General features: G+C 37.6%; 449 protein-coding genes, 6 pseudogenes and 2 riboswitches (2 of these 457 only partly in view). Of the genes and pseudogenes, 291 read left to right on the top strand and 164 right to left on the bottom strand.

Features of this window, described 5'->3' with window-relative positions; all coding sequences use genetic code 11:
• The 3 genes in view from JKP73_RS06600 to JKP73_RS06590 are tightly spaced (at most 4 nt apart) and all read right to left on the bottom strand, a layout consistent with a single transcriptional unit that may run on beyond the window.
• Positions 1 to 1,097: the 5' portion of an ABC transporter substrate-binding protein gene (locus tag JKP73_RS06600; protein ID WP_200411028.1), read on the bottom strand. It extends 223 nt beyond the left edge of the window; only the first 1,097 of its 1,320 coding nucleotides appear in the window; its start codon is at positions 1,095 to 1,097; its stop codon lies off the left edge, out of view.
• Positions 1,098 to 1,101: 4 nt separating this feature from the next.
• Positions 1,102 to 2,904: a DUF2264 domain-containing protein gene (locus JKP73_RS06595; protein WP_200411027.1), complete on the bottom strand. Its 1,803-nt coding sequence runs from the start codon at positions 2,902 to 2,904 to the stop codon at positions 1,102 to 1,104.
• Entirely contained in the window at positions 2,888 to 3,502 is a 615-nt protein-coding gene (locus JKP73_RS06590) for a DUF624 domain-containing protein (RefSeq protein ID WP_200411026.1), read from the bottom strand. Before JKP73_RS06590 ends, JKP73_RS06595 begins: the two co-directional genes overlap by 17 nt.
• A 437-nt stretch (positions 3,503 to 3,939) precedes the next feature.
• Here JKP73_RS06590 and JKP73_RS06585 point away from each other — a divergent pair, with 437 nt between their 5' ends.
• On the top strand, positions 3,940 to 4,224 hold the full coding sequence (locus JKP73_RS06585) for an AbrB/MazE/SpoVT family DNA-binding domain-containing protein (protein WP_021290193.1): 285 nt from the start codon (positions 3,940 to 3,942) through the stop codon (positions 4,222 to 4,224).
• Positions 4,225 to 4,306: 82 nt separating this feature from the next.
• On the opposite strand, the gene JKP73_RS06580 is transcribed toward JKP73_RS06585, so the two are convergent.
• The 5 genes from JKP73_RS06580 to JKP73_RS06560 all read right to left on the bottom strand — a co-directional run bounded on the left by JKP73_RS06580 (position 4,307) and on the right by JKP73_RS06560 (position 8,538).
• The gene (locus tag JKP73_RS06580) at positions 4,307 to 5,824 is read right to left on the bottom strand and encodes a PH domain-containing protein (RefSeq protein WP_021290192.1); all 1,518 of its coding nucleotides are present in this window, start codon (positions 5,822 to 5,824) and stop codon (positions 4,307 to 4,309) included.
• Entirely contained in the window at positions 5,814 to 6,335 is a 522-nt protein-coding gene (locus JKP73_RS06575) for a PH domain-containing protein (protein ID WP_160806912.1), read from the bottom strand. Before JKP73_RS06575 ends, JKP73_RS06580 begins: the two co-directional genes overlap by 11 nt.
• Positions 6,336 to 6,483: 148 nt before the next feature.
• Complete coding sequence (locus JKP73_RS06570; protein ID WP_021290190.1) at positions 6,484 to 7,413, bottom strand: ABC transporter ATP-binding protein; 930 nt, start codon at positions 7,411 to 7,413, stop codon at positions 6,484 to 6,486.
• Entirely contained in the window at positions 7,413 to 8,102 is a 690-nt protein-coding gene (locus JKP73_RS06565) for an ABC transporter permease (protein WP_021290189.1), read from the bottom strand. Before JKP73_RS06565 ends, JKP73_RS06570 begins: the two co-directional genes overlap by 1 nt.
• 31 nt (positions 8,103 to 8,133) lie before the next feature.
• Positions 8,134 to 8,538 carry a DUF4064 domain-containing protein gene (locus JKP73_RS06560; protein WP_160806911.1) on the bottom strand — a complete coding sequence of 135 codons (405 nt, stop codon included), beginning with the start codon at positions 8,536 to 8,538 and terminating at the stop codon, positions 8,134 to 8,136.
• A 189-nt stretch (positions 8,539 to 8,727) separates the two neighbouring features.
• On the opposite strand from JKP73_RS06560, the gene JKP73_RS06555 reads away from it, so the two are divergent.
• Positions 8,728 to 9,027: a DUF2089 family protein gene (locus tag JKP73_RS06555; RefSeq protein WP_021290187.1), complete on the top strand. Its 300-nt coding sequence runs from the start codon at positions 8,728 to 8,730 to the stop codon at positions 9,025 to 9,027.
• Positions 9,027 to 9,311 carry a hypothetical protein gene (locus JKP73_RS06550; protein ID WP_021290186.1) on the top strand — a complete coding sequence of 95 codons (285 nt, stop codon included), beginning with the start codon at positions 9,027 to 9,029 and terminating at the stop codon, positions 9,309 to 9,311. The genes JKP73_RS06555 and JKP73_RS06550 overlap by 1 nt, the downstream gene beginning before the upstream one ends.
• 123 nt (positions 9,312 to 9,434) lie before the next feature.
• On the opposite strand, the gene JKP73_RS06545 is transcribed toward JKP73_RS06550, so the two are convergent.
• The 3 genes from JKP73_RS06545 to JKP73_RS06535 all read right to left on the bottom strand — a co-directional run bounded on the left by JKP73_RS06545 (position 9,435) and on the right by JKP73_RS06535 (position 10,047).
• Complete coding sequence (locus tag JKP73_RS06545; RefSeq protein ID WP_021290185.1) at positions 9,435 to 9,581, bottom strand: aureocin A53 family class IId bacteriocin; 147 nt, start codon at positions 9,579 to 9,581, stop codon at positions 9,435 to 9,437.
• A gap of 86 nt (positions 9,582 to 9,667) precedes the next feature.
• Positions 9,668 to 9,814: an aureocin A53 family class IId bacteriocin gene (locus JKP73_RS06540; RefSeq protein WP_021290185.1), complete on the bottom strand. Its 147-nt coding sequence runs from the start codon at positions 9,812 to 9,814 to the stop codon at positions 9,668 to 9,670.
• Between the two features lie 86 nt (positions 9,815 to 9,900).
• Entirely contained in the window at positions 9,901 to 10,047 is a 147-nt protein-coding gene (locus tag JKP73_RS06535; RefSeq protein WP_021290185.1) for an aureocin A53 family class IId bacteriocin, read from the bottom strand.
• Between the two features lie 320 nt (positions 10,048 to 10,367).
• On the opposite strand from JKP73_RS06535, the gene JKP73_RS06530 reads away from it, so the two are divergent.
• The 3 genes and pseudogenes from JKP73_RS06530 (at position 10,368) to JKP73_RS06525 (ending at position 11,669) form a co-directional block, all read left to right on the top strand.
• Entirely contained in the window at positions 10,368 to 10,883 is a 516-nt protein-coding gene (locus tag JKP73_RS06530) for a DUF2243 domain-containing protein (RefSeq protein ID WP_021290184.1), read from the top strand.
• Positions 10,876 to 10,998 (top strand): hypothetical protein, encoded by a 123-nt coding sequence (locus tag JKP73_RS23500; protein WP_308436488.1) that lies wholly within the window; start codon positions 10,876 to 10,878, stop codon positions 10,996 to 10,998. The genes JKP73_RS06530 and JKP73_RS23500 overlap by 8 nt, the downstream gene beginning before the upstream one ends.
• Positions 10,941 to 11,669: pseudogene (locus JKP73_RS06525) on the top strand (cytochrome c oxidase assembly protein). The gene JKP73_RS23500 and the pseudogene JKP73_RS06525 overlap by 58 nt, the downstream one beginning before the upstream one ends.
• Before the next feature lie 37 nt (positions 11,670 to 11,706).
• On the opposite strand, the gene JKP73_RS06520 reads toward JKP73_RS06525, so the two are convergent.
• Positions 11,707 to 12,066, bottom strand: a complete 360-nt coding sequence (locus tag JKP73_RS06520) for a Lin0512 family protein (RefSeq protein WP_021290182.1) — start codon at positions 12,064 to 12,066, stop codon at positions 11,707 to 11,709.
• Between the two features lie 274 nt (positions 12,067 to 12,340).
• Here JKP73_RS06520 and dacB point away from each other — a divergent pair, with 274 nt between their 5' ends.
• The 5 genes from dacB to JKP73_RS06495 all read left to right on the top strand — a co-directional run bounded on the left by dacB (position 12,341) and on the right by JKP73_RS06495 (position 16,725).
• Positions 12,341 to 13,870 carry a D-alanyl-D-alanine carboxypeptidase/D-alanyl-D-alanine endopeptidase gene (dacB, locus tag JKP73_RS06515; RefSeq protein ID WP_160806909.1) on the top strand — a complete coding sequence of 510 codons (1,530 nt, stop codon included), beginning with the start codon at positions 12,341 to 12,343 and terminating at the stop codon, positions 13,868 to 13,870.
• A gap of 169 nt (positions 13,871 to 14,039) precedes the next feature.
• Positions 14,040 to 14,798, top strand: a complete 759-nt coding sequence (locus tag JKP73_RS06510) for an AAA family ATPase (RefSeq protein WP_038241751.1) — start codon at positions 14,040 to 14,042, stop codon at positions 14,796 to 14,798.
• An 87-nt stretch (positions 14,799 to 14,885) separates the two neighbouring features.
• Positions 14,886 to 15,299, top strand: coding sequence for a hypothetical protein (locus JKP73_RS06505; protein WP_021290179.1), 414 nt, complete (start codon positions 14,886 to 14,888; stop codon positions 15,297 to 15,299).
• Between the two features lie 126 nt (positions 15,300 to 15,425).
• On the top strand, positions 15,426 to 16,190 hold the full coding sequence (locus JKP73_RS06500; RefSeq protein ID WP_200411025.1) for a class I SAM-dependent methyltransferase: 765 nt from the start codon (positions 15,426 to 15,428) through the stop codon (positions 16,188 to 16,190).
• A 109-nt stretch (positions 16,191 to 16,299) separates the two neighbouring features.
• Complete coding sequence (locus JKP73_RS06495) at positions 16,300 to 16,725, top strand: hypothetical protein (protein WP_438874664.1); 426 nt, start codon at positions 16,300 to 16,302, stop codon at positions 16,723 to 16,725.
• A gap of 170 nt (positions 16,726 to 16,895) precedes the next feature.
• Here JKP73_RS06495 and JKP73_RS06490 read toward each other — a convergent pair whose 3' ends face one another.
• The 3 genes from JKP73_RS06490 to guaC all read right to left on the bottom strand — a co-directional run bounded on the left by JKP73_RS06490 (position 16,896) and on the right by guaC (position 19,354).
• Positions 16,896 to 17,255 carry a DoxX family protein gene (locus tag JKP73_RS06490; RefSeq protein WP_038241752.1) on the bottom strand — a complete coding sequence of 120 codons (360 nt, stop codon included), beginning with the start codon at positions 17,253 to 17,255 and terminating at the stop codon, positions 16,896 to 16,898.
• Between the two features lie 75 nt (positions 17,256 to 17,330).
• A complete protein-coding gene (gene metA, locus JKP73_RS06485; protein WP_021290175.1) occupies positions 17,331 to 18,239 on the bottom strand; it encodes a homoserine O-acetyltransferase MetA in 909 nt (302 codons plus the stop codon).
• 131 nt (positions 18,240 to 18,370) lie between these two features.
• A complete protein-coding gene (guaC, locus tag JKP73_RS06480; RefSeq protein WP_200411024.1) occupies positions 18,371 to 19,354 on the bottom strand; it encodes a GMP reductase in 984 nt (327 codons plus the stop codon).
• A gap of 281 nt (positions 19,355 to 19,635) precedes the next feature.
• Between guaC and JKP73_RS06475 the strand changes: the two genes are divergently transcribed.
• Positions 19,636 to 20,637, top strand: coding sequence for an NAD(P)H-binding protein (locus JKP73_RS06475; protein ID WP_200411023.1), 1,002 nt, complete (start codon positions 19,636 to 19,638; stop codon positions 20,635 to 20,637).
• 17 nt (positions 20,638 to 20,654) lie between these two features.
• Here JKP73_RS06475 and JKP73_RS06470 read toward each other — a convergent pair whose 3' ends face one another.
• The 3 genes and pseudogenes from JKP73_RS06470 to JKP73_RS06460 all read right to left on the bottom strand — a co-directional run bounded on the left by JKP73_RS06470 (position 20,655) and on the right by JKP73_RS06460 (position 22,738).
• Positions 20,655 to 21,539: a fructose bisphosphate aldolase gene (locus tag JKP73_RS06470; protein WP_200411089.1), complete on the bottom strand. Its 885-nt coding sequence runs from the start codon at positions 21,537 to 21,539 to the stop codon at positions 20,655 to 20,657.
• A gap of 164 nt (positions 21,540 to 21,703) precedes the next feature.
• A pseudogene (locus tag JKP73_RS06465) lies at positions 21,704 to 22,176 on the bottom strand (DUF4188 domain-containing protein).
• Positions 22,177 to 22,180: 4 nt separating this feature from the next.
• Positions 22,181 to 22,738 (bottom strand): PadR family transcriptional regulator, encoded by a 558-nt coding sequence (locus JKP73_RS06460; protein ID WP_038241764.1) that lies wholly within the window; start codon positions 22,736 to 22,738, stop codon positions 22,181 to 22,183.
• Positions 22,739 to 22,881: 143 nt separating this feature from the next.
• On the opposite strand from JKP73_RS06460, the gene JKP73_RS06455 reads away from it, so the two are divergent.
• Both JKP73_RS06455 and rlmH read left to right on the top strand, forming a co-directional pair.
• Entirely contained in the window at positions 22,882 to 23,244 is a 363-nt protein-coding gene (locus tag JKP73_RS06455; RefSeq protein ID WP_021290169.1) for a hypothetical protein, read from the top strand.
• Between the two features lie 67 nt (positions 23,245 to 23,311).
• The gene (gene rlmH / locus JKP73_RS06450) at positions 23,312 to 23,791 is read left to right on the top strand and encodes a 23S rRNA (pseudouridine(1915)-N(3))-methyltransferase RlmH (RefSeq protein WP_021290168.1); all 480 of its coding nucleotides are present in this window, start codon (positions 23,312 to 23,314) and stop codon (positions 23,789 to 23,791) included.
• Here the strand turns inward: rlmH and JKP73_RS06445 are convergent.
• Positions 23,732 to 25,447 carry a recombinase family protein gene (locus JKP73_RS06445; protein WP_234447066.1) on the bottom strand — a complete coding sequence of 572 codons (1,716 nt, stop codon included), beginning with the start codon at positions 25,445 to 25,447 and terminating at the stop codon, positions 23,732 to 23,734. The two genes, rlmH and JKP73_RS06445, sit on opposite strands and share 60 nt — an antisense overlap.
• A gap of 551 nt (positions 25,448 to 25,998) precedes the next feature.
• Positions 25,999 to 26,394, bottom strand: coding sequence for a hypothetical protein (locus tag JKP73_RS06440; protein WP_200411022.1), 396 nt, complete (start codon positions 26,392 to 26,394; stop codon positions 25,999 to 26,001).
• A 62-nt stretch (positions 26,395 to 26,456) separates the two neighbouring features.
• Here JKP73_RS06440 and JKP73_RS06435 point away from each other — a divergent pair, with 62 nt between their 5' ends.
• Positions 26,457 to 26,702 (top strand): hypothetical protein, encoded by a 246-nt coding sequence (locus JKP73_RS06435; RefSeq protein WP_200411021.1) that lies wholly within the window; start codon positions 26,457 to 26,459, stop codon positions 26,700 to 26,702.
• 196 nt (positions 26,703 to 26,898) lie between these two features.
• On the opposite strand, the gene JKP73_RS06430 is transcribed toward JKP73_RS06435, so the two are convergent.
• From JKP73_RS06430 to JKP73_RS06420, 3 genes are all read right to left on the bottom strand, one after another.
• Entirely contained in the window at positions 26,899 to 28,719 is a 1,821-nt protein-coding gene (locus tag JKP73_RS06430) for an ATP-dependent helicase (protein WP_200411020.1), read from the bottom strand.
• Position 28,720: 1 nt separating this feature from the next.
• Positions 28,721 to 30,721, bottom strand: a complete 2,001-nt coding sequence (locus JKP73_RS06425; protein WP_200411019.1) for an ATP-dependent nuclease — start codon at positions 30,719 to 30,721, stop codon at positions 28,721 to 28,723.
• 180 nt (positions 30,722 to 30,901) lie between these two features.
• Positions 30,902 to 33,238 (bottom strand): DUF2726 domain-containing protein, encoded by a 2,337-nt coding sequence (locus JKP73_RS06420; protein ID WP_200411018.1) that lies wholly within the window; start codon positions 33,236 to 33,238, stop codon positions 30,902 to 30,904.
• A gap of 179 nt (positions 33,239 to 33,417) precedes the next feature.
• Here JKP73_RS06420 and JKP73_RS06415 point away from each other — a divergent pair, with 179 nt between their 5' ends.
• The 7 genes from JKP73_RS06415 (at position 33,418) to JKP73_RS06385 (ending at position 41,622) form a co-directional block, all read left to right on the top strand.
• Positions 33,418 to 34,164 (top strand): hypothetical protein, encoded by a 747-nt coding sequence (locus tag JKP73_RS06415; protein ID WP_200411017.1) that lies wholly within the window; start codon positions 33,418 to 33,420, stop codon positions 34,162 to 34,164.
• An 840-nt stretch (positions 34,165 to 35,004) separates the two neighbouring features.
• Entirely contained in the window at positions 35,005 to 36,507 is a 1,503-nt protein-coding gene (mqo, locus tag JKP73_RS06410) for a malate dehydrogenase (quinone) (protein ID WP_200411016.1), read from the top strand.
• A 305-nt stretch (positions 36,508 to 36,812) separates the two neighbouring features.
• Entirely contained in the window at positions 36,813 to 37,187 is a 375-nt protein-coding gene (locus JKP73_RS06405; RefSeq protein ID WP_038241779.1) for a DUF956 family protein, read from the top strand.
• A 547-nt stretch (positions 37,188 to 37,734) separates the two neighbouring features.
• On the top strand, positions 37,735 to 38,703 hold the full coding sequence (locus JKP73_RS06400; RefSeq protein ID WP_038241781.1) for a mannose/fructose/sorbose PTS transporter subunit IIA: 969 nt from the start codon (positions 37,735 to 37,737) through the stop codon (positions 38,701 to 38,703).
• Between the two features lie 42 nt (positions 38,704 to 38,745).
• Positions 38,746 to 39,546: a PTS mannose/fructose/sorbose transporter subunit IIC gene (locus tag JKP73_RS06395; protein ID WP_286191272.1), complete on the top strand. Its 801-nt coding sequence runs from the start codon at positions 38,746 to 38,748 to the stop codon at positions 39,544 to 39,546.
• 17 nt (positions 39,547 to 39,563) lie between these two features.
• A complete protein-coding gene (locus tag JKP73_RS06390) occupies positions 39,564 to 40,475 on the top strand; it encodes a PTS system mannose/fructose/sorbose family transporter subunit IID (protein ID WP_021290159.1) in 912 nt (303 codons plus the stop codon).
• A gap of 130 nt (positions 40,476 to 40,605) precedes the next feature.
• Positions 40,606 to 41,622 (top strand): oxidoreductase, encoded by a 1,017-nt coding sequence (locus JKP73_RS06385; protein ID WP_200411015.1) that lies wholly within the window; start codon positions 40,606 to 40,608, stop codon positions 41,620 to 41,622.
• A 198-nt stretch (positions 41,623 to 41,820) separates the two neighbouring features.
• On the opposite strand, the gene alr is transcribed toward JKP73_RS06385, so the two are convergent.
• The 3 genes from alr to JKP73_RS06370 all read right to left on the bottom strand — a co-directional run bounded on the left by alr (position 41,821) and on the right by JKP73_RS06370 (position 45,586).
• Positions 41,821 to 43,002: an alanine racemase gene (gene alr / locus JKP73_RS06380; protein WP_188942720.1), complete on the bottom strand. Its 1,182-nt coding sequence runs from the start codon at positions 43,000 to 43,002 to the stop codon at positions 41,821 to 41,823.
• 105 nt (positions 43,003 to 43,107) lie between these two features.
• Complete coding sequence (ald, locus tag JKP73_RS06375; protein ID WP_038241786.1) at positions 43,108 to 44,229, bottom strand: alanine dehydrogenase; 1,122 nt, start codon at positions 44,227 to 44,229, stop codon at positions 43,108 to 43,110.
• A gap of 112 nt (positions 44,230 to 44,341) precedes the next feature.
• Entirely contained in the window at positions 44,342 to 45,586 is a 1,245-nt protein-coding gene (locus JKP73_RS06370) for a PucR family transcriptional regulator (protein ID WP_200411014.1), read from the bottom strand.
• Between the two features lie 129 nt (positions 45,587 to 45,715).
• Between JKP73_RS06370 and JKP73_RS06365 the strand changes: the two genes are divergently transcribed.
• The 4 genes from JKP73_RS06365 to JKP73_RS06350 all read left to right on the top strand — a co-directional run bounded on the left by JKP73_RS06365 (position 45,716) and on the right by JKP73_RS06350 (position 49,578).
• Positions 45,716 to 46,822 (top strand): YkvI family membrane protein, encoded by a 1,107-nt coding sequence (locus JKP73_RS06365; RefSeq protein ID WP_038241791.1) that lies wholly within the window; start codon positions 45,716 to 45,718, stop codon positions 46,820 to 46,822.
• 121 nt (positions 46,823 to 46,943) lie between these two features.
• Positions 46,944 to 47,570 carry a flavodoxin family protein gene (locus JKP73_RS06360; protein ID WP_038241801.1) on the top strand — a complete coding sequence of 209 codons (627 nt, stop codon included), beginning with the start codon at positions 46,944 to 46,946 and terminating at the stop codon, positions 47,568 to 47,570.
• 210 nt (positions 47,571 to 47,780) lie between these two features.
• Positions 47,781 to 48,860 (top strand): hypothetical protein, encoded by a 1,080-nt coding sequence (locus JKP73_RS06355; protein WP_021290152.1) that lies wholly within the window; start codon positions 47,781 to 47,783, stop codon positions 48,858 to 48,860.
• Between the two features lie 169 nt (positions 48,861 to 49,029).
• Positions 49,030 to 49,578 (top strand): GNAT family N-acetyltransferase, encoded by a 549-nt coding sequence (locus tag JKP73_RS06350; protein WP_200411013.1) that lies wholly within the window; start codon positions 49,030 to 49,032, stop codon positions 49,576 to 49,578.
• 368 nt (positions 49,579 to 49,946) lie between these two features.
• Here JKP73_RS06350 and JKP73_RS06345 read toward each other — a convergent pair whose 3' ends face one another.
• Positions 49,947 to 51,482 carry a multicopper oxidase family protein gene (locus JKP73_RS06345; RefSeq protein ID WP_038241807.1) on the bottom strand — a complete coding sequence of 512 codons (1,536 nt, stop codon included), beginning with the start codon at positions 51,480 to 51,482 and terminating at the stop codon, positions 49,947 to 49,949.
• Positions 51,483 to 51,644: 162 nt separating this feature from the next.
• Here JKP73_RS06345 and JKP73_RS06340 point away from each other — a divergent pair, with 162 nt between their 5' ends.
• From JKP73_RS06340 to JKP73_RS23760, 5 genes and pseudogenes are all read left to right on the top strand, one after another.
• Positions 51,645 to 52,529, top strand: a complete 885-nt coding sequence (locus JKP73_RS06340; RefSeq protein WP_021290149.1) for a plastocyanin/azurin family copper-binding protein — start codon at positions 51,645 to 51,647, stop codon at positions 52,527 to 52,529.
• Positions 52,530 to 52,640: 111 nt separating this feature from the next.
• Entirely contained in the window at positions 52,641 to 54,734 is a 2,094-nt protein-coding gene (locus JKP73_RS06335; RefSeq protein ID WP_200411012.1) for a T7SS effector LXG polymorphic toxin, read from the top strand.
• A gap of 11 nt (positions 54,735 to 54,745) precedes the next feature.
• A complete protein-coding gene (locus tag JKP73_RS06330) occupies positions 54,746 to 55,168 on the top strand; it encodes an SMI1/KNR4 family protein (protein WP_200411011.1) in 423 nt (140 codons plus the stop codon).
• A 231-nt stretch (positions 55,169 to 55,399) separates the two neighbouring features.
• Positions 55,400 to 55,606, top strand: coding sequence for a hypothetical protein (locus JKP73_RS06325; RefSeq protein ID WP_200411010.1), 207 nt, complete (start codon positions 55,400 to 55,402; stop codon positions 55,604 to 55,606).
• Between the two features lie 101 nt (positions 55,607 to 55,707).
• A pseudogene (locus tag JKP73_RS23760) lies at positions 55,708 to 55,963 on the top strand (UCP019853 family protein).
• A gap of 591 nt (positions 55,964 to 56,554) precedes the next feature.
• Here the strand turns inward: JKP73_RS23760 and JKP73_RS06320 are convergent.
• From JKP73_RS06320 to JKP73_RS06305, 4 genes are read right to left on the bottom strand one after another with little or no spacing between them, the layout of a single operon-like run.
• Complete coding sequence (locus JKP73_RS06320) at positions 56,555 to 57,322, bottom strand: ABC transporter permease (protein ID WP_021290145.1); 768 nt, start codon at positions 57,320 to 57,322, stop codon at positions 56,555 to 56,557.
• Positions 57,316 to 58,269: an ATP-binding cassette domain-containing protein gene (locus tag JKP73_RS06315; RefSeq protein ID WP_200411009.1), complete on the bottom strand. Its 954-nt coding sequence runs from the start codon at positions 58,267 to 58,269 to the stop codon at positions 57,316 to 57,318. The genes JKP73_RS06320 and JKP73_RS06315 overlap by 7 nt, the downstream gene beginning before the upstream one ends.
• A 28-nt stretch (positions 58,270 to 58,297) precedes the next feature.
• Positions 58,298 to 59,020: a pentapeptide repeat-containing protein gene (locus tag JKP73_RS06310; RefSeq protein WP_021290143.1), complete on the bottom strand. Its 723-nt coding sequence runs from the start codon at positions 59,018 to 59,020 to the stop codon at positions 58,298 to 58,300.
• Positions 59,013 to 59,369: a PadR family transcriptional regulator gene (locus tag JKP73_RS06305; RefSeq protein ID WP_021290142.1), complete on the bottom strand. Its 357-nt coding sequence runs from the start codon at positions 59,367 to 59,369 to the stop codon at positions 59,013 to 59,015. Before JKP73_RS06305 ends, JKP73_RS06310 begins: the two co-directional genes overlap by 8 nt.
• A gap of 289 nt (positions 59,370 to 59,658) precedes the next feature.
• Between JKP73_RS06305 and JKP73_RS06300 the strand changes: the two genes are divergently transcribed.
• Complete coding sequence (locus tag JKP73_RS06300; RefSeq protein WP_188942702.1) at positions 59,659 to 62,823, top strand: DEAD/DEAH box helicase; 3,165 nt, start codon at positions 59,659 to 59,661, stop codon at positions 62,821 to 62,823.
• Positions 62,824 to 62,861: 38 nt separating this feature from the next.
• Positions 62,862 to 63,431, top strand: a complete 570-nt coding sequence (locus JKP73_RS06295; RefSeq protein WP_081674635.1) for a VanZ family protein — start codon at positions 62,862 to 62,864, stop codon at positions 63,429 to 63,431.
• A gap of 84 nt (positions 63,432 to 63,515) precedes the next feature.
• On the opposite strand, the gene JKP73_RS06290 is transcribed toward JKP73_RS06295, so the two are convergent.
• Both JKP73_RS06290 and JKP73_RS06285 read right to left on the bottom strand, forming a co-directional pair.
• Positions 63,516 to 63,716: a cold-shock protein gene (locus tag JKP73_RS06290; RefSeq protein WP_021290139.1), complete on the bottom strand. Its 201-nt coding sequence runs from the start codon at positions 63,714 to 63,716 to the stop codon at positions 63,516 to 63,518.
• A gap of 231 nt (positions 63,717 to 63,947) precedes the next feature.
• Complete coding sequence (locus JKP73_RS06285) at positions 63,948 to 64,577, bottom strand: spore coat protein (RefSeq protein ID WP_370457689.1); 630 nt, start codon at positions 64,575 to 64,577, stop codon at positions 63,948 to 63,950.
• Between the two features lie 156 nt (positions 64,578 to 64,733).
• On the opposite strand from JKP73_RS06285, the gene JKP73_RS06280 reads away from it, so the two are divergent.
• Positions 64,734 to 65,675, top strand: a complete 942-nt coding sequence (locus tag JKP73_RS06280; RefSeq protein WP_200411008.1) for an arginine deiminase family protein — start codon at positions 64,734 to 64,736, stop codon at positions 65,673 to 65,675.
• A 14-nt stretch (positions 65,676 to 65,689) separates the two neighbouring features.
• Entirely contained in the window at positions 65,690 to 66,997 is a 1,308-nt protein-coding gene (locus JKP73_RS06275; RefSeq protein WP_021290136.1) for an amino acid permease, read from the top strand.
• Here JKP73_RS06275 and JKP73_RS06270 read toward each other — a convergent pair.
• Both JKP73_RS06270 and JKP73_RS06265 read right to left on the bottom strand, forming a co-directional pair.
• Positions 66,990 to 67,748: a YqcI/YcgG family protein gene (locus JKP73_RS06270; RefSeq protein WP_200411007.1), complete on the bottom strand. Its 759-nt coding sequence runs from the start codon at positions 67,746 to 67,748 to the stop codon at positions 66,990 to 66,992. The two genes, JKP73_RS06275 and JKP73_RS06270, sit on opposite strands and share 8 nt — an antisense overlap.
• 79 nt (positions 67,749 to 67,827) lie before the next feature.
• A complete protein-coding gene (locus JKP73_RS06265; RefSeq protein ID WP_021290134.1) occupies positions 67,828 to 68,457 on the bottom strand; it encodes a LysE family transporter in 630 nt (209 codons plus the stop codon).
• Between JKP73_RS06265 and JKP73_RS23395 the strand changes: the two genes are divergently transcribed.
• The 8 genes from JKP73_RS23395 to JKP73_RS06240 all read left to right on the top strand — a co-directional run bounded on the left by JKP73_RS23395 (position 68,456) and on the right by JKP73_RS06240 (position 73,412).
• Positions 68,456 to 68,590 carry a hypothetical protein gene (locus JKP73_RS23395; protein WP_267903252.1) on the top strand — a complete coding sequence of 45 codons (135 nt, stop codon included), beginning with the start codon at positions 68,456 to 68,458 and terminating at the stop codon, positions 68,588 to 68,590. The two genes, JKP73_RS06265 and JKP73_RS23395, sit on opposite strands and share 2 nt — an antisense overlap.
• A 51-nt stretch (positions 68,591 to 68,641) precedes the next feature.
• Entirely contained in the window at positions 68,642 to 69,175 is a 534-nt protein-coding gene (locus JKP73_RS23080; protein WP_234447065.1) for a carboxylesterase family protein, read from the top strand.
• Between the two features lie 121 nt (positions 69,176 to 69,296).
• Positions 69,297 to 69,467 carry a hypothetical protein gene (locus JKP73_RS23075; RefSeq protein ID WP_021290131.1) on the top strand — a complete coding sequence of 57 codons (171 nt, stop codon included), beginning with the start codon at positions 69,297 to 69,299 and terminating at the stop codon, positions 69,465 to 69,467.
• The gene (locus JKP73_RS23070) at positions 69,389 to 69,940 is read left to right on the top strand and encodes a carboxylesterase family protein (protein WP_306465017.1); all 552 of its coding nucleotides are present in this window, start codon (positions 69,389 to 69,391) and stop codon (positions 69,938 to 69,940) included. The genes JKP73_RS23075 and JKP73_RS23070 overlap by 79 nt, the downstream gene beginning before the upstream one ends.
• A 21-nt stretch (positions 69,941 to 69,961) precedes the next feature.
• The gene (locus tag JKP73_RS06255) at positions 69,962 to 70,306 is read left to right on the top strand and encodes a hypothetical protein (RefSeq protein ID WP_021290130.1); all 345 of its coding nucleotides are present in this window, start codon (positions 69,962 to 69,964) and stop codon (positions 70,304 to 70,306) included.
• A gap of 165 nt (positions 70,307 to 70,471) precedes the next feature.
• Positions 70,472 to 71,956, top strand: coding sequence for a glycine betaine uptake BCCT transporter (locus JKP73_RS06250; protein ID WP_021290129.1), 1,485 nt, complete (start codon positions 70,472 to 70,474; stop codon positions 71,954 to 71,956).
• Positions 71,957 to 72,046: 90 nt separating this feature from the next.
• A complete protein-coding gene (locus JKP73_RS06245; RefSeq protein WP_038241819.1) occupies positions 72,047 to 72,418 on the top strand; it encodes an SLAP domain-containing protein in 372 nt (123 codons plus the stop codon).
• A gap of 31 nt (positions 72,419 to 72,449) precedes the next feature.
• The gene (locus JKP73_RS06240; RefSeq protein WP_038241821.1) at positions 72,450 to 73,412 is read left to right on the top strand and encodes a D-2-hydroxyacid dehydrogenase; all 963 of its coding nucleotides are present in this window, start codon (positions 72,450 to 72,452) and stop codon (positions 73,410 to 73,412) included.
• Between the two features lie 91 nt (positions 73,413 to 73,503).
• On the opposite strand, the gene bioB is transcribed toward JKP73_RS06240, so the two are convergent.
• From bioB to bioA, 4 genes are read right to left on the bottom strand one after another with little or no spacing between them, the layout of a single operon-like run.
• Complete coding sequence (gene bioB, locus JKP73_RS06235) at positions 73,504 to 74,496, bottom strand: biotin synthase BioB (protein ID WP_200411006.1); 993 nt, start codon at positions 74,494 to 74,496, stop codon at positions 73,504 to 73,506.
• Between the two features lie 42 nt (positions 74,497 to 74,538).
• On the bottom strand, positions 74,539 to 75,150 hold the full coding sequence (locus tag JKP73_RS06230; protein WP_051170027.1) for a biotin transporter BioY: 612 nt from the start codon (positions 75,148 to 75,150) through the stop codon (positions 74,539 to 74,541).
• On the bottom strand, positions 75,147 to 75,869 hold the full coding sequence (bioD, locus tag JKP73_RS06225; protein WP_188942688.1) for a dethiobiotin synthase: 723 nt from the start codon (positions 75,867 to 75,869) through the stop codon (positions 75,147 to 75,149). The genes JKP73_RS06230 and bioD overlap by 4 nt, the downstream gene beginning before the upstream one ends.
• A gap of 17 nt (positions 75,870 to 75,886) precedes the next feature.
• Entirely contained in the window at positions 75,887 to 77,263 is a 1,377-nt protein-coding gene (bioA, locus tag JKP73_RS06220; protein ID WP_200411005.1) for an adenosylmethionine--8-amino-7-oxononanoate transaminase, read from the bottom strand.
• A 177-nt stretch (positions 77,264 to 77,440) separates the two neighbouring features.
• Here bioA and JKP73_RS06215 point away from each other — a divergent pair, with 177 nt between their 5' ends.
• The 4 genes from JKP73_RS06215 (at position 77,441) to JKP73_RS06200 (ending at position 80,175) form a co-directional block, all read left to right on the top strand.
• The gene (locus JKP73_RS06215; protein ID WP_200411004.1) at positions 77,441 to 78,001 is read left to right on the top strand and encodes an HAD-IA family hydrolase; all 561 of its coding nucleotides are present in this window, start codon (positions 77,441 to 77,443) and stop codon (positions 77,999 to 78,001) included.
• A 212-nt stretch (positions 78,002 to 78,213) separates the two neighbouring features.
• Entirely contained in the window at positions 78,214 to 78,792 is a 579-nt protein-coding gene (locus JKP73_RS06210) for a bifunctional transcriptional activator/DNA repair enzyme AdaA (RefSeq protein WP_234447064.1), read from the top strand.
• The gene (locus JKP73_RS06205; RefSeq protein ID WP_021290120.1) at positions 78,789 to 79,703 is read left to right on the top strand and encodes a DNA-3-methyladenine glycosylase family protein; all 915 of its coding nucleotides are present in this window, start codon (positions 78,789 to 78,791) and stop codon (positions 79,701 to 79,703) included. Before JKP73_RS06210 ends, JKP73_RS06205 begins: the two co-directional genes overlap by 4 nt.
• Complete coding sequence (locus JKP73_RS06200; RefSeq protein ID WP_200411087.1) at positions 79,690 to 80,175, top strand: methylated-DNA--[protein]-cysteine S-methyltransferase; 486 nt, start codon at positions 79,690 to 79,692, stop codon at positions 80,173 to 80,175. The genes JKP73_RS06205 and JKP73_RS06200 overlap by 14 nt, the downstream gene beginning before the upstream one ends.
• A gap of 146 nt (positions 80,176 to 80,321) precedes the next feature.
• Here JKP73_RS06200 and JKP73_RS06195 read toward each other — a convergent pair whose 3' ends face one another.
• The 16 genes from JKP73_RS06195 to JKP73_RS06120 form a co-directional block, all read right to left on the bottom strand.
• A complete protein-coding gene (locus tag JKP73_RS06195) occupies positions 80,322 to 81,629 on the bottom strand; it encodes a TRAP transporter large permease (protein ID WP_021290118.1) in 1,308 nt (435 codons plus the stop codon).
• Positions 81,620 to 82,126, bottom strand: coding sequence for a TRAP transporter small permease (locus JKP73_RS06190; RefSeq protein ID WP_021290117.1), 507 nt, complete (start codon positions 82,124 to 82,126; stop codon positions 81,620 to 81,622). Before JKP73_RS06190 ends, JKP73_RS06195 begins: the two co-directional genes overlap by 10 nt.
• A gap of 22 nt (positions 82,127 to 82,148) precedes the next feature.
• Positions 82,149 to 83,183, bottom strand: coding sequence for a TRAP transporter substrate-binding protein (locus JKP73_RS06185; protein WP_021290116.1), 1,035 nt, complete (start codon positions 83,181 to 83,183; stop codon positions 82,149 to 82,151).
• A 188-nt stretch (positions 83,184 to 83,371) separates the two neighbouring features.
• Complete coding sequence (locus tag JKP73_RS06180; protein ID WP_021290115.1) at positions 83,372 to 84,199, bottom strand: carbohydrate ABC transporter permease; 828 nt, start codon at positions 84,197 to 84,199, stop codon at positions 83,372 to 83,374.
• Positions 84,196 to 85,077, bottom strand: coding sequence for a carbohydrate ABC transporter permease (locus tag JKP73_RS06175; RefSeq protein ID WP_031335258.1), 882 nt, complete (start codon positions 85,075 to 85,077; stop codon positions 84,196 to 84,198). Before JKP73_RS06175 ends, JKP73_RS06180 begins: the two co-directional genes overlap by 4 nt.
• Positions 85,078 to 85,168: 91 nt before the next feature.
• Positions 85,169 to 86,491: an ABC transporter substrate-binding protein gene (locus JKP73_RS06170; RefSeq protein ID WP_200411003.1), complete on the bottom strand. Its 1,323-nt coding sequence runs from the start codon at positions 86,489 to 86,491 to the stop codon at positions 85,169 to 85,171.
• 10 nt (positions 86,492 to 86,501) lie between these two features.
• Positions 86,502 to 87,134 (bottom strand): YesL family protein, encoded by a 633-nt coding sequence (locus tag JKP73_RS06165; protein ID WP_021290112.1) that lies wholly within the window; start codon positions 87,132 to 87,134, stop codon positions 86,502 to 86,504.
• 52 nt (positions 87,135 to 87,186) lie between these two features.
• Entirely contained in the window at positions 87,187 to 89,004 is a 1,818-nt protein-coding gene (locus tag JKP73_RS06160; protein ID WP_234447075.1) for a rhamnogalacturonan lyase, read from the bottom strand.
• Between the two features lie 631 nt (positions 89,005 to 89,635).
• Positions 89,636 to 90,826, bottom strand: coding sequence for a Gfo/Idh/MocA family protein (locus tag JKP73_RS06155; protein WP_038241829.1), 1,191 nt, complete (start codon positions 90,824 to 90,826; stop codon positions 89,636 to 89,638).
• Positions 90,823 to 91,926 (bottom strand): Gfo/Idh/MocA family protein, encoded by a 1,104-nt coding sequence (locus JKP73_RS06150; RefSeq protein WP_200411002.1) that lies wholly within the window; start codon positions 91,924 to 91,926, stop codon positions 90,823 to 90,825. Before JKP73_RS06150 ends, JKP73_RS06155 begins: the two co-directional genes overlap by 4 nt.
• A gap of 64 nt (positions 91,927 to 91,990) precedes the next feature.
• Complete coding sequence (locus tag JKP73_RS06145; protein WP_021290107.1) at positions 91,991 to 92,812, bottom strand: sugar phosphate isomerase/epimerase family protein; 822 nt, start codon at positions 92,810 to 92,812, stop codon at positions 91,991 to 91,993.
• Positions 92,809 to 93,993 (bottom strand): dihydrodipicolinate synthase family protein, encoded by a 1,185-nt coding sequence (locus tag JKP73_RS06140; RefSeq protein ID WP_021290106.1) that lies wholly within the window; start codon positions 93,991 to 93,993, stop codon positions 92,809 to 92,811. Before JKP73_RS06140 ends, JKP73_RS06145 begins: the two co-directional genes overlap by 4 nt.
• 15 nt (positions 93,994 to 94,008) lie before the next feature.
• Positions 94,009 to 95,160: a Gfo/Idh/MocA family protein gene (locus JKP73_RS06135; protein ID WP_021290105.1), complete on the bottom strand. Its 1,152-nt coding sequence runs from the start codon at positions 95,158 to 95,160 to the stop codon at positions 94,009 to 94,011.
• Positions 95,161 to 95,272: 112 nt separating this feature from the next.
• Positions 95,273 to 96,082, bottom strand: a complete 810-nt coding sequence (locus JKP73_RS06130) for an AraC family transcriptional regulator (RefSeq protein ID WP_234447063.1) — start codon at positions 96,080 to 96,082, stop codon at positions 95,273 to 95,275.
• Between the two features lie 273 nt (positions 96,083 to 96,355).
• On the bottom strand, positions 96,356 to 97,003 hold the full coding sequence (locus JKP73_RS06125) for a class I SAM-dependent methyltransferase (protein ID WP_200411000.1): 648 nt from the start codon (positions 97,001 to 97,003) through the stop codon (positions 96,356 to 96,358).
• Positions 97,004 to 97,155: 152 nt separating this feature from the next.
• Positions 97,156 to 97,962, bottom strand: coding sequence for a zinc-dependent metalloprotease (locus tag JKP73_RS06120; RefSeq protein ID WP_200410999.1), 807 nt, complete (start codon positions 97,960 to 97,962; stop codon positions 97,156 to 97,158).
• A 148-nt stretch (positions 97,963 to 98,110) separates the two neighbouring features.
• Here JKP73_RS06120 and JKP73_RS06115 point away from each other — a divergent pair, with 148 nt between their 5' ends.
• Positions 98,111 to 98,827 carry a GNAT family N-acetyltransferase gene (locus JKP73_RS06115; protein ID WP_188942677.1) on the top strand — a complete coding sequence of 239 codons (717 nt, stop codon included), beginning with the start codon at positions 98,111 to 98,113 and terminating at the stop codon, positions 98,825 to 98,827.
• A gap of 51 nt (positions 98,828 to 98,878) precedes the next feature.
• On the opposite strand, the gene JKP73_RS06110 is transcribed toward JKP73_RS06115, so the two are convergent.
• Positions 98,879 to 99,529: a methyltransferase family protein gene (locus JKP73_RS06110; protein WP_200410998.1), complete on the bottom strand. Its 651-nt coding sequence runs from the start codon at positions 99,527 to 99,529 to the stop codon at positions 98,879 to 98,881.
• A 251-nt stretch (positions 99,530 to 99,780) separates the two neighbouring features.
• On the opposite strand from JKP73_RS06110, the gene mreB reads away from it, so the two are divergent.
• The 4 genes from mreB (at position 99,781) to JKP73_RS23610 (ending at position 102,046) form a co-directional block, all read left to right on the top strand.
• Positions 99,781 to 100,782, top strand: a complete 1,002-nt coding sequence (gene mreB, locus JKP73_RS06105) for a rod shape-determining protein MreB (RefSeq protein WP_200410997.1) — start codon at positions 99,781 to 99,783, stop codon at positions 100,780 to 100,782.
• Positions 100,783 to 100,845: 63 nt separating this feature from the next.
• Entirely contained in the window at positions 100,846 to 101,373 is a 528-nt protein-coding gene (locus JKP73_RS06100) for a YddI family membrane protein (RefSeq protein ID WP_021290098.1), read from the top strand.
• Between the two features lie 104 nt (positions 101,374 to 101,477).
• The gene (locus JKP73_RS06095; protein WP_021290097.1) at positions 101,478 to 101,750 is read left to right on the top strand and encodes an AbrB/MazE/SpoVT family DNA-binding domain-containing protein; all 273 of its coding nucleotides are present in this window, start codon (positions 101,478 to 101,480) and stop codon (positions 101,748 to 101,750) included.
• Positions 101,751 to 101,935: 185 nt separating this feature from the next.
• A complete protein-coding gene (locus JKP73_RS23610) occupies positions 101,936 to 102,046 on the top strand; it encodes a DUF3953 domain-containing protein (protein ID WP_148530674.1) in 111 nt (36 codons plus the stop codon).
• Between the two features lie 47 nt (positions 102,047 to 102,093).
• Here the strand turns inward: JKP73_RS23610 and JKP73_RS06085 are convergent, their stop codons facing one another.
• Positions 102,094 to 102,990 carry a LysR family transcriptional regulator gene (locus JKP73_RS06085; RefSeq protein ID WP_021290096.1) on the bottom strand — a complete coding sequence of 299 codons (897 nt, stop codon included), beginning with the start codon at positions 102,988 to 102,990 and terminating at the stop codon, positions 102,094 to 102,096.
• Positions 102,991 to 103,124: 134 nt separating this feature from the next.
• Between JKP73_RS06085 and JKP73_RS06080 the strand changes: the two genes are divergently transcribed.
• On the top strand, positions 103,125 to 104,129 hold the full coding sequence (locus tag JKP73_RS06080) for a YeiH family protein (RefSeq protein WP_031335251.1): 1,005 nt from the start codon (positions 103,125 to 103,127) through the stop codon (positions 104,127 to 104,129).
• A 258-nt stretch (positions 104,130 to 104,387) separates the two neighbouring features.
• On the opposite strand, the gene JKP73_RS06075 is transcribed toward JKP73_RS06080, so the two are convergent.
• Positions 104,388 to 104,714 (bottom strand): antibiotic biosynthesis monooxygenase family protein, encoded by a 327-nt coding sequence (locus tag JKP73_RS06075; protein WP_021290094.1) that lies wholly within the window; start codon positions 104,712 to 104,714, stop codon positions 104,388 to 104,390.
• A gap of 190 nt (positions 104,715 to 104,904) precedes the next feature.
• Here JKP73_RS06075 and JKP73_RS06070 point away from each other — a divergent pair, with 190 nt between their 5' ends.
• Complete coding sequence (locus JKP73_RS06070; RefSeq protein WP_021290093.1) at positions 104,905 to 105,462, top strand: maltose acetyltransferase domain-containing protein; 558 nt, start codon at positions 104,905 to 104,907, stop codon at positions 105,460 to 105,462.
• Between the two features lie 291 nt (positions 105,463 to 105,753).
• Here the strand turns inward: JKP73_RS06070 and JKP73_RS06065 are convergent, their stop codons facing one another.
• From JKP73_RS06065 to JKP73_RS06055, 3 genes are all read right to left on the bottom strand, one after another.
• Positions 105,754 to 106,938: an MFS transporter gene (locus JKP73_RS06065; protein WP_200410996.1), complete on the bottom strand. Its 1,185-nt coding sequence runs from the start codon at positions 106,936 to 106,938 to the stop codon at positions 105,754 to 105,756.
• Positions 106,939 to 107,102: 164 nt separating this feature from the next.
• On the bottom strand, positions 107,103 to 107,429 hold the full coding sequence (locus tag JKP73_RS06060; protein ID WP_021290091.1) for a hypothetical protein: 327 nt from the start codon (positions 107,427 to 107,429) through the stop codon (positions 107,103 to 107,105).
• Positions 107,430 to 107,518: 89 nt separating this feature from the next.
• Positions 107,519 to 108,085: a flavodoxin family protein gene (locus tag JKP73_RS06055; protein WP_021290090.1), complete on the bottom strand. Its 567-nt coding sequence runs from the start codon at positions 108,083 to 108,085 to the stop codon at positions 107,519 to 107,521.
• 120 nt (positions 108,086 to 108,205) lie between these two features.
• On the opposite strand from JKP73_RS06055, the gene JKP73_RS06050 reads away from it, so the two are divergent.
• From JKP73_RS06050 to JKP73_RS06035, 4 genes are all read left to right on the top strand, one after another.
• Positions 108,206 to 109,057 (top strand): LysR family transcriptional regulator, encoded by an 852-nt coding sequence (locus JKP73_RS06050; protein ID WP_200410995.1) that lies wholly within the window; start codon positions 108,206 to 108,208, stop codon positions 109,055 to 109,057.
• Between the two features lie 117 nt (positions 109,058 to 109,174).
• The gene (locus JKP73_RS06045) at positions 109,175 to 109,480 is read left to right on the top strand and encodes a hypothetical protein (protein WP_021290088.1); all 306 of its coding nucleotides are present in this window, start codon (positions 109,175 to 109,177) and stop codon (positions 109,478 to 109,480) included.
• A 281-nt stretch (positions 109,481 to 109,761) separates the two neighbouring features.
• Positions 109,762 to 111,159 (top strand): alanine/glycine:cation symporter family protein, encoded by a 1,398-nt coding sequence (locus JKP73_RS06040; protein WP_200410994.1) that lies wholly within the window; start codon positions 109,762 to 109,764, stop codon positions 111,157 to 111,159.
• A 97-nt stretch (positions 111,160 to 111,256) separates the two neighbouring features.
• Positions 111,257 to 111,694 carry a MarR family winged helix-turn-helix transcriptional regulator gene (locus JKP73_RS06035; RefSeq protein ID WP_021290086.1) on the top strand — a complete coding sequence of 146 codons (438 nt, stop codon included), beginning with the start codon at positions 111,257 to 111,259 and terminating at the stop codon, positions 111,692 to 111,694.
• 177 nt (positions 111,695 to 111,871) lie between these two features.
• Here the strand turns inward: JKP73_RS06035 and JKP73_RS06030 are convergent, their stop codons facing one another.
• Positions 111,872 to 112,300, bottom strand: coding sequence for an organic hydroperoxide resistance protein (locus JKP73_RS06030; RefSeq protein WP_031335245.1), 429 nt, complete (start codon positions 112,298 to 112,300; stop codon positions 111,872 to 111,874).
• Positions 112,301 to 112,499: 199 nt separating this feature from the next.
• Here JKP73_RS06030 and JKP73_RS06025 point away from each other — a divergent pair, with 199 nt between their 5' ends.
• The 17 genes and pseudogenes from JKP73_RS06025 to yhbH all read left to right on the top strand — a co-directional run bounded on the left by JKP73_RS06025 (position 112,500) and on the right by yhbH (position 130,437).
• The gene (locus JKP73_RS06025) at positions 112,500 to 113,666 is read left to right on the top strand and encodes a TraB/GumN family protein (protein WP_021290084.1); all 1,167 of its coding nucleotides are present in this window, start codon (positions 112,500 to 112,502) and stop codon (positions 113,664 to 113,666) included.
• A 61-nt stretch (positions 113,667 to 113,727) separates the two neighbouring features.
• A complete protein-coding gene (locus JKP73_RS06020) occupies positions 113,728 to 114,444 on the top strand; it encodes a GntR family transcriptional regulator (RefSeq protein WP_021290083.1) in 717 nt (238 codons plus the stop codon).
• Between the two features lie 467 nt (positions 114,445 to 114,911).
• Positions 114,912 to 116,207 carry an Nramp family divalent metal transporter gene (locus JKP73_RS06015; RefSeq protein WP_234447062.1) on the top strand — a complete coding sequence of 432 codons (1,296 nt, stop codon included), beginning with the start codon at positions 114,912 to 114,914 and terminating at the stop codon, positions 116,205 to 116,207.
• Positions 116,208 to 116,604: 397 nt separating this feature from the next.
• Complete coding sequence (gene phnG / locus JKP73_RS06010; protein ID WP_021290081.1) at positions 116,605 to 117,027, top strand: phosphonate C-P lyase system protein PhnG; 423 nt, start codon at positions 116,605 to 116,607, stop codon at positions 117,025 to 117,027.
• A 32-nt stretch (positions 117,028 to 117,059) separates the two neighbouring features.
• Positions 117,060 to 117,656 carry a phosphonate C-P lyase system protein PhnH gene (gene phnH / locus JKP73_RS06005; protein WP_021290080.1) on the top strand — a complete coding sequence of 199 codons (597 nt, stop codon included), beginning with the start codon at positions 117,060 to 117,062 and terminating at the stop codon, positions 117,654 to 117,656.
• Complete coding sequence (locus JKP73_RS06000; protein ID WP_200410992.1) at positions 117,657 to 118,766, top strand: carbon-phosphorus lyase complex subunit PhnI; 1,110 nt, start codon at positions 117,657 to 117,659, stop codon at positions 118,764 to 118,766.
• Positions 118,766 to 119,629 (top strand): alpha-D-ribose 1-methylphosphonate 5-phosphate C-P-lyase PhnJ, encoded by an 864-nt coding sequence (locus JKP73_RS05995; protein WP_188942910.1) that lies wholly within the window; start codon positions 118,766 to 118,768, stop codon positions 119,627 to 119,629. Before JKP73_RS06000 ends, JKP73_RS05995 begins: the two co-directional genes overlap by 1 nt.
• Entirely contained in the window at positions 119,622 to 120,461 is an 840-nt protein-coding gene (locus JKP73_RS05990) for an ATP-binding cassette domain-containing protein (RefSeq protein WP_188942662.1), read from the top strand. Before JKP73_RS05995 ends, JKP73_RS05990 begins: the two co-directional genes overlap by 8 nt.
• Before the next feature lie 14 nt (positions 120,462 to 120,475).
• A pseudogene (gene phnM / locus JKP73_RS05985) lies at positions 120,476 to 121,658 on the top strand (phosphonate metabolism protein PhnM).
• A gap of 20 nt (positions 121,659 to 121,678) precedes the next feature.
• Positions 121,679 to 122,401: a phosphonate C-P lyase system protein PhnL gene (gene phnL / locus JKP73_RS05980; protein WP_200410991.1), complete on the top strand. Its 723-nt coding sequence runs from the start codon at positions 121,679 to 121,681 to the stop codon at positions 122,399 to 122,401.
• Positions 122,391 to 123,215, top strand: coding sequence for a PHP domain-containing protein (locus tag JKP73_RS05975; protein ID WP_188942659.1), 825 nt, complete (start codon positions 122,391 to 122,393; stop codon positions 123,213 to 123,215). The genes phnL and JKP73_RS05975 overlap by 11 nt, the downstream gene beginning before the upstream one ends.
• A gap of 154 nt (positions 123,216 to 123,369) precedes the next feature.
• Positions 123,370 to 124,407 (top strand): PhnD/SsuA/transferrin family substrate-binding protein, encoded by a 1,038-nt coding sequence (locus tag JKP73_RS05970; RefSeq protein WP_021290073.1) that lies wholly within the window; start codon positions 123,370 to 123,372, stop codon positions 124,405 to 124,407.
• Positions 124,408 to 124,619: 212 nt separating this feature from the next.
• Positions 124,620 to 125,384 (top strand): phosphonate ABC transporter ATP-binding protein, encoded by a 765-nt coding sequence (gene phnC / locus JKP73_RS05965; protein ID WP_021290072.1) that lies wholly within the window; start codon positions 124,620 to 124,622, stop codon positions 125,382 to 125,384.
• Between the two features lie 12 nt (positions 125,385 to 125,396).
• A complete protein-coding gene (gene phnE, locus JKP73_RS05960) occupies positions 125,397 to 126,182 on the top strand; it encodes a phosphonate ABC transporter, permease protein PhnE (RefSeq protein ID WP_038241847.1) in 786 nt (261 codons plus the stop codon).
• Positions 126,182 to 127,045, top strand: a complete 864-nt coding sequence (locus JKP73_RS05955; protein WP_021290070.1) for an ABC transporter permease subunit — start codon at positions 126,182 to 126,184, stop codon at positions 127,043 to 127,045. Before phnE ends, JKP73_RS05955 begins: the two co-directional genes overlap by 1 nt.
• 154 nt (positions 127,046 to 127,199) lie before the next feature.
• A complete protein-coding gene (locus JKP73_RS05950) occupies positions 127,200 to 129,095 on the top strand; it encodes a PrkA family serine protein kinase (RefSeq protein WP_021290069.1) in 1,896 nt (631 codons plus the stop codon).
• Between the two features lie 181 nt (positions 129,096 to 129,276).
• The gene (gene yhbH / locus JKP73_RS05945; protein WP_021290068.1) at positions 129,277 to 130,437 is read left to right on the top strand and encodes a sporulation protein YhbH; all 1,161 of its coding nucleotides are present in this window, start codon (positions 129,277 to 129,279) and stop codon (positions 130,435 to 130,437) included.
• Positions 130,438 to 130,487: 50 nt separating this feature from the next.
• Here yhbH and ymzB read toward each other — a convergent pair whose 3' ends face one another.
• The 5 genes from ymzB to JKP73_RS05920 form a co-directional block, all read right to left on the bottom strand.
• Entirely contained in the window at positions 130,488 to 130,841 is a 354-nt protein-coding gene (gene ymzB, locus JKP73_RS05940) for a protein YmzB (RefSeq protein ID WP_021290067.1), read from the bottom strand.
• A gap of 150 nt (positions 130,842 to 130,991) precedes the next feature.
• Positions 130,992 to 131,882, bottom strand: coding sequence for a metal ABC transporter permease (locus JKP73_RS05935; protein WP_200410990.1), 891 nt, complete (start codon positions 131,880 to 131,882; stop codon positions 130,992 to 130,994).
• On the bottom strand, positions 131,879 to 132,748 hold the full coding sequence (locus tag JKP73_RS05930; protein WP_021290065.1) for a metal ABC transporter permease: 870 nt from the start codon (positions 132,746 to 132,748) through the stop codon (positions 131,879 to 131,881). Before JKP73_RS05930 ends, JKP73_RS05935 begins: the two co-directional genes overlap by 4 nt.
• Before the next feature lies 1 nt (position 132,749).
• Positions 132,750 to 133,502, bottom strand: a complete 753-nt coding sequence (locus tag JKP73_RS05925; RefSeq protein WP_200410989.1) for a metal ABC transporter ATP-binding protein — start codon at positions 133,500 to 133,502, stop codon at positions 132,750 to 132,752.
• 13 nt (positions 133,503 to 133,515) lie between these two features.
• Positions 133,516 to 134,448: a metal ABC transporter solute-binding protein, Zn/Mn family gene (locus JKP73_RS05920; RefSeq protein ID WP_234447061.1), complete on the bottom strand. Its 933-nt coding sequence runs from the start codon at positions 134,446 to 134,448 to the stop codon at positions 133,516 to 133,518.
• Between the two features lie 351 nt (positions 134,449 to 134,799).
• Between JKP73_RS05920 and JKP73_RS05915 the strand changes: the two genes are divergently transcribed.
• Complete coding sequence (locus JKP73_RS05915) at positions 134,800 to 136,200, top strand: SpoVR family protein (protein WP_031335241.1); 1,401 nt, start codon at positions 134,800 to 134,802, stop codon at positions 136,198 to 136,200.
• Between the two features lie 22 nt (positions 136,201 to 136,222).
• Here JKP73_RS05915 and JKP73_RS05910 read toward each other — a convergent pair whose 3' ends face one another.
• The gene (locus JKP73_RS05910) at positions 136,223 to 137,533 is read right to left on the bottom strand and encodes a DUF2254 domain-containing protein (RefSeq protein WP_200410988.1); all 1,311 of its coding nucleotides are present in this window, start codon (positions 137,531 to 137,533) and stop codon (positions 136,223 to 136,225) included.
• Between the two features lie 212 nt (positions 137,534 to 137,745).
• On the opposite strand from JKP73_RS05910, the gene JKP73_RS05905 reads away from it, so the two are divergent.
• Both JKP73_RS05905 and JKP73_RS05900 read left to right on the top strand, forming a co-directional pair.
• Positions 137,746 to 138,489, top strand: a complete 744-nt coding sequence (locus JKP73_RS05905; RefSeq protein ID WP_021290060.1) for an SDR family NAD(P)-dependent oxidoreductase — start codon at positions 137,746 to 137,748, stop codon at positions 138,487 to 138,489.
• A gap of 189 nt (positions 138,490 to 138,678) precedes the next feature.
• Positions 138,679 to 139,254 (top strand): YpjP family protein, encoded by a 576-nt coding sequence (locus tag JKP73_RS05900; RefSeq protein ID WP_021290059.1) that lies wholly within the window; start codon positions 138,679 to 138,681, stop codon positions 139,252 to 139,254.
• Positions 139,255 to 139,294: 40 nt separating this feature from the next.
• Here the strand turns inward: JKP73_RS05900 and JKP73_RS05895 are convergent, their stop codons facing one another.
• Positions 139,295 to 139,996: an NAD-dependent protein deacylase gene (locus tag JKP73_RS05895; protein ID WP_200410987.1), complete on the bottom strand. Its 702-nt coding sequence runs from the start codon at positions 139,994 to 139,996 to the stop codon at positions 139,295 to 139,297.
• A 235-nt stretch (positions 139,997 to 140,231) separates the two neighbouring features.
• Here JKP73_RS05895 and JKP73_RS05890 point away from each other — a divergent pair, with 235 nt between their 5' ends.
• The 3 genes from JKP73_RS05890 to JKP73_RS05880 all read left to right on the top strand — a co-directional run bounded on the left by JKP73_RS05890 (position 140,232) and on the right by JKP73_RS05880 (position 143,840).
• Positions 140,232 to 140,981, top strand: a complete 750-nt coding sequence (locus JKP73_RS05890; RefSeq protein WP_038241871.1) for a hypothetical protein — start codon at positions 140,232 to 140,234, stop codon at positions 140,979 to 140,981.
• 245 nt (positions 140,982 to 141,226) lie between these two features.
• The gene (locus JKP73_RS05885) at positions 141,227 to 142,432 is read left to right on the top strand and encodes a glycerate kinase family protein (RefSeq protein WP_021290056.1); all 1,206 of its coding nucleotides are present in this window, start codon (positions 141,227 to 141,229) and stop codon (positions 142,430 to 142,432) included.
• Positions 142,395 to 143,840 (top strand): SLC13 family permease, encoded by a 1,446-nt coding sequence (locus JKP73_RS05880; RefSeq protein WP_188942649.1) that lies wholly within the window; start codon positions 142,395 to 142,397, stop codon positions 143,838 to 143,840. Before JKP73_RS05885 ends, JKP73_RS05880 begins: the two co-directional genes overlap by 38 nt.
• Before the next feature lie 32 nt (positions 143,841 to 143,872).
• On the opposite strand, the gene JKP73_RS05875 is transcribed toward JKP73_RS05880, so the two are convergent.
• Positions 143,873 to 144,067, bottom strand: coding sequence for a small, acid-soluble spore protein, H family (locus JKP73_RS05875; protein WP_021290054.1), 195 nt, complete (start codon positions 144,065 to 144,067; stop codon positions 143,873 to 143,875).
• 187 nt (positions 144,068 to 144,254) lie between these two features.
• On the opposite strand from JKP73_RS05875, the gene JKP73_RS05870 reads away from it, so the two are divergent.
• The 5 genes from JKP73_RS05870 (at position 144,255) to arsC (ending at position 148,094) form a co-directional block, all read left to right on the top strand.
• On the top strand, positions 144,255 to 145,499 hold the full coding sequence (locus JKP73_RS05870; RefSeq protein WP_021290053.1) for a hemolysin family protein: 1,245 nt from the start codon (positions 144,255 to 144,257) through the stop codon (positions 145,497 to 145,499).
• 119 nt (positions 145,500 to 145,618) lie between these two features.
• Positions 145,619 to 145,879 carry a metal-sensitive transcriptional regulator gene (locus JKP73_RS05865; RefSeq protein ID WP_021290052.1) on the top strand — a complete coding sequence of 87 codons (261 nt, stop codon included), beginning with the start codon at positions 145,619 to 145,621 and terminating at the stop codon, positions 145,877 to 145,879.
• 121 nt (positions 145,880 to 146,000) lie between these two features.
• Entirely contained in the window at positions 146,001 to 146,330 is a 330-nt protein-coding gene (locus tag JKP73_RS05860) for an ArsR/SmtB family transcription factor (protein ID WP_232620873.1), read from the top strand.
• A 15-nt stretch (positions 146,331 to 146,345) separates the two neighbouring features.
• A complete protein-coding gene (locus JKP73_RS05855; RefSeq protein WP_200410986.1) occupies positions 146,346 to 147,644 on the top strand; it encodes an arsenic transporter in 1,299 nt (432 codons plus the stop codon).
• 30 nt (positions 147,645 to 147,674) lie between these two features.
• The gene (gene arsC, locus JKP73_RS05850) at positions 147,675 to 148,094 is read left to right on the top strand and encodes an arsenate reductase (thioredoxin) (RefSeq protein ID WP_021290049.1); all 420 of its coding nucleotides are present in this window, start codon (positions 147,675 to 147,677) and stop codon (positions 148,092 to 148,094) included.
• Between the two features lie 36 nt (positions 148,095 to 148,130).
• Here the strand turns inward: arsC and JKP73_RS05845 are convergent, their stop codons facing one another.
• From JKP73_RS05845 to JKP73_RS05825, 5 genes are read right to left on the bottom strand one after another with little or no spacing between them, the layout of a single operon-like run.
• Positions 148,131 to 149,216 (bottom strand): sensor histidine kinase, encoded by a 1,086-nt coding sequence (locus JKP73_RS05845; protein WP_200410985.1) that lies wholly within the window; start codon positions 149,214 to 149,216, stop codon positions 148,131 to 148,133.
• A complete protein-coding gene (locus tag JKP73_RS05840) occupies positions 149,200 to 149,886 on the bottom strand; it encodes a response regulator transcription factor (protein ID WP_021290047.1) in 687 nt (228 codons plus the stop codon). The genes JKP73_RS05845 and JKP73_RS05840 overlap by 17 nt, the downstream gene beginning before the upstream one ends.
• Positions 149,887 to 149,942: 56 nt before the next feature.
• A complete protein-coding gene (locus JKP73_RS05835; RefSeq protein WP_200410984.1) occupies positions 149,943 to 150,533 on the bottom strand; it encodes a peroxiredoxin family protein in 591 nt (196 codons plus the stop codon).
• Positions 150,534 to 150,570: 37 nt separating this feature from the next.
• Entirely contained in the window at positions 150,571 to 151,314 is a 744-nt protein-coding gene (locus tag JKP73_RS05830; protein ID WP_021290045.1) for a cytochrome c biogenesis CcdA family protein, read from the bottom strand.
• The gene (locus tag JKP73_RS05825; protein ID WP_021290044.1) at positions 151,311 to 151,958 is read right to left on the bottom strand and encodes a hypothetical protein; all 648 of its coding nucleotides are present in this window, start codon (positions 151,956 to 151,958) and stop codon (positions 151,311 to 151,313) included. Before JKP73_RS05825 ends, JKP73_RS05830 begins: the two co-directional genes overlap by 4 nt.
• A 165-nt stretch (positions 151,959 to 152,123) precedes the next feature.
• Between JKP73_RS05825 and JKP73_RS05820 the strand changes: the two genes are divergently transcribed.
• The 4 genes from JKP73_RS05820 to JKP73_RS05805 all read left to right on the top strand — a co-directional run bounded on the left by JKP73_RS05820 (position 152,124) and on the right by JKP73_RS05805 (position 154,876).
• On the top strand, positions 152,124 to 152,405 hold the full coding sequence (locus tag JKP73_RS05820; RefSeq protein ID WP_021290043.1) for a hypothetical protein: 282 nt from the start codon (positions 152,124 to 152,126) through the stop codon (positions 152,403 to 152,405).
• Positions 152,406 to 152,456: 51 nt separating this feature from the next.
• Entirely contained in the window at positions 152,457 to 153,344 is an 888-nt protein-coding gene (locus JKP73_RS05815; RefSeq protein WP_200410983.1) for a LysR family transcriptional regulator, read from the top strand.
• Between the two features lie 626 nt (positions 153,345 to 153,970).
• Positions 153,971 to 154,489 (top strand): acyl-CoA thioesterase, encoded by a 519-nt coding sequence (locus JKP73_RS05810; protein ID WP_021290041.1) that lies wholly within the window; start codon positions 153,971 to 153,973, stop codon positions 154,487 to 154,489.
• Between the two features lie 18 nt (positions 154,490 to 154,507).
• Positions 154,508 to 154,876, top strand: a complete 369-nt coding sequence (locus tag JKP73_RS05805; RefSeq protein WP_200410982.1) for a hypothetical protein — start codon at positions 154,508 to 154,510, stop codon at positions 154,874 to 154,876.
• A 178-nt stretch (positions 154,877 to 155,054) separates the two neighbouring features.
• Here JKP73_RS05805 and JKP73_RS05800 read toward each other — a convergent pair whose 3' ends face one another.
• From JKP73_RS05800 to JKP73_RS05750, 11 genes are all read right to left on the bottom strand, one after another.
• A complete protein-coding gene (locus JKP73_RS05800) occupies positions 155,055 to 156,404 on the bottom strand; it encodes a sodium/glutamate symporter (RefSeq protein WP_188942641.1) in 1,350 nt (449 codons plus the stop codon).
• Between the two features lie 231 nt (positions 156,405 to 156,635).
• Positions 156,636 to 157,229, bottom strand: coding sequence for a GNAT family N-acetyltransferase (locus JKP73_RS05795; RefSeq protein ID WP_021290038.1), 594 nt, complete (start codon positions 157,227 to 157,229; stop codon positions 156,636 to 156,638).
• Between the two features lie 117 nt (positions 157,230 to 157,346).
• Positions 157,347 to 157,943, bottom strand: coding sequence for a TetR/AcrR family transcriptional regulator (locus tag JKP73_RS05790; protein ID WP_021290037.1), 597 nt, complete (start codon positions 157,941 to 157,943; stop codon positions 157,347 to 157,349).
• A 133-nt stretch (positions 157,944 to 158,076) separates the two neighbouring features.
• Complete coding sequence (nagE, locus tag JKP73_RS05785; protein ID WP_021290036.1) at positions 158,077 to 159,543, bottom strand: N-acetylglucosamine-specific PTS transporter subunit IIBC; 1,467 nt, start codon at positions 159,541 to 159,543, stop codon at positions 158,077 to 158,079.
• A 71-nt stretch (positions 159,544 to 159,614) separates the two neighbouring features.
• Positions 159,615 to 160,436 (bottom strand): PRD domain-containing protein, encoded by an 822-nt coding sequence (locus JKP73_RS05780; protein ID WP_200410981.1) that lies wholly within the window; start codon positions 160,434 to 160,436, stop codon positions 159,615 to 159,617.
• Positions 160,437 to 160,472: 36 nt separating this feature from the next.
• Positions 160,473 to 160,958 (bottom strand): PTS sugar transporter subunit IIA, encoded by a 486-nt coding sequence (locus tag JKP73_RS05775; protein WP_021290034.1) that lies wholly within the window; start codon positions 160,956 to 160,958, stop codon positions 160,473 to 160,475.
• A 244-nt stretch (positions 160,959 to 161,202) separates the two neighbouring features.
• A complete protein-coding gene (locus JKP73_RS05770; RefSeq protein ID WP_200410980.1) occupies positions 161,203 to 161,553 on the bottom strand; it encodes a YxeA family protein in 351 nt (116 codons plus the stop codon).
• Between the two features lie 111 nt (positions 161,554 to 161,664).
• A complete protein-coding gene (locus tag JKP73_RS05765) occupies positions 161,665 to 162,792 on the bottom strand; it encodes a glycerate kinase (protein WP_200410979.1) in 1,128 nt (375 codons plus the stop codon).
• Positions 162,793 to 162,831: 39 nt separating this feature from the next.
• A complete protein-coding gene (locus tag JKP73_RS05760) occupies positions 162,832 to 163,485 on the bottom strand; it encodes a lysoplasmalogenase (RefSeq protein WP_038241907.1) in 654 nt (217 codons plus the stop codon).
• Positions 163,486 to 163,525: 40 nt separating this feature from the next.
• Positions 163,526 to 163,732 carry a DUF5316 family protein gene (locus JKP73_RS05755; protein ID WP_021290030.1) on the bottom strand — a complete coding sequence of 69 codons (207 nt, stop codon included), beginning with the start codon at positions 163,730 to 163,732 and terminating at the stop codon, positions 163,526 to 163,528.
• A gap of 200 nt (positions 163,733 to 163,932) precedes the next feature.
• Positions 163,933 to 164,325 (bottom strand): hypothetical protein, encoded by a 393-nt coding sequence (locus tag JKP73_RS05750; RefSeq protein WP_021290029.1) that lies wholly within the window; start codon positions 164,323 to 164,325, stop codon positions 163,933 to 163,935.
• 235 nt (positions 164,326 to 164,560) lie between these two features.
• On the opposite strand from JKP73_RS05750, the gene JKP73_RS05745 reads away from it, so the two are divergent.
• From JKP73_RS05745 to hxlA, 9 genes are read left to right on the top strand one after another with little or no spacing between them, the layout of a single operon-like run.
• Positions 164,561 to 165,562 (top strand): LacI family DNA-binding transcriptional regulator, encoded by a 1,002-nt coding sequence (locus JKP73_RS05745; RefSeq protein WP_038241922.1) that lies wholly within the window; start codon positions 164,561 to 164,563, stop codon positions 165,560 to 165,562.
• Between the two features lie 25 nt (positions 165,563 to 165,587).
• Positions 165,588 to 166,145 carry a 6-phospho-3-hexuloisomerase gene (hxlB, locus tag JKP73_RS05740; protein WP_021290027.1) on the top strand — a complete coding sequence of 186 codons (558 nt, stop codon included), beginning with the start codon at positions 165,588 to 165,590 and terminating at the stop codon, positions 166,143 to 166,145.
• An 18-nt stretch (positions 166,146 to 166,163) separates the two neighbouring features.
• Positions 166,164 to 166,793 (top strand): bifunctional 4-hydroxy-2-oxoglutarate aldolase/2-dehydro-3-deoxy-phosphogluconate aldolase, encoded by a 630-nt coding sequence (locus tag JKP73_RS05735; RefSeq protein ID WP_021290026.1) that lies wholly within the window; start codon positions 166,164 to 166,166, stop codon positions 166,791 to 166,793.
• 27 nt (positions 166,794 to 166,820) lie between these two features.
• A complete protein-coding gene (locus JKP73_RS05730) occupies positions 166,821 to 167,846 on the top strand; it encodes a TRAP transporter substrate-binding protein (RefSeq protein ID WP_200410978.1) in 1,026 nt (341 codons plus the stop codon).
• 10 nt (positions 167,847 to 167,856) lie between these two features.
• Entirely contained in the window at positions 167,857 to 168,342 is a 486-nt protein-coding gene (locus tag JKP73_RS05725; RefSeq protein WP_021290024.1) for a TRAP transporter small permease, read from the top strand.
• The gene (locus tag JKP73_RS05720; protein ID WP_021290023.1) at positions 168,342 to 169,616 is read left to right on the top strand and encodes a TRAP transporter large permease; all 1,275 of its coding nucleotides are present in this window, start codon (positions 168,342 to 168,344) and stop codon (positions 169,614 to 169,616) included. The genes JKP73_RS05725 and JKP73_RS05720 overlap by 1 nt, the downstream gene beginning before the upstream one ends.
• Positions 169,617 to 169,630: 14 nt before the next feature.
• Entirely contained in the window at positions 169,631 to 170,317 is a 687-nt protein-coding gene (rpiA, locus tag JKP73_RS05715; protein ID WP_200410977.1) for a ribose-5-phosphate isomerase RpiA, read from the top strand.
• Positions 170,318 to 170,341: 24 nt separating this feature from the next.
• The gene (locus JKP73_RS05710; protein WP_200410976.1) at positions 170,342 to 171,292 is read left to right on the top strand and encodes a sugar kinase; all 951 of its coding nucleotides are present in this window, start codon (positions 170,342 to 170,344) and stop codon (positions 171,290 to 171,292) included.
• Between the two features lie 15 nt (positions 171,293 to 171,307).
• On the top strand, positions 171,308 to 171,937 hold the full coding sequence (gene hxlA / locus JKP73_RS05705) for a 3-hexulose-6-phosphate synthase (RefSeq protein ID WP_038241933.1): 630 nt from the start codon (positions 171,308 to 171,310) through the stop codon (positions 171,935 to 171,937).
• A 40-nt stretch (positions 171,938 to 171,977) separates the two neighbouring features.
• Here the strand turns inward: hxlA and JKP73_RS05700 are convergent, their stop codons facing one another.
• From JKP73_RS05700 to JKP73_RS05665, 8 genes are all read right to left on the bottom strand, one after another.
• Entirely contained in the window at positions 171,978 to 172,589 is a 612-nt protein-coding gene (locus JKP73_RS05700) for a response regulator (RefSeq protein ID WP_200410975.1), read from the bottom strand.
• The gene (locus JKP73_RS05695; RefSeq protein ID WP_200410974.1) at positions 172,561 to 173,955 is read right to left on the bottom strand and encodes a sensor histidine kinase; all 1,395 of its coding nucleotides are present in this window, start codon (positions 173,953 to 173,955) and stop codon (positions 172,561 to 172,563) included. Before JKP73_RS05695 ends, JKP73_RS05700 begins: the two co-directional genes overlap by 29 nt.
• Positions 173,956 to 174,000: 45 nt before the next feature.
• Positions 174,001 to 174,591, bottom strand: a complete 591-nt coding sequence (locus JKP73_RS05690; RefSeq protein WP_200410973.1) for a DUF6305 family protein — start codon at positions 174,589 to 174,591, stop codon at positions 174,001 to 174,003.
• A 119-nt stretch (positions 174,592 to 174,710) separates the two neighbouring features.
• Positions 174,711 to 175,628: a nickel transporter permease gene (gene nikC, locus JKP73_RS05685; RefSeq protein WP_021290016.1), complete on the bottom strand. Its 918-nt coding sequence runs from the start codon at positions 175,626 to 175,628 to the stop codon at positions 174,711 to 174,713.
• A 145-nt stretch (positions 175,629 to 175,773) separates the two neighbouring features.
• Positions 175,774 to 176,778 carry an ABC transporter permease gene (locus tag JKP73_RS05680; protein ID WP_021290015.1) on the bottom strand — a complete coding sequence of 335 codons (1,005 nt, stop codon included), beginning with the start codon at positions 176,776 to 176,778 and terminating at the stop codon, positions 175,774 to 175,776.
• A 107-nt stretch (positions 176,779 to 176,885) separates the two neighbouring features.
• Positions 176,886 to 178,523, bottom strand: a complete 1,638-nt coding sequence (locus tag JKP73_RS05675) for an ABC transporter substrate-binding protein (RefSeq protein WP_038241941.1) — start codon at positions 178,521 to 178,523, stop codon at positions 176,886 to 176,888.
• 63 nt (positions 178,524 to 178,586) lie between these two features.
• On the bottom strand, positions 178,587 to 179,567 hold the full coding sequence (locus JKP73_RS05670) for an ABC transporter ATP-binding protein (protein ID WP_160806876.1): 981 nt from the start codon (positions 179,565 to 179,567) through the stop codon (positions 178,587 to 178,589).
• A complete protein-coding gene (locus JKP73_RS05665; protein ID WP_021290012.1) occupies positions 179,564 to 180,568 on the bottom strand; it encodes an ABC transporter ATP-binding protein in 1,005 nt (334 codons plus the stop codon). The genes JKP73_RS05670 and JKP73_RS05665 overlap by 4 nt, the downstream gene beginning before the upstream one ends.
• A 231-nt stretch (positions 180,569 to 180,799) precedes the next feature.
• On the opposite strand from JKP73_RS05665, the gene JKP73_RS05660 reads away from it, so the two are divergent.
• From JKP73_RS05660 to JKP73_RS05645, 5 genes are all read left to right on the top strand, one after another.
• Positions 180,800 to 181,798, top strand: a complete 999-nt coding sequence (locus JKP73_RS05660; protein WP_234447060.1) for a DUF2254 domain-containing protein — start codon at positions 180,800 to 180,802, stop codon at positions 181,796 to 181,798.
• 60 nt (positions 181,799 to 181,858) lie between these two features.
• Positions 181,859 to 182,176: a hypothetical protein gene (locus tag JKP73_RS23065; protein WP_234447059.1), complete on the top strand. Its 318-nt coding sequence runs from the start codon at positions 181,859 to 181,861 to the stop codon at positions 182,174 to 182,176.
• A 71-nt stretch (positions 182,177 to 182,247) separates the two neighbouring features.
• Positions 182,248 to 182,673, top strand: coding sequence for a pyridoxamine 5'-phosphate oxidase family protein (locus JKP73_RS05655; protein ID WP_021290010.1), 426 nt, complete (start codon positions 182,248 to 182,250; stop codon positions 182,671 to 182,673).
• Between the two features lie 178 nt (positions 182,674 to 182,851).
• The gene (locus JKP73_RS05650) at positions 182,852 to 183,274 is read left to right on the top strand and encodes a DUF1801 domain-containing protein (RefSeq protein ID WP_160806875.1); all 423 of its coding nucleotides are present in this window, start codon (positions 182,852 to 182,854) and stop codon (positions 183,272 to 183,274) included.
• A gap of 343 nt (positions 183,275 to 183,617) precedes the next feature.
• Complete coding sequence (locus JKP73_RS05645; RefSeq protein WP_160806995.1) at positions 183,618 to 184,595, top strand: ring-cleaving dioxygenase; 978 nt, start codon at positions 183,618 to 183,620, stop codon at positions 184,593 to 184,595.
• A gap of 60 nt (positions 184,596 to 184,655) precedes the next feature.
• Here JKP73_RS05645 and JKP73_RS05640 read toward each other — a convergent pair whose 3' ends face one another.
• A complete protein-coding gene (locus JKP73_RS05640; RefSeq protein ID WP_021290007.1) occupies positions 184,656 to 184,925 on the bottom strand; it encodes a YesK family protein in 270 nt (89 codons plus the stop codon).
• Between the two features lie 565 nt (positions 184,926 to 185,490).
• On the opposite strand from JKP73_RS05640, the gene JKP73_RS05635 reads away from it, so the two are divergent.
• Positions 185,491 to 185,712: a VOC family protein gene (locus tag JKP73_RS05635; protein ID WP_021290006.1), complete on the top strand. Its 222-nt coding sequence runs from the start codon at positions 185,491 to 185,493 to the stop codon at positions 185,710 to 185,712.
• A 50-nt stretch (positions 185,713 to 185,762) separates the two neighbouring features.
• On the opposite strand, the gene JKP73_RS05630 is transcribed toward JKP73_RS05635, so the two are convergent.
• Entirely contained in the window at positions 185,763 to 186,560 is a 798-nt protein-coding gene (locus JKP73_RS05630; RefSeq protein WP_021290005.1) for an N-acetylmuramoyl-L-alanine amidase, read from the bottom strand.
• A 207-nt stretch (positions 186,561 to 186,767) separates the two neighbouring features.
• Positions 186,768 to 188,249 carry a potassium/proton antiporter gene (locus JKP73_RS05625; protein ID WP_200410972.1) on the bottom strand — a complete coding sequence of 494 codons (1,482 nt, stop codon included), beginning with the start codon at positions 188,247 to 188,249 and terminating at the stop codon, positions 186,768 to 186,770.
• Between the two features lie 212 nt (positions 188,250 to 188,461).
• Here JKP73_RS05625 and JKP73_RS05620 point away from each other — a divergent pair, with 212 nt between their 5' ends.
• Both JKP73_RS05620 and JKP73_RS05615 read left to right on the top strand, forming a co-directional pair.
• Positions 188,462 to 188,599 (top strand): hypothetical protein, encoded by a 138-nt coding sequence (locus JKP73_RS05620; RefSeq protein ID WP_021290003.1) that lies wholly within the window; start codon positions 188,462 to 188,464, stop codon positions 188,597 to 188,599.
• Positions 188,600 to 188,786: 187 nt separating this feature from the next.
• Positions 188,787 to 190,496, top strand: a complete 1,710-nt coding sequence (locus JKP73_RS05615; RefSeq protein ID WP_234447058.1) for a methyl-accepting chemotaxis protein — start codon at positions 188,787 to 188,789, stop codon at positions 190,494 to 190,496.
• 91 nt (positions 190,497 to 190,587) lie between these two features.
• Here the strand turns inward: JKP73_RS05615 and pstB are convergent, their stop codons facing one another.
• From pstB to JKP73_RS05595, 4 genes are all read right to left on the bottom strand, one after another.
• Complete coding sequence (pstB, locus tag JKP73_RS05610; RefSeq protein ID WP_021290001.1) at positions 190,588 to 191,421, bottom strand: phosphate ABC transporter ATP-binding protein PstB; 834 nt, start codon at positions 191,419 to 191,421, stop codon at positions 190,588 to 190,590.
• A gap of 16 nt (positions 191,422 to 191,437) precedes the next feature.
• Positions 191,438 to 192,322, bottom strand: a complete 885-nt coding sequence (pstA, locus tag JKP73_RS05605; protein ID WP_200410971.1) for a phosphate ABC transporter permease PstA — start codon at positions 192,320 to 192,322, stop codon at positions 191,438 to 191,440.
• Position 192,323: 1 nt separating this feature from the next.
• Positions 192,324 to 193,280: a phosphate ABC transporter permease subunit PstC gene (gene pstC / locus JKP73_RS05600; RefSeq protein ID WP_021289999.1), complete on the bottom strand. Its 957-nt coding sequence runs from the start codon at positions 193,278 to 193,280 to the stop codon at positions 192,324 to 192,326.
• 94 nt (positions 193,281 to 193,374) lie between these two features.
• The gene (locus JKP73_RS05595) at positions 193,375 to 194,352 is read right to left on the bottom strand and encodes a PstS family phosphate ABC transporter substrate-binding protein (protein ID WP_021289998.1); all 978 of its coding nucleotides are present in this window, start codon (positions 194,350 to 194,352) and stop codon (positions 193,375 to 193,377) included.
• Between the two features lie 277 nt (positions 194,353 to 194,629).
• On the opposite strand from JKP73_RS05595, the gene JKP73_RS05590 reads away from it, so the two are divergent.
• From JKP73_RS05590 to JKP73_RS05565, 6 genes are all read left to right on the top strand, one after another.
• Complete coding sequence (locus tag JKP73_RS05590) at positions 194,630 to 195,274, top strand: endonuclease III domain-containing protein (RefSeq protein ID WP_200410970.1); 645 nt, start codon at positions 194,630 to 194,632, stop codon at positions 195,272 to 195,274.
• A gap of 78 nt (positions 195,275 to 195,352) precedes the next feature.
• The gene (locus JKP73_RS05585) at positions 195,353 to 196,018 is read left to right on the top strand and encodes an SDR family oxidoreductase (protein WP_255326115.1); all 666 of its coding nucleotides are present in this window, start codon (positions 195,353 to 195,355) and stop codon (positions 196,016 to 196,018) included.
• A gap of 420 nt (positions 196,019 to 196,438) precedes the next feature.
• Positions 196,439 to 197,698 carry an argininosuccinate synthase gene (locus JKP73_RS05580; RefSeq protein ID WP_200410969.1) on the top strand — a complete coding sequence of 420 codons (1,260 nt, stop codon included), beginning with the start codon at positions 196,439 to 196,441 and terminating at the stop codon, positions 197,696 to 197,698.
• On the top strand, positions 197,695 to 199,128 hold the full coding sequence (argH, locus tag JKP73_RS05575; protein WP_021289994.1) for an argininosuccinate lyase: 1,434 nt from the start codon (positions 197,695 to 197,697) through the stop codon (positions 199,126 to 199,128). Before JKP73_RS05580 ends, argH begins: the two co-directional genes overlap by 4 nt.
• A gap of 228 nt (positions 199,129 to 199,356) precedes the next feature.
• On the top strand, positions 199,357 to 199,728 hold the full coding sequence (locus JKP73_RS05570; RefSeq protein ID WP_021289993.1) for a CidA/LrgA family protein: 372 nt from the start codon (positions 199,357 to 199,359) through the stop codon (positions 199,726 to 199,728).
• Positions 199,721 to 200,410: an LrgB family protein gene (locus tag JKP73_RS05565; RefSeq protein ID WP_038241964.1), complete on the top strand. Its 690-nt coding sequence runs from the start codon at positions 199,721 to 199,723 to the stop codon at positions 200,408 to 200,410. The genes JKP73_RS05570 and JKP73_RS05565 overlap by 8 nt, the downstream gene beginning before the upstream one ends.
• A 66-nt stretch (positions 200,411 to 200,476) precedes the next feature.
• Here the strand turns inward: JKP73_RS05565 and JKP73_RS05560 are convergent, their stop codons facing one another.
• Positions 200,477 to 201,538: an NAD(P)/FAD-dependent oxidoreductase gene (locus JKP73_RS05560; RefSeq protein WP_021289991.1), complete on the bottom strand. Its 1,062-nt coding sequence runs from the start codon at positions 201,536 to 201,538 to the stop codon at positions 200,477 to 200,479.
• 495 nt (positions 201,539 to 202,033) lie between these two features.
• Here JKP73_RS05560 and JKP73_RS05555 point away from each other — a divergent pair, with 495 nt between their 5' ends.
• The 3 genes from JKP73_RS05555 to JKP73_RS05545 all read left to right on the top strand — a co-directional run bounded on the left by JKP73_RS05555 (position 202,034) and on the right by JKP73_RS05545 (position 204,706).
• Positions 202,034 to 202,567 carry a DUF6944 family repetitive protein gene (locus tag JKP73_RS05555; RefSeq protein WP_200410968.1) on the top strand — a complete coding sequence of 178 codons (534 nt, stop codon included), beginning with the start codon at positions 202,034 to 202,036 and terminating at the stop codon, positions 202,565 to 202,567.
• 68 nt (positions 202,568 to 202,635) lie between these two features.
• A complete protein-coding gene (locus JKP73_RS05550; protein ID WP_200410967.1) occupies positions 202,636 to 203,310 on the top strand; it encodes a response regulator transcription factor in 675 nt (224 codons plus the stop codon).
• A complete protein-coding gene (locus JKP73_RS05545) occupies positions 203,300 to 204,706 on the top strand; it encodes a HAMP domain-containing sensor histidine kinase (RefSeq protein WP_160806867.1) in 1,407 nt (468 codons plus the stop codon). The genes JKP73_RS05550 and JKP73_RS05545 overlap by 11 nt, the downstream gene beginning before the upstream one ends.
• Before the next feature lie 451 nt (positions 204,707 to 205,157).
• On the opposite strand, the gene JKP73_RS05540 is transcribed toward JKP73_RS05545, so the two are convergent.
• The 3 genes from JKP73_RS05540 to JKP73_RS05530 form a co-directional block, all read right to left on the bottom strand.
• Positions 205,158 to 207,407 (bottom strand): carbohydrate-binding domain-containing protein, encoded by a 2,250-nt coding sequence (locus JKP73_RS05540; RefSeq protein WP_160806866.1) that lies wholly within the window; start codon positions 207,405 to 207,407, stop codon positions 205,158 to 205,160.
• Positions 207,408 to 207,476: 69 nt separating this feature from the next.
• The gene (locus JKP73_RS05535; protein ID WP_160806865.1) at positions 207,477 to 208,166 is read right to left on the bottom strand and encodes a DUF4956 domain-containing protein; all 690 of its coding nucleotides are present in this window, start codon (positions 208,164 to 208,166) and stop codon (positions 207,477 to 207,479) included.
• A gap of 23 nt (positions 208,167 to 208,189) precedes the next feature.
• Positions 208,190 to 208,891, bottom strand: coding sequence for a polyphosphate polymerase domain-containing protein (locus JKP73_RS05530; protein WP_160806864.1), 702 nt, complete (start codon positions 208,889 to 208,891; stop codon positions 208,190 to 208,192).
• Positions 208,892 to 209,102: 211 nt separating this feature from the next.
• On the opposite strand from JKP73_RS05530, the gene JKP73_RS05525 reads away from it, so the two are divergent.
• A complete protein-coding gene (locus JKP73_RS05525) occupies positions 209,103 to 209,645 on the top strand; it encodes a D-glycero-alpha-D-manno-heptose-1,7-bisphosphate 7-phosphatase (RefSeq protein ID WP_021289983.1) in 543 nt (180 codons plus the stop codon).
• 217 nt (positions 209,646 to 209,862) lie between these two features.
• Here the strand turns inward: JKP73_RS05525 and JKP73_RS05520 are convergent, their stop codons facing one another.
• A complete protein-coding gene (locus JKP73_RS05520) occupies positions 209,863 to 210,495 on the bottom strand; it encodes an undecaprenyl-diphosphatase (protein WP_160806863.1) in 633 nt (210 codons plus the stop codon).
• A 351-nt stretch (positions 210,496 to 210,846) separates the two neighbouring features.
• Between JKP73_RS05520 and desA the strand changes: the two genes are divergently transcribed.
• From desA to JKP73_RS05505, 3 genes are all read left to right on the top strand, one after another.
• Positions 210,847 to 211,887, top strand: coding sequence for a Delta(5) desaturase DesA (gene desA, locus JKP73_RS05515; RefSeq protein WP_021289981.1), 1,041 nt, complete (start codon positions 210,847 to 210,849; stop codon positions 211,885 to 211,887).
• 115 nt (positions 211,888 to 212,002) lie between these two features.
• Positions 212,003 to 213,133, top strand: a complete 1,131-nt coding sequence (locus JKP73_RS05510; protein WP_021289980.1) for a sensor histidine kinase — start codon at positions 212,003 to 212,005, stop codon at positions 213,131 to 213,133.
• Positions 213,134 to 213,733: a response regulator transcription factor gene (locus tag JKP73_RS05505; protein WP_021289979.1), complete on the top strand. Its 600-nt coding sequence runs from the start codon at positions 213,134 to 213,136 to the stop codon at positions 213,731 to 213,733.
• A 41-nt stretch (positions 213,734 to 213,774) separates the two neighbouring features.
• Here the strand turns inward: JKP73_RS05505 and htpX are convergent, their stop codons facing one another.
• A complete protein-coding gene (gene htpX / locus JKP73_RS05500) occupies positions 213,775 to 214,650 on the bottom strand; it encodes a protease HtpX (protein WP_160806862.1) in 876 nt (291 codons plus the stop codon).
• A gap of 338 nt (positions 214,651 to 214,988) precedes the next feature.
• Here htpX and wrbA point away from each other — a divergent pair, with 338 nt between their 5' ends.
• The 3 genes from wrbA to JKP73_RS05485 all read left to right on the top strand — a co-directional run bounded on the left by wrbA (position 214,989) and on the right by JKP73_RS05485 (position 218,024).
• Positions 214,989 to 215,591 (top strand): NAD(P)H:quinone oxidoreductase, encoded by a 603-nt coding sequence (gene wrbA, locus JKP73_RS05495; protein ID WP_031335223.1) that lies wholly within the window; start codon positions 214,989 to 214,991, stop codon positions 215,589 to 215,591.
• Between the two features lie 117 nt (positions 215,592 to 215,708).
• The gene (gene cypC / locus JKP73_RS05490) at positions 215,709 to 216,965 is read left to right on the top strand and encodes a CYP152 family fatty-acid peroxygenase CypC (RefSeq protein WP_308436483.1); all 1,257 of its coding nucleotides are present in this window, start codon (positions 215,709 to 215,711) and stop codon (positions 216,963 to 216,965) included.
• A 273-nt stretch (positions 216,966 to 217,238) separates the two neighbouring features.
• Positions 217,239 to 218,024: an ion transporter gene (locus JKP73_RS05485; protein ID WP_021289975.1), complete on the top strand. Its 786-nt coding sequence runs from the start codon at positions 217,239 to 217,241 to the stop codon at positions 218,022 to 218,024.
• Positions 218,025 to 218,085: 61 nt separating this feature from the next.
• On the opposite strand, the gene JKP73_RS05480 is transcribed toward JKP73_RS05485, so the two are convergent.
• A complete protein-coding gene (locus JKP73_RS05480) occupies positions 218,086 to 219,099 on the bottom strand; it encodes an LLM class flavin-dependent oxidoreductase (RefSeq protein WP_021289974.1) in 1,014 nt (337 codons plus the stop codon).
• Between the two features lie 436 nt (positions 219,100 to 219,535).
• Between JKP73_RS05480 and gltB the strand changes: the two genes are divergently transcribed.
• From gltB to rlmN, 3 genes are all read left to right on the top strand, one after another.
• A complete protein-coding gene (gene gltB / locus JKP73_RS05475) occupies positions 219,536 to 224,143 on the top strand; it encodes a glutamate synthase large subunit (protein ID WP_200410966.1) in 4,608 nt (1,535 codons plus the stop codon).
• A 69-nt stretch (positions 224,144 to 224,212) separates the two neighbouring features.
• On the top strand, positions 224,213 to 225,700 hold the full coding sequence (locus tag JKP73_RS05470; RefSeq protein ID WP_160806860.1) for a glutamate synthase subunit beta: 1,488 nt from the start codon (positions 224,213 to 224,215) through the stop codon (positions 225,698 to 225,700).
• Between the two features lie 210 nt (positions 225,701 to 225,910).
• The gene (gene rlmN / locus JKP73_RS05465) at positions 225,911 to 226,978 is read left to right on the top strand and encodes a dual-specificity RNA methyltransferase RlmN (RefSeq protein WP_021289971.1); all 1,068 of its coding nucleotides are present in this window, start codon (positions 225,911 to 225,913) and stop codon (positions 226,976 to 226,978) included.
• 41 nt (positions 226,979 to 227,019) lie between these two features.
• On the opposite strand, the gene JKP73_RS05460 is transcribed toward rlmN, so the two are convergent.
• On the bottom strand, positions 227,020 to 227,409 hold the full coding sequence (locus JKP73_RS05460) for a thiol-disulfide oxidoreductase DCC family protein (protein WP_021289970.1): 390 nt from the start codon (positions 227,407 to 227,409) through the stop codon (positions 227,020 to 227,022).
• 125 nt (positions 227,410 to 227,534) lie between these two features.
• Between JKP73_RS05460 and JKP73_RS05455 the strand changes: the two genes are divergently transcribed.
• From JKP73_RS05455 to JKP73_RS05435, 5 genes are all read left to right on the top strand, one after another.
• Complete coding sequence (locus JKP73_RS05455) at positions 227,535 to 229,580, top strand: catalase (protein WP_160806859.1); 2,046 nt, start codon at positions 227,535 to 227,537, stop codon at positions 229,578 to 229,580.
• A 262-nt stretch (positions 229,581 to 229,842) separates the two neighbouring features.
• The gene (locus tag JKP73_RS05450) at positions 229,843 to 231,885 is read left to right on the top strand and encodes a catalase (protein WP_160806858.1); all 2,043 of its coding nucleotides are present in this window, start codon (positions 229,843 to 229,845) and stop codon (positions 231,883 to 231,885) included.
• Between the two features lie 430 nt (positions 231,886 to 232,315).
• Positions 232,316 to 233,491, top strand: a complete 1,176-nt coding sequence (locus tag JKP73_RS05445) for a ParM/StbA family protein (protein ID WP_021289967.1) — start codon at positions 232,316 to 232,318, stop codon at positions 233,489 to 233,491.
• A gap of 9 nt (positions 233,492 to 233,500) precedes the next feature.
• Positions 233,501 to 234,046: a hypothetical protein gene (locus tag JKP73_RS05440; protein ID WP_021289966.1), complete on the top strand. Its 546-nt coding sequence runs from the start codon at positions 233,501 to 233,503 to the stop codon at positions 234,044 to 234,046.
• A gap of 130 nt (positions 234,047 to 234,176) precedes the next feature.
• Entirely contained in the window at positions 234,177 to 234,803 is a 627-nt protein-coding gene (locus JKP73_RS05435) for a DUF421 domain-containing protein (RefSeq protein WP_021289965.1), read from the top strand.
• Between the two features lie 60 nt (positions 234,804 to 234,863).
• On the opposite strand, the gene JKP73_RS05430 is transcribed toward JKP73_RS05435, so the two are convergent.
• Positions 234,864 to 236,444, bottom strand: coding sequence for a BCCT family transporter (locus tag JKP73_RS05430; RefSeq protein ID WP_038242000.1), 1,581 nt, complete (start codon positions 236,442 to 236,444; stop codon positions 234,864 to 234,866).
• A 541-nt stretch (positions 236,445 to 236,985) separates the two neighbouring features.
• Here JKP73_RS05430 and JKP73_RS05425 point away from each other — a divergent pair.
• Genes JKP73_RS05425 through JKP73_RS05415 form a run of 3 tightly spaced genes read left to right on the top strand, consistent with a single transcriptional unit; the run spans position 236,986 to position 240,678 of the window.
• Positions 236,986 to 239,223 (top strand): ribonucleoside-diphosphate reductase subunit alpha, encoded by a 2,238-nt coding sequence (locus JKP73_RS05425; protein WP_021289963.1) that lies wholly within the window; start codon positions 236,986 to 236,988, stop codon positions 239,221 to 239,223.
• Positions 239,208 to 239,654, top strand: a complete 447-nt coding sequence (locus JKP73_RS05420) for a flavodoxin (RefSeq protein WP_021289962.1) — start codon at positions 239,208 to 239,210, stop codon at positions 239,652 to 239,654. The genes JKP73_RS05425 and JKP73_RS05420 overlap by 16 nt, the downstream gene beginning before the upstream one ends.
• Complete coding sequence (locus JKP73_RS05415; protein ID WP_021289961.1) at positions 239,635 to 240,678, top strand: ribonucleotide-diphosphate reductase subunit beta; 1,044 nt, start codon at positions 239,635 to 239,637, stop codon at positions 240,676 to 240,678. Before JKP73_RS05420 ends, JKP73_RS05415 begins: the two co-directional genes overlap by 20 nt.
• A gap of 52 nt (positions 240,679 to 240,730) precedes the next feature.
• Here the strand turns inward: JKP73_RS05415 and JKP73_RS05410 are convergent, their stop codons facing one another.
• Positions 240,731 to 242,002, bottom strand: coding sequence for a hypothetical protein (locus JKP73_RS05410; protein ID WP_160806857.1), 1,272 nt, complete (start codon positions 242,000 to 242,002; stop codon positions 240,731 to 240,733).
• Positions 242,003 to 242,158: 156 nt separating this feature from the next.
• Here JKP73_RS05410 and JKP73_RS05405 point away from each other — a divergent pair, with 156 nt between their 5' ends.
• Positions 242,159 to 243,214: a MerR family transcriptional regulator gene (locus tag JKP73_RS05405; RefSeq protein WP_038242003.1), complete on the top strand. Its 1,056-nt coding sequence runs from the start codon at positions 242,159 to 242,161 to the stop codon at positions 243,212 to 243,214.
• Positions 243,208 to 243,603, top strand: coding sequence for a GNAT family N-acetyltransferase (locus JKP73_RS05400; protein ID WP_160806856.1), 396 nt, complete (start codon positions 243,208 to 243,210; stop codon positions 243,601 to 243,603). The genes JKP73_RS05405 and JKP73_RS05400 overlap by 7 nt, the downstream gene beginning before the upstream one ends.
• A 124-nt stretch (positions 243,604 to 243,727) precedes the next feature.
• On the opposite strand, the gene JKP73_RS05395 is transcribed toward JKP73_RS05400, so the two are convergent.
• Positions 243,728 to 244,849: an N-acetylmuramoyl-L-alanine amidase family protein gene (locus tag JKP73_RS05395; RefSeq protein WP_021289957.1), complete on the bottom strand. Its 1,122-nt coding sequence runs from the start codon at positions 244,847 to 244,849 to the stop codon at positions 243,728 to 243,730.
• A gap of 316 nt (positions 244,850 to 245,165) precedes the next feature.
• Positions 245,166 to 245,708, bottom strand: a complete 543-nt coding sequence (locus JKP73_RS05390) for a flavodoxin family protein (RefSeq protein WP_021289956.1) — start codon at positions 245,706 to 245,708, stop codon at positions 245,166 to 245,168.
• A 447-nt stretch (positions 245,709 to 246,155) separates the two neighbouring features.
• Here JKP73_RS05390 and JKP73_RS05385 point away from each other — a divergent pair, with 447 nt between their 5' ends.
• Together JKP73_RS05385 and JKP73_RS05380 are read left to right on the top strand one after the other, a co-directional pair.
• Positions 246,156 to 246,455 (top strand): DUF4306 domain-containing protein, encoded by a 300-nt coding sequence (locus tag JKP73_RS05385; protein WP_051738996.1) that lies wholly within the window; start codon positions 246,156 to 246,158, stop codon positions 246,453 to 246,455.
• Between the two features lie 18 nt (positions 246,456 to 246,473).
• Positions 246,474 to 246,611, top strand: a complete 138-nt coding sequence (locus JKP73_RS05380; protein WP_021289954.1) for a hypothetical protein — start codon at positions 246,474 to 246,476, stop codon at positions 246,609 to 246,611.
• Between the two features lie 45 nt (positions 246,612 to 246,656).
• On the opposite strand, the gene JKP73_RS05375 is transcribed toward JKP73_RS05380, so the two are convergent.
• From JKP73_RS05375 to JKP73_RS05355, 5 genes are read right to left on the bottom strand one after another with little or no spacing between them, the layout of a single operon-like run.
• Entirely contained in the window at positions 246,657 to 247,886 is a 1,230-nt protein-coding gene (locus tag JKP73_RS05375) for an ABC transporter permease (protein ID WP_021289953.1), read from the bottom strand.
• On the bottom strand, positions 247,879 to 248,811 hold the full coding sequence (locus JKP73_RS05370) for an ABC transporter ATP-binding protein (RefSeq protein WP_021289952.1): 933 nt from the start codon (positions 248,809 to 248,811) through the stop codon (positions 247,879 to 247,881). Before JKP73_RS05370 ends, JKP73_RS05375 begins: the two co-directional genes overlap by 8 nt.
• A 13-nt stretch (positions 248,812 to 248,824) precedes the next feature.
• Positions 248,825 to 249,676 (bottom strand): ATP-binding cassette domain-containing protein, encoded by an 852-nt coding sequence (locus JKP73_RS05365; protein WP_038242022.1) that lies wholly within the window; start codon positions 249,674 to 249,676, stop codon positions 248,825 to 248,827.
• Between the two features lie 5 nt (positions 249,677 to 249,681).
• Positions 249,682 to 250,077 (bottom strand): GntR family transcriptional regulator, encoded by a 396-nt coding sequence (locus JKP73_RS05360; RefSeq protein ID WP_021289950.1) that lies wholly within the window; start codon positions 250,075 to 250,077, stop codon positions 249,682 to 249,684.
• A gap of 20 nt (positions 250,078 to 250,097) precedes the next feature.
• Positions 250,098 to 250,826, bottom strand: coding sequence for a hypothetical protein (locus tag JKP73_RS05355; RefSeq protein WP_021289949.1), 729 nt, complete (start codon positions 250,824 to 250,826; stop codon positions 250,098 to 250,100).
• A gap of 238 nt (positions 250,827 to 251,064) precedes the next feature.
• Here JKP73_RS05355 and JKP73_RS05350 point away from each other — a divergent pair, with 238 nt between their 5' ends.
• Positions 251,065 to 251,568, top strand: coding sequence for a DoxX family protein (locus JKP73_RS05350; RefSeq protein WP_021289948.1), 504 nt, complete (start codon positions 251,065 to 251,067; stop codon positions 251,566 to 251,568).
• 129 nt (positions 251,569 to 251,697) lie between these two features.
• Complete coding sequence (locus JKP73_RS05345; protein ID WP_021289947.1) at positions 251,698 to 252,021, top strand: nucleoside triphosphate pyrophosphohydrolase; 324 nt, start codon at positions 251,698 to 251,700, stop codon at positions 252,019 to 252,021.
• A 225-nt stretch (positions 252,022 to 252,246) separates the two neighbouring features.
• Here JKP73_RS05345 and JKP73_RS05340 read toward each other — a convergent pair whose 3' ends face one another.
• Entirely contained in the window at positions 252,247 to 252,624 is a 378-nt protein-coding gene (locus JKP73_RS05340; RefSeq protein ID WP_021289946.1) for a PH domain-containing protein, read from the bottom strand.
• Between the two features lie 156 nt (positions 252,625 to 252,780).
• On the opposite strand from JKP73_RS05340, the gene JKP73_RS05335 reads away from it, so the two are divergent.
• Both JKP73_RS05335 and JKP73_RS05330 read left to right on the top strand, forming a co-directional pair.
• Positions 252,781 to 253,395, top strand: a complete 615-nt coding sequence (locus JKP73_RS05335; RefSeq protein WP_021289945.1) for a superoxide dismutase family protein — start codon at positions 252,781 to 252,783, stop codon at positions 253,393 to 253,395.
• Between the two features lie 89 nt (positions 253,396 to 253,484).
• Positions 253,485 to 254,231 carry a sulfite exporter TauE/SafE family protein gene (locus tag JKP73_RS05330; RefSeq protein WP_051738997.1) on the top strand — a complete coding sequence of 249 codons (747 nt, stop codon included), beginning with the start codon at positions 253,485 to 253,487 and terminating at the stop codon, positions 254,229 to 254,231.
• 141 nt (positions 254,232 to 254,372) lie between these two features.
• Here JKP73_RS05330 and gntK read toward each other — a convergent pair whose 3' ends face one another.
• Together gntK and gnd (JKP73_RS05320) are read right to left on the bottom strand one after the other, a co-directional pair.
• Positions 254,373 to 255,923, bottom strand: a complete 1,551-nt coding sequence (gene gntK, locus JKP73_RS05325) for a gluconokinase (protein ID WP_021289943.1) — start codon at positions 255,921 to 255,923, stop codon at positions 254,373 to 254,375.
• Positions 255,924 to 256,350: 427 nt separating this feature from the next.
• A complete protein-coding gene (gene gnd / locus JKP73_RS05320; protein ID WP_021289942.1) occupies positions 256,351 to 257,247 on the bottom strand; it encodes a phosphogluconate dehydrogenase (NAD(+)-dependent, decarboxylating) in 897 nt (298 codons plus the stop codon).
• A gap of 138 nt (positions 257,248 to 257,385) precedes the next feature.
• Here gnd (JKP73_RS05320) and JKP73_RS05315 point away from each other — a divergent pair, with 138 nt between their 5' ends.
• The 5 genes and pseudogenes from JKP73_RS05315 (at position 257,386) to JKP73_RS05305 (ending at position 260,432) form a co-directional block, all read left to right on the top strand.
• Positions 257,386 to 258,240 (top strand): MurR/RpiR family transcriptional regulator, encoded by an 855-nt coding sequence (locus JKP73_RS05315; RefSeq protein WP_021289941.1) that lies wholly within the window; start codon positions 257,386 to 257,388, stop codon positions 258,238 to 258,240.
• Positions 258,241 to 258,251: 11 nt separating this feature from the next.
• Positions 258,252 to 258,728, top strand: coding sequence for an HAD hydrolase family protein (locus JKP73_RS23060; RefSeq protein WP_234447057.1), 477 nt, complete (start codon positions 258,252 to 258,254; stop codon positions 258,726 to 258,728).
• Positions 258,716 to 258,856: pseudogene (locus tag JKP73_RS23490) on the top strand (HAD-IIB family hydrolase); the annotation flags it as partial. The gene JKP73_RS23060 and the pseudogene JKP73_RS23490, both read left to right, overlap by 13 nt.
• Positions 258,857 to 258,868: 12 nt before the next feature.
• A complete protein-coding gene (locus JKP73_RS23050) occupies positions 258,869 to 259,018 on the top strand; it encodes a hypothetical protein (protein WP_234447056.1) in 150 nt (49 codons plus the stop codon).
• A gap of 211 nt (positions 259,019 to 259,229) precedes the next feature.
• A complete protein-coding gene (locus tag JKP73_RS05305) occupies positions 259,230 to 260,432 on the top strand; it encodes an MFS transporter (protein WP_021289939.1) in 1,203 nt (400 codons plus the stop codon).
• A gap of 235 nt (positions 260,433 to 260,667) precedes the next feature.
• Here JKP73_RS05305 and JKP73_RS05300 read toward each other — a convergent pair whose 3' ends face one another.
• Both JKP73_RS05300 and JKP73_RS05295 read right to left on the bottom strand, forming a co-directional pair.
• Positions 260,668 to 262,524 (bottom strand): ABC transporter permease, encoded by a 1,857-nt coding sequence (locus JKP73_RS05300; RefSeq protein ID WP_200410965.1) that lies wholly within the window; start codon positions 262,522 to 262,524, stop codon positions 260,668 to 260,670.
• Between the two features lie 15 nt (positions 262,525 to 262,539).
• Entirely contained in the window at positions 262,540 to 263,307 is a 768-nt protein-coding gene (locus JKP73_RS05295; protein ID WP_021289937.1) for an ABC transporter ATP-binding protein, read from the bottom strand.
• Positions 263,308 to 263,499: 192 nt separating this feature from the next.
• Here JKP73_RS05295 and JKP73_RS05290 point away from each other — a divergent pair, with 192 nt between their 5' ends.
• Positions 263,500 to 266,682, top strand: coding sequence for a DEAD/DEAH box helicase (locus JKP73_RS05290; protein ID WP_234447055.1), 3,183 nt, complete (start codon positions 263,500 to 263,502; stop codon positions 266,680 to 266,682).
• A gap of 224 nt (positions 266,683 to 266,906) precedes the next feature.
• Here JKP73_RS05290 and JKP73_RS05285 read toward each other — a convergent pair whose 3' ends face one another.
• Positions 266,907 to 268,205, bottom strand: a complete 1,299-nt coding sequence (locus JKP73_RS05285) for a hypothetical protein (protein WP_160806851.1) — start codon at positions 268,203 to 268,205, stop codon at positions 266,907 to 266,909.
• Between the two features lie 27 nt (positions 268,206 to 268,232).
• Complete coding sequence (locus JKP73_RS05280; protein WP_021289934.1) at positions 268,233 to 269,027, bottom strand: serine hydrolase; 795 nt, start codon at positions 269,025 to 269,027, stop codon at positions 268,233 to 268,235.
• Positions 269,028 to 269,219: 192 nt separating this feature from the next.
• On the opposite strand from JKP73_RS05280, the gene JKP73_RS23390 reads away from it, so the two are divergent.
• The 8 genes from JKP73_RS23390 to JKP73_RS05245 all read left to right on the top strand — a co-directional run bounded on the left by JKP73_RS23390 (position 269,220) and on the right by JKP73_RS05245 (position 275,943).
• Positions 269,220 to 269,351: a hypothetical protein gene (locus JKP73_RS23390; RefSeq protein WP_255326112.1), complete on the top strand. Its 132-nt coding sequence runs from the start codon at positions 269,220 to 269,222 to the stop codon at positions 269,349 to 269,351.
• 52 nt (positions 269,352 to 269,403) lie between these two features.
• Positions 269,404 to 270,396 (top strand): TAXI family TRAP transporter solute-binding subunit, encoded by a 993-nt coding sequence (locus JKP73_RS05275; RefSeq protein WP_021289933.1) that lies wholly within the window; start codon positions 269,404 to 269,406, stop codon positions 270,394 to 270,396.
• Positions 270,397 to 270,509: 113 nt separating this feature from the next.
• A complete protein-coding gene (locus JKP73_RS05270; RefSeq protein WP_188942605.1) occupies positions 270,510 to 271,046 on the top strand; it encodes a DUF1850 domain-containing protein in 537 nt (178 codons plus the stop codon).
• Positions 271,039 to 273,045, top strand: coding sequence for a TRAP transporter permease (locus JKP73_RS05265; RefSeq protein WP_200410964.1), 2,007 nt, complete (start codon positions 271,039 to 271,041; stop codon positions 273,043 to 273,045). The genes JKP73_RS05270 and JKP73_RS05265 overlap by 8 nt, the downstream gene beginning before the upstream one ends.
• Before the next feature lie 232 nt (positions 273,046 to 273,277).
• A complete protein-coding gene (locus tag JKP73_RS05260) occupies positions 273,278 to 273,700 on the top strand; it encodes a hypothetical protein (RefSeq protein ID WP_188942604.1) in 423 nt (140 codons plus the stop codon).
• Positions 273,701 to 273,706: 6 nt separating this feature from the next.
• Positions 273,707 to 274,333 (top strand): lysozyme family protein, encoded by a 627-nt coding sequence (locus tag JKP73_RS05255; RefSeq protein WP_038244752.1) that lies wholly within the window; start codon positions 273,707 to 273,709, stop codon positions 274,331 to 274,333.
• 47 nt (positions 274,334 to 274,380) lie between these two features.
• Entirely contained in the window at positions 274,381 to 274,761 is a 381-nt protein-coding gene (locus JKP73_RS05250; protein ID WP_200410963.1) for a RidA family protein, read from the top strand.
• Between the two features lie 12 nt (positions 274,762 to 274,773).
• Positions 274,774 to 275,943: an iron-containing alcohol dehydrogenase gene (locus tag JKP73_RS05245; RefSeq protein ID WP_200410962.1), complete on the top strand. Its 1,170-nt coding sequence runs from the start codon at positions 274,774 to 274,776 to the stop codon at positions 275,941 to 275,943.
• Positions 275,944 to 276,012: 69 nt separating this feature from the next.
• Here JKP73_RS05245 and JKP73_RS05240 read toward each other — a convergent pair whose 3' ends face one another.
• Entirely contained in the window at positions 276,013 to 276,258 is a 246-nt protein-coding gene (locus JKP73_RS05240) for a YuzB family protein (RefSeq protein ID WP_021289926.1), read from the bottom strand.
• Positions 276,259 to 276,448: 190 nt separating this feature from the next.
• Positions 276,449 to 277,654 (bottom strand): MFS transporter, encoded by a 1,206-nt coding sequence (locus JKP73_RS05235; protein WP_038244755.1) that lies wholly within the window; start codon positions 277,652 to 277,654, stop codon positions 276,449 to 276,451.
• Positions 277,655 to 277,906: 252 nt separating this feature from the next.
• On the opposite strand from JKP73_RS05235, the gene JKP73_RS05230 reads away from it, so the two are divergent.
• From JKP73_RS05230 to JKP73_RS05200, 7 genes are all read left to right on the top strand, one after another.
• Positions 277,907 to 278,821, top strand: coding sequence for a DUF1002 domain-containing protein (locus tag JKP73_RS05230; protein WP_021289924.1), 915 nt, complete (start codon positions 277,907 to 277,909; stop codon positions 278,819 to 278,821).
• A 226-nt stretch (positions 278,822 to 279,047) separates the two neighbouring features.
• Positions 279,048 to 280,718: a peptide ABC transporter substrate-binding protein gene (locus tag JKP73_RS05225; RefSeq protein WP_021289923.1), complete on the top strand. Its 1,671-nt coding sequence runs from the start codon at positions 279,048 to 279,050 to the stop codon at positions 280,716 to 280,718.
• Positions 280,719 to 280,963: 245 nt separating this feature from the next.
• Positions 280,964 to 281,896 carry an ABC transporter permease gene (locus tag JKP73_RS05220; RefSeq protein WP_021289922.1) on the top strand — a complete coding sequence of 311 codons (933 nt, stop codon included), beginning with the start codon at positions 280,964 to 280,966 and terminating at the stop codon, positions 281,894 to 281,896.
• A gap of 2 nt (positions 281,897 to 281,898) precedes the next feature.
• Positions 281,899 to 282,822 carry an ABC transporter permease gene (locus JKP73_RS05215; RefSeq protein ID WP_021289921.1) on the top strand — a complete coding sequence of 308 codons (924 nt, stop codon included), beginning with the start codon at positions 281,899 to 281,901 and terminating at the stop codon, positions 282,820 to 282,822.
• 16 nt (positions 282,823 to 282,838) lie between these two features.
• Positions 282,839 to 283,867, top strand: coding sequence for an ABC transporter ATP-binding protein (locus JKP73_RS05210; RefSeq protein ID WP_021289920.1), 1,029 nt, complete (start codon positions 282,839 to 282,841; stop codon positions 283,865 to 283,867).
• Complete coding sequence (locus JKP73_RS05205) at positions 283,860 to 284,840, top strand: ABC transporter ATP-binding protein (protein WP_200410961.1); 981 nt, start codon at positions 283,860 to 283,862, stop codon at positions 284,838 to 284,840. Before JKP73_RS05210 ends, JKP73_RS05205 begins: the two co-directional genes overlap by 8 nt.
• A gap of 267 nt (positions 284,841 to 285,107) precedes the next feature.
• Complete coding sequence (locus JKP73_RS05200; protein ID WP_021289918.1) at positions 285,108 to 285,893, top strand: 3D domain-containing protein; 786 nt, start codon at positions 285,108 to 285,110, stop codon at positions 285,891 to 285,893.
• Positions 285,894 to 286,097: 204 nt separating this feature from the next.
• On the opposite strand, the gene JKP73_RS23385 is transcribed toward JKP73_RS05200, so the two are convergent.
• Entirely contained in the window at positions 286,098 to 286,229 is a 132-nt protein-coding gene (locus JKP73_RS23385) for a hypothetical protein (protein ID WP_021289917.1), read from the bottom strand.
• A gap of 272 nt (positions 286,230 to 286,501) precedes the next feature.
• Here JKP73_RS23385 and JKP73_RS05195 point away from each other — a divergent pair, with 272 nt between their 5' ends.
• The 3 genes from JKP73_RS05195 to JKP73_RS05185 all read left to right on the top strand — a co-directional run bounded on the left by JKP73_RS05195 (position 286,502) and on the right by JKP73_RS05185 (position 289,287).
• Complete coding sequence (locus tag JKP73_RS05195) at positions 286,502 to 287,692, top strand: glycine C-acetyltransferase (protein WP_160806849.1); 1,191 nt, start codon at positions 286,502 to 286,504, stop codon at positions 287,690 to 287,692.
• Between the two features lie 48 nt (positions 287,693 to 287,740).
• Positions 287,741 to 288,688: an NAD-dependent epimerase/dehydratase family protein gene (locus tag JKP73_RS05190; protein ID WP_021289915.1), complete on the top strand. Its 948-nt coding sequence runs from the start codon at positions 287,741 to 287,743 to the stop codon at positions 288,686 to 288,688.
• 293 nt (positions 288,689 to 288,981) lie between these two features.
• Positions 288,982 to 289,287: a hypothetical protein gene (locus JKP73_RS05185; protein WP_160806848.1), complete on the top strand. Its 306-nt coding sequence runs from the start codon at positions 288,982 to 288,984 to the stop codon at positions 289,285 to 289,287.
• A 31-nt stretch (positions 289,288 to 289,318) separates the two neighbouring features.
• Here JKP73_RS05185 and JKP73_RS05180 read toward each other — a convergent pair whose 3' ends face one another.
• Entirely contained in the window at positions 289,319 to 290,941 is a 1,623-nt protein-coding gene (locus JKP73_RS05180) for an ABC-F family ATP-binding cassette domain-containing protein (protein WP_021289913.1), read from the bottom strand.
• 259 nt (positions 290,942 to 291,200) lie between these two features.
• Between JKP73_RS05180 and JKP73_RS05175 the strand changes: the two genes are divergently transcribed.
• Positions 291,201 to 291,824 carry a hypothetical protein gene (locus JKP73_RS05175; protein WP_021289912.1) on the top strand — a complete coding sequence of 208 codons (624 nt, stop codon included), beginning with the start codon at positions 291,201 to 291,203 and terminating at the stop codon, positions 291,822 to 291,824.
• Between the two features lie 83 nt (positions 291,825 to 291,907).
• Here the strand turns inward: JKP73_RS05175 and JKP73_RS05170 are convergent, their stop codons facing one another.
• The 4 genes from JKP73_RS05170 to rarD all read right to left on the bottom strand — a co-directional run bounded on the left by JKP73_RS05170 (position 291,908) and on the right by rarD (position 296,700).
• A complete protein-coding gene (locus JKP73_RS05170; RefSeq protein ID WP_021289911.1) occupies positions 291,908 to 292,525 on the bottom strand; it encodes a YpmS family protein in 618 nt (205 codons plus the stop codon).
• Positions 292,526 to 292,527: 2 nt separating this feature from the next.
• Positions 292,528 to 293,436, bottom strand: coding sequence for an SGNH/GDSL hydrolase family protein (locus JKP73_RS05165; protein WP_021289910.1), 909 nt, complete (start codon positions 293,434 to 293,436; stop codon positions 292,528 to 292,530).
• 318 nt (positions 293,437 to 293,754) lie between these two features.
• A complete protein-coding gene (locus tag JKP73_RS05160; protein WP_200410960.1) occupies positions 293,755 to 295,503 on the bottom strand; it encodes a PLP-dependent aspartate aminotransferase family protein in 1,749 nt (582 codons plus the stop codon).
• Between the two features lie 92 nt (positions 295,504 to 295,595).
• Positions 295,596 to 295,717: riboswitch (SAM riboswitch) on the bottom strand.
• A 77-nt stretch (positions 295,718 to 295,794) separates the two neighbouring features.
• On the bottom strand, positions 295,795 to 296,700 hold the full coding sequence (rarD, locus tag JKP73_RS05155; RefSeq protein ID WP_021289908.1) for an EamA family transporter RarD: 906 nt from the start codon (positions 296,698 to 296,700) through the stop codon (positions 295,795 to 295,797).
• Positions 296,701 to 296,956: 256 nt separating this feature from the next.
• On the opposite strand from rarD, the gene JKP73_RS05150 reads away from it, so the two are divergent.
• The 6 genes from JKP73_RS05150 (at position 296,957) to JKP73_RS05125 (ending at position 303,668) form a co-directional block, all read left to right on the top strand.
• Positions 296,957 to 298,003, top strand: a complete 1,047-nt coding sequence (locus JKP73_RS05150; RefSeq protein WP_200410959.1) for an HNH endonuclease signature motif containing protein — start codon at positions 296,957 to 296,959, stop codon at positions 298,001 to 298,003.
• An 86-nt stretch (positions 298,004 to 298,089) separates the two neighbouring features.
• Positions 298,090 to 298,584, top strand: coding sequence for an SMI1/KNR4 family protein (locus JKP73_RS05145; RefSeq protein ID WP_051738998.1), 495 nt, complete (start codon positions 298,090 to 298,092; stop codon positions 298,582 to 298,584).
• 104 nt (positions 298,585 to 298,688) lie between these two features.
• Positions 298,689 to 299,873, top strand: coding sequence for a methionine gamma-lyase (gene megL, locus JKP73_RS05140; protein ID WP_021289905.1), 1,185 nt, complete (start codon positions 298,689 to 298,691; stop codon positions 299,871 to 299,873).
• Positions 299,874 to 300,177: 304 nt separating this feature from the next.
• Positions 300,178 to 301,620 carry a cardiolipin synthase gene (cls, locus tag JKP73_RS05135; protein WP_021289904.1) on the top strand — a complete coding sequence of 481 codons (1,443 nt, stop codon included), beginning with the start codon at positions 300,178 to 300,180 and terminating at the stop codon, positions 301,618 to 301,620.
• 26 nt (positions 301,621 to 301,646) lie between these two features.
• Positions 301,647 to 302,165 carry an acyl-CoA thioesterase gene (locus JKP73_RS05130; RefSeq protein ID WP_021289903.1) on the top strand — a complete coding sequence of 173 codons (519 nt, stop codon included), beginning with the start codon at positions 301,647 to 301,649 and terminating at the stop codon, positions 302,163 to 302,165.
• A gap of 81 nt (positions 302,166 to 302,246) precedes the next feature.
• Positions 302,247 to 303,668 (top strand): alanine/glycine:cation symporter family protein, encoded by a 1,422-nt coding sequence (locus JKP73_RS05125; protein ID WP_021289902.1) that lies wholly within the window; start codon positions 302,247 to 302,249, stop codon positions 303,666 to 303,668.
• 61 nt (positions 303,669 to 303,729) lie between these two features.
• Here JKP73_RS05125 and JKP73_RS05120 read toward each other — a convergent pair whose 3' ends face one another.
• Positions 303,730 to 304,059, bottom strand: coding sequence for a winged helix-turn-helix transcriptional regulator (locus JKP73_RS05120; RefSeq protein WP_021289901.1), 330 nt, complete (start codon positions 304,057 to 304,059; stop codon positions 303,730 to 303,732).
• Between the two features lie 289 nt (positions 304,060 to 304,348).
• Here JKP73_RS05120 and JKP73_RS05115 point away from each other — a divergent pair, with 289 nt between their 5' ends.
• The gene (locus JKP73_RS05115) at positions 304,349 to 305,593 is read left to right on the top strand and encodes an aminopeptidase (RefSeq protein ID WP_021289900.1); all 1,245 of its coding nucleotides are present in this window, start codon (positions 304,349 to 304,351) and stop codon (positions 305,591 to 305,593) included.
• A 147-nt stretch (positions 305,594 to 305,740) separates the two neighbouring features.
• On the opposite strand, the pseudogene recQ reads toward JKP73_RS05115, so the two are convergent.
• A pseudogene (gene recQ / locus JKP73_RS05110) lies at positions 305,741 to 307,872 on the bottom strand (DNA helicase RecQ).
• A gap of 124 nt (positions 307,873 to 307,996) precedes the next feature.
• Positions 307,997 to 309,295, bottom strand: coding sequence for a branched-chain amino acid transport system II carrier protein (gene brnQ / locus JKP73_RS05105; protein WP_021289898.1), 1,299 nt, complete (start codon positions 309,293 to 309,295; stop codon positions 307,997 to 307,999).
• A gap of 422 nt (positions 309,296 to 309,717) precedes the next feature.
• Between brnQ and JKP73_RS05100 the strand changes: the two genes are divergently transcribed.
• Positions 309,718 to 311,580, top strand: coding sequence for a cation:proton antiporter (locus JKP73_RS05100; protein WP_021289897.1), 1,863 nt, complete (start codon positions 309,718 to 309,720; stop codon positions 311,578 to 311,580).
• Positions 311,581 to 311,964: 384 nt separating this feature from the next.
• On the opposite strand, the gene JKP73_RS05095 is transcribed toward JKP73_RS05100, so the two are convergent.
• The gene (locus JKP73_RS05095; RefSeq protein WP_021289896.1) at positions 311,965 to 312,147 is read right to left on the bottom strand and encodes an SE1832 family protein; all 183 of its coding nucleotides are present in this window, start codon (positions 312,145 to 312,147) and stop codon (positions 311,965 to 311,967) included.
• Positions 312,148 to 312,248: 101 nt separating this feature from the next.
• Here JKP73_RS05095 and JKP73_RS05090 point away from each other — a divergent pair, with 101 nt between their 5' ends.
• Entirely contained in the window at positions 312,249 to 313,091 is an 843-nt protein-coding gene (locus tag JKP73_RS05090) for a GNAT family N-acetyltransferase (protein ID WP_160806843.1), read from the top strand.
• A gap of 281 nt (positions 313,092 to 313,372) precedes the next feature.
• On the opposite strand, the gene JKP73_RS05085 is transcribed toward JKP73_RS05090, so the two are convergent.
• Complete coding sequence (locus JKP73_RS05085) at positions 313,373 to 314,455, bottom strand: AI-2E family transporter (RefSeq protein WP_160806842.1); 1,083 nt, start codon at positions 314,453 to 314,455, stop codon at positions 313,373 to 313,375.
• A 232-nt stretch (positions 314,456 to 314,687) separates the two neighbouring features.
• On the opposite strand from JKP73_RS05085, the gene JKP73_RS05080 reads away from it, so the two are divergent.
• Together JKP73_RS05080 and JKP73_RS05075 are read left to right on the top strand one after the other, a co-directional pair.
• Complete coding sequence (locus JKP73_RS05080) at positions 314,688 to 316,427, top strand: phospho-sugar mutase (RefSeq protein ID WP_021289892.1); 1,740 nt, start codon at positions 314,688 to 314,690, stop codon at positions 316,425 to 316,427.
• Positions 316,428 to 316,743: 316 nt separating this feature from the next.
• The gene (locus tag JKP73_RS05075; RefSeq protein WP_021289891.1) at positions 316,744 to 317,532 is read left to right on the top strand and encodes a TerC family protein; all 789 of its coding nucleotides are present in this window, start codon (positions 316,744 to 316,746) and stop codon (positions 317,530 to 317,532) included.
• Between the two features lie 62 nt (positions 317,533 to 317,594).
• Here JKP73_RS05075 and JKP73_RS05070 read toward each other — a convergent pair whose 3' ends face one another.
• Entirely contained in the window at positions 317,595 to 317,762 is a 168-nt protein-coding gene (locus tag JKP73_RS05070) for a hypothetical protein (protein ID WP_021289890.1), read from the bottom strand.
• A 107-nt stretch (positions 317,763 to 317,869) separates the two neighbouring features.
• Positions 317,870 to 318,577 carry a Na-translocating system protein MpsC family protein gene (locus JKP73_RS05065; RefSeq protein ID WP_202406457.1) on the bottom strand — a complete coding sequence of 236 codons (708 nt, stop codon included), beginning with the start codon at positions 318,575 to 318,577 and terminating at the stop codon, positions 317,870 to 317,872.
• Between the two features lie 289 nt (positions 318,578 to 318,866).
• Between JKP73_RS05065 and JKP73_RS05060 the strand changes: the two genes are divergently transcribed.
• The 3 genes from JKP73_RS05060 to JKP73_RS05050 all read left to right on the top strand — a co-directional run bounded on the left by JKP73_RS05060 (position 318,867) and on the right by JKP73_RS05050 (position 322,109).
• Positions 318,867 to 319,307 (top strand): OsmC family protein, encoded by a 441-nt coding sequence (locus JKP73_RS05060; protein WP_160806840.1) that lies wholly within the window; start codon positions 318,867 to 318,869, stop codon positions 319,305 to 319,307.
• Between the two features lie 202 nt (positions 319,308 to 319,509).
• On the top strand, positions 319,510 to 320,904 hold the full coding sequence (locus JKP73_RS05055; RefSeq protein ID WP_021289887.1) for an L-cystine transporter: 1,395 nt from the start codon (positions 319,510 to 319,512) through the stop codon (positions 320,902 to 320,904).
• A gap of 182 nt (positions 320,905 to 321,086) precedes the next feature.
• A complete protein-coding gene (locus JKP73_RS05050; protein ID WP_160806839.1) occupies positions 321,087 to 322,109 on the top strand; it encodes an ion channel in 1,023 nt (340 codons plus the stop codon).
• A gap of 217 nt (positions 322,110 to 322,326) precedes the next feature.
• Here the strand turns inward: JKP73_RS05050 and JKP73_RS05045 are convergent, their stop codons facing one another.
• The gene (locus JKP73_RS05045) at positions 322,327 to 324,117 is read right to left on the bottom strand and encodes a DNA ligase D (RefSeq protein ID WP_308436480.1); all 1,791 of its coding nucleotides are present in this window, start codon (positions 324,115 to 324,117) and stop codon (positions 322,327 to 322,329) included.
• Positions 324,118 to 324,234: 117 nt separating this feature from the next.
• On the opposite strand from JKP73_RS05045, the gene ku reads away from it, so the two are divergent.
• The 4 genes from ku to JKP73_RS23605 all read left to right on the top strand — a co-directional run bounded on the left by ku (position 324,235) and on the right by JKP73_RS23605 (position 327,355).
• Positions 324,235 to 325,086 carry a non-homologous end joining protein Ku gene (gene ku / locus JKP73_RS05040; RefSeq protein ID WP_021289884.1) on the top strand — a complete coding sequence of 284 codons (852 nt, stop codon included), beginning with the start codon at positions 324,235 to 324,237 and terminating at the stop codon, positions 325,084 to 325,086.
• A 220-nt stretch (positions 325,087 to 325,306) separates the two neighbouring features.
• Positions 325,307 to 326,323 carry an acyltransferase family protein gene (locus tag JKP73_RS05035; protein ID WP_021289883.1) on the top strand — a complete coding sequence of 339 codons (1,017 nt, stop codon included), beginning with the start codon at positions 325,307 to 325,309 and terminating at the stop codon, positions 326,321 to 326,323.
• Between the two features lie 30 nt (positions 326,324 to 326,353).
• Positions 326,354 to 327,181 carry a sugar nucleotide-binding protein gene (locus JKP73_RS05030; RefSeq protein ID WP_021289882.1) on the top strand — a complete coding sequence of 276 codons (828 nt, stop codon included), beginning with the start codon at positions 326,354 to 326,356 and terminating at the stop codon, positions 327,179 to 327,181.
• A gap of 51 nt (positions 327,182 to 327,232) precedes the next feature.
• A complete protein-coding gene (locus JKP73_RS23605) occupies positions 327,233 to 327,355 on the top strand; it encodes an IS3 family transposase (protein WP_148530707.1) in 123 nt (40 codons plus the stop codon).
• A gap of 238 nt (positions 327,356 to 327,593) precedes the next feature.
• On the opposite strand, the gene JKP73_RS05020 is transcribed toward JKP73_RS23605, so the two are convergent.
• Positions 327,594 to 328,943, bottom strand: a complete 1,350-nt coding sequence (locus JKP73_RS05020) for a YjiH family protein (protein ID WP_038242130.1) — start codon at positions 328,941 to 328,943, stop codon at positions 327,594 to 327,596.
• A 127-nt stretch (positions 328,944 to 329,070) separates the two neighbouring features.
• On the opposite strand from JKP73_RS05020, the gene JKP73_RS05015 reads away from it, so the two are divergent.
• The 10 genes from JKP73_RS05015 to JKP73_RS04980 all read left to right on the top strand — a co-directional run bounded on the left by JKP73_RS05015 (position 329,071) and on the right by JKP73_RS04980 (position 335,714).
• Entirely contained in the window at positions 329,071 to 330,717 is a 1,647-nt protein-coding gene (locus JKP73_RS05015; RefSeq protein WP_021289880.1) for an ABC1 kinase family protein, read from the top strand.
• A gap of 12 nt (positions 330,718 to 330,729) precedes the next feature.
• Positions 330,730 to 331,029 carry a phasin family protein gene (locus JKP73_RS05010; RefSeq protein WP_200410958.1) on the top strand — a complete coding sequence of 100 codons (300 nt, stop codon included), beginning with the start codon at positions 330,730 to 330,732 and terminating at the stop codon, positions 331,027 to 331,029.
• Between the two features lie 87 nt (positions 331,030 to 331,116).
• Positions 331,117 to 331,239: a hypothetical protein gene (locus JKP73_RS23380; protein ID WP_267903251.1), complete on the top strand. Its 123-nt coding sequence runs from the start codon at positions 331,117 to 331,119 to the stop codon at positions 331,237 to 331,239.
• A 32-nt stretch (positions 331,240 to 331,271) separates the two neighbouring features.
• Positions 331,272 to 331,964: a cytochrome c oxidase subunit II gene (gene coxB, locus JKP73_RS05005; RefSeq protein ID WP_200410957.1), complete on the top strand. Its 693-nt coding sequence runs from the start codon at positions 331,272 to 331,274 to the stop codon at positions 331,962 to 331,964.
• A gap of 17 nt (positions 331,965 to 331,981) precedes the next feature.
• On the top strand, positions 331,982 to 332,104 hold the full coding sequence (locus JKP73_RS23375; RefSeq protein WP_267903250.1) for a hypothetical protein: 123 nt from the start codon (positions 331,982 to 331,984) through the stop codon (positions 332,102 to 332,104).
• Positions 332,070 to 333,902, top strand: a complete 1,833-nt coding sequence (locus JKP73_RS05000) for a cytochrome c oxidase subunit I (RefSeq protein WP_438874663.1) — start codon at positions 332,070 to 332,072, stop codon at positions 333,900 to 333,902. Before JKP73_RS23375 ends, JKP73_RS05000 begins: the two co-directional genes overlap by 35 nt.
• Positions 333,895 to 334,467 (top strand): cytochrome c oxidase subunit 3, encoded by a 573-nt coding sequence (locus tag JKP73_RS04995; RefSeq protein WP_021289876.1) that lies wholly within the window; start codon positions 333,895 to 333,897, stop codon positions 334,465 to 334,467. Before JKP73_RS05000 ends, JKP73_RS04995 begins: the two co-directional genes overlap by 8 nt.
• Before the next feature lie 181 nt (positions 334,468 to 334,648).
• Complete coding sequence (locus JKP73_RS04990; RefSeq protein ID WP_021289875.1) at positions 334,649 to 334,792, top strand: hypothetical protein; 144 nt, start codon at positions 334,649 to 334,651, stop codon at positions 334,790 to 334,792.
• Positions 334,793 to 335,019: 227 nt separating this feature from the next.
• Positions 335,020 to 335,325: a YwdI family protein gene (locus JKP73_RS04985; protein WP_021289874.1), complete on the top strand. Its 306-nt coding sequence runs from the start codon at positions 335,020 to 335,022 to the stop codon at positions 335,323 to 335,325.
• 20 nt (positions 335,326 to 335,345) lie between these two features.
• Positions 335,346 to 335,714: a DUF423 domain-containing protein gene (locus JKP73_RS04980; RefSeq protein ID WP_021289873.1), complete on the top strand. Its 369-nt coding sequence runs from the start codon at positions 335,346 to 335,348 to the stop codon at positions 335,712 to 335,714.
• Positions 335,715 to 335,732: 18 nt separating this feature from the next.
• Here the strand turns inward: JKP73_RS04980 and JKP73_RS04975 are convergent, their stop codons facing one another.
• The 4 genes from JKP73_RS04975 to JKP73_RS04960 all read right to left on the bottom strand — a co-directional run bounded on the left by JKP73_RS04975 (position 335,733) and on the right by JKP73_RS04960 (position 338,089).
• Positions 335,733 to 335,984 (bottom strand): hypothetical protein, encoded by a 252-nt coding sequence (locus JKP73_RS04975; protein WP_021289872.1) that lies wholly within the window; start codon positions 335,982 to 335,984, stop codon positions 335,733 to 335,735.
• Positions 335,985 to 336,100: 116 nt separating this feature from the next.
• Complete coding sequence (gene gerQ, locus JKP73_RS04970) at positions 336,101 to 336,571, bottom strand: spore coat protein GerQ (RefSeq protein ID WP_021289871.1); 471 nt, start codon at positions 336,569 to 336,571, stop codon at positions 336,101 to 336,103.
• Between the two features lie 36 nt (positions 336,572 to 336,607).
• Positions 336,608 to 337,033, bottom strand: a complete 426-nt coding sequence (locus JKP73_RS04965; protein WP_021289870.1) for a cell wall hydrolase — start codon at positions 337,031 to 337,033, stop codon at positions 336,608 to 336,610.
• Positions 337,034 to 337,147: 114 nt separating this feature from the next.
• Positions 337,148 to 338,089: an SDR family oxidoreductase gene (locus tag JKP73_RS04960; protein WP_369759835.1), complete on the bottom strand. Its 942-nt coding sequence runs from the start codon at positions 338,087 to 338,089 to the stop codon at positions 337,148 to 337,150.
• A 191-nt stretch (positions 338,090 to 338,280) separates the two neighbouring features.
• On the opposite strand from JKP73_RS04960, the gene JKP73_RS04955 reads away from it, so the two are divergent.
• A complete protein-coding gene (locus JKP73_RS04955) occupies positions 338,281 to 338,445 on the top strand; it encodes a hypothetical protein (protein ID WP_187370445.1) in 165 nt (54 codons plus the stop codon).
• A 46-nt stretch (positions 338,446 to 338,491) separates the two neighbouring features.
• Here JKP73_RS04955 and hemQ read toward each other — a convergent pair whose 3' ends face one another.
• Entirely contained in the window at positions 338,492 to 339,238 is a 747-nt protein-coding gene (hemQ, locus tag JKP73_RS04950; protein ID WP_021289867.1) for a hydrogen peroxide-dependent heme synthase, read from the bottom strand.
• Positions 339,239 to 339,504: 266 nt separating this feature from the next.
• On the opposite strand from hemQ, the gene pta reads away from it, so the two are divergent.
• The gene (pta, locus tag JKP73_RS04945; RefSeq protein WP_160806832.1) at positions 339,505 to 340,476 is read left to right on the top strand and encodes a phosphate acetyltransferase; all 972 of its coding nucleotides are present in this window, start codon (positions 339,505 to 339,507) and stop codon (positions 340,474 to 340,476) included.
• Between the two features lie 36 nt (positions 340,477 to 340,512).
• Here the strand turns inward: pta and JKP73_RS04940 are convergent, their stop codons facing one another.
• A complete protein-coding gene (locus JKP73_RS04940; protein WP_160806831.1) occupies positions 340,513 to 341,364 on the bottom strand; it encodes a lipoate--protein ligase family protein in 852 nt (283 codons plus the stop codon).
• Positions 341,365 to 341,745: 381 nt separating this feature from the next.
• Here JKP73_RS04940 and JKP73_RS04935 point away from each other — a divergent pair, with 381 nt between their 5' ends.
• The 3 genes from JKP73_RS04935 (at position 341,746) to JKP73_RS04925 (ending at position 344,141) form a co-directional block, all read left to right on the top strand.
• Complete coding sequence (locus tag JKP73_RS04935; protein WP_031335206.1) at positions 341,746 to 343,065, top strand: HD domain-containing protein; 1,320 nt, start codon at positions 341,746 to 341,748, stop codon at positions 343,063 to 343,065.
• Positions 343,055 to 343,549 (top strand): YwgA family protein, encoded by a 495-nt coding sequence (locus tag JKP73_RS04930; protein ID WP_021289863.1) that lies wholly within the window; start codon positions 343,055 to 343,057, stop codon positions 343,547 to 343,549. Before JKP73_RS04935 ends, JKP73_RS04930 begins: the two co-directional genes overlap by 11 nt.
• Before the next feature lie 73 nt (positions 343,550 to 343,622).
• Positions 343,623 to 344,141 (top strand): YwhD family protein, encoded by a 519-nt coding sequence (locus JKP73_RS04925; protein ID WP_021289862.1) that lies wholly within the window; start codon positions 343,623 to 343,625, stop codon positions 344,139 to 344,141.
• A 254-nt stretch (positions 344,142 to 344,395) separates the two neighbouring features.
• Here the strand turns inward: JKP73_RS04925 and JKP73_RS04920 are convergent, their stop codons facing one another.
• Positions 344,396 to 346,444 (bottom strand): transglycosylase domain-containing protein, encoded by a 2,049-nt coding sequence (locus tag JKP73_RS04920; RefSeq protein ID WP_021289861.1) that lies wholly within the window; start codon positions 346,442 to 346,444, stop codon positions 344,396 to 344,398.
• A gap of 344 nt (positions 346,445 to 346,788) precedes the next feature.
• Between JKP73_RS04920 and JKP73_RS04915 the strand changes: the two genes are divergently transcribed.
• From JKP73_RS04915 to JKP73_RS04600, 64 genes are all read left to right on the top strand, one after another.
• Positions 346,789 to 347,226, top strand: coding sequence for a YwiB family protein (locus JKP73_RS04915; RefSeq protein WP_021289860.1), 438 nt, complete (start codon positions 346,789 to 346,791; stop codon positions 347,224 to 347,226).
• Complete coding sequence (argS, locus tag JKP73_RS04910; protein WP_160806830.1) at positions 347,223 to 348,887, top strand: arginine--tRNA ligase; 1,665 nt, start codon at positions 347,223 to 347,225, stop codon at positions 348,885 to 348,887. Before JKP73_RS04915 ends, argS begins: the two co-directional genes overlap by 4 nt.
• A gap of 477 nt (positions 348,888 to 349,364) precedes the next feature.
• Complete coding sequence (locus tag JKP73_RS04905) at positions 349,365 to 351,467, top strand: (Fe-S)-binding protein (protein ID WP_160806828.1); 2,103 nt, start codon at positions 349,365 to 349,367, stop codon at positions 351,465 to 351,467.
• A 122-nt stretch (positions 351,468 to 351,589) separates the two neighbouring features.
• Positions 351,590 to 352,780: an acetyl-CoA C-acetyltransferase gene (locus tag JKP73_RS04900; protein ID WP_160806827.1), complete on the top strand. Its 1,191-nt coding sequence runs from the start codon at positions 351,590 to 351,592 to the stop codon at positions 352,778 to 352,780.
• A gap of 37 nt (positions 352,781 to 352,817) precedes the next feature.
• Positions 352,818 to 353,663 carry a 3-hydroxybutyryl-CoA dehydrogenase gene (locus tag JKP73_RS04895; protein WP_369759834.1) on the top strand — a complete coding sequence of 282 codons (846 nt, stop codon included), beginning with the start codon at positions 352,818 to 352,820 and terminating at the stop codon, positions 353,661 to 353,663.
• A gap of 29 nt (positions 353,664 to 353,692) precedes the next feature.
• Positions 353,693 to 354,826: an acyl-CoA dehydrogenase gene (locus JKP73_RS04890; RefSeq protein ID WP_038242169.1), complete on the top strand. Its 1,134-nt coding sequence runs from the start codon at positions 353,693 to 353,695 to the stop codon at positions 354,824 to 354,826.
• Between the two features lie 13 nt (positions 354,827 to 354,839).
• On the top strand, positions 354,840 to 355,979 hold the full coding sequence (locus tag JKP73_RS04885) for an acyl-CoA dehydrogenase (protein ID WP_021289853.1): 1,140 nt from the start codon (positions 354,840 to 354,842) through the stop codon (positions 355,977 to 355,979).
• A gap of 25 nt (positions 355,980 to 356,004) precedes the next feature.
• Positions 356,005 to 356,613 carry a TetR/AcrR family transcriptional regulator gene (locus JKP73_RS04880; RefSeq protein WP_021289852.1) on the top strand — a complete coding sequence of 203 codons (609 nt, stop codon included), beginning with the start codon at positions 356,005 to 356,007 and terminating at the stop codon, positions 356,611 to 356,613.
• 246 nt (positions 356,614 to 356,859) lie between these two features.
• Positions 356,860 to 357,354 carry a DNA-directed RNA polymerase subunit delta gene (gene rpoE / locus JKP73_RS04875; protein ID WP_021289851.1) on the top strand — a complete coding sequence of 165 codons (495 nt, stop codon included), beginning with the start codon at positions 356,860 to 356,862 and terminating at the stop codon, positions 357,352 to 357,354.
• A gap of 235 nt (positions 357,355 to 357,589) precedes the next feature.
• Complete coding sequence (gene pyrG, locus JKP73_RS04870) at positions 357,590 to 359,200, top strand: CTP synthase (RefSeq protein ID WP_021289850.1); 1,611 nt, start codon at positions 357,590 to 357,592, stop codon at positions 359,198 to 359,200.
• Positions 359,201 to 359,394: 194 nt separating this feature from the next.
• Positions 359,395 to 359,754 carry a response regulator gene (locus tag JKP73_RS04865; protein ID WP_031335201.1) on the top strand — a complete coding sequence of 120 codons (360 nt, stop codon included), beginning with the start codon at positions 359,395 to 359,397 and terminating at the stop codon, positions 359,752 to 359,754.
• A 102-nt stretch (positions 359,755 to 359,856) separates the two neighbouring features.
• The gene (locus JKP73_RS04860) at positions 359,857 to 360,714 is read left to right on the top strand and encodes a class II fructose-bisphosphate aldolase (protein WP_200410956.1); all 858 of its coding nucleotides are present in this window, start codon (positions 359,857 to 359,859) and stop codon (positions 360,712 to 360,714) included.
• 32 nt (positions 360,715 to 360,746) lie between these two features.
• Complete coding sequence (gene fsa, locus JKP73_RS04855; protein WP_160806826.1) at positions 360,747 to 361,388, top strand: fructose-6-phosphate aldolase; 642 nt, start codon at positions 360,747 to 360,749, stop codon at positions 361,386 to 361,388.
• A 135-nt stretch (positions 361,389 to 361,523) separates the two neighbouring features.
• Positions 361,524 to 362,810 carry a UDP-N-acetylglucosamine 1-carboxyvinyltransferase gene (gene murA, locus JKP73_RS04850; protein WP_021289846.1) on the top strand — a complete coding sequence of 429 codons (1,287 nt, stop codon included), beginning with the start codon at positions 361,524 to 361,526 and terminating at the stop codon, positions 362,808 to 362,810.
• Between the two features lie 78 nt (positions 362,811 to 362,888).
• Entirely contained in the window at positions 362,889 to 363,857 is a 969-nt protein-coding gene (glpX, locus tag JKP73_RS04845; protein WP_021289845.1) for a class II fructose-bisphosphatase, read from the top strand.
• Positions 363,858 to 364,328: 471 nt separating this feature from the next.
• Positions 364,329 to 365,609, top strand: a complete 1,281-nt coding sequence (gene rho, locus JKP73_RS04840; RefSeq protein WP_021289844.1) for a transcription termination factor Rho — start codon at positions 364,329 to 364,331, stop codon at positions 365,607 to 365,609.
• Positions 365,610 to 365,775: 166 nt separating this feature from the next.
• Positions 365,776 to 366,021 (top strand): type B 50S ribosomal protein L31, encoded by a 246-nt coding sequence (locus JKP73_RS04835; RefSeq protein WP_021289843.1) that lies wholly within the window; start codon positions 365,776 to 365,778, stop codon positions 366,019 to 366,021.
• 246 nt (positions 366,022 to 366,267) lie between these two features.
• Positions 366,268 to 366,888 (top strand): thymidine kinase, encoded by a 621-nt coding sequence (locus tag JKP73_RS04830; protein ID WP_021289842.1) that lies wholly within the window; start codon positions 366,268 to 366,270, stop codon positions 366,886 to 366,888.
• Between the two features lie 176 nt (positions 366,889 to 367,064).
• Positions 367,065 to 368,135 (top strand): peptide chain release factor 1, encoded by a 1,071-nt coding sequence (gene prfA / locus JKP73_RS04825; protein WP_021289841.1) that lies wholly within the window; start codon positions 367,065 to 367,067, stop codon positions 368,133 to 368,135.
• Between the two features lies 1 nt (position 368,136).
• The gene (gene prmC / locus JKP73_RS04820) at positions 368,137 to 368,997 is read left to right on the top strand and encodes a peptide chain release factor N(5)-glutamine methyltransferase (RefSeq protein ID WP_200411083.1); all 861 of its coding nucleotides are present in this window, start codon (positions 368,137 to 368,139) and stop codon (positions 368,995 to 368,997) included.
• Between the two features lie 123 nt (positions 368,998 to 369,120).
• Positions 369,121 to 369,759, top strand: a complete 639-nt coding sequence (spoIIR, locus tag JKP73_RS04815; RefSeq protein ID WP_038242185.1) for a stage II sporulation protein R — start codon at positions 369,121 to 369,123, stop codon at positions 369,757 to 369,759.
• A 69-nt stretch (positions 369,760 to 369,828) separates the two neighbouring features.
• The gene (locus JKP73_RS04810) at positions 369,829 to 370,230 is read left to right on the top strand and encodes a GNAT family N-acetyltransferase (RefSeq protein ID WP_021289838.1); all 402 of its coding nucleotides are present in this window, start codon (positions 369,829 to 369,831) and stop codon (positions 370,228 to 370,230) included.
• Positions 370,231 to 370,446: 216 nt separating this feature from the next.
• Positions 370,447 to 371,475, top strand: coding sequence for an L-threonylcarbamoyladenylate synthase (locus tag JKP73_RS04805; protein ID WP_021289837.1), 1,029 nt, complete (start codon positions 370,447 to 370,449; stop codon positions 371,473 to 371,475).
• Between the two features lie 367 nt (positions 371,476 to 371,842).
• Entirely contained in the window at positions 371,843 to 372,394 is a 552-nt protein-coding gene (locus JKP73_RS04800) for a manganese efflux pump MntP (RefSeq protein WP_021289836.1), read from the top strand.
• A 233-nt stretch (positions 372,395 to 372,627) separates the two neighbouring features.
• Positions 372,628 to 372,981, top strand: coding sequence for a GNAT family N-acetyltransferase (locus JKP73_RS04795; RefSeq protein ID WP_308436486.1), 354 nt, complete (start codon positions 372,628 to 372,630; stop codon positions 372,979 to 372,981).
• A 95-nt stretch (positions 372,982 to 373,076) separates the two neighbouring features.
• Entirely contained in the window at positions 373,077 to 373,682 is a 606-nt protein-coding gene (locus JKP73_RS04790) for a low molecular weight protein arginine phosphatase (RefSeq protein WP_021289834.1), read from the top strand.
• Between the two features lie 15 nt (positions 373,683 to 373,697).
• Positions 373,698 to 374,993: a methyl-accepting chemotaxis protein gene (locus JKP73_RS04785; protein ID WP_160806824.1), complete on the top strand. Its 1,296-nt coding sequence runs from the start codon at positions 373,698 to 373,700 to the stop codon at positions 374,991 to 374,993.
• A 25-nt stretch (positions 374,994 to 375,018) separates the two neighbouring features.
• Positions 375,019 to 375,459, top strand: coding sequence for a ribose 5-phosphate isomerase B (gene rpiB / locus JKP73_RS04780; RefSeq protein ID WP_021289832.1), 441 nt, complete (start codon positions 375,019 to 375,021; stop codon positions 375,457 to 375,459).
• 80 nt (positions 375,460 to 375,539) lie between these two features.
• Positions 375,540 to 376,088, top strand: coding sequence for a TIGR01440 family protein (locus JKP73_RS04775; RefSeq protein ID WP_231378664.1), 549 nt, complete (start codon positions 375,540 to 375,542; stop codon positions 376,086 to 376,088).
• 45 nt (positions 376,089 to 376,133) lie between these two features.
• Entirely contained in the window at positions 376,134 to 377,378 is a 1,245-nt protein-coding gene (gene glyA / locus JKP73_RS04770; protein WP_038242189.1) for a serine hydroxymethyltransferase, read from the top strand.
• A 219-nt stretch (positions 377,379 to 377,597) separates the two neighbouring features.
• Complete coding sequence (gene upp / locus JKP73_RS04765; RefSeq protein ID WP_021289829.1) at positions 377,598 to 378,227, top strand: uracil phosphoribosyltransferase; 630 nt, start codon at positions 377,598 to 377,600, stop codon at positions 378,225 to 378,227.
• Between the two features lie 42 nt (positions 378,228 to 378,269).
• The gene (gene wecB / locus JKP73_RS04760; protein WP_200410955.1) at positions 378,270 to 379,385 is read left to right on the top strand and encodes a non-hydrolyzing UDP-N-acetylglucosamine 2-epimerase; all 1,116 of its coding nucleotides are present in this window, start codon (positions 378,270 to 378,272) and stop codon (positions 379,383 to 379,385) included.
• Between the two features lie 370 nt (positions 379,386 to 379,755).
• The gene (locus JKP73_RS04755) at positions 379,756 to 381,936 is read left to right on the top strand and encodes a S8 family serine peptidase (protein WP_200410954.1); all 2,181 of its coding nucleotides are present in this window, start codon (positions 379,756 to 379,758) and stop codon (positions 381,934 to 381,936) included.
• Between the two features lie 460 nt (positions 381,937 to 382,396).
• Positions 382,397 to 382,780, top strand: coding sequence for an ATP synthase subunit I (locus JKP73_RS04750; protein ID WP_160806823.1), 384 nt, complete (start codon positions 382,397 to 382,399; stop codon positions 382,778 to 382,780).
• Positions 382,781 to 382,785: 5 nt separating this feature from the next.
• A complete protein-coding gene (gene atpB, locus JKP73_RS04745; protein ID WP_021289825.1) occupies positions 382,786 to 383,508 on the top strand; it encodes a F0F1 ATP synthase subunit A in 723 nt (240 codons plus the stop codon).
• 88 nt (positions 383,509 to 383,596) lie between these two features.
• Positions 383,597 to 383,803: a F0F1 ATP synthase subunit C gene (gene atpE / locus JKP73_RS04740; protein WP_021289824.1), complete on the top strand. Its 207-nt coding sequence runs from the start codon at positions 383,597 to 383,599 to the stop codon at positions 383,801 to 383,803.
• A 130-nt stretch (positions 383,804 to 383,933) separates the two neighbouring features.
• Positions 383,934 to 384,461: a F0F1 ATP synthase subunit B gene (gene atpF / locus JKP73_RS04735; protein ID WP_021289823.1), complete on the top strand. Its 528-nt coding sequence runs from the start codon at positions 383,934 to 383,936 to the stop codon at positions 384,459 to 384,461.
• Positions 384,458 to 385,003 (top strand): F0F1 ATP synthase subunit delta, encoded by a 546-nt coding sequence (locus JKP73_RS04730; RefSeq protein ID WP_021289822.1) that lies wholly within the window; start codon positions 384,458 to 384,460, stop codon positions 385,001 to 385,003. The genes atpF and JKP73_RS04730 overlap by 4 nt, the downstream gene beginning before the upstream one ends.
• Positions 385,004 to 385,021: 18 nt before the next feature.
• Positions 385,022 to 386,533: a F0F1 ATP synthase subunit alpha gene (gene atpA, locus JKP73_RS04725; RefSeq protein ID WP_021289821.1), complete on the top strand. Its 1,512-nt coding sequence runs from the start codon at positions 385,022 to 385,024 to the stop codon at positions 386,531 to 386,533.
• A 51-nt stretch (positions 386,534 to 386,584) separates the two neighbouring features.
• A complete protein-coding gene (gene atpG / locus JKP73_RS04720) occupies positions 386,585 to 387,445 on the top strand; it encodes an ATP synthase F1 subunit gamma (RefSeq protein WP_021289820.1) in 861 nt (286 codons plus the stop codon).
• 42 nt (positions 387,446 to 387,487) lie between these two features.
• Entirely contained in the window at positions 387,488 to 388,897 is a 1,410-nt protein-coding gene (gene atpD, locus JKP73_RS04715; RefSeq protein WP_021289819.1) for a F0F1 ATP synthase subunit beta, read from the top strand.
• A 94-nt stretch (positions 388,898 to 388,991) separates the two neighbouring features.
• Positions 388,992 to 389,387, top strand: coding sequence for a F0F1 ATP synthase subunit epsilon (locus tag JKP73_RS04710; RefSeq protein ID WP_038242198.1), 396 nt, complete (start codon positions 388,992 to 388,994; stop codon positions 389,385 to 389,387).
• A gap of 171 nt (positions 389,388 to 389,558) precedes the next feature.
• Entirely contained in the window at positions 389,559 to 389,789 is a 231-nt protein-coding gene (locus JKP73_RS04705) for a DUF1146 family protein (RefSeq protein WP_021289817.1), read from the top strand.
• 98 nt (positions 389,790 to 389,887) lie between these two features.
• Positions 389,888 to 390,607, top strand: a complete 720-nt coding sequence (locus JKP73_RS04700) for a YwmB family TATA-box binding protein (protein WP_021289816.1) — start codon at positions 389,888 to 389,890, stop codon at positions 390,605 to 390,607.
• A 34-nt stretch (positions 390,608 to 390,641) separates the two neighbouring features.
• Positions 390,642 to 391,973, top strand: a complete 1,332-nt coding sequence (murA, locus tag JKP73_RS04695) for a UDP-N-acetylglucosamine 1-carboxyvinyltransferase (protein WP_021289815.1) — start codon at positions 390,642 to 390,644, stop codon at positions 391,971 to 391,973.
• Between the two features lie 266 nt (positions 391,974 to 392,239).
• Positions 392,240 to 393,064 carry a D-aminopeptidase DppA gene (gene dppA / locus JKP73_RS04690; protein ID WP_021289814.1) on the top strand — a complete coding sequence of 275 codons (825 nt, stop codon included), beginning with the start codon at positions 392,240 to 392,242 and terminating at the stop codon, positions 393,062 to 393,064.
• Positions 393,065 to 393,083: 19 nt separating this feature from the next.
• Positions 393,084 to 394,016 carry an ABC transporter permease gene (locus JKP73_RS04685; protein WP_021289813.1) on the top strand — a complete coding sequence of 311 codons (933 nt, stop codon included), beginning with the start codon at positions 393,084 to 393,086 and terminating at the stop codon, positions 394,014 to 394,016.
• A 1-nt stretch (position 394,017) separates the two neighbouring features.
• Positions 394,018 to 394,977, top strand: coding sequence for an ABC transporter permease (locus JKP73_RS04680; protein ID WP_021289812.1), 960 nt, complete (start codon positions 394,018 to 394,020; stop codon positions 394,975 to 394,977).
• Between the two features lie 8 nt (positions 394,978 to 394,985).
• On the top strand, positions 394,986 to 395,993 hold the full coding sequence (locus tag JKP73_RS04675) for an ABC transporter ATP-binding protein (protein WP_021289811.1): 1,008 nt from the start codon (positions 394,986 to 394,988) through the stop codon (positions 395,991 to 395,993).
• A 22-nt stretch (positions 395,994 to 396,015) separates the two neighbouring features.
• Positions 396,016 to 397,662, top strand: a complete 1,647-nt coding sequence (locus JKP73_RS04670; protein WP_038242202.1) for a peptide ABC transporter substrate-binding protein — start codon at positions 396,016 to 396,018, stop codon at positions 397,660 to 397,662.
• A gap of 90 nt (positions 397,663 to 397,752) precedes the next feature.
• On the top strand, positions 397,753 to 398,670 hold the full coding sequence (locus JKP73_RS04665; RefSeq protein ID WP_038242205.1) for a S66 peptidase family protein: 918 nt from the start codon (positions 397,753 to 397,755) through the stop codon (positions 398,668 to 398,670).
• A 114-nt stretch (positions 398,671 to 398,784) separates the two neighbouring features.
• Entirely contained in the window at positions 398,785 to 399,771 is a 987-nt protein-coding gene (locus JKP73_RS04660) for a C40 family peptidase (RefSeq protein ID WP_160806820.1), read from the top strand.
• Entirely contained in the window at positions 399,737 to 400,747 is a 1,011-nt protein-coding gene (locus JKP73_RS04655; RefSeq protein ID WP_021289807.1) for an ABC transporter ATP-binding protein, read from the top strand. Before JKP73_RS04660 ends, JKP73_RS04655 begins: the two co-directional genes overlap by 35 nt.
• A gap of 129 nt (positions 400,748 to 400,876) precedes the next feature.
• Positions 400,877 to 402,091: a stage II sporulation protein D gene (spoIID, locus tag JKP73_RS04650; RefSeq protein ID WP_021289806.1), complete on the top strand. Its 1,215-nt coding sequence runs from the start codon at positions 400,877 to 400,879 to the stop codon at positions 402,089 to 402,091.
• A gap of 149 nt (positions 402,092 to 402,240) precedes the next feature.
• Positions 402,241 to 403,155 (top strand): stage II sporulation protein SpoIIQ, encoded by a 915-nt coding sequence (spoIIQ, locus tag JKP73_RS04645; RefSeq protein ID WP_021289805.1) that lies wholly within the window; start codon positions 402,241 to 402,243, stop codon positions 403,153 to 403,155.
• 192 nt (positions 403,156 to 403,347) lie between these two features.
• Positions 403,348 to 404,373, top strand: coding sequence for an AimR family lysis-lysogeny pheromone receptor (locus JKP73_RS04640; protein WP_021289804.1), 1,026 nt, complete (start codon positions 403,348 to 403,350; stop codon positions 404,371 to 404,373).
• Between the two features lie 98 nt (positions 404,374 to 404,471).
• On the top strand, positions 404,472 to 404,624 hold the full coding sequence (locus JKP73_RS04635; RefSeq protein WP_021289803.1) for a hypothetical protein: 153 nt from the start codon (positions 404,472 to 404,474) through the stop codon (positions 404,622 to 404,624).
• Between the two features lie 527 nt (positions 404,625 to 405,151).
• Positions 405,152 to 405,433, top strand: a complete 282-nt coding sequence (spoIIID, locus tag JKP73_RS04630) for a sporulation transcriptional regulator SpoIIID (protein WP_021289802.1) — start codon at positions 405,152 to 405,154, stop codon at positions 405,431 to 405,433.
• 208 nt (positions 405,434 to 405,641) lie between these two features.
• Entirely contained in the window at positions 405,642 to 406,643 is a 1,002-nt protein-coding gene (locus tag JKP73_RS04625) for a rod shape-determining protein (protein WP_021289801.1), read from the top strand.
• Positions 406,644 to 406,678: 35 nt separating this feature from the next.
• Entirely contained in the window at positions 406,679 to 407,488 is an 810-nt protein-coding gene (locus JKP73_RS04620) for a flagellar hook-basal body protein (RefSeq protein WP_160806819.1), read from the top strand.
• A gap of 11 nt (positions 407,489 to 407,499) precedes the next feature.
• On the top strand, positions 407,500 to 408,333 hold the full coding sequence (locus JKP73_RS04615; protein WP_160806818.1) for a flagellar hook-basal body protein: 834 nt from the start codon (positions 407,500 to 407,502) through the stop codon (positions 408,331 to 408,333).
• 65 nt (positions 408,334 to 408,398) lie between these two features.
• On the top strand, positions 408,399 to 408,725 hold the full coding sequence (locus JKP73_RS04610) for a DNA-directed RNA polymerase subunit beta (RefSeq protein ID WP_021289798.1): 327 nt from the start codon (positions 408,399 to 408,401) through the stop codon (positions 408,723 to 408,725).
• 145 nt (positions 408,726 to 408,870) lie between these two features.
• Positions 408,871 to 409,290 carry a 3-hydroxyacyl-ACP dehydratase FabZ gene (gene fabZ, locus JKP73_RS04605; protein ID WP_021289797.1) on the top strand — a complete coding sequence of 140 codons (420 nt, stop codon included), beginning with the start codon at positions 408,871 to 408,873 and terminating at the stop codon, positions 409,288 to 409,290.
• A gap of 109 nt (positions 409,291 to 409,399) precedes the next feature.
• Entirely contained in the window at positions 409,400 to 409,675 is a 276-nt protein-coding gene (locus JKP73_RS04600; RefSeq protein WP_021289796.1) for a hypothetical protein, read from the top strand.
• Between the two features lie 148 nt (positions 409,676 to 409,823).
• Here JKP73_RS04600 and JKP73_RS04595 read toward each other — a convergent pair whose 3' ends face one another.
• Positions 409,824 to 410,201 (bottom strand): YtxH domain-containing protein, encoded by a 378-nt coding sequence (locus JKP73_RS04595; protein ID WP_021289795.1) that lies wholly within the window; start codon positions 410,199 to 410,201, stop codon positions 409,824 to 409,826.
• Positions 410,202 to 410,399: 198 nt separating this feature from the next.
• On the opposite strand from JKP73_RS04595, the gene JKP73_RS04590 reads away from it, so the two are divergent.
• From JKP73_RS04590 to JKP73_RS04570, 5 genes are all read left to right on the top strand, one after another.
• On the top strand, positions 410,400 to 410,900 hold the full coding sequence (locus tag JKP73_RS04590; protein WP_021289794.1) for a competence protein ComK: 501 nt from the start codon (positions 410,400 to 410,402) through the stop codon (positions 410,898 to 410,900).
• A gap of 210 nt (positions 410,901 to 411,110) precedes the next feature.
• Positions 411,111 to 412,001, top strand: a complete 891-nt coding sequence (locus JKP73_RS04585) for a TetR/AcrR family transcriptional regulator (protein ID WP_021289793.1) — start codon at positions 411,111 to 411,113, stop codon at positions 411,999 to 412,001.
• A gap of 31 nt (positions 412,002 to 412,032) precedes the next feature.
• Positions 412,033 to 412,893, top strand: coding sequence for an efflux RND transporter periplasmic adaptor subunit (locus JKP73_RS04580; RefSeq protein ID WP_160806817.1), 861 nt, complete (start codon positions 412,033 to 412,035; stop codon positions 412,891 to 412,893).
• Between the two features lie 3 nt (positions 412,894 to 412,896).
• The gene (locus JKP73_RS04575) at positions 412,897 to 415,989 is read left to right on the top strand and encodes an efflux RND transporter permease subunit (RefSeq protein WP_160806816.1); all 3,093 of its coding nucleotides are present in this window, start codon (positions 412,897 to 412,899) and stop codon (positions 415,987 to 415,989) included.
• A 378-nt stretch (positions 415,990 to 416,367) separates the two neighbouring features.
• On the top strand, positions 416,368 to 416,670 hold the full coding sequence (locus JKP73_RS04570; RefSeq protein WP_021289790.1) for a hypothetical protein: 303 nt from the start codon (positions 416,368 to 416,370) through the stop codon (positions 416,668 to 416,670).
• Between the two features lie 53 nt (positions 416,671 to 416,723).
• Here JKP73_RS04570 and zwf read toward each other — a convergent pair whose 3' ends face one another.
• The 5 genes from zwf to JKP73_RS04545 form a co-directional block, all read right to left on the bottom strand.
• Entirely contained in the window at positions 416,724 to 418,190 is a 1,467-nt protein-coding gene (gene zwf / locus JKP73_RS04565) for a glucose-6-phosphate dehydrogenase (RefSeq protein WP_021289789.1), read from the bottom strand.
• A gap of 98 nt (positions 418,191 to 418,288) precedes the next feature.
• Positions 418,289 to 418,732 carry a threonine/serine exporter family protein gene (locus JKP73_RS04560; protein ID WP_021289788.1) on the bottom strand — a complete coding sequence of 148 codons (444 nt, stop codon included), beginning with the start codon at positions 418,730 to 418,732 and terminating at the stop codon, positions 418,289 to 418,291.
• A gap of 18 nt (positions 418,733 to 418,750) precedes the next feature.
• Entirely contained in the window at positions 418,751 to 419,494 is a 744-nt protein-coding gene (locus JKP73_RS04555) for a threonine/serine exporter family protein (protein ID WP_038242234.1), read from the bottom strand.
• Between the two features lie 27 nt (positions 419,495 to 419,521).
• Positions 419,522 to 420,220, bottom strand: a complete 699-nt coding sequence (gene chbG / locus JKP73_RS04550) for a chitin disaccharide deacetylase (RefSeq protein ID WP_306465011.1) — start codon at positions 420,218 to 420,220, stop codon at positions 419,522 to 419,524.
• Positions 420,221 to 420,243: 23 nt separating this feature from the next.
• Positions 420,244 to 420,978 (bottom strand): GntR family transcriptional regulator, encoded by a 735-nt coding sequence (locus JKP73_RS04545; RefSeq protein WP_021289785.1) that lies wholly within the window; start codon positions 420,976 to 420,978, stop codon positions 420,244 to 420,246.
• Between the two features lie 265 nt (positions 420,979 to 421,243).
• On the opposite strand from JKP73_RS04545, the gene JKP73_RS04540 reads away from it, so the two are divergent.
• The 13 genes from JKP73_RS04540 to JKP73_RS04480 all read left to right on the top strand — a co-directional run bounded on the left by JKP73_RS04540 (position 421,244) and on the right by JKP73_RS04480 (position 438,207).
• Entirely contained in the window at positions 421,244 to 422,560 is a 1,317-nt protein-coding gene (locus JKP73_RS04540) for a 6-phospho-beta-glucosidase (protein WP_021289784.1), read from the top strand.
• Position 422,561: 1 nt separating this feature from the next.
• Positions 422,562 to 423,851: a PTS sugar transporter subunit IIC gene (locus JKP73_RS04535; RefSeq protein ID WP_021289783.1), complete on the top strand. Its 1,290-nt coding sequence runs from the start codon at positions 422,562 to 422,564 to the stop codon at positions 423,849 to 423,851.
• Positions 423,852 to 423,853: 2 nt separating this feature from the next.
• The gene (locus JKP73_RS04530) at positions 423,854 to 424,192 is read left to right on the top strand and encodes a PTS lactose/cellobiose transporter subunit IIA (protein ID WP_021289782.1); all 339 of its coding nucleotides are present in this window, start codon (positions 423,854 to 423,856) and stop codon (positions 424,190 to 424,192) included.
• Positions 424,189 to 424,491 carry a PTS sugar transporter subunit IIB gene (locus JKP73_RS04525; RefSeq protein WP_021289781.1) on the top strand — a complete coding sequence of 101 codons (303 nt, stop codon included), beginning with the start codon at positions 424,189 to 424,191 and terminating at the stop codon, positions 424,489 to 424,491. Before JKP73_RS04530 ends, JKP73_RS04525 begins: the two co-directional genes overlap by 4 nt.
• A gap of 103 nt (positions 424,492 to 424,594) precedes the next feature.
• Positions 424,595 to 424,705, top strand: a riboswitch (TPP riboswitch).
• 128 nt (positions 424,706 to 424,833) lie between these two features.
• Positions 424,834 to 425,652 carry a lipoate--protein ligase family protein gene (locus tag JKP73_RS04520; protein ID WP_021289780.1) on the top strand — a complete coding sequence of 273 codons (819 nt, stop codon included), beginning with the start codon at positions 424,834 to 424,836 and terminating at the stop codon, positions 425,650 to 425,652.
• Positions 425,645 to 426,589: a lipoyl synthase gene (gene lipA / locus JKP73_RS04515; RefSeq protein WP_021289779.1), complete on the top strand. Its 945-nt coding sequence runs from the start codon at positions 425,645 to 425,647 to the stop codon at positions 426,587 to 426,589. Before JKP73_RS04520 ends, lipA begins: the two co-directional genes overlap by 8 nt.
• A 98-nt stretch (positions 426,590 to 426,687) precedes the next feature.
• A complete protein-coding gene (gene hprK / locus JKP73_RS04510) occupies positions 426,688 to 427,614 on the top strand; it encodes an HPr(Ser) kinase/phosphatase (RefSeq protein ID WP_021289778.1) in 927 nt (308 codons plus the stop codon).
• A 236-nt stretch (positions 427,615 to 427,850) separates the two neighbouring features.
• Entirely contained in the window at positions 427,851 to 428,927 is a 1,077-nt protein-coding gene (locus tag JKP73_RS04505; protein WP_200410953.1) for a glycosyltransferase family 4 protein, read from the top strand.
• Between the two features lie 113 nt (positions 428,928 to 429,040).
• Positions 429,041 to 430,447, top strand: a complete 1,407-nt coding sequence (gene gnd, locus JKP73_RS04500; RefSeq protein ID WP_031335187.1) for an NADP-dependent phosphogluconate dehydrogenase — start codon at positions 429,041 to 429,043, stop codon at positions 430,445 to 430,447.
• 363 nt (positions 430,448 to 430,810) lie between these two features.
• Positions 430,811 to 434,581, top strand: a complete 3,771-nt coding sequence (locus JKP73_RS04495) for a S8 family serine peptidase (RefSeq protein WP_021289775.1) — start codon at positions 430,811 to 430,813, stop codon at positions 434,579 to 434,581.
• Between the two features lie 89 nt (positions 434,582 to 434,670).
• A complete protein-coding gene (locus JKP73_RS04490) occupies positions 434,671 to 435,201 on the top strand; it encodes a DUF1572 family protein (RefSeq protein WP_021289774.1) in 531 nt (176 codons plus the stop codon).
• A gap of 230 nt (positions 435,202 to 435,431) precedes the next feature.
• Positions 435,432 to 436,580, top strand: a complete 1,149-nt coding sequence (locus tag JKP73_RS04485; protein WP_021289773.1) for an acyltransferase — start codon at positions 435,432 to 435,434, stop codon at positions 436,578 to 436,580.
• A gap of 163 nt (positions 436,581 to 436,743) precedes the next feature.
• Positions 436,744 to 438,207: an APC family permease gene (locus tag JKP73_RS04480; RefSeq protein WP_021289772.1), complete on the top strand. Its 1,464-nt coding sequence runs from the start codon at positions 436,744 to 436,746 to the stop codon at positions 438,205 to 438,207.
• Between the two features lie 390 nt (positions 438,208 to 438,597).
• Here JKP73_RS04480 and JKP73_RS04475 read toward each other — a convergent pair whose 3' ends face one another.
• Both JKP73_RS04475 and tagD (JKP73_RS04470) read right to left on the bottom strand, forming a co-directional pair.
• A complete protein-coding gene (locus tag JKP73_RS04475) occupies positions 438,598 to 439,743 on the bottom strand; it encodes a CDP-glycerol glycerophosphotransferase family protein (RefSeq protein WP_021289771.1) in 1,146 nt (381 codons plus the stop codon).
• A complete protein-coding gene (gene tagD, locus JKP73_RS04470; protein ID WP_021289770.1) occupies positions 439,736 to 440,134 on the bottom strand; it encodes a glycerol-3-phosphate cytidylyltransferase in 399 nt (132 codons plus the stop codon). The genes JKP73_RS04475 and tagD (JKP73_RS04470) overlap by 8 nt, the downstream gene beginning before the upstream one ends.
• Positions 440,135 to 440,320: 186 nt before the next feature.
• Between tagD (JKP73_RS04470) and JKP73_RS04465 the strand changes: the two genes are divergently transcribed.
• The 7 genes from JKP73_RS04465 to JKP73_RS04435 all read left to right on the top strand — a co-directional run bounded on the left by JKP73_RS04465 (position 440,321) and on the right by JKP73_RS04435 (position 446,246).
• A complete protein-coding gene (locus tag JKP73_RS04465) occupies positions 440,321 to 441,052 on the top strand; it encodes a glycerophosphodiester phosphodiesterase (RefSeq protein ID WP_160806815.1) in 732 nt (243 codons plus the stop codon).
• 100 nt (positions 441,053 to 441,152) lie between these two features.
• Positions 441,153 to 442,205, top strand: coding sequence for a glycosyltransferase family 4 protein (locus JKP73_RS04460; RefSeq protein WP_021289768.1), 1,053 nt, complete (start codon positions 441,153 to 441,155; stop codon positions 442,203 to 442,205).
• Positions 442,206 to 442,267: 62 nt separating this feature from the next.
• A complete protein-coding gene (locus JKP73_RS04455) occupies positions 442,268 to 443,464 on the top strand; it encodes an acyltransferase (RefSeq protein WP_200410952.1) in 1,197 nt (398 codons plus the stop codon).
• Complete coding sequence (locus JKP73_RS04450) at positions 443,442 to 444,161, top strand: glycosyltransferase family 2 protein (RefSeq protein ID WP_160806813.1); 720 nt, start codon at positions 443,442 to 443,444, stop codon at positions 444,159 to 444,161. The genes JKP73_RS04455 and JKP73_RS04450 overlap by 23 nt, the downstream gene beginning before the upstream one ends.
• A gap of 7 nt (positions 444,162 to 444,168) precedes the next feature.
• Positions 444,169 to 444,540, top strand: a complete 372-nt coding sequence (locus JKP73_RS04445) for a DUF2304 domain-containing protein (protein ID WP_021289765.1) — start codon at positions 444,169 to 444,171, stop codon at positions 444,538 to 444,540.
• Positions 444,537 to 444,878, top strand: coding sequence for an EamA family transporter (locus tag JKP73_RS04440; RefSeq protein ID WP_021289764.1), 342 nt, complete (start codon positions 444,537 to 444,539; stop codon positions 444,876 to 444,878). The genes JKP73_RS04445 and JKP73_RS04440 overlap by 4 nt, the downstream gene beginning before the upstream one ends.
• Positions 444,879 to 444,881: 3 nt before the next feature.
• Positions 444,882 to 446,246: an ArnT family glycosyltransferase gene (locus JKP73_RS04435; RefSeq protein WP_160806811.1), complete on the top strand. Its 1,365-nt coding sequence runs from the start codon at positions 444,882 to 444,884 to the stop codon at positions 446,244 to 446,246.
• A gap of 97 nt (positions 446,247 to 446,343) precedes the next feature.
• Here JKP73_RS04435 and csaB read toward each other — a convergent pair whose 3' ends face one another.
• From csaB to tagD (JKP73_RS04400), 7 genes are all read right to left on the bottom strand, one after another.
• Complete coding sequence (csaB, locus tag JKP73_RS04430; protein ID WP_021289762.1) at positions 446,344 to 447,447, bottom strand: polysaccharide pyruvyl transferase CsaB; 1,104 nt, start codon at positions 447,445 to 447,447, stop codon at positions 446,344 to 446,346.
• Complete coding sequence (locus JKP73_RS04425) at positions 447,447 to 449,309, bottom strand: DUF5693 family protein (RefSeq protein ID WP_038242261.1); 1,863 nt, start codon at positions 449,307 to 449,309, stop codon at positions 447,447 to 447,449. Before JKP73_RS04425 ends, csaB begins: the two co-directional genes overlap by 1 nt.
• A complete protein-coding gene (locus tag JKP73_RS04420) occupies positions 449,306 to 450,874 on the bottom strand; it encodes a putative polysaccharide biosynthesis protein (RefSeq protein ID WP_021289760.1) in 1,569 nt (522 codons plus the stop codon). The genes JKP73_RS04425 and JKP73_RS04420 overlap by 4 nt, the downstream gene beginning before the upstream one ends.
• Entirely contained in the window at positions 450,871 to 451,608 is a 738-nt protein-coding gene (locus JKP73_RS04415) for a WecB/TagA/CpsF family glycosyltransferase (protein WP_306465010.1), read from the bottom strand. The genes JKP73_RS04420 and JKP73_RS04415 overlap by 4 nt, the downstream gene beginning before the upstream one ends.
• Positions 451,609 to 451,656: 48 nt before the next feature.
• A complete protein-coding gene (locus JKP73_RS04410; RefSeq protein ID WP_160806810.1) occupies positions 451,657 to 453,744 on the bottom strand; it encodes an SH3 domain-containing protein in 2,088 nt (695 codons plus the stop codon).
• A 244-nt stretch (positions 453,745 to 453,988) separates the two neighbouring features.
• Positions 453,989 to 455,170, bottom strand: a complete 1,182-nt coding sequence (locus JKP73_RS04405) for a CDP-glycerol glycerophosphotransferase family protein (RefSeq protein ID WP_038242266.1) — start codon at positions 455,168 to 455,170, stop codon at positions 453,989 to 453,991.
• The gene (gene tagD, locus JKP73_RS04400) at positions 455,163 to 455,561 is read right to left on the bottom strand and encodes a glycerol-3-phosphate cytidylyltransferase (protein WP_038242268.1); all 399 of its coding nucleotides are present in this window, start codon (positions 455,559 to 455,561) and stop codon (positions 455,163 to 455,165) included. The genes JKP73_RS04405 and tagD (JKP73_RS04400) overlap by 8 nt, the downstream gene beginning before the upstream one ends.
• A 490-nt stretch (positions 455,562 to 456,051) precedes the next feature.
• On the opposite strand from tagD (JKP73_RS04400), the gene JKP73_RS04395 reads away from it, so the two are divergent.
• Positions 456,052 to 459,321 carry a GW dipeptide domain-containing protein gene (locus JKP73_RS04395; protein WP_200410951.1) on the top strand — a complete coding sequence of 1,090 codons (3,270 nt, stop codon included), beginning with the start codon at positions 456,052 to 456,054 and terminating at the stop codon, positions 459,319 to 459,321.
• Positions 459,322 to 459,492: 171 nt separating this feature from the next.
• On the top strand, positions 459,493 to 461,373 hold the 5' portion of the coding sequence (locus tag JKP73_RS04390) for a bifunctional glycosyltransferase/CDP-glycerol:glycerophosphate glycerophosphotransferase (RefSeq protein ID WP_160806808.1). 249 nt of this gene lie beyond the right edge of the window; the window shows 1,881 of its 2,130 coding nt (coding positions 1-1,881); it begins with the start codon at positions 459,493 to 459,495; its stop codon lies beyond the right edge, outside the window.

Here is a 461,373-nt window from a genome sequence, read left to right as displayed (position 1 = left end):
CCTTCCTTAAAGATTTCTTCTTCATATAAAGGGGTATAAGCAGGGAACATAAAATAGTTTTCAACTAAGCTAGTTAAACTTTCCAAGTCAGTAGTAGCGAACTTAATGAATTCATAAGCTGTTTTTTGTTTATCAGAAGCATTAGGTATAACAAAATTTGATCCACCATCTGCAGCTGCATTTGTATTACCCTCTTTAAATTCTGGTAATTTCATGACTCGCCAATTCCCTTTTGAGTTCGTCACCTGCTGCATCAAACTTCGTGACCACCACACAGCACCGGGCACTGTAGCAACTTGACCATTTTCCAGTGATGCGATCCTTCCATCCCAATTTGTTACATTAGCTGCAATCCCACTATGAAATAGTTCACTCATTAATTGAAAAGCTTTCTTTGATTCCAAGGATTCTGCTGTAATTTCCCCGTTCTCGTTAAAATAAAAACTTCCTTGTTGTTGTAATAAAATTTTATACAAAGATATATCATCATTTGCCATAAAGCCAAGCATATCGATACCAGTTTCATCTTTAATTGTTTTTCCCGCATCAATATAGTCATCCCAAGTCTTGATGCTTTGTGGATCAACATTAGCATCTTCAAAAACATCTTTTCGATAGAATAAACCTACAGGTCCAATATCACCTGGCAATCCAATTAGGTTCCCCTCTTCATTTGATAATGCAGCAACTTTTGCTTCAGGCAAGTCATCAGCATATTGATCAAATCCAAATTCGGTTAAATCCACAAAACGATTCGGAAAATTGTTGTTATAAATAGGTAATCGTTGTTCCTCCATCTGCACAATATCTGGCAGTTGGCTTGATTGGCCTGATGCTAGACCAGTTGTTAATCTTTGATAGACTTGTTCAACTCCTTGATTGTTTACATTGATGTTAATACCGGGGTTACGCTCTTCGAATATAGGCGCTATATCTTCTAGATGTTGAGCCCAACCACCCCAAGCCCATACGGTAATTGTTCCTTGCATTTTTCCATTTGCAACATTAGTTGTATTTTCCGTTTTGCCTAATAAACTTATAATAATTACTGTGAATAGTAATAGAATAATACTAAAAATAACACCTTTATATTTCATAGTCTCATCCTTCCTTCTTAACAAATGTTTCAGATTCACGTTGGACCATTCTGAATCCATAACGCTCTTGAAAGAAACGAGGCACATTCTCGAACACGGGAGGTTGGGTCCCGCCATAAATTGCTGAGACTAATAAGTTATTTCCTTGTGAGATGTTAGCTTCCAACGAAGGTAAAAGACTAGGATTTGAAGTAAGAATATTCGTATTTGGCTCTGTAGTAATCACTTTCCCTCCATTATCATAACCATGTAAGTTAATAATGGCGGAATACAAGTTACCATCAGATACATAAGAACGATTTTCCTCTTCATGTATCCCTGCGTTTGTATCTTTTAGTACATCTGGTTTCGGGATGCTAAATGCACCTTCAATTCCTTGTAAGTTCCTAGTTGAACGAATTTCATGGATACGAATATGCCAATACTTAAATGGTATGAGGTATGTTCGTATTTGAACATCGCGCCATGGATACCATTCTGAGAAGATATAGTTTTCATGTAAGGATATCTGAGTACATTCTCGTCGAAATCGAAATAGGTCATCATCTTCACTTAATGAAAGCATGGAATCCCCAGCCATTTGTGATCGTAGGTAATTGGAATGTGCAATATTAAACCCAAAAAGATTGGAGTACACAAATTTTGCATATTTTTCGGCATTATGCAGATGTTCCGTTTTAGAATATTGTCCAGAAGTGTATAAATAAACTTGATCGCTTTCTGGACGGATACTTAACATTCTAGCTTCTTTTAGTAATTTTTTTCCCCTTAGTAATGGCAGGTCCTCTTCATTCGCTTTCCAAAATGTGTGATCCTTTGATAAAGCGGTAATTATTAATGCTTTAAATGCCCAAAAGGAAGAGCCTGGGCTATTATATCCTTCTGCCATAATCAGATTTGGATACGCATAGCCAATTGGCAGGAAAGCATTGTATTCAATAATCGGCTGTTTCACCCACCAGCGTAAATTCCGGAGGATAATTCCTTTGATAATTTCGATACGAAAAGGTTTTATATCACAGAATGCAAGTGCACTCCAAAAGGCAGATTGAGCGAATTTATACGTCATACTCCTTCCGAAAGGTACAGCATCTCCTTTAGAAGAGAACCAATAAATAAAATCGTCAGCGAATAATAGAGCTCTTTCTTTATAGGTTTTGGCTCTTTTTGCATCCTTCTCTTTCATAAAATAGGCATAAAGTAAACTAAAAAAATGAAAACCAAAGGAAACATAATAATCCATTTGATTTGGTGAACCATCTGCATACCATCCATTACCTAGATACAGACTTTCTATTATCTGGAGCGATTCATTTTGTTTTTCAGTATTTAGAGGTACGCCGACATTCTCTAGCCCAATATTGACGATGATTCGAAAAAAATGCCAATTATTATTCGGTAGGCTAATATGATTAACTTGTTGTAACCAATCGACTAAGTGTTCTTGTTGTTTTATAGTCAAGTTATTCCAAAGCACGGTTTCATTTAATAGCAGGGAATAGCCTAATACGGCCATTTCTACGGCTCTTTGGTCTTTATCGTTCAAGATCCCCCAATATTCCGCCGACGACGGGTCAATACCTTTTGTAATCTTGTTCAAGATAGTTTGATTAATCGATCTGTTTTCAGAATGAGCAAGTGATGCCTCGCCCCATAATGGTCTAAGTATGGATTCGATTTCAGTGATTCCTTTTCCATAGGCTGTGTCCGTATAATCGAAAATCAATTGACTTTCATTGTGAAGCTTTTCTTCCACATGTTCCACATAACTCTGAATAAATTTCTCTACATCATTTTTTGTTTGCAAAGCTGATCTCCCCAATACCAGTAGATATTTGACTTGCATATAGCTTTGTCTTGCTGTAGCAGACAGTACAAATGAATATTGGTACACTAATTCCAAAAAACAAGGATATTCCTGGAGCTAATAGTAAGAATTGCAACCATAAAATTAAGAAACAAACCATTAATACATTTAGTGGAAAGTAGTAGAATGCTGCTATAAAAGATAACTTGATCATTTGCTTTACTGAAAATGTTTTATTTGTAGTTTGGAGAAGAGCAAGATGGATGAGTACAAATATAGATGTAATAAGGACAGTAATACTTCCATAAAAAGTTGCTATTCCGAATAAGTTCATTACGTCAAATGTAATGTTTATATTCGTTATCGCAATAATTCCAAAGAGTATAGGAGTAATGGATGCTAGATTGATTGGTATGAATGCTGTTTTAAAAGTTTCAAGAAAATGTTTAATTATATCGCGATAAGAAAGCGACGCATTGTTTAATTCTTTTTGGATAGCCTTGATAGAAGCTGACAAAGCAGGAATGAAGCCAAATAAAATGCCACCTAATAACGTAAAGATGATGAAAGCGATGTTTATAAGGCTAAAAAAAATCAACCACTTTATGAATCGATGAATAGACGTTATAGAATCCCCCTCCTTTTAATAAAGCGTTTACATTTGATGTTAATTTGCTCTGATCAATCTGTCTTATCAATTGCAGAAGTACATTATTAATTTAAGAAATAAAAGAAAGTAACACAATGATTAGAGTCTTTAATATCCCCTATCAGTAAGATGCATTGCACGAGCTTCTTTTGTTTGCATAAATCATTGCAAATGCATGTCCGTGCTCTTTTAATTATTTCCAGAAATTAAAATCATTTCATTTGCAGGAAATATTAAATCTAGATAGTATGTAAACTATATAAATATTATTTTGAATTTAAGATATTTAGTTGAATATAAAGAATTTGTCCCATCCTTAAAAAAAGTATGCATATCGAATGGTTTAACTATAAGGAAGGTATTTTTTAGATAGGGGGATTATTATAATGAAAAGCACAGGAATCGTAAGAAAAGTAGATGAGTTAGGACGGGTGGTCATTCCGAAAGAGCTTCGTTCCTCATTAGATATTGAAGTTAAAGACCCCATGGAAATCTTTGTTGAAAATGACAAAATTATTCTGCGAAAGCATCAATCTGCCAATGCGTGCCAAATTACAGGTACTGTATCTAATGATAATCTTACACTTGCGAACGGAAAATTAACCCTAAGTAGAACGGCTGCAAAAGACCTTATTGAAGAATTGGAAAAAAATTTAGGTGATTCCGATTAAATCTTATTCAACCGTGGACACGGATACACCAATCAGCTCAAAATATGATATGTTGAGCTAATCAGGTATCATCTACGGGGGATTATGAAGTTTGCTTGGATGCTAATATGGTTGTATGGTTTTCTATTCCTTCGTAATACCATGAATAGTATCTAATAGCCATGTCTTTAGGCACATCATGCATAGTGGTAACTTTTGCTGGTCTTGCGCGAGAAATAATTTTTATCGAAGACAACCCCAGCTTCTTTTGTAGTATGGTCTCTGTTACCATTAATCTTTCTATTTTGTCTCTACTGGTAATGAAGACTTTTGTTGCTATAGCGCCTTTTTTTATCTGGATAAAAGAACCGTTAAGTGCATAACTACTAAATAAACTACTTAGTAGTTGTGATACGAGGGTTAAACTAAACATGATTGTTGCTAGGTACCAAAAACCAGGAAAAAAGCAATACAACATGACAGGGAAAAATAACCACAAATAAATGGTTCTTAATAGCTTTACGATGATAGAGGATGTAGGAATTTTGGTCATGTCCTCCTCGATTTCAAACGCTGAAATTACTTCCGGAATTAACTTTTTTGCTTTATTTTTATGTATAAATGGAAATAAGATATGGGAGGCTTTGACATCTTCATCTGTATCGCTTGAGCTAATCATTTTTACCTTTACTATATTTAAGAACTTATGAATAAACCCACTGTTAATACTGAGAGCTTGGATTCTATCTTTGGGTATGGAAAAATGAGCAGTATTTAATTTTCCTTTTTCAATGTAGATTCGATACGGATCGGAGGTTACATTGAACTCACCATACTGTAAATATGTTTTTAACACACCATAGACTATGGATAGACAGATCAAAATTATTATTCCCATTGTTAATCTGAACCAAGAAGATTGGAAGAATCCGATAATATCTCCAACATACGCATCAATCTGAAAGAATTGATTGACTTCAGAATATACAGAATAAATTAAGGTTAGAAAGAATAGTAATCTGAGAGATGTAAGCGAAGCAATCAAAATTTCTCTTCGCTTGATCTCATAATGCTTTTTGATAGAAGTGATTTCTTGTGAATTTTTTTCTATGTCCTTCCTATTTTCTTCCTCGGTTATATAAACCTTCCCCAAATCCGAAAGTGTTGTTTTAATATGATTAGCTTCCTGAAAAGAAATCATTTCTAGCTTTATAGAATCATTTTTGTCACTAGAACCAGCATCAATTAGTAAAGTTGTTAAACCAAACAATCGAGGAAAAAAAGTCGTATTTTGATGTAGACCTTGAATATTAGCCAAGGGAAAATGCCTATGTAAAGTAACAAACCTCCCTTTTTTAATAAACAATTCTTCTTCATCTATAGAATAACCAAAATGTTTCCATTCCAATAGAATGGAAACGATTTGATAGATTACAAAGAGTATAATAAGCGAAATACCATATGCTGAAAATATAGAAGTTGAAGAAAATCCGAATACAAATGAAAGGAAAATACAAAAGAAAATAAAACCTTTTATAGATTTTACAAGTTCAAATAACATCCATAATGGATGTGATTTTCCTAGTTCTGTTCTGTTATCCTTCATAGCATTATTTTTCATTTCCCTCCTCCTTTGACGTTTTCCTTTTATTAATTCCTGATAAATAGGCAATATCATTACGAATCTCGCTAGCTGTGTTTTCGGGAACACTAGGTATTTCATGGACATAACCGACTGTACCAATTTTTATAGTTGATAAATGGTATTTCTTTAATATCGGTCCCTGGTAGGTATCAACAAAATAAACTTTGTTCATTGGTATAATCATATGTGTTTTTCTAATTGCACCACCATGTTTTAATTGAATACAATTACTGTCAATTTCGTATCTCCACGTTTTTTGTTTATATACCGGTATAACAATAAGCTCTATCATTGCAGATAGACATACAATTGCTGCAACTGCGTATAGAGCAATTTCAATCCAATGCGGCCAATCATAATAATGATGTAAATAGAGAAAAAATGCCACGACAACCAAAAAAATAAATGAAGTAAAGGCATCTGTTATTCTCCATACCTTTATTGCGTCTGGTGATATCCGTTGAGTTGGTTCCTTTATTTTATACACAATTACTCGCTTCCTTTATTCATACTTTTACCAATTTCGTTCTACACGAAAGATATCGAAAAAGGATCGTCAAATCTTTCGTGTAGAAACTAGCTCCTATTTGAAGAGGTACAACATACCAGATAAGATGGCCTTCTTTACCTGCAAATTAAGCAGGATGTTTTTGATCTCCTAAATTAAGAAATATTTCTTCTAAAGATGGCTCATCGACTTCTATTCTATACACGTCTACATTGTTTTGTACGAGTATCTTATTAATCTCAGGAATCACATTGTCCTCTTTAACGAAAAGTTCGGAATAAGTGGGTGTCATATCTGCATATTCCACAAGCAAATCTAAATCCTTCTTTAATCGTTCCTGTTGAGCTTCCGAGATCGAACGATGTTTGATATGGATGGCAGTATCCTTTTGATATTGCGATCTTAACTGTTCCATATTCCCTTTGGTTTGTATCGTTCCTTTGTTCATGATTGCAACCTCGTCACACAGCTTTTCCACTTCGTCCAGATTATGAGAGGTTAAGAAAATGGTAGTGCCATTTAATGCTATATCTTTAATAATTGAATGTATGTTTAAAACGGAATTAGCGTCAACTCCAGAAGTAGGTTCATCAAGAAATAATATATCTGGTTTATTGATTAAGGCCTGCGCAATGCCCAATTTCTTTTTCATTCCAAAAGAAAACTGTTTTGTTTTTAAATGGATGGCATCTTCCAGCTCAACTCGTTTTAGAGTTGTTATTAAGTCTTCTTTCGTTAGAGATAATTTTAATAATTTACTGAAATACTTTAAATGATCTAAGGCTGTAAAATCCTCATAAAACGTAGAGTAATCTGGCAATACGCCTATTTTATGACGTATTTCTTTTATGGAATTCCCTTTGTACCCAAGGATTTCGAACGATCCATCAGTGGGATTTACAAGTCCCGTGATCATATTTATAAAAGTAGATTTACCAGCACCGTTTTTACCTAAAAATCCAAAAATCACGCCTTTTTTAATACTTAAATTGATGTTATTGACCACTGTATTTTTTCCGTATGTCTTTGTTAAGTTGTGAGTCGTAATTGCGTCCATTACAAATCCCTCTTTCTAAAGATCATTAAACTTAGTGCTAAGTATATACACGTAAAAACGGCTGTGAAATACGTGAAAAAGGTTTCTTCTTGAGTGTAATAAAAATAAGGTGTGATATAGCTTAATGCTGTAATCAATATATTATTTGTTCCGATACTCCATAATCCAATGATTGGTAAGCCGATAGAAACCGTAATCCCTAAAAACATAGTTAATGATGGCTTACGGATGATAGTTGAAAGAAATATGGTGAACCCTATAAAGTAGGAAACAAAAACAATACATTGAATTAGTTCCAAGAAAAAAAATGAGTGAGAGAACGGAATAATAAGTAATAAAGCGATAAGCAAACATACTATCCAAAATAGTAAGTTTCCAAGAAATTTCCCGACAATAATACTTTCTCTTGAAGTCTTGGTTACTAAAAAACGAATCGTTCTAGAGTCAATTTCTTTATTAATGGCACTATGAGATAAACTAGTGACAAATAAGGGGGATGCGATGAAAAGGAGTGTCATTAATCCCCCTGCATATGCGTTATCACCTAAACCGAGATCTTTAAGTTGCGCTTCAAACTGACTAATCAGTTTTGCTGCCCCAGTGGTAACCCCAAAAAGCACGATAATGATGATTAATGAACGGATACTTTTAAATAATGTTCTAAATTCTCTTAAGCATATAGTAAACATCTGGTCACACCTTCGTATATATTTTGCCTATCTATCTTTTATTACGTACAAGAGCCATTACACCGGCAATGAAATAGGCAATTCCTCCAAACAGCCCCATAAATAACGTAAATAATGTACTCAGGATTGCTGTAATAATTAAAACCTTACCTGCCGTTTTCGCCTTATTTCTTTTCAAAAGGATGATTGAGATAATCCCTAAGCCAATACTAATTAGTGAAATAACAACAAAGTATAACGTACTATTGCTTAAAAAGTTTACAACTTGATCAGCATTTACAGCGGTTATGTTTTCGTCCTTTATAAATTCTTGAACTAACTCCTTTGTTTGAGCATTATTTTGGGTACTTCCCAATAAAGTAACACTCCCTATTAGCAAAAAGGAAAATATAATTACCCCAATTACAGTCAGTAGTATTTCAGCAGTGCGTTTCATTTTTACCTACCTCCAAATTGATATAGATTGATTGCTGATCTCTAATCAACTTATCATATGTTCAAAGATAATTCCACCTTTTTTTGAATTAAATTAAACAAAAAATAAATTTTATTTATTATTTTGGTGAAAAAATGTTTGTTTTTATTGATGTATGTGGTAATATAAAATAAAGAGAGGTGGTTAACGATGCATACCAAAGATATACCTGCTTGGATTTTAGCTTTAGATAATGAAGATATCGAATTTATTAGGAAATTCGTTTTAAGCTCAGGTTCGTTAAAGCAGATAGCAAAAAGCTATGAGGTATCCTATCCCACCGTAAGAACCCGTTTAGATAGGATCATTCAAAAAATAGAATTAAATGAAGACATAGAGAAAGAACCCTTAATTAATTATGTCAAGCAATTGGCAATTGATAGCCGCATTAGCTTAGATGATGCTAAAAATATAATTGATAAATATAAAGCTGAAAGGATGGATCATTAATGAATGAGTTCGTATTTTTATTTATCTGTATAGCAGCCTTTGCTGTACAATACTTTCTATCGACACGCAGCAGTGCGTATTGGGGAGCTATTATTCCTGTGATTTTTGTATCCGGTCTTACTTGGATGTTTGCATCTAATCGTATCGAAAGTACTACCGCCTATATCATCATTCTTATAGTTGGCATCATTCTTCTAACAGAAGAATGGCACCGGGGAAGAAAATCGCTACAAAGAAACAGAAAGAAAGAATTAGACAAAATGAAAACATATGATTTAAAATAAAAGGTAAGGTACGATAAGCAGTTAAAAGCTTGGGTATCATTCTTATTAAGAAGGTCTAAAATTAGGAAAAGGGATAGAGGTCACGCTCTACCCCTTATGTAATCCTACTCACTTTCAAAGGAATTAGTTAATAATGCTGTCGATTTTATCACTGATCCATGAGAACGTTGCACCGTTCTTGATCCAGTTGATAACCGTTCCTTTGTTAGCCCAAGCCCACTTAGCTGCTTTAGTACCTAACTGTGCTACAAGTTTTAGAAATGCTGCCATTCTATTTCACCTCCTCAAAACCTATTCTGTATAAGGGATAGAGGTCACGTCTCCATCTCTCGCAAATCTACCAAATTACAAAGGAATTAGTTAATAATGCTGTCAATTTTATCGCTGATCCACGAGAACGTTGCACCGTTCTTGATCCAGTTGATAACCGTTCCTTTGTTAGCCCAAGCCCACTTAGCTGCTTTAGTACCCAACTGTGCTACAAGTTTTAAAAAAGCTGCCATTTGTATTTTCACCTCCTTAAAACCTATTTTGTGTAAGGATAGAGGTCACGTCTCTATCTCTCGCAAATCTACCAAATTACAAGGAATTAGTTAATAATGCTGTCAATTTTATCGCTGATCCACGAGAACGTTGCACCGTTCTTGATCCAGTTGATAACCGTTCCTTTGTTAGCCCAAGCCCACTTAGCTGCTTTAGTACCCAACTGTGCTACAAGTTTTAAAAATGCTGCCATTATGCTCACCTCCTTCCGACTTACAATTATTACTATAACGAAACAAATGTCATAATTCAACATTATTTTAAAAAATTTACATATTTACCATAATTATACATTGTCGTGTAGGCTGGGCAATAACCGTTGTTTTATTAAGTTAATGGTCGATAGATTAATAATCTACGAGTTCAGCGTGTCTAAATCTATCACATCGAACTGGGTCGATCTTATTTTACTTAGCGATTGATGGAAATGGTAACGTGTTTTTCTCTTACACTTGCATGCAATTGGCTGATTTTGGGTATAAAAATAAAAAACCTAGGATCGGAGGTCACGTTATGGGGATTGCCTCAGATAATGTTACTCAAACGTCGCTGTATACAGTGAAATCAAAATATGCAGGTCGGAATTTGCTTTCGGGGATTCTGTTTGGAATTGGATTAGCAGCATTCATTGATGAAACAGTGTTTCATCAGCTATTACGCTGGCATCATTTTTATGATCAATCAACAACAGATGTAGGGCTGATTTCGGATGGTTTTTTCCATGCATTTAGTTGGTTTGCAACCATTGGTGGATTATTTCTATTTGCAGATCTACGCCGAAGGAATGCATTATGGTTTAAACGGTGGTGGGGGAGTGCAATGCTTGGTTCGGGTTCGTTTCAGCTGTATGATGGGATTATTCAGCATAAATGGATGCGGATTCATCAAATCCGTTATGTTGATAATGTCTTCGTCTACGATTTCGTCTGGAATGGTATAGCGGCAATCATGATTATTATAGGTATTGTACTGGTTTTCCAAACACGAAAAAGAGCCAATCCTTTAAAGGGGCTGAGCTTGGATGACTAACTATGGAATGCATGGAAGTGGAATGCGGCTGGAGTGGTTCCTTATTGTCATGCTTATATTGGCAATTGGTATCTATACAGGGTTAGGTATTTTTTCAAAAAAAAAACGCATCTAAAGCCGTGGCCCCTGTTTCGTTATGTTTGTTGGTGGTTTGGAATAATTGCAATGGGGGCTGCCTTGATTGGACCTGTTGCAGGAAAGGCGCACACAGACTTTACTGTCCATATGATCGGCCACTTATTTCTTGGCATGTTAGCCCCCTTGTTGATTGCCCTTGCAGCACCAATCACGCTTATTCTGCGGGCACTTCCTGTCCACGCAGCACGTAGATTATCGATGCTATTAAAAAATAGATTGATTCGTCTCTTTCGGCATCCAATAACAGCGTCGTTGCTCAATATTGGCGGTCTTTGACTGCTGTACACGACGGGATTATACGAGCTGATGCAGCAGCATATGCTGGTTCATGTATTCGTACACTTTCATGTATTCGCAGCTGGATATTTATTTACCATCAGTATGATATATATAGATCCAGCACCCCATCGATTTAGCCATATGTATCGTGCTATTGTACTGGTGTGCGCTCTATCGGGACATGCCATATTATCGAAGTATATTTATGCGAATCCGCCTGTTGGTGTACCAAAGGATCAAGCCGAAACAGGTGCGATGCTAATGTATTATGGCGGAGATGTAATGGATGGTATTCTTATTTTTATACTTTGCCTGCATTGGTATCACGCAGCACGTCCAAAACAACGAATGGCCATAAGTACAAGTTGAAAAAAGCATGCAGACAAGTGCTGCATGCTTTTTTATCCTAGTATCCTACTTCTACTGCGGCATTTACGATATACATCAAGTCGTTCTCATCATTTTTATCCTCTAAAATAATCCCGCTAGATGTGGCCATTCCTCCATCGGTTACATCCACATCTACAGTACCATAAGGGATTGCCTCTTTTACCTTGTCGATATGGAGGGATTCGCGATCTAACGGAACCGCAAGTCGAACAGTTACGCTCATGTTTTCCAGCCGTTGTTCGGGAAGACTTTTTTCAATGCCAGGCATGGAGTTCGACCAGATGGCATTTTCGACCGCACGAACGGCTGCTTTCGTTATATCTTGTCCATGAACATCGATCCCCATTCCAGTTTGAATAAAGAGAATTTGATTCATTGTAAAACTCCTTTTTTAGGTAGAGTTGTAACTTATAGAACGATTCCCAGCTAAGCATAGAAATAAACCTAGCGACATCTGTTCAATTTATTAGCTTCGATCGTATTGTTTTGAGAGGAATGAGGAACAATACTGGCATTATGATCAGATACGATGATAGATATAGTTAGCTTATCTAGGACCATGGATGTCTTTTTATGAATCCTCTATGAGTTAGAATCATTTTACTGTATAATTAAAATATTCAAATAAATTAAAGGGTGTGGACATGCTCATGATGTGGAAACATACAGCTAAAAAAGGATTTCTCGTATTTCTTCTAGTTATTCTTGCTGTCATTCCCTTTGTAGAACCAGATGAGCCGCTATTCGTTAAAGCATCCGAAGAGATTACACAAGATGATTTCCCAGAAGACGCTCCGTTGGAGGATAAGCTCTCAGCGATTTTATCCGATGAACTATTGGATGGAGCGGTAACAGGTGTCAGTATCAAGCATGCGGAGTCGGGGGATATGCTGTTTTCTCAAAACCCAGATACGCGCTTGCATCCAGCTTCGAATATGAAGCTGCTCACAGCAGTCTCCGCTTTGGAAACCCTCGGTAAAAATTATCGGTTCACCACCGAAGTATTAACGGATGGAAGACAAAGAGGCAAGGTGCTTCATGGAGATTTATATTTAAAAGGAAAAGGTGATCCAACCTTATTGAAAGAGGACTTTGATCAATTTGCCAAAGACTTAAAGGAAGAAGGTATTCATAAAATTAAAGGGGACCTCATTGGAGACGATACGTGGTATGATGATGTACGGCTTTCTCAGGATTTAAACTGGTCAGATGAACCTTTTTATACGGGTGCGCAAATTTCTGCTTTAACTTTATCGCCAAATAATGATTATGATGCAGGTACCGTCATTGTCGAAGTGACACCTAGTAACAAGGCGAGGGGAAAAGCAGAGGTGAGGGTTACTCCAGAAACAGATTACGTAACGATCGACAATAAAACCGAAATGGTGAGCGAAGATGAAGAGAAAGATATTTCGATAGAACGTGAACATGGAACGAATACGATTATAGTCGAAGGGACCATGCCAGTCGGAGGATCGAATTCCCGCTCATGGGTTTCTGTTTGGGAACCTACTGGCTATGCTTTGGATGTGTTTAAAACATCCTTAGAAGACGAAGGAATTAGGTTTATAGGCAAATCAAGAGAGACATTTGCGAAAACCCCGGATGATGCAAAATTGCTAACTTCGAAACAGTCGATGCCATTAGAGAAATTACTTATTCCGTTTATGAAGTTAAGTAATAACGGACATGGTGAAGTACTGACCAAGGAAATGGGTAAATTCGTTCATGATGAAGGCAGCTGGGAGGAAGGCCTGGAAGTCATGGAAGACGTCATTACCGGTCTTGGTGTGAATGAAGATACGATCCTGCTTCGTGATGGGTCGGGAATGTCTCATAAAAACATGATTCCGTCAAAGGATCTTGCTCAGCTGCTGTATGAAGCGCAAAATAAAGAGTGGTTCGATGCATTTCAGTATTCCTTACCAGTTGCTGGGGAACCGGATCGTCTTGTCGGGGGGACGCTGCGTTACCGCATGACTTCTGAACCAGCAAAAGGAAATGTCATAGCCAAAACCGGATCGTTAACTGGTGTTTCCACCTTGTCTGGTTATGTCACAACATCAGATGATGAACCATTGATTTTCTCCATTATGATTAATAATTATCTCGGTTCAAGTGGAGATATCAGGGATATTGAAGATGAAATAGCAACTACATTAGCAAAGCATGAATTTTAACGGAATAGTGGATGATGGTAAAGCTCGAATCGTAGCGGACTGATTCGGGCTTTTTTCATAGGGTGGAGGATGTTATCGATACAGTCTGAGGAATTTTCAATAAAGTTGAACAATATGGTAACTCTGGATACAATATGATCGATAGATTTATGGATTAGATGTGGAACGAATGCCCAAGCTAACAGAGACCGATGCATTTATACGAAGGCTGCAACTAAAGGAAGAAGAAATTCCATCTTATCATACGTTTCCGTTTGATTTGCCGGTGATTCGTCATTTTCAAGATGTGGTGTTCCATCCAAATGTGACCTATATCATTGGTGAAAATGGTATGGGCAAGTCTACATTATTGGAGGCAATTGCAGTTGCGTTTGGGTTCAACCCGGAAGGTGGCACCCGCAATTTTCGCTTTTCTACGTATGATTCCCATTCTCCATTGGATCACTATGTCCGCTTAGTGAAAGGGGTATTGCGGCCAAATGATTCCTTCTTCTTCCGGGCGGAAACATTTTATAATGTGGCGACCAATATTGAAGAAATGGATAAACAACCTCAGGCAGGGGGAAAAGTAATTGATGGATTCGGCGGGAAATCATTGCATGAGCAGTCGCATGGACAAGCTTTTTTTGCGGCATTTATGCATCGTTTCCGTGGCAATGGCTTATATATTCTAGATGAACCAGAAGCAGCCTTATCTCCATTAAGGCAAATGTCGATGCTCGCACGTATTCATGAATTGGTGGAGAATGGATCCCAATTTATCATTTCTACCCATGCGCCAATGTTGATGGGTTATCCGGATGCGAAGCTACTGGAATTAACAGAAGATGGCATGCAAGAAACCACGTTAGAACAGACAAGTCATTACACATTGTTAAAACAATTTATAGAGAATCGCGATCGGCTTCTACATCATTTATTTGAATAGCATAGGCGAATGCCTTAATTCTCTTATTGATGTACCCTCTTGCTTATTAGGTGAATAAACTAGTTGGTGACGAAAGGGGGAAGAAATGTGCAAGACAGCTATTCTTTTCGGCCGGTAACGAGTCATCCTTCCAATGAATGGTACCATGATCCAAGTTATTCTTATCCAGGCAGTCAGCCTGCTAATGTTCAACCAACATCAGCTTCCCGAACGGACGATGCAAGCAATCCGTCGTATGCGAGAGGCTATGATTATCCAACGTATACCATTCATTCACATTCTAGTCCGATTAAATCCGATACGTATGCATCTACGTATAGTCCGGGTTACTATTCGAATTCCGAGACAGAATTAGGAAGAAAATTAGATCATATGAATTATTTGCTTGGTCAAATTGTAAAACAAAACAATGAATTATTAAGGCGAGCACAGCATTATCCAGAACAAAGTCAGATGGTAACAACTCCCAGTAGCGGGGGATCGGTAATCGTAAGAATGTAAAAAGACAGATAAAAAACCCAATCAATGGTCAATTCGTTGGTTGGGTTTTTGATCGGTTTTTACCCAGCAAATTTCTAATAGTATACTTGCCATAGGAAATCACAAACCATTAAGGGAGAGGATGGAATGTCCATATCATCATTCAATTATGATCAAGCGGGAGAGACGTATGGAAGGTCCAGACAAACCGATCCAAGAATGGCTGCATATGTGGAACGAGCAATAGGTGAAGCGCAAACGATTATCAATGTTGGTGCTGGGGCGGGTTCGTATGAACCGAAAGATAAATATGTGATGGCTGTAGAGCCTTCGAAAACAATGCGTTTGCAACGGAAAGAGAAAGGACGTCCCCCTGCAGTTATCGGAAGAGCAGAAGCTTTGCCATTTGATGATCGATCCTTTGATGCAGCTATGGCAATGGTGACGATTCATCATTGGCAGGACATGGAAAGAGGAATTCAAGAATTACGGAGAGTCAGTAAGGGGCCTGTTGCTATTTTAACCTTCGACCCCGATGCATTACATGAATTTTGGAATATGGCCTATTTCCCAGAAGTGGTAGAAGCAGAACGGAAGCGATACCCAACGATGGAATGGCTGACAACAACATTAGGTGGAAGCTGTCAGATAGAGGCTGTACCAATTCCTTTGGATTGTTTGGATGGATTTCAGGAGGCATTCTATGGGCGACCAGAAGCATTTTTAAATCCAGAGGTACGAAGAAATCAATCCGCCTGGGGATTTGTTTCGGAGGAAACGGCTTCAAAAGGGGTAACGAAATTGGAAGCAGATCTGCAGTCTGGGAAATGGGATAAGCGGTATGGTCATTATCGCAGACAACCTTTTTTTGTTGGTGCACTTCGGCTCCTTGTATCTACACCAGATCATTAAGGGTATTTACCTAAAAAATTTTCATTCCTGGCATAAACGCCCAATAGTTTAGGTAGGCAAATGCATATCCATATTCCATAGCATAAAATTAGAAATGAGGGAATTTAAGATGAGTCATGAATGGAATGTACCTGCTACCCCGCCTGATCCACATTCGTATTATTCGGATAAACCACATTTCTACCCGCAAATGACAGAAGCTCAAGCCTATGGGCAGGGATTTTATCCAGATAACGAACTGGTTCGGCGACCACCATTTGGACCACGACCACGTCCGCCATTTGGTCCGGGTCCCGGATTTGGTGGCCCTGGATATGGACCTGGTCCTGGATTCGGGGGACCTGGATTCGGAGGACCTGGATTCGGAGGGCCTGGCTTCGGTGGCCCCGGATTCGGTTTTGGGTTTGGTCCGTTTGTTGGAGGATTAGCTGGCGGGTTATTAGCTGGAACATTGGTTAATGCATTTGATGAAGGCCCGTATTACCCTGGTCCCGGATACGGTCCATATCCAGGACCATACCAGCCTTATTATTAGTAGGAAGCCAGGAACGGAAATTAAAAATTAAACAACCATGTGTGTTTGTGTTTCAACTGCTAGCATTGATATTCGTTGTCCCAAATGCGTTCCCTGCGTTTGTAAATAAAGTTAGCTCAAGCCAGCACAGAACCCTCCGTGCTGGCTTGATATGTTTCATTCTGCTTTAGCTAGCCTTTTTTGGTTACCGCTAACACCCACCAAATCAATACAATTTGAAGCGGCAATCGAAGCCATAAAGCAATAGCAGGCAGATGATAAGCTTCTGGCATCAACGCCATATAAATATTAACGGGAAAGACAAGAATTAAGAAAATCGCTACCCAGATACCAGCTTTCCTGCGGGTACGTGAATAAAGTAAGCAGAAAGCCAGTATTATTTCGATGATACCAGATAAATAGACAATAGCTGGCCGAAACGGAACCCACTCCGGCATGGCGCTAATAAAGAAATGGTCAAGCAAGAAATGACTCATTCCGGCGCCCATAAATAGAATTGCAAATACATATAGTCCAATTACTTTTCCCATACGCTCTCCTCTCTATCGTCTGTTGCTCAATCATAAAGCGTAGAAGCAGAAAGGTTCAAGCTCGAAGGTTCATTCTCATTCCCATTGGTATGGTGTTTCTTGATACACGTAATAATTCAACCAATTGGAGAATAGGAGATGTGCATGCGAGCGCCAACGGTTTAATGGCTTCTCTTTCGGATCATTATTCGGGAAGTAATTGGTTGGGATACTTGGATCCAGTCCTTTATTCCGATCACGGTGGTATTCATCAGCAAGCGTGCTATGATCGTATTCTAAGTGTCCAGTTACCATGACATGCTTTTCATCCCTGGACAAAATGATGAACGGATCATCGTCTTTGGTAGATGACAGCAAGAGCAACCGATCATCCGCCCGAATTGTATCGCCTGACGTACCGGTATATCGTGAATGCGGTGCGAGAAATTCTTCATCAAATCCACGCACAAGTTCAACCGTTGAATTGGCAACAGTATGTGTTAATACACCCGTGCATTTCGCTGGCAATTCAAATTTTCCAATGCCGTAATGATAATAAAGTGCGGCCTGAGCAGCCCAGCAAATATGCAAGACAGAGGTAACATTAGTTTTCGCCCATTCCATAATGGTAGCCAGCTCTTCCCAATAATCAACCTCTTCAAAGGACAGCATTTCTACCGGTGCACCAGTAATGATCATGCCATCGAATCGCTTATGCTTGATATTCGCAAAGGTTTGATAAAACTGATGCAAATGCGATTGACTGACCGTCTTCGACTCATGGGTCGCCGTGTGCAGGAATGTCGCTGTAACTTGCAATGGAGAATTCCCTAGCAAGCGAAGCAGCTGTGTCTCGGTGCGTTCCTTCTCTGGCATTAAGTTCACAATCACAATATTTAATGGACGGATATCTTGCGTCGTTGCCCGATCGGTATCCATTAAGAAAATATTCTCTTGTTCAAGAATATGTCGTGCAGGTAATTGTTTGGGTATCGTAATTGGCACTTGGAATCCTCCTAAATCGTTGTTTTCCTCATTATAAATCAAGCAGGCGTGAAGTTCTATAACAGAATTCTGAAAAAAGAAAAGGACTCCAGCAATATGTTTGCTGAAGCCTTGATTTAGTAAAGAAATGTTTAATAAACTTTATCGCCATTAAAAATGGAATTCTTCACAACGACATAATCTACGGTACGGATCGCATCAAGTTTATTGCCGCCAGCATAAGAAATAGAAGATTGCAAGTCTTGCTGCATTTCATTTAACGTATCAGCTAAGGAACCTTTATGCTCCACGAGCATTTTCTTGCCCTCTACATTCTTCTTTTCCCCTTTTTGGAATTCAGAAGCAGAACCGAAATACTCTTTAAGCAGCTTGCCATCTTTTTCAATGGTCACCCCTGGGGATTCCTCGTGTCCAGCAAATAGCGAACCAATCATAACCATCGAAGCACCGAAACGGATCGATTTGGCAATGTCACCATGTGTACGAATTCCACCATCAGCGATAATCGGCTTGGTTGCGGCTTTCGCACACCAGCGAAGTGCTGCTAATTGCCATCCGCCTGTTCCAAAGCCTGTTTTAATCTTCGTAATACATACTTTTCCTGGTCCAATTCCAACTTTAGTCGCGTCTGCGCCAGCATTTTCTAATTCCCTTACAGCTTCTGGCGTCCCAACATTTCCAGCAATTACAAAGCTAGCAGGAAGGTACTGCTTAATGTGACGAATCATCTTGATTACCGCGTCGGAATGTCCGTGTGCGATATCGATCGTAATATATTCCGGTATTAACTGCGCTTCAGCCAATTGTTTAACAAAATCATATTCTTCTCCTTTTACCCCAACACTAATCGATGCAATTAAATCGCGTGCATGCATATCTTTAATAAAGTCGTTACGTTTTTTTGGTTCAAAACGATGCATGATATAAAAGTAACCATGTTCTGCTAAAAACGTAGCAATCTTTTCATCTATAATCGTCTGCATATTGGCAGGTACGACTGGTAATTTAAAGGTGTTGCCACCTAATGTAACAGTTGTATCACATTGTGAACGGCTAGAAACCATACATTTTGCAGGAATTAATTGAATATCTTCATAATCAAATACATTCTCCATGTTATACACCCCGAAATCCGAATGATAGCAAACATAATAAAAATAATGTTCGTCTATTAGTAATGTACATCATTTTTGCGAATAAGTCAAAATGAAAAGGCTTAAAAAGGGATAAAAGTTATTGAACCTTGCTTGTCAGATCTATTAGAATGAAGCGTAAGTGTTGCTTGCTGGGTGATAGAGTAGATCATTGAGATTAAGAAGAAATACGTGAAAATAGTAGCTGAATCCGATAGATCAGAAGATAAATCATAGCAACGGAGAGAAAAGGAAGTGCGGAGATGAAACAAACGAAACCGGTGGTTGCCATTGCTGGAGCGAGCGGCTATATTGGACAACATGTACGAAGAAAGCTAAAGGGAAAGGTTCATGTGATTGGTCTGTCCCGTAATGGCGATCATTATCAGGATACAGAAGACATCACCTGGCGTTCCTGTGATCTATTTTCCATAAAAGACACAGAGAAAGCAGTGGTGGGTGCCGATATAGCAGTTTATTTGGCGCAAGCCTTGAAGCCTTCTGCAAAACTTACCCAAGGAAATGTGGCAGATAGGAATGCCATCTTGTCAGATAATTTTGCCCAAGCTGCCAAAACGCAGGGGGTGAAGAAAGTCATCTGCTTAACCGGGCCGATGCCAAATTCTGCAAGGAAGCTTTCTTCCCATTTAAAGAGCAGATTGGAAGTGGAACGGATATTACGTGCATATGGCACGCCTGTCACCGCCGTACGAACGGGTCTAGTGGCAGAAAAGCCGGAACAGCATCTGTTTGTAACCAAAGATATGCCATTGAAGCAGGACGTTCGCTCGGTGCAGCGTATTATTGTCCCAGCAGGCAACAGTGCTCATGCGATTGCCAAGTATTATGTCAGGTGGTTACAAGCTTTTCTCCGGCCATGGGTACGAACAGAGATCGATGAGAAGTTGCATTGTACGATCGGTTTCCTTCGTCCGCAATGTCCATTATTGGAATTAACGTACTCTCCAGAGCGAAGTACTGCTGATCAGGCATTGTATGATATAACGGATGGGCTTTTGACAGATAAGAAGCAGCATCATAGAGGAAGAATGGAATTTCGCAAAATCCCAGCATCGAATGAGGCGATTATTGCCATCCATGATTACGTCCCAGCGCTGCCATGGTTTGTTTATCGCTATACGCAAGCAATTATGCATCGCTTTGTCATGGCTTGCTTTCAGCGGCATATGAAGCAGCTGGGTAAACGAGAGTTGATGCATGGGAAGTTCCCGGAAAAGGAAAAGGGGCTGAATCATAGCTCATGATTCAGCCCCTTCTTTTGTTAAACTGAAGCTTCGTAAATCGATTGTACGGCTCTGTTTAGTGTATCGTTGAATTCTTCTTCGGATTGATTGACGTTTAAGTCTTGGCTAAGTGCTCTGGAGAAGCTGGCAATCAGGCCATCGTTTTCTTTTAGCTTCTCATTCGCTACTTCTGTAGAGTAACCACCAGAAAGAGCGACAACACGTACCACTCTTGGATGATTGATTAGCTCTTTATAGAAGTTTTTCTGCGTTGGAATCGATAATTTTAACATGACGTTTTGATCTTCATTTAATTGATCCAGCTGGTTAAGAATCTCTGCCTTTAAAATTTCTTCACATTGTTCTTTTTCCGAGCTGTTAATATCTACTTCTGGTTCGATAATTGGTACTAAGCCAGCAGCAAGGATTTGTTTGCCGATTTCAAATTGCTGGTCAACGACTTCTTTGATCGCTTCCGGATTTGCTTTTTTAATCACCGAACGCATTTTCGTACCGAAAATATGGCGCTCATTCGCACGGCGCAGTGTCTCGTCTAAATCATTGATTGGCTTCATAAGCTGTACGCCATTGCTCTCGTCTGCAAGTCCCTTATCGACTTTCAGAAATGGGACAATCCCTTTCTTTTCCGCTAAGTAATCTGCCGTGTATAGGCCTTCTATCTTGCTATCCATCGTTTGTTCAAAAAGGATCGCACCTAAAATCGAGTCCGGATCAAACGAAGGAGAGGTAATGATTCTTGTACGCATGTCGTGTACTAAATCAAACATTTCTTTTGCGTTTGTATAGGCATCCTCACCAATCCCATAAGCGGCCAATGCTTTTGGCGTACTGCCACCACTCTGGTCCAGTGCTGCGATAAATCCTTTGCCGTTCTTCATTTTTTCGAATTGTTGTTGATTCATCATTCTCACTCCTTTACATTAGTTGTACCCAGTTTTGAGCACAGTATGGGAACCAACCCTTCTATTTTCATTTTAGCATGAATAAAGATTCGATTATAGTAATGCGTGTATGAGGATTCTACAAGAGTCGAACGAGGTATTGTTCTAGATGTGGTTAGGTTAATCTAAGCTTTTAGTCGTTTTTTAGCAGTCATGATTTCCTTCGTGATCGGTATATGTCCTTTTGCTTTAGCAAGCCCATATAACGGCATATTTCCATACACCGATTCATAATTACCCTGCTCCAATAGATACGTCTCATGATAAATGCCAACCGCTTTGCTGCTGCCGACTTTTTGATTGAAATTTTTCCAAGCAGTAAGATGCTTGGCACCCTTGGCATACGCCAGTAAATCATCCTTGGAGCGCCAGTATTGAATCATCACGGTCGTTCGTAAACCAAAGTACATCTCTGTCGATAAAAATCCTAACGCTCTTTCTCGGTATACAGTTCTTTGATCATGCCAGGCATCGCCATAAAGACAGGCAGCCATTTGTGAACGGCAAGCTGATGATTAATCCGCATACCAATTAGAAATACGACGATATCCTCATCGTTTGCTGCTGTATACCGACCTTGATAAATGTGTTTACCCATGTTCCTATTCCTTTTCTGTTTGGATATCTGCCAATGTGACATCACACCAGTCGATGGTGGCTTTCGTAACCCGCTTTCCATAATCTAAGGTGTACAGCCAATAAGAGGCATCTTGACTTTGCTTATAGCTTTGCGTAATCAACGCTTCAATCGATTGATACGTGGCATAGCGCTCCTGTAATTGCTGCTTGTAATCTTGAAGCAGTGCTAAGGTTGGTTCGGTTCGCTGGTGCCGGCTGAAGAAAAGCTTTAAGATAACTTCGTTTCGTTCCGTGGGAATTTGCTTCATCGGCTGTTCTAGCCAGGTTTGTAATGCTTCTTTCCCTTTGGCAGTGAGAAAGTATTCTTTTCGGTCCGGCTTCCCATCCTGTGCTGTCGTTTCAACCGTTGCGAGTCCAGCTTGGACAAGCTTTTTTAAGGTCGGATAAATTTGTCCGTAGCTGATCTTCCAAAAATGATTTAAGCTCTGATCGATCAGTTGTTTAATTTCGTATCCTGTACGGCAATCTGTTGTTAAAATGCCAAGTAAAGCATAGGTAGTGTGGTTGTAGGTTTTCGGCAATTGTGATCACCCTATCAATATGATATGTATCTTTTAGATATATAATACAAGAAAAATGCGGAGGCAGCAAGCTCTATTTGGAAAAATTTATACAAAATGGGTAGATGTTTTGGTATAGTGAGGGAAATAAGGGGGTGCGCGGGATGAAGGTTATGCTGTCAGCCATATTGGAGACTGTGCGTGTGCTTGTAATCACGGTTTTCTTGTTTATATTAGCGAGTTTGGTTGTAACTGCTTTTTTTGAAGATACGACCAATATAAATTATCAAGCACTGATTGAAAGCAATAGCTATTTGTTCTTCCTTCGTTGTCTACAAGCACTAGGAATACTTGGGTTCATCTATATTCTCTATCGCAATAAGTATCAATTCTCCGGCTGGTATAAAGGAAAACGAATGCAGCGTCTTTCCAAACGGACAACAAGGGTGTTATTCAGTATCAGCCTTGTTTGTACGCTAGCACTATATCTAGTTGTTTGGTTCATGGTTAGCGTGAACCAGTTATAGAAATCTGATTGCGTGGGGATATGCTAAACTAAGGAATAGAAAAAATCGATAAAGGAAGTTAATTACGATGAAAATTACGATTGTCTCGGTCGGAAAACTAAAAGAAAAATACTTAAAGCAGGGCATCGATGAATACTTGAAACGATTAAACGCTTACGCCAAAGTGTCGATAATAGAAGTAGCAGATGAAAAAGCACCAGAGAATATGAGCGAAGCAGAAATGCAGGAAGTAAAACAGAAGGAAGGCGAACGCATCCTATCCCATCTTTCGCAGGACACGTATGTCATCACGCTTGAGATCAATGGCAAAATGCTAAGCTCCGAGCAGCTTGCTAAGAAAATGGATGAACTAGCTACATACGGTAAAAGTAAAATTGCCTTTGTCATTGGTGGGTCGTTAGGGATCAGTGATGAGGTTCAGAAGCGGAGTGACTTGGCTTTGTCATTCTCGAAAATGACATTCCCTCATCAGTTGATGCGGTTGGTGTTATTGGAGCAGGTGTATCGCGGGTTTCGTATTAATAGAGGGGAACCGTACCATAAATAGAGGCAAAAAAAGTTGTAGATATGGTGGTAATTTATCATTAGAAACTGTTGTTTGAGGAAGGATTACCCCTTCTTCATCCGTTTCTAAATATAATAAGTGAATTAACGCAAAAGTTTTTGAGATGTTAACCTCTGAGAAATCAAAATCGAGTTCTATTTTATCCACTACTCGTGTTTTATCTTTAGTTAGAGTAATGTTTATGTTTTCTATTAAAAGTTGTAGTAATTGTTTTTGTTTATTTCTAGATGATCGTTTATATGTTTCAATAAATTTTGTTAAAAGTATATCAAGAAGCTCCGGCTGTATAACCTTAGTATCGGTTGAACTGAGTTTAGTACTGAGTTCGCTTTTCCTTTGCTCTAGCATTGATTTTTCATCTGAGACATCCTTTAATCGTTCTTGTAAAATATCCACAGGAAAGAGGTTTTGTTCATATGCCTCAAAATATTTATCCTGAAGTTCTTTCAATTCGATAATTCTTTTATCAATATTCTCTAATTCTAATTGAATTTCCTTAGTTGAATTAACGGAGTCTTTATTAAGTGAATTGACTTTTAAGGCGAAATCCTCTTTATTATTAATTACTTCCTGAATCTTTTCTATAGTGGTATTTTCCGCATTATAAGCTTTAATTGAATTAGCCCGACAAGCGGAAGAACCTTTGTTGTGAAAATCACTACAAACATAATATCGATGCTTCCTTTTTGTACCGTCTTTACGGGTGTAGGTTGTAATTGATGGAACCATACCTTGTCCACAATCTGGACATCTTAGTACGCTGCTTAACAAAAATGGTTCATTTGATTGTCTTTGTTTAAAAGATTTACTTTTTCTTCTAGTTTGAACAATGTTCCATAATTCATCATTGATAATCGGTTCGTGTTTCCCTTCTACCAGTATAGGGTTTGGATTTTTCCCTTTTCTACGCTTTGTATCCCAATTTTCTACTTTAAGCCAACTAATCTTTCCATTATATACTGGATTGTCTAAAATGGTTGCTATGCCGTTAATTGAGAAGTAACGATCTTTTTTTGTTCGATATCCTTGTTTGTTTACATAGTTTGCAATTGCCTTTAGTCCTTTTCCTTTTGCATACTGATCAAAGATAAGTTGAATAACCTTTGCTTCCTGTTGATTAATAATAAGTTCCTTTTCAATAGAATCGTAGCCAAATACAATTCCACCGTTCCATTCACCTTGTAGTGCGCGTTGTTTCATACCTAGTTTTACGTTTTCTGAGAGTGTGTTTCTTTCCATTTCAGCTATTGAAGCCATAAGCTGTAGAACTAGTCTTCCAATAGGGCTACCAGTATCAAAGTTTTCCGAGTAGGAAATGAATTTCACATTGTATTTTTCAAATTTATCTAGAAGTACAAGTGTATCAAGCATGTTACGTGAAAGACGAGAAATTTTCCACACTAATACAGCTTGAAATTCCTCCTTTTCAATGTCGGAAACAAGTCGTTGCATGGCGGGGCGGCCTTTAATCGATTTACCACTGATTCCTTCATCAATATATTCGTGACTTACTTGCCAACCATATAATTTTGCATATTGACGCAGTAAATCAAGTTGAGCATCAATACTATAGCCCTCACTTGCCTGTTCTTCTGTACTTACACGACAGTAAATAGCAACCTTTTTTATATCTGTCATTTTTGTCCCCCTTTCATCCTTATATTACTATGAAAGTAAAAGAAGGAGAAACGGACTTTGCTGTGCTTCTAATATGTATATAGGGAGGTATTTAATTATGGGCTTTTGTTATACCAAAATAAAATAGCCTATCGTATTTTAGACTAGACTATCGCTATATTTATTAAATTGTCACATTAACTAAAGCAGTCCGATTATAAAAAAGTCTGTTATTCATTCGTTGATTTCCACTTCTGTAGAATAATGTTCAGGAAAGGTCTCCCAAAAGTCGGTAATTGCATCCACGTATTTATTTTAAGGGCTTTAATTTTGACGAAGCACAATTTCTGTATTTGTAGTTTGCATCTTTATAGGCATCTATCTTCAGCCAATGAAACCTAATAAAATAGACTACATTCTGCTGAAAAATTTATCACATATTTAATACTAATCTCTTAATTAATTAAAAAAGGACTACCAAATTCACTTCCAATTTGGTAGTCCTTTAAACCTGCTGATATTAATTGTTACAATAGGTAATAGTAACCTATAGGAAGCACTGGCTTCCATTATTACGCTGAAATTGAATGGATAATTTCCTCATCATTAAAAAGATAAATAACATCTTTAATTTCGCGCTCTTTTGGTTTAGTCCCTTTAGTGATATGAACTTCTTTAATAATACTATGAAATAACAACTTCTTTTCTTCATCGGAGATAATATTTATAAAGATTTCTAAATGGTCAGTTACATATTCGACATTGCTTTTAACATTTAAGTTGTTTTGTAGGTTAATTTCTTGATTCAATTTTTCTAATTTAGATAGTGTCTCTTCTTCTTCCTTTTCTAGCTCACCAATAGCGTGTAGGTATAGAAAAAGAACAAAAATTATTAACAAAATTACAAAATGCTGCGATTGTATATAATGAACAAAATAATCAGTGGAATTACGTTGGAAGTTCGCCAAGTATATCGCTTAGTAGAGAAGTTCATAAAACAATAAAACTTCTAAAAGTAGATAGACCATTTGTGAGTAGAGAGGAAAAACATCAAAGGACAAACAAGAAGGAGCATAATGATAAGAATTACGAATTATACGCTAATTCTATTAGTGTAGATTATTCTTTATTGAAAGAAAAGAAAACCTTTTTTTTAACTGAAGAAATGTATAAAACATTAAAGGCAGTTAGTAAGGAAAGATCTTTAAAAATCAACGTTCTTATCGATGTTTTATTATCCAAGGGATTAGAATACTATAATTTTGATCAAAAGTAGTTAACTGATCAAAGTTATAAATTGAATTTATTCAAATATTTTCGGAAAAATTATAGTAAATAAAAATATAGATTAAACGACCACTCTTGTAATGTGAGTGGTCGTTTTTTGGGTAAGCAGGTAGTTGTTTATAAGTAACACGTTTTATAAAAGAAACAGACGGGCTTTTACTCGCTTGTCTGTTTCGCTAAAAGTATCAATTTAATATATGATTATTTATATGTCTACTTTGATATAATTCTTCCCAAAACATTGATGGTTGTGGAAAGAAGGTCTTTAAACCATATCTAGTCATTTTTGTGAATTTCTTTGAGCGGAGTAAATAGCAAACACGTTTAGCTCGTGAAACACAAACAAAAAATACTCGTCGGTCTTCATTTAATTTATCAGGGTCATTTTCATTTAAATAAAAAGGAAAATTACCTTTTTCCATGCCCAGAATAATTACAACTTCAAATTCTAATCCTTTTGCACTGTGTCTTGTTGATAAAGTTATTTGATTAAGTGGTTTTCCGAGATTAGAAAATTTGGAAACATCATAGTCATGGAAATTACCATCCTGTGATACCTCAAGTAATATTTTCAGGTTATCTATTTCATCAGGATATACATTAGAATCATTTAAAATTGTATAAAGCTCTAGTTTCTGAATAATATAGCTTAGCCAATTGTTCAAGAAATTTAAATGAATGGTACTATTAGTTAGTATTGTAAATAGCCTTTTTCTTTTTACTATTAATTCATCAGAAGAAAATACCTGACTATGCTTTTGTAATAGAGTGATCCAGAATTCAAATAATCTAGTGAATGACTCACTTGAGTTTGAGACCGTCCATGCTGCACATTTTTCTAACCAGATTACAATATCACTACGTTTGAAATCAAATTTCGAAACATAGTATGGTATATTCGCATCATTTAAATATCTACTCATATTTCTAATTTGTTTTGCACTTTGAAAAAGGATGCAAATCTCTTCTAAAGGGATACCTTTTTGTTTACAATCAGGGATTATTTGATTTATTATTTTTTGATATTGGTCTTCTAGTTCTTCTTCACAAGTTATGAAGTGGAACTCAGCTTCTTTATCAAATGATGAACCAGATGAATAGTTACGCCCTAGCTGATTTAAACCTACTACCGATGCATCAATAATTTCTTGATGGCTTCTATAATTAACCTTTAATTCAACTGGCTTGATATTTGGATTATTAAATAATTCATTTAAATAATCAGGAATTGCGCCATTAAAGCTATATATAGATTGATCAGGATCACCTACTGCAAATATTTTAATATTGGTTTTGTTAAATAGGGAAAGCACCATTTCATGTAACGGTTTACCTAAGTCTTGATACTCATCTATTAATAGCCACGGAAATTTAGCTTCTAGACAATTTCTTACGTACTCTTCATTCTGTATAAGAAGCGTCGCGTATTTTACTATGTCGATGAAGTCTACCATACCCATACTGTGAAGTTTCTTTTCATACTCTTTTGCAACATTTAAAGCTATGTCATATGGTTCAACTTCTATTGAACTAATACCGTCGATATTTAAAGTTCTTTCTTTATCCATTTCATTAATTTTTACTTCTTTTGGATTGTAATTTAATTGAGATACAATTTTAGCGAAAATTTGCCTTTTTTGTTTTTCTGTTACAATCTTTAATGGCATGGGAATATTATAATCATATAAATGTGCAAATGGGCTGATAACTTCAGCGATACAAAATGCGTGAACGGTTCCAAGGAATACATTGTTTCTTTTACTATAACCTAGCTCAGTTAATCTTTTGGTAAATTCTTTAACAGCTTCTTTATTATAGGTAATACAAGCCAATCCTCTTGGTGGAGTGATATTTTCATTTAGTAATCTCATAATTTTTAATGTTAGAACTGTAGTTTTTCCACTACCCGGCCCCGCTTTGACTACTGTACTTATATTAGATTTAAAAGCAGTGAATTGGTAAGGATCATTTTTAATTTGTTCAAGTTTGTTTAAATAAGTTTCCATACTAATCTTCCTTATCCACCAATTTATAAATAACGTCAATTGCATTTTTTATATAAGGGGGAATATGTTCTTTTTGGCTATCAATTGATAGACGCTGTGCGAATCTACCTTTTCCAACTCTATTATTACTATTTTCTATTTTTCTCAAGCAGGACCAATACTTTTGATCGATTAATTCATTTTGGAAATTTTCTTTTTGTTTATCTCCACCTACAGTCAAATCATTAAAAATATTACAGATAATGATGTTACATTCATCGTTACCTGAACTAGCAATCATTATGTCAATTTCCATAGTGTATTCACCAATATAAAAACCAAATTCGGAAAAAAGGTCATCTTGTTTATTATGGTCTTTAGGTATTTTAGATTCCTCAATTTTTTGTAAATTAACTAATAAATCTCTTATTCGGTCATTTCCTAGATATCCAAATTTTGAATAGGAATCTTCATGCATAATATGAAACTTTTTATTTATTTCATTCTCGCCAACTTTCTCTTCAATATAATAGTCGCCGTCAGTTATTGCAACATAAGGGATTCCTAATAAATCAAGAAATTTTACAAAGGGCTTAAAGTTAGTTGAGTTAATATTGCAGCAAATAATTCCTTTTAGATCTAACGGTTTCCCTATTAATTCAGCAAACTTAGGTATCAAATATTCTTCTGCTATACCTTCAATTAAAATAACACCTTTTCCAAAATATAATTCCCCGCGCTTAACATCTATAAATCTCTCAAGATCTTTTATTTCTTTTGGGGTCAAATCCAAATTGGCTGTTGTGTGAATTTTTGTACCATGTATAGTTGTGCGTAAATGGACAATAGAATCTAGTGGTGCAACTGACGTTATGTATGGGGAATGAGTTGTCATCAACACAGATGTATTATTCTTCATCACATCCTTGTAAATGATTCTTTGAAAAGTAGGATGTAAATGAGCTTCAGGCTCTTCAATAGCGAGTATCGTAAAACCTTCATTATCAGAATGGTAATTATCCATAAACCTATATAAATCACTTAATTCTTGCTTATCTATATCTTCTTTTAAGAGATAATTCCCTTTAGAACTTTTAACATAACAATCGGCTAATATTTTACTATCATTCTCAATAATCAGTTCATCATAGACATCCTTTTTTAATAAAGTAGGAATTGTTTTATCTTCTAGAGCTAAAAGAATTAAAGAAATATATAATATATTATTTATTCCAAGACTTGTCTCACTTGTTGGCCTTTGTTTTTCTTCACCAACCATTAACTTTAGAGTGTTTAAAATACGGTTTGGATCAACGTCAACGGTTTCTAAAGATATTTTTGAATAAGGTTGCGTACCTAGAACATCTATAAATCTATTATTAATTTTTGACTCAAGATCTACTAATTCATCAATAGTTAAAATGTCATTGCTTTGTTCTTTTAGCTTTTCAGCTATCTCAGAAAGTTCCTCTTTTTCAATTTCATATTGTTTTAATAATTTATTTATAGGTGATCGACGAGTATTTTTCATTTCGTTTTCTACATCACGTATTGCATTGATAACTTTAAAATTTAAATATTTTCGATGACTATGATTAAATGGTATTTCTGGTCTATCTCCCTGAAAGATTGTATATACGTAATCAGTAGTATTAGGGATTGGATGATAATGGTATGTTAAACGTAAGGTAGCTGGATTAGTTGAGATTGTAGCATCAGAAAGCATCGATAATACAGTTTTGTTATGTTCATAACTTTTTATATCAATAACTATCTCTATTACTTCACCGTTATTCATAGGGTCTTCTAAACCATCATAAAAATCAGATTCATTTAAATACCGATCTTCATCAGATAGTTTAGGATCCAAAATAAGTTGAATTGCCCGTAATAAGTTTGTTTTACCTACATTATTTTCACCTATTATTACTTGTTTGTGACTCAATGAAATATCCTCGTGTTTAAAGTTTCTGAAGTTTTTTATCTTAACTCTAGAAATATATGGCGAATTTGGTGTTTCCATTAAAATTCCTCCTATCTTATTATCTGAAAATGCCGTCTTGCTAGTAATTATAACGTAGATTTCATGAACAATGGGATATATTGCAAGTTAAAACCCTATTTGTTGAAGTAAGTAGAAATCAAAATAAAAAAGCCAAAACCATGACAATCTGTGGTTTTGACTTGAATAGCCGATGGACATTTAATTAAATATAAAACGAATTGAGTTTAATGATGGATATTTATCGTACAGTCCAGCTTTTATATCTTCCTTACCGTATTCTAAAACTTGTTCCAAACTTTTTGGAATATAAAATTCTACTTGTGCGTTTGATTTATCTAGTACGATATCCTTTGTTTCTTTGTAAATCATATCTCCAACAAGTTGTTTCCAAATTATATTTATCTGTTCTTTTGAAGGTAAATCAGTGTAAATACCAAAACTTTTTAAATCAAATTCTTTAAGAATATCATGGATGTCATCCTCCTTTTGTGTTTGTAATAAGAATTCTTTTGTAGCTTGCTTAACTTCTTCTCTTAAACGGTCATTGTCCATAGCCGAATTAAATCTAATTCTAATTAAAGGTAAACCACTAGTGTTAAATATTGTGTTTTTTTTAATTGCATTGTTAGCTCCGTAACTTTCATCTTGAAAGGAGCTATCTTTTTCTATACATAAAATCGGTAGGTAAGTTGTATTGTTAATTATTGCAAAGTCTACATGAGCTTTAAACATATATTCAATAATATCAGGGTCTAAAAATTGTTTTACTTTATCTACATCAATAATAGTTTTTAAATCCATATTTGGAAAAACTAACTGCTGAGGAAACAATTCTATCAGTGCTTGATAAAGTTTAATCTCCGATTCATGGTAAAAGATAGGACGGAAGAGTTTATTTTTACTAGATCTGACCACCTCACGTTCAATTTTGGGATTTATATAATCTTGGATAAGTTTATATATGGTAGTATCTAGGGTATATCCTTTAGAATAATCGAAAAAAGCAAGCTCTAGATCTAATAGCTTGTTTATATTCTTTTTGTAAAAATTATAATCTGTAAGTTTTGTAACCGATTGAATCAATTCATCTGTAACAACTCCGTCACTGGAAAGTTTATAAATCGAAAATAATATATTGCGCTGAAGTTTATTGATTTTCTTAAAGTATCTATCTTTGGCTTCCTTTGGTCTCTGCTGTTCTTTTTCAATTAATCTCTGGACGTTTTTCAGGTTGTGTTGAATTTTTTCATGGTTTGGATCTAATAGTTCTCCTTGTTTTAATAGAGAGAGAGCTTCATCTAAATTATTTAATTCCTCATAATATAAAACTGCTAAATTATTAATAACTGATAAATTTTCAGGTTCTTTCTGGTAGATACTTCTATAAAGTTGAATGGCGTCGGATATTTTTCCGTTTTTGGAGTGAATATATGCCAAATAAAATGGGTCTTCTTCTTTGATTCTTTTCTGGACATCAGACTTTAGCCACTCATTGTAAATTGATAATGCAAGGCGGTAGCCTGAGTGATCACCCAATTGAACAAGGACTTCAAATATATTGTTAGCTGTTAGGTATTTACTATCACTTGTAAAGTCTAATAAAGGAATTAAGTATTTCTTTTTCTCAATTTCTTTTAAGAAAGAATGAACGCTAGCTTTGTCAGTTAAAGCTTCAAAAATACTATTGATGAAATTATTAAGCAAACTTTCATATAATTCAAGAGAGTCCTTCCTTATTTCTCTTATGTATTTTTTGAAGTTTGATGGGTTGGTATAATTATTTTTGAATAACTCGGTAGATTTTTTTAGAAAAGGGTGGGGAAGTTTTTCATAAATAATCTGTAATGAATTGTTTAATAGATTTGTTTCTCCGATACCTATGATTTTATAAATGTTCATCAAATTCTCTAGGTAGTTTTCAAAAACGTCATCAACTGGGAGATCAACTACATTACCGATTTGCTCAGCTGTGTTAGCAATTATATAGAAACTCCACCCAAAAAAGTCAGCAAGAGGCATATGGGCTTTCCATAATCGATTGAAGATGTTCCATTCTATTCTAAAATGAACGTCTTCATTTAATTTACCAAAAGTATATTTTGCAAAGCACTCTACATCTTCTTCTGATAAATCACCTTGTTGACTTTTTACAAAGCAATTAAGTACAGCAGCATATAAGAAAATAGGATCATCTATTTCCTTATTTCTAGCTACTCTTGTTATGTGATCTATGTTTAACCATTTTAGTATAGACATTGCCTCTGTATATTCTTCTCTAAGAGTAAAAAAAGTCGCTGTATATAACGAGTATGATAATATATCAGAAAAGTCTTCAGCTCTTTCTTTTATTGGAATAGACATCAGTTTGTTGCAGAAGAATTGAACAGACTTGTTATTAATTTTGTTAAATGTATTATATGATTCATTATCTTCAGTCATCAAAAATAACAAGTCAAAAAGTCCAACTAATGATTCTGGTTCTTTATAGTCACCCTCGACAATTTCTTCCCAATTTATTACCGGAAAATAACTCATATGAAACACACCCTTGTGATTAGTAATATAAATAATTCTATCACATACAAGTAAATTGTAATATTATGTTAAGATGCATATATTAAATTGTGAGAAACAGTTGAAAAAAGAAGAATAAGACTATCATCTCACCTTCGCTACTCTTTTTTAAAAATATGGTTAAGAGGAGGGGATATTAAATGACTTTGCATCATTCTTTAGAATATTACCTAAGAACAGGATACTTACCTATTCTAGATAGATATAGAATAGAGGATATTAATTCTGAATATGGTTGTTTTATAGGAATAGACGTTTGTTTGCCACTTTATAAAGTATTGAATATGGAGGCTCAAAGTTTAGAGGGTACATGGAATGAAGTTAATGATTATGTTGCTAAAGCTTTCCAAATAATTACTGATGAGTATAGTGAAGAACTAGGAATTGAGGAAGAGGAAAGGTTGAGGGATGTTGATAGAGAGATTATTCGTGAAATTGAGCATCAACTAAAAACGCCTCCTGCTGCATGTTATCCTTTATATTTTATATCAGCTGGTGATGATAAAGATGAAAAACTTGTTTATGTTGGAAAAACCTCTTCAAAAATACATCGTTTTTCAGTCGGCCATAGTGCAGCACTGAAACTTCATGCACCTGAATATGATGGGCTTTCCAAACATATATATTTTGGTACGGCTGTATTCCTAGACGATGAAAAAAACTATATGCCCTTAGAATTTATACAGCCATATAAAGAGGCTAAAAGTCTTTTAAGAAATTTAGAAGCTGGGTTAATTTACAATTTAATGCCTGAATTAAATACTGTGTACTTAAACAAGAATTATGCCCACATGGATATGTTTGTAAATATTGAAAATCATTCTAGAAGACAGCATCTACGAAGACAGCATCTACTTAATAACTGGCAAATCTTTATTCATAAGTAAGTTTTTAATTACCTTCGAAATAATAAGTTGTGATTTATATCTAAGATTTTAGACATAAGTAGGACGTTAAGTTAAACTACTCCTGAAATTTCACTGCTTAATCTAGATATGAAAAGATTATACTTAAATTTTTGAGAGAAAAAATGAAATGCACAAAAAATGCACAAGTTTTTTTAATTCCTTATAATTAAAGGGATTGTAGAGTTATTTCGACCCCGACCACCGGTTTCAAGTTATAAATAGACGGTAAAATGAGTAAAAACTTATTCGGGTAGTTTGCCTACCTATAATAGATTAGTTAAGAAACAGCATTGGGAGTCCATTCATTTTTCTCCCAATAGCTGTTTTTTTGCCTCTTAAATCACCACGGTGAACCGTATCGTAAGTGATTGTAAAAAAAGAAAAGAAGTGTTTGTTGAAGGTGATTTAATGGTGCATCTTAGGGATTAAGAATATAAGGATTTTCCGTTACCATGAGTAAATACCTCGGTTAACGGAAAATCCTTATATGGTAAGCAATTGATATGAACAAGTATCTTCATTACAAACGGATATAAATGAAGGTAATAACCACAAAAACCTCTTTCACTAAAAATTTACCTCGTGTATTAATTGCTATTTATGTTCATCGATAAATTAGTAATATTATCTAGCTCAAAATCTTGTTCACTAATCATCCTCTTTATCAAATAAAATTTAAATATTTGTTTAACAGTGGTAAGCTAGAGAGTGGGTTAAATATTTCTGGGAAAGATGTTTAACGAGATAAGTCTTGTCTAGGGGAAAGTTCAACAAGAGCGATTACATCTTTTCTGTTGAAAATAGGGAGAATGAATAGGAATGAGCAAAAACTATACGAAAACAGATGTAATGTTAATTGGTGCAGGTATCATGAGTGCAACGTTAGGGTCGTTGTTAAAAGAATTGGTACCAGAATGGAACATCAGGGTTTTTGAAAAACTGGAAAGAGCAGGAGAAGAAAGTTCAAATGTTTGGAATAATGCAGGTACTGGTCATGCTGCATTGTGTGAGCTGAACTATACGCATGAAAAACCTGATGGCTCGATAGATATGACAAAAGCAATCAAAGTAAACGAGCAGTTCCAGGTTTCAAAACAATTTTGGTCTTACCTCGTAAACAGCAATCTGATACGTAATCCAAAGGATTTTATTATGCCTTTGCCTCACATGAGTTTTGTTCAAGGGCAGAAGAACATAGAATTTTTAAGAAAGCGCTACAAAACTATGTCAGATCATCCGTTGTTCCAGGACATGGAGTTTTCCGATGATCCAGAACAACTTAAGAAGTGGATTCCACTTATGATGAAAGACAGGGTAACGGATCAGCCGATAGCAGCAACAAAGATTGATTCTGGCACAGATGTCAATTTTGGTGAAATAACGCGTAAAATGTTTGATCACTTAGAACATCAAGACGTTGAAGTAAACTACAAACATACTGTTGAGGACATTCAACGGTTGAGTAACGGTTCATGGGAAGTAAAAGTCCATGACATCGATAATGGGAAAATCGAGTACCATACGACCGATTTTCTTTTTATTGGCGGGGGCGGAGGTAGTCTGCATTTACTGCAAAAAACTGGTATTCCTGAATCGAAGCATATTGGTGGCTTCCCTGTAAGTGGACTATTCATGGTATGTAACAATCAAGAGGTGATCGCAAAGCATCATGCAAAGGTGTATGGTAAAGCTAAGGTCGGAGCTCCACCGATGTCTATGCCTCACCTTGATACGAGATTTATCGACCATGAAAAATCATTGCTTTTTGGACCATTCGCAGGCTTTTCCCCGAAGTTCTTGAAAAAGGGATCAATACTAGATTTGTTAACCTCGGTTAAAACGGATAATCTCGTGACGATGTCAGCGGCAGGTGTAAAAAATGCTTCCTTGACTAAATATTTGTGTGAGCAAGTGATATCTTCCAAAGAAAAGCGCATGGAAGAATTACGAGCGTTTATTCCGGATGCTAAAAGTGAGGACTGGGGTCTAGTAGTAGCAGGACAACGAGTGCAAGTTATCAAGGATACGGAGAATGGTGGTAAAGGAACACTACAATTTGGTACGGAAGTTGTCAGCTCTGCTGATGGTTCGGTAGCTGCCTTACTAGGAGCTTCTCCGGGGGCATCTACTGCGGCTCATGTCATGCTCAAGGTTATCGAAAAATGTTTCCCTCAACATGTTAAAGACTGGGAGCCGAAGATAAAAGAGATGATTCCTTCATATGGTGTCTCACTAGCGGAAAATCCAGAGCTTCTTCAAGAAATTCATACTTCAACAGCACAGATACTTGGACTTAGTGCAAAAGAAAAGGTGCATAGTTAACTGAAACAAGGATTTACTCTGAAATTCTGATAACAAATACAATATAAACACAGAACCTTGATCTGTTTTAAGATTAAAGGTTCTTTTTGATGGTGGATGTGTTTGAAATTATCTACATAGGAAATTACTTTGTCAAAATAAAACTTGTTCATAAAAGATTCATTAGATATAAACGAATAGTTGATAGAATACAGATTGTTAAATAGAAGTCCACAGTTAACAGACCTCTCTATCCCTAGTATTTTTTGCTTAAAGTGTTTCAACGTGTATAATAATTAGTAAGCGGAAGAAAAGGAGTATATCAAATGGTTCAATCAATCAATACAAAGGTCGATTTAGTAATAGATGCGACTTCACATATAAATGTTTCAGACTATGGTCAGATTATGATTGGAGATAAAGGGTTTGAGTTCTTCAATAAACGCGATACGCGCAAGTTTATTCAAATTCCTTGGGAAGAAGTGGATTACGTAATCGCTTCCGTCTTGTTCAAAGGGAAATGGATCCCGCGTTATGCGATCCAAACGAAGCAGAATGGAACATTTACATTTTCTTCTAAAGATCCCAAAAAAGTATTTCGGGCAATGCGTGAATACGTTGATCCCGATCATATGGTCCAATCATTGGGTTTCTTTGATGTAATCAAACGCAGTGTGAAGAGTAAATTAAAAAAGGAATAGAAACTGTTTTTTCTGGTTTTCATGTGTACGAAAGCAAAGCGTTGTTCGGAAGGAAACAGAGCATTGCCGGCTGCGCAATGATTTTATAAAAATGATAGAAGAGCAGCCGGCGGTTGTATGGGATAAGTATGGTATGAATGTTAATAAACGGTATCTGTGTTAAGATTAAGTGGTCCTAGGCAGGAAGGGGACCGGATATAGTCAAATAACCTCTTGAATCAGGGGGACGGCTGTGATATAATTTCTGCAGGGATCTTTAAAGTGTTTTTTGCTTATTTTTAGTGGTTTTATAAAAGCGTTTTCAATATAAAATTATATAGTTGTCTCCATTATTTTTACGTGTTACTGATTCGATCAGGCATGAGTGAAAGTATTGATTAAACGAAGCATAAGGGACCTTCTATACCCCTGCCTTCATTTGATCTTATTTTTACTCATGCCTTTTTTAATTTTTTTCAGGAGAGTGTAATCGCTTTAGATAAGCTGATGGAATATACTTTAGGGGTTTGCTACGTAAGCTTTACCAATAAAAATAGGAGGTAAGAAGATGGTAGGAATTATCATTGCTAGCCACGGTGAATTTGCCAATGGTATCTTGCAATCTGGAGCGATGATCTTTGGAGAACAAGAAAATGTAAAAGCTGTTACATTGATGCCGAGCGAAGGACCCGATGATGTAAAGGCAAAAATGAAAGAAGCAATTGCCTCATTCGACAACCAAGACGAAGTATTATTCTTAGTCGATCTTTGGGGTGGAACTCCTTTCAATCAAGCAAATGGCTTGATGGAAGCGCATGAAGATAAATGGGCAATCGTTGCTGGTGTCAACTTAGCAATGTTGATCGAAGCTTATTCATCGCGCTTTTCCATGGACACCGCACACGAAATTGCTGCACATATCTTGGGCACAGCAAAAGAAGCGGTTAAGGTGAAACCGGAAGAATTAGAACCAGCAGATGCTGGTGCAACAGCTGATCAGTCAGTAAATACAGGTGCCCCAGGAAAATTTGAGTATGTGTTAGCGCGTATTGATTCTCGTTTACTTCACGGGCAAGTAGCAACTGCTTGGACAAAGAATACATTGCCTACACGTATTATCGTGGTATCGGATGAAGTCGCGAAGGACGAGCTTCGGAAAAAATTGATTCAGCAGGCTGCTCCTTCGGGTGTAAAGGCACATGTTGTTCCAATTAATAAAATGATCGAGCTGGCAAAGGATGATCAACATTTTGGCGGACAGCGCGCGTTACTTCTTTTTGAAAATCCAAACGATGTACTTAGAGCAGTTGAAGGTGGCGTTCCGTTAGAGACAATTAATGTTGGCTCAATGGCGCACTCACCTGGTAAAGTTCAACCGAATAAGGTGTTAGCCTTTAGTCAAGCGGATATCGATGCGTTCACTAAGCTAAAAGAAGCTGGTTTGAAGTTCGATGTACGTAAAGTTCCCAACGATTCACAAGGTGACATGGATGAAATTATCAAAAGGGCTCAAGCAGAGCTCAGCAAACAGAAATAATCCTAATTATCAAAAGAAGGAGGATGAGTCATCATTATGGAATTGACGATTATTCAAATAATATTAATTGTTATCGTAGCATTCTTAGCTGGTGTAGAAGGAATCTTGGATGAATTCCACTTCCATCAGCCGATCATTGCCTGTACGTTAATCGGCTTAGTTACTGGAGAAATAGTACCATGCCTTGTCTTAGGTGGTACCTTACAATTAATTGCTTTAGGCTGGGCAAACATTGGAGCTGCTGTAGCACCAGATGCTGCGTTGGCCTCTGTTGCATCTGCTATTATTCTCGTATTAGGTGGTCAGGGCGAAGCTGGTGTATCTTCTGCAATCGCGATTGCAGTACCGCTTGCAGTTGCAGGTCTATTATTGACAATCATTGTCCGAACGATTGCAACCGGATTGGTACATTTAATGGATGCCGCAGCCAAAGAGGGAAACATCAGGAAAATAGAACTATGGCATATTGCCGCTATTTGCATGCAGGGGTTACGTATTGCCATCCCAGCTGCATTAATCTTGGCTATTGGTGCAGGCCCGGTTAGAGAGTTACTTCAGTCCATGCCATCTTGGTTGACAGATGGTTTAGCAGTTGGTGGAGGAATGGTAGTAGCCGTTGGTTATGCAATGGTTATTAACATGATGGCTACAAAAGAGGTATGGCCATTCTTTGCAATTGGTTTTGTATTAGCGACGATACCATCTATCACACTATTGGGTCTTGGTGCTATCGGTCTGGCTCTTGCCCTTATCTATATAGCGCTTACGAAACAAGGCGGTTCGGGTAATGGCGGAAACGGGAACACTGGTGATCCGTTAGGCGATATTATTGATAACTACTAAAAGGAGGGGGACTAAAAATGGATAAAGAATTGAAATTAACAAAAAGAGATCGCATTGCGATTTGGTGGCGATCCACTTTTATTCAAGGTTCTTGGAACTATGAACGGATGCAAAACGGTGGTTGGGCATTTTCGATGATTCCTGCCATCAAAAGATTATATAAAAGAAAAGAAGATCGTGCAGCGGCACTCCAGCGTCACTTAGAATTTTTTAATACACATCCATATGTAGCTTCTCCGATTCTTGGTGTGACGTTAGCGCTTGAAGAAGAACGTTCAAATGGTGCGCCGGTTGACGATAAGGCTATTCAAGGGGTTAAAGTCGGTATGATGGGGCCTCTAGCAGGTATCGGCGATCCCACTTTCTGGTTCACGGTTAAGCCAATCCTTGGTGCATTAGCAGCTTCTCTTGCTATGTCCGGTAACATCCTCGGCCCGATTCTTTACTTTGTTTTATGGAATCTTATTCGTATGGGATTCATGTGGTATTCGCAAGAACTTGGTTACAAAGCTGGTTCCAAAATTACCGACGACTTATCTGGTGGATTACTCCAGGACATTACCAAAGGCGCCTCGATACTCGGTATGTTCATCCTCGGTTCACTAGTAAATAGGTGGGTAGCTGTCTCATTTGCTCCGACGGTATCTGAAGTTCAGCTAGACGAAGGTGCTTATATAGATTGGGATAATTTGCCTGCTGGGGCAGAAGGAATTCGAACCGCACTGATTCAGCAAGAAGAGGGTCGATCACTGACCCAGACGGATGTAACGACCTTACAGGACAACTTAGATAGCTTAATTCCTGGTTTAGCCGGATTGTTAATCACACTTCTTTGTATGTGGCTGCTTAGGAAAAAAGTTTCTCCAATCATTATGATTCTTGGATTGTTCGTGGTTGGTATCATCTTCCACGCTATAGGCTTGATGTAAGAAATATAGACAAGCTAGATCCTTTTAAGACGTCTATATAAAATAGAGAAGTACCTCCTGGTATGATAGACCCTAAGGAGGTGCTTTTTCATACAAGACTTTTACGAAGAATGAATTTAGGAGGATGACCATGCTGACGATAGGTTATATTGGCAATGGGAAAAGCACGAATCGATACCATCTGCCATTCGTACTGCAAAGAGAGAACATAAAGGTAAAAACAATATATCGAAGAAATCCGGATCGTGATAGCTGGGGGAGGATTGCAGGAGTAAATTATACTTCGGATTTAAATGAATTATTACATGACGAGGACATTCAGCTCATCGTGGTGTGCACAAAGCATGACAGCCATTATGAATATGCAAAACTCGTATTGGAACATAATAAACACTGTTTGGTTGAAAAGCCGTTTATGGAAACCTCCGAACAGGCAAAAGAAATATTTGCATTGGCCAAAGAGAAAGGGTTGATTATCCAAGCGTATCAAAACCGACGGTTTGACAGTGATTTCTTAACCGTTCAAAAGGTTATGGAGGAAGGGAAAGTCGGAGAGCTTCTGGAAGTGGAAATGCATTATGATTATTATCGTCCCGAAGTACCCGAGTCTGCCGATTCTTTTGACCCAGCGTCATCATTCTTATATGGACATGGCTGCCATACCCTCGATCAGGTTATCAGCTATTTTGGCAAGCCGGATCAAATCCATTATGATGTGAGGCAATTATTAGGACAAGGAAGAATGAATGATTATTTTGATTTGGATTTATATTATGGCACGTTAAAAGTATCTGTGAAATCGAGTTATTTTAGACTGAAAGAAAGACCAAGCTTCGTCGTTCATGGAAAAAACGGCTGCTTTGTAAAAGAAACTAAAGATCGTCAGGAAGAACATTTAAAGCTATTTTACATGCCTGATAATAAGGATTTTGGTATAGATACAATCAAACATTATGGTGTACTGTCATATATCGATGCCGAAGGTACCATTCACGAAGAAAAAGTGACATCCGTAAATGGCGATTATGGAATCGTATATGATGATTTATATGAAGCTATTATAAATGGTAAAGCTAAAACCATTACCGACGAGCAGACACTGCTGCAAATGGAGATATTAGAAACGGGAGTTAAAAACTTAAAATAAAACGGGTGAAACCAACCCAAAAACGATTGCACTTCCACATTCTGTACAAGTGCAATCGTTGTTTGTTCCCTAATAATAAGTAACGCCTATTCAGCTGCTTTTTTATCAAAGAACATATTCACGTTATATACAAAACAAGGATAATTCATAGGGGATGATGGATTATCCTTGTTTAAAAATTGACACCTAAACCACCGTTCAACCTCCAGCAATAAATCCTTCCTCAACCAAACCTCTATATTCTATAATCTCACCCTTCTTCACATATACTCGAGGAACGCGTTTCCCTATCAGGCAGGCTGTTTCATAATGGATGGTTCCCATTAAAGCAGCAACTTCTTCCATAGCGGCATAGCCCTCGCTAGGTTCACCGAAGATGGTAACCACATCACCCAATCCGACATCCTCAATGTCGGTAATATCCATCATCGATTGGTCCATACAAATTCTGCCGACAATGGGTGCGCGCTTTCCGTGGACAGTTACATTGCCGTGATTGGATAATAGGCGGGAGAGGCCGTCGGCATAGCCTACGGGGATGGTTGCAATGATGCTTTCCCTTGATGTCTGATAGGTTAGTCCATAACTAATTCGTTCATCGGCAGCTAATGTCTTGATATGGATGGGTTTGGTTTTGAAGCTCATGGCTTGGGTTAAGTTAATGATATCCTTCAGATGTTCTTCCGGATATAAGCCATAGAGCCCAATGCCGACACGTACCATATCTAGATGCATGTCTGGATAGGCAATTGTCCCTGCCGTATTACAGCAGTGAATAATTGGTATATGACGGTGCTGCTTGAGAAACGAAACGACCTTTCTAAATTGATGAAATTGTTTTTCGGTATAGGTTGGATCGGTATTATCTGCATCGGCAAAATGGGTGAAAGCACCTTCCAGCATGACATAATCAGATGTAGCTGCTTCGGCCACTTGAAGTGCTTCTTCTTTGCTGGTCACACCGATACGATTCATGCCAGTTTCAATTTTCAAGTGGACGCGTGCAGTTTTTTGCAGTGTTTCTGCTTCCATCTTCACTTTCGTTGCTGCTTCTTCGGTAAAAACCGTTAAGGTAATATGGTTTTCGATCGCTGTTCTCACGCCGTCTGCACGGGTGTATCCAAGCACGAGGATAGGGAAGTCGATTCCTGCTTCTCGTAATTGTATGGCTTCATCTAATAAAGCGACAGCGAGGTAGTCAGCGCCGGCTGCCATCGCTTCGTTTGCCACTTCGAGGGCTCCGTGTCCATAGCCATCAGCCTTAACGACGGCCATCAGTTTAGTTTGGTTGCCAATATGCCTTCTGAAGGCGATTACATTATGGTGAAGCGCATCTAGCGAAACTTCTGCCCATGTATCCCGATAACTTCCAAGCTTCATTTTGCATCTCTCCTTAGGCGACTGCTGATCATGTGCTTTTTGAATAGTCGTGATATAAAAGTACCCTTCTTACCGAGGTAGAAGGGCACGTTGAAGATATTTCACTTATACGTCTTTCAATAGATCTTCTGGTGATACGAAATCGTATCCTAGATCAGCTGCTACTGCTTCGTAGGTTACTTTTCCGTTCATCACATTTACACCAGACAGGATTGCCGGGTTATCTTGAATTGCTTTCGCAGCACCTTTAGATGCAATTTGTACCGCATATGGTACCGTTACGTTTGTCAAACCAACCGTAGACGTACGTGGCACAGAACCAGGGATATTAGCAACCGCATAATGAAGCACATCGTGTTTTACATAGATTGGATCATCATGGGTGGTTGGGTGATCGACTGTTTCGAAGTTACCACCTTGGTCGATGGCAACATCAACGATCACAGATCCAGGCTGCATGGATTGAACCATTTCATCGGATACGAGTTTAGGGGCTTTCCTTCCTGGGATGAGTACAGATCCGATCACAAGATCCGATTCTTTGACAGCTTGTGCGATATTGAATGGATTCGACATTAATGTTTGAATGCTTGAACCAAAGATATCGTCTAATTGACGAAGGCGTACGGGGTTCAAGTCAATCATCGTCACTTCTGCACCAAAACCAAGTGCGATTTTTGCAGCGTTTGTTCCAACAACGCCACCACCGATGACCGTTACTTTTCCACGTTTTACGCCTGGAATGCCGCCAAGTAGAATCCCTTTGCCGCCCTCGGATTTTTCTAGATATTGTGCCCCAATTTGTGTAGCCATCCGCCCAGCAACTTCACTCATTGGAGTCAACAATGGCAATGTGCCGTTTGCTGTAATGGTTTCATAAGCAATCGCAGTGACTTCATTTTCTACCAATGCTTTTGCTAGCTCAGGTTCTGCAGCTAGATGAAGGTATGTGAATAAAATAAGTCCTTTGCGGAAGTATTTGTATTCTGCAGCAAGTGGTTCTTTTACTTTCATAATCATATCTGCTTTTTCCCAAACATCTGCGGCGGTAACGATAATTTCTGCTCCAGCTGCTTGGTATTCTGCATCGGTAAAGTTACTTCCCATTCCTGCATCTTTTTCGATATAAACGGTATGGCCAGCATTTATTAAATGAATCACACCAGCAGGTGTCATAGCGACGCGATTCTCGTTGTTTTTAATTTCCTTTGGTACACCAATAATCATCTTATCCAACTCCTTCTCAATCAATCTCTCCTTGTATCATATCGCTTCTGTGAAACGGTTTCATTATGAAAAAATCTAAAAGAAAAAAACATGATTTGTGTAAATGCACAAATCATGTTTGTTGGATGTTTTCTATAATTAAGTCAAGGTAGATATTCGCTTTTTGATTCGGATCTTTTAAGTCGATGCCACTCACTTCCCCCATTCGCTTGAGGCGATAATTCATTGTATTCGGATGGATGAATAATCGTTTGGCTGCGTTATAGACATTGCTATCACATTGCAAATATACTTCCAATGACGCTAGCAGGGAGGTTCCGTGCTGTTGGTCATACGCACGAAGCTTCTCCATAAAGGGGTTCTGGTATTGATCCGCCTTGCGAGTTTCTGCCAATTGCTCAATAAATTGATACACACCTAAATCTTCATAGAGTTTGACCGGATCGATGGTGTCAGGCAATTTTTCCTGTAGTTTCAACACTTCTCTAGCCTGTTGATGGGAGTTTTGGATCTGTTGTGCGGCTTGATAAGCTAGACCTGCTGCGCCAAACACGTTGGCCAAGTCTAATTGCTGGCTAATTCGAGTAATGAATTGATCCATAAAAGCATACAACGTTTGTTTATAATCGAATGCTTCCTTTAGATGGACGAGCATTATAAAATCATTATCGTCAAACAAGCTGGTAATCACATGAAGTTTGACCTGGGATTCGGATAGATAAAAGGCATGCTTTTCCATTTGTTCGGTTACTTCATCGGTAAAGCGGATCACAACAATTGCCTTATTCCCTTCCAAATGCATATTGTATTTCTTTTCCCGTTGTTTGATGGCATCCGTATCTTGCAAATCCCCTCGTAACAGCTGCCAAAAGAAGTCTCGATAACCTTCTTCTAATTTGCGATGGCGTTGCAGGTCTTTCAGGAAAAATTTCTTTACATAAGCAGCAGCTTCCTTAAAGAGAACCAATTCTTCCTCCGTGAAGGTTTTGTCGGAAGTATGCGCCCAGACAAATCCTAATATTTCATTATGTTTGCGTACGGAAATAGCGACGCGATTACCGAGGCCAACTTCGTTGATCTTGGGAATACTGACAGGATCATCGCTATCGATTAATTTTGGCATCACGCCTTTTTTCCATAAACCATTAATCACCTTATCTGGTACCTTCCGATTGATAATCGTAGATATGCGAACTTGGTCGATGTTGTCTTTATGCTTGCTGTAGGATACGACATGATGATTGGAATCTTCTATGGTAATGGGACATCCGAAGATATCTGCAATTTGGTCTGCAAGCTGATCGAGGGATGTCATCTTTTCATTTAAACTATTCAGTACATCTTTCTTTTGGGACATAGACCTTTTTCCTCCGTATATGGTTTGAACAAATAAACAAAAGCTTATTCTCTCATTTTAGTATATACACAAATCGATTTCATAGTGAAGATGTTATAGTAATCATGCATCATGATGGGAGGAAACACAATGAAAAAGATCCTATTAATTGGAAGCGCTTTTATCGGCGTGATTGTAGGTGCAGGTTTCGCTTCTGGACAAGAAGTACTGCAATACTTTACAAGCTTTGGCTTAATGGGAATTATTGGGGGCATTATTGCAACCGCTTTATTTGCGTATGTTGGCATGACGCTTGTTTGGGTCGGCAGTAGAATGAAAACGAATTCACATAAAGATGTAATATATAAAATAAGTGGGAGAACCACTGTTGGTCGCTTTATAGGGACGGTTATTGATTATATTCTTATCTTTACCTTGTTTGGTGTTGGTGTTGTGATGCTGGCAGGAGCAGGTTCTAACTTAGCTCAGCAATTTGGCCTGCCAGAAATCATAGGTACGATTCTCATGACGATACTCGTGTTGGTACTTGGGATGATGAATGTGGACAAGGTGGTTTCTGTCATTGGAGGAATTACTCCATTCTTAATCCTATTTATCGTGATCATATCAATCTATAGCTTTTTTACGATGGATGGATCGTTTAGTTCCTTGAACAGCTTAGCGAATCAACAGCCGACGACATTGCCGAACTGGTTCATTGCAGGAGTAAATTATGCATCCTTTAACACAGCAGTAGGTGCATCGATGGCATTGGTAATGGGCGGTGCTGAAAAGGATAGAAAGGTAGCTGCCATTGGAGGACTAGTTGGTGGATTCGTGCTAGGATTGCTGATTATCCTAAGTCATTTGGCTATCTTCTCTAAAATTGAGGAAGTTGGCAGCATGGATATGCCAATGCTTGCGATTGTCAACGATATCTCGCCGTTATTAGGTACGATGATGGCGATTGTAATCTTGGCTATGATCTTTAATACCGCGTTAAGCATGTTTTATTCGTTTGCGGCGCGCTTTACGGAGGTAGAGACAAGCAAGTTTAGAATCTTTTATACGATTACCTTAATCGTCGGATTTGCCGCCAGCTTTGTCGGCTTCACCGATTTGGTTTCCTTATTCTATCCCACCATTGGATATATGGGTCTTGTGTTGATTCTAGGTTTGATTTACGCACCGATAAAACTTAAAAGAGAAGTAAAACAAACAGCAAGTACAAGAAGAAATTGGGCAAGCGATGCATGATTAGGTGCATCGCTTGTTTAGATGTGAAGGAAAGTTAGCCGCTGTCGAAATAGCAAGATGCTTAGAGCATGTGATTATCCTCCTCCGATTCCGGGTACCGTTATGTAAAAGGAGAGATACAATGACAGATGTAAAAGCAATTTTTTTAAATACGTCATTAAAGGATAGTAATGAGATTTCAAACACCGACGCATTATATGAAGAAGTCAAACGGATCTACCAGCAAGAGGATGTCGAAAGTGAAACCATTCGGCTCGCCGATTATCACATCCCTGTTGGTATTAGCGATGATCTTGGAGATGGTGATGAGTGGCCGCTGATTTTAGAAAAAGTGAAAAAGGCAGATATCCTAATCATTGGATCACCGATTTGGCTCGGAGAGAAGAGTAGTTTAGCTACGGTTGCCATGGAACGTTTATATGGCGGAAGCAGTTTAACTAATAATAAGGGGCAATCCATTTATTATAATAAGGTCGCTGGCGTTGTCATAACGGGGAATGAGGACGGTGCGAAGAATGCAGCAACATCGCTTCTATACGGTCTATCGCATATCGGCTTTGTAGTCCCACCAAATGTTGATGCGTATTGGGTTGGTGAGGCAGGCCCAGGACCTTCCTTTATTGAAGCAAATGGAGAAGAAAATGAATTCACACAAAGTCATGTAAGGATGCTTGCTTACAATACCATGTATCTCGCAAAACTTCTCAAAGAAAATCCGATACCTGCTAAAGGAAATGTAATGGCTTAAAAATCTATTTATTTTATGAAAGGCTGTCTATATTCCGCCGCTTAAAGTCTAAGAAAATTTATGCTTTAAGGGGGAATCACAATAGGCAGTCTTTTTTTATGTGATTATTTTTTTGATATTTATCAATGTTTTGTTTTTTATATTAAAATTCCCAATAGAAAACCGATATAAATATAGAAGACAAATTATATCAATGGAGGGGAATTTTGTATGAATCGTAAACATGGTGTAAGTGTTATCCTGGCTTTTATGGTTACTTTACTAGTTAGTGTTTTTGCCTTATCATCTACCGCTTATGGGGCTGCGAAGCTAGATGATCATGAGTTACAGGAATTTAATGTAAAAGCATCTTCCAATAACAAGCAAATTGATTTTGATTCTAAGCTGCCAGAAGCAAATAAGAACAATGGTACCCCGGTGCATCAAGCTCCTTCAATCCAATCGAATTTTGATGTTACTGGTGATCGCATGAATTTTGAGGATTCGCTAACTGCCGATGACCCGGACGATTTTTGGTTCTTTAGTGTAGATAGTGATAGAAGTATTCTATTTGAGCTACAAACAGACAATCCTAATTATATTGTTGAACTTTACCAAGTTGATTGGGACACTGGAACAGCGTATCCAACATCTATTGGTGGATATGACGGAGATCTAATTGCCAATAATCAATTGCCCGCTGGTGATTGGGCATTACGCGTCTATTCAACGGACACATTGGAAGACAGTTATACCGTAAAAATGAATGCTACCAATCCATCGGGAGCAGCAAGTGTTATTTCTACATCTTCCACCTTGCTATATGCTGTACTAAGTTATCCAAGCGGGGAGATATATTCAAATGGAAATTATGTCGCTACGATTGACGGCGACAATGCGCATTTAGATTGGGAGCGTGAATATTATTTCGCATGGGATGGTAACTATAATCAACGTGATCACAATATCTCGGATGTCCATATTAAGTCTATTTCAGGACCAGTAAATTATAGTTCGTCATATGCTAGCTCTAGTAATGCGCTATTAATCTACTTAGATGAAGAGACATTATTTACGTATCATGAGTCATCTTATCGTTCAGGACCTCCAACACAATATAGCAGCTCCTTTGTTGATACGTTAGGTAAAACAACACCAAGAAGATTAGATACAGACGATTTAACTAACTATGGTGACCATATTTTAGTATTGGACGTTAACAGTGGGGAGACAATTGATTTCTTTAGTGTCCTTAATTATTATTATGCAAGCGGAGTTGAACCAATCCCAACGATTAACTTTTTGAATTAGACTAACCCAAAACCTCCACAAGATTCATTCTTGTGGAGGTTTGTACATTTGAATGTTCGCATTCTAGTTATTTTTTAATATAATTTGTAGTAGTAGGAATTACTTCATTAGATAAACCAGCAAAGAATTAGGATATACCGCTAGGAAAACAAACAAGGGAGAAACAGACATGAATACATTTCCAATCATTGAAACAGAGAGACTGATTTTAAGAGAGGCAACGTGTAAGGATGCGGATGATATGTATTCTTACCTATCCGATAAGGAAGTAGTGAAACATATGGGCTTGGAGCCGTATCAAACATCAACGGATGTGTTAGAGGAAAATAATTGGTATCAATCCATTAGGAAAGAAGGAACTGGGATTCGATGGGGGATTACCCTGAAAGGTAAGGATGTGGTTATCGGAAGCTGTGGCTTTCTGAATATGCAGCCGAGACATTACCGCACGGAAATTGGATTTGAACTCAGTAAGCTATATTGGGGAAAAGGAATTGCTAAAGAAGCATTAAATGCTGTCATGAGCTATGGATATAAGCATTTTGAATTGGAACGGATCGAGGCTCTAATTGAACCTCTGAATAGTGCATCGCAACGATTAGTAGAAAAGCAAGGATTTACAAAAGAAGGTATATTAAGACATTATGAATATACATGTGGAAAGTTTGATGATTTGTATATGTATTCCATGCTGAAAGCGGAGTTTGAGCTGGGTTAGATACTTACGTTATCCTTGATTAATGGGTTATGATCTTCAAGAGGGTTTAGTCTATTAAAATAGGATTAAGGGAGCTCACTATGCTTATCTTTTTATGGTTATTTACGACGCTCTTTATCATGAGTTATCTTTCTACTCATCACTATCTGGGGGATTACCGAAACTGCTTGGGCTATTATCTTTCATTTTATCTTTTTAGGATTAGCCATCTACTTGCTTTACAATTCATACATTCATAAAGAAAAGAAGAATATAATATTGTTTTGTATATTAATTATGCTTATTATGTTAACAACGATATGCATGATGGTCTCATAAGTATCGTTGTTAACAAGGATGAATCAAAATGGTCATTTTAGTGACTATCTCTACTCCGGCTGGTTATCTACTTCTCCTGTATCTTTGTAGAATTGGTTAAAGCTATTATATTTAACCAATGTTACCATTCCGTTTGAGGCATGGTGCAGATCATGACAATGGAAGAGCCAATTTCCCGGGTTATCTGCTAGAAATGCTACTTCGTAGGTTTCGCCCGGCTTGACATTTAATGTGTCTTTCCTAATCGGGGAAGCGCTAAGGGCTTTTCCGTTCTTGCTGAGGACCTGAAAAAAATGACCGTGTAGATGCATAGGGTGTGAGGAGTTATCCATACTGTTATTTTTCAGGGTGACCTTTACCCTATCTCCTTTATCAATATTTAGAGGTGGTGCATTAGGATATGTCTTACCATTAATCGTCCACACCATCCCCATTTCAGTATCCATGTCCATTCTTGTACCTAAATCCAGCTCATATTCCACATCAAACTCATCGTCTGTTTTGAACTGTGATTCCGTTTGCTCGCCAAGCTTTGTAATATCTATTTTACCCGGCGATGAAAGGTGCTTTAATTTTTGTCCATTCCCTTCCTCATAAGCAATATCTATTTTCATATCTTGGGATGCTTCCATTTCACCGTGACGATCAATCGAAAAGTCCTTACTACCATCTGCGCGAAATTCAACATCGACCCGTTCTCCTGGGGCAACCTCAAACATAGATCCTTTCATGGTTTGCGGTGAATTTACCTTTTGCCCGTCGACATGGGTAATCTGATAGTCTATTGGAATATGAATTTGATGAGCCATGTATCCAGCATTAATGAACCGAAGCTTAACAAGATCGCCTTTTTTGACCTTTAACGTTTTATTCCCTTCATATGTTTTTCCGTTAATGGTAAAGATGTCATAAGAAGACATGTCATGGCCCTTCATAGCCCCTTTTTGGTTCAATTCATTCATGCTATCCATGCTCATGCTGGAGTGATTCATAGCTTCCGTATCCTTTTCCTGATGTTTTTCAGATTCCCATTCATCAAGCACTAACGTATAATCCCGATCACGATTAGTTTCATTTTTTGGTTCCACGATAATTGTTCCATATAATCCTTTATCGAGCTGTTCGACCCCATTCTGATGGGAATGGTACCAATAGGTGCCTGGATCGCTGGCAACAAATGCATACGTATAGGTTTCCCCAGGTTTTACAGCATCCTGTGTTACACCAGGGATTCCATCCTCCGTATTTGGAACTGGAATGCCGTGCCAGTGAATAGATACGGGCTTTTCTAGCTGATTCGTCAGATTAACTTTGACGACCTCTCCTTCTGTGACACGTATCTGCTCGCCCGGGACAGTTCCATTATAAGTCCAAGCATTTATGGTATGTTCAGCGCTTAGTTTCCATGAGGTCTCTTTTGCAGTTAGGTCAAATTCATTCACTTTCTTTCCTGCCATATCTTCTGCTTTGACTTCTACAGCGTCTTGTTGGTTCTCATTCGTGATGGTTTCAGCAGATTGTTGTGAGCATGCTGCTATGATAACGCTCATTAATCCGATTAAAGTTAATAAGAATACCTTCTTCATTGCATCTCCTCCTTCTCAAAAGTCTATCGAGAAGATGTGAAGAAACCATGCATGAAAGCGTAATTTTCTGTGACATTAAAAGGTTTGTTGATTTCAAATGAATGAACTCTTCGACCAATCATATAATGAAGCAATAGGACAAGTTAGTAAGGAGAGGTAAAGATGGCGATTCCGTTATATATAACGTTAATAGGCATATGCATATTAACCTCCATTATAATATGGCAAACCTTTGTCTGCCGAAAAAGGATTACTACCATGACTGGTATGATGGTGGCGATGGCACTGGGGATGAGTGTTGGACTTGTAACGGGTGTGATGATAGGGATTTTATTATCCGGAAATTTATTCTACTCCACTGTTATGGCGATGATTATTGGAATGGTTACTGGTTATTTAGCAGGAATACCAGTAAGCATCCTAGCTGTCTTAGATGGTACTTTAGCAGGTGTCATGGGCGGTATGATGGGCGCAATGCTTGGAGAGATGATTGCTCCGGAATTTCAAGATCCAATGATTAGAATCATGGTTGTATTATTTATTGCTACGATCCTTTTGCTATTTCAAATTCTAAAGCAGCCGGTTACAAACAAGAGAGATTGGTTACACCATCCTGTCGTTATGGTGTTTGGATTTCTGCTTTTTATTATGGGATATAATCAATTAGAACCTCTTATCCCTCCTCCTTCAAATGAAATCGGCCATGATAACCCTCATGTGAATGTAAAAAATTTATCGATTGAAGCAGACGAATACGCCTTTCGTCCGAATCGGATACAGGTGGAGACTGGAGAGACGATAAAGCTTGAATTAAATAATATGGGAGAGTCTGAGCATATTTTAGAATTCATAGGTTTGGAAGCCAGGGAATTGCCTTCATCCCAACACCATCAACAAATAAGTGGTCAAATTCAAATTCATAGTAATGCTGGTGAAAAGCAGGGAATTACATTTATTCCGCTTGTACCAGGAACCTATCGTTATATCTGTACCATTCCTGGTCATAAAGAAGCTGGAATGGAGGGGGAGATCGAGGTAACGTTATAAGTGAAAGTCATAAAAGCTTGCTAGTTGTGCGTACCAAACATTCTCAAAATCTAGTTCTTTTAGTATAATTCTATTAAGCTAGGTAATTATCATTATTTTCCAATTGTGAATGTGAGGTGGAGGAATATAAAAGCAATCCATGCAAAAGACATACACAGTTATATCGATGACACCAAAGTTCATCTAGCAGCGTTACATAAACAGGTCCAGACGATCCAACAACGAATCGAAGCGGTTTTATCGTTGGAGAATTCTTTTACAGGTAGGACGGCAGCATCCATCCGATCTTTCTATCAGGAATGTCATGTTCCTTTGCTCGTTTTTTTAGAAGGTTTCCTTACAACGTATTCGGATACACTTGATGGCATGAAACGACTGTTACGCACGCTGGAACCAGATGAAAATGGTGTTATTCGCGAGGATTTTATTGACCAAGATATACAACGCGGCTTAAACATGATCGAAAATGTTACAATGTCTTTAACAGATGATGCAAATCGCGTTATTCAATCGATTCAAGATATTGTAGAACTTCCGATGGTAGATGATCGTTCGTTCTTCGATACGGTTCACCATTCTAAGAAAATGGCGAATGAGGCATTAGAAAACTTACATACCTTTGATCATCAGAACACATCGAAGCTTGCTATTGTTGAAAAGGATCTCCAATCCATGCAACGCTATGTAAGTAAATTGAATCAGGTAGTTATTCATGGGGAGATTTCGATTCCAACCTATCGCGCCAGGAGTATTACTAGATATAACTTTCACTTGGAATTACTAAGCGATTTGAGAAAAAAGGCAGAAACAAGTGCCATAGCACCAGAAGTACTTATGGGTATAGTTGGAAAACAGCTTTTGTCCCAATTTACGCCTTTAGCGGAGGTCGTTGGGACGTACCTTCAGCAAGCTTTTGATGTAAAGACACTCGATTATAGCATGCGTGCAATACGTGCTATTACTGCTGCCTCAGGAGATGTATTGACCAAAGGGGAATTCGTTACATTAAAGGATCAGATCGTTTCAGATGTGGAAATTACAGATTACAAAGGAGAGTGGCAGGGTGTTTATTATACACTAGCGGATGATAGAAAGATTCGAGCATTTGAAAACGCTGAAGGCACAGTATGTTATGAATTTGTCTCAGCCATTCCGGAGAATAGAGAACAGAATCTATTTCAAAAAACAGGCCAAAGCATCCAAGAGATTGGTTCCGATCTATGGCAGGAGATGGAAGAACGAAAGGATAAGAGCCTTGATTCATGGTATGATTTTGGTAATTATATGACACTCGGTGCATTTGATGCCGGGAAAGACTTTTCTAATGGACTGAGCAGCCGTGCAGAAAATATGCTGAACACGCCGTCCGATTTCGTGAATTGGATAACTATGGGTGGAGTGGATGTAGCACAGGGAGCATTACATCCCGATGAGGCGCTTTCAAAGGAGCATTTGCTTTCCAGCTTTGGTCTATTTTCCATCGCGGTTGGTGGCGAAGCAGCTTTTACCAAACCGAAGTCTAATGATTTAGGACCAAGTGGGAAATCGAATCATAAGAAAGTGGAATCAACTAGTAGTGAAAATCGTGTATCAACCGCAACACCGCCCAAACTTCCTACACTAACCAATATCAAAGAATGGTATCGAACGCATTTGCCAGAGGTTACAGTAGTAAGCGATACAACTGGTGGATACCACTTTGCAGTGAAGCAAGGAGAAGGTGGAGGGAATAAGGGAACAAGCAGTATATCTACTAAACCATCAAGTTTTTATGGAAAGCAAGTTAAATTAGATTGGTTAGGGGATAATTATAGAGCCGTAGAGATTAAGGGTACAGTAAAAGTTGCTGGGAAAGATTTGGATATCTCTAGGCGAGTTTATCAAATGAATGATATAAATTGGGATTATACTCCGAAGCATCCAAAAGCTAGAGGACTTTCAAATAAAGAACTTGCAGAAAAAGGTAGACCACCATATGTAATTGATAAAGATGGTAAAGAAGTACAAATTGAGTTGCATCATTTAATTCAGAAAGAATCCGGTAATATGGTAGAAATCGTGGCAACTACTCATGATGATTATAAAAAAATATTACATGGGTTAATAAAAAATGGAGATAGTTTTAGAAATGATACTGTACTTGATAAGCAATTCAACAATTTCAGAAAGAAGTATTGGAAATGGCGCTCAACTTATACGGAATGAGGTGACTTGTTTTGAATAATAAATTGTTAGAGATGATAAAAGAGTATAGGGAAAAAGGCGATTTTATTGGAGAAATTTCAGAACAATATATAAAAAAGGCACAAATGAGATTGGAAGTTAAATTCCCTTTGGAATATAAAGAATTTGTTAAAGAACTAGGTTCTGGTGGTATTTGTGGTGTTGATGTTTTAGGGATAGAAGGGGAAGAATATGCTTCTGTAGTTGAAAGTACCGAGAGAAATAGAAAGTCGGGGTTACCAAAAAATTATTTGGTCATTGAAGAGGTGGATGAATTTGTCTATTGTTTAAATACAGTGGATAAATATAATGTTGTGCGTTGGGACGATGTAAGTAAACTGGAAATAGAAAGGTACTCGACATTTGATGATTATTTGGAAGATAGCTTTCAAGAGGCAATAGATAACTGTGATTAATTACTTACTTTATAATAACAAATTAATTAATCTAGTTCGAATAAAGCACTTTGTTGCATATGGCAACAAGTGCTTTTTAAAGTGGAGATAAAAGTCTCGATTCATGGTATGATTTTGGTAATTATATAACACTCGGTGCATTCGATGCAGGGAAAGACTTTTCTAATGGACTGAGTAGCCGGGCCGAAAATATGCTGAACACACCGTCTGATTTCGTTAACTGGCTAACTCTTGGCGGAGTGGATGCAGCAAAGGGAGCATTACGATGAGGCACTTTCAAAGGAGCATTTGCTTTCCAGCTTTGGTCTATTTTCCATCGCGGTTGGTGGCAAAGCAGTTTTTACCAAACTGAAGTCTAATGATTTAGGACCAAGTGGGAAAACACGAACCGGTATGCTAAATTTATGGGAAATAATAAAAATGGTAAAGCAAAGTTAGCATTTGTATGGACTAATAACAAAGGTGATATTACTACATATCATACACAGAGTGGAAAGAAATTTTGGAAAACTATTAATGGAGAAAACATTCCATAGTTAATCCAGCTGAGTAATGGCTTTGTAAAAAAACTAAATTCTCAAATTGAAGAGGAAGGAACAATTGTCATCGAGGGTATTGAATTTACAGGTTTTGCTTTTGTATTCCCTTATAAAATTGAAGAAGGTAAAAGCTATCCTGTGTCAATAGATTTACAATTTAAATGAGTTAAAAATTCAGAAAATGAAAGAATTTAGGAAAGAACTAGAAAGAATTGATTCAGGTTATGAATATTATTTAAGAGGGTTTTTGCAGTAAGATTTCATTGATGTTGGAATAGTTGTTTCTGATGAAGATGAGTATTTTACTGACTATCCACAATTGTGGGGGAGGAATGGTGAGGTAAGAGGAGTTGATAGAATAGATATAGAATTTCTATGGGATGTGTCTTTTAGTAGAAAACTATATAGAGTGATAGGTTACAAATGGGAAAAAAGAAGCAATTAATTCAACATATAAGATTAGTGCTAAGTAATCTTGGAAAAGATTTTAATAGTGAAATAAAAAGTGGTGTCTTGCAACTTATATATAAATGATATAAAATATTGGAGTTAGAAAATAATAAAGATATTGAAGGTATTCATATCACTGGTGGTATAAGGGCTTAAATGAATAGTTATAGTGACTATGAAAATCCGTTATTTAGAAGAAATACATAAAGTGTAGAAATTATTAAAAGAATTATAAAAGTTGTGAACATAAAAACCTCAATTTCAAATCTTAATGGCGAAAAATCTATCAAGGTTTTAACTTTATTATATAGCTAGTAACAAAGCACTTGCTGACTTAGAGGCAGCAAGTGCTTTTTAGATAAATGTTTTGATTCAGATATTTGTTTAAATTAATTTATCACGTCTTACGCTTATAAACTTGAATGGCGGCAATAGAGAAGGCGATAAGAATACCAAACCACCATAAAATAGTAATCAAAACGCTATCTCCAGCAGATTCAGTCATCAGCAGGGAACGTACGGTTTCAATAAGTGGTGTCATGGGCTGAAACTCAGCAAAGGCTCGAACCACCCCAGGCATAGTATCAGTTGGCACAAAGGCTGAGCTTATAAACAGCAGAAATATCACAGGATAGCTGAAAGCGCTGGCGCCTTCAACACTGTTTGCTAAAAGACCGAAGAATGCCGAGACCCAAGTCATTGCAAGGGTAAACAGCAATAGGATTCCAATAACAAGGAGCCATGCGGTAATGCTGGCATCCGTCCTGAACCCCATAAACAAGGCTACCAACAGGACCAATAAAGTTGAAAAAGCATTGAATACAACGGATGTCATGACATGCCCCGTCAATATCGATGATCTTGCAATTGGCATAGAATGAAACCGATCAATAATACCACTGGTCATATCGTTGTTTACTCGTACAGAAGTGTAAATGGCGCCGCTGACGATGCCCATAAGAAGGATGCCTGGAACCATATAATTGATATGGTCTATGGCTCCCGTATCCATCGCGCCGCCAAACACATAAACAAACATCAGCATCATCATAATCGGTGTTGCAATTGCAGTAAGCAGGGTATCGATGTTTAATGAATGGCGCATGGAGCGCCTTGTCAAAACCATCGTCTCGCTAATTTTATTCTTAACTCTAGCAGTTAACATAAAGCATTTTCCTCTCCATGGTTTTCATCGATCATCGCGAGGAAAACATCCTCGAGTGTCGGTTTCTTTTGAGAAAATTCAGTCACCGTTATGTCTGCGTGGTCAAGCTGGCTTAAAATCGCCGTCATCTGTTGGATGCTCCCATCGGTGGTAATCGTCATCGTAGGGTTCTCCTTGCTTAGGCTTATATTATATTGAATAAGCAGATTACGTGCTAATTGTAATTCTTTTTCATCACTAAATTTAAGTTCAATATGCCCATGGGGAAGTAGTTTTTTTAGTTCTGCTGCAGTTCCTTCCGCTATAATTTCCCCATCATTAAGAATAGCGATATGGTCGGCAAGCTGGTCTGCCTCCTCTAAATACTGGGTCGTTAAAAACACGGTGATGCCTGAATCAGCAAGGTCTTTAATGATTTGCCACAAAGCTTTACGGCTTTGCGGATCCAAGCCGGTGGTCGGCTCGTCGAGGAATATAACAGATGGGCCCCCGATCAAACCCATTGCCAGGTCGAGCCGTCTCTGCATACCGCCGGAATAAGTGGCGACTTTCTGGTCAGCGGCGTCAAGCAACTGCACCTGTTCAAGCAATTCATCCGCCTGACGATTTGCATCGGGCAGATGACGTAATTTGCCAATCATACGTAAATTCTCTCTCCCGGTCAACACAGGATCAACTGCGGTGGATTGGCCCGTCAGGCTGATTTTTTCACGAACTTGATCCGGCTGCCGGATGACGTCAAAACCGCAAATCTCTGGGCTCCCTTTATCTGGAAGAAGCAAAGTCGTTAGAATTTTGACTGTTGTTGTTTTCCCCGCACCATTGGAGCCAAGGAGAGCGAAAATACTACCCTTTTGTACAGTAAAATCAATGTCCTTCAGTACGTTCAGATTCTTGTAGGACTTCTTAAGGCCTTTGACAGCAATAGCTGTATTAGTTTGAATCATTTGTATCCCCCATTTTTAAAAAATATGGTTATATTACGGTTACATTCTTCAAGTTTGCTTTACTTCCTTTCAAAACGGCATAGGTTAACTTATCCATTGTAGCTCCGTCAAAATCAGCCTTTTTCACGTCATAGGAGTGTCTAAAAGAAACATTTCTAAAAACTGCATTTTTAAAAGATGTTCCTTTTAACCCTGCTTTATCAAAAATAGTTCCCTCAAATGTGTGATTAGCAAAACATATGCCAGATAAATCGGAATAGCTGAAGTCCGTATAATTTAAGACACATCTTTGAAAGCTTGCACCTGACAAGGCAGATTTAATGAGTTTTGCTCCAGTCAGATTAGAGCCATCGAATGTAATATTTCTCAAATCACTGGATTGAAAAGAACTATTTGTTAAGTCGGAACCGCTGAAGTCCGATCCATCCATGGCGCTTTTGTTGAATTTTCCTTCATGCACTTCAACCTGCTTTAGATCGGAGTCTCGTAGGTCGATTTTTGAGAAATCCCTGCCTACCATTTGTTTTAACTCTATTGTTTTTGAAGAAATACTTTCGATGATCTCCGAAATATCTCCTATAGAGTCGACGGTCATGCTGTAAGCCGTTTCGTCATTATAACCTTGATTTTTCAAGTCACTCCATTTTTCCTGCAAATCACTGGACAACTCCTCCTTTAATTCTCTGACTACATGCAAGTCCTCATAGGGTGAGAATACTTCATCTAAATACGTCATTAATTTCTTATTCATTGTTATTGCCACCTTCCTCTTTTAATAATTGGTCCAGAACGCGTTTTGCAAACTCCCAGTTCTGTTTGTTTTCAAAAAAAGTCTTTTTTCCGATTTCAGTAATCCGATAATACTTTCTCCTTCCCCCTTGGCTCCCATCACCCCAATATGAAGTAATGCGTCCATCTTTCTCAAGTCTCTTTAAGCTTGAATACATCGTGGCTTCCTTCAATTCATACTCCCCATTGGAGTTGGAAAGGATCAACTTCGATATTTCATATCCATATTTGTCGCCACCCATCAATAACTTCAGAATAATCGTATCTGTATGTCCTCTGAGTAAGTCTGATGAGCTTTTATTATTTCCCATTGTGTCACTCCTTTTCACATGTATATCATACAACATATTACTGTGATCGTCAAGGTAATTTTATCATCGTTATAATTTGATTAGTATTGCAACTTTGTTTTATGCTTATCCTTGTTAGGAGTTATTTGCTGGTAATCGAGTACGATGAGTTAAAATATCCCAAAAGATCAGAAAAAATTATATACTATCAACGCCTTCCATCCTGCAAAAGCCAATCCATTTGTCTCTTGAACCTCGTATGGTACAATCATATTAACAATTAGGAAATGTATAGAAGCGGGCGAGACGTTTGAATATAAAACTAACTCACAAAAAAATTGAAGAAATGTGCGGCACATCCTCCTTCAAAAAAGGAGGCTCTTTTTATCGGGCAAATAAGGTAACCTTCACCAAGTTTACGGATGCTTATTGTGAAGCTACTGTCAGTGGAAAAGAGAATTTTTATGTGACAGTAGAGATGAATGTAGGTAAGGTGGTACAAACGCGGTGCAGTTGTCCGGCATTAGCATCTGTGAAAAAGGATTGTCAGCATATTGCTGCGGTGTTGCTTGCGATACATGATCGCCAGAAACAAGAACAGCACGTTGCGGATGCGGAGCTAGCAAATGGAATGATAGCTATGTTGGACCGGTGCACTGAACGGCCAAGCGGGAAACAGCGTCACTTTGAAAATAGGCAAGGGCTTTCTGTGCTATTTTCCGTAAAACAGCTCACCTTGGATTCCGGAGAGAATATGTTTGGCATTGCACTAAAGTTAGGCACATCAGATGTATGGGATATTCGTACCTTCCTGACAGCCGTCAGAGAAGGGGTGCCTTATGCAGCGAGCGGTTATGACCCAGAACTGCATTATTTTGACACGGATACAGATGCCGTTGTCCATGAGCTGATCCAAGTGGTGATTGATGAGCATATATATGTACATTCAAAGGCGGAAAGCCCCAATCCGTTACTGTTCATTCCAACGTCTGCTTGGCAACGAATCATGCCATTACTTACAGATGTGTCTAATGTAAATCTTGAATATGGTGGACATGTTTATGCCGGGATTCGTTTAGCTGAGGATCGTTTGCCGATGCAGTTTTCCGTTAAGGAAGCAAAGGATGGCAATGGGTACCTGCTTGAAGTGACAGGGTTTGATCGTGTCAGTGTATTTTCGGCGTATAACTTAGTTCTGTATGATGGGGTGATCCTGTCTCTAGAACAAAAAGATATGAAGTATCTGATGGATTTGAAGCAGATGCTGCAGGCTGCTAAAACCGAACCTATAACGATCCCACAGGAACGATTCCCATTATTTATGGAAAATATGGTTCCTAGATTACGGCGATTAGGATCAGTTCATCTATCGAATAAGGTAACGAATCAAGTTGCAAAAATCCCGCTTCAAGCTAACCTATACTTGGATCGGGTGAAAAATCGGCTGCTTGCCAGTGTAGAGTTTCATTATGAAAATATCGTGATCCATCCATTGTCACATCAGCCCATTCAAACAGGATCACTCATTATTCGAGACGTCGAGAAGGAAGATACTATTTTGAAATTGATGGAAGATAGTCAATTTGCGGTAACCGATGAAGGGTACTTCTTGCATAATGAGGAGCTTGAGTATGAATTTTTATATCATATGCTCCCAAAACTTCATGCGCTTGTGAACGTCTATGCGACGACGGCGGTCCGTGCTCGTGTTACAAAAAGCGCTGTTCCACCAAGAATTAAGGTGAAGGCACAGAAGGATCGCATCAACTGGCTGGAATTCAAGTTTGAAATGGAAGGATTTCCTGAGCAAGATATTCGCGAAGTATTAGCAGCGTTGGAGGAAAAACGCAAGTATTATCGACTGCGAGATGGTTCCTTACTGACACTAGAGACAAAAGAATTTGAGGAAATCCAGCGGTTCTTAAAAGCCGTTCCAACGCAGGATGATGATTTAGAAATAGGTGTGCATGTTCCTGTTACGAAGGGATTTCAGCTGTTGGATGCTGCGGATGACGCAGTCTTCACCTTAGAAGCATCCTTTCTACAGTTTTTAAAACGCATCCAGCATCCAAATCCTGATCGCTATCCGATTCCAGATGCGTTACAGTCTGTATTGCATGACTATCAAAAACATGGTTTTCGTTGGATGAAAACCCTAGCTGATTATGGTTTTGGCGGCATTTTAGCAGATGATATGGGTCTCGGAAAAACGATTCAAAGTATCGCGTTTATCATGGCAGAGCTGGATGAAATTCGGAAGCAACAGCTGCCAGTGCTGATCGTTTGTCCATCTTCACTAACCTATAATTGGTTAGAGGAATTGAAGCGGTTTACGCCTGAAATTCGGGCAGGCCTGATTGATGGCAATCGAGCAGCGCGAACGCAAATCCAAATGAACATAATGGAAAAGGATGTTGTGATTATTTCTTACCCGTTACTGCGTAGAGAGATAAACTGGTTTGAAAAGCAAGTCTTCCATACGGTCTTTTTTGATGAAGCACAAGCCTTTAAGAACCCTGTCACACAAACGGCAAGATCCGTAAAGAAATTACAGGCGTACAATCGCTTTGCCCTTACAGGGACACCAATGGAGAATGCATTAGAAGAATTGTGGTCGATTTTTCACGTGGTCTTTCCAGAATTATTCCAAGGCATAAAGGCGTACAGTAATTTGACGAGAAAGCAGATCTCCAGGAGGATGCGTCCATTTCTGCTTCGCCGGCTAAAAGCGGATGTCCTGAACGAGCTTCCGAAAAAAATAGAAGTTAGTGAATCGGTAGAATTATTCCCTGCACAGAAAAAGCTCTATGCTGCTTATTTGGCAAAGCTGCGACATGATACGTTGAAGCATTTAGATAGGGATACCATCCGGAAAAATCGGATTAAGATTCTGGCTGGACTCACACGATTACGTCAGATTTGTTGTCATCCAAGCTTATTTGTAGACGGCTACAAAGGAACTTCTGCAAAATTTGAACAGGTAAAAGGTTTGGTTGAGGAGTCAAGGCATGCAGGGCGAAGGGTATTGATTTTCTCACAATTCACCATCATGCTAGGTTTGATTGGTAAGGAATTAACGGTGCAAGGTATTCCGTATTTTTACTTGGATGGCGAGACACCTTCTGCAGAGCGAGTGAATCGTTGTCATCGCTTCAACTCGGGAGAACGTGATTTCTTTCTTATTTCTATGAAAGCAGGTGGAACGGGGCTGAATTTAACCGGTGCGGATACGGTTATCCTTTACGACATGTGGTGGAACCCGGCAGTCGAAGAGCAAGCAGCCGATCGCGCCCATCGGATTGGACAGAAAAATGACGTACAGGTAATCAAGTTAATCTCAAAAGGAACCATTGAAGAAAAAATGAATGCGTTACAAGAAAAAAAACGAGATCTTATTGAACAGATCATTGACCCTCATGATAACAAAGCCTCCTCGCTTACAGAGGAAGATATTCGAGAAATATTACAATTATAGAATAAATCTTCAGACGTATAGCTTGCTATCTACCCTTTATGATATCGTTTATAGTAGAAAAATCATCTATCAGAAGAGGTATGGAAGACGTGCGAAAAATACAACTATCATCAATTATGTTTTGGGCGATGTTGCTCTTTTATGTAGGTTTATTAATTCAATTACTATTTATGCGAGGGGATGCTGACTTCCGTAGTGTGAACTTTATCCCCTTCGCTTCGATAAACGATTATATCCAAGTCGATGACGGAATACAAACGAGGTTGGTTGATGTAAATGTTTGGGGGAATATCCTCATCTTTATCCCAGCTGGAATTTACTTTATGCTTTTGCGTAAAACGCGTTCGACCTTAGGTGTTTTTTTAACCATCATTGTGATGAGTGTTGCTGTAGAAATTATTCAGTATACATTTGCGATTGGTGCGACCGATATTGATGATGTTATATTAAATAGCTTCGGCGGATTGCTTGGCATCATTCTATTTTACCTAATTATGTTATTTGTAAAGTCCACGGAAAAAGCAAAAAAAATAGTTGCTATTACATCCACTGCAATTGGTATTCCATTGTTTATCCTTGTAATCATCCTCTTTGCTTTTAATCGTTAAAATAAAAAAGCTTGTAAAGAAACAGAAAGTTTCTTTACAAGCCAATGAAGCTAGCAGGCCCTATCGTTTAGTGCCTGTTTTTTATTATGCTTTTTGAACGTTAGCTGCTTGTGGTCCACGATTACCTTGTTCTACGTCAAATGTTACTTTTTGACCTTCGTCTAAAGTCTTGAAGCCTTCGCTTTGAATTGCAGAGAAGTGTACGAATACATCGTCGTTACCTTCACGTTCGATAAATCCAAATCCTTTATCTGCATTAAACCATTTAACTGTACCTTGTTCCATTTTGTTGCCTCCTCGTGCGTTCTCGCACATTATATTACTATCCTTGCCCAAAGCGAATCTCAAGACGAAAAGTAGTTACTCATGCTATCCTTTACACCGAACAAAAATAATTAACTTTAATAATATCATGTAATTTGATGAAATGCAAGCTAATTTAGAGATTGCTCTAAAATAAATTACAAAAAAGAGGCCACGATCTAGAGAGCCTATCCCTGACCTCTTTTTGTCTATCTATTGTAACTGATTTCCTTGTTGTGGCACGGTAGTATAGCTGTTTAACATTTGTGTCATATCCTGCTGCATTAATTGTGGAACTTGATAGTAACCGTGTTTATTTTGATAAAGAAAAATTTCATAGCTTAACTCAATAAAGTTAGGAACGGTATCTGCAATAACCCGACGTAATACAGGGTTTGTCATCTCTACAGCTGTCATTGCTAGTAGTGAAGTTAAGGATTTTGTCTGTCCTAACATATAGGCAGATAATCCTTGGTCGGACAGTTCGTTAATTGAAGCATTTGGTTTTTTTGGTTGTCCAGGTTTGATTCCATAGACCGTATTGTTATCTTGAATCATTTCATATTGTCCTGTAGGTACTTGCGGGTCTTGACCTGTCTGGAAAGTCTGAACAATCGTATTGTATGTTTGGGTAACAAACGCCGATTGGCGCGTTAGGATATCCTTTAATTCCGGATCTTGAATATGCTGATCATACATTTGGTATTGATCCAGCATACTAATAATCCCTGCAATCACCTCGTGCGCATCAAATAATTCATGACCGCCATGGTTTTGCATGGGTTGATTTTGTGGCATATTGCTTGGCTGCTGTTGATTTCCAGGTTGATTCATATTTTGCATCTTACATTCCTCCTATTAATTATTCATCGCAGTTTATATTTTCCTGTTTTCTTCGTTTCATGTATAAATTGGTAAGATTTCAACCATAACCTATTCATAATCCTTCTCTGAAATGGTAACGCTAAGGTCAATACATAATGGAAGGTAGGAGGTAGCATGGGGACATGGGAGCCTGGCTGCTGGTCAGAACATGGGGAATTAAAGGTGGTATTCGTATGTTCACCATCACAAATAAGCATCCCTGATCTAAAAACGGCAGAGGATGTGCAATGGAGTGCACCAGTTCATCATGAAACGGCACAAGCAAATTTTGCTTCCTTTAAAACAGCTTTAGAAGATGCGGGAGTGGAAGTAATCGATTACTCGCAATACTTGGATTCCCAAGGTCAGCAGCTAAGTAGTCAGTTGATCAATCGGTTTTTTGTTAGAGATCTTGCCTGTGTATTTGGAAAGACGATGCTGCCTGGGGAAGCGGGAACCTTTATGAGACGGCCAGAATATGTCCAGGTCCATCAACTAATGAATACATGGTTTCCACAAGCGTTTCGTATGGAGGCAACTAATCATTTGAAAGCTCTGGAGTTTGGTGATGTATTAATTCTTAATCAAGACGTTGTTTGGATTAATGTAGGGATGCGAACAAGCTTGGAAAGTGTGGAAGAAGTAAAGGATCGTATCTTTCAAGCAGGTTTTTCTGAGATAGGTATCCTTAGCTTACCGAGGCGATCGGATACCCTGCATTTAGATATGAATTGCAATGTAGCTGGAGGAGAGCTTATGGTTGCGAAGCAGTTTGTTCGCCATTTTCCAATCCATGTATGGACAGAGCAAGGATCGCATTATGAAATGCCGAAGCAATTCTTAGAGCGCCACGGTTTCGCGGTTTACTGGTTAGAACAATACAATACGATACCAGATATCAACTTTCTTAATTTGGACCCGGAAACGATATTAATTAGTAAACAGGCACATAAACAGATGCTGAAAAAGCATCCAAAAATGGACAAGAAAAAGATTATTGAAGTTGATGTCACTGAATTAGAGAAAGCAGGTGGCGGGATTCGTTGTATGACCCTTCCTCTCGTTCGTTTAAAGTAGGATGTGGCAGAAGAATGAATAAAGGACAGATGAAGTGGTGGCAGCTGTCATTGCTTGGTATTGGATGTACGATTGGTACAGGTTTTTTCCTTGGATCTAGCATCGCAATTCAAAGCGGAGGCAATGCGGTTTTAATTGCATTTTTATTAGCAGCTATTGGCACATATATTGTTTACGATGCATTGGCGAAGCTTTCGGTAAATGATCCTGATAAAGGATCATTCCGCTCCTATGCGAAAAAGGCGTTCGGAAGGTGGGCGGGTTTCAGTAATGGCTGGATATACTGTTTATCTGAGGTATTGATAATGGGTAGTCAGCTGATCGCATTAGGGATCTTTACACAATTTTGGTTTCCTGAGCTGCCATTATGGATGCTTGCAGCAATATATGGGGGCTTGGGCTTGCTCGTATTATTAGCAGGCATGCAAGGCTTTGAGAAGATTGAAAATGGATTCGGTATCGTGAAATTGGCTGCCATTCTAATATTTATCTTTGTTTCCATTATCCTATTAATCAGAGGATTAAATGGAAATTCGTCTGGAACAATGCCCTATCTAATGGATGGTCAGCATTTCTTTACACAAGGTATTACTGGCATCTGGCAAGCCTTATTGTATGCAGTTTATGCCTTTGGCGGTATTGAGGTAATGGGACTAGTAGTCATCGATTTGAAAGATCCCAGGACAGCACCCAAAGCAGGGAAGGTAATGCTTATCCTACTTACTGTAATTTATCTGATTTCGATAGCGCTCGTATTAGCATTAGTTCCTTGGACAATGGTGAACCCAGATGAAAGTCCATTTATTACTGCACTCGAGCTGTATCAACTCCCATTAATCATTGATCTATTTACTGGCATTTTAATTGTTGCTGGATTTTCGACCATGGTAGCTGCGCTTTATGCTGTTATAACATTAGTAACATCACTTGCGGAGGATAAGGACGCCCCAGCTATATTAGCAAAACAGGGGAAATTCAAGGTTCCGATGCCAGCTTTTTTATTTACAGCTGCTGTTCTTTTCTTTTCCATAATCATTGCTTTATTGTTACCAGAGAAGATCTTTGAATATATGACAACGGCTGCGGGTTTAATGCTTATCTATAATTGGTTGTTCATCTTGGCTGCATTTACAAAGCTTGAGAATACGTCGAGTTGGGAGAAAGGGAAAGTTTTGCTTGGGGCGCTGCTCATTGTCATTACAGTAGCTGGTACGACAATGCAGCAAACAAGCAGACTAGGGTTTTACGTAAGCCTGCTCTTTCTTGCCATTATTGGGACTGTTGCAAAAGTAAACGATAAAAGGAACCGAAGCACTATTTGAGAAAGCTGGTGAGCTTACTTTTCATGCGCATAAATGGGCAACTAGAAGGGCTGGATGTATCATCACTTAAGAAATACTGCTTCCATTCATGATTATCCGCTTTTCCATACCATTTAAGGTCAGGATGTGCTGCAATTTCATCGTAATTAGCAAGGCGCTGGCGTATTACCTTTTTCATTTTACGCCCAAAACGGGTATGGTCATTTAAATCCTCAAAAACCCACCTTGGCTGAAAAGCGATGAAAAAGGCTGGAAATTGCCTGCTTTTCCGCAAGCAATGTTCCGGTGTTGCGCAGAAAGCAAAGTAAGGCTCACCATGGAAGCAGAATTCCCATGTATGGTGCATGGGGTCTGTTGGGATGTCTGCTGGCCACTCTTGTTCATCATATGCCGTAACATGATTTAATACGGACCAGAATAATTCGCGGTAATCCGATATCGTATAATTCGCTTTTATGACAGCAGGTGTTTCAAAAAAAACAACCAATGACGTATACTTACCTGTTTCACGAGAACCATTCCCGTATTCCCTTAATGCGGTGGCAAGTTGTTTCGCTGCACCTTCTTTTCTTGGGTCACTGACAAACGTGAATCGAAGTTGATTACTTAAGAAGCCTTGTCGCGCTGGAACACATGGATACGTGTTTGTATCAGCGAGCATGGAAGAGAAGGAACGATAAACTTTCTGTTGCCATAAGGGCAATGATTCCATATGTTCATCGAGCCATGTTTTTTCTACGAGTATTCCCATGTAGCTCTCCTCCTTATACAATAACGTATTAACGGAGAACCAAATAGGTGCATGCCTAATAAAATGAAGGAAGCTTACGTTATTCCATTAATAACAGCAAGGCCTCGTATCCAAAGTAAATTCCAAAGCCAATTAATGTTATACCAGCAATAATGGTGATCACATATAATGCACGTGACTTAAAAAATCGTCGAAAGCTAGTTGCAACACCTGCCATAAACACATCCCATAGAATAATTCCGATAAAGATTCCGCTGCTATAGATCAGAAGTTGCTGATTGCTATACATATCACTTGTTTTTGCCAGCACTGCGCCATAAATACCTAACCAAAAAACAATATTAAGCGGGTTTGAAATGGCCATCCAGAAACCGTTTCGAAAGGATTTTCCCTTTGTCGTTGCTGGAACGGCAGCATTTGCATGTAATGTTTTCTTCGCACCTGCAATACTCTCGATCCCTGTATAGACAAGGATAAAAAAGCCAAACAGCCAAAGAAAAGTTTTCATTAAAGGTGTGGTTAAGAATTGAGCAACGCCAAAGTAAATCAGCAGCATAAACAAAAGGTCACCAATCATTGCCCCCAGACCTACAAGCCATGCATGAAGAAATCCATAATGAATACCCCGATTCAATTGAGCAGCATTAATCGGGCCAACTGGAGCAGATAGGGAAAGACCTAATAAAACATAACTGAAAAAGGTATTCATGAACGGGAAAACCTCCATTTTAAAAGTGCTTGTACTAGTATATTCAAAACATCACCCTGTACAACCGGAAAACAACGGGAGGCTCAATGATTTGCTTGATACGATAAAAAATGTAGATAATGAATATGTATAAAGAATGGAAAGAGATAGTGGAAGGGAGGATTGAAAATGGCAAAAGTTCGAATTGAAACAAAGTCAGGGAAGCTTCGAGGATAAGTTGAGCAAGGTACAAGAGTTTGGAAAGGGATACCTTATGCAAAGCCCCCAGTCGGGGAATTACGGTTTCGCCCCCCCAGCACCGTTAAATCATTGGGAGGGGGAACTAGACGCCACTGAATATGGTCCGAGCCCGCAAAATCCAGAGGTAGCAGCATCGATTGGGGCAACCGGGGCCTCGATGTCAGAAAATTGTTTGAACTTAAATGTATGGGCACCAACGAAAGATGCCGCTAAACTTCCTGTCATGGTATGGATTCATGGGGGAGCTTTTCGAGCTGGTGCGGGTAATAGCCCCTTGTATAATGGAGCAACCTTATCTGCACAGGGAAATGTGGTTGTCGTCACCATCAATTATCGATTGGGTCCACTTGGATTTTTATATCTTGCTGGGTTGGATGAACGTTTCACGGGAAACATTGGCTTATTAGATCAGATCGCAGCACTGAAATGGGTGAAAGAGAATAGCATTACCGAAAGAGCAGGCTGCCGCAATAGCTGAAGCGTTTATACAAGAACTTGGGCTCGATATCCATCAAGTAGATCAATTAAAGGATATCGCAACCTCAGAAATCCTAGCTGCTAGTGAACATGTTGGCCAAGGGAAAGAATGGGTATTACCGATGCCTTTCCAACCAACAATTGATGGGTATACATTACTTGAAGAACCAGTTGACGCATTTCGCAATGGGATGGGCTTGCTGCACATATTCCAATTATCATTGGTACAAATCATGATGAAGGAGCTTTCTTCTTTACACCTGAATCACCAATCGCCTCTGAAGAAGCGATGACAGCGATGATTGAAAAGGTTATTGGAAAACCAGCTGCTAAACAGGTGAGCGGCCTTTATTCACCGTCACTGGAAGGGCAATCACAATTGATGACCGATTTTGTATTCTGGAAGCCGTCTATTGAATTAGCGGAGGCTCAAGCTGATCATGCCTCCGTCTGGATGTATCGGTTTGATTGGCATATCCCTTCTCATCCACAACTTAACAAGGCAGCGCATGCACTTGAAATACCGTTTGTGTTTCAAAATTTATTCTATTTTACCCCATTTGAGGTTCAAATAGATCCTTCGATGCTAGCATTATCGCAGCAAGCATGGGTGTCGTTTGCAAAGACGGGTAATCCAAATAATACAGAAAAATTAGCATGGCCAACTTATCATTTGAACGATCGTCAAACTTTGATCTTCGATAATCCAATGAAGGTTGTTGAAGACCCATATAGGGAAAAGCGGAAGATTTTTACCATTCATTAACTTTAAGGGGAGGAAACCAACATGCAGGACAAGTTTAAAAAAGGAGTAAATAACCTGTCAGATCAGGATAAGGTTATTTGTGTTGGCGATATGATTCAATGGAAAGGCGGAAATGCTCATTATGTAAGAAGAAAAGACAATGGGCAGGTTTACTTGGAGCTATATCAAAGTTGGCATCCGGTGCCATTTCCTGGAGACCATCAGATGGCAGAAAGGGGTTGGGATAATATTCGCCACTTTAATTATGATCTAGGAAAATACACAAATCAGATCTATGCTGTTAAAGCAACAAATGAGTCACAGTTACCAGATTTTTATCGGTTATCCGTGGACGATGCACATAGGGTGGCATTAGAGAATAATTAATTAAGTTCTTCTATCGGTATTCTACGAGTCTATATGGATCATAGGGAGAAGGATATCCATTTTTATCACAACCTGCTTATGCATAGATCTACGGAATAAAGAAATACTAATGTAATCAAATCATGTAACCTTCATCAATAACCGTCTAGAAAGGACAAGATAGAGATGAAAAAGGTGACAAGTGTATTTTGGATTACATTAGGGATTACATTAGCTTTATCTATTTGGGGCTCGATAGCTCCGTCACAATTTGAGGATAGTTCGGTAACCGTCATGGATTTTATTTCGGGACATTTTGGCTGGTTTTATTTAATTATTGTCTCTTTCTTCGTGATTTTTTGTCTGTATTTAATTTTTAGTCCATACGGAAAGATTAAACTGGGGAAGCACGATGATAAACCAGAATTTAGCTATCCGACTTGGTTTGCAATGTTGTTTAGTGCAGGAATGGGGATTGGATTAGTGTTTTATGGTGTTGCCTCCCCTGTCTCACATTACATAAAAACACCTCCAGTAGCTGAACCTGGTACGGTTAAGGCGCTTGAGGATGCGCTACGTCTTACCTTTTTCCATTATGGTGTTCATGCATGGGCGATCTATGCAGTAATTGCATTGGTACTTGCTTATTTTACCTTTCGTCATGACAAGCCTGGGTTAATCAGTGCAGCATTAGAACCGTTGTTTGGAAATGCAATGGAAGGTGTCTGGGGAAAAACGGTTGATGTAATTGCGGTATTCGCTACGATTGTTGGTGTGGCAACCACGTTAGGGTTTGGTGCTGCACAAATTAATGGCGGGCTTTCTTATCTGCTTGGAATTGATAATGCGTTCTGGGTACAACTCGTAATTATTCTAGTAGTAACTGTGCTATTTATGTTGTCTACCTATACAGGGCTTAGTAAAGGGATCAAGTATTTAAGTAATACGAATTTGGTTCTAGCAGCATTGTTATTTCTGGCAGTTTTGATACTTGGACCAACCATGTACATTGTAAATTCATTTACGAATACGATTGGAACCTATATTCAAAGCTTGCCAATCGAGAGTTTTCGTATAGCGCCCAATGATTCAGATGAACAACAATGGATTATCGATTGGACGGTCTTTTTCTGGGCGTGGTGGATTGCCTGGTCTCCCTTTGTGGGTATCTTTATTGCACGGATATCCAGAGGGAGGACGATTCGTGAATTCCTATCCGGTGTGCTCATCGTACCATCGGTGGTTGGGTTCCTATGGTTTTCAGCCTTTGGGATGGCCGGGATTCAGGCGCAAAATAGCGGCGTGGATATCGCAGGCCTTCCGGATGAGCAAGCATTATTTGGAATGTTTTCCAACTTGCCGTTTAGTGTTGTACTTTCCATCTTGGCTCTCCTATTAATAAGCACTTTTTTTATTACATCAGCTGATTCTGCAACCTTTGTTCTTGGAATGCAGACGACAAATGGATCATTATCTCCATCCACCCCTGTGAAGTTCGTCTGGGGGTTTGCCCAATCGGCGATAGCTGCTGTCCTTTTATATACCGGAGGACTTCAAGCATTGCAAAATGCGTTGATATCTGCAGCTTTTCCGTTTTCCATTATCATGCTGCTGATGATTGTCTCGTTTTATAAGGCATTGAAGAAAGATAAGAAGCAACTATCCAAATAACTTCATTGTAACAGCTCCTGATGGATTAATCAGGGGCTTTATTTGTCCATTTGATGTTATACTTATGCTAAGAGAGGTGAGCCAGAGAAGATGCAACGTCTAATCTTTGAACAAGCATGGGCTAAAACAATTGACCCCAATGATCGTCGTACGATTGAACAGGTGTTTGCAGAGGCAAATGCATCGGAAACAAACCAAAGCTTTGTTCCATTACAGCAAGCACGTAATCATCGTGGCGATTTACTGATCATGGTAATAATTCAAAATTATACGAGTGAACAATGGACGCTTGATCCGATCACATTAACTTATTATGAAAACGAAAATTGCGTTGCTACGCATACGTTTTCTGATCCACGTTTGATATTAGATGCGAAATGCAGCATGCCTTGGACGTTTATTTTCCCCAAGACCGTTATCCAACAAGAACCAAGCTTCATAAATGGGTATCTGAAAGAATAACAAATGATCTTTATATTGGAGGAAGGATAAGATGGAGAAACGAATACTTGTAATCAATTTAAAACCCGAACTCGTACAAATAGAAAGATTAAAGCAAATGCTGCCAAATTGGGAAGTGGTAGCAGATAATGACCCAGATCATCTCGAACATTACTTAAAGGAAGCAGAAATTATTTTGCACTGGAAAAAGGCTATTGCTCCAACCATCCTAGAAGAAAATACGAGGTTAAAATGGATCCAAACATGGAGTGCTGGTGTCAATAATCTGCCTCTGGAAGCACTGCAAGCAAGGGGGGTTTGTGTAACCAGTGCAAATGGTGTGCATGCGTACCCCATTTCCGAGACTATTTTTGCCTTAATGCTTGGCTTTACCCGAAAAATACATACCTATGTGCGCCAGCAGCAAGTGAAAACATGGCATCATGCGCATCTTAGTGGGGAAATACACAAGAAAACCATTGGCATCATAGGTGTGGGTGCAATTGGTAAGGAAACCGCCAAAATAGCCAAGGCATTTAAGATGAAAGTTCTTGGCGTACGTCATTCTGGTAATCCGGCCGACGATGTTGATCAAATGTTTCAGCCAGAACAACTGGATGAGATGCTGCCGCAATGTGATTATGTGGTTATTACCCTTCCGTTAACGACTGAGACAACCCATATGTTTGCTGCTCCTCAATTTAAGCGAATGAAGGATTCCGCGCTACTTATCAATATAGGTAGAGGTCCGATTATTCAAGAAGAAGACTTAATTGAAGCTTTGGAACAGAAGGAAATTGCTGGTGTTGGGTTAGATGTTTTTGCTACAGAACCATTACCGGAGGATAGTCCGCTTTGGGAAATGGATAATGTCATTATTACCCCGCATACAGCGGGCGCTACAGAATATTATGCCACCCGGGTCATAGAGGATATTTTTCTCCCGAACCTTGAACATTATATCCAAGGAGAAACGCCCAATAAGAATCTCGTGAATTTCGAAAAAGGGTATTAATGAACGTCGCTCCCACCTTTCGTTGAGTCCATCTAGGTGAGGGAGCGACGTTTGCTTTCATATCGATACTCCCTTTCTTAAGCATGCTTCATTAAACAGGGAGTTGATCCCCTTCATAATCAACCTCAAACCCTAAATCCTCTAACATTTGGTGATCTTTTGTTCCTTCTTGCCCTGCAGTTGTTAAATAATCTCCTATAAAAATAGAGTTTGCAGGATATAATCCAAGTGGCTGGAGACTGCGTAAGTTTACTTCACGGCCCCCAGATATACGAATTTCTTTAGTTGGGTTAATAAATCGGAATAAGCATAATACTTTCAAACAATATAACGGATTCAGCTCATCGGTTCCTTCTAATAATGTTCCTTCCATGGCATGAAGGAAGTTAACCGGAATCGAATCGGCGTCTAATAATTTCAAGGCTGTTGCCATCTGGATTACATCTTGTTTTGTCTCTTTCATTCCAACGATAACGCCAGAACAAGGGGAAATGCCTACCCGTTTTGCGTAATTAACGGTAGCCACCCTATCCTGATACGTGTGGCTTGTCGTAATATTATCATGATGGTTTTCCGATGTGTTGATATTATGATTATAACGGTCTACCCCGGCCTCCTTCAGCTGTTCAGCCTGTCCTGGCTTGAGGATACCAAGGCATGCACAAATTTTTAAATCATATTTCTCTTTAATTTCTTTGACTGCGCTTGTTATCTGATTCAACTCACGATTGGTCGGCCCACGCCCGCTAGCAACAATGCAGTAGGTGCCAGAATGAAGTTGATGTGCTTTTTCAGCACCCTGTACGATCGTATCCTTTTGCATCATCCGATATTTTTCAATCGGATTGGTAGAGTCTCTAGATTGTGCACAGTATCCGCAATTTTCAGGGCATGCTCCTGATTTTGTATTTATAATCATGTTCAACTTCACTCTGTTTCCATAATATTTTTTTCGAATACGATAGGCACTATGTAGTAATTCCAGAATACGGTCATCTGGGTATTCTAAAATCTGCATTGCTTCCCCTTCCGTAATGGTATAGCCTGCTAGTACATCTTCTGCTAACGATTGAAAATGAATCATTCTATTCCTCCTTCACGTCATCTATAACAATATATTTCTTTTTTAAGCGCTTGTATCCAATCGCATTCGTGCTGATTGATGGATGATCAAATAAATACGTGGTGCGATCATTGCTGCAACAAAAATTGTTAATAGGTCAATAGGTAAGTATGCCAGCATTATCAACCATGCATCCACATAGGTAATACTCTGATTTGCATCCATAAAATAGGCGAAAGAAAGATACATATAATTGGTTCCAATGAGGTAATTAAAGAGCAGCCCAATTATGGATGCAGCGATAAATCGTTTCATCGTTGGTTGTTGCTTATATTCGATTACTTTTCCTGTTATATAGGCGGTAAAAATAAATGAAAGAATGAACCCAAATGTTGGACTAAGAAGGGTGCTAAGACCACCTTTTAATCCTGCAAACACGGGCATGCCTGTTAGTCCAATAAGAACATAAACAACCATAGCAATAGCTCCTCGTCGACCGCCGAGCAAAGCTCCTGATAAAAAACAAAAAAATGTTTGTAAAGTAATTGGTACACCACCAATTTGCAGGAAAGGTGCCCAGGCGGTTATATTTGCACCAATGCTCATAAATGCAACAAACATGGCTATCAGGCTAAGATCAGTAACAGAAAGCTGTTTCGGCTGTCTCAAGATCATGCCCCCTTCCAGCCTTCCCCACATTTGTAATCTAACAAACTTTTAAGCGGTAAGGATTTATTTAGTAACTCAGCAACATCCTTCGCATGAAATGACGCTATCCACGGTAGTACAGCTAGAACAGGAATACCTGTTAATTCTTCAATAAATTCCGGATTCGTTTGTTCAGCGACTCCTTGATTTTTATCATCTAGTCCATTTAATATAATTCCGGCTATTTCAATTCCCAGCTGTTTTGCGTATGCAATGGTTAACCATATATGGTTTACCGTACCTAGCCCCACTCTCGCAACCAATAACAATGGCATTCCAATGGCCTTTGCTACGTGTGCAGCAGAATATTCTCTGCCGAAAGGAACGGCAAGGCCGCCAGCGCCTTCTATAATGAAAAAATCATGTGTGTGTTGAATCTTTTCCCAAGCTTGGACGAGCTTTTCAAGTGTAATCAAGCGACCTTCTCGTTTTGCTGCTACATATGGAGCTAAAGGTTCAGCAAATTGAAACGGCGTAATCTGTTCAAGTGAATTCGCATCTCCGGAGAATGCTTTTAAAATGGATGTGTCACTCATCGGATCTTCTCTTTTTTCTCCACTTAACATTGGCTTAAAAACTCCAACATCTACCCCTTGCTGCTTTAATGCACCTGCTATTCCGGCACCAACAAAGGTTTTACCAATTCCCGTATCAGTTCCAGTAATAAAAAAACCTTTTCTATTCATCTCCTACCCTCACTTTATTATTTTTTAGTAGATGCTAGTCCGACATTTATTCGATTTGTTACTATATCGATCGATTCCGTCATAATCTCTATCATTTCATGTAGTTCTTGTTTTGTACTAGCGAGTGGAGGCATGAACACGATCGTATCGCCCACTGGCCTTGTTAACATACCAAGCTCACGCATTTTTAAGGAGATAGCATAACCAACTCTTTGGTCCCAAGGGAAAGGTTTCTTAGTCGTTTTATCTTGTACGATTTCAATTCCCGTCATGAAGCCAAGCTGCCTAATATCGCCAACATGTTTTAATTTAGATAGTGTAGTGAGCTTATTCTGTATGAAAGTCGTATTTTCTTTGACGTGATCAATGGTTTTTTGTTTATCGAACAGATCAATATTAGCCAGAGCGACCGCGCATCCTAATTGATTACCAGTGTAAGAATGTCCATGAAATAGCGTTTTTAATTTTGTATAATCATCGTAGAATGCGGAATATATTTCTTCTGTTGAAATGGTGGCAGCAATTGGTAAATACCCTCCTGTTATTCCTTTTCCAACCGTCATAATATCTGGATCTACATTTTCATGGTTGCAGGCAAACATTTCTCCTGTTCTACCAAAGCCAGTTGCAACTTCATCAAGAATTAGCAGAACATTATATTTTTCACATAATGCCTTTACACCGGCTAGGTACCCGGAAGGCATGAGCCGCATTCCGCCTGCCCCTTGCATCATAGACTCTACCGTAATACCCGCAATCTCTTGATGATGATGATAGAATAGATTTTCTAGTTCTAATAAACTTTCATCTTTGCAAGCATCTGGATCTCCACTTGAATGTCGATACACATAAGGGAAGGGAATGTGAAAGCTATCAAAAGTAAGTGACTGATAAATACGGTGAAAAATGTCAACGGCACCTACACTAACAGCACCAATTGTATCCCCATGATAGCCATCTTTCATCGTAACAAACTTTGTTTTTCCGTTTATCCCTTTGTTTTTCCAATATTGAAAAGCCATTTTGAGAGCTATTTCAACGGCTTCCGCACCACTATCAGAATAGAACACTCTAGTTAGGCTAGGGGGAGTTATCTCTACCAATTTCCTCGCTAATTCCGTTGCTGGTAGATTAGTCATACCCAGTAGTGTAGAATGAGCGATTTGATTCAATTGTTCACGAATGGCACGGTCTAATTCTTCCTTTCGATGGCCATGGACATTAAGCCATACGGATGAGAAACCATCATAGTATGTATTACCTTGAATATCCTTGAGCATGATCCCTTCACCACTTTTTATTATGAGTGGATTTTCATCATAATCTTTCATTTGGGTAAACGGCAGCCAGAGATGTTGTTTGCTCATCTCTACTAGTTCGTCGATGTTTGTCATTGTTAAACCTCCCTAAAAATTATTGTTAACCTAATATTATTTCGGTTAACAATAATGAAATCATATATCTATAAAGAGGTCAATAGCCTTTAAGAATGAAAGGGCCCTTTTGTTGACTTTTGGGCTTTAAAGCATCTATTTTAAGTAAGTAGAGTAATCATCACAGGAGTGAATCGAATGAAGGTATTATGGGATTTTGACGGGACGTTAATCAATACATATCCTAGTTATGCAAGGCAATTCCAACAAGTACTGCCTAATAGCGTAGATAAGCAGACGATTTATGAGCAATTAAAGATCTCTTTTTCCCATACAGTAAGTTATTTTCAAATGACAGAAGCACAAGAAAGAGAAGTTCGCAACCTAGTAGATAGGATTTCACCTGCTGAATTGCTTCCGTTTGAAGGAATAGAGCAAGTACTACGTGTTGCTGATACAAATGTGATTATGACCCATAAGGATCGGAGAAATTTACTGCGCATTTTAAAACAGCATGGGTTGGATCAATACTTTAAGGATGTGGTAACAATCGATGATGGCTTCCCACGTAAACCGGATACTGCTTCGTATGCGTATTTACATGATCGACACAACCTAGATTTAGCAGTAGGCGATCGCGCTATTGACTTAATACCAGCGAAGAAATTAGGCATACAAACATGTAGTTTCCAGAATTCTCAAGTCGATGCCGATTATCATATTGATAGCTATTTGGAGTTTTTTGAGGTTGTGAAATAACTTGTTTAAAGGAGAACGGGAGATGAGTAATCTGGTAAAGACGAATCGAATGATCTTCATAGAAGAAGTCTTCTATAACATGAACATCCTAATATTAAGACGAAGCGTGTGTAATCATCTGACCATAACCGCAAGAATAAGGACGATAAAAAGAAGAATTTTTTGTTAAACTAATGGTATCCATAAAAAGATAATCAAGGAGTGAGATAGCCATGACAGATCTTTCCTTTGATGAGATGTGGGAGTGTATTCTCGCATGTGATCGTACGTATGATGGACAATTCTTTACAGCTGTAAAAACAACGAAAATTTATTGCCGGCCTTCTTGCCGTTCACGCAAACCGAAAAAAAGCAATGTGGAATTTTATCAGGACATCGAGCAAGTGGAAGCTGCCGGATACAGACCTTGTAAAAGATGTCAGCCGGAGATAGAGCATTCCCCTCATATCATGCTTGTTCGAAGTGTTATTGCTTATTTGTTACAGCATTATAAAGAACGGTTGCAATTGCGGGACATTTCCGATCATATTGGTATCAGCTCCTATTATTTAGAACGTGTCTTTAAAGAAGAAACAGGCGAAACGCCGCGGATCTACTTAGAGAAAATTCGGATGGACAAGGCGGTGTATTTATTAAAGAGCTCTGATCTGACGAATTTAGAAATATGTAATCGTATTGGGTTTCATAGCCCGTCTAATTTCTATAAAGTGTTTCGTAAATATCACCATTGTTCTCCAACTGAATTTCGTGACGTTACGGATAAACAGCAAAGGAGAGAGGTGAAAGCATGAAGTGGGAGGATCACCATACACATGTTGAGATTGCGCTTCCAGCTGACTTCAGTTTCCAAGAATGTCTACGGTTTCTAGGCCGGTCGGACCAAGAATTGGTTTATACGATTAATGAAGGGCATTTGTATAAGCTTTTAAAAATAGACACCGCATTTATTTTATGTGATATAACCCACAAAGAAAATGTCCTTCATGTGCAGTTTTCTAATGAAGTACCAACCTTTGCTGTTAAACAAGAAGTGGTTAGCTTTATCAGTGAATGGCTTGACTTGGATAGAGATTTGACAGCATTTTATCATTTAGCTAGCCAGGATGAAATACTTCATAAATTAGTAGTTCGGTATCAAGGCTTACGCATGATTAGAATACCTGATTTATTTGAGGCGCTGACATGGGCTATCATTGGTCAACAGGTCAATTTAACGTTTGCATATAAACTGAAGAAACGCTTGACCGAAATGTATGGGGAACATAGGACATTTCGCGATAAAAGGTATTGGCTGTTTCCAGATCCAGCAAGCATTGCTGAACTTACTGTTGATGAATTAAGGGGATTACAACTCTCCCGGAGAAAAGCAGAATACATCATTTATGTTGCTGCATTAATCCGCGATGGACAATTGACTAAAGCTGAACTGGGTAAGCGAATGTATGACAGTGTAAAGAAATCACTCGTAGCTATAAGAGGAATAGGGAATTGGACTGCCGATTATGTGCTAATGAAATGCCTTGGTCGATCAGAGGCTTTTCCTATTGCGGATGTCGGGCTGCATAATGCGATAAAGGTGCAATTGGGTTTACACGAAAAACCAGCATTGAAACAAATTGAAATGATGGCAACAAAATGGGAAGGTTGGCAAGCCTATGCCACCTTTTATCTATGGAGGTCGTTATATGATGAACAAGTATAAAATAGATTATCAATCGCCTATTGGGATTATTGAAATAACCGGTACGGAGAAAGTGATTACTTCTGTTTTATTTGCGGATCGAGAGAAAGTGGAATACGGTTTTTACGAGGATTTCCCAGAGGTTATGAAGATGTGTTATCAGCAGTTTGAGGCATACTTTGCAGGGAACCTTCAATCATTTCGCTTTCCATATGAAGTAAAAGGAACAGCCTTTCAGAAGGACGTGTGGACTGCTTTAACGACAATCCCCTTTGCGCAAACAGCGAGTTACCTAGATATTGCTAAAGCGATTGATAATCATAAAGCGATTCGAGCAGTGGGAAGTGCTAATAGCAAGAATCAGATAAGTATCGCCGTCCCCTGCCATCGAATCATTGGTTCCAATGGAAAACTAACAGGCTATGCAGGTGGTTTATGGCGAAAAAAATGGCTGCTTGAGCATGAAACGCGTATAGCGGCTGCTAATAAATAAACAGGCAGGGCAACCAAGGTCATGAAGACATCCGAATTTCTACGCGGGTAAGCTATTCTTGCTTACCCGCTTTATACTATGGTTTTGCCGGCAAAAAGCGGTAGATGAGGTATCTTTAAATCTATGAATTTATCTCTGCCTCTTGTTTAATCTACTAAACCAAATAATCGTGGCAAGAATAAGCTTATTTCTGGAATAAACGCAACGAGTAAAAGTGCTATGATTAATGGGATATAGAAAATAATTAGCTTAGGTATGATCTTTTCTATTTTTACGCCACTGACACTACTTCCAATAAATAAGACTGTTCCGATGGGAGGCGTTGTCACCCCAATTGCAAGGGCGATTGCCATAATCATTCCAAAGTGAACAGGATCGATCCCCATTTGCGTTGCTACTGGAAAAAAGATCGGTGTAAATATTAATAAAGCTGGTGCAATATCCATGAAAGTGCCAACCACTAATAAGATGAATAGCATAATTAACAATAGAATAATCGTGTTATCGGTAATGCTTAATAGACTACTCGTAATTGCCTGAGGTATACCAGCATAAGCAAGCACCCATGACATGGCTGTCGATGTTCCAATTAATAACATAATGATACCAGAATAGATAATGGTTTCTTTAAGTATTTTAGGAATATCTGCTATTTTTAACTGACGGTATAGTAAACTAAGTAATGCTGCGTATAAGACAGCAACTGCTGCTCCTTCTGTCGCTGTAAAGATTCCTCCGGCAATTCCTCCGATTACAATGATAATTAGTAATAAGCTAGGAATGGCTTGCATCATTACTTTTATGGATTCTCCACCGCTGACTGGTTTAACTACAGGGTAGTTCGCTTTCTTAGCCAAGATATATGCCACAATCATGAGTAATAAAATCATTAGAATCCCAGGTAGATAACCAGCGATAAATAAAGCGCCGATTGATGTACCACCACTTAGCAGGGAATATATAATTGGCATCCCGCTTGGTGGAATAATTAAACCTGTTGGTGCTGAGGCAATATTTACAGCTGCTGCATACGAAGGATCATAACCCGCCTTTTTTTCTTGGGGATGCATAATTCGCCCCATGGTTGCAGCTGCTGCAATGGCTGACCCAGATATGGCACCGAACAGTGTATTTCCAATAATATTCGTGTGCGCCAATGATCCTGACATTCTCCCACCAATTAATTTTGCTAAATTGATGAGTCTATCTGCAATTCCACCATTATTCATAATACTTCCAGCCAACATAAAGAAAACCAAGGCTAATAATACAGTACTATCCAAACCAGTAATGATTTGTTGAGACACGGCTAATAGGGAAGGTGCCATTGGTAACAGCATCAAAATGGACACAAAGGAAGCAATGGCGATACTTACTGCGATAGGTACACCAATAAATAAGAGTAAAAAAAACAATCCAAAAAGTATGATTGCAGTCCAAACGGTTACATCCATGTATGTTCACCCTTTTCAAACGAACCGGTACGTTCAATCTCACGACGTTCTGATATATGTATCAATTGATAGAATATGATAATGGTTCCACAGATTGGTAAGATACCATAGACCAATCCCATGGGCATGTTCAGGATAGGTGATAATTCTGCCATCGTTGCTTGGGATATGTTATATCCACCAATTACGAATACAAATAACGCAAATACAATAACGAGCATATCAATGAACCAACGTAGCCGTTTATGAGCTTGCCCGGTAATCTTATCCCTCAGAAACGTAAGTGATAAATGTTCATCCTGGCCAAATGCATAAGCTGCACCAATCAGAGCTACCCAAATCAAAGAAAATCGTAAAATCTCCTGGGTAACTATACTTGGGTCTTCTAGCACAAATCTGGTGAATACTTGCCAAATTGCGGCAACAACTAAAAATATAATTAATATACTGCCAATGGTTAGCAGTACCAAGTCTATCCAGCGTTTTACTTTCTTCAAATGAACCCCCTCCAAACCTTCTTTATTGTATAGCTTCTATTTTTTTAAGCAGTGTATCAATCGCCGGATTTTCTTTTCGACGATCCTGTAAAAGTGGTTCCACTAATTCTCGAAATGGTGCTTGATCAGGATTTGAAAACTCCACTCCCATTTCTTCTCTTGCTTGATCGATACTGGCTTCAATCATCTGATCCCATCTTTCATTATGTGTTTTCGTTGTTTCCTCACCAGCTTCTATAAGGGCCTGTTGTTCCGATTTATTTAATTTGTTCCATGATGCATTACTCATAATGAGGAAGTCTGGAATCCTTGTATGTTCATCAAAGGAGAATTGTTTTGCAACTTCGCCATGATTGGCGTCAGTTAAGGCAATGGGACTGCTCTCGGCACCATCGATAATTCCTTGCTGCAAGCTTGTATACACCTCTGTCGCTGACATTGGTGTCGGAGCAGCGCCTAACATTTCTACCATTTGTATCGCAGTAACGTTATTCATCACGCGAATTTTGAGCCCTTCAAGGTCTTCAGGAGTCTCTACCTTTGTCTCTCCGGTATAAAAACTGCGTGCTCCTGCATCATAATACGTGACTCCTCTTAATTGTACATCTTTTAGATCCTTATACATTTGTTTGACTGTATCCGTTTCCATGAATTTACGAAAATGCTCATCATTACGGAAGACATAAGGGAGGCTGAACACAGAAAATGTCTGTTCAAATTGAGATACAACACCACCATTCACTTTGGTCATATCGATGACTCCATTTTGTACAAGTTCCATTACTTTTGTCTCGCCACCTAAAACTCCTTCTGCATAGATCTTGATATTTACACTGCCATTTGTTTTCTCTTCTACTTTTTCAGCGAATTCTTCTAAGCTTTGGTATACAGGACTTGCATCATTATGGATATGGGCTAAGGTTAATGTTTTCGTTCCTGCCTCTGACGCATTGCCTTGCCCAGATGCTACCTGTTCTGCAGGGGAACAAGCGCCTAGAACAAGTAACCCTAAGAACAAAGTACTAACTACAATACGTTTACGAAAAAGAGGTTTCATGTCCTTCCTCCTTCCATTATTGTTTATAAGGAATAGAAACGGATTTATTTTTCAGATAATTATATCTTAAGCGCTTTCAAAAGCGGTGTCTTATTAATATAAGAATTATTCTCTCAATTTCAGAAATAAAGCAAATGAAAAGCTTACTACAAGGGAAACGCACTTGTTTACAAAATTATCAACATGACTTATTCTTTTACTGCACCACCAATAATTCCTGATATAAAATAACGTTGCAGAAAGAGAAACATTAAAAAAATAGGTAAGATGGATATGACGGCTCCTAGCATTAATTGCCCGTAATCAATGGAACGTTGACCAGCAATGGTTGCTAAAGCGACAGGTAGCGTATATTTTTCTTCTGAAATCAATGCGATCAATGGCCATAAGAAGTTATTCCATTGATGTGTAAATAAAAAGATTGATACCGCGGCAATAGCTGGAACCATCGTTGGCAAGCCGATTTTGATAAAAATATAGAATTCACTAGCTCCATCTATTCTCGCTGCTTCAATTAAAGAATCAGGAATAGATTGCATGTTTTGTCTCATTAAAAAAATGGCAAAAGGATAAGCAAGCTGTGGAAGGATAATAGCACTATATGTATCTAACAGCCCTAGATTAGCAAATAGTTCGAACTGCGGTATGACTAAAGCCTGATATGGCACCATCATAGATATAAGAAACATAAGGAAAATGGCTTCTTTGCCTTTAAATGTATACTTTGCAAAGGCAAAACCTGCTGCTGTGCTAATAAATCCAGCTAAAAGCGTGTAAATAACCGTGATTATTATAGAATTAATTAACGATTGCCAGATATCAACAGAGGCCAGTAGGTTTTGTAAGTTATCAATTAAGTGGGTGCCTGGTACGAAGTTGGGCGGTATTCGTAATGTTTCGCCGGAAGGATTTGTAGCGCCAACAATGGTCCAATACAAGGGACCAATGGTTACGATGACCCCAATAATTAAAAGGCTATAAAGCAAGATTTGTCTCACCATTCGCTGGTTTATCATTTTGTAACACCTGCCCACTTAAATTGTATAAAAGATAATAGTGCTATTAATATAACGATGACATAAGCAATTGCTGAACCATAACCAAAATCAAAATACTCAAAACCATTACGATAAAGATACATAGTAATAGTAGTGGTGGCATTAATTGGTCCACCATTTGTCAACGTATATGGTTCGTCAAATAGTTGTAAGGTACCAATGGTAGAAACAATGGCAGCGAATAGGATAACCGGCTTTAGCTGAGGGATCGTTATTGAAAAAAACTGTCTGATTTTATTCGCACCATCAATACTCGCTGCTTCATAAAGATTGCTTGGGATATTCTGTAATCCAGCTAATATAATAACCATATTATACCCAGTCCATCGCCAGGTAGTTACTAAAATAAGTGATACCTTTGCCCAAAAGGGATCACTTAACCAGCCGATGGCATCCATGCCAATCATGGACAATAAATAATTGACAATGCCGTAGTCCCTATTTAGTAACAGCAAGAAAATAATCGAAGCCGCAACTAAAGAGGTAACCGCTGGGGCGAAAAAAGACACACGGAAGAATCCTTTTAATTTTATGAATCCAGCGTTCAATATAGTTGCTAATACAACAGCCAAACCTAACATGATAGGGAGTTGAAAGATTAAGATAATAAACGTATTTGCTAAAGATTCATAGAATAGCCGATCTTGGAATAAGCGAATATAATTGTCCAGCCCTACAAAGACACGACCAGCTTCTGCATTGGTTTGAAAGCTTAATAGAAAGGAATAGATGATTGGATAGACCGTAAAGATTATAAATAGAACAATAGCAGGTAATAAGAATAGATAGGGTGCCCGCTTCACAGTAATAAAACTTCTTTTTTTCTTTGCATTCATTTTAGGTTGCGGAGGAGACGGATCTTCATTGTATTGCACCGAAGAAGGAATACTCATTCATATCCACCTTTCACAGAAATTTAGTTGTTTTCTATGGTTTATTTACTTCTCTACCAGTACTTGGACCCAGGGTGTTAGCGATGTCACCGACCACCTGATCCAATGGTTTACCATTTAATAGCATCGACACAATTTCATCGTTTACGATGTCATTGGCTCTTGCGTAGTCACTTGTGTAATTAACTACAGGTGTTTCTTTTGCAATCGAGGCAAAAACATTATAAACCGCTTCATTATCAAAATACACTTGTCTTTCCTGAAATTCTTTTTCTTCGTATGTAGCTAACAAGGAAGGGAATAATCCCTGATTTTTTAAACCACCGATTAATAAATTCACTTCCGTTGTCGCAAATTCTCCGAAGACATAAGCTGCTTCTTTATTGGTAGATGCTTTGGGGATGACTAAATTAGAACCGCCACCATTAGCCCCTTGGCCTTGTTTTTCGTTAAAGCTAGGAAGTGGCATGGCACCCCATTTTCCGGATAATTCAGGCATTTGATCTTTCATGGTACCCGTCCACCAAATAGCTCCAGGTAAAGTCGCGACATGCCCATTTTTAAGGGCAGATACTCTACCATCCCAATTCGTTACGTTCGTGATCAGCTTCTTATCCTGCATTCGCTGTATCGTTTCTAGTGCTCGTATCGATTCACTTGAATGCACATCAATATTTCCACTAGAATCGAAATAAAATGCCCCTTGTTGATGCAGCATATATTTGTAGAGGGGGACGGTTTCGTTTAAGGTTAAACCGAGCATATTCACTCCTGTTTTTGTTTGAATTACTTCACCGGCATCTATATAATCTTCCCATGTTTCGATAGAAGCTGGGTCAACGCCCGCTTGGTGAAAGATATCTTTTCGATAAAAGATTCCAACTGGCCCCAAATCCCTTGGCATTGCTAGGAAATCGCCATTCTCATCCTTCACTGCTTCCTCTTTGGCTGGGGCAAATTGACCCTCATATTTGCCGTAGCCTAACTCAGATAAATTTGTAAAACGATCAGGGAAATTTTCTTTATAGGATAGTAGCTGTGTTTCTTCGACTTGGACTAAATCCGGGAGTTGTTCCCCTTGGTTTGCTGCTAAACCAGTAATGAGACGTTGATATACTTGGTCAGGTCCTTGCTTATTAATCGTTACATTGACATTTGGATATTTTTCTTGAAATTGAGGAACAATTGATTCTAAAAAATCTGCTTCTAATGCCCATGCCCAAACAGTAATGTCACCAGATATCTGTTCTGGGTCACGAGGGATATTTACTTCCGTTGTACTCTCTGTAGCTTCACAGGCAGCTTGGAAGGATAATATGATCAAGGTCAATATAAAAACGTTCCATTTTATTTTCACATGCATCATCCTAAGCATTTTTTATTAAATAAACATCTTGATTTGAAACGGACGTTAACGCTGATAGAGGCTTTCGACTGATCCATTCCATGATGAAGCATACCATGCTTCCACTAAAAAATAGGGACAACCCTGGATACCATCGAATGACATACAGCCAGATAATCAGGGTAAGGAGGATCGAGAATGAGATAGGAAAGCGAGATAAAGCAAATAAGAAGGTTAGCTTGATACAATTTTTCATCGTTAATTGAAAATGAACATATACCGGAAAAAATGTAACAACACCCAGCCCATACACGATAAATAGGGTAATGTTGCTATATAGAAAGATCGTGGTAAGCAAGTTCTGATTTGGCAGTAGAATGGTGATATTGGCATAAAATATGCTGCCAATCAAAAGAAATAACAGTCCATACCCATTTCCTTTAAGAAACGCTTGAATATAGGTATGAATAAATAAGCATAAAACCGAATGGACGTCCTCCTTGTTTACCCATTTTTTTATAATGGTAAGTAAGGAGATGGTAGCAGGCATAAAACCAAAAATAACTCCACCGATAACCATAAATAGCAGCCATAGAATATTGACATAACTTAAGCGAATGATCCAAATGCAAAGGCTTCGTATCGTATCGAACATCGAACTTTCATCCTTTATCTAAGCAGTACCCCTATTGGAATACTGCTTCATATTAATCAACAACGTAAATACTTGGAGGGGGTGGATTTTGCATATCGTTACCTAAATAAAAACTTGTATGTGGCGGTTGATTATAAGCAACGTTTTGCCAAGCAATTCCCAATCGATATACTGGGTCATGCATTAATGTATAGATTCGGTGATTGGTTAACGCTGTCGTTGTATAAATCGTTAATGCTTCACTATCCTCGGTTCGCCATAAGGCTTCTTCACGCCAGTCCCCGATAATATCTGCTTGTAAGGAAGGGTTTCCTTTTGTGCCGTTATTGGAATAAGTTCCATCAGCAGTTAATAATGTTCTTGTTTTGCTATTTTCATAGTCCCATTTTGCAATAGTGCCTACTCCAACACTCTGGTCTTCATTCCAACGATGATCGAGGAGTTCTCTTGATAAATCACCGTCCCACCAGATGGAAAAGTTAGCAGGTGGAATGGCTGTTGAGATTTTATCGCCTTTTGATGTGTAAAGGCCGCCAGTTGTACTATTCCAGGCACCATCAACTGCCCAGCTTTCTTCCCCTTTAAATCTCGGATCAATATCTCCTGATAATCCACGACCAACATCATAATCGGTAGGGATACCCCAAATTAATTCACCTGAATCGGCATCACGAAATTCCATACCAGCCTCATTTGGATAAGATTCATGTACTTGAAAGACTTCTAATCCAGAGCGTTCAGGATCAAGATCTCCTACATGCATGGCATCTCCATGTCCTAATCCAGTGGTATATAACCCCGTACCATTATCATCAATCGCCATACTTCCATAAATAATTTCGTCTTTATTGTCATCATCTACATCTGCAATACTGAGATTATGATTTCCTTGACTAGCATACCCTTCATTACTAGGTTCATCACTATCAAATGTCCACTGTTTTTCTAATTTACCATTTCGATAATTGTATGCTGTTAACATTGTTTTTTCATAGTAACCCCGAGCCATAATCAGCGATGGTTTAGTGCCGTCAAGGTAAGCAATACCTGCTAGGAATCGGTCGCCACGGTTTCCATAGCAATCCCCCCAATCACAAATGTCTCCTCTAGCAGGAGAATAATTCGTGGTCTCTAATGCTTTCCCAGTTTGTCCGTCAAATATAGTGAGATATTCTGGTCCGGTTATGATTCGTCCTTCTTCATTACGGTAATCCGCGTTTGCATCACCTATTATCGCCCCCGTACCGTCTACCGATCCGTCTGCCGTTTTCATTGCTATTTCTGATTTTCCATCCCCATCTAAGTCATACACCATAAACTGTGTGTAATGAGCTCCTGCTCGGATATTCTTGCCAAGATCAATTCGCCATAAATGGGTACCATCTAACTCGTACGCATCGATGTATACATTTCCAGTAAATCCAGTGTGTGAATTATCTTTTGAATTGGTAGGATCCCATTTAAGAATGATCTCATATTTGCCGTCTCCATCAATGTCACCTACACTAGTATCATTCGCTTGGTAAGCATATTCTACGCCATCTTTTGTTGTACCGCCTTGTGGTTTTTGTAATGGGACATTATAGGAAGCATCGGACCAAACCGTTACCGCCTCAGATCTTGGTTGTTTTTTTCCTTTTTCAATTGGTTCAATCATATATGTGTCATTCGCAGTACCCTCTGAATCAAGAAAATTGGTGCTTTTCTTTATAGGAGATTGATTTATCTTTTTGCCGTTGCGATACAAATTGAAGGATATGTTTGTCCTATCTGTACCTAACATTCGCCAGCTAATAAATACCCCATCAGCTGTCTTAATTGCAACTAGCCCGCGGTCGAGCTTTTCCATTTGACGAGGGGAATCATGCATACTTTCTTTATGGGCACTTACCTGATTGGCATCCTGTTTGCCTGGATAAAAGGAAAAAATAACAATCATGCAAAATAATAATAGAAATGGTTTTCGAATCCATTTATTGCACTTGGTCATCGCCGCGATCTCCTTTCTATAATCCTATGTAATGATTGAAATCCCTTACAAAATAGCTGTTACATTCGCCACGCTCCTTTACTATTTTCCCTCTAGTTTGAATATTATGGTAACAGTTGGTGGATACAGCGTCTTATTAAATTTGGAATAAAAATCCCAATATCGGAACCCTTTGCATTTTCAACTAAAATCTAAATCCGAATGAGTACTTACAATGGTAAATCGTGAACTAAAATAGGGTGCGTTTTCATGGGCACGGCTTCAGCTAAATCGGGTAAGGGTGAACGCTGTCTTCAGACCGCGTTGTTCCCGCAAGAATCATGCCTGTTTTATTTACTAAGGTTCACTGATTTTGGTTATAAATCTTAACGAAAGATAAATAATCCGAACGGATTTGCATGGAATCGTTCGGATTATTATAGGAATAACCTATTCTTTTCGGATATAAAGGACGCTTTATTCTGCTTTGTGTAGCTGTACTTGAAGTTTGTTCCGCTCTTGATTCCCTATATTAGTAAGGGTAGCTTTGTTCAGGGATTCTGATAGTCGTTGGTTTTTGCGCCCAACCAGCATCTATTTCACTTGGGAGCCTATGTGCTTGATAACAGGACAAAAGTGTCTCCGCTAATGGAGGAACATACGTCAATTGCGTATCTGGATCTTGTTTTATTGTATGGTCCGGAAAACGAGCAATTGTTGATATGGTATGGTGTATTTGTTCAATGCTAAGTAAATGAGAATAAGCAGCTTCTATACTACAAGGAATAGTCGTTTCTTCATTCAACGCAGCCTGAATACAGACATCTAATTTATGGGTATGTTCTGTTTCGGGATCTCCATAGCTTTTAATGGTGCCATCTTCCCAAGTTGCTCGCATGTCTTCCCCAGCTTCATAGGTAATAGTGGCATGTTCACACTCTAACGTTATATTAGGTCCAATTTGATGATTCACTGCATGAGAAGCGAGGTACAGCAGCTCTACTGACTGATCTGTTTTTGCTCGTAATGCACATGTATCGAAGGTTTCAATCGGATTTGCCCGATAGACCTCTACTTCTAAAGTATTTATTTTTGCACTATGTTCCTTTGTTTTCCCTAATACATAGACGAGATGGTGAAGAAAGTGGGAAGCAGCATTATTGGCAATGCTATCGTATATAGGCTCTCCTTTTGGACCAAGACGTTTTCCAGCCCAATTGGAACGTTGATAATAGTGTTTTGTTCTTGGCCAGAGAACAAGGCTTTGGCCTCGTAATGGCTTTCCAAAAAGACCCTGTTGTATATCTTCTTTTAACAAATGAACAGACGTACTAAATGACCAATTAAATCCGATAGCTAAGAATCTTCCTGTTTTATCTCTTGTTTGACGCATTCGTTCGACTTCTTCTACAGAACCAGCAATTGGCTTCTCACAAAGAACATGACTACCATTCTCCATTGCAGTAATAGTCTGCTCGGCGTGAAAATGAATCGGGCTGGAAATGATAGCTAAGTCAGCAGCAGCTGTTTGATAAAATAACTCTAGTGAGGCGAAACAAGGGATACCCATTTCTTGTAGCTTGGTATAATAGTTACTTCGTTCTGGATTTATATCAACAACCCCTTTAATCCAGGAAAGGTATCCTTTTTCTTCTAGTGCATTTAAGTAAATTTCGCCATAACCAGCGATCCCTACTAAGACAATATCACATGTACGGTTCACCGAATCGCACCTTCTTTCTTTAGATTGTCTGCTTGTTGTTGTGCTAAAAGACAGAGCTCTGCCGCTTTAAAGGCATGTTCCTGATGCATCGCAGTGGAAGTGTTTTCGATAACATCATGTGCAAGTCGATAAAAATAAGGGTATCCAACCTTTCCTTTCACATCGTATTGTCTTTCACCGCCATGATTTACTAAATATAAACGCTCGCCAATTGAATTATTCGTTATATCTACATATTTCCGTAATTCAATATAACCATCTGTGCCCAAGATAGTCGTACGTCCATCACCCCAATTGGTTAAACCGTTCGGCGTGAACCAGTCGACACGGAAATAGAGGAGAGTGCCATTATCGCCAATTAAATGAGCATCTCCATAGTCTTCAAACTCTGGATGTTCAGGATGTGCAATATTGAGAGCGATACTGCTTTGTATTGTTGCGTCCTGTGCATGAGCAAACGATAGAAATTGTTCAATTTGGTGGCTGCCAATGTCACAGATAATTCCTCCATAGGTAGCTTTTTTAAAAAACCATGCCGGTCTGTCATTGATATTTAAACGATGAGGGCCTAAACCAAGAACCTGAATAACATCCCCAATCGCTCCTTGTTGAATTAATTGTTCAGCAAAACCGCTACACTCAACTTGTAATCGCTCACTATAAAAAATTGCCCAGTGTAGTCCTGTTTCTTTAACCTTTTTCTTTGCTGCATATAGCTGTTTGAGTGATGTAAAAGGTGTTTTGGCAGAAAAGAAATGTTTGCCTGCGTCTAATACACGTAATCCGATGTCGCAACGCTTGGAAGGGATGGCGGCAGAGGCAACCATTTGGATTCGTTTATCCTGTAAGATTTGGTCAAGGGAGGAGGCAGTCCTAACTTCAGGAAATGCTTGCTGAAAAGCTTCTACCTTATCGGGATCTTCATCCCACACCCAATGAATTACAGCACCAGCCTTCTTCATGCCCTCGCACATACTATAAATATGCCCATGCTCCAGCCCACAAGCAGCGATTAATAATGTATCATGTTCAACCGGTGTTTCCTGATGATGGATTGGTTCAAATTCCGTATGCTGCGTTGGATGATATGATGTCTCCATAGCATTGATCGCTCCTTTAAAAATGTGAAACAACGGGGCAGTATGTGCTCCGTTGTTTCCTCGTCTAAACACAAGATAAAAAACGTTGTTTGATTAGCTCTAAGCTTTCTTTTCCAGGCATATCCCAAATTGCTTGGTTAATAATTTCTACTTCAATTGGTCCGTGATAGCCGTTCGCTTCAACTGCGCGACGAATACGGGGTAAGTCAATGACGCCATCTCCCATCATGGAACGCCCTTTAAAAATATCGGGGAGTGGCACTTTCCAATCTGATACATGATATCCTAGTATTTTTCCTGCTGCTTTTTCTATTTCACTATATAAATCAGGATCCCACCAAACGTGAAAAGCATCTATAATGACTCCAACTTGCGAAGATCCTAAGGATTGTTGCAAGGCATTCGCTTCTCCTAACGTGGTAATGACGGAACGATCGGCAGCAAACATCGGGTGGAGCGGCTCAATACCTAGTTTTACACCATGTTGTTCCGCAAACGGGATTATTTCTTCAATACCTTGTTGGACCCATTTTCTGCTCTCAGCTAAATCCTTATGCGGTGATGGGCCACAAACAAGTACAAGAACATCCGCCCCTAATTCTGCTGCTTCTTCAATCGCGTATTTATTATCATCAATCCGTTCCTTTCGCTCGGAAGCAGTAAGCGCAGGAAACATTCCCCCTCGACAAACACTGGATACCTCTAATCCTGATGCGGCAATTAGCTTTTTGGCTTCGAGTAGTCCTACTTCAGCAATCTTATGACGCCATACTGAAATTACAGGTATTTGATGATCCGTACAACCTTGAATTGCTTCCTGCAAGGACCAGTTTTCTGTTGTTATTTGGTTAAGACTTAAACGCTGTATATCCAATTTTTTACTCATGTTCTCGCCTCCATTTGCTGTACCCCAGCTAAATCTAGCATCGGTCGCATACGGGTAATTGCAAGTTCCGGATCTGTGAGCACATTCGCTTGATCTGCCAGCTCGAATAGCTTGGTGAAGTGCAAAATAGACCGTGCGCTTTCTGCTCCGGCTATCATACGAAAATGAGGTTGATGTCCATTAAGATAAGCTAGAAAGACGATGCCAGTTTTATAGGCAAATGTTGGTTTTTGAAAGATATGGCGAGCTAAAGGCGTCGTCCGGTTTAATTTATCTCGATAGGCATTGAGATTGCCTTGATCTAAATCTTGGAAAGCAGATGCGGCAGCCGGAGCAATAGCATCAAAAATACCTAACAACGCATCACTGTATCCCTGGTTATCTCCCTCAATGAGTGAAGTATAGTTAAAGTCGTCTCCTGTGTACATTCGTACATTGTCTGGCAATTGTCTCCGCATGGTAATTTCTTTTTGGTCATCTAATAACGAGAGCTTGATACCTTCAATCTTGTCTGCGTGAGAATGGATAATTCGAAGACATACTTCCATCGCTTCATCTAAATTCTCATGCCCCCAATACCCTGTTAAATTAGGATCAAACATATCGCCTAACCAATGTAGGATAACGGGTTGCGAGACCTGGCTAAGAATTCGATCGTAAACATATTCATAATCTGCTGCAGATGTAGCACATGCCGCGAGAGCACGACTAGCCATAAGAATAACTTTACTACCTGCTCCTTCGACATACGATACTTGTTCTTCATAAGCGTTTATCACATCTTCTAAACTAACATATGGACTCGGGGGAAGGTGGTCAGTGCCGGCACCACTGGCAATATTTCCACCAACACTTTTCGCTTCCTTTACAGAACGAGTAATTAATTCTTTCGCGTGTTCCCAATCGAGACCCATCCCGCGTTGTGCAGTGTCCATTGCTTCGGCCACGGACATACCAAGTGACCAAAGATAATGACGGTATTGCATAGTGAGATCCCAATCTATTGCAGGTTCCCGTACTGGATCACTACTGCCAAATGGATGAGCTACCACATGTGCAGCTGAATAGGCAACACGGGAATGAAAGGAACCCTTTGAAGGTTGGGATAAAGCTTCGCTATGAGATAATTCATATGGGTAGATGGATCCATCAGTATGAGGTAAATAGATAAGTTGATTCATCATCGTTTCCTCCCCTTAGACATTCAAGCTTGGTACTTCAAGCCAACGGCGTTCTTCCGAAGATTGAAGGCCAAGGTCTGCAAGCTGCGTCCCTTTAGCACCTTCTAACAAATCCCATGGAAAAGAGTCGTTTTGATATACATGCTTTAAAAACATTTCCCATTGAATTTTGAATGCATTCTCAAATAGTTGGTTATCTGGTACTTCTTCCCATTGATCCTGAAAATCGATGGTATTTTCTATATCCGGATTCCAAACAGGTTTTGGCGTATTCACGCGATGCTGGGTTTTACAGTCACGTAAGCCGGCTACCGCACTTCCTTCCGTTCCATCTACCTGTATCGTTAATAAATCATCGCGATTTACACGGACCGCCCAAGAGGAATTGACACTGGCAATAACGCCATTTTCTAATTCAAAGGTTGCATATGCAGCATCATCAGCCGTCGCCTTGTACGTATTTCCTGCTTCATCCATACGTTCAGTAATATGTGTTGTAGCCACTGCAGACAGTGCTTGCACAGAACCAAATAAATGGTCTAATACATACCGCCAATGGGGGAACATGTCAACGATAATTCCTCCACCTTCTTCTTTTTTGTAATTCCAAGAAGGTCGTTGACATTCCTGCCAGTCTCCTTCGAATACCCAATAACCAAACTCCATACGAACAGAGAGAATATTTCCAAAGAATCCAGCATCTATTAGTCGCTTTAGCTTCATAACACCTGGAAGAAACAATTTATCTTGTACGACGCCATTTTTAACGCCAGCTTCTTTCGCAAGTTTTGCAAGTTTTAACGACCCTTCCAAGGAAGTGGATGTTGGCTTTTCACAATAAATATGCTTATTTGCTTCAATAGCCTGCTTAATCGCTTTTTCCCGAAGTGAAGTCGTTTGAGAATCGAAGTAAATGATGTTGTTTTCATCGGTCAAAGCATCATCAAGGTTGGTCGTCCACCGATCGATGTTATAATTTTCGGCAAGCGCTTTCAGTTTGTTTTTATTACGACCTACAAGTATAGGGTCTGGCATGAGATAATCCCCGTTTGCTAGTGGGACTCCTCCTTGTTCTCTAATTGCAATAATTGATCGTATTAAATGTTGCCTTGTTCCCATACGCCCGGTGACACCATTCATAATGATACCAATCTTTTTTGTACTCATTCGTTTCCCTCCTAAGCTCATTACGTTAAGTGTAAACATAATGGTAATGAAGTGTCTTATTAGAAGGGGAAACAGATTCTCAATTTTGGAACTCAATTCATTACTATAAACATCAATGTTTTCTTTGCGTTAGCCGATACATATTTGGTGGTATACCAACGTTTCTCTTAAATAATCGGTAAAAGGTAGATAGAGATTCAAATCCTACTTCAAAACAGATGGACACAATGTCTTTGTCTGTTTCTGCTAGCATTTGTTTTACTAATCCTAGTCGTACTTCTGTCAGGTATTGCATTGGTGTACTATTGTAATAATCTTTGAAAATACTTTGAATATATCGTTTGCTGATACCCATTCGATCGGCAATATCTTCCGCATGTTTTATATCAAAATAACGTGTATCAATATAGTGCTTTAGTTGCTCGACACGCAATGTGTTTATATCCGTTTGGGTAGATTCATGGGTAGAACGCGCAATGGTAAAAAATAATTCTGCCATATAGATTTTGAGGCCTGTCTCCCATAATCTATCCCCATGGGATTGTTCATAAAGCATTTTTCGAAGTAGTTGACGAATCTCGCTACTATCAAATGCACTGAGTTTTTGTACACGTGCTGTTCGAAAAACTTCAGGTATCAGTTCGATTCGGACATCAGGACTTAATACGGTTGTTTCGAATTCAAGCACTAAGACAGTCATTTTTGATGTTGCAGCAATGGAGTGTTCCGTTAATGGAGGAATAATAATAAAACTATCTTGTACAATTGAATACGCTTGATGATTTAAAGTACAAATTCCTTTTCCCTCCAGTGTGTATAATAGTTGATAGGTTTCATGATAATGAGATTGGACCATTCCTTTTTCATTATGTTTACTTTCATATAAAGAGATAAATGCTTGACGCTCTCCATTCGCCTTCAAGAAGAATACCCCCATCCAAATAACCTCTATTTGTCTTTAATTGAAGTATATCATGTTTTTGTTTGTTTTTAATTATTAGTCTTTTTATTTGTTTTGGATAAATTTTGTCAAGATTTTAGATAAGACATGAATGGATAGGCTTGTCCATGAAACCAAACAGCTGAAATAGCATGACTCCGCCGAGAACAACACAGTTCTGAATCTCTCTATTGGAAGTATGCGATATTTCAGGTTGTGGTGTAACGAATGAATCGATTATTCAAATTTAGCCGATCAAATCTTTTTTAATACGGCACGAAAGCAACTCAATTCATGCCAAATTCTCGAAACAACAGCATTGTCTGGTTTGTTCAGGGTGAACTGATCATAGAATTCTACCCCGGTTTCCTTCATAATATTTGCCAATGTATTGATGGAGATCGTTGGATAATCAAAGGTGAAAATCAGTTGCCCATCATCTTTTAAGGCACGCTTTAATTCACGAAACGAACGAAGGATATCATCATGGTTTAAGTGTTCCAATACTGAAATGCAAAACACCTTGTTAAAGACTTGATCGGGATAGGGAAGGTTTGTCAGAGAACAACAGGCTAATTCAATTTTGTCTAAATAGTTATCAATCACAGATTTTTTTATTTCTTCAGGGTAGGAGGATACAGCGTCTTCCCAAATCGCTTCTCTTGATAAAATTCGATCATCGATATCGCATGCGTAAACAGAGTGGCATTCATCTGCTAAATAAAATTTTAGCGGGTGACCAATGCCACAAGCTGCATCTAATACGATATCTTCTTTTTTAGCAAAATTTTTGACCCATTCGTATTCATAAAACCTCGTTTCCCATGTATATGGTAAGTCAAAAATAAAATGATTTGAAGAAGGATCTGTCTCCTTAAAAAACCGGGAATGGTGATAGTCCAATTTATTTCCCCCTTTGTATGCGAATGACGATATAGTATATGTATCTTGGTGAAGATTGATAATATAAAAATAGGATGATAAGTTGAAGGGGGGATTTGAATGATGGCGTTAAAAAACCCCTCCATTTATTTGGAGGGGCGATCGGGTTAGGACTACTGGCCATACCAATATTTATTATTAGCAATCTGATTATTATGGGCAGGATCCCAATAATCTACTGAGTATGCATAATCATAGTTCATAATACATTGTATTCCGCTTCCTTGAGGGTCATGGCCCAACCCATAATTATGTGAGAATTCATGTTGTGCTGCCTTAGATGTATTTGTTATCCCTTGGTCCAAATTAATGCTAAAGGCAGTGCCTGGATCTGTATTGTACACATATGCAATGCCTCCAGCATCAAAATTAACATCGTTGGTAAACCCAACGACAAAATCATAGTTTTGACCTGGATGATCTACACTTAAGTCAGCAAGTATTTGCCCACTATTGGCACCTTGAGATGTCCAACTAGCGACTGCTTGTACTTGGAAATCAATTTCATGATCGCGAATGAATGCATCATCTGCATTTTCAACGATTTGCTGTACACGATTTTGCCAGTCACTGTAAGCTGTACGATACTCCTCGTCTGCTACTGCAAGGACGGTAACTGTTCTGCTAGCTTGAGGCTGTACGTCGCTTCTTTTGCTTATACTCGGAGAAACTGTTTTTTCTGTGCTGGTAATATCTTTTATCTCACCGTTTTCTCCGAACTCTATTACTTTAGTAGACTTTTCAATCTTAGCTGGACCTTCATCAGGAGTGTTTTCTTTCGCCTTTGGTAATGCATTCATGTACAAGGTGGATTCCGTATGATTATGGTGATGTACCGAGGATGCGCTTCCTAATACAGTAATTGGTGAGGATAAAATGGAAAAAGCAAGTGCAATCGAAACAACTCGTTTAAGATACATACAAATAGACCCCCTATATGGTTTGTAACTCTAATATTCTGCTAATCTATCAATAATCCTTCTAATATATGTAAAATAGGATCAAATACCCATAATTTTAAAGGATGGTTAATAATGGTAATATATGTATTTGGGAGAGGATAAGTAAATGAAACTATTTCATACGATAAAAAATGATCATATGTATTGGTTAGTCGATCAAGTTAAACAAGAACAAGTCTCAGCTCATACTTATATCGAAGCATTTACAGAATTGTTCAACGAATGGAAGCAACAGGATTGTCATTATATTTCGGTATTAATGGATGAAACCAATCACAAGCAAATGATTGAATTAGGGTTTTCAAAAATTTCCTCGATTGTGGAATATACGCGGGAACTCCAGGAGGTATCTAGACACCAATCTAACATTCTGACTCATTCGTTAATCGAAGGAAAGATGAGCGACCAAGATTTTGCTGTATTATATCAAACATGCTGTTCTGGTACGGCAAATAAAAATAAACAGCAGTCGGTAGATGAATTCATGCGTTCATTGCAAAGCGAGCTTGGTTTAACATGGCGGGAACACTGCTATTATTTTAAGAGCGGAGATGAAGTTATTGGGTTAGCTATCCCTCATATTGAAATGGGAACAGTTAATGAGGGAAGGTTGTTTTATTTTGGCGTTGTTCCTAAATGGCGTAACCAAGGTAACGGAACAAAAATTCATCAAATCGCCTTAGTGTTACTTAAAGACATGCAAGCAACATATTATGTGGGAAGTACAGATACAGCTAACCAGCCTATGATATCGATATTTCTACAGAATCACTGTAAGTTAAGGGATAGAAAGGGAATCTATCGATTTGAGCAATCATCATAAAAGCTACTGTTACCCTTTAACAGTAGCTTTTCTTAATGATTTCCCTTCCTGTTAATAAAGAAACGGAATCAGCTTATTCGTAGATTGTTTATATCTTTTGAACTGTTCTCCGTACTTGTCAGCTAAATAGGTATCAAGTATTGGAATGTTATACCATGCGAAGAAGCAGAACAAGATAATTGGGATAATTAGTGCCCCTGTTGACCTTGTGAATAAGGCTAAAGCAGTCACCCAGACGAGATCCCCAAAATAATTAATATGCATAGCATAGGTAAATAATCCTTCGGTATATAATCCCCCTTTATGAGCTGGTTCCCGTTTCCATCGATCACGTTGGATTTCTGAATAAGTATTGATAAAAGACCCTATTAAAAACAAAAGGATAGAGCCAATGTCAAGAAGGTCAACAGGCTTGTCGGTTATCAGTGTGAAAATGCTAAATCCAATATAATATAACGAAAAAGCAACGGGTATCGTCATTGCCTCTTGCCAAGGCATCTTCCGTTTTAATAAATAGAATATAGTGACGTACATTCTTCCATATACAATTAAAAACAAACCAAATAGCAAAAAGTTACGCAGGGAAAGCTGCTCGTCTGCGAAAAATAACAACCAAGCTGCTAGAAAAAGTATGAGTGTTTCTAGTCCAATAACTGTCCATTTTTGGAGTCTGCTTTGTTCTTTTTTTCGATATAAGTTCATTTAGAAACACCTCCTCTATATCTAATATAGCATGTATAGGTATTATGTCTTAATTGGCTAAAAACTTTATTTAATCTGTAGGATGAAAAGTATGTATGTGGTTGAAATGGCATGGACAAAAGGATTATTTTAATGTCAATAAATTACAAAAGGCAGATTATTAGGAATCGGTGTGCTAAAATACTTAATTGGTGTCAATAAAGGGGACAAATTACACATTTTATTAATGGCTTTATAGGAGGATTTAACCTATGAATTATAGGGATATTGGAATTGACCTTGGGACAGCGAATGTACTTATTCATGTGAAAAGCAAAGGGATAGTATTGGATGAACCATCTGTTGTTGCGCTTGACCGAAACACAGGTAAAGTGATCGAGGTAGGTGAAGCAGCAAGAAGAATGATTGGACGAACGCCCGGAAATATCGTAGCTATTCGTCCGTTGCAAGATGGTGTAATCGCTGATTTTGATAGTACTGAGGCAATGTTAAAACATTTCATTAATAAAATTAACGTCAAAGGATTCATGTCTAGACCAAGAATGCTCATCTGTTGTCCTACGAATGTAACAAAGGTAGAACAACGAGCAATTAAGGAAGTGGCAGAGAATGCGGGAGGGTCTAAAGTATTTTTGGAGGAGGAGCCAAAGGTAGCAGCCATTGGGGCAGGAATGGATATTTACAAACCTAGTGGAAATATGGTAATTGATATCGGTGGGGGTACAACCGATATAGCAGTCTTATCTATGGGAGATATTGTAACATCAGAATCTATCAATATGGCCGGTGATAAATTCGACAACGAGATTCTTAAATACATAAAGAAAAAATATGGTCTTTTAATAGGGGATAGAACGGCAGAAGAAATGAAAACGACCATTGCGACAGTACATGAAAGCAGTCGTAGTGAGGAGATGAATATTCGTGGCAGAGATTTGGTTTCTGGTCTCCCGAGAAATATTTCTGTTCATTCTGTAGAATTGCAAGAAGCTCTACGAGAATCAGTATCTCTAATTGTTCAAGCTGTTAAATCCGTACTTGAACGGACACCGCCAGAATTATCCGGTGATATTATAGATCGGGGGATTACGCTAACTGGTGGAGGTGCCCTTATTCATGGGTTAGAAGAACTGCTTATAGAAGAATTAAAGGTGCCCGTATTTTTAGTAGAAGAACCAAAAAACTGTGTAGCCTTGGGTACAGGATTCATATTAGAGAATCTAAATGAAGTATCAAAAAATCAGGTGGTTTAAACTTATCCGTAATTAGAATGAAACAAGGTAAAAATGTGTCATTATAAATAGAGGTGATAGATAGTGAAGAAGAGAAGTTTTGTATTTCTTCTCTCTATAGGATTATTCATTTTCCTTTGTATGCTAATTATACAAAATCAGGAATTAAAAGCTAGTAATTCATCTTTAAATACAGATATACATTCAATGGAAACCCAAATACAAGAGATGAAAAGAATCGAAAAGTCGGAAGTATTTCCGCAAGCCAAAGAAGCAGCACAGAATTTTATTCAAACCTATTTTAAATTTACAGATCAACCGGATGAGCGCCAAGTAAAATCTTTTTTAGCAAAAGGTGTAGAAAAAAGTTTACGCTTCCATAATGAAATAGAAACAACGCATGATTTTACGAATATTGTAACAAACGTTAAAGATTTAGAAGTGTATTATGGTGATAAAGAAGCATATCGTCAAGAGATATTTGCTCATTTCAACAGTGAAATCCAAGTAGAAAAAAATAAAACAAGCAGTCCTACTTTTCTAAGACTTGAGATGATTCGCATTCAAGATGATTGGAAAGTGGAGGATATTGAGTATATGAAGTATGAATAGGTCATTTCGTTTGTTGGTAACGACACATTGATAAATTCGGAATACTTAAAATTTATCCCCGAGTGGCACTTTAATTTTCTTATAAAAAAGGAGATAGAATAATAATGAAATCAACTGGTATTGTACGAAAAATTGATGATTTAGGTCGTGTGGTGATTCCAAAGGAACTCCGTCGTACATTAGATATTGATATTAGAGATGAAGTTGAGGTGTTTGTAGAGGATAATAAGATAATTTTAAAAAAATGCAATGTCAATAAAACGTGTCAAGTTACTGGGCAGATTTCAAGAAATAACCTATCGCTTGCAAATGGAAGAATTATTCTTAGTCCGGAAGGTGCGAAAAAGCTGATACGAGAGATAGAATATAACATTTAGAACATTCATGCTCGATGACTTCTAACAATACTGGAATACAGTTGTTTAAATTTAATATTGAGGATGTAGTGATTGTTATATACAGTTAGGAAATTACTTGTATGCATTATGTGTGTATTATTTAGTTATTCCCTCATTACAGGTCTTTCAAAATCAGTCAGTCTTATTCTCCTTTGCATTGGATAATGACAATAATTATGGGAATAGGAGAATGTAAGGAGAAACGAACGCTAATGGGAATCGTTAGTTTCATCATTTCTTTACTCTTAATTTGTGTAACACTACTCTATTTTTAGCTAAGAATAGAAAAAATGAGTAAGATCGCTTCATTTATATACCGGTCTTACTCTGAAACGTTGTTTCTATTTTTTGATATCGTCTGTATAAAAGCCTCGACATTCTGTTTTTTTCTCATAATTGGTGAGTAAACATAAGAAAGCGTTCGATTGAATGAGATGTTCTTTAATGGGAGAATGGTTAATTGATGTAATTGTACATCTCGTTCAATCACACTGTGAGAAAGGAGCGATAATCCCAATCCTTTAATAACACTTTCTTTAACCCCCTGATTACTACTAATGGTGAGTAATGATTTGACTTTTAACCCATTGGAACGAATGACATGGTCAAGGTACTCACGTGTTCCAGACCCTTCTTCTCTTGTCACCCACGCTTGATGTTGCAAATCCCCCATCGTTACTTTTGGTTTTGTTGCTAATGGATGATTCACCCCAGCAAGAATAAAAAGTTCATCTTGCATAAATGGATAAACGGACAGCTCTTTATCATTTGTTTGTCCTTCAATTAACCCAATATCTACATGGAATAGTTTTACATCTTGAACAACTTCTTCGGTATTGCCTATCATTACTTCCAATTCCAGTTCTGGATAAGCTGCTTGTAGTTCAGCAAGTACTACAGGCAAAATATATTCTCCAATCGTAAAACTAGCACCGATTTTTAGTTCTCCTTTCACGGCGTGATGATGCTCGCTAATTTCTTGCTTTGCTTGTTCGTAAATCGTAATGATCTGTTTTGCGCGGTGATATAAGATTTCCCCTGTTGGTGATACCTGTAAAGATTTTGGAGAACGAACAATTAAATTGGTTCCAAACTCTTTTTCTAGGTTTTTAATGTGTAGACTGACACTTGGCTGCGAGATGTGTAATATTTCAGCTGTTTTGGTGAAATTTTTAACGTCGACAAGTGTAATAAATGTGCGTAATGCATCATAATACATTCAGTATCCTCCTTAACTATTATTAATATTAATAGTTACAATTATATATATGTATTTTACTAATAACAATACTTCCGTTAAAGTTTTAGTTGATATCGATCATCGGTTTTGAAGGAGTGATACAATTGGGGAATATGGTGGGCGAACCAAAAGCTAATCAATATGCATTTATAAAAGGAATTGGGTTAACATTACTCATTGCTATAATGGCAAAATATGCAGCAGTTTTACCATTCTTATCTATACTTGGGCAGTTGGTCATTGCAATCATTATTGGAATGATATGGAAAGCGACGATTGGTGTTAGAGATCATTTACAATCGGGTATCAATTTCTCAAGTAAGAAACTGTTACGTCTTGGTATTATTCTCTTAGGGATGCGACTCAACTTAGCAGATATTTATAACGCTGGATTAAGTGTATTTATGATTGCAGCAATATGTCTTGTATTTGCACTACTTGTCGTCTATGGATTAACTCGCTTGTTCGGGGTAGAAAAGCGATTAGGCATACTTACTGCATGTGGCACGGCCATTTGTGGAGCAGCAGCTGTTGTCGCAATTGCGCCACAAGTAAAGGCAAAAGATGATGAAACAGCGGTGGGTGCAGCAACTGTGGCAGTCTTGGGGACAATGTTTACGTTAATTTATACATTTTTATATGCATTCTTAAATCTATCACAAACTGGGTACGGTGTTTTTACTGGTGCAACATTACATGAAGTTGCACATGTAGTAGCAGCCGCGGGAGCTGGTGGCAGTCATGCCATCGATATAGCAGTGATTGTTAAATTAACGAGGGTTGCATTACTTGTTCCAGTAGCCATTATCATCGGATATTTGTTTCAACGTATAGGCAGTAATTCCGGTAAAAAGGTATCGATGTCGATTATTCCATGGTTTATTTTGGGCTTTATTGCCATGAGTGGTTTTAATACACTTGGTATTGTATCACAGGATGTGGCTGAAATTATTGTTACGATTGCTTATTTATTTATTGCAATGGCTATGGCGGGACTTGGCTTGAATGTGGATATCAAAACGTTTCGAAAATTAGGTATGAAATCATTTGCAGCGGGAGTAATCGGTTCCGTCTTATTAGCAGGTTTGGGTTATTTACTCGTTATATTCTTCGTTTAAATTCATTCCTATCTTTTATAAAATAAATCTATTAGAGGCTGGTCAAAAGGTTTTTATTCATAATAATTATATGAACCATTTCATTTCAATTAGTTAAAATAGGTTGTATCATCGCTTCGTCAAATCCTTCGCTTTCCGCGGCTTCAGCTACCTCGGTAAGCAATATCTGCTTTCCGAGGGGGAGTTGTTCCCGCAGAAGCTAAGTTTTAAGGGGGCTTTTGGGGCTAACTATTTTCGTTCTGCCCCGCCTCCTTCGTTCTAAAGTTCAAAATTATTCGCACGCTCTACTTTACAAATACGTACAGCGAATGCCTGGTACCATTCTTCTTTCCCTTTTTTCTGCACAATTTGGTGGACGGCATGGTTTTTCCATTGATTAATCGCCTCTAATGAATCCCAATAGGATACGGTAATTCCTACATTTGTATCCCGAGAACTCTCCACGCCTAAAAAGCCAGTTTGTTTTTCAGCAATTTCGATCATCTTTTTTGCCGTTTGATCATACCCCTTATCAATATCCGTGCGTTGTGATGTGAATATAGCCGCATAATATGGAGCTTCTGGTGTCTTTGCAATAGCACACACCGATAGATCTCTCCTTTCAACTTCGATTTATCTTATTCTATTCTGACTTGAATAGGAAAAGAAGGAGTGGAGATATATCTATTGATGTGATACTTCTTTCTATGTTTAATAAATAGACAATCGTTACGGAAACTGGCTTAACGGAAATAATTTGAATACAATAGAACAAACGTAGATGTGGAGGAATGATATGAAAACGGAAAAAGAAAAGATGGTAGATGGGGAATTATATAATCCTTCTGATCAAACCTTAGTAAATGACCGAAGGACAAGTAGACGTAAGACACGACTTTATAATCAATCATTAGAAATGGAAGGTACGGATAGAGAAGTATTGCTCAACGATTTATTTGGCTCCATGGGGGAAAATATATTTATTGAACCAACATTCCGGTGTGATTATGGCTACAATATCCATGTTGGGGATCAGTTTTATGCTAACTTTGATTGTGTCATCCTTGATGCGTGCGAGGTTCGTATCGGGCACAATTGTATGCTTGCTCCTGGTGTACATATTTATACAGCCACACATCCACTTCATGCCCAAGCAAGAAATTCTGGGAAGGAATTCGCAAAACCGGTTACAATTGGAGATAATGTGTGGATTGGGGGCCGCTCAATTATTAACCCTGGAGTTTCAATCGGTAATAATGCAGTTATTGCTTCAGGAGCGGTAGTTACAAAGGATGTTCCTGATAACGTAGTTGTAGGTGGTAATCCGGCACGACTTATTAAACATTTGGAGTAGAGCGCGAAACAAAAATATTATAGAAAAACAATCAGCCTATTCAACGTAGTATTCGTTATCGTTCGTTTTTGAAAATAATAATTACTATCAAAATGGGATTGTCTTGTCCGCTACTCATACAAAATAAATAGGCATAGCTCCTGCAGGCACGGCACAGTCGTAATGCCCCACTAGGGATTTTTGCTTACTTACGGTAACTGAGTCCGTTCTCGCAGAAAGCATGCCATATTTCAGGTTGCAATTTAATCGGTTTGTCGATTATCCGAAGTTCGTTCACTTTTGACTCAGCCTCTACGCTTCAACAGCAAATAATGACTTATCTTCTACCTTGTTTGTTACGATAGTAAGGATCATGCCTAATATAATCATACTTGCAGCAATAATTGTAATCCACCTGTAGTTTGCCCCACTATGCAGCAGGAGGGTACCTAATGTGGCACCGATACTATTGGCTAAATTAAATACAGAAGCAGCTATGGTCCCTGAGAGAGATGGTGCCTCCTTTCCGCCAAGAATAATTTTTGAGTTTAAGATTGGCGTTGTACCGAATGTACCTGCACCGAATAAGAAGCACATAACAAAAGCTAACGGTGTAAGTTGAATCATAAACGTGAACGCGACAAGTACCATTGCTAAAATAGCTAATGCTAGTATCAATCGTTCGGTTAAGAAATCAGGACGAATTCTTCCTGAGACAAAATTCCCAATTACTGCGCCTAAACCGAAACAGAAAAATGCCACGGTAATTCCTGTTACTCCTAATCCAGCAAATTCACGTAACATCGGTTCGATAAACGTATAAGCGGTAAACACCCCGGAGAACCCAAAAACAATAATTGCTAGAATTAATAATACATTCTTATTCTTAAAGATAGTGAGCTCTTGTTTTAAGTTAGGTGCTATTTCAGGCTTTTGATTTGGTGTACATAAAATGAGGCCAACGAGTGCGAGTACACCGAGTGCTGAGATAAACCAAAACACATAGCGCCAATCCAAAAAACCGCCAAGATAAGAACCAAAGGGAACACCTAACATAACAGCAATTGTAAGACCACCTTGGACTGCTGCAATAGCACGTGGACCTTTTGTGGGAGGGGATATATTATAAGCAATGGACATACATAAGCCAAAAAACGGTGCATGCATGGCTGCTGAGAATAACCTAGATACTAAAAGTGTTTCAAAGTTTGGTGCCATTGCTGCCATCATATTACTAACTATAAATAACCCCATTAAAGAAATAAGCAAAGGTTTAGGGGATATTTTAATCGTAACCATTCTCAGTATTGGACCAAAGATTGCTACACTAATGGCATAAACACTTAGCAAGAGTCCAGTTGTCGATACAGATACATTTAAATCAGCAGCAAACTGTGTTAGTAAGCCTGTAACAACGTATTCTGTCATGCCAATAGCGAAAGTCGATATCATAAAGATAGCTAAGATTAAATTACGAGTTGGTTGGATAGAAGTCATGCTTTTACCTCCTTCTGTTTTAGAAACGAAAGGAGATATAATATATCATGATTGGACATATGTCTAGTGGTTTTGCTTATTTTTTTATTGAATAATTTAGTGGGCTGTAGTAAGGACTGCAATCAATGAAAAAAGTCACTAATTAAATTAGTGACTCTTTTCATTTACCACCAATAAGGGCGATATGGTCCAAATCTTCTAACTCCATAGAATGGAAAGGCAAATAAGCCAAACGGTCCAAAGAAAGGAAATAAGCGTTCGTCATTCCCTTCAAATCGGTTGTGTTGATTGTCTTCAGTTGAAGGCATTAGAATGTATAATTTTTCATCATCAAAACTGTGTAAGATTCCGATGTGCATACTACCGTCGTTCGTTTCGATCTGGATAAACTGGTATATATAATTGTTGCAAAATTCCTTCATGTTCATCCGTTGCTCCTGCGTAGGATACTCAGAGCCGTTGCTTTCTGTTTGATTATTAGGATAATTCATCTCATCAACCTCCTTATATTCACCCATATCGTATTCAAATGTGACTAAAAATGTGTCTTTATCACAAGATGATATGAATGATGGAACGGTTAGCGTATCGTTAATTCTGATGAATCAGCCTTTAATTGTTGGTTCCACAGTTTCATTTTTTCTAAAGCATAAGCATCTGATTGAATATCCCCTGGTTTATTTGCCTTACCGATGACATAATCCACAAATTCCATATTCAAATACTCAAATATCGCATTGAATTGTAAGATTAGTGGCAATGCAGCTGTTTTAGGGTGTGGATTTTCACCTGTAACAATAACGTAAGCTTTTTTACCTCGAAAAGCTTCCCAAAAATCGATGCGTTCATCTTTCATATATTGACTCCAACGATCGAAGAAGATTTTCATTTGCCCAGATACACCAAACCAATAAACAGGGGTGACAAAGAAATAAGTGTCATATTGCAAAAAATCAAAGAAAAGTTCTTCATAATCGTCGTTTACCATGTCAAATCCTCCGGCATCATGCCGTTGATCAACAATGGGGTTCAATTTCTTCTCAAGTAGAAAAATTTCTTTATGGTCGATGCCTTCCAATGCTTTATTGCTTAGGTAAGCAGTATTTCCGTCTTTTCTAGAACTACCTAATAAGGTCATAATTTTCATATCAATCTCTCTCCCTTGTATTAAAGTTACTTCTAGCATATACTGATTACTAAGTTCAGTAAAATAGATATATTTGAATTAATCGATCAGTATTTTTGATAATAAAGAGGTGAAGTAAAGGTGGAATTACGTCAGCTCATTACTTTTACAACGATTGTAGACTTAGGCGGGTTTAAAAAGGCAGCGGAAATGTTGGGTTATGCTCAATCATCAATTACAGCACATATAAAAGACTTAGAGGAAGAATTGGAACAACCATTGTTCGACCGTTTAGGAAAGAAAGTAATTTTAACGCAGGCAGGAAAAAACTTTCTTCCATATGCAACAGAAATTATTCAACTATATACAAAATCAAAAGCAACGATACATGCAAGTAATGAACCATCTGGTCCATTAACAATTGGTGCAAGCGAATCTTTGATGATCTATTGGCTGCCAACGATTATTATGCAATTTCGTCAACAGTTTCCCAAGGTAGAGTTAACGCTAAAAACGATTCAATATGATGATTTGGAAGGTCAATTAAAACGCGGAGAGATAGATGCTGCTGTATTAGTAGAAGATGAGAATTGGCATAGCGAAGCTTTATTCATTGATAAAATAAGTGAGGAAACGTTAGCGCTCGTACAATCCGCAGATCATGCTGCGCATTCTTCTACTACAGAAACGATGCTTGTTACGGAATATACGTGCAGCTGGAGAACGATTATTGACCAGCATCTGAAGGCAATGGAGAATAAGGTAATATCTAAAGTTGAATTACCAAGTATTGAAGCAATTAAACAATGCGTTCTTTGTGGATTAGGTAATTCCATGCTGCCTTATTTCGTAGTAAAAGATCAGCTATTGGAAGGGAAGTTGGTAGAAACGCCGTCCTTCAGCCCTTCAAATATAATTGGGGTATATGCCGCAAGACATAAAGACAAGTGGCTTTCCCCTAATTTAAAAGTATTTCTGAATATGCTAGCATAAGTCTTCTTTTTTCTGTACAACGACTGGAGATTGTACCATAGATAATGAAGATGCATAGACCGGCAGACACCATCTGGAATAGATTATAGTAGATTCTATTTAGAGGAGGTGTTTGCATTGCGTAGAGATCGAGCGTTTAGCAGACCTGGCTTTTGTTTTCCACGGGGATACAGGTGGTGCGGACCTGGGTGTAGTGGTCCTGGAACGCCAATCAATGATGTAGATGCTGTATGTAAGGCACATGATGAATGTTATCAACGCTATGGTGATCCATGTAAATGCGATCAGATATTTATGGATCAACTTCGAGCAAAAATCAATCCAAGAACAGAAAAAGGGAGACACGCTAGAACCCTATATAATTATATGCGCTTACAATCTGCTTTTACCTGTGGGTTTGGGTTTACAAAAAGGCATGGATAAATACATGTTTAAACCATGAGGGGCTGACTCATGGTTGTTTTTATGTGGGGTAGTAACGAAGTACTGTACATAAATACAAAAATGTATTAACATCGTTAAATGTGCATAAAAATTTTTTGCATTGTCCATTGAAAGCGCATGCATTGGATTAGGTAATATGCTAGGATAGAAATGGCTTTATTCCTACTATATCGTAACAAAGGAAATACCCCCATTACATCAAATAAACAATGAAGTTTAACTTTTTACAACATCTCGAGATCTCACATAGGAGGATATGTATGCTTAACATTCTTGAAAATATTAATGAAGTACTTTGGGGAACACCAAGTTTAATATTATTAGTTGGGACTGGATTATTTTTAACATTTGTTTTAAAGGGCTTACAATTTAAAAATCTTGGATATGCTTTTAAAATTGCCTTTACAAAAGACAAAGAAGATGATGGTACGGAAGGTGATGTCAGCAATTTTAAGGCATTAATGACATCACTTGCTGGAATGGTTGGTAATGGAAACATTGCTGGTGTAGCAACAGCGGTTACCCTCGGTGGACCAGGAGCAATCTTCTGGATGTGGATCGTTGGACTAGTAGGAATGGCGACGAAATATGCAGAAGCTTTACTTGCTATGAAATATCGTGTTAAAAATGATGACGGAGAATATTCCAGTGGCCCGATGTACTATATCGAAAGAGGTATAGGGAAGAAATGGAAGCCCCTTGCTCTTGCCTTTGCATTTTTTGGTGCTTTCGCGGCATTAGGAATTGGAAATAGTGTACAGTCAAACACAATCTCAGACGTGATGGAAAATAGTTTTAATATAAATGGTATAACTACGGGTGTTATTCTTGTTATATTTACATCGTTGATCATTTTCGGTGGGCTGCAGCGTATCAGTTCAGTGGCTAGTGTGTTTGTGCCGCTCATGGCAATTCTATATATTGGTGCGTCACTTCTAATCATTGGTTTAAATTATGATAAAATTATCCCTGCTTTTGATTTAATATTTACCTATGCATTTCATCCCATATCAGCTGTAGGTGGATTTTCTGGTGTGGTTGTGACAGAGGCGATTCGAAATGGCGTATCGAAAGGAATCTTTTCGAATGAAGCTGGACTTGGAACAGTTGCTTTGATTGCTGGAAATGCAAAAACTAGCCATCCAGTGAAACAGGCCTTAGTGGCAATGACTGGGACTTTCATTGTAACGATCATTGTTTGTACAATGACTGGGCTTGTATTATTAGTAACGGGTTTTTGGGATACAACAGGCGGGCTTCTTTCAGGAGTTACGCATGATGCAGGGCTTGAAGCGGGTGCCTTAACAAGTGCAGCCTTTGGTTCATCATTAGGTAATATCGGTGAATATATTGTATCCATATCTGTCGTTTTCTTTGGATTCTCGACTATCTTAGGTTGGTATGTATACGGTATTAAATGTTTTGAGTATTTATTCGGATTAAACTATATTAGTGTTTATCGTACGATTTATATAGGAGCTACCTTTATCGGAACCATCGCGAAGTTAACAACGGTGTGGGCATTTGCTGATATGGCTAACGCCTTGATGATGATTCCAAACCTTATTGGGCTATTACTCTTATATAAAGTAGTTGCAACTGAGACGAATGATTATTTCAGTAACTTTTATAAACAATCTGGCAAAAAAATTGGCTAGCGGGATGGGTAGATGTAAGATCCTTTGAGATGTATTTGCTTTTCCAGTATAATTAGGAAAAACGATTATTGTAGGAAATAAAGGACTGGTGAGTGAAATGAGCGCTGAACACATGCATTTAGAAAATCAACTATGTTTTCTACTATATGCCAGTTCAAGAGAAGTTACCAAACAATATAAACCGCTTTTAGAAAAACTAAATATTACGTATCCACAATATTTAGTGCTGTTACTACTATGGCAATATAAAAAAATGCCGGTGAAACAGATTGGACTCTATTTACATCTTGATACAGGAACTCTCACACCTATGTTGAAACGTATGGAGCAACAGGATATTGTTCGCCGAATTCGTTCAATTGAAGATGAGCGGACCGTAAATGTGGTTTTAACGGAAAAAGGAGAACAATTACAACAGGAAGCTTCTGATATTCCTATTAAAATTATAGATAAATTTGGAATGGAAATAGAACAAATCGAACAACTTCGAAATCAACTAGAGCTGCTCCTGGACCGATTAAATCATCAAAAGTAGCTAAAACATAATTTTACCTCATCTGCTTCCCAGGTACGGTCTCAGTAGAATTTTAAAAAACCCGAACGATAATCTGCATATAACTTCGTTTATGCAGATTATCGTTCGGGTTATTCTATATCTCAATGGCTTTTTGATTTCTGTTTACCTATGAGTAGGATATAAAGCGGTTGTAGTTTACTTAACGCTTGTAATTAATTCAACCTCCACGTTGCCTGTAGTTGCTTTTGAGTAGGGACATACGTGGTGCGCTTTTTCTACCAGATTGTCTAATGTTGTTTGAGTGATACCGGTCCCAATTACCTCTAGCTTCACACCTAATTTAAATCCATTATCTTTTTCATCCTTGTACATGCTAACATGTGCGATGACTTCACTATCTAAGTCAATTTTCTGTTGATTTGCTGTCATTTCTAACGCGCTACCGAAACAAGCAGCATATCCAGCAGCAAATAGCTGTTCTGGGTTGGTAGCTTCTGGTTTCTCTTTGGCTTTTGCTGTGCCTGGCATTGCAATATCATGTTCTAATCTGCCATCGCTAGAAACAATTTTCCCATTTCTACCTCCTACAGAAGAAACGGTGGTTGTAAACATTGGTTTCATTATATAACCCTCTCTCATTTAAATTTTATAAAATTAAATTGCGCACGATTTAATAGTACTAAATAGATAAACATACGTCAATAAAAAGACCGAGTAATTTAACTACAACAATGTTCTTCGTTAATTTCCTATAAAATTTTTTGTATATACAGTATAATTAACCTATGAATGCTAAATGATTGAAACTAAAGGAAGGTAATTCATGACGGAAGAAAATATAACACGTATGCATATAAATAATAAAGAATATATCCTGATTGGAACAGCACATGTTTCTAAGCATAGCGCGGAACAAGTGAAAGCTGTAATTGAAGAAGAACGGCCAGATTCGGTATGTATCGAGTTGGATGAACAACGTTATCAATCAGTGAAAGATGGAAACAGTTGGAAAGATATGGATATTTTTAAGGTGATTAAAGATAAGAAAGCCTCCCTATTATTAATGAATCTAGCTATTTCGTCGTTTCAAAAAAAGATGGCCAAACAATTTGGAATTAATCCAGGGCAAGAGATGATTCAAGGGATGGAATCTGCTCAAGCTGTTGATGCTGAGCTAGTGTTGGCTGACCGAAATATCCAAATTACATTTGCTCGAATTTGGAGCAGCATTGGATTAAAAGGGAAGGCAATCTTGCTTGCGCAGGTAATTGCTAGTATCTTCAGTAGAGAAACGATATCAGAAGAAGAATTAGAAAGAATGAAAAATCAGGATACCATTCATACCATTTTGCAAGAATTTACCGATTCATTTCCGAAGTTGAAGAAACCATTAATTGACGAGCGAGACCAATATTTAGCACAGAAAATCAAAGAGGCATCCGGCGATAAAATCGTTGCGGTATTAGGAGCTGCCCATGTGCCGGGGATTAAAGAACAAATTAAACAGGATCATGATTTACATACATTGGCAGAGGTACCTCCGAAATCAAATATTCCAAAAATAATTGGGTGGTCCATTCCCGTTCTTATTTTAGCGATTATTGTCTATACGTTTATGGCAAATCCTCAAGCTGGATGGGAACAAACATTAAGTTGGATCATCTGGAACGGTAGTCTATCGGCAATTGGTGCATTAATTGCTATGGGCCATCCATTGACCATTCTTACTGCTTTTGTCGTTGCGCCAATTACTTCGCTGAATCCCTTACTAGCTGCAGGCTGGTTCGCTGGCTTTGTACAAGCATATATTCGCAGGCCGCATGTACGAGATTTTGAGACATTATCGGAAGATGTCTTTTCCGTCAAAGGGTTTTGGAAAAACAAAGTAACCAGAGTACTATTAATTATTGTGCTTGCAAACTTAGGAAGCTCACTTGGAACCTTTATTGGCGGAGTAGATGTAATTCGTGTGTTTTTAGAAAACTTATAAATCCTACGTTCCATGAATGATTTCGAACATTTCCATTTACGTAAAAAAGGAGATGATTTGTATGAGGGTGGATAAAGAAGCACAAATCATTGACGACATCATGGAAAAGATTATTAGTAAGTCCATAAAGCCTGGAGAAAAGCTTCCTTCTGAAAACAGGTTATCACAAGACTATGATGTACCGAGAATGACTGCTCGAAAAGCATTAACTACGTTGGAAGATCGAGGGTATATTTATTCAAAGCAAGGCACCGGACGCTTCCTGAAAGACGCATCTAGACCGATCCAATTACATCTAACAGGAAAGACAAGTTTTACAGAAAAGATGAAACAGGCCGGCTATCATCTAACAACGGAAAATATGTATTGTGAACCAATTGCCTATGACCAAAAGATTTACGGAATCTTACAGGCGAATGAAGCAGAAACGGTGTTTAATATTGGCAGGTTACGATACATAGATGAAGAGCCGATTGCGATTCATCAGTCATTTGTTAGGGAAGCGAAATTTCTTGATATTGCTACAGAGGGTCAGGGGATTCTATCTATGTTTGCTTATTATCGAAGTCAAGGTTATACGTCATTTACAAGTAATCAAAGCTATTTAAGCACGAGCTTTCCCACATCTGATGAACAAAAATTATTATCTTGCAGTAGCATGGTTCCCCTGATCGTTGTAGAAAGTGAATGTGTAGATGTACCATCACAGGATGTACTTGAGTATACGAAAATTTTATACCGCAGTGATAAATTTAAATATGATATCACGATGAAGTAAATGGGAGCAGCAGGTATGCGCTCCTACCTATGCTTGTAGAGGAATTTTCTCTACAAGCTTTTTTAATGCTGCAATTTTAATGGAATACTTCATTATAATTGTATTTGAAAAGGTAGTGTAAGCACCTAACAAGGAAGTTTAGAGCGAAGAAATTATACCATTCAAAGAATTGCCCCGTTATTAAAAGCTATCGATGATGAACGAGGATATTTATTTTGCTTCTACCAATGGATTTTTAGTTACCTGTGAGATCAATAGTGAGAATAAACATAATTTATTGAATATTGTTGACTTTCGAAAATAAACCAATTATAATCTTATAAATAACTAAATGAATGTAAAAAAACTCATTTGGATTCTTTTTATATGTTAAATCGACTAAATGTATATCATAATGCGGTTTCAATCTTTGGATTAGTTGATAAGCGTTCAAAACAAATCTCAATTATTTTAAGGGAGGAATGAAGGTGGAAACTAAAAAAATTGTCGATCCACAAAGGACTTCCAAGGCTACGCTACCTAAAAACTTAAAAGACAAATTGAAATTCGTTGGGCCTGGATTTGTTGTTGCAGCTACCGGTGTAGGAGCTGGTGATTTTGTTATGGCTTCCATTGCAGGGACAAGTTTTGGGTTGACGTTGGTATGGGTCATCATTGTAGGAGCTTTTATTAAATTTGTCCTAACTGAAGGAATAGGGCGTTGGTATTTAGCTTCTGGAAAAACCATTTTAGAAGGATGGCATATGACCGGTTGGTGGGCAACTGGCTACTTTGGAGTATACCTTATTTTAATGGGATTAATATACGGTTCAGCGATAACAGGAACGTGTGCAATGATAATGGTTGCTATGTTCCCGGGTACTTCTTTTTCCTTATGGGCAATCAGCTCGGGAATTTGTGGTTTCCTACTTGTTTGGTTCGGCAGGTATCAAGTGATTGAGAATTTCTTAAAGATATTAATTGGTGTAATGTTTATAAGTATAATTGGATCCGCGATCATGATTGTCGTAAATGCAGGAAACGTAGCATATGGGCTAGCTCCCTCCATACCAAGAGGTTCATTTTTTAAGATATTGGGCATATTAGGAGGAGTTGGTGCTTCTATTACCCTTACCTCCTATGCATATTGGATCTATGCAAAGGGCTGGAGGGACAGGCGTTGGATTTCGATTATGAAACTGGATGTGTCAGTAGCTTATATAGTTACAGGTATATTTGCAATAAGCGTCATGATAATTGCCGCGGAATTATTGTTTGGTTCAGGAATAACAATTAGCGGCAATGAGGGACTTGTAGGTCTAGCTGATGCCTATGGTGCGAGGTTTGGAGAACTAGCTCGCTGGATTTTTCTAATTGGAGTATGGGGTGCTGTTTTCACATCTATCGTAGGACCTTGGCATGGGATGTCCTATTTGTTTGCAGATTTTGTTCGTATAGTAAAGAATAAAGGGCATAAGGCTTCAGGAAAAGAAAAGCCAATAAATGAAAAGGATTCGTCATTTCGATTCTATCTCTTTTGGATAACATTCCCACCGATGCTACTCTTGTTATTTAAACAGCCAGTGGCGATTGTGCTTCTATATGGTGCTCTTGGTGCGGCATTTATGCCAATTCTGGCTGCTGTCCTGTTGTATCTACTAAATTCAAAACACATTGATAAGACTGATCAAAACGGTAAGGTGAAGAATACTATTTTTGGCCTCATCATTTTACTATATGTATACCTCGGGGGCAGTGAGCTGTTTCAAATGATTTTTGGTTAGTTTATATGAATAGGCGGTTCGGTACATAGATAATATCCTGTCAACATTTTTATACATGACAAAAAAACTTTCCCTTATAAATTCCTGCTTAATACAACAGAACAACAACGAAATTACAGAAATACAAAACAAACTGGATGCTGGCATATGCCAGCTTTTTATTTTGTTCCTATTTCGATGCTATTTTAATGAAGATACCGAACCTTTAGCGAAAAAAGCGTGTGAAATTAGTTTTTCAGTCTCCTTTAAAGAACAAGGGATCTTGTTTGTTTTTTTATCTATCCTTTTTGTTTATTAAGGTTGTACCTGTAAATCTGATTTACAAATACTTTACGATCTCTTAAAACACAAGCACTTGGCAACAAGTTACGATAAGTGTGTAAAGGAGGTTGCTTGAATGAAAAGGCGTAGAAGGACTGAAATCCTTGTTCAATCAAATGCTGACCTAGCCGAACATCTGGCTGAAACGATTTTGCAGACATACACCTGTAAAGAAATCGTCCCCCCACATCATGGGTTAACGATGGTCAAGATGCGAGAATCGGCGAAGCAGTCATTATTTTATATTGGTGAAGTTCTAGTTACAGAAGCAAAGGTGGAAATCAATCAGTATATTGGTATTGGTATTGTACAGGGAATGGAAGAAGAACTGGCAAAGCATCTAGCAATTATCGATGCCGCCTATAATGCCACCTTACCAGAGACAAGGGAGTGGCAAGATTTGCTCTTACAAGCTGAGGCAGACCTTAAAGCTAAAAAAGCCAAGGAACAAGCTGAATTATTTGAGACCAAGGTTCATTTTGAAACGATGGACGTTTAATAGCATGAAAAATACAGTTCAGGAGAGATTTTATGGCGATGGATCAAGTTCATGACCTACAGCAAGTATATCGGAAAATATTGCATAGTATGTCTCATCCAGGCACGATTTCAAATCTAGAACCGTTTGCCGAAAAAGTGGATTATGATTTGCCATGTTACGAGGCAACATTTCTTAGTGCAATGACATTATTAGATGCAGAGGTGACCTTTGCTATAATTTCTGAAAATAGCCAGCAATTAAGTACGAAGCTTACTGCATATACCTTGGCAAAGTCAGCGCCAATTCATGAAGCAGATTACATTATTGTTCTTCAAGATGCGTTGCAACAAGATATAGTGGAAGCTTTGCAGCAATGCAAGATAGGGAATTTAATAGATCCGCAATTTTCATCTACGTGGTTTCTAGAAAGTTCTGGGATCGTGAATCAAGCAGAGTTGCTATTAACTGGACCAGGGATTAAGGATGAAACAGAATTACAAATAGGTTTAACAAAGGAATTATGGACAACTCGAAATAAACGTGTAAAGGAATATCCATTAGGAATAGATTTGATTTGCTTAGACAACGAGGCAAATCTTGTATGTGTGCCGCGAACAACAAAGATCGAAATATTGGAGGTGGTTTAAATGGGCTATGTTGCTGTAAAAGGCGGAACTAACGCGATAGAAGCATCCTTAAAACGACTAACATATGAACGGCTAAAGGATGGAGAAATTATTGAAGTTCAAACCATTATGGCTACCATGCGATCGCTTGTTGATCAAGTCATGTCGGAAAGCAGTCTTTATTCTCCGTATTTAGCAGCACTATCCATCAAACAGGCGAATGGAAGTATGGAAGAAGCGGTTTTTATTATGCGAGCTCATCGATCTACGCTGCCGAGGTTATACTATAGTGAAACGGTTGAATCTGAAACCATGTTCGTAGAACGTCGTATTTCTGCAAGTTTCAAAGATATTCCTGGTGGGCAATTACTCGGGGCCACAAATGATTATACCCATCGATTACTAGATTTTACCTTAATCAATGAGAGTGCTAGTACGAACGAATCTTGGCTTCATGACTACGAACAAGCATTACAACATGTAGGTGATGGTAATGAAGTTATCTATTTTCCAAAGGTAGTCGATCATTTAAGGCATGAGGGACTATTCGAAACCTATGATTGGGATAATAGCAAACCAACAGACATCACGAAAGAAAACTTGAGTTTTCCAGCTACAAGAAGTGCTAGGTTACAAACATTAACCCGCGGCCAAACAGGAGCAGTTACCGCTTTAGGTTATGCATCATTACGTGGATATGGACAAGTACATCCAACGGTTGGGGAAGTTCGAGTTGGAACACTGCCGATTTCCGTTGGTCACCCAAATGAAGCTGACGAGGACGAAGCAGATGACTACTATATAGGTAATATAAAAGTTTCAGAAGTCGAGTCGTTTGTGCCTGTTTCTGTAAAAAATAAACAAAATGAAAATGAGCTGGAGTTTGAAATTGGTTACGGAATATGCTACGGCCAAAACGAAACAAAAGCAATTGCAATGAGTATTTTAGATCAATGTTTAGAACATCCAGAGGCGGATTTTCCAACACATGATGAGGAGTTTGTGCTATTACATATCGATTCCGTGGAATCAACAGGATTCATTTCCCATTTAAAACTTCCACATTATGTTACCTTCCAATCCAAGTTAGATAGCATCCGTGAAGTGAAAAAGGAGGGGAAACAACAGTGATGACTGCGACACACTTTGCCTTTTTTGATGAAGGATCAAAAAAAGAAATTCGCCGGGCTACATTAAAAGCAGTTGCGATCCCTGGTTATCAAGTTCCATTTGCCTCAAGAGAAATGCCGATTGCTAGAGGTTGGGGAACGGGGGGATTACAGCTGACATTGTCTTTAATTGGAACCCAGGATACATTGAAAGTTATTGACCAGGGTGCTGATGAATCAGTTAATGCAGTTAGTATTAAGAAATTAGTTCAGGAAACAACTGGTGTAGACCTAACAGAACAAACCGAAGCAGCAACGTTGATTCAATCTAGGCACCGGATTCCGGAGGTTACGTTGACGGAAGACCAAATTCTCGTTCTTCAGGTTCCAACACCCGAACCACTCCGCAAAGTCGAGGCTCGTGAATACGTGACAAAAAGACTGCATGCAGAAGATGAATACAGTGGAGCTTGGCTTATGTTATTTGAACAAATTATGAAATATGGTAAGACAGCAACAGGTGCCGATCATCCAGTGTTTGTTAATCATCGTTATGTGATGGCTCCGAGCCCTATTCCTAGATTTGATAATCCGAAGATGCATCAATCAGAGGCATTAATACTTCTTGGTGCTGGTAGAGAGAAGAAAATCTACGCAATCCCTCCATATACAGATGTAGCATCCTTGGCGTTTGAAGATTATCCATTTACGGTGGAATCATTTGCTGGGCAACATTGTCATTTATGTGGGGCAGAAGATGTTTTCTTAGATGAATTAATCGATGAAGCTACAGGTGAAACATATTATCAATGTAATGATACCAGTTATTGTATGGGACGGTTAAATAGCGGAGAACGACAGGAGGTGGTCCATAACCATGTGTGAGGAAGCACTATTACGCGTTCGGAATTTAGATAAACGTTTTGGGCCAGGGTGTCCAGAATGTAAGGAAAGAACGAATAGAAATTTGGAGAAGAACTATTGCTCTGTTTGTGGTACTGTCTACGCTTGCCAAGATGTTTCCTTCGATTTATTTCCCGGTGAAATCTTAGGTATTGTTGGAGAGAGTGGCAGTGGGAAATCAACCATGATGCAATGCTTATACTTTGACGCTGATGTTTCTTCGGGAGAAGCCACATTGAATGACCCGGAATTACAAGATGAAAATATGTTCCAGCTATCCTCTCAGAAGAAAAGATATATTCGTAATCATAAGTATGGCATGGTTTACCAGAATCCTGTTAATGGACTGAAAATGAATTTTTCCTCGATGGGTAATATTGCGGAAAAGCTAATTAGTGCTGGAAAACGAAATGTATCCGAAATGGAAACAACAGGTAATCAATTATTAGAAAGTGTGCATATTCCATTATTCCGTTCCAAAGAAGAACCACGCAATTTTTCAGGTGGGATGCAGCAGCGTGTTCAAATTGCAAAAGCACTATCTAATAATCCACCAATTCTATTTTTAGATGAGGTTACTACTGGACTGGACTTGTCCGTTCAAGCAAATGTCTTGGACTTAATTAAAAAGATTCAACGTGAATCTGGGATTAGTATGGTCGTTGTATCTCATGATCTTGCGGTTATTCGGATGTTGGCAGACCGTACGGTTGTCATGTTGAACGGCTCCATTATTGAACAAGGACTGACAGATCAAATCTTGGAAGACCCGCAGCATGCTTATACGCAGCGGTTGGTTTATTCATTACTGTAGGAGGGATAGCTACGTTGTACGTTATTCATAATGGGAAGGTAATCACAGAAGAAACAATTGAAGAAGGATGTGCCGTTGTCATCGACGGGGAACGTATTAAAGAAATTATTTCAGAGGATCAAGTATTGGATTATCCGGATGCAGTGAAGATTGACGCACATGGTGGCTTTATTTCTCCAGGGTTTATCGATATTCATTCCGATTATATTGAAACACTGGCCTCTCCTCGACCTACGACTATGATGGATTTTGGTATTAGTTTAAGAGAGGCAGAAAAAATCTTGATAAGCCATGGTATTACTACCATGTTTCATTCACTATCCTTTTATCGCGATGACATTTTTAATCATAAGCCGATGCGTAATCCAGCCAATGTCCAACGTATGGTAGATGCAATAGCAGCAACACATAATCAACCGCATTTAATTCGTCATCGATTGCATGCTCGATTTGAGATTGACAATGTGAATGAGGTGAATCGACTCATAGAAAATATGAATAATGATAAAGTACATCTATTATCTTTTATGGACCATACAACCAGGACAAGGACAGTACCGTGACTTAGAAGTATATCGGAAAACACTAAAAGGGTATCGTAATCTATCTGACGAAGATGTGCAAACGATTATCTTAGATCGTCAGAATACGGAATGTTTAACTATTCATCAAATTAGCGAAATCGCAGCTGTCGCCATTTCAAAAGGCATTGCAGTAGCTTCTCATGATGATGATTATTCAGAAAAACTAGATTTAGTACGTTCTTATGGAACGACAATTAGTGAGTTTCCGATAACCTTAGATGTAGCTAAAAAGGCGAAAGAGATAGGTTTGCAGACAATTGCAGGTGCTCCTAACGTCATGCTGGGGGGCTCCCATTCTGGGAATCTATCAGCAGCTCAAGCTATATCCGAAAATTGTATCGATATTCTTTGCAGTGATTATTATCCCGCTGCCTTACTTCATGCCATCTTTACATTGACTGATACGTATGACAATAACTTACATGATATGTTTATGAAGGTTACACTCAACCCAGCAAAAGCTGTACAAATGGATGAAGAGGTTGGCTCCATTCGGGCTGGAAAGAGGGCAGATATAATTGTTATTGAACGAATGGATGATGGTTATCCAATGCTAACAGCTACGATGGTGAATGGTGCATTAATGACAACGACGAATTATCGCACAAATTAAGAAGAACAGGAGGTACGATAATGGCAATGTTAGAGGTTACGAATTTTGGCAAGCGATTTACAATTCATCATCTAGGCAAAACCATGCAAGCCATAGAACAGATTAATTTCTCTTTAGATGCAGGAGAATTTATCGGCATTGCGGGTAAGAGTGGTAGTGGCAAATCTACCATACTAAAAAGTATCTACCGTACCTACTTGCCAGATAAAGGAAGTATTGTATATGACTCGAAGCGCTATGGGTTGATCGACTTAGCACATGCAACAGAACGTGAGGTTCTCTATCTCCGAAAACATGAAATTGGCTACGTATCGCAATTTTTAAACGTCATGCCACGGACAACATCTAGACAACTTATCGAAAAAGCATTGCTGGAAATGGGAGAGACAACAGCGATTGCTAAGATAGAAGCAGAAAAAGCATTGAATCATTTTGAGCTTGATAGGGAATTATGGGATACCTACCCAAATACATTTTCGGGTGGAGAAAAACTGAGGCTTAATATTGCAATGGCAACCGTAAAACAACCAAGATTACTATTATTAGATGAACCAACTGCTAGTTTGGATCAACAATCAAAGGTAAAAGTACGGGAAATCATCGAAAAATTGAAAACAAATGGAACTACACTAATCGGGATTTTCCATGATATTGAATTTATGAATGGCCTCTGTGACAAAGTCTTTGATATGAGAACAAGAGCGATACGATCTCCCAAAGAAGGTGTTATCCGTGAGGGCTGACCTCCATGTGCATAGCTATTATTCTGATGGGTCAGATGCTGTTCGTACTGTTCTAAAAAAGGCGGCACAACAGGGGGTTACCCATCTGAGTTTTGTGGATCATGATAGTACGGATGGTTTGATAGAAAAACAAACCCTTGGCTGTACCTTTGGAATCGAAGTAATTCCGGGAATTGAGATCTCTGCTTATGATTTTAAGCGAGATCGAAAGGTACATGTCCTAGGCTATCATTATCAAAGGCCGGCGAAACATATCAATGCGCTTTGTCAAGCAGTACGTAGGAGACGGCAACGTCATACGTTATGGCAGATTGACCAGTTAAATCGTCATGGTTATTACTTGGATGAACAAATGATCATTGAATCAGCGAAGCCAAGCTCGATTATTTATAAACAACATGTGATGGAACATATAACGGAGGCTGATTTCAATTCAGCTGAATATCAACAGGTATATCAACGGTTATTTAAAGGGAAGGGTCCTGCAGCAGGTGATATTACGTATGTTGATGCGACAGATGCTGTAAAAGCAATTGTTGCGGACGGTGGACTGGCTGTAATAGCTCATCCCGGACAGCTTGATTCGTATGAATTAATTCCAGAGCTAATGGAAGTTGGTTTAGGTGGAATAGAGCGAAATCATCCTGATCATACGGAGGAGGATGTTCTTAAAGTAGAGGAATTAGCAAAGGAATATCACTTAGTCATGACTGGTGGAACAGATTATCATGGATATTTCGGTGCTCAGGTAGAAGTTGGCTCGCTGACTAGTCCGATGCTTCCACTTCGAAAGAAGAAACAAATCGACTGTTGAGTAATTGTAAACAAGCTTAAATAATAGTTAAACTATTGTAAATATAATCTATTTTTAAATTATTTATGTTTCAATGATATAGGACAATTGAATAGGCTTGAGAATTAGTCTGTCTATTTAATGGTCATAAATCTATAAATAAGGGGCGTTTAACATGAGAAGAGCATTTTCTAGGTTAGCTGTTTTACTTTTATTAGCTGTATTTGCTGTTGGCTGTTCAACAGGTAATGCAAATGGAGAACCCGAAGTAGATGATGTCATTGATATTGTTTGGTATCCAAATGAATCAGGAGAAGATTTGAAATCGTCTCGTGATGAGATTGGGAAAGTAATAGCGGATGCAACAGGGAAAGAAGTAGAACATCATTTAACTACAGATTATGCAATTGCAATTGAAACGCTAGTTAATAATAATGCAGATGTTGCATTTATGGGTGCACAAGGATATATCGAAGCAAATGACAGTAATGATTCGATTCAGCCGCTGGTTGTTCCAACAGGTCCTTCTGGCACACTAGACGATGCTGTTTATCACAGCTGGTTAGCTGTCAATGTTGATGACCAAGAAACGTTTAAAAAGGATGGCGAATTTTCATTAGACACGATTGCTGACAAGTCATTCTCATTTGTTTCAAATAGCTCCACATCAGGATTTAAAGTACCTTCTTCTAGTATTCTTGCACACTTTACCGAACAAGATCAATATGCCGATTTAACAGAAGAAGATTTAATGGAAGGTGGATCACTTTTCTCTCAGGTACTGTTTGGTAATTCCCATCAAGGTTCAGCCGTGAATTTATTATCTGGTAATGCCGATGTTGCTGCTTTCTGTGATACATGTGTGGAAAATTATGTGGAAATTACAGAAGGAGAAGAGAATAAGGTCGGCTCCGTTTATCGTGTCAAGGATGATGCCGCTGAACCATTCAATAAAGTGACTGGTAGTAAATTTACACTAATGAGTGTTACGCCAGTATTAAATGCACCGTTTGTTGCTAATATGGACACGTTAGGCGAAGAAGATTATAAGAAATTACAAGAAGCTTTAACCTCTGATGAAGTAGCAAATAATGCATCCATTTTTGTCCCAGAAGATGCAGAAGGATCTGCTTTATTCTTTAAATCTGGTGCCGAACGATTCGCTCCTGTAGAAGATGCATGGTTTGATCCGATTCGTGAAATCAATAAGTAAATAAAGCTTGTCAATAAACCAATAGAGTATGCACGGTAGAACGGCATACTCTTTTATCCTACCATGTAACTGACAGTGATCCTTAGGAGGCTACCAGTATACGTACGATTGTGTTCAGAGGTTTTAAGCATCTCGGAGTATTAACAATTGACGGGGGATAAAAGAACTCCCACCGATAGAAGCTTCACTATAAACAGAAAGGAGTAATGAAGATGGCATTATTACAAGTTATTGAGCTTGGTAAGTCCTACAACACAGAAACCCGTGTATTAAAAGGAGTTAATTTCGATGTAAAAGCAGGGGAATTTGTTTCTATTATTGGTCCATCTGGTGCTGGGAAGTCAACTTTACTTCGTTGTATCAATCGGATGGTATCGATAAGTGAGGGAAGTATACTATTTGATAATCAAGAAGTAAGTAGATTAAAGAAAAAGGATCTAAGAAAACTCCGTACGGACATTGGTATGGTATTCCAACATTATAACTTAGTACCAAGGTTAACGGTTATTGAAAATGTTCTTCATGGACGGTTTGGCTATAAATCAACCCTACAAGGTGTACTTGGGAGATTTAATGAAGATGAGAAAGCACGGGCATTTTATTTGCTGCACAAACTAGGAATTGAAGAGCATGCATATAAACGTTGTGATCAATTAAGTGGAGGGCAGCAACAACGAGTTGGCATTGCTCGTGCCTTGATTCAAGACCCCAAGCTTGTACTATGTGATGAACCTATTGCTTCCCTTGATCCAAATTCTTCAAAAATTATTATGGATCATTTAAAGAGCATTACTTCAGAACTAGGTATTACTTGTTTAGTTAATCTGCATCAAGTAGAAGTTGCTCATCAATATTCTGATCGGATTATTGGATTAAACGAAGGAGAAGTTGTCTTTGATGGACCAAATCACCAATTAACAGATGATAAGATTAATCGAATCTATGGAACACAAACACGAGAATTAATTACGGTGTAAGGAGAAATTAAAGTGAATGAAAAAGTCATGCAAAAACGAAAATGGCAAGCAACCTTATTCTTCATCCTTATTATAGCTGTTACGTATCTATCAGCTTTTATTACTAACTTCAACCTTATGGAAGGCTTAACTGCATTCCCCCAAGCTATTGGTTGGATTTTCGCTAATTTACTGATTACACAGGAATCGCTAGAAAAGCTTCCAACCATTTTAGAGAAGCTGACAGAAACGATATTTATGTCGATTGCAGCTACAACAACAGCTGCAGTCGTATCCCTTTTCTTAGGTATAATGGGTTCAAAAACAACGAGTATAAATGGGGTATTAAGCGTGGCAGCCCGATTTATTGCTTCTGTATCTAGAAATATCCCAGTAGTAGCTTGGGCATTAATATTATTACTTTCCTTCGGACAAAATTCCGTAACGGGTTATTTAGCTTTATTTGTCGGTACGGTGGGTTTTCTAACGAGAGCTTTCATTGAATCGATTGATGAAGCGAGTCATAGTTCGGTTGAGGCTTTAACAGCAACGGGAGCAACCTATGTTCACATTGTTAATAAAGCGGTCATTCCACAAAGCCTTCCCCAAATCATTAGCTGGATACTGTTTATGATTGAAACGAATATTAGAAGTGCCACACTGGTAGGAATTCTAACTGGAACAGGAATTGGTTACACGTTTGATATGTATTATAAGTCAATGAATTATAATGCAGTTGCATTGGTTACTTTTAGTATTGTTATCGCTGTAATCGTGATCGAATTGCTATCAAACTATATACGGAAGGTGATCTTATAATGGAAACTTTATCAAAACCAACGTATATGAAACGCAACCGGGATGGCAGCATTTTAATTAAGGCTAGAAGTAAACAACAATTGGTTATGCGTGCAACGATCGGTTCATTGATTATTTTAAGTCTTATTGGTTTTCTGCTATTTGATTATACGGGCCTTGATTTAGCAAGTGCAATTACAGAAACGGCCTATAATCTAAAGGTAATGTTCGTTGAACCTGCATTAAATCATTTTAGTTTGGGAGAAGCTTTTTATCAAGTAGGTATTACATTGGGACTAGCGGTGCTCTCTACCGTTATTGGAGCAGTTATTGCATTGTTTCTTTCTTTGATGGCTGCTACAAACCTTTCGAATGCATGGGTTTCCAAAACGGTACGAATTGTCGTTGCGTTTATTCGAGCAGTACCAACTGTTCTATGGGTCCTCATCTTTGCAATCGCAGCAGGCCTAGGAAGTGAAGCCGCTGTTCTTGGAATGCTTTTTCATTCAATTGCTTATTTAGTAAAGGCTTTTTCCGAGGCATTTGAAGAGATAGATAAAGGGATCATAGAAGCATTACAATCGACCGGATCTAATTGGTGGCATATAGTTACCCATGGGGTACTACCTTCAACGTTTACATATTTATTATCATGGACGTTTCTTAGATTTGAGATCAATTTTTCGGTAGCTGTTGCAATGGGTGCAGCGGCAGGTGCCGGTGGGATTGGTTTTGAACTATTCATGGCTTCTGGATTTTACTTTGATCTCAGTGAGGTTGGATTTATTACCTATGCTATCCTACTGATTGCTATTATCTTGGAGGTATTGTCTACCCAATTGAAAAACCGTTATTTCCCTGCTTCGGTTCGAAGCGAAAGTTGAATGGTTAAAGCGCAAGTGTCTGTAGAGATTGGGACACTTGCGCTTTTCTATAAGGGAAGGTTATAAGATTTTTAATGTAATTTCTTTTACGGGAATCATCAAGTAGGCTAATGCATATAGTGTAATTAAACCGCGACCTTGATGGAGGGATCGAATGAATATATTAAACAAGGTGAAAACTTATCGTGAGGAAGAGCGCAAGCTGCAGTGGGAAGGTACGTTCGCGGAATATCTAGAGTTATTGAAAGAGAGACCAGAGATTGCTCAGACTGCTCATTCACGCATATATAATATGATCATGAGTTCTGGTATTACAGAAAAAGACGGCAAGAAGATGTATGACTTTTTTGGAGAAGAAATTTTTGGACTGGAAGATGCAATGGAAAGATTAGTGGAAGAATATTTTCATCCAGCAGCGAAAAGGCTGGATGTACGTAAGCGTATCCTATTATTAATGGGTCCTGTAAGTGGTGGGAAATCGACAATTGTAACCATGCTGAAACGTGGACTGGAAAAGTATTCACGGACAGAGGAAGGTGCTGTTTATGCAATTAAAGGATGTCCAATGCATGAGGACCCATTGCATTTAATCCCGCATCATTTACGTGAGGAATTTGCTGAGGAATATGGTGTGCGGATTGAGGGGAGTCTATCACCACTTAATACAATGCGCTTAGAAAAAGAGTACAATGGGAAAATTGAAGATGTACGGGTAGAGCGAATTTTCCTTTCCGAAGACAAACGTGTTGGCATCGGTACGTTCAGTCCTTCTGACCCCAAATCACAGGATATTGCCGATTTGACAGGAAGCATTGATTTTTCCACCATAGCCGAATATGGTTCTGAATCCGATCCAAGAGCTTATCGATTTGATGGAGAACTGAATAAGGCCAATCGTGGAATGATGGAATTTCAGGAAATGTTAAAGTGTGATGAAAAGTTCTTATGGCATTTGCTTTCATTGACACAAGAAGGAAATTTTAAAGCAGGTCGATTTGCATTAATTAGTGCGGATGAATTGATTGTCGCCCATACGAATGAAGCTGAGTACCGCTCATTTATTTCCAATAAAAAGAACGAGGCTTTGCATTCACGGATTATTGTGATGCCAATACCTTATAATTTGGAAGTTTCACAAGAGGAACGGATTTACCAAAAAATGATCAAAGAAAGTGATATGGCGCATGTTCATATTGCTCCTCACGCGCTAAAAGTAGCAGCAATCTTTTCTATTTTGACCAGGCTGGAAGATTCAAATAAGCAAGGTGTAGATATTGTAAAGAAAATGCGCCTGTACGATGGGGAAAGTGTTGAAGGCTTTAATCAAATGGATGTGGAAGAATTGAAGGCAGAGTTTCCAGTGGAAGGAATGAACGGGATTGATCCACGTTATGTAATTAACCGTATATCTTCTGCCATCATTCGTAAGGAAGTACCATCGATCAATGCTCTGGATGTGTTGCGCTCACTAAAAGAAGGTTTAAGCCAGCATGCATCCATCTCTCAGGAAGATAAAGAAAAGTATATGAACTATATTTCTATTGCAAGAAAAGAATATGATGAGATTGCTAAAAAAGAAGTACAGAAGGCTTTTGTTTATTCCTATGAAGAATCTGCGAAGACATTAATGGATAATTATCTAGATAATGTAGAGGCATATTGTAATAAGAATAAGCTGCGTGATCCACTTACTGGCGAAGAAATGAATCCTGATGAGAAGCTAATGCGTTCGATAGAAGAGCAAATTGGAATTTCAGAAAATGCAAAAAAAGCATTTCGGGAGGAAATTCTTATTCGTATTTCTGCGTATGCCAGAAAAGGAAAAAGGTTTGATTATAACTCGCATGAACGCTTACGCCAAGCAATTCAAAAGAAATTGTTTGCCGATTTGAAAGATGTTGTAAAAATAACGACTTCTACGAAAACACCGGATGAATCACAATTGAAGAAAATCAATGAGGTTATTGCAAGATTGGTTGACGAATATGGTTATAATTCTGTCTCAGCGAATGAACTGCTCCGATATGTAGGAAGTTTGTTGAATAGATAAGTAACTTTGTGCCAATAACAGGGTGGACGCGCGCCCTGTTATTTTTTATAGCAATTCTGTTTGATGGTAAATGAACCATTTTTACAAAATAGTTTAAATAATGCAATAATAACTTAGTGCTTGCATAGGATAGAGAAAGCATCAAAACAGAAGTAGATCAAATTGTATAGGAGGGGAAGGCATGCAAGAAGATAAGGGGAATTTTGTCGTATCGAAGGAAAACTGGTCCCTCCACCGTAAAGGTTATCAGGATCAAACACGTCATATGGATAAAGTGAAAGATGCTATTAAGAATAATTTACCGGACTTGGTAAGTGAAGAAAACATTATTATGTCAAATGGAAAAGATGTAATTAAAATTCCAATTCGGTCATTAGATGAATATAAGATTCGCTATAGCTATAATAAATCAAAGCATGTCGGGCAAGGAAAGGGAGATAGCCAAGTCGGTGACATTATTGCCCAAGCTCCAAAAGGAGATGAGCAAGGCCAAGGAAGAGGCAAAAAGGCGGGAGATAAACCAGGAGAAGATTACTATGAAGCGGAAGTATCCTTAGAAGAAATTGAGAATGCCCTCTTTCGAGAATTAGAATTACCTAATCTCCAAGAAAAAGAACAGGCCGAGATTACTACAGAAAGAATTGAGTTTAATGATATTCGTAAGAAAGGTTTAATGGGTAATATTGATAAAAAGCGTACCATTCTTACTGCAATAAAAAGGAATGCTAGAGAGGGCAGACCTGGGATAACACCGATCTATAATGATGACTTACGTTTTAAAACATGGAATGATGTAACCAAGCCAGAATCCAAGGCTGTTGTATTAGCAATGATGGATACAAGTGCCTCGATGGGAACATTTGAGAAATATGTGGCTCGTAGTTTCTTTTTCTGGATGACTCGCTTCTTACGAACAAAATATGAATCAGTGGAAATTGAATTTATTGCGCATCATACGGAAGCGAAAGTGGTATCCGAAGAAGATTTCTTTTCGAAGGGAGAAAGTGGAGGCACGATTTGTTCTTCTGCCTATTCCAAAGCGTTAGAACTAATCCAAGAACAGTATCACCCATCTCGCTATAATATCTATCCATTTCATATATCCGATGGGGAAAATATCACTTCCGATAACCCTACCTGTATCGACCTTGTAGAAAAGGTTATGAAGGTGTCTAGTATGTTTGGCTATGGTGAGGTAAATGGCTATAATCGAAAATCAACCTTAATGCGCGCTTTTGAAGAAATCGATGATCCGAAGTTTAGGTACTATATTGTGAAGGAAAAAGCGGATATTTACCAAGCATTAAAAACATTCTTCAAAAAAGAAGAAGCGTTGGTATAAAAGGAGAACCGGGCATTTCTGGAGTCCCATGACCCAGTGATGCGCCGGTTCTATTCATTGACAACCTCAATTGTATAAATGGCCCGATCCGTTACTAATGCAAATCGCTCGCCATCAAACTGATATAATGAGGTATCCTCCAGCGGTATTTCATACATAGACATAGGTAATTCTTCTAGGTGATTGGAAGCATTTTCTATTTCACCAACTCCATTTAAATGTAGTGCATGTAGTGGTTGATAATCATCGATTCTTCGGGTGTTTGTCTCATAGGAGACCGCAGAGAGATCAATGATGGTTTCATCATAATCATGTAGTTCCTGCTTTGCAATTTTTACACGTTTTCCATTCCATCTTTTTAACAGCTTATTAAATTGTTCGATGGTTAAAAATTGATCTGGCATACTAATTCCTCCTAATAGGTAGTTTTTCCCGAATGAAAGGAAACATACAAAGAATGATTAGATACTTGGTTTCGTTATCATCTCACTACTTCCATCCATTTCCATTTACCTATAAAAAATGACCAAGGAATTCTATTCCTTGGTCATAGTTTATGCAGATTGTTGTACATTTTCTTCTATTTTATTTCTCCACTTTCGCAAAATAACACCATGCTTAGGGCTGAATAAGAAAGCGACAAGGAATAGCACACCTGTTGCTACGGCCATTGAACCCGCAATAGATACATTGAAGCTGACAGCGAACCAATAGCCCATTAATGCTGATACAACACCAATGACACCACTTAAAATAAGTAAAATAAGAAAGCGGTCTGTTAATAAATAGGCAGTTGCACCAGGTACGATAAGCATAGCGACGACTAGTATAGCTCCCACACTATCAAATGATGCTACCGTAGATAAGGATACCATGGTCATTAATAAATAATGAATAAAAACAACAGGTACTCCAATTAACGTTGCAAATTGCGCATCAAATGTTGACATTTTAATTTCCTTATAAAATAGGGTGATTAAAAGTAAATTGATGATGAGTACGGCACCAAGCATCCATACGGCAATAGGGCCATAGCTGACACCATTTATTGATAATGTATCCCAAGGTACAAAAGCAATCTCACCCATTAATGCATGCTGTACATCCAGGTGAACTTGATCCCCAATAAAGGAAATGAGTACAACTCCCAATGCAAACAAGGATGTAAATACGATACCAATTGCCGCATCGGATTGTACACCAGATGAATGGAGCATTTCCACAAATAGTGCTGTTAAAATACCGACGACTCCTGCACCGATCAACATGGGTACGCCATTCAGTGATTGTGTAACAAAGAATGCACCAACAATCCCTAATAAAACCGTATGGCTAATCGCATCTGCAATCATGGACATTTTTCGTAAAACCAATATCGATCCTGTCACGCCACAGGTTAGACCGACAAGACATCCAGTTAAGATAATCCACATTGTATAGGTCATGCGTGCTTCACCCCTTTAATGATAAGCCCTTTTTTTGATCCTAAGAACAAGGAAATGAAAAAGATAAGGGAGGCACTTAAAACAATAACTGGACCAGTTGGTAAATTATTAAAAGCTGTGCTTAAAACAGCACCACTAACACCAGCGATCGCACCAAATATACCAGCTAGTATCGTCATCCATCCAAGACGATCGGTCCAATACCTTGCAGAGATTGGCGGTGTAATTAATAGTGCAGCAATTAATACAACACCAACCATTTGAATACCTATGACAACTACAGCAACGACTAAAAACAAGAGAACGCCATTAAAGAATGTCACTGGTAATCCAATTCCTTTTGCAAACTGTGGATCAAAAATACTAATTTTAAATTCCTTAAAAAACAATGCCGTTAGGATGATCAAAACCAATGCACCAATGGCTATTAATTGAACATCACTCCTTACAAGGGAAGCTGCTTGCCCAAAGATAAATGAATCGAGTCCTGCTTGATTTCCGCTGGAGTTCTGCTGGATGTAGGTTAACAAAACAATACCAAGTCCAAAAAAAACAGAAATAATGATGCCGATCGCTGCGTCTGTTTTAATACGCGATTTATTCACGATGGTTTGAATCGATTGAGTTGCGATCAAACTAGTAACTGCCGCCCCTGCTAAGAGAAAAGGTACCGATTTGACTTGAAATAGAATATAAATAATACATACACCTGGCAATGCCGCGTGAGCCATAGCATCACTAATTAGACTTTGCCTTTTCAGTAAAACAAAACTTCCAATGACACCACTCGCAAAACCTAATAGTAAACTCCCTGCAAGCACCCATTGCAAGTTAGCACTGGAAAAAAAAGATGAAAAAGCGTCCATCTTACGTACTCTCCTTTACAGTAGCCGGGGCTTTTTGTAAGAATGCAATCTTTCCTCCGTATGCTTGTTCTAAATTATCAAGGGTAAATACGGTCTGCGTTTCTCCATAAGCAATAGGTGATTTATTTAATAATAATACGTGATCAAAATAATCATTTACTGTTTGTAAATCATGATGGACAACAAGGACTGTCTTGCCCTCTGCTTTCCATTCTTTCATCAATTGAATGATTGCTTTCTCCGTAGATGCATCCACACCTGCAAATGGTTCATCCATAAAGTAGACTTTCGCATCTTGAGCCATAGCTCTTGCTAGAAAGACACGCTGCTGTTGTCCGCCTGATAATTGACTAATCTGTCGAGTGGCGTAGTCTTGCATGCCAACTTTTTCAAGACAGGTTTTGGCCCATGTAACTTCTTTTTTGTTGGCGCGTTTGAACAAACCAATGTGATTATATCTTCCCATTAGTACGACATCGAGTGCATTAGTTGGAAAATCCCAATCGACTTCGCTGCGCTGTGGTACGTAACCGATAATTTTCTTCTGTGATTTTATTGGTTTATGAAATACTTCTACATTACCTGAGAGTGTAGGTAATAATTGTAAAATAGACTTAATAAGCGTTGACTTACCAGCACCATTCGGACCGATAATCCCGGTTATCGACCCTTCTGGTACAGCAAAAGACACATCTTCAAGTGCTAACTGTTTATCATAGGTTACTGATATATCCTTCACTGACAATGCATACATGCTATCCTCCACCTTACTTTAAAGATTCTACAATCGTTTCCACATTATGTCTAAACATCCCAATATAGGTACCTTCTTCTGTACCTTCTTCACCCATTGCATCGGAGTACAATTCACCGCCAATGGAGACATCATGTCCTTCCTCTTTCGCACCTTCTACTACCGCATTAATAGAACGTTCGGATACACTGCTTTCAACGAATACACCTTTAATATTTCGTTTGACGAGTACATCAATAATTCGTTGAATATCGTTGACGCCATAATCCGATTCGGTGCTTAACCCTTGAAGCCCTAATACTTCAAAGCCATAAGCTTCACCGAAGTAATTGAATGCATCATGAGCTGTTACAAGAACACGACTTTCTTCTGGAATTTCCTCAAATCTATCCATAGCGTATTCATTTAGTTTATCAAGCTCTTCTAGGTAAGCTTCGGTATTTTTAACATATGTTTCTTCATTGCTGGGATCCAGTTCGATAAGTCCGTCCCGGACAGCTTCGGCAGCATATTTCCACAAGTTAATATCGAACCATACATGGGGATCACTCACATCTGGACTGTCAGGGTCAGCCAGTAATTTATCCTCAGGAATACGCTCTGCCACTGGAATGGTTGGTTTTTCCTTTTTCATTTCTTCAAAGATTTCTCCCATTTGTCCTTCAAGATGCAAGCCGTTGTAAAAAATGATATCAGCACTTGTCATATTTTGAATATCGCCTTGGACTGCTTTATATAAATGCGGATCAACCCCTGGTCCCATTAGGCTATTTACTTCTACAAGCTCACCGCCAATATTCTTTGTTATATCTCCAATTTGGGCAGTAGTTGTTACAATTTCAACCGGTTTATCCTCTGAACCTTGTATCTCCTCTGATCCCGAGGAACAGCCTGCAACTCCGATAATAAATAGGGTAGTAATCATAAAAAATCCGATCTTTCTCAATGTGGTATTTCCCCTCTCTAATAAAGTTTGATTAATGCAAAACAAACCTAAAAAAATTCTCTTGCATTATATGTGAATCATGCTCTTGTTGTATTATGTCCAAAAGGTTTTATTGGTTATAAAAAGTTTCCTATAGGCAAATTATATGGCAATGGTTTAAATTTATCAATACTTTTGTTTAAAAACTTTGGACGTATCACTTATTAACTAGATCAATCGTCCTCATGTAGCATTTGAGTATAAAAGTGACCCCCTTTTATATCCGCTAAAGCTTTTCGGATAAACTGTAATCATTCTTTTATTTGTTCATAAACTGTATAAAGTACGTTTGGAGGGATCTATTTGACCGAAATGAAGAAACTCGATCGTGCCATTGACGAAATTACGGAAATTGCGTCCGGATTTGGGTTGGATTTTTATCCAATGCGTTATGAAATCTGTCCAGCAGATATTATTTATACATTTGGTGCTTATGGAATGCCAACACGTTTTAGCCATTGGAGCTTTGGAAAACAATTTCATCGGATGAAGCTGCAATATGATTTGGGACTGAGTCAAATTTATGAATTGGTGATTAATTCTAATCCGTGCTATGCCTTTTTACTAGATACTAATAGCCTTATTCAAAATAAATTGATCGTTGCTCATGTGTTGGCGCACTGTGATTTCTTTAAGAATAATGTGCGCTTTTCCAATACAAGAAGGGATATGGTAGAGAGTATGACGGCAACGGCTGAACGAATCGCTCACTATGAAATGATTCATGGAAAACAAGAAGTGGAAGCATTTTTAGATGCTATTCTTGCAATTCAAGAGCATATTGATCCGTCGATTATCAGACCCAAGTTACCAGATTATCAAATAGAAGAAGAGGAAGAGCAGCTATCTATACAAAAAACGCCGTATGATGACTTATGGAGCTTGGATGAGAAGGCTGAGAATAAACAAAAAAGGGAAATAAAAAAAAGAAAGAAGTTTCCTCCTCGACCAGAGAAAGATCTTCTGTTATTTATTGAAGAATATAGCAGAGAGCTAGACGATTGGCAACGAGATATATTGACCATGATGCGTGAAGAGATGCTCTACTTTTGGCCACAGTTAGAGACGAAAATTATGAATGAAGGCTGGGCTTCCTATTGGCATCAGCGCATTTTACGTGAGCTGGATTTAACGAGTGATGAAACGATTGAATTTGCTTCCTTAAATGCTGGAGTTGTTCAACCATCGAGGCATCAAATTAATCCTTATTATTTGGGAATAAAGATCTTTGAAGATATTGAGGAACGTTATAATCATCCTACCAAAGAGATGAAGGAATTGGGTGTTCAAGATAATTCAGGTAGAGAAAAAATTTTCGAAGTACGAGAACTGGAGTCAGACATATCATTTATTCGTAATTATTTAACGAAAGAATTGGTACAGCGAGAAGATATGTATTTATTTGAGAAGAAAGGAAGGAATTATCAAATTACGAATAAAGATTATGAAGCAGTCCGAGATCAATTAGTAACCATGCGTGTAAATGGTGGTTTTCCTTATATTACGGTAGAAAATGGAGATTATCTACGTAATGGGGAGCTCTATTTAGTTCATAATTATGAAGGAACGGAACTGGACCTTACCTATTTAGAACATGTTCTTCCTTATATTTATCAATTATGGGGCAAAACGGTTTATTTAGAAACCTATGTGGAGGAGAAGAAAGTCATCTATTCTCACGATGGGAAGAAAACGTACCATCGCCAATTATAGTCAAATGGGGCTGACGCTTGCGTCAGCCCCAATTTAGATTTTTGCCAGTCACATTTGCAAATTTAACCATGATCTCTTTTAAATAATGGTAATCCATTGATGGAAGACTTTGGACATCTACCGCTTCTAAAACATAATGGGTAAAGTCCCAAAGCTCTTTTTGGATCGACTGATTGCTGACAACCGCACATTTATATAATACGTCTACGATGTTACTTACGACAGATATATCATCTTTGCCATAATGTTTAATTTGGTAAAAGCTTTTATATAGATAATCCCGAAATCTTTTTTGTTCCATTATTAATCTTAAATCTCCTTGATTATCCGAGAAGTACGTGATCGGGCGGTAATTTCCTGCTAACTCGGTTAGTAAACCACCAAGACGATGAATACAATTAATTGCTGTATTTGGGTCGTTCATCCCCGTTGATAAAGCTTTTACAGCAATTTCAACTAATTTTTCCATCGAGAATTCAATATCTTGCAAATTTGTTCGTTCATTTCCCACCATAAGAAATTGATCGTGTTCGGCTTCAATTACATCTTTGTGGTTAAACGACCAATAATAAAATACGGGCATTCCCTTAGGTACATAATCTCCTACTTGGAAATTTGCTTCGAGTACCATGTTATTTTTACTAGCCCATTGAATGAGATAGTTGTAATCAACATGCTGAATATATCCAGAGCGCAATGCATACGTGGTTTGCTTATCCTTTTCCTTTATCTCCTGAATTTGTGAATGGTCCCAATGTTGGTGCTCACCATATGTCCGATCTGCAAAGGTCTCTTTAATTAATTTCGATGTTTCATTACGTACAGTCGAAATTAAAAAGTTCACCTGTACATAACGCGCGGCATAATGGATAAACAAGATGAAAAATCCTAGAGAGAGAATAGTGAATATCACTGTGAAAAAAGGGCTTAATAAGTCTTTCTGCTTCGATTCTGTTAACAGCCATAAATTAATCAACACAAATATAAACCCAAAGGTAAACACACCTAAGACATGTTTAGTGATTTTACTTCGCATAAAATCTTGTAAGGCCCGCGGCGAAAACTGGGAAGAATAAGTGGTTAATACAACCATGATTGTTGAGAAGCTGATGGTTATCATGGTGAGCATCGCGGTGATTAGAGCTGAATACAAATTCTTTGCGATACTTTGTCCTGTTAGTAGTATATCTGGAATACTATTCGAAAATCTTGGTACGAGCGTAACATCGATTAACGTGATGATACTGACAGCAAGAATGGAACATAGCCCATATATAATTGGTAAAAACCAAAAGCTATCGCGTAATTTAGAAGAAGCTTTGGTGGTATTCATTTTATACCTCTTTTCTGTCATTCTATAGATGTCTCTTGCATTCTTTCTTTTTTTATGTTCCCCGGTAATACGTAAGTAAAACGAGAAGAAGAAAGATTTAGGTTAGAATGGGAGGTGTAGCCAGAAATGAGAGGTGACATTTCTCGTGAAGTTTTGATGCTGACTTGATATGATTAAATCATGCAAAAATAGATAAAGAAAAAGGTGATCGTATGTATGATCTTGAGAATAAAGTTGTTCTGATTACTGGCGCTTCTAAAGGTCAAGGCGAGTCTCAAGTAAACAAGTTTTTGTCCTTAGGAGCTCGAGTCGTCATTGCTTCCCGTAAGCTGCAAGATGCTAAGAAACTTTCCCAAGAAGCTGAAGTAAATCAAACGCTTCCTGTTCAGCTTGATGTTACAAGCGAAGAAGATTGGGAACAAGCTATCCAATCTACCATCGCAGTGTTTGGGCGGTTGGACGTACTCGTGAATAATGCTGGTTTATATTATAATGGTCCTTTAACAGACACAGAATTGAATCGCTACCGTGAAATTATAAATGTGAATCAAATAGGTGTTTTCCTTGGTATGCAAAACGTTATTCCTGTCATGTCGAAGCAAAGGGCAGGATCCATTATTAACAATGTATCTATTTCCGCTTTTGCGCCGTTGGATGGTACAGCAGCTTATGCCTCATCGAAGGCAGCTGTGGTTGCAATGTCGAAGGCAACTGCTGTAGAAGTTGGTGAATTGGGAATTAGAATCAATATGGTACACCCTGGAGGTGTAAATACGGAAATGGCGAAGAAAAGTGGAACGCTGCCGATTTATGGGCAAACACCGTTAGGAAGAATCGGTGAACCAACAGAGATTGCAAATGTTATTGCTTTTCTTGCTTCCAGTCAGAGTTCATACTGTACGGGTGCTGAATTTGTTGTTGACGGTGGATTAACGCTTGGCACACGAACAGAATGATCTTGAACCTCTTAAATGACAAAGGTTTCTTCCGTTTAGGCTCGCGTTCCCCCGAAAGCAGATTGACAAAGATATAATTACAAAATATATTACTTCATTTAATAAATGGTTAAATTCTGAAAAATAGGATAGACAAATGGACAAGAAGTGATAAAATCTATAGTAATAGATAAAAAGGAGCGCCCGATCATGAAGCAATGGATGAGAAAAATAGCCGTCATTTTAATTACAATAATGACTTTAGGGATGTACGTTCCTGCTTCTTTAACTGCCGATCCGGAGGAGCCCAAACAACGTTATGACTCGGGATCGAATGTAAATGAAGCAACTTCTACTACTGTACTAGAACAATCGACGAACGTAGCTTTAACAATGGAGCAGCTTAGTCATAAGATCAAGGCACAGACTGAGCTTAAAATGGGGCCAAGGATTACGCGTCGTGTAGGTGATGAATTTACATCGGTTATTCTGCCAAACATTGAAGCGGTTATGCAAACCATCTTGCTCGATGAAAACAACCAACCAATTCCTTATTATACGATTACAGAAGACCCTGCTGATGGTTATGGAGAACGTATCTTTAATATTTTAGATGTAAAGAATCAGCAGTATGTTGCGAAATTCCACGTAAGGAGAGACCATCGTCCATTAGAAGGGCATTGGTTTAACTTCCATTATCATATTAAAGACGATAATTTTGAGAAACATTATGATATTGGCGATATATACTGGGATAAGAATACACCACCAAAATGGATGGCTTAAGAAGTGCTGGGATGAAATGTTCCGGCACTTCTTATATCTTTTATTCAATTTCTGCTAAAACATCACCGAGCTGACGATTTTGGATGAGTTGATCAGCATAATTGTCGAAAGCAGTTGGTTCTCGATTTACAATAACCAATCTTGCTCCACGTTCTTTAGCAATTAAAGGGAACTGATTTGCTGGTGTGACACTTAACGAAGAACCGAGAACAATAAATAAGTCAGCCTTCTCGGATTCTAATAAAGCCATTTGAAAGGCATCCACAGGCAATGTTTCACCAAAAAGGAAAATGGAAGGGCGTAAGATACCACCACACTCACAATAGTATCCCCTCTGAACGTATTCTTCACTACTATATTCTCTTTGACACGACTGGCAATGAAGCTTTTGCAGGGTTCCATGGAGTTCTGCTACCCGTTTACTGCCTGCTTGTTGATGAAAACCATCCACGTTTTGTGTGACTACAGATTGGACGATTCCTTGTTTTTCCCAATCTGCGAGGATATAGTGGCCTTTATGTGGTTGATAGTTTTTTACACCTATGACGCGTTCGCGATAAAATTGTGTAAACGCCTCGACATTGTTATTTAATGCTTCTGTACTTGCAATCTGACTAGGGTCTTGGTTGTTCCACAGTCCTTGATTTGCTGAACGAAAATCAGGTAAACCACTTTCTGTCGACATGCCTGCTCCAGTAAAAACAACAACATAACTTGCTTCATTTAGCCACTTCTTTAGCAATATGCTTCCCTCCATTTTATTTACCTTATTGATTTATTGGAATTAGAAAGCTTGTCTTTTTCCTATAAGGTAAGCCTTCATCAAGGATGGAATTGTTTTCTCTTATCTTATCATATTTCTCATCCACGATTGAATCTTTTCACAGCCGTTTCTAAAATGGGCGTGGTCTTCTGTCCCAATTAACCTATTGAGGCATAAACTAGTAGTGTAGATGGAATCAAAGGAGTGCATTTACATGGGCTTATATATAAATCGAGATAATCATACAACCATTTATGAACATGAAGAAGCTAGGAAGGAGCCGAATCAACGATTCTTTGTTAGAAACCATACGACCGAAATGGTAAAAGAACAGCAAAAGGTAAATGCTGCATTGCAACAGTCTTTTAATCGTCTAAATCGCTTGGTTGCTCAGCAGGATGTGAAGGCATCGACTCGATTTAAAGAGGTCAGCAAGCGACTAAATCAATTAAAAGAATTGCACACCGAGCATGATCAAGTAGAACAGAAAGTAATGCAACAGCTACATCATTTGGAAACAACCACAGCAAATCTGGAAAATGTTTTAAATGACCATCAATTATCTAAACAGGATTTTCACAAGCAAATGGATATGCTGAAAGATTCGGATGAAAAATTAATGGAGCAATTAAAAATGTCTGAACAGGCGAATGCCGATGTTGCCAAGAGGGTTGAAGCACATTTAGAATTACAGGAAGGTCTTGTAGAACGTGTGAATAACCATGATAAAAAACAGAAAGAAACAAATGCACGTTTAGAAAATCAAGAAGCGTTAACAGAAAAGATGGTGAGGCAGTTGGATAATATCCGCTCTATTCTGTTTGAGCGAACCAATTATCTGGCAGAAAAAATTGAAGATGGTTATCAGTTAACTTCGTCCTATGTAACGAAGTTAATGACTGGAGATGAGCAACCACGGACGTTATTGATGATGCATCGTAATAAGGGAAGAGATAAAGAATAACCAGCTTTTCACTTTGTTTAAGCTTGTAGTACTTCTGCAAGCTTTTTTATTGTCTAGGAAATGGTAGATGGTGGAATAACGAACCAAGTAATCTAGCGAAAATCGAATGCTCCTTTTAGCTATCCTTCATTTTAAATTCATGCTTCTCATAAACTTCTCATTATTTATAATCTACTTCTCATGGTGGACTCAGTTTTCATTGATACATTTATCATATCAAAAATTTTTCATGAGGAGCGGTTAACGTGAGAGTAGTTATGATACCTTCGGGCTTTAAAGAATGCTTACAGGTTGGAGAGGTTGCTGAAGCTATGGAAAGGGGAGCTAGAAGATTTGATAAGACAATGGACATCAAAGTTGTGCCGATGATCGACGGTGGAGAAGGCTTTACGAAAACCATTATTAATATAAAAGGTGGTCAACTTGTTCATCGAGAAGTAGTCGGTCCAGTCGGTGAAAAAGTTCCCAGTTATTTTGGGGTTATTCGTGAGAATGGGAAGCGAACTGCCGTAATAGAAATGGCCGCGGTAGCTGGTTTACATTTAGTACCGGTTCAGCAAAGAAATCCTCTGAAGACAACGTCCTATGGAGTTGGAGAATTAATTATCCATGCCTTGGATTACGGTGTGGATCATATTCTGATAGGATGTGGGGACTCCGGAACTTCTGATGGAGGAGCTGGGATGGCTGAGGCATTAGGTGTCCGCTTTTATAACGATAAACAGCAATTGATAACGGTTGAAGGTGGAGAACGATTAATTGAAGTGGCAGAAGTGGATACAAGTGAACTAGATAAACGTCTGCATCATATTCCAGTTGATGTAGCTTGTAATTGGAAGAACGTCCTTTGCGGTAATCAAGGAGTTGCCCGCATATTTGGACCACAAAAGGGTGCTACCCCGTCACAGGTTGACCTTTTATCTGAAGGATTCGAACGTTATGCAACAGTAATTGAAACAGCAATTGGTGTAAATGTACGAATGATTCCAGGTGGAGGCGCATCTGGTGGATTAGGCGCAGGTTTGGCAGCGTTTACAGGGGCGAAGTTACATGAACGGTTTTCATTAATTCGTAGGTTTATTGATATCGAACAAGCAATCGCAACTGCGGATGTCGTTTTCTCTGCAGAGGGAAGTTTAGATTTCCAAACACCCAATGGAAAAGTTCCTGCTGAAGTAGCAAGAATTGCAAAGAAATATGATGTGCCTGTCATTCTTATCGCTGGTGCAATTGGAAAAGGGGCAACTGCGAATTACCGAGCAGGTATCCATGCCTATACCAGTATTACACAGAAGCCAGTCGTACTTCAAGAAGCGTTGGAGTTAGCACCTATCTGGATCGCAGACAGTATTGAATCGATATTAAGACAAATCGACATTGGTAAGAAGGTAGCGAAGCGAAAGGATGTTATTCATGTTAAGAGGAATGGCCGAATCTATCAAAATCAGTAAATCAGGATTATTGGAATCGCGGCTGCCTTTCAAAAATACAGTTGTTCTTATTTTACATCTCTTCTATTTAATGGCAGTTGTCTTACCAGGAGCGCTAGATTATTCGGCCAAAGTTTCGTTATTCATCTTTTTATCCGCAATGACTTGTTGGGTGTTGACGAAACTTCCTGCTGGTTTTATAGCAATTGCAGCCTTAATGGCAATTATTTTATTAGGAGGAGCTACTCCTTCCATCTTATATGATGCATTAGCGCAAGAGGTTGTTTGGCTTATGATAGGTGCTTTTATTATGGGAGAAGCGGTAAAACAGTCTGGGTTAACGGATCGCATGATCGATTATTTACTGAAGAATGCTTCATGTAAAGAAAAACTCCTTCGTCGTTTAACAAATGTACTTTTATTATCTGCGTTTTTCGTTCCATCCACCTCTGGCCGAGCTGCATTAGCGAAGCCGTTAATTGCGCAAATAGGTGAACGGTGGCAGTCAGAAAAAGAGAAACGTTTTCTTGCATTATTTACACCGATTCTGATTTTAATAAGTACTTCAGCTACGGTAATTGGAGCAGGATCTCACCTGATTGGCGTTGGATTATTGGAAAATGCAACCGGACAATCGATTACGTATATCCAGTGGTTCATTTGGGGTGTACCATTTACTATCGTAATTAGTTTTCTTACATTATATATTCTAAAGTGGATGATTTGGCCGAAAGAAAAGCGAAACGAAAAGAATCATGTGACCATTTCACAACAACAAAAGATGGATGGATCGCTTAATCAAAAGGAGATTCGTGCGTTAGGATTTATTGGTTTGGTTTTACTAGGGTGGCTAACGCATCCCATTCATCATTATGATATTGGATTTATTACGATGTTGGGAGCAATGTTATTTATGGCTCCTGTTTATGGAGTGATAACCTGGAAGCAAGCAGTAAATTCTGTATCTTGGCCACTTATCTTATTTGTAGCGTGTGCTACTACTTTAGGCGGAACACTTATTGATACCGGTGTAATTAATTGGTTGGAAAAGGAGTTATTCATTGGTTTAAACCTAATTAACCAAGCTCCAGAATGGTTGTTATTGCTAATTATTTTACTGATTACAATAACTAGTCATTTCTATATCCACTCGCATACGACGAGGGCTGTTATATTCATTCCAAGCTTGATTGTTTTTAGTGAAACAATTGGGTTAGATTCCACGTCAGTTGTATTTCTTAGCTTAATCGGAATGAATTATTGTTTGACATTTCCAGTTAGCTCGAAGGCAATTTTGCTGTTTGCGGAAGATACATCATTTGATAAGAAACAGTTGCTCCAACTTAGTGGTGTGCTGATGCCTGTCTATATTCTAGTTATGGTATTCTTTTACTTCACGTATTGGCAGTGGACTGGATTACAGCTTTAATTGTTGGAATAGTTGGCGTGCAGTATCACCAGCTATTCCATTTCATCATGATTAGCAACTTCTTGTAACCCATGTAAATCCACGATTTGTTCCTCAGCCATCTCATCTAAAGCGAAGACTGTTGCAGTTGTTTCTTGTAAATCTTTTATATATACCGGAATCCCTCGATAGCGAACTTGGATAAGTTCTAATGCATCCATGATTTCTTGTGCACGTTCCTTTTTCATTTTTTCACCTACTTTTACCTTTATTTTTCGTTTTATGGACGGAAAATATGCGATGGTTCATTATAAGGAAAATAAAGGTTTTTCTTTTGTATAATTGGGAAATCCATGTATCATAGAATTAGGATTAACACATCCTAAACTACATGATATTAGAGGTACTACATACTACATAAGGAGGAAAACGCACGTGATCATTGTGATCATTGTTTTATTATTTGTATCATTCTTCTTTTCAGGCAGTGAAACTGCTCTAACTGCAGCAAATAAGATGAAACTGCAAACGAAAGAGAAGAATGGTGATAAACGCTCTGGTAAGCTACTAAAGTTAGTATCCAAACCAGAACAATTTATTACTTCTATTTTAATAGGGAACAACATTTCAAACATTATCTTGCCTACATTAGTAACGATGGTAGCCATGGATTATGGAATTAATGTTGGACTAGCCTCAGCTGTATTAACCATCACCATTATTATCTTTTCAGAGGTTATCCCCAAATCAGTAGCAGCGACTTTTCCTGATCGAATTGCATACATCGTTTACCCGGTAATTCGAGCCGTTGTGTTTGTTTTTAAGCCGTTAACCATGCTGTTAAACTGGTTAACAGGCTTTATCATCCGGTTTCTATCCAAGGGAGAAAAGGCCAATACATCTGTTTCAAAGGACGAAATACGAGCAATGGTAGATGTAGCACGCACGGAAGGGATTTTTAGGCAGGACGAATCGCATCGAATTAAAGGGGTGCTTGAATTTACGAATTTAAATGTAAAGGATGCACTTAAAACCCCTCGTGTAGATATTTTGGCGCTTCCGTATGATTCTGACTTTGAAGAGGTGCGAAATATTGCCATTCAGAGTCCGTATACACGATATCCAATCTATGATGAAGAAATTGACAACATTGTAGGTGTTTTTCATTCGAAGTATTTGCTATCTTGGTCGATGGATCCCGATAAAACGCTGGAGTCATATAGTGACATGGATCCGTTAATTGTCTTTGAGTTTCACTCGGTTGATTGGGTGTTCCGCAAGATGATTCAGGAGAAAAAGCATATGGCGATTGTACTTGATGAATATGGTGGAACAGAAGGAATCATCACCCATGAAGATATTATTGAATTACTAATCGGTTTAGAGATTGAAGATGAGACGGATAGTGGAAATGGACCATTAGTTGAGGAAGTAACGGATTCAGAAATTATTTGTAATGGCAAGATACCTCTACATCGATTGAATACCATTTTTCATACGGAAATACCAGAGGAAGAAGACGTCCTTTCTGGCTACTTATTAAAAGAATTTCATTATTTTCCAGAAGAAGGAGAAACATTAGCGAAAGAAACGCTAACATTCCGTATACTTGAAATTGAAGACCGTACGATAAAGCGGGTACAAATTAACAAGCATGAGCCGCATTTAGAGGAAGAATAGTAGTAAGGAGTGTTTCTCTTGTTGTTTAAAAGGAGCTGATTCTAGAACAGCTCCTTTCCTCATAATCTTGCTGCTATTCCTATTTTTTATGCTATGATAATAGAAAGGAGTGAAGACGTGTGCAATATGATGAAAAGGTAAAGAATCGCATGAAGCGGATTGAGGGACAAGTTCGTGGGCTACAGAAAATGATGGAAGAACAAAAGGAATGCAGAGATGTTGTGGCACAAATGTCAGCCGCAAGAAACGCATTAGATCGCACGTTGGCTTTAATCGTGAGTCAAAATTTAGAAAGATGTATTCGTGAAGAACAGAAAAATGGAGAGAGTACGGAGGAATTAATTCAAGAAGCGGTTAATCTTCTTGTCAAAAGCCGTTAATCAAAAACGCTGACTAAGTATGCCATGGTGGCATGAAACGTCAGCATTTTGCTTTTAGGAGGTTTTTTTATTGAAAATATAAGCATATGCTTATATGATTATATTAGGTGGTGATAAGGTCATGGAAATGGAGAAAGCCTCAGTAATTTGTAAATTGTTCGGTGATAAAACAAGGTTAACCATCATGAAAATTCTTGATAGTCAAGATTGCTGTGTCTGTGAATTAGTAGAAATATTTCAAGTTAGCCAGCCCTCGATCAGCCAGCATTTACGGAAGTTAAGGGATATTGGTTTGGTGAAAGAAGAACGGAGGGGTCAGTGGATATTTTACGCGATGAATAAACAACATGAAGCATATGCGTTTGTGCAAACTATTCTGGTAAACCTCCCTGATCAGGACGATAAATTAAAGGAATTAGAAGAAAAAGGAATACGGATTACTTGTTGTTAGAGGAGGGGGAAGGTTTTGACATCAACGGTTTTTATAGCATCAGCGATATTTATTATTACTTTGACTTTTGTTATCTGGCAGCCGAAAGGTCTATCCATTGGATGGTCAGCTTGCGGGGGAGCAATTCTTGCCTTAATAGCAGGAGTTGTTGGATTTACGGATGTTATCGAAGTAACCCAAATCGTTTGGAATGCGACGTTAGCATTTATAGCAATTATACTTATATCGCTTATTTTAGATGAGATTGGTTTCTTTGAATGGGCATCCTTACATATGGCCAAATTAGCAAAGGGCAACGGCATTAAAATGTTTATTTATATTAGTATATTAGGTGCAATTGTTGCTGCATTTTTTGCAAATGATGGAGCTGCACTGATACTCACCCCGATTGTGCTTGCAATGGTACGTAATTTGAATTTTTCAGAAAAAATGGTTTTTCCATTTATAATGGCAAGTGGATTTATTGCTGATACGACTTCACTTCCATTAGTAGTTAGTAATTTAGTAAATATTGTTTCAGCAGACTTCTTCAATATTGGTTTTGTGGAGTATGCTTCTAGAATGGTCATTCCGAATTTATTTTCGCTAGTTGCAACGATCGGCGTTTTACTACTTTATTTTCGTAAACGTATTCCACGCAGTTATGCCACAGAACAGTTGCAAGCGCCAAGGGAGGCAATTCGCGATTTGCCAATGTTTCGCTTATCGTGGTTTATATTAGCGATATTAGTCATTGGTTATTTTGTAAGTGAATTTGCTGAGATCCCGGTATCCATTGTAGCAGGGGTTACTGCTATCTTTTTCTTAGTTATGGCCAGCAGAAGCAGTACTGTAAATACGAGTAAGGTTGTTAAAGGTGCCCCTTGGAATATCGTTTTCTTCTCGATTGGAATGTATGTTGTCGTATATGGTTTACGAAATGCGGGGCTTACCGATGTATTGGCGAATGTTATTCAGGCCAGTGCTGAACAAGGCTTGTTTATTGCCACGGTTGCGATGGGATTTATCGCAGCAATTTTATCTTCGGTCATGAACAATATGCCGACGGTAATGATTGATGCTCTTGCAATCGCAGAGACAAATACTACAGGAACGATTCGAGAGGCACTTATCTATGCTAATGTCATCGGTTCCGATCTTGGGCCAAAAATCACACCCATTGGATCTCTTGCTACGCTGCTTTGGCTCCATGTATTGTCTCAAAAAGGGGTTAAAATCTCTTGGGGTACCTATTTCAAAACAGGGATCATTTTAACCTTACCAATTCTATTAATTACATTAATTGGTTTATATGTAACACTTGTATTGTTTTAATATAAACATGAGATGAAAAGGAGATTAAAAATGAACAAAAAGACCATCTATTTCTTGTGTACAGGTAATTCTTGCAGAAGCCAAATGGCAGAAGGTTGGGCGAAATTCTATTTAAGCGATGATTGGGAAGTAAAGAGTGCTGGAATCGAGGCACATGGATTAAATCCAAATGCTGTAAAAGCGATGCAGGAAGTTGATATCGACATCTCAGAGCAAACATCGGATATTATTAACAGAGACATTCTTAACAACGCAACTTTAGCAGTAACATTGTGTGGGGATGCAAAAGATAAGTGCCCGATGACTCCTCCCCATGTAAAGCGTGAGCATTGGGGGTTTGATGATCCAGCTAAAGCAGAAGGAACGGAAGAGGAGAAATGGGCAGTATTTCAACGTGTACGCGATGAAATTGGTGAACGTATAAAACAATTCAATGCAACTGGAAAGTAATAACAGACTCTCCCTTCATTATTCAGGGAGAGTCTGTTATATTGGTAGATAAACATGAAAGCTATTTTCACCTTCGGACGTATCTAAATAAATGTAACCGTTATGCTGCTCGACGATTTCCTTCGTAATGGCTAGTCCTAAACCAGCACCTCCAGTTTCTCGACTTCGTGACCTTTCAATTCGGTACAAACGTTCAAAAATTTGTTCCTTTTCTCCTTCTGGAATCGTTTCGCTCGGTCCAGAAACAGTTAGGTTATAGTAATTGTCTTGTTGTTTCCCACTTACTCGTATCGAACCAGGACTTCGGTAATAGCGAATGGCATTATCGAGAAGATTATTAATGACTTGCTGCAGTCCTTCTGGATAGATGAGACAATGTACATCTTCTACGTTAAGCAGTAATTGAATATCGGCTTGTTTTAATGACCATGTAAACATAGATGTGCTTTGTTCAATAACTTGTTTTATTGAAATGAGTTGTTTGTTTGGGTGCATAGTAGAAGTTGTATGATCCCATTGCTTTAATTGTTCAAACTGTTCCAGCATAGAAGTAAGCCGTTTTGATTCCTGATAGAGCGCTTCGAATAATTCGTTATCTCCTGTGATGTCTTCTGATTTTAATGCAAATAAATAACCATTGAGATTGGATAAAGGGGTTCGAAATTCATGGGAAATATCAGAAACAAGCTTTTTACGATCCTGCTCCTTTTTATTTAACTGCTGGATTAATTGGTTGTATTGTTCTACAAGGAGACCGATCTCATCTTTTTTTGATACTGCAATAGGTTGCGGATAGTTTCCTTTCTTTAGCAGCCTCGTTGCATTTATAAGCTCATGTATTGGTTTTAGTAAACGTTTCGTTAAATAGAAATAAAGGATCGTTCCAGCAATTACTGCGATAAGTATAAACATCCACACATAATGAAATAAGGATTGATTAAATTGTTGTTGGCGCTCTTCTCCGAGGTTACCAACGCCCGCTGCAAGAAAGCAGGCAGTATGATATAATGCCCAGCCGCTAATAAGTGAGGCGATACCAATAACAATAAAGTGCAAAAAGGTCAATCGCCATAAAAAGCTATCAGGAAGAAGTATCTTTAACGTTTTACGTAGCTGTGACAAATTTATACCCCATTCCACGTATTGTTTGTACACGTTTAGGCTGTGAAGGAACGATTTCTATTTTTTCTCGGAGCTTCTTAATATGAGCATCTATGGTTCTATCCATGACATGATGTGTAGTATTCGGGTAAATCTTTTCTACTAGTTGTTCCCTAGAAAGGATGATATTTGGGTTTTGCATGAAATAATAAAGCAGATTAAATTCGTATTTGGTTAATTTAATTGGCTGATTATGCAGAAGCACTTCACCTTTACGAGGTTTAATGCAAAGGCCATCCCAGACTATTTTTTGACAAAATTGACCGGTGCGGCGTAATACTGCTTCTACATGGGCAATAAGTTCGTTAGGATCAAAAGGTTTGGTCATATAATCGTCTGCCCCTATCCTTAAGCCAGATATTTTTTCTTCTGTGCGGCTTTTAGCTGAAAGCATAATAATGGAAACCTCGCCATGTGCTTGGGTGCGCACCCATTGACAGAAGTCTTCTCCACTTGATTTAGGCAACATTAAATCGAGAATGATTAAGCAGGGAAGCTGTTCTAAAAATAATAACCGTGCTTCCTCTCCATCCGTAGCTTCTATTACCTCGTAATAATTCTTTTCCAAATAAATTCGTATCAGGTTTCGAATCATCTTGTCATCTTCTACGACCATAATTGTTTGTTTCATGATTTCACCTCAAAAATAGTTTACATCATTCAGGCGAATTAATGAGAAGCAATTTCCTATTTCATTTTCTCGTATTCCTGAACCATTAAATCATAATTCATTGCGCCGAGTGCTTTGTACTGAATTCTTCCATCTGCATCAATCATATAGGATGACGGTATTGGTTGAATTTGATATTTATTTGCTACTTCTGTTTGTTCATCCATTAGAATTGGAAAGGTGAGTTGAAAGTCTTTCACAAAGTTCTCTACCTCTTGTTGACTTCCTTCTGTTTCCGTTAGGTTGACTGCCAAAATAACGATATCTTTGTTATCATAAAACTTTTGCATATCCGGCATTTCAGCTCGGCAAGGGGGACACCACGTAGCCCAAAAATTAATCATTACTGGTTTTCCCCTTAGTTCAGACAGTTGAATGGATTCTCCATTTACCGTTGATAACGTAAAATCAGGGGCAGTATTCCCAATCTCAAGTCCAACTTCATTTGATTGCGCTGCTTTTTCTTCACTTTCCTTCAACGTCGAGGTGATTTTATTTTCAGATGCTTGCTGATCTTGTTCTGGTGCTGTATTAGATGAAGTAAGAAAGTCATAGGCCGCCCAACTAAACATAGCTAAAATAACTTCAATAAGTATTATCTTTTTCATTTTTACAACCTCCTTCGGATTCATTTTGCCGAATTAGCTAACCTAGTTTCGTAAGCCAAGTATCCTCAACTAATTTTAATAAAAACGCTGATATTTGAGGCATAAGCCCTGTAAATAGCAACAGACCCATCAGAATCATAATTACTCCGCCAACTTTCATAATCATCCCACTGTAACGAACAATCCATCGTGTTGATCCAAGAAAAAACGTAAGAATAAGAAACGGCAATGAAAAACCGACAATATAAAATAACGTATACCATGCCCCTTGGGTAGGGTTTGCAGCAGCAACAACTAAAATAGATGCAAAGATTGGCCCAATACATGGTGTCCATCCTGCAGCAAACCCCATTCCTACAAAGATAGTTCCTACATAGCCAACTGGTTTCTTAGTGAAGCGAAAACGTTTTTCTTTCATAAAGGAAGTAACTTTTAACCAACCACTGACGAATAACCCCATAAGGATAATGAAAATTCCAGCTATCCGTTGAATAAATTGTCCGGATTCTCCTGCTAACATTCCTTGTATCCATTGTCCAACATAAGATACGCCAATTCCTAAACTAATAAACACGAGGGATACACCGAATAGAAAGAACACAGCATGAAAAAGGAGCTTCCGTCGGATTTTGAAGGTGGCATGATGCTCCAGTTCCTTTACACTCATTCCAGTTATATAGGATAAGTACGCTGGAAATATAGGCAAGGTACAAGGGGAGAGGAATGATAACATTCCTGCCCCTAATGCTAACCAAATTGTAAGGTCTGCGGTTTCGATCATAAGAACACCAGCTTTCGATTGAATAAGTATAGAACAGAGATTATTAGAGCAACCATTACTAGGAATAGTGGTTCGACCATATACCCAAAAATGGTTGTGAAAGGTAACAACCAACTTATCAGAAGTTTACCAAATACCCAGCAATAGCTTATTAGCAATAGCATCGTTTTTTGATTGATTAGACGCTTTAGCAACAAAAATAGACTTAAGAGCATAAACATTAAAATGAAATTTCCCCAGGCAAATGAGTTATCCATCCAAATTATCTCAATAAAATGATAAGTGAAACCTGCAAATACGAGTACCGGTATAAAGTGATAGAAGAGTCTCGCTAGTTTTAAACCATTTCGTTTCGCTTTGTAGACAAGCTGTATACTTGTTAATATAAGAGCAAGATAGAATGCATTCGCATCACTTGGATAAGCAAGCACAGCGATAGGGTCTGAAATGAAAATAGACAGATGCAGGATAATCTTCGCTAACCAAATAAATAAAATCATATTAATAATGGAGGTAATCATTTGGTCAGTGATTTGCTTTTTATCTGAACGATCCAGCTCATTCATCAGCTGAAAGGCAATAAAGCCAATTGTTAAACTAACAACATTTATGGAAATAGTAATTAAAATCGTAGTTGATGGCATATTTCTCCTCCGTAAGCTCGGTATAGTTACATCATACATATCGAATGTGAAAGTTTGATGAAAATGGAGTATTTATATAAAAGAAATAGAATTGCTAGGAAGAAGTTGACGGAATGGAGAATGTGCTACCATATGAATGACAAGCCTATGTATTAGGAGGAAGATATGAGTCTGATTGCACAACACCCCTATATAAAAATAGAAAGAAAAGTAACGAGTATTGAACAATATGATATTGAGCATCAACGGGTAATTTATTTATACACCGATAAAGTAGTTACCCAGAATCGAGTATTCCCGATGGACGATGTAATGGATTTCTCATTTCGAAAAATCGCGGACAAGGGTGGTATTCTTTATTTACATACGCTTAAAGGGGTTTATACGTACACGGTGAAGTCTTCACCAGAAGCTTTTATCTCAGCATACAGGGCCTATTTTAAGTAGTTGTTTGATAATGAAGAATGTAATTCTGATTACAGGGAGAGAAGCAAGGCCGTGGAAATAAAACATTTACAGTACTTTTTGGAGGTAACTAGGTTAGGCAGCTTTACACAAGCAGCAAACCATTTATATATTACGCAACCAGCCATTAGCCGAATTATTAAATCACTAGAGGAGGAAGTTGGCTTTCCCTTATTTATTCGTTCCCGAAAACAACTGATATTAACAGAAGCCGGACGTGTATTATTTGAGCATGCTAAACAATTTGATCAGCAGTACAAAGCGATGCATTATGAATTAGAGCAAATGCAGCAATTAAATAAAGGACATATCCGAATCGGACTACCCTCTATTACAAATTCTTTCTTTTTTTCACATTTAATTGCTGCATTTCACGAGGAGTACCCAGAAATTACGTTTCAATTAGAAGAGGACGGTTCAAAAAGGATTGAAGAACAGGTACTAGAAGACAGTCTTGACTTTGGGGTTGTTGTTTTCCCTACAATTCATGATGAATTTCATTATTATTCCTTCCTGAAAGAGGGGTTAAAAGTGATCGTTCCATCTACACATGAGCTTGCAGATAAGCAGCAAATCCGAGTAAATGATTTGAAGCATGAATCATTTATCATGTTCAATAAAGATTTTTCACTACGTGATAGTATCGTTACAGCATGTAAAAATGCTGGTTTCGAACCTCGTATTATTTCAGAAACCTCTCAATTAGATTTTATAGAAGAAATGGTAGCTTCCAACGTTGGGATTACCTTATTACCTGAAAGTACAAGTACTGAACTAACCAATGATGTAAAAGCAATTACAGTTGAAAACCCAACCGTTGTATGGGATCTGGCTCTGATATGGAAGCGTAATCGTCAGCTGCCAGAAGTGATGAAAGAATTTATTCGTTTTGCCAAAGAAAAACTAATGCTTAAGGAATGATCGATGGACTTCATATTTGACGAGGGGCTCAGGCTGTCGGGAAAGGAACTCGACAGTCTTTTCTAATGGGCTCTAACGGCATAGAATACACTACGCTTTCCACGGGGAACCCGTGAGCCCTTCCAACTCCACTAACGTTCCGTTCTGCGCTTGCATTTTCCGCTGGTGTCTTCGTGTATTACGATTAGGATGGTGGTTTGAATACTATATTGGAGATTTGATTTAGGCGGTAATATCAAATTTCAAACTCAACAAGATAAACAAATTGAAACTGAACTTACTGACAGCGGACTGTCGGAACCTGAAAACGATTGCCCTCGCCCTATCCAGGGGGGGCAATCGTTTTTTCGTTAAAGTGCTAATCTGCGGGTAGTCTTCTCCCGATTCGAGTAGAGGAGTTTAGGGAGATGGCCATGGATTAATTCGTAAATAAAGCTTATAAATCTATTTAGACCAATTGCTTTCACAGAATGAATGGGTCTGACAAACAGTGAAGCCTTTCCATAACAATTTGTTATGATGCGCATTTGTTATTGGCATTGTACGCTGCGCCACAGAGGGGATTATAATGGAATAGCAGTAAGGTACGAAGCCTACTGATGACATCAATAGATAAGGTGATTGTTATGCAAGCAAAAAAGAGTAAAGAAACTCGTATCATACAGAATGATCAAGTATTGATTAACGATTTGAATAACTACCATACCCTATTTGGTGGCGTGCTTATGAAAAAGCTAGATGCCTGTGCCACACTTTCTGCTAGAAGACATGCTCGGGTGAAGGAATGTGTAACAGCATCCACCGACACAGTTAATTTTATATCGCCAATTCGTCAAAGCGATTCCGTATGTATTGAATCCTTTGTGTCCTATACAGGAAAGAACTCCATGGAAATCTTCTGCAAGGTCATAGCGGAAGATATGATATCAGCAGAGCGCCGAATTGCAGCTACAGCCTTTTTAACGTTCGTTGCTTTGGATGAAGATAAGAAACCGATTGAAGTTCCAACCGTTATTCCTGAATCAGAAGAGGAGCAATTCCTATATGATACTGGAGAAGAACGGGCGAAGATTCGTAAATTAAAAAGACAGCAAAATAAAGATTTAGTATCGAAACTTTCTATTAAAAAACCTTGGGATGAATAGGCGAAAGGAGTGAAAAGGATGCTTATTACAACAAGTTACCATGAACTAGAAGAAGCAAAGCAAGCAATTGACGAATTTAAAGGGAATAAACCTGGATTATACCAGCGTTTTAAACAAATCATTGATTTAACCAGACAGCTGCAATTTAATTATCAATACATGGGCTGTTTAATTATGAATGAAGAACCGAGCAGCTTCCGTCCACAAGTACAGAATGCGTTTATCTTATCCGTTTATCAAAAAGAAGTAGATCAACTAAAATCAGAGCAAGATATACAAGACTTGCAAGCATTATTAGGAGCTTATAAACATATTGGTTATGGTAATGTAAGCAGTCTCTTACTGGGAAAGCAAGCCTATTCGTTAGTAGGGCCAGCTGTCATCTGAATTACAAACAGCCGAGCACATCACTGCTCGGCTGTCTTAACAAATACTTGATAGAGTTTTCCTTGTACTTGTAGCATGCTACACATCCGGTTTGATGCGTACTTATGACATTCCCTCGTGTATCATAAGTTGATTTTTCCTTCAACAGTACTCTCTTTTTAGAGAGCTGTCATTTTTGTTATGGCTGATGATTCCTGCTACTTCCCCATAAGCCGGTATACATATAAATTCCAACAATAATTACACAAATGAGTAAGAGTACAGCAGGAATTACCCATGTGAACCCAAGTGAAAATAGAATTGGTGTAAACGTAACGATGATGATATCTACTGGGGCCACCCCAATATAGGCTAATGCATAGTCTTCTGGGGTTTTGCTTTTTAATTCAGGGTCTACGATACGTAATAAGGCTAGTCCCATCGCTACTGTCCCTGTACTCCACCCCCAGCCAAATAATGATTTTTCTAACCAAAATTGCTGGAAAATATTCGGACCAATAAATCGGAATAGAAAATAAGCCCATAGCACTCCAAATGCGAATAATAAGAGCAGTGGCACAGCATAGTCCATTACCACGGTTATATTAATCGAAGCAATCCCTATCGCTACAAGAAAATCTGTGGCGGTACCACCAATGCGCTCCATGACTCGTTGATCCACATACGCATCGGCATTTAGTTTTCTACTGATTGTTTGAAAGATAAGTCCTAAAACAAAGGCAACACTAAATAACGGAATGGATACAGAAGGAATCAAGTCGGTTAATACATTAGTTAACCAATAGGATACACCAATTACGAAAGCGATAATTGCTAAATGCAAAACAAAAGGGTCAATGGAACTGGAAGACACCGTCTCTTGCCCCATATTAAACCGTTTATGTTTTGGCATTAATCCAGATCGAAGTTCATCTGGTAAATCTTTAAAACTAGTAATAAACTTTGTATGTCCCTTTTCTGTACTTTGCTTAATTAAGAATAATCCGCCTAGTACAGCAACTAATATACCGATCGTAGCAGAGGTCATCCCTAAGTCCATGGCCTCTTCCCAACCATAATGTGCAAAACCTTCCCCGATGGCTGCAGCAGTTCCATGACCACCTAAAAATCCAGCACCTAAGATTAGTCCGAATCCACTTGGTAAATCTGAGAACAGAGGTACTAATACCACGAGTCCGAATAACGCACCAGCCCCCCACATCGACAGGGTGAGGATCAAGGAATAAGAAAACATGTTTCGAACACGATGAAACACTTCTCCTAGATTGACTTTTGCTGCCCCAATTGGAATAGCGGCAAAGATAATTGCAATTAATAGTCCAGGATAGGTGCTGAACTGATTAGAAAAAGGCAGCAAATTGAACCCACTTGGACCAAACGCGAGTCCAAGAAAGCCAGCAATCATACTAGCAGGAAGAAATAGTGATTGTATCCATTTAACTTTCGCTCGTAAAATGGTTCCAATTAATAATAGTCCAGAAATAATACTTACATCGAGCATTAAAGCCCAAATGTCAAAATTAGTCATTTGATAAATTACCCCCTACTATGAAAATGGATAAATGAAGGTTGAAACGTCATAAATGTGGACGTCACGCGTTGAATGTCTTAACGTGTGAGGGATGTTGTTGGACAGCCAGTTAATTATACCATAAGGAATCCTTCCGTACAGACTTTCCAGTAATTACATAATTTTACTATTTCATAGAATAAATAGAAAGATTCCTTTTGTATGGCCTAGAGGGGGAGTAATGAGATCTTAGTCATTCGTTTTACATTTCATATAAACACGGTAATTGACCCCGCTTAGCTTACGAAACGCTTGTTTTTTTCTGGTGAATTCTTTGAAGCCTAGCTTACGATATAAGTTCATCGCTTTTGTATTTGTATCAGCTACCTCTAGTATATATTCAGTGAATGTAGGGGAGGAAAGTAAATGCTCTAAAATAGCTGTACCAACCCCTTTTCCTTGAAAGGCGGGAGAAGTAGCCACGAATTCAATAGATACTTTACCCGATCCAGTTTCAATGGGAGGTTTTTTAAATTCACGGTTAAAAACATAATAGGCAAATGTACCTTTAACGAAGCCAAGGTGTTTTCTTAATTCCTGTTTATTTGGGTGAACAGATAGGATATGACCATCTGTACATGCTGTTATTCCAGCAATTTCTCCATCAATGATTGCAACATAAAAAACTTCTGTCACAAACATGTGTGCCAGTGCAGCGGTTAATGTTTCCCTCTTCTTTGAAAAGAAAGTGAGATGTTCTCCAAAACCATCGACAAAAATGGAACTAATATCGTGGCTTACATTCTTTTCTAATTCACTTGCTTTCTTGATTTCCATAACCATACATTTCCTCCTTTTTTTGATTGACTTAATCAGTCAATATAAGAATATATGGAATCAACGCCAGTGTCAATCCAAATTGCAGTGGAGAAAATCTGGAAAGAGATAGGTATTCCCTCTTTACCTTGTTGTGAACATCCGTAAGATAAGGTCCACTTTTGATCCTAAATCTGTTTGAATCCAAGTAATGTCTTCTACAATAATTCCAGATACAACAGTCAAGTAAAGATTTAACAATTCGTCTGGATCATGTGGAATGATATCGCCGTCGATTTGCGCTTGTTTTATTAACGGAAGCAGCTGTTCATAGTAATCCTTTCCTACTTTCTCAATCAATTGTTCGGTAGAATTGGAGATATTATCGTTACTTCTAGTGATATGTTGGATAACTCGGAAAATATCACTATTTCCTTCAGTGAAAGCCACCTTTGTAAAATATTTTATTTTTTCCAAGGGAGATAATGATAGCGTGTGGATTTCCCTGAATAGTTCATCTGTCCCTTCCATTGCCCATTCAAGGCTATGAAAAAGCACCTCATCTTTGGAGTGAAAATAGTGATAGAGCAGGCCATGACTAATTCCAGCTTCCTTAGCAATCATCCCTACTTTGGTTAGTCTTATGCCATTCTCAGCAAATACTTTCAATGCTGCTTTCATTATTTGATTTTTCCGTTCGATACGAATTTGGGTTAATTGGTCTTCGTTTAATGGAGCCATACATCGATTCTCCTTAAGTTATATTCCTTATTCTCTCACTACATAGTATCATATCAAAGGCAAGCAAGCTGGAAAAAGGATTACAATAAATGAAAAAAGCGAACCGTATAAACAGTTCGCTTTTTCGTTCGTGTTAATCCTGTTTGCCGCGAATTTTAGCCACTTCATCCGCAACAAATTGTACATTCGTACCGACAATTACTTGAATGCTATGTGCTCCAACAATATTAATTCCTGGTACGCCTGTAGATTTAATTTTCGCCTCATCCACTTTATTCATATCATCTACTTCGACACGTAATCGAGTAACACAGTTATCGACAGAGGTAACGTTGCCGTCTCCACCTAATCCTTCGTAAATTTGTGCAGCCATTGCAGTGAATTTCTGATCGGATGATACTTCTTCACCTTCTTTATCTGTTTCATCCAAATCCTCGTCTGATTCACGACCAGGAGTTTTCATATCAAATTTTTTGATTAAGAAACGGAACAAGAAATAATAAATCACTGCGAATACGAGTCCTTGAACAACGAGCATATAGGGCTCATTGGCTAATGGAAGTCGTGAGCTTAAGAACAAGTCAATAAATCCGGCACTGAAACCAAATCCAGCAGTCCAATTAAAGAAAGCTGCAATTGCTAAAGATAAACCGGTTAACACGGCATGTACAAAATAAAGTGCTGGTGCTAAGAACATAAATGAAAATTCAAGTGGCTCTGTTACTCCTGTAAAGAAAGCTGCGAATCCTGCTGCAAGTAGTAAAGATGCTGCTTGTTTTTTTCTTTTTGTTTTAGCTGTATGGTACATGGCAAGAGCTGCTGCAGGCAGACCAAACATCATAATTGGGAAAAATCCAGCTTGGTACATGCCGGTGACGCCTTTTTCCCCTTCACCTGACCAGAAGTTCCCTATATCATTAATTCCTGCCACATCGAACCAGAACACCGAGTTTAAAGCATGGTGTAATCCAGTTGGAATTAAAAGACGGTTGAAGAATCCATATAGTCCGGCACCTGCTGCACCTAGTTGACTAATTGATTCAGCAAAGGATACTAACCCACTATATATAACTGGCCATACAAAGAATAAGACGCCAGATATAATCATCATAGAAAAGGCCGTCATGATAGGAACAAGGCGTTTGCCGCTAAAGAAAGCTAACGCATCTGGAAGCTTAACATGGCTGAAACGGTTGTACATCATGGAGGCAATAATCCCTGAAAGCATACCGATAAAGGCATTTTCGATACTCCCAAACGCAGCATTTACATTTTCTGCTTCGATGCCTTGTAATAATGCAACGGTATCTGTTGAAAGTAATGTAGTGACAACAAGATAACCCACCAGCCCACTCAAAGCGGCTGACCCATCTTTGTCCTTTGACATCCCCAGAGCAACCCCAATTGCAAAGAGAATGGAAATATTATCAATTATCGATGATCCTGCATTGACAAAGAATGCAGCGACCGGGTTCCCCGACCCAAAACCAGTTGGAGACGGGTCAATCCAGTACCCAATCCCCATTAAAATAGCAGCAGCTGGTAACACAGCTACCGGCAGCATTAATGAGCGACCGAGTCTTTGTAAATAGTTCATCATACATATTCCCCCTTGATTGTTGTAGTCTCTTATAATAATTGTTCCCTATAAATAAGATAATTGGTATAAGGTCATTGATATTTTTTAAGTCGTTCAATATGAAGTGTAATATATCCTAACTCTTCAGAAGGAAGTTGGATACCGTGGGAAGTGGACAACATCTTAGCAACGCGTTCGGAACATTGATAACTGCGTTTGAATTTTCGTTTGATCATCAGAAGCATTTCCTCGTCCATCGAGTGAACTTCATAATGGTAGATACGATTTAATGCGAATCTGAGATGTGTCATTAAACGCTCGTAGGCTAGATCATCTGTGGCAATGGTGATGTCCAAGTCAATTTTTATCGTTTCCATCATATCTTTCACAATTGCTGTTTGCCTAACCGTCTCGTGTAAATCACCTCCTTGAATTTTCATGGTGTGGATATGCAGGGCAATGAAGGCGGCTTCATCAATAGGCATATCCACATTTAGCTTCTCCTTCATGTGATGAAGTGCCCAAACGCCAATGTCAAATTCTTGTCTATACATAATTTTTATTTCATGCAATAATTTGTTTTTTAAATGAATACCTTTTTGTTCTCTTTCAATCGCAAAGGATAAGTGATCGGTTAGAGCTAGAAGAATATGTTCATTTAGTTTTGTATTTAGCTGTTTTTCAGCGAAATCAATAATCTCTTCAGAAATAATTAGGTGTTCTTCCGGGATACGCACAATTAATTCCTGAAGCTTTTCATTTTCCTTTACTACAAATAGCTTTTCAATCCTATCAGGATTAACAATATCTTTTTTCTTTTTTTCAAAGGCAACACCAGCACCGATAGCTATTTTTTCTTGGTCCCCATCCATAACGATAACGGCATTATTATTTAAGATTTTTGTGATTCTCACCGGAAGACACCTCCTATTTCCATGCTTCCATGTTACTTAGTTTAATGTGATAATCATCGTTTCGCCTTGTTTTGCTACGGTTTCTTCTGCATAAGTGAACTGTTTGTCTAAATCATTGCTATTGGTAATGATAATAGGAGTGATAATATCCGCTGCATGTTCTTTAATGTAAGGCAAGTCTGCTTCCATTAGTAATTGTCCTTTTGAAACAGTATCGCCGGTATTCACCTCAACACGGAACCCCTCACCCTTTAATCCAACGGTTTCTAGGCCGACATGAATGAGCAATTCCAATCCCTCATCTGTAACAAGGCCGATAGCATGTTTGGTTTCAGGGATTTGCACGACCTTTCCATCAAAAGGAGCTGCAATTTTACCGTCGCTTGGCAGGATAGCAATGCCCTCCCCCATCATTTTTTGACTGAAAACAGGATCTGGTACGTTTTCTAGAGAAACTATTTTACCATTTACCGGTGCATAGATATGTTGATCTTTTGATTTTTTGAATAAGTTTTTAAACAAGTTTATTTCTCCTTTCTTATGCGATCGCAATGATGGAATGGATATACACTTAGGTTTAGTTTATCCAATCATATAGATTCATGCACGACACGAAAAAAGGCATGGCAGTACAAAGAGGAGTAAATCCATCGTAGGTACCACCATGCCTGATCGTATCAGTAACATGTGATGCAATATTTACTTATTAAATTTATCCTAACATTCCTTTCTTTAAAAAGCAATGTATAAATGTGTGGAGCAGGCGTTATAACTTTTGCTTGGCTTGTTCAGGAATATCTTGCTGTTGTACTTCTTCCCAAGTTTCAATATATTTCCCTTTGGTAAAAATACGTAAATAAGCATCTTTTCTTAATTCTCCACTAGCATAGAAGGTGACTTCTTTTTTCCGGCCATCTTTATCGAACCCAGTTAACGTATAGTTATAACCTCCTGGACTGAGAGCGGTTCCTTCTTTATTGACTTGTATATATATTTCTTTCTTTGGTACGAGCGGGTTAAATCGATCCGTTACTTCGTTTGAAAATAGTTGCATAATTAGTAAACCGGCTCCAATAATGAGGCCGCATCCTAAAATTGTGATAAATAATTTTTTCATCCAACTGTATCCTTTCTACTAATGATAGATAAATCCTATCACGAGAAATTCATTCCTACGTTGGATTTGTCTTTCAACATGCTTACAGTATTGAAAGGAAAACGAAGCTCGCTAGCTTTTCAAGTTTTGTATCAGGTGTAGAATATTCACGGTCTGATTAAATAACAAACGATCTGCATTTTCCATGCAAGCTTCTACAGTGGAAGGACTGGTAATAATGGAGAAACACCCATCAAATTTCTCTCGTAGTGCAGCTAAATCACCAGACAAGGATCCTGACAATAATATTGCCGGTACTTTATTTTTATTCGCTACTTCCACGATATAGCCTGGGGCCTTCCCATAGAGTGTTTGCTCATCGCTTTGGCCTTCTCCGGTAATTACTAGATCTGCTTGTCTGATCGCATGATCGATGCCAGATGCTTTTCCGATTAAAGCAGCTCCAGATGTAAGTTCTGCACCAATAGCTAAAAGGGCAAAACCAAGTCCTCCCGCTGCTCCAGCTCCCTGAACGGTGGTGAAGTCTTGATTCAGCTCTGCTTCCAGTCTTTTTCCTAGCGTAGATAGGGCTTTGTCGTACATGATGATTTGTTCCTTTGTTGCGCCTTTTTGTGGCCCATAAATAGCGCTTGCCCCTCTATCTCCAACAAGAGGATTATCTACATCACAAGCTACTTGGATGTGGACTTTACGTAGACGTGGATCTATATCTGAAAAGCAAATATCTTTCGCGGCAAGCATGTCTTTGCCGAATATCCCCAACTGACTACCAGCATGATTCCATGCTTGCATGCCTAACGCTTGTAATAATCCAAATCCCCCGTCATTGGTTGCGCTTCCACCAAGTCCAATAATAAAGGACGTACAACCTCTGTCTAACGCAGCCTTAATAACTTCACCAAGGCCGTAAGTAGTGGTTATGTCTGGATTTCTGCGTGATTTAGCTATCTGCGTTAACCCAGCTATGTTCGCAATTTCGATGACCGCTGTATTGTTTTTCAGTACAGCATAATACGTATGTATTGGCGTACCAAGTGGACCGGTGCATGTAATAGGTACTTTTTCTCCCTTTGTAGAAGCAAGCAGCACGTCTACCGTTCCTTCTCCGCCATCGGCCATCGGTTTTATTGAGATAGTTGCTTGTTCGTCAATGGATTGAATCGCTTGTTTCATAGTTGTTGCTGCTTCTAAGGAAGTAAGACTCCCTTTAAATGAATCTGGTGCTAGTACAATTTTCATGTGATTCCTCCTCTGTTGCAAGTGTTTACGAATAGTTAATTACCAAACCATTCGACTAGACTGCTTTACGACGGAGCTAATACTATGGGCAATTAGGAATTGTGCAGCATAATAGGTCGTCATAATTAGTACATGTGAGTAGGGAACTGGTGAAATAAACATATTCCAGGAAAGAATAGCGTCAGAAATAAGAAATAACAAACTCCCGATGATTGCAAACTTATTTCCTGTCATAATTGCCAGCCAGGCCATACTAGTAATCACTGCGATATAACTAATCACAGGTAGGACGAATATTTCATCACCTGAACTAGCAATTGCCTGAATTAATTCATTTCCCATTAGAAAACCAAGGATAGCTAGTGGAATAATCATCAGGAATCGATACCAAGAAAACTTCCATTGCAAGGAAAAAGCTGTTAAATAAAACAAGTGGCCAACCAAGAAGAAAGTAAGTCCGATGATGAACCATCGTAATGTACCATCTCCAATTATACAAAAAATGAGTCCAATAATAACTAACCAATGCGTGCTTGATCGCTGTCTAGGCATCTGATTCATTGCATAGATAATAATTAATAACATAGGTATTATCTTAAAAAACAATTTGAAATTACCTGGTTCGGAAGGAATGATAAAGATATATACGATACTCATGACAAGAATAAGTATCGGTATACGATTGACTTGCACGTAATCACCCCCTTTTTTGGAATAAGTGATGCTATCTACTTTAAAAATACCATATTAGTCCAGCAATTCCGAGAAAAATCAAGCCAATAAGTCCACTATATAAACCAATTTTAGTACGGAATTCACGGTGCTCCCTCGTTTCTGATTGGTAGTTAGCGCGTTGTTGCAGCCCACTCGTCCATATTCCTAAAAAAGTTGCGGAAATAAGTATTGCAATCACCCCGATACCAGTAATGATTTTAAGCATTGTTAAACTCCTTTCTTTCCTACCTACGTATTGATCATTCATTTTGCTTCCAAATTCAAAATTTAATTAGAAAGGCTTTTTTAGATGGGGTAACGAGCTAGTGGGGAAAATAGAGCTACTAGATGTTGACAAGAAAAAAACTTGTAGAGAAAGGTTCACTACAAGTCAAAGTTGAACGAAATGGCAACTATTTTTGTTTATTATTTTCCCTCTTTAACTACAATCGCCTGGGTTACTTTTGTGTTTTTACAGTCTTCAAAGGCTGCTTCATCTACGAGCCCTAACTTAATAGCAGCGTCTAACTTTTCTGTATCTGGGCGTTTTTCGGTAATAACAAAATCACTTAATTGTAGTTCTTCCAATTTTTGTACCGTTTGTTCTGGCGTGTATTTGATGGCCGAACGAATCTGTCGTAGTACTTGATAATTGCCTCGCTGAATGTCACCTTTTCTATCTTTTCCAGTAGTGTTATCTAAGTAGTGGTGAAATTTCTTTTTTAACTGGTTTAATTCCTGCTCCATTTCTTTTTTTTGCTCGTGCAATACATAGTATCGTTTTATTTCTTCCTCTGTGATAGATAATGTTTCTTCCATGTCACTAACTCCCTATTTAGATTATTTAGTTTATATCTATGTCCGACAAGATTCATCTATGACATGGAATACGTTATGAGTAACCTGGCCATTTAGTCATTGCTCTCTAATTCCATTAATATCCATGAACAAGCTTGCGATTTCTCTCTTGTAAACCGCTTACAAATAATTTATACTTGGACTAAATCGATTTAGTAAATCGGTTTAGTCCAAAGCAAATAAAGAGGAGAAAGACATGAAAAAGATTACAATTGCTGATGTGGCAACGTATGCCAACGTTTCAAAAAGTACGGTTTCTCAGTACTTAAATAAACGATACGATTATATGGGAGCAGATACAAAGAAGCGAATTGAAGCAGCTATTAAAGCTTTAGGGTATAGCCCGAATATAATTGCCCGGAGTTTAAAGCAAAAGTCGACAAAAACGATTGGTGTAATCGTTGCAAATATACTCCATGTGTTTTCCACACAGGTTATTCGGGCAATCGAGGATTATTGCAATGCTTCTAATTTTCATGTGATTGTTTGTAATGCTGACGATGATCCAATGAAAGAGAAGCGATATATTGAAATGCTTCGGGCCAAGCAAGTAGATGGCATAATTGCTTTTCCTACAGGGGAAAACATCGATTTATATCAAGGTCTATTAGAGGAAAACTATCCCTTTATCTTAATGGATAGGCTAGTTCCAGGAGTAGCTATGGATGCGGTATTACTTGATAATGAAAAAGCTGTTCATTTAGCCATAGAGCAATTTATTAAAGCAGGTTACAAGAAAATAGGGATGATTTCACCCCCAATGGAACAGCCTGTCACACCGAGAAGAGAGAGAATGGAGGCGTACAAAACGGCACTAAAAAAATACGGGATCGAATTTAGACCAGCCTATTTAGCAAGTGGAGAAATCACGGATATGCACATACGAATTAAGGAAATGCTTACATTAGCAGATCCTCCAGAGGCCATTCTTGCATTAAATGACCGTGTATTGTTTGAGTTATTACAATATACGAAAGATCACCAAGTTCAAATCCCTGCTGATCTCGCTATTATTGGTATCGATGATGTTTCGTTTGCTTCCTTTTATAGTCCAACGTTAACGACGATTGCTCAGCCAGCTTTCGACATGGGAAAAAAAGCTGCACAGTTATTATTTAATCAAATACAGGGAGATTCTCGATCAGAAACCAACGTATATCGCTTTGCACCACAGCTGATGGAAAGAGAATCTTGCTAACATAATAGAAAGGAAGTAGAGAAAAATGAGAAAGACGATTACTACGATTGCTTCTGAAGTCTCTGAGGTCTTGTATCGGATAGATGCAAATGAAGCCATCACATTGGCTGAAAAAATACAACAAGCAAACCGTATTTTTGTTGCAGGAACTGGGCGATCAGGCTTAATTAGTAAGGTGTTTGCAATGCGTATGATGCATATTGGGTTCCCAATATACGTTGTCGGGGAGACAATTACGCCAAGTATTGAAGCGGATGATTTATTAGTAATTCTTTCCGGTTCAGGTAGTACAGGTACATTGAAGTATTTTGCTGAAAAAGCAAAAGCTATAGACGCGAAGGTGGCATTAGTTACTACGAATAGAGAATCGATGATTGGGAAGATCAGTGATTCTATTATAGTGGTACCTGCTGCAACGAAAAAACGATTGTCATCAGAACCAGCTACAATACAGCCACTAGGAAGTCAGTTTGATCAATCGGCACACTTGGTATTAGATGCAGTAATAGCTTATCTTCTAGAGAGATTACCGGAAGCCAATAATCATACAGCATTAAATCAAAAACACGCAAACTTGGAATAGATAAAGGAGGACATGTCAATGGAATCAATTCATGTAATAAAGGAATCGAAAGTGGTAGCTGTTATTCGTAAAGCAAATGAAGAAAATATTGTATCTATATTGAAGGCTTTATCAGCTGGAGGAGTAAAGGCAGTAGAAATTACTGCGGAAACACCTCGGGCGGCTCAAGTTATTGCAAAAGCGCATGAGAGTATGGGAGATGAAGTATGCATTGGAGCCGGTACTGTATTGGACCCGGAAACAGCTAGAACGGTTCTACTAGCAGGAGCTGCGTTCATTGTATCGCCAGCTCTAAATGTTGAAACCTTAAAACTAGCGAATCGATATGGGGTGTTGGCAATTCCAGGTGTGTTATCCCCTACAGAGATCCTCACCGCCTATGAACACGGTGCTAAGATGGTTAAAATATTCCCAGCTACTACTGTTGGACCTTCCTATGTAAAGAATATACTTGGGCCTCTCCCGCATGTAGAAGCAATGGTTACTGGTGGGATTACCCTGGATAATATGAATGATTACTTGGAAAAAGGATGTAAAGCGGTAGGTATTGGAAGTAATCTGGTCAATGCTCCTCAATTAAAGACGGTTGAAGATTATCAAAGATTAACCGAAACCGCTAAAAAATATCGCAAACAAGCGGATAAATAATAAGTAAGCGAAGGGGAGGGATGTAAGATGATTAATCGGAAATATGCTTTTATCTTCTTTATTTTGGTAACGGTTTCTTTGCTTTCCGCTTGTTCAGAAGAAGCTGATCCAGATGGTGACGGCAAGATAAAAATAATTGCTGCACATAACCAAACTTCTCCTGATAACCCATACCAAACAGGGATGTTGAAATTTAAAGAAGTTGCAGAGGAGAAATCAGGTGGATCGATAGAAGTAGAGGTTCATGCTGGAACGATAGGAACGGAGGAATCAGAATTAGTAGAGAAACTACAACTGGGGGCTGCGGATGTAGTCCTTGTTTCTCCAGGATTTATGACTCAAACAGGGATACGAGAGGTTGACTTATTTTCAGCACCGTACTTATTTAATAGTTATGAACATTGGTTACGTGTCGTTGATGGTGAAGTTGGCCAGCAAATGGCGAAGATCATTAATGAAAAGTCAAACAACGCCTTTAAACTATTAGGCTATTGGACGGCAGGAGTAAGGCATTTCTACGGAAAAAAACCATTAGAATCAATGGATGATTTGAAAGGGGTTTCTTTACGGACGCAGACATCCGGAGTGATCGGTGACTTCTGGGAAGCTACGGGTGCCATTCCATCATCCATCTCGTGGGGAGAGCTGTATCAAGGATTACAGCAAGATGTTGTTGACGCTTCCGAAAACGCTTACCCATTCTTTGTCCAACAATCCCATCATACGACACCGAACGGGAAGTATATTACGGAAACAGCACATGATTTTACGACACGATTTCTATTAATTAATGGAGAGAAATTCGATAATTATTCACAAGAACATCAAACTATTATTCTAGAAGCTGCTAAAGCATCTGTAGAGGCAGAAAGAGCTGCAACGAATAAGCAGGATATTGATTATAAAGAAAAAGCAATCGATGAAGGTGCAGTTGTAAATGAAATTGATCGTCAGCCGTTTATTGAATTAGCTAAACCAATTCAGAATAATTTCGCTGAAGAAATTGATGCAGAACAAATGTTACAGGCAATTAGGCAACTTGCAGAGGAATAGGGGGGATATTATGAAACAGTTGATACGAATGCTTGAAAAAACGCAAATCACGATTGGATTAGCATTTCTAACGGTTTTCTTCCTAGTTATTATGCTGCAAATAATTACGAGATATATAGGAATTTCGGTTATTTGGACGGAAGAAGTAGCAAATTACTCATTTATTTGGGCAATTTTTATGGGAGCAGCGGTAATGGTTAATCGAAGGGAACATTTTAATTTTGACTTGTTGCAACGAAAGCTTAAAGGGAAAAGTAGAATCACCTTGAGTATTTTTAATGACCTTGTGTTAATTGCTTTTAATCTCGCTATATTTAGCCTTGGCATTCAAGTAGTCATTGAATTTTGGAATTATACATGGGCTACAATTCCAGAAATGAAAATGGGTTATGTATGGTTGTCCATTCCTATTATGGCAGGTACGATGGTTATTTACTCCATATCCCATTTGATTAACCATATAGAGACGTGGAAAACGAAGGGGGTTATGGAATAATGGGCTTTCTATTAATTGGGTTATTTCTTGTATTAATGCTTTTAGGAATGCCGATTGCCTTCGTTATTGGAATAGTAGCCTTGTTGGGAATCTTTGGAATGCCCTATACTCCAGAAGCGGCCGTTCCGATGAAAATGGTAAATGGACTGGACTCATTTGTTCTATTAGCTGTACCGTTATTTATTTTAGCAGCCAACCTGATGAATTCAGGCAAGATCTCAGAAAAGTTAATTGATCTTGCCTTAGCGATTGTGGGCCCGATTAGAGGTGGTTTGGCACACGCAAATATTCTAGTTTCCATGATGTTTGCCGGGGTCTCTGGAGCTTCCCAAGCAGATGCTGCCGGTGTGGGAAAAATTCTTATACCAAGTATGAAAAAACAGGGGTATGACACGGAGACAGCAGTTGGAGTAACTGCTGCATCCTCTACGGTGGGGGTAATTATTCCACCAAGTATCCCTATGATTATTTTTGCAGGTTTAACCAATGTTTCGATTGGCGCTTTATTCCTTGGAGGAATTATACCCGGTATTCTTATTGGGTTGGGGATGATGCTATTTGTTTATGTTATTGCAATTAAACGTAACTTTCCAAAGGCTGCACGTCCGGAGTTAACAAAAGTAGGAAAACGATTCATTGAATCTGTACCAGCTTTGTTAACACCAATTATTATTATTGGCGGCATTGTTTTTGGCTTTTTCACTGCTACGGAGGCTGCAGCTGTTGCATCTTTGTATACTTTTTTGATTAGTATGTTTGTATATAAAACATTAAAATTAAAAGACTTACCAAAAATATTAATGGATACACTAGCATTAAGCTCTTTATCCTTATTTGCCTTAGCGGCAGCAAGTGCCTTAGGTGAGTTAATGAGCTATTATCAACTTGGGACCATCGCCCAAGAGTTCTTTAGCGATCATATAGGTTCTGAATGGCTATTTATCTTCATTCTAATTGTTTTCTTCTTATTTGTAGGAACGTTTATGGATGCCATTCCAGCTATGATCTTATTTGTTCCCATTATTTTACCGACTGCTTTGGAATTTGGAATCGATCCTATTCATTTAGGCTTAATTGTTGTTATTACATTAGCTATCGGTTTAGCTACACCACCATATGGACTGGTATTGTTATTATCAGCGAAAATCGGGGAATTATCTGTAGAGCGATCGTTTATCGCTGTCATTCCTTACTTGTTCATTATTGTGGTTGTTTTATTGATTATTGCTTTCTTGCCCGAGGTCACTTTTTTTATACCGAATCTATTTAGTTAAAGAGGTGTTTAGCTTTGGATTATTCAGTAATTAATAAACGAGCTGCAGGAGAAGCTGCTGTGGATTATATTGTATCTGGAATGACAGTTGGATTAGGATCTGGTTCTACGGTTGACTATATGCTAGATAAATTGGCTGAAAAAGTAAAAGAAGGATTGAAGGTACAGGGTGTGCCTACATCAAAAAAGACGGAAAAACTAGCAAAACATCTGGGGATACCGATTGTTGATTTCGCTACCATTACGAAGGTCGACCTGGCTATTGATGGAGCAGATGAAGTGGATCCATCGTTTCATTTAATCAAAGGTGGAGGCGGATCGCTTGTTCGTGAGAAAATTGTGGATGCCAATGCGCAACAATTGATCATTATTATAGATGAGACAAAGAAAGTGCCTCAATTAGGAACATATCCACTTCCAATTGAAATCGTACCATTCGGATGGCAGAAAACAGCTGAAGCAATTGCGGCATTTGGTGTTGAACCAAAGTTAAGGAAATTATCTGAACAAGATGTGTTTGTGTCAGATAATGGTAATTATATTTTAGATTGCCCATTCAAGCTTATCGAAGATCCACATTCGCTGCATCAACAATTAAAGCAATTGGTAGGAGTTATTGAAACAGGGTTGTTTACATCTATGGCTGATATAGTTATAGCTGGAGAAGAAGGTAAAGTAGAAAAGCTTACAAAAGAAAAGTAAGAGAAAGAATCTGGAGGAATAAACGTGAATGATGTGATTACATTAGGAGAAGCAATGATTGTTTTTAATCCAGGAATGACAGGACCACTGAAATTCGTCAATACCTTCGAAAAGAAAGTTGGCGGAGCAGAACTGAATTTGGCAGTTGGCTGTTCTCGGTTAGGATTGAAAACAGGATATATGACAAGATTAGGCAAAGATGAGTTTGGGAAGCATATACACAATTTCGCCCGTGGAGAAGGAATAGACGTATCTCAAATCGATGAAATTGAGGGATATCCAACCTCTTTGAATTTTAAAGAAATCATGGAGGGTGGTAGTGTTCGTACCTTTTATTATCGAGATAAATCCCCTACCCTTACGCTTACTGCGGAAGATTTAGATGAATCGTATATTAGAAATGCAAAAATACTTCATTTAACTGGGATTTATCCTGCAATTGATGATCGAAATATAGCTGTCATAGAGAAGGCGATAGCATTAGCTAAAAAACATGATGTAAAAATCTCCTTTGATCCGAATATTCGCCTTCGCATGTGGAGTAAGGACAAAGCAAAAACTGTAATTAGCAAACTATTGCCACATGTTGATATATTGCTAACTGGTGATGAAGAAATGGAAATCGTGATGGGGGAAAGGGACCCAAAGAAAATTATAGAAAAAGCAATAGAACTCGGCATTTCTTACATTGCGGTCAAACAAGGGGATAAAGGTTCAGTAGGGTATTATCATGGTGAGACGATTCAAGCCTCACCTGTAAAAGCAGCAAAAGTGGTGGATACAGTAGGAGCTGGGGATGGTTTTAATGCTGGAGTGCTTTATGGATTTTTGAATGGATGGACATTAGCTAAAACCATGCATTTTGCTAATACGATTGGATCAATGGTTGTTGGAGTCATTGGAGACAATGAAGGATTGCCCTATTATGAAGAAGTTCAGCAACGGCTTGGAGAAGTAGAACGGATTGAACGATAAAAAGAGGTGTCAGAAGTGAAATTACAATTAGCTCTGGACAGGTTAACAAAAGAAGCGTGTTTGCATGTTATTTCCGAAACCAAAGAAATCGTAGACATTATAGAAATAGGTACAGGTGTTATAAAAGAGTATGGAATGGCATTTGTAAGAGAAATCCGAGAGAAATATCCGGACAAGACGATTCTTGCGGATATGAAGACATGCGATGCTGGAAAGCATGAGGCCAAGCAGGCGTTTGACGCTGGCGCAGATCTAACAACTGTCATGGCCTTTTCATCAGATGCTACCATTAAGGATACATTAGATGTAGCCAAACAAGTAGAGAAGCAAATAATGATTGATTTACTTGAGCTTTCCTCTCATCAACGCATGGAAGAATTGAAGCGGTTAGGAGTAGAGTTAGTTAGTCTCCATGTCGGAAAGGATCAACAAACAAAAGGGAATCATTTTAATACGGAATTGTTTTCTTTTGTAAATGGATATGGGTTTAAAGTTGCTGTAGCTGGTGGAATTAGGGAAGATACCTTGCCAGAGGTTGTGGAAGAGAATCCAGATATTATTATTGTTGGAAGTGCTATTTCCAAATCTCCTCATCCACAGCAAACAGCACAGCATATGAAAAAGATAATGCAAACGAGGGGATAAAAAGAGGAGGCAGGGCATTTGTGATGCTCTGCTTCTTCTTTTAAACGAGCTTATACAGATTTTTAGGTCTTCCTTTTTTTCCGTAATGGCAGATAATCTCTACTTCTCCCTTTCCCTCCAAATAGTTTAAATAACGGTGTACAGTCTGATATGCAATCGGTAATTCTTCTTGAATTTCATTTATGGTTCTTGCTGTTCCTTGTTGTAACAAAAAATTTTTAATTGACATTAATGTTCCTTGGTTAATTCCCTTTTCAACAAAGACACTCTCTTGATTAGCAGTTAGTCTACCAATTTTTAAATTAATTCGTATTCTAGACAATAGATCTGGAGCTCTAAAGGGCTTTAATGCAAAGTCGGTAGCACCTGCATGTAGAAACATATTAGCTACTTCCTGCCTTTCATCGACGGTAAGAATGATGATTGGCGTTTTATCATTAAATTTCCGAATTTCTTTTGTTGTTTTTAAGCCATCCCAATTAGGCATGTGATAATCCAGTAAAATGAGATCAGGTCCCATCTTTTTACATACATCTACCCCCATTTTTCCTGTAGAAGCTTCTAATACAGCGTATCCTCCAAAGCTGCAAACTTCGTTTAATGTAAATCGTATATCCTCATTATCATCTACAATTAAAATCGTTGACTTCACCTTTCTTTTCACCCTCTTTAGGAACCGGAAGCACGATATTCATTTGCGTATAATTCCCTGGTTCACTTTTTACCGAGATTTTCCCCCCATGATTTTCGACTACACTTTTAACAAACGAAAGACCTATTCCAGATGAGTTCTTTGTGCTGAACCCTTCATGCCAAATATTTTTCATATGTATTGCTTCAATACCCGGGCCATTGTCTTGAATTCGAAATAAAATACCACTATTTATTCTTTTGACACGGACATGGATATATCCTGCCTCATGAGCAAATGAAGCTATCGCATTTTCAATAATATTGGAAATAGCCCGTGAAAACCGAATCTTATTCACAAAAACTGGAGGAGTGTGTTGGTCAATATCAATTCTTAGATGAATTTTTTCATGGTTATCTAAGCCTAGGTGACTTGTTACGTAGGCAAACAGTTCCTCTACTGAAATATGCTTTTTAATATTCTCATATAAAATTTCCGAAATCATATCTTTCATGTTATCTAAAGAAGCTCCAATCCGAACAAAATAGTTGCTGAAAGTCGAATGCATGTTCACTTGTGATTTCATCTCTAATAAAGACAGAAGTCCTTCTATTGTAACTAAGGGCGTCTTTAAGTCATGTACTAATGTTGTAATTTCTTCATAAACTTTTGACTCGATAAGGGCAATTCTTGTTTCCTTCAACTCCTCCTCCTGTTGCTGGTATTTTTTCAGTGTAAAGAACTGCTTGTTTAGTAAATGAATAAGAAACGTAAGGATAATAGCGATGACAAGAAATACCAAGAAATACAGAGTTGCTAATGTGTTGTACAATTTATTATTTGTAAAGTATAAGTCAGCCGTTTTAATGCTGATTGCTAAATCATTTGTTCCAAAACCAAATTTGGAAAGTGCTGGGACTAACTGAATCCATTGCGTAGCAAATAAAATCAAAATGATAATAATGGATGAAATAAGAAAGAAAAATTTTTGCTTGGGAATATATATTTGCAGAAATATAATAATCGCTAGACTAACGAAACAGTTTATATAGGAGAAATATTCACCATAGATAATGTTGAAAAGAAAGAATGCAATGAAAACAATACCAATGAATAGAAAAGAAAAATGAGGCGAATCCAATTTACTATATAATGCGAAAGAAATTACCAATGCACCAAAATAAATAAGAAAAAAAATAAGTGTATACTTACCCACATAAGCAAAGGAAGTAATCATCAATTGCCCGCTATCCTGGTGTACAATACTATGCTGTATTCCATCAACAATAAATAATGTCCAATCTTTAATAAAGTATGGAAGAAAGAAACCATATATCATCAATAGAAGCCCAATTATTCCTGTGAGATAAGGGTGTTTTACTTTCATTATCTGTCATCAACCTTCTTATTTTAATATGTATATTGCATGTTACTAACGAAATGCTGAATTTAATGGGACAGAAATATCTTTCAATTGATGTACAAGAGTAGCTGGTATTTTATAAGATCGTAACGTAGCTAGAACATTTTCCTTGTTCTCCATTTGTTTTATACCAATATAGTAATTGGCATAGGGAACGGCAGCTTGAAACAATTTCATTGAATTTGGATCTTCGCGATGCTTACCTACCAGATTGACTAAAATAATAGGTACATCTTGAATCGCGGCCTCTTCTACTAGCTGTTTCGTTCGTTTCAGTTCATCAGACAAGCTACGAGGTGTGTGCAGCATACCATTGGCACTAAAACCAATAACGATAATTAAGCTTTGATAATCATAAAGGTCGGTTGCGAGAGCCCTGGGGCGATAATCCATTTCAAGATTTAAGTTATCAGCTATGTTACTGATAATCGTGCTTTCTGGTGCTTGTCCTGCCGATGTAATGAGAATTCTCTCTTCGCCGATTGGGGCTGGCAAATTTGGGTATGTATTTATGTGATTCGGGTTGGGGGCGCTTCGCGTGGATATCGTAATAATGGAGGCAAGTAATAAACATAGGAAGAACGGCATGTATTTATTCATTTTTGTCCACCTCTCCTACTTTTTGCTATTTTTGCGTCGCTGTTTAAATCAGTAAACCGGTTCAGTTAGATATGGAAAAGGTAAAGCATGTTTTGCCTTACCTTTTCCAAAACAATCTTCTATTCTTTTAGTCTCGGGTCTAGTGCATCTCGTAAGCCATCGCCAAATAGATTAAATCCAAGTACGACTAAGAAGATGGCTAACCCAGGAAATGCAACAACCCATGGAGCGTTTTGGATAGCAGCCCTGCCATCGGTTAACATCGCTCCCCATTCTGGCGTTGGCGGTTGAGCGCCGAGACCTAAGAAGCTTAATCCAGCTGCATCTAAAATAGCAGTGCCTATACTCAAGGTAGCTTGTACAATGATGGGTGCGGCGCAATTTGGTAGCACATGCTGGAATAATACTCTAGCGTGTTTTGCTCCAATTGCTTTGGATGCTTCGATGTATTCGGTTTCCTTAATTGATAACACAGCTGATCGGACAATCCGAGCAAATTGGGGGATCCCTACGATCCCAACGGCTATCATTGCATTGGTTAAGCTGGGGCCTAAAACGGCTACTAATGCGATAGCTAGTAGAATGCTAGGGAAGGCCATCATAATATCAATTATTCGCATGATGATCTGGTCAATCCAACGACCAAAATAACCAGCAACACTACCTAATACTACACCTATTATCATAGCAATTCCAACGGCTATCACGCCAATTTGTATAGATATACGAGTTCCATAAACAATTCTAGAGAAAATATCTCTGCCAAGTTCGTCCGTACCTAGCCAATGTTCGGCAGAGGGAGGCTGATAACGGTTAATGATATCTTGAGCAGTGTGACTATGCGTTGCTATTACCGGGGCAAAGATAGCCGTTAACACAAGAACCAAAATAATACATAAACCAATTAGCGAAGTTTTGCTTTTCACAATTCGTATTAGTGCATCTACCCAAAGCTTTCGAGCTTTCGTTTGCTGGAGATCATGGCTATCAGGTAGTGCGGGATTCGGTTCTGGTGTTGGGTTCGGTTGAAGTGACATGATGCACATCCTTTCATATAAATCTACTTCTTGAAGCTTACGCAATGTATTAGAAACAAGAAAAAAGATTTTGTTTTGCAAATGTGAATGAACCACAATTCATAGGCCAACTATCGTACGTCCTTAATAGAGAGCGCCCTTGTTCTTAATCAAAACGGATACGTGGATCAAAATATTTATAAAGTATGTCCGTGATTAAATTAACCAATACAAAAATCGTTGCGACAATTAAGATCGTACTTTGAACGACTGGGTAATCACGACCAAGCACAGCTAAATAGACATAACGTCCAATTCCAGGCCATGAGAATATCGTCTCTGTTAATACTGCTCCACCTAGCAATAATCCAAATTGCAGCCCAATCACGGTTAGAACTGGTAGAAATGCGTTTTTTAAAGCATGTTGAAAAACAACAAATCTCGTTCTTAATCCTTTCGCATTTGCTGTCCGTATGTAATCTTGGCGCATAACCTCCAGCATGCTTGACCGGGTCATTCTTGCGATGATTGCCATGGGGATGGTACCTAGGGCAAGACCAGGCATTAATAGATGGGAGAAAGCATCTTTAAAGGCAGCCCAGTTACCAGTTAGCAAGCTATCTAATAAATAAAAATTCGTAATCGTGGTTAATTCCATACCAGAAGTGAGTCTCCCAGAAGGTGGCAGAATGTTAAATACAACAGAAAAAAGCCAAATCATCATTAAACCTAACCAGAAGATAGGTAGGGATACACCGAATAAGGCGCCAGTCATACTAATATTGTCAAACCAGGAATATTGTTTAACAGCAGCAATTACCCCAGCTAGAACACCGACGATAATTGCCAAAATCATAGCGAAAATGGTTAATTCTACGGTAGCGGGTAACTTATAGAGTAATTGCTCAGCGATGTTTTCTTTTGATTGAATAGATTCCCCCAAGTCGCCTTGTACAATATTTCCTAAGAACCGACCATATTGGACAATGTAAGGATCATTTAGTCCTAGTTCTTCCCGTAAGGATTCTAATTGTGCCTCTGTTGCTTTTTCTCCTAGCATACTTCTGGCTGGATCACCAGGAATGAGGTGAATAAGTGAAAAGGTTAATATGGAAACACCTATTAAGACAGGAATGAGCATGAATAGTCTTCGGATAATGTATTTAAGCATAGTAAAATTCCTCCGAATAATGTCTTTAACATATACTTTGGTTCAGCTTAAGGGAGATCCTTACGTATTTGACGTAAGGATCAACTTAAGCGTGGTTTGTATCTTTTCTACTGTTCAATATCTAATAGATTAAATGGTTCACTGCCCGTAGGGTGTGGTGAATAATTGACGATATTTTTACTTGCAGCAATTGGTGGTGTTGTATGCGCAATTGGGAACCAAGGAGCATCTTCATGAATGATTTCTTGTGCCTTTAAGTAAAGTTCGGTACGTTTTTCTTGATCCATTTCTGTTTGTGCTTGTTTTAGTAAATCATGTACCTCATCATTTTTATAAAATGCAATATTACCTGCAGATCCCTTTTTCGCATTATCTTTGTCTAATAATACATATAGGAAGTTGTCTGGATCACCATTATCACCAGTCCAGCCTAGAAACGCCATATCATGTTCTCCATTCTCTGTAACATTTAGATGGGTATCCCAATCATTTTCAATTATTTCAACATTTACATTGATTTCTTTGAGCATTTCCTGTATGGCTTGAGCAGATACTTTTGGCTGCGGCATATATGGTCTAGGATTGGCAAATGTATACAAGGTAATATCAAATCCATCGGCATAACCTGCTTCTGCTAGGAGAGCCTTTGCTTCTTCGACGTCATAACCATAATCTTCAATATCATCATTGTATCCCCATAAAGATGGTGGAAGCGGGTTTTTGGCAGGTTTGCCAATACCTTCATACAGACTGATTAACCGTTCTTTATCAATCGCTAAATTAATAGCTTGGCGTACTAGTTTTTCGGATAAAGGGCCTTCTTTATCAGTATTCATCGCAAGGTAGCTAACATTCATGGATGGCCTGCGGATAATTTGTAGATTCTGGTCATCTTCTGCTGTTTGAATATCTTGTGGGTTTAAACCTGTCATTAAATCTATTGAACCCGATTGTAATTCCATAAATCGTGCACCATTATCAGGGATCGTACGGAAGACAACTTTGTCTACATTAGCTACTTCTCCAAAGTATTCCTCGTTTTTGGATAGGGTGATGCTTTCATCTGGAAGCCATTCTTCAAAAACGAATGGACCTGTACCGACGGGGTTTTTGAAGTAATCTTCTCCGTGTTTTTCTACTGCATCAGGGCTAGCTATACCAAATGGTGGCATGGCTAACGTTTGTAAAAATGGTGCATTTGGTTCAGAAAGTGTGAAGGTTACTTCATAATCTCCAGTTGCTTCCACTTTTTCAATGATGCCACCCAAGTCTTCTTCTGAAGCCCCAAACATATATCCATAATAAATATATTCTGCTGAAGTTGCCCAACGTTCAAAATTAAATACAACGGATTCAGCATTAAAATCAGTACCGTCATGGAATTTGATATCATCACGCAATTGAAATGTCCATGTCAGCCCATCTTCACTGGTCTCCCATTCTGTTGCTAGCGCTGGTTTAACCTCTGTACTTTCCTCTTGGTAACGAACAAGCGTGTCATAAATTTGGTTCGTAACATAAATCGATTCCCCATCAGTAACTTTTGAAGGGTCTAATTGGATGGAATCTGCACCTCGACCAAATATAAGTGTTTTTTCACCCGAGGCTTCTTCAGTTGTTTGATCTTCTCCACCTGAACCTTCACTTTCCTCACCTGTAGAACTTGTATTATTACTACAAGCGGAAATGAAGAGTAAAATAAAAAGTAAACCAAATAATGCTAAAATGGAACGTTTTTTCAACATAATTCCCCCTCTGATCCTATGTTTTAGATGACACTTTCCAAAGTTTGGTATTGGTTGATGTAATTAGCTAACCACCTCCCTAACGAAATGGCATGCAGCCATTTGTCCATTGGATGAGACTTGTTTTAGCTCTGGTTTCTCTTGACGGCAAATTTCTTCTGCAAATGGACACCTAGTGTGAAACTTACAACCACTAGGAGGATTGGCAGGAGAGGGTAGATCGCCTTTTAGAATGATCCGCTGCTTTTCTAAATGAGGATTTGCCTCTGGTACTGCTGAAAGCAGTGCTTGGGTATACGGATGCTTGGGGTCCTGATATAGCTCGTTTGCTTCGGCTATTTCAACAATCTCTCCTAGATACATAACGGCAACTCGATCACTAATATGATGAACGACACTTAGATCATGTGCGATAAAAATATAAGTAAGGTTAAACTCTTCCTGCAAATCTTCCATTAAATTAATGACTTGTGCTTGGATGGATACATCCAGTGCAGACACTGGCTCATCACAAATGACAAGTTCAGGGTCAAGGGCAAGTGATCTGGCGATTCCGATTCGTTGACGTTGACCTCCACTGAATTCATGGGGATAACGATCTTTATGATAGGAACGTAAACCAACGACATCTAGCAACCGTTCTAACTTTTTATATTGCTCCTCTTTTGATAATTGAAAGATCTTCATCGGTTCTGTAATGGTTTGGGCAATTGTTTTTCTAGGATTCAAGGATGCGTATGGATCTTGAAAGATCAACTGCATATCTTTTCTTAATTTACGAAGCTTCTCCCCGCGATAATGAGAAATATTTTCTCCCTTAAAATAGATGTCTCCTTCGGTTGGATTAATTAATTTCAATATTGATCTTCCTGCAGTAGATTTTCCACAACCACTTTCGCCAACTAATCCTAGCGTTTCCCCTGATTGAATAGAGAAGGAAATGCCATCAACCGCTTTAAGTACAGGCTTTTCCCTGGAAAATAATTTACTGTCTTTTAATGGAAAATGCTTTTTTAAATTAGTTACTTCTAATAATGTACTCATGGGCTGACCACCTTTTCAGAGTTCGTCTCCTCATATAATAAACAACGGACGAAATGATGATCATTCACTTCCGTTAGAGTCGGGTCAATGTGTAAACACGCCTCCATGACATGCTTGCAGCGAGGTGCGAAACTGCATCCCTTTGGAAGGGAGCGTAAATCTGGTGGCACCCCATCAATAGCTTCAAGTTTTTTCTTTTGCTTATTAATCGTTGGTATAGAATTCATTAATCCTAAAGTGTAAGGATGCTTTCCTTGGTCAAATAAGTGGTTTGTTTCTGTATATTCAACTGGCTTGCCGGCATACATAACCATTACACGATCACAAACCTCTGCTACGACACCAAGGTCATGGGTAATCATAATAATGGCCATATTTAACTCGTTTTGCATTTTTTTGAAGAGCTCAAGTATTTGTGCTTGAATGGTTACATCTAATGCTGTGGTTGGTTCGTCTGCAATTAGCACGGAAGGGTTACAGGCTAATGCGATAGCAATCATAACCCGCTGTCGCATCCCACCGCTGAATTCATGTGGATAATTCTTTAATCGTTTTTTTGGATCAGGAATCCCAACTAAATGAAGTAATTCCAAGGCTCTTGATCGTGCCTGGTTTTTTGAAAAACTTTCGTGAGCCAGTATTGTTTCAATTAGTTGCTTCTCGATGGTGAATACTGGGTTTAAAGAAGTCATCGGATCCTGGAACACCATTGATATTTCCTTTCCCCGAATATTTCGCATTTGTTTTTTGGTTTTGGTAAGCAAATTTTCCCCTTTAAATCGGATTTCTCCCTCTACAATCTTTCCAGGCGGAGAAGGAATCAATCCCATTATCGACATGGCTGTCATACTTTTCCCAGATCCAGATTCACCAACGATACCTAATGTCTCCCCAGGTTTAATATCAAAATCAACGCCATCTACGGCTTTCACAATGCCTGCTTTGGTAATAAAATGCGTATGTAAATTTTCTACTTGTAGAATGGGGGACTCCGTATGCATATGTATCCTCCTTCAGTTTTGTAACAGTTTAAAATAATTAGATTTTTTAGAATTAATTATCATTATACATAGATTTCTAGCTTGGGATGTTTTTTTCTCTTTTTTCTCAAAAAATAATGGACAAAGTAAAATCACGGTAGGACTAAGACACATGTGTTAAAAACTACGATTCGGGGTAAGAGCTATAAGAAACAACACCGGTGTTAAAAACAAAATAGAGGAGAAAAGAATATGCTTGTAAAATTATTACCACCTTCAATCAGTAAGTATTTGCAAATGTCTAAGCCAGAAAGACAATACGAACTTCGTTTAACATTATGGTGGACACCGCTACTTTATGTGATTGTTACATTCTTATTTGCAGCTATTACATTGTATCTTGATGTTGGTATCGGGCTGGCACAATATATGCCTGTTTTTTTTAAGGCGGAATTTGAAACCACTCGTCTACTTATTAGCTCGTTAATTGGAGGCGTTTTAACATTAAGTGCTTTTACATTGAATTCTTTGCTTGTTGTCCTTACTACATTTAGTGGACAATTCTCGCCAAGGTTGCTGCAAAATTTTGTGAAAGATAAGCAAACGCAACATATTCTTGGAGTGTTTAATGGCAGTTTTGTTTATGTTCTAATCATGTTTTTATTTATCAGCAGTAAACCTGTAGACTACTATACCGCAGTACCATTTGTGACAGTTTTGATTGCCTTTTTCGCAGCCATTGTCTTCATCTATTTCATTAATCATGCAACCACGTGGATGCAGGTTCATAATATTACCGATATGATGAATGATGTTTCTGAAGGAATATTAAACGGTGTTTTCTCCCAAGAACTAGAAGAAATACGAACGAGTCAACCTGGGGATATGTTGGAACATGATTATCCGCAAAGTAAAACGGTAATGTCCCCTAAATCTGGTTATATCCAGCTAATTCTTTTTAAGGATCTGATTAAAGAGGCAAGGAAAGATAATATCATAATTAAAATGGAAGTACGAGTGGGCAGTTTTGTTTTAAATGGAAATCAACTATTTACCTATTGGGGACCGGGCGCAGATAATGTAGATGAAGCGAAGTATGTTCAATTAATCCGAATTGGTCATAAGGAAACGGAGATTCAGGATTTGAAATTTGGACTCAGTAAACTGGGGGAAATAGCAATTAAAGCGATAGGGAATGATGATCCTAAAACTGCATCTAATACCATTTTTCAAGTGACCGATTTGTTATAAACATTAGAAAAGAATGTCACGTTTTCTCCATATTTAGTTGATGAGTACAAGCAGGTTCGCTTGATTTTAGGGGTAGATAATTTTGAGTACCATCTATATCAGGGCTTAGGTGTTATTAGGCACTATGCTCAGAAGAATTATCCAATTATCACCGATATTATTGCTGCACTTACAAGATTGGCGGGAGCCGTCGATGAAAAACATCATGATGTTATTTGGGGATTTGCTAGTAATACAATTGATCATATTTACACCGAGTTTATTTTTGATATTGATCGCCGATTGTTGTTGAGAAACTTATACAAGCTCGCTGAAATAACGGGCAACATCGAAAACTACCATTATATCGAACAGCATTTTAAAGGATATGCACAATAAAGGATAAGGGTTTAGGATTTCATGATAAAGGAATAATAATGATATACACGAGGTTACAAGGAGTGACGAAAATGAGTCAAGAAAAATTAAAACAACAAATCGAACATATATTAGAGGATAGTTCAGTAGGAACGATGGCAACGGTGAAAAAGCAGATGCCTCATTCAAGATACATGACTTTTTTTCATGAAAATCTAACGCTTTATACCCCGACAAATAAGGAGACGGATAAAGCAGAAGACATTGAAGCCAATCCGTATACCCATATTATTTTGGGCTATGAGGGTGAAGGATTTGGTGACACGTATGTAGAATATGAAGGAAAGGTTTCGTTTAATGAGTCGCAAGAATTGAAAGATCAACTTTGGAATGATCGCATGAAGCTGTATTTTGACGGACCAAACGATCCAAAACTCACTATCTTAGAAATTAAACCTTTGCATATTCGCTTAATGAATAAAAAGGGAGAAAGTCCACAAGAATTGAATCTTAGTTAAGGAATAGCCAGATGTGGTCAGTTACACATCTGGCTAATTATTTTCATAAGGCTTATTTCTTTGATTCGTTGTAGAGTAGTTAGAGACCAAGGGTGTCCCCTATATCCGAAGATGGAAGGAATTCCATTCAGTTATATCGAACTAATGTTATAATTATACTTATTTTGAGGGGGATTCGATGTACGAATTGAAAACCAAAGAAAATGAGGACGATGTTATAGAATTCATTGAACAAGTGGAAAGCCCAAAGAAAAAAGAAGACGCTTACCGATTACTAGATATTTTTACAGAAACTACCGGTTATCCTGCAAAAATGTGGGGTACTAGTATAATCGGATTTGGCTCCTACCATTATCAATATGCAAGTGGCCATGAAGGAGACGCAGCATTAGTTGGTTTTTCACCACGAAAAGCAAAATTTAGCTTGTATTTTGCAACAGGAGATCAAGAACGTGAAGATTTATTACAGAAACTAGGAAAGCATACAAGTGGGAAAGCGTGTGTCTATATCAATAAGCTAGCAGATATTGATATTGATGTTCTTAAACAATTAATTAACCAGTCTGTTACCTTCTTGAAAGAGAAATACCCAACAACGTAAAGCACCCATAAAAGGGGTGCTTTTTTTCAGGAAAGAAAGTATGAATACAGGCAAATTCATACAGCGTTATTTGAGAATAGAGTATTACCGTTCAGTCACAATAGTTTTTCGCAGTTCTATTATCAGGGTGCTGGTGCTGGATGAAAGTCGAACGGCTCAAGAATTGAATGAACATCTTAATGAAAAATAAAAATTTCGAATCAAACACATCCTATGGGGTGTGTTTTTCCATGTGGTGAGTAAAATAAGTGGACATTACAAAAAATACATGGTATATTTATATTTAATTAAAGATAAATGAATTAAGAATAAATAAATATCTAAAGCTATAGGAGGATCAATGATGCAAGGTTTGAAAGGGATTCATCATGTTACAGCAATTACAAGTAGTGCAGAAAAGAACTATGCGTTTTTCACTTATATTCTTGGGATGCGCTTAGTCAAGAAGACAGTAAATCAAGATGATATTCAAACGTATCACTTATTCTTTGCAGATGATAGAGGAAATCCTGGGACCGATATGACGTTTTTTGATTTTCCGGGTATTCCAAAAGGTTCGCATGGAACAAATGAAATCTTTAAAACATCTTTTCGCGTTCCTTCTGATGCTGCTCTTGATTATTGGGTCAAACGTTTTGACCGCTTAAAGGTAACGCATACAGGTGTTAAAGAACAGTTTGGTAAGCGAACATTATCCTTTGTGGATTTTGATGATCAGCAGTATCAATTAATTTCTGACGAAGAGAATATTGGTGTCGAAGCGGGGGTTCCATGGCAGGATGGACCAATTCCTCTAGACTATGCAATAACAGGTCTGGGGCCGATATTTGTTCGAGTTGCAAACTTTGAATATTTTAAAGAAATGATGGAAAAAGTACTTGCTTTCAATGAAATAGACCAAGATGGTGCTTTTCATTTGTTTGAAGTGGGGGAAGGGGGCAATGGAGCACAAGTCATTGTTGAATATAACCCGGTACTGCCAAACGGTCGACAAGGGTATGGTACGGTGCATCATGCTGCATTTCGTGTTGACGACCGAAATGTGTTAGAGGAATGGATCACACGAATGGAGAATTTCGGATTTCAAACGTCTGGTTATGTTAATCGCCATTTCTTTGAATCATTATATGCCCGTGTAGCTCCCCAAATACTGTTTGAATTTGCCACTGACGGTCCTGGGTTTATGGGAGATGAACCATATGAAACTCTCGGAGAGAGCTTATCGCTACCACCATTCCTCGAGCCAAATCGTGAAGAAATTGAGAAAATGGTGCGCCCGATTGATACGGTAAGAAGCACGAAAGAATTTAAAAAAGAATAACCAGATGGTATACATTTTTATCAGGTAAGGTCGTGCATCTAGATTACTGCATGGCCTTTTTTAGTTTTTCTTGATAAAAAAACTAAAGACCAGGCCTAAATTAACACCTATTAAAGTAAAGATGGAAAACAAGCCTATCCCCATTCCCGTCCATTCGCCGATAGCAAAGATACTGATAATGAATATAATAAAACCGGCAAGGCTTAGAAGCGTAGTAATGATGTACAATGTTACCCGATTAATCAACCTTGCTAAAATAATAATGACGGATGCTGTTATTAATCCTGTAAGGATAAAAGGCGTCCATCCTTCGAGAAGAATCCTTGTCATATTTTCATCCCCCAGATAATTAAGGATTCTCATTACCCATTACATACCATAATGATATTTTCATCGAGGTCCCTTAAAGGAACTCCTTCCAACGTTATAACTGGATCGTTAACATCATAGAAATGCAGACCGAATATCATCGTATGAAAATTAAATAATGATTGTGGAGAACTTGATATCATGATCCATAATCATGTAGTTACGACAATTCATTTATATTAAGATGAATACCCTGCCTAAGCATCTACAATATCATTAATCAACTTTTTTAGATTGCTAGTATAAAATGGAATTAATTTGGTTCCGAATCAGGGTAGACATATACTATACTCCCTATTTTAAGGCATAAGGGAGTTTATCCTATCTTACTTCCTATCTTTGAAAAGTATGATAACAATAAATGACTTTTGTAAAGGAATGTTTCATTCTTTGGCTATGGTGTTTATTAAACCCGTGTAGAACAGTAAAATTTCTAATGTATGCCAGATAGTGAGTAAACCTGGATTCCTGATCAAGCTAAAGACCTATTCTTAACGCCCATTTAAAAATAGGTAGTTTTGATTTAATGATTTCTGATACGCTACCAGGGACCCCGTTTGAAATGGGAACGAATGTTACTATTACGATAATATTCGATGGAAAGGAAGAGGCAGAGGATATTTATAACAAACTATTAACAAATGATGGAGCTGAGGCAATGCCAATGCAAGAAGCATTTTGGAGCCCAGCTTATGATCAAGTTATTGCTCAATTTGGTGTAACCTGGCATGTTTCCGGGGGAGAATAGCCGGTAATAAGAAACAGGCATTCAACATGCCCATTTCTTATTACTATGACCTAGCGGCTTTCATGAACAATATAAGCATCCGTTACACCAGCGTTTTTCACTTTTGTTAATTGTTCTTCAGCGTTTGATCGATTGGTGAAAGCTCCTGCTTGAACACGATACCATTGCTGTCCGGAAATGGTTACTAAGTCGACAAAGGCATTAATCCCTTTCGACTGTAGCATATCAACACGTTGTTCTGCATTATCTCGGGATTTGAAAGATCCAGCTACCACTCGATAAATACTACCCGAACCTGGCTTTTTTGTTAGATTAAAAGCTTTTGCTAATCCATTGACATGCCCACGAGCAACGGTTTGTCTCCAAGAAGCACTACGCATTAATGCAGCATCACTCGGATTATCTATAAATCCGTTTTCCGTTAGTATTGCAGGCATTGCAGATTCACGTAGAACGTGAAAATTGGCCTTTTTCTTCCCTCTATTACGCAGTTGATTTACTTTCGTGACTTCTGAATGTACTTGATTACGGTACTGTGCTGTTTGTGAACCATCAGATAGTGACGAATGAATATAATCTTCATAGCCCCTAGCAGAACCATTAAAAGAGTTGCAATGTACGGATAGAAAGTAATCAGCATTCCATGTGTTGGCATCATTCGTTCGTTGATTAAGACTAACCGTAGCATCGGTTGTTCTACTCATTCGTACCTGCACATTATTGTATTCACTGGTAAGGATATTTCTAATTCGTAAGGCAATATCTAAATTAATATTTTTTTCATATAGTCCATTTCCTGTTGCACCTGGATCAGACCCTCCATGACCTGGATCTAAATAAAGTCTCATTACTTATTCCTCCAGTCTTCTTCATATTCTCTTTCCATAACAGCGTATGAAAGCATATATTCTTCCAATTGGACAAACATCTTTATTTGATAGAAATTCCATAGATGCCACTGCCCGTTCTATAACTATAATCGGATCATTACGTAAGGAAGTGGCAATGGTGATTACAAAAAAATAAAGGAAGTAAGCCGGTTTGGCTCACTTCCTTTATTCAGTAGCTAATGGTTTCTTCGGTGGTTTATTTTCTTTCTTCCCTAAGAGAACCCGTTTTGCTTTTTCTCTATTCCGCTTATTGCTCAATACATAGAGTATATCATCATCTTGGATAACGGAGGTGCCTGTTGGTGTGATCAATTGCTTATTTCGGATTATTCCGATTACCAGCGTTTCATCTGGTAGTTCCAAATCAATCAGTGTACGATTTAAGGCAGCTGATCGCGGGGTCATTCTTACTTCCATTATTTCAGCCTCGGTATTTCCTAGATTAATTAATTCCATTGTTGGTTTGCTCGGATCATTCTTTCCGCCTGTTAGACCAAGCTTTGTTGCTAACCAGGATAACGTACTTCCCTGTACCAGTGCTGAAATAAGAACGACGAAAAACACAGCATTAAATATAAGATCGCTATTTTCTATATCAGCAATAATTGGATAAGTTGCCAATACGATAGGTACGGCACCTTTTAATCCTGCCCACGAAATAAATAATTTATCTTTTACGTTATATTTCATAAATAGCATGGAAACAAAGACTGCAATTGGACGTGCGATAAACATTAGGATAAGCGTTAATAAAACCCCTTGCCAGAATACACTAGGTAATTGACTTGGAAATACAAGTAAACCAAGCAGGATAAACATAACGATCTGCATCATCCAGGCAAATCCTTCATTAAAACGTAAAATCGAAAAGCGATACATGAGGTCACTATTCCCAACGAATACAGCCATTACATAAACAGCCAGTAGGCCGCTTCCGCCTAAAAAGTCAGAAATAAAATAGGTAGCAGTAGCCATACCTATTGCAAGAGCAGGGTATAAACTAGAGGTGTCTAAATTTATATTATTTATGAGTAATACAGTCAGTTTTCCAAGCAATAATCCGATTAATAGGCCAAGCCCCATTTGGACGAAAAAGCTGCCAATAGCTAGCCATATCGATGCATCTGGCACTTGTATTAATTCAATTAAAGCAACAGTGAGAAAAACCGCCATTGGATCATTAGATCCTGATTCTGCTTCAAGGGTAGAGGTGAGTTTGGATTTAATGTTTTTGTTTCCTAGCACACTAAATACAGCAGCAGCATCAGTAGAACCAACAATCGCCCCAAATAACATACCTTCTAATAAGGATAAGTTAAGAATATACATGGCAGCTACCCCAGTAATAACCGTAGTCAGTAGCACACCTAAGGTAGCCAAGGATCCTGCTGCACCAATAACAGGGCGGACATTCTCCCATTTTGTTTGGGTTCCACCTTCAAATAGGATAATAATTAAGGCCATAATTCCTATTAGTTGTGTGAGATGAACGTTTTCGAAGAAGATGAATTGATTTAGCCCCATGCCAATTAAGAGGAATAATACGAGTGCTGGTAGTCCTAACTTTGTGGAGAACTTTGTTGCCAAAGCTCCGACAATAAGCATTGCAGAAAAGAGAAAAACAAGCATTTCTAAAGATATATCCATGTTGAACAGTCCTTCCAAAGAACAATCTATCTCTATTATAAAGGTTATAAATGGATTTGAGAAAAAAGACGAATCATAATTATGAATTATTTTGTGATTGTTTTGATATATGGAACGAGAGAACCCATTTAATGGACTTCTATCAAATAAGCATAAAAGCACAAATATCCCACAAACTATAGGCAAGCTGTAGCCTGAAAGGAGGACGTGAAATGGGAAACAAGAATAATCAATTTAAAGAAAATACGAATCACGGAGAGCATCGCAATGGACGGAAAAGCCAATATAAAAACAGTAACTCTCATGGCGGTGAGGAGCCAAACCAATATGTGAACCAGAAAAAGCAGTAGGTTTTGCAAGAGAGTGGTTGATAGCCGTAGTCAGCCATTCTCTTTTTTAGGTAAAAGTGCAATTTTCGCCTAGATAACTATACAATAATCCTGGTTCTAATGTACTATTTTTAACATTAAATTTACAGTATCTTAAAACTTGATTGCTATACTTATTGCTAGATAAAGGATCGTAGGGGGAGATTGATTGAAGGTTTATCAAAAATACAAGCAATGGATAATGCAATTAAGCAATACGATGTTAAAAAAACTAAGCTTACGTAGCCGTTTGTTGCTCTTGTTTATCGTTTTGATATTCATTTCCAGTACGGCAGTAGGGATAAGTTCCTATCTAAAGGCGAAAGGAACAACGATGACAGCTATCGAGAACAGACTTAAACGAGAAACGGAGTTAATGGGATACATCGCTGATAACCTTCAATTTTTATACGTAAGCGATAATAATTATTTTATGCAACAACTTGAAAGTAATATTCGTACTCAAAAAAACAAATTAGCTGATGATGGCATTGCTTCTGAATATTTTTATGTTAAAGGAGAGCGGGTGACCCCATTTAAAAGTAGTGAAGATGCATTGCCAGGATTATCAACAGCTATTATAGAGGAAATATCGGTACGCCAAAACGGTCTTATACATAAAACGATAGATAACAAAGAATATACATTTACTTTTCAAGAAATGGAAGAAATAGAAGGAATCTATGTCTTAGCTGTTCCAACATCATCTTACATGGAACCCGTGCAATCAATGGGCTATTATACCATTGCGATTATTATGGTTAGTGGTTTGCTCACGACCTTATTGATTACTATTTTTGTAAGAAGTTTAACCAAACCCATTATGGTATTACGAGATACTATGCAAGAAGTAAAAATTGGAAACTTAGGAAAAGTCCTTCCTATTAAGACGACATTGCCTGAATTTATAGCACTGAAAAATGGATATGAAACGATGATTTCTTATATGCGAACGACGCTTCAGGAAATCAAAGTCACAACCGATCATCTGAATAACACAGGCAGAGAATTACAACGTTCATCTGCAACCACGTTAGAATCAGGTCAACAGCTAATGGAAGCAATTAATGAAGTGAAGACAGGAGCAGAGCAAACGGCATCGAGTTCAAAAAGTAGTGTAGAAATGGTTCTCCAAATCAAAGGTAAGTTGGAAATGATGAATATGGGGATTATTTTTCAAAGTTCTGGAGAAATGATTGCTTCTGCGCAGCAAGGCGATGTGCAAATAAACAAATTGAACCAAACGATAACTTCTTTTGAAACCGATTTTGAACAACTTACAAATACGGTTAACATGGTGCAAACGGAGTCTAAATCCATTACAGCAATGGTGGATATGATTCAAGAGGTTGCAGAACAAACCAAACTATTGTCATTAAATGCAGCTATCGAAGCCGCCCGTGCAGGTGAATCAGGTAAAGGATTCGCTGTAGTGGCCAAGGAAATAAGAAAACTAGCAGAACAATCTTCTCGAGCAGCTAGTGATATCACTGAATCAACATCGAGAATGGAATGTATAACAATAGAAGCGTCTAATGAGTTTCAGCAAATGCTATCAAAAACAAAATCAACACTTACGATGGCTGCTACTTCCCAGTCTTCATTTAATGAGCTGTTAATTGAAATCGAGAAAGTAAATAATCAATTAAGGTCCATAGAAAAGGATCTTCAAGAATTTGAACAAACACTCCCGCAATTGCAACAATCAGCAATTGATTATTCCTCCATGTCAGCAGATAATTTAATCCGTGCAGAAGAAATGCTTTTAGGCAGCAGTCAACAATTACATCTGTTGAGGAATAATGATGAAATTGGAAATAAACTTACTGATTTAGCAGACTCTCTTGCTATTCATACCCAACGTTATGACATTCAATAGCAGATGATACGTAAACCCTTCGATATAAATAAAAACCTGACCACGTTAGTGGTCAGGTTTATTTATTGAAATGGGGGAGTTAATGAATGAATTAGCCGAATCGTCCAGAGATATAATCTTCTGTACGGCTGTCGGTTGGTGTAGTAAAGATTTTGTCTGTCTCATCGAATTCAATTACTTCTCCATTTAAGAAGAAGGCAGTACGATCAGAAATTCGAGCAGCTTGCTGCATATTATGGGTTACGATAATAATTGAATATTCCTTTTTGAGTTCATGAATCAATTCTTCTACTCTTAATGTTGATTTCGGGTCTAATGCGGAAGTAGGCTCATCCATTAAGATGACATCTGGTTCGATGGCTAAGCAACGTGCAATACAAATGCGCTGCTGTTGACCGCCGGAAAGCCCGTATGCATTCTCCTTGAGACGATCTTTAACCTCATCCCAAATGGATGCACCTCTGAGACTTTTCTCAACAATTTCATCAAGTGTTTTTTTATTCCGAATGCCATGAATCTTTGGACCGTACGCTATATTATCGTAAATCGATTTAGGGAAAGGATTAGGCTTTTGAAAAACCATTCCTACTTTGGTACGTAAATCCTCTACTTTAAAGGATTTATCTAATATACTTTTTCCTTTATAGGTAATCATGCCAGAGGTACGTACACTTGGAACGAGTTCTACCATCCGGTTCAGTGTTTTTAAATACGTAGATTTACCACAGCCAGAAGGACCAATAATGGCTGTTACTTCTTTCTCGTAGATGGATAAATTAATATCCTTCAATGCATGTGTATCACCATACCATAAATTTAAATCCTTTGTATCGTAAACGGTAGTTTTTGGTGTATCTTTATTATTTCGCGGATCATTTGAAATCGTAAGCTCTTCATCAAATTTTGGCTTTGTTAAGGTACTCATATCACACACTCCTTAATTAATATCGTTTTTGAAACTTGTTACGGATAATGATTGCCGTAGCGTTTAATAAGAATAAGAGTACAAGTAATACAATGATAGTCGCTGCAGCTAAATTTGCATATTCTGCCACTAATGAAGAATCTAACGTCCAATAGTAAATTTGCATTGGGAGGACAGTGAATTTATCCATAATTCCACCAGGAAACGGGATAAGCAATGCTGGAATACCAATGACTACTAATGGTGCCGTTTCTCCAATTGCCCTCGAAAGTGACAAAATCGATCCTGTAAGAATACCAGGTAAAGCTGCTGGCAATATAATATTTTTAACCGTCTGCCATTTTGTTGCACCCATCCCATAAGAGGCTGCACTCAAATCTTGCGGTACAGCTCGAACAGCCTCCTGTGCTGCCACAATAATGATGGGAAGTACGAGCAAGGACATGGTTAAACCGCCTGCTAATACGATATTTCCAAAATCTAGAGCTCGAACAAATAAAGTCATACCTAGTATTCCGTAAACAATAGAAGGAACTCCTGCTAAATTTGCGATATTTGTTTGGACGAATGATTGAAATTTGCCTTTCCTGGCGTATAATTCTAAATAAATCGCAGTACCAACACCTAAGAATAGGGTGACTGGAATAACAACAACCATAAGCCAAAACGTTCCAAGAATGGCACCCATTATACCTGCACGATCTGCAGAAGTAGAGAGTTTTCCAGTTAAGAAGTCCAGGTTAATCCAACTTGCACCTTGGAGTAAGACACGGATAATTAATATAGCTAGGATGACTAATCCAAATAGAGTAGCTGCAAGAAATAATGTTTTTAATATATTATTTTTTAGAATGCGTCCATTCATTTTTTTCTGTACTTGGGCTGCGTCAACATATTTCATATTAATATTCCTCCCTAAACTTACGAGAGACATATCTTGCAAGTAGATTCATTAGCAATGTAAAGATAAATAATGTGAAAGCAACTGCATATAAACTGTAATAGATAGTAGATCCGGCAGGTGCCTCTCCTCCTGATACTTCAACGATATAGGCAGTCATGGTTTGCATGGATTGTGTGATATCGAAAGTGAAGTTCTTGGAACTCCCACTTGCAATTGTGACAATCATGGTTTCTCCAATCGCTCGTGATACTCCTAGTACAAACGAGGCAATTATTCCTGATAATGCAGCAGGAATCACAACACGGAATGCAACCTCTAGCTTGGTAGCACCTAATGCCAATGCACCTTCTCGCATCGAATTAGGAACAGAGGTCATCGCATCTTCCGATAATGATGCAATCATTGGAATAATCATGACCCCCATTACTAAACCGGGGCTTAAGATATTGGTTGCTTCTACGGTTGGGAAGATTTCTCGTATGATTGGAGTGACAAACGTAAAAGCAAAAAAACCATATACAATAGTAGGAATCCCTGCTAGGATTTCCAATAGTGGTTTTAATGTCCGTCTAATACGATCCGAAGCATATTCGCTTAAATAGACAGCAGTCATAATTCCAATTGGGCCAGCTACTAACATAGCAATTACGGAAGATATGATCGTTCCATTAATAAGTGGAAGTACACCGAACTCAGGGTTTTGGCTTAAGGGTTTTAAAATAGTACCTGTAAAGAAATCAGCAATAGGCACACGTTTAAAGAACTCAATCGTTTCTGTTAATAGTGTATAAATGATACCGATCGTCGTTAGAATAGAGACGGACGCTATCAAGAAAAGGAGAACCGGAATAATCCTTTCTGTGAATCGACTAAGATTCCGCCCATTTTTCTTTTGGGCAATCATTTCTTGTATTTTTAAGTCGTCTTGGTCGTCTATCTTGCTGTTTGATGCCATAATTGGCGCCCCCTTTCAGAGCGTTAAGTCACAAGAAGATGAGAGCATGCCGCTCTCACCTTGTCCTGTTTTTTTAAATTTTTTTCTGAGGGTATTATTGCTTTAATCCTTCTAATTCGCTGATTAATTCCTCTGCTTCAGCATCTGGAATTGGTGCAAATCCAGTTTCTCCAGCAAATTCATTGATATTATTCATTATGAATAGTGCATAATCTAATACCTCAGGTTTTTCTTTTGCATGATCTACGTTCAAGTAAGTGAATACAGGTCTTGTGAAACCAGCATAGTCTCCATCTTCTGCTATCGTATCTAGAGATGGCTCGACAGGACCATCACCGAAGTCAACATTTACTGCTTGTATTTTATCTTTATTACTATCGTAGTAACCAAATCCGAAGAATCCAATAGCATTTTTATCTTCTGAAACTAGTGTTACTAGCGTTGAGTAGTCTTGTTGAAGGTTAATATCGCTAACTAAATCTTGTTCTTCCATAATGTTTTCATAGAAGAATTCATAGGTTCCATGATTTTCATTAGGACCATAAGTTTGAATTTTTTCATCTGGCCATTCTGGGTTAATATCAGACCAGTTCGTGTACTCTCCAAGGAAAATACCTTTGATTTGGTCTTCTGTTAATTCAGTAGCCCAGTCGTTGTCTGGATGTGTTACAATTGTTAATCCATCTAGCGCTACCTTTAATTCTTTTACTTCCATTCCTAATTCATCGGCTTTTGCTTGCTCTTCATCTTTAATTTTACGAGAAGCATCATTAAAGTCTGTTCCATCTTCTACAAGGAACTTTTCGAATCCAGCACTAGTTCCTGCGCGACTAACTTCGACAGATACATTTGGTTGTTCGTTTACCATGTATTCTTCAGCTAGGCGTGACATTAACGGATAAACGGTTCCGGATCCATCTATGACAACATTACCTTCTAGTTCTTCTGATTCACCTTCGTTTTCAGCGTTAGCATTTCCGGAATCATTTCCTTCTGAATTTGAGCCACAAGCTGTAATTACGATAGCTACTACTGCGATAAGAAGGAACATAAGATACTTCTTGAACTTCATTAAAATTGCCTCCCCCTATAAATATGTGGATAGTTTTATGAGAAGTTTTTCCCCTCTCAACTGCTAGTATAGTAGGCGAATATTAAGGAAGTATGTTTGGAATGTAAAGCTTTTGTAAATTGCTGAAAAATAGTACCATTTTAACTTGAAAGATGTATAAAAGCTGGTAAAGGAATGTCGATATAGGTAATTTTTAGGAGAAAAGGTAGTAGAGATACTTCAATTTGTTTGTTACGATAGGTTTTATAATCTAATGTTTTGATGGAAGGATTAATAGATGCTTACCTTTAAAGAAGTTTATGATAATCTGTATTGCTATTATGGACCACAAGGCTGGTGGCCAGCGGATACACCAATCGAAATGATCGTAGGGTCCATTCTTGTGCAACATACAAATTGGAGAAATGCGGAGAAGGCCTTGCAAAATATAAAAGACGTTTTAACCGCGGAAGCGTTAGACAATATGCCGTTGGAGGAGTTAGCTTATCGGATTCGTCCAAGTGGTTTTTACAACATAAAAGCAAAACGGATCAAAACCTTCCTAGATTGGTTTAAAAAGTATCAATTCCAAATCGAAAAAATCAGGCATTTCGATCGAGATAAGCTACGAAAAGAACTATTATCCATTCAAGGTGTTGGTCATGAAACGGCAGACGTCATTTTGCTTTATGTTTTTGACAAATCAATTTTTATAGCAGATGCATACGCGAGAAGGATTTTTCATCGGTTTGGATATAATATACCAAAAGGATATGATGCCTTCCGCATTGATGTAGAAGAAGCATTATCATCCAGCGATATGGATTTATATAATGAATATCATGCATTGTTAGTAGAGCATGGGAAGGTACATTGTAAATCAGATCCTATTTGTACCGGCTGTCCATTATCTACATATTGTCGTCGATTAATTCATTCCTAGGTTTTTTCTTAATCAGAAGAACAAACAAGTATTTTGCTTCTGATCGTATTGTTTGAAATAATATCATTAGAACACTCAATTAAGAAAGGGGTTCAGTCAATGAAAGTACTTGTAGTAGGAGCCAATGGTCAGATTGGTCAGCATGTCGTAAAACAATTAGCAACTAGCAGCGAACATACAGTTAAGGCAATGGTTAGAAAACAAGAACAAGCAGATGAGCTAAACAATCAAGGAATTGAAACAGTCGTAGCAAATCTTGAAGATAGCGTAGATGAATTAGCGAAAGCAATGAAGGGATCAGATGCTGTTATCTTTACTGCTGGGTCAGGTGGAAGTACGGGTCCAGATAAAACGTTATTAATTGATTTAGATGGGGCGGTTAAAACAATTGAAGCAGCTGAAGAGGTAGGTCTTGAACGATATATTATTGTCAGTGCCCATCAGTCTCATCATCGCGAAAACTGGAATGAAAAAATTAAGCCATATTATGTAGCAAAGCATTACGCAGATCGAGTTTTACGAGCAAGTAAGTTGAACTATACCATTGTTCGACCTGGTGGTTTATTAAATGAACCGGGGACAGGAAAAATCTCAGCCGCAGAAAATCTAGAAAGAGGTTCCATACCAAGAGAGGATGTTGCAACAACAGTAGTGTCCTCACTAACGAATGAAAAGACGTACCATCAGTCGTTTGATCTCATTTCTGGTGAGATTCAGATAGATGACGCATTACAAAAATTATAAACCAACAAACGCTAGCCAGGAAAAAGAGGCTAGCGTTTTTATATTGCCTAAACAAATAATAGCAGCTTTATTTTACATTTGGTTTTTCCTTCATTTTACTAGTGACGATAGCTTTGTTACAGGTCATTTTCTCAAATCGCGTTAAACCATGAAAATCTCTTTGACACAGGTTTGGTTTTCAGCACCTAGGGAAGTCGGAAATTTCCCTCTTTTATCTCACATACTGCTACACTCTCCCTTATTAGTTTATCTGCAATTTTCGTTTTACTGAACATGAACAATAAAATGTGGACAGGAATAAAAGGTAGTGAAAAACAAACTGGTAAATAATTTCTACAAAAATATGTATTTGCCCCTTGAATAATTATTCATATTGATGCATAATAATTCAATAAGGAAATAAGCACAGGAGTGGTGAAAATGAGTAAAGATAAAATCGTTTTAGCTTATTCAGGCGGATTAGATACATCTGTTGCTGTGAAATGGCTACAGGATAAATATAATTATGATGTTATTGCGGTAGCACTTGATGTCGGGGAAGGAAAAGACCTTGAATTTGTGAAAAATAAAGCCCTACAAGTAGGAGCGATTAAGTCTTATGTCGTTGACGCAAAAGCTTTATTTGCCAAGGAATTTGTACTGCCTGCCCTTCAATCCAATCTATTATATGAAGGGAAATATCCATTGATATCTGCACTTTCCCGTCCATTGATTGCAAAGATTTTAGTGAATATTGCCAAGGAAGAATTCGCTGTTGCAGTTGCTCATGGTTGTACCGGAAAAGGAAATGACCAAGTACGGTTTGATGTTGCATTTACTGCTTTGAGTCCGGAATTAAAAATTGTTGCTCCAGTACGTGAATGGGCTATGTCAAGAGAAGAAGAAATCGAATATGCGAAACAACATAATATCCCAGTACCGATCGATTTAGATAATCCATTTAGCATTGATCAAAACCTATGGGGACGCAGTAATGAATGTGGTATTTTAGAAGACCCGTGGGCTGAGGCACCGAAAGAAGCGTATGATTTAACCACGGATCCAACCGAAGCGCCAGATGAAGCGCAAACGGTGCAGATTACATTTGAACAAGGAAAACCCATCTCATTGGATGGAAAATCAATGCCTTTAGAAGAGCTTATTTTGGAATTGAATTCCATTGCAGGAAAACATGGTGTCGGTCGAATCGATCATGTGGAAAATCGTTTAGTTGGTATAAAGTCTCGTGAAATTTATGAAGCGCCAGCAGCACTTACTCTGATTACTGCACATCAAGAATTAGAGGCATTGACATTACCGAGAGAAGTGGCTCAGTTTAAACCAACCATTGAGCAAAAGTTATCCCAATCTGTTTATGATGGTCTATGGTATTCTCCTCTTACGGATGCATTAAAATCATTTGTTAATGAAACTCAGCAATATGTATCAGGAACAGTTAAAGTAAAGTTATATAAAGGCCTTGCTCAAGTCGTTGGGCGTGAATCACAACAATCGTTATATGATTTTGATTTAGCTACGTATAATGCGAAAGATGCATTTGATCATGAAGCAGCATTAGGTTTTATCAAACTATGGGGGCTACCGACAAAAGTCCATGCAACTGTCAATCAAACACATGCTAATATGGATGAATCAGTAAAAGAAGCGGTATTAGATGTGAAAGAAGCTGTAAAACCATGAAGCTCTGGGGAGGACGTTTCACAAAACCAACAAGTCAACTAGTAGATGAATATACAGCATCTATCTATTTTGATAAGAAATTAGCAGTTTATGATATTGAAGGTAGCTTAGCCCATGTTGCTATGCTTGGTAAATGTGAGATCATTACGAAAGAAGAAGCGAAGACAATAGCAGAAGGTCTTCAAAAAGTTGCATCCACTATTGAAAGTGGTGAAGCAATATTAAGGGAAGAGCATGAAGATATTCATATGAATGTCGAGCGTTTACTCATTGAAGCGATCGGCCCTGTTGGTGGGAAACTTCACACTGGTAGAAGTAGAAATGACCAAGTTGCCCTTGATATGCGCCTGTATCTCCGTGATGCACTCGTAGAAATAACACAATTGGCTGTTCAAGTTCAGCAAGCCCTAGTGAAACAAGCCACTGCTAACATGGATACGATTTTACCTGGATATACGCATTTGCAGAGAGCACAGCCAGTTTTATTCGCCCATCATTTGCTAGCATATGCCTGGATGTTTCAGCGTGATATTGAACGTCTGATAGATAGTTGGAAACGGGTTAATCAGTCCCCTTTAGGTGCAGGCGCATTAGCTGGGACAACATTTCCAATTGATCGAAAATATGTTGCGCAGCAGCTTGCCTTTGAAGGAATTTGTGAAAACAGCTTGGATGCGGTAAGTGACCGAGATTTTGTGGTAGAATTTTTAAGTGATGCGTCCATGATTTCTATGCATCTTTCTCGCCTTTGCGAAGAAATTGTGCAATGGTCTAGTCAAGAATTCAATTTTATTGAGATTGATGACGAATTTTCTACAGGCAGCAGCATGATGCCACAAAAGAAGAACCCCGATGTTGCTGAATTGGTAAGAGGAAAAACTGGACGTGTATATGGTCATTTAATGGGGATGTTAACAACATTGAAAGGTCTTCCTCTAGCGTACAACAAAGACATGCAGGAAGATAAAGAAGGTATGTTTGATACCGTGGAAACACTAAGAGGTGCACTTTCGTTATTTGCCCCAATGATTGAATCAATGAACGTGAATAAAGAAGCTATGTACAAAGCAGTGCAGAATGATTATTCAAATGCTACTGATTTTGCTGATTATCTTGTGGGCAAAGGTATTACATTTAGGGAGTCCCATGCCATTACAGGAGAGACGGTCCTTTATTGTATCAAAGAAAATAAATACTTGACTGATTTAACAATAAAAGAGTTTCAAACCTTCTCGAATGCAATTGAATCAGATATTTATGATTACTTAGCACCTGAAGCTGTCGTGCAGGCACGTAATGCAACAGGAGGTACTGCGAAGAATCAAGTAACTGCACAATTGAAGAAGGTAACACAAGCAATTGAAAAAAATAACCAATGGGTTTCAGCTAAAAATGAAATTCTATCTAGTCGCAGCTACCGATCAATTTAAACTATTTTTACCAACTGGACATATGAGGTTCAGTTGGTTTTTTACTTGAAATCTATTTATGGACGATCGATAAAAAGCCTTTCGTTTCCTGATGGATAGTATACCTGCTATACTACTTATATTGTGTTTTCATACGTGAGTAACTTTAATGTATTATGTTAAGATATTCTTCAGATCATTTTTTAGGAGATTTTACCCTGACATCACAGAAGAGTAGGAGTGACAATCTTGGTAAAGTTAGGTAAAATTGCAGTGCATATTTGTTTGCTTTATCTTATTTTCCTATTGGGAAATTGGATAGAACATACGTTAGGATTATTTATTCCTGGAAGCGTCATTGGTATGCTAATCTTATTCCTTTTGTTAATAACAAATATTATTCAGGTTTCATGGATTGCGGAAGGTGCTAATTTTATTGTTAAGAATCTAGCATTCTTTTTTATTCCTGTAACCGTAGGAGTTTTAAATTATTATCAATTATTTTCGGGCAAAGGCTTCTTATTAATTATCATTGTATTAATTAGTACCATCTTTGTAATGGCTGGATCAGGCATTGTCAGTCAGTGGCTTGTTCGTAGAAAGGAATATAAGCATGAATGAGGTTATGTTAGCCGTTGTAATAATACTAGGGACGTTTTTAATCTATCATCTCGCATTGAAAATTCATGAAAGGTGGAATCATCCCTTTACTGCTCCTGTTTTAATCGCAACGGCAATTATCATTATTATATTAGTAATATTTCATATCCCATATAAAACATATATGTTAGGTGGTAAATGGATAGATGAATTACTTGGACCTGCTGTAGTTGCGCTCGCCTATCCTTTATATCAGCATAGAGATACATTAAGAACATTAACCGGTCCGATTTTAGTTGGGACTTCCTTTGGAGCAATCTTAGGAATCTCAACTGGCTTGCTACTGGCAAAATGGGCAGGTTTTAATTCTTCTATCATTTACTCATTAACACCAAAGTCCGTTACCACCCCTGTGGCAATGGCGGTTACAGAGACGTTAGGTGGCGTCATGTCATTGTCTGCAGTATTTGTCATGATTGCTGGTATTGGCGGGGTGCTTATGCACACTTATGTACTACGCTTATTCCGAATTGACCATTACCTTGGCCGTGGTGTAGGGATGGGCAGTGCATCGCATGCGATTGGTACAGCTACTTCCATGGAATCCAGTAAATTGGAAGGGGCGATTAGCACGATAGCAATGGTAGTTAGTGCGATTGTAGTTTCCGTTATTACCCCAGGGCTAGTGCTTATCTTAATGTAGTTTAAAAAAAGCCGAAGAAGCAATGCAGCTCGCTATTGTTTGCTTCGGCTTTTTTATGCTGTACACCTAGTGTCGTTTATTTAACCAAAGAACACCAGATTTTGCTAATCGTGGTAATAGCCCTGTCATTGGTTTTTGCATCATATTACCAAAGCCATCTGATTTTCCGAGGGATCCTAACGTTCCTTTTAATTTAATTTCTTTTGGTTTTTTCGGTTCTTTATTATTTAAAACAGCTAATAATACCTCTGCAACTCTTTCTCCTTGCTGTCCAGCTAGTTGACCACTAGGTGAATACTCAGAAGAAGCGCAATCGCCAACGACGTAGATATTGGGCTGCTCAGGAATTTGGAAAAATTGGTTTACAATCATTTTTTCTTGATCGTCTTTAGCAAATGGCAATTCTCTAACTAAATAATTAGGGCGAACGCCAGCAGTCCAGATCGTCACATCATTTACATAACAGATACCGTTATTACAAACACCATCCTTTTCAACGTATTCCACGTTTGCATGATGGATCACATCTACATCATTTCGAACAAACCACTCTGATACATACGCTTGAATCTTAGAATCGAATGCTTTTAATACACTCGCGCCTCGGTCAAGTAATCGAATATTGAGATCCGGTCTGCTTTCTCTAATTTCGGAAGCTACTTCAATACCACTTAAGCCAGCACCTACTACAGAAACCTTTCCATGAGCTTTTAGGTTACAAACGGCAAGTCCTGTTTTACGAGCTTTTTCGAATGTTTGTACGCTATGAGTGAATTCTTTCGCTCCTTCAATGCCATGATAGTTATCTTCACATCCTAATCCGATGACAAGATAATCATAAGGAATCACTTCACTGGAATTAGAGAATAAAATTTCCTCTTTGTCAGTATCAATCTTTTTAATTTCTCCATAAAAGTAGCGAACCCGTTGATCATCTGGAAAGCTTAAACGAACGTCCTTTTCCGCAGATGTACCGGCCGCTATTGTATAGAATTCTGTTTTAATCGAATGGTATGGATTTCTATCAACTAACGTAATTTCTAGTTCTTCTGGTAATTGGTAATCAAGGATCCCTAATAATGCCTTTAGACCACCATAACCCCCACCAAGAATGACCAATCTCTTCATGCCGCAAAACCCCATCTCTGATAAAATCTTCTCCCCTTTATTCTAGCGAAGATATGGATAGATGTCACCATTTGATTCCTTTCGACAAGTGAATAAGTAATCAATCGATGGCATGTGTTCTCACTCCTAGTATTCCAATAGATGCAATGATGCTATACGGATTAAAAGCAGATGCTTCAGCATCGTAGACATAAGCTGTACGCGTATTAGATTTCGTTGGTTTTCTTTATTAGGATAAACTGTTATAATGGGTTGGAAACGGTTTCTGAGTGGGCAGATCTTGGAAATCGCAGCACCGTCTGTGAGAATAAAGGGGTAACATACAGGCTGGGCCAAAAGGCTTCGTTTCTTATGGGAGAGAGATGAAGCCTTTTTTATATGCTATCGAATGACAATTTAGTTGAATAAACGAATGATTCATTTTTAGTTCCTTTGTAACAAGTGGTAGAGGTATTGTTTAGAATATAGGGAGAGCTAATTTAGGGGGTTCAGTTGATGGGGGATAATAGTTGGAAAGGGACAGTTGGTTCATGGATCCAAGCGGTTGGAACTGTACTATCAGCTATTGGCTCAACCCCCTCTATCCCTATAAAGACATCATTAGCAAACGACTTGAATTTGATAGGAAATGTCTTGCAAGGAACAGGAAATGCATTAGTAGCTGACAGCATCGAATATGTAAACCTGAATAAAATTGCCAATGAAATTCAGGCGATTGGTAATTCCACAGTCATTGCTGGTATTGTTATTGATTTTAATCAACAAACCAAAAATGATTTAAATACAAAAGGCAACCTTATGCAGGCCTTAGGAGGTGGAATTGGATTCGGAGATGCATTAGGTCGTGAACCAAGTCAAGATGAGCTTTATAATATATATGGTAATCTTTTGCAAGCCATTGGTAATTCGCTCCAAGCTTTATCTGGAAGAGTGGAAGAAAATGAAGAGGAAATTAATGCAATCGGAAGCTGGATTCAGGCAATTGGTTCCGTTATCTCAGCATTAGGGTCAGTTGAAGGACAGAATTGACTTATTCCTGACATAAACAGAGGTTATAATAAAAGGTAAAAACGTTTACTTTGTTAGGAATGAATAGAATGAAACGTATATTAATTATAGAGGATGAATTTTCAATAAGCCAAGTACTAAGAGCATACTTACAAAAGGCTGGTTTTGGTGTGGATCAGGTATTTAATGGAGAAGCGGCAATGGAGGCCTTTTATTCAACTAATCCGGACCTTGTACTATTAGATGTCATGCTCCCAGGTAAAGATGGATGGGATTTACTTAAAGAGATACGTAACATGGACACATGTGCGGTAATCATGTTAACTGCTTTAGGTGATATCAACTACCGTTTAGACGGATTAAATGAAGGTGCAGATGATTATATCGCAAAACCATTTAATGCAGAAGAAGTGGTAGCTCGTGTGAAAGCTGTTTTACGTCGATCAAAAGCAGAGAACTCTCAGGTCAAACGCTTTGGTAAACTCGAAATTGACATGAAATCACATTCCGTTAAATTGTCAGGAAACATCATTCGATTAACACCCCGAGACCTTTCGGTACTTTTATTTTTAGCTGATCATCCAAACCAAACGTTTACAAGGGACCAATTAATTGAACATGTTTGGGGGTGGGAATATGAAGGCAGTGATCGAGCAGTTGATTTGGCAATAAAGCGAATAAGAAGAGAGTTAGAGGATTGGCCTAAGATAGAAGGAGAAATTAAAACACTTCGTGGATTGGGGTATCAGTTAAGTGTTTATTAAAGAGAAAGAACGAATTCCATTAAGTCGCTTTTGGACAAGCCGTTACTTATTGACATTATGTATTGGCTTAATTGTTATAGCTATTCTTTCTGCACTATGGATTCGCCATACGACATTAGAAAATCGTCTTCATATCATGGAATTATTAACAGAAGATATGGCGAATCAAATAACAAATACTGGCGAAATAGGACCACACCCTGATGGTGAAGGGGGATTCCCTGAACGTCGACACTGGATGGATTTAGAAAGTGATCCGTTTGTATATATTATCAAGTCGGATGGTCAAATTGTTTCCAGCAACCGTCCTATGGGACCATTAGAAAATCAAGTAAAGAAAGAATGGATACAATCAGAAACGTCCGTACAAAAGCGGAAGCTTGGTGAGAACAATACGTATTTTTATTTGATAAAAGCACCAATAGCTGTCGATGAAGATACGGTTGGTTGGGTTATGATGGTCGAATCAGAAAACGTATTGGCAAAAGTAAAGCAAGAATATACATTATTAGCAATCATGATTATCAGTCTAGCATTACTCGGCTGGGTTGCTATTTATTTATTAACAAGACGTTTATCAAGGCCAATCAAGGAAGTTGCTCAAGCCGCTAGACGGGTGCAGGATGGGGATTATCGAATCGATCTACCAGAAAATAGTAAGGAAGAAGAAGTATACGAGCTTGTGTCTTCATTTAAAGACATGGCGAATCGCCTAGAACAACTAGAATCTTTACGAACCCAATTATTAGCTGGAGTTACCCATGAATTAAAAACTCCGGTTACTTCTATCAATGGGTTACTTCAGGCTGTAAATGATGATGTAGTAACTGGAGATGAGGCAAAAGAGTTTTTAGCAATATCCTTGAAAGAAACGGAAAAAATGCGAACAATGGTTGAAGATTTACTAGCATTTAATTCATTTGCTGCAAATGCTGTACCCTTATCAAGGGAACAGGTAAATGTGAACGATGTAGTGAAAAATATTGTTTATCATTGGAGTATTTCTCAAGAGGAAGAAAACATGGAAACAAGGGTTTCTTTCTTAGAATCTGCTGTTCAATTAGAAGTGGATGTTATTCGGCTTGAACAAATTATTACAAATTTACTTAATAACGCAATGCAGGCGATGCAAGCAGGGGAAATTCAGGTGAATTTAAGTAGTGATACGAATAATGTGTTTATCGATATTGAAGATAATGGTCCAGGAATACCGTTTGAAGAACAACTATTTATCTTTGAACGATTTTATCGAGGAGAAGGAAAGAAATATAAAACAAGGGGACTTGGTCTTGGTCTGTCTCTAAGTAAAATGATCGCTCAGGCAATGAACGGTGATTTATGTTTAAAACAAAGCAGTGATACAGGAACCATATTTCGAATATCGTTACCAAAATAATTATTGCTTTTTCCTAAATACGTACTGTAGAGGCTTTCTTGCAGCCTTATTTAATCTCTTTCCCTTTATTGTTTTCTACCTCGACCATCGAATAACCGATTTGATATAGCAGCGTTCGGCAAGGAGAAGTGTGCTCACTTATGCATCCTTACGTACTGGTTTGGCCGCTATAATTCAGGTCGTAAATATAGAATGTCCTTTACTTACAACGTATACAAAAGCAAAAACAACAAAAAACCGGACGATCAGAGATCCCGCAGTGTGGATTTCGCGAGGGGGCTCGGGCGTTCGTCCTTGGAAAGCGAGAGTATTTTTTCGTTCGCTGCAAAATGGGGCCGGGACACAACCAAACCAAAATAGGTAAACAAATAATCCGAACAGATTCGAATGCGATCGTTCGGATTATTATAGGAATAAGATACTTTTGTCTCAGCCTCGTTTTTGTTTATTTTTAGTTTTGATTGCTACTCCGTGGATTGCCGTCACCGTTTCTTTGATTTCCTCCACGATTTCCACCGAACATGTTATTTGATTGATTTTCGGTCACTCCTGATTCATCTATATACGTCATAACTTCAGAAAGCGGAAAATCGACGGCTAAGGAACCTTCTTGGTAAGTCGCATCTTGATATACCCCATCGTTACTTTCACCTGTTAATTTACCACCTGCGTTGAATGTATAGGATTCGTCTTTTTCAAGAGATGGTGTACTAATCAATACAGACTGGAATGCATTCTCAGGAGCTATACCAAGTATTTGCTCGCCTGCACTATCTTCTAGGTATATAGATGTATCTGCATCCTGCATTTCAGGGAACGTCATCATAATGGCTTGTTGTGTGGATTCTTCAGAGATTCCTTGTGCCATTCCACTACTTCCACTAGCAACTAACATACCACCTTCAATAATAAAGGATTGATCATAATCTAAGGATCCATTCATTGATTGAGTTGGACCATAGACAAGTACTTTACCACCCGTCATTTTTATGGACGAATTAGAATCTAAGCCATCACCATTGGCGTTAATATAGACATACCCATTTTCAATCAGTAATTGTCCTTCCTCGCTTGATACTTCTTCTGTTGTAGATGTTTGTTCTTGTTGCTCGCTAGTCGCGTTTCCCCCATTATCAGAAGGGGGCGCACCACCAGCGCCACCCATACCTGACATCTCTCCTTCAGTACTTCCTCCGTTAACATTGATACCGTCATCTTCTGCATGAATATAGGTTGTGCCTTCTGTGATTGTAATATTTGTTGCTTCAACACCTTCTAGACTTTTAGCAACCGTAGTTGTTCCACCTTCAATGGTAAGGTCTCCATCTCCGTGCAGGGCATCATCGCCTGTAGAAAGGTATGATTCACCACCAGAAATGGTAACATCCTGATCGCTATGAATCGCATCATCTAAGGCATCAATCGTGAATGTGCCGCCAACAATAGTCAGATCGGTTCCAGCCTTGATACCTTTTGTACTAACTGTATTTTCAGAATCCGTTTCTTCATTAGCTGATTGTGATGATACATCGGTATTTGATGCGTTTCCTGCATTCTCCTGGCTTTGGGAATTATTGTTTTGGTTTGGTGCTTGAGGTGCTTTTCCTTGAGGAGGCTGGCCACCAGGCATTCCACCAGAAGTTTGCATTTGTTCTTGGATTTCTGGATTTTCTTGTATAATTGCTTGCATATCTTCAAAGCTTTCCGCGTTTTGGAGCTGTTCTTTTACTTCCTCAGAAACATCAATTTGTTCCAATAAACGATCAATCATGGTGGGAATATCTTGGTTACCCATTGGGCCGCCCGCTTCCATACCGCCGCCTGCTTGGTTTGTTTCAATTGTTTCTGGACTTCCGCCACCTGATGTTATCGTATATTCCCCATCAACAGCGACTATTGCTTTTTCAGCTTGGACACCGTCACCTTTGGATGCTTCAACGAATAAAGAACCACTTTGTAAGACGATATTTCCTTTTTGCTCATCCTCATCATTCGAGGCTTTTATTCCATCACCGGTAGATGTAACAGAAATAGCAGCGTCTTTCATTGCAAATAAGTCTCGTCCAACAATGCCGTCATCTTTTGCCGTTACTTCAATGGTACCACCAGTAATCTTTAACTCATCTCTACTCGTGATTCCGTCGTTATAGTTTCCATTCACTGTTAAGTTGCCAGTGCCGTTGATGGTTAAATCATCTTTACTAAAGATGGCTGCTTTTAGTTCGTCGGCATCTTCATACGTATATTGTTCAGGGTCTGTTACTGTATTCTCCGTATTTCCCTCTAAAGACAAGATGGTTTTATCTGCTTGTTTGATATAGATAGGAGCACTCGTTGATGAGTTAATGGTAGCACCATTCATTACGAGCCGTACTGTCCCATCATCTTCTGCATCAATGACAATCTGACCGTCTTCTAATGTTCCCTCAATTACATACGTACCAGTCGTACGGATGGATATGTTTTGATCTTCAACAACTACCCCTTCGTTTCCATCAACATTAGCAGTTGTTTTGTCCAGATATATATGGGTAACATCTTCATTATCCCAATCTGTATACGCATCTTCCTTATCATAAGTAACTAAGTTACTAATCAGCTTATCTGATTGCCTAGTTGTTGCAGCTTGCTCGGTTCCGCAACCACTGATCATTAATAGAATACTAATAAAAAATACGATCCAGATATTCTTTACCTTCATTGTATAACCTCCCTTTATCATGATAGGAATGAAGTAGTCTAATGGAATAGAACTACTTCGTTGCCTTGTTTATGCCGTGAAGTTACCATCGTAACTCAACATGACTGCTGAATTGACACCATCCATTATTGAAATTTCGGATGTGATGGCAGAGTCATTCTCTTTAACTCTGATTTCATATGTAACCTCGATTTCATTATGTTGTATGATAGATTTTGATTTTAAAGAAAATCGTTTCGTTTTTTCGTTAATCAGACTTTCTATTTGGTTTCCAAGGCGATCATTATTGTATTTAACGACTAAAAGATAAGGATTTTCTACCTTAATTTTGTTTCCAAATAATACAATGACAATCCCAATAACGATGGTACCGACAATAGCTAATAATAGAAAACCTGCTCCACATAATATACCTGCAATTACAGACCAAAATAAAAATACTAAGTCCATTGGGTCTTTAATGGGTGTTCGGAACCGTACAATCGACAATGCACCTACCATACCAAGTGATAATAATACGTTTTGACTGATTCCCATAATGACCAATGCTGTAGCCATCGTCATAATAACTAATGAAATATTAAATGAATGTGAGTATATTACGCCTTTAAATGTTTTCTTATAAATCATGTAAATGAATAATCCTATTAGGAATGATAATCCAAGTCCAAGTAAGGAATCTACGATGGAAAAGGATGATGTATTTTCTAAAAAACTTGATTTGAATATATCTGAAAAGTTTGTTGTGTTTGAATCCATATTTCTCTCTCCTTTAGCTTTTTTTAACCATACATGCGACTTAATTGATACTTGGAATACGCTTCCTGTCTGGTATCCGATAATTGTAAGAGATGTTTAATAACGTCTGGCAAGTACGCATCGTATTTTACTTCTAAAATAATTAAATGAGGTTCTAATACATCTATCATTGGCAAATGTCTATTGAACATATCTGTATTTTGTATACTTGACTGCACCTTCATATCAAAGGTAATGCGAACATTGCCATATGGATAGATCCACGGTTCTCGTTCATAATCAACTACCGCTTTCGGCTTTAGCTGATGGTACTTCATTTCGAACATTAGATCACGGATGAGTGCCCTTTCGTCGTTTTCCATCCAGGTAATATCGCCTATCCGTAGTTTTTCAAACTCGGATCTTGAAATCTCGCATTTGGTTTTAAATGTGAGGTTATTACGCTTACTTTTACGTTCTAAATGAATGACTTTACCGCTTTTTCTATATATACGGACACGGTATTTATCTCTATTCAAGTATCCTTCTTTCTTTTCCTGTAATACTTTATTGTCAAAGTTATCAAAATAGGTAGATCGAATAAGATATCTCCCGTTTCGTTTAGCGTTTGGATCTCTTCTTAGGTAATGTTGTAGTTTATCTTGTAACAGGTGATATTCTGCTACAGATATCGCGTGTTTTAATTCATTACGTCCTTTTGGGTTAAAAGAAGTTTGTATTGGCATTTATTTGCCTCCTTTCTAGGTTCATTGAAACAATATGTGGGTTAACCTCCTTCATGCCGTGGACAATAACAGTGTATATAGGAAATGTGTCAAGTGAATGTCAAGTTAAGATATTGTTAATCGTTTTTAGAGAACACTAAACAGTATTCATCTATAAAACAAGACAAATTGGTTCAAAATAAAGTAATAACGCATAGTGAGGAGGAGCAGTATGAAACAGTCGGCCGTCTTTTTAGATCGGGATGGAGTTGTCAATGAAGTTTTAACAAAGCGGGTGAAATTTGTAAATCAGCCTGCAGATGTTTACCTGTTAGAAGGTGTAGCTGAGGCAATAAAAATATGTAATGATTTAGGTTATAAGGTGTTTGTTGTGACGAATCAAGGTGGAATTGGACTAGGGTATATGAATGAGGAAAATTTACATGCGGTACATAAAAAGATGAAGGAGGAAATAGCTAAATCTGATGGGCATATTGACGATATTGCTTATTGCCCACATAAACCCGATGCTAACTGCGCCTGTCGTAAGCCAAAACCAGAAATGATCTATACACTAGCAAGGAAACATCAAATTGATTTACAACATAGTTTTATGGTTGGTGATCGAGAAGTAGATGTGGAGGCTGGTAAGAAAGCGGGTGTAAAAACAATTCTAGTAGGAAACCGGCAAACAACAAGCAAAGCAGATTGGACTTTTCCAAATCTCCTAGCCGCAGCAGTGTTTTTATGTGATCTTCATAAGTCAAAAAAGTAAAGATGATTTTCATGATTCGTTCTAGTAAGTTGTATTACTGCCGAAAGAAAGGGAATATAACTATTCGAAAATCACAGTGAATGAAATAGGCATGTTCCAAACGAGTAAGCAATTCCTAAGATCATTCCTCTGGAAAGCATGCCTATTTTGGATTGCGGTTCAATAGCTCAATGTTTGGAATTTAAGAAATATCCGTTTTTGTAATGTCTTAGTCCAGTTATACGTGGGTTGTTTTGCCGTTGTTATGCTGCTGTTGGCTATCCTTCTTTTTTAAGTTGGGAAATATTCGTTGTTCTAGTTTCTCATAGAAAATAAGTACTTTATCTACAACTAATAGTCTTGTTGTGAATTGAAAAGCAATCATTGCTGCGAATGTGCTTAAAATAATTCCCGCTGCTACATCGAAAGGATAATGTACCCCAACCCAAATCCGAGATATACCTACGCCTATAGCCAAGCTAATCCAGATCCACCCACCTTTTCTTTGGAACAGCCAAAAGGTAAGACAAAATGAAAAGAATAAAATAGTATGGTCACTTGGAAAAGAGTTATCAACTTCATGCGTGATTAACTGGTTAACATTTGTTAGTTCGTAAAAAGGTTGGTTATTAAAATGAACACTGCTAGCTATAACTCCTAAGATCTCAGCAAGAAAGAAAGCAATCAAGGCACTCATAATCATACGTCTATGCTGTCTATGTCGAGTAAACCAAATAATAATTACACCAAACGCTAAGATAAAGGCAAGGTATTCAGCAATAAAGATAATGATTGGGTCGAGACTAGGGAATTGCTTACCTAAATCATTAATGAAACGAAATAAGCTATGATTTATTTGTAGAAGCTCCATAATATCACTATTTCCTCCTAAAGCGGTGAAACGACGATGGGTGCTGTAAAATTTTTCAAGTACCCAAGCCTGAAATATAAAAATTCGACAAATCTAATGCTTTTTGGTCGGCTTGATGAAAAATAAACAACTGCGTTTAGCTGATTTATATCATAAAAAAGGAGGATGATATGAACTTCAATGGTGATTAGGAAGTTTTATCTTGGGTTTATGTATTACTGGTAATTGAACAGAAGAGGCACTAATTGTTGATATATGATACTTGTCATATATCCTCCTTGATATTTATGCCTTCAGGTCTCTCTTAGATCGTATTAAGATGAGAGAAAAGCTATAAACTAGGAGGAAAACATGAGTAGACAAAAACAAGCTCAATTAAGGAAAAGTGTGGCTCGATTTGCGAATTCGGATGTAAAACGGAGCATACTCCAACTTATAAATACAATTCTACCCTTTATACTGTTATGGTACCTTGCTTACCAAAGTCTTGCCATTTCCATCTGGCTTACACTTGGTTTAGCTGTTGTTGCATCTGGATTCGTAATTCGAATATTTATTATTTTTCATGATTGTACCCATAGCTCTTTCTTTAAGAACCCAAAAGCTAACCGAATTATAGGAACCATCACAGGAGTTATTACTTTATTTGCGTTTGAAAAATGGAAACGCAGTCATGCGATTCATCATGCAACAAGCAGTAATCTAGACAAGCGTGGTACAGGCGATGTGTGGATCATGACGGTGGATGAATATTTAGAAGCTTCTTTTTGGAGAAAGCTAGCATACCGTCTATACAGAAACCCTATTGTTATGTTTGGGTTAGGTCCCTTGTATCTCTTCTTACTATCGAATCGGTTTAATCGAAAAGGCGCAAAGAGAAAAGAGCGATACAATACGTATGTGATTAATTTATCAATCCTAGTTATCTACGCTTGCTTAATTTGGGCAGTTGGCTGGAGTGCTTTTCTCATTATCCAGCTACCAATTTTATTTATCTCTGGGTCGCTAGGAATTTGGTTGTTTTATGTTCAGCACCAATTTGAGGATTCTTATTTTGAGAATGAAGCCGAATGGGATTATGTAAAAGCTGCTGTTGATGGAAGTTCGTATTATAAGCTGCCAAAGGTCTTACAATGGATGACAGGGAATATTGGTTTTCACCATGTACATCACTTAAGTCCTAAGGTACCTAACTATCATTTAGAACCTGCACACGAATCAACACCGCCACTTCAGAAAGCAACAACGATAACATTACGAACGAGTTTGCAATCAATTCGTTTTCGTGTCTATGATGAAGCTTCAAAAACATTTATGAGTTTTAAAGATATCAAAGCGTTACAGAAAAAAACGACAAATGTATCGATGAAAACGAGTATTCAAGAAAAGTAATGTATGGGGCTTCAAGGGACTGACTTTTACGTCAGTCTTTTTTTATTTCAAAAAAGGGAAGTTGTCAGGTAAATATTTTGCTATACTTTACACATCGGATAAAGGAGGGCGAATAATGCAAAACTGGTATCATATTTTTCCAAAAAATACAGGATTAAGTGCTTTTGCGTGGGTTGTTTTTTGTTTATTGCCCTTTTATTTTATTGTCCGTTCGTCAAATTTTATAGAAATAGCTATTGGAATAGCGCTCATTGTGCTTTTCTTTACCACATATCGACTTGCTTTTATTAAAAAAGGATGGACGGTATATTTTTCTGTTAGTATTCAAATAGCCATTAGTATCGGAATGACACTATACTTTGGGTATGTATATTTTTCTCTGTTTTTAGCTTTTTTCATTGGTAATATGGATAATAAAAAAGGCTTTATTACTTTGTATGTCATTCACTTAGTCACAACGCTTTCAGCGGTTAGTTTTGGTTTTTATATGCATGGGCAACTCTTTTTACCGCAATTGCCGTTTATTGCCATCACGGTTTTCGGAGTCATTCTTCTGCCTTTTACACGCTATAACCGCAATAAACAGGACAAACTAGAGCATCAGTTGGAGGACGCGAATAAGAAGATAGCACAACTAATGGTTATTAAAGAGCGACAGCGAATTGCACGTGATTTGCATGATACCTTAGGACAAAAATTATCGCTTATTGGGTTGAAGAGTGATTTAGCAGGGAAATTAGTTCATATTGATCCAGAATCGGCAAGGAATGAATTAGGTGATATTAACCAAACAGCTAGAACCGCATTAAAAGAAGTGAGAGATATGGTATCCGAAATGAAAAATGTAAAATTAAAGGAAGAAATTATTCATGCAAAGCAGATGATTGATGCTGCGCAAATGCAATTATACACAGACATTGATGAAGATTTCATAAAGGCACCAGTTCTGTTAGAAAATGTATTAAGTATGTGTTTACGAGAAGCTGTAACTAATGTGGTAAAACATAGTTATGCTACGGAGTGTTTTATTAGTATACAACAAACTGCAAGTGATTGGGTGATGGAGGTGAAAGATAACGGGATCGGCAATTCTAATCTTTTGCAGCAAAATGAAGGCAACGGTCTTCGTGGTATAAAGGAGCGTTTGGAGTTTGTAAATGGCCGTATGAAAATAACTGGTTCAGAGGGTACTCAAATAACAATTCGTATTCCAACCGTAATCAAACAATCAGAAGGGAGGGCTTAGATGATTCGAATTGTACTTGCTGAAGATCAGACAATGTTGTTGGGCGCGCTTGGTTCCTTGCTTAATTTAGAGGAGGACATGAAAGTAGTTGGTAAAGCGAGTAATGGTGAAGAAGCTATTCGGTTAGTTAAGGAACAGCAACCGGACGTTTGTATGATGGATATTGAAATGCCGCTAAAGAGTGGGCTAGATGCTGCAGAAGCAATAAAAGATGAGCAATGTAAAGTAATTATCTTAACAACCTTTGCAAGATCTGGTTATTTTGAGCGTGCTAGGAAAGCACAGGTAAGTGGCTATTTACTTAAGGATAGTCCGAGTGAAGAATTGGCAAATTCGATCAGAGTTATCGTTAGTGGTCGTAAGGTTTATTCTCCAGAGCTTATTGATTTAGCGTATAATAACGAAAATCCGTTAACAGAACGAGAAGAGCAGGTCCTGCGCCTGTTAGCTGTTGGAGCGAGTACAAAGGAGATTGCCAAGAGATTATACATTACTACAGGTACAGTCCGTAATTATATATCTGTTATTCTTGATAAATTAGAAGTTGGAAATCGCATTGAAGCAATAGCTAAATACAAGGAATCCGGTTGGTTTGAGTAATTAGCTGAACCAAAAACCCTCCTTATTTAAGGAGGGTTTGTTTATACTAATCGGTCAATGCGCTCATCTAGGCTAGGATGCGTTGAAAAGATCGATGTCTTTTTCGTCCCATTAATTTTTAGCGTAGCAATTGAAGTTTCTTCTCCTCGTACGCGGTTTGAATATACACGTAACGATTCTAAAGCATGTCTCATCTTATCTTTACCAGCTAAGTCTGCCCCACCACGGTCAGCGTGGAATTCCCTATGTCTAGAATAAGCAAATACCACTAAGCTACCAAGGATGGAAAGAGCAAGCTGGAACAGGATAATCGCAATAAAATGTACGATTGGAGCTAACTCTTCCTTTACAAAGCGACTCACAACAAACGCTGCAATACGAGCTAAAAAGACAACAAATGTATTTACAACTCCTTGTAATAAAGTCATGGTAACCATATCTCCATTTGAAATATGTGCAACTTCATGAGCAATTACCCCTTCAACAGCGTCATCATCCATTTCATACAATAATCCAGTAGATACTGCTACTAAAGAACGCTTCTTTGTCGCACCGGTGGCAAATGCATTTACTTCTCGCGAATCATAGATCCCTACTTCCGGCATGTGCATAAGCCCTGCTGCACGAGATAAGCGATGAACTTTCTCAACAACTTCTCTTTCACGCTGCGACATTTCCTTATTTGGGTCAATGACGCGAACACCCATCATTCGTTTCGCCATCCAACGTGACATCGCTAAGGAAATAAAGGAACCTGTAAAACCGATGACAGCACTAAATAAGAGTAATGTACCTAAATGAAGCTGACCGTCCTGCCCAATGTAGTTCCATGTTCCGGGAATGAGTGTAAAGATAATCGTGATGGTTGCTAGAACAAGAACATTTGTTAACAGAAAGTAAAAAATTCGTTTTCCCACAATCTCACCCTTTACCAATAGTCTTTTTTGTGAATCTTTCACATTAATTATATTATGCTAAAACAACACGTACAACCAATAATTCACTGTATTTTTGTAGGATTTGTTACAAAATAGGGTATGAATCTATATATCACTAAAATTACTTTTGATAACAAATTTACTTGACATAAGTTATATACTGGTTTACTATAGTTACATAAAGTAATTAGGTTGTTAAAAAGCAGTATGTGATTAACAGTTGTTAGTTACTTTATCGAATAATTATTTACAGCAAGGAGACAGTAAGCAATATGGGATTTCTTGATAAAATATTTTTTATAAAGGAGAAGAAACAGATGAGTAATGTTAAATTAGCTATTATTTATTACAGTTCAACTGGTATCAATTATCAATTAGCAAAATGGGCAGAAGAAGCTGGCAAGGCTGCAGGCGCGGAAGTACGGTTAGTGAAGGTTCCTGAACTTGCACCAGAGGCGGCAATTGAATCTAATCCAGCTTGGAAGGCACACTATGATGCAACAAAAGATGTAAAAGAAGCCACTTCTGACGATATTGAGTGGGCAGATGCAATCATCTTCTCAACGCCAACACGCTTTGGAAACGTAGCTTCACAAATGAAGCAATTTCTAGATTTGCAGGGTGGTCTATGGGCTTCTGGCAAAACAGTAAATAAAGTAGTAAGTGGGATGTCATCCGCATCAAATCCACATGGTGGACAAGAAGCAACGATTTTATCACTATATACATCGATGATGCATTGGGGTGCAATTATTGTACCACCAGGCTATACGGATGATGTTGCTTATGCAGCTGGTGGTAATCCATATGGTACAAGTGTCACGCAGGGTCAAGATGGTAACATGGTGGAAGACGTAGAAGCAGCAGTCAAGCATCAAACAAAACGTACAATTGAAGTTGCAGAAAAAGTAAATCAATAAATAGGAAAAAGCTGAATCGATGATTTCGATTCAGTTTTTTTATCTATCAGTGAATGGATGTTGTTTTCGATAGGGAATGCTACTACAAACAATATGAAATAAAGGAGTTGTCTGACAGTGGTATTACCGAAAGAGTCGGGGTTGGATCATAGCGTCAACCTTTTAAAAGAGGGGTATTGCTTTATTCCTAATCGAATGCGTGCTTCCAACACTTCTGTTATTCAAACGAGATTGCTGGGACAAAAAGTCATTTGTATTCGTGGACAGGAAGCAGCGGAACTTTTTTATAATCAAGATTTATTTAAGCGTCAAGGAGCGGCTCCCCGCCGGATTTTAAAGAGTTTATTTGGTAAAGGTGGTGTTCAGGGATTGGATGAACAAGCACATAAACATAGGAAAACATTATTTATGGACCTAATGACTTGTGATAGTTTAAAGAAAATAAAGCAAATTGCAGAAAAACAATGGGAGATTGCAATAAAGCGATGGGAGGCTATAGAAGAAGTAGAATTGTTTCATGAGTTAGAGAAGCTCATGTGTATTACCGCTTGTCAATGGACAGGGGTGCCGATTCGTGCAATCAATCTTAACACAAGAACGTCTGATTTATCGGCAATGATTGATGCTTTTGGTGCAGCTGGACCGAGACACTGGCGAGGACGCATCGCACGAAAACGGGCAGAAAAATGGATTACTTATATCGTTGAAGAAGTTAGGCATAGTAATATCATCATTGATTCGAATACACCGCTTTACAAGATAACGTGGCATCGTGATTTATCGGGAGAGTTGCTAGATGTGCATACAGCGGCAGTAGAAGTTCTAAATTTATTACGTCCTATTACGGCAATCGGTCGTTTTATTACGTTTTCTACTTTGGCTCTATACGAATTTCCAGAAGCAAAACAGGAAATAATGTCTGGAGACAATCGTGATCAGAATAAGGAAATGTTTGTACAAGAAGTTCGGAGATATTATCCATTTGCTCCGTTTACAGGTGCACGAGTGAATAGAGACTTTACCTGGAATCATGTTTTGTTTAAAAAGAATACGTTAGTTTTACTTGATATTTACGGAACCAATCACGATAGTACACTATGGGAAAACCCATATACGTTTAACCCTAAACGCTTTTTGAAATGGGAAGGAAATCCTTTTAACTTTATCCCACAAGGAGGTGGGGAGTATGATTTGGGGCATCGTTGTGCAGGAGAATGGATCACGATTGAATTAATGAAGTCGAGCTTACATTTTCTAACGGAGCGTATGAGTTACGAGATTCCAGAACAAGATTTAAGATATAGTTTGAAACGTATGCCAGCAATCCCAGCTAATAGATTGATCATAAATCATGTTCGAAGATGTTCGTACTAGATTATGCTCCTCTAAGTTAGCTATCGTTGGGATAGCTCTCGCTTTTGTCATCGTTACCCTAAATTGATCTTGTAAGTAAGTACCCAGCTACTTTAGAAAATATGTTATTAGACTATAATTAGCAGGCAGCAACCACTCCTATTCTCTATAAGACATATATAAATTCGCTGTAGTTGTTCACTAAAAATTAACATAATGAAGTGTTTGAATAGGTGACAAACCACGGTGAAATCAGTAAAATTACTACAGAGAGAAAAGGAGGAACACTTCCATATGCGTACGATTCGTAAAAAATGTGCAGTGCTTGCTGATCATCCTGCTTTTTATAACACAATTATTATATTAATTATTTTGAATGCCATTTTGGTAGGTTTAGAAACATATAATTACATTGCGGAAAATTATTTGAATTGGATTTTCATTGCAGATCGTATCCTGTTGTGGATATTTACGATAGAGATTGTTATCCGTTTAATAGGTAGTTCATCTGTGAAGGCTTTTTTCAAAGATCCATGGAGCGTTTTTGATTTTGTGATTGTATTAAGTGGTCACTTATTAGTTGGGTCACATTATGTAATGGTTTTAAGAATCTTACGTGTCCTTCGTGTGCTTCGAGCTATATCTATTATTCCTTCATTACGAAAAATGGTTAATGCATTATTATTAACGATCCCATCGATGGGTACCATTATGTTGTTGCTTGGCATATTCTTCTATATATACGGTGTCATTGGTACAATGCTGTATCAGTCCATAGCACCAGAATATTTCGGAACACTTCACCAATCCTTATTAACACTTTTCCAAGTTATTACGTTAGAGTCTTGGGCAAGTGGCGTGATGCGTCCAATTTTAGCAGAAGATCCATCTTCTTGGTGGTATTTTGTGACTTTTATTTTGATTGGGGCGTTTGTCATCGTCAATCTGTTTGTCGGTGTTGTAGTAAATAATGTAGAGGAAGCGAATCGCGAGGATACACCATCACCGACTGATATTAAATTAGCAGAATTACAAGCGGAATTACAGGAAGTCAAAGAACTATTAAAAGAGAAAAAATAATTACATAAGCCCCCAATGTGTTAATACATTGGGGGCTTATGTTTGCTCTTATAATTAGATGTTAATCCATCAATTCAGATATGATCTCAAAGGAACGTTCTCTGTCTTCTTGATTATATATTTGGGCACTAATAATCATTTCATCCGCTTGTGTTTCCGTTAAGAAGTTCTCCAGCCCTTTTCGGACGGTTTCTTTACTTCCGATGATGGTTGTTCGTGGATCAAGTGATTGCTTAATTGCTTCAAGCTCCATTGCTGAAAAATGGGCTTCAATATCTTTGATTGGCGGTTTTAGTTTGGTAGGTTGCCCTCTCCGCATATTCAAGAATTGCTGCTGAAGGGAGGTAGCCAGATAATGTGCTTTCTCATCTGTGTCGGCAGCAATCACATTCACTCCTACCATCGCATACGGGTTTTCCATTACTTCTGAAGGCTGGAATTGTTCTCGATATAGATTTAATGCTGGAATTGTATATGCTGGTGCAAAATGACTTGCAAAGGAGAAGCTGAGCCCTTTTTGTGCAGCTAATCTTGCACTAAAGTCACTAGAACCAAGTAACCAAATTGGGATATCTAAACCTTGACCTGGAACTGATTTGACGTTTGAAACCGGATGATCCGAAAAGTAATCCTGTAATTCGTTCACTTGCATCGGAAAATCTTCTACACGCATGTTTAATGTCCGTCGTAATGCATAAGCGGTAGCTTGATCACTACCTGGTGCCCTACCTAATCCAAGATCAATGCGTCCAGGATAAAGGGATTCAAGTGTTCCGAATTGTTCGGCAATTACTAATGTTGCATGATTTGGCAACATTATTCCACCAGCACCAACTCGTATGTGATTCGTATTTTCAGCTATATGGCCAATAATAACAGATGTTGCAGAGCTTGCAATACCAGGCATATTATGATGTTCCGCTAACCAATAGCGATGGAAACCAAGTTTTTCTACATGCTTGGCGAGGTCTACACTGTTTTTGAAGGACTCTCTTGGGGTGCTTCCTTCATTTACAGGAGCCAAATCCAAGACAGAGAGGGGTATATTTTGAAATGTTCTTGAATGCTTTGCCATTTTATTCACTCCTAATCATTTCTTATGAAGAAATGATACGAGTATTTCATATAACCGTCCAATAATCAGCTCATTTATTTAAGCGTTTTCAAAAAAGGAATTAAAAGAAATTTTTCGATAAAAAATGAAATTTTTGTGAAATATTTTGTAAACTCCCCAAAAACCCTGGCATTGCATGCAGTTTAGATGAATAAAAATTTTTAAAATAGGAAAAAGACAGCGTTTTCATTTATTAAATTTTAATAATTTTGTATTAAAATAACTTATCTGAATTTTGAGGTAAAATTAGTTTTATGATATTATAATCCTACTATACCTTTTTCCGAATGCGTAGAACAGTTTGAAAACTTTTATGGGAGTATTTTAGATTGCGGTAAATTATTCGACAATTTAAAATTTAAAGGCATATTTTAATGTCAAGAAAGGGGATGTTGGGATGCCGAAGAACGGATTTCCTGAACAACAGGGTCTTTATCATCCTGATTTCGAGCATGAAGCATGTGGAATCGGGATGATAGCAAATATAAATGGCAAGAAAACCCACAATATCGTACAGAATGCGATTAATATTCTTTGTAACCTGGAACATCGTGGGGGTCAGTCAGCTGATACTAGTACAGGTGATGGTGCTGGAATACTAACCCAAATTCCAAACCGATTCTTCCAAAAACAGTGTGCGAAGGAAGGAATTCATCTCCCGGATAAAGGTGAATATGGAGTTGGAATGGTATTTCTTCCACGAAGTCATGACATACGAATGGAATGCAAAAGGATGTTCGAACGGATTATTCGCGAGGAAGGACAACAGTTACTGGGATGGAGACCAGTTCCAATAAATGAATCTTTTATTGGGAAGGTTGCAGCGAAAAGCATGCCGACGATTCGCCAGATCTTTATCAAGAAACCCGAGGATGTTAAGGATCAAAAAGCTTTTGAACGAAAGTTATATGTCATTCGTAAACGAATCGAACAAGAAGCTGCAAAATCCCCTGAATATGAGGATGTATATATTAGTAGCTTATCCTCAAGTACAATCGTATATAAAGGGATGTTAGTTCCTGAACAACTGGACGCCTTTTATATCGATTTAAACCATCCTGATTTTAAATCTGCTCTTGCGTTAGTTCATTCTCGCTTTAGTACAAATACCTTCCCGAGTTGGAAAAGATCTCATCCAAACCGTTATACCATTCATAATGGAGAATTTAATACGTTACGAGGAAATGTGAATTGGATGCGTGCAAGAGAGCAGCTTTGTTCATCAGAATACTTTACAGATGAAGATATGGAAAAAATCCTACCTGTGATTGATTACGAAGGCAGTGATTCATCAATATTTGATAATACTTTTGAATTTCTTCACTTATCAGGTCGTTCATTGGCACATACAGCGATGATGATGGTACCAGAACCGTGGGCGAATGATGACGCGATAAAAGAAGAAAAACGTGATTTCTATGAATACCATAGTACATTAATGGAACCTTGGGATGGTCCAGCAGCACTTGTTTTTTCTGACGGTACACAAATTGGTGCTTGTCTTGACCGTAATGGGCTTCGCCCAGCCAGGTACTATGTAACAAAAAGCGGCATGATTGTGCTTGGTTCAGAAGTTGGCGCCTTAGATATATTTGCTGATGACATTTTATATAAGCGAAGACTAGAACCAGGTAGAATGCTATTAGTAGATTTGGAAAAAGGAGTAATTGTACCAGACGAAGATATTAAGATGCAGATCGCATCTGAGCAGCCATATAAAGAATGGCTGAATAATAAAGTCGATTTAGACGACATTCCAGAGGTTATGTACCGACAGCCTGTATTTGGTGAAGAAAAATTAATTACGCAGCAACTTGCCTTTGGTTATACAAGAGAGGAATTAAGTAAAGTTATTAAGCCGCTTGTAACGGATGGGAAGGATCCAATTGGTTCAATGGGATATGATTCGCCATTAGCAGTACTATCAAAGAAGCCGCAATTGCTCTATAACTATTTTAAGCAGTTGTTTGCGCAAGTAACGAATCCCCCGATTGATGCAATTAGAGAGAAGATTATCACGATGGTAGAAACAACGATAGGCGCCGAAGGGAATTTAGTACAACCAACTGCAGAAAGCTGTAGACATATACGGCTAAAAACACCGGTCTTGAAAAATGGAGAGTTAGAAAAGTTACGAATCCAGCAATTAGAAGGATTTAAGGCAAGTACATTATTTATGCATTTTGATATAAATGATGGTGAAAATGCATTGGAAAAAGCATTAGATCGTCTATTTACCGAAGCAGATGCTGCGATTGACGAAGGTGCTATTATTCTTATCTTGTCTGATAGAGGCATTACCAAAGACAAAGCTGCTATACCAGCATTATTAGCTGTTTCAGGACTACACCATCATTTAATTCGGAAAGGATTGCGTACGAAAGTTAGCCTACTACTCGAATCAGGAGAACCGAGGGAAGTACATCATTTTGCAACATTGATTGGCTATGGTGCGGAAGGCATTAATCCTTATTTGGCCTACCACTCAATTGAAGATTTAGTAGAGCGCCAAGAAATTGAAGGCTTATCAGAGAAGCAAGCCATTGAAAAGTATATTAAATCGGTTACCGACGGTATTATTAAGATTTTGTCTAAAATGGGTATATCGACGATTCAGAGTTATCGTGGGGCACAAATTTTTGAAGCGATTGGCATTCAACAAAATGTAATAGATACGTATTTTACAAATACAGCATCAAGACTTGGTGGTATCGGGTTAGATTTAATAGAACAAGAAACACGTATGCGTCACCAAGCTGGATTTGTTGAAAATCGTGGAGGAAATAACACCTTGCAAGCAGGTGACGATTATCAATACCGCAAAGACGGAGAAGATCATCAGTATAATCCAAAAACAATTCACAAACTGCAACATGCTTGTCGAACAGGAAATTATGAATTGTTTAAAGAATACTCTCAGCTATTAACAGATGAAAAAGAAAACCTGCAATCCCTTCGTGGTCTACTTTCATTTAAAGACAGAAAACCTGTACCTATTGAGGAGGTAGAATCAGTAGAATCGATTTGTCATAGGTTTAAGACAGGTGCAATGTCTTTCGGATCTATTAGTAAAGAAGCACATGAATCGTTAGCAATTGCGATGAATCGGATTGGCGGTCGAAGCAATAGTGGAGAAGGCGGCGAATCAACCGACCGATTTACCAGGGATGAAAATGGCGAATTAAGAAGAAGTGCTATTAAACAGGTTGCGTCAGGTAGATTCGGTGTGAATAGTCATTATTTAGTGAATGCGGACGAAATTCAAATCAAAATTGCACAAGGAGCTAAACCTGGAGAAGGTGGGCACTTGCCAGGGAAGAAAGTATATCCATGGGTAGCTGAAGTGCGTGGTTCTACTCCAGGGGTTGAACTTATTTCTCCACCGCCACACCATGATATTTATTCGATTGAGGATTTGGCAGAATTAATCCATAACTTAAAAAATACGAATCCAAAAGCTCGTATAAGTGTCAAGCTCGTTTCTGCAGTAGGTGTTGGTACAATTGCTGCTGGCGTAGCAAAAGGGCGTGCCGACCTAGTATTAATTAGTGGGTATGATGGTGGTACAGGTGCTGCTCCTCGTACTAGTTTAAAACATACTGGATTGCCTTGGGAAATAGGTCTTGCAGAAACACATCAAACCCTATTATTAAATGGTTTAAGGGATCGAATTGTTGTAGAAACAGACGGTAAGATGATGACAGGAAGAGATGTTATTGTTGCTAGTTTACTAGGGGCAGAGGAATATGGTTTTTCTACTGCGCCACTCGTGGTACTAGGTTGTGTAATGATGCGCGTCTGTCATGTAGATACGTGTCCGGTTGGGATTGCTACGCAAAACCCAGAACTTCGAAAAAAATTCATGGGAGATCCAGATCACGTGGTTAACTTCATGAAGTTTATTGCACAAGAAGCTCGTGAATTAATGGCTGAGTTAGGGTTTAGGTCAATTAATGAAATGATAGGACGTACGGATGTATTGCAGTTTAATGAAGCCATTGATCATTGGAAGGCAAAGGGTGTTGATTTAACTGCCCTATTATATCAACCAGATGTTCCCGCTGAAGTCGGACGTTATGCAACGATTAGCCAAGACCATGGAATTGAAAAGACCCTTGATTATCAGGAGCTGATTCCAAACTGTAAACAGGCAATTGAAAAGAAGAAAGCAGTCGAATTTACAACAGCAATCCGTAATATCAACCGTGTAACAGGTGCCCTACTTGGTAGCGAAATAACAAGTCGTTATGGAGAACAAGGATTACCTGAGGATACGATTAAACTCAATTTTAATGGATCTGCCGGTCAAAGCTTTGGGGCATTTATTCCGCCTGGAATGACTCTAAGGCTGATTGGAGACGCAAATGACTTTGTTGGTAAAGGACTTTCTGGAGGGAAAATCATTGTACATCCAGATCCGATTGTTACCTTCCCTCCGGAAAAAAATACGATCATAGGGAATGTTGCATTCTATGGAGCCTCAAGGGGAGAAGCATATATCCGCGGGCTTGCAGGTGAACGTTTTGCTGTTAGGAATAGTGGTGCAACCATCGTTGTTGAAGGTGTAGGTGATCATGGCTGTGAATACATGACTGGCGGTACAGTGGTTGTACTAGGTAGTACTGGGAGAAACTTTGCTGCTGGTATGTCTGGTGGCGTTGCTTATGTATTCGATGAAGAGAATTCCTTCCGTGACAACGTTAATAAGGAATTGGTAAATGTAGAATCATTAGCAGATGAAGAAGAAATACAACGACTTTATCGAATTATTCAACAGCATGTGAACGAAACGAATAGTACGCATGCAGAACGTATCTTAACGTATTGGGATAAATATGTAAGTCAATTTGTAAAGATTATTCCAAAAGCATTTGTTGCGATAAATGAACGAATTACTACCTTAAGAGCTGGAGGTATGAGCAAGTTTGACGCTGAAATGACAGCTTTTGAAGAGAGTAAACAACCAGTGAAAGAAGAGAAAAAAGAAGTAGGTGCCTTGCAATAATTTGTTTGCCTAACGAGAGAATCAATCAAAATAATTGATTGTACTGGTGTTTGGAAAGGGAGGCCTTTGATGGGGAAACAGACAGGGTTTATGGAATACAGCAGACAAGTAAGAAGAGAACGAGAACCTTCGATTCGTACGAAGGATTGGTACGACTACACGGTGCCATTAACAGATCAAGAAGTACAAACACAAGGGGCACGTTGCATGGATTGCGGCGTACCTACTTGTCATGTGGGAATGGAAATAAATGGGGTAACCTCCGGCTGCCCGGTTTATCATCTCATCCCTGAATGGAATCAACTTGTTTATGAAGGGAAATGGAAAGAAGCGCTAGCTCGGGAACATGAGCAAAATAATTTTCCAGAATTCACAGGTATTGCTTGCCCGGCTCCTTGTGAAGGGGCTTGTGTACTAGGTATCAATGAACCTCCGGTTGCAATTCGTACGGTCGAGCGTTCGATTATTGAAAAAGGGTTTGAAGAAGGATGGGTTGTTCCGAAACTACCACCGAAGCGTACAGGTAAAAAAGTGGCTGTTGTTGGATCAGGCCCAGCTGGACTTGCTGCTGCTGCACAATTGAACAAAGCTGGACATTTGGTTACGGTTTATGAACGTGAAGATCGTGTTGGAGGACTTCTCACATACGGGATTCCTGAAATGAAATTATCCTATGAAGTAGTAACACGACGAGTGGAAATTCTTGAGAAAGAAGGAATTACATTTATCACGAATACAGAGGTTGGTAAGGATATAACCGAGGAAGAATTAAAGCAAAACTTTGATGCAACTATTTTATGTGGAGGTGCTACTGTACACCGAGATATTCAAGTAGAAGGTAGTAATTTAAAAGGTATTCATCGTGCGATGGATTTTCTACACCTTAATACGAAAAGCTTATTAGATTCAGACTTGCAAGATGGAAATTATATTTCTGCTGCTGATAAAGATGTTATTGTAATTGGTGGGGGCGATACTGGAACAGATTGCTTAGCTACGTCTGTAAGGCATAATTGTAAGAGTCTGACGCAATTTGATATTTATGATAAAAAAGGATTGGTTCGTGATATGGAAACCAATCCATGGCCACAATACCCTACCATTCATCGTGTGGAATATGGACACAAAGAAGCAGCGAGTGTATTAGGCGAAGACCCTCGTGCCTATGCTGTAATGACGAAGAAATTCGTAGGTGATGAGCATGGCCATGTTAAAGAAGTGCATACAGTTAATGTAAAACTTCGTTATGATGAAGAAGGAAATAAAGTGCGTGATGAAATACCGGGAACAGAAAAGGTTTGGCCTGCTGATCTTGTGCTAATAGCGATTGGGTTTAGTGGACCGGAACAAGATCTACTGGATCAGCTGCAAGTAGAAACAACCGCAAAATCAACGGTTGCTGCTGATTATAATGATTTTAGAACCAATGTAGAAGGTGTGTTTGCAGCCGGTGATATGCGCCGAGGCCAAAGCCTGATCGTCTGGGCGATTAATGAAGGTCGTGGCGTTGCAAGAGAATGTGATCGATATCTTATGGGAGAAACGATGTTACCATAACAAGTGTAAAAGGTGTATCAATTTTCTTTTCTAAAGGATATTGGCACCTTTTTCTTTTTGAATAGCTGCATGATTAGCCAACCTGTGTTTGCAACAAGATCATAGATGCAGTAAGATAGTAAGGTGAATGAAAACTTTTTACGGTTGAACGGTAAATCAATGTCTTTGCGTTGTTAAGAAGACTAGATTTTCTAGAAATGAGGGTAGATAATGAGTAAACCATCCATTTATGGACTGACATACGAACAGCTTACAGATTGGTTGATAGAGCATGGCCAGCAGCGTTTTCGCGTGGATCAAGTTTGGAATTGGCTATATAAGAAACGTGTCAATCATTTTTCTGACATGAACAATGTGAACAAAGAAACGATCGCTTTACTCGAGGATCATTTTATATTAGGAACGTTAGAAGAGGAAATTAAACAAGAATCTAAAGATGGTACAATTAAGTATTTGTTTCGGCTAGCTGATGGCAATTTAATTGAAACGGTGTTGATGCGGTTTAATTATGGATTGTCTGTATGTGTGACCACACAAGTTGGCTGTAATATTGGTTGTACATTCTGTGCTAGTGGATTATTGAAGAAGAATCGAGACTTGTCAAGTGGTGAGATCGTAGAACAAATTATGAATGTACAAAAGCATTTGGATTCTCGTGGAGAAGATGAGAGGGTAAGTCATATTGTTGTTATGGGTATTGGTGAGCCTTTTGATAATTTTACAAACTTGATGGACTTCTTATATGTTGTAAATGATGATCGTGGGCTAAATATTGGTGCTAGACATATTACAGTTTCAACAAGTGGATTAGCTCATAAGATTTATGAATTTGCTGATACCGGTATTCAAGTAAACCTTGCTATCTCTATTCACGCTCCAAATAATGAGCTGCGTACGCAGATTATGAAGATCAATAAAGCATTTCCAATTGAAAAATTGATGAAGGCTGTAGATTATTACTTAGAGAAAACCAATCGTCGAATTACGTATGAATATATTATGCTAAGAGATGTAAATGATCATAAAGAAGAGGCTTTGCAATTAGCGAAGCTGTTATATGATCATCGGCATTTAGCCTATGTGAATTTGATTCCTTATAATTCCGTTGATGAACATAACCAATATCAGCGTAGTGAATCGACTTCTATCCAAGCTTTTTTTGAGACCTTGAAGGAACAAGGGATTAATTGTGGTGTGCGTTGGGAGAACGGTGCAGATATTGATGCAGCCTGCGGGCAGTTACGTAGTAAACAAATAAAGAAAAAGAACGTAGGTTAGAAATAAACCCGAAGTGTCACGTGACACTTCGGGTTTATTCATTATAAAAATCGTTTCCTCGTCTCAGGAGAAGGTAACGTACAGCTTTGTTTATGTCCGAACCATTTATATCGGTGATTGGCAATAATCCCATATAGGAAGTCCCGTATTGGCCTAGGAACGATAATAAATCCATATAGCAGCTTCCAAGCACCTTTTAATTCTTTACATATCTTCAGAGCTGCAGTTGATTTAAAATACGTATGATGCCCGTCAATTAGGATGAAACTATTTATATCAGTTGGCACATGATTTATTTTTAGTAGTTCCTGTCCAGCGTCTCCCTGAATGGAGGCGAAGTTAAATTGTTCTTGCTTATCGCGTTTCAAAATAAACTGAACACTTTGATCACAAAAGTTACAAACACCGTCAAATAGGATAATCTTGCTCATATTCGCTCACTCCTTATGGAATAAAGCTGTTCCTTAATTAAATTATAACATGCTGTTTCTGGTTATTCATAGTTTTGAAGGAGTTGGAAATAGTAAGTACAAATACAATGAGAGGGTGTTTGTACATGGGTGATGAAAGGAAAAACGAAAATAAAAAGCAAGAACAATTAGAACCATTTAAAGTTGATGATGCAAAGAAGCATTTGACGACGAATCAAGGTCTAAAAGTAACTAATGATGAATTGTCCTTAACTGCTGGTGAACGTGGACCGACTTTGATGGAAGATTTTCATTTCAGAGAGAAGATGACACATTTTGACCATGAGCGTATCCCCGAACGAGTTGTTCATGCTAGAGGATTTGCTGCACATGGTCACTTTGAAACGTATGAATCGATGAAGGATATTACGAAGGCAGGATTTTTACAAAAAGCAGGGCAAAAAACACCAGTATTTGTCCGTTTTTCAACGGTGGTCGGATTCCGTGGCTCTGCAGATACTGTTAGAGATGTTCGGGGATTCGCGACGAAATTCTATACAGAAGAAGGAAACTATGATCTTGTTGCAAATAATATGCCTGTATTTTTTATACAGGACGGTATTAAGTTCCCTGATGTTATTCATGCTCTAAAACCGGAACCAAACAATGAAATCCCTCAAGCTTCTTCTGCCCATGATACTTTTTGGGACTTTGTTGCGAATAATCAGGAGTCCGCACATCAGGTAATGTGGTTAATGTCCGATCGAGCTATACCACGGAGTTTTCGAATGATGCAGGGGTTTGGTATCCATACATTTCGTTTTGTAAATGATCAAGGGAAAACCCATTTTGTGAAATTTCATTGGATTCCAAAGCTAGGAGTACACTCCCTAGTATGGGATGAAGCACAAAAAATCGCCGGTAAAAATCCAGATTTTAACAGACAGGACCTATACGACGCAATTGAGAACGGGGACTTTCCAGAATATGAACTAGGAGTTCAAGTGATTGAAGAAAAAGATGAGTTTGCATTTGACTTTGACATTTTAGATCCGACGAAAATCTGGCCTGAGGAAGATGTTCCTATCCAAGTTATTGGGAAAATGACCCTTAATAAAAACGTAGATAACTTTTTTGCAGAGACGGAACAAGTCGCATTTCATCCAGGCCATGTCGTACCAGGTATTGACTTTACGAATGACCCACTTTTACAAGGAAGATTATTTTCTTATACAGATACCCAGCTGATTCGTTTGGGGGGGCCGAACTTCCACGAAATCCCTATCAATCGCCCTGTATGTCCATTTTTTAATAACCAGAGAGACGGCTACCACCGACAAACGATTAATAAGGGAAAAGTGGCTTATCACAACAATTCATTGATAGCAAATACGCCAATGCCAGCCACTGAGCAACAAGGGGGCTTTGCACATTATCAGGAAAAGGTGGAAGGCCGCGTAATACGGTCAAGAAGTGAGAGCTTCAACGATCATTTCACACAACCAAAATTATTTTGGAATAGTATGACTCCTCCTGAGCAGCAACATATTAAAGACGCGTTTAGCTTTGAAGTTGGGAAAGTGAAGGATAGGAATGTACGGCAGCAAGTAGTTGATATGTTTGCTAATATTGAACACGAACTGGCTGCATATATTGCTGAAAAAGTTGGAGTAACCGTTCCGAATAAGCATGCAGTAGATAATCAAAAATCCTCCCAAGCATTGAGTCAAACCCATTTTGCGTTTTCCCCTGCAACTAGAAAAGTTGGAGTTATACTAACGAATGGGTTTTCCGATCAAGAGATTGTAGAAATACTTGATCAGTTAACTGCCAGTAACATTCAATATGAAATTATTAGTGATCATCAAGGCAAGGTGACAGGTGAAAATGGGACAGATTTGATGGTCAATCACACTTTTACAACAACAAACGCTGTTCTTTATGATGCTATTTATGCTGGCGGTGGGAAAGAAACCAATCAGGCATTTGATCGTTCCACAACGGAATATTTAGAGGAAGCTTTTCGTCACTATAAGGCCTTAGGGGCTACACAAGAAGGAAAGGAATGGCTGAAGGCAAGTAATATCCAAGTTGGAGCAGGAGTAATTGAGGAAAAAGGCGCAAAACAATTTGCAGCACGTTTTATAGAGGCTGTTGCTGCCCATCGTCATTGGGATCGAGTCATTAATTGAGACGAAGACAAAAGCAGCTTATACCTAGCATAATCCGAACGATTTCAGTCGAATCTGTTCGGATTTTTTGTTTACTAAAAACATGTTCTATCACCCCCCTGTATGTTTAATGCATGCTTTTGGGTTACCTATTTCGGTGTGTCCCAGCCCCTTGTTTGTTTAATCAATCATTACCCAGGGAACAGTTTTAGGAAAGTTATCCATGCGGTCAAAGCCTAAGGCGTGTTATCTATAATTACTTCGATAAGGAGGAGCGATATTTATGTCTAAAAAGCATAATGAAAATCGTAAACAAGAACAATTAGATAAGTTCCGCGTAGATGATAGTGGCAAAGAAATGTCTACCAATCAGGGTCTTAAGGTATCGGAAGATGAGTTTTCTTTAAAAGCAGGTGAGCGTGGTCCGACGTTAATGGAAGACTTTCAATTTCGAGAGAAAATGACGCATTTTGATCACGAACGCATCCCAGAAAGGATTGTGCATGCTCGTGGTTACGCTGCTCATGGAGAGTTTGAATTATATGAATCAATGAAGCCCTATACAAAAGCTGATTTTTTACAGGAACCAGGAAGGAAAACCCCTGTATTTGTCCGCTTTTCAACAGTAGCTGGTTCAAAAGGATCTGGAGAGCTTGCTCGTGATGTGAGGGGATTTGCCACGAAATTTTATACGGAAGAAGGGAATTATGACCTCGTAGGAAATAATATTCCTGTATTCTTTATTCAAGATGCAATGAAATTCCCAGATTTAATACATGCTGTTAAACCGGAACCACATAATGGGATTCCACAGGCAGCCTCCGCACATGATACTTTTTGGGATTTTGTTGCTAATAATCAAGAGACGGCTCATATGGTCATGTGGCAGATGTCTGATCGTGCAATACCACGTAGCTTTCGAATGATGGAGGGCTTTGGTGTTCATACATTCCGATTTGTAAATGAAGAAGGAAAGGCTCATTTTGTGAAGTTTCATTGGAAGCCAAAACTGGGAGTTCATTCTACCGTATGGGATGAGGCACAAAAAATAAATGGTAAGAATCCTGATTTTCATCGTGCTGATTTATATGAATCGATAGAGAATGGCGATTATCCAGAATTCGAGTTTGGTGTCCAATTAATTGCAGAGGAAGATGCACATACATTTGATTTTGATGTATTAGATCCTACAAAAATTTGGCCAGAAGAGGATGTACCAGTCAAAATTATTGGTAAAATGACCTTAAATCGTAATGTTGATAATGTTTTTGCAGAAACAGAGCAAGTAGCATTTCACCCTGGTCATGTGGTACCAGGAATTGATTTTACGAATGATCCATTATTGCAAGGGCGTTTGTTCTCTTATACAGATACCCAGTTAATTCGCTTGGGTGGGCCTAATTTTCATGAATTACCAATTAATCGCCCTGTTTGTCCGTTTCACAATAATCAGCGAGACGGATATGGTCGACACACATTAAATACGGGTCAGGTTAGCTACCATAACAATTCTCTAGCAAATAACACACCTAAGCCTGTAGCTCCAGCTAATGGAGGATACCAGCACTATCAAGAGAAGGTAGAGGGTAGAAAAGTACAAGCAAGAAGTGAAAGCTTCAAAGACCATTTTACTCAGGCAACGCTTTTTTGGAATAGCATGAGTGATATTGAGAAGCAGCATATTAAAGACGCGTTTAGTTTTGAATTAGGTAAAGTAGGAAGTGAAGCGGTCAGACAGCAGGTTGTAGATATGTTTGCAAATGTTAATCTGAAAATGGCGCAGGAAGTTGCAGAGAACATTGGTGTAGCACCACCACAATCGGGCGGTTCAGATGTTACTAAGTCTTCTCCTGCTCTTAGTCAGGAAAATACAATAAAAAAAGCAAAGACAAGAACAGTTGCGATATTAGTAGATGAGAAGTTTCATAGTGAGGATGTGATGTTGGCTGTGAGGGGACTTCAAGATAAAGGGATACATTTAGAATTTGTCGGAAAAAAACGTGGTGAAATTACTAGTAATAGTGGAAATTCGATTAATGCTGATCATAGCTTCTTAACTGTCGATTCTGTTTTATATGACGCAGTTTATGTCGTTGGTGGGGAAGATCAAGACCTTGACTTTCAACAAAAAGCGATGGATTTTGTAAAAGAAGCTTATGCTCATTACAAGCCAATTGGGGCTACAAATCAAGGGATGAGATTAATTGAAAATAGTGCAATTGTAAATAAGCCAGGAGTTATTCTAGAAGCAGCGATTAATAGATTCATAGTCCGTTTTTCACAAGCAGTTGCTGCACATCGATTCTGGGATAGGGAAGTCAGTTAATCTACTAAAGATAACTTGAAGCGAAGCGAAGGGAAACTCTCCCTTCGTTTTTTGGAGGGTCTATTCTCTCACTCCTATCATCTGCTGGATCTCAAAGTTGATTCATTAATTTTTTTAAGTATATTGGTAATCTACTCATACATAGTTACATTAATCAAGGGGAGATTGTTAACTATCTTGACACTATTAATTAACAAATTATTACATTTTAAGTCTTGTTTACTATTTTGTTTACATGTAAACAAAATAGTAAACAAGTGTATTCAAAAAAGTAAACATGTATACAAATATGTGTAAATACTAGTATATTAACGTGTTCGAAAATGTATGCATGTTTACAAATAAGAATACGAAAAAAGTAGGATTGCGTATTTAATAGGAAAAACGTATCCTTAAGTAGAAAGGATTATTTATGAGAGGAGTTTTTGAAATGACAAAAACTAGAATTGCTGCAGTAGATGTTGGTAATGATGCATTGAAAGCAAATTTCGGTAAAATGGAAAATGAGCTTTATATACCTAATGTAGTAGCACAAGATTTCGAGGATCGTCCTGTGATTGGAATTGAAGAACTAGATAAAAAAGAGGTATTAGATAATATTCATATTCGCGTACACTCTCCTGCGTTAGAAGAAAATAATGTAATCTATCGTGTTGGAAATCTAGCAACAAAAACAACAAATTCTACCGAATTGGATCCAGGCAGCAGTAAAGCAGAAGAAGATCAAACGTTAATCATGCTTTTTGCTTCTCTGGCACTAGATGCCGTGGAAAATGGAGCGTTTACAGAAAAAAATAAAGTCATTGACGCAAATTACACACTTGGCACAGGATTACCGCTTCGTGAAGTGAAAGAAGGAAAAGATGTGGGCTATCGCTCGCAGTTGCTAGGATCTGTCCATCAGGTCGAGTTTCTTGTAACACCTAATCACCAAGGCAAAAAAATAAATATTAAATTTGATGAAGTCAAAGTTTATCCAGAGGGATTCGCAGCCTATGTGAACCTAATTATGGATAATGACTTAAAAGTCATTAATAAAGACTTAATTGATAAACAAATACTTATTCAAGACATTGGCGGATTATCTACAGATATTGCTGTAATCCGTAACCGTAATGTTGACGACGATAAAGCTCAAGGATTTAATCTAGGTGTATCGGAATCTTTGGAACAAATTAGAGAAGAAATAAGGACAAAACACGGTGTTGAATTAGACAGTCGTCGGGATGTAGTTGATATCATTACGAGAAAAAATGATCGTCACCATATAATGGTAAAAGGAAGTCGGACAAGTGTTCATGATATCACAGACCATATCCTGCTTGAGTTAGCAAAGAAAGAGTATCGTTTCTTGCGTAATGTTTGGGCAAAGAATTCACAATCGGAAATCTGCTATTTTGTAGGCGGTGGTTCAGCAGTATTAAAAGACTATATAAAGGCACTTAATAACAAACTTGATGGATTTAACATCGATTTCTTCGAAGATGAACAGGAAAGTATTTGGATGATGGCAAATGCATATTACAAGCTAATTTCGGAATTTGTTTCTAAACAGACAAAGAGTGAAAAGGCGGAAAAGGAAGAAGTAAAAGCGAAGGCAAAATAAGGTGATATCATGGCCAAAAACACAATTGAACGCGGGCAATCAATCACATTTCGTGTCCCTTCGGATACACCTGATTACCTGTTAAAACAGATGCAACGGTTGAAGGAAACAGAAAGAAGGAATTTCTCCAGTCAGATTGCTCAATTTGTATTAAAAGGCTTAAGTGAAAGTTTTGCAAAAGAACGTGAAACCATAACGGTTCCTCTTCCTAAACGATTAACAAAAGAACAAAAAAGTTGGTTAAAGCATGAGCACTCTGAAGCACTAATTGGTTCGATTTTGTACCATTTGCTGAGTGATCCAATGCGGGCTACGACTTTACTGGCTTCCCTAAATAGTAATAGTACAAATATTGATGAAGCATTGTACTTACAAGAGGCTGTCTCCGTTACAGAAGATTCTCAGGAAGAATTGGAGACTCCAATCGCAAACCACGAGATAGATTTAGAAAATCTAAGTATGGATGCACTTGAGACTCATGATGAGCCAGTGGAAGTAGAGGAAGAGGAGGAAGAAGACCCATTAAAGGATTTCTTTTCAAGTATGAATAAATAAGATATTCGCTGAAATAGAGCTGTTCATTTGTTGAGCAGCTCTATTTTTAATGGGGAATAACAAATATATACAGAAAGAATAAATTGGTAGCTCTTAGTTAAACTAAGTGCAGGAATAAGGAGGGAAAGAGATGGAAATTGCATGGATTTGGAAATCAGTATTAATTGTTCTAGGAGGTACACTTCTTTTACGTATCGCAGGAAGAAAGTCAATATCGCAAATGACATTAACCCAAACAGTGATTATGGTAGGAATTGGTTCATTACTTATTCAGCCGTTAGCAGGAAAGAATATTTGGGTCACTTTAGGAGTCGGTGCGATTCTAGTTGTTACGTTAATCATCATGGAGTTTTTACAGATAAAATCGGATTTCTTTGAGAATATTGTAACTGGGAAATCAAAAATTCTAATACATAATGGGGTTATTCAAGAACAGGAAATTAAAAAATTAAGATTGACCGTCGATCAATTAGAAATGAACTTAAGACAAAAAAATGTAAGTAACATTAATGATATTGAATGGGCGACATTAGAGCCGAATGGACAAGTTGGGTTTATATTAAAACAAGAAGCACAACCAGTAACGAAACGTGAGTTCCAGCAATTACAAACAGAAATAGATAATTTAAGACAATTGCTTGTATCAGCAGAACATATCACGTATAGTAATCAGCCACCAGAGCAGAATAAATTATTTAAGGAAGTAGAGAATCGAAAGCATGGGCAAGGAAATCAGCCGCCAAAGCAATTAGACTAATAAAAGCACGCTTTATCTAGAGTGTGCTTTCCTATGGTCAATTTTAATGATGAAGTCATGTTATTCATTATCATCAGAGCGGTCGGTTTTCGTAAGGTGAATCGTTTCTCCACGGTATTGTTTTGATGATCTTATATCTTGGTTAGCTGCTCTAATAAATGACCATCCAAGTAATGCCATGATAAAGATTACTGGGAATGCGGCAACAATGCTAGCTGTTTGTAATGTCTGCAGATCCCCTACAAACATCAATACTAATGGCAATAAGCATAGCGTGAATGCCCAGAATAATCGATTCCAGCGTAGCGGTTCAGACTGGATTTTCTTTTGAACGACCGCTGCTAAAATAAACGAAGAAGAGTCGAATGTTGTTGCCAAGAAAATTATCGCCAGAATGGTGAACAAGCCGATCATGATATTTGCCATGGGTAACTGCTCTAAAATGGCTATAATAGCTGCTGGAGCACCATTATCACTCATGAATCCTAATACGTCGAATTGTCCAGTAAGTTGTAAATAAAGACCAAAGTTACCTAATATACCAAAAAACAAGATAGAACCGAATGTTCCGTATATCATTGTTCCCAGTATCATTTCCCTGATTGTTCTTCCTCTTGAAATACGGGCTACAAACAAACCAACAAAGGGAGCGTAAACAACCCACCAAGCCCAATAAAACACGGTCCATGTCTCTGGAAATTTTGTTTCTTCAAATCCTGATAAATTTGCAAGAGGTTCAAGCCAAGTCGCCATTCGAAAGAAATTATCTGCTACCTGACCGATACTGGTGAAAGTAGTTTCCATGATAAACAATGTAGGGCCAAATATGAATATAAAGATAAGCACAAAGATAGCTAGCCACAGGTTAACGTCACTTAGTACTTTAATTCCTTTTGCTAATCCTGAATACGCACTTATAGCAAATATCAATGTACAAATCAGCATGACAACAGCTTTTAGCCCTAGTGTAACTGGAATGCCTGTAAGATTATTTATTCCTTCTGCGATCATCGGAGTTCCTAAAGCGAGAGTGGTACCGGCCCCACCTAATAAGCCAAAAATAAACAGCACATCAATAATGACTCCTAGTGGAGTGTCCACCCAACGGCCAAGCACAGGTCTTACTGCTTCACTAATTTTTAGTACAGAGGTTCTTCGAACATAATAGAAATAGGCAATAGGTAAAGCAGGTAATGTATATATGGCCCAAGCAATTGGCCCCCAATGAAATATACCGTAGGAGGAAGCCCATGGTATTGCAGCATCAGATTCTGGTGTAATACCAAAAGGAGGACCTTGGTAATAAAATGCCCATTCAATCATTCCCCAGTAAAGAATACTTGAACCAATACCCGCAGCAAATAGCATTGCTGCCCATGAAAACGTTCCAAATTCTTTATCATCGGTTTTACTTCCTAGTTTAATATTTCCAAATTTACTAAATGCGACAAAAATCAAGAAAATAAATGAGATGATACCAAGTGCTAAATAAAGAAAACCAAAGTTACTTGTCATAAAGTCGTTGGCTGCATTAATAACTGTTGCGCCAGTTTCAGGATAGATAATAAGGGGGATACAAACGAGCAGTAGAAGAATTAAGGAGCTGACAAATGTTCGCCAATCAATTAAATGTGACTTCAATAGAATAACCTTCCTTTCACCTACATGTAGTGGTGTATTTAATTAATATCCCTCATGGATAATCGTAAATCCACTATTTTTAAAGTACACAAATAGGGCTAGGTTCATACATAATAATTTGATAAAATGGAGTCTATCGAATCTAATTAATTCTACTAAATTTTTTTGATTGCTTCCTCCATTGTTATATCTCTATTTCCAATCATTTTCAAATGGTAAGCAAGCTATTTTTATTAAAAATTAATTGCATTACATGATGTTATATGCTAAGCTTTTAACACAATATATCGTAAATAAAAAACAACATAAATACTATATATAGTGTTTTGTGACAATTACACAACCGATTTCTTATTAGAAAATTTAGATTGTTGAGAGCCCGTTTGGTATCAAGAATTGACCACATCAAAAGAAGCGGTTTTTTTATTTTTGTTTATGGGATGATTTTAGTAGAATCATTTAGTAGGGGAAAATCGGATTCCATGTTTCCTTCAATAATGATAGGCATAAATGTTTTAAGTATATAAAGGGAGGACTATTGATGATCATTGAGATGACATCTACAAAAGACAAGCTTCTAGAACTAATTGATAAGGCTGCGAACGGTCTGAATATCCACACAGACGCGTACAAGCAAAAGGCATTTAAAACCATCCAAGAAGATACACCGATTGAAAAAGCGATTGATATACTCACCAAGAATGCGTTAGAAAACATTGATGAATCAGCACCTGACTGGACGTTTTTAGCTAGTCGTATTTATTTACAAGAGCTATATCGTCAAGCTAGTGTAAACCGGAATTATTATGGTGAAGAACAATATTACGGTGATTTCTATACATTAATTCAATTACTAACGGAGGAAAAGATATATAAAGAAACCCTTCTGCAAAAGTATTCGAAAGCGGAAATTGATTATTTTGCGAAACAAATAGATACATCGAGAGATTTATCATTTACATACCTTGGTCTATACACGCTAGCGACAAGGTACCTAGCTACAGACCATGATAAAAAAGTCTTTGAATTACCACAGGAACGTTGGATGGTTATTGCAATGACATTAATGCAACACGAAGATAAGTCACGACGCTCTGAGCATGTTCTAGAGGCATATTGGGCATTGAGTAATCTCTATATGACTGTTGCTACCCCAACACTTGCAAATGCGGGGAAAACGCATGGACAGCTTTCTAGTTGCTTTATTGATACTGTAGATGACAGTTTACAATCGATCTATGATAGTAATACAGATATCGCCAAGCTATCGAAAAACGGCGGTGGTATTGGTGTTTATATGGGCAAAATTCGTAGCCGAGGTAGCTCAATAAAAGGATTTAAGGGCATGTCTAGTGGTGTTGTTCCTTGGATTAAACAGCTGAATAATACAGCAGTAAACGTTGATCAACTTGGAACAAGAAAAGGAGCAATTGCTGTTTATTTAGATGTTTGGCATCGTGATATTGAATCGTTCTTAGACCTGAAATTGAATAATGGTGATGAACGAATGCGGGCACATGATATTTTTACAGGGGTTACGTTACCTGATCTATTCATGGAACAAGTAGAAAAACGCGGAGACTGGTATCTTTTTGATCCACATGAAGTACGCCAAGTAATGGGTTATTCCTTAGAGGACTTTTATGACGAGACCAAGGGCAATGGCACATGGCGTACGAAATACGAGGAATGTGTACAGTCTGATCTCCTTACAAAAACAAAGATCCCTGCTATTGATATAATGAAACGAATTATGAAATCACAGCTAGAATCAGGAACTCCATTCATGTTTTATCGTGATGAAGTCAATCGCCAAAATAGCAATAGTCATAATGGAATGATATATTGTTCCAACCTATGTACAGAAATCACACAGAATCAATCACCATCTGAATTCATTGAAGAGTTCCTAGAAAACGAAAACATGATTGTTAAGAAATATCAGTCCGGTGATTATGTTGTTTGTAACCTAAGTTCAATTAATCTTGGAAAAGCAGTGCCTGATGAAATCCTTGAACGTTTGATTAAGATACAAGTACGGATGTTAGACAATGTGATTGATATTAATAATTTACCAATCATGCAGGCTCAACTAACCAATAAAAAATATCGTGCAATTGGTCTTGGGACATTTGGGTGGCATCATTTATTAGCTAGAAAGAATGTCAAATGGGAAACAGAGGAAGCTGTTAAGTTTGCCGATGAACTGTATGAGAAAATTGCATACCTAACGATTAAGTCAAGTATGGAATTAAGTAAAGAAAAAGGCAGCTATCCAGCTTATGAAGGTAGTAAATGGAGTACAGGCGACTATTTCGACCTTAAAGGCTATCATCAAGGCGAGTGGCAAACCTTAAAAGAAGATGTGAAAGAACATGGAATGCGTAATGGTTACCTTATGGCCGTAGCACCAAATTCAACAACGGCAATGATTGCTGGATCAACAGCAAGTATCGACCCGATTTTCAAACCTTTCTATAATGAAGAAAAGAAAGACTTTAAAATACCAGTGACTGCACCAGATTTAACCTACAAAACGTATGATGTCTACCGTCGCTCTGCCTATATTGTAGATCAGCGCTGGTCTGTAAGACAAAACGCGGCTAGACAAAAGCATGTTGATCAAAGTTTATCGTTTAACTTCTATGTTCCAAATACAATTCGAGCATCTGTTTTATTAGACCTACATTTACAAGCATGGAAGGAAGGCTTGAAAACAACGTATTATGTTCGTTCTACTTCTAATGAGGTGGAAGAATGTGAATGGTGTCAAAGTTGAGGGCATTAGTTGCTTATCTAACTTATAGTGGCAACACGCAAGAGGTAGCAAGGCTCATTGAAGGTCAATTACGATATAGAGGGATTGAAACTGGGATGCACCGCATAGGGATTGACCCTCCAGTAAATCCCTCTAACTATGATATCGTATTTATAGGCTTGTTTACTTGGGAAAAGGGGAGCACCCCCGATGAGGTAAAAGAATTTGTTCTGGAAATAGGATACAAGCCAGATAATGTGGCAGTATTTGGAACTGGTGATACACAATTTGGTGGAGATGATCTGTTCTGTAAAGCAGTTGATAAGCTCGCTAAATTTTATGAAAGTAACTGGAGTGGACTGAAAATAGAACAGTCCCCAAGAGGTAGTCAAGAACAGAAAGTGAAAGACTGGCTGGAAGGAGTACTGCAACATGTCGAAAGTTATGCTTGAAAAAGCAAAAACATTAGAGCCATTAAATCCGAATAAGTCCACTGGGGTATTTGGAGGAAAGTCAAGTGGTATATTAAATTGGAATGATATTGCTTATCCACATTGGTACAAAATGTATAAGCGACTTGTCGGTAATTATTGGCAAGCAGATGAAGTAAATATGCAAAGTGACATAAAACAATTCCCTTCTCTAACGGAAGAGGAACAGGATGCTTATTTAAAAATAATTGGTCTATTGTCCACACTAGATGCACCGCAAACCCGTACGGCACTGTTACTATCGTTATATGCCACGGATCCATCGGTTCAATCCATTATGGCAGTCATTGCTCAACAGGAAGCTGTCCATAATGAAAGTTATTCATATGTATTGTCATCTGTTGTATCGTTAGATGAACAAAATAAGTCTTTCCAATTAGGCAGAACAGATCCAATTTTGCTTAAGCGGAATGAAAATATAACCAAGCAATATAATGCATTTGTTGACGATCCGTCTATAGAGAATATTTTAAAAACAATGGTTTACACCTCCTTATTAGAAGGGATGTTCTTCTATTCTGGATTTGCCTTCTTCTATAATTTAGCTCGTCATAACAAGATGGTTGGAACCTCCACGATGATAAGCTATATTAACCGTGATGAACTGGAGCATGGACGATTTATCTCGGAATTGTTCCGAGCCACATTAGCAGAGAATCCAGAGTATAATACAGAAGAATTCACAAAATGGATATATGACCATTTTGAAGAGTCGGTAGAATTGGAGATAGAATGGTCTAATTATGTACTTGGGAATGTAGAAGGAATAGATTTAGATGAAATGGCAGGGTATATTAAATATCGGGCGAATAAGATGTTACGAATGATGGGATTGCATGATATCTATCCAGAACATTTGGATAACCCATTGAAATGGATACGTGCCTATGTGGATAACTTCGATGGTACAAAAACGGACTTTTTTGAGCAGAAATCCCGCCAATATACAAAAACAAGTGACTTGAACGGATTTGATGATTTATAAAAAGGAATCGGCCGCAGCCGATTTCTTTTTATTTATGCACGTCGCCTTAGGGTTATTCATCTAAATTGACTACTTCACCAGTAACTGCGTCCACACCATTAGCGCATTCAATTTTTCCACATAATATGTAGCTTTTTTGATGCGGTTGATATACATAGACTGGTGTGATTTCCAGGTGGTTATGAAGCTTCTCAAACGCTTCTTTTTTCGTAATCACAGGTGTATCTGCAACTTTAAAGTCTTGAAAAATCTCCATTAGTATACGGTTATCCGTATAATTTAATGGTTCTAAAGTGGAAGCATCAAGTATCATTGTAAGCTTTGGTTCAATGATACGGTGACCGGGTTCGACAGGACGTAGTTCAGCAAAAAGATAGGTATGTTCACGGTAAATCGTTGCTAATCTCCATTTACCACTATCCTCTGAAAATTCCTGTTGAAGCAGTCGCTGTACAGCCTCGCGTGCCTTTGTTTTCTTAGCACTTGATAAGGTAGATATCTCTGTATCGGCAAGATTTGTTAATGCTTGTTCTTCCGTTACTTCTGTAGATAAATCAATTTCTTTTAGTGGGATACTTTGATTGGTAGTGCCTTCCCATGTAATGATTTGGTCTATATGGTACTGGAAGGAAGATGCTTCCACCGATTCATATGCTAATGCTGTCTTTCCATTATTCGTAAGGAAAAAAGTAGTTGTACCATAGATGGATTTCCATTCTTGTGCTGATTCTACTGGAATTTCAAACAGTTTACATTGGTTGCTTGCAATTGGTTCAACAATACTAGGTGTTAAAGCAAATGGTTCCCAATGAATCTGGTGTTCAGATGGAAACGAACCATTAATAGAGAATAAAACGAGTTGGCCCTCTTGATTGAATTCAACCTGAATAACCCCTCCTGGATAAACTGGAATATTGTCTACAGCTGCTCGAAACTGCATTTCTCTTTCTGATTCAGATATAAGTTGGAATTGTCTGCCAAACTCCAAATCCGTCATTTCTTCAATCCATTCAATTGCGGCTTCGCTGTTCGATGCTATGTTTGCTAACGATTCTGACGTGGAGTAGGAAGTACCTTCAACGAAGATAATCGTTTGGATCTTTCCAGTATGGATATCCACATCAACAACAGCAGTCCCCGGTGGATTTAATTCGTCTTCCTGGTGATCTGTATGGTCATTTGGAAACCATTCCATTGTTAATTCATATTGTATTTCACCTATAGCATTTTTTTGTTTCGTGAAATAATGATGCTTCAAGTAATAAGTATGAAGCCCAAGCCGCTCGGCTGTATGACTAATAAGTTGTTGTATACTTTCATGCATGGATAGAACCTCACTTTTGCCTAATTTCCTTCAGTATATCATCTGTTATCGAAAGTTTTCATTTATAATAGATAAAAACATAGGAAATGCTCAAATTATCTCCTCTACATTAACGCAACGTAAACGTTTATTGTTAAAGGCAGAGGGGGGTACTATATGCAAATTAAAGAAGTGGCAAGACAGTTAAATACAACGACAAGAACCATTCGATTTTATGAAGAAAAAGGATTAATTCATCCGATTAAACAAGAAAATGAATACCGTATATTTACAGAGGAAGATCTTGTTCGTATAAGCACAATATTAGCATTGCGTGAGATCGGTATCACGATTAACGAGATTAAACAATTATTAAATGACGGGAGTAGAAGTATAAACTCATACTTAAACATTCAACGATCGGCACTATTTGAAAAATGGTTAGAATTGAAAGACATGATTGCAACGATTGATCAAATGTTAGAACGCTCAAACGATGGCCAAACCGAAATGTCTGAGATACTCGAATTGTCCGAGCATTTAAAAAATCTAAAATCGATTCGAAAAAGCTGGGAAGATAAATGGAATTTTGATAGTCAAGCAGTCGATTATGATCAAAACTTAAAAATGCACGGGTATCATTTTAATGTTCATCAGGACTATACAAGAGCCTTAAAAAGAGTAGTAGAAACCATTCAGTTGAAAAAAGGGGATACGTGCTTAGATATTGGTATTGGAACAGGAAACTTAGGCTCCAAATTTATAGCCCATGGAGTGAATGTAATTGGTATTGATCAATCTAAAAATATGTTACATGAATGTAAGAAGAAGCATCCAGAAATTGACACACGTAATGGTCATTTTCTAGCATTACCAGTTATGGATCATCAAATTGATGGTATTGTTTCTAGTTATGCATTACATCATATTGAAGACGAACAAAAGTTGATGGCTTTTGAAGAAATGGATCGTGTTTTAAAGCCGGAAGGTGAAATTTGTATGGTGGATCTCATGTTTCAAAACAAGAGTCATCGGAAAGCAGTTATCGATCATTTTACGAACACAGGCAATAAAGTAGCTGTTTACTCAATAGAAGATGAGTACTATGCCGATCGATCTGTTCTGATAGATTGGTTTAAAACAAATGATTATCAAGTAGAAACCTATACGTTTAATCCAATATTAAGTATGATTTATGCTAAGAAGCAAATTGAGGGTGGCTCCAATTGTTAGCAACCGTTTTGTTAGCGTTCTACCAACAGAACTACGAAAAAGATATTGAGTCTTATTATTTATCAGAAGATCAGTTGCAGTATACGGCAATTCCAAAAGATGCATTAAAAAGTTGCGAACAAGGTAAAGAAGTATATCCTATTGTTATTATATATCAACAGCAAGTAGCAGGATTTTTTACTTTGGAAAGGGACTCGGAAGCTGCGTATAGCACAAATCAGAATGCCTTCGCTCTCAGAGCTTTTTCTATTCATTATAGCCTGCAAGGAAAAGGTATTGCTCAACAGGCACTTAAAATACTAGATGCTTTTATACGGCAGAACTTTTTGGGAATAGATGAAATCGTTCTTGGGGTCAATCATAAATACAGCAGCACAATATGTTTATAAATGTGCGGGCTTCAAGGATAATAGAAAAAGAGTGTTTGGTAGAAAAGGAGAACAGTATGTATTTGAAAAGAAAATAAAGAGAGCTATCCAGAGATGAGGATAGCTCTCTTTATTTTCTTTTATGTTATTTAGCTTGGAAATAGTTCTGTAATCCAGTAGTAATCGCTTCTCCAACCTGTTGTTTAAATGTATCTGTTTGAATGATTGCTAGATCATTCGCATTTGTAATAAAACCTAATTCTAATAGAATCGAAGGTGCATTATTCGTTCGTATCACTCGGAACCCTTCGCGAAGGATTCCGCGATCTTGTAAATCAACTTTAGATGCGAGGGAGCCATGGACATTTTCAGCCAATTGTTGATCCGTAGTCTGTGAATAGTAAAAGGTATTCATTCCATTTGCACTTGGATCTGGGAATGCATTATAGTGAATGCTAACAAATGCATGGGTAAAGTAATCGTCACTCATCTCCACACGTTCTTCCAAAGAAATATAGTTGTCATTTGTTCTTGTCATGATTACATTTGCCCCAGCATCACGTATGTGTTCAGCAACCTCATGAGCTGTAGCCAGTGTTACCATCTTCTCTTGTACACCATTAATTCCTACAGCTCCAGAGTCCCTTCCGCCATGACCTGGGTCAAGCATAATATTATACCCATCAAGTGAGGTTAAATCTGAGGATGTGCTGGATGCTTGCTGCTCTGGTGCTTGAACCGTAGCTGCTGACTCGTTAGAAGCCGGGATTGGTTCCCCCTTTGTGTCGGTTAACCAAGATGCCACCCATCCATATTCCCCATTAGCAAGAACGATTTGATGCCAGTCGCCTTCTGTTTTTTGTAAACGATATGTATCTCCTGATGATGACGAACCAATAGCTGGATAACTCGTTCCTGGACCTGATCGAATGTTGGTGCTATTTGCTTTTACAGTTACGTTTTCTTCATTAGCTTGTACCCTTTTCATCTGCCCAATCTTTCGCAAATGATGTTTTGCAACCCAAGCTTCTTTTCCGTCATAGTAGGTTTGGATCCATCCATATTTTTCTTGGAATTCGACTACTTGGTCACCTGCTTGAAGTTTCCCGACAACTGGTGCTTCAGTCGATGCATCACTCCGAACGTTTAGAACCATACCTCCTACTTGATATACATCGCCATTGGCTGCATAACCTTCGCTTGGAAAAAAGAACGTAGAAGCAAGTAATAACGCGATACTCGTAATAATAGTATAGATAAATTTCAATGTAAGCTTGCCTCCTTAAAAATAACTGTATTTAATAAACAGTATTTACCAAGATTTTCTACAAGTAAACTATAAAACTTAAAAATCAATCAGAAGTACTAGAATAAAAAAATGGTCCAGGAAGATTGATAGATATACAGCATAAGCAAAAAAATATAAAGACAAGCGATTAACATACCCTTTTTGCTTTATTGCTAACCTCTTCTAATATCGGATTTCATTGCGTTTAACTTTAGTAATTTAAAGAAACTTATCTGTTAGTTAAAAAACGTACTAAAAAACCAACTGCTATTTTTGCAGTTGGTTTTTTTACATTTTAGTGGTAGTCCTCTTTAATTAATCGAGAGGCTTCCTCAAGTGCATGTTTGTTCTCAGCCATATCCCCAGGTTTTCTAGCCTGCCCAATTACATATCCTTCCAAGGACATTTTAAAAAATTGGCAAATATAATTAAATTGCTGGACAAGTGGCAGCCCTTTTACATGCGGATGATCCCCTCCGACAAGTACAAGGTAAACTTTCTTTCCCTCTAAGGCGCCGCGAAAATGCGTATAATCAGGGTCTCTTAGAATTTGCGACCAACGATCAATAAATGTTTTCATTGGTCCTGACATTCCGTACCAGTAAATTGGTGTGGCGAATACAAGAATGTCATGCTCAAGTACTTGATCAATAAGTTGAGTATGATCGTCTTCTACATGAGGAAATCCTTCTTTAGAATGACGTTTATCAACGATTGGTTGTACGTTGTAATCGCGAAGATAAATATGTGATCCTTTTTCTTTTGGTACGACATGATGGGCTAAGTATTCGGTATTTCCATTGAACCTAGTGGATCCATGAAATACGGCAATCTTCATGTTTCTTCCTCCCTCGTGACATGTACTAGAATGAATTACATGGCCTGTAATCCATAGAGAATATGGAAAGATTTCTTTCTTAAATTGTATTCTTTTGCAGGGGATTTAGAAGTAAGACAAGAATCTTATTAAATATAAAGGGATTAGTAATAAACGATCTACAAGATTATTTCCGGGGAAATAGTGTGTTCGATATGACTTTACAAGTTATGATTTTTATAATAATTAAGCGGTGTATTTTGCAATTGTCTTCATTAACTGGAATGACGGTCTGAAGAGTACTTCAGATACACTCACTCTTGCCTCGTATCCTTTCATACAATTTGTCTTCCTACTAGAGAGAGGTACAGTTGGTATGGCATAATAATATGGGTACGAAAGTTCCCAGGCATGATGGTTGTATTAATCAAGCCTTTTCGTGAAAATAGCGTCCTAGGAGTATGACTTATGAAAAAAATAATTCCCTTTTTGATTCTAGTATTGATCATGATTTACACTTTCTTTTTGACTTCTTGGATTGGATCTTATCTAATGCTGGAAGAGAATTGGAAGGAATTCGTGGTTTTTACACCACAATCTGTTACCGATCGGAACGACATTTATCTGCTTGATCAATGGATATATGCATTTAACGTTCGACCTGTTCCAAGTTATACATTCATTGTATCTTTATTCCTTGTAATTAGTATCAGTATTTATTATTTAAGAAAGAGGAAAAGGAAGCAAAAGGCAAAAAAAGACATATAATAATCAAAATAAGGGGGAGTGTTTATAAAGCGGAAGCAAGAGAAAACAGACAGGGATTGGTTAGAAGGATTTATTATTGAAGCAGCTAATTTATTCGTTTCAGCAGTGAAGTTTATAGGAAGATTTGTGATTTTAATCTTGAAATCATGGTATTAAAGGAACGCGGAGGAAGTATCATATCTCTCCGCGTTTTCCTGTTCATTATGCTCTAATCCATTTCCAAATTTCTGCTGGAGTAGCATTTTTACCATACATCAAGATTCCTATTTTGAAAATTTTCCCAGCTAGTTTCATAAAGAACCACACGCTAAGCAGTAAAATGATGAGAGAAATACCGATCTCCATCCATGGCCATTGCTCTAAGTTTGTAAGTCGTAATAACAATACTCCAGGTGAGGTAAACGGGATATAGGTTCCAATCTGTGCCATTAAGCCATTAGGATCAGACAAAACTGGTCCGATAAAAATGAATGGTAAAAATGGTAGCATCATGACCATACCTTGAAAGTTTCCAGCTGTTGAAACATCTGCCATCGTTGCTCCTACACCTACAAATATAGAAGCAAAAAGTAAGTAACCTAAGATAGCGATCCCTATATACAAGAATAGTTCAGGGACGAGTAAATATTCAAGAATCGTGAGATCGAATTTCCATGCAACCACTGGTAATACAATGGATATAGATAGGACAGCTTGCAAAAGACCTAACACGAAATATCCAAGAATCTTACCTTGCATTAAATCAGCTGGGGTTACGGAAGATAAAATAATTTCAGCAATTTTATCTTTCTTTTCCTGTGATGCACTTTGAAAGATTGCCATTCCTGTAAATACAATGGATAACATGATAAAACCAGCAAATGCCCCAGGTACAATTCGTTCCATTGGATTTGTTTCACTTGTTGTTTGATTCTGTGCTTGTAGTTCTTCTGTTGTAATTTCTTTAATTTGAATTCCTTGTGTAAGTGTATTTTTTTCGTCTTCAGTTAAACCTAATTCTTGTATTTGCAAAGCTTGAAGTGGCCCAGTAACTACTTGTACTTGATCCATAAAGTAGGGGGCGATATCTTCTGAAGTATATGCTGGGACTACTCCTTGATTTAAATTCTGTTCATTTAAAAATAAATAAGCAGTATCTTCTGTATCCGCTAAGGCATTGCTCACTTCTTCCTCTGTCAAGTCAGTTTGTTGTAAATCCCAAGGTATATTCGCCGATTCAACGGTTTGTTTTAATTCTGAAAAGATGGCTAGTTGATCATTAATGAATACGTTTGTTGTCTCTTGGTTATCATCATCTGACCCTCCAAATAAATCTCCTAATAGCATAAATCCAACGATAAGAATAGGGGTTAGGAACATTCCAATAATAAACGTTTTATTTTTTAAATTCCGTTTTATTTCCCATTTGGCAACTTTCTTCGTATTATGCATATACGTCACCTTCTTCCTGTAATAAATTGCGATCTGTGGCAATATCAATAAAGATTTCATGAAGGGAGACCCGATCTATGGTCAGTTCTTGAATCTGCAGATCAGCTGGTAGTTGTTGTAACCATTTAGCTGGATGTACATCTTTATTGAGATAGAGAATACTTTGATCTCCTTCTTGCTCCAAACGGTTGATATCTGGCAGCTGCTCTAGGGCTGCCTTATTATTAAAGCCCCTAATGGTACATTTAAAGTTGGCATATTCTGTTTTAACATCTTCCATTTTTCCATATATCACTTTTTGGCCACGATGAATCATAAATAGTCGATCTGCCATTTCTTCAACTAGGTTCATTTGATGGGAAGATAAAAGGATAGATGTGCCATTTTTGGCTAATTGATAGATCTCTTGTTTGAATAATTCTTGACTTACAGGGTCTAGTCCGGAAAATGGTTCATCGAGTATTAACAGCTCTGGTTCATGGATGATGGAAGCAATAAATTGGACTTTTTGCCCCATTCCCTTTGAAAGTTCTTCAACATTTACTTTTTCTTTCCCTTCCAGGTCGAATTTCTTTAAATACGTTAACGCCCTTTGTTTTGCTCTGTCTAAAGGGTAATCTTTTAATTCAGCTAAATACAAGAGGATATCCATTACATTCACGTTTTTATATAGCCCTCTTTCCTCAGGCAAATACCCAATTTTATTCCTAGGTATTGTCTCTCCTTGACGATGGTGAAATGTAATTGTACCTTCGTCTGGATACATGATCCCCATGATATTACGAATTGTGGTTGATTTCCCAGCCCCATTTGGGCCGAGTATTGCCATAATCTCTCCTTGATTGACTTCGAAAGAGATATTAGAAATAATTTTCCGTTCCTTAAATGCCTTGCCTAAATCCTTTACTGTTAGAACGGTCCCCATAAAATCCTCCCCTTTACTTGGTTAATATTAAAGTAATAATTTCTTCTAGGTTTAATGATTCTAAAGCTGTCCAAGCGATACCATGTTGATGGAGATAGGCTTCTGTTCGTTCTGGGTTATTAGAAATCAGCTGCGTTGCTTTCCGAAACAACTCCCCTGGTACTTTCTCAACTGGAAGGGCTTCATTAAACCAATATTGCTTGTGCGTATCGATTAATGTCTCTTTTTCAAAGATATCTATTAGTTTTCCTTGTTTTAATACGACGAGATAATCAGAAAGTTTCATTATATCTGCAGATTGGTGACTTGCCATCACGATCGCGCGGTGGCCATGCTCCATCCACTCTACGATAAAATTCATCAGTTGTTCTTTAGCAGGAATATCCATATAAGCAGTCGGTTCATCCAATAGGAGTAAGGATGTATTTCTGGGTAAAGTTAGGGCGAGTTTTAACTTTTGCTGAATACCCTGTGATAATGCTACAAAACTTTTATTTAGTGGAATATTGAAAGCTTCTACTATTCGTTTAAATAACACTTCATCCCAGTTCGGATACAAAGGCGCAATAAAATCCCTCAGTGACTTTCCTGTAAATGCATTCCATCCTACAGCAGTTTGTGGCTGGTAGCTTATATTTTTTTTCCAGTTCTCATCCGGACCATGAACAAATGAATTCAATAACTTGATATTCCCTTGGTCAGGTTTTACAAGATTCATCATAAGCTTCAATAAAGTACTTTTGCCAGCTCCGTTTGTACCAACTATTGTAGTGATTGTTCCAGGTTCAACCGATAAGTTAATTGGTCCAATATGGAGCGAATCGAGTCGTTTTTCAATATTTGTGAATTCCATGATGGGTTTCATTGTGTTTAAGAACCTCCTTTTCTATGCGAGTCAATGACTTCTGTAAAGATTTCTTTAATTTGTTCAATGGTATAATCATAGCTCAGTGCAGTTTCTACAGCATTTTCAATTGTTTGATACACCTCTGAGACCTTTACTTGCTGTTTCATCGAATCCTCAACTTGGGCTACAAACGTACCTTTACCTTGTGTTGTTTGGATAAATCCTTGATATTCTAGGTCTTGATAAGCTCGTCGAATGGTAATCGCACTTGTTTCAAGATCTTTAGATAGTGCTCGTATAGATGGCAAAGGTGTTCCCTCAGGTAGTTGACCACCAGCAATTAATGCCTTCAACTGATTTTCTATCTGATGATAGATAGGTTCTCGAGATGATTTAGAAAGACGTATCGGTAGTTCCATGATTATACCTCCTCTCTAACCTATACATAATCCACTTTGTTGATTACTTTTTTCATATAAATTTGGTGTGCTTGCAAGGCGAAATATGCAATAATAATAGATATAATGGAAGATACTAACGGCCATTTTTCTGCGAATACAATTGTCCAATAGACAACACCATGATCCGAGAGCGCATAGATTATCAAAAATAGAAGAAATACTGCGAATAAGCTTATCACTACAGTTAAAGCTGTGCCTAGTTTTGTAGTAGTAAATCCTTTTTCACCTGCATCACTTATGGGAAAAACAGTGCCAATATAAACATTGGCAGACAACCAAATGAGACAAAATGCGATATAAGAGACTAAAGATAACACGTCTTGGATTGGAGTGATGAAATAATACACTCCCAATAAAATAATTTGCCAAGGAAAAGAGTAAAAGAAATAAATGATAAATCGACTTTTTATAAGAATTTCCTGTCTTATTGGCAATTGTAATTGCATTAAGAGTATTGGAGCTGCTAAAAAACCCTCCGTTTGTTTTTGAACTTGAAACTGTTTTGGCTTCATCCACATGCCCGCTATCGAAAATAGAAGAAGAAAAAAGAAATCATAGCCCATAAAATCGTTTTCTAAGTAAGATTCCAATGAAACGGCAAGATAAGACAGCACGAACATGTAAAAACAAAAGGTAAAAACAAAACCCTGCCAAGACTGACTTAATTCGAGCTTTGCCAGTTGATACGCTTCCTTCCAATCCTTCATGATTAAACCTCCTCCTACTGTTATACTGTGTATATCTATATACACAGTATAAGTGAATGGGTGTAAATGTCAAGACGCTTTCTTATATTTCATGAATTAGACGAAAATTTATGGATTAATTGTGAAATTGTGCACATATCTGTAGATGTTTTATATTTCTGTTGTAAACTAAAAGTGTAAGAGAGTTATACTAACTTGTGAAATGTTGAGCATTCAAATTTGAAGGAGTTGGTAGAAGATGTTGATGAATTTCATTCGCAAACATTATGTAGCAGCAGGTATTTTAGTTTTTATTCGTTTGTATATTGGTTACGAGTGGCTTACAGCGGGGTATGGAAAATTAACGGGTGGTCAATTTGATGCCACCGGTTTCTTACAAGGTGCAATTGCTAGTGCCGGAGGTGATCACCCCGCTGTCCAAGGTTGGTGGCCTCTATTTCTTGAAAAAGTAGCCTTACCAAATGCAGATTTATTTACGGTTCTTGTGATGTGGGGTGAACTACTTGTAGGGATTGCACTGATTTTAGGTATCTTTACTAATTTTGCAGCTCTAATGGGAATAACGATGAACTTTGCCTTTCTTTTTAGTGGTACAGTAAGTACTAATGCGCAAATGGTTCTATTAACCATCTTCTTATTAATTGCTGGCTACAATGCCGGTAGATATGGTCTCGACAGATGGATAATTCCATTTCTAAAACGCAAAACAACAAAAAGGAAACATACCATGAAATTAGCGTGAGTTTGGAGATTACTATTCCAGCCAAGACTTCTAAGCGATATCTTGGCTGTTTTTTGTTCGTAAAAAGAGTACAAATACGTTACCATGAAGAAGTATATAATGATTAATTAGTGGAAAGAGGAGGAGCCTATGCCAACCTATCGAAAGTTAATTCGTGATAAAATGCCTGCTATAATAGCGATAACTGGAAAAGAAGCAAACACAATCACCCTGTCAGATGAAGCCTTTGCTCACCAATTACGTGAAAAAATAGCAGAAGAACTGGAAGAATACTTAAACACAACGGAAGATGAACAATCGCTTGAAGAACTGGCTGATATCCTTGAATTGATTCGAGCTCTTTCACAAGTACATGGAGCATCTTTTGAAGAGCTGGATAATATCCGCAAGGCAAAAGCAGAAGAACGAGGCGCCTTTGAAGATAAAATTTATCTCATTGATGTTAAAGAATAAATGGATTAGATATGCAGTTATTGTAAAAGCAATGCATACAGTAGAGAGTACTGCTAAATAAACTCCAAAATTAAACCCAAATCCTTACAATCAGATTCGGGTACTTTGCTATTTTTATCCGATTAAAATGGTGAAGCAGGTAAAATAGTTAGTTACATCATCGGCTGAGTCGGTCGTATCCTCAAAAAGGGAAACGATCAAACTGTCATCGTTTAATCACATTCATTAACCGCATACATAATTAGCTAACACCGATTGCACCTTATAAATGTTCAATTGTTTATTAAATGTTTTCTGAATCGGCTCAGCATTGCCTGATATCCAAATTTTTAATTCTGCCTCTAGATCAAAAGTCCCGGCTGTTTCTACGGAAAAATGGGTAATGCTCTTATATGGAAGTGAATGGTATTCCATCTTCTTTCCGGTCACACCTTGTTTATCTAACAGAATCAGTCGCTTATTGGTAAAAATCATCATATCTCGAATAAGCTTATAGGCATGTTCTACTTGTTCAGACGTTGCTAATAGTTCTGCTACTTCCTGTTCTGCTTTTGCCGTATCAAGTTCTGAGGCATTCCCCATCATGCTATCAAATATTCCCATATATAAATCCCTCCTAATTAAGATGTACCCAATTAATCTAGTAAAGAAACCCGAAAATGGAATAGGGCTTTGGAAGCAATCTGTCTCATTTATGTTTAACCTCCTATGTAAACGTGAATGATGTTTATAAACATCGTCGAAGGGAGCGTTTAAGGTATGAAGCGTTGGTACCTTTATCTAATTATTGGAGTCCTTGTATTGGTGTTAGCAGCTTGTGGGTCAACGAATGATGAACAACAGGATAGTGCAACAGATAATAATACAAGTGAGGAAGAAACGAATGGAGATACAACAGGCGATCCAGATAATGCTACAAAAGAAGAAGAAGTACTTGTTTCGTTGAAGGATGCAGATAACAAAGTAGTTGGGACAGCGACGTTAACTGAAGGTGAAAATGGCGTCAATATCCATCTAGAAGGAGAAAATCTCTCTCCAGGCATGCACGGTTTCCATATTCATGAGGCAGGTTCGTGTGAAGCACCTGATTTCAAATCAGCAGGTGGGCACTTTAATCCAACCAACACGAATCATGGTAAAGACGATCCGGAAGGCCCCCATGCTGGAGATCTCCCTAATATAGAAGTGGCAGAAGATGGTACTGTCAATACAGAAGCAACTGCAGAGATGGTCACGTTAGAAAAAGGAAAAGACAACTCCCTTTATAAAGATGGTGGTACGGCATTAGTTATTCATGCTGGTGAAGATGACTATCAATCACAACCATCTGGTGATGCGGGAGACCGTGTTGCCTGTGGAGTTATAGAAGAATAGGACTCAAAACAAATCCGTGTCAATATGACTCGGATTTGTTTTGTTAAAGGACATCTGCACCGTATCTCTGATACAATAATGCATATATAATGTATATTATAATAAAGCAGGTGGGACCTTTGGCATCAATTTTACTCTTCTCCATAATTATATTAGCTGCATCTATTTTACAAACAAGTACTGGTTTTGGTTTTTCAATTATTGCAACTCCGCTATTGCTATTAATTTTTGAACCGAGAGAAGCGATTCAAATCAATTTAATTATTTCGCTCGTCATTTCTTTTGCTTTAATAAATAACATCAAAAAAGATGTTGATGTTGGCATTGTGAGAAGGTTTGCGTGGGGAAGTGTTCTAGGTCTGCCACTTGGTCTTGCCGTATTTTTGTATATGGAAGTGAATGTTCTTAAGTTAATCATTAGTATTATTATTTTATTGTTAACGGCATTATTACTACTCCGCTTTAAAATGAACCAAACGGAGCAACGTGACTATATAGCAGGTGGTTTTTCTGGTGCGTTTACGACAAGTATTGGAATGCCTGGACCGCCAATTCTATTATATTTTTCAGGAACACACACAAAAAAAGAGAAGCTTCGCGCAACAACATTGGCTTTTTACTTATTTATCTACTTTGTTAGCCTAGCCATCCAGGTCGTTGCTGCTGGTACTTCGAAATTAATATGGTTATCAAGTATATCTGCACTTCCATTAGTTGCTATTGGTTTACTATTAGGTCAGCTTTTATTTAAGCGAATAAACCAAGCCTTATTTCAAAAGCTAACCTATGTGCTATTACTATTCACCGGTATCTATTTGTTAATTGAGCAATTATAGGTAATAAACCTTTTACCCCATCCCTTTTTAGTTAGGTTTTTACTCTATTTAACGAGCTTGAATCTTACCTGAAACAGGTCCTAATATCAATTATATTGAAAAACGAGACCTGGTCACAATCACCGGTCTCGTTTTAATTTATTATTTATCGCTTAAATACTTACGTTGAAAATCAGCAATGCTTTTGTATTCATCATCTAGAATCCGAGACAACCTTATAAAGATAGGTAATAACTCACGGTAGATCGTCGTTGTATCGTCATTTGGATGATGTGTATGTGTGTGGCCGATCATCTCTGAAACAATACGGAAATCACTAATTTCCCCTGTACCATACATTCCAAGAACTACTGCACCAAGACAAGAGCTTTCATAACTCTCTGGTACAACGACCGGTTTATCAAAAATATCTGCCATAAGTTGTCGCCACATTTCTGAACGAGCAAACCCACCAGTCGCTTGAATTCGTTTCGGTTCCCCGGTTAGTTCTTCTAACGCAAGCAATACGGTGTATAAGTTATAGATAACACCTTCTAAGACAGCACGGATCATATGCTGCTTTTCATGATGAATACTTAAACCGAAGAAAGAAGCTCTTGCATTCGCATTCCATAATGGTGCGCGTTCACCAGTCATATATGGATGGAAAATTAAACCATCAGAACCTGGATTTACACCGGATGCAATTTTAGTTAACACATCATAAGGATCAATACCTAGACGTTTCGCAGTTTCTACTTCCGCTGCTGCAAACTCATCGCGGAGCCAACGTAAAATCATCCCTCCATTATTAACTGGTCCACCAATAACCCAATGATCTTCCGTTAAGGCATAACAAAAGATCCTGCCTTTAGGATCCGTGCGTGGTTTGTCAGATACGGTACGGATAGCACCGCTTGTACCAATTGTTACCGCAATTACGCCAGGTTCAATAGCGTTCACTCCGAGATTAGAAAGCACGCCGTCACTAGCACCAATGATGAATTTAGTTGTGCTATGAATTCCCATATAATTGCTTAACTCTTCGTCTAACCCGCTAAATGCTTCTGTAGTTGGTACAAGGGTGGACAATTGTTTTGAAGTAATTCCTGCAACTTCTAAAGCTTCTGTATCCCAATCTAACTTCTCTAGATTCAATAGTCCAGTGGCAGATGCAATGGAATGATCAACGACGTATTTCCCAAATAAACGATAAAAAACATATTCTTTAATTGAGATAAACTTTGCAGCTTGATTAAATAGTTCGGGTTTCTCATCTTTTAGCCATACTAATTTAGATAGTGGGGACATTGGGTGTATCGGTGTCCCTGTACGGCGATAAATAAGATGGCCGTATTCACTTTGCTTAATCTGTTCAGCATGTGTCGCACTTCTGGTGTCAGCCCAAGTAATGCTATTCGTTAAGAGTTTGCCTTCTTTGTCTACTGCGATAAAGCTATGCATAGCAGAACTAAAGGAGACAAATTGGAGATGTCCAGGATTGATTTCACTATTTCTGACTGTTTCGCGAATGCACGTAGAGACAGCATTAAATATTTCGTCTGGATCTTGTTCCGCAACTAAAGGATTGGGTGTGTGTAATGGGTAATTAATTGTATGATTGGTAATAACTTCCCCTTGTTTATTGAAAAGTACGGCTTTCGTACTTGTCGTGCCAATATCTACACCAAGATAATAAGTTGCCTGACTCATTGCTGTTCCTCCTTCTACCTCTAAAAGAAAAGGAACAATATGTTCCCTCTTTATGTTTATTACGATTGGTTTTAACAAATGGAATAGTTTTATTGTATTAATGACCAATCACGATATTCTACTCGTAGCCATCCATCCTATTTTACAAAACGCTTACAAATAGGGATTCGGTATTAGCATAAGTAAAACAATGCTCGAATTTAAACCAGTATCTTATAAAATTCAGACCCTCATAGACCCGATTACTGTTTAAAATTTGTTTTTCACGCACGGGTATGCCAAGGCTAATGTGATTAAGCACGGGGTGGACATTTCGAGATGTCAACAACGATTTCTTTTATTTACGATAGATCAGGCGTTTAATCCTATATATCGTCTTTTAAGTTTGCAGCTATCGTAATGTCCAGTCCAATTATTTCTATTTATATTAACTTTTAACTACAGCATGTCCGCCAAACTCATTTCTGAGTGCAGCGACGACTTTGCCGGTGAACGTATCATCTTCTAATGAACGGTAGCGCATCATAAGGGATAATGCGATAACAGGTGCAGCAACTTGATAGTCTAGTGCTGTTTCTACTGTCCATTTCCCTTCTCCAGATGAATGCATGATACCACGAATTTCATCCAGGTTAGCATCTTTTGAAAAGGCATTTTCCATTAATTCCATAAGCCATGAACGGATGACAGAACCATGGTTGAATACTTTAGCAACTTTTTCATAATCATAATCAAAATCACTTTTATGAAGAATATCAAATCCTTCAGCAATAGATTGCATCATGCCGTATTCCATACCATTGTGAACCATCTTTAAAAAGTGACCGCTTCCTGATTTTCCCGTATAAAGATAGCCGTTTTCAACAGCGATATCGCTAAATAACGGTTCAATCTCTTTAAATTTATCAGCATCACCGCCGATCATAATACATACACCGTTACGGGCTCCATCAGTTCCGCCGCTTGTACCACAATCGAATAGATAAATGCCTTTTTCAGATAGTTGTTGATGACGTTTCACTGTATCTTTGTAGTTAGAATTACCACCATCGATAATGGTATCTCCTTTATCTAATAATGGTGTAATCTCCGCAATTACTCTCTCTGTAATATCGCCAGCAGGCACCATTAGCCAAATGGTACGGGGTGTTTCCATATCTTGGATCATGTCCCGAACAGAATGGTGCTGCTGAAAGTTTTTATGGGAAATTGCTGTAGCACTTTCCGGGTTCGCATCATATCCAAAGACATGGTGATGATGATCTAATAAGTTAAGGGCTAAGTTTAACCCCATTTTTCCAAGTCCAATGATACCGATTTCCATATTTTCACCTCATGATGTACATTTTAGTGTGTAACGGATTCATTATATCAAAAATTTTTCCGTAATCAATTATTTTAAAAGAAATTTTTTTCGTATATAATAGATACCAGATAGATTGAGAAGAAGGAGTACTCCTAGATGGATAAGAAAAAACAGCATGGGTTGGCGAGGATCCGCAGTCATTATGGTAAATTTAGTGATAAAGAAAAAAGAATCGCTGATTATATTTTGCAACATCCCCAAGATATCATTCACCATACGATTAATCAGGTGGCAGAAGACCTCGAAGTTGCAGAATCTACCGTGTTTCGATTTTGTCAGCGGATTGGTTTTAAGGGTTATCAAGCCTTAAAAATAGCATTGGCTGCAGAGATAGTTACGCCGATGAAAGATATTCACGAAAAGATAAGCGATGGAGATAACATTGCAACGGTTGGGGAAAAAGTATTTCGTTCCAATATAAAAACATTAGAAGACACACTGCAAATCATAGATGTACATGCGATGGATAGAGCTGTACAGACACTGGTTCAAGCAAATAAGGTAGAGTTTTTTGGAATCGGTGGATCGGCCATCGTTTCGTTGGATGCTTATCATAAATTCATTCGAAGTGGCATTCATGTAAACTCAAATTTCGATGCACATATGCAACTAATGTCAGCATCTCAACTGAGTAGTGCAGATGTTGCTGTATTAATTTCACATTCTGGTTCTACCAAGGATATGATGGATTTATTACATGTTTTAAAAGAGAAGCAAGTAACCACCATTGCAATTACTAATTTTGCTAAATCTCCACTAACCAAGGAAGCGGACATCTTACTGTATACAGCAGCAGAAGAAACAGAATTCCGGTCGGAAGCACTGTCATCTAGAATTGCGGAATTAAGCTTGATTGATGTTCTTTATACGAACGTCATGATTGCTAAGGGAGAAGACGCAAAATTGGCTTTGCAAGATATGCGAAAAGCTATATCGTTAAAACGGTTATAGGGGGGATTATAGTGAAGTTTGTATTTGATTTAGATGGAACAATCTGTTTTAACGGAGAGTATATATCAGAACCTATTATTCAAGGTTTAGAGCAATTAGAAAGGAAAGGGCATGAATTAATCTTTGCATCTGCAAGACCAATAAGAGATTTACTCCCAGTACTTCCTAGTCGTTTTCATCACCATCAACTGATAGGTGGAAATGGTGCGATCGTTCAAGATAATGGAAAAGTCACATCGACAGCCTGCTTTGATAGAAATACATTTCAACGTATCGAAGAAATTATTGAACATTTCTCAAGCCAATATTTAATAGATGGTTTGTGGAATTATTCCTATACAGGGGCAATTGATCATCCAATCAGAGGGAAGGTGGACCCAAACGGATTAGCACGTAACCTTCCTAAGATGGAGATAGAGACGGTTATCAAAGTAGTATTACTGGAATCATCCAACATGAATGATGTAGAGAGGCAATTAAAAAATTAGATGTAGTTATACATAGACATGAAGGGGAGCGGGTATTAGATATAAGTCCAAAAGGAGTAGATAAATGGAGTGGTCTCCAACAATTAGAAATAAAGGAACAAGCGTATGTCGCATTTGGTAATGATGCTAATGACGTCACTATGTTTCAACATGCCAGCCATTCAATTATGATTGGCCATCATCACCAATTGGCACCTTTTGCAAAAGAAACCATACCATTTTGTTCCTCTATTGAACAAAAGATTGTTCAGAAACTGAATGAACTTGCTGAACAACATGTTGTCGTTTAGGTGTGTAGCTACAGTTCAAGAATCCTAGCTTGTAGATGATTTTCTATAAGCTTTTTTGTTGTTTTAATAATGAAGAGGGTGGGAGAAAAACAATTAAAAAAGGAGATCGAGATAAAAGGAGTTTGGATGATTTTAGTAATATCTTATCATTGCTTTCTCTTTCCTTTTCTGTATAATATATTTCGGGTATCGAAGAAAAAGGAGGGATATCATGGATGCACCACAAGCTGTTACGAAGAAACAACCTGAAAAGATTTGGACACGCGATTTCGTCTTGATCTGTTTAGCAAATTTCTTCATTTTCCTTGGTTTCCAAATGACATTGCCCACCCTGCCTTTGTTTGTGAAAGAGTTGGGCGGAAGTGACCAACTTGTGGGAATTATCGTAGGGATTTTTACGTTTTCTGCACTCCTGATGCGGCCTTATGCTGGTCATGCACTGGAGTCAAAAGGAAGACGTTTTGTTTATATGTTCGGTCTTGCTGTATTTGTAATTTCAGTTGGTTCTTTTGCTTTTGTAACAAGTATTGTATTTTTATTGTTAATCCGTATTTTACAAGGAATTGGTTGGGGATTTTCGACAACAGCAACAGGGACAATTGCCACAGATATCATTCCGGAAAAGCGTCGTGGAGAAGGAATGGGCTATTTTGGGTTATCTGGAAATATAGCTTTAGCATTCGGACCTTCCCTTGGATTAACATTGGTTGATGTAATTACCTTCCCGCAGCTATTCCTAATTTGCGCTTCTGGGGGATTGGTTGCATTTATCCTTTCTAGCCGCATCCGGTATAAGCAAGTAGAGGAGTCAAAAGATAAAACCGTGACAATGAAATTTGATATCTTTGAGAAGACTGCTATACAACCAGCACTGCTCTTATTTTTTATTACATTTACTTTTGGTGGCATTGCAACTTTTTTGCCATTACACGCAGCTGAGAAAAGTATTGCCGGTATTGAATCTTATTTTCTAGTCTATGCTGTTTTTCTCATGATTTCTCGTACATTTGCAGGGAAGATTTATGATCAGAAAGGCCATATTTATGTCTTTCTCCCTGGAACGGTATTCATCTTTGGAGCAATGTTATTACTTGCATGGCTGCCAAATACGTTCGTAATGCTGATAGCTGCAGGTATGTATGGGCTTGGTTTTGGATCAGTACAACCAGCTCTGCAAGCTTGGGCAGTTGAGAAAGCACCAGGAAATCGAAAAGGGATGGCAAATGCCACCTTTTTCTCGTTTTTTGATTTAGGTGTTGGTTTAGGTGCAATCATCTTTGGGCAGATAGCTTCAGTATTCAACTATGCTGTTATTTATCTAACTGCTGGTGGTTCCGTATTATTATCAGTTCTCTTATATTTATATTTATTATTTATGGCGATCCGTAGATCCAAACAATCACATAATATTTAATACGACTTGTGGCGATTGTTCTTTCCTATTAAAGCAGAATAAAAAGACTCCTCCTCCATCTAATTGGCTATCCCAGCTAGACGAGGAAGAGACTCTTGGGCTGTCAGGTAACAACGGTTTACTAGGCAGCTTTTTTGAAAGCTCAGAGAGCATGAGCAGTGTTATTAACAAAGATCTTGAAAAACAAATCTTGACAGCGCCATTTATTACCAAAGGTTTTACTTGGTCTACTGGATTACACTTCTTTTGGTAGTACAATTCGTTTATATAGATGAACGGTAATCAAGTAATATATTCCATAGATGACAAAAAAGATGCTGATGGGTATCCAAATTTTTGTATACGGTTCGATAATGATGAAAGAGAACATTTGCATGCCGACAATAACATGTACTAAACCTACTAATGCAGGGAACAGGAACAATAAGAATAGCTCACGGTAAATGGATCGTTTTAATAATGATCTTCGCACACCGATTTTCCGTAACATATGATAACGATGAACGTCGGCGCCAGCGCTTGAAAGTAATTTAAACATCAATACACTTGCCATCATCATTAAGAAAGCTACACCTAAGAAAAGTCCCATAAAGATAGTACCACTTGCAATGCTTTTAAAAGCCAAATAATTGCCGTATTTACCCCCATTGTTTTCAACGGGTTTTCTTAAATAGGTTTCGGCTAGTTCCGTCTGGTTGTCATTAATGGTTTCAAATTGCGACAAATAATTCATAAAGTCATCCACTTGCACTAAGATAACGGATTGCTCATCGGCTTCAACTTTTTGGTATTCTTCTGCATTTAATACATATACTGGCAGAGACCCAAACATATTATAACTGGTATTAAGCTCTGTCGAAATTGCTGTCCACCAATTTTCTGGTAATTCTTCTGTTCCTTCTTCCCCATTTAAGGAATAACGAGCTGCAGGCAATGGTTCATTCACTCGTTTGGTTTTAGGTAATTCAAATTCTGCATCATATGCTTTTACTTCTGGGGCATTTTCCACTAAATCTTGTTTTAAATAATAGATGCCATTGTCATTTATTTTATACGAATAAGCGTGTTGTTCGGTTATCGTCATTTCTTTTAGAGTCTGCAAATCTTCCTCCGTAGGCTGATGAATAACTACATCATTTGCATGGTACATGGAGGATTGGGTTTCAATATTATGGTAAAAGGAAATCCCGGCAGTCATTGCACCTAATCCAAGAGCAATTAACATTGCTACTGTACCAAGCACCTGGGTTAAATGAAGCATTCGGAAACGTAATTGACCAAGCGTAAATGAATTTATTCCTGTTTCATTTAAGCGACGGTTTTGCTTTAGCTTTTTCACAACGTACGGCAGAAGAGAAATGAATATAAAATAGGTGCCGGGTATAATCGTAACGGTTGCCAGGATCACCCCAAATTGTTGCAGTTTTTCTATTTCCGTCATGGCGTAGTAGCCGATTCCGATTAGAATGATGGCTAAGAGTGCACCGATGAACGTCTTGATACCGTTTGTTTTTACAATATCTTGTTTTTGTTCAGCTTTTAATAAATCTAATACATTTTTTCTACCAATTTGCCATGCATTGACAAGTGAGGTAAGCAAGAATAATACAATATAGAAAATAACTGTTGTAAGAATAGAAGAAGGATAGATTGCTTTAAATCCCTCCCCTTGAAAATCTAATTGCCACATAAACAATTCAGCAATTCCAACGGCCAATCCAATGCCTAGGAAAATTCCTACAACAAGGGAAATAACACCAATAAAAAATGTTTCAAAAAACATTAATTGCGTAATTTTTCCTTTTTTTGCACCTAAGGTCATATACATAGCCATTTCTTTTTGTCTCAATGTTTGAATAAAAGAAGTTGCGTAGAAAATATAGAATATCGTGATAAACCCTAAGATCACCGACCCTACATGAAAGATAAACACAACCGAACTAATCATTGCATTCGATTCGATAAAGGCTTTATTCTGTGCAAGTGTCTGAAACATATAGAAAATCGCAATGGATATCGTAAGTCCAAATAATAATACTAAATAATCTTTAAACATCTTTCGCATACTAGAAATAGTCAATTTTACTAACATCTTATCACCTACTTTCTAATCCAATTCATTCGGAGTTGCAAATTCAGCAAGTACATCAAGTATTTCTTGATGGAAGCTATTTCTTGTTGTATCTCGATGAATTTCCTTATATAATTGACCATCTTGAATAAACAAAATTCGCTGGCAATAACTTGCACTCAACGGATCATGCGTTACAAGCATTATGGACGTATGATGGTTTTCATTTAAGTGTACCAAGGTTTCCATTAAGCTTTTGGCGTTTTTTGAATCTAATGCCCCAGTTGGTTCATCAGCTAGAACCATTGCTGGTTCATGCACAAGTGCTCGAGCTGCAGCCACTCGCTGTTTTTGACCACCAGATATGGTTACTGGGTATTTATCGATGATTTCTTGAATACCAAGTTTGCTGGCTACTTTTAATACATTTGGCTTAATGTCTTTTGAAGGAACTCCTTTTAAGGACAAAGGAAGCGCTATATTTTCGTAGACGGTCAGATTTTCTAAAAGATTAAAATCTTGGAAGATAAACCCTAACTGTTCCGAACGAAAATCTGCTAATTGATTTTGCTTCATCGCAGTTATATTGGTGCCGGCAATTTCAATCGTACCACTAGTAGATTGATCTAACGTGGAGATAACATTTAATAATGTCGTTTTCCCTGCACCAGAAGGTCCCATAATTCCGACAAACTCTCCGCTCTGAATATCAAAATTAACATCTTTTAAAGCATGGTATTGGTTCTCGTTTTTCTTTCCATACACTTTATCTAAATGACTTACATGTAATACTGGTTGATTCATTATCCTACCTCCATCTTATTTTCTATCGATAGTTTATCGTTAATGAGAGAAGGTAGGTATGGATTTTCCTTTCAGCAAGCTTACAGATTTGTAAGTATTTGAAAACTCGTTCAGACAGCTTGTGCTCTACAAGTATCTACAGTTTAAAAACAGGAAAAACTCGTATACAATAGAAATAAGAATTGGTAAAGGATGGTATTTGTTATTTTGAAAAGTGTCCGTAACATCAATGTGGAAAAGTTATTCCCCCCGGTTATTTATAAGCGGGGATTAGATTATTATTTACACGATAAAGTAAGTGATCTCTCCTATGATAAGAACTATCAAGTATGGACGGCCAGTGTACGAGGATCGGAAAATTATTTTGTTGAGATTAATATGAAGGACTTTTCTAAAGGTACCATTGATACGTATTGCGATTGTCCAGCATTCGATGCATTTGGCTCCTGCAAGCATATTGCTGCGGTATTGATCAGTGTTGTAAATAAGGACAATGATCGTGTCCCGGCTTTTGCTCCTTATGATTATAAAATAACAAGTAAATTCATGGATGCAGTGGCTAACATCTCACATATGGAAAATGATCTAAGTCCATTGCCAACGCAATCCGAATTATTGGTGGAGTACGTTTGTCATATTGACTCAGATAGGCAGTTGAAGGCGGAATTAAAAGTTGGCGAAAAAAGATGCTTTGTTATTAAGGATGTTGCTGATTTTTTAAATCATGTTCTTCAAGGATCGGAGTACCAAATAACGAAGAAATTCGCATATAACCCTGATATGCATCGTCTTGATGCACAGGATTTGGAGATACTTGAAAATTTGTCCGCAGTTATTAAAAATGAGCGCGTATACCATGCCAACCCATTTTATCAAGGTGATACATCGGATAAACGTGCTATTATCATTCCCCCGTTGGAGGCAAAGGACTTACTGGAAAAAATGGTTGAACGGTCCTTAACAGTCGATACATCTGATCGAAGCTATCCGGCGGTTGCGATCAAAGTAGGCGATTTGCCTTTTCAATTCTCTTTATCAACTAGTATGAAAGATGATTTACTGCTGGAAATGGAGCAGATAAGAGACTTCGTCTACTTAGATGCTTATGAATGTTTATTTGCTGATGGAACTTTTTATTTCCCTAACAATAATCAAGTCCCTATTATCCAAGAGCTCAGTCGCTTCGGCAATGAAAACTTTCGCCTACCTATTGCCAAAAATCAGGCAGATGAATTTGTATCAACGGTTGTCCCATCTTTAAAAAAAGTAGGAGATGTCACGATTGCTGAAGAGGTAGCTAAAGACATTATTCAGGTTCCCTTAAGAGCCAAACTCTATTTGGAAGTGAAAGCGGCTTGGATCGTCGGTAAATTAACATACTATTATGGTGAGGAGCAAATTGATCCCTTCAGTGGGAGAGAAAAAAATGATGTTATCATTATTCGAGATGTAGAAAAAGAACTGCAAATCATGCGGTTAATTGAACATGCTGATTTTCATTATAATGGGAAAGAACTTTATATTGATATGGATAATGAGGAAGAAATGTATGATTTTATTTACTATATGCTTCCGAAATTAGAAGAATATGTGGAGCTTCTTCTAACATCTGAGATACGAAATCTAATTGTGGAACAAGAACCTGCAACGCATACAAGCGTACAATTGGAAAACGCGTCAAACCTCTTAGATATCGGGTTTGACATTGATGGAATTAATGATACCGAAGTAAACAAAATACTCGAGGCAGTCATCGAAAAGAAAAGGTATTATCGTCTGGATAGTGGAGCATTGCTATCTTTAGAATCAGATGGATTTTCTTCGATTAAGCAATTCTTTGATGGCATGGATTTGGATGCAAACCATATGGAGGAAGGAACCATCCAAGTTCCAGTATATCGTGGGACACAGGTTGATGAACTCTTACAAACAAATAAAAATTATGATATATCGTTTCGAAAGCTTCTACATCAACTAAAGTATCCAGAAGAACAAGTCTATCCACTTCCAGATACATTACAGGCGTCACTTCGAAACTACCAGCAAACAGGTTATCAGTGGTTCAAATCGTTGAGCCATTATTATTTAGGTGGTATTTTAGCAGATGATATGGGATTAGGTAAAACGTTACAGAGTATTGCATTTATCGCATCAGAGTTAGGGGATCATCCACATTTAATCGTGGCACCGTCGTCAGTGGTATATAATTGGAAAAATGAATTTGGGAAGTTTGTTCCATCGCTGAACATTGCTGTTTTAACAGGTGCACCACAGGAGAGAAAGCTCAAATTAGAAGAATCAAATGGCATGGATGTTTGGATAACCTCTTATGCGACACTGCGACAGGATATTGAATTATATGAGAACCTGTTCTTTCAAACTTTAATTCTTGATGAGGCGCAATATATAAAAAATTATGCAACGAAAACATCAAAAGCCATTCGAAGAATACATGCTGGAAGGAAATTTGCGTTAAGCGGTACGCCAATTGAGAATTCCATTGATGAGCTCTGGGCTATCTTCCAGGTTATTCTTCCAGGATTGATGCCGAATCATCAAGCATTTAAACAAATGTCATATGAAAAGATAGCGATGATGACAAAGCCGTTTATTTTGCGACGTTTAAAACAAGAAGTGTTAAGTGAACTACCTGATAAGATTGAGACGGTCTCTGTCTCAGCGTTAACAAAAGAGCAGAAAGACTTATATATTGGGTATCATCGTCAATTACAAGAGGAAGCAGCTCAATCTATGAAGGAAAATGGTTTTCAAAAGAATCGGATGAAGATTTTAGCTGGTTTAACTAGATTGCGGCAAATTTGCTGTCATCCTTCCCTATTTATTGAAAACTACGAAGGAGATTCCGGAAAACTGGAACAGTTGATGGATACGATCCATCATGCCTTGCGTAATGGAAAACGAATGTTAATCTTCTCCCAATTTACTTCGATGCATGAGATTATTATCTCCCAATTAGTGAAAGAAGACATTGGCTATTTTTATTTACATGGTCAAACCCCGTCTCAAGAAAGAGTGGAGATGAGTGAACGGTTTAACAATGGAGAAAATGATATATTTTTAATTTCACTAAAAGCAGGGGGAACGGGTCTTAATTTAACGGGTGCAGATACAGTTATTTTGTATGACCTATGGTGGAATCCTGCAGTAGAAGATCAAGCTACAGGCCGGGCACATCGGTTTGGTCAAAAAAATGTAGTGCAAGTGATCCGTCTAGTAACAGAAGGTACCATTGAGGAGAAAATATATGAACTTCAACAAAAGAAAAGGGAATTAATTGATCAAGTAATTCAACCTGGAGAAACAATGCTATCGAGTTTGACAGAAGAGGATGTGCGAGAGTTACTAAGTATTTAAAAAAGCTACCATATAGACCTGTTCCTGTGCATATCGAAGTTATATTCGAAAAGTAGTTGAGATTGTTAAACCTTTGATTTGAAAAAGGGTAATAACTACCTTAAGAAATGGAATTGTTTACTCTAAAGTCAATGCAAATGAAAGGGCCGTGCTTTTGGAAAGCATGGCCCCTTTCATATTTCGGAATGCATCGAATATAACGAGTTAGAGCTCCCTCATTGGGTTTATTGATTTAATTTAAATAGCTTCCTCGGTCTCCCTTTTAGATAGGGCTTTTCCTCTCCGGCAACTTTAATTACTTCCCCAGATAGTAATTTATTAATGGTGCGTTCTGCACTTCTTTTTGTAACTTTATAGTGAGAAGCAATATCATGGGAAGAGAAAGGTTCATTATTTCGCTTGCTTATAAAGTTTATAAAATTGTAGGAAAGCTCATTATTTAGCCGTGCTTTGTGTATCAGGGATTGATATAATTTCGATTTATCAAAGGCTTTTTCGATTCCAATTGGGCCAATAATATCTTGTCGCTCATTTACAATATAACATCTGCTATCGAGTGTCGAATCACATATCTCTAATGCTAATTTTGCATTTTGTTCTGCCTCCATGGCTGTTAAAGCAAGTCCGAAACCAATATCGACAGGTCTTTGCAATTCCCTTTCCACAGTATGTAATAATGGAAAATCCCTATAATGGTTTTGAATGTTTTCTAGGACGGACTTCGTACCAATAAGAATAATTTGGTTCTCATGGTTTTGGATTACGGTTGCACTTGTCTGCTTTCCGAATTCCTCTACTAATTGATGCAACTGTTGAAGGGGCTTAGCAATAAAGCGACTATCATGCTCCGTTTCTAAATCACATTTATTTTTTAGCCTTATAAATCCTACTACAATTTGTGCCGTATTTGATTGGTACGGATTTAGTTGTACAATCTTCTTTGCCTCTTTTAATGTATTTTCAATATTTAATTTGGGGATAACCATGCAACTTGCTGGGATACCTTTATCATTGAGACAAGCTGCAACTTCTTTGATAGATGTCAGTACATAATCTATCTTCCCCTGTTTCCATAATTGTTCATGATGGTTAACAATCTTATCTAACATAGTTATATCTTGTTCTTCAAACGAATAGATATATACTTCCTTATCGGATAAAGTGAATTCTGACATAGCATTCATAACTTGCTGATCATTCAACATATCTATGGAGATGCGATCCAGCTCATTTACTCGATTTTGGTATAAACGAAATAAGGAGGTTACGATCGTATAAGCATCTATAGACATTAAAAGACTAGGCAACCTTTTTTTATTTAGTTTATGTTTAACATAAATATAAGCCGGTAATTCAGAGAATACATAGATGTCACATAAGAAGGCTTGTTCGATTAAATCTTTGACGTCCTCAGCTTTTGAATAAGGGAAATAAACGAATTCTACATCTTTTTTAATCTCAATAAAAAATTTAATTCTTTCAATAAAAGGCTGGCTTCCAAAAATGGCAATTTTATATTTCATGATCAAGCGCTCCCCCATAACTGTAAACTATTCAATTTCTTTTATGTATTTGCTCAATAAGTGACCAATGTCAGCAATTATTCTTTCACTTACAGTATTATGTGCCACCCCTTCTGATAATATTGCCACATGAATGGTCTTTGTTTCGTACTTGATAATACCTGCATCGTGAGAAACACCAGGCATTTCACCCGTCTTATGAAAAAACCTAATTGATTTATCTTTATCTAAATAGCTAGGAAGTTTATGAGTAAATTGCTGGTTTTCAAGGATTTTTAGAATCATTCTTCTACTAGAATCAGTTAAATGGTGGTTTGTTTTCGATACTAGCTTAAATAGTTTTATCATGTCTTTTGCACTTGTATAGTTCTCTTTTCCATTCTCGCTAGCCTCTACATCCATAAACTTTCTTGATATCAATGTTTGTTCACAGTCTATTGATTTTATAAATTGGTTTATAGCAGCCATCCCAAATAATTTCAGTAATAGGTTAGCGGCAGTGTTATCAGAAACGATAATCATTAGTTCCATTAGATTTTTGTAACTATAGATATGTGATTTAGACACATAATTGATTACTCCCGCACCGCCAACCATCTCATCTTTATCTATATAAACTAATTTATCTTCTAATAAATGGTTGTTTTCTAGCTGCCTGAAACCTTCTAGTAAAATTGGTAGTTTTACTAGACTAGCTGCAGTCATTTGTTTATCTTCATTAATAGCAATAATTCCATCAGGGGTTTCAATGTAAATTGAAAAATACTTCATCGAAGGTTTTAATTTTTGCTTTATGTTCCATTCTAATTCGTTAAAATCCATGGCTAGGCCACCTTTTTCTTGGCAAGGATGATGAGGGAATAATTATTTGTCCAACGATCAATAACTTTTGGTAATAGCAATATAGTACCTGAATTTTCTAATAATTGTCAATGAAAAACAATATATAGTTAGTAAATAAAGTTAAATAGGAACGTTTCATGTTTTCGTTAGATCTTTATTGGATATATCATCATGATATGGTTATTTTTACCTACCCATTTAATTAACGCAATCTCCAATGAAGTAGCGAATAGCATGTCTGCGCTTACAGATTTAAAAATTAATCAAATTAGTTCTGTTAGCAATAGTTTGACAATATTATAGAATTACAGGTAAAATATATTTCATACGTTAGGATGTACAAGGGGGAGTTTGTATGAAAAAGAGAAATCTTATATTTTCTATGGCTTTGTTACTAGTGTTGGCTTTATTTTTAGCCGCATGTGGTGGCAATAATGAAGAAGGTAGTGCAAATGAAGGAGATAGCGAAGCTCCTGAGTTTCTAAGCATGCTTACTGGCGGAACTAGTGGCACTTATTATCCGCTTGGTGGGGCAATGGCAAAAATTATTTCTGATGAAACTGGAATTGAAACAACAGCTCAATCATCAAATGCTTCTGCTGATAATGTAGTTGCTTTGCAAGAAGAGGAAGCGGAATTAGCATTTGTTCAAACTGATGTTGTAGCAAATGCGATTGAAGGGATTAATTCCTTTGAAGATAATCCAGTAGATAATGTGCAAGCAATTGGTTCTTTGTATCCAGAGACCATTCAAATTGTAACGACAAAAGATTCTGGCATTACTTCCGTTGAAGACCTAGCTGGAAAAACTGTATCCGTTGGTGCACCTGGCTCAGGTACATATGTGAATGCAGAGCAGATATTAGAAGTTCATGGCATGTCTATGGATGATATTGAAGCTCAAAACCTTGACTTTGGCGAGTCTACTGGTGGTATTCAAGATGGAAATATTGATGCAGCATTTATTACAGCGGGTACGCCAACTGGTGCTGTCGAAGGTTTATCTGCACAAGTTGATGTAGGTATCGTACCAATAGCACAGGATAAAGTAGATGCATTAGTAGAGGAATACCCTTATTATGCAGGAGATACTGTATCTGCAGGTACGTATGGAGTTGAAGAAGATGTACCGACTGTCGCAGTATTAGCAATGCTTGCTGTATCTGATCAACTTTCAGAAGAAGTCGTGTATGATATAACGAAAGCGATTTATGAGAATACGGATAAGATTTCTCATGATAAAGCAGAGTTCATCACCAAAGATTCTGCGCTTGACGGTATTGGTATTGACTTGCATCCAGGTGCGAAGAAGTACTTTGATGAAGAGGGCATTTCAGCATCTGAGTAATGACAACGTTAGGAAAGTCATAGGGCCGGCTGTAATCCTGTGTCTCAGGAATTTGCTGCCGGCTCTTCCATGTGTATAGATGAAAAGTTTGTTATCAAATAAGGTGAACAGTAATGAAATTATTGCAGAAATACAAAATATTCGTGATTATGCTACTCGTGATAGTTATCAGTTTAGTCTTTATCCTGTTTTTTCCGTTTCGAAGTTCGCTCGTGTTTTATAAAGAGAACACCGATCATATTGCAGCATATCTCCCTATCAATAAAGGGGAGCATTTCCAATTAATTTTTAAACATTCTATTCATTTAACCGATGTCGTAGAAAAGTATGTTGTAAATGATGATCAAACAATTAAACAGACAGAGATTGTGTATGAGGAGTTTGGTATTGGCATGCCATCGAACGCGCATGGGAATGAAAAATTCACTTATGAAAATGGGAAGTATCATATTAAAAATTTGTCCAATGTATTCCCCAAGATTAATCTGCGAAATGGAAAGACGGTTTCAAAAAATCGATTAGTTTGGGGTGAAAATGCGGATAAAGAGATATACCTGAATAAATATTTTAACCCGGGCGCCTGGTTTACGTTAAAGATTGAAAATATAACGTTATGGGAATATTGGAAAGGAGTGAGGATCCATGAGTGATTCAAAAGATCAATTAAGTCAACAACAACAAGAGGAATTGCTACAGAAATACGATACGGAATCAAATACTCGAAAACTAGTAGGCGTTGCTGCTGCTATTGTCTTTATTGGATTATTAGCATTTTCTCTTTTTCAATTATACACTGGCGCCTTTGGCCAAAAAACCGCTTATATACAACGGACAGTACACTTAGGATTTGCGCTTTCATTAATATTTTTGTTATTTCCAGCGAGGAAAAAGGGGAATAAGAAGAAGATAGCATGGTATGATTACATACTTGTACTATTATCCATTATTGTATGTAGCTATTGGCCGTTTTTTTATGATTCTCTTGTTCAGCAAATTGGAAGCATTACCCAGGTGCAAACGATCACTGGTGGCCTTGCTATAGTGCTTGTCTTGGAAGCTACTCGAAGGGCAGTAGGACTACCAATAACCATTATTGCTATTGTCTTCTTAATTTATGCTTTGTTTGGACCGCAAATGCCAGGTATGTTTGCACATCGTGGCTTAAGCTTACAGCAGCTAATCGAAACGATGTTCTTTACGACAGAGGGGATATTGGGAACCCCTTTGCAGGTTTCATCCACATATATATTTCTCTTTCTGTTATTCGGGGCGTTTCTCGTACAAACTGGTGTAGGGAATTATTTCAATGATTTAGCAATCTCGTTAGCCGGTCGTCGGACTGGTGGACCTGCTAAGGTAGCTATTTTCTCAAGTGCATTGAATGGAACCATCAGTGGGAGTTCCGTCGCCAATACCGTAACAACCGGTTCCTACACTATTCCAATGATGAAAAAGTTAGGGTACCGTCCTAATTTTGCGGGGGCAGTTGAGGCTGCTTCTTCGACAGGAGGACAAATTATGCCGCCAATTATGGGGGCAGCTGCTTTTTTAATGATTGAGTTTGCAGGTGTTGGCTACTGGGAAATTGCCAAAGCCGCTACAATTCCAGCAATTTTATTCTTCTCTGGCATCTGGATTATGACACATTTGGAAGCAAAACGAACAGGTTTACACGGCTTACCGAAAGAACAAATTCCTCCTAAAAAGGAAGTTTTCAAAAAGGTTCATTTACTTTTGCCGATTGTCGCTATTGTCTGGTTGTTATTTGAAGGCTTCAGTATTGAACGAACAGCGCTTTATGGAATCGGTATCACTATTTTAGTAAGTTTATTTAGGAAAGATACGCGTATTACTCCAGCTAGATTTGTCACTGCGCTTACTTCGGGTGCACGTACAGCACTAGGTGTGGCATCAGCTACTGCTTGTGCAGGGATTATTGTTGGTGTTGTAACAAAAACTGGACTTGGATTGAAACTTGGTAATAGTTTAGTAAGTATGGCGGGTTCACTTGCAAGTTCTGCAGATATGCAACTTTTACTGACATTACTATTTACGATGATAACATCAATTATACTGGGGATGGGGTCTCCAACCACAGCGAATTATATAATCACATCCACCATTGCTTTACCAGCAATTTTAGCTTTAAATGATCAATTAGAGGTTGCTATACCCGTGCTAGCAGGGCATATGTTTGTGTTTTATTTTGGAATTGTAGCTGATATTACGCCTCCTGTCGCACTTGCAGCGTTTGCAGCGACTGGGATATCTGGTGGTGAACCGATTCGTACAGGTGTCAATGCAGCAAAGTTAGCTATTGCAGCATTTATCATTCCATACATGTTTGTATTGCAGCCGCAATTGCTTATGATCGATACTAATTTGTTGGAGATAAGCTGGATTTTAATAACAGCGATTGCTGGTATGATTGCAATAGGAGCTGGTTTAATTGGCTTCTGGTATTTAAAGCTGAATTGGGTTGGGAGAATACTTTCTGTTGCCATTGGGTTACTACTCATTTATCCAGAAGGAAACTCTGATTTATATGGTGTAGGGGCTTTTGTTGTCATGATTGCTGTACAACTGTTTATTAATCGTTCCAATCCTGGCAACAAAGGTGAAGTTCAAAAATCCGCAAGTGGACAGTAAAAAACCAACGAAGTAAAAAAGGTGATCTCCTAGTGGGATCATCTTTTTTAGGTGCAGCTTGTTCTTTTCCATTTCATCAACGATACTAGAGTTAGGCAGGTGTCTTCTTAATTTGGAGAATAATATCACAGTCGTTACTTTCCTTGGACGAGTAATTTAACAAAATAAGTGAGTAATAAAACTTTAATTCAGGAATAATTCATTTTAAACTAGTAGTTAAGGAGATAGGAAGATGAGATGGATAACATTAACTATTATTGGAGCGGCTGCAGGACTAGGTATAGCTGCTGTATTAAAACTCATCCAAGCTTTTACTGAGAAACAAGTATATACATTACTTTTAAATGTTGATTATATCCCAGTTTTAAAAGACTTGTCTTATGATGAATTAGGGGAAGTGATCCTTCATTTACTTGTCTCCATCTTATTAGTACCAATGCTGTATATCGGATTACTACAAATGAATCAATCTCGAAATATCCTTGCTTATTTCTTTTGTAGTAGTTTCATAGGAACAGTATTGTATACGACTACCGTATTCTCTCCACGTACGCCAAATCTATTTGATGGAGAAGCATTTCTATACTGGGTTGGTGCCCATATGATATACGGCGTTATTGTCGGCGGTTTAATTATTATTATGTTAAGGGAATAGATGAAGATGACATACAAAAAGAAGTTTTATAGAGCTATCAAGCAAACTCTATTTATAGCATTCCTGTTCTCCGTTCTTTTTATTGGAATCTCCTTGCTAAACACACAAGGACACAAGGAATCAACGAGGCAAATAGCTGAACCAGTGATTAGTGAAGAAGTAAGAGATTACCGTCCGCTAGTGGAAAAGTATGCTGCAGATTATGGTGTAACAGAACATGTTGATACCATCCTCGGGATGATGATGCAGGAATCAGGTGGACGTGGGAAGGATCCAATGCAAGCTTCTGAAAGCTATTGTGGGGAGCGTGAATGTATTAAAGATCCGGAGCTTTCTATAAAACAAGGAGTCTCTTATTTTTCTCAAACGCTAGAGGAAGCAAATGGGGATATAAAGCTTGCTGTTCAATCTTATAATTTCGGTAAAGGGTTTATTCAATATATACACGATAAGGAAAAAGACTATTCACAAGAAGCTGCCATAACTTTTTCTCAAGAAATGTATGCAAATGACCCAGATAAAGAGAAGTATCGATGTCTTCGTGATGAAGCCAAAGAAATAGATGCATGCTATGGGGATATCTATTATGTAAAATCAGTTATTACATATAGAAACAAATTAGCAGAAGAGTAAAGCCCAAACATGTTATGATTAATTATAAATGAAGAGGAGGAATACGTATGACAAAAGCAATTCATACAGATAAAGCTCCGGCAGCGTTGGGGCCATATTCACAAGCAATTCAAGCAGGTGATTTTCTTTATGTATCTGGCCAAGTGGGAATTGACCCGAACACTGGAGAAATTGTGGAAGGGATCGAAGCGCAAACGAAACAAGTACTAACAAATATTCAAGCTATCCTAACAGAAGCGGGTACGGATTTTTCAAAAGCAGTTAAATTTACAATTTATTTGAAATCGATGGGAGACTTTGCAACAATAAATGAAATATATGGCAGCTATTTATCGGAACCATATCCAGCAAGAGCTACAATTGAGGTTAGTCAATTGCCAAAGCATGCACTTGTAGAAATGGATATAACGGTATATACGAACGCCTAGGAGGTTTATCAAATGGAAAACTTTACGTATTATAATCCTACGAAACTTATCTTTGGAAAAGGCCAATTAGATAAGCTTCCTAAAGAAGTGGACCAATATGGAAGAAAAGTTCTGCTTGTCTATGGTGGAGGAAGCATTAAGCGAAACGGAATTTTTGATAATGTTGTTGAAAAACTAAAAGAGATCGATGCAAATATATTTGAATTAGGAGGAGTTGAGCCAAATCCTCGTATTTCTACAGTACGTAAAGGGGTAGAAATCTGTAAACAGGAAGGTATTGAGTTTTTACTTGCAATTGGTGGAGGAAGTACAATCGATTGTACAAAGGCCATTGCTGCAGGAGCCAAAACAGATATTGATATGTGGGATATTGTGACGAAAAAAGCACATGCTACAGATGCGCTTCCATTTGGTACTGTACTTACATTGGCAGCGACTGGTTCAGAAATGAATCGTGGTTCTGTTATTACCAATTGGGAAACAAATGAAAAGCATGGGTGGGGATCTCCATATACTAGTCCTAAATTCTCGATTCTTGACCCTACGCATACTTTTTCTGTGCCGCGTGACCAAACCATTTATGGTATGGTTGATATGATGTCACATGTGTTAGAACACTATTTCCACCAAGCGGATAATACCCCAATTCAAGATCGCTTCTGTGAATCTGTTTTGCTAACTGTAATGGAAACTACGCCAAAACTACTTCAGGATTTGGAGAATTATGACTATCGCGAGACGATTATGTTGAGTGGTACACTTGCATTAAATGACATGTTAAGTATGGGATTCCGAGGTGATTGGGCTACGCATAATTTAGAGCATGCGGTATCAGCAGTGCATGATATTCCGCATGGTGGAGGATTAGCAATTATCTTTCCGAACTGGATGAAACATGTACTTGATGATGATAATGCATCTCGATTTAAACAACTAGCTGTTCGAGTATTTAATGTAGACCCTATCGGAAAAACTGAAAGAGAAATAGCTTTAGAAGGAATTGACAAATTAAGAGAATTTTGGAACTCAATTGGAGCACCATCCAAATTTGCTGACTACGCCATTGATGAAAGTAGTATTGAGGAGATGGCAGATAAGACGGTGATTGCTCGGCCAGCGTATGGTAACTTCAAACAATTGACGAGACAAGATTCGGTCGAGATTTTTCGAGCTAGTTTGTAAAGATATACCCAACAAATAACGACATATTTCCCGGGAAATGTTCATAAATATAAAAAGAAGAACTGGCTATCATTGATAAATAGCCAGTTCTTCTTTTATTGCAGTTCTGATTTTATCCAAACATTCTTCAGGCGTGTTACCGAAAATGCGTTTATTATTCACGAGCGCATAAGGTTTAACCCTACATAAGCCACAGAAGGATAAACATTCGTTCATGAGTACAGCAACTTCAGGAAATTCTTCTTCAAGAATTTCTTCTATATTAACAGAAGTGATTGCATTTCCGTCACAGACCTCGACTACGACTATTCCCATTGCTATCACTTTCTTTCTTTAGAAGGTAATCCCTATTAAGGGTGACTCTGTTAGTTTTAGCATAATCTTTAAAAATAATCAATTAACTCAACTTTGTTACCCTTGATTACCACTTACAATGGGTACGATAGATAGGCTAACGATAACTTAGAAAATGATGAACGAACTTTTGGATTTACTTGATAAGTACTTATCCTCTATTTGCAGTTAAGGAGCGATTGTTTATTGGTCTGTATTCGTACTTATACCAACAAAATAACATAATTAAGCCACTTAAAATTAGTAAAGCACTTGTTACGAAAAAAACAGCTGAAAATCCGAAAAAGCCAGATAGCATTCCCCCTAGTGCCGGACCAATAATATTTCCTAGGAAACGAAGGCTTGTGTTATAGCCGAGTACTTCTCCTTGCATGGAAAGAGGCGCTGTTTGTCTTATATAAGCAATTCTTACAGGAATAATTCCTCCGATCGAAATTCCAAGTAAAAATCGCAAAACAACAAGCTGCCAAATGTTTGTGACAAACGCACCTGGGAAGTAAACGATTCCTGCCATAAATAATAAAAAGATAAGTACTTTTATATAGCCTGTTTTATCTCCAATACGTCCCCATTTTCTAGTCATCAAAAGATTACCTAGTCCGGCTGCAGAAAAGGCGATACCTGCAAAGAAAGCAATATTTTCTGGACCATGTATATCTGCAACAAAAAGAGACAAGATCGGCTGGATACTGAAATGTGCAACTTGAACTAATGTTGAAATCAGCATGACCACTAGTAGTACAGGGTTTGTTATGATATGCTGAATGACTTGCTTTCTTGTATAGGACTGCTCATCTTGCTCATCTTCAGAGAGCTTCAAATGTAATTCTTTTACACCTAAAATTACGATAATAGCTGATATGAAAACAGTTATTGAAACCCACTTAAATGTGTTGGAATATCCGAATGCATCAGCAAGTGTTCCCCCTAATAGAGGTCCCATTAACGTCCCAGTAATACTTCCGGTTTGCAATGTCCCTAATACTCTTCCTGCTATATGCTTTGGTGTTTGGGTGGAGATAAATGCTTGTGACATTGGGATAAACCCAGTAGCTACTCCCATAACTAATCGGAGTAGGAATAATTGCCATACGGTTGTAGCAAATCCCATTAATAAGATAGAAATACCAATCCCTGCTGCAGAAAAGATTAATATCTTCTTACGCCCGTATTTATCACCAATGCGCCCCCATATAGGTGAAAAAATAAAAGCAGTTACAAAGGTAATTGCAAAAATCCACCCTGACCAATTTTGTACATATGAATCAGAGAAATTCCCCATCGATTCAATATATAAAGAAATAAAGGGAAGTACCATCGTCATACTTCCAGCAATAAAAAAGTTAGCAAACCACATGATTGCTAAATTCCGCTTCACGATAGGATGATTGTCAATGATGATAAAGACCTTCCTTCTTGAAATTATTTCGCTACCCTAAATAATATAGGAGTTACTTAATAAAAGAAACTAATTTGCTTATACTTCTGAGGGCTTATTTTTTTAAAGAAATATATTCATATGCCACAAAAACAGGTATAATGATGATGATTGATAATTGCTTTAAATGAATCATAGGATAGAGCAAGAACAAATAAAAGGAGAACAAAAATGAAGAAATTCTTACTGAGCCTGATAATTGTTTTATTAACCATTGGGATAAGTTTACCTGTACAAGCAGATAGTGGAGCAAGTGATACAGATAGTATTAATGAGAAATTAGGTTCCCCCATTGTTGTATATGGTGCCCAGTTGTCTACTGATCAACGTACGAAGGTTCGCGAACTATTAAATGTACAAGATGGAGATATGGTTGAAGAACATGATGTTTCAGGACAAGATGCAGCGACCTATATCAATGGAAACCCAAATTCCAATATGTATTCAAGTGCGAAGATTACTCGGCAAGAAGCCGGGAATGGACTCACTATTAATATTGTCACACCAGAGAACATAACGGAAGTAACAAAGGAAATGTATGCTAATGCCCTGTTAACTGCAGGTGTTGAAAATGCTACGGTAGATGTTGCCTCACCCGTTAAAGTAAGTGGCCATTCTGCATTAACTGGAATTTATAAAGCGTATGATGTTGAAGGGGAACAACTTGATAAGGAACGAATGGAATTAGCGAATGAAGAGCTTGATGTCGCTACGCAATTAGCAGAAAAAGAGGGAATGAGTCAGGAAAAGGTAAGTCAATTATTGACGGATATCAAAAAAACGATTGCTGAGCAAAATCCAGCAACCAAAGAAGAAGTAGAGCAAATCGTTCAGGAGCAGTTAGATCAATTAGAAATCTCTTTAAGTGAAGCAGATCGTCAAATGCTCATTGACTTAATTGATAAAATGCGAGATTTGAATATTAATTTCGACCAAGTGAAAAACCAATTAGAGGATATAGCATCAACGATCAAAGATAAAGCAGACGAACTAGGATTAGATGAAGGCTTCTGGGAAAAAGTAGCTAATTTCTTTAGCGATATGTTCCAGGCATTAAGTAACTTTTTTAAAGGATTATTTAATTAAATAGTAATAGTTTAGTAATTTTGTAATAATCAGCAGTGTGTCCTTATGCCTTGGCAGGCAATGGATACACTGCTTTTTTCATCCTCAAATTCTACTACTTTTCTTAACTTTAAGTTAAATTTTTTTAAAAAAATGGTGAAATAAATGATTTTTAGTAGTATAATGATAATGCAGATAATTAGAATTGTCTGTCAAATACACCAGTGCTATTAGGAGGGTCAAATTAATGAGTTTTAAGAAAAAGTGGGTATTTTTACTAGTATTAGTACTTTCACTGGGTCTTCTTCTTGCTGCTTGTAGTGGAGGAGATAATGAAGAAAGTAGTGAAGGAGGAGATTCCTCAGAAGGAAATTCTGAAGAGTCAGGTGAAGGAACTTTAGCAGCCGATCAAACATTTGATATAAATATTAAGACTGAGCCACCATCACTCCATCCAGGTACAGCCTCTGATTCGACTTCAGGTATTGTATTAGACCAGATTTTTGAAGGTTTAATGCGAATTAATCAAGATGGGATGCCGGAAGAAGCAATGGCTGAAAGTGTAGAAATATCCGATGATAAAAAAACGTATACATTTAAAATCCGTGAAGATGCAAATTGGTCTAATGGCGATCCTGTAACTGCACAAGATTTTGAATATGCATGGAAATGGGTATTGAATCCTGATAATGCAGACACCGATTATGCTTATCAACTATATCCAATTAAAGGAGCGCAGGAAGCAAAAGAAGAAGGCGCTTCATTAGATGATGTAGGAATTACAGTAGAAGATGACAAAACATTAGTAGTTGAACTAGAACAACCAACACCATATTTCCTTGATTTAACCGCATTCTATACGTATTATCCTGTAAATCATAATGTTGTTGATGGAAATGATGAATGGGCACAAGATGCTTCAGATAACTATGTAACTAATGGACCATTCACACTTGAATCATGGGCACATAAAGATCAAATTGTACTTAATAAATTCTCAGATTATTGGGACTCTGAAACAGTGAAGCTAGAAACTGTAAATATGTACATGGTTGACGATGCAAATACGTCATTAGAGATGTATAACAGTGGAGAGCTAGACTGGGTAGGTGACCCAAGCAGTCCACTTCCATTGGCGTCAATTCCAGCATTAAAGCAGGAAGGTAATTTGAATATCTCAGATCTTGCTGGAGTGTATTATTACGCATTTAACACAGAAGAATCACCTTTTGATAATGTGAATATACGTAAAGCTTTTGCTTCAGCAATTAACCGTCAAGGAATTGTAGAAAGTATTACCCAAAGGCAAGAACAGCCTGCAATGGCTTTAGTGCCACCATCAATTTGGGAAGAAAACAAAGAAGGATATTTTAAAGATAATGATCCTGAAAAAGCGAAAGAATACTTACAAGCAGGTTTAGATGAATTAGGATTAGATAAATTACCGAAAATCAGTCTCTCTTATAACACAGATGAAGGCCATGCGGCAATTGCTCAGGCTGTACAAGATATGTGGAGAGAGAATCTAGGTGTCGAAGTAGAACTAAATAATGAAGAGTGGAATGTTTATCTAGATAGTATGGGTAGCGGAAACTTCCAAGTGGGTAGAATGGGATGGTTAGCTGATTTTAATGACGCTATTAATTTCCTAGAAATCTTCCAATCTGTCGGTGGTAACAACTATACGAACTGGGAGAATGAAGAGTATGCTAGTCTTCTAGAAGAATCTAGAACATTAACAGGAGATGAACGTAAAGAGGTATTACGGGAAGCTGAACAAATCTTTATGGATGATATGCCAATTGCGCCTGTATATTTCTATACGAATACTTGGTTGAATAAAGATTATGTGAAGAATATTGAAATCTCAGGATTGGGTAGTGTTCAACTGAAATGGGGCTATCTAGTAGAGGAATAATAGTCTTAAACGATAGAAGAAAAAGAAAAGACAACAAGAATGTATAAACTCCTTGAGACTTCTACGATAAATAGAAAAATGCCAATTGGTATTCAGTTTATTTAGGTGTATTTTCTATATGAAGTTCTGCAAGAAATAGAAAATATACAGTTTTAAAGGGGTGATAATGTATCACCCCTTATTTATTTTGAAAAAAACAAAAATTTAAAATAGTGGCTATTAATAATATATGGAGGTGTAATGACTTGGCCAAATATCTGTTGAAACGACTAGCGTATATAATTGTTTCCCTGTTTTTTATCATTACGATTACATTCTTTCTGATGCAGGCTGCACCAGGTGGGCCATTCGCTTCAGAAAAAAAGCTAACTCCTGCACTTGAAGAACAAATGAATGAAGCGTATGGCTTAAATGATCCACTGTATGAACAATACTTTAACTATCTTGTTAATGCATTTACTTTTGATTTTGGACCATCATTTAAATATGTTGGACAAGATGTTATTGAAATCATTACCCGGAGTTTCCCTTATTCCTTAATATTAGGAATCGAATCCATTCTTATCGCTTTATCTATAGGGGTGCTTTTAGGGGTTATAGCTGCAGTCAAACATAATAAGTTCGGAGATTATACTGCGATGGTAATTGCAGTTCTGGGAATTTCTGTACCGAGCTTTATTATGGCGACCGTTTTACAGTATATCTTTGCAATTAAACTAGGTGCATTACCAGTAGCTAGGTTCGAATCATTTGCACATACGATTTTACCAGCAATTGCACTTGCTACTACACCTTTAGCGTTTATTGCAAGATTAATGCGTTCAAGTATGCTGGATGTCTTAAATTCGGATTATATTAAGACAGCAAAATCCAAAGGTTTGGGGCAACGTGTTGTCACCTACAAACATGGGCTACGAAATGCAATTCTTCCAGTTGTATCCTATTTAGGTCCTTTAGTGGTCTCAATTCTTACAGGTAGCTTTATTATTGAAAGTATTTTCGGCATTCCTGGACTTGGAAGTGAGTTTGTTGTCAGTGTGACTAACAGGGATTATACCGTCATTATGGGGACGACCGTATTCTTTAGTGTGCTGCTGCTCGTTTCTATTTTACTCGTCGATTTACTTTATGGACTAGTAGATCCTCGAATAAAAGTAGCCGGAAAGGGAGGTAAATAATAATGGCATTACCGCAGCTGAAAGATAGCGATTTCGAACCTCTCCAAATAAATGATGAAGAAGCAGAGAAAATCGCAGGTGAGAGTACTTCCTATTGGAAAGATGCATGGCGTCGATTTAGAAAGAATAAACTTGCTTTATTTGGAATTGTCATGATTGTCCTTTTGGGAATTATGTCGTTTATAGGAGGACCGATATCAGGACATAACTATTTCGATAATGATCTTCTTAATGCGAATAAATCACCATCAGGTGAACATTGGTTTGGTACAGATAATCTTGGTAGAGATATTTTTGCTAGAACTTGGTATGGCGCTAAAATATCATTATTTATTGGATTGATGGCAGCTCTAATTGACTTGGTAATCGGAATTATATGGGGCTCTATTGCTGGGTATTTTGGCGGGAAAGTTGATGAATATATGATGCGAGTAGCAGATGTATTATATGGAGTACCATATTTGCTAGTAGTTATTCTTTTAATGGTTATTTTACCTCAAGGATTATGGACGCTCATTATTGCCATGACAATCACTGGTTGGATCAACATGGCAAGGATTGTACGAGGTCAAGTGATGCAGTTGCGTTCAGAGGAATATGTTATGGCTTCGAGATCCTTAGGGGCAAGTAATACGAGATTATTATTTAAGCATCTTGTCCCAAATACGATGGGGCCAATTCTAGTTACGCTAACATTAACTATTCCAAATGCTATCTTTACAGAAGCATTTCTTAGCTTCTTAGGACTTGGGGTACCAGCACCTTTAGCTAGTTGGGGGACCATGTCATCAGATGCCTTGCAATCACTACAATACTACCCATTCCAGCTTTTCTTCCCAGCCTTTTTTATCTGTTTAACAATGCTGGCATTTAATGTTATTGGTGATGGAATGAGAGACGCATTAGATCCAAAAGAACGTAAGTAAGGGGGAAGATAAAACAATGAGTAAATTATTAGAAGTAAAAGACCTTTCTATAGCTTTTGATACTTACGGTGGAGAAGTACAAGCTGTACGAGGTGTTACCTTTGATTTAGATGAAAAAGAAACACTTGCTATTGTTGGTGAATCAGGATCAGGGAAGAGTGTTACTGCTCAATCGCTAATGAGATTAGTTCCGATGCCTCCAGGGAAATTCGCTGGTGGATCCATCGTGTTTAACGAAGAAGACCTAGTAGAAAAATCGGATAAACAAATGGAAGGCATTCGCGGGAAGGATATCAGCATGATATTCCAGGATCCGATGACATCATTAAATCCAACGATGCCGATAGGCAAACAAATATCCGAAGGTTTAATTAAACATCAAAATATGTCGAAAAAAGCTGCGCATAACCGGGGTATTGAGTTATTGAAACTTGTAGGTATCCCTAATCCAGAGAGAAGAATTGATCAGTATCCACATGAGTATTCCGGTGGTATGAGACAAAGAGCGATGATCGCTATTGCATTGGCTTGTAATCCTAAGATCCTCATTGCTGATGAACCAACAACTGCCTTAGATGTTACCATACAAGCACAGATTCTTGACTTAATGCGTGATGTTCAGGAAGAAACAGGAACTGCCATTATTTTAATCACCCATGATTTAGGAGTAGTTGCGAATGCTGCTAATAGGGTTGCTGTTATGTACGGTGGGAAAATTGTCGAAACAGGTAATGTAAATGAAATTTTTTATAATCCAAAACATCCTTATACGTGGGGACTACTAAGTTCGATGCCAAAAATTGATGGGGATGATGAAGAGCTCTTAGCTATACCTGGTTCACCACCAGATTTAGCCGACCCTCCAAAAGGATGTCCATTTGCGGCAAGGTGTCCATATGCAATGAAGGTGTGTGAAAACCATATGCCAGAATATACCCATTTATCTGAGACACAACAGACAGCATGCTGGTTATTAGATGAGCGTGCTCCAGATGTAGAGGCACCTGAATCTGCAATGGTAGGAGGTACAAAAGTTCATGAATAGTATAGAAGAAAAAGAAAAACTTTTAGAGATTAAGGATTTAAAGAAACATTTTAAATTGAGTAGAAAGCAGACTTTAAAAGCTGTGGATGGCATATCCTTTGATATATATAAGGGAGAAACATTTGGGTTGGTTGGAGAATCTGGTTGTGGAAAGTCTACTGCAGGTAGAACAATTATGCGTCTTTATGAGGCAACAGAAGGTGAAGTTGATTTTAATGGAGACAATGTACATGCGAAGAAGTCCGCAAAAGAATTAAAAAGTTTCAATCGAAATATGCAGATGATCTTTCAAGACCCATATGCTTCCCTTAACCCAAGAATGACGGTTAAAGATATTATTGCTGAAGGAATTGATATTCATGGGTTAGCTTCATCCAAAGATGATAGATTAAATAAAGTACATGCATTGCTAGAAATTGTTGGCTTGAATAAGGAACACGGTAATCGCTATCCTCATGAATTTAGTGGCGGGCAGCGCCAGAGAATTGGAATAGCTAGAGCATTAGCTGTTAGTCCACAATTTATTGTAGCCGATGAACCAATTTCAGCTCTAGATGTTTCCATACAGGCTCAGGTTGTAAATATAATGAAGAGATTGCAAAAAGAACGTGAGTTAACTTACTTGTTTATTGCACATGACCTATCTATGGTTAAGCACATCAGTGATCGAGTAGGTGTCATGTATTTAGGTAAGATGGCGGAAGTTGCAACAAGTGATGACCTCTATGCCGAACCATTACACCCGTATACCCAAGCTTTACTAAGTGCAGTTCCAATCTCTGATCCGGAGGTGGAGCGTACTAGAGAACGTATTATCATTGAAGGCGATGTTCCAAGTCCAGTGAGTCCTCCTAGTGGATGTCGTTTTCGAACAAGATGTCCACATGCCATGGATATATGTGCGAATGTAAGTCCAGAATGGCAGGAACATAAAAAGGATCATTGGGTAGCGTGTCATTTATATAATGAATAAGTATAGTAAATACAAGGGTTATTTTACACCCTTGTATTTTTTGTTCATTAAAAGATATATTTCATTATCTCTACTAATATGTCAATCTCACTTAAATGTAATGAAAAATCAATTAACTCTAGTACTTTTATCACAAAAAGATTACATTTGTAACATAAGTCGGTAGTTTAGTAATTGTTGTAATTGACTCTTAAACCTTCTGTAACTGCATTGCCCTTCCCCCTGTGGTACGATAGGCAATGTCAGAAATTTAAGGAGGGAGTACGAATGAAAAAATTAGTAGCTTCATTCGCAACAGGAATTATCATTGCTGGCACTGCTGCTTCCACTGTATCAGCAGAAGAGTACGAAGTGAAAAAAGGGGATAACCTTTGGGATATTGCCAACGAATACAACACGACTGTTGAAAATCTAGTAGACATAAATGAATTAAAATCAACTATGATTCAACCAAAACAAACATTATTTATAAATGATAAATATAAAGTCCAAGAAGGAGATACATTAACTAGTATTTCAAATGAATATGATGTATCGGTTGATAATCTTAAAGATTGGAACAACTTAGAATCAGATATCATTGTCATTGGTCAGGAATTAACGATCGAAGGAGTTAATGTCTCACAAGATGACAAGCCAGCTGCAAAAGTAGAAAAGAAAGCTAAAGCTGAGGAACCAAAAGCTAAAGCTGAAGAACCAAAAGAAACAGCTAAGAATACACAGAACACTTCTTCAAAAGAACCAAAAGAAGAGAATCCAGAGGGGAAAACAATTTCAGTAGAAGCTACTGCTTATACTGCTGATTGTGAAGGTTGCTCTGGAGTTACTTCAACAGGCGTGGATTTAAATAAGAATCCAGATGCAAAAGTAATTGCTGTTGATCCAAATGTCATCCCGCTAGGGTCAAAAGTACATGTTGAGGGATATGGTTATGCTACTGCTGCTGATATCGGCAGTGCAATTAAAGGAAATAAAATTGACGTTCATGTTCAATCAGAAGAAGAAGCAACGAACTGGGGCGTTAAATCAGTTGATGTAACAATTGTGGAATAACTGAATAAACATGATAAAAGATAGTTGAAGAGAATGGAACGAGAGATCTTTTCTCTCGTTCCATTATATATTTGAACAACTATATAACATCTCCATGAAAAGATTGAATCATAAGATGGAATACATATACATATTTAATTGAAACATTTATTAACATGATAATTAAGTGGTTGATCATGTTGTTTTAGTATGTGTTGAAAGGTATTAAGAATTGACTTTTATCGAATTTGGGTTTTCATCTACAATTTCATTCGAATCGTCATTCATTTCGACATATCCGAAAATTCCGAAAGTAATAATAAGCATAGCGAAAATGGCGACAAGTACTTTCTTCATTTTTTATTCCTCCATCTCTTATTGCTATCCTCAGTATATTAGAAATTTCTTTCAATAACCATAGTTTTTGGTGACATTTTTCAAGGGAAATCTTACAAATTCGTAAGTTCTTCTCCAAAATATGACAATCAAAGCGATCTTCTCTTATTAAACATTTCTAATGCTTTATGTTAAACTAAAAAAGGATTGAACGTTTATATATGTTATAACAATGAAGGGTTTATTTTCTCATGATACAAAACTTGCATATAGTAGAAGGAGGACGTACGAAAATGACGAGTAAAGCACTAGATTCTTTGTTAAATAAAAATATTGCTGACTTAAAAGAACGTGGTTTATATAATGAGATTGATCCAGTCCAAGGGCCTAATGGGCCAGAAATTAATATTGGTGGAAAAACATTGGTAAACCTTTCTTCCAATAACTATCTTGGACTTGCTACAGATGAGCGCTTAAAAGAAGTTGCTAAGCAAGCAGTCGATTCTCATGGAGTAGGGGCTGGAGCAGTTCGAACCATTAACGGGACTTTAGATCTGCATCTAGAGTTAGAGAAAAGACTTGCTGAATTTAAAGATACAGAAGCTGTAATTTCCTATCAATCTGGTTTTAATTGTAATATGGCAGCTATTTCGGCTGTCATGGATAAGCATGATGCTATTCTATCGGATGAATTAAACCATGCTTCCATAATTGACGGATGCCGTCTATCGAAAGCGAGGATTATCCGTTTTAATCACTCCGATATGGAGGATTTACGAACAAAAGCAAAAGAAGCGGTTGAATCTGGCCAATATAATAAAATTATGATTATTACAGATGGTGTATTTTCAATGGATGGGGATATTGCTAAGCTTCCTGAAATTGTAGAAATCGCAGAGGAATTTGATCTAATCACGTACGTTGATGATGCACATGGATCTGGTGTGCTTGGGAAGGGCGCAGGAACCGTTAAACATTTTGGTTTGCAAGACAAAGTTGACTTTCAGATGGGAACGTTATCGAAAGCGATTGGAGTTATTGGAGGTTATGTAGCAGGTAAGGCTAACCTTATCGATTGGTTAAAAGTGCGATCACGCCCATTCTTATTCTCAACAGCAGTATCACCAGCGGATGCAGTTGCAAGTACGAAAGCAGTAGAAATCCTAATGGAAAGCACGGAGCTAAATGAAAAACTATGGGAAAATGCGAATTACTTAAAAGCAGGATTGAAAAATCTAGGTTTTGATATTGGCGATAGTGAAACACCAATTACTCCATGTGTAATTGGAGATGAAAATGCCACCCAAGCGTTCAGTAAACGGTTAAATGAAGAGGGTGTTTATGCAAAGTCAATCGTATTTCCTACAGTACCAAGGGGAACAGGCCGAGTTCGCAATATGCCAAGTGCCGCTCATACAAAAGAAATGTTAGATAAGGCGCTTGATGTATATGAAAAAGTTGGAAAAGAATTGGGTGTAATTTAAACACAACTTTAGAAATTTGTATGTTGAATGAGAGAGGAATATTGAGAAATGAAGAAAATATTAGTTACAGGAGCTTTAGGACAAATTGGTTCAGAGCTTGTTGTGAAATTAAGAGAGATTTACGGGGTTAATCAGGTAATCGGAACAGATATCCGAGAAGCAGATGGGATCATTGCTGAAGGACCATTTGAAGTGGTCGATGTAACAGACGCAAGCCAGCTATATCAAGTAGCTAATAAATATGATGTCGACACAATCATGCATTTAGCAGCATTATTATCTGCCAAAGCAGAAGAAAATCCAAAATTGGCTTGGCATATTAATATGGGAGGATTAGTAAATGCATTAGAAGTAGCTCGTGAATTGAACTTGCAATTCTTTACACCTAGTTCCATAGGTGCATTTGGTCCTTCTACGCCGAAAGATCATACGCCGCAGGATACGCTACAACGCCCGACGACGATGTATGGAGTGAACAAAGTCTCAGGTGAATTATTATCTGATTACTACTACCATCGTTTTGGTGTGGATACACGTGGTGTTCGTTATCCAGGATTAATATCTCATGTAACCTTACCTGGTGGAGGTACCACCGATTATGCTGTAGAAATCTATTATGAAGCGATCAAAAAGAAAGCATATACTTCTTGTATTGCTTCAGGTACGTATATGGATATGATGTATATGCCAGATGCTCTAAATGCAATTATTCAATTGATGGAAGCAGACCCGAACCGATTAAAGCATCGAAATGCTTTTAATATTTCTGCTATTTCAGCGGCACCAGAGGATTTTGCGAAGGCTATCCAGAAACATATTCCTGAATTTAAGCTGGATTTTCAAGTAGATCCGTTTAAACAAAAAATTGCGGATAGCTGGCCAAATAGTATTGACTCCTCAGCAGCTGCAGAGGAATGGGATTTTAAAGCTACGTATGATATTGATAAAATGACAGCCGAGATGCTAGAAAAAGTGAGTCATAAATTTGTAAAGTAATATAGGAGAGGGTGCCAAAGGAGCACCCTCTTTTTTAAAGTTAAAAAGTATTCACAAGAGGGCAGAGAGCTAGTGGGTGTTTAGCAGAGGAATATACCTTTATCTCATGCTTATACTTAACCTCCAAGCACAAGGCAGAGCATTTGTGTGTGTTGTTGGATACGCGCTTTGGGCGATTCCACATGAGTTTACAGCAGAAAGCGGCTCCTCATAAGAGGGTCCTACTTGTTTTCTAAACATATTTTGTCACGAACACAAATATACTGGATATAAATCAGGAGGAGGTTTCTCCATTGGATAAGAAACACACCTCTTTGTTATTAGGTCTCGTAGCTATTGTCTCAGCCTTTATCCCAGTTTTTCCAAAAGTATTAACCCTCATTGGTTGTCTAGCTGGGATCATCGGTACCTATCTTTCTACCAAATTACCTCACCAAATGACCACAGTTAGATATCAAAAACTTATCCAAGTTAATTTGTTATATTGGTACAGCTATTGCTGCAATTATGTTTCTCTATACATGGGTAATGAAGTAAGAAAAGACCCGCGTCATCATCACGGATTGACACGGGTCTTTGTTATTACAGAGGGTAAATAATCCCTTTTGCAGAAGTTATTTGCTATGTTAATTAGCTAGCATACATCGTTGCTATTTTGTCTTGTAATTCTTTATCCTGCACGTATTCATCATAACTCATTTCTTTATCAATTATTCCGTTAGGGGTGATCTCAATCAGCCGGTTTGCAATACTTTGAATGAATTGATGATCGTGTGACGTAAATAGTATGGAGCCGTTAAATTTAATTAAACCATTATTTAGTGATTGAATCGATTCTAAATCAAGGTGATTTGTCGGCTCATCTAATAGAAGAACATTTGCATTGCTCAACATCATTTTAGATAGCATACAGCGGACTTTCTCTCCACCTGATAATACATTTGCTTTTTTCAATGCTTGATCACCGGAGAAAAGCATTCTACCGAGAAATCCACGTAGAAATGTTTCTGTTTCATCTTCAGGTGAATATTGGCGTAACCAATCAACTAGAGATAGGTCGCTATTTTCGAAATAAGCAGCATTATCTTTAGGGAAGTACGATTGAGACGTAGTCACGCCCCATTTATATGTTCCCGCATCAGGTTCCATTTCTCCCATTAAGATTTTAAATAAGGTTGTTTTGGCAATATCATCTTTGCCAACAAGGGCAATCTTATCATCTTTATTCATGATAAAGCTGACATTATCAAGTACTTTTTCGCCATTAATGGTTTTAGTTAATCCTTCCACTCGTAATAAATCATTTCCGATTTCACGCCCAGGTGTAAAAGAGATATATGGATACTTTCTAGATGAAGGTTTGATATCATCCAGTGTGATATTGTCCAGTAATTTCTTCCTGGAAGTTGCTTGCTTTGACTTAGAAGCATTGGCGCTGAAACGTGCGATGAAAGACTGTAATTCCTTTATTTTTTCCTCTTTCTTTTTATTTGCTTCTTGAGCCATTTTATTTGCTAATTGACTTGATTCATACCAGAAATCATAATTTCCGATATAAATTTCAATTTTTCCATAATCTACATCTGCAATATGGGTACATACTTTATTTAAGAAATGTCGGTCGTGAGATACAACAATCACGGTATTTTCAAAATGAATAAGGAATTCTTCCAACCATTGAATAGCGTGTATATCTAACCCGTTAGTAGGCTCATCTAGTAGTAAAATATCGGGATTACCGAATAACGCTTGTGCAAGTAATACTTTTACTTTTTGATCTGCTGATAGTTCAGCCATTTGCTTATCGTGTAAAGATTCTGGAATTCCTAGCCCTTTCAAAAGTACAGCAGCATCAGACTCGGCTTCCCAACCATTCATTTCCGCAAATTCTCCTTCTAGTTCTGCAGCACGCATACCATCCTCTTCAGAGAAGTCGCCTTTCATATAAATTGCGTCTTTTTCTTGTTTGACAGCATATAGTTTTTCATGACCCATCAGAACTGTCTCAAGCACTTGGTTTTCTTCATAAGCAAAGTGATCTTGTTTTAACACAGCAAGCCTTTCTCCGGGGGAAAGGGATACATTACCAGTCTGTGGTTCAATTTCACCAGATAATATCTTTAAAAAGGTTGATTTTCCAGCTCCGTTAGCTCCAATTAATCCGTAACAGTTGCCGGGTGTGAATTTTAAATTTACATCTTCAAACAACTTTTTATCGCCATATCGTAAACTAACATTAGATACATTAATCATGCTTGTTAATTTCCTCCAATAAAATAAATGTAATCATGGTTAGCTTACGTTATTTAAAGGTTTTCGTCAATCTTTACATATTAATTTAGCTGTCATTGCGATTTCATTTTACATCAGGCAGCATCTATCTATACAGGACTAGGTATATTATCACAAGAAATAAAAAAAGAACTTGTATAATTAGCAATTATTTGTAATAGTAGAATAGATAAGGGGATTACCTAAAATGCTTCTTTATCAATTGGGGGGAGGGGGTCTATTGGGAAAGAAAGTGATTTATTTTCTCTTTACAGATACAGGGACAAATTTGTCTAAGGCCATCAACTATTTTACTAAACAATCCTTAAATCATGTATCCATTGGTTTCGATGAAGCATTGACTGAAGTATATAGCTTTGGTCGCAAGCGGCCGAAAAATCCGTTTATAGGTGGTTTTGTAGAAGAGGATATACGAAGTGATTTTTTAAGAGATGCAAATTGTGCGATCTATCGTTTTACCATATCGGAGACAGAATGTGAGAAAATAATCGAAAATATAAAGCTTATAAAAAGCCAAAAACATAAATATAGATATAATTTCATTGGGCTGCTAGGTATCTTATTACAAATTGAAATAAATCGAAAATGTGCGTTGTTTTGTTCACAATTTGTTGCAACAGTATTAAAGGATGTACCATCTTTTAAACCAAATAAGCCGACTTGTTTTGTTACTCCTGCAGATATTAGAGATCATACGGGAATGGAACTAGTGTATGAGGGGCTATTAAAGAACTATCCAGCGGTTGAACAAGTGTCTGAACAAGGTGTGCATAGCATGAAGCAACAGAAGCAATCATTTTTATTTATAATATCATCGAAAGTAAAGCAATTTGTTATTCGTTAAATCCATAAAAAAACTTCGTCATCATAATCATCTCCTGTAAGGGAGATTATGTTTTCAACGATGACGAAGCTTTTTTATTCTTATTATTCAATTCCTAATGTTTGATAGGGTACACGGAATTTAAATGCTAAGTTATTAGCCTCTAAGTCAATGTGCTCAACCGCAACTTGGAAGTTACTTTTTAATTCCATATCCGTTACAGCAACATAAATGGCTTCATCTTCAGGATTAACAGTTACCCATTCGGGCATCGGAAGATATTTATCAATATACTCCATGATTTTCTGGTTAGGTAATTCTAATAAGCCAATTGATATTGATTTTTGCTCAAGAATAATATCTCCATTTTCTTGGACAAATGGTTCCAAATGAACAGATAAAGGAACAGTGGAAGAAAATACAGGCAATTCCCCAATTAAATGTACATCCTCCCCAAGTTCAATCCGGTAATGGTGGTTGGTATCATTTAAAACTTGATCAATATACGCATTCACCAATTCATTTAAGTTTTCTTTCGTTGTACGTACGATAAATTCGGAGCTATCATCTGTCTGCTCATTCGTTTGCTCAGGGTAATCAGCACTGGAAACAGGCCAAAAAATAAGCGCTAATAATACAATAACGATAAAAATATTAAATGAAAGGAGGGCGATAAACCAACGCTTCCATTTTCCTTTTCTCCTCTCGCTTCGTTCAGGCATTTCTATTCATCCTCTTTCTTATCTTCATTCGTTATAAAATCTAAAACACGCTGGGCCATTCGCTTGTATCCTAGATTATTTGGATGGAAATTATCTTCAGCGAATAAATCTTCATTGGTGTTATTAAATAAGTCAATTGTTGGTATAAAGGATACATTTGATTGTTCAGCTGCAATTTTTTCCCCAGTATCATTCCAATTCTTAACGATAAGTCCGAGTTCTTTAATATCTTTGAAATACTTACCAAATGGATTGTAAAACCCTAATAAATAAATTTCAGTTCGAGGGTTTATATCATGTATCTTAGCAAAGATATTTCGTAATCGTTGCTCGTAATCTGCCCGTTCTTTTACAAAATCTTCTAGTTTTAGATTCGTAATATTATCCTTTAGCACTTGCATAATATCATTCGCACCAATCGTAATTAGTACAATATTCGAATCTTTTATTGAGGAAACGATATCTGGGTTATCCAATCGTTTTAATAATTGATCGGAACGATTACCTCGAATGCCATAATTATCAATTGACACAAGCTCCTCATCCTGATTTATTGCACGATCTAGTACGCCAAGATAACCACCTGTTTGCGTTGTGTCACCAACGCCCTGTGTCAGAGAATCTCCAATAGCTGTGATATGTGTTTTATTTGAAAAATAATTGATCGTTTCCTCTACTGCATTTACTACCATTTCGGAAAAGTGCTGCTGGTCTTCGTTTATCGTTTCTTTATTTGTCTGTTCATCATTCTGTAAGGAGGTATCCGGTTGTTTCTGGTGCTCATCTTCTTTTTCTTCAGGTATAGTAACATGATCAAGCTTTGCTTTAGATTGACTGGTTACGATAAAAATAAGCGTAATACCTAGAAGAAGCAAACAGATCGCTCCTAAATAATACACATTTTTCTTCATGTTTACCCACACCTATGCTGTTATGATATTCGTGTATTTCTAAAATTGTCTCTGCTATTAATATATTCGAAAGTATTTCCTATATATATGTAGATCATAACTTGATCTATGAAAAAGGAAGATGATCCTAACAAATATATTTCTTGATTCCCTGTTTTCTGTATCACAAAAAATAAAGATCGCCTTCTGGTATAAGGCGATCGGTAAGGGAAGGTTACTTATAATTTTTCCAAATCAATAGAAAAGTAAACCTGATTTCTTAAATTGAAATCGAATTGTTAAGTTTCTTTGCTTCCATGCTTTTGGGATTTCAATTGATCATACTTGAATGGCCTCTGATTGACTGTTCGGATTTCGAATTGCTTCTAGTTCATTGAATGGGTTTTTATTTGTGACGACTACAATTCCGGCAGCAATTGCGTATTCTAATATTTCATCCTTTTTACTTGGGTGTTCAATCCACAGAATTTTCCCTTGTTTATTGATAAATTGTTCTAGCACATCAGATGGAAGATCGCTGGTCAAAAACCAAACAGCATCTATGTCGGGTGCTTTGGTTAAGTCAGTATAAGTAGAAAATTCTAATGAATGAGATGAGCCAATCCCAATTAATTCAAAACCAAGCGATTGTAACTGTTTTATTTGATTTAACTTCTCTTGATTAGCTTGCTCCAATCCATACACCGCAATTGTCTTTTTGCGTATGTCACCATCTGTTCGTTCAAACGGGGAAGATAATAACCAATTTATTGCATCTATCTCCTTAGTGACAAGGCTTGCTTCTTGACCAGTGGCTGTGGCGATTGCCTGATCTAAAGTAGCGAGTAAATCATGAATCGACTCTAAACCAATGGATAATCGGATCGTCTCTTCTGTGACACCACTATCCTTTAATTCTTCAGCAGTTAACTGTTGATGGGTAGTTGATGCAGGGTGGATTATTAATGATTTTGCATCTCCTACATTAGCTACATGAGACCACAATTCAATGGAATCAATCAGTTTTCTTCCAGCTTCCCGCCCACCTTTGATACCAAAGGTAATAATTGATCCGGCTCCCTCGCTAAAATATTTTTTCGTCAATCTATAGGAAGGGTGTTTTTCTAATCCCGGATAATTTACCCATTCAATGGAAGGGTGGTCTTCTAAAAAAGCTGCAATCTCTTTCGCATTCTTATTGTGCTGACTAATCCGCAAATGTAATGTTTCTAATCCTTGTAGCAATAAAAATGCGTTCTGCGGACTAATGCACGCCCCTATATCACGTAGTAATTGCACTCTTAACTTGGTTGCGAATGCAGCGGGACCAACATCAACAAACTTAAGTCCATTGTAGCTTTCATCTGGTTCGATGAAACCAGGGAATTTTGAGTTATTCCAATTAAACCTCCCGCCATCAACAACTACACCACCAATTGCGGTTCCGTGACCTCCAATCCACTTCGTTGCAGAGTGAACTACAATATCTGCACCCCAAGCTAAGGGTTTAACAATATATGGTGCAAACGTATTATCAATGATTAATGGAATATCATTTGCATGTGCAATTCCGGCCACTTCTTCTATATCAAACACATGTAAGCTTGGATTGGTAATGATTTCTCCAAATACAGCCTTTGTCCTTTCTGTAATGGCAGCTTCAACTTCAGATTTATTTGTGCCATCAACAAATTTCACGGTTATGCCATATCGAGGAAGCGTATTTGCAAATAAGTTATAGGTCCCTCCATAAAGATTACTATCTGCTACAATTTCGTCACCTGCACTAGCAACATTAAGTATTGCAAAGGTAATGGCTGCCATCCCGGAAGCAGTGGCTACAGCTGCGACACCATCTTCAAGTGCTGCAATTCGCTGTTCGAATGCATCTACAGTGGGGTTTCCTATTCGTGTATAGATGTTACCAGGTTCTGTTAAACCAAACAGGTTTTGCGCATGTTCGGTATCTCGGAACACATAAGAAGTTGTTTGATAGATTGGTACTGCTCTAGAACCAGTGCTAGGGTCAGGCACCTGCCCGCCATGCAATAATATTGTTTCTGGATTTTGTTGATTAAATTTTACCATGTAATAATCCTCCTTGAAATTTGGGTCTGGAGGAAGAGGAAGAATGAAAAAGCCCTCTTCTTAAGAAGAGGGCTTGGGTTTATCCGTTCCTCCTCTTATCTTCCAGATCACAGATTTGATCTGTAGGATTTAGCACCGAAAGAGTAATCTTTTGAATCACTTCCAGGTTGCCGGGCTTCACAGGGCCTATTCCCTCCACCACTCTTGATAAGAGATGTTTTATTTGTAAATTACTGAATATTATATAAGCATTCGTTTCTACTTGTCAACTCGTTTTGAGAAATTTCTATCTTAGATTTTCGCATTTCTTCTAATCGGTCGTTGATAACTAGCCAACATAAAGTTGATTAAAGCAATCCAGATAAATAAGAATGCAATCAGATGTGCGGAAGTAAATGTTTCATTATATAAAAATACACCTAAAAATAACATAAGCGTTGGTGCAATATACTGCAAAAAGCCAACCATTGCTAGGGATATTCGTTTCGCACCATTAGCAAAAAGTAATAAAGGTACAGCAGTCATAATTCCTGCACCCATTAATAATAGATTCGTAGTTGAAAGGAATGAAACAAATTGAAAAGTGTTATTCGGAAGTAACACCAAATATAAAACAGCAATTGGTACGATAAGCATTGTTTCTATCGTTAACCCAATCATGGGACCAATATCCACCTTTTTTTTGAGCAACCCATAGAGTCCAAAACTAACTGCAAGTAACAATGATACCCAAGGGAATACTCCATAGCTAAATGTTAAATAAATGACTCCTATAGCTGCTAGTATAATAGAGAGAACCTGACGTGAACTGAAAGATTCCTTTAACACAATAATACCAAGTAAAATACTAATAAGCGGATTAATATAATATCCTAAGCTAGCTTGAACAACATGATTGCTATTTACAGCCCAAATAAATGTAAGCCAATTAATGCTAATAACAATAGTCGCTAAAGATATTCCGAATAATTTCTTTTTATTGTGTAGCAATTGTTTCCACTCATGAATAAAGTCCGGCCATCGTCTCATAAATAAAACGATTAAAAACATAAAAATAAATGACCATAGGATGCGATGAGCCAACGTTTCTCCTGGAGATACATCGTCCAAGAGTTTCCAGTAAATCGGCAAGAACCCCCAGAGGATGTAGGCTCCAGCAGTATAAATCATCCCAGACTTATCCTGTTTTGTATTCATATGTTCCCTTCTTTCCAAGAATGTTATCTATATAGTAAGCAAGTTTAGAATTACTTATGGAAAAAAGCAATAACAATGCTCTTGCGAAGATTTTTACTGTAGCAATAGTTGGAAATATCTATTACTTCATTCTCACTACCATAGGAGCATTTATCTGTTACAAAATAACAAAAAATTACAAATTTCCTATTTATTTCTGAAAATTCAGGTGATAAGATAAATATATGCCGGCAAACAATATTGTAGGAGGTAAAAAATGAAACGAAAATTGTCTATTTCGATTTTCGCATTTGTACTGTTGCTTACTCCTTTGCATATTGAAAATGTATTAGCCGCTGAAGAAGTTGTCAAACCATCTAACGAATTGAATGGAAAAGTAACAGAAGCAATAAAAGATGTAACTGCAGAAGGAAAAGAAGGAAAAGTCGAAATTAATGGAATGACTGTTCATATTGATCAGGACTATATTCAGGTTGACAGGGATAAGAAAGCTGTTACTCTTCATGAAGAGAAGCCGATAACGAATCAACGAATTCGTTTAGAAGGAGCAACTATCGCGCATGGTATCGTATTCATCCCTCCAGAGCGCCAAAATAACAGTTACCCAGGACAAGGTCATGTACAAACATTTTTAATGTTAACAGATACGGATGGGCCAATTGGTCCTTTGAGTATCGAAGGGGATATAGATGTTAATACTTCGAATAATAAAACAGGTTCTTTCACAGAGGATTTTGCCAATGTGGAGGCAGACTGGAACTACCTTGAAATGTTTGACGAATATGAATATGAATTTGCGTTCACGCCTGTTGAAAAAACAAAGTTTTATGAAATAGAAACGAACTTAAATGTGGAGTTTTTAACTGATCAAGACAGCGTAACAGAAACAGTGGGTCCTATTTTAGCGAATAAAAAAGCATTTGAATATCCATGCAGGTATTTCGATCCTAGGGAAGTAAACGTGCCTGGTCAATGCCATGGCGGCGACTTTACTACCCAATTATTATACGCTGATCCATATTCTGATAAGGTAATGTTTACACCGGATACGACGACGGTGAGTCAGGTTCCTCCGGAAGATCGCGTACCATGGAACAATGAATTAAGAGGAGAATACATTGCAGAATATATTGATAGATATGGTGACCCTACAAAAAAAGACCCTGACTTCGCTTGGAAAGATTATGATATACATCACATCATTCCGAGAGAATATGGAGGATCAAATTATTTTAATAACTTAATTCCACTGAAAAGGGAGTTTCATTCACAAAATGTGACGCCTTGGTGGACAAATTATTAGACAAAAAGAAAAAGACCATTTATGTTAATCTACATAAATGGTCTTTTTAACCCAGAATCCAAGTTGTCTAAAAAGGAGGGTTTGAAATGAATGAGGGCCTAATATATCGAACCATTTCTAATTTAAAGCAAGCGTTAAAGGATAATATATTACTCGTTCCCAATTCAAATGGCCAACCAGTTAAAATGCATTTTCAATTCAATGAACCAATTTCGAAAGAAGAAATAAATCAAGTGGAGCAGTTTGAGGAAATAACATTACCGTCAGATTACCTCTATTTCTTATCTTTACATAATGGGGCGACCCTGTTTGAACCATGGTATGGAGGGCAATTTGAATTATATCGTTTAATTAACGTTAGTAAAACGAAAAGGGCAGGATTGTTTCCTGAGAATTGCTATCCGATTGGCGACTGGAATGGCGAATATTTACTTATTGATGTCAAAAAAACGAAGGATGATCACTACCTGCTTTGGTGGGATTCTAGTATTGAATCGGATACCAAAGATTTGCAAATGAATTTTAGTTATTGGCTCTACCAATTTATCGTTACCAAGGGTTCTAAATTTTGGGAGAAATAATATCTTCTTACAGAACTTTCTAGAAAACGCTTTCATTCATGTTGTCCTTCGAATATGATGGATAGTAGGTAAACAGTTTACAAGAATTAGATAGGGGGATGACGATGAAAAGCACAGATAAGCAATTAGAGACAAAGGTAATTCACGGTGGGTATGACTCAAAGGATATGTTAGGAAGCTTAACAGCACCTCTATTTCAAACATCTACGTTTACATTTGACACTGCGGAACAAGGTGAACGACGTTTTGCTGGAGACGAAGAGGGATTTATCTATTCCCGAATTGCAAATCCAACAGTCCAATTATTGGAGGAACGTATCGCTGCATTAGAAAATGGCGAGCGAGGGCTGGCATTCGCTTCTGGAATGGCCGCAGTATCTTCGGTTTTAATTGCTTTAACCAAAGCGAATGATCATATCTTATGTTCTTCCGGTCTCTATGGATGTACGTATGGTTTATTAAGCATGCTTAAGGAGAAATACAATATTCAACATGATTTTTCACAAATGGAGAATGAACTAGCAATCAAAGCTCAAATAAAGCCAGAGACAAGTTGTATTTATATTGAGACGCCAATTAATCCAACGATGAAGTTAATTAACTTACGTACAGTTGTAAAAGTTGCTAAGGCATATAATATTCCCGTGGTTGTCGATAACACGTTTTGCTCCCCATATATCCAACGACCGCTGGAATTGGGCTGTGATGTTGTTATCCATAGTGCCACAAAATATATTGGAGGTCATGGCGATGTTATTGGTGGATTAGTAGTTGGCAGCAAGGAATTCTTAGATAGTGTTGCCATGTCTACACAAAAAGATATTGGGGGAGTGCTTTCTCCTTTTGATGCCTGGTTATTATTAAGAGGATTAAAAACGTTGCCAATACGACTTGATCGTCATGCCGATAATGCAGAAAGAATTGTTGATCAGTTAAGGAGGCATCCAAAAGTTGTTAGCGTTTATTATCCAAACCATTTCGACCATCCAGATTATTCCATATACCAACAGCAAATGGAACGGGGCGGCGGTGTAATATCTTTTGAAATTGATGGAGATAAGCAGGATGTGCAGCGGTTTTTAAATGAGCTTTCTTTTATAAAACTTGCGGTAAGTCTAGGGGATGCGGAGTCATTAATTCAACATCCTGCTACAATGACACATGCAGTTATTCCCGTAGAAGAACGGCTGAAAATGGGAATTACGGATCAACTTGTACGATTATCTGTTGGGTTAGAATCTTGGATAGACATTTGGGATGACTTGCAGAAAGCGCTGGATAACTTATAAGTAATTAGGAATAATCACGTCTGTTCCAACAATAGATTGGTATAGACGTGTTTTTATATGTTTTCATTTTACATAAAAAGGGGATTATTCAGTACAATAATTTATTATAATAGAAAATAGTAAAGGAAACGATTGCATAAACATTCAAACTAACGAGGAATATCTTTCTGTGCTATATTATTGTTGGAAGAGGAAATAATATATAATTATTTCATTCATGTGCTATTTCATTTTTGAACCTTTTTAGTTTATTCCTAAAAAGGTTGATGGCGCTCTCGTTTGAGTAAGGGAGGTTATTTTACCATTGGAATTATGGTCATATTTTATAGGATTTATATTTTTATTTAATATTGCTTTAGGTGTATCTATTATCTTCTTGGAGCGTAAAGACGCAAGTTCTACCTGGGCTTGGTTAATGGTGTTATTATTTATTCCGATTGCTGGGTTCTTTTTATATTTGATTTTTGGAAAACCGATCAGTAAGCGGCGGATTTTCACATGGGATACTAAAAGCAGACTAGGAGTTAAGACGGCTGTACAATCGCAGTTACGAGCAATCGAAGAAGGTAATTTTGAATATAAGCACCGAGAGATTGCCGAATATGAGGATTTGTTTTATCTCCATTTACGTAATGACGATGCCATTTTTACGCAAGATAACAGTGTGAAGATATTTACAGATGGGAAAGAGAAATTCGAATCACTTATTCAAGATTTAGAGAAAGCAAAGGATCATATCCACTTGCTCTACTATATTATCCGTAGTGATCATTTAGGTGATCGCATTGCGGATATCTTGATTAAAAAAGCAAATGAGGGTCTTGAAGTAAGGGTTTTATATGATGATATGGGGTCACGTTCATTAAAGCGTAAGTATATTAAACGGCTACGTAGGTCCGGTGTTCAAGTGGAAGCATTCTTTCCGCCAAAGATTCCCAAAATAAATTTTAAAATAAATTACCGAAACCATCGAAAAATAGCGATTATTGATGGTAAAGTAGGTTATATTGGTGGATTTAACATTGGTGATGAATATCTTGGTCAAAATAAAAAATTTGGAAACTGGCGTGATACGCATTTACGGATTTATGGAGATGCTGTGCTACATATGCAAACCAGATTTATTCTGGACTGGAATCAAGCTTCTAGGAATGATATTTTATATGAGGATCGTTATTATAATGCATTGCCACATGGTGATGTGGGGGTTCAAATTGTCACCAGTGGTCCCGACTCTGATTGGGAACAAATTAAAAATGGATATATAAAAATGATCATGTCTGCAAAAGATTATATATATATTCAAACACCGTATTTTATACCTGATGAGAGTCTGCGTGATGTTTTGCGGATTGCAGCTTTATCGGGAGTTGATGTCAAGATCATGATACCAAACAAACCGGATCATCCATTTGTTTACTGGGCAACACTATCCTATATTGGCGATTTGTTGGATGCTGGCGCAGAGGTTTATATCTACCAAAATGGTTTCCTTCATGCGAAGACCATTATCGTAGATGGGAAAATCGCTTCCGTAGGAACTGCTAATATTGATGTCCGTAGTTTCCGGTTAAACTTTGAGATTAATGCATTTTTATATGATAAGGATCTAACTCAACGATTAGTCGCAGAATATGAAGATGATATCCAGCATTCAACGCAGATGACCAAAAAGTTATATCAGCAACGTTCCTTGGGAATACGATTTAAAGAGTCGATTTCAAGGTTGATCTCCCCGGTATTATAATATGCAACATAGAAAGGAAGGATAAGATGGAAAAAAAAGCCTGTTCTAATTCATTAGCTGTCAAAACATCGCATGTACTGCCTCCAGATACCAATTCCTTCGGGACATTATTTGGTGGGAAATTAATGGCTCACATCGATGATGTGGCAGCGATTTCCGCATCTAGACATGCGAGGAAGCCGGTAGTAACTGCTTCTACTGATTCTGTTGATTTTCTTGCTCCAGTAAAAGAAGGTCATTCCATTTGTGTGGAGGCGTTTGTTACATGGACGCATCATACATCGATGGAAGTATTTGTTAAAGCGGTGACAGAGGATTTACTGACTGGTGAACGAAGCGTTTGTACTACAGCCTTTTTAACCTTTGTAGCAATTGATGAGAATGGAAAGCCTACTCCTGTGCCTGGGGTTATCCCAGAATCGGAACATGAGAAAAAACTGCATCATTTAGCTGCAGATCGGGCGGAGCAGCGAAAACAGCGTCGAGAGCAATCAAAGGAATTTGCCCATATCTTCGGAACAGATTATCCTTGGAACAGAGGATAATCTGATTTACTGAAATAGTTATGCTTTTCCAGTAAATGTACATCCTGAAACCAACATGATGAAAGATAAGGAGGAAGTAATATGGGGATTATAGAGGGTATCGTTGGTTCCGTCAACGATGTGTTATGGACGTATGTATTAATTATTGTATTAATTGGATTAGGACTTTGGTTTACAATTAGGACAGGGTTTGTTCAATTCAGAAACATACCGGAGATGTTCCGTGTACTATTTGATAAACGAACGATTAGTGCTTCAGGTAAAAAAGGGACCTCATCGTTCCAAGCTTTTGCAATTAGTGCTGCTTCACGAGTAGGTACAGGGAATATGGCTGGTGTAGCTACAGCAGTTGCTGCTGGTGGGCCAGGGGCAGTATTTTGGATGTGGTTGATCGCATTACTTGGTTCTGCATCAGCATTTGTTGAAAGCACCTTGGCGCAAGTATACAAAGTACCGGATAATAAACAATATCGTGGTGGTCCAGCCTATTATATGGAAAAAGGGTTGAATAGTCGTTGGCTCGCTGTTTTATTCGCGATTACCATTACATTTACATATGGTCTTGTGTTTAATTCGGTACAATCAAACACAATTAGTCTTGCATTTGAAGGTCAATTTGATTTAAATCAAAACATAATTGGTATTATCTTATTTATTCTCACAGCGATTGTAATTTTTGGTGGATTACGGAGTATTGCAAATGTTACCCAAGTTATTGTTCCAATTATGGCGATATTGTATATTGTTATATCATTATTCATTTTAATTACGAATTTTACGGCGATTCCAGATATGTTTTCAATTATCTTCGCAAATGCTTTTGGTATTCGTGAAGTAGCTGGTGGAGGGTTTGGTGCAGCCATTATGATGGGGATTAAGCGTGGCTTATTCTCCAATGAAGCAGGGATGGGTAGTGCTCCCAATGCAGCGGCAACTGCTGAAGTTTCTCATCCAGCAAAGCAGGGCTTTATCCAGGCTTTAGGAGTATTTTTTGATACGTTATTAATTTGTAGTGCAACCGCATTTATTCTAATTACTGCTGGTGGTTACGAAGGAAGTGAAGCAGATGGCATCCAGCTAACGCAAGATGCATTTGCCTTCCATATTGGAGATTGGGCAAGTGGATTTATTGCAATAGCTATCCTCCTATTTGCATACAGCTCTATTTTAGGCAATTACTATTATGGGGAAAATAATATTTCATATATTCGTGATAGTAAAACAGGATTGTTTATTTATCGTTTAGCAGCCTTAGCTATGGTATTCTTTGGAGCTGTTGCCTCCTTTGATTTTGTTTGGGCATTGGCAGACTTGACCATGGCAATCATGGCGCTTATTAACCTTTACGCTATTACAAGGCTGTTTAAGATTGCTAATAAAGTGTTGCAGGATTATCGATATCAACGAAAACAGGGAAAGGATCCAATCTTTTATCGTGATACACTTGATAATCAGAATGGAATTGAATTCTGGGGAAGAGAGCAAACAACAGACAAAGAATAAACCAAACAAAAGACCAAATCGCTATGACGATTTGGTCTTTTGTTTATAGATAGTGAACATATTAAGCATTATCTTGTTGCGTTTCCTCTAGTGTCACATGATGATCTGCCCAACATTGAATTTCTTTAATAACTGGTTCTAATGCTTTCCCTTTTTCAGAAAGGGAGTATTCAATTCGTACGGGAAATTCAGAATAAATATCACGTGTTACAATTCCTTCTTTTTCTAACATTTTTAGTCGATCAGAGAGCAACCGCCCGCTGATAGGCAAATCTGCTTCCATTTCAGAGAAACGTTTTGTACCTTTTAATAATTCAAATAGAATAAGTCCTACCCAGCGAGTGCTGAGAAGACCCATAGCTTTTTCGAAGCGAGGACAAAGGTTCTCCATGATCATCACCTCAGTTGGTAGGATTATATTTATCGTTACATACAATAACAGTTATTACGAAAAGTAACCTATTATTAGAATAACATATTCTTGATATGGCGTAAATAGGTAAGGGGTAGGGAGTATTCAACTATCCAATCATTACCATAATTTTGGCGATTAACAAGTGTAAATGCCAATCATTGGTAGGATTATGTAGGAGCACTGTATAGTCCAACTTTATTTGGTAATTTAATTGAATTTATGAAATAATAAGATATACGAAAACATTTAATGTGGAGGTTAATCTATGGTTAGTCAAGGAGTACAAGAGAAGTATGCAGCGTTAGCTTTACGTACAGGTGTAAATTTACAAAAAGGACAGGCTTTAATGATTAATGCGCCAATTGAAGGTGCTGATTTCACACGAAAGGTGGCGCGTAAGGCATATGAGTTAGGAGCAAAGAATGTACATATAAATTGGGTTGATGACGAATTAACCTTATTGAAGTACGAATATGCTCCAGATGAGGTAATCGCTAGTTACCCAGATTGGAAGGTACAACTACATGATGAATTTGCAGAAGATGGTGCAGCTGTGTTAAATATTCGTTCTACGAATCCAGATTTACTAAAGGATATTGATCCATCGAAAGTGGCCAAAGCGAATAAAGCATCTGCCGAAGCAATGAAGAATTTCCGAAAATATACCATGAACGATATTATTGCATGGTCAATTATCTCCATTCCAACTGGTGATTGGGCACAAAAGGTTTTTCCTGAGAAATCTCGTGAAGACGCTATTGAAAGCCTATGGGATGCAATTGTGAAGATTGTCCGCGTGGATCAAGAGGACCCGATTACAGCATGGGAAGCGCATAATGATACATTACGAACTGCTCGAGAGATATTGAATAGGAAAAACTATAAAAAATTAATTTTTAAAGCACCAGGAACAGCGTTGGAAATGGAGCTTCCAGAAGGACATATTTGGAAAGGGGGGTCAGCTAAAACGGAAGGAGGTACTACTTTCAATCCCAATATGCCAACAGAAGAGGTATTTTCCTTACCACATAAGTATGGGGTGAATGGCACGGTATCAAGCACAAAACCACTTAACTATGGAGGCAGTCTGATTGATAATTTCTCTTTAACGTTTAAAGACGGAAAAGTAGTGGATTATAAAGCGGAGCAAGGGGAAGGGACATTAGAACAATTACTTAAGACGGATGAAGGCTCGAAACGACTGGGGGAGGTAGCACTAGTTCCACATGAATCTCCAGTGTCTCAATCCGGATTGATTTTTTATAATACATTATTTGATGAAAATGCTTCTTGCCATATTGCACTTGGCAAAGCCTATCCTACAAATTTAGAAGGTGGAGCCGCGATGGATGAAGATCAATTGGATAAGCATGGAGTAAATGATAGCTTAAGCCATGTTGATTTTATGATTGGGTCTGAAAAGCTGGATATCGATGGTGTGTTCTCGGATGGCACAACAGAAGCAGTATTTCGAAATGGTACCTGGGCACTAAATGTAAAAGGGGAATAATAACATAGTTACAAGTAATACGCGTCCTTGTAAATCACAGTGAAAAAGGGCCGGGACACAACTGAAATAGGTAAACAAATAAACCGAACAGGTTCATTCGAACCCGTTCGGTTTATTATAGAATAAGCTACTTCTGACTCGGTCTTGTTACATATATCCATGTTTTGTGAGTACCGCTTTTATTTTCGTATAGTCATAGGTATCTGGAAGCGTTTCTTTTAATGGCTTCAATTTCACTTCGTCAAGTGTTGCGCGAGCTGCAAGAACGGTTCTTTCATCATCTTCGTTAAAAAATATCTCCCATGAGATGGGGTATCCATCTTTAAAAGCTTTGAAAAGATGCGCTTCTACCGTTTGTTGAGAAACATCGCGAATTACAGCAATATCTTTTAAGGACTTCCCATTTTGGAACATCTGATAACTAGGTGACTTGGTTGATCGTCGGTCTCCTGCCGCTTCTTTGGTTTTGGGCCATCACTGATTCGAATTACTTGTTTCGTATCGGGATGACGATGTCTCCAGTTTTGAATTAAAGTAAGAAAAGGTTCTCCATATTGATCGTATTTTTTTCCTCCGATACCCTTAATTTCAAGCATTTCTTCTTTCGTTACTGGAAAGTATCTGCTTAATTCTTTTAACGTTGCATCCGAAAATAATATATAGGGAGGTACATCTTTTTCATCTGCCATTTGTTTACGTAACTCACGTAGTTCTGCAAACAAGTCTTCCTGGAAATCTGTCGGTTCTGTGTTGGGAATCGGCGCCGTATACATCCAAACGGTTTTTTTCCCTTTTAATACTTCTACCGATTGATGATTTAATTTTAAAATCGGATATTTTCCTTCCTCTGTTGCAATGATTTGTTCAGCAATTAAGAAATGAATGTATTCCGTTAACTCTTTTTCTGTATAAGCGGAAAGAATCCCATATGTGGATAAGCTGGTAAGTTGCATTTCTCTAATTTTTTTGTCCTTTGATCCTTTCAATACTTTGGCCGTCATCCCTACACCAAATCGTTCTCCCATACGTTTTATACAGGATAAGATTTTTTGGGCTTCTTCTGTAATGTCCACCTTTTCTTGACGTTCCATACAATTGCTGCAACGGCCGCATATCTCTTGTTGGTTTATATCTTCAAAATAATTTAAGATGAACGTCGTTAAACAACTATGTGTATGGCAATAATTAATCATTGCTTGTAACTTGCGGTATTCACCCTGCTTGGTAACATCATCCATCATAGACTGTTCAATTAAAAACTTTTGGAGTTGTATATCCTGTGGTGAAAACAATAAGATACAATCACTAGGTTCACCATCTCTTCCTGCCCTGCCAGCCTCTTGATAATAAGATTCAATATTCATTGGCATCGCATAATGAATCACAAAGCGTACATTAGATTTATCAATTCCCATTCCAAATGCGTTTGTAGCAATCATTAGTGATTTTTCATCGTGGATAAATGCTGCCTGTGTAGCTTTCCGTTCCTGCTCTGATAGTCCAGCATGGTATTTACCAACTTGGTAACCACGCTTCTCTAGTTGATCATGGAGAGCATCAGCCTGTTTGCGCGTCGCTGTATATATAATTCCGGATTCATGCTTCCTTTCCTTCAAGAAAGACTGGATATAAGTGGATTTATTTTTCCCTTTAATGACATGAAACGATAAATTCTCCCGTTTGAACCCTGTATTAACAACATGATGAATATGTAGTTGTTGCTGAATATCTTCAATGACCTCTTCCGTAGCCGTCGCAGTTAAAGCCATAACGGTTGGTAAATCATTTAATTGTCTTAAATATGGAATAATGGAACGATAGCTTGGTCTAAAATCATGTCCCCATTGAGAAATACAATGGGCCTCGTCAAATGCAATTAATGATATGTTCATTCCCTTGAGAGCACGCATAAACATAGTTGATTCAAATCTTTCCGGTGCTACATATACAAAGGTATACCGACCTTTACCAATATCTCGTAGTCTATCTTGTTGCTCCATTGTGGATAATGAGCTATTTATATAAGTTGCTACAATCCCAAGTGACTGCAGGGCATCAACTTGATCTTTCATAAGTGATATAAGTGGGGATACTATGATTGCTGTTCCTTCTAAAGCCAACCCTGGGATTTGGTAGCATAATGATTTCCCGCCACCTGTGGGCATAACGGCAAGAATATTTTGTCCTTTTATGATCGCATCGATTGCTTCTGCCTGGCCTGGACGGAAGGTTTCATAACCAAAGTATGTCTGTAATAATTCTTCTTCGCGTATTCCCATTCGTATATCCTCCTCTTCCATTTTTAATCCTAACATATAAACATAGAAAAAAGTTTTAGAAAATAAGGCTCGTTCGTTTAATGGTCTATGTTACACAGTCTTATTTTTAAATGGATAATGGGAATTACGAATAGGAACGCGAGAAAGTAATAGATACCAAATAACCAATGCACCCACCAACACAGGCTGGAAGTACCCAGCCTAAACCATGATCGAATAAAGGTAGGAGGGTTATATAGTTTGAGATATACGGGAGCGATACACTTAGTTCATTTAATCCATCATTTAAACTGAATATAGATGTAAAAATGATTGCTCCTCTATATACGGCTTTTCTACCTTTGAACAAAGGGTGTATAAAGGTTAATAAAATGAGAACAATAGCTATTGGGTAAAGGAAAATTAATACAGGAACGGAAAAGCGAATAATCGAATCTAGTCCTTGATTGGCTATTAGGTAACTGATTAATGTGATTATACTAGCGATCCATGGATAAGCCAATGGAATGATTTTTGAAAAAAATTGAGCAGTAGCTACAACTAACCCAACTGAAGTTGTAAAACAAGCCAACGTAACAATGACGCCCAGTAATAATGTTCCTGTTGTGCCAAACAAGGTTGATGCAGCTTGGGCTAGAATCTCGCCACCATTGGTATATGCTTCTCCTTCGGTGAATTTTGCGCCCAGCCAACCGATGGAGGCATAAACAGCGATTAATCCAATACCAGCAACTAATCCAGCTTTTAATGTGGACAGGATAACCGCATTTCTTGAGGTAATGCCTTTTTCCTTAAACGTATTTACCACTATAATACCGAAGGCTAGTGCTGCAATAGCATCCATTGTTAAATATCCCTCAATAAAACCAGTGAAAAATGGGGTATCTTGGTAGCCGCCTGTCGGATTCGCTAATGGTTGATCGAAGAAGGCGAATCCTCCAATTACTAATATAGTTATAGCTAGAAAAAGAATGGGTGTTAAATATTGTCCAATTCGATCTACTAATTTTGAAGGGTTTAAACTTACAAGAAAAGTAGCTAAAAAGAAAATGGTAGTAAATAGCCATAACCCTTGTGTAGAGGTATCCGTAAGGAATGGTTTTACGCTCATTTCATATCCAACGGTAGCTGCCCTAGGAATACCAAAAAATGGTCCAATAGCAAGGTAAACAAGGCAAGTAAATAAGAGTCCAAATAGTGGATGTACATGGTTACCTAATTCTCTTGCATCATTCTTTACATACGAAATAGCAGTAACCGCTATAATCGGTAATCCAATTCCAGTTATAATAAACCCTGTCATTGCAGCAACAAACGAAGTGCCTGCCTCAGCTCCGAGTACAGGAGGGTATATTAAATTTCCTGCTCCAAAAAATAAAGCAAATAACATAAATCCAATGATAAACATATCTTTACTCATCATATAGGAATCCCTTCTATTATTGAAAATAAATAGAGGGAGTTGTATAAACTCCATTTTCAATATAGTCTGACAATAACTGACGTAATTTTTCAGTTTGTTTTCTGAAAATACAGCAAAGCAGACATAATATTAACAGGTTGTTCTTTAAAATGTCAATGACAAGTTATAAAAATGGAAATGTTTTCAATAATATTACTTCACGAAGGAATAAATTAAAATTGTTTACATTCTTACGATACACATTTAAAATGTTTTTATCTCACGAAAACGTATATTAGACGAAACATATTGCCGCGCCCTGTGGCTATGTGTATGTTACACTTTCTATCCCGCTTGTAATACGTAGTATAAAAAAAGTGATTAGAAAGAAAAAATATGTTAGATTTATTTCTCATATGTATATTGAAATAGGGGGGTACGACATGGTTCCGTCTTTATTATTTGAAATCATGCTAATCGGTCTTTTGGGAATTGGTTCACAATGGATTGCGTGGCGTTATCGCATGCCAGCGATTGTGGTCATGTCCATTACTGGTTTACTAGCAGGACCAATTTTAGGATTAATTAATCCGGAGGAAGACTTTGGCAGTTTATATAGCCCGATTATATCGGTAGCAGTAGCTATCATTTTATTTGAAGGGAGTCTTAATCTAAGTTTTAAAGAATTACGTGGTCTAGGTAAGCCGATCTTTCGAATATCAACCGTAGGGGCTTTTATCGCTTGGATCTTAGGATCTCTAACTGCACACTATATTGCAGGCTTGTCTTGGACCGTTGCTTTTGTGATCGGTGGATTATTTATTGTTACTGGTCCTACTGTTATTATGCCTTTATTGCGACAATCAAAATTGAAACCAAGGCCTGCAAAAATCTTAAAGTGGGAAGGTATTATTGTTGATCCGATAGGTGCACTGCTAGCTGTCTTTGCCTTTGAAATTATTACGTTTTTGACAGCAACTGAACCGGATGGGGCAAAATTAATGCTCTTCTTTGCAGCTTCCTTATTTGCCGCTGTTTTTGGTTGGGCATGTGGTAAAGGAATTGGCTGGATGTTTGAAACAGGACATATTCCTGAGTTTTTGAAATCTCCTGCCGTCGTTATTGTGGTTATTCTTTGCTTCACTGGTGCAGATGAAATCATGCATGAAACAGGATTGCTTTCAGTAACTGCAATGGGTATTACTTTAGCCAATATGGGAATTAGTTCTATTTCCGACATGCGCCATTTTAAAGAAAATATTTCCATCTTACTCATATCAACCATTTTCATCATGTTAACCGCATCTTTACAATTAGAAACCTTACTTCACATCTTTAGTCCCAATATTATTGGTTATGTATTATTAATGATGTTTGTCGTTCGTCCGTTATCCATTTTCCTATCAACGATTGGTACAAGTCTAACCTTTAATGAAAAAGCCCTTGTTGGTTGGATAGCACCAAGAGGAATTGTGGCGTTAACAGTATCTGGTTATTTTGCTTCGGTGCTAACCGAACAAGGATTTGAAGATGCGCAGATATTAACCACTTTAACATTCGGACTTGTGATTTTTACGGTTGTGGCACATGGTTTTTCAATTGGTTGGCTCTCGAAGAAATTACATTTGTCGATGGAAGGAAAACCAGGCGCATTGATAAACGGTGCCAATCGCTTTACGATCGAATTAGCAAAATCATTGTCAAAGGCAAACTTCCCGGTTATTATTGTGGATTCATCTTGGGAAAGGCTACGACCTGTACGTGAAGCAGGCATTAATTTCTATCATGGGAATATTTTATCAGAACAAACGGAGTATAATTTAGATACGATTCCGTATGAATATTTGTTAACTATAACAGAAAATCACGCTTTTAATTCCTTAGTATGTACAACGTTTATGCCTGAGTATGGCAGAACAAATGTCTTTAAAATTAGTCCAATTGATCACATGAGCGGAGATACGACAGATGTCGTTTCAAAAGTGGGTGGAAGGATACTATTTGATAAGAAGTTTACGTTGGAAGATTTAATGGATAAATTAGATAATCATTATGTATTCAGACAAACGACATTAACGTCACAATACAATTATAAACAGTATATGGCAGATAAAGATGAATCTACCGTATTTCTTTATTTGATTAAGCCTTCTGGCCAACTGAAATTTTATTCTGAAGAAATGCGTACAGTTCCAGCTGTTGGCGATACCATTGTAAGTCTTACCCCACCAAATAAGGAGAAGGCAAAAATTAAAGCAAAATTAGATAACCAACGTAATAATGGCACCAACATGAAAGTTGAGTGAAGCAACATTTCACATTCTTAAGACTGTCGAGAAGTTCTCGACAGTCTTGTTTTTTGACATTTTTCCGAAATTCAATCTACTCAATTGTTATTCTCGACTGTTGTTTTATGATTTAAAGGTCGAAAAATGGTAACCATTGATGCGCTTGAGTAAAAAGAAAGCAAGGAACAAATGTTGGTAACAGCTGTCTGCCAGAACATGAAGAAAATGCCCTTCACCTTCCGAGGAGAGAAGACCCATTCCACTCCTGGGGAAGAATGAGTGAGCCAAGATCACTGAGCGCAGGCTTTGCTCCTGGTGGCAGAAATAAAGCCTGTAGAAAAATTCTCTACAAGCTGAGAGTGAAGCAACATTGCTTCACTCTTATATTCCTATTTATATCATTCAATCATTCCATTCACGAAGCTGTCTATTCACTTCAGCAATTTCCTTTTCTAAACGAATGAGTTGTTCTTCTGCCGACGATACTCTTCCACGTACGTATTCTAGCTTATCTAGATCTCCTTGAATCCGGACATAATCGGATTTTAGTTCATCTAGCTTGGCTTGTAATTGTTTTTTTGACATCGCATATCACCTCTAATTCCAGTGTAGCGAATTTTCTACTTATAAAACAGGGAAAACCTTGATTTATATCGAATAATTAAAAGAATGATAGGGGTGATTAGATGAAGAATGTAATGACTGCTTCAATAGAATTATTTATCCAAAAAACAGAAAGATTATTGTTAAAGCAGGAAGCATGCAATAATTTAATGCTTGGTATTTTACATCGTTTGAAGACTTATCGAACGGAATGCCAGCTGGGTTGGGTGGAAGAAGACGGTGAAGCAATCTATGCATATTTACGTACACCGCCACATAATTGGATATTACCAGCTGTAGCATCGATCGACTTAGATGTTATTCATTTAATTGTTGGTGAATTGGATAAGCGTAATTTGGATGTACCAGGAGTATTGGGACCTGATAAGTATGCCACAGCGTTTGCAAAGGAATGGGAAAAACGAACAGGCGATAGAGTTGTCATCCATATGAAAGAATTAATTTATCAATTGGATCAAGTGCAACTACCACTTCCAACAAGTGGACAGCTTATTCTGGCAAAAGAAGATGATTATACACTGCTTTATCATTGGTTGGTTGCCTTTGGAAAAGAAGCAAATGAGAAAATCACCCAATCCCGAGCCAAGACATTAGCGACAGAGTTCATTCGCAATCAATCTGCATACTTTTGGCAAGTCGATAATCAAAAAGTATCCATGGCGAATAAATCAAGGCAAACCAAACATGGTGCGACAATAAATGCTGTCTACACACCAGACGAGTTTAAACGAAACGGTTTCGCAACGAGTATTGTCACCGCACTTAGCTATAAGTTCCTCGATCAAGGCTTTCAGTTCTGTTGTCTATTTACAGATAAGCGTAATCCAACATCCAATCGCATCTACAAGAGGATCGGTTATAAGGAAATTGGCTCAGCTATCGTTTATGAATGTGAAACAGGATGAGGTATAAGCAACAGGAACATATAAAAAAATATCCGAACGATGAACCGATTATGCAAATATTATATCCAGCTAGGATTCCGTTTTTTTATCGTTTCTTAGCTGGCATCGTTAATTACCGTAGGCAGGGGTTCTACAAAAACTACTCAAGTCCATAGACTAATTCGACTAAGCGGATTTCGCTTAGTCGAATTAGTTGAAAGCATTCTAATCTATTTCAGATTACGATGTAAAAAATGGATTTTTATGCTATCGGTTACTGTTTACGTTAGGATTATCCCTAATCAAATCAATGCATCTTCTCTATTTTTCTTAGAATCTACATAGGTTTGGTAGAAATGTATAATAATGGTTTTGACTACCGAATAAAACGGTACGGCGAATAATATACCTAGGAATCCGGCGATACTGCCTGCAGCAAGAATTACGGTAATAACAGTTAATGGATGCAAATCCAAAGCATGCCCCATCACATTTGGTGAAATTAAATTACTCTCAATTTGCTGGGCAACAATCATAACAATAGAAACCCAGAAAAGATTCATAGGATCCTGGAATGCCCCCACAATCAAGGCTGGAATAACAGCAATAAATGGACCAGCAAATGGAATGACATTCATCACCATAGCGAATAAAGCCAATGTAAGGGCATATTTGAGATCGATAATTAAATAACCAATAAAAAGAAGCACACCTACTGCAAAACTAACGATTAATTGCCCTTGAATAAAAGAAGTTAACGTACTATCTATTTTAGAAAGCAGTGACCGAATGTTTGCTGCCTTTTTCTGAGAGAAGATTTGCGTAATAAATGGTACTAGTTTTTCTCCGTCCTTTAACATAAAAAATAAAAAGAATGGAACAAGTACAAGTGCTGTAATAAAACCAATTAGTTGCCCAATGAATCCGAAGAGATAGTTTAACGTGCTATCAATATGAGATTGCAAATTATTGGTGAAGTCGTTAATCGCCTTGTCTATTTCTTTTGGTATCGCAGTTTGATTAGACTGCCATAATGAAATCATGTCTTGTGCCCAATTAACCATTGTCGGTATATTGTCAATTAAATTTCTAAATTGCTGCTGTGCAATTGGTGCGATGTACATATATACAAAGAAACCAATAAGGATTAACAAAAGAAATACAAGAACAATGGATAGGATTCGATTTATTTTCAATCGTTCAAGAAAGTACATAATCGGCTTCGTTAGGTAGTACAGAATACCGGCACCAATTATTGGAACAGCAACTGCACCAATAATTTTAACAAAAGGGCTAAAGATAAAATCCGTCACGGAAATAAGCAAGATTAAAGAAAATACTAATATAAAAAACACTAAAAATTGAAACCATCGTTTATTTACCAATCGTATCCCAACTTTCCCAATTCATATATGCTTTATTTTACCTTGTTCCAAGAATAATAGAAAGTAAATCCTTCATGATTAATTAATATACATCGCAGTACTTAATGAAGCTTCTCTATGATTTCATGATAACCGTTTTTAGGAGGGTGTAAACGAAGTTTGTGGAAACATAGAATAATTCAACAAAATATGCTAAAATTCGTATAGATTAAACTAGTTGGAGGACAAAGTAATGACCAGTTGGGAACGTGTTTATGAGAAGTGGAATTCATTTCAACAACTTGAACCAAGTCTGAAAGAAGAATTGGATCAGTTGGAAGGAGATCAAACAGCATTGGAAGATGCTTTCTATAAAGAATTATCTTTTGGTACAGGTGGAATGCGTGGTGTAATAGGGGCTGGGATAAACCGTATGAACGTATATACGATTCGAAAAGCTGTCAACGGTCTAGCAAACTACTTATTAGAGCATACGGTCAATGTGAAAGATCGAGGAGTGGTTATTTCCTATGATTCTAGACATATGTCAAGAGAGTTTGCTTTAGAAACAGCGAAAGTGCTCGGTGCCTATGGAATTACTGCTTACGTATTCACATCTTTACGACCTACTCCGCTATTATCATTTGCAGTTCGTTATTTAGGTGCTGTATCTGGGGTAATGATTACTGCTAGTCATAACCCACCGGAATATAACGGATTTAAAGTATATAATGAGGATGGTGGACAAATTACACCAGATCAAGCCTCTAAGATAATATCCTATATTGGGGAAACGCAGGATGAGTTATTGGTACCTTATTTAGAGCAGGACCAATTGGAGGAAAAAGAGCTGCTAAATTGGGTTAAAGACGAAATTGACAATGCTTATTTAGAGCGTCTTGTACAAATCTCTAAATTACACTCAGATGAGATAGCTGAGGCAAAGCAGATGCCATTCGTCTTTACACCATTACATGGAACCGCTTATGAGTTGGTTACAAGTGGATTAAAACAGCTGAATTTCAACAATGTTCATATTGTAGGGGAACAGGCTCTGCCAGATCCAGAATTTTCCACGGTAACATCACCAAATCCCGAGGAACATCAGGCGTTTAGTATGGCAATGGAGTTAGGGAAAACCATAGATGCAGAAATCTTATTAGCAACAGATCCAGATGCTGATCGATTAGGTGTCGCTGTGAAGAAACATACAGGTGATTACCAAGTATTAACTGGAAACCAACTTGGAGCATTACTATTAGATTATATTTTATCCCATAGCGATAAGGCACTCTTAAAAAGTGGAAGAATGTTAAAAACAGTAGTCACATCTGAACTAGGAAGAGCAATCGCAGATAGTTATGGCATTAAGACAATTAATACATTAACAGGTTTTAAGTATATCGGTGAAAAAATACACGAATTTGATGCCACTGGGGAATCGTTTGTATTTGGTTATGAAGAGAGCTATGGTTATTTAATTAGTAGTTTCGCTCGAGACAAAGATGCAGTACAAGCAGCAATGATGGCATGTGAAATGGCATATTATTGGAAAAAGCAAGATAAGACGTTACTGGATGTGCTCCATGGTCTGTATGAGAAGCATGGTTTTTATCTAGAAGGGATGACTTCCCTGACATTTAAAGGGAAAGAAGGATCGGAACAAATTTCTGCCATTATGGATTCGATTCGTCAACATCCTATGGAGTCTATCGCTGATTTTCAAGTAGAAAAAATAGAAGATTATTTGACTGGAGAACGTATAATCGTAGATGAAAAAGAAAAAGTAGAAGAAATCGAACTGCCAAATGAAAACATGATGAAATTCATTTTAGAACAGGATAGCTGGGTTTGCTTACGTCCATCTGGTACAGAACCGAAAATCAAATGCTATTATGGGGTTTGCGGTAAAAATGTACAAGATAGTAAAGATAAGCTGACAGCTTTACAGAAAGAAATGGATGAGCAGTTGAACTTATCTACCAAGCGATGAAACTGTGAATGATGGCAATTGATTCATTTGACATTTATTGCTTTTAACGGTTTAATAAGAAGTAATGAAATATTCCTGTTTAAAGGGGAGTAGCTGTACAATTTTAGTCGTCATTACGAGAACATTCTCCGGCTGAATTGGCAACGATCGTTGTTAGCGAGACCTTTACCAATATAAGGTAAGGGTCTTTTTTATTGGTTCTTACCTATTGGTAGGAACTTTTTTGTTTTCACTAAGTTACTAAAGGTAATAGTAGGGTAATCACACCTGCAGCAGAAGTCATCGTTATTGGTGACGTTGAAAGGAGAGAATCGAGATGGGTGCCGATTTATTAATCGAATACCTTTGGGTATTAGTCGTTCTTATTGGTCTTGAAGGATTATTGGCAGCAGACAATGCGCTCGTATTAGCCATCATGGTTAAGCACCTTCCGGAGGAACAACGAAAAAAAGCATTGTTTTATGGATTAGCTGGAGCTTTTATACTTCGATTTGGATCATTATTTATTATTTCGTTCCTAGTAGATGTTTGGCAGGTGCAAGCATTAGGAGCAATTTACTTATTATTTATCGCGTTTAAGAATTTATATGATAAGTTTAAGTCATCTAAGGATGAAGGAGACGAACTAGAAGAAAAAGCCCAAGAGTCAAAGGGCAGTAGTTTTTGGATGACTGTTCTCAAAGTTGAATTCGCAGACCTTGCCTTTGCAGTGGACTCTATATTGGCTGCAGTTGCCTTGGCAGTGGCGTTACCGCCGACAGGTCTAGGTGAAATTGGAAGTCTGGATACTGGGCAATTCTTCGTTGTTTTTGCTGGAGGAATGATAGGTTTAATCATCATGCGTTTTGCGGCAAACATTTTTGTCGGATTGTTAAACAAGCGTCCAGGTTTAGAAATTGCAGCGTTTGTTATTGTCGGCTGGGTTGGTGTTAAGCTTGCTTTAATCGTACTTGCGCATGAAGATATTGCTCTCATCCCACATGACTTTCCACATTCTACGCTATGGAAAACCATTTTCTATGTCGTATTAGTGGCTATCGCTGTTATTGGCTGGTTTAAATCGGGTAATTCTGATAAAGGTTCTAAAGCACAGATGCAGGATTAAATTTCATTTCATACCTATCGCCTCCTTATAAATTAATAGGGGGCGATTTTTTTAAGATCGAATTATTGCTCTTCAATTACTAGTTGATAATTATCAGGTAAAATATTCGCTTTATCCGTTTCTTGGAGAAATTGTTCAGCTTCTTCATACGTTTCAAATATCATTTCTTCTTCATCGATGGCAAGTTTAGCACGTACATTGTTTGTTCCAATTGCTATTATTTTATACATCGTATCTCTCCACTCCTTATCTGTTGCTACAATTCAATAAAAAAAGCCGAAAAGGTAATTATCCTTTTCGGCTTATGTCTTAGCGCTATTGTCTAGACATTCCCACCTTATTTATTTGGAGCATGTAATATGAATATTACATAACCTGTATCACTATCAAAATCCCAATCTACAAATACATCTTCAATAGCTTGTTCTAAAACAGTTTCAAGATAAGTTGTTTGAATTAAGTGCTTCTCCAATTTCCGTTTCGACAGCCTTAATTGCTCTTCAAAACCAGTATTGATTAATTCATTTTCAATACATACAAGAATATCCTCTCGCTTTGAAATAATTGTACGATCATTTAGCTTAAATGATTTGATATTGCGAGGAGATTTTTGCGCCTTCTTCGTAAATCGTTCAATTTCCTCATGTATTTCTTTTTTGGCTTTGTAGTCAAGCTGATCCGTTTCAAATTCGTTTGGATTGGTTTGTAATTCGGCAAAAAGAATCCCTGTCCTTTTTTCTAAATTCCAATCATAGCGAATAGTCCCTACGGAGTGATTCGTCTCCGCTGAAAGTAATACTTGTAAATCGGGTTTTATTTTACTCATTAATAGATCTCTTGTTTCCTGAACCTTTAGTGCATTATTTTGCTCTAATAAGACGTTCTCCATCGGAGTGAGAAAATTCTTTAAATATATCGTAATAAAGGGCTTCTCTACCGTAACAAATAAAGATCCAGGACCCTTACCAAAATGATCACGTAATAGTTTGCCAGCTGCACTGGCTATTGATGACTCCATTGTTCTTGTTTCCACTAGTTCAATCATCCTTTATATAGAGGAATCCACATCATATTGCATTCCCATTAATAGTATACATTACCACCTAACGAGTGACAAGAAACCTAACCTCTAACAATTTCTTTTGAATTAGTCAACATGATATCATAAAGAGGGAAGCGGTGGCACTTATCATTTATGTATAAGGCTTTGTTATGTGAATGGTTAGCCTTAATGAAAAAACGTTCCCTTTGTATCTGAAAATGTTATATAATTCAGGCATAAATATTCTAATAATATTAAACGATTTGATTCGCTAAAGTAGAGGTGATTAAATATGGCAGAACATCAATTTCATTTACGAGCAGAGTGGCCTGGCGGCAGAGATAGTCAAGGTTATATTGAAGCAGAAAACTTGAAAACCGCGATATCTATCCCACCTGAAATGGATGGTCCAGGAATAGGTACAAACCCCGATGAAATGTTGCTAGGGGCAGCTGCAACCTGTTATATTATTACGCTAGCTGCGATGATTGAACGAGTAGATTTACCATTAAAAGAGATGTCTTTAGATTCAGAAGGAATTGTGGATGTAACTAGAGGTGTATTTACTTATAAAAAGATTATCCATCGGCCGAAAGTAAAATTGGAAGAGCAAGCTTTGCATCAACAGTATAGTCGACTTCGTAAATTAGTAGAAAAAGCAGAACAGAGCTGTATGATTTCCCGTGCGATCAAAGGGAATGTAGAAATTGAATTAATTCCAATCATTGGTTAACTACTGTACATATTGTACAGTAGTTTTTTTAGTGTAAATCATTTCCTTGACACAATAGCTAAACCATTGTATTTTAAATAAGTCTTACTATTTTTATCGGATTAATTGTTTATTAGCAGGAACGATAAAAATAGATACGCATATGATAAATTCAGCTTTATATGCACAACATATCTGTAATAATAAAAGGGAGGTTCGAATCATGGATATACTTTATACGGTTATAAATATTGCGGTCTTATTAATTTTAATTGGTTTACTTATTTGGATGCAGAAAAAACATTTTTCGTTTACTAAACGTGTTTTTACTGGACTAGGGGCTGGGATTGTTCTAGGAGCTATCTTACAGCTGATTTACGGAGCAGGTTCCAATGTCCTAGCAGAAACAGCCGAATGGTATAGTATTGTTGGGAGTGGATATATTCGTTTTCTAATGATGATTGTTGTTCCGCTTGTGATGGTGTCCATCATTCAATCCATTATCAATTTAGAGAAGACAGCGGAATTAGGAAAGATGTCTGCATGGATTATCGGGATTTTAATCTCAACAACAATGATTGCAGCTCTAATTGGTATTGTCTCTGCAACTGTATTTGATTTGAGTGCAGAGCAGATAGAAGCAGGGCAAGCGGAAGATGAGCGAGGGAACATGCTTGAAACAACGTTAGGGGAAGTGGAGGAACAATCTGCACCGCAGAAAATCCTTAACTTTATTCCATCTAACATTTTCTTAGATATGACAGGGGAACGGTCAACGTCTGTCATTGCTGTTGTTATATTCTCCGTTATCGTTGGAATAGCTGTGTTAGGTGTACGGCGAAAAAATCCAGAGCAGGCCGAAATGTTTACAAAAATTGTAAATTCTTTCTATGCTGTCGTTATGCGGATTGTAACATTAATTCTACGTCTTACCCCTTATGGAATACTAGCGCTAATGGCAAATACGGTCGCAACCACTGATTTTGCAGGTATTCTGGAATTAGGAAAATTTGTGCTTGCCTCGTATGCAGCCTTGTTGGTAATGTTTGTTATTCACTTGATATTGGTGAGTTTATTTGGGCTCAATCCATTTACTTATTTACGTAAAGTAATTCCGGTATTAGGATTTGCTTTTACGTCACGTTCCAGTGCTGGTACCATTCCATTGAATATTCAAGCACAGCGAAATTCTCTAGGTGTTGATCAAGGTGTAGCAAATATGTCTGCTTCATTTGGGGCAACGATGGGGCAGAATGGGTGTGCAGGAATATACCCTGCAATGTTAGCAGTTATGATTGCACCGACAGTTGGAATTGATCCATTATCACCTGCATTTATCATACAACTTGTGCTCATTATAGGAATTAGTTCATTTGGAATAGCTGGGGTAGGTGGAGGAGCAACATTTGCTGCATTGATTGTATTATCTTCCATGAATTTACCAGTTGCCTTAGCTGGGTTGTTAATTTCAATTGAAGCGTTTATTGATATGGGGCGCACAGCCTTAAATGTTAATGGATCTATGGTTAGTGGTACATTAACATCTCGAATACTAAATAAAATGAATGTAAAAACGTATAACGATAAAACCGCTATTGAAGAAACTACATCTTTATAAAGGTGAAAATAGAGAGTCGTCCTAAGGTATAGGGCGGCTTTTTTACATGGACGTAAAGGGAAAGCAGTTCTGGTATTATTTGAAGGTAAGCTTAGTCGTTTGTAAGTTAATCTGATCCAAACATTCCAAGCCTTTCTTCGGAATTTATGTTACTATCTTAATAGGTAAAAAGGGGGGATAGAGTGATTTTCTTTAAACAATTATTTGTAAAAGTTATTCGCTTAAATAATTGGTTTCTTCTGCTTTCGACAATAACATTGGTGTTAGTGAGTAGCTATTTTATTTACTTTTTAGAGCCTGCAACGTTTGAAAGTCCGTTTGAAGGACTTTGGTGGACAATGACAACGGTCACTACTGTGGGATATGGGGATGTCTCACCAACAACGGTGCTTGGGAAAATATTTGCCATGTTTTTATATATTATTGGTATTGGTATAATGACCATCTTCATTGGAAAGGCAGTTGATTTCTTAAGTGTTCGCAAACGGTTAAAGGAGGATGGTAAATTGAAGATAGCAACAAAAGACCATATAATCTTAGTAAATTGGACGAAGAAAGCAAGTATTACACTTGAAGAATTGCTGAAGACTTTTGATGATATAGCGATTGTTATTATTGATGAGAAACTGACTAAAACACCTCTGTTACACGAACAGGTTGAGTTTGTTCATGGAAATCCTGCAAATAAAGAGGTACTCTTGCAAGCAAATCTGATAGAAAGTCAATCGGTAATGGTGTTTTCATCAGAAGATACAGTGGCAACTTCGCAGGCTGACGGGCAAACCCTATTAATTGCAACGATTATTGAGGGGATTGGCAAAGCGTATGATAAGAATATATATACCATTTGTGAGGTGTTAGAGTCTAGACATATTCAAGCTTTCCAACATGTTTCCGTCGAGGAATTTATAACTGCTAATGATACAACAGCTCACTTGGCTGCTCGGTCCATTTTATATAACGGCTCCAGTGAAATAATTAGGCAGTTAACAAGTAATACAGGGTATGACCTTTACTCAATTGATAAAAAGACTACATGGCAAACCTATGAAGATGCTCGGAAAGATTTAGCTAATCATGGAGCAATGCTACTTTCAAACGGAAGCGATTTATCTGTGATTCATCAGCTAAAACAACCCATTCCAGATAATGCAACCTTATTTATTATTTGTGATGAATCGTCTTACAAGAATATTATCGCTTAAGTTCCATAATACGTGCAATAAGAGTTATTTAGCTAAACCATTTAAATAAACCCGAATACCAGACAGATTCGGGTTTTGTTGTTTATATAATAATTAAATCAAGTTATTCAAACAGAGAAATGAAGTCTTCTTTGGTGACAGTTATGGCTGAAAATCCAAACAGATAAGCATGTTCGAGAAGCACGGAAGTTATACTTACTTATGTCCCAGTCACGTTCTATCTTGTTAATAATTGTAAGATTTTTTCCAGGTTTTGTTTCTTTTTGGCATCTTCATAGGAAGAAAACGGGCAGCCTAAAGATTTAACACGATCAACCACATTGCTAATTGTAAATAATGAAGGTGTTAGTTCAGCGTTTATTTCTTCCCAAAATAATGGCGTGGCAACCGTTCCTTCGGGTGCTAATCTAGGTGAGTAGGGAGCAATAATAGTTTTGTTCTTTCCATGTTGCACATAGTCAATATACAAACGGTTCTTCCGTTTATTTTTCATTCGTTCGGTTGTGAATAGATCAGGATAAGCATTTTCCATTGTCCAAGCAATCGATTGTGTAAATAAGGCTGTTTGTTCATAAGTCATACTGTTTGGAGGAATTGGAATATAGATCTGCAATCCTTTATTACCTGACGTTTTTACAAAGCTGATTAAATCTAAATCATCTAGTAGTGGTTTCATAATTTGTGCCGCCTTCACTGCAAGCGGAAAACTATCTCGATGAGGTGGATCCAAATCAAATACAATTTCTTGCGGCATTGCGCGGTTGATTGTTTGAAAGGGAACGTGAAATTCAACTGCTCCATGGTTAGCAAACCAAATGAGCGAATCCAATGTATTACATAAAATGAGGCTGCTTTCCTTATTCATTTGTCTGGGAATAAAGGCTGGAGCGTAATTTGGCAAATGTTTTTGAAAGAAGTGCTCAGCTTCAACTCCATCTGGTGCACGAATAACGGTTAATGCGCGATTACGAACATGAGGAAGCAGATATGGCGTAATTTCACGTATGTAAGTTAGTAAATCGCCTTTCGTGTAATCAGGTTCTGGCCAAAACGTTTTCGTTGTGTTAGTCAAATCAATCTTCTCAGGCAACATTGCCATATCTATGCGTAACTGCTCTAACGTAACGTCTTGTGCATTCATATCGGGTAGTATAGCAACGAATTCAGGTTCACGCAGCTCTTGTTCATATAAATCTAAACTATGAATTTCTGCACAAATAGCCGGTGGCAGTATATACTTGTCTCCTTGCTTCTCTCCTTTTGATCGGAATATGTCTGTTAAGGTTTGAAATGTTTTTGATTCTAAGCCGTGTTTGCATTTACCGATCTCAAGGACATTATTTCCATCAAACACACCCACCGTAAAGTAACTATTAGCTGTATGAAAAGCTGTTAAAAAACCGTGTAGCTTTCTCCAATTTTTAATTTTGAACCAGTCTTGATGATTTTTTCCTAATTTATATGCACTACTCTTTCGCTTTGCAATAATACCTTCGCCCTTATTCATAAAGACACGATCCCAGAGAAAGTGGGAGTTTTCCTCGCATGGAACATTATGCAGCCTTGAGAATTTCACTTCTTTAAATAGCTGCGTAAGAAATCGTTTTCTTTGAGTTAACGTCTGTTGTTCTAAAGGTTTTCCTTGTATTTTTGTGATATCGAATAGTTGCAAGCTTGCTGGTCGGTTTCGTGCTGCTTCTTCAATCACTTCTTTTGTTTTCATCCTTCCTCGTTTTTGTACCCAACCGAAGTTTGCTTGTATGTTGTTGTTCATTATTACCAATTCACCGTCTAGTTGAAGAGGTAGGTACTTTATCAACCCCTCTTGTTGTGAGCGACAGTCTGCTATAATTTCAGGGAATTTATTTGTTAAATCTTTATTGTTTTTACTTATTAATTGGATCGACGCCTGATCCCACTGTAATGTACAGCGGAATCCATCATATTTCACTTCATAGAGCCATTCTTTCCCTTTTGGGATAGCTTTGCTGGCAATAGGTTTCATCATTTGTTTGTTCCCTCCCTCCTGATATTGCTACCCATAGTTTTAACTCCGTACGTGGTTCTTAAACAATGGGATAAATTTTTATTTTCCCGACAAACTATAAAAAAGGGAGGTTTTTTCATGCATACAATGTGGAAAGGAACAATCAGCTTCGGCTTAGTAAATATACCAGTGAAAATGCATGCTGCAACGGAGAATAAAGATGTAAAGCTACGACAGCTCCATAAGGAGTGCCAATCGCCAATAAAATACGAACGGACGTGTCCAGTATGCGATCGGCCAGTTGAAAATAATGAAATTGTTAAGGCTTATGAATATGCAAAAAACAAGTTTGTTGTACTAGACGAAGAAGATTTGGAAGCTTTAAAAAAAGAGCAGGAAGACAAAGCTGTAGAAATCGTTGATTTTGTTCAACTAGAGGAGATCGATCCAATTTATTTCGAGAAGAGTTATTATTTATCACCAAATGAAGGTGGTTCCAAAGCATATGGTTTACTCCGTAATGCATTAAAAGATACGAAAAAGATCGGTATTGCTAAAATGATTATTCGCTCCAAAGAACAACTTGCCGTTATTCGTGTTTACAAGAATACACTAGTAGTTGAAACGATACATTTTCCAGATGAAGTAAGAAACGTACAAGATGTTCCAAATGTTCCTGATGAAGTAGAAACAGACAAGAGTGAACTTGATACAGCTAAAATGCTTATTGATCAACTTACAAGTGAGTTTGACCCAACAAAATATGAAGATGAATACAGGAATGCATTGCTGGAATTAATCGAGCAGAAAAAGAATGATGACCAAACGGCTACAGCTGCGGATAAACCTTCACCTGAAGCAGCTACAAATTTAATGGATGCACTACAAGCGTCATTAGATCGTGCCAAGCAAGATAAGCCTAAACCTAAACAACCAACGAAACCGAAACAAAAAACAAAGACAACCAAAAAGAAAAAGACTGGTTCTTAAAAGGGTTGCCTCCTATGAATGGAGGCACTTTTTGTTTTCAGATTTTTCATAAACACAAATGGTAATTTTGGTGGTAATTTTGCAACTAGTTTACAAACTTCTAACAAGTCTATGAAATCGTCAATGAACCTATATACTTCTCATAAAAAAAGGGTAAAGTGGATAGTGCACAATAATTTTATTTAATTGAATGATTTCATTTAAAAAAGGATGAGCATGGATGGAAAGAAACGCCTTTTTTGATAATGCGAAAGTAATATTAATTGTTCTGGTTGTCTTTGGACATATGATTCAACCATTCACAGACCAATCTACAACCATTAACACACTTTATATGTGGATATATACCTTCCATATGCCTGCGTTTATTTTGCTCTCAGGTTTTTTTGCAAAAGGATCCGGGAATATAAAATATATCTTTAACTTAATAAAAAAATTATTAATTCCATATGTGATTTTTCAAATTTTATACTCTGGTTATTACTATTTAATTGGAAAATCAGGGTGGCAAACGGATTTATTTAGTCCACATTGGGCATTGTGGTTTTTATTTAGTTTATTCTGTTGGCATATGCTCTTATATTGGTTTAAAAAGCTTCCACCTGTATTGAGCGTTGTAATTGCTGTTCAATTAGGTCTTATTGTGGGGTACTTCGGCGAAATAGGACACACATTCAGCTTATCTCGTACGTTCGTATTCTTCCCGTTTTTCTTGATTGGATATTTGGTTACAGAAAAACAAATGATGCTCTTGAAAAATAAAGGAGTGAAGCTTGCATCCTTAATCGTCATGATTGGAATTGCAGCAGCTATTTATTATTTACCGGACTTTAATTCAGGTTGGCTGCTAGCTTCAAAATCCTATGGAGATCTAGGTTTGGCCGAATTTGGGGGGCTTGCCCGATTACTCGTTTATTTAACTGCTGGATTAATGGTAATTAGTGTTCTAGCATGGATACCGACAAGGAAGTTTAGGTGGACAGCATTAGGAGCTCGGACACTGTATGTTTATTTATTACACGGATTTTTTATCCAGTTTTTCCGTCAAGCAGAGTTATTCGAAATTAATGGCGTCATTGACTTTATCGGTCTTGCCGCACTATCATTATTGATTGTTCTTGTCTTGTCAAGTCGTCCTGTATTGGGTATTTGGCAGCCTTTTATCGAAGGAAAGGCATCGATAATGAAGCAAGCATTTAATCATAAGTTTAAGCATCATCCAAAAACGGAATCCTAAAAAAACGGCTAGGAAAGGGGAAAGATATTCATGAAAGTTTGTGTGTTTGGAGCAAGTGGTTATGTTGGAAGTTCTGTCTACAAACGATTAAAAGAAATCCCCAAAGTAAGTGTAAGTGGTACCTATTTGGATGAGCCACCGTTATTTGACGATTTAACTAGGTTAGATATAAATGAACCAGAATCATTCTCGGACTTTTATAAAGCGGAACAGCCAGATGTAATTGTATGGTCTGTAATGAGCGGTCCACAAGAACAACAGTTAACCGAACAAGGGTTAATGCATTTATTAACACACATTACCCCTGAAACGAAACTTGTCTATATATCATCTGACTATGTCTACAGTGCGGGTAAAGGTCCTTATTCAGAGACAGATCCGGTTACGACATTACCTGATGAACATAAATTAAGTAACTATGCCAATGGCAAAGTAAAAGCAGAGCGGTTTATTGCAAATGAGTTAACCAATTATGTAATAGTGCGAGTTGGTCCGGTTTTTGGTGAAAATCAAATCGGGAAAATGGATGAACGAACCGATCGATTATCCTATCATTTACGGGCGGGAAAGGCCATTCATTTTCGAGATGATTTGTTTCGGACATTTTGTCATGTAGAAGATCTTGCAGAAGTGATTGTAGAAATGGTGAGTAATGATATAGTAGGAGTGTTTAATGCCGGATCTACAGAACCAAAAAGCTTTTATGAATTTATGGGGTTAACAGCAGAACAATTAGGATTTGACCCTGGTTTTGTGGAAAAAGCTAGTGAAGAAGAAGAGGTTGATCAAGAAATCCCTAAAAACACTTCCTTGCACACCGAAAAAATAAAAGAATTAATGAAACAACAAAAAACGTAATATAAGATGGTTGAGAACGTGGTATCTCCCCTTAAGGTAAACAGATAAAAAATACAATCTGTTTTATCTAAAGGGGAGTTTTTCTATACGCAAAAATATGGCACATGTGAGAATCTTTCAAAAGCCATAGATGAATATATCTACGAAGATTCAAAAAGGAAAAAACGGCCATAGCACTTTGAGTATAGAACAAAATGCTTGAGGCTTATTTCCACATTTTACTCGACAGCCTTATTCTTAAGATTGAATTTCTAGAGACGATGATGATTTGGTTTCGATCAGGGAAAAGGGAACCATTTAGATCCTAAGTGGAACAGAGAAAAGGCGCTACTTATCAAAAAAGCTTGTAGAAAAACACGGGGTTTCTCTACAAGCTACGGTTGGGTTATTTCAGCACAAAACTGTTTTTTCATTAGAAAATAATATGAGCGATTAATGTAATAATTGGTAGTGTAATAATTGTACGTAATAGGAAGATTATAACTAGGTCTTTAAACGAAACTGGTACTTTGGAACCTAATAATAAACCACCTACTTCTGACATATAAATTAACTGAGTAACAGATAAAGCTGCAATAATAAATCTAGTGATTTCCTCTTCAATAGAGGAGGCAAAAATTGCTGGTAAGAACATATCCGCAAATCCAATTAATATTGTTTCAGAGGCAGCTTGGGCAGATGGGATTTGTAGAAGTTCCAATAATGGAATGAATGGCACACCTAACCACTGAAATACAGGTGTGTTTTCAGCAATTATTAAAGCAATAAGTCCAAATGCCATGACAACTGGAGCAACACCCATCCACATGTCGAGGATATTTTGGCCGCCCTCTTTTATGAATTGATAGATGCTTTTTTCTTTTTGTGCACGAGTTAAGGCTTTTTTATAACCAAAAGTTAGAACATTGTCTCCATCGGGTATTTCTTCTGTTATTCCATCAGCGTTCTCGTTAACATATGTATCTGCTTTTCGAGAAAGTGGTGGAATACGCGGCATAATTAGAGCAGCTACGAATCCAGCAACTAATACTGTTCCATAAAATGGGAGGAACATATCGCCAAGATTCACTTCAGAAATGATAACGAGTGAGAAGGTAATGGATACGACCGAAAAGGTTGTTCCGATTACTGCTGCTTCTCTTTTCGTATAATAACCTTCTTCATACTGTTTACTAGTAAGTAAGACACCAATTGTGCCATCTCCAACCCAAGAGGCTAAGGAATCGATGGACCCACGTCCTGGTAAACGAAAGAGCGGACGCATAATTTTTGTCATTAACGTCCCAAATAACTCAAGTAATCCGAAGTTCATAAGTAAAGGGAGGAATAGGCCAGCGAAAAGAAACACAGCAAACAGCACATGTAAAAGATCATCAAGTAATAATTGTCCTGTTGCTTCACCATGAATGAATGCTGGCCCTAGTCGAAAATAGACCATAATCGCAAAAATAGCCGCTAGTACACGCGTAATTGTCCAAAAGCTACTAACATGAAATAGCTGTTGAAAGAAAGGTGTACGATTTAATCGATCCCGTCCTATTATTTTAGCGAGCACACTCATGACTGCAGTAATAACGATAATAATCATCATAATAGCTGATAATTGATCGGCTAACAAATCTTGGACATAACCAGCAAGGATCGCTATAGGAATCGTTAATCCTTCGTCCGTCTGCATTGGAGACATAAATAAGAAGACACCGATTAGGGATGGTATAATAAATTTCAAGTGATCTGTTATGGAATAATTATTGTTTTTCATAAGAACCCCCAGCGTTCCGTATTCTTCTTTATTATAAGGGAAATATAGCTGATGTCCAACTAAAAATTAACGGAGACGATGTTTAGAGGAGATTCAGGTTAGGGTAAATAATAATGAGGTGTTCTGGGTGAATAAGGGTTTAAAATATAAGTTGAGCTATCGCTCTAGTGTAATGGTATGGATGACAATTAAATTTATTTTTAAAATTTATTTCTTTTATTTTAAAAACCGTGTATGGGATGAGCGGACGTTACAAAAGTGGAATGCTTTAGTTACTACTATGGCTAAAGAATATCGGGAGAAGGCAATACATCTGGGCGGCGTGCTAATTAAAGTAGGACAATTCCTTAGTACTAGAACAGATTTTATGCCAGATGCGTTTATCAAAGAATTAAGCGGATTGGTCGACCGGGTTCCACCTATGCCGTTTACATATGCAAGAAAGCTATTAGAGGAAGAATGGGGCGAGGATATATATCATTATTTAGATGAAATTCAATTTGCATCGGTAGCATCTGCGTCGATTGGGGAAGTTTATCATGCCAAATTAAAAGATAGCGGCACAGAAGTAGCAATTAAAGTGCAGCGTTATCGTGTTAGAGAAATATTTCATAAAGATTTCAAAGCCTTGCGAATCGTTTTTTGGTTGATTTCTGTATTTACTTCTTTTGGTAAGAAAGCAGATTTACCAGCATTATATCGTGAACTAGTTACCGTCATGAATAAGGAACTTGATTTTGATCAGGAATTGAATCACGCTCATTATTTTCAAGATCGATTTGAGGATAATGAAGCTATCCATATCCCATACTATATGGAAAATCTTTGTACAAAAAAAGTGCTTGTTATAGAGTGGGTAGATGGAGCTAAAATTACAGATACTAATTATATGTATCGACATCAACTATCAACGGAGCATATTGCAAGAACCATATTTGACTTTTATTTAGAGCAGTTTCTCAATCCTGGTAAATTCCACGCTGATCCGCATGCAGGGAATTTATTAATCCAGCCAAATGGAACTGTTGTTATCATTGACTTTGGTATGGTTGGTGAAGTGCGTAAACAAGACACACACTATTTTAAGCGCCTCATTCAAAATATTATCATGGATGATTATGATCGAGTAATTGAAATTCTAGATGAAATGGATTTCCTTCTTCCAAACGCGGATCGCAGAAAATTGAAACGGCTGATCCGAGATACGATTGAGCTTTATCAAAATGGCGCATTTCATATGGTTGATATGAATACAATGGAACAATTAAAAGAAGATATTCGGTTACTTATTAAGGATCAACCAATTCAGTTATCCGCTGAATATGCTTATTTAGGAAGAGCTATTTCCATTGTACTTGGTATATTATTAGCTATTTATCCTGATGTGGATATTCAAAAATGGGCAAAACCAAAAATAAAAAAATGGTTCGGCGGACGGAACTTAGCCGAATCCATTTATAAACAATATGTGAAAGATACAGTCAAACCAGTTTTATCTTATCCAAAAGCAATGTTAAACTGGTTGGAAAATGGGGAAAAAGATAGACAGTGGGATAATCAAAAACAGCAAAAAAACTTAAAGCATCACTATTTTATTTTTTTAGAAATCATTCATTTTATCCTGCTGCTTGTGAGTATCGGTTGTAGTTTTGTAGGCTATTATGTTCAGCTGCAACTCGTTACCCATATAGCACTTTGGGGAATCGGGTTATTCTCCATTCTGCTAGTGGGATTATTATATAAACATTACAACGTCATTCGAGATAAAATGTAAGGGGGTGTTAACGTGAATGATGTTCTAAAAAAAGGATTTCTATTAGGGTTAGGTGCAGCTGTAACAAGTAAAGAAAAGTTTGAAAGTAAAGTAAAACAGCTGGTTGATAAAAATGAACTTACTCAAGAACAAGCGAGAACAGTGCTGCAAAACTTCGTGGATAAAGGTGAAATGAAGAAGGACGAATGGAACTCTCAACAATACGAGCAAACACAAAAATTAGCTAAAGAATTTAGATTAGCTACGAAGGAAGATATCGACGAACTAAGAGCAAGAATTACAGAATTGGAAAGTAAATTAGAAGAAGAATAAGCAAGGACAAAAGCGAGCGGCCATACATTGGTGTCGCTCGTTTTTTATAAGAAATGAGAATTTTTTACGATAAGAAATACTTATATTATGGAAAAGAAACTTCATCGCTTCGTGATGAAAGCCAACATTATTGATCAGCGCTCGCGCCATTTGCAATGGGCGGGTGAAGATAAAGTTTTGATGTCGTATCTTTGGGGTAACGGTACATGAAGTATTCATTCCCTGAAAAGGTTGGATGTATCATGAAAAAAATAGTATGGCTTTTTATGTTGATTTTCTTAGCTGGATGTAATATTACCGTACTGCAGCCCAAAAGTGAGACAGCTAGTGAACAAGCATTCTTAATTAATTTTAGTTTTTGGCTCATGATGATTGTTGTGGTTACGGTTTTTACTTTATTTATTCGTTTTGTATATAAATATCGATTTACGGAAAAAAGGAAGGACGATCTACCAGAAGATGTAAAAGGAAATCGGAAGTTAGAAATTACATGGATTGTGTTGCCTATTCTATTACTCATTGTTTTAGCTGTACCAACAATTGCCATTACTTATGAACAATCAGCCAAAGCACCGCAAGATAGAAAGAAGAACGGAGTACATATTGATGTAATAGGTAAGCAGTTCAGTTGGACATTTCAATATGAAAATGGCAAAAAAGAAATGAATCGACTGGTGATCCCAGAAGGAGAACCAATTATTTTTCATTTGACCTCTGAAGATGTCATTCACTCCTTTTGGGCTCCTAAATTAGGTGGCAAAGTCGATGTTATGCCTGGAAAAGAAATAACTTATGAAATAAAAAAACCAGAAAAAGGATCTTATCAAGGGAAGTGTGCGGAATATTGTGGACTTGCTCATGCTAATATGACCTTTAAAACAAAGGTAGTAGCTAAAGAAGATTATCAGGAATATCTAATACAGGAATCGCAATAAGTATGAGGTGAACGTTTATGAAGCTATCCTTATTTGGACAAAATGTAATGATTCCTTCTGATGTTATAGCTGCATGGATTACTTCTATCCTATTAGCTATTATCATTGGATTCTTCATCAATAAAGAAGCGGAAGTTTAGCATGATTTGGAAGTATCTAAGAACGATGAATCATCGAAGAATAGGAATCATGTATATATTGTTTGGTATTATCTACTTTTTTAGGGCTGGATTAGATGCATTGTTTATTCGAGCTCAATTAGCAATACCAAATAATGATTTTTGGGTCTTCCAAGGCGAAAAATATAACGAAGTATTTACAACACATGGTACATTAATGATCTTTTTTGTTGCCATGCCACTATTGTTGGGACTCATGAATATTGCGGTTCCTTTGCAAATTGGTGCAAGAGATTTAGCATTTCCATTTTTAAATGCACTAGGGTTTTGGCTGTTTTTCGCTGGTTCCCTTTTCTTTAATATAGCATTTTTTATAAATATGACTCCAGAAGTTGGTTGGACAGGCTATACACCGTTATCAAGGGCTGAATATACACCTGGTGCAGGAACAGAGTTTTATGTTTTTGGTTTGCAAATATCCGGGTTAGGTACCATTTTTACAGCACTTAACTTAATTGTTACGATTATGCGTCATCGAGCACCAGGAATGAAGTATACAAGAATGCCCTTGTTTGCTTGGGCAACCTTAATCACTTCCTTTCTAATTTTAATCGCTTTTACGGTATTGGCAATTGCCCTATATCTTCTCATGTTTGACAGATTATTTGGAACGGGGTTCTTCTCTGGAGAAGAAGGCGATCCAATTTTTTGGCAGCATTTATTCTGGATTTTTGGACATCCTGAAGTGTATATTCTGGCATTGCCAGCTTTTGGCATCTTCTCTGATATTATTGCTACGTTTTCTCGAAAGCGTATTTTTGGCTATCCAGTTATGGTCGTATCTATTACTTTAATTGGATTTTTAGGGTTTATGGTTTGGTCGCATCACATGTTTACGGTAGGACTTGGACCAATGGCAAATACATTTTTTGCGATTACCACCATGGCAATTGCTGTCCCTACAGGAATCAAGGTTTTTAATTGGCTATTTACAATGCGTGGTGGGGTTATTCATTTTACAACACCAATGCTATTTGCGTTAGGTTTTATTCCTTCCTTTGTAATGGGTGGAGTAACAGGGGTAATGCTTTCTGTATCTGCTGCAGATTTTCAATTCCACGATACACACTTTGTGGTCGCTCATTTTCACTATGTGATTATTGCTTCTACGATATTAGGTGTATTTGCTGGATTGTATTATTGGTACCCTAAGATCACTGGCTATATTTTAGACGAAAAGTTAGGCAAATGGCATTTTTGGACATTTCTCATTGGATTTCATTTAACTTTTTTCCCCATGCATATTACGGGATTGGAGGGAATGCCACGTCGTGTCTACACATATACCCAAGCAGACGGTATTTTTCTTCTAAACGCTGCAAGTACAGTGGGTGCTTTTTTAATGGGAATAAGCATGCTATTTGCTGTTTGGAATGTGTATATAACACATAAAAAAGGTGAAAAAGTTGGGAATGATCCATGGAATGGTCGTACATTAGAATGGACCGAAGCTTCACCTGCCCCGGAACATACATTTGAACCAATGCCAATTGTCGATGAAATAGACGCTTTCTGGTTTGCGAAAATTGAAAACAGATCGCTAGCAACTACTTTAGCAGTTAGAATAAAGCCATTGGAGCAAGAAACGATTCAACCATTTTTCATTGCCATGGCATTGCTAGTAATATGTACAGGACTAACATTTACATGGTATTGGTTGACGATAGCTGGGGCAGTACTATTATTTTCGCTACTCATTGTACGATCCTTTACAGATGAACGAGAAAGTTTCTATGGGAAGGAAGATCCGTATGAATAGTCAAGAGGCAGCGTTATTTCAAGATAAGAAGATTGGCTTCTTTATATATTTGGGTGTGGAAGCAATTATGTTTGCTGTTTTGTTTGCGACATATTTTATTTTTACACCAGCAGCTAAAGGACCCTATCCTACGGAAGTGTTTGAAGCGAGGACGGTTTTGCTTTCATCGTTTTTTCTTTTATCTAGTAGTGGGACGTTGCTTATAGCTGAAAAGGGAATAGAAAAGAAGAATCAAACAAAGGTGATCGTCGGGCTAGGTGCTACCTTATTATGCGCTTTCGCTTTTCTTGGATTAGAAATTCATGAGTTTTATACATTTGTACAGGAAGGGTATGGTATAACTACCAGCATATTCTTAGCATCTTTCTATGTTCTCGTAGGTCTGCATGCTGCGCATGTTGCCTTTGGCATTGGCTGGATGATTGTATTATTCCTTCATTACTATCGACCTAAGGTATCCTATTCCTTGTATATGGAAAAACAAATCATTTTCTCGTATTACTGGCATTTTGTTGATGTCGTTTGGGTTTTCATCATTTTGTTGGTATATTTACCATATCTCTAATTAGGGTGAAAAAAGTATACTTACAAGGAATGGTGTCAGGTTATATTTCTTCCATTTTGTCAAAAACAGTAGTTATCTGTAAATTCTGCCTATTTTTTATATTGTAGTTGATTATAGCCATAAACAGCGGTACAATGTAATAGCATATTAACTCGGTATTAGTAGGGGGAATCTTAAGCGTATGGTTAGCTTTTTACAGGTATGTGATGATACAGAGAAGAAGCTTGGCAGGAAATTGCAGGAGAAGGAAATACAGTTTTTGCAATGGGTGTATAAACGCTATATAGAGGAACAACCTAAAAGTGTATTGGAATACTTAGGGTAATGGATATGGATAATAGGGTCTCATATGATAGGTATCGAGTTGATAAAAATGAAAACCAGTAACAAGGTCCTGTCGAACAGGGCTTTTTTATTGCCTAAAAGTATAAATTGTACCAGGGGTTATTCATGGAATTAACGGACAGAAACAATGGGAAGTAAACTGTTTGTTTATAGATATAAATCCTTTTATAATAGAAGAAGAAAAACAAGGAAGGGGTACATAAAAAGATGGCAGTAGCAAACTCCACTATCATTCAAAAAATGATAAATGAACTACAATCTGCAAAGCAGGTAGAGGAACATTCAAAGGAAATGTATAAACATATTAGTAATGTTCGTTTATTATGTGATTTATTCCTTGAAGAAGATATAGAAGAAAATTCTAAACCAACTAAAACAGCTATAAATGATATCTCTGCTGCGGAGATGAAGGCTATGCTTGGCGAGATGAAAGCAAAAACGCATGCCGAATCAATTTACAAATCTACCGCCGATCATGATGGAGCGAATGGTGAATCACTATTTGAATTTTAAATAAAGAGGTGTAAAATAACATGAAGCTATTCTTATTATTGGGTATTATCAATGGGTTTTTAGCTGTGGCATTAGGCGCATTCGGAGCTCATGGATTGGAAGGTAAAATCTCTAAAAGTGCGATCGCAACCTGGGAAAAAGCTGTGAACTATCAAATGTTCCACACGATGGCTTTATTAGTAACAGGTATTTTAATGATGAAAGCAAATTCAGCAGGTATCATGTGGGCTGGGTGGATGTTTTTCTTTGGGATAATTTTATTCTCGGGAAGTTTGTATATTTATTCAACAACGGCTATTAAAACATTTGCTATGATTACACCAATTGGAGGAGTTGCGTTTTTAATAGGTTGGATACTTTTGGGAACCTTCGTGGTAAAACACTTATAGTATTATAGAAAGCAATCCTTATAGTTGGAAAACAAAAAATATTGAAAACAGCAATATCAATAATGCACGTGCAGCTTGTTTTAATGCATGTTGTGATTTGTAGGTATTCCAATCTATCCACGCATCACAAGCAAGACTTACAATAACAAGTAAGATACAGAAGAAAATAAGTACAGTGTATGCTTTAATCATCGCGATTAACCCAATAACTGCAGCACCAATTAGAGAGATGAGCTCTATTAAGATAAATTTTTCATAAGGTCGTTTCATATAATCAACCTCTCTACACCTTTCTAATGGTACAAATAGAGGGATGACACAATAGAATGAAGTGTCATCCCTCTTTCTTAGAAGAAATATCATTCCAATTACTTTCTTAGCTATAATTATCTTGGAGAATAGGATGTATTTCCATAAGGATAGGAGTAATTTAATTCTTCATCAAAGGTTACATAATCTAAGTACACCATTAATAGTAAATATCGCTTTCCTGTTTGAGGGTCACTTAAAACGATATGGTCTCTTCCAGCAGCTTCGATAATTCCTCTAAAAACTTTGGCATTCCACTGCTCATTATTCTCAAATGTCATGTAGACCGTCGCTTCTTTTCCTCTGTTTAATCGAAGGATGTTTTCAATATACGATTCTTGTTCAGGTAGCATCATTCCTTGACCGTTACCACCACTTGTTGGGTATGGCTGTGCCTGTTGCATAGATTGTTGCATTGGTGGTTGGGTTGATTGCCTCATATTGTAAACAGGGTAATAGGCTGGAGATGTCGCTGGGTAATAGTAATATGGATAAGGTTGTTGATAGGCATTTGCCTGCTGGTTGTTGTTTTCCTGGTTATCACTCATTTAAAAACCTCCTGTACATCTTTTTGAATTTTTGAACTAACGGAAGACACTTGGGCATTCTTCCGCTGTTGGTGCAAAAAAACAGTGAGACTTGAATCTACCAACATTTGATTGACCATACCATTGAGCAGGGCATGCCCCTGCTGGCATGAAAAACCATAAGGAGTTGGTAGCAGGGTGCTGCCGTTCTCCTTGAATCACCCTTCTTGCCAAACGTTTCTCAGACTCTCGAGCGCGTTGATAAAAATACCCTTTTTGGGTTGCCTCAAATCCGCCAGGACTTTGATATACCATATCATTAATGGTGCGAATATCAGTGAAATCAAGGCAGTCGGAAATGACACGATTAATTCCGGTATTTCCAACCATTAGCATACCTAAGTTTCCGTCCCCTTCTGCCTCTGCACGCATTAATCTTGCAAGGAGTGCTACATCCTTATCTGTATGTTTGACAACGGCCATTAGCATTCCTCATTTCTGTCCAATCTGGTTGCACTAGTATATGTATGTAATGACGAAGGGAAATATGTTTAAATGATTGAAAAAATGAGGACAAAAAACACCCTAGAAAAATGGTTATGAATTTGTAGATTCCCCACCATCCACATGCAGGACCTGCCCTGTAACTAGTCTTGAGTCATCTGATGCAAGGTAAACATAAGTAGGTGCTAGTTCAAATGGCTGACCAATCCGATTAAATAAGTTTGTGCCATGCAGGGCATTCATGTCAGATGAAAAGCTTGCTGGTATTAGTGGCGTCCAAATTCTTCCCGGAGCTACAGCATTCACACGAATACCTTGGCTTGCCACATTTTTTGCAAGGGATCTAGTCCAGCCTACAATAGCGCCTTTGGTGGCAGTGTAATCAATTAATAACGGTTCCCCTGCATATGTAACTACGGATGTAGTCCCAATAATTGAGCTTCCTGGTTTTAAATAGGGTAAGGCTGCTTTTGTTGTATAGAAATGCGAGTAAATATTTATCTTAAATGTTGTATCAAATTGTTCATCTGTAATATCTAATAAATCATTTTGCTGAAATTGAATACCAACATTATTACAAAGTATGTCTAATCTCCCAAAAGCATCGATGGTTTTATCTACGATTAATTTACAATGTTGTCTTTCTGTTAAATCACCTGGTATTAACAAACATTTCTGATCATGAGCTTCAATTCGTTTTTTCGTTCGTTCTGCATCTTTCTGTTCATCTAAGTAAGCAATTGCTACATTTGCTCCCTCTTTTGCAAAGGCAATTGCAGCCGAAGCCCCTATACCACTATCTCCACCAGTAATTAAAGCAACTTTATCCTTTAATTTATTACTCCCTTGATAATGTGGATTTTCAATGATTGGTTTTGGTACCATGAAGTCTTCATGCCCTGGCTGACTTAATTGGCGTTGTTCTGGATTACTTAAAGGTATGTCTTCATAGCGAGTGATTTTTCCATAATTAGGATAGAGCGGATAGGGGTCTGTTTGTTTGTTTTCCTCAAACCATTTCTGATACGCTCGTATATCACGTAATTCCTCCTCAGATGGAAATTGGTTACGAGAATGACCTTCTTTCAACTTAAACCCTCCTTTTTCATTTATGTAATACTGTATGAATGGGCTGCTGTCTATGTGCTAGTTAGATTGATTTATTAGCTAGACTTGTTTCAACCGGAAAGTTATATCATAGACTATAGAAAGGGGAGGGAAGTTTATTGTTAATTACATTTCACCCAAAGGTAACGTGGTTGTTAATTGGACATTCAGAGGAACGGGTCAGAATGCATTACCTTGATGAAAGCTGGTCCATGCCAGTTATTGGTGAGCGGCCACCTTATTACACAAACCCACAGTATAAACCGTATTTTCCACTTATTTAATCAAAAAAAGGAATGCCGCCTGAACAGGGGCATTCCTAATTACTTATTATATATTTAAGTAAGCTGCGATGGCATCATTTGGAAGGTGATTTCCAACAAAGAATTCACCGAACTCTCCGTATTTCGAACTTACTTCGTCAAAACGCATTTCATAGACAATTTTTTTGAACTGTAATGGATCGTGTGCAAATAAAGTAACGCCCCATTCCCAATCGTCTAATCCAATCGAGCCGGTAATAATTTGGCTAACTTTGCCTGCATATTTACGACCTGTCTTACTATGTTCATAAAGCAATTGCCCTCTGACGTCTTTTTCCAGTGTATACCAATTTTCTTCCCCTTGACGTCGTCTGTCCATTGGATAGAAACACACATGCTCCCATTTAGGTAGTATTGGTTTTAGCCGTTTTGCTATCTCGGGAAGCTCCTCTGGTTTTTCCACTTTATATGGACGGTACTTAGATAACTCTACAACAGATACATAAGAGTGTGCAGGAATTAAAAATTCTCCCATTTTAGATTTATTAAGCTCTGTTTCAATTTCAGACAACTCGTTTGTTGTTGGTCGTAAGAACATAAACATCAGGTCTGCTTTTTGCCCAACAATATTATAAAGCACGTGACTTCCATTATTTTCTTCTTCTACTTTCTCCCATGCTGCCAACAATTGTTGAAGGCTTTCAATAGCCTCTTTTCTTTCTTCTTCTGTAGCTAACTTCCAAGAAGTCCAATCCACAGTGCGGAAATCATGCAGGCTATACCAACCATCCATGGTTTCTACTGCTTCTACCATCACTATCTCTCCTTTTTATATCAACTAGTAGAGGTGGCCAAAAGATCTAGTATAGACCTCTAACTATCTCTATCAATAATTTATTTATTTCCATTTTTACTATAGCATATTTGGGGAAGGATATTCATGATGTAGACTTGTAATTGACACGCCATGTTAGAATTGTCATTGGACTGTCAAAAAACGTCCATGCAGTAACAATTGCTTTCATTTATGCTAAGAATCATCTACTATTTAACTATATCCATTTAGGAGGTTTTATAAAAGTGAGTGAATTATTCGATCAAGTGAAAGAAAAGGTTTCTAACCAAAATAAATCGATCGTGTTTCCGGAAGGGACAGATGAACGTATATTAACAGCTGCAAGTCAATTAGCTGCAGCAGGGATTTTAACACCAATCCTAATTGGAGATAAAACGGCTATTAAACAAAAAGGAGAAGAAGTCGGTGTGGATGTATCCCGTTGTAAACTAATGGATCCAGCTGAATTTCCGGAATTTGACCTTATGGTTGAGACGTTTGTAGAACGCCGTAAAGGTAAAGTTTCAAAAGAAGATGCAAAAAAAATTCTACTTGATGAAAATTATTTTGGTACCATGCTTGTCTATATGAATCAAGCAGATGGCCTAGTAAGTGGTGCTACTCATTCGACAGCTGATACAGTTAGGCCTGCATTGCAAGTTATCAAAACGAAAGAAGGGGTTCAAAAAACGTCTGGTGTGTTCATTATGGTTCGTGGTGAAGAGAAGTATGTGTTCGCAGATTGTGCGATTAACATTGCCCCGAATAGTCAAGATCTTGCTGAAATTGCTGTGGAAAGTGCGACAACCGCAGAACTGTTTGATGTGAATCCACGTGTAGCAATGCTCAGTTTTTCTACAAAGGGTTCAGCAAAATCAGAGGAAACAGAACGTGTAGTAGAAGCCCTATCCATTGCAAAAGAAAAGAATCCTTCACTAACAATTGATGGAGAATTTCAATTCGATGCTGCCTTTGTACCAAGTGTAGCAAAGAAAAAAGCCCCGGATGCTGAACTACAAGGAGATGCGAATGTCTTTGTATTTCCAAGTTTGGAAGCAGGGAATATCGGCTATAAAATTGCCCAACGTTTAGGTGAGTTTGAGGCAGTTGGACCAATTCTCCAAGGTTTGAATAAACCAGTAAATGACTTATCACGTGGCTGTAGCACGGAAGATGTATATAATTTAGCATTAATTACTGCTGCTCAGGCAGAATAAATAAAGCTTGCTATGGGGTCGCCCATGCAAGCTTTTTTAGCCTTCATTTCGTATTCGTTCATTACGTTTTTTCATTTGTTCGAGGCGTTTTTGATAATCTGCTAGCTCTGGTTCAGAAAAGGGAGATTCAATAATTTGATTATTAAAATCTGCTAATGCCTGAGTGATCCGTTCTTTGATATCCTTAACGGTTAATTTTGTCCGTAATAAGTCAGATAAAGACGCCATTACATTTGGATCTACAGAAGGATAGCTGAATTTTGTGGATTCGCCTTTTTTGCTCGTCTCGTAAAAATTTTTAATCAGAGTTGCTCGTTTATAACTATTGCCTTCTATATCCAAGTATATTTGTACAGCTACTCCATTTTTAACTCTACGTTGTGAAATTCCAGCAAATTTCTTTCCTTTAATGCTTAGATCATACTCTCCAGGACAATAGGAGTTTATAATTTCGTATGCTTCAATTTGATCTGTTAAGTCTTTCAGTATGTGTTTAACAAAACTAACCATTGCTTCATATCCTTCATGAATGGATAGATCTTTCACCCCAGGAAGAATTAAGGAAATATTGAGTACACCATCATCTAAAGCCACAGCTAAGCCGCCCGAATTGCGAATAATCACTTGGAATCCTGCCTTTTTAAGCAATTGAATCCCTTCATCGATGTAGGGAAGCTTGGCATCGGGGATGCCGAGGACAATCGTATTTTCATGCACCCATAGGCGTAAGGTTGATGGTGAAAATTTATTACTTATTGATAATGCCAGAGCATCATCAATAGCAAAAGAATGAAGAGCTGTAAACGATTCATTATGAAAAGTGGATATCGCGGAATGGTCGATGTATCGAAATGTATCTTGTTGAATGATGTCTTCCCAATTTTTCATAGTTAACTCCTTGATTTACTTGCAATGAAATTGTAAGTGTATTTTTAGCTTTTTTCTTAGAATTATGTTTCTAAATGACTGATAGTATTGGCCGGCATGAGTGTAGGTTACAAAGACATTGCCACAGGAGGTGGCGAAGTTAGTCTTTGGGACTATTTTATCAGAAAAAACCAAATTGAAGGTTCACTTTATCCCGCATCTAACTGGCAGTAAACCTTTCATTAATTGCTAGTGAATATCATCAAGAAAGGGGAGAAAGGAAACTGCCAGTAAATGTCCGATTGGTTCACCTATCAATCAGAAAAAACCAGATTGAAGGTTCACTTTATCTATTATATAATAAAAAGAAATCGTCGAAAAGAAACGGATGGGTATACATACATGGCATATAAAGACGAACAACTACATGAAGAAAAAGTGTTCAAGGATCCTGTACATCGATACGTGCATGTAAAAGATAGAGTTATCTGGGATTTAATTTCAGCTCCAGAATTTCAACGGCTTCGTAGAATTAAACAATTAGGTACCACAAATTTGACCTTTCATGGTGCAGAACATAGCAGATTTAATCATTCGCTTGGTGTTTATGAGATTGTTCGTAGAATCATATCTAACTTTGAAGGACGCCCTCATTGGAACAGTGAGGAACGTCTTCTTTGCTTATGTGCTGCATTGTTGCACGATTTGGGACATGGCCCGTTTTCTCATTCGTTTGAAAAAGTATTTAAGTTAGATCATGAATATTTCACACAGCAAATTATTTTAGGAGATACGACGGTAAATAAAATCTTAGAGCGTGTGGATAAAGGATTTGCACAGAATGTTTCAGATGTCATTGCCAAAACCTATAAAGACAAATTAGTCGTTAGTTTGATTTCCAGTCAGATCGATGCGGATCGCATGGATTATTTACAACGAGATGCTTATTTTACAGGGGTAAGCTATGGGCATTTTGATATGGAAAGAATCCTCCGTGTGATGCGCCCCATGGAGGATCAAGTAGTTATTAAGTATACTGGAATGCACGCCGTTGAAGATTATATTATGAGCCGATATCAAATGTATTGGCAAGTTTATTTTCATCCAGTAACCCGAAGTGCAGAAGTAATATTATCCAAAATCCTTCATCGAGCGAAGGTTCTGTATGAAGATACACATTATACGTTTAAATTAGAGCCTACACATTTCCTTTCTTTCTTTAATGGTAATGTTGATTTAAAGGATTATTTAAAGTTGGATGAGGGAATCGTCTCTTATTATTTTCAGCTTTGGCAAGAAGAAGAGGATGCAATATTAAGTGATTTATGTGAAAGATTTACAAACAGAAGGTTATTTAAATATATTGAGTTTAACCCGAATTTACAAATGAATGAATGGATGGAACTTCACCGGTTATTCATGCAAGCGGGAATTGATCCAGATTACTATCTAGTTGTTGATTCTTCTTCTGATTTACCGTATGACTTTTACCGGCCAGGAGAAGAGGAAGAACGCTTACCTATTCACTTGCTAATGCCGAATGGTGAGCTTAGAGAATTGTCAAGGCAATCGGAAATCGTTGAATCTATTTCTGGAAAAAAACGGACAGATCATAAATTGTATTTTCCTAATGATTTGGTAGAAAAGATGGAAAATAGTGCGATGAAGGAACGTGTAGAAGAAATTCTGAATGGTCAGGGAGATGTCAAGAATGCTAACTAATCACGCAAAGTTAATGCAGTTTTTTTCAGTAGCTAATGAAGTGACTGGCAGAAAAAAACTACAAAAAATGATTTATATTCTACAAAAGTGTGGGTTGCCATTTGAGGAGAAATATGAATTTCATTTTTACGGTCCTTATTCGGAAGAGTTAACATTGCGAGTAGAAGAATTATGTAATTTAGGGTTTATCCAAGAAAAAAAAGAAGATAAAAGTAACTATTTTCAATATCATTATACGATTACGAATGATGGAGAGGAGTTCTTGCATCAATTTGCAATGGACATGCCCGAATTTTCAGGACAAGTAGAAGCAATGAAAGGGAAAAGCTCAAGGTTTTTAGAGCTCGTAGCTACGATGCTATATTTTGATGGTTTGTCTCCGGAAGAGAACGTCGCGAAAGTACATACGGTGAAACCGAAGCAAAAATATACGGATGAGGAAATACAAGAGGCACAATTTTTTATTAAGTGGTTGAGGCATTAAAGTCAGATATGTGTCATCATACCTGTACCTATGCTAAAATATAAGACAGTAGAAATAGAAGGAGGATTTTGGGATGAGTTCCGATCAATCTTCGAATAAGAAAAAAAATAACTTTACGATCATTAAGGATGACTCCACGGATGGACATGGTGGATACGGGTACGGCTCGATTAGTTTAGAAAACATGTCTTCTGTGATTGTGGATCCGAATGAGAATAAAGCTTACGTTGATATGGCAGCCATGCATGCAAGAAGCGATATTGAACGACGAGTCAAATATCTAAACGATAAAAGTGAAGTACCAAATGGTAAATTATATTGGATTGTCTGGGTAAATGTTGATCAAGGAGAGAAAGGTCCTTTTTATTCCGGTGTAGCAGGTAGCGAATTGCGCGTTGATCGATCAATAAAACGTGCCTACAAATCGATGCCTGAGCATGTAACGCATATGGAAAAGTCTCTCAAAGGTAAAATCATTGTAGACCATATGGATGCGCCTTCGAAAAAATTACTAAAAGACTTTTTAGTCGAGTTTAATCCAGACATGTGGAATAATTCAACGGAAGAGTTAAAGTCGTCTCTTCCAGAATAAGAAAGAAAAGGTGTACAAATCTGGTGAATGATACTAAGGTAGTACACCTTTTTCGAGTTTATTTACGTTATTTGCTAAAAAGTGAACATTTTGTGACGTCATGATAAACCATTCAGTTTTATCTTGTACTTTTTTTTAGAAATTTGTAAAATATAGGTGTACATGGGCTACTCATGTATTACTAGGACAAAAAAGCAGCCGAAATCAGTGATTGCTGGGTTCGGCTGCTTTTTTAATCTGAATATTTAACTATTCTAATTAAATAAATCAAATATTTTTTCCATCATGCTTTTGTCTTCTTGCTCTGTCTTTGGTTGTTGCTTTTCTTCATTTTGATGAAAATGTACCATGCAGTGTTCATCTGGCTCTGTACCTTTTTCAAAATACATGACACGACTTGATTCACAATAAGGAGTTGCTCGTTTCCCAGTGGTGGGGTCTATCGGTACTCCTACAACATCTGAAGGGATAGCGAAAGTTTCTTGTGGCAAATCTTTATGGGCATTATTCATAAATCCAGCCCATATTTCTTTTGCGTAACTTGCTTCCTCTACGACCTCCATTTTGCGGTTATCATCGTATCCGATCCAAATCCCAGCTGTGATAGATGGACTATAGCCCATCATCCAACTATCTGAATTGGTTGTTCCTGATTTTCCTGCATACAATCGATCCAGTTCATCTGCTATCGAAGAACCGGTAACTTGCATATAACCGTCCAATTCATGGTCAAACATCCCAGTCATTAAATGTGTAAGGATGAAGGTGCTTTTCGAATCAAGGATTTGTTTTCCTTGTTCTTGTGTATTTTTATATACTGCTTTTCCTGTATGGTCATTAATTTCTGTTACTGCATGGGGCTGAATGTCATGTCCACCATTTGCCAATATACTATAACCGGTAACCATTTCTTGCATAGATACAGCTGCCGTCCCAAGGGCAAGCGATGGAACAGCTTGAAGCTTACTTGTAAAGCCCATTTCTTTTACCGTTTCTACAACATTCTTGGGACCAACATACATATTTGTTTTCACAGCATAAATATTATCAGAGAGTGCTAAAGCTTGTGCTAATGATATCTTTTTATTTGCATAGTAACCATTAAAATTACTGGGCTGATAGACTTCACCGTTTGCTAATTCAAAAGACGTAGGTTTGCTCATCAACATGGTGTTAGGCGTATAGCCATTTTCCAGCGCAGTATAATAGACAAATGGTTTAAATGAAGATCCTGGCATCCGTTTCGCTTGTACAGTTCGATTGAATGTACTCTCTCCGTAGTTACGGCCACCTACCATTGCAATTATTCCACCAGTTTTCGGATTCATTGCTAAGCCGCCTGCTTGAACTTCACTTGCATCAGAAATTTTATCTGATATTTGCTGCTCTAACTGAACCTGTGAATCTTTATTTAATGTGGTATGAATTTCATATCCCCCAGATCGTATTGCCTCTACATCGACATCTAGAAGGTTAGCAGCTTCTTTAATAGCATAATCCTGAAAATAGGGGCCGATTGCTTTTTTATCTTCTTTTTTGGGCTTTTGATATACTAATTTTTCTTGAATAGCATTATGATAAGCTTCTTCACTAATTCTATTTTGTGCCCGCATTGCTTTGAGTATTTGTTGCTGACGCTGCTCTGCACGTTTTTTATCATTCAAAGGTGAGTAATATGTTGGTCCTTTAGGTATACCTGCTAACATCGCAGCCTGTGCCAAAGAAATTTGACTAGATGTCTGATTAAAGAATAAATTACTAGCGTACTCGATACCGTAAGCACCATGTCCGTAATAGATCGTATTCAAGTATCCTTCTAATATTTCATCCTTGGAATAGAACATTTCTAGACGAACCGTATAAAAAGCTTCTTTTATTTTACGCAGCCACGTTTTTTCGTGCGTTAAGTACAAATTACGTGCGTATTGTTGTGATAATGTACTTGCACCTTCCTTAAGGGATAGTGTTTGTATATCTTTTAATATAGCAGCAAATATCCGTTTAAAATCAAATCCATGATGTTCATAAAAATTACGATCTTCAATTGCTAACGTCGCTTGTATGAGATCGTTCGACATATCATTTAAATCGACCCATTGCCGGTTTTCTAAGCCACTTTCTTCTCCTATGATTTCCCCTGAATTACTATACAAGATGGTATTTTGTTCGTTTGCTAATTCTGGTGGACCGAGTAGAAAGCTAATGAGATAGATACCAACTATAAAAGTAGCAAAAAAAAGTGTGGTCGCTCCTATAACAGTTAGAATGAATTTATGTTTACGTACGTTTCGAAATTTCGACATATGTTTTCCCTCATTAAAGTCTGCATTATTAGCATTATGGGATAACCGATAGCCAAATAAACATATTTAGAGAAATTGCTTGGCTTTCTGACATCACTCACGATAAATTTACTGTTACATGTAATGGAAGTATCCATTGGAGCATGTTGTTTACCGAAAACCATATGTAATTTAGCTTACAGCTACAGGACCCCTCATTGAAATAATGCTTGGAAATAATAACCGTTTCATACGAGGGCTTTTTGGATATAGCTTAACTAGGTGATTTTTATTATTAGTATTGCTAATCCACCTTATTTATCGCTATAATAGTAAAATATGATTTTAAAGACTGAGGCGATAGAATGAATACTCCAACGACACAAGTTGTTATTGAACTTTCTACAATAATCGATGATAATGGTCAAATGGAATATAATAAAATTCAAGAGACTGGATTTTTATATAAAAAAGGAAATTTGGATGTTCTCACATTTGAGGAAATAGCAGATGACCAAACGATGATTAAGAACCTAATCACCATTCAATCAAATCGGGTGAATATAAAGCGCTCTGGTAATATTTCGATGAATCAACAATTTCAAGAAAAGCAAACAACAGAAAATGTGGTAAAGCATCCTTATGGTAGTATCCATATGGAAACCTTCACACAATCCATTTCTTATCATCCATTACAAAAAGCCAAAAGTGGAAGCCTGACAATTGCTTACACAGTAAGGTTAAATGGACAAGAAGAAAGACATCAAAAAATCGATTTAATGATGAAGGAGGACATGTCATGAATGTCTTGGCACAGACAGAGGACAAATTAAAGCAAACGATTGAATCAGCAGTTATTCAAGCAGAGCTTGCTACAAAGGAAGAAATTCCAGATATTATTTTAGAAAAACCGAAAGATAAATCACACGGTGACTTTGCAACAAATATTGCGATGCAGCTGGCAAGAATCGCTAGAAAGGCACCAAGACAAATTGCTGATGACATTGTAAACCAACTAAATCAATCAGAAGCATCGGTAGAGAAAATAGAGATTGCTGGCCCAGGGTTTATTAATTTCTTTATGAAAGATGACTTTCTTGGAGAAATTATTCCAACCATTTTAAAAGAAGATACGGAATATGGTAAAACCAATGCTGGAGATAGGAAACGCATTCAAGTCGAGTTTGTATCGGTGAACCCAACTGGAGACCTTCACTTGGGTCATGCACGTGGCGCTGCCTTTGGAGATGTTTTATGTAATGTACTAGATGCGGCAGGCTATCAAGTAGAACGTGAATATTATATTAATGATGCTGGGAATCAGATTGATAATCTTGCACTTTCTGTAGAAGCTCGTTATTTACAGGCACTTGGAAATGACGTGGACATGCCAGAAGATGGTTATCATGGCGAAGATATTATAGAAATTGGGAAACAACTTTGTGTGGAGTATGGAGATCAATGGGCAGTCACAGAACGAGAAGAACGATTAAAATTCTTTAAAGAATATGGTTTGAAATATGAGCTTGGTAAGATTGAGCAAGACCTTGCTGAATTTCGTGTCCACTTTGATTCATGGTTCTCTGAACGTTCGTTGTATAAGGAAAATAAGATTACCGATGCTTTAAAGGTATTAGATCCATATATGTATGAAAAGGATGGGGCAACTTGGTTCCGTACGACAGACTTTGGTGATGATAAAGATCGAGTGCTCATAAAACAAGATGGATCCTATACTTATTTAACTCCAGATATTGCTTATCATAAGAATAAGCTAGATCGAGGTTTTGACCAAATTGTAAATGTATGGGGATCTGACCACCATGGCTATATTCCTCGGATGCGTGCAGCCATTCAAGGATTAGGCTACCCAGTTGAAAAATTTGACGTGAAAATAATTCAAATGGTTAACTTGTTTGAAAATGGAGAAAAGTTGCGAATGAGTAAACGTACAGGCAAAGCTGTTGCACTTCGAGAATTGATGGAAGAAGTAGGTGTAGATGCAGTACGTTATTACTTCGTTGCAAGATCAAATGATTCACAACTGGATTTCGATATGGATCTAGCACGTTCGCAATCGAATGATAACCCTGTGTTTTATGTGCAATATGCGTATGCACGAATTTGTACGATGTTAAAGCAAGCTGAAAGTAAAGGTATTTCTGTCGATAACAGCTTTGATGCTTCTTTATTGACGGCAGAAAAAGAGATTGACCTGCTAAAAAAACTAGGTGAATTTCCGCAGGTAGTTGCTGATGCTGCAGGGAAGCATACTCCCCATAAAGTAACGCAATATCTATATGATTTAGCAACCTTATTACACAGTTTCTACAATGCAGAAAAAGTGATCGATGCTGACCATCTAGATCGAACGAAAGCTCGAATCGCTTTAATGAAAGCTGTACGAATTACATTATCTAATGCCCTGCAATTAATCGGTGTAACAGCGCCAGAAAAAATGTAAGCTGAAGCAGTACGATGCGGCTTACTTAAATAACAGACAAAAGCTATTCCTATAATAATAGGGGTAGCTTTATTTTTGGGTCACGTATCCTTTTCATTATTTATCCGAGAAAATAAAGAGCTGGTTCGTTTGAACCAACCTTCTAATGAAATAAGTAGATTTTCCGTAGCAAAACGAGAAAGAGGGGGAGCAACTGAGCAAGAAGGTGTTCTTCTTGTCTAATATCCTATTTGTTGGTACACCGGTTAAGAACTGTTTAAAACAATTTACAAATTAAGGAAAATGTAGAGAAAAACACGGAAAAAGGTTGACTGAATGATCATTCATATTTATAGTAAGGTTATAAGATTTCAAAAGATATTATTTTTCAGAAAAATGGAATCGTTATCATTTCGTTTTTTTATCTTTCATTGGAATATACAATGAAAGGTTCTCATTATAATAGATTATTACTACATGATTAGGGGGAGCAAAGACATGGATGCATTTCTGCTTATTAATGCCGTAGCATTTACAGCAATTACGATTTATGGTCTATATTTATTTGCTAAAGTTGTTGCGACTCGAGTTGCTTACATTCGTCTTGGTAAGAAATCAGAATTTGACCGTGATTTTAAAGAGAGGCTTCGAAGAATTGGGAAGATTGTGTTTGGTCAATCAAAACTATTAAAGGATAAAAAATCTGGTACTATTCATGTCATGATGTTCTATGGGTTTATTCTCGTTCAATTTGGAGCAATTGATATGTTTGTGAAAGGTCTTTCACCAGGTAATCATTTGCCATTTGGAATCTTTTACCCTGGTTTTGTCTTTTTCCAAGAATTAGTAACATTAATGATCCTTGTTGCTGTTGTCTGGGCTTTTTATCGACGGTATATGGAAAAACTTGTACGTCTGAAGCGTGGTTTTAAAGCAGGGTTAGTACTTTTATTTATTGGTACATTAATGATATCCGTGTTAGTCGGCAATGGAATGGCCATGTTGTGGCATGGGCATGAATTAACATGGACAGAGCCAATTGCTAGCTCCATCGCATTTTTGTTTAGTTGGATATCACCTACTGCAGCAATGGTATGGTTTTATATAGCTTGGTGGGTACATACGATTACCATATTAACTTTCCTTGTTTATGTACCACAATCGAAGCATGCACACTTAATTGCAGCTCCAATTAATGTGTTCCTAAGTAAACGTGTCCCCGGTAAATTAAAGAAAATTAACTTTGATATGGATGAAGATGTCAATGAAGAAGAGATATCATTTGGCGTTGGTAAGGTAGAAGATTTTGAACAATATCAAATGATTGACTTCTATGCATGTGTTGAATGTGGGAGATGTACCGATGTATGCCCAGCGTCAGGAACAGGGAAGATGCTTTCTCCAATGGATATTATGATTAAAGTAAGGGATCACCTTACTGAAAAAGGAGCCGCAATTACCGGCAAGTCCCCCTGGGTGCCTGCATATGCATTTGCAAATACCCAGGGAAATCAAGCAACTGCAAAAAATGAAGCAGCGGCGACTGTACAAAGTGCTAGTCTGATTGGTGATGTCATTACAGAAGAAGAGTTAGCTGGCTGTACGACTTGTCGCAACTGTGAAGATGCTTGCCCTGTTAACAATGAACATGTTGGTACAATTATTGATATGCGTAGGTATTTAGTAATGACAGAGGGGAAAATGGATCAAGATGTACAGCGTGCCGTCATGAATATTGAGCGTCAGGGTAATCCTTGGGGCTTGTCAAAAAAAGATCGTATCAAATGGCGCGAACAAGATGAATCGGTATATATCCCTACCGTGAAGGAATTGAAAAAGGAAGAGAAGGATTTTGAATATTTGTTTTGGGTAAGTTCGATGGGATCCTATGATAGCAGAAGTCAAAAGATCGCGATAGCTTTTGCAAAACTAATGAATCAAGCTGGTGTAGACTTTGCTATTTTAGGAAATAAAGAAGCGAATTCAGGCGATACTGCACGTCGAATTGGAAATGAATTTCTATTCCAAGAAATTGCTGAGAAGAACATAAAAGAGTTTAACAAACATGATGTAAAGAAAATCGTTACCATCGATCCGCATGCATATAACATTTTTAAAAATGAATATCCTGATTTTGGTTTTGAAGCAGAAGTGTATCACCATACGCAACTTATGTATGATTTAGTGATGGATGGCAAGTTGAAACCGAAAAAAGCAATTAATCAGCGATTGACATATCATGATTCATGTTATTTGGGCAGATACAATGGTGTCTATGATCCGCCTAGAGAGATTCTCAAATCTATTCCAGGATTAGAATTAGTAGAAATGAAACGAAGTAAAGAAAATGGAATGTGCTGTGGAGCCGGTGGTGGACTAATGTGGTCAGAAGAAACAACAGGGAATAGGATTAATGTTGCCCGTACAGAACAGGCAATGGCAGTTCAACCAAATATGATCTCTAGTGCTTGTCCGTATTGTTTAACCATGATTAGTGATGGTACGAAAGCCAAAGAGGTTGAAGAAGATATAGGCACAATGGATGTCGCTGAAATACTAGCATTATCGGTGGTATTGGAACAAGAACAGCAAACTGCATAAAACAGCGAGTAACAAAATACTAAGCGTTGAAAGTCTTGATTGTTAATCAAGACTTTCCATTCTAAAATCAAGTGAGCGAGCGTTCAGTCAAAAGTAAGCGCTAACAATAAGGAGGAGTATGAATGGTAAGAGAAGCTGTAATTGTATCTGGAGCAAGAACCCCATTTGGGAAATTTGGTGGTGCATTAAAGGGGTTTACCGCATCGGAACTAGGTGGGCATGCAATTAAAGCCGCGTTGCAACGTGCTAACTTGGATCGTGCGTTGGTTGATGAAGTAATCATTGGCAATGTATTACAAGGCGGGCAAGGGCAACTACCTTCTCGTCAGGCGGCAAGGGAAGCAGGTATCCCATGGAATGTAAAAACAGAAACCATTAATAAGGTCTGTGCTTCCGGGTTACGTAGTGTCACATTGGCTAACCAATTAATTCGCCTTGGAGATGAGGAAGTGATTGTTGCTGGTGGAATGGAAAGTATGAGCAATGCTCCATATATCCTTCCAGATGCTCGTTGGGGAAATCGTATGGGGGACAAAAAGGTTATCGATATGATGGTTCATGATGGCTTGACGTGCTCTTTCCAGCATGTCCACATGGGAAGTTATGGAAATGCTACTGCTAAAGAATATGGAATAACAAGGGAAGAACAAGATCAATGGGCTTATCGAAGTCATAAAAGAGCTCTTCAAGCAATAGCAGATGGGAAATTTGCCGAAGAGATTATACCAATGGAACAAAAACAACGGAAAGGTTCTTCCAAGATCATTAATCAAGATGAAGCACCTCGAAAAGATACAAGTTTAGAAAGTTTAGAAAAATTAAGATCAGCCTTTGATTCAGATGGAACCATAACAGCAGGAAATGCTCCAGGTGTTAATGATGGAGCTTGCGCGTTTGTAGTTATGTCTAATGAAAAAGCGGAAGCACTTGGGAAAACCCCGATGGCTGTGATCAAAGGACATACAGAATTGGCTGTACCAGCAGAAGATTTCCCTAAAACACCTGGTCTTGTTATCAATCAACTACTTGAAAAAACAGGTTACGGCAAAGATGATATTGATTTGTTTGAAATTAACGAAGCATTTGCTGCTGTTTCATTAGCGAGTGGAAAAATCGCTGGGATCGCTCAGGAAAAAGTGAATGTAAATGGTGGTGCAGTTGCGCTGGGTCATCCAATTGGAGCAAGTGGGGCTCGAATCATATTAACATTGATATATGAATTAAAGAGACGAGGCGGTGGTTTAGGTATAGCTGCAATTTGCAGTGGTGGTGGGCAAGGTGATGCCATATTGATTGAAGTACCAATCAGTTAGATTGGTTTAATGTAGAGGAGGATATGCTGTGAAAACAATAGAAAATATCATGGTCATTGGCGCAGGGCAAATGGGAGCAGGAATTGCACAAGTTTGTGCACAGGGAGGATACACTGTCTACCTTCATGATAAGAACGATGAAGCACGGACAAAAGGAATAAATACAATTGATAAACTTCTAGAACGCTCTGTTCAGAAACAACGAATATCGGCTCAGGAGAAGGAGGATGCATTAAAACGACTAACGCTTTCTAACCGACTACAAGATGCTGAACAGGCAGATTTAATTATTGAAGCAGTGGTTGAGAATTTGCAGGTAAAAGCATCGATATTCCATGAGTTGGATAAAATTGCTCCAACCCATACTCTCCTAGCTTCGAATACATCCTCTTTACCGATTACCGAGTTAGCAGCACATACAAAACGGCCAGATCAAGTAATTGGCATGCATTTTATGAATCCGGTACCTGTTATGAAACTAGTGGAAATTATACGCGGACTGCAAACAAGTGAGGAGACATTCCAAACCATTGAACAGCTGGCAAGGAAGCTTGCAAAGACACCCATTGCAGTAAATGACTTTCCTGGATTTGTGTCCAATCGTATCTTAATGCCAATGATCAATGAAGCAATTTACACCCTTTATGAAGGAATTGCAACAGTGGAAGATATTGATACGTCTATGAAATTAGGAATGAATCATCCGATGGGGCCATTGACATTAGCGGATTTTATTGGACTTGATACATGTCTTTATATTATGGAGGTTCTTCATGAAGGGTTCGCTGATAGCAAGTATCGCCCATGTCCACTTTTAAGGCAATATGTCAAAGCAGGATGGCTTGGTAAAAAGTCTGGTAAAGGTTTTTATAATTATTCGTAATCCACAAGAATCGACAGGAGGAAGGAAACATGAAGCAGGTAACAGCTGAGCAGGAGATGCTTGTGCGAATGATAAAAGAATTTGCCGAAACGGAGATTGCCCAAGAAGTTCCGCGAATGGAAAGGGAAGATCGATTTCCTAGAGAATTAATTCAAAAAATGGGTTCTTTAGGATTGATGGGTATTCCCATTCCAGTCGAATATGGTGGGGCTGGGATGAACTATACGTCCTATATTCAAGCTGTTCATCAGATATCAAAAGTCAGCGCTGCAGTGGGTGTGATTTTGTCGGTACACACGTCCGTAGGAACAAATCCAATCGTTTATTTTGGAACTGAGCAGCAGAAGCAGCACTATTTGCCAAAACTTGCGAGTGGACAGTACATTGGTGCATTTGCGCTTTCAGAACCAAATGCTGGATCCGATGCTGGAGGTATAAGAACAAAAGCTGTCAAATCTGGTAATTCATATCTATTAAATGGGTCAAAGGTATTTATAACGAATGGTGGTGAGGCTGATACCTATATCACTTTTGCTCGTACAGGGGAAGGCAAACGGGATATTAGTGCATTTATTGTGGAGAAAGATACGCCTGGATTTATTATTGGAAAAAAGGAAAGAAAAATGGGGCTCCATGGATCCAATACCGTATCGCTGACATTTGATAATTGTCAACTATCTGGTGATCAATTACTAGGGAAGGAACATGAAGGGTTTGCAATTGCGATGCATAATTTGAATATAGGCAGGATTGGAATAGCTGCACAGGCTTTAGGAATTAGTGATGCAGCAGTTACACATGCAATAAATTATGCAAAGGAAAGAAAGCAGTTTACTGGTCCGATTGCCGATAATCAAGGCATCTCGTTTAAATTGGCGGATATGGCAACACGTTCGGAAGCCGCAAAACTATTAGTCTATCAAGCTGCATCACTTGTTGAACAAGGCGTTTCTTGTGCGAAAGAAGTTTCAATGGCTAAGCTTTATGCCTCGAAATCTGCCGTGAAAAATGCAATTGAAGCAGTACAAGTTCTTGGTGGCTATGGATATACAGAAGATTATCCAGTAGAAAGGCTATTTAGGGATGCTAAAATCACCGAAATTTATGAAGGAACGAGTGAAATACAACATATGGTGATTGCAAAGCACTTACTGAAGAAATAAGGAGGGTTTATTTGTGGATTTTCAATTAACAGATGAACAAGACATGCTACGGAAAATGGTCCGTGATTTTGCAACCAATGATGTTGAACCGACAGCAGCGGAACGTGATGAAGAAGAACGATTTGATCGAGAAATATTTCATAAAATGGCAGAGTTAGGGTTAACGGGGATACCTTGGCCGGAGGAATATGGTGGAATCGGTGCTGATTATATGAGTTACATCATTGCAGTGGAAGAACTGTCGCGGGTATGTGCTTCAACTGGAGTTACATTATCAGCGCATGTATCACTTGCCAGCTGGCCAATTTATAAATACGGAAACGAAGCACAAAAAAAGTCTTTCCTAAAACGACTTGCGTCCGGAGAGGCGTTAGGGGCCTATGCATTATCAGAACCTGGTGCAGGAAGTGATGTCGTTTCAATGAAAACATCGGCAAAGGAAGATGGCGATCATTACATTTTAAATGGAAATAAAGTATGGATTACGAATGGTGGAGTAGCTGATATTTATATTGTTTTTGCAAAGACAAATTTGGATAAGCGTCATAAAGGGATTAGTGCATTCATTGTTGAAAAAGGAACAAGCGGTTTTACATTTGGAAAAAAAGAAAAGAAACTTGGTATTCGTTCTTCACCCACCACGGAATTAATATTTGAAAATTGTCGCATTCCTAAAGCAAATATGCTTGGTGATGAAGGAGAGGGATTTAAAATTGCGATGATGACATTAGATGGTGGTCGGAATGGAATAGCCGCTCAAGCGCTAGGAATTGCACAAGGAGCATTTGAGGCAGCTACAGCCTACGCAAAAGAACGAGAGCAATTTGGAAAGCCGTTAGCTAGTAATCAAGGAATTTCTTTTAAATTGGCAGATATGGCAACGGAAATAGAGGCTGCAAGATTATTGACGTACCAAGCAGCGTGGTTAGAATCACAGGGATTACCTTATGGGAAAGCGTCAGCAATGTCTAAATTATTTGCAGGAGATGCTGCTATGCGCATCACAGTAGAAGCAGTACAAGTATTTGGAGGATACGGGTATACCAAAGACTATCCGGTAGAGCGTTATATGCGTGATGCGAAAATAACGCAGATATACGAAGGCACCAATGAAATTCAACGATTAGTAATTGGTAAAATGGTAACAAAATAAACTTAAAGGGAGGTGCTACATCACGATGGATCCAATTTCAACATCCATTAAGGATCAGCAATTAATTGAAAAACGCAGAAGACAAATGATCAAAGGGGCAATTACGCTTTTCAAGGAGAAAGGCTTTCATCGCACAACTACGAGAGAAATTGCTAAAGCTTCTGGATTCAGTATTGGCACCTTATATGAATATATTCGAACGAAAGAAGATATCCTGTTTTTAGTGTGTGATGCAATTTACCAACAAGTACAAGAGCGTTTAGTAGCTCAAATTGATCTTACCAACTCTTCCGTCGAACATTTTGAAAAGGTCATAAGGTCCTATTTTTATTTGATGGATGACATGCAAGAAGAAGTTGTTATCATGTACCAGGAAGTCAAATCTTTAAAAAAGGAAACAAAAGAATATGTGTTGCAGAAAGAAAGAGACATGGTGGCTATGCTTGAACGAGTAATTGATACTTGTTTTCCAGGAACGATTTCTCTTTTGGACAGAGAGCTTCTTGCGAACAATATTTTTATTCAAGGTCAAATGTGGGGCTTCCGAAGATGGATGCTACAGAAGCAATTTACTTTAGAGGACTATATCGATAGGCAGATTTATTTTTTAATGCATAGTCTAACGGTGAAATAAACCGTAACAAATGATTTACTGGATGATTTCTGTACGTACCAGTTCGTAAGAATGATCAAATAATAAAATATTTTGTCCCTACATAACTTTTTCTGCTTTTTCTCTAGCATAAACCCTATAGATTTGTTTATAATGTATGGTATGGTTAATGAAGCGAACTGCTAGAAATACATGATCAAATAAACAATTAATTTAATAGTGTATTGCGAAGAAGCAATTAATATAAAGTAAAGGGAGTGCGTTGCCGTGAGCTTAAAAGATTTTAGCCACGAACAAATTCAAAATATGTCTATGATTGAATTGGCAAGTTTAATTCTTTTGGATGAAAAAAAAGCCATTCATTTTAAAGATATATTTAATAAACTTGCAGATTTAAGAGGGTATTCGGAAGAAGAGAAACAGGCGACAATTGCTCAGTTTTATACCGATTTAAATGTAGACGGCCGTTTCATTACAATTGGTGAAAATATGTGGGGATTGAAGAGATGGTACCCAGTAGAGCAAATGGACGAAGAAGTTACCAATGCGCCGAAGAAGAAAAAGAAAGCAAAGAAAAAAGAAGAGGCGAATGAATCGGAAGAGGAAGAAAATCTTGATATCACCGATGATGAAATGGAAATTTTTGATGAAGACTTTGATATCGATGAAGACCTTGATGAACTAGATGAAGATTTCGATGAGGACTTTGATGACGATGAAGAGTTTGAAGATAGCGAGGAAGAAGAGGAAGAAGAGAAGTAAGTTTTTAAGTAGTGATTGGTAATTTAATGGATGCTTGACTTTTTTAAAATGAATCAGTACAATTTAAATTGGGCTCTTTTATTTTAATTATCAAAGCGTTTCCCCATTATATTTGGGGAGGCGCTTTTATTATTTTTTCAGCAGATTAGTACATGCTAAAACTATAGATTACGCTACCCAATTGATGCATTAATATTGGATCAGAAAAGAATACACAGAGAAAGAGGGAAAGACGATGACCAAGTACATTTTTGTGACTGGAGGAGTTGTATCATCTTTAGGGAAAGGGATAACTGCTGCTTCCTTGGGACGTTTGTTGAAAAACAGGGGATTGAAGGTGACTATTCAAAAATTTGATCCTTATATCAATGTTGACCCTGGTACAATGAGTCCTTATCAACACGGTGAAGTATATGTAACACAAGATGGTGCGGAAACGGATTTGGATTTGGGGCACTATGAACGGTTTATAGATATTAACTTAAATAAATATAGCAATATTACTACAGGTAAAGTATATTCAAGCGTTATTCGTAAAGAACGTCGTGGCGATTATTTGGGAGGCACTGTGCAAGTGATTCCCCATATTACGAACGAAATTAAAGAACAGGTGTTTCGGGCAGGAGAAGCTACAGGAGCAGATGTTGTTATAACGGAGATTGGCGGTACAGTTGGTGATATCGAGTCATTACCATTCTTGGAAGCTATTCGACAAATAAAAAAAGAGGTAGGAAGAGACAGTGTGATGTACTTGCATTGTACACTTGTCCCTTACATTAAAGCCGCTGGCGAGATGAAGACGAAACCAACTCAGCATAGTGTTAAAGAATTACGTTCATTAGGTATACAGCCTGATGTTATCGTATTACGAACGGAACAAGCGATTAGCAAAGAAATGAAGGAAAAGATTGCATTGTTCTGTGATATTAACGAACATGCAGTAATTGAAATGCGCGATGCAGATACCCTTTATCAGGTTCCTATTTCTCTACAAGAACAACGGCTTGATCATTTAACTTGCGAACATTTCGGTCTGGATTGTCAAGATGCAGACATGGAAGAGTGGAAGGAATTGGTTTCCAAAGTGCGCAATCTCTCTAAAAAAATCGATATTGCACTCGTTGGTAAATATGTTGAATTACCAGATGCTTATATTTCTGTAGTGGAAGCATTAAAGCATGCTGGATTTGTATACGATGCCGACATTCAAGTTCATTGGATTAATTCAGAGAAGCTAGATCAGGAAACGATAAACCAACATTTAGAACATGTGGATGGTATCTTGGTACCAGGTGGATTTGGAGATCGCGGTATTGATGGAAAAATTGCTGCGATTCAGTATGCTAGAGAAAATAAGATTCCATTCTTGGGCATTTGTTTAGGAATGCAATTAGCTTCTGTAGAATTTGCACGTAATGTTCTTGGTTTGAGAGGTGCACATTCTGCAGAAATTGATCCAAATACTCCATACCCAATCATTGATTTGTTACCTGAACAAAAGGATATTTCTGATCTTGGTGGAACTTTACGTTTAGGGATATATCCTTGTAAGCTGCAAGATAATACAAAAACAAAAGCTGCTTATGATGGAGCAGATTATATTGAAGAACGTCATCGCCATCGATATGAATTTAATAATGCGTATCGTGATCAAATGGTTGAGAATGGTTTTGTCTTTTCAGGTACAAGTCCTGACGGAAGACTTGTAGAAACAATTGAAATTAAAGATCACCCTTGGTTTGTGGCAAGTCAATTTCATCCAGAATTCACATCTCGCCCAACGAGAGCGCAATCTTTGTTTAAAGGATTTATTGGTGCTGCAGTTGAACAACAAGTAGGAAAATAATTAATCCGTAAAGGGAAGTTGCTTTCATATGTGACTTCCCTTTTTCCTATTTCATCCGTTTTCATCAATGATCCTACTTATATCATCAACTCCTAAAGTTGTAAAACTATCATTAACGGCAGGATATTACTTCAAATGTATCGAATATAACTGATGGGGGATAAATGCTTTTTTGGAAAGGGGATATGCAATTGATGAAAAAGGAAATTTTAGTTGTTGATGACCAGCCGGGTATTTGTATGCTACTAACAGATATTCTTACGAGTGAGGGTTATCATGTTGAAACTGCTAAAACAGGAAAAGAGGGATTGGACAAAATTAACAATTCATCTTTTCATTTACTTATGATTGATTATAAGTTACCAATATTTAATGCGTTTGAAGTGCTGCGTAGAATGGAAGCTGAGAATCGAATCGTACCAACGATTCTAATGAGTGGAATGACAGAAGATGACATTCGAGAAAAAGAAGATTGCAGCAAAATTGAAAGCGTACTGTCTAAACCTTTTAATATACATGAAGTATGCAAACTCGTAAAAGCAACTATTGGATAATTAGCAGGATTGTTGCTACTTTGTGTTGTTGTTGGTATTCTATTAATGTAATTAATTTATATTTATATAGGTGCATTGTTCATCTAAGAGGAGGATATATACATGCCATTAGTATCAATGAAAGAGATGCTGGAAAAAGGTAAAGACAATGGTTATGCGGTTGGCCAGTTCAACTTAAATAACTTAGAATACGCGCAGGCAATACTTCAAGCAGCAGAAGAAGAGCAATCTCCTGTAATCCTTGGAGTATCTGAAGGTGCGGCAAGATATATGGGTGGTTTTAATGTTGTTGTATCAATGGTAAAAGCACTGATGGATTCTTACGGTACAACAATACCAGTTGCAATACATTTAGATCATGGTTCAAGTTTCGCAAAATGTGCAGAAGCAATACATGCAGGTTTCACATCTGTGATGATCGATGCATCTCATGATCCATTAGAAGAAAATATCGATATTACCAAAAAAGTTGTTGAATTGGCTCATCTTCATGGTGTTTCCGTTGAAGCTGAATTAGGAACAGTTGGAGGCCAGGAAGATGATGTTGTGGCTGATGGCGTCATTTACGCAGATCCAAAAGAGTGCAAGGTTTTAGTTGATGAAACTGGAATTGATTGTTTAGCTCCAGCACTCGGCTCCGTGCATGGACCTTATAAAGGTGAACCAAACCTAGGATTTAAAGAAATGGAAGAAATCCTTGCTACAGTGAAGGTTCCATTAGTATTACATGGTGGTACTGGTATCCCAACAAAAGATATTAAGCGGGCTATTTCGTTCGGTACTTCAAAAATCAATGTAAATACGGAAAACCAAGTAGCCCAAGCAAAAGCAGTGCGTGAAGTGTTACAAGAAAAGCCTGATTTGTATGACCCACGTAAATACTTAGGACCAGGTACAGAAGCAATTAAGCAGACGGTAATCGGAAAAATGCGTGAATTTGGTTCTTCTCAACAAGCATAATTAAATTAATAGGGCATAGGAGGCAACGTTCAATGAGATTTTTTATTGATACGGCAAATATTAATGAAATTCGTGAAGCAAATGCACTTGGTGTATTGGATGGAGTAACTACTAATCCAAGCTTAGTATCCAAAGAAGGCATTTCGTTTCATGATCGATTGCGAGAAATTACAGAAGAAGTATCTGGATCAGTAAGTGCAGAGGTTATCTCTGAAGATGCAGAAGGTATGATTCGCGAGGGAAAAGAGCTTGCTGCCATTGCTCCAAATATTACTGTTAAAGTTCCAATGACATTAGAAGGACTGAAAGCAGTAAAGGCATTCAGTGATTTAAATATAAAAACGAATGTAACATTAATTTTTAACGCAAATCAAGCTTTACTTGCTGCACGTGCTGGAGCAACATACGTATCACCATTTTTAGGCCGTTTGGATGACATTGGGCATGATGGAATGGAACTAATTCAAACGATATCCACTATATTTGATAAGCATGAAATTGGAACACAAATTATCGCAGCATCTATTCGTCACCCTTTACATGTTATTGATGCTGCAAAACGAGGAGCACATATTGCAACACTACCGTATAAGGTACTAGGGCAATTGGTGAAACATCCATTAACTGATCAAGGAATTGAAAAATTCCTAGCTGATTGGAACAAGCAAAATTAATTGCATAATAATGGAAGAATTACACATCCTAAGGAACAGAGATGCAGTTTTCGAGCTGCAATAAAGTCTGCAAGTATTATGTGAGCACCTCTTACTTGTGCTTAACATGTTCCTTGCCTAAGTGGGGTTTTCTACATGCAAAAAATGTTAGTTGAAGGCGGCCATTATTTGAATGGCAAAGTACGCATTAGCGGGGCTAAGAATAGTGCTGTAGCACTCTTGCCGGCAGCTATTTTGGCAGATTCAGATGTCACTATCGAAGGACTTCCAGAAATATCCGATGTCTATACACTTGGTGATCTACTTGAAGAGATTGGCGGAACTGTTTCCTGGGATGGACAGACCGTGCATATCAATCCTGAAAAGATGATTGCTATGCCATTACCAAATGGCAAAGTAAAAAAATTACGAGCTTCCTATTATTTTATGGGAGCAATGCTTGGCAAATTTAATAAGGCAGTCATCGGCCTTCCCGGCGGTTGCTTCTTAGGTCCACGTCCGATTGATCAACATATTAAAGGTTTTGAAGCACTCGGTGCAGAAGTTACCAATGAACAGGGAGCAATTTATCTACGTGCAAATGAGTTAAGAGGGGCACGAATTTACCTTGATGTTGTAAGTGTCGGAGCAACCATAAATATTATGCTAGCTGCTGTTAAAGCAAAAGGGAAAACGATTATTGAAAATGCAGCCAAAGAGCCTGAAATTATCGATGTAGCCACATTACTTACGAATATGGGGGCGAAAATAAAAGGTGTAGGAACAGATGTTATTCGGATCGAAGGTGTCTCATCTTTGAGTGGATGTCGGCATACGATAATCCCTGATCGAATTGAAGCTGGTACCTACATTATTGCAGCAGCATCGATGGGAAAGGAGGTTGTAATTGATAATGTGATCCCCCCCCATTTGGAATCGTTATTGGCAAAGTTACGTGAAATGGGGGTATCCATAGAGGAAAGTGGCGAACAGCTATTAATTACACCGAATAATCCATTGAAAAGTGTAGATATCAAAACACTTGTTTATCCAGGTTTTCCGACAGACTTGCAACAGCCGTTCACTTCCTTATTAACAAAAGCAGTTAACACAGGTGTAGTTACAGATACAATCTATTCTGCTAGACTGAAGCATATTGATGAATTGAGAAGAATGAATGCTTCTATTAAGGTTGAGGGCGGTTCGGCTATTGTTTCAGGTCCTGTTCAACTACAAGGTGCAAAAGTAAACGCTACGGATTTACGAGCAGGTGCAGCATTGATTGTTGCTGGTCTTATGGCGAACGGGGTCACAGAAATTACTGGACTTGATCATATTGACCGTGGTTATGAGAAAATTACAGAGAAGTTAACTAACCTTGGTGCTAATATATGGCGCGAAGAGATGACAGACCAAGAAATTATACAACTACAGAATTCCTAACGTAGCATGAAGGTGATTGCAAACCTTTGTAAAAATTCTTCTTGGGATGAGGATATTTTACTAAAGGGAGAGATTATAATGGAAAGAAGCTTAACAATGGAATTAGTCAGGGTGACCGAAGCGGCCGCCTTAAAATCTGCCCGTTGGATGGGTAGAGGTAAAAAAGATGAGGCAGATGACGCAGCAACAACGGCTATGCGTGATGTGTTTGATACGATTCCAATGCAAGGTACCGTGGTAATAGGTGAAGGCGAAATGGATGAAGCACCAATGCTCTATATTGGTGAAAACCTTGGTACTGGCCATGGGCCAGGTGTCGATGTTGCCGTCGATCCTCTAGAAGGTACTAGTATCGTAGCAAATGGTTCATGGAATGCTCTAGCAGTTATTGCTATTGCGGATAAAGGAACGTTATTACATGCACCTGATATGTATATGCAAAAGATTGCTGTTGGTCCAGAGGCTGTTGGCAAAATTGATATTAATGCTTCTACGTTAGAGAACCTTCAAGCTGTAGCTAAAGCTAAAAATAAAGATGTAGAAGATGTTGTTGTAACCGTATTGGATCGACCTCGCCATAAAGAATTGATTGAGGAAATCCGCCAAGCAGGTGCACGAATTAAATTAATATCCAATGGGGATGTAGCCGGTGCGATTAATACTGCATTTGATGAAACAGGAGTAGACATCTTATTAGGAACTGGCGGTGCTCCAGAGGGAGTTATTGCAGCAGTAGCTTTGAAATGTTTAGGTGGTGAAATGCAAGGAAAGCTTGTTGCATCGAATAAAGAGGAAGAAGAACGTTGTAATAAGATGGGAATTGCTGACCTAAATAAAGTATTGATGATGGAAGATTTTTGTAGTGGAGATGACGCTATATTCGCTGCTACAGGAGTTACGGATGGCGAATTATTAAAAGGCGTTCAATTTAAAGGATCGAAAGCAAAAACAGAAACGATCGTAATGCGTGCGAAGAGTGGTACCGTCCGTTTCGTTGACGGGGCTCACAGCCTGCAGAAAAAACCAAATCTAGTAATCAAATCCTAATGTATGAATGGATTAAAAATTGGTTACAAATAGAAAGTAACAATACTTTCTTTTTCAGATCTAACGGAAAAGGGAGCCCGCGTTAAGTGGCTTCCTTTTCTATTCATTTGACATCTTCAGGACCAACACCTCAATTTTCAAGAATTTCTTAGATAATTATAATTATAGTGTTGAATATTATGTATCAAAAGAGTATTATGGTATATGTTTAATACATGATTATTTTGCTGACTTCTAATCTAGCTTCTACCTTTTCTTCATTTCTACAAGGATAAACCTTCCAAAAGGAGTAAAAAATCTCTGGACTCTTATTGAAATGGGTTTTGCAATTATATTTTTTATTATTAAATGAATGTTTGTAAGGAAGGTAACGTAAATAACTATAATAATGTGTCATACAACTCTTTAGCTTTTTTACTGGTTTTTAAAAACAATTTTACGTTTTAAATATGAATAGGCGTGGTGATTTTTATGGCAGAATTAACTATCTCCCATCTGGAGACGTTAACACTAAAAGAAATTTATGCGTTAGCTCGAGAATATAAAGTTTCTTACTATGCAAAGCTAACGAAAAAAGAACTTATTTTTGCAATTTTAAAAGGACAAGCTGAAAAAGATGGTTATTTATTTATGGATGGGATATTAGAGATCATTCCTTCCGAGGGGTTTGGTTTTTTAAGACCAATAAATTATTCGCCTAGTGCAGAAGACATTTATATTTCTGCATCTCAGATTCGCCGTTTTGACTTACGGAATGGGGACAAGGTATCTGGGAAAGTTCGCCCTCCAAAAGAAAATGAAAGATATTATGGGCTATTACATGTTGATGCTGTAAATGGCGATGATCCTGAAACAGCAAAAGAGCGTGTTCATTTTCCTGCATTAACAGCGTTGTATCCGGATCGCTTAATGAAATTAGAAACAAAAACAAATAAATTATCTACACGAATTATTGATTTAATGACACCCGTAGGTTATGGGCAGCGTGGATTAATAGTAGCACCGCCAAAAGCAGGTAAAACCATTCTATTAAAAGAAATTGCTAATAGTATTTCGGAGAACCACCCGAATGCAAAATTGATTATATTGCTAGTAGATGAACGACCTGAAGAAGTAACGGATATCGAACGTTCTGTTCACCCAGATGTGGATGTAGTAAGCTCTACATTCGATGAAGTACCAGAAAGTCACATTAAAGTTTCGGAGTTAGTATTAGAGCGTGCAATGCGATTAGTAGAGCACAAGCGTGATGTGATCGTTTTGATGGATAGTATTACAAGACTGGCAAGAGCATACAATCTGGTCATTCCACCAAGTGGTCGTACCTTGTCTGGAGGGATCGATCCAGCAGCATTCCATCGTCCAAAACGATTCTTTGGTGCAGCCCGAAACATCGAAGAAGGCGGTAGCTTCACTATACTTGCAACAGCGCTAGTAGATACCGGTTCGCGTATGGATGACGTGATTTATGAAGAATTTAAGGGAACAGGAAACATGGAATTGCACTTAGATCGTAACTTGGCACAACGTCGTATTTTCCCTGCTATTGATATTCTACGATCTGGAACAAGAAAAGAAGAGCTTCTTGTAGAAAAATCACATCTTGACAAAATGTGGGCTATCCGTAAAACCATGCAAGACTCAAATGATTTTCTTGAACGCTTCTTGAGAAGACTTAAGTCCTCAGAGACCAATGATGATTTCTTCCAATTAATGGATGAAGAAATGAAGCGACGTGGCACCAAACGTTAATCAATGCTTGTTCTGTATAAGATATTATTTAAGTCAAGACTATTGCATTCAGTATAGCATACTGTTATAATCTTTTTATGTGAGTTTAGATAAGGTTTACTACCTATGACGGCTCTTACAATAACTCTGTTTCCAAAGGATTCAGGGCAAAAAGGAGTGGAATGACATGAAAAAGGATATTCATCCAGAGTACAGAAAAGTAGTATTTTTAGATACTAGCTCTGATTTCAAATTTTTGAGTGGCTCAACGAAATCATCTGAAGAGACGATCGAATGGGAAGATGGTAACACATACCCGTTAATCCGTGTTGAGATTAGCTCAGATTCACATCCTTTCTACACAGGTAAACAAAAAGCTGACAAAGTTGGCGGACGTGTAGACCGATTCAAGAAGAAATATAATATGAAATAAACAACTGAAGCAACTGCATCGTTGCCGAGGTTAATTTCTAGAAAACGTTGAGAATAATCTCAAGGTTAATCATTGAGTATAACTGTAAAAACAGGCAAAACGTCTAATTTTGCCTGTTTTTTTACTTTTACTATTGATAAAATAAAAATTCTTGGACAACTTAGACGTGATACGATCTAAGTTTTACAATAAATGTATAGGTTAGACGAATATAATACATAGAATGAGAAAGAGAGGGTACGAATCATGTATGTGATGAAACAGAGCGGCTGGGTAGAGGTAATCTGCGGGAGTATGTTTTCAGGTAAATCAGAAGAACTAATCCGTCGTGTACGTCGTGCTACGTACGCAAATTTATCTGTACGTGTGTTTAAACCAGCAATTGACAATCGTTACGAGGAAGAAGCAGTTGTTTCACATAACGGTACTTCGATCATTGCTCGACCTGTAAAAAGTTCGGACGAACTATTAGAGCATATAGATGAGAAGGTCGACATTATAGGGATTGATGAAGTTCAATTTTTTGATGAAAATATTGTTGAGACAGCTGAGGAATTAGCTAACCGTGGGATTCGCGTAATTATCGCTGGATTAGATACTGATTTTCGTGGGGAACCATTTGGGCCAATGCCTAAGTTAATGGCACTAAGTGAATCAGTAACTAAATTAAATGCGATATGCCCAATATGTGGATCACCAGCAAGCAGAACGCAGCGTTTAATTAATGATAAACCCGCTTCATACGATGATCCAGTGATTCTTGTAGGAGCATCAGAATCGTATGAACCAAGATGCCGCCATCACCATGAAGTTCCCAATAAGCCAAATAATACTATTTTAAATAGTTTGTCAAAGTTATCTAAATAATAGGCGTCCATAGACGTCTTTTTTCCTATTTGAAGCAATTAACAATAGTATTTGTTCTAGGCAAAGGTATTTATCCACAAGCATCGACCAATATATAAAAGAAAAGCAGGAATAATTTTGACCTCTCATCAGGAGTATACTATAATTATACTGTTAATCAGAAAGAGGTGACCGTGATGCTAGAACGTTTACAATCTTTAGAAGATCGTTATGATAAATTAAATGAAATGCTAAGTGATCCGGAAATAGTAAATGATTCAACAAAACTCCGTGAATATTCTAAAGAACAAGCAGGACTAGAAGATGTTGTTCAAGCATACCGTGAATATAAAGATGTAACATCTCAGTTAAAAGATGCGAAAGAAATGTTAGAAGATAATTTAGATGAAGAGATGCATGAGATGGTAAAATTAGAAATCTCTGAGCTTAATGAAAATAAAACCGATCTAGAGGAAAAAATGAAAATCCTTCTACTCCCCAAAGATCCTAATGATGATAAGAACGTGTTTATGGAAATTCGCGGTGCAGCTGGCGGAGATGAGGCTGCTTTATTTGCTGGCGATTTATATCGAATGTATTCTCGCTATGCAGAGCAATATGGTTGGAAAATTGATGTTATGGAAGCAAGTACTACTGGTGTAGGTGGTTATAAAGAGATTATCTTTATGATTAATGGAAAAGGAGCCTATTCACGACTAAAATATGAGAACGGTGCGCATCGTGTTCAACGAGTACCTGAAACAGAATCTGGTGGCCGTATACACACATCAACTGCCACTGTGGCTGTTCTTCCTGAAGCAGAAGAAGTCGAAGTTGATATCCATGAAAAAGATATAAGGGTGGACACATTTGCATCTAGTGGTCCAGGAGGGCAAAGTGTTAACACGACAATGTCGGCTGTCCGTTTAACGCATGAACCTACAGGGGTAGTTGTTTCTATACAAGATGAAAAATCACAAATAAAAAACAAAGAAAAAGCAATGAAAGTATTGCGTGCACGAATTTATGATATGTACCAGCGTGAGGCACAGGCAGAATATGATGAAACTCGAAAATCTGCTGTTGGTACGGGAGATCGTTCAGAGCGAATTCGTACTTATAATTTTCCGCAAAATCGTGTGACAGATCACCGAATTGGTTTAACGATACAGAAGTTAGATCAAATACTGCAAGGAAAATTGGATGAGTTTATTGAAGCTTTATTATTAGAAGAACAAACGAAAAAATTAGAACAAATTGGTGAATAAAATGAAGGCAATGAAGCAATATGAAGTCCTAAATTGGGCTTCTCTTTTTTTAGAACAGCATCATCGGGAACAAAGAGTAGCTGAACTTCTCCTGCAATATCATTTAAATGTGTCGTCATCGAGGTTTTATACCATGATGAGAGATTGGATTCCAGAAGATGTGTTAGTTAAGTATGTAGAGGATATTAAACAACATGCTACTATTGGTATTCCTATACAACATCTAATGGGATATGCGTATTTTTATGGACGTAAATTCTATGTTACTAATCATGTGCTTATCCCCAGACCAGAAACGGAAGAACTCGTTTATCATAGTATTTCATCCACAGAGGGTAAATCTGTGGATAAGTTACCAGTAATTGTTGATGCTGGAACTGGAAGTGGTGTCATTGCCATTACACTTGCGTTAGAGCTAGCAGATGCTAAGATCCATGCGACTGATTTATCAAAAGAAGCGCTAAAAGTAGCGAAAAAGAATGCAGATGATCATCAAGCAGCTATCCATTTTCATGATGGGGATTTTCTACAGCCTTTGATTGATCAACAAATTCATGTTGATATGATTGTCTCTAATCCTCCTTATATTTCGATAAAAGAGAAGATGGAGCTTGCTGATACAGTAAGGGATTTTGATCCTGAGCTCGCCTTATTTGCAGAGGATGAGGGACTCGCTGCCTATATCAAACTGATTGATCAATCAAAGCAGGTGCTATGTAAACGCGGAACAATTGTTTTTGAAATTGGTCATCAACAAGGACCTCAAGTTTTGAAGCTTCTAAAAGAAAGTTATCCACATAGTGATGTTGCAATTATAAAAGATATTAATGGAAAAGATCGAATCGTAACAGCGCAGCTTTAGAATCTCGCAGAATAGAGCTTAAGAACTTTTGTCACGATTCTCTTAAAATAATTTATAGAATACTAGTTTAAAATTATCTTCTTCCGAGCATACTGTTTTTTATAGTAAGGGAGGAAATAGGTAATGAAGAAACTAGTATTTTTTGTTTTTATTATTTTCATATTATTATTAAGTATTCCAACGCACATTATTGGAAAACACCCTGAACAATCAAGCCAGAATCAGGAGTATCAAGTGATACCAGATGAGGCAATTCGATTGCGGATTTTGGCAAACAGTGATCAGCAAGAGGATCAGCAATTGAAACGGTTAGTTCGTGATCGTGTAAACGAAAAAATAACGAAATGGGTTGAAGATATTACAGATATTAAGGAAGCTCGCCGATTGATAGAAAAGCGGATTCCAGAAATTAACCAAACAGTTGCGGAGGTTATAAAGGAATCAGGCGAAGAAAATGATTATAAAGTGGAATATGGGAAAAATATAAGTTTTCCTGCTAAGATATATGGATCTTACATCTACCCAGCAGGCGAATATGAAGCTGTATTAATCACTATTGGTGAGGGAAAAGGTGCGAACTGGTGGTGTGTTCTTTTTCCACCATTATGTTTTCTAGATTTCTCTAATGGTACAAGTGCGGTGGCTGCGGAATCAGAAGAAAATGAATCAAAAGAAGCGGATTCTAAAGAACATAAGGAAGCGGAGGAAACAAAGGATGCAGAGGTGAAATTTTTTCTATTTGAATGGCTAGGATTGTCATAGTTTTAGTGAAACGTGCATAAGATAAGGTAAAAGGTTGAAAACTATTAAATCAAATAGAGAGGTGAAAGTATGAATTTAATTCCGGCGGATAAAGCAGAAGAGGGAAAAATAGATAAGTTTTTAGAAAATAACCCTAATGTAAAAAGACAGAGTTTGTTGTGTAAGGGCTATGTAGTCGAATTAAAAGGACAAATAGAGGGATGTTTTATTCTTGAAGAAATGGAAGAAGGAACATATTGGCTTAAGCAGTTATATATTACTCAATCAGAAGCAGCTATACTTCCAGTATTATTAGAAGCAATTTTAATGATGGCAAAACAGCAGCATGCACAGCGTGTCTATGTGCATAGTCATCAGCCTGTCGTTGATATATTATTGGAAGCGTTGCAATTTCATCCACAAAAAGAAAGGGTTTTCGTGGATAAATATGATAAAAGTGAAGGAAATTGGTGGTTATATCACGTATCATAAGCATGATTCACAAAAAATCCACAGTTTCTGTTGATAATTAACTGTGAAGCTGTGGATTACTGTGTATAAAAAGATATAAACAACAAAAAATCCTCTTTATACGTATTTATATATGTGGATAACTTTTGAATCTATTCTGTGTATAACTTGGTAGATGAATGATTGCGAAAACATCCTCTATCTACTAAAATAAAAAGGTAGAAAAGAGGTAGCATGATGGAAACAAACTATTGGAAACTTACAAATAATCAACTTAAAGATTGTGAAGCAATTGATGAAGCTGCAACCATGCTTATCAATGGAGAAGTAGTTGCTTTTCCAACAGAAACGGTTTATGGACTCGGTGCAAATGCTACCGATCATGACGCAGTTAATAAGATATTTCAAGCAAAAGGGCGTCCACAAGACAATCCGTTAATTGCTCATGTTTCAGATCGTGTTCAGATGGAAAAACTCGTTGGACCATGGCCAGGCTATGTGGATAACTTAATTGAAGCTTTTACTCCAGGTCCATTGACATTTGTTTTGCCCAGTAATGGCATCTGTGCCACAAATGTGACTGCAGGATTATCCACAATTGGAGTTCGTATTCCGAGTCATCCTGTTGCACAACAATTACTAAAGGCGTGTCAGTTACCTATTGCAGCTCCTAGTGCAAATTTATCTGGAAAACCTAGCCCTACAACAGCAAACCATGTCTTTGCAGATTTAAATGGTAGGATTTCTGGGATTGTGGATGGAGGGCCAACAGGTGTTGGACTTGAATCTACAGTTATCGATTGTACACAAGAGATTCCAGTTATTTTACGTCCTGGGGGCATTACCCAAGAGCAAATTGAAAAAGTTACTGGGGTTGTTATGACAGATCCAGCTTTAGCAAACCAATCAGACAAACCGAAGTCACCAGGAATGAAGTATCGTCATTATTCACCAGAAGTTCCTTTGTGGATTATCGATGGTTCCTTGAAAAGAATGCAGCAAGAAATTACAGGACAAAAGGAAACCGGAAATCGTGTAGGACTTATAGCTAGTAATCACATTGTTGATAAACTGGTAGCAGATGAAGCGATCGCTTTAGGAGAAAATCTGAGTGAGATCGCAGCGAATTTATACCATGCATTACGGACCTTCAAACAAAGTAATGTGGATATTATTATATGTGAAGCTTTTCCGGAAAAGGGCATTGGTCAAGCGGTGATGAATCGGTTGAAAAAGGCTGCAAGTAACTATATATATAGGGATTAAAGCTTGAGTTGTTTTCCTTAAGAAAATGGAATATAACTCTCTGCAAAATAACATGTTTGAAAACGAAAAGACGCTCCTCCTCTATCAAGATAGGCGAAAGAGTGTCTTTTTTAATGAGCAAACAACATGGGAATGGGGGCGACAAGGCTGAATACCTCTCAGTATGGAAATCTTAATTCTATAATGTACGAACTTACAACTACGATATCTATAAGAGGGGCCATTATTCGTATATAGCCTTAGTCGACATAATTGTCCTCCCAAAAAATGAATCGAGATCGTACGCCAGATGGATAAGATCTTTTGAGAATCATAATTTCTTTTGGACGTGCATATAGTTTATAAGCATGTCCAAGGGGGATTATGGATGTCAGGATATATTGGCGAATTTACAGCACTATTATTTTTATCATTGGCATTAGGATTAGATGCTTTTTCCGTAAGCCTTGGGCTAGGAATGCAGCGTTTACGACTAAAACGTGTTGCATTAATTGGTCTTGTTATAGGCGTATTTCACCTTCTGATGCCCTTTATCGGAATTGTATTGGGACAATTGATATCTTCCCAAATTGGCCATTTAACAACATTAGCAGGTGGGTTGTTACTTGTTGGTATTGGTTGTCAAATGGTATTTTCCTCTTTTAACCACCAAGCAAAAAAAATCATCCAACCAATCGGAGTAGGGATGTTTTTACTAGCCTTTGGGTTGAGTATCGATAGTTTTTCGGTAGGTTTAAGTCTTGGCATGTCAGGAGTAAAGACGTTAGTAGCGCTCTTACTATTTGGTGTGATGAGCACCATTCTCTCCTGGGTTGGCATGTTCTTGGGACGAAAAGTTCGTGGGTTTTTAGGTGTGTATAGTGAGATTTTAGGGGGAAGTATTCTAGTGGCATTCGGTCTACGGTTAGTATTTGGATAACGATAAGAGAAAGTTATCAGTAGAAATAATAACCTCGTATTATTCATTTGAGTTGTATTTATGTAAACTGATAATAGTTGTAAATGGTACTGGAAAGAGGGAGAATATGAAGGATATTCTAAGCTATCGATGCGCTGATCAACAAGATCTTCCAGCTATAGTAAAAATTACTTGCAGATGACCCGTTAGGAAAACATAGAGAAAATGAGGTAAATCAGCTTCCGGGTTCATATATAGAAGCATTTCAAGCAATTGCAGCAGATCCTAATAATCAATTACTAGTAGCGGTTATTCGTAATCAAATTGTTGGGGTTTTACAATTGACTTTTACTCCGTACCTAACGTACCAGGGGTCGTGGCGAGCTACCATAGAAGGAGTTCGAACGAGTTCAATGGTTAGGGGAAAAGGAATTGGTAGTTATTTAATATGTCAGGCGATAAAATTAGCTAAGGAAAAAGGATGCCATGTTGTTCAATTAACTACGGATAAACGTAGACTATTGGCTAACGCTTTTTATCAGAAACTTGGATTTAGGAATACGCATGATGGAATGAAACTTCATCTTGTATCGGCCTCGTTCAACTAAGAACGAGGTTCTTTTAATAGGAATAAAATGTGGTGGTTTAACTGAAGCAGAATATGATATATTGGAAGTAGCGTTTAGTATCGGAGGTTCCCTATATGAGAATTTTATTTATCTGTACTGGAAATACGTGTCGAAGCCCAATGGCGGAAGCACTAGTGAAAGACAAAATCCCCGAAGTAGAAGTGCAGTCTGCCGGTATTTTTGCAGTAAATGGTCAACAAGCAAGTCCAAAAGCAATGGAAGCTTTGAAACAAAAACAAATCGATATGAACCATTCTTCTCAGCCTATAACCACAAAACTATTAAATTGGGCAGATGTCGTCTTAACAATGACAACCCAACATAAACAGTCGCTAATTATGGAGTACCCTAACTTTCAAGATAAATATTATACGTTAAAAGAATATGTTTCCGAAGCCGATAAAGAAATATGGGGAAAATTAAAAAAGTTATATGCAGCGTACGAGGAAAAAAGGTCATTATTTATTCAGGAAAACCAACATAAATTGGATAATTCTTTACTCGCAAAAAAGATACAAGATCATTTAGCGCATGATATTGAACAAATTCGTAGACTAGAAGCAAATTTAATCAATTATGATATCTCAGATCCATTTGGTGGAGATATGCAAATTTATCAGGAAACGCTGAATGAATTGGAAGAAAATATTGACCTGCTGCAAAAGAAATTAAATTATTAGGCAGGGGAACAGAGAATGGAGAAGAAGAAATATCGATTTAGTTTACGTTTGAAATTAGTTTTATTCACTACCTTATTAGCACTAGTTACATATTCCGTAAGTGCTATATTTCTTTACTACATCTATGATTATGTACAAGGATTTTGGGGGATTTCCGAACAACTATTTACAATAAGTACTTTAATTCTTGGTATTTTATGGTCAGGAATTTTAGCGTTTTTTGCTGCACATGTTATTACCAAACCACTATCTAAGCTTGAACACGCTGCTGGCGAAGCTGCAAAAGGAAATTTAAATCAACACATTGAGATTTCTAAATCTGATGATGAAGTTAGGGCACTTGGAATTTCTTTTGATAAAATGCTTAAAAATTTGGCGAATATCGTACATAATATAGATAGGCATTTTGAAAGTACGAATACATCAGTAATTCAAATTAAAGGAGCCTCTAATCAAGTTTCGGAGCATTCATCTTTTATTCAAACTTCAATTGATGATATTTCTAAAGGCGCTGAAAGCTCAGCAGAGGCAATTCAACAGACAGTAGAATCTGTGGAGTTAGCTACCGAATTAGCCCAAAAAGTTCAAGGAAAGGCAGCTCAGTCAAAGGATAAATCGGATGAAATGCTTCTTATTCTGCAACAGGGGAAACAGTCTGTTAATCGATTAGTAGACGGAATTCAAAAGTTGGCAAATGAACAAGAGCTATCCTTACAAGATGTTGCCCATTTAAAGCAGAATGCATTGCAGGTCGAGACGATTATTACCTTGGTCGGTGATATAGCGGATCAAACGAATTTGTTAGCCTTGAATGCCTCAATAGAAGCTGCACGTGCTGGAGAATATGGGAAGGGGTTTGCAGTAGTTGCTGATGAAATAAGAAAGTTGGCAGATCAAAGTGCTCAAGCTGTGCAAAGAATATCTGGCTTAATTACTGTAATCCAAGAAGATGTTTCAGCTGTCGTTGATAAGTTGAATGAAAATGTATCTTATGCCATAAAGGAAGCGAAATATGGGGAAACAGTGAACATGTCGATTACCAACATGTCTAAATCTGTGGAAGATGTTGCAGCAGAAATAGGGGGAATATCAGGTTTAGTAGACAGCCAGTTACTTTCAATTCAAAATACAGTAAGGCAATCTCAGGAGGTAGCTGCGATTGCTGAAGAAACATTTGCTGGAGCTGAGGAAGTAAATGCAGCTATCCATGAACAAGCAAGTACGATTGAACAGGTGGATAGTCTGGCATATGAATTAGAAGAACAAACGAATGATTTAAAACAGCAAATTCATAAGTTCAATGTTAATTAGCTTAGTTAGAAAGGAGTGCGCTTAGATGAAGGTAATTATTACCGCAGACCATGCAGGAATGACGATACGAAACGAAGTGAAAGATTTACTGGAAGAGATGGAGATTGAATTCGAAGATGTTGGCTGTAGCTGTGAATCTTCTGTTGATTATCCTGATTATGCATTGCCTGCAGCAGAGCGTATTGCTAATGGGGAGTTTGATAGAGGTATTTTTATATGTGGTACAGGAATTGGTATGTCCATTGCAGCTAATAAAGTGAAAGGGATACGATGTGCATTAACACATGATGTTTATAGTGCTAAATTGACTCGTCAACATAATAACTCAAATGTTATAGCCTTGGGAGAAAGAGTAATTGGACCAGGGCTGGCACGTGAGATAGCTAAAGTATGGTTAGAGACAGAATTTGATGGAGGGCGTCACGCAAACCGTATTGATAAGATTAAGACGTATGAGGAAAAGTAGAGAATAAACTACGTTCTGATCTAATTTAGGATGGCAGGTGATCAAAAATGACCCAACTGCTCGATCGTATCAGGCAAGAAATGAAAATACTACAGTCAGAATGGGACCGATCTGGGCATCTGCACGACGGGGAATTGTTTGTATTAGGCTGTTCAACAAGTGAAATAAGTGGGAATCGAATAGGCACACTTGGAAGTGAAGAAATTGCTGCTGTGATCTTTGAACAATTACTTAAACTTCGTGAGCAAACGGGTGTCCATCTAGTTTTTCAATGTTGCGAGCATTTAAATCGTGCGCTTGTTGTGGAAAGGGAAACGATGAATCGCTATCAGTTGCAAGAAGTTTCCGTTATACCAGTACCAAAAGCGGGAGGTTCAATGGCCTCTTTTGCTTTTAAACATCTGAAAAATCCTGTTGTGGTGGAGACTATTTCTGCGCATGCTGGGATGGATATAGGAGAAACCATGATAGGGATGCATTTGAAATCGGTAGCTGTCCCACTTCGTTTTCAACAAAGAAACCTGGGAGGTGCTCGTGTTAATGCGGCATTCACGCGTCCAAAACGTATTGGTGGGCATCGTGCCAAATATCCCGATACAAATTCAACTGTAACAGAAAGCTGTAAATAATTTGCTTACAACTTAAGTAGTATAAAATACATAGGAGGGGTTACGATGGAACATGTAAAACAAACCGACGTTGAATTATTTGAAGCTATGGAAGCAGAAAAGAAAAGACAGCAGGATAAAATTGAGCTTATTGCGTCTGAAAATTTTGTCTCGGAAGCAGTTATGGAAGCAATGGGTTCAGTATTAACTAATAAATACGCTGAGGGATATCCTGGAAAACGGTATTATGGTGGGTGTGAACATGTAGATGTAGTTGAAAACCTAGCAAGAGATCGTGCTAAACAATTATTTGGTGCTGATCATGCAAACGTACAACCGCATTCTGGGGCTCAAGCAAATATGGCAGTTTACTTTACTGTATTAGAGCCAGGAGATACAGTGTTGGGGATGAATTTAAATCATGGAGGTCATTTAACCCATGGTAGTCCAGTCAACTTTAGTGGAACACTCTATAATTTTGTTGAATATGGTGTAGACGAAAAGACCGAACAATTAGATTACAATGCTGTTCTGCGCAAAGCTCAAGAGGTTCAACCGAAACTAATTGTGGCGGGGGCGAGTGCTTATTCTCGGATGATCGATTTTGCTAAATTTCGAGATATAGCAGATAATGTAGGGGCATATTTAATGGTCGACATGGCTCATATTGCAGGTTTAGTAGCATCTGGTCTTCATCCAAATCCAGTACCATATGCTGACTTTGTAACTACAACAACTCACAAAACATTGCGTGGCCCACGTGGTGGAATGATTCTATGTAAAGAAGAATTTGCCAAAAAGATTGATAAAACGGTTTTTCCTGGAATGCAGGGTGGACCTTTAATGCATATTATTGCTGCAAAAGCAGTTTCATTTAAAGAAGCTTTATCAGATTCATTTAAAACATATAGTAAACAAATTATAGAGAATGCAACCATGCTGGGGCAAGCGCTACAAGAAGAAGGAATTCGAATTGTATCTGGTGGCACAGACAACCACTTGCTATTATTGGATGTTACGCCATTAGGTTTAACCGGGAAAGTTTCAGAAAAGGTTTTAGACGATATTGGGATTACTGCAAATAAAAATACCATTCCTTTCGATAAAGAAAGTCCGTTTGTAACAAGTGGTGTTCGAATTGGAACCGCAGCCGTCACCTCTCGTGGGTTCGGTAAAGAAGAAATGAAAGAGATAGCAGCAATTATTGCACTCACACTGAAAAATCATGAAGATGAAAATGTGTTAAAGACAGCAGAACAACGTGTAAAAGATTTAACCGAAAGATTTCCATTGTATACCGTGTATGCATAATTGTTAGAGATGCCCTTTTAGGGCATCTCTTTGCTTTGGGTTAGTAAATATAGGTAATGAAATTGGGCAGTTAATCTCTATAAATCGTTCATGTTAACGTATTGTTTACAAACCTGTAAGCGATTTGCAATCTGTAAATGTTCCTGCACAGGTTGAAAGCTCGTCTAATTTTGAGTACAATTTTAAAGATGCAACTAATAAAAAGGAGTGAACGGCAAAATGGGACAGGTTTTCGTATTGGATCATCCATTAATACAACATAAATTAACGTACATAAGAGATAAGCATACAGGAACGAAAGAATTTCGTGAATTAGTAGACGAAGTAGCGATGCTTATGGCCTTTGAAATTACCAGAAACTTACCGCTGCAACCAAAAACAATTGAAACACCAGTTGTGGAGACAGAATCAAGTGTTTTAGCAGGTAAAAAAATTGGATTGGTTCCTATTCTTCGTGCTGGGTTAGGTATGGTAGACGGTATGTTAAAACTAATTCCAGCTGCAAAAGTAGGGCATGTTGGCTTATACCGCGATCCTAAAACGTTACAGCCTGTGGAGTACTACATTAAATTACCTTCCGATATTGAGGAACGAGAATTAATCGTTATCGACCCAATGTTAGCAACTGGTGGATCAGCAAATGATGCGATTCATTCATTAAAAAAACGAGGTGCTCAGAATATACGATTAATGTGCCTCATTGCAGCTCCAGAAGGGGTAGAAGTTATTAAAAAAGACCATCCCGATGTTGATATCTATTTAGGTGCTTTAGATGAAAAGTTAGACGAAAAAGGCTATATTATCCCAGGCCTAGGGGACGCAGGTGACCGATTGTTTGGTACGAAATAAATAGAGAGATTCGATAATGAATAGTCTTTGGAGTGAGAGATAATGACAAACCGGATTAAAGTAATGACTATATTTGGAACAAGGCCGGAAGCTATAAAAATGGCCCCACTCGTACTGGAACTAAATAAACGTAAGGATCAGTTTGAATCGATTGTTACGGTAACCGCACAGCATAGGGAAATGTTAGATCAAGTGCTAGATATTTTTGCTATCACCCCTGATTACGACTTGAACATTATGAAGAAGCAGCAAACATTAGCACAGATTACAACGCGTGCTTTAGAAGGATTAGATGAGGTTATGAAAGAAACAAAGCCGGATGTTGTACTTGTTCATGGCGATACAACAACAACATTTGCCGCTTCGCTTGCTGCATATTACAATCAAATTGCGGTTGGACATGTGGAGGCAGGCCTTAGAACATGGAATAAATACTCTCCTTATCCGGAAGAGCTTAATCGCCAGCTTACCGGGGTAATGGCGGACTTGCATTTTTCTCCAACAGAGAAATCCAAGCAGAATCTTATCCAAGAAAATAAACCTAAAGAGCATATTGTGGTTACAGGAAATACAGCCATTGACGCATTAAAAACAACGGTGGATCAATCGTATCAGCATCCTATTTTAGATGAACTAGGAGACAAGCGTCTTGTATTGATGACCGCTCATCGTAGAGAAAATCTAGGGAATAATATGAAGCAAATGTTTCGAGCGATTAAGCGTCTAGTAGAAACCCATGATGATATACATGTTGTTTATCCAGTTCACTTAAATCCTGTAGTACAGGAAACAGCAAATGATATTTTGGGTAATGATGAGCGTATTCAACTTATTAAACCATTAGGTGTAGTTGATTTTCATAATTTTGCAGCGCGTTCCCATTTAATTTTGACTGATTCAGGTGGTGTACAAGAGGAGGCTCCTTCATTAGGCGTACCTGTGCTTGTTCTTAGGGATACGACAGAACGGCCGGAAGGAATTGATGCTGGAACCTTAAAATTAGCTGGAACGGATGAAGGTACGATATACCAATTAGCTCATCAGCTTTTATCTGATCAACAGGCATATGATGACATGGCGAAAGCTGCAAATCCATATGGGGACGGTGAAGCATCTCGTCGCATTACTGATGCCATCCTAGATTATTTTAGTACATGATAATGGAATCAGGCGAGATAAAGCATTTTTAGACACAGATATTCCGAATTACTATCCGAGTATAAAAAGTTACATCCGGATGGTAGTTCGGATTTTTTGTTTTGCTTTTATAATGTGATTACCACGGTGATCATAACAGCTGAAAATAGGTCTGACTCCAATGGAACAGGGCGTGTCCGAAAACCTATTAAGGCAATAATATTTGCTCTCATCTACAAGCATGAGCTAATTTAGTTACCATTAATCAACGATTCTTAGTAACTTAAAATCACAATCACTGGTTTGTACTGCACGTTAAATATTTGGAGGGCTTAATATATGTATATTTTTCCCTTTGCTTCAAAAGCTAAGGAGAAAAGGAGTGCAGACCATGGGGCGAATTCTTGTTTTGATGTGCTTATTATCAATTATACCGATAACCTCTTCCTTCGCAGCGGAACCGGAGGATCATATACAATCGATCATTATTGAGGTGGAAGGTGATCCAAATGAACATAAGGAATATGTACAAACACACTACCCATCCGTAGAAGTAGTAGCTGTGTATACAAAGTTATTTAATGGGATAGCACTTCAAGGGGAAGATCAAGCATTAGACCGAATGCAATCACTTGATTTTGTTAAGAACATACATACTGTGCAAACATATGAAGCAACAGAGCAAACAACAACTCTAGAGGCAGCAGCTGATCCAAATGCAGTTTTTCCTGCTGAACTTAATACAACAGGTTATACAGGAGAAGGGGTGAAAGTGGGAGTTATTGATACAGGCATAGATTATGAGCATCCAGATTTACAAAAAAATTATCAAAAAGGATATGATCTTGTGGATTTAGATGATGATCCAATGGAGACAACATCACAGCAGGGGATTCCTACCCTACATGGTTCTCATGTTGCTGGTATTATTGCAGCCGATGGTGACATGAAGGGAGTGGCACCGGATGCTGATATCTACGCTTATCGTGCCCTTGGTCCAGGTGGACAAGGAACATCCATTCAAGTCATTGCAGCAATGGAACAAGCAGTAGAAGATGGTGTAGACGTGATGAATCTTTCGCTTGGTAATAATGTAAATGGACCTGATTACCCAACAAGTGTTGCGGTTAATAAGGCAGCTCAGTTAGGAGTAGCGGTTGTCATTGCAAATGGAAATAATGGCCCTGGTGATTGGACAGTAGGGTCTCCAGCAACTGCAAATAAAGCAATGTCTGTTGGTGCATCTAGTCCGAAGCAAGAGATTCCCTTTCTATATGAAAGATGGGAGGATAAAAAGATTGAAATTACACCAATGGCTGGTTCTATTCCCTGGGATTTAAATACGTTTTATGATCTTGTTGATGCAGAAACAACCAAAGATTTGGATGGGAAAATTGCCTTATTCCAAAGAGGGAGTATCCCTTTTACGGAGAAAGCAAGGCTAGCGCAGGAAAAAGGTGCTAGGGCGGTTGTGATATATAATAAAGATGAGGGCGCATTTCAAGGAATGATTGACAATAAGCAACAACATATTAAAATCCCGGTTGTATCCATATCTAAAGTAGATGGAGAATGGTTGGTAGATAAACTTAAAGATAAACAAAAAGTTTCCCTAGAAACACATTACCAAACCAAACAGCAATCGATAGCTGAATTTAGTTCGAGGGGACCAGTTACCGTGAATTGGAATATTAAGCCTGATATATTAGCTCCAGGTACTTCGATTTTAAGTACTGTGCCTGGAGGTTATCAAGTACTACAAGGAACTAGTATGGCAGCACCACATGTAGCTGGAGCAATTGCTCTATTAAAAGAAGCAAAGCCTGATTGGACGAATCAACAAATATATGGTGCATTAAAGACAACAGCAGTACAAATGAAAGATGGGAATAAACAACTAGTTCAACCTATTATACAAGGTATGGGGTTGATAAAACCACAGGAAGCAATGGAAACAGAAACGATTTTATACGATCCACAATTGGCATTTGGGCAGATTACCGATTACAGTCAATCAAAAAGAGAGAACATAGTGATTGAAAATACAACCAATGAAACGCAAACCTATCGTTTTAATGTTCCGTATAAACAGGCTGGTTATAGTTGGAAATTGCCAACTTCATTTACGTTAGAACCAAAGGAAAAAAAGAAAGTTCCTATTGAATTAAAGGTAACCTCTCCTCAATTAAAAACCGGTGTTCACCAAGGGTGGATTACACTTGAGAGGAAAGGAAAAACATATCGGCTACCTTATTTGTTTGTTAATCAATCTGCAGATAACCCAAAAGCAATGGGGTTTGAATTTACATTAAAACCATTTTCTAAAGAGGAATTTACTTACCGCTTGTATTTAACGGAACCGACCAAACGGGTAGAAGTTGATTTGTATAATCCGGATACCCTTATGTTTGAGCGAAATTTGATGACCAAGGAAGCGTTAGATACAGGAGTGAACGAGGGGCAAATAGATAAGAAGAAAGTAGGAAAATCCGGTCATTATTTGGCGATTATAACCATACAATTAGCCAATGGAAAATATGAAAGTTACGAGACAATGATTGCCATACCATAAGTAATCGAATCACTGCATCAAGCACCCCTTTTAGTTCACAAAAATGTCATGAATGGAGGTAAGGGAATCCACTATAATAGTAGTAGGAATTCCCTTTATTTCCGTTGAATTTAAGTGCTTATGGGAACATTTTAAAAAGATGTCGAAAAATGAAGATGTATCTCTACAAATTGGCTCTATAATTTCGCGTAAAATATGGCCGAAACCAATTGACATTAAGGGGTAGCTCATGTAAACTTGCTTAGTGTGGAATGGTAGGGGTTTCACAGCGTTAACGTATATTTCTTCATTAAACAGCCGTTACATAAAAAAGTTGTAACCCAGCTGTAAACATAGGATTTTCTACATCTTAACTTCGAATGACAAGCAGTAAGGATTACACAATAGGGTTATAGCTTCCTAAGTACTATAATACGAACAAGCTTTACAACATTGCAAAGAACATGAGGAAGAGTGAATTATGTCGGAATATAAAAAAATGATCGAACGACAACGAAAATGGATGTTCTATCTTCTTGCAATTCTAGTATTAGGAGCTGGATTCACACCTTATCCACGTATTTTCCTCGGGCTGCTGTTAGGGAGTGTAGTAAGTTTTTATAACTTATACTTACTCCAAAAAAAGATTGATGATTTTGCAGAATCTGCAGTAAAGCAACAACGTGCAAAAGGGCTTGGGACAGTATCACGATTCGCAGCCGCAGCTTTAGCAGTCATCATCGCACTTCGATTCGAAGCATATTTTCACATAATCGCAGTTATTTTGGGATTAATGACATCTTATTTCGTCATTATGATAGATTTTGCTCTTAATATTAAACATTCGGGCAAGAAAGAGGGGTGAATTACATGGATCATACTGCACCAATAGTACATGATGTATTTGGTATTTCATGGCTTGATTTTAATTTGTCTAATGTATTAATGATGTTTATTACATCTTTAATTGTTTTCGTTCTATGTGTACTAGGTGCCAGAAAGCTACAAATGAAACCAAGAGGTGCACAAAATGTAATGGAATGGGTTCTCGACTTTGTCAAAGGTATTGTAAATGATGCCATGGATTGGAGAACAGGTAAGCTATTCCTTCCTCTAGCATTAACTTTATTCACTTATATTCTAGTAGGTAATATGTTAGGGGTTATTACAAATGGCGTTTATGGTCATGACCTTTGGTGGAAATCGCCAACGGCTGACCCAGGAATCACCTTAACTTTAGCAGCCATGGTCATTATATTATCACATTTCTATGGCATTAAACTACGTGGTGGAAAAGAATATGTAAAGGATTATTTTCGACCACTACCGTTTTTATTTCCAATAAAGGTTATTGAAGAGTTCTCTAATACTTTAACATTAGGCTTACGTCTATTTGGTAACCTATATGCTGGAGAAGTATTATTATCTCTATTAGTTGGCTTAACCACTTCGTCCGTAGTTGGATTCTTAGGTGGTGCTATACCATTCTTAGCATGGCAAGGGTTCAGCGTGTTTATTGGAGGAATCCAAGCCTTTATCTTCACAATGCTGTCAATGGTATATATTTCACACAAGGTAAGTGAAGAACATTAATATTGTTAATTAGCCTGTCACTATTAAAGTTTAATAGGATAGGAAATGATTAAAAACTTATAACACATTTTGAGGAGGATTTTATATTATGGGAGCTTTAGCAGCTGCAATCGCAGTAGGATTAGGTGCATTAGGTGCTGGTGTAGGTAACGGTTTAATCGTTAGTCGTACAGTTGAGGGGATTGCTCGTCAACCAGAATTAAGAGGTCAATTGCAAACTACTATGTTTATTGGTGTAGGTTTGGTTGAGGCAATGCCGATCATCGCCGTAGTTATCGCATTAATGGTTATGTAGTAATAGATTTTATTATTGAAATGGCGAAGACCATCATTATATCGTGCTTCGCCGTTGTTTGTACTAGGATACTTTTTGGTGGTCTAAAGTTAGTATAGGTTCACGAATAGAAGTGAAAGGAGTGAATTCTGTGCAAGCATTCACGGATAATTCAATGATTTATGCGGCACTGGGAGGTTTCCATGTCGGCGATATGTTAATGCAATTGTTCTTCTTTATTGTATTGCTCCTTTTAGTTCGTAAATTTGCTTGGGGTCCTGTGATGAATATGATGCAGAAGCGTGAAGAATATGTTGCAGGCGAAATTGAAGCTGCAGAGAAAAGTCGCGCAGATGCAGAACAGGCTTCAAAAGAAGCAATGGAACAATTAAAGCAAACAAAACAAGAAGCACAATCGATGATAGAAGAAGCAAGAAATGCTGGAACTAGACAACAGGAAGAAATTATAGCAGCTGCAAAGGCAGAAGCTGATCGTATAAAAGAGGCAGCGCAAGCTGATATTCAAAATGAAAAAGAAAAAGCGCTGCAAGCATTACAAGATAAAGTGGCGTCCTTATCTGTTCTTATTGCAAGTAAGGTAATCGAAAAAGAAATAAGCACACAAGATCAGGAGAAACTGATCAATGACTACATCAAAGAGGTAGGAGAAGATCTATGAGTGATGCAGTAGTTGCAAAACGATATGCAGAAGCTCTTTTTCAACTAGGTAAAGAAAAAGCTACATTAGATAAGCTATTAGATGAGCTTCGTGTGGTCAAAAAAGTAGTGGAACACAATCAAGATCTTTATCGATTCCTTATGCATCCACGGATTACGAATGATAAGAAGAAACAATTTATTGACGAAGTGTTTCAAGGGTTACAAGCAAATGTCATTCATACGTTGAAATTACTCGTTGAAAGGCATCGTATTGAAATGACATCTTCGATTATTGATCATTTTATCCAATTAGTAAATGATGCTAATGGAATTGCAGAAGCAACCGTTTATTCCGTTCGAGAGCTAACAGACGAGGAACATAAAGAACTAGAAAATCGCTTTGCAGCACGTTTTAATAAAAAACAAATTCAACTTACAAATATGGTCGATTCCTCATTGATTGGCGGACTAAAGATTCGTATAGGAAATACCATTTACGATGGTACAGTCAGTGGTAAATTAAAACGAATTGAACGAGATATTGTAACTGCAAACAAATGAAGATAGGGGTGAAATGGTATGAGCATCAAAGCAGAAGAAATCAGTAATCTGATCAAACAGCAAATCGAAACATTTGATTCGGATATTGAAGTAAGTGATGTCGGCACAGTTATTGAAATTGGTGACGGTATCGCACGTGCTCACGGCCTAGATAATGCAATGGCTGGAGAGCTTTTAGAATTCTCAAATGGTGTCATGGGCTTGGCACAAAACCTTGAGGAAAGCAATGTTGGGATAGTAATTCTTGGCCCGTACACAGGCATTAAAGAAGGAGACGAAGTACGCCGCACCGGACGAATTATGCAAGTACCTGTAGGAGAGGAATTAATTGGGCGAGTGGTTAACCCGCTTGGGCAGCCATTAGACGGAAAAGGTTCGATTGAAACAAGTAACACAAGACCAATTGAAGCTCCTGCACCAGGCGTAATGGACCGTAAATCGGTTGATGAACCATTACAAACTGGGATAAAGGCAATTGATGCCCTCGTACCAATTGGTCGAGGCCAACGTGAATTAATAATTGGAGACCGTCAAACAGGAAAAACAACAGTTGCTGTTGATACCATCCTTAATCAGTCCGATCAAGATATGATTTGTATTTATGTTGCTATCGGACAAAAAGAATCAACAGTGAGAAGTACCGTTGAAACTTTCCGTCGTCACGGTGCTCTAGACTATACAATTGTTGTTTCCGCAGGTGCATCTGATCCTGCTCCATTACTATACTTAGCTCCTTATGCGGGTGTAGCAATGGGTGAAGAATTCATGTATAACGGCAAGCATGTTCTGGTAGTATATGATGATCTATCGAAACAAGCTGTAGCTTACCGTGAGCTTTCGTTATTATTACGTCGTCCACCGGGTCGTGAAGCTTTCCCTGGTGATGTTTTCTATATTCACTCACGTTTACTTGAGCGAGCAGCTAAATTAAGCGATGCAAAAGGCGGTGGATCATTAACCGCGCTTCCATTTGTTGAAACACAAGCTGGAGACATCGCTGCTTATATTCCAACAAACGTTATTTCTATTACAGATGGTCAGATCTTCTTGCAATCGGATTTATTCTTCTCAGGAGTACGTCCAGCGATTAATGCAGGTCTTTCTGTGTCACGTGTTGGAGGATCTGCTCAAATTAAAGCAATGAAAAAAGTTGCGGGTACGTTACGACTGGATTTAGCTTCTTTCCGCGAACTAGAAGCATTTTCGCAATTTGGGTCTGATCTGGATAAGTCGACACAGGCGAAGTTGAACAGAGGTCAACGTACAGTGGAAATCTTGAAGCAAGGACTTCACAAACCTATGGTTGTCGAAAAGCAGGTCATGAGTCTCTACGCACTAACTAGAGGATTCCTTGACGATATCGCAATTGACGACATCTTACGCTTTGAAGAAGAAATGAACCTATGGATGGACACAAACCGCAAAGAACTGCTCAACTCCATTCGTGAAACTGGTAAATTGCCAGAAGAAGCGGACATGAAAGATGCAATCGAAACATTTAAGAAAACATTCTTGCCATCTGAAGGTTAAGTATCATGATAAGTATACGCGTAACCTTTTATGAAAGGGCGGTGAAATAGCTTGGCATCACTAAGAGATATCCAAGGTAGGATTAATTCTACAAAAAAGACAAGAAAAATTACATCTGCAATGCAAATGGTATCTGCTTCAAAAATGTCGAAAGCAGAGCAAAACACTAAAGCATTTGAACCATATAGCAAAAAGATTCAAGAAGTTATGGCGAACATTGCTAATTCCACTTCAGATGCTTCACATCCGATGCTTGAGAATAGAGAAATTAAAAAGAGTGGATATTTGGTTATTACAGCTGATAAGGGATTAGTTGGTGCTTATAACAGTAATGTACTAAAGGCACTTTATAGAACCATTCAAGAGCGTCATCAATCAAAGGATGAGTATACAATTATTGCCATTGGACGTATGGGGTATGAATTTTGTAAAAAAATGGAACTTCCCATTGCGAAAAGTGTTGTAGGCATAGCTGACCAACCTGACTTTGCGGATATAAAGGCGCTTGCATCAGAAACAGTACAATTGTATACGGATGAAGAAATAGATGAATTACACATGTTCTATAATCACTATGTAAGTGCGATATCTCAACAGGTTACAAGTGCGCAGCTATTGCCAATTACTAATTTACAAGAGTCTGGTGGTTCGAACAGTGATTATGAATACGAACCAAATGAGCAGCAAATTCTTGATGTACTTTTACCACAATACGCGGAAAGTTTAATATATGGTGCATTATTAGATAGTAAAGCTAGTGAACACGCGGCAAGTATGACAGCAATGAAGAGTGCAACCGATAATGCTGGTGAACTAATTGATGATCTAACACTAACCTATAACCGCGTACGTCAGGCTGCAATAACGCAAGAGATTACGGAAATCAGCGGAGGAGTAGCTGCACTCGAGTAGCTGTTCCCCCATTTCCTGGAAAGTAAGTTAGGAGGGAAATCGATGAGCAAAGGATTTGTAACACAAGTTATGGGACCTGTTGTTGACGTGAAATTCGAAGACGGACAGCTTCCAGATATCTACAACGCTTTGACTGTGCAAATAATCAATGAAGATGCAGGCACAACTACTGATCTTGCTTTAGAAGTAGCACTTCATTTAGGCGATAATAGTGTTCGTACGATTGCCATGTCGTCTACAGATGGATTAAAACGTGGCATAGAAGTTGAAAATAAGGGTAATCCAATTTCTGTACCAGTTGGCGATGTAACATTAGGCAGAGTTTTTAATGTATTAGGTGAAAACATTGACTTAGATGAACCATTGGCTAAAGATGTACGCCGTGACCCGATACACAGACAAGCTCCTGAGTTTGAAGACTTAACTACCGAAACAGAAATTTTAGAAACCGGCATAAAAGTTGTTGATTTATTAGCACCATATGTAAAAGGTGGTAAGATCGGTTTATTTGGTGGTGCCGGTGTTGGGAAGACGGTACTTATCCAAGAATTAATTAATAATATTGCTCAAGAACACGGCGGTATTTCCGTGTTTGCTGGTGTTGGTGAGCGTACCCGTGAAGGTAATGACCTTTATTTTGAAATGAAAGATTCTGGCGTAATTGCCAAGACAGCCATGGTTTTTGGTCAAATGAATGAACCACCTGGTGCGCGTATGCGTGTCGCCCTTACCGGTTTAACGATGGCTGAATACTTCCGTGATGAGCAAGGGCAAGACGTGCTATTATTTATTGATAATATTTTCCGTTTTACCCAGGCAGGTTCAGAGGTTTCTGCACTTCTAGGTCGTATGCCATCTGCTGTTGGTTACCAGCCAACATTAGCTACAGAGATGGGTCAATTACAGGAACGTATTACATCAACAAACAAAGGTTCCGTAACATCAATTCAGGCTATCTATGTACCTGCCGATGACTATACGGATCCCGCACCAGCAACAACCTTTGCTCACTTAGATGCAACGACAAACTTGGATCGTGGTTTATCAGAGCAAGGTATTTATCCAGCGGTTGATCCACTAGCATCAACTTCTCGTGCATTAGACCCGGAAGTTGTGGGGAATGATCATTACCAGGTGGCAGCTGAAGTTCAACAGACGTTACAACGTTACCGTGAGCTGCAAGATATTATCGCTATCCTTGGTATGGATGAATTAAGCGATGAGGATAAATTAGTAGTTGCTCGTGCACGCCGAATTCAATTCTTCTTATCACAAAACTTCCACGTAGCTGAACAGTTTACAGGTCAAAAAGGTTCTTATGTGCCTGTATCTGAAACAGTAAAAGGATTTAGAGAAATTTTAGATGGTAAATATGATGACTTACCAGAAGATGCTTTCCGTCTTGTTGGTCGTATTGAAGAAGTAGTTGAAAAAGCTAAAGGAATGGAATAATAGATATTGGCAGGAGATTGGTTTTGATTTAGGTCTACTCTTATTTTAATATAAGTAGATAAACCGACTCCGTGTCAATAAAGGAGGGGTTACATTGAAAACACTAACGGTGAGTGTTGTTACTCCTGATGGCCCAATATTGGAAGACAGTTTCCAAATGGTTAGCTGTAAAGCTGAAAGTGGAGAACTTGGTATTCTACCCGGACATATTCCACTAGTGGCACCTTTGTCCATTAGTGCTGTTCGTCTTAAAGGTGAAAACGACACCGAACGCTTAGCGGTAAATGGTGGTTTCATGGAGGTTAGACCAGATAAGGTAACTATTCTAGCTCAATCTGCTGAAACACCTTCGGACATTGATGTGAAACGAGCCGAAGCAGCAAAGACTCGTGCAGAGCAACGTCTGCAGTCAAAACAAGACAATATTGACTACCAGAGGGCAGAATTAGCACTCCAAAGGGCAATAAATCGACTTCATGTCGCAAAATAATAAAAAAATCTCTTGTAACAGCTGTTATGAGAGATTTTTTTATGGGATATATAGCAGGAGCTTGTCGATATTTCCCGGGAAATGGTTCGTAGCTTATCATGTCTTATTTTAATTGACTTTTTAATTGTTCCATGGCAAAGTTACTATTAGTAATATATAAAGGTGGTTCTTATGTTTTCAATTGGACAACAGGCAATGATTAGTATTATTTCACATATTTTATTTATTTATCTTACTTGGCGTTTAATGATGGCGATTAATTTTGAACCTATGATAAAAAAAGGAAGAGCAAAAGAAGCGCAGATATTCATCCTATTTTTAACAATTGTCATTGGTGCAGGTGTTAGTCGTTTCTTTTTGGAAATCCTTCAATGGTCACGGGATTTAAATCATTTATTTTAGGTATTGCGTTCCATTCCATGTCGTAATTTGTATTGTATGTCTATAAACCTCCTGGTTCATACTGTAGATAGCTATCGTATGAATTGGGAGGTTTTTTTATGAAGAAATCTATTATTCTATGTATTTTATTAATGTTTCTGGCTAATAATGTAATGGCTAAAGATGTAGAGTTCAAGCAGGATCAATTAACTGATATAGCCAACTTTATAACAACACAACAATTAGAGGTTCAACAGTGGCAGACTACGATGAAAGAAAGTATCTCAAGAAAGCGTAGTGAGCAATTAGTTGACGATCTAGAGGGACATTTCAACAAATTGGTGACCGAGGATGAAAAAAAGTTAAAATATTCCTTTCAGGACACTCGCTTTTCAGATCAATTTAACGTATTATATAATGTGATTGTTCCAAAACAAAAACAGTACGAGCCAGAAATTGTAGTTGTGATTAAAGGAAGTATTTGGAGTCAGGAAATTGAAGAATTCTATAAGAATACAGTGACTACAATAGAGAATTTATATTTCTCGGATTCCATGAAAAAATTTGCTTGTCTGACAACTGCGGGAAATGATATAATTAGTGGTGATTATTTTTTAAGTACGTTGACAGAACATTTTAAAGTACAACAAACAAAGACACAATTCGATACAGTAAAAAAATCTACGCATAAAAAAATAATTTATGGGTATACACCACTATGGGCTCATAAAATTTCTGTAAATAATTTTCCAATGAACTTACAAGTAGCAGTAACAGATAATGGATCGGACTATCCTACATACACGATAGGAACACCTATCCTAATAAATGAATATTAATATTATGAAATTGGATCTGAAGGAGATTTGAAATATGGAAAAAATCATCGTAAGAGGCGGACACCAATTGAACGGCACTGTGAAAGTTGAAGGTGCTAAGAATGCTGTGCTTCCTGTCATTGCAGCAAGTCTTATCGCAAGTGAAGGAAAAAGTGTTATTACAGATGTCCCAGAATTAGCAGATGTATATACAATTAATCAAGTGCTAAGCAATATGAATGCAAATGTAAAATTTAAAGATAATACAGTTACCGTTGATGCATCAAATAAATTAACAACTGAAGCTCCATTTGAATATGTTCGTAAAATGCGTGCCTCTGTCCTTGTTATCGGACCGTTATTGGCGCGCTATGGTCATGCAAAAGTAGCAATGCCGGGTGGATGTGCCATTGGATCACGTCCAATTGACTTACACTTAAAAGGATTTGAAGCCATGGGAGCAGAAACCCATGTAGGTAATGGTTTTGTTGAACTAAAAGTTAATGGACGCCTTAAGGGTGCCAAAATTTATTTAGATATGCCAAGTGTTGGTGCTACTGAAAATATCATGATGGCTGCAGCACTCGCAGATGGAAGAACCATTATTGAAAATTGTGCGAAAGAACCGGAGATTGTTGACTTAGCTAATTATCTAAATAAGATGGGAGCTAAAGTTGTAGGAGCAGGTACGGAAACAATTCGCATTGATGGGGTAGAAACATTAAAAGGTACAGAGCATACGATCATTCCTGATCGTGTAGAAGCTGGCACATTCATGGTTGCAGCAGCTATCACACAAGGTAATGTATTAATAGAGAATGCTGAGCCTGAGCATCTTCGTTCGGTTATTTCTAAACTTGAGGAAATGGGAGTACGTGTTACAGAAGAACCAACTGGCTTGCGTGTTGTTGGGCCGAAACAATTAAAAGCGACAGATATTAAAACCTTGCCTCACCCTGGTTTTCCTACAGATATGCAGTCGCAAATGATGTCTCTTATGCTTGCTGCGCAAGGTACAAGTGTAATTACAGAAACGGTGTTTGAGAATCGGTTCATGCATGTAGAAGAATTCCGTAGAATGAATGCAAAGATGAAAATTGAGGGTCATAGCGTAATAATTGAAGGACCAAGTGATCTTCAAGGCGCAGAAGTTGCAGCTACTGATTTACGTGCTGCAGCAGCTTTAATATTAGCTGGTTTGTGTGCTGAAGGGGTAACTAGGGTAACAGAGTTAAAACATTTAGATCGAGGGTATGTTGATTTTGCAGGGAAACTTGCAGCTTTAGGTGCCGATGTAGAACGTGTGGACGGAAACGGTAATACAGTAGTACCGTTTGTACAAGTAGATTCTGCTACGAAAGATCAAATAGCAGCTGAGTTATCCTAGTAATAGAAAATGAAATAATAGTATAATTTGATAAAAACAGATGCTGGTAACCGAGCATCTGTTTTTTGTGGTTGAAGCAAGTTTGTTGGAATGGACTTGAATAAATTGGAACTACAGATTCTAAGGTTATGGTAAGTTGAAATTTTGATTATACATGACAGATATACGATAGTATACTTTATTTTCCGACTTTTCTTTTGATTATGTGTATGTTAAAATTTAAGAAAATTAGTAAAAATGAAAAGTATACAAAAGGAGTTCTCATCATGAAATTATATGTCTCTGTAGATATGGAAGGAATCACAGGACTACCAGATCATACCTTTGTAGATGCTAGGAAACATAATTATGATCGTGCGAGAAAAGTCATGACAGAAGAAACAAACTACGTTATTAGAGCAGCTTTTCAAAATGGCTGTAAGGATATTGTAATTAATGATAGTCATTCGAAAATGAATAATATACTTATTGATCAGCTCGAATCAGAAGCTAAGTTAATTACCGGAGACGTCAAACCATTTTCGATGATGCAAGGCTTGGATGATACATATAATGGTGCCATGTTCATTGGATACCATGCAAGGGCAGGGCAGTTTGGTGTTATGTCACATGCGATGATTCATGCTGTACGCAATTTTTATATAAACGACCATCAAATAGGTGAAATGGGACTTAATGCATATCTTGCTGGTTATTATGAGGTTCCAATTATTTTTGTTGCAGGAGATGATCAAGCAGTAAAGGAAGCAAAAGAGCTCATTCCTCACGTTACGGTAGCAGCTGTGAAAGAAACAATATCTAGGTCTGCAGTTAAAAGTTTAACTCCAAAAAAAGCAGGAGAACTTTTAACAAACAAAGTAGAACGGGCAATTCATAATCGTCACCAGGTAAAGCCGTTAACACCTCCTTCGCATCCAGTTCTTAGAATAGAATTCAATAATTTTGGTCAAGCCGAGTGGGCAAATTTAATGCCAGGAACGGAGATAGAACCAGGTACAACAACCGTTGTTTTTCAGGCAAAGGATATAAGAGAAGCGTATCAAGCGATGCTGGTAATGACAGAGCTCGCTATGAATACAACATTTTCATAGGGGGATAGGGGGAATAAGCATGCTGCGATACATATTAAAACGGCTAATGATTATGTTAGTTACGTTATGGATTATTGTCACACTTACTTTTATATTAATGGTTTCGATTCCGGGTTCGCCCTTTAATAGTGAACGTGGAACGAATGAAGCTGTACAGGCTAATCTAGAAGCGCATTATAATTTAGATGAACCATATATTATACAGTACCTTCTTTATTTAAAGTCCATTGTTACTTTTGATTTTGGCCCATCTATTAAACAGCCATCACAAACAGTAAATGATATGCTGGGTCGGGGATTTCCCATTTCATTTGAGTTAGGAATAATGACGATTATTGTTGCTGTTATATCTGGAGTAACACTAGGCGTTTTTGCAGCGCTTAAGCATAATAATGTAATTGACTACTTGGCAATGGGATTTGCAGTGTTAGGAATCTCTATTCCAAACTTTGTATTGGCGACATTACTTATTCAGCAGTTAGCTGTTAATCTTGAGATTTTCCCTGTTGCAAGGTGGCTAAGCCCAGCGCATATGATTTTACCAATAACAGCTTTAGCGACAGGACCTATGGCAATCATTGCTAGATTAACAAGATCAACGATGTTAGAAGTTTTAACACAAGATTATATAAAAATGGCACGAGCGAAGGGGCTCTCTCCATGGAAAATCATTATCAAACATGCGTTAAAAAATGCGTTACTTCCAGTTGTAACCATTATGGGAACATTACTGGCAAGTATTTTGACTGGAACATTTGTTATTGAAAAGATTTTTGCGGTTCCAGGTATGGGCAAATATTTTGTCGAAAGCATTAATCAACGGGATTATCCAGTTATTATGGGAACTACGGTCTTTTACAGTTCGTTCTTAATCATTATGTTATTCCTTGTGGATATTGCCTACGGTATTCTTGATCCACGTATAAAAATCCACAAAAAGGGAGGGGAATAATATGAAGCTAGCGAATAAGACTCCCAATTCATCTCTTCCCCCTAGTGAAGTTCCTGATGAATGGTTTACATGGAAGGAGCAAGATAGGACTGCATCGGAAGCAGTATCAAGGCCGTCTTTGTCCTATTGGAAAGATGCATGGAGAAGATTAGTAAAAAACAAACTTGCAATGGCGGGGCTGGTCTTTCTAATATTACTTGTAATTTTTGCTGTCTTTGGACCAATTTTTTCACCGTATGATGTAAATAGACAAGACTTACCAAACCAATACCAACCTCCATCAGCAGACCATTGGTTTGGAACGGATAGTGCTGGTCGCGATGTATTTACAAGAACGTGGTATGGTGCCCGTATTTCGCTATTTGTTGGCCTGATGGCCGCGTTAATAGATTTTACTATTGGTATTATATATGGTGGAATCTCTGGTTATAAAGGTGGACGCACCGATAATATGATGATGCGGATCATTGAAATACTTTATGGTCTTCCCTACTTACTAGTAGTTATCTTATTATTAGTTGTGCTAGGCCCCAGTTTAAGTACGATTGTTATTGCATTGACTGTTACGGGATGGGTTGGAATGGCTCGCATTGTTCGAGGCCAAGTATTACAAATTAAAAACTTCGAGTTTATTCTGGCTTCAAAGTCATTTGGCACGACTACATCACGTATTATCCGTAAGAATTTATTGCCGAATACAATGGGTCCAATCATTGTCCAAATGACTTTAACAGTACCTAGTGCGATTTTTGCGGAAGCATTTCTAAGCTTTCTTGGTTTAGGTATACAAGCGCCTTTTGCAAGTTGGGGTGTAATGGCAAATGATGCATTAGGTGCTATTTTATCCGGCAATTGGTGGACCTTATTTTTCCCGGCGTTTTTTATCTCGTTCACGATGTTTGCTTTTAATGTCTTAGGTGATGGGCTTCAGGATGCACTTGATCCGAAGCTTAGAAAGTAGGTGTATACATGGATACAATACTAGAAGTTAAGAACCTGCATGTTACCTTTTCTACTTATGGGGGTACGATTAAAGCTGTACGTGGCGTGGATTTTCATTTAAATAAAGGAGAGACGTTGGCTATTGTTGGTGAATCCGGATGCGGAAAAAGTGTAACATCGAATGCGATTATGCGCTTGATTCCTGATCCTCCAGGAAAAATTACAAACGGTACCATTGTATTTAAGGATAAAGATCTTACAGCATTACCGGAGAAAACAATGCGATCCATTCGAGGCGTTGACATTTCAATGATATTCCAAGATCCTATGACGGCACTTAATCCAACATTGACCATCGGTACGCAGCTTATGGAAGGTGTACGTCAACATCATCGTATTACCAGCGATCAAGCAAAGTCAAAGGCGTTAGAAATGATGCATTTAGTTGGTATTCCAAATCCTACGGAGAGACTGAAACAATATCCTCATCAATTCAGTGGAGGAATGCGGCAGCGCATTGTCATTGCAATGGCTTTAATCTGTGAACCGGAATTACTTATTGCGGATGAACCAACCACCGCTTTAGATGTGACGATACAGGCACAGATCCTTGAGTTATTTGATGAAATACAAGAAGCAACAGGAGTATCCATTATACTTATTACCCATGATCTAGGTGTAGTGGCTAAGATAGCAGATCGAATTGCGGTAATGTATGCAGGAAAGATTATTGAAGTTGGAACGAAACGTGAGATTTTTTATGATCCACAGCATCCCTATACGAAGGGATTATTAAAATCTGTTCCACGATTAGATGTAACAGGAGAAAAGTTAGTACCTATTGATGGAACACCACCTGATTTATTCTCACCTCCAAAGGGTTGTCCATTTACTGCACGATGTCCATTCGCGATGGAGGTGTGTGATAAAGTTTATCCCGTTACTACTGAACAAAGCGATACCCATAAGGTAGACTGCTGGTTACAGGATGAACGGGCGAAGCAGTTATTGGCTGCATCAGCCATAAAGCAATAACATAAAAGGGGGAGGAAAAGGTATGAAGAAAAAATGGCTTCTATTCATTGCGGTTAGCTTTATCATTTTCGTTTTGGCTGCTTGTACGGCCAATGAAAATGCTGGCGAAGAACAGCCCGAGAGTAATGCAGAAGGGGATACAACAGAGGAAGCTGGAGGAGAAGAGAAAATATTAAAATTGAATAATCAACAGGAACCAACTTCGTTTGATCCAGCAATTGGGTTTGATTCTGTATCTTGGAATCCATTGAATAATTTATTGGAAGGACTGACACGATTAGATAGCAGTCATCAACCACAGCCTGCGATGGCAGAAGAATGGGAGGTATCCGAAGATGGAAAAACCTATACTTTTCATTTAAGAGAGAATGCAAATTGGTCAAATGGAGATCCAGTTGTTGCAGAAGACTTTGTTTATGCGTGGAAAAGGTTGCTTGATCCAGAAACCGGCTCGTCGGCAGCGTTCTTAGGTTACTTTATTAAAGGTGGAGAAGCCTTTAATAATGGAGAAGGATCAGTAGAGGATTTGGGATTAACAGCAGTTGATGAGAAAACATTTAAGGTAGAATTAGAAAGTCCTACTGGGTATTTTTTACATGTTGTAACAAATCCAGCCTTCTTTCCAGTTAATCATAAAGTTGCCGAAGAAAATCCAGAATGGCATGCCGAAGCATCGTCATTTGTAGCCAATGGGCCATTCAAATTAGAGTCATGGGAACATGATAGTGAGATGGTATTTGCTAAAAATGAAGAATACTGGGATGCAGAAAATGTGCCATTAGATGGTGTAGAATGGGCAATGGTGAACGAAATTAACACAGAATATCAAATGTTTGAACGGGGAGATCTAGACGCTACTGAAATTCCAGCGGAGATGTCAGATCAACTCATTGATGGAGAGAATGTACAAATTGTTGATCAAGGCGGTTTAGACTTCTATCGGTTTAATGTAACAGAAGAGCCATTCCAAAATAAAAAAATCCGTCAAGCGTTTGCATTGGCAGTGAATCGTCAAAATATTGCTGAGTTTGTGGTTAAGAATAAAGTAGAACCTGCATATGGATTTGTATCACCAGGGTTTGAGAATCCATCTGGGGAGGATTTCCGTGATGTTAATGATGAATTAGTAGAATTCAATCCAGAGAAAGCGAAGCAATTATTAGAAGAAGGGATGAAAGAAGAGGGGTACGATGAGCTGCCAGCAATTACATTGTCATATAATACGGATGATGTAAATAAGGCAGTAGCCGAAGCTTTACAAGGCATGTTTAGTGAAAATCTTGGAGTAGAGGTTACGTTAGAAAACACAGAATGGAACGTCTTCCAAGAAGATCAAAAAGCATTGGAGCATCAGTTATCCCGTAGTTCATTCTTATATGATTACGCAGATCCTGTTAATTTTTTAGAAAGCTTTATTACAGGCTCCTATATGAACCGTACTGGTTGGTCTAATGAGTCATATGATGAATTAATTACCAAAATAAAAGCAGAAGCAGATGAAGAAAAGCGTTGGGAATACATGTATGAAGCCGAGAAGCTGTTAGCAGAAGAAATGCCAGCATTTCCGGTTCGCTATTACAATCAAGTTGAGATATTGCAAGAAGGTATTACCAACCTTGTGCGGCATCCGGTTGGTTACCTTGAGTTGAAACATACAGATAAACAGTAAATGGATAGGCAAAGAGAAGGCTCATCTACGTTTGTAAATGGGCCCTCCTTTTTTACACCATGCACACGTCTTGAAGGAGAGGAGAATAAGATGATTCATCCGCCAAGATTGCAAACAGGAGATAGAATTGGTGTGGTAGCACCTGCAGGACCACCAGATCAGGAATGTTTACATCAAGCTGTTTCTTTTTTTGAAAAAATGGGCTTAAATGTGCAGTTAGGGAAAAACATTGAAAAAGTAAATGGATATTTAGCCGGTACGGATAAGGAAAGGACCGAAGATTTACATCATATGATTATAAATCCAGAGATAAAAGCAATCATTTTCGCTAGGGGGGGGTATGGGACTGCACGAATAGCTTCATATCTAGACTATACATGTATAAAGCGTAATCCTAAGGTTTACTGGGGTTATAGTGACATTACGTATCTGCATACTGCTATTCGCCAACAGACAGGACTAATCACATTCCACGGTCCAATGCTGGCATCTGATATTGCGAAAGATAATTTTGATCATGTTTCTGCAAGCATGTTTGAACAGCTTTTTCGCCCAATTACTTATACATATTCAGAACAATTTGGCCCCTTACATGTATTCGCAGAAGGCGAGGCTACCGGGATGATCGTTGGGGGGAATTTATCGTTATTAGTAAGCTCGTTAGGAACACCTTTTGAAATTGATACAACGAATCGGTTAATTTTACTTGAAGATATAGGAGAAGAGCCATATAGGGTTGATAGTATGCTTAATCAATTAAAGCTGGCTGGGAAGTTGAGCAGTGCTGCTGGTTTTATGCTAGGAGACTTTGCTGATGCAAAAGCAAAGGTAACTCCCTCTCTATCTATGAATGCAGTATTTCAAAGCTATTTTTCTAATCTCAATAAACCGGTTATTGCGGGATTTAAAATGGGGCATTGCCTGCCTAATCTAGCAATACCATTAGGTGTAGAAGGTTATTTGTCAACAGGAAATAAAAAACTTATCGCTAAACCTGGTGTGCAATAGACTTGTAAAGATGCATATGGGAGCGGCTCCATCGAACGGAACAACGCTAAAGAATACGTTTCTTGTTCCTCCGTTTAGTTTGAACTAAAGTGAGCATAGCTAGGGGTGTATAACATGACGAAACAAATGTTTGATCAAAAAGTTACTAACTGGGTAACTGCTGTGCAGGTAGCAACAGTGTGGACAACACCAGATTCTGCTAGGAAGATAGATTCACCAGGGTTAACAGCCCCAACAGATATTGATCAGTGGGTAGAATTATTGGATTACCATTCAAAATTAGAATTATGTAATAAAAATCTGGTGCAAACGCAAGTTCTTTATGGTGAATCGGTCGAGCTTATTAACAAAGAAGGAGATTGGGCAAAGGTTATTATCCCTTCGCAGCCATCTTATAAAGATGAACGGGGATATCCAGGCTGGATTCCTATTTACCAATTGGCCGAAGTAGGTTATTCAACGAATAATTATCCTATCCAAGCAATGGTTATAAAGGATAAGGCATGGTTAAAAAACGAAAATGGAAAACCTACGATAAAGTTAAGTTATTTAAGCATTCTACCAGTTATTTCCATAATGGATAAACTTGTAAAGATTCAGACACCGCATGGTTTACAGTATATAGCGAGAGAAGATGTTGAGTTGAACAACATTTCAGAGGGATGTAAACAAGGTACTGGTAGATCAATTGTAAAAGCCGTAGAAGATTTTGTGGGTTTAGCTTATTTTTGGGGTGGAATGAGTTCTTTTGGTTATGATTGTTCAGGGCTGGCTTATGCTGCTCATAAAGCAAATGGTTATCAAATTGCACGGGATGCTGGCGATCAAGCTAAATCTGGAAAAGTGGTGGCTTATAACCATCTACAGCCAGGAGATTTGCTGTTCTTCGCCTATGAGGAAGGAAAGGGGAAGCTACATCATGTTGGCATTTATTATGGAGATGGTAAAATGATTCATTCCCCACAAACTGGAAAAGGGGTAGAAATAATTGAATTAAAGCATACCGTTTATGAGAAAGAGCTATGTGCTGCAAGACGCTACTGGCTAACAAATGAGGTGAATTCAGATGGGCGAAAAAATTTTGGAGGTCAACCAACTTAAGAAGTATTTTACTGTTGGAGGTGGCCAAGTACTTCTAGCTGTTAACGATGTTTCATTTAGTATTAATAAAGGAGAGACATTTGGCTTAGTTGGAGAGTCAGGCTGTGGAAAGTCTACAATCGGACGTACCATACTAGGATTATATGATAAAACAGATGGAGAGGTTTTGTACGACGGCAATAATATTCATTCATTAACGACAAAAGAAAAATTCCAAATGTATCGACGCATGCAAATGATTTTCCAAGACCCATATGCATCCTTAAATCCAAGGTCGACTATTAAAGAGGTCATTTCAGAACCCATGGAAGTACATGGGGTTTATAAAAATAAACAGGAGAAACTTGATCGGGTATATCAGTTATTAGAAGAAGTAGGCCTTAATCGAGATCATGCGAATCGTTACCCGCATGAATTTAGTGGCGGACAGCGTCAGCGTATAGGGATTGCCAGAGCACTAGCTTTGAATCCAGACTTTATTATTGCTGATGAGCCAATTTCAGCATTAGATGTATCCGTTCAAGCACAAGTGGTGAACTTATTAAAGGATTTGCAAATGGATAAAGGATTGACTTTTTTATTTATTGCTCATGATTTATCCATGGTTAAGCTAATTTCTGATCGTATAGGAGTTATGTATCTAGGGAATTTAGTCGAGCTCACTAATAGTGAAGAATTATATGATAATCCACTTCATCCTTATACAAAAGCTTTACTTTCGGCTATTCCGATTCCTGATCCGGATATCGAAGAAACAAGAGAACGAATTATCCTAAAAGGAGAATTACCGAGTCCAATTCATCCTCCAAGTGGTTGTGTTTTTCGTACTCGTTGCCCGATGGCAATGGAAGTCTGTGCATTAAAAAAACCGACCTGGCAAGAAATTGAACAAGATCATTATGTCGCTTGTCATTTATATGATGAGACAATAGTAAATACGGAACAAGCGAGGGGACTTGCAACAAAACTAAATTAATCTATTAACTAGTTATTATTGTAACTTGGGGTTTCCCAAGTTTTTTATTTTTCAGTTCTATTGTTTCCAGTTACTGTATAAATTTAATAGTAGGGAAGCTAGATTAAATGAAATGGAAGGGGGAAGGTAATGAAAAAAACGCAATTCCAGCAAAAACATGGAGCCAAAGCTTGGAAGAAACGCAATTCCAATCTAATGAAAAAAATTAAATCAAAGCAGCAGTCATCTCTTAAGAAACAGCATTCAACAGAGCGATTAACGCGAAATGATACGCTCGCCATTTTCAAGTCAAAAAAACCGTACTATTTAAATAAAAAGCCAAAGTCGCCTTCCAAATGGAGATTACCAACCGTCATATTGCTCTCAAGTCTGTTAACGATTATTCTTGTTATTCCGACGTTAATTGTTGTTCCCTTCGGCAAAGATAATCAAGAACAACAAAGTACGGGCGCCATAGAAAATGAAGAAGCAGCATCATCAGTTGAATTAGGGTCATCCCCATTTTCTGTCTCTGTTATGAGAACAGCGTCTGATGAAGTGGAGGGTATACCTTTAGAAGAATATGTTGTAGGAGTAGTAGCATCAGAAATGCCTGCTGATTTTGAAAAAGAAGCATTAAAAGCGCAATCACTTGCTGCTAGAACCTACATTGTTAATCATAAGCTGCACGGGGAATCAACGGAGAAGTCAGATGTAACAGATACGGTTCAACACCAAGTTTATAAAGACAATTATCAACTTAGAAAACAGTGGGGAAGCGACTATGATTGGAAAATCAATAAGATAAAAGAAGCAGTGGCAGAAACGGAAGGAGAAATATTAACGTATAAGGAATCCCCAATAACTCCCGCGTTTTTTTCAACAAGCAATGGATACACAGAAAATTCAGAGGATTATTGGGAAAATGAACTTCCTTATCTACGCAGTGTAGAAAGCCCGTGGGATGAAAACTCACCAAAATTTTTAGATCAGAAGACATTTACGTTTGGTCAATTGGAAGCAGCGCTGGAAATTGATTTACCTAATCAAACGCCGTTGCCCATTGAGCTAACAAGAACGGATAGTAAACGAGTTGGCAAATTGCAAATAGATGGAAAGACTTTCTCTGGAAGAGATGTTCGGGAAAAGCTAGAATTGCGGTCAAGTGACTTTACAATTGAACAAAAAAATGATCACTTTATTTTTACAACAAAGGGTTTTGGACACGGAATTGGAATGAGTCAATATGGTGCTAACGGCATGGCTAAGGAAGGGAAAAACTATAAAGATATCGTGAATTATTATTATAAAGATGTAAAAATAAGTACAGTGAATGAAACAGCTCCAACTCTCGTCTCCAAATAGGCGAGGGTCTTTCTTTGTCCATAAAAGATTGAAAAACCCTTTACTTTCCCCAACTTTTAAGAAAAAATGCATAAATTTACAAAATATTTTTTTAAAGATGTATATAAATCCCTTTTTCTGATCAGAATGGTTGTTGAGGTGATGATCTAATGAATGAGGAAAACAAAGGGGCTTCAAAAAATAAGTGGACCCGAATTTTTCGTAAGAAGTGGTTTTTTCCAGCTGTCTATCTAACAATCGCCGCTGTATTGTTATCTGTCGTCGTTTGGTATCAAAATATGGATAATCAAGTACCAGATGCACAGGATGAGGCAAATGAATATACTCCTGCACAACATGGTGAAGATGCTGAACCAGTATTAGACCAGCAAGAGATGATTCAAATGCCTGTAACAAACCAAGAAGAAGCAGAAATCGTAACTAAATTTTATGATTACAATGCAGAACAAGAAGATCAAGAACAAGCTTTAGTTCTCTACAACAACAAGTATTACCAAAGTACTGGGGTAGATATTGCTTCAGCAAATGACGAATCATTTGATGTTGTAGCAGCAATAAGTGGAACAATTAGTGAAGTTAAAGAAGATCCATTACTTGGTAACGTTGTTGTTCTAACACATGGTGATGATGTAAAGACATATTACGCCAGCCTTAATGATGTTAGTGTTAAGGCAGGAGCTGACGTTAAACAAGGAGATAAACTTGGTTCAGCTGGGAAAAATGTATTTGGAAAAGATAATGGAACTCACGTGCACTTCGAACTGCGTAAAGCTGGTAAAGAAGTAAATCCTGAAGAATACTTTAATCAGCCAGTTAGCAGCCTGAACAGTGTGACAGAAGAAGCTGCTGAGGAATCAGAAACGAGTGAAGAAGCGGAAGAGTCTTCAACAAATGAAGAAGATGCGAAGCAAGAAGATGAAGATAGCTCTGAAGAAAAACCAAAAGCAGATGAAGAAAACGGTGAGTCTGAATCGGATGATACTGATGACCAAACTGAAACAGAGAATCCAGATCAAAGTGAAACGGAATCAGGTGCATCAACAGAAACATCTAAAAGTGCATAATCTAAATATCATGCATGTCCCCTAACTTAGAGGTTAGGGGTTTTTTATGGTTTGCAGAATTTGTCGAACGATTCCCTCTTTTTATTTGTGGAAAATGTGTTAATATAAAGATAAATAAAATATTATGTTGAAGCTTGACGAAATAACTAATATTTTTTCCTTGGTTTTCTTGTTGGAAAGGAGTTTTGATTCATGTCCTTACCTACTACTTTTATAGCTGGTGAAGATGAATTGACTTTATCTTTGGAGCAGCTTAAAGAATTCTTGTCGCGTGACCATGATAACGAAACAGTTATGCAATTAATTAGGAAATATTGTTTACAATCCTCATCCAGAGATATTCAGAAAAAAGGCATGGAATTCTTATATATGAATGGCTTTTTTGAAGAACTGCAACAGTTGGTAGAGAAAAACAAGAAATCTACGTATACTTCAAACAGACAATGGGCCTCAATCTATCAAATAATGATTGATCGCAATACAACTCGATACTCTCCTCACGAATTACTGCAGAAAGTAAAGCGTATGACTGCAGATGACCCCGAAACAAAATGTTTAATAGAGTTTGTCAAAGTCACCTTATATTATGATTTACAACAATATGATAAAATCGGTAATTTTTTAGATATTCAACAAAGGCTCTTTGAACGAATTGATGATCGCTTTTTAATCGCCTTTTTTAATATCAGACTTAATCAGTTCTTGATGATTTATTATTTATTACGAAATGAGCTAATTATGGCAAGAAAGTGTGCTTACAGAGTCCTCAATTTATCACAAAATCCAAACACAAAAGCCGGTGTCCATATTAAATTGGGACTTAGTTATATATTTGATACGTATTTACAAGGAATGTATCACTTAAATGAAGCAATCTCTATTGCAGAATATCATGGCCTCCAAAATATAATTCACAGTGTTAATAATAATAATATACCTTTTCTAACTTCTCACTTTAGGAAACTTGATCAGTTTGAACACATAACAACAACGGATGCGAGTGAATTAGCTCATATGGAAATAGCTAAAGGCAATAATGCAAAGGCAATTTCTATATTAAGTAAAATAAAATTAGATAGCCCTTTTAAACTGTATTATATGGGGAAGGCAAAATATGACAAGCAAATATTGCTGCAGTCTTATAATGAATTTATTGAAAAGCGAAGTGATTTCTTCTTCAGTAGGTTACCACTTAGTGTATTAAAAACAATGAAATAAAAAGGAATAAGTAGGATTTAAGCATTGGTCTTTTACAATTAAATAGGGATTAACGATTCAACTTTTTCTTACCTTACCAATTATTAGGAGGTAATAAAATGAAAAAGTTAAAATCTTTACTTGGTGTGGTTACTTTAGTGATGGTGATTTCTTTTATTCCTGGTAATCTGACAGCTGATCCGGATTTAGGATGGATTGATGGTGGAGTTAGTATTCAATCTGCTGATCCTGATCTAGGATGGATCGATTAAGAGTCACGTTTGGTATACTAAATAAAAAATACCATACTATGAACAAGGTCAACGACTTACTAGTAGGAATTAGAAACAAGTAAAATGAATGCAAGAAGGAAAAGTTGAATCGTTTTTTATAAATTATAATGATTTCTTCGTTTTTTATTGCCACAAACCCTCCTATTTCATTTGAAACATCCACCTTTGTTTGTAAAATTAACCTGTCCTTCTTGATAAAGATGCTTTTTTAATCATAATCCCAAACGTTTGCTAATAAACTTATACAAACCAATTTAAACTGAAATGTCTGAGGTGAGAACTTGTGTAGCTTTAGACCTAATTACATCCCACTAATTTAATGGTATGAATATAAATGACAGAATATTTAGTAAAATTATTGACGGAAGCATGCAGGTGTGAACTATCGCAAGTTATATAGCATCGTCTTTGATTATCGAATTTTCAGGAGATATGCAGGCCTATTATTACAAACACCTTGTCTCACTTACCACCTCGGAAATATACAACTCAGGGAGGCGAACGGTGTGCACGATTACATCAAAGAGAGGACTATCAGGATAGGAAATTATGTCGTGGAGACGAAGAAAACTGTCCGAGTGATAGCAAAAGAGTTTGGTGTTTCCAAAAGCACAGTCCACAAAGACTTGACAGAACGATTGCCAGAGATTAACCCAGAACTAGCGAATCGGGTTAAAAAAATATTAGAACATCACAAGGCTATTCGTCATCTTCGTGGGGGAGAAGCAACTAGAAAAAAGTATAGAATTGAACCAGAGCAGGAAGAAGAAGTTAAACCAGTAGGATAAAAGTATGTTATATTACACTTATTCAAAAACCCAGTGATTTATCTGCTGGGTTTTGGTATGTTTAGAAGTCTAAAAACTGATGTAAGTCTAAATTCCTAGACAAAATTTATTTAAATTGCAGTTAATTGTAGACTTTTGTGGTAAAATATTATATTAGTAGCAGTATGGAAAAAAAGTATCAGTAATTTAATTAGGAGGATCTAAACCCATGTTTTCTAGGGATATTGGAATTGATCTTGGTACAGCCAATGTATTGATTCATGTAAAAGGAAAAGGTATTGTTTTAAACGAACCTTCTGTAGTGGCTATGGACCGACAAACTGGTAAAGTATTGGAAGTTGGAGAGGCCGCTAGAAAGATGGTTGGGCGTACACCAGGAAACATTGAAGCAATCCGCCCACTAAAGGATGGAGTAATTGCGGATTTCGATGTGACAGAGGCTATGCTAAAGCATTTTATAAATAAAATAAATGTAAAGGGCTTTCTTTCAAAGCCAAGAATTCTTATTTGCTGTCCTACTAATATTACGAAAGTAGAGCAAAAAGCAATTAAAGAAGCAGCTGAAAAATCTGGCGGTAAAAAAGTTTATTTAGAAGAAGAGCCTAAAGTAGCTGCTATCGGCGCAGGAATGGAAATATTCCAGCCAAGCGGTAATATGGTCGTAGATATTGGCGGGGGAACAACAGATGTTGCCGTGTTATCGATGGGGGATATTGTTACCTCTGAATCCATTAAAATGGCTGGTGACAAGTTTGATATCGAGATACTTCAATACATAAAGAAAAAATATAAACTGTTAATCGGCGAACGAACAGCAGAAGAAATTAAGATTAATGTAGCAACAGTTTTCAAGGATGGACGTAAAGAGGAAATGGAAATCCGCGGTAGAGATATGGTTTCTGGTCTTCCTCGAACGATTGCTGTTAATTCAGTTGAAATAGAAGAGGCATTACGTGAATCTGTATCCCTTATTGTACAAGCTGCTAAGTCTGTACTTGAACGTACACCACCAGAATTGTCTGCTGATATTATTGATCGTGGAGTTATTTTAACGGGTGGTGGAGCATTAATACATGGAATAGACGAACTACTTGCTGAAGAGTTGAAAGTACCAGTCTTTATTGCAGAAGAACCTATGAATTGTGTGGCTAAAGGTACAGGGATTATGTTAGAGAATATTGATAAGGTAGAACGAAAAAAAGTAGTGTAACTATACATTAAATATGGATAGCGGGAGGGAATATTTTGTTAAGAGGCTTTTATACGGCAGCTAGTGGAATGATTGCCCAACAACGCCAACAGGAAGCTTTTTCAAATAATATTTCCAATGCGAACACACCAGGTTATAAAGCAGATCAAACAACATTGCATGCATTTCCGGAAATGTTAATGAATCGCATTGGTGGAAAAGGGAATCAAATCTCAGTTAAATCATCGATGCAATTTCCAATCCATCAATCGATCGGTGCATTAAACACAGGTGTCTATGTTCAGGAAACAATTCCGAACTTTAGACAAGGTGATATAAGAGAAACAGGTAGTACCACTGATTTAGCATTGGTTAATGGAGAATTACCAAATCAGTCGGCAAATCTTTTTTTTACTGTGCAAAATGAAGCCGGGGAAGTTCGATATACGAGAAATGGGAACTTTACTGTAGATGGCCAAGGTTATCTAGTAACAAACCAAGGTTACTATGTTTTAGATCAAGAAGGACAACCTATTCAAACGAATGGAATGGAATTTACCGTTACTGCAAACGGAATGTTGCGAACACCCGAGCAGACCGCTGCATTGAATATTGCTTATACACCAGACGCAAATAATATGGTAAAAGAAGGGAATAACTTATTTGCAGGTGAAGTTGATGAAATGCCAGCAGATGTCACGTTTTCCATTAAACAAGGGTTCCTAGAACGTTCAAATGTAGATTCGTTGCAATCAATGACACAAATGATGGAATCTTATCGGATGTTTGAAACAAATCAGCGTGTATTAAAAGCGTATGACGAAAGCATGGGTAAAGCAGTAAGCGAAATTGGTCGTTTGGTTTAGGGGGGGAGTTTATGTCTAGAACAATGATACAGGCTGCTGTTACAATGAATCAGTTACAGAATCAACTAGATACGATTGGAAACAATTTAGCAAATAGCCAAACAACAGGTTATAAGGCGAGACAAACTGAATTTTCTTCTTTATTATTTCAACAGATAAATAATTTGACGGAACCAGCTAATCCACAGGCAAGATTAACACCAGAAGGAATTAGGATTGGTGCAGGAGCTAAACTAGGTTCTACAAATGTTAACTTAAGCTTAGGAAATATTAAAGAAACGGAACGTGCTTTAGATACAGCATTACTTCAAGGGAATTTATTCTATCAGGTTCAAGTTATCGAGAACGGAATAGCCCAAACACGATATACAAGAGATGGCTCGTTTTATTTAAGCCCAATAAATAACAATCAAGAAGTTATGCTTACAAATAGCAATGGAAATCCAATATTAGGGGAAAATGGACCAATTATTTTTGAACAAGGGTTTGATAATATCGCCATTCAATCTAATGGACAGATTCAAATTACAAGAGGTAATCAGACAGAGGTCGTTGAACAATTAGCGGTGATCGAGGCAGTACGTCCTAGACTTTTAGAGTTTGATGGAAATAATATGTTTCAATTACCGAATATAGCTGATCTAGGAATTGATACGAATGAAATAATCCAACAGGTGAATCCAGAAGAGCAGATGATTAAAAGTGGGGCATTAGAGGCTTCGAATATTGACATTTCAAAAGAAATGTCTGATCTCTTAAGAACGCAGCGTGCTTATCAATTTAATTCGCGAACAATTTCAATGAGTGATCAAATGTCCGGTTTAGTTAATCAATTACGATCATAACGGTATATATGTGATCAGAATGATAGAACTTCTTTTCAAGTTTTAAAGAATTAAGGGGTAAAACAATGTCTATGAATCAAGAGGATCAAACAATCGAAGAAAAACAAGCAGTGCCTCCGAAGAAACGCTTTTCATTTAGAAAGAAAGCGGAGCGCTTAGCTGAAGGGTCAAGAAGCGAGCAAAAGCGAAAGCAGAAGAATAACAATAAGCTTCCCCGGTTGCGAGTATTCCCAATATGGTTACGTATCATTGTTGTGCTTCTTCTTTGTTTAATCGCATTAGTTATTGGGCTAATGATTGGTTATGGTGTAATAGGTGACGGTGCTCCTGTTGATGCACTAAAAAAAGAAACATGGCAGCATATAATTGATATCGTTATAAAAACAGAATAAGTAAAAAAGCATCCGGTCGTTAGACTAGATGCTTTTTTCAGCTTTGTTGCGCATAAAGGTGCGAGTTATTATATATGTATTAAATGAGTAAATGACGTCCAAATGGTATATTAATTATAGTAGCATAATAAAAGGAGAGTAATTCATGGATATTGAACAAATTAAAGAAACAATCCCACATCGTTATCCATTTTTATTGGTAGATCGAGTAACGGAAATGGAAACAGGGAAGCGAGTGACTGGTATAAAAAATGTTACTGCAAACGAACCATTTTTCCAAGGACATTTCCCAGGCTATGCAGTGATGCCAGGAGTTTTAATTTTAGAAGCCTTGGCTCAAGTTGGGGCAATTGCCATGCTTGGATTAGAAGAAAATCAAGGTAAAATTGGATTTCTAGCCGGTGTAGACAACTGTCGCTTTAAAAAACAAGTGAAACCTGGGGATCAGTTACAAATGGAAGTTGAGATATTAAGGTTAAAGGGGCCTATTGGCAAAGGCAAAGCTGTTGCAAAAGTTGATGGAGAAATTGCTTGTGAAGCTGAAATTATGTTTGCCATAAAATAATATAGTTGCTTTATCTTTCACTTATAGGAAATAATTGAAAAAATGTGTATGACTTCTTTTGTTTTGGTTATGCTAAGACCGAAAACGAATTCAAAAGGAGGTTTTGCACATGAAGAAAAAACTATTCGTGAAATTTGGTTCCCCCATTTTAGCGTTGTCTTTAATAGCTGCTTGTGGAACCGATGATCAACAAGATCCAGCTGAGGAAGATGCTCCAATGCAAGAAGAACAAGAAAACAATGAGAACCCAGCTGATGACAATGGTGGCATGAATGAAGAAGATCCAGCGCTAGAGGACGAAACAAACGAAGATAATGGTATGGAAGAAAATAAGGATAACAACATGCAAGAAGAAAATAATAATGGTGGTCAAGGTAACCAATAAGTTTTAGTATCGACTATAATTGGATACTTATATTAGAAAGCAAACCTTCCTTTTTTACAGAGGAAGGTTTGCTTTTTGTTGAATGTACGTTACATCCATCTTTTAAACTCCATAAGTAGTAGCTGAACATAAATTAGGTATTTTATATTTACTTAGCTTTGACAGTTTGCTTATCCGATTCAATTGTTTCAGTTGGTTCAGATGTAGAAGCACTGGTTTCATTTATTCCTTCTGTTGAAGTATCGTTCTGTTTCATGCTGTGTTTACTTGATTTTTCAATAGCAGATTCTTTCATATTTGTTAGTTTACCCTTTGCTGTAGTGCCAAATCTTTTCGTGATATCAACTGTATTATCCTTTGTGTTCACCATTTGTTTGGATAAATCAGCACGTAGTTCTCTACCGGTTTTGGGTGCAAATAATAAAGATGTAATTGCTCCAACAATTGCCCCGATTAAAGACCCTGTAATAAGGTGCTGAAGACGAAGTTCTTTCTGTTGATTGGTATTTTGATTCTGTTCTGCCATAATTTCTCCTCCTTGAATGAGCAAATTTAGTCAATGGAAATGCATGACTAGTAAATCTTGATTTAGAAGTCGTTTCCCGAATCTTTATATAGATAAACCTTAAAAACCAATATTTTTAAATAATCTGAAAAAATAATGAAAAAAGAAAGCCATCATAGTAAAATAGAATTACAAAATTTAGTAAAAAGGAGGAGGACAATGACAAACTGTATTACATCTGTTTATATTATTTCACCAAGAACAAAAGCAATTATCCTTAAAGAATTAACCTATTACCGATCACTCATAATAGAAGAGAATAGAGAAAGAAAGTCATTACATAAACCAGAACAAATCATTGACAATAGCTGCTTAGTATACGGGTCTACACTAGAGGGGAGGAAGGGAGCTGTACGAGATATATTAAAAACTTCAAGTAAGCTTCCGATACCTGTTATTCCCGAAATGGGTGTATATATGATTCCAACAGCTTCAACTAAGAACAAATCCTGTGTGTGGGTTGCATATCATCATATTCATTCCTATCAAAGTCATGACCAATGTACATCAATCCAATTTAATGATGGGAGTAACTTACTAGCGCATACATCGTTAAATACATTTGATATGCAATATAAGCGTACAAGTCAAATTATTGTACATATGAACCGTTCCTTTCTATTTAGTAGAGGTAACCCTTCTAAACGAATTTTGAGATAGCTGTTGTGATTCATAAGGTGCTCATTTATCAGGAGTGCCTTGTTTTTATGAGAAGCAATTTATGAAGATTTCATGTCATTTTATTTTCGTGCTTGTAATGAAAACAGTTTCATTGTTACACTTAGTAAAACGTGATGTGACTAACCGGTCAGTCATTCGTTTAATGAAACAAATAGTCTGGCATATCCGTACTACAAAGAGGGGTTAATCATGAATGATAAGAAACAAAAATTAATTGAAATTGGGATGAAGTTAATAGCTGAAAAAGGCTATTATAATACTTCTATTCAAGAAATTGCTAATGAAGCTGGTGTATCCAAAGGATCATTTTATATCTATTTTTCTTCAAAAGAAGCGTTTATTGCCACCGCTATTCATAACTTCCATCAACGTATTTCTGAAGAAATGAAGCAAATGCAACAAGACAGTAACACACCAAGAGAGAATTTTGCAAATCAACTCGCTGTTTCAATAGATTATATCTATTGCCATAAGGATTACATTTTTATGTTTATACGTGAGAATATATCCTTAGGAGAAAATATTGATAAGTTAATTTATAACTTAAAAGTAGAAAACTTTAATTGGATGAAGAGCAATTTAAAGGCAATTTACCAAGAAGAAATGGATGAAATGGATGCTATTTTGATTGACATCATTATTCAAGCGGAGGGACTGCTTAGCGGATATTTTAAATGGCTAATGATAGAGGATATACAAATAGATAGTGGTGAAGCAGGAGCATTTTTAGTTCGGAGAATTGATGATTTAGTCAAAGGTATGCTACATAGAAAGGAAGAGCCGCTAATCGGTTTAGACCAAGTCCCAAATGCATATTCCTTTGCTGAAATGGACCAAAAACGGAATGAGATTCAGATAGCCCTTAAATTGTTAAAAATGAATGTAGAAGCAATCCAACTAGATGAAATAAAAAAAGCACAACTTCATGAAGTAATAAGCGCATTACAAAAAGAAGTAGACCAGGATGAATATCAATCCGTTGTTGTTCAAGGTTTACTTGCTCATTTTTATCAATTTCCTGAGTTAAAAGAAGAGACTGAACAATTGGCTGACTTATTTGATGTGGAATTATTATCTTGAATAACGTTGATAAACGAGAGGAGCTTCACAGATGAAAAAGATTGGAATTAGTATAGCCGCCATTTTATTGATCACCTTGCTTGGTGCATGCAATCAGCAAGCTGATGATGACGAGCAGGAGCAGGAAGAAAAAGTAATACCTGTAGAAACAGAAGAAGCAACGGAAGGCGATATTGTTATTGAGAAGACAATATATGGGAGAACCGCCCCTTCTGCTTCAACTCCAGTAATGGTACAAAATCCTGGTGAAATAGATTCATTAGAAGTCCAAAATGGCGATCAAGTAGAAGAAAATGATGTCATTGCAACGATACAAACCCCTGCTGGAAAGCAGAATATTAGGGCTTCTAAAGCTGGAGAGATTGCTCAATTATCGGTAAGTGAGGGAGGAATTGCATCCACTGAAGAGCCATTAGCGATTATTACAGATTTACAAACAATTCAATTAAACTTTACCGTTACCTCGGATGTTCGTGGTTTAGTAGAGAGAGAGGATAAGCTAAACGTGGATATTGATGGGAACCAATATAAAGCAGAAGTGTCGTCAGTTGGAACCATGCCAGATGATACAGGTTTATATCCAATAGAAGCAACAGTTAATAATGATGAAGAGGATTTGATAGCAGGACTAACTGCAAAACTGCATATTCCGGAAGAGAGAATAAATTCTGCCATCATTGTACCGACAGAAGCAATTGAAGAAGCTAATAATGAGTCTTTTGTTTATGTTATCAAAGATAATGAAGCTATTCGAACGGTAGTTACTCCAAAAGAAACGCAGTCTGATAAAACAGCCATTGAGGGTGAGGTTAAAGCAGGCGATCAAATTGTTATAAATGGTCAGTTATCATTATCTGACGGCAGCCAGGTAAATGTTGTGAAAGGAGAATAGACGTTGAAGATAATTAAAACATCTGTTAAACGCCCTGTTGGCGTAATTATGATCGTTCTCGCTCTACTGGCTCTTGGTGCCGTTTCTTTACGAAGCTTGACAATTGATCTTTTCCCTAAGATGGATCTTCCTGTAGCAGTAGTAGCAACATCATATGACGATGCAGCACCACAAGAAGTTGAGAATTTAATTAGTAGACCAATCGAATCAGCAGTTAGTACGGTAGAAGGGATAGAAACTGTACAATCCCAGTCACAATCTGGGGCATCTTTAGTAGTACTGATGTTTAGTAATGGAACGGACTTAGATCAAGCGTTATTAGATGTTCGAGAAAGTGTGGATCAAGTGAAAGCAGCTTTGCCTGAGCAGGCTGGAGATCCAAATATTATGCGATTTAATCCAGATCAAATGCCTGTTATGTGGGTCGGTTTAACTGGTGATGATGCAGCATCATTAACGCAAACAGCTGATGAGCAAGTCGTCCCATTCTTTGAAAGACAAGAAGGAGTAGGCTCCGTTTCGGTTGAAGGCGGAAAAGAAAGAGAAATCCAACTAATACTAGATGAAGCAAAATTACAACAGTATGGTGTAACTACACAAATGATTATACAATCATTGAATAGCACCAATCAGTCTGCTTCTGTTGGCTCCATTGATAAAGGGAATAAGGATCTACAGCTGCGGGTGACTGGTGAATTTGAATCGCTAGAAGATATTGAACAAACGATTGTTCAAACAGAAGCAGGTGCAACCGTTCATGTTGAAGATCTTGCTGAAGTAAAAGACGATTACAAAGAACAATCAGGTATGACACTTGTTAATGGTAAGCCATCTGTAGTTTTATCCGTGTTGAAGAAGACGGATAGCAATACAGTAGAAGTTGCCACGAATATTGAAGATGGCATTGAGGAAATTAAACAAGATCTTCCATCAGATGTTAATTTGGATGTAATTATCGATACTTCAGATTTTATTGAGATGTCGATTGATTCTGTCATACAAAACATATTAATTGGTGGTATCATATCCATCTTTATCTTATTACTCTTCCTTAAGAGTGTACGGGCGACGATTGTTATTGGTTTATCCATTCCAATTGCAATTATTACCACGTTCATATTAATGTATTTTACAGGGGAAACGTTGAATATTTTAACATTAGGCGGCTTAGCCCTTGGGTTAGGGATGATGGTTGATAGTTCGATTGTCATTCTCGAGCATATTTATTCTTATCGTCAACGGGGTTACAGTTTAAAAGATTCTGCAATCAAGGGTGCAAGTGAATTAGCCCCTGCGGTTATTGCATCAACTACAACTACATTGGTGGTTTTCTTACCAATTATCTATGTAGAGGGGATAGCTTCCGATCTATTTACCCCACTTGCACTAGCCGTATCGTTTTCACTTATCACATCGCTCGTTGTAGCAGTGACACTTGTTCCGATGTTATCATCCAAGCTCTTGAAAAAAGCAATGACAGATGGAGGCCGCCGCTATTGGTTTGACCGTTTGTTAAGTTGGCTAAATGATCGTTACCGCAGTGTGTTAAAGTGGGTGCTTGGACATAGGAAGACTACCGTATTTGTCACCATTTTAGCGATTGTAGGAAGTTTAGCATTAACCCCATTTATTGGTGCAGAGTTGATTCCATCGGCCGATCAAGGTCAAATGGAAGTTCGAGTCGAAACAGCTCCAGGAAGTTCTCTTAGTCATACAGAAGATATCGTAGAAAAAGTAAATCAAGAGTTAGAACCATTCGAGTCTGTAATCGAAACGAATTATGTCAGTGTTGGTGGCGGAGGCGGCATGGCTGCCGCCAGTGGTGGTAGTAGTGGAAACCAAGCCGTCTACACAATGCAATTAGTGCCTTCTGGTGAAAGAGTTAAAACAACTTCAGACGTGGTACAGGAGATAGATGAGGCCCTGAAAGATATACCGGGTGCGGAAATCACGGTTAGTTCGATGGATTCTGGAATGAATACGGGTAGTCCAATTCAGATTCAACTAAATGGGCCAGAGCATGAAGTGCTAAGTGAATTATCAAACCAAGTGGTTGACGAAATTTCGCAAGTTGATGGTGTCTACAATCCGGAAACTTCAGCTTCTGAAGGTGTACCGCAAATGAATATAGTAGTTGATCAGGAAGAAGCGGCAACTTATGGTCTTAATCAGGAACAAATTCTTGGCCAAATTCAAATGCAGTTTACTGGACAGGTAGCTACACAGTTCAAGGAAGATGGTCAAGAAATGGATGTCACGATGATGTATCCAGAAGACCAGCGTAGTTCGATTGAGGATTTACATGATATGAAAATTCAAACGCCGCAAGGCTCTACCATATCGTTAGATGAAGTCGCTGAATTTAAACAAATGAGTGGTCCTGTAAGTTTACTTCGAGAAAATCAGCAACCGCAGATGAATGTAACCAGTGAAATTGTTGATCGAGATCTGGGCAGCGTTTCATCGGATGTAGAGGCTGCATTGGCAGATATGAACTTACCGGAAGGATATAGTTATGAAATGGGCGGTCAAACCGAGGATATGACCGAGTCCTTTACGGATTTGGCAATTGCATTAGTCTTCTCGATTCTTTTAGTATATGCGGTAATGGCAGTGCAATTTGAGAATTTCTTATTCCCATTAATTATCATGTTTGCTATGCCAACAACAGTTATTGGGGTATTGATCGGCTTATATGTTGTAGGTATACCATTAAGTATTCCTGCGTTTATCGGGATTATTATGCTTGCCGGTATTGTGGTTAATAATTCGATCGTATTGGTAGATTATATAAATATTCTGCGAAGACAAGGAATGGATCGTCATGATGCTATCTTGGAAGCTGGCCCAAGTAGATTACGTCCAATTCTTATGACGACTTTGACAACCATATTGGCAATGGTACCATTGGCGCTAGCTCTTGGTGAGGGTGCTGAGACACAACAGCCAATGGCAGTTACCATTATTTTTGGTCTCGGTGTATCTAGCTTATTTACCTTATTGTTAATTCCAGTAATATACACCTTATTTGATGATTTAACAGCTAAGATTACTAAAAGAGATAAAAAGAGTAAAGATAATCTAGATAGAGAATAATCCGAACGGTTATTTGATACACTCCCTTCAAAGTAGACTGGAAACTAAATCTGTTACTTGGAGGGAGTTCCTTTTGTCGAGAAAAGGAACATGCACTGATGCTAGAAGACCGTTTTACATGAGTATATGATTATCAAAAGGGATAGACAGATTTTTCCGTAACTCTTAGCAAATGTCATAGACATGATTCTGGTGTCAAATAGCGTGGGTTGTGATGTTCTAATCGGGTAAGCGTGCTTGGCGAGTTAGCTGAAGCAGTGCCCACTGATGAAAAAATTGATAATTAATTAAAATGAGAGCTGCTAATTTTTCTTAGAGATTCGTTTACAACGAAGCATTTTGGGAATAGTAATCGGTAGTAAGATTGGAGGTAAGGCTATGTCAATATCACGAATTATGAAATGGATTACGGGAATATTTGAAGCGTTATTAGGTTTTCCAATACTTGGTGGAGCTTTTATTATATCGAATTTATGGGGGCCACTATTTGTTATGCTCGTACTTCATATTATAACGTTGATCTTATCAAGAAGAGATGGTGGAGCAACAGCAGGAAGTATAATTGGAATTCTAACTTCTTTAATTGGATGGATTCCAGGGATTGGTATGATTATGCATCTTATTACAGCGGTGGTACTAATCATTACTGGTATGATGCCTGATAATCAATCTGGTGATTAGCATGTAAAAAACAAGATACCTCACGTTGTAGTAAGGTATCTTGTTCACATGAACTAGTCTGTAATTGGCCACCAATGAAAGCCATCCTTTTCTAATAAATCATCCGCAGCTTCAGGTCCCATCGATCCTGCAGGGTAGTTAGGAAAGTCTGGTGTTACTGCTGCCCATGCATCTAGTAGCGAATCTACAAATTCCCACGAATGCGCCACTTCATCCCAATGTGTAAAATTGGTTGTATCACCAATGATACAATCATATAGTAATTTCTCATACGCTTCTGGTGTATTTATATCATCAACGCCATTATTTGTGTAAGAAAGCTTGATCGGTTCAGCAATAGAGCCAATTCCAGCTTTTTTAGCATTTAAGTATAAGGTAATTCCTTCATTAGGTTGAATATTAATTATTAACAGATTTGGGTGTTTTTCGGTCTCATTTTTGTAGTATAAATTCATTGGTATATCATTGAATTCAACCACAATTTTTGTTGACTTTTCCTTCATCTTTTTACCTGTTCGAATATAAAAGGGAACTCCAGCCCAACGATAGTTATCAATCATTACTTTACCAGCAACAAATGTTTCGGTAGTTGAGTTGGCAAGATCTGTTGCTTCTTCACGATATCCCTTGATAGAGTTACTGCTGCCATATTGACCGCGAACGAAAAATTCATTTACTTTCTCTGGATCTACAAGACGAAGCGCACGAAGTACTTTTACTTTTTCTGATCGAATCTCTTCTGGCGTCAATTTAATTGGTGGCTCCATGGCTAATAAAGCAACCATTTGCAACATATGATTTTGTACCATATCTCTAGTTGCCCCTGAATGATCATAGTAACGCGCTCGCTCTTCAACTCCTAATTTCTCACTAGATGTGATTTGAATATTCGAGATGAATCGATTATTCCAAAGATGTTCAAATATGCCATTAGCAAAACGGATTACTTCAATATTTTGTACCATTTCTTTGCCTAGGTAATGATCAATTCGGTAAATTTGATCTTCATCAAATGCATGTCGAATTTGATTGTTTAATTCCTTGGCGGAATCTAAATCATGTCCGAATGGCTTTTCAATAACAAGTCTTGTCCAACCTTTTCCATTCTTCAGACCATTTTCCTCTAATTGATTGGCAATTGAACCAAAATATTCAGGCGCCATTGCAAGATAAAAGATTCTATTTCCATCTGTTTGGTAATGCCCTTCCAAGTCCTCTAACAGATTATTTAAATCATCATACGAAGATGTGTCTGTCACGTCAAAGGAATGATAATAAAAGTGGGAAGAAAAATCTTCTAAATCCTCTTCTTTTGAGGATGACTGCTCGATAGAATTACGGACATTTTCTCTAAACACATCATTTGTCCATGGACGTCGTGCAAGACCCACCACTGCAAATTCCTCACCAATCTTACCATTTTTATATAGCCGGTAAATGGAAGGGAATAATTTTCGCTTAGATAAGTCTCCTGTTGCTCCAAAGATAACAATAATTGCATTTGGTTTATCTGTACTCATGAATACCCTCTCCATTTTCTATTTACGAATTAGCTTATGAGCTAAATGTAAGTTATTATAATACAACCTATCTTATAAGGAAAAAATCCTAAAATCAACTATTCCGGACGGAGCCAACCCCAAGTTTTTTTAATGATCTGGTTAGCAACCTCTGAAAACATGAGTCCGATAGCAATCGCACCGGCAAGCAGCATTACCTTAGTTGAAAGTTGTACGGCTGTAAAATAATCATTCTCAACAAAATGTCTCATAGCATCATACGCAATCCCTCCGGGTACAAGAGGAATAATGCCAGATACGTTAAAAATAATAATTGGTGTCTTATATAGTCTTGCGCATAGGTGACTAAGTATTGCTACAAGCATCGATCCAAAGATCGTAGCTGGAACAGCATCTATACCTTGATCAACTAAAATATAATAAAGAATCCAGCCAAACATACCAACCATCCCGCATTGGATTAAGGCTTGACGTGGTGCATTAAATAGGACACCAAAACCGCTAGCCGCAATAAAACTAGTAACTAGTTGGGCGATAATCATACATATCAGCTCCTACATCTATATGATTGCAAATACAACAGCAACACCTGCACCAATTGCAAATGCTGTGAGAATTGCCTCTACACCTTTGGAAACACCAGCTACCAAATGTCCAGCCATCAAATCACGAACTGCATTGGTAATATGCAGACCAGGAACAAGAGGCATGACCGCACCAATAATTATTTTATCCATCTGTATACCAAATCCAATGTGAATGGCGATTCCTGAAGCTATTGCAATCATAAAGGAAGCAAAGAATTCAGCAATAAACCGAATTTCAACTACTTTTTCAAACCAAATCATTGCAAAAAAACCAATACCGCCTGCAAAGAAGGAGGGTAAAAAATCTGGCCATGCTCCACCAAACATAATCGTAAAGCTTCCACTAACGAAGGCAGCAGCAATCATTTGTATCCAATAAGGAAAAGATTCACTTGCATGCTGAATACCTTTCAGGTGCAGGAGAGCTTCCTTTGGTTCAATCGTTTGTGCAGAGATTTGCCGAGAGATATGATTTACTTCGGCGATCTTATGTAAGTCTGTTGAACGATTAGAAATCCTCCGGAAATAGGTTGCTTCTCCTTCCGTAGAAAATTGAATTCCAGTTGGAGTAGCATAACTTTCAGCCTTTTTTAATCCATAAGAAGCGGCGATCCTGTTCATGGTATCTTCTACGCGATACGTTTCAGCACCGCTTTGTAACATGATTTTCCCAGCTAATAAACATACTTTCGCTACAGATACATCATCTTGTTGCATGAAATCCCCCCTATATGGAAGATGTCTTTACTCAATGATAGCCCAATCGGGGACGTGTAAGGAGCAAAGAATATCTAACTCTTGCTTCCGTTTATCTGTATAGCTGCTAATCTGACGTAATTCCTTATCGACAATGGCAGGGTGTGTCATTACTTCGATACTTTTGGCATTTGTCTGCTTCAGCCGTGTAAAAATGTCAGCAGAAACTTCATCCCCATAAAAGTCTAACCAAATTTGTTCCGTTAATAAAATATCTTGTTCTGCAGCTAAGTTATCTGTTATACGTACGGGCACTTGGTATTCTTTTGCCAGTGAAATGATTAACTGTTGTAGCGGTTCCCATCCATGTACATGATGGTGACTATCGATATGGTGTAGAGAGAGACCAGTAGCTAAAAAAGCTTCAATTTGTGCACGCCATTCTTTCTCAACTGCCTGCAAGTTTGGCGCTTCCATGTGTCGATACCTGCTTGAATATTTAAACCGGTTATTTTCACAAACCAATTCCGGTACGGAACTTAAAGGTTTCCCCCATGTTAAGACAAGATGAATGCCGACATGTAATGTATCATTCTCTTTAGCACGTGCGACAGCATAATTCACTGCTTTCCCATTCATCATTAAGGTTGTTGAAGTGACAACTCCATTTTGATGGGCCATTATAATTCCGTCTGTTACGCCCTTGGTTAATCCGAAATCATCGGCATTGAATAAGACATGCATCATAAATATCCCCCTACATTCTAAAATTATAGATTATTTTCAAATGGATAATTACGTTCAATTACAAAATTTGTTTTATCCCCTCTAAAGAAAGCACGTGAATACTCTACTTTCTCTCCTTTTTCGTTTTCTGCAACGGTTTCAATATAAAAGCAAGGCGCACCTTGTTCACAATTTAGATGGCTGGAAGCTCTTTCATCTGCTAACGTAATTTCTACATGTTCAATCGTTTTGGCTATATGTACTTGAAACTCTTCTTTTAAAGCAGCATATAGCGATGATTCTGCTTGCGTTTTTGTGATGCCTGGAGCAACATTCCACGGAATATAGGAAATCTCATATTGCGTTGGTTCCATATTTGCCTTTCTCACACGTTCCACGCGCTGAATAGGATCGTTTAAAGAAACGTCTAAGGAATGCTCGATATATTCATTTGCAGGAATAACTTGTATATCTAATACAGTTATCTCAGCTTCTTTGCCTTGAATAGCAACTTGATCACTGTAGCGTTTTACCGTTTGCGAAAGCGTTTGTTTCACTTTTTGATCTGCTACAAATGTACCTCGTCCTTGGTGGCGATTTAAATACCCTTCTAGTGTTAGTTGATTTAGAGCAGTTCGGATGGTTGTTCTGCTCACTCCAAAATCTTCACATAACTCTAATTCGGTAGGTATTTTCTCTCCTTTCTTATATTTGTTTGTTTTAATACGATTCAATAATTCTTCCTTAATATAAGCATGTAATGATTGATTCTTTTCCATTTGCACACTTCCTTACTCGATCCTAGTTTGGATATATATTAACGCTAAAATTAAAGACATAAAAAAGCAATAATTCACTTAATTAAAGTGTACAAGATTACACATATAATGACAATATTTTATAAATGTTATTACAATAAGAAACATATTTTTTGAAATGTATGGACTTTAAATAATTTGTATGATACATTTTAGATGAACAACAAAATACAACGATACACTATTATAAAAGCGGTTTCAAAAAACATCAAAGGAGTTAAAGGAAATGACATTAAAACTTGTAGTAGTAGGTGGAGGGTCTAGTTACACACCTGAAATAATTGAAGGAATTATTCGGCGCTATGACTCATTTCCCGTTACAGACATTGTACTTGTAGATGTTGAAGCGGGGAAAGAGAAACTAGAAATAATTGGACGATTAGCATTACGAATGATAGAGAAATCAAATAAAGCAATTCATCTAACATGGACCTTAAATCGCCGGCAAGCACTTGAAAATGCGGACTTTGTTTCTACTCAAATACGAGTGGGTGGGTTAGAAGCCAGATCAAAAGACGAACGTATTCCATTAAGCCATGGGTTTATTGGGCAAGAAACAAACGGAGCTGGAGGTATCTTCAAAGCATTTCGTACTATCCCAGTCCTTTTAGAATTAGCGAAAGACGTGCATGACATTTGTCCGAATGCATGGATAATTAATTTCACAAACCCTGCTGGAATTGTTACAGAAGCTTTATTAAAACATTCTCCGCATAAGAAGGTTATCGGTGTATGCAATATCCCATTTAATATGCGACATTCGACTGCAGAAATTTTAAATGTAAAGCCAGATGAAGTGAGTATTGAATTTATTGGCATGAATCATTTTGTATTTGGTAGTAAGGTCCTTGTTAATGGAGAAGATCGAACGAATGAAGTATTAGAAAAAGTGACCCACGACCTTGACTATTCACCAGCAAATATTGTTAATTTAGGCTGGACCAAGACGTTTATAGAAGCTACGGGTCTACTTCCGAATCCATATCATCAATATTATTTTCAAACGGCGGATGTTCTAAAAAAAGACTTGAAAGCGTTTAAAGAAAATGGCACACGAGCCGAGGTAGTTCAGGATTTGGAAGGATCTCTTTTTGAGATTTATAAAAACCCGTCGTTATATGAGAAGCCAAAGGAACTTGAAGAACGTGGTGGAGCTTTTTATAGCGATGTAGCATGTAGTTTAATGGACTCCATTTATAATAATAAACAGGATATTCAGACGGTAAACACATGGAACCATGGAGCAATACCCGATTTGCCAGAAGATGCTGTTATTGAAGTTAATTGCATTATTACTAAAAATGGACCAAAACCAATTGCTGTTGGGCATTTACCACTTTCGGTTAAAGGTCATATTTATCAAATGAAGGCCTTTGAGGAACTAGTTATTCAAGCAAGTATCACTGGGAACTACAACGATGCATACACAGCAATGGTGATGAATCCATTACTTGCTGATGAAAAGAGAAGCAAGGATGTGCTGGATGAGTTATTGGAAGCACATCAAGCATATTTGCCACAATTTAATTCAAGGGGGATTTAAGATGAACAGTAAATTTATGCAAAAGTTCATTGAAATTGCTGGACGTATTGGATCACAGCGACATCTAGTAGCTGTCCGAGACGGGTTCGTTGCGATCATGCCATTAATTATCGTTGGGTCACTTGCTATTTTAATTAATAATTTTCCGCCATTTGGCAACTTTAATTTTGTTGAATGGATGAATGGAATCTTTGGTGATGGCAATTGGCAAACAGTCGGGGGGAGTATTTGGAACGGTACTTTTGCTATATTAGGTCTTTTAGTATCCTTTTCTATAGCTTATAATTTAGCTAAGTCTTATGACGTAGATGGGCTATCTGCTGGTCTCATATCAGCTGCCGGTTTTATTATGCTAGTCCCTTGGACAGAGGATGGCGCTGGTTTAACCGCAGCATGGTTAGGTACGCAAGGACTATTTGTTGGAATTATTATAGCGCTTCTTGTCACAGAACTTTTCAGAATATTGATAAATTCGAATTTGACTATTAAAATGCCAGAAGGTGTTCCAGACGGGGTTACACGCTCCTTCAAAGCATTAGTACCTGCGGTGATCATTTTAATTATTCTAGGTTTTTTCCAGGCATTAATGAATGTGTTCGCAGAGCAAAGTATTTTTGAAGTTATCTTTAATGCAATTCAAGAACCGTTACAAGGTTTGGGGAATACTTTGCCCGCAGCAATGGTTGTATCCTTTCTTAATCACTTATTATGGTTCTTTGGTTTACATGGGACGAATATTATTGGATCAGTAATTGAACCGGTCTACTTGCCACTGATTGAACAAAATCTCGATTTATTTAAGAGCGGTATGTCAGCATTTGACGTACCTAATATTGTAACAAAACCATTCTTAGATTCATTTGTTTTTATGGGTGGATCAGGAACGACCATTGCATTGTTAATTGCAGTCTTTATTGTAATACGTAGAGAGAGAAACCATCCATATCGACAAGTTGCAAAGTTATCAGCGCCAGCAGGGCTATTTAACATTAATGAACCGGTTATTTTTGGACTACCAATTGTATTAAACCCTGTGATGTTAATTCCATTTATATTGATTCCTGTAACATTGACGATTACATCCTATATTGCATTAGCTACTGGTATAGTGCCAAGAACAGTGGCAATTCTTCCATGGACAACACCGCCAATTTTAAGTGGTTATCTAGTAACAGGCGGTAGCTGGCGTGGAATTGGGCTTCAAGTATTTAATTTAGTGCTGGCTGTTATCATGTATATTCCATTCATTTTAGCAGGTGCAAGAACCTTAAAGAGAAATAAGGGGGAATAACCATGACTACAAAAGAAGATGTACAGATGCTATCCTTTTCGATTATACTTCATGCTGGAAATGCAAGGTCATCTGCAATGGAAGCTATTTCTTTAGCAAAATCTTATCAATTTGCTGAAGCACGACAAAAAATAGCAGAGGCGGATGAAGAATTTACAGAAGCTCATCATATTCAAACGAAATTTTTACAGGAAGAAGCAGAAGGGAACCAAACAGAGGTTTCCGTCATTCTAATACATGCACAGGACCATCTAATGACCGCCATGACAGTAAAAGATTTAGCTAGTGAAATGATTGATATGTATGAAAAGATGCAAATCCTAGAGGAGGGAAACAAATGAAGATTATTTTAGTTTGTTCTGCGGGGATGTCGACTTCCATGCTTGTAAAAAAAATGAAACAATCAGCTGACGATAGAAATATAATGGCCGAGATTAATGCGGTAGCAGAATCACAATTAAAGAACGAGCTGGATGATCTTGATGTTGTATTAATTGGTCCACAAGTCCGTTATTTAGAAAAGAAGATTAGAGAGCAGTTGGAACCAAAAGGAATCGCTGTTGATGTAATTGATCAAATAGCTTATGGCATGATCCAAGGAGATAAGGTTTTAGATCAAGCCATCGCTTTAAAGAAATAGAAGAATAATAGAAATGAAGTTGTACGAAAAAAATTGCGCCTTTACAATTTATGGCAAGCTTGTTAAGCTGATTTTGTTGGTAAATTAAAACTAAATGGAATCTTTTCAACACTAGGGGAGCTATGTAAAGTAGCTGAGAAGAGCGTAGGAATCGTTTTGACCCTTCGTACCCGAACAGGATAATGCCTGCGTGGGAAAGTGTGGTCAATAGGGATACTTTATTGACTGCATTCACGACGAATGCAGTCTTTTTTATGAGGAAGTATCATGGTTTTCTTTCATACATGTGCACCTCCGGTTAGGCCTTTGTTGAAAAGATTCTTCTTATGGGAGGCGATTTTCGTGCAAGAAAAATGGGGATTTTTAGAAAATGTACCTCATGATGCTGCCATTAACATGGCATTAGATGAGGCATTACTTAATTGGCATCATGAAGGAAAAATACCGCCTACATTACGTTTTTATCAATGGATAGCCCCCACGCTTTCAATTGGTCATTTTCAAAAAGTAGACGGAAAAATCGATGTAGAAGGTATTCAAAACCATCAATGTCAATTTGTGCGGAGAATGACTGGGGGCAGTGCAGTTCTGCATGATGATGAACTAACGTATAGTATTGTAATATCTGAACAACATCCGGCAATTGCTTCATCGATTCGTCAAGCGTACTATGATTTGTCAAAAGGCATACTACGAGGCTATCAAAATTTAAACATTCCAGTTGATTATGCCGAATCGTTTTCAAAAGAACGGAGTAGTATTTGTTTTGAGAGACCCGCATTCTATGAAATGGTTGCAGATGGCAAAAAGATATCTGGTAATGCACAGACAAGAAAAAAAGGAGTATTGCTCCAACATGGTTCGATTCCGATATCGATGAATGTAGATATGTTATTCGATCTTTTTTTATTTCCTTCTGAACGTGTCAAGGAGAGAAAAAAACAGGCATTTTGGAAAAAAGCTACGACGATTAATCAGGTAACGCAAAGGAAACATTCCTATGAAACGGTTAAAACAGCTTTTTTAGAAGGATTCGGAGAGGGATTGAATATTGAACTTGAACCTTTTACATTAACAAAAAGCCAATGGAATGAAGTATACGATCTAGCAGAACGAAAATATACAGATAATACAATCAAAGGAGTTGTATCCCATGCCTAAAGATCAAACATATATACGAAAGCCGGAGTGGTTAAAAACAAAAATAAACACGAATAAATCCTACAGAGGATTAAAGAAATTAATGCGCGAAAATCGCCTGAATACAGTGTGTGAAGAAGCACGCTGCCCAAATATACATGAGTGTTGGAGTGAACGTAAAACTGCGACGTTTATGATCTTAGGAGATACATGTACAAGAGGATGCCGCTTTTGTGCTGTAAAAACTGGATTACCAAATGAATTAGATTGGGGAGAGCCAGAAAGGGTGGCTAATTCGGTTACCGTTATGGGGCTACGGCATGTTGTAGTTACAGCAGTGGCACGTGATGATTTAAATGATGGGGGAGCGGCTGTATTTGCTGAGACGGTACGAGCAATTCGAAGAAAAAACCCAGGATGTACGATTGAAATTCTACCATCAGATATGAAAGGGGACTACGAGAGTCTATATACATTGATGGATAGTGCACCAGATATTTTTAATCATAATATTGAAACGGTACGCAGGCTAACAAAACGTGTAAGAGCTAGAGCGATGTATGATCGGTCTCTTCAATTATTGGAACGCGTGAAGGAAATCGCTCCTAAAACACCGACCAAATCTAGTATTATGGTTGGTTTGGGTGAGGAGAAAGCGGAAATCATTCAAGCAATGGATGATCTTTTAGCGCATAAAGTCGATATTATGACAATTGGTCAGTATTTACAACCAACAAAAAAACATTTGAATGTTGAGCGTTATTACCATCCAGATGAGTTTGCCGAGTTAAAACAAATTGCACTTGAGAAAGGATTTTCACATTGTGAAGCTGGACCATTGGTTCGATCTTCTTATCATGCAGATGAACAAGTAACCCAAGCCTCGGCGCAACGTCGAATTAACTATATGAAAGGCTATGAAAAACAGGAAAAAAAAGAAGTAGATTTTACTTTCTAACATTTCCAATCCGTTATGAAACCTCCATTTCTTGTTTTTCGTATAGAAACATAATATAGTTAAAAGCTATAGTTGTAATAGAAATGGAGCGTATACAGATGAAGTCAATAACAATTAAACAACTAGCTGGTAGATTCAATCTGGAAATATTGGCTGGAGAGGATCAACTTGATCGATCCATTACCAAGGCGAGAACGCATCGCCCTGGGTTAGAATTTATCGGCTACTTTGACTTTTTTCCGATGGAACATGTCCAAGTGCTCGGACGAAAAGAAATTACGTATTTACATCAGCTGACACATGAGGAGCGACGATTACGAATTGGTAATATTGTAAATTACCACCCTCCTTGCTTTATCGTTACATCAGAGCAAGCTGGGCTGACATATTTAACGCAGTTTTGTAAAGAAGAGGGAATACCTTTATTACGAACGAAAGAGCCTACGTCAACATTTATCGAGAAATATGATGCCTACATGGTGAAGGCGTTAGCGCCAGAAACGGCAGTCCATGCGGTGTGTGTCAATATTTTTGGGTTAGGTATTCTAATTAGAGGAAAGTCAGGAATTGGCAAAAGTGAGATTGCACATGCTTTAATTGGCAGAGGTCATCGATTAGTAGCAGATGATATTGTTGTCTTGAAGAAGCTTGGTCCAGATACATTACTCGGAACACATAATCAAACGAATAAAGAGTTTCTCGCTCTCCGAAGTGTTGGCTTATTAAATGTAGTAAGGGTGTATGGGCAGAAGGCATTTCAAGAAGAAACGAGAATAGCCTTAGATATCAAATTAACCGAATGGGAAAAGGACGCACTGAATAATGAGTTAGAGGTAGAAACTGAATCGAGTGAATATATGGATGTGACAGTTCCTAAAATAGAAATTCAACTGCAACCAGGTCGAGATGTGGTTGGGTTGATTGAGGCTGCTGCTAATAATTGGTATTTGCAACAGCAAGGATATAGTGCTGCTGAAGAATTTATGGAACGATTAGATTTGGATATGGAAGACAATCAAGGATAAATCATTGCTGTCATTCGCTCAGCTTGATTTTTAACAAAGGAATCCCATAGGAACATTATACTGCAGTTGCATAGGTGAAAGGCTGATTTGTACGTCAGCCTCTTTTTTATAAGTTCAAACGTTTCTTCATAGACAATGATTTGCTAAAACCAACGAATATCCGCTATAATTTAACCAATTATGTAACCGACAATTTAGGCAGCTAAGAATTACAGCAAAGATGCTAGGAGAATGATATGTTGAATGTTTTGGATTTACTAATAGCGTTTGTCATCGCAATCTTAACTGCTTTTCTAACAACCTACCCGGTAAAGAAATTTGCAACGCTTGTCGGTGCAGTTGATTTTCCTAATCACCGGAAAATACATATAAAGGTAACACCTCGACTAGGTGGCATTGCTATCTTTTTGGGGACAATAGCTGGTTTGCTCTATTTGCAGCCAGTGCATCCACATCTACCAGAAATTGCTGCAGGTGCAGTAGTAATTGTGTTAACAGGTGCAATCGATGATCGATTTACAATTCAACCTGTTGTAAAGTTAACAGGTCAACTAATTGCTGCATCGTTTTTAATATCTTCCGGTTTAATTATTGAAAGACTTACGTTACCTTTCTTTGGTACCGTAGAGTTGGGGTTTATTAGTGTACTCATTACGGTTTTGTGGGTGGTTGGTGTAACCAATGCAATTAATCTAATTGATGGTTTGGATGGGTTAGCGACAGGAGTTTCAACAATTGCATTAATTAGTATTTGTATGATGGCTTTTATTGATATGCAAGTAGTTGCTGCATATTTCTGTATCGCTTTAATTGGAAGTAATTTAGGCTTTTTATATCATAACTTTTATCCTGCCAAAATCTATATGGGCGATACAGGATCTAATTTTCTCGGGTATATGATTGCCGTTGTATCCATGTTAGGTCTCTTCAAAAACATTGCGTTATTTAGTTTTATCATCCCAATCATTGTTCTCGCAGTACCAATCTTTGATACATTATTTGCAGTTATTCGTAGAGCTTACAACAAAGAAAGTATCATGATGGCAGATAATAAGCATGTTCACTATCAACTCTTACAAGCCGGGTATAGCCATCGAAAAACGGTGTTGATTATTTATGCATTCAGTATCCTATTTGGTACGATGGCTATATTGTTTTCCTTTGCAAGTATGACTACAGCGTTTCTTATTACCATTTTAGTGCTGCTCCTGATTCATCTATTTGCAGAAATGGCTGGAATCGTCATGGGAGGTAAACGCCCAATGCTTGACTTTATTAGGCGAATATTGAAAAAGAACAGGGATAAATCATAAGTGTTTTATAAATACCGGAAATTTACTATAATGAAGGTAGATTTGGTGGTTAAGGAGTTCGTCACATCAAATTAAACGATTTGTATCGTAGTAGAAAGGAATGGCATATTTTCATGGAACAACAAATTGGTGTTATCGGTTTAGCGGTAATGGGGAAAAACCTAGCGTTAAACATTGAAAGTCGAGGGTACTCCGTTGCTGTTTATAACCGTTCTGGCGATAAAACAGAGGCTTTTTTAGAAAATGAAGCTAAAGGAAAGAACTTTAAAGGGTCGAAAACGATTGAAGAATTTGTTCAATCGCTTGAAAAGCCGAGAAAGATTATGTTGATGGTAAAAGCAGGGAGGCCAACAGATGCGACCATTGAGTCGCTGCTTCCGCATTTAGATAAAGGTGATATTCTTATTGATGGTGGGAATACATTATATGAAGAGACGATTCGCAGGAATAAGTTATTGGAAGATAAAGGAATTCACTTTATTGGGACAGGTGTATCTGGAGGAGAAGAAGGAGCATTAAAAGGACCTTCCATTATGCCTGGTGGCCAAAAAGAGGCGTATGACTTAGTCGCGCCAATTTTTGAGGCGATTTCTGCAAAAGTAGATGGAGAGGCTTGTACAACATACATAGGTCCAGATGGAGCAGGACACTATGTAAAAATGGTTCATAATGGCATTGAATACGGGGATATGCAGCTTATTTCCGAGGCTTATTATATTTTAAAACATGTGTTAGGTTTGGACACGGATGAATTACATGAGGTTTTTGCCGAATGGAATAAAGGTGAATTAGACAGTTATTTAATCGAAATTACGGCGGATATCTTTACAAAAAAAGACCAAGAAACTGGAAAACCATTAGTCGAAGTCATTTTAGATACTGCAGGACAAAAAGGAACAGGTAAATGGACAAGCAAGAATGCCCTTGACTTAGGGGTACCACTTCCATTAATTACGGAATCTGTTTTTGCAAGGTTTATTTCAGCAATGAAAGAGGAACGCGTGAAGGCAAGTAAACAATTGCAAGGTCCAGCTGTACTTTCATATTCCGGGGACAAACAAGAACTAATTGAAGCGGTACGTAAAGCATTGTACATGAGTAAAATTTGTTCTTATGCTCAAGGATTTGCACAAATGCGTGCTCAATCAGAAGAAAATGGCTGGAATCTACGATATGGTGATATTGCCATGATCTGGCGTGGTGGTTGCATTATACGTGCGCATTTCTTACAAAAGATTAAAGATGCGTATGATCGTGAACCAGGATTAGCTAACCTAATGTTAGATCCTTACTTCAAAGAGATTGTTGAAGGGTATCAGGATGCATTACGTGAAGTCGTTGCAATTGCAATAAAACAAGGAATAGCTGTTCCGGCATTTTCAAGTGCAATTGCTTATTACGATAGTTACCGTGCAGAAGACTTACCTGCTAACTTACTCCAAGCACAACGGGATTATTTTGGTGCACATACGTACCAACGAAAAGACAAAGAAGGCGTATTCCATACGAACTGGTTATAAATGAATCGTAGATTTTAAAAACTACACCTCACTTAGGGGTGTAGTTTTTTACTTTGATTCATTTTGAAAATGAAAGAGAGAGTTTTATTTTACCAAAGTAATCCCTCTTCAGGGTCTTTAGTCACGATTATCGTAAGGACTTAAATTGTCATATATTGGATAAGTATGGCAAAAATAAAATAAAACAAATGAATAAGTTGCCGATCCACAACTTATTATGTAACTTATCGACTAGGACTTTAGATACTGGTGTAATTTTCTGAAATTTAATATGATTGTTATAATCTGAATATTAAGTCTTAGTACATTCAGAGGGAGGAGGCTCACTTTAGTCTAGTAAACTATGAAGAGGGGGAGAAGTCAATGAAGGGAAAACCGAGAATAAGACGGACTATTCTTATTTTATTTGTATTCTTACTCACGTTCAGTAATTTTTCTACAGTAAATGCTATCAGTCAATTATCTGGACAAGCGTTAAAGAAAACGGAATTATCCAAGGATAAACTGAATGCAACAGAAGATCCTGATAAAGAGGTACGTGTCATTGTTGAAGTAGATGATCAGCCTGCTATTGAAGTAGCCACAAAACGAGGGATAACCTTTAATAGTATGGCTGAAAGTGAGAAAAAGAAATTAGAAGTAGATGCGAAAAAGAAACAAAAAACAATTAAATCAGAAATGACACAACAGAAAGTAGAAGCAGAATACTTACAAGAGTTTACGACGGTCGTAAATGGTTTTAGTGCAGAAATAAAGCAAGGTGACATAGAAAAAGTTAGTTCGATTCCTAGCGTCAAAGAGGTTCATGTAGTGAATAAGTATGAACGTCCAATTGCAAAGCCTAATATGAAATACAGCAAAGAGCTCGTAGAGGCACAACAAGCATGGAGAGATTATGGTTTCAAGGGTGAAGGAATGGTTGTTGGAATTATTGATACTGGAATTGATCCTACTCACCAGGATATGGTGCTTTCTGACAATGAGTCAGCAGCTCTCACAGAAGATACCGTGAATGGGATTATTGAAGAGGAGGACCTTCCAGGCGGTTATTATACCAATAAAGTACCATATGGATATAACTATATGGATGAGAATGACGAAATAAGAGAAATACATGCAGAGGCAAACTATCATGGGATGCATGTAGCTGGTACGGTTGCCGCTAATGGTGATGAAGAAAATGGGGGAGTGCTAGGGATAGCTCCAGAGGCTCAATTACTTGCACTTAAAGTATTTGGGAATGATCCAGAGATGCAATATACGTTTGGTGATATCTATATAAAAGCAATTGATGATGCGATTAAGTTAGGTGTGGATGCTCTAAATATGAGCCTTGGTTCGCCATCAGGTTTTGTGGACGCAGATTCACCTGAACAACAAGCGGTAACGCGTGCGGTAGACAATGGTGTACTAATGTCAATATCCGCCGGGAACTCTGCATTGTTTGCTGATGGCTATTTTTACCCATACGCTTCCAATCCAGATTACGGGCTAGTAGGTTCACCTGGAGTAGCTGATGATTCTTTACAGGTAGCTTCTTATGAAAATACATTCATGGAAGTAGATGAACTTGATTACACGATTGATGGGGATTCAGGAACGGCAGCATTTTTATCGGCTGGTCAGACAAGTCCTCCGACTGATGGTTCAGCCTTTGAGGTCATTGAGGCGGGCTTAGGATATCCTGAAGATTTTGAAGGAAAAGAAGTAGAAGGAAAGTATGCGTTAATCCAAAGAGGAGAACTTGCATTTACTGAAAAAGCATTGAATGCACAAGAAAATGGTGCTGCTGGTGTAATTATCTACAATAATACAGATGGTATTGTTAATATGGCAACAGACGCAGCAATTACGATACCGCAGTTATTTATGCTAAAAAGTGATGGAGATCAATTGGCTGAGGCACTTAACAATGGACAAGCTGTAACCGTTGGATTCTCAGGAGATACAGCAACAATTGATAATCCTGATGCTGGAAAGATGAGTGCTTTCACATCTTGGGGATTAACGCCAAATCTAGACTTTAAACCAGAAATTACGGCTCCAGGCGGGCAAATCTATTCGACATTGAATGATAACCAATATGGTTTAATGAGCGGGACATCCATGGCAGCTCCTCATGTATCGGGGGGAAGCGCACTTGTATTGCAACGTGTAGATGAAGAATTTGGATATGAGCAGGCAGATCGAGTTAATCTAGCGAAAAAATTAATGATGAATACTTCTGATCAAGTTGAATTTGAAGGTGAGCCAGTATCTCCACGTCGACAAGGGGCGGGAATCATGCAATTACATGCAGCGTTATCCACGCCAGTTGTTGTGACAGAAGCAGAAACAAATGAGGCCAAAGTGGCTTTGAAAGAGATAGAAGGCGATCAAGTATCGTTTGAATTAACTGCAGAGAATGTAAGTGATGAAGCGGTAACGTATGATGTCAAGGCTAATGTCCAAACGGATACTCCCGTAGATGGCGGAGGCGTTACGGTGACAGCCCCAAATGATTTTGCAGCAAACGATCTTGGAGAGTTGGCGACAATTAATGGAGAAACGAGTACAACCATTGAAGTTCCAGCAAATGATTCCACGACATTTACCGTTACAATCGATATAAGTTCCGTAGATGATTCACTATCAGAGATCTTTACAAATGGATATTGGCTCGAGGGATTTGTAACATTAACGGATCCGACAGATACTAACCCCGAATTGGCTGTTCCTTATGTAGGATTTAAAGGAGAATGGGACGATGCTCCAATTTTTGATGAACCTATCTGGGATGAGGATTCATTCTATGGAATGACATCTGTTGTCACATCATTAGGAGAAGACGATGCTGGAGAAATGCAATATGGTTATTTAGGAGAAGATTTAGCTACTGGTGAAGTAGATCCAGAAAAGATTGCATTCTCTCCAAATGGCGATGGTGTACAGGACGATGCACTCATGATGCTGTCATTCCTAAGAAATGCAAAGGATGCGAAGTTTACTGTTCTTAATAAAGATGGGAAGAAGGTAAGGACGATTCGCTTAGAATCCGAATTAACAAAAAATCATTATGATTCTGGTGCAGCGGCCTATTACTCTATTTCCGGTGCAAGAGCTTGGGACGGGAAAATAAAAGGGGAACAGGCACCTGAAGGTAATTATTATCTTCAAGTAGAAGCTGTAATTGATTTTGAGGGAGCAGAATGGCAAAGCCTGCAATTACCAGTTATATTGGATAATACGGCTCCAGAAGTAGAAGCAAGTTATAGCTTTGATAACGAACTTTTAACGGTCAATGCCACAGATAAAGGAGAAGGTAGTGGCGTCGCCTATTGGGATGTATTTGTTAATGGAGAACCTGTCTTAGAAGAACCTTATGTCGATGGGGAAACGGAACATCCATTAACGGGAATTGAACCGGAAGATACCATTACGGTTGTAACAGCGGATTACGCCGGTAATGAAGTGGAAGTGGATGCGGAAATGGTGGAACCGGACACAACCGTTCCAGATTTACATTTACTTACACCTGAAATGAATGGCGTTGATGCAGATAGGGAAGTTATTTTTGAGGGATATGTTACAGATGAATCCGGTGTAAAAGAAGTTACCATTGATGGAGAAAAAGCCGAGCTTATTTACAATGAAGCAGAAGAGCGTTATGACTTTTCATTACCGATGGATCATAAAAAAGATGGCTACTACTTTAAACATATTAAGGCAGTCGATCATGTTGGAAATGAAACAGAAATTGGGCGCAGGTACTTCGTTGATAGTTCAAAAGCAAAATTAAACGTAAAAGGGAAAAAGAAAACCAAATCAGACTCGATCACACTAACCGCCAAAGTGAAGGACAACTTTGATGATATTAATTTATTTGTTGATGGCGACCATGTCTTTACACATGAACTCTCTAAACCTTATGGTAAGAATAAATTTAAGGATGAAATTGAAGTTGAACTAGATCTTGAAGAAGGTGAGAATGAATTTGAATTTAAAGTTGTGGATCTAGCAGGTCATGAGACAGTCGAAACGGTTACGGTAACTCAATTAAATAATGATAAAGAAGAAGATAATGACAATCCATTAGGGTTTATTTTTAATCAACTATGGTTGATTTTCGGCAAGCTATGGGGGATCTTCGGCTAGAATAAAGAACAGCTTCCTAAAGGAGCTGTTCTTTATTACAGCTATCATAGTGTGTATGTAGAAACTACATAATAGAGGAGGAGATTTATATGGCAATTGGTATAATCTATCTTCAGGTTATTCAAAAACGGTTCAAACAAGTAAAAGATCAAGGTGAAAAAGCAATGGCTCAACTGAATGATAATGAGATTCACTGGAAACCCAACGAAGTATCAAACAGTGTTGCTGTAATAGTAAAACATATGAGCGGAAATATGCATTCAAGATGGAAGGACTTTCTAACTACTGATGGAGAGAAGTCAGATCGTAATCGCGATCAGGAGTTTGTCGATACCATTGCTACAAACCAAGAAATGTTCGAGTTATGGGAGAAAGGGTGGGAAGTTTTGTTTACTGCTCTTAATCATCTACATGAGCATGATTTAGAAAAGCATATCAGCATCCGCGGGGAAGCACTTGTCATCATTGATGCAATTGAGCGACAACTCGCCCATTATGCTTCTCATGTTGGGCAGATTCTCTATATAAGCAAGCAGCTAAAGGGTGATACATGGCAAACCTTAAGTATCCCAAAAGGAAAATCAGAAGCATATTTGAGGGGAGATAGCTTAAATAGTTAAACAGAACTTCTAATCTTTTATTTAAGTTCTGTAAGTTGAAAACCACAAAAGTTGTGGTTTTTTTTATGCAATATATTAAATTTTAGCAACGAAAGTTAATAAGCATTTACAAATATATTAAATACCGCACACCTTGCTGCCGACGTCCGAAAGAGTATGAATAGATGGTGTTACGTTTACACTAACTTATTAAACATAATAGGTAACAATATGAAAGGAAGGTAAACACCATGGGACGCAATTATAGTATTGATTATTTTAAATTCTATGCAATATTTGCTGTTGTCTGTATCCATACCGGTACGTTAAGTGATACGAAGCTTGGTAATATAGCAGGTGATGATATCGATTTTGTTATTGATACATTAGCTCGGTTTGCAGTACCTTTTTTCTTTGTTGTATCGGGCTATTTGTTTATTAGTAAATTGAAAAGCATCCAACAACAGCATGATAAACCGTTTGTTTATCAGTGGGCATACTTCAAGAAATATACTTGGAAGTTAGTTAAGCTTTGGCTAGCCTGGTTTTTCTTTTATTACCTCTTTAGTTTGGGTATTAAATTTATCGATACGCCTAAAACAATACCAGCCTTACAAGAGATGTTTTGGAATTATACAAAGGATGTTTTTACATTAGATCTCTTCTATTATGGGGCTGGTTTTACACAGTATCATTTATGGTTTCTATTAGCGCTTATCTGGTCGGTTAGTCTTTTGTTTTTGTTTACCAAATGTAGGTTACTTCGTATCCTATTTTTAATTAGTTTAGGATTAAATCTTGTTGGGCTGTTTGGACAATCCTATACTTCCTTTTTTGAGGTACCGATAAATACACGAGATACCTTGTTCTTTGCTTTATTCTACATTTCGCTAGGTGGCATCTTTGCTCAATATGTTGAGAAGTGGAAGAAATTATCGGATAGAATACCGGTATTTATATATGTAGGTCTTCTCCTGTTATTTGCTATTACGCAAGTTGGTGAAGGGTTTATTACTTTACGTTTAATGGACGGGGAAGAAGGGAATTATTATTTATCTACAATTCCATTTCTAGTAACACTCTTCTTATTCATTCTTAGATATGATCAGATAGGAAAAGGTTCCCTTATATCAAAGATCGGATCAAACGCAGTCGGGATCTATGTATCGCATGTGTTTGTAATGGAAAGCGTACGCATGCTCATGAAAAGTTATGGCTATCAAGATATGCTTGAAACATTAGAGTGGAATCTGTTGTTTACACCGCTGGTATTTATCCTTGCATATCTTATGTATAGTGGATTGCAAAAGGGAAAATTAGTATTGAAAAATAGAATTTCAATGAATGTTCCAGCGTGTAAAGATAGGAAGGTTCCGAATACTCAAGAAATACGGTCATAATGTATTCTGTTCAATTAAAAATGCCACCATCTGCCCGGACGTTCCTTTTCTAGTTGATATGTGAGGAGAAATGGAGTTTGTTTACTGTTCAACTACTGTGATAAAATTTTACAGGTGTGAACGGAACAACTAGGTCCATTTGACCAAAAAAAGGAGATCAATCATGGAAGAGAGAACGACACTGCAAAAATCTTTGAAAGCCCATTGGGTATGGGCTATTGCTTTAGGTTCATCAATTGGTTGGGGAGCATTTGTTCAACCTACTACGTGGATGTCTACAGCTGGACCAATGGGAGTAATTCTTGGCTTCGGTATTGGTGCTTTATTAATGATGCTTATCGCTGTCAGCTATGGTTTCCTTATAAAAAGTTTCCCCGTATCAGGGGGGGAATTCGCATATGCTTTTATTAGTTTAGGACGTACGCATGCGTTTATAAGCGGTTGGTTTTTAACATTAGGTTATATTTGTATTGTAGCTTTGAACGCGTCTGCATTTGCTTTAATGATTAAGTTCGTATTCCCTGCCTTAATCGAGAATTTACATCTTTACCAAATAGCCGGCTGGGATGTTTATGGCATGGAAATTATTATTGCTGCTGTATTGCTAGGGGCATTTGGATATTTTAATATCAAAGGGACTGGCTTATCCGGTCGTATGCAATTTATATTTTGTAGTATTATGATACTTAGTATTGTAGCCATTACCTTTATGGTTGGTGGGCATCCAGGTTCTGGTTTGGCAAATATTCAACCATTATACCCTACGGATACAACGGCTTTTGCAGCAATTATATCAATTGTAGCGATTGCCCCTTGGGCTTATGTAGGTTTTGATAATGTACCACAAGCTGCTGAAGAATTTCATTTTTCTTCAAAAAAAGCTTTTTCATTAATTATTCTTGCTATTTTATTTGCAGCTATTTTATATAGTCTTATGATACTTGCCACAGCGATGATCGAACCTTGGCAAGGGCTTGTAAATGAAAACCATGTTTGGGGTACAGGTGCAGCCATTCAAGAACTACTTGGTACGATGGGACTTGTGCTATTAGTTACAGCTCTTACGATGGGAGTATTTACAGGATTAAATGGTTTTATTATTTCTTCCAGTCGCTTATTGTTTGCAATGGCTCGTGCGAAGATCTTACCAGAAGCTTTTGCTAGACTTCACCCTAAACACAAAACGCCGTATGTGGGGATTATCTTTACGGTTGTGGTTTCCGCTCTTGCTCCATGGTTCGGGAGAGAAGCTTTATTATGGGTTGTGGACATGTCTTCCATTGGTGTAACCATCGCTTATTTTTATACGTGTTACACAGCCTTTACACTATTCAAGACAAAGAAGGATGAGAAATTTAATCCAAAAAAACATGTGATTTCACCGTTTAAGAAAACACTCTCAGCATTAGGGATGATTGCAAGTATTGTGTTCCTAGCATTGCTGCTTATTCCGGGATCACCAGCCTTTTTAGGAATTGAATCAAGGATCGCTTTATTAGCTTGGATTGTGTTAGGTGGAATTTTCTACCTTGTGAAACGAACGGAGTTTAATAAGATCCCAAAAGAAGAATTAAATTATTTAATATTAGGTTCCAAACAGATTGAAGCAAAGCATCGAGATTCGTAATGAACGAAACAAATTTTTAGTACCATACTCCAAATTCATTAGCTTGCGGAGAAACCGTTGGTTTTCCGCAAGCTTTTTTGCTGTTAGTAACGAAGGTTCCTCCCATTCCACGAACGAGCGCCCGAGCTTCTTCTGAAGCTCACGCTCGGTGATCTCGGCTCAATCGTTCTTCCGTAGAGGTGAAAGGACCTTCTATCCTTGGAGTTCCTTAAGATAGACTGGGCATCTAAAGAAGTCATGCAGATCAACAATGATGGGTGAACTGCATGAATTTTATCTTTTTTATGCATAGGTGTCTGCTTTCCAAGCACGGAAATAGCTGTCGAACATTTTCTCGACAGCTTGAAAAAAACTTGGTGGACATTACTCCAGATTTTTTTGACTGGTATGCTAAAGGTGATAAATTGTTTTAATCAATCGGTTTGAAGCGTGACCATCAGAATAGGTATTCCATTCTTTATGGAAATCTGGCATGTGATTCAGGTTAAATCGATTTGCCCTTATTAAATGTACAATCGCTTCGGTTGTCTTTACAATTGGACCTGGAACGAGATTCTCATATTCCTGCCACATTCCTCTTTCTTGTTTATAATCCTCTAAATCATAAGCGAAAAAGATCATTGGACGTTGAAAAAAAGCAAATTCAAATGGAATGGAAGAGTAATCTGTAATTAGTATTTCGGTGATGGTTAATATATGATTCATCGAAAAATGAGAAACATCAAACACAAAATCTGGATAGCGATTGGTAGCGGTAATCTGTTCCGACGGATGAATGCTTAAGAAAAGAAGATATTCATGTTTTAAATGGTCATATAGCTGCTTTATATTTAATTGAACATCTGCTTTCGGCATGTTTCGAAAAGTCGGAGCATATAGGATAATCTTTTTTGTTTGATCGTAACCGATGGAATGCTGAAGCTCATTTTTGACTTGACGTATATGATCTGTTTGATAAAAGAAATCTGTTCTTGGAATTCCAGTACGTCGTAACCGATTATCCGAAATATGGAAGCTTCTTTTGAATATGGATGCCATTTTTTCAGATCCAATCACAACGTCTGTAAAACGCTGATACACTTTTTGGAATCGTGCAATCGCTTTTTTAGAGCGGTATTTGTTGGATGGATCTTGAAGTCCGAACTTTTTAATTGCCCCAGCGGCATGCCACAGTTGAACAACACGTACACGATGCCGGAAGTTGGTAACAGCCAATATCCCATAATAATTATCAGCAAAGATAACGTGCGAGGTTGCTAAATGGTAAATAGAGCGCAGCCAATCAAATGGGTGATTAGCATTGAACGGAATAATGGTACGCCGGTCCGTTGACCTGAATTCGAGTTGACATCGTTTTGTTTTTAAAATAATGATCGATTCGTCTGTGTGTTTTTCTAATGCTTCCGCTGTAAAGCGGATGTTATGACCTAAGGAAGCAATCATGGTTGTTTTTTTTCGAATAGGAAAGAATTGAAAAAGATTAAAAACAATTCGAAAGATGATCAGATAAAAAGTAATCAGTAACTCTCTATTCATGTGTAGGTTTTGTTAAATCCTTCTTAATTTTTGTTGTGGATATCCCAATCGTTCTGGGCAAATAAATAACTTCACAAAGTTCTTGTAAATCATCAAACTTTCCTTTCCAATCATCTCCCATAACGAAAACATCAATATGGTATTTTTCAATATCTTTTCTTTTTTGATCCCATGTCTGTTCTGGGATTACTTCATCTACATATTGGATTGCTTCTAGTATCAATTTTCTTTGTTCAAAAGTATAGTATGCCTGTTTTCCTTTTTTTGCATTAAATGTATCTGTAGAGATAGCAACAATTAAGTAGTCACCATATTTCTTGGCACGTCTTAATAAATTGATATGACCAGTATGAAGGATATCGAATGTTCCATAGGTAATTACTTTTTTCATCTCCTGTTACCTCCGTTTTTAACCATTTTATTTGTTTAACACCTTGTTTTAGAAATTTTTTATATTATATTCATCAAATTTACAAACTATTTACTCTTAGCTAATATGCGCTTAATACATTAGATTTATAATGGAATTAATCGAAAATAAACACTACTATTTTCGAAAGCAGAAAGGAGAATGGTGATGACTATTAGAGGTATTGGACATCGAGGTTATCCAGCTAAATATCCAGAAAATACAATGTCTTCTTTTCAAGCTGCTATTGAATTAGGATTTACTCATATCGAATTGGATGTACATCTTAGTAAAGATGGTATCCCAGTTGTTATGCATGATTATAAAATTGATCGAATGACCGATGGGGTTGGCGAAATTCGTGACTATACTCTATCAGAACTTCAGGAATTCTCTATTGAGAAAAACGAAAAAATTCCTACTTTAGAAGAAGTTCTTCGATTAGCTAAAAATCAAGTTATTGTTTCAATAGAAATGAAAAACACAAAATTATATGATTCTGTGGAAGAGAAAGTTTTCGAAATGATTCAAAAGGTTGGTATGATTGAGCAAGTTTATGTAATTTCATTTGATCATAAATCACTAGCAAAACTTCGTGAACTTTCAAGTGAAGTCAAAATAGGACCGTTAGTTAATAAATTGAGACGCTCTCATTTTCGACTTATTGAAAAATTGGACGCAAGCTATATTGCTGTGAAACATGATGGCTTAAAAGAAAAATATGTGAATCGTTGCGAAGGGTTAGGTATTCAAGTTGTTGCATGGACAGTGAATAGCGTAGAACAAATGCAACGATTTAAGAAGTATCCTTCTGTTTTGGTAACAACAGATGAATTAGAAAAATATAAAGCTTATCATTATCCAGATACTTCTTCAAAATTACAGAAAGTTATCGTTTAATTTCATACATGTCTAGCACAGAAGTAGGATAAAATAGTTATGCTCTTATGAGCATTTTTATTTTTGTGAAGTCATTAAAAATAATAGGAGGATTCTCCCTGTGAGCTATAGTGGTATTATTATATGTTTAATTGCAGCAATTATTTTAACTCCATTTGTAAAAAAACTGGCAATTGTAATTGGTGCAGTTGATAAACCAAATCATCGAAAAGTACATCAAAAAATGATGCCACGGTTAGGTGGTCTTGCTATTTATAGCAGCTTTTTACTAGGATTTCTCATTTTTCTTCCACAGACGTACAACTATTGGCCAATTTTAATTGGGGCAACGATTATTATGTTTGTCGGCATTTTGGATGATGTAATGCAACTATCTGCTAAGGTGAAGTTTGGTGGGCAACTAATCGCAGCAATGGTGCCTGTGTTTGGCGGGTACACAATTGAATTTATAACGGTGCCATTTGGTGACCGAATTGAATTTGGTATTGCCGCGATACCATTAACAATTATTTGGATTGTAGCCATTACAAACGCGATCAACCTTATTGATGGATTGGACGGGCTAGCGGCAGGAGTATCTTCGATTGCGTTATTAACCATTTCTGTACTGGCTATTTCAATGGGGAATTATCCAATTGCATTGCTCTCTTTCATGCTATTAGGAAGTACGATTGGATTTTTGGTTTATAATTTCCATCCTGCCAAGATATTTATGGGAGATACTGGATCTCTGTTTCTTGGTTATATGATAAGCGTGATTGCAGTAATGGGCTTATTCAAAAATGTGGCGCTTTTTTCTCTAATGGTTCCAATTATTATTTTGGCTATCCCGATTTTAGATACATTATTTGCGATCATCCGCAGAATTGTACATAAGAAACCATTAGCTGCTCCTGATAAATTCCATTTGCATCATTGTATTATCCGTATGGGCTACAGTCATAGTCAGACGGTAATCATGATTTATGCTTTAAGTGGGTTGTTTAGCTTAGCAGCTGTCATATTAACTCGTTCAGCAATGTGGGGAACGACGATTATTTTGATGACCGTCTTGATAATGGTTGAATTAATTGTGGAAGTAACTGGTCTTGTGAGTGAAAGATATCGACCAATATTGAATTGGATAGAAACAAGTAAAGAAAAATCGAAGTAAGCTAAGCAATGGTTGGCAGTACAAGTTACTTCGGAAATATGATATAGGTAATGGTGATGAGAGTGAATCAATTGCGAAAGAATACACTGGATGAAATACAGCTAGCACGAGCTTTTGCGATTTTGGCAGTACTGGCGGTTCACGGTTCATCGAGCGGTGTGACAAATGTTGAACCAGATTCAGTACTTTTTCCGATTTATAATTTCTTGAATATAGCTGGAAAACTAGGTACGCCAACATTTATTATGCTAAGCAGTTTTGTATTATTTTATAATTACTATCCTAGAGAAACAAACTGGGGATTAATGAAACGATTTTATGGCAAGCGGCTAAAGTTTATTTTAATTCCCTATTTTGTATTTTCTTTACTCTATTTTGTTATAAAAATGGTTGTCTATTATGATTATCCCAGTATTTCCTTTGCCATTAACCGCTTTATAACCTTATTGGCATTAGGGAAAGCACATACTCATTTATATTTCGTCTTTATTAGTGTGCAATTCTACCTACTATTTCCTTTGTTTTTGATTGCCTTTAAGAAATTAACGTTTTTAAGAAAACACGCCATTTGGATTGGCCTCCTATTGCAATGGGGATGGGTTATTCTAAATAACAACTATTTCCATATTCCTTGGAAGGGGTCGATTTCATTATCCTATTTATCTTTTTATTTTATGGGAGCATTTCTGGGAATCTATTATAACGATTTAAAGGCTAAGTGGAAGCAACCACTTTTTAAAGAGAGAATCATCATTCCACTGACCCTTGGTTATGGCATAATGGTATTTTTATATACCGGTTATATGTATTTATCAAGGATTGGTGTTTTCACAACGATTGGTAATTACTTACCTGGTTTTGTATCTAGTTATATTGGGGAGTTTACATGGGCAACGCATGCTTTATTTGCGGGTGTATTCTTGTTCTATTTAGCTCATCTTGCAAACCAAACATTTCAATTAAGAACCAAAATGGTGTTTATGGAAATAGGGGCAACATCCTTTGGAATTTATCTCATCCATCCCTTGTTCCTAATGGTATTCAGACAGTTAGTTAACTCTGGATCGCCAATCATCTATCACGGATGGCAAGTGATCACATTTATTCTTGTAGGTTTACTCAGCTGGTTGGCTGTACGTGTAACGTATCGATTTATTCCTTTTTATTGGGTGCTATTTGGAAAAATGAATCTGCAAAAATTATTTAAAATTCCAAAGCAGAAGGGAAGTAATATCCATGAATATCAAAACTATTCCTAAGACGATTATTATTGTACCTGCCTATAATGAAGAAGCTAGTATTGCTACCACATTAACAAGTTTAATAGAGTTAAGCAATCAGATCGATAGATTAGAGATATGCGTGGTGAATGACGGATCCACGGACCGAACAAAAGAAATAATTGATACATTTGACATTGTGTCATTACATTTACCCCAAAATCTAGGAATAGGCGGAGCAGTGCAAACAGGTTATAAATATGCATATAACCATGGCTTTGAAATTGCAGTTCAATTTGATGCAGATGGCCAGCATAATGTGCATGATTTATTAGAATTAATCGAGCCGATTATAAAGGAGGAAGAAGATATGGTTATCGGCTCTAGGTTCTTGAAGAAAACGGATTATAAGGGGAGTAAAACAAGGAGAATTGGCATTTATTATTTTTATATTGTTTTAAAGCTTCTAACTAAAAAGCGTTTTACTGATCCTACTTCTGGATACCGTGCCATTAATCGTAAAGTAATTACTTTATTTGCTCATCATTATCCCAAAGATTATCCTGAGCCGGAAGTACTTATGCATTTGAATCGCAAAAACATGAGAATTAAAGAAGTCACTGCCAATATGCATGCCCGTCTTGGTGGCGAATCATCGATAACGCCTATGAAGAGCATATATTACTTTGGAAAAGTTACACTTTCCATCCTAATGCAGTCTATTGTTAAGGAGTAAGGCAACAATGAATATCAATTTATTTAGTTTTCTTATTGTTTGTTTGTTCTTTGTCATCGTTATTGAATCTGTTCGGAGAGGGATTCTCGAAACAAAAGATGCATTAATTTGGCTTTTTTTAAGTGTCATCTTGGGGATACTGAGTCTTTCAAGAGGATTGTTGGAACTAATCGCTGATTGGTTAGGAATCGTTTATGCACCGAGTTTATTATTCTTATTTGGTTTACTGAGTACGATTATTATGATTTTTGATTTAACGAGGCGCATCTCGAAATTAAATCAGAAAGTTATTCATTTAACTCAAGAGTTTGCATTACTAAAAGAACAGCAGCGTAATTCAAGCTCAGAATTTGAGGAAAAAAGGAAAGAAAATATATGAATTATCTTTTGCTCGTTGTGAATATTTTGCTTTTAGTTAGTGGTCAAATGTTATGGAAAGTGGGCATGCAGCAAATTGGCACCATGGGGTTAGGAACGATAGTTGAAGTGATAAAATCGCCATATATTATTGGTGGTGGCCTAATCTATGTATTAGCAACAGGCCTTTGGTTATACATATTGTCTAGAATGCCGTTTAGCATTGCCTATCCCTTCCAAAGTCTTGCTTATGTATTAGGTGTTGTTATTGGATACGTTATTTTTAAAGAAACGGTTACCCCAATTCAATGGGCTGGTGCAGCAATTATTGTTTTTGGAGTATATTTAATAGCGAGGTAATCTATGAATCGATCTACTTTTTTTCAACAGTTATATGAGAAGGCCCCATTATATATCCTTGGACTCATTTTGTTCCTTTCCTTTTTCATCTATATCTATTTTTTCATCGAGCATCCAGGGAGTAATTTTGTTCAACCAACTGATGAAGAGATTCAACAACAATTAGACGATGGCGTGATAAGTGAAAGGATAGCGGCGCTAAAAGAGCATACATGGAAGTATGGGAGTCGGGACGCTTATCTATATACGGAAATGGCAAATCAATTCATTGAAGATGGCATCTATGGTTACAACACAAATGGGGAAAGCAATGCATTTGTAACACCTGGTTATCCCATGATATTAGTGGTACTCTTTCTTATCGCGAATACCTTAGGTGTCGAACAAATGATCATCGTAACTGTGTTTAATATGGTATTAAGTTTAGCTACTATTTTACTCATCTATAACATTGCTTTGAAGACGTTTAAGAATCAATGGATGGGGGTTGCTGCAAGTGCTTTTTATGCCGTCTACTTTACACCTTACCATTATTTTCGGACAGCGTTAACTGAAATACCGGGTATCTTTTTCTTTTGTTTAGCGATCTATTTATTTTTAATAGCGTTAGAAAAAAACAAGAAAATCTTTCATATCTTATTTGCAGTTGTATTTTGTTATGGAGTTATGCTCCGACCAGTAATTGCGCCTTTGGTACTAATTGCATTTGTTATTTTGTTTCTAAAATATCGTCATCAAATAAAAACGTCAATCGTCATTAGTGCTCTTTGGGCAGTGGGTGCTGCCGTGGTTATTGCTCCATGGGTAATTCGAAATTTTATTGTGTTTCAAGAGTTTATTCTATTATCTACACATTCAGGCAACAGTTGGTTTGCAGGGAGTAACCCTTTTGATATGTACAGCTTTTCGGATTATTGGAAAGAACAAGAGGAACTGGGCATGGATAGTAAGGAATATGCACTCATGAAAATAAAAGAAGGGTTTGAAACAAATTTTGGACTCTGGTTAGCTTGGTTTACGGTAGGAAAAACATACGAATTATTTAAACTTCCAGATGCCATCTATTTCTACACGGCATATGGTTATGTGAACTTCGTCAAGATGATCCATCATCTAATTGTAAATCTAGCATTTATTACGGTGATTATTTCGTTTATTTCTCGAAAAAAAGAAGCAATCGCAATTGCTTCTATTCTTATCCTGTATATTGGATTATCCAATCTATTCCTAACTATTCCAAGATATGGCTTTTTTATTATACCAGTTATGTGTATATTAAATGGCTATGCTATCGTAACGTTAATTACGAACATCAGAAACCTCTTACAACGATCGAAACTAAAAAATGCGAACAAGGCTGCTTCCTAGCTTTGTTCGCATTTTTTAGTTTGAATACGAATTTTTCCCTTTCATTACCCAAGCAGATTGGTGTCAGCTAATCTACTTGGGTGTTTCCATTTAACATTTATACATTACTATATGGACGTTTTTCTCGCCCAAAGAAAGTATCTAGCGCAAGTTCTGGTGTGGCTCTTGCATCGCGTTGATACATGCGTACAATCTCTCTCAATTTCATTCTTCTTAGCTCTTCATTGTCGAGTGCATGGGTTGCTTGTTGATATAACTGTTTATCGTCCCAATTGTCTTCTTCTACATGTCCGACTACAGGTTGATTACAAAGCGCAGCAAAAGCATCAATTTTTGGGTCGTACGAAATTGCTACAAATGGCGTATAATTAATTGCTGAAAATATGAGTGAATGCAGACGCATGCCAATGAGTAAATTGGATTCACCGATAAGCGCAATTTTAGCTTCTAAGGAAGCGTTCGCTGGCGAAATATAACTATGCTCTGTCATTCGTTCAGCTGTCTCTTGCGATTTACGTTGATCCTTTTCCCCATGCATTGGTACGAACACCACAGCATATCCATCTTGAACGAGCTGATCTAAAGTAGATGCTATCTTTTGAGTGAATGGCTTATTCGTTGGCCAATCCCTCACACTCACAGTAATGAACTTTTGAGTTAATTTATCAGCCGTCTCCCATTGATGGTCATAGGAGCTAGAATCTAAACCTAAAACAGGATCGGGAACAATTGTAGACATATGTTTAATGCCAATTTGATTCAGTAAGTGCTGTGAAGCTTGATCGCGTACCGTGATTTGCTCCACATGATTTAACGCATATTTCACTAACCATTTACTTAAAACCCCATTAATTGGTCCCATCCCTTGCGCATAAATAAACACAGGTTTCTGCAGCCATTTGGCCAATTTGATGATGCCCGTATAATAGGGGATGGTCAACATCCCTGTTTTATCTTGTAAAAGACTGCCACCACCACTAATTAATCCATCTGAATCGCGTAATGCTTGAATGATCTCATTAATCTTTCGTCGGTTTACGGCATTTACTTGATAGGTTCTTTTCGTTTGTTCTGGGTTATTAGATAATATGGTAATTTTAATGGTAGGTTGAACCATTCGAAGCTGTTCTATAATGGAAAACAAAATAGCCTCATCGCCAACATTATCAAATCCATAATAACCGGAAACAACAATATGCATTATACCCACTCCCTTCGGATGCGTTTTGTAATAAAGGGTACACATTTTCGATAAATCCAGATAAGCAACAGTCCTAAGAGATAGCCAATAACAATGCTATAACCTGTTCTTAGTAAGGAAATATGCAATGGGATATGAAGGTGGGTAAAAGTATTCATGATTGATAGAAAGCCAATGATCCCTGGAATCACCAAGACTTTTCCCAGTAATTTATTCGTTTTGAACACATAGATTGCTAATAAATAAAATGGAAGACCAATGAGGAATTCTTTTGTTCTAGGGCGAACATATAGCCATTCCTCTAATGTGCTTCGTATCATCAGTTCCATGTCGCTTACAGTCGCACTATTACCTGTTCTCGTAATATAATAGATGCCTATTACGCCAATGATAAAGATGACTGCAAGATGCCAGTACTTCACTGGGACTTTTAATAGCATTACGATTTCTCTCCAGAATAGAAATACACCGACAAATAGAATAGGAATAAGATAAACTAATTTTACTCCTCTAAACACTTCAAATCCGGTGATAAAAGCATTACCGTTTAGTAGGCCAATGACAATAATTATACCGACAAAGGTTATCCCTAGTGCCTTTAAATAATGCAAAGTAATACCGCCTAGCTGCTTATCTCCTGTATTTATTGTAGATAGTACAGCATAAATTGGTGCTACTATCGCAAGAATTAGTGCAAAGCCCTGTATGAGGAATAGTCTTTCAGTAAGATAATATCCTATTACTAAAAGCGTCATGAATACGATAGCAGCAATCATCCATTTTCTATCCCTTACGATCGTTGCAGCTAAACCTGTAAACAGAATGCCGGCAAGGAAGAGAAGTACTTGGGTCCAGATTGGTGTGTTTATTTCGGTAAATGGCTTAGGAGAGCCTTGCTGGAAATTATTCTCTAAGTTGTGATGAACACCTTCAACAAATGCATTCGCATTCTCTAAGCTTTCAGTTGGATCACCTGCTTGAATATGGAAGAAAATAGATCGTATATTCCGTTCTTTGACAGCTCGTACAGCTTGATCAATATTTTCCGGTAGTGTTTTATTATTTAAGTCCATACTATGCAATCTGATCGTATTGTAGTCAGTATTACGAGCTATTGTTTGTAACCCTTTTTGTTGAGTGAACTCAATGGAATAAAAATGGTAGCCTACATCGGTTAATTGGTTTGTCCATTGTTCTACTTCTTCCATATTTGGATATCCAATGACATCCTGACCATAAAATAATAAATTAGTAGTATCTGTTTCCTTTAACTTGATGAGCTGATCGACACTTTTTTGATTCCATTTCTGGTTTGTATTTTCTACTCGGAACATATAGTTAAGTCCAAGCTGTTTTACTTGATCTAACGTCTCTTCATTGTAAGCAATGTTTCTAGATAGGATATCCATTTCTTTTTCAATAAAGTAAAAATCCTGACCACTAATTGTAACGGAAGAAGGCTGTAGGTTTTCGGAAATCAGTTTATTAAAATAAGCATCCCTTGGTTGAGTGATGTAATATCCTTTTGCTTCCGTATCCACCATTTCGTCTTGATTACTAAATCGTAACGCATCGTTTAACTCCTGTTCGTTATAGATAGTAATGATGTCTTGGTTCTCCATCCAATTTAATGATAGAGGACTTATGCTAACCGTATTTAAGCCAGACTTTTTTAAAGAAGAAAGAATGTCCTCTGTATTTAATTCTTCATGATCTGTTGCTAGCTGATCAATCTCTTGATAAGGAGCGGCGATTTCGTACGTATTATTTTCTGTCTCTGTCTGCCAACGCTCAATAATTCCGGGTATTGTAACTGCAAGTAAGACGATTAACGTCATCCAAATCCATTTCTGCTTGTTCATTTTTCTGCTCTTCCTTTCTGGGAGAAATAAGGAATATTCTTTACGATGTCTGTTTTATTCACCACATTAAATAGGTATAGTTGTAACACATAGATAGTAACTCCAATGAACATAGCTACGAGCAAATAGAGAAGAGCTTGAACCCGTGACCAATCTGTTATAGATACATACAAGGTTGGTACTCCAATAACAGCCCCCATGGATATGGAAGCAATCATTATTTTTGTTATTAGCTTACGTCTAATGGAAAATGGATAATGCTTAAAGATATACCATGTATTGATAATTAATAAAACAATATATACCAATAACGTAGAGAAAGCTGCACCACGTAATCCAAATAATTGAATGAAGTAAATATTGCATAGGGCTTTCATTAATATACCGCAAACAATTATGAAGGCTGCTTGTTTAGCTAAGTTCATACCTTGTAGAATACCGGTACTTAAAATGGTTAACGAAGTAAAAACAGAACTTAGTCCAAGGATAGCTAGAACTCCGCTTCCTTCTAAGTCAGTAAATAAAGCTAAATTAATTGGTAATGTAAGACCTAGTAACCCCATTGCTGCAGGCCATGAAAGTAAATGCGTCATGCGATATGTCTTTTCTATGACGGACCTTACTTGTTGTGTCTCTCCTTCTGCTAGCTTTGTTGTTATTAACGGAATGAGTGGGAGAACAATCGACGTCGAAAAAACAGTCGCAATTTGGACAATGGAAAGGCCACGGCCATAGATACCATAAAGATAATTAATCCCAGTTTCCGATTCACCTATACTACGTAAACCATAAGGAATGGTAAAAGAGTCGATAAAATTTATTAAAGCCATGGTAATTGTGCCAATAGCAATCGGTATCGATAGTTTTAATATCTGTTTGCTCCAAGAGGAGAATAGCTTTAACGTATATTTCCTAGTTAAGGTTTGCCTTAAAGGTGAACGAATATATTTCACTCTTAAATAGATAAGTGATGTAAATGCTCCTACAACCGAACCAATCATGACACCACCAGCTACCGTAGCATCAGAAAAGTCTTGTTGAACAAAGTAATAGGCAATAACTAAAATCAAACCAACGCGGATGAACTGTTCAATAACTTGTGAGATAGCAGTCGGTTTCATATCCTCAAAGCCTTGAAAGTAACCTCGATAAACAGCCATATACGGTGCAACTAATAAGGTGGCTGTAACTACAATTAAAGCAAGTCTTGTAGACTGTCCTCCTAAAGCAGAAGCTAAAGGAGTGGATAAGCTATATATTAGTAGAAAGCTAGAGATACCGAACAATAAAGCCAGAATACTTGCTGTTACGTAAATTTCTTTTACAAATGATAATTCACCCTTTGCTCGAGCATCGGCGATTAGCTTTGAAATAGCAATAGGAATACCTGCTACAGATAACGTAAGAGCCACCATATAAACCGGGTATACAAGACTAAAGATTCCTAAGACATGGTCACCAGCAATATTTTGAAGAGGTATTCGAAAAACACTTCCCAATACTTTAGATACTAAAGTGGCGACCGTTAATAGTAACGTACTTCTAACAAAAGCAGAACGGCTCATGAAACTTTTTCCTTTTTCTTTTGCTTAACAATGTGGAAAGCAAATTGTGGAAGTGCAAGCATTCTTCTCCATCTGGTTGGTTGTTTTATTAATCGGTAAAGCCATTCCAAATTCAACTTCTGAAAAATTACAGGTGCTCGCTGAACCTTCCCTGCAATAACGTCGAAAGACCCCCCAACTCCCATTAACAATCCATGATTGAATTTTGATAGATTGTTCGCGATCCAATTCTCTTGTCTTGGACATCCCAGCGCGACAAATGTTATATCAGGCTGTAACTGTACAATGTGATCTGTAATATCATTTGATTCCAGGTTAAAATAGCCATCTTTACAACCAACAATTTCAATATTTGGAAACTGGTTCTGGATGTTAGTTATCGCTCTTTGTAAGGTTTCTTCCTGTGCACCAAGTAAAAAAATACGATAGTGATTTTTTTCTGCTAGTTTTAATAAATCAATCATTGTATCATAGCCAGTAACTCGTTCAGGTAAAGGCTGTTTTAATATTTTAGCTGCCTTTACAATTCCTATTCCGTCCGCGACGATATACGTTGCTTGTTGCAATTGCTGCATAAAATGCAAATCCTCTTGTGCCTTCATCACTACTTCTGGATTTGCCGTTACAACAAATGTTTTCTCTTTTTGTTGAATTCGTTTGTTTAGTAAGTATACAAACGAATGATGATCTGTATTTAGAAAAGGAACATTCATTATTGTTATATGTTTCATCATTTACTCAGGCTCCTTTGAAGTTCACGCATCGGGTGTTAATATTACTACTTAATAATTATTCTGTTTATGCAGATAGCGCTGATGAACCCAGCCGTATCCGTCTTTATAATAAACCATAAGCCAATCTCCTTCTTGAACAACTTGATTGTTGGCTGTAACATTAGCGTTCACATAATCGCTTGCTTGAAGCTTACCAATAACTTCTCCTTGAAGATTTGGTTTATTACGGACAAGTAAATTGGATTCAATGTTTTCTACTTGGAAGAGGTTAGTTAGTAAAATATAATCCTTTGAAATCCATCCCTTATCTTGGCTATCCGATACATAATACCAATTATCATGTTTATCTATTATTTCAATTGATGTATCAATTGATAATAGTTTTATAATTGTTTCTTTGTTTCGTGTAGATGGTTCTGTTCTCATATGAACATGATTCTCGGTTGTAACTGCCCTTAAATGGTTATAGATCTTTGATGTACTTGGAGCTTTTTTGTCTTCAGCAGACGGCTTTAAAAATTGTTCTGATAACCTTATTCCTTTACGTAAGTAATTACTTGATACCCAACCAGTTACTCCACCAGCATTAACTTTATACCAGCCACCGTTCTCTCCAATTATGGTAACTATCGTATTATTCGATAATGTTTTAATAATATGAAAAGTGGTTGTTGGACCAGTTCGAAGGTTGAGGTTAGCTGTAGTCTTCATTTTTTCCCCTTGCCGTTTTGTGTCCACATGATACTGTTTATCGCCGCTAGGTTTAGATGTTGCTCCTGGTTGTTGGTTGAATGTTGGTACATCAAACTTTAATACATAATTGTTTAATAAATTATAAATCTCTTGAATTCGATTTGTTTGTAGAATCGCCCATTGTACATGAGTAGCATATTGGGGATATCCAGGGCTACTCGGATTCCATCTCATTTTATATAATGTATCTTGGCCGTCGTTTATATAATGATTTGCTATATCTCTAGCTCCGCCTATGATAGCTGCTTCTGGAGAAAACCACCCTTTATTAAAAGCATATTTTGCTCCGCCGTTTAGTGGGTCATTATCTACTGCTCCATATCCATACATATTATAAACGGTATAAGTTGCCTTGTTTTTGGCTACAATATTGCCGTTTTTATCCACAGGAATGCCAGTAGCAAGCCTTGATGTTCCATTACCAGTTTCATGGAGTGCGTGTGCCATTAAATATACTTCATTAATTCCATACTGTTTTCCTGCTTCGATAAATGAATTTGCTTGTCCTGATAAGGAACCCTTGTTTTGCAGGACTTTTCTATTAATCTCACTCGGATCTAGATTTGCATTTTCTGAAAGGTTAAGAAACTGTAAATAGTCACTTGATTCACTTGAGAAATTCCTAGGGTTTGCATAGTATTCTACAAGAGAACGACTAGCAAGGAAATTTCCTGCTCCATCCACTTTAGGGGTTTTGGTTACTTGAATATCAATCATTTCCTTAAAAGAATAATTGTAATGGGTGTAGTCTATTCTTATTTTTGGCTCGCCTATAACTTGCAACATACGATTTAAAATGGCAGACATTTCACCTCGAGTCGTACTATCTAGTGGTGCAAAATATAACCCTTGATTATTTTTTTTACCAGCAATGATATTTAAATAGACTAGTTTCTGAATCGCACCGTAAAACATGGGATTAATTTCTTTATTATCATTAAATAGAAGAGGTGCCTTATCAGCATCTATTCCTTTTAAATCTAAAGCGCGCTTCATCATTGCGGCTACTTCTTGACGAGATATGTGTTTATTTGGTCTAAATACATTATTAGGGTAACCACCAATAATTTGGTTATTGACAGCTGTGGTAATTGCTGCATAATACCAATCTTCCTTTTCAATATCAGTGAACTTATTTTGGGATGCATTGGTTGATAAATTTAAAGCGCGAACTAAAAAAACGGTAAACTCTGCTCGTGTAATGGCATGATCTGGTCGATAGGTTCCATCACTATAGCCGCGCATTATTCCTCTTTCAATAAGAGATACCATACTTTTTTCAAAATAGTGGCCGTGAATATCCGATTGAGCATAAATTGTTTGAGGTAAGATTAGTGTTAATAATATAATTGGAACAAAGAAGAATTTGTTTAATATTTTCATGTTTTATAAAGGTTCCCCCTTTAACTAATAAAAGCCACTATTTTATTGTTTCATTGCGACACATCAATAGTAGTACATTTGTATAGGAATTTCAGTATTATTTACAGATAATTAACATTATTTACTAAAACTTAACAGTGTGTGGTATGGAAAGTATGGTATGCTGTGAATAAGAAAAATATGAAGTACTTAAAGAGGAAGATTAGTTAAGGAATTAAAAAACATCCCATATGAAAATGGGATGTTAACCAATTGCTCTTTCTTTTTCCTTTTCTTCTGTATCGGTCAAATGTTTCGCTAAGTTTAAACTGGATGTACCATTTGAGTACTCATTCCATTGTTTTGCAAAGTCTTTGATTTGTTTATAATTAAACTTATTTTCCTTAATTGCTAGAATAATAGCTTCTGTCGACGCTACGACTGGGCCTGGCATCTTGTGTTCATAATCATCAATTAAGCCACTGGTAAAACTATATTCATCCACATCATAAGCAAAGAAAATCATTGGTTTTTCCAATAAAGCATACTCAAATGGAATGGATGAATAGTCGGTAATTAATAAGTCAGTGATAAGCAATAAGTGATTCGTATCATAGAATTCCGACACATCATATACAAAATCTTTATAAACTTCACTTATCTCATAAGTTACCGCAGGATGAGGTTTAATAAACAGCACATAATCATCAGACAGTTCACGGTACAGCTTATCAATCTCTAACTTTAATTGATAATTAGTTAACTGGTTATTTCGAAATGTTGGCGCATATAAAATAATTTGTTTATTCTTAATCATGGGGTGTTTAGTTAACATGTCATGATAAATACGATCCTTCATCGAACGATCGTATAAAACATCTGAGCGTGGTATACCAGTACGCAGAATGCGATTATCTGTAAGCCCAAAACTCTCTTTAAATGTCTCCGCCATCATTTCCGAACCGACCACCGTGTAATCAAAGCTCCGGTAGACATTGGCAAAGCGTTCATTTGCTTTTGTTGTTCTATATTTATTTGTAGGGTCCATTAGACCAAACTGCTTGATTGCCCCACCAGCATGCCATAATTGGATACAGGTTACTCCTTGTTTGAAATGGGTAGCCGCTAAAAATCCATAATACGTATCTACTAAAATAGTAGTAGCAGTTGCAAGATGGTAAACTGATTTTATAAATGAAAATGGAATTTTTAAAGAAAACGGAATAATGGTTGCATTTGTATCATCAAACGGATACCTACATGACCCATCTTTAAGAATAATAATCTCTTCGTCGGACAAGTTGGATAAAGCTTCAGTTGTATAGTAAATATTATCCCCAAACGTAGAAACACCAACTGTTTTTTGTTTTAGTGGGAATAATTTAAAGAAATTAAAGAGTATACGGAAAGCAAAGAGGTATACACTTATAAGGATTTCTTTAACCATTATTTGTCATGTTTAGGTCAGTCTTAATTTTTGTTGTGGAGATTCCAACAGTCCTCGGCAAATAAACGACTTCACAATGATCTTTTAAAAAGTCAAATTTACCTTCCCAGTCGTCCCCCATAACAAAGACATCGACATCGTATTTTTGAACATCTTCCATTTTTTGTTCCCACGTATGTTCAGGAATAACCAAATCGACATAACGAATCGCCTCGAGTATAGCTTTTCTCTGTTCAAACGTATAATAAGCTTTCTTTCCCTTTAAGGCATTAAACTCATCTGCTGATATTGCAACAATTAAATAATCTCCGTATTCTTTTGCGCGACGTAGTATATTTATATGACCTGTATGCAGTAAGTCAAATGTTCCATAAGTGATTACTTTTTTCATTATGAAAAACCTCCGTATTGTGATACTTATATTATACTATATTTAATTTACTTTGCATTTACAAATTTTTAACAATAATTTCACGATAGATAATAAATTAAATGATTCACGTATTGGAATCAACCCACCCATTTTATATCCGAATAGTCCCCGCTATGAATCTAAAAAAGGTATAACGCATATTCCCTTAATATGTTTAAGTTAACAATCAGCTCCGATAGTATATCAATAACCCCCGAGAAATAGTAAATTGTCTACTAAAAAAGTAAAACTCTACTATTCTAGATTCTTTAATTGTTTGCGATATAGCGCATACACTTATTTTCTTTATAAGAATAACATATTTTACGGTTAGTTTTTTACAATATTTTTACAATAATCAACAATTAATTATTTTAAGATGACAAAAATATGTTATCATGTAACTTGTTCTTAATAATTTGTTAAGTTTGCCGATATAAAGTAAAAGTCGTCTAATAAGGAGGTTATTATGAAAAAACTGTCAGTATTATTATCTTTACTAATCTTATTGACCTGTATCAATCCATCTTATCTGGTGGAGGCTACTAGTGATGGTGTTAAGAATCAAGAATCTTTAGATGTAACTAGTAAGGAAAGTTCCATAGAATCTGAACCAAAAGTAGAGGAACAAGAAAACAACGAAACCATAGTTGAGGATACAAACAATGGGAGCCAAGAAGATAATAATAATTTGAATAAGGATGAAAAAAAGAAAGAAAGTAATATACAACAAGGGCAAGAAGATAGCATAACCAATACAGAGGAAAAATCTAAATTAGAGTCAGAAGAAACAAACGGAGACAACACTCAAAAGGCAGAGCAACAAGTTGAAGAAACACAAACAACACAAAAAGTAGAACAAGCAGAGCAACAAAAGGATGAGGAAGCAAAAACGATAAGTAATATATCGAGGATGTCAAAGGTCAATGAAACAAGGATTAGCAAATTGGGACATATTAGACATTCAAATGTAATGATTTACCCAGATATGGATAAATCAAATGCTTTTAAAGCTGGGAATACATATACAAACGCAGTTTACTATATTAAATTGCAGGCAGAAGTAGAAAATGAAATCTATTATTTAATAAGTAAAGAGCCAAGCTCAACCGAGGGTGTCGTAGGCTGGGTAAAAGCATCCGACCTATCCACGCACAGTCATAAGGGTGTAGATAGAAAAACCAAAACATTATACTTTAAAGGGACAGGCAATGCGTATAATACGGCATGGGGAGGAAGCAAGAATCTAGTATATGAAGATATGTCCCCATACCAAGGTCAGAAATTCCAAGTAAACTTGACAGAAAAAGTAGGAAGCAATACATGGTACCGCGGCGAACTAAACGGCAAAACCATTTGGTTGCATTCTTCCTATGTAATAGAACCCTCTAGTATAAAGAAGACAGCTACAAGTAAATTAGGACATATTCGAAACAGTCAAGTACAGATCTATAGTGAGGATTTCATGACATCCAAAGAGGCAGGATCTGTATATACAAACGCAGTTTACTATATTAAATTGCAGGCAGAAGTAGAAAATGAAATCTATTATTTAATAAGTAAAGAGCCAAGCTCAACCGAGGGTGTCGTAGGCTGGGTAAAAGCATCCGACCTATCCATGCACAGTCATGAGGGTGTAGATAGAAAAGCAAAAACATTATACTTTAAAGGGACAGGCAATGCGTATAATACGGCATGGGGAGGAAGCAAGAATCTAGTATATGAAGATATGTCCCCATATCAAGGTCAGAAATTCCAAGTAAACTTGACAGAAAAAGTAGGAAGCAATACATGGTACCGCGGCGAACTGAACGGCAAAACCATTTGGCTGCATTCTTCCTATGTAATAGAACCCTCTAGTATAAAGAAGACAGCTACAAGTAAATTAGGACATATTCGAAACAGTCAAGTACAGATCTATAGTGAGGATTTCATGACATCCAAAGAGGCAGGATCTGTATATACAAACGCAGTTTACTATATTAAATTGCAGGCAGAAGTAGAAAATGAAATCTATTATTTAATAAGTAAAGAGCCAAGCTCAACCGAGGGTGTCGTAGGCTGGGTAAAAGCATCCGACCTATCCATGCACAGTCATGAGGGTGTAGATAGAAAAGCAAAAACATTATACTTTAAAGGGACAGGCAATGCGTATAATACGGCATGGGGAGGAAGCAAGAATCTAGTATATGAAGATATGTCCCCATACCAAGGTCAGAAATTCCAAGTAAACTTGACAGAAAAAGTAGGAAGCAATACATGGTACCGTGGCGAACTGAACGGCAAAACCATTTGGCTGCATTCTTCCTATGTAATAGAACCACCTAGCATAAATAAGACAGCTACAAGTAAATTAGGACATATTCGAAACAGTCAAGTACAGATCTATAGTGAGGATTTCATGACATCCAAAGAGGCAGGATCTGTATATACCCATGCGGTTTACTATATTAAAGAGCAGACAAGTTATCAAGGGAAGACATATTATTTAATAAGCAAGAAGCCAAGCTCAACCGAGGGTGTCGTAGGCTGGGTAAAAGCATCCGACCTATCCACGCACAGTCATAAGGGTGTAGATAGAAAAGCCAAAACATTATACTTTAAAGGGACAGGCAGTGCGTATAATACGGCATGGGGAGGAAGCAAGAATCTAGTATATGAAGATATGTCCCCATATCAAGGTCAGAAATTCCAAGTAAACTTGACAGAAAAAGTAGGAAGCAATACATGGTACCGCGGCGAACTGAACGGCAAAACCATTTGGCTCCATGAATCTTATGTTGTAAGTGACAGTATCCGGTACTCAAATTATGATTTAACATTAGCGGAGGCTGTAGAAATGCAAATGGCCTTATCAACACCTCCACAGACAGATAATCCATATGCGTATGTATCAGCCCAATATATTAATAGTAGTAACGAAGTGATTGCAGATGTTTTAAATGTAAGATCAGGTCCAGGTACTTCTAAGAAAATAGTTGGTTCTCTTACCTATGGAACTACAGTTGAAGTGATAAGCGAAGTTGGTGGCTGGTACCAAATTGAATTTAATGGTGCAGGCTGGGTAGACGCTAGTGCAGAGGATGTACGATATTACCTTAATCCTGATAACTTTATAGATAATGATGTTCTTAGATTTCAATTTTTAGATCTTTCAAGAACAAGTGATGCTACGGTAAACCTTTTAAATAATTATTTAGAAGGGAAGGGAGTACTCCAAGGAAAAGGTCAATCATTCATTGATGCAAGTAGGATATATGGCGTTAGTGATATATATCTATTATCTCATGCCTTATTAGAAACAGGGAATGGTCAATCGGATTTGGCCACAGGCATTGAGGTAGGAAAAAATAAACAGGGAAATTTAGTATTGGTTACCTCAAACAATAGAAAAGAATTAACCCAAATAAAAACAACTTATAATATGTATGGAATTGGTGCAACAGATAATAATGCTCGTGAAGGTGGCGCATTTAGAGCGTATAGAGAAGGTTGGTTTACACCAGAATCAGCTATAATTGGTGGAGCCAAGTTTATAGGTAATAACTACGTGAAAGCTGGCCAAAATACGTTATATAAAATGCGTTGGAACCCAGATTCAATGGAAGACGGAAGTCCTTCGCATCAATACGCTACGGATATTGGATGGGCAACAAAACAAGTATATACAATGTACAACTTATATCAAGACTTAGGAATAACTAATGTTTATTTAGACATTCCATCCTATTCTTCTTAATAGAAAATAAGTTAATATATTCATAGAAAAAATGAACCCTAAAAGAATGCGTAATTTTTCTTTAAAGGGTTCGTTTTTTATTACAGGATTTAGTTTGAATGTCAAATGTTGTAGTAAAACAAAATAAGTTATATAATTTAATTGAATTATGCGAAAAAATGGGGTGAAATAGTGAAAGGGTTAATATCGGTAATTGTACCTGTGTACAATAGCGAAGATTATTTAGAAAAATGTATCGAATCTATTTTGCATCAAACTTATCAAAATGTTGAAATATTAATTGTTAACGACGGTAGCGCGCAAAAATGTACAGATAAATTAAATCAGCTGGCCCATTTAAATGATAGTATTAAAGTCTATCATTTAAGCAAATCAAAAGGAGCAGGTTTTGCACGCAACCATGGAATTAAAAACGCAAATGGGGAATTTGTCTATTTTTTAGATAGTGATGATTACTTACCCGAAAAAACACTAGAAATGTTAATAAATAACATTCAAGACTATTGTATAATTCGTGGCAAGATAAAGAAAACAACATTTGCGAATAGTCTTGCCGTAATTTTGGAAGGGCTTTCAAAATTGAGCCATTATACCGATAATAAATATAATTTACTAAATAATAAATCAGCCTTAAACACATTGATTAGAAGGGATTTTATTTTAAAAGAGCAATTGAAATTTTCTGAGCAAGTAAACTTATATTCTGACTTAGGTTTTATTGTCCCTGCCTTTAATAAATGTGAAGTAGTTCCTTATTTAAAAGAAGCCATTTATTTTAAAAGAAAAAGAAATGATCCCATATCAAATCCCTCTTTGAATCAAAGTGACGATTATTATAAGATTAAAGACTATATACATATATATAATAAGCTAAAAGATAGTAGTAATGATGAGGCATTGAACACTTATATAGATAAACAGTTTTTAAACTTTTATAGAAAGAATATTGTTACGTATTTTAAAGAATATCGTAGTATCGATAACTTCTATAACTCGCTGCATAAGACGTTTATCAGACTGAACCACGATTTAGTTAACGAACATAGTACTGTCTTAAAAAGAGAAGCGAATGTGTTAATAAATGGAACGATAAAACAATATAAAAGAATTAATGTCCAGCATCAATTTTTGAGAGAGTTGAAAAGTGCGGTTAAAACAAAGAAGAAATTTTATACCTTTTTATATCGTAAAGTGTTTATGAAAACAAAAATGAAGAAAGATTTCGTTTTTTTCGAGAGCTTCTTAGGAAAAGCTTATTCAGACAACCCAAAATATATATATGAATATATGCTACATAATAAGATGAGATATAAATATGTATGGAGTGTACTTGAAAAGAAGGATATACCAGGGGATCCGATTCAAGTTAAAAGATTCAGCTTACGTTATTTTTATTATTTAGCAAAATCCAAGTATTGGGTAAGTAATTCTAGATTACCAAAATATTTAAATAAAAGAGACGGCAATATATACTTACAAACGTGGCATGGCACGCCGTTAAAGACATTGGTATTTGATATTAAAGATATATATTCTGCAGATCCGAACTATAAAAGCAATTTTTATATACAATCTCGTCGGTGGGATTATTTAAATTCGCCAAACCGATATTCTTCCAAAATCTTTAGAAGTGCTTTTAAATATGATAAGCAAATGCTTGAATATGGGTATCCAAGAAATGATATTTTGTATCAAAGAAATAGTTATGATGCGATTAAGGAAATAAAAGAAAGGCTTGGACTCCCTATTAATAAGAAGGTAATCTTATATGCTCCAACTTGGAGGGACGATGAGTTCTTTTCTAGAGGCAATTATAAATTCACTTTAAAGTTAGAATTAGATAAAATGCAAGCTAAATTAGCATCGGATTATATTATATTATTGCGCACACATTATCATATAGCAAATCAACTTGATGTATCAGAATATAAAGATTTCGTAATTGATTTTAGTTTATATGATGATATTGCTGAACTTTATTTAGTTTCCGATATATTAATAACTGACTATTCTTCCGTATTTTTTGATTATGCACATTTAAAGAGACCAATT

The organism is Virgibacillus salexigens, assembly GCF_014905415.1.
In the GTDB taxonomy this organism is placed as follows: domain Bacteria; phylum Bacillota; class Bacilli; order Bacillales; family Amphibacillaceae; genus Virgibacillus; species Virgibacillus salexigens.
Note: the sequence above shows the minus strand (reverse complement) of the source record. Positions and strands in the feature narration are given on the sequence as shown.

Coding starts and splice junctions, on each gene's coding strand:
- JKP73_RS06215 (WP_200411004.1), top strand. CDS start 77,441: ATGAAGGTATTATGGGATTTTGACGGGACGTTAATCAATACATATCCT.
- JKP73_RS05455 (WP_160806859.1), top strand. CDS start 227,535: ATGGGTGATGAAAGGAAAAACGAAAATAAAAAGCAAGAACAATTAGAA.
- JKP73_RS06565 (WP_021290189.1), bottom strand. CDS start 8,102: ATGTTTACTATATGCTTAAGAGAATTTAGAACATTATTTAAAAGTATC.
- JKP73_RS06405 (WP_038241779.1), top strand. CDS start 36,813: ATGGTTCAATCAATCAATACAAAGGTCGATTTAGTAATAGATGCGACT.
- upp (WP_021289829.1), top strand. CDS start 377,598: ATGGGACAGGTTTTCGTATTGGATCATCCATTAATACAACATAAATTA.
- JKP73_RS05995 (WP_188942910.1), top strand. CDS start 118,766: ATGACTGCGACACACTTTGCCTTTTTTGATGAAGGATCAAAAAAAGAA.
- JKP73_RS23050 (WP_234447056.1), top strand. CDS start 258,869: ATGTTTCAACATGCCAGCCATTCAATTATGATTGGCCATCATCACCAA.
- JKP73_RS05195 (WP_160806849.1), top strand. CDS start 286,502: ATGACGAGTAAAGCACTAGATTCTTTGTTAAATAAAAATATTGCTGAC.
- JKP73_RS04555 (WP_038242234.1), bottom strand. CDS start 419,494: ATGCAACAAGATGATGTATCTGTAGCGAAAGTATGTTTATTAGCTGGG.
- JKP73_RS06025 (WP_021290084.1), top strand. CDS start 112,500: ATGACGGAAGAAAATATAACACGTATGCATATAAATAATAAAGAATAT.
- JKP73_RS04540 (WP_021289784.1), top strand. CDS start 421,244: ATGACATTAAAACTTGTAGTAGTAGGTGGAGGGTCTAGTTACACACCT.
- JKP73_RS04935 (WP_031335206.1), top strand. CDS start 341,746: ATGGCATATAAAGACGAACAACTACATGAAGAAAAAGTGTTCAAGGAT.
- JKP73_RS06315 (WP_200411009.1), bottom strand. CDS start 58,269: ATGATTCAAACTAATACAGCTATTGCTGTCAAAGGCCTTAAGAAGTCC.
- JKP73_RS05305 (WP_021289939.1), top strand. CDS start 259,230: ATGGATGCACCACAAGCTGTTACGAAGAAACAACCTGAAAAGATTTGG.
- JKP73_RS05355 (WP_021289949.1), bottom strand. CDS start 250,826: ATGAAGGATTGGAAGGAAGCGTATCAACTGGCAAAGCTCGAATTAAGT.
- spoIIQ (WP_021289805.1), top strand. CDS start 402,241: ATGAATGAGGAAAACAAAGGGGCTTCAAAAAATAAGTGGACCCGAATT.
- JKP73_RS04525 (WP_021289781.1), top strand. CDS start 424,189: ATGAAGATTATTTTAGTTTGTTCTGCGGGGATGTCGACTTCCATGCTT.
- bioA (WP_200411005.1), bottom strand. CDS start 77,263: ATGACAAACATCGACGAACTAGTAGAGATGAGCAAACAACATCTCTGG.
- JKP73_RS04810 (WP_021289838.1), top strand. CDS start 369,829: ATGAATTTAATTCCGGCGGATAAAGCAGAAGAGGGAAAAATAGATAAG.
- JKP73_RS06400 (WP_038241781.1), top strand. CDS start 37,735: ATGGTAGGAATTATCATTGCTAGCCACGGTGAATTTGCCAATGGTATC.
- JKP73_RS04405 (WP_038242266.1), bottom strand. CDS start 455,170: ATGGTTAAAGAAATCCTTATAAGTGTATACCTCTTTGCTTTCCGTATA.
- JKP73_RS05690 (WP_200410973.1), bottom strand. CDS start 174,591: ATGAATAAATACATGCCGTTCTTCCTATGTTTATTACTTGCCTCCATT.
- JKP73_RS06160 (WP_234447075.1), bottom strand. CDS start 89,004: ATGCATGATTCCCCTCGTCAAATGGAAAAGCTCGACCGCGGGCTAGTT.
- JKP73_RS04925 (WP_021289862.1), top strand. CDS start 343,623: ATGAGTTCCGATCAATCTTCGAATAAGAAAAAAAATAACTTTACGATC.
- rho (WP_021289844.1), top strand. CDS start 364,329: ATGGCAGAATTAACTATCTCCCATCTGGAGACGTTAACACTAAAAGAA.
- JKP73_RS04990 (WP_021289875.1), top strand. CDS start 334,649: ATGGTTAGCTTTTTACAGGTATGTGATGATACAGAGAAGAAGCTTGGC.
- atpB (WP_021289825.1), top strand. CDS start 382,786: ATGGATCATACTGCACCAATAGTACATGATGTATTTGGTATTTCATGG.
- JKP73_RS05630 (WP_021290005.1), bottom strand. CDS start 186,560: ATGAGACTTTATTTAGATCCAGGTCATGGAGGGTCTGATCCAGGTGCA.
- JKP73_RS05115 (WP_021289900.1), top strand. CDS start 304,349: ATGGTTAGTCAAGGAGTACAAGAGAAGTATGCAGCGTTAGCTTTACGT.
- JKP73_RS05675 (WP_038241941.1), bottom strand. CDS start 178,523: ATGTTGAAAAAACGTTCCATTTTAGCATTATTTGGTTTACTTTTTATT.
- JKP73_RS06415 (WP_200411017.1), top strand. CDS start 33,418: ATGACTTTGCATCATTCTTTAGAATATTACCTAAGAACAGGATACTTA.
- JKP73_RS05415 (WP_021289961.1), top strand. CDS start 239,635: ATGTCGAAAGTTATGCTTGAAAAAGCAAAAACATTAGAGCCATTAAAT.
- JKP73_RS05225 (WP_021289923.1), top strand. CDS start 279,048: ATGAGTTTTAAGAAAAAGTGGGTATTTTTACTAGTATTAGTACTTTCA.
- JKP73_RS04775 (WP_231378664.1), top strand. CDS start 375,540: ATGAAAATACTACAGTCAGAATGGGACCGATCTGGGCATCTGCACGAC.
- JKP73_RS06085 (WP_021290096.1), bottom strand. CDS start 102,990: ATGTATTATGATGCATTACGCACATTTATTACACTTGTCGACGTTAAA.
- JKP73_RS04615 (WP_160806818.1), top strand. CDS start 407,500: ATGTCTAGAACAATGATACAGGCTGCTGTTACAATGAATCAGTTACAG.
- JKP73_RS04890 (WP_038242169.1), top strand. CDS start 353,693: ATGAAGCAGGTAACAGCTGAGCAGGAGATGCTTGTGCGAATGATAAAA.
- JKP73_RS06285 (WP_370457689.1), bottom strand. CDS start 64,577: ATGCAAAATATGAATCAACCTGGAAATCAACAGCAGCCAAGCAATATG.
- JKP73_RS06040 (WP_200410994.1), top strand. CDS start 109,762: ATGCTTAACATTCTTGAAAATATTAATGAAGTACTTTGGGGAACACCA.
- JKP73_RS23385 (WP_021289917.1), bottom strand. CDS start 286,229: ATGAAGAAAGTACTTGTCGCCATTTTCGCTATGCTTATTATTACTTTC.
- JKP73_RS23380 (WP_267903251.1), top strand. CDS start 331,117: ATGGAAAAGAAACTTCATCGCTTCGTGATGAAAGCCAACATTATTGAT.
- JKP73_RS06445 (WP_234447066.1), bottom strand. CDS start 25,447: ATGACAGATATAAAAAAGGTTGCTATTTACTGTCGTGTAAGTACAGAA.
- JKP73_RS04920 (WP_021289861.1), bottom strand. CDS start 346,444: ATGTCGAAATTTCGAAACGTACGTAAACATAAATTCATTCTAACTGTT.
- JKP73_RS04790 (WP_021289834.1), top strand. CDS start 373,077: ATGAGAATTTTATTTATCTGTACTGGAAATACGTGTCGAAGCCCAATG.
- JKP73_RS04680 (WP_021289812.1), top strand. CDS start 394,018: ATGAAGCTAGCGAATAAGACTCCCAATTCATCTCTTCCCCCTAGTGAA.
- JKP73_RS05230 (WP_021289924.1), top strand. CDS start 277,907: ATGAAGAAATTCTTACTGAGCCTGATAATTGTTTTATTAACCATTGGG.
- JKP73_RS06185 (WP_021290116.1), bottom strand. CDS start 83,183: ATGAAACCTCTTTTTCGTAAACGTATTGTAGTTAGTACTTTGTTCTTA.
- JKP73_RS04585 (WP_021289793.1), top strand. CDS start 411,111: ATGAATGATAAGAAACAAAAATTAATTGAAATTGGGATGAAGTTAATA.
- prmC (WP_200411083.1), top strand. CDS start 368,137: ATGAAGGCAATGAAGCAATATGAAGTCCTAAATTGGGCTTCTCTTTTT.
- tagD (WP_038242268.1), bottom strand. CDS start 455,561: ATGAAAAAAGTAATCACTTATGGAACATTTGACTTACTGCATACAGGT.
- JKP73_RS06020 (WP_021290083.1), top strand. CDS start 113,728: ATGAGGGTGGATAAAGAAGCACAAATCATTGACGACATCATGGAAAAG.
- JKP73_RS05875 (WP_021290054.1), bottom strand. CDS start 144,067: ATGAAAAAGGAACGTGCACAAGAAATCATGGATGCATTAGAACTTATC.
- JKP73_RS06550 (WP_021290186.1), top strand. CDS start 9,027: ATGAATGAGTTCGTATTTTTATTTATCTGTATAGCAGCCTTTGCTGTA.
- JKP73_RS06535 (WP_021290185.1), bottom strand. CDS start 10,047: ATGGCAGCATTTTTAAAACTTGTAGCACAGTTGGGTACTAAAGCAGCT.
- rpiB (WP_021289832.1), top strand. CDS start 375,019: ATGAAGGTAATTATTACCGCAGACCATGCAGGAATGACGATACGAAAC.
- JKP73_RS06270 (WP_200411007.1), bottom strand. CDS start 67,748: ATGGGAATACTCGTAGAAAAAACATGGCTCGATGAACATATGGAATCA.
- JKP73_RS05190 (WP_021289915.1), top strand. CDS start 287,741: ATGAAGAAAATATTAGTTACAGGAGCTTTAGGACAAATTGGTTCAGAG.
- JKP73_RS06175 (WP_031335258.1), bottom strand. CDS start 85,077: ATGAATGCAAAGAAAAAAAGAAGTTTTATTACTGTGAAGCGGGCACCC.
- JKP73_RS05955 (WP_021290070.1), top strand. CDS start 126,182: ATGGAAACTTTATCAAAACCAACGTATATGAAACGCAACCGGGATGGC.
- JKP73_RS05095 (WP_021289896.1), bottom strand. CDS start 312,147: ATGTCAAAAAAACAATTACAAGCCAAGCTAGATGAACTAAAATCCGAT.
- alr (WP_188942720.1), bottom strand. CDS start 43,002: ATGAAGCTTGGAAGTTATCGGGATACATGGGCAGAAGTTTCGCTAGAT.
- gerQ (WP_021289871.1), bottom strand. CDS start 336,571: ATGAGTGATAACCAGGAAAACAACAACCAGCAGGCAAATGCCTATCAA.
- JKP73_RS05480 (WP_021289974.1), bottom strand. CDS start 219,099: ATGGCAAAGCATTCAAGAACATTTCAAAATATACCCCTCTCTGTCTTG.
- JKP73_RS05535 (WP_160806865.1), bottom strand. CDS start 208,166: ATGGATTCAAACACAACAAACTTTTCAGATATATTCAAATCAAGTTTT.
- JKP73_RS05595 (WP_021289998.1), bottom strand. CDS start 194,352: ATGAAGTTCAAGAAGTATCTTATGTTCCTTCTTATCGCAGTAGTAGCT.
- JKP73_RS06520 (WP_021290182.1), bottom strand. CDS start 12,066: ATGAATCAAATTCTCTTTATTCAAACTGGAATGGGGATCGATGTTCAT.
- glpX (WP_021289845.1), top strand. CDS start 362,889: ATGGAAAGAAGCTTAACAATGGAATTAGTCAGGGTGACCGAAGCGGCC.
- JKP73_RS05425 (WP_021289963.1), top strand. CDS start 236,986: ATGATCATTGAGATGACATCTACAAAAGACAAGCTTCTAGAACTAATT.
- JKP73_RS06145 (WP_021290107.1), bottom strand. CDS start 92,812: ATGAGTAAAAAATTGGATATACAGCGTTTAAGTCTTAACCAAATAACA.
- JKP73_RS05030 (WP_021289882.1), top strand. CDS start 326,354: ATGAAAGTTTGTGTGTTTGGAGCAAGTGGTTATGTTGGAAGTTCTGTC.
- arsC (WP_021290049.1), top strand. CDS start 147,675: ATGAACAAAAAGACCATCTATTTCTTGTGTACAGGTAATTCTTGCAGA.
- JKP73_RS05770 (WP_200410980.1), bottom strand. CDS start 161,553: ATGAAAAAATTATTTATCACAATTTTAGGATGCGGCCTCATTATTGGA.
- JKP73_RS06580 (WP_021290192.1), bottom strand. CDS start 5,824: ATGAAAAATAATGCTATGAAGGATAACAGAACAGAACTAGGAAAATCA.
- dppA (WP_021289814.1), top strand. CDS start 392,240: ATGAAATTATATGTCTCTGTAGATATGGAAGGAATCACAGGACTACCA.
- JKP73_RS05035 (WP_021289883.1), top strand. CDS start 325,307: ATGGAAAGAAACGCCTTTTTTGATAATGCGAAAGTAATATTAATTGTT.
- JKP73_RS05720 (WP_021290023.1), top strand. CDS start 168,342: ATGGGCTTTCTATTAATTGGGTTATTTCTTGTATTAATGCTTTTAGGA.
- phnH (WP_021290080.1), top strand. CDS start 117,060: ATGGCGATGGATCAAGTTCATGACCTACAGCAAGTATATCGGAAAATA.
- JKP73_RS04700 (WP_021289816.1), top strand. CDS start 389,888: ATGAAGAAATCTATTATTCTATGTATTTTATTAATGTTTCTGGCTAAT.
- JKP73_RS05970 (WP_021290073.1), top strand. CDS start 123,370: ATGAGAAGAGCATTTTCTAGGTTAGCTGTTTTACTTTTATTAGCTGTA.
- JKP73_RS23500 (WP_308436488.1), top strand. CDS start 10,876: ATGACTAACTATGGAATGCATGGAAGTGGAATGCGGCTGGAGTGGTTC.
- JKP73_RS05350 (WP_021289948.1), top strand. CDS start 251,065: ATGTTGATGAATTTCATTCGCAAACATTATGTAGCAGCAGGTATTTTA.
- JKP73_RS05160 (WP_200410960.1), bottom strand. CDS start 295,503: ATGGTAAAATTTAATCAACAAAATCCAGAAACAATATTATTGCATGGC.
- JKP73_RS04535 (WP_021289783.1), top strand. CDS start 422,562: ATGAACAGTAAATTTATGCAAAAGTTCATTGAAATTGCTGGACGTATT.
- JKP73_RS05660 (WP_234447060.1), top strand. CDS start 180,800: ATGCTTGTAAAATTATTACCACCTTCAATCAGTAAGTATTTGCAAATG.
- JKP73_RS05825 (WP_021290044.1), bottom strand. CDS start 151,958: ATGCCATCAACTACGATTTTAATTACTATTTCCATAAATGTTGTTAGT.
- argS (WP_160806830.1), top strand. CDS start 347,223: ATGAATGTCTTGGCACAGACAGAGGACAAATTAAAGCAAACGATTGAA.
- JKP73_RS04705 (WP_021289817.1), top strand. CDS start 389,559: ATGTTTTCAATTGGACAACAGGCAATGATTAGTATTATTTCACATATT.
- JKP73_RS06345 (WP_038241807.1), bottom strand. CDS start 51,482: ATGAAGAAGGTATTCTTATTAACTTTAATCGGATTAATGAGCGTTATC.
- murA (WP_021289815.1), top strand. CDS start 390,642: ATGGAAAAAATCATCGTAAGAGGCGGACACCAATTGAACGGCACTGTG.
- JKP73_RS05280 (WP_021289934.1), bottom strand. CDS start 269,027: ATGGATTTTAACGAATTAGAATGGAACATAAAGCAAAAATTAAAACCT.
- JKP73_RS05450 (WP_160806858.1), top strand. CDS start 229,843: ATGTCTAAAAAGCATAATGAAAATCGTAAACAAGAACAATTAGATAAG.
- JKP73_RS05745 (WP_038241922.1), top strand. CDS start 164,561: ATGAAAAAGATTACAATTGCTGATGTGGCAACGTATGCCAACGTTTCA.
- JKP73_RS05235 (WP_038244755.1), bottom strand. CDS start 277,654: ATGTGGTTTGCTAACTTTTTTATTGCTGGAAGTATGACGATGGTACTT.
- JKP73_RS05385 (WP_051738996.1), top strand. CDS start 246,156: ATGAAAAAAATAATTCCCTTTTTGATTCTAGTATTGATCATGATTTAC.
- JKP73_RS23390 (WP_255326112.1), top strand. CDS start 269,220: ATGATATGGTTATTTTTACCTACCCATTTAATTAACGCAATCTCCAAT.
- JKP73_RS06365 (WP_038241791.1), top strand. CDS start 45,716: ATGAAAAAGATCCTATTAATTGGAAGCGCTTTTATCGGCGTGATTGTA.
- JKP73_RS05735 (WP_021290026.1), top strand. CDS start 166,164: ATGGAATCAATTCATGTAATAAAGGAATCGAAAGTGGTAGCTGTTATT.
- rlmH (WP_021290168.1), top strand. CDS start 23,312: ATGAAAATTACGATTGTCTCGGTCGGAAAACTAAAAGAAAAATACTTA.
- JKP73_RS05215 (WP_021289921.1), top strand. CDS start 281,899: ATGGCATTACCGCAGCTGAAAGATAGCGATTTCGAACCTCTCCAAATA.
- JKP73_RS06340 (WP_021290149.1), top strand. CDS start 51,645: ATGGCGATTCCGTTATATATAACGTTAATAGGCATATGCATATTAACC.
- JKP73_RS06065 (WP_200410996.1), bottom strand. CDS start 106,938: ATGACTTCTATCCAACCAACTCGTAATTTAATCTTAGCTATCTTTATG.
- JKP73_RS06545 (WP_021290185.1), bottom strand. CDS start 9,581: ATGGCAGCATTTCTAAAACTTGTAGCACAGTTAGGTACTAAAGCAGCT.
- JKP73_RS04860 (WP_200410956.1), top strand. CDS start 359,857: ATGCCATTAGTATCAATGAAAGAGATGCTGGAAAAAGGTAAAGACAAT.
- JKP73_RS05410 (WP_160806857.1), bottom strand. CDS start 242,002: ATGCATGAAAGTATACAACAACTTATTAGTCATACAGCCGAGCGGCTT.
- JKP73_RS04785 (WP_160806824.1), top strand. CDS start 373,698: ATGGAGAAGAAGAAATATCGATTTAGTTTACGTTTGAAATTAGTTTTA.
- JKP73_RS06295 (WP_081674635.1), top strand. CDS start 62,862: ATGATATCGTTTATAGTAGAAAAATCATCTATCAGAAGAGGTATGGAA.
- JKP73_RS04830 (WP_021289842.1), top strand. CDS start 366,268: ATGTATGTGATGAAACAGAGCGGCTGGGTAGAGGTAATCTGCGGGAGT.
- JKP73_RS06165 (WP_021290112.1), bottom strand. CDS start 87,134: ATGTTCGATACGATACGAAGCCTTTGCATTTGGATCATTCGCTTAAGT.
- JKP73_RS06110 (WP_200410998.1), bottom strand. CDS start 99,529: ATGAACTTATATCGAAAAAAAGAACAAAGCAGACTCCAAAAATGGACA.
- desA (WP_021289981.1), top strand. CDS start 210,847: ATGAGTAGACAAAAACAAGCTCAATTAAGGAAAAGTGTGGCTCGATTT.
- JKP73_RS05130 (WP_021289903.1), top strand. CDS start 301,647: ATGGAAAAAAAAGCCTGTTCTAATTCATTAGCTGTCAAAACATCGCAT.
- JKP73_RS06135 (WP_021290105.1), bottom strand. CDS start 95,160: ATGAGTACAAAAAAGATTGGTATCATTATGAATGGTGTCACCGGGCGT.
- JKP73_RS23075 (WP_021290131.1), top strand. CDS start 69,297: ATGCCTTTCCAACCAACAATTGATGGGTATACATTACTTGAAGAACCA.
- JKP73_RS06150 (WP_200411002.1), bottom strand. CDS start 91,926: ATGGAGACATCATATCATCCAACGCAGCATACGGAATTTGAACCAATC.
- JKP73_RS05065 (WP_202406457.1), bottom strand. CDS start 318,577: ATGATTGAACTAGTGGAAACAAGAACAATGGAGTCATCAATAGCCAGT.
- JKP73_RS05265 (WP_200410964.1), top strand. CDS start 271,039: ATGAGTGATTCAAAAGATCAATTAAGTCAACAACAACAAGAGGAATTG.
- yhbH (WP_021290068.1), top strand. CDS start 129,277: ATGCAAGAAGATAAGGGGAATTTTGTCGTATCGAAGGAAAACTGGTCC.
- JKP73_RS05650 (WP_160806875.1), top strand. CDS start 182,852: ATGTACGAATTGAAAACCAAAGAAAATGAGGACGATGTTATAGAATTC.
- JKP73_RS23610 (WP_148530674.1), top strand. CDS start 101,936: ATGACAATAATTATGGGAATAGGAGAATGTAAGGAGAAACGAACGCTA.
- wrbA (WP_031335223.1), top strand. CDS start 214,989: ATGAGTAATGTTAAATTAGCTATTATTTATTACAGTTCAACTGGTATC.
- JKP73_RS04570 (WP_021289790.1), top strand. CDS start 416,368: ATGTCAATATCACGAATTATGAAATGGATTACGGGAATATTTGAAGCG.
- gltB (WP_200410966.1), top strand. CDS start 219,536: ATGCCGAAGAACGGATTTCCTGAACAACAGGGTCTTTATCATCCTGAT.
- JKP73_RS05345 (WP_021289947.1), top strand. CDS start 251,698: ATGCCAACCTATCGAAAGTTAATTCGTGATAAAATGCCTGCTATAATA.
- JKP73_RS05795 (WP_021290038.1), bottom strand. CDS start 157,229: ATGGTTATGGAAATCAAGAAAGCAAGTGAATTAGAAAAGAATGTAAGC.
- JKP73_RS06390 (WP_021290159.1), top strand. CDS start 39,564: ATGGATAAAGAATTGAAATTAACAAAAAGAGATCGCATTGCGATTTGG.
- JKP73_RS04805 (WP_021289837.1), top strand. CDS start 370,447: ATGGAAACAAACTATTGGAAACTTACAAATAATCAACTTAAAGATTGT.
- JKP73_RS04560 (WP_021289788.1), bottom strand. CDS start 418,732: ATGATTATCGCCCAACTAGTTACTAGTTTTATTGCGGCTAGCGGTTTT.
- wecB (WP_200410955.1), top strand. CDS start 378,270: ATGACAAACCGGATTAAAGTAATGACTATATTTGGAACAAGGCCGGAA.
- JKP73_RS04590 (WP_021289794.1), top strand. CDS start 410,400: ATGACAAACTGTATTACATCTGTTTATATTATTTCACCAAGAACAAAA.
- JKP73_RS04965 (WP_021289870.1), bottom strand. CDS start 337,033: ATGGCCGTTGTCAAACATACAGATAAGGATGTAGCACTCCTTGCAAGA.
- JKP73_RS06290 (WP_021290139.1), bottom strand. CDS start 63,716: ATGGAACAAGGTACAGTTAAATGGTTTAATGCAGATAAAGGATTTGGA.
- JKP73_RS05915 (WP_031335241.1), top strand. CDS start 134,800: ATGAAGAAACTCGATCGTGCCATTGACGAAATTACGGAAATTGCGTCC.
- phnL (WP_200410991.1), top strand. CDS start 121,679: ATGGCAATGTTAGAGGTTACGAATTTTGGCAAGCGATTTACAATTCAT.
- JKP73_RS05260 (WP_188942604.1), top strand. CDS start 273,278: ATGAGATGGATAACATTAACTATTATTGGAGCGGCTGCAGGACTAGGT.
- JKP73_RS06305 (WP_021290142.1), bottom strand. CDS start 59,369: ATGGGAAATAATAAAAGCTCATCAGACTTACTCAGAGGACATACAGAT.
- spoIID (WP_021289806.1), top strand. CDS start 400,877: ATGAAAAAAACGCAATTCCAGCAAAAACATGGAGCCAAAGCTTGGAAG.
- JKP73_RS04675 (WP_021289811.1), top strand. CDS start 394,986: ATGGATACAATACTAGAAGTTAAGAACCTGCATGTTACCTTTTCTACT.
- JKP73_RS04625 (WP_021289801.1), top strand. CDS start 405,642: ATGTTTTCTAGGGATATTGGAATTGATCTTGGTACAGCCAATGTATTG.
- JKP73_RS05530 (WP_160806864.1), bottom strand. CDS start 208,891: ATGCCAATACAAACTTCTTTTAACCCAAAAGGACGTAATGAATTAAAA.
- JKP73_RS06250 (WP_021290129.1), top strand. CDS start 70,472: ATGAAAAAGGTGACAAGTGTATTTTGGATTACATTAGGGATTACATTA.
- JKP73_RS05935 (WP_200410990.1), bottom strand. CDS start 131,882: ATGACCTATACAATGTGGATTATCTTAACTGGATGTCTTGTCGGTCTA.
- dacB (WP_160806909.1), top strand. CDS start 12,341: ATGATGTGGAAACATACAGCTAAAAAAGGATTTCTCGTATTTCTTCTA.
- JKP73_RS05840 (WP_021290047.1), bottom strand. CDS start 149,886: ATGAAACAAACAATTATGGTCGTAGAAGATGACAAGATGATTCGAAAC.
- phnC (WP_021290072.1), top strand. CDS start 124,620: ATGGCATTATTACAAGTTATTGAGCTTGGTAAGTCCTACAACACAGAA.
- JKP73_RS05925 (WP_200410989.1), bottom strand. CDS start 133,502: ATGTATGCATTGTCAGTGAAGGATATATCAGTAACCTATGATAAACAG.
- JKP73_RS04545 (WP_021289785.1), bottom strand. CDS start 420,978: ATGGAAAAGAATCAATCATTACATGCTTATATTAAGGAAGAATTATTG.
- fsa (WP_160806826.1), top strand. CDS start 360,747: ATGAGATTTTTTATTGATACGGCAAATATTAATGAAATTCGTGAAGCA.
- JKP73_RS04580 (WP_160806817.1), top strand. CDS start 412,033: ATGAAAAAGATTGGAATTAGTATAGCCGCCATTTTATTGATCACCTTG.
- JKP73_RS05365 (WP_038242022.1), bottom strand. CDS start 249,676: ATGAAACCCATCATGGAATTCACAAATATTGAAAAACGACTCGATTCG.
- JKP73_RS05905 (WP_021290060.1), top strand. CDS start 137,746: ATGTATGATCTTGAGAATAAAGTTGTTCTGATTACTGGCGCTTCTAAA.
- JKP73_RS06205 (WP_021290120.1), top strand. CDS start 78,789: ATGAAGTGGGAGGATCACCATACACATGTTGAGATTGCGCTTCCAGCT.
- gntK (WP_021289943.1), bottom strand. CDS start 255,923: ATGAGTCAGGCAACTTATTATCTTGGTGTAGATATTGGCACGACAAGT.
- JKP73_RS23395 (WP_267903252.1), top strand. CDS start 68,456: ATGAACGGGAAAACCTCCATTTTAAAAGTGCTTGTACTAGTATATTCA.
- JKP73_RS04480 (WP_021289772.1), top strand. CDS start 436,744: ATGGAAGAGAGAACGACACTGCAAAAATCTTTGAAAGCCCATTGGGTA.
- JKP73_RS05145 (WP_051738998.1), top strand. CDS start 298,090: ATGAATGAGGGCCTAATATATCGAACCATTTCTAATTTAAAGCAAGCG.
- JKP73_RS06430 (WP_200411020.1), bottom strand. CDS start 28,719: ATGGAAACTTATTTAAACAAACTTGAACAAATTAAAAATGATCCTTAC.
- JKP73_RS06140 (WP_021290106.1), bottom strand. CDS start 93,993: ATGAATCAACTTATCTATTTACCTCATACTGATGGATCCATCTACCCA.
- JKP73_RS06180 (WP_021290115.1), bottom strand. CDS start 84,199: ATGATAAACCAGCGAATGGTGAGACAAATCTTGCTTTATAGCCTTTTA.
- JKP73_RS05285 (WP_160806851.1), bottom strand. CDS start 268,205: ATGAAATATAAAATTGCCATTTTTGGAAGCCAGCCTTTTATTGAAAGA.
- spoIIR (WP_038242185.1), top strand. CDS start 369,121: ATGAAGAAACTAGTATTTTTTGTTTTTATTATTTTCATATTATTATTA.
- JKP73_RS06070 (WP_021290093.1), top strand. CDS start 104,905: ATGAAAACGGAAAAAGAAAAGATGGTAGATGGGGAATTATATAATCCT.
- JKP73_RS05055 (WP_021289887.1), top strand. CDS start 319,510: ATGGATATACTTTATACGGTTATAAATATTGCGGTCTTATTAATTTTA.
- fabZ (WP_021289797.1), top strand. CDS start 408,871: ATGGATATTGAACAAATTAAAGAAACAATCCCACATCGTTATCCATTT.
- JKP73_RS04410 (WP_160806810.1), bottom strand. CDS start 453,744: ATGAAAATATTAAACAAATTCTTCTTTGTTCCAATTATATTATTAACA.
- JKP73_RS06310 (WP_021290143.1), bottom strand. CDS start 59,020: ATGAATAAGAAATTAATGACGTATTTAGATGAAGTATTCTCACCCTAT.
- JKP73_RS05680 (WP_021290015.1), bottom strand. CDS start 176,778: ATGCTTAAATACATTATCCGAAGACTATTCATGCTCATTCCTGTCTTA.
- JKP73_RS04750 (WP_160806823.1), top strand. CDS start 382,397: ATGTCGGAATATAAAAAAATGATCGAACGACAACGAAAATGGATGTTC.
- JKP73_RS06230 (WP_051170027.1), bottom strand. CDS start 75,150: ATGATCTTGAGACAGCCGAAACAGCTTTCTGTTACTGATCTTAGCCTG.
- JKP73_RS04900 (WP_160806827.1), top strand. CDS start 351,590: ATGGTAAGAGAAGCTGTAATTGTATCTGGAGCAAGAACCCCATTTGGG.
- JKP73_RS06585 (WP_021290193.1), top strand. CDS start 3,940: ATGAAAAGCACAGGAATCGTAAGAAAAGTAGATGAGTTAGGACGGGTG.
- JKP73_RS05330 (WP_051738997.1), top strand. CDS start 253,485: ATGTATATTATAATAAAGCAGGTGGGACCTTTGGCATCAATTTTACTC.
- JKP73_RS05930 (WP_021290065.1), bottom strand. CDS start 132,748: ATGGACGCTTTTTCATCTTTTTTTTCCAGTGCTAACTTGCAATGGGTG.
- JKP73_RS05820 (WP_021290043.1), top strand. CDS start 152,124: ATGAGTCTGATTGCACAACACCCCTATATAAAAATAGAAAGAAAAGTA.
- rarD (WP_021289908.1), bottom strand. CDS start 296,700: ATGAATACAAAACAGGATAAGTCTGGGATGATTTATACTGCTGGAGCC.
- JKP73_RS05835 (WP_200410984.1), bottom strand. CDS start 150,533: ATGAAAAAGATAATACTTATTGAAGTTATTTTAGCTATGTTTAGTTGG.
- JKP73_RS05665 (WP_021290012.1), bottom strand. CDS start 180,568: ATGCATACGGAGTCCCCCATTCTACAAGTAGAAAATTTACATACGCAT.
- JKP73_RS05180 (WP_021289913.1), bottom strand. CDS start 290,941: ATGATTAATGTATCTAATGTTAGTTTACGATATGGCGATAAAAAGTTG.
- JKP73_RS04450 (WP_160806813.1), top strand. CDS start 443,442: ATGAATATCAAAACTATTCCTAAGACGATTATTATTGTACCTGCCTAT.
- JKP73_RS23375 (WP_267903250.1), top strand. CDS start 331,982: ATGAAGCTATCCTTATTTGGACAAAATGTAATGATTCCTTCTGATGTT.
- argH (WP_021289994.1), top strand. CDS start 197,695: ATGAAGCTCTGGGGAGGACGTTTCACAAAACCAACAAGTCAACTAGTA.
- JKP73_RS06200 (WP_200411087.1), top strand. CDS start 79,690: ATGAACAAGTATAAAATAGATTATCAATCGCCTATTGGGATTATTGAA.
- JKP73_RS05520 (WP_160806863.1), bottom strand. CDS start 210,495: ATGGAGCTTCTACAAATAAATCATAGCTTATTTCGTTTCATTAATGAT.
- JKP73_RS04665 (WP_038242205.1), top strand. CDS start 397,753: ATGATTCATCCGCCAAGATTGCAAACAGGAGATAGAATTGGTGTGGTA.
- JKP73_RS06455 (WP_021290169.1), top strand. CDS start 22,882: ATGAAGGTTATGCTGTCAGCCATATTGGAGACTGTGCGTGTGCTTGTA.
- JKP73_RS05360 (WP_021289950.1), bottom strand. CDS start 250,077: ATGGAACTACCGATACGTCTTTCTAAATCATCTCGAGAACCTATCTAT.
- lipA (WP_021289779.1), top strand. CDS start 425,645: ATGCCTAAAGATCAAACATATATACGAAAGCCGGAGTGGTTAAAAACA.
- JKP73_RS05670 (WP_160806876.1), bottom strand. CDS start 179,567: ATGAGTACATTATTAGAAGTAACTAATTTAAAAAAGCATTTTCCATTA.
- mqo (WP_200411016.1), top strand. CDS start 35,005: ATGAGCAAAAACTATACGAAAACAGATGTAATGTTAATTGGTGCAGGT.
- JKP73_RS05620 (WP_021290003.1), top strand. CDS start 188,462: ATGGGAAACAAGAATAATCAATTTAAAGAAAATACGAATCACGGAGAG.
- JKP73_RS05805 (WP_200410982.1), top strand. CDS start 154,508: ATGCTTATTACAACAAGTTACCATGAACTAGAAGAAGCAAAGCAAGCA.
- JKP73_RS04505 (WP_200410953.1), top strand. CDS start 427,851: ATGTTGAATGTTTTGGATTTACTAATAGCGTTTGTCATCGCAATCTTA.
- JKP73_RS04495 (WP_021289775.1), top strand. CDS start 430,811: ATGAAGGGAAAACCGAGAATAAGACGGACTATTCTTATTTTATTTGTA.
- csaB (WP_021289762.1), bottom strand. CDS start 447,447: ATGCATATTGTTGTTTCCGGTTATTATGGATTTGATAATGTTGGCGAT.
- JKP73_RS05890 (WP_038241871.1), top strand. CDS start 140,232: ATGGGCTTATATATAAATCGAGATAATCATACAACCATTTATGAACAT.
- JKP73_RS05755 (WP_021290030.1), bottom strand. CDS start 163,732: ATGCTTAAAATCATTACTGGTATCGGGGTGATTGCAATACTTATTTCC.
- JKP73_RS06570 (WP_021290190.1), bottom strand. CDS start 7,413: ATGGACGCAATTACGACTCACAACTTAACAAAGACATACGGAAAAAAT.
- JKP73_RS04435 (WP_160806811.1), top strand. CDS start 444,882: ATGAATCGATCTACTTTTTTTCAACAGTTATATGAGAAGGCCCCATTA.
- JKP73_RS05555 (WP_200410968.1), top strand. CDS start 202,034: ATGGGGGATAATAGTTGGAAAGGGACAGTTGGTTCATGGATCCAAGCG.
- JKP73_RS06245 (WP_038241819.1), top strand. CDS start 72,047: ATGCAACGTCTAATCTTTGAACAAGCATGGGCTAAAACAATTGACCCC.
- JKP73_RS05075 (WP_021289891.1), top strand. CDS start 316,744: ATGGGTGCCGATTTATTAATCGAATACCTTTGGGTATTAGTCGTTCTT.
- atpE (WP_021289824.1), top strand. CDS start 383,597: ATGGGAGCTTTAGCAGCTGCAATCGCAGTAGGATTAGGTGCATTAGGT.
- JKP73_RS04880 (WP_021289852.1), top strand. CDS start 356,005: ATGGATCCAATTTCAACATCCATTAAGGATCAGCAATTAATTGAAAAA.
- JKP73_RS04930 (WP_021289863.1), top strand. CDS start 343,055: ATGCTAACTAATCACGCAAAGTTAATGCAGTTTTTTTCAGTAGCTAAT.
- JKP73_RS05275 (WP_021289933.1), top strand. CDS start 269,404: ATGAAAAAGAGAAATCTTATATTTTCTATGGCTTTGTTACTAGTGTTG.
- pstA (WP_200410971.1), bottom strand. CDS start 192,322: ATGAAATATGTTGACGCAGCCCAAGTACAGAAAAAAATGAATGGACGC.
- JKP73_RS06560 (WP_160806911.1), bottom strand. CDS start 8,538: ATGAAACGCACTGCTGAAATACTACTGACTGTAATTGGGGTAATTATA.
- JKP73_RS05210 (WP_021289920.1), top strand. CDS start 282,839: ATGAGTAAATTATTAGAAGTAAAAGACCTTTCTATAGCTTTTGATACT.
- JKP73_RS06425 (WP_200411019.1), bottom strand. CDS start 30,721: ATGGAAACACCAAATTCGCCATATATTTCTAGAGTTAAGATAAAAAAC.
- hxlB (WP_021290027.1), top strand. CDS start 165,588: ATGAGAAAGACGATTACTACGATTGCTTCTGAAGTCTCTGAGGTCTTG.
- JKP73_RS05170 (WP_021289911.1), bottom strand. CDS start 292,525: ATGCCTGAACGAAGCGAGAGGAGAAAAGGAAAATGGAAGCGTTGGTTT.
- JKP73_RS06355 (WP_021290152.1), top strand. CDS start 47,781: ATGAATCGTAAACATGGTGTAAGTGTTATCCTGGCTTTTATGGTTACT.
- bioB (WP_200411006.1), bottom strand. CDS start 74,496: ATGATTCATTTTCAATCGTTAGCAGAAGATGTACTAGCAGGCTATACC.
- JKP73_RS04640 (WP_021289804.1), top strand. CDS start 403,348: ATGTCCTTACCTACTACTTTTATAGCTGGTGAAGATGAATTGACTTTA.
- JKP73_RS04610 (WP_021289798.1), top strand. CDS start 408,399: ATGTCTATGAATCAAGAGGATCAAACAATCGAAGAAAAACAAGCAGTG.
- JKP73_RS04635 (WP_021289803.1), top strand. CDS start 404,472: ATGAAAAAGTTAAAATCTTTACTTGGTGTGGTTACTTTAGTGATGGTG.
- JKP73_RS04915 (WP_021289860.1), top strand. CDS start 346,789: ATGAATACTCCAACGACACAAGTTGTTATTGAACTTTCTACAATAATC.
- JKP73_RS06280 (WP_200411008.1), top strand. CDS start 64,734: ATGGGGACATGGGAGCCTGGCTGCTGGTCAGAACATGGGGAATTAAAG.
- JKP73_RS06055 (WP_021290090.1), bottom strand. CDS start 108,085: ATGAAAATTATGACCTTATTAGGTAGTTCTAGAAAAGACGGAAATACT.
- pyrG (WP_021289850.1), top strand. CDS start 357,590: ATGACCAAGTACATTTTTGTGACTGGAGGAGTTGTATCATCTTTAGGG.
- JKP73_RS05440 (WP_021289966.1), top strand. CDS start 233,501: ATGGCCAAAAACACAATTGAACGCGGGCAATCAATCACATTTCGTGTC.
- JKP73_RS05790 (WP_021290037.1), bottom strand. CDS start 157,943: ATGGCTCCATTAAACGAAGACCAATTAACCCAAATTCGTATCGAACGG.
- JKP73_RS05205 (WP_200410961.1), top strand. CDS start 283,860: ATGAATAGTATAGAAGAAAAAGAAAAACTTTTAGAGATTAAGGATTTA.
- JKP73_RS05725 (WP_021290024.1), top strand. CDS start 167,857: ATGAAACAGTTGATACGAATGCTTGAAAAAACGCAAATCACGATTGGA.
- JKP73_RS05765 (WP_200410979.1), bottom strand. CDS start 162,792: ATGAAAATTGTACTAGCACCAGATTCATTTAAAGGGAGTCTTACTTCC.
- hprK (WP_021289778.1), top strand. CDS start 426,688: ATGAAGTCAATAACAATTAAACAACTAGCTGGTAGATTCAATCTGGAA.
- rlmN (WP_021289971.1), top strand. CDS start 225,911: ATGAGTAAACCATCCATTTATGGACTGACATACGAACAGCTTACAGAT.
- zwf (WP_021289789.1), bottom strand. CDS start 418,190: ATGAGTACAGATAAACCAAATGCAATTATTGTTATCTTTGGAGCAACA.
- JKP73_RS05950 (WP_021290069.1), top strand. CDS start 127,200: ATGAATATATTAAACAAGGTGAAAACTTATCGTGAGGAAGAGCGCAAG.
- JKP73_RS04975 (WP_021289872.1), bottom strand. CDS start 335,984: ATGAAACGACCTTATGAAAAATTTATCTTAATAGAGCTCATCTCTCTA.
- JKP73_RS05070 (WP_021289890.1), bottom strand. CDS start 317,762: ATGTATAAAATAATAGCAATTGGAACAAACAATGTACGTGCTAAACTT.
- JKP73_RS04445 (WP_021289765.1), top strand. CDS start 444,169: ATGAATATCAATTTATTTAGTTTTCTTATTGTTTGTTTGTTCTTTGTC.
- JKP73_RS06275 (WP_021290136.1), top strand. CDS start 65,690: ATGAATAAAGGACAGATGAAGTGGTGGCAGCTGTCATTGCTTGGTATT.
- JKP73_RS06035 (WP_021290086.1), top strand. CDS start 111,257: ATGAGCGCTGAACACATGCATTTAGAAAATCAACTATGTTTTCTACTA.
- JKP73_RS05730 (WP_200410978.1), top strand. CDS start 166,821: ATGATTAATCGGAAATATGCTTTTATCTTCTTTATTTTGGTAACGGTT.
- megL (WP_021289905.1), top strand. CDS start 298,689: ATGAAAAGCACAGATAAGCAATTAGAGACAAAGGTAATTCACGGTGGG.
- JKP73_RS05460 (WP_021289970.1), bottom strand. CDS start 227,409: ATGAGCAAGATTATCCTATTTGACGGTGTTTGTAACTTTTGTGATCAA.
- JKP73_RS04395 (WP_200410951.1), top strand. CDS start 456,052: ATGAAAAAACTGTCAGTATTATTATCTTTACTAATCTTATTGACCTGT.
- JKP73_RS05150 (WP_200410959.1), top strand. CDS start 296,957: ATGAAACGAAAATTGTCTATTTCGATTTTCGCATTTGTACTGTTGCTT.
- JKP73_RS06490 (WP_038241752.1), bottom strand. CDS start 17,255: ATGGGAAAAGTAATTGGACTATATGTATTTGCAATTCTATTTATGGGC.
- JKP73_RS06120 (WP_200410999.1), bottom strand. CDS start 97,962: ATGTATCTTAAACGAGTTGTTTCGATTGCACTTGCTTTTTCCATTTTA.
- nagE (WP_021290036.1), bottom strand. CDS start 159,543: ATGATGAACTATTTACAAAGACTCGGTCGCTCATTAATGCTGCCGGTA.
- JKP73_RS05505 (WP_021289979.1), top strand. CDS start 213,134: ATGATTCGAATTGTACTTGCTGAAGATCAGACAATGTTGTTGGGCGCG.
- JKP73_RS04465 (WP_160806815.1), top strand. CDS start 440,321: ATGACTATTAGAGGTATTGGACATCGAGGTTATCCAGCTAAATATCCA.
- JKP73_RS04440 (WP_021289764.1), top strand. CDS start 444,537: ATGAATTATCTTTTGCTCGTTGTGAATATTTTGCTTTTAGTTAGTGGT.
- JKP73_RS06555 (WP_021290187.1), top strand. CDS start 8,728: ATGCATACCAAAGATATACCTGCTTGGATTTTAGCTTTAGATAATGAA.
- hemQ (WP_021289867.1), bottom strand. CDS start 339,238: ATGGTAGAAGCAGTAGAAACCATGGATGGTTGGTATAGCCTGCATGAT.
- JKP73_RS05335 (WP_021289945.1), top strand. CDS start 252,781: ATGAAGCGTTGGTACCTTTATCTAATTATTGGAGTCCTTGTATTGGTG.
- JKP73_RS06240 (WP_038241821.1), top strand. CDS start 72,450: ATGGAGAAACGAATACTTGTAATCAATTTAAAACCCGAACTCGTACAA.
- JKP73_RS04835 (WP_021289843.1), top strand. CDS start 365,776: ATGAAAAAGGATATTCATCCAGAGTACAGAAAAGTAGTATTTTTAGAT.
- JKP73_RS06210 (WP_234447064.1), top strand. CDS start 78,214: ATGACAGATCTTTCCTTTGATGAGATGTGGGAGTGTATTCTCGCATGT.
- JKP73_RS05525 (WP_021289983.1), top strand. CDS start 209,103: ATGAAACAGTCGGCCGTCTTTTTAGATCGGGATGGAGTTGTCAATGAA.
- JKP73_RS06195 (WP_021290118.1), bottom strand. CDS start 81,629: ATGGATGTAACCGTTTGGACTGCAATCATACTTTTTGGATTGTTTTTT.
- JKP73_RS05880 (WP_188942649.1), top strand. CDS start 142,395: ATGTTAAGAGGAATGGCCGAATCTATCAAAATCAGTAAATCAGGATTA.
- JKP73_RS06495 (WP_438874664.1), top strand. CDS start 16,300: ATGAGTCATGAATGGAATGTACCTGCTACCCCGCCTGATCCACATTCG.
- JKP73_RS05550 (WP_200410967.1), top strand. CDS start 202,636: ATGAAACGTATATTAATTATAGAGGATGAATTTTCAATAAGCCAAGTA.
- JKP73_RS05810 (WP_021290041.1), top strand. CDS start 153,971: ATGCAAGCAAAAAAGAGTAAAGAAACTCGTATCATACAGAATGATCAA.
- JKP73_RS05080 (WP_021289892.1), top strand. CDS start 314,688: ATGACCAGTTGGGAACGTGTTTATGAGAAGTGGAATTCATTTCAACAA.
- JKP73_RS04595 (WP_021289795.1), bottom strand. CDS start 410,201: ATGGCAGAACAGAATCAAAATACCAATCAACAGAAAGAACTTCGTCTT.
- JKP73_RS05635 (WP_021290006.1), top strand. CDS start 185,491: ATGATTTCTGATACGCTACCAGGGACCCCGTTTGAAATGGGAACGAAT.
- JKP73_RS04905 (WP_160806828.1), top strand. CDS start 349,365: ATGGATGCATTTCTGCTTATTAATGCCGTAGCATTTACAGCAATTACG.
- JKP73_RS05510 (WP_021289980.1), top strand. CDS start 212,003: ATGCAAAACTGGTATCATATTTTTCCAAAAAATACAGGATTAAGTGCT.
- JKP73_RS05370 (WP_021289952.1), bottom strand. CDS start 248,811: ATGGGGACCGTTCTAACAGTAAAGGATTTAGGCAAGGCATTTAAGGAA.
- JKP73_RS06370 (WP_200411014.1), bottom strand. CDS start 45,586: ATGTCCCAAAAGAAAGATGTACTGAATAGTTTAAATGAAAAGATGACA.
- JKP73_RS04420 (WP_021289760.1), bottom strand. CDS start 450,874: ATGAGCCGTTCTGCTTTTGTTAGAAGTACGTTACTATTAACGGTCGCC.
- gnd (WP_031335187.1), top strand. CDS start 429,041: ATGGAACAACAAATTGGTGTTATCGGTTTAGCGGTAATGGGGAAAAAC.
- JKP73_RS05580 (WP_200410969.1), top strand. CDS start 196,439: ATGAGTAAAGATAAAATCGTTTTAGCTTATTCAGGCGGATTAGATACA.
- JKP73_RS05485 (WP_021289975.1), top strand. CDS start 217,239: ATGCGTACGATTCGTAAAAAATGTGCAGTGCTTGCTGATCATCCTGCT.
- JKP73_RS04670 (WP_038242202.1), top strand. CDS start 396,016: ATGAAGAAAAAATGGCTTCTATTCATTGCGGTTAGCTTTATCATTTTC.
- JKP73_RS06060 (WP_021290091.1), bottom strand. CDS start 107,429: ATGAATTATCCTAATAATCAAACAGAAAGCAACGGCTCTGAGTATCCT.
- JKP73_RS06510 (WP_038241751.1), top strand. CDS start 14,040: ATGCCCAAGCTAACAGAGACCGATGCATTTATACGAAGGCTGCAACTA.
- JKP73_RS04475 (WP_021289771.1), bottom strand. CDS start 439,743: ATGAATAGAGAGTTACTGATTACTTTTTATCTGATCATCTTTCGAATT.
- JKP73_RS06530 (WP_021290184.1), top strand. CDS start 10,368: ATGGGGATTGCCTCAGATAATGTTACTCAAACGTCGCTGTATACAGTG.
- JKP73_RS06320 (WP_021290145.1), bottom strand. CDS start 57,322: ATGTTAACTGCTAGAGTTAAGAATAAAATTAGCGAGACGATGGTTTTG.
- JKP73_RS05120 (WP_021289901.1), bottom strand. CDS start 304,059: ATGGAGAACCTTTGTCCTCGCTTCGAAAAAGCTATGGGTCTTCTCAGC.
- prfA (WP_021289841.1), top strand. CDS start 367,065: ATGCTAGAACGTTTACAATCTTTAGAAGATCGTTATGATAAATTAAAT.
- JKP73_RS05910 (WP_200410988.1), bottom strand. CDS start 137,533: ATGAATACCACCAAAGCTTCTTCTAAATTACGCGATAGCTTTTGGTTT.
- nikC (WP_021290016.1), bottom strand. CDS start 175,628: ATGTCACTTCAACCGAACCCAACACCAGAACCGAATCCCGCACTACCT.
- JKP73_RS04425 (WP_038242261.1), bottom strand. CDS start 449,309: ATGAACAAGCAGAAATGGATTTGGATGACGTTAATCGTCTTACTTGCA.
- JKP73_RS04755 (WP_200410954.1), top strand. CDS start 379,756: ATGGGGCGAATTCTTGTTTTGATGTGCTTATTATCAATTATACCGATA.
- JKP73_RS05375 (WP_021289953.1), bottom strand. CDS start 247,886: ATGCATAATACGAAGAAAGTTGCCAAATGGGAAATAAAACGGAATTTA.
- JKP73_RS04655 (WP_021289807.1), top strand. CDS start 399,737: ATGGGCGAAAAAATTTTGGAGGTCAACCAACTTAAGAAGTATTTTACT.
- JKP73_RS05255 (WP_038244752.1), top strand. CDS start 273,707: ATGACATACAAAAAGAAGTTTTATAGAGCTATCAAGCAAACTCTATTT.
- JKP73_RS06115 (WP_188942677.1), top strand. CDS start 98,111: ATGAAACTATTTCATACGATAAAAAATGATCATATGTATTGGTTAGTC.
- JKP73_RS04985 (WP_021289874.1), top strand. CDS start 335,020: ATGGCAGTAGCAAACTCCACTATCATTCAAAAAATGATAAATGAACTA.
- guaC (WP_200411024.1), bottom strand. CDS start 19,354: ATGGAGAATGTATTTGATTATGAAGATATTCAATTAATTCCTGCAAAA.
- tagD (WP_021289770.1), bottom strand. CDS start 440,134: ATGAAAAAAGTAATTACCTATGGAACATTCGATATCCTTCATACTGGT.
- murA (WP_021289846.1), top strand. CDS start 361,524: ATGCAAAAAATGTTAGTTGAAGGCGGCCATTATTTGAATGGCAAAGTA.
- pstB (WP_021290001.1), bottom strand. CDS start 191,421: ATGAGTACCTTAACAAAGCCAAAATTTGATGAAGAGCTTACGATTTCA.
- JKP73_RS04995 (WP_021289876.1), top strand. CDS start 333,895: ATGAATAGTCAAGAGGCAGCGTTATTTCAAGATAAGAAGATTGGCTTC.
- pstC (WP_021289999.1), bottom strand. CDS start 193,280: ATGGCATCAAACAGCAAGATAGACGACCAAGACGACTTAAAAATACAA.
- JKP73_RS05060 (WP_160806840.1), top strand. CDS start 318,867: ATGGCAGAACATCAATTTCATTTACGAGCAGAGTGGCCTGGCGGCAGA.
- JKP73_RS05640 (WP_021290007.1), bottom strand. CDS start 184,925: ATGACAAGGATTCTTCTCGAAGGATGGACGCCTTTTATCCTTACAGGA.
- ku (WP_021289884.1), top strand. CDS start 324,235: ATGCATACAATGTGGAAAGGAACAATCAGCTTCGGCTTAGTAAATATA.
- brnQ (WP_021289898.1), bottom strand. CDS start 309,295: ATGATGAGTAAAGATATGTTTATCATTGGATTTATGTTATTTGCTTTA.
- JKP73_RS06000 (WP_200410992.1), top strand. CDS start 117,657: ATGGGCTATGTTGCTGTAAAAGGCGGAACTAACGCGATAGAAGCATCC.
- JKP73_RS04730 (WP_021289822.1), top strand. CDS start 384,458: ATGAGTGATGCAGTAGTTGCAAAACGATATGCAGAAGCTCTTTTTCAA.
- JKP73_RS06080 (WP_031335251.1), top strand. CDS start 103,125: ATGGTGGGCGAACCAAAAGCTAATCAATATGCATTTATAAAAGGAATT.
- JKP73_RS04415 (WP_306465010.1), bottom strand. CDS start 451,608: ATGATGAAACATATAACAATAATGAATGTTCCTTTTCTAAATACAGAT.
- JKP73_RS05540 (WP_160806866.1), bottom strand. CDS start 207,407: ATGAAGGTAAAGAATATCTGGATCGTATTTTTTATTAGTATTCTATTA.
- JKP73_RS04800 (WP_021289836.1), top strand. CDS start 371,843: ATGTCAGGATATATTGGCGAATTTACAGCACTATTATTTTTATCATTG.
- JKP73_RS05800 (WP_188942641.1), bottom strand. CDS start 156,404: ATGACTAATTTTGACATTTGGGCTTTAATGCTCGATGTAAGTATTATT.
- JKP73_RS04865 (WP_031335201.1), top strand. CDS start 359,395: ATGAAAAAGGAAATTTTAGTTGTTGATGACCAGCCGGGTATTTGTATG.
- JKP73_RS05590 (WP_200410970.1), top strand. CDS start 194,630: ATGCTTACCTTTAAAGAAGTTTATGATAATCTGTATTGCTATTATGGA.
- atpA (WP_021289821.1), top strand. CDS start 385,022: ATGAGCATCAAAGCAGAAGAAATCAGTAATCTGATCAAACAGCAAATC.
- JKP73_RS05125 (WP_021289902.1), top strand. CDS start 302,247: ATGGGGATTATAGAGGGTATCGTTGGTTCCGTCAACGATGTGTTATGG.
- phnG (WP_021290081.1), top strand. CDS start 116,605: ATGAAAAGGCGTAGAAGGACTGAAATCCTTGTTCAATCAAATGCTGAC.
- JKP73_RS05435 (WP_021289965.1), top strand. CDS start 234,177: ATGGAAATTGCATGGATTTGGAAATCAGTATTAATTGTTCTAGGAGGT.
- JKP73_RS05830 (WP_021290045.1), bottom strand. CDS start 151,314: ATGATCGAAACCGCAGACCTTACAATTTGGTTAGCATTAGGGGCAGGA.
- JKP73_RS04600 (WP_021289796.1), top strand. CDS start 409,400: ATGAAGAAAAAACTATTCGTGAAATTTGGTTCCCCCATTTTAGCGTTG.
- JKP73_RS05295 (WP_021289937.1), bottom strand. CDS start 263,307: ATGAATCAACCAGTATTACATGTAAGTCATTTAGATAAAGTGTATGGA.
- JKP73_RS05420 (WP_021289962.1), top strand. CDS start 239,208: ATGGTGTCAAAGTTGAGGGCATTAGTTGCTTATCTAACTTATAGTGGC.
- JKP73_RS06470 (WP_200411089.1), bottom strand. CDS start 21,539: ATGAATCAACAACAATTCGAAAAAATGAAGAACGGCAAAGGATTTATC.
- JKP73_RS05340 (WP_021289946.1), bottom strand. CDS start 252,624: ATGGGAATATTTGATAGCATGATGGGGAATGCCTCAGAACTTGATACG.
- JKP73_RS06265 (WP_021290134.1), bottom strand. CDS start 68,457: ATGAATACCTTTTTCAGTTATGTTTTATTAGGTCTTTCCCTATCTGCT.
- gnd (WP_021289942.1), bottom strand. CDS start 257,247: ATGGAAATCGGTATCATTGGACTTGGAAAAATGGGGTTAAACTTAGCC.
- JKP73_RS04490 (WP_021289774.1), top strand. CDS start 434,671: ATGGCAATTGGTATAATCTATCTTCAGGTTATTCAAAAACGGTTCAAA.
- ymzB (WP_021290067.1), bottom strand. CDS start 130,841: ATGCCAGATCAATTTTTAACCATCGAACAATTTAATAAGCTGTTAAAA.
- JKP73_RS06540 (WP_021290185.1), bottom strand. CDS start 9,814: ATGGCAGCTTTTTTAAAACTTGTAGCACAGTTGGGTACTAAAGCAGCT.
- JKP73_RS05565 (WP_038241964.1), top strand. CDS start 199,721: ATGAATGAGGTTATGTTAGCCGTTGTAATAATACTAGGGACGTTTTTA.
- JKP73_RS05390 (WP_021289956.1), bottom strand. CDS start 245,708: ATGAAGATTGCCGTATTTCATGGATCCACTAGGTTCAATGGAAATACC.
- JKP73_RS05300 (WP_200410965.1), bottom strand. CDS start 262,524: ATGTTAGTAAAATTGACTATTTCTAGTATGCGAAAGATGTTTAAAGAT.
- JKP73_RS05695 (WP_200410974.1), bottom strand. CDS start 173,955: ATGAAAGTAAAACACCCTTATCTCACAGGAATAATTGGGCTTCTATTG.
- atpD (WP_021289819.1), top strand. CDS start 387,488: ATGAGCAAAGGATTTGTAACACAAGTTATGGGACCTGTTGTTGACGTG.
- JKP73_RS05315 (WP_021289941.1), top strand. CDS start 257,386: ATGGATAAGAAAAAACAGCATGGGTTGGCGAGGATCCGCAGTCATTAT.
- JKP73_RS05470 (WP_160806860.1), top strand. CDS start 224,213: ATGGGGAAACAGACAGGGTTTATGGAATACAGCAGACAAGTAAGAAGA.
- JKP73_RS06360 (WP_038241801.1), top strand. CDS start 46,944: ATGACAGATGTAAAAGCAATTTTTTTAAATACGTCATTAAAGGATAGT.
- JKP73_RS05750 (WP_021290029.1), bottom strand. CDS start 164,325: ATGGAAGAAACATTATCTATCACAGAGGAAGAAATAAAACGATACTAT.
- JKP73_RS04530 (WP_021289782.1), top strand. CDS start 423,854: ATGACTACAAAAGAAGATGTACAGATGCTATCCTTTTCGATTATACTT.
- JKP73_RS06475 (WP_200411023.1), top strand. CDS start 19,636: ATGAAACAAACGAAACCGGTGGTTGCCATTGCTGGAGCGAGCGGCTAT.
- chbG (WP_306465011.1), bottom strand. CDS start 420,220: ATGATGCATGTCTTATTCAATGCCGATGATTTCGGATTAACCAAGGGC.
- JKP73_RS05245 (WP_200410962.1), top strand. CDS start 274,774: ATGGAAAACTTTACGTATTATAATCCTACGAAACTTATCTTTGGAAAA.
- JKP73_RS06385 (WP_200411015.1), top strand. CDS start 40,606: ATGCTGACGATAGGTTATATTGGCAATGGGAAAAGCACGAATCGATAC.
- JKP73_RS05270 (WP_188942605.1), top strand. CDS start 270,510: ATGAAATTATTGCAGAAATACAAAATATTCGTGATTATGCTACTCGTG.
- JKP73_RS06095 (WP_021290097.1), top strand. CDS start 101,478: ATGAAATCAACTGGTATTGTACGAAAAATTGATGATTTAGGTCGTGTG.
- JKP73_RS06350 (WP_200411013.1), top strand. CDS start 49,030: ATGAATACATTTCCAATCATTGAAACAGAGAGACTGATTTTAAGAGAG.
- JKP73_RS05100 (WP_021289897.1), top strand. CDS start 309,718: ATGGTTCCGTCTTTATTATTTGAAATCATGCTAATCGGTCTTTTGGGA.
- glyA (WP_038242189.1), top strand. CDS start 376,134: ATGGAACATGTAAAACAAACCGACGTTGAATTATTTGAAGCTATGGAA.
- JKP73_RS06500 (WP_200411025.1), top strand. CDS start 15,426: ATGTCCATATCATCATTCAATTATGATCAAGCGGGAGAGACGTATGGA.
- JKP73_RS05290 (WP_234447055.1), top strand. CDS start 263,500: ATGGTATTTGTTATTTTGAAAAGTGTCCGTAACATCAATGTGGAAAAG.
- coxB (WP_200410957.1), top strand. CDS start 331,272: ATGAAAAAAATAGTATGGCTTTTTATGTTGATTTTCTTAGCTGGATGT.
- JKP73_RS05165 (WP_021289910.1), bottom strand. CDS start 293,436: ATGAAGAAAAATGTGTATTATTTAGGAGCGATCTGTTTGCTTCTTCTA.
- JKP73_RS05860 (WP_232620873.1), top strand. CDS start 146,001: ATGGAAATGGAGAAAGCCTCAGTAATTTGTAAATTGTTCGGTGATAAA.
- ald (WP_038241786.1), bottom strand. CDS start 44,229: ATGATTATTGGTGTACCAAAGGAAATTAAAAACAACGAGAATCGCGTC.
- JKP73_RS05655 (WP_021290010.1), top strand. CDS start 182,248: ATGAGTCAAGAAAAATTAAAACAACAAATCGAACATATATTAGAGGAT.
- JKP73_RS04980 (WP_021289873.1), top strand. CDS start 335,346: ATGAAGCTATTCTTATTATTGGGTATTATCAATGGGTTTTTAGCTGTG.
- JKP73_RS05045 (WP_308436480.1), bottom strand. CDS start 324,117: ATGATGAAACCTATTGCCAGCAAAGCTATCCCAAAAGGGAAAGAATGG.
- JKP73_RS04660 (WP_160806820.1), top strand. CDS start 398,785: ATGACGAAACAAATGTTTGATCAAAAAGTTACTAACTGGGTAACTGCT.
- JKP73_RS05560 (WP_021289991.1), bottom strand. CDS start 201,538: ATGAAGAGATTGGTCATTCTTGGTGGGGGTTATGGTGGTCTAAAGGCA.
- JKP73_RS05645 (WP_160806995.1), top strand. CDS start 183,618: ATGCAAGGTTTGAAAGGGATTCATCATGTTACAGCAATTACAAGTAGT.
- JKP73_RS05240 (WP_021289926.1), bottom strand. CDS start 276,258: ATGGGAATAGTCGTAGTCGAGGTCTGTGACGGAAATGCAATCACTTCT.
- JKP73_RS06255 (WP_021290130.1), top strand. CDS start 69,962: ATGCAGGACAAGTTTAAAAAAGGAGTAAATAACCTGTCAGATCAGGAT.
- JKP73_RS05200 (WP_021289918.1), top strand. CDS start 285,108: ATGAAAAAATTAGTAGCTTCATTCGCAACAGGAATTATCATTGCTGGC.
- JKP73_RS05990 (WP_188942662.1), top strand. CDS start 119,622: ATGTGTGAGGAAGCACTATTACGCGTTCGGAATTTAGATAAACGTTTT.
- JKP73_RS05020 (WP_038242130.1), bottom strand. CDS start 328,943: ATGAAAAACAATAATTATTCCATAACAGATCACTTGAAATTTATTATA.
- mreB (WP_200410997.1), top strand. CDS start 99,781: ATGAATTATAGGGATATTGGAATTGACCTTGGGACAGCGAATGTACTT.
- bioD (WP_188942688.1), bottom strand. CDS start 75,869: ATGAATAGAAAAGGTTTTTTTATTACTGGAACTGATACGGGAATTGGT.
- JKP73_RS05405 (WP_038242003.1), top strand. CDS start 242,159: ATGCAAATTAAAGAAGTGGCAAGACAGTTAAATACAACGACAAGAACC.
- JKP73_RS06420 (WP_200411018.1), bottom strand. CDS start 33,238: ATGAGTTATTTTCCGGTAATAAATTGGGAAGAAATTGTCGAGGGTGAC.
- JKP73_RS05250 (WP_200410963.1), top strand. CDS start 274,381: ATGACAAAAGCAATTCATACAGATAAAGCTCCGGCAGCGTTGGGGCCA.
- JKP73_RS05625 (WP_200410972.1), bottom strand. CDS start 188,249: ATGGATATATCTTTAGAAATGCTTGTTTTTCTCTTTTCTGCAATGCTT.
- JKP73_RS04485 (WP_021289773.1), top strand. CDS start 435,432: ATGGGACGCAATTATAGTATTGATTATTTTAAATTCTATGCAATATTT.
- JKP73_RS04685 (WP_021289813.1), top strand. CDS start 393,084: ATGCTGCGATACATATTAAAACGGCTAATGATTATGTTAGTTACGTTA.
- JKP73_RS05900 (WP_021290059.1), top strand. CDS start 138,679: ATGAAGCAATGGATGAGAAAAATAGCCGTCATTTTAATTACAATAATG.
- JKP73_RS05445 (WP_021289967.1), top strand. CDS start 232,316: ATGACAAAAACTAGAATTGCTGCAGTAGATGTTGGTAATGATGCATTG.
- JKP73_RS05090 (WP_160806843.1), top strand. CDS start 312,249: ATGAAGAATGTAATGACTGCTTCAATAGAATTATTTATCCAAAAAACA.
- JKP73_RS04940 (WP_160806831.1), bottom strand. CDS start 341,364: ATGAAAAATTGGGAAGACATCATTCAACAAGATACATTTCGATACATC.